The following is a 451,916-nucleotide window of genomic DNA, read 5'->3' as shown; positions in this document are numbered from 1 at the left end:
CCTGGCCGGTCGGCACGCACCCCGCTCGGGCATGCACCTGTACTACGTCGGTCTCGAAGCAGGCAAGGTACTCGCGCTGGCGGCACTCGGAACCTGCCTCCTCGTCGCGGTGTGCTAGACCATGACGTGTGCGGCCAAGGGAACCGACACGTCCGCGAGCTGGACCGGATCGACGCGGTGCCGGCCGCGGATCAGTTCTTCGACAGGCCCGATCCCGTCGTCCCACAAGTTGACCTGCATCCCTGCCACGACCCGGTCACCGGCCAGCCAGAACGCGTGAAATGCATGCCCGGCGATATCGCCGCGGGTGACGAGACGGTCGTACCCGGCCGGCCCGAGCCAGCCGGTGAACTCCATCCCGACGTCGTACTGGTCGGTGAAGAAGTACGGAAGCTTGTCGTACGCGACCCGCTGACCAAGCATTGCCCGGGCCGCGACGGGTGCACCGTGCAACGCATTGGCCCAGTGTTCGCTCCGAAGGTGCCCGCCATAGAAGGGACGATACGAGTTCGCGACATCGCCCACGGCATAGATGTCGGAGTCCTGACTGCGCAGCATCTCGTCGACGACGATCCCGTTGTCGCAGCTCAGCCCAGCCTGCTCCGCAAGCTCGATGTTCGGCACCGCGCCAATCCCCACGACGACCGCATCGGCCGCGAACTCACTGCCGTCCTGGGTCCGGACCCCACGTAAATGGCCCGTTCCCCACAGCTCGGTGACACCCTGACTCAGCCGCAGATCGACACCGTGGCGCCGGTGCAGCCCAGCGAAGAACGCGCCCATTTCACTTCCGAGGGCCGCGCGGAGGGGTTGCCGCTGGGGATCGATCACGGTCACATCACAGCCGGACTCACGGGCCGCGGCGGCCGTCTCCAGGCCGATCCAGCCGCCGCCCACGACGACGATGCGGCCACCGGTGCGGATCGTCTCACGCAACCGGTCGGAATCCTCGACCCGGCGCAGGTAGTGCACCCCCTCGAGATCGGCGCCCGGCACCTGAAGGCGGCGGGGAGACGAGCCTGTTGCCAACAACAACTTCGCGTAGCCGATCCGCTCGCCGGTATCGAGCTCCACCTGGCGGCCGGGGCGGTTCAGTGAAGTCACGCGCCGGCCGAGCAGCAGCTCCACCGAATGTTCGGCGTACCAGGACTCCTCGTGGACATAGATCTTCGCGCGCTCATCGGTGCCCAGCAGATAGCCCTTCGACAACGGCGGCCGCTCGTACGGCAAGTCGGTCTCGTCACCGATCAGGACGATCCGTCCGGTGAAGCCCTGCTCCCGCAGCGTCTGAGCCGCTGTCGCTCCGGCCAGGCTCGCGCCGACGATGACGTAGGTGGGTTCGTTGCTCATGATGACCTTTCCGCTCCCGTTAGGAGCCGTGCCGTGCCGGGGCGTACCTGACCGCGAGGCGGGCCAGCGCGATCGCGGCGACCAGGAGACCGAAGTCGCGCAGAGCGACGTCGTAGAAGCCCGAGAGCGTGAGCAGGTTCAGGATGATGCCCGCGAGCCAGGCCGCTACGAGCAGCGCTCCGTAGCGCGGGATCAATGCGACCGCGACACCCGCGACGATCTCGATCACCCCAACCGCGTACATCGCGTCCCGACCCGAGCCGGCAACGATGTACGCAGGATCGGACAGCGCCTCCCGGCTGGGCGTCCGGGGCCTGTGCACCTCAGTCGTCATGACCCTCCATCTTTCTAAAGATGAGATGTTTTGACTTTAGAAGTGAACGAGCCTTTCGTCAACGAGTGTTAGCTTTAGAATCGGCGTGTGGACGACACCAAAGCGGCCGGATCTCAGCTGTCGCAACGTTGGACGAGCCAACGCGGCGGCGCCTGTACGACCACGTCCTACGCCAGACTGCCGCGGTGACTCGGGACGAAGCGGCGACCGCGCTCGGTCTACCCCGCGCCACCGCCGCGTTCCACCTCGACCGGCTCGCCGCCGAGGGGTTGCTCGATGTGGTGTACGAGCGCCGGACCGGCCGATCGGGCCCGGGTGCGGGCCGGCCGTCGCAGCTCTACCGTCGATCGGAGCGGCAGGTCGAGGTGTCCCTGCCCGAGCATCGCTACCTCCTCGCGGGAGACCTGCTGGCGGCGGCTATCGAGGACACCGAGACCAGCGGAGAACCCCCGCGAACCGCTCTCGAGCGGCGTGCCCGGCTACTCGGCAACGAGCTCGCCGCCGCTGCCCCGAGTCCTGCCCGCGAGGAAGGTGACCCCGACGCCGTGATGCGCATCCTCGAGGAGCAAGGCTTCGAGCCCCGCGTCGTCGGCGACGCGATCGTGCTTGGCAACTGCCCCTTCCACACGCTCGCCCAGGACCACACCGACCTGGTCTGCCAGATGAACCTCTGCCTGCTCGACGGGCTCCTGGAAGGGCTCAACGCCAAGCAGCTGCGGGCCGAGCTCAAGCCCGGACCAGGCCACTGCTGCGTACGCATCGAGCCGGCTTCGGAGCGAAGGCTCACGTAGCGTCTTCTTCCTCAGCCTTGATGTCGGCGCCCTCCTCAAGATGTCCCGCGCGCCCCTCGTCATCGCCTGCATCCAGCAGGTTGTCGTTGCCGGCCCGGTTGTCCGGGTACTCCGCCAGCGCGACCTGCGGATGATGCTTGTCGAACGCTGGGCTGTCGGAGCGGATGCGCGGCAGCTTCTCGAAGTTGTGCCGCGGCGGCGGCGAGCTGGTCGCCCACTCCAGCGAACGGCCCCAGCCCCACGGGTCGTCGACGCCGACCGGCGGCGTCTTGCGCGATTTGTAGATGTTGTAAAGGAAGGGGAGCGTCGAGGCCCCCAGGATGAAGGCACCGACGCTGGACACCTGGTTGAGGGTGGTGAAGCCCTCGTTGGCGCCGTACGACGCGTAGCGCCGCGGCATCCCCTCGACGCCGAGCCAGTGCTGCACCAGGAACGTGGTGTGGAAGCCGACGAACAGCAGCCAAAAGTGCAGCTTGCCCAGCCGCTCGTCCAGCATCCGCCCGGTGAACTTCGGCCACCAGAAGTAGAACCCGGCGAACATCGCGAACACCACCGTGCCGAAGACGACGTAGTGGAAGTGCGCGACCACGAAATAGGTGTCGGTGACGTGGAAGTCCAGGGTCGGCGACGCGAGGATCACCCCGGTCAGACCGCCGAACAGGAACGTGGTCATGAACCCGATGGACCACAGCATCGGCGTCTCGAACGAGACCGAGCCGCCCCAGATCGTGCCGATCCAGTTGAAGAACTTCACCCCGGTCGGGACCGCGATCAGGAAGGACATGAACGAGAAGAACGGCAGACTGACCGCGCCGGTGGCGAACATGTGGTGCGCCCACACCGCCATCGACAACGCGGCGATCGCCAATGTGGCGCCGACCAGACCGAGGTAGCCGAACACGGATTTGCGGCTGAAGACCGGCAGGATCTCGGTGACGATGCCGAAGAACGGCAGCGCGATGATGTACACCTCGGGATGCCCGAAGAACCAGAACAGGTGCTGCCAAAGGATCGGTCCGCCGTTCGCGGCATCGAACACATGGGCGCCTAGGGCCCGATCCGCCTCCAGCATCAGCAGCGCGCCGGCCAGGATCGGGAACGCGACGAGCACCATCATCGACGTGATGAGTGTGTTCCAGGTGAAGACGGGCATTCGGAACATCGTCATACCGGGTGCGCGCATCGTGATGATCGTGGTGATGAAGTTGACCGCACCCAGGATCGTGCCGAGGCCGGCCATCCACAGACCCATGATCCACAGGTCACCGCCGATGCCCGGCGAGCGGACCGCGTTCGACAGCGGGGCGTAGCCGGTCCAGCCGAAGCTCGCCGCGCCGCCCGGGGTGAAGAAGCCGCTGAATGCGATCAGGCCGCCGAACAGGAACAGCCAGTAGCTGAACATGTTCAGCCGCGGGAACGCCACATCCGGGGCGCCGATCTGGATCGGCATGATGACGTTGGCGAAGCCGACGAACAGCGGGGTCGCGAACAGCAGCAGCATGATCGTGCCGTGCATCGTGAAGAGCTGGTTGTAGACCTCTTCGTTCACGATCTGCAGACCCGGCTCGGCCAGCTCCGCGCGGATCAGCAGCGCCATCACGCCGCCGATCAGGAAGAACGCGAACGACGTGACCAGGTACATGTGCCCGATCACCTTGTGATCGGTGGTCGTGAGGATCCGCACCAATGCACGGCCCAGCGGACGGCGAGGTAGTGCTGCGCCTTCGCCAGACGCCTCCCTGGCCGTCACTGACCAGGGACGGTCCTGGTAGGCACCGACATGTGTCAACTGCTCCTGGATCGGGTCGCCGTCACCGGTCTGCGTGGTTCCCACCGGCCGGCTCACCAGTTCGCCGGCGGGTCGCTGGCGGGGAACGAGTCCTCGCCCCACACCTCGACGATGTCGCGCGGCGGCCCCGACGACGACGTCGATGGGACCGTACCTGTACGCCGGGCCCGCAGGACGGGATACGCCGATCCCTTGGACAGTTGGCATCGTGGGCAAAGGCTGACCGTCGGGACGGCACGCAGCACGTCCTCCGGGATGGCACGACCGCAGTGTTGGCAATCCCCGAAGCGGCCGATCGCGAGCCGGAAGAGCGCGGCGTCGACATCTGCCAGGGCGGCTCTGGCCGCTCTCATCAGCGTCGCCGTCACCTCACTCAGGGCGTCGTCGGAGGCTGCCAGCGCGGCGTACGAAAGGTGAGTCAGCTGATCGAGACGAAATCGCCGCTGCTGCTCCAGTTCGTGGCGATACCACTGCAGGTCGACGGGGGCCGCGTCATGCGGTGCCCTTGTTGGTGTCAGCTGATCCAGGTCGGTCATCGAAACCTCCTTGTCGACACGGATCGCGGAGCCGCGATACCCGCGTCTCCATGTCCGGACGGTTCCAACGATGCCGACTCGCCCATGGGCGGACCATGTACCCGATCGGCGAACGCCGCGCTCGATCGTTGCCGTGTATCGGCAATCTCAAGGACCGGGCTACTGAGGCAGTCCTGCGCGACACGCATGACCTTGGTTTCTATCGCAGTACGACATAGTTTCTGAGTAGAGCCTTGGTCGTGACGGTGCCTCGGACGGAGTGCGGCTAGCGAGAGAGCTGGGTCTCCCTCGGCGCACCGTCCGGCAGGGTTCGATGATCCAGCCGTGCGCGCTAGCCAGGCGTTGACCAAGGCTCATGCTGCGGCCTGTCGGCGGTCGATCGCCTGACGGGGACTCGGGATCGTTCGGCCAATGCTTCCTGCTTGAGCCGGTACTCGCGTGCGGCAACTCGGATCGTCATGATGACAACGGTCACCCCGAGCAGCATCAACAGCACGATGTCGCTTCCACCCAATGCCGTCATGCTCACTACTCCTCCTTCGTCATCGCTACACTTGGTGTAGCGTAAATCGTTGGGAACCAATTCCCTTGGACAGCTGGACCCGCACGTGACCTCAGAGGTCTGGCCGCTTTTCGGGAGACTGGGACACCGGTCCGGAGCCACGATCTGCTGGGCCCTTTCGTCGTCACGTAGGGGGTTCATGGTGACCTCCGGCCGGCGCGCGGCGCAGTCCCGGCGACTCATTTGCCGGTGCCGTGGATGAGGCCGTCCCAATCGATCGGGCGCGGCATACCCCACTGTCATCGGGGACAAAAGGCGCGGCGCCCAGCTCATTCCTCCTCAGAGGATGTTCGTGCGCGGTCCGCGTTCTTCTTGGCCGAGGCACGCTCCTGCGCCCGGTACGCGAGCCCGATACCTCCGGCGCAGATCACGGGCACTGCCACCGCGACGACGATCAGCAGTGCCAGCTCGAGGGCACCGAACGACATCGTGTTCATGCTTCCTCCTTCTCATTTTCGATACACTTCATGTAGCGTAACTGCTGGCACTTCTATTCCCGGCAGACTGGACCCCATGCCCCACACCACGAGCAACCGCGGCCGGCCCCGGCTCGAGTCGACCGACCAGCGCATCTTCCAGGCGGCGCGCGAACTGCTCCGCCTGAAGGGACCGGCCGCGGTGAACATCGACTCCGTCGCAGCCCGCTCCGGTGTCGCCCGGACGACGATCTACCGCCGCTACCGCAGCCGGGACGAGTTGCTGCACGCGATCCTGGAGCACCTCATCGACCCGGGGCCCCTGGCGCCTGATCTTCCGGTCGACGAGAAGTTGCGATGGGTCATGGACCAGATCAGCGACATCCTGGAGAACCGGCTCGGACCGGGCGCCACCGCCGCGATCATCGCCGACAGCGACCCCGAGTTCACGACGGCCGTCCGGTCACGATTGGCCGGCCGATTGAACTCGCTCGCCGACCTGATGAACGTCGACATCAAGGCCGGGCTCCTGCAGCCGACGACCGATCCCGACACGGTCCTCGGCGTCCTGGTCGGCGCTTACCTCGCAGAGGTCCTCAGATTCGGCTCGCCGCGCGCGGGATGGATGGACCGCGCTGTAGCCCTTCTGGCTCCAGCGGTCGTCAACAGCTGAGCCACGGGACCTGCCACTCAAGAACACCTCCGGGTTGTCCCGGTACGCTCGCGCAGCGACGCGAACCATCAGGAACACCACGGTCGCGCCGAGGAGCAGCACGAGGATTGCTTCACCTGCGCTCGCGACCGTCATACCCACACCCCTTCTCTCAGGTGGCCCCCGGAAGGTTTTCGATACCGGCGGCATGTCCGTCGACCAGCAGGTCGAACGGCTCGTCGTCAGCCGACGCCCCGAAACTCGCCAGGCCTCGGTGTAGCGGTTCGCCTGCAGCGCGTTCATCGGGTTGCCATGGCCGAGGAAAGCAACGGGCATCCTGGTCTGGTCCACGGTCATCTCCCGACTCGAGTCCAGCTCGACCTGACGCCGGTCGCAGCCGACCGGGAATAAGTTCGCGAAGCTTTTCGCTACACCACATGTATCGAAAAGCTTCGGAGCGAGGCGCCCCGGGGCATGGATGCCTTCCCGAGTGGGATGGCCGGACCGCAACGGATCGTGGAGGACCTCATGGTTGACAGTTCGACTCAGCAGCGCGGCTCTATCGGCAGCGTGACCCAGCTCGGCATTCCCGACGAGGTGGACGTGGCAATCGTCGGCTCGGGCGGCGCCGGGCTGATGGCGGCACTCACCGCCGCAAAAGAAGGGGCTCGGGTCATGGTTGTGGAGTCCCGGGAACTCGTCGGCGGCGCCACCGGTATCTCGGCGGGCGCTGCGTGGATCCCGAACCATGGCTTCGCCGCCGCGGACCTCAAGGTGACCGACGACCTGGACCAGGCCCGGCGCTACATCTACGGCGAGGGCAGGGACAAGATTCTTGATCACGCCCTGGTGGAGCAGTTCCTGCAGACCGGCCCTGAGGTCGCCCGGTTCATCGAAGAGCACACTTCCTTCGGGTGGATCCCGACGATCTGGCCGGACTACCGTTCCGACATCGACGGCGCGTCCGTCGGGCGGGCACTATTTCCCGGCCCCTACTCCCCCGCCGGACTCGGCGACGCCGCGAAGTACGTACGACCGGCCCTGACGACGGGCATGGCGAAGAACCCGCTCCCCTTCTGGTTATTGGGTGGTATCGGCATCAAGGACGTCTGGCTCGCCGGCCCGGCATTGGTAGGAGCCTTGCTCGAGGCCGGCCTGCGTCATGGTGTCGACGTACGCGTCGAGGCGCCCGCGGTCCGGCTCATCACGGACGGACCGGCCGTGCAGGGCGTCGTGATCCGGTCCGACGGTGTCGAGCATCCGGTGCGCGCCACGAAGGGCGTCATACTGGCGAGCGGCGGGTTCGAGAGCTCGCCCGACGTCACCACGACCTACCTCGGCGCGCCCCTCGGCGTACAGGTTTCTCCCCAAGGCCACGATGGCATCGCGGTGCAGCTGGCTCAGGAAGTGGGCGCCGATCTGACCGGCGTGGAGGACGCGTGGTGGATGCCCGGCGTCCAGCTGCCCGGTGAGGAACTGGAGGGTCGCCCGCTCAGCCGAGTCTTCCTGGGTGAGCGTGCGCTGCCACACAGCATCATGGTGAACAGGAAGGGTGAGCGCTTCGCGAACGAAGCCCTTCCGTACGACCAACTCGGCAAGATCATGCGCGAGGTCGACAGCGAGACCGGCACCATGCCGAACGCCACCGCCTGGCTGATCTTCGACCACACTTACTGGACGAAGTTCGGGATCTTCGGCGTCCCACCTGGCGGAGACGTGCCCGGCTACCTCCACCGTGCCGATACCCTCTCGGAACTCGCGGCCGAGATCGGCGTCGACGAGGTGGGGCTGCTTCGCACGGTCGACCGCTTCAATCCCGAGGCCGCTCATGCTCGGGACCCGCAGTTCAACCGCGGCGATACGGTGTTCGACCGCTACTTCGGCGCCTTCTATCCCAGGCTGGGTAAGTATTCGCCCGACGTACGGTTCCCCGCCGCCACCGCGAAGGTACGCATGCGCATCGCCGCGGCGATCGGGCCGATCGTCAGCAAGCTCGCCGGCCGAGTGGCGAAGAAGGACGATCCCGACCGCGTGCGTTCGATCCTGGTGGGGCCGCTGGCGAGGATCATCCGGCCCGTGTTGAAGAGCCCGAAGTCGAGCGTGCTGGGCCCGGTGGACACCGCGCCGTACTACGCGCTCGAAGTCGAGGCCAGTGCGCTCGGCACCGTAGGCGGTCCCAAGACGGACGCACTCGGGCGCGCACTTGACACGGATGGAAGGGTCATTCCCGGCCTGTATGCCGCCGGCAACGCAGGCGGCGCACCCACGAAGGGCTTTTACGGAGGCGCCGGAGGCACCATCTCACTGGGCCTCGTCTTCGGCCACCTCGCCGGGCGAGATGCCGCTCGTCGACCGCACGTCGAGCTTGCCAAGGGGGCCTGACGAAATGATTGATCTACTACCACCGCAAGTATCCGCAGGCGATCTCGACGCCGGCACACCGACGCCGTCGCAGAAGACGGTGCTGGTGCCGCAGGAACGCGCGTCCGGAGACATCGTCGAAGTTTGGGGCGTCGACTCGTTTCCAGCCAGCGATCCGCCGGCGAACTGGTGATTGTCGGCCGGTCATCGGCGCAGCTCGTCGATGACCGGCCCACCAAGCGGACCGACGAGGATCTCGGCGTGGCGGCTGTTGCCTGAGTCCAGTTCCTTGAGGGTGTCGCGGAGCCAGGCGAGTCCGATGGTTGCGGTGTGCAGGACGTCAAGGTCCAGCCCGCGCGCGGCGACGAGGCGTCGAGGAAGTCCTCGTGGTTGTAGGCCAGGGATCCGACCGCCCGTAGACCGCGGATCGCAGCGTACCGGGAGCGACGACGTGGGCGAACCCGAGCACGGTTGCGATGTCGCGCCGCAGTCGAGGGTTCGGAGATGATGACGACACCGGCGCCGGCGTTGCGAGCGTGCTGCGCGGGACATCGTCATGGTGGCCGGCACCGACCCGTATGAGTACAAGGGATTGGCGGATCTGACCCGGCCAGGCGTCCGCGCGGATCGTCAGGGTGGCTGCGACCGGTGACCGGCCGGTCGCAGCCGCCCTGGGCAGGTCGCGTCAGTGGTCCAGGACGTTGACGACGATGGTCGGCTTGATCGTCGTGCCGGTGACCGTGCCGGTCACGACGAACCAGCCGGGCTTGCCGACCATGTCCGCGGTGATCGGGTTCCAGGTTACGTCGACCGGCGCGGTTGTTCCGTCGCTGTAGACCGCGCCGGTCTGCGCCGGCAGCGTCGGTACATCGCCGACCTTGGTGTCGACCGCGACCGAGGTGAAGTCGACGATCGCCTTCGCCTTCGGCACCTCGTACACACCGAACTCGGCCAGGCCACACTCCGCCCCGGCCGGATTGCTGTAGGCGTTGTCGGGGTCGATGGTGAACTTGACCCAGCTCGTCGTGACCGGCACATCCAGCTTCACGATATTGTCCGGCTGACCGTCCCACTGGACACCTGTCACCCGCTTGCTGCCGCCGTCCCATTCCAGGACGCCTTCCACGATCTGGTTGACGTCGTGGCCGCGGTCGACGAGGTTCACGTGGTCGATCGTGACGGGGGCCGGGAACTGCAGCTTGATCCACGGGCTGCGGTCGGTCTGCTTGGCCGCCCAGGACGTTGCCTTGTTGCCGTCCGTCGCCTTCGGTCCCAGGTACCGGTCGTCCTGGTTGTTGCCGTCGGGTACGCCGTTCCGGTCGCGGACGGACGAGACTGTGACGGTTGCCGAACTCGCGATGTTGTCAGCGAGCGCAGTGATCGGCACCGTGTTCGACTCGACCGGTACGCCGTTCAGCGTCACGACTGCCTTCGCGGTGGCCTCGAACGGCCCGCCGATCGGCTCCTTCAGGAAGATCGTGTTGCTGTCCGGCACCGCTTGCAGTCTGCTGTCGCTGAGGCCGTACTCGATCTTCGCCGGTGACAAGTTCGCCTTCTGGCCAGTGTTGAGCGTCCCTTCGATCGTGCCGACGGTCGGCTCGCCCACCTTCACGGAGCTGGTGCTCAACGCAAGTTTCGCCTGCCTCAGGAAGACCGGGAACGACATCCGTCCGTCGGCGTCCACGTCGACGTAGAAGTAGTCCTCGGCCCGGTAGCCGGCCAGCTCCGCCGAGACGGTGATCCGGGCCCTCCCCGCCGTACCGGACGACAGCCGCCGGTCAGCACCCACGGCCACCACGGACGGGTTGTCACTGGTGACCGTCAGGCTGGCATCTCTCAGGTCGAGAGGTGCTCCCAGGAACGACGCCCCCTCGACATCGATCGTCGCCGTACGGCGGTCCGCCGCGGCCGTCGGTTGCAACTGGATGCTTCCGAGTGCGGTCAGGTCCCGTAGCGAGTAGATCCTGACGTCGAGTACGTCGACCGGGCTGCCACTCTGTCCGCCGCCGGGAAAGGAGATCCGGACGTAGCGGGCGTGCACGCTGGGCTTGGTGGGATCGACAGGGTAGTTGTAGTACAGCCCGTCCTGCTCCCAGCCGTACAGCGTCGTGTCACTGCCCGGAACGGAGAGTGTGTTGCGCGAGGTCGGTAGCCCGGCGCCGGACACGGTGTTCGTCTCGTTGCCGGCGGTCCACTGCGTGCCGTCCTCGCTGTACTCGATCTTCACCTTCTTCGGCACGTTGTAGTAGGTGACATTGTCGGCGTTCGGCATGTGGTGGTTGAAGAAGACGTTCACCCGCGAGAGGTCCTGCATCTTGCCCAGGTCGTAGGTGATGGCCGCATTCTCGGTGCCGGCCGACGCCGACCACTTCGACAGATTGCCACCGGTCGGGTCGTTGATCATGCCGTCCGACAACAGCTTGGCGTGCGCGTTGTCGGTGGTCACCTTCGGCGTGATGCCCGCGGCCACGTCGGCGTCCGGGAGCAGGGTGATGTAGTTCCGTGTCGTGGTGTAGATCTTCCCGTTCACCGTGACGTCGGCCCAGTAGCTGTACATGGTCGGTGCGGGCACCTTGGCGGTGAACCGCATCCTGTTGCCGGTGACAACGAACGGCGACTGCTCGGCCGGGATCTCCGTGACAGTGATCTTGCCGGCCGGGTTGTCGCGTCGGCCATCCACGCTCGCGTAGTGGAACGTGACGTCGGTCGCGTCGAGGACGTCGACGGCACCGCCCTTGCGGGTGTAGCCCTTGAACGCCACCGGGACGTCCTTGTCGGTGCCGAACTGTCCCCAGAACTGCGCGCCGTTCGTCAGCAGGTTGACGCCGACCAGCGGAAGCGCGGCTGAGATCGCGTGCGCCTTGACCCTGACCGGATAGCTGTCCGTCATGACCTGCGGGCTGTTCACCCCGTCGTCGTAGGTCGCCGTCACGGTCATGGTCGCGCTTCCGTCCCCGACGGCGGTGACCAGACCCGTTGCCGCGCTCACGGTTGCCACCTGCGGGTCGCTGCTCGAGTACTTGAGCTTCGCGGGTGCGAACACGTTGGTGTAGTCGTTCAGGTAGCACTCGGCCCGCAACTGCAGGTGGTCGGCCGCAGTCTGGCTGCTGAACAGCTTGGTACCCGTCATCTTGTAGGTCCTGACCGGGTTGGCGGTCTGGATCTTGACGATCGTGTCGATCGGATCGGTAGTGACCTCGGAGGTGTCGAGCGAGACGTAGTACTTCCCGTTCACCTGCTCCGTGGTGAACGGCAGCGCGCTGCCCTTGTTCAGCCACTGCACCTGCTGGACCGGATAGTCGAAGGGCCCGAGGTGGCTCATCGCCGGCTGCCCGGTGAAGCCGGTCTTCGCCGTCCCCCGAATCTGGTTCTTGACCATGTGCAGGTAGACGTACTGGTCGCGGGACATCGCGTAGCCCCAGTCCGGCCCCTGCCCATGGGCGATCGCCTTCTGCGGGTCGGTGTACCAGCCGGGCTTGAGGGTGTAGTCCATGGTGTACGGCGTGGTGCCGTACAGCGACTCGCGCAAGTCGGGACCGTGCGCGTTCTCCAGCCACTTCACGATCGACGACCGCATGTCCGACAGCTGCTGCGACGACACCGGCACCATCGAGAAGATGTTCGTGTTGTCCAGGTTGCTGCTCAGATTGTCCATCCCGCGCGTCACGGTGATCGACGAGTCGTAGTTCATCACATAGCCATGGCCGTACTGGTTGATCAGCTCCTTGGCCGCCTCGGCCCAGTCGTCGCGTTCGTTGCCCTTCGCGTACTGCGTCCACACGTCCAGTGCGGTCGTGTACGGGTCGTTCCACTCCTCGTGCGCGACCTTCCGGCCCTGTGGCTTGATCCCGGTGATCCAGCCGCCGTCGGTGTACGGCTCGCTGTTCCAGAACGGGCGCTCGTGGAGGGTGATGTCCTGGTCGCCGGTCTGCGCGTTCGGGTTGGCGTCGATCAGGACCCGGTCGTTGTAGTTCCGCGCGGAGCTCCAGGCGACGTCCGGGTTGGAGTAGCTCTCGGGTCCCCCGTCGGCGAAGACGTACCAGGGGTCGTAGCGGGCCACCAGATTCTGGATGTCGCTCTCGAGGATCTGGGAGCCTTCGTACAGCGAGGACACGTAGACGCCGAACTTCAGGCCGTGGCGCTCGGCGGCCTGCTTGGCCTGGAGCACCCGGTCCTTGACGTGCCAGCTGCCGTCCGCGGACTGGTAGAGGGCGTTGTACTTGTACAGCTTGTTGGAGTTGTCCGGCGTGAGGTTCGCGTTCGGCGACGGCCAGTAATAGACGGTGTTCTGAAGGCTCTCCGTCGAGAGCATCGTCATGCCCATCTCTTTGGCGGTATGCGCCCACTCGTCGTAGTTGAAGTTCGGGTCGTACAGGTTCGGCATCGTGCCGGTGGTGTGCGACAACGCCGACATCTTGCCGTCGATGAACCAGTCGACCGGGTTCTTCTTCACCGTGATCGTGTACGACTTCGTGGCCGTGGCGCCGGCTGCGTCTGTGGCCTTCACGGTGAACGTGTAGTCCTTCTGCGCCGTGCCGTTGGCGCCGTCCGCGACCTTGCCGTCGATGTGTCCGTCCGCGGCCAGCGTCAGGCCCGGCGGCAGTTGACCACCGGAGATCGTCCACGAGTAGCTCGGACGTCCGCCGGCAGCCTGGAACGTGAAAGCAGCCGCCTGCGGGGCGATGCTCGACGTGTTCCGGTTGCCGTCGATCGTCGCGACCATGCCGACGTACGGGTTCTCGTCGTACGCATACGGCAGCGTGTTGGACGGATACTCGTTGGCGGGGACACCGGCGTTCCGCGCGGCGAAGGCCTGCCGGTCGATGCTCAGCCCCTTCGTGACGATGCTGAGCTGATCGCCGGTCGCGCCAGGTCCGGCGACCGAGTAGGTCAGCCCGGGTACGACGTTGCCGGAGCTGTCCCCGATCCGGGTGTAGAAGCCGAGGAAGTTCTTGTTCTTGCCCGGGTTCTTGTGCTGGATCTGGATGACCAGCTTGTTCCAGCCCTCGTTCAACTGCACCGGGTACTTCGTGCCGGTCTTGCTGACCCGGCTGGGGACCTGGCTCTGCTGCCGAACAGCAGCGTCGTTGGCGAACAGGCGGTACAGACCCGACCCACCGACCTGCCAGTGGACGGTCTGCGCGGTGGGGCTGTAGACGTAGGTCGCTGTCGCCACCCACTTGTCGACCGTCGACTCACCCTGCTTGACGTCGAAGTAGCCCATCAAGTCGTTGTAGTCGTCGTAGTTCCGGTTGAAGATCCGGTCGTCGAAGTACTGCCAGCTCGAGGTGTCCTTGCCGATCGCATCCGCATCGGCGTGCGGACCGGACACCACCCACTGGTTCAGGTACGGCGCCGTTCCTTCCGTCTGCGCCGCCTGCGCCGGCGGCTGGGCCAGCACGCTCATGCCTGCTGCCAACGCCAGCGCAGTCACGCCCGCAAGCACGCCGTACCGGACCTTTCGTAATCGCCTCACGCTATCTCCTTGTTCTGCCCAGATCGGCATGCATGAACTTCTCGACCCTTCCGGTTGAATCTATAGATCGGAAGCTTTGGCGGAGCCTGGATCCCCCCGGGGCGAGCCCAGTCGTCGAGCCGCGGACGCCGGAATCGCCAGATTCTCAGTGGGTCTGGCGACGCAGAGCTCCGATCAGAGCCCGAGTCAGACCGAAGTATTGACAGTGCCTCGACGCCGAGTCAAGGTCTGATGAATCAGATTCATTCTCGAAGTCATCAGCCGCGCCATGAGCATCCCAACCAGCACCTGTGGAGGTTTCGTGAATAGACGATGGAGAGGTGTCGCCCTGCCCGCAGTGGCGATCATGGCGGCTCTGAGCTTGGCGCCGCCGGAGCCGCGGCGCAGCCTGGGCCGGTGCAGATGGTCAACGCGATGCCTGATGTCGTCCCTGCACTGCAGCAGTGGACCGGAGGGGTCGGTGAGGTCCGGCTCGCGGCCGATCTGCGGATCAGTGTGAGTCCCGACGACGCGTCAGCGCTGCGCGTGGCCGCCGACCAACTCTGTGCCGATCTGAAAGATCTGACCGGCTGGACCGTGTCCACGGTCGTGGCCTCCGAGCCGCAACCCCGAGACATCGCGCTCGAGCTGGACGCGGCCGCCGACGTAGGGCCGACCGCGGTGGCCGCCGCCGAGGGCTATCGGTTGGACACGACCGACGGCGTTCACATCACCAGTCGCACACCGACCGGGGTCTTCTGGGGCACCCGGAGCCTGCTGCAGATGCTGGTCCGGCAGAACCCCGGGGAGGTGACGCTCCCGGTGGGCCTCAACGACAACGCGTTCGGCGGACCCGGCGGGGACTGGTCGAAGGCACAGTCGGCCTTCCGGCTCGCCGGCCTCGGCCTGAACGGCGCAACTCCGACCATCTCGACCTCAGCAAACCCGGGACCACACAGTTCATGAAGGAGGTCTTCGACGAGTTCGTGCCGTGGTTCCGCGGACCGGCTGTGCTCGCGGAACCAGCTGGGGTCTCGTCGGTACGGCTGTTCTGGGAGAAGGCCTGCGCCTCGTCGTACCGCATCCAGGGCATTCGGCCCGGCGAGCTGAGCGACGCCGCGTGGGCGGCAACGGTCATCCAGCCTCCTCAGCGCCCTGCCCACGGGCGAAGGGATTCGAGAACAGCATCTCCTCGAACTCGTTGAGGGCGAGACGCACTGCTCCCAGGGCGGCCGCGCTCTCGCCCAGAGGTGAGACGACGACGCGCGGTTCGAACATGCACACGCGGGCGAGTCTCGAGCGGATCGCGTCCGCCGCGATATCGCCGGCGACGACCACGCCACCGCCGACGACCACCACCTCGGGATCGACGGTGATCACGAGGCCTTCGATGGCCGCGGCGAACTCGTCCGCGAAGTCGACGACCGCCTGGCGGGCATCGGCCTCTCCTCGCCGTGCCGCCTCGAAGACTGTCAGCGGATCGATCCCGAGCATTTCGTCGCGCGAGAGATTATCGACTCGGACCCCTGTGAAGCTCACGAGCTTGCGGTAGGCATCGACCAGCCGGCGGCCGGACTCCGGCGGAATCTCCCCCGCAGCCCCGTGATGCCCCAGCGGTGAGACACCGTCGATGAGGTACGACGATCCGATGCGCCGCCCCACGTGGAGATACACCGCACTGCTGCAGCCCACAGCCGCGCCGGCCCAGTACTCGGCGAGGACGGCAGCGCGCATGTCGTTCGCGACCCGGACCGGGACGGGGACGAACGCTCCCAGCATCTCGGCGATGCTGTGCCCCTCCATCTGCGGGATGGTGGAGCGCACCACCTGACCGTCAGCGCGGGCAATGCCGACCGTCGCAGCGGACGCGGCGAGGATCTGCGCAGGACGCCGATCGGCGAGGCGCAGCGCTTCTGTGATCGCGGTGCGTGCCGCAGCGCTGCGCTCCGCCGCGCTCGCCCCGTCGGCCACGGGATAGTCCGCGCGTCCGATCACTCGTCCAGCCAGGTCCGAGACGAGCGCTCGCACCCAATGCCGGGCGAGATCGAACCCGACCACACAGCCGACCTGGGAGTCGAACGTTATCGTCCGAGCAGGACGGCCGGCCGAACGACGGCCGGGCGCCGCCGGCCTCGGCGCCACGGCGACCAGCCACCCGTGCTCGACCAGAGCATCCACCACGTCCTCGGCGGTCGGACGCGAGATGCCTACCGTCTGCGCGATCTCGGTCACCGTGTACCGGTCGCCCGCTGTGACCTCGCCAGAGCCCGCCACATCGCTCGCCTGCGCGGCGTAGAGCAGCCGTAGCACGGCGGCGACGTTCAGCTTCCGCAACGCGGAGGGGTCCCCCGCGTGCCCGGCACCGGCACGCTTGATCGACATACACAATCTCATTTCTGAATCACCGAGGCGTCATGACCCATCCAAGGATAGAGGAAACGCGAAGGGTTGACAGCACCTCAGGCCGTTGTCAGACTACTTCAACCGCCCATTATTAAACTTTTTTGGTTAATTGTCGCGCAACGTGTCGCGCCGGCGGGCACGCCGCAACCCCTACTCAAGAAATGAGACATCCGTGCGTACACAACGGCGTACAACGCGGTACCTGGCCCTGGGTACTCTTGCCGCGGCTGCCCTCGCGCTGACCGGCTGCACGGCCGGCGCACCCGCCGCTTCCGACTCCGGCGGCGACGTCACGCTGACGTTCCTCGTCTCGGAGTCCCCGAACCTGACCCCGCAGTACTGGGACGCCGCCATCGGCCGGGCGTCGAAGGCGGTCCCCGGCGTCACGATCAAGAAGGTCGTCGGCGAGAACACCCCGGCGTACGCACAGCAACTGTTCGCGTCCGGGCAAGCACCCGACATCTTTGCCGCCGGCATCGCGAACGGCCTTGCCCAGAAGGGCAAACTCGCCGAGTACAGCCGCGACGAACTGACGGCTGCCGGCATCACCGACTTCACCTCCGGCACCATCAACGGCAAGTTCTACGGCGTCCCCACCGGTGCTCAGGCGATTCCGCTCGTCTACTACAACAAGGACCTCTTCAGCAAGGCAGGCATCAGCGCACCGCCGAAGACCTACGCGGAACTGCTCGAGGACTGCGCGAAGCTGAAGGCCGCCGGCATCTCCCCGTTCGAGATCGGGGGTGGCGGCAAGGACACCTGGGCGACGTCGTTCGCGCTCAACGCCACTGTCGCGGCCGATGTACTCGTCGGCGATCCGGCATGGTTCCTCAAGCGCGAGAAGGACGAGGTGAAGTTCAGCGATCCGGAATTCGTCGGCGCCGCGGAGAAGGTCGCGAAGCTCGTGAAGAACGGTTTCGCGGATCCGGCCGGCATGACCCGCACCTACGCCGACCTCGAGCAGGCGTTCGTCGCCGGCAAGGCGGCGATGTATCCGATGGGCTCGTGGTTCACCGCCGCGGCTGACGGCAAGAAGCTGACCAACATCGGCGTGTTCGGCTGGCCCGGCGACAACGGCAAGCCGGCGTACCCGGTCGTCACGGGCGCGGGCATGAACGTGAACGCGAGTTCGAAGAACGTCGAGCTCGCCAAGAAGTGGGCACTGGCGTTCGCGACGGACAAGGAGAACCTGGACTCCGCCGTGATCACCGATGGCGCGATCGTGACGGTGAAGGACTACACGATCCCCAGCGGTGTGGGTCCGCTCTACAAGGAGATGGCGGCCGGCTACGACGCGGCGGTCTCCGAGAGCGCGACGGTTCCGGCGTGGGGCAACATCACCGGCGACGGTGCCCTCCCGCCGGGCTTCAGCGACAAACTGATCGCGGCCGGCGTCGACCTGCTGACGGGCAAGACAACGCCCGAGAGGTTCGCGAAGTACCTCGACGAGCAGTACACCGCCGCGAAGAAGTAGGCACATCCGTCTCGGGAGGGACGGACTCCGGCCGGAGCCGTCCCGTTCCCGAACGAGGTACTCGAGAAGCGAAGGCCACATGAACACGCACACGAAGCGCAGGAAGATCCTGCGCGATCCACTCCACTTCCTCCTGTTCGCACTGCCCGGCACCGCGCTCTACGCGGTGTTCGTGCTCTGGCCGCTGCTGGTCGCGTTCGGCTCGAGCCTGACGAACGAGGACACCTACCGGGTCACCACCTCGTTCGTGTGGTTCGAGAACTACGCGCGGCTGTTCTCCGATCCGGCGTACCTGCAGACCTTGGGCAACACCGTGATCCTCGCGATCATCTGCATCATCGTGCCGAACGCGATCGGGCTCGGGATCGCGCTCCTCCTCGACCGGAGCGGATGGGTCTTCAACGCGATGCGAGCGGTGTTCTTCGTGCCGGTCATCCTCTCGTCCGTCGTCGTGGCGGTGATCTGGCAGCTGCTGCTGAAGGACGACGGCCTGATCAACTCGGCCTTGCGCTCCTTCATGCCCCATCCACCCGGCTGGCTGTCCGATCCCTCCCTCGCGCTCTACAGCGTCGGTGCCATCGTCGCGTGGCAGTCCGTCGGTGTGTGCGTGGTCCTCTACCTCGCGGGCCTGCAGAGCGTTCCCAAGGATCTCCTGGAAGCCGCATCCATCGACGGCGCCGGCCCGGTGCGCCAGTTCAGGGCCGTGACGTGGCCGTTGCTGGCGCCCTCGGTCACCATCATGACCGTGCTGTCGATGATCGGCGGATTCAAGATCTACGACCAGGTGAAGGTGATGACCAACGGCGGGCCTGGTGTCGGCACGACCTCGACCCTCGCGTTCGACGTCGTACACACCGGCCTCGACGCAGGCGCCGTGGGATACGCCGCTGCCAAGGCCGCCGTGATGTTCCTCATCATCGCGGTGATCTCCCTGTTCTCGATCCGGCTGATGCGCAAGCGGGAGGTGGACCTGTGATCACCGCAGAGTCGCCGGAAGTCGTCGAAGGCACGGCCGAAGGCAGCGCGGGCCCAGCTCGCCCCGGCAGGCGTCGCCGGCGCGGCGAGGTGGCAGGCGGCGCCGGACCGGTGCACACGGGTATCGCGCTGGTCGTGACCGCGATCTTCATCTACCCGATCTACCTCGTTGTGCTGAACGCGTTCAAGACGCAGGACGACATCTACAAGTACCCCGGGCTTCCGGTACTGCCGCTCACGGCGCAGAACTTCGTCGACGTTTTCACGCGTCCCGACGCGCTGTTCTGGACCGGCCTGATCAACAGCGTCCAGATCACCGTGATCGGCACCCTGGTCTCCACAGTCGTCGCCGCGATGATGGCGCACTACATGGTGCGTTCGGCGAGCTGGTTTGCGAAGCTGCTGTGGATCACCATCCCACTCGGCCTGATGATCCCGCAGGCGACCACGCTGCTGCCGCTGCTGCGCATGCTGCGGGACTTCGGGCTGATCGGCTCGGTGTCCGGCCTGATCATCGTGTACGTCGCGGGAAACCTGCCCTTCGGAGTGCTGGTCTTCACGGGATTCATGCGCACCATTCCGAAAGGGATCGAGGAGGCTGCCGCCATCGACGGCGCGGGACCCGTACGCACGTTCTGGGCGATCGTGTTCCCCCTGCTCCGGCCGGCGGGGGCGAGCGTCGTGATCTTCGTCGCGGTCGGGCTGTGGAACGACTTCATCACTCCGCTGATCATCCTCGGGCCGGCCAGCGGAAGCACGGTCACGGTCGGCATGTACCGCCAGATCAGCGAACACGTGTCGAACTACGGAGCCGTGTTCGCCTACATGGTGCTCGCGACGATCCCGATCGTCATCCTGTTCGTCTTCTTGCAGAAGTACTTCGTGAAGGGACTGCTCAGTGGCGCAGCCAAGGGATGACGCCGTCGTCCGCAACACTCGGGCCATCCGCCTGGCCGTCGTCGGTGCCGGAATGCGCGGGCACGCGTACGCGGCGGAGGCTGCCGAGCTTCCGGGCGTCGAGGTGGTCGCGGTCGCCGACCGGAACCCGGCGACGCTCGCCCGCTTCGCCGACCGCTTCCCGGACGCGCGGGTGTTCGACGACTGGCGTGACCTCGCCGCGCTGCCACGGCTGGCTGACGCGGTCGTCGTGGCGCTGCCCGACGAGCAGCACCGCGACGCGAGCGTGGCCTTCGCCGCGGCGGGCTATCACATCCTCCTGGAGAAGCCGATCGCGACCAGTCCGGCGGACTGCGACGACATCGAGAACGCCGCGACGGCGAACGGCGTCAGCATCACGGTGTGCCATGTGCTTCGGTACACGCCGTACACGAAGAAGTTGCGCGAGCTCCTCGATGCCGGCGCGATCGGCGAGGTCATGCAGATCGAGCATCTCGAGCCGATCGGTCATCTGCACTTCGCGCACTCGTTCGTGCGCGGCAACTGGGCCCGTTCTGCCACCAGCCACAGCCTGCTGCTCGCCAAGTCCTGCCACGACATCGACTGGCTGCTGCACATCATGGGCCGCCCGGTGCAACGGGTGACGTCCTTCGGCTCGCTCGGGCACTTCCGCCCCGAATCGCAGCCGTCCGGCGGGTCCGATCGCTGCGTGACCTGTGCGGTGGAGTCCTCCTGTGCGTACTCCGCGGTGCGGTTCTATCGCAGCGGTCTGAACAACCCCGGCTCCGCCGAGGAGTACAACGCCCTGGTCATGGCGGGCGAGGTCACACCGGAGGCGATCGACCGTGCTCTACAGACCGGCCCGTGGGGACGCTGTGCGTACCTGTGCGACAACGACGTGGTCGACCACCAGACCGTGCAACTCGAGTTCGGCGACGGACGCCTGGCGAGCTTCACCCTCTCGGCCTTCACCGAGGGCAGCAACCGCAAGACCAGGCTGTTCGGCACTGCCGGGCAGATCACCGGAGACGGGCGGATGCTCAGCGTCTACGACTTCCGCACGCTCCGGACGACGGTGTACGACACCGACGAACTCGGCTTCGACGCCGCGGCGGGCCATGGCGGCGGGGACCGGCACCTGGTCGCGACGTTCGTCGCCGCGCTGCGGGACAACTCCCCCGGGCATCTCAGCACGAGTGTCGCCGAGAGCATGGCCGGCCACCGGGTGGTGTTCGCCGCCGAGGAGGCGCGCCGCACCGGCACCGTCGTGTCCCTGGCCCCTTCGCTCGCGTGATCGGTCCTCGTCCTCGGCTGCCGCGCGGCCGTCCCGATCAGGCCGATGTCGTCACTGATAGCCGATGCCGGGGGCGGAGGGGGCGCGCACGAGGCCGTCCGGGCCAACGGCAGGCTCGCGGACGACCGGGTTGGCGTAGACGAGGGACTCGTAGTACGTGGTGTTGGGGATCGCCATGCACAGGTGGGCGTTGACGATGTCGGAGCCGTGCACCTCGGCGCGGAGCTGGAAGCTGTCGGCGAGGTGCGCGATCCGCATCGCGCCGGTGATGCCGCCCTTGTACTGCGCGCTGGTCCGCACGTAGCCCGCCGTACCGGCGGTGATGAAGTCCGCGACGTTCAGGTGCGCGCCGTCGGAGGTCTCGGCCACCAGCAGCGGTACGTCGACACGCTCGGCGAGCCGGCGGTACGCCGTGACACCGAACTCGCGCATCGGCTCCTCGTACCAGGTGTAGCCGACCTCCGACAGAGCACGTCCGACGTACACGGCGTCGGTGAGGTCGAAGCCGGCGGAGCCGTCGTACATCAGTGGAACATCGTCGCCCACATGGGCGCGCAGCTTCTGGCACAGGTCGGCGTCGGCGCGCGCATCGCCCCAGGCGTGCAGCTTGATCGCCTGGTACCCGGCCTCCAGACATTGGTCGGCGACGTCGAGGTACTCCTCCACGGACGCGAAGGTCACCGTGCTCGCGTAGGCGGGGACGGAGTCGCGGAAGGTCCCCAGCAGTTGATGAACCGGAAGGCCCGCGGCCTTCCCGGCGAGGTCCCACAACGCGACGTCGACCAGGCCGAGGGCGTAGATCGGAAGCTCCTCGATCCGGTCGAGCTCCCACAGCCGATGCCACAGCAGCTCCCGCCACAGGGGATCCGCACCGATCAGGTCGGCACGGATGCGGCGCTCGACGAGATCGGCCACGATCCGGCCGCGGCGGGTACGCGCCTCGCCGGTCAGCCCCTCGTCGGTGTGGATCCGCAGGACTCCGCCGACCGCCGGCCCTTCCGAGCCGGGCAGCCCGGCCCGCCACCGAAACGCCGGCTGGGCCGGGAGGTCGACGAGTTCCAGGGTCACGTCTGTGATTCGCATGTCGTCCTTCAGGTCGGGAAGAGCGGTACCCGCCGCGTTGAAATGCTTCTGATCTATCTGATCAATGCTTGGTCATTAGAGCAGATCCATAGGGTTGACGCAATACATCACCCTGGACATACTCGACCCACCTCGAACGCCGCTGACAGTAGGGATTCGCGGCACGGAACCGACCCGAACCGATGGGCTCAGGCCCCAAAATTCACGGCCCAAAGACTCAGATGCATGCTGACCAGGAGACCACCCGTGAGACACAGAAGAACCGCATCGCTAGCAGCCCTGGCGGCGATCCTCGCCGCGTCCTTCCTCCTCGCTCCGCCCAAGCCCACGGCGTACGCGCAACAGGTGGCCGGCAGCGCCCCGTTCCTCAACTCGTGGCTGGTGTCGGGCCCGTTCGAGGCGCCGGTGGCCGACAAGGTGTACGAGTGCGAGGTCCCGGAGCAGGTGAACTACGCTCCGCAGGCATCCACGATCACCGCGTCGTCCTCGACCCTGGCGGTCAACCCCGTCAGCTATCTGGCCGACGGGAGCACCAGGAGCCAATGGGTGACGGAGAACGACTCGAGCCCCTGGGTGCAGTTCAGCTGGAGGAGCCCGATCTCCCTGAACGAGGTCCGGATCGCCCAGTGGGGCGACGGCCGGCACGTGAACAACTGGTATCACCTCACGTTCGTCCTCGCGGACGGGAGCACCGTCGCATCGGGCCAGGTGAACAGCACCTCCGCCAGCCCTTCCTCGCCGACGCTGTACTCCGCGGATCCCGGGCTCACGAACGTTGTCGCGATGAAGATCGAGATCGACAAGGGGCGGACGCCGTACCCGTCGATCACCGGGATCTCCGAGGTCGAGGTGTACAACCGGCCGGTGCCGGCCGACGGGAAGAACCCGATCACCCCCGGGCTGGGCGCCTCGTTCGGGTTCGGCGGTGAGCACCACGACTGGGAGTACTTCGACGACCGGCTCTACAACCGCAACTACGACGACTACCAGGATCTCTATGGGTACTACACGGTCAAGAAGGGCGTCGACACACGGAACAAGTACGTCTACGCGAGCACCTACGTCTACAGCCCGGAGGCCAAGGACGCGTACTTCGACGTCGGCGCGAGTGGGTCGTACCGGATCTACGTGAATGACCGCTGCCTGACGCCGCCGAGCACACCTGTCGAGGTACAGAAGGATCTGACGAAGCAGGCGGTCCAGCTGCGGCAGGGCTGGAACAAGCTGATGATCCAGATCAAGCACACCTACACCGAGGACGTGAACGCGAACGGCGTGCCGATCGCGAAGGATCAGAACGTCGCCTACCTGGGCTTCTACGGACGGGTGGCGGATCAGAACGGCAACACGGTGAGCGGCCTGACGAGCTCGGTTGCCGGTCCGGTACCGTCGCTCCGGATTGTGTCGGGCGGTCTGGCGACGGACGACCCGGTCAAGGTGCCGTTCCCGCGCGGCAACACGCCGACCGGCTACCAGGAATGGCCGTACGTCTGGAACAAGTCCACCTCGACCGCGAACCACGGAGTCGCCGCGTCTGCGTTCCAGTTCATGGCCGGCGGAGGTCAGCCCGGCTACACCTGGAAGATCGTCGACGGCCGCCTGCCGGACGGGCTGGAACTCAACCCCGACGGCACGATCGCGGACGGCCTCGTCAATGGCAACGCCGATCTCAACAGCACCAAGGGCATCGTCAGCGGCACGGCTGCGACGGGCGACTACAGCTTCACCGTGCAGGTCACCGACCGCGCCGGCAGTACTGCGACGAAGACCTTCACCACCACGGTGAAGGAGCGGCCGAACAAGTGGTTCGAGGAGGGTCGCGTCAGTGCCCTGACACACGCGACACCGACGTACGACTACTTCGTCGATCCGAACCACTCGGCGGACCTCTGGGCGGCGCGAGCCAAGCGCCAAGGACACTCACTGGTCTCGATCGAAGCCCTGCAGCAGAACTACTTCTGGCCGTCGAAGTTCGCCGACCCGAAGCACATCCGGCAGCTCTACCTGCCCAAGGACAAGACCGGGCAGGTCGTCGACGGGCTGAAGCAGTACGAGCAGGCCGTGAAGCGGTACGGCATGAAGTTCGGGCTGTACTACGCCACCGAGGGCGGCGGGCTGCAGCACTACTCCACGGACGTGTTCGTGCAGAACGTCGAGGATCTGATCGGGCGCTACGACCCGGCGTACCTGTACTTCGACGGCCCGCAGGCGATGCCCAACGCGAACTACGACGTCATGTACAGCGCCGTCCGCGACCACAGCAACGACATCGTCATCGACTCGAACGCCTGGGGTCAGGAGTACGGCGACCCGGACCTGCGCACCGGCGAGGCATCAGGCATCTACTCGAACGCAGTGCAGAATCACCTGGTCAAACGGACACCGATGGAACCGTGGAAGATGATCCGCACGAAGAACCAGGTGTCGCCCTATTACGGCCAGCGCGACGACTTCCGCCAGGTCACCAAAGAAATGATCATGAACGCGAGCCGCGGGTACGTCGACAACAACGACCAGACCGTGATCGACAGCCGGGGCCCGAACTGGGACTCCCCCACCACCATCGCCACTCGCTACCCGAAGGGCGTGCAGGAGTTCATCGACGTCCGCGAGCAACTGGCCGACTGGTTCGCGCCCGCCGGCCTGCCCGAGCGGCACGAGGCCACGACAGGTACCACGCCGTACTTCCTGGCCGGATACGGCTATCAGGACGACGGTCGCGGCAACTACGAGAAGTTCGCCTTCCCCAACAGCACCACCGGGCCGCAATGGGGCTACGCGACCGCGCGCGACAACGACATCTACCTCCATGTCGTCAAGGGGCCGGACGGCAAGAAGGGCTTCGACGCGATCCCCGGCCGAACACTCACCATCAGCCCGGTCAAGGACCGCGTGACCTCGGTGAGCTGGCTGAACCAGAACCTTCCGGTGACCTCGTTCAGCCAGACAGGCGACAGCTTGACGATCAACCTTGGCAACGTCGGGGAAGATCCGATCGACACGATCATCAAGATCGTCACCGACAACCCGGCGCGGAAGTACACACTCACCAATGTCGTCGCCACGGGCAAGCAACTGGCACCGGGAGTGCTGAAGGTCGAGGCCGAGGGATACATGACGTTCCCTGCCCTCAAGGCGAACCTCTCGCCGGTTCGCTACGCCAGCGCGGACCCAAGTGTCGCGAAGGTCGAACCTTCCGGGATCGTGACCCCGGTCTCCGACGGCACGACGACGATTACGGTGACCGGCACCCACGAGGGGGTCACCAAGTCGGACGCTCTGAAGGTGAGCGTCAAAGACGGTGTCGTCTTCGTCGGCGAAGACATGCTCGGCGCATCCTTAATGATCGGCGGGAAGGAGACGTACGGCGAGTTCGGCCTGAACGACGGGCTCCGGTACACGATCGAAGGCAGATCCGCCAAGGGTGGTGCGATCGGACTGGCCGCAGCCAAGGTCACCTGGCACGGCGGGATCGTCGACCTTGCCGGCGGCGACAACTACACGCCAGTTGCGATCAAGGAGGTCGACACCTTCAAGTTCGAGAAGAACAAGATCGTCACCCCGCAGGTCGACCGGCTCACCAGAGGAGTCGTCTGGGCCGACGTGAGGTTGAACGGCAAGACGGTCACGACCAATCGGGTCTTCCTCGACCTGCAGCCCTACCGCGACCTCGCGACGACGGCACGGATCACGGCGGGCAGCGACCAGGACGATGTCGGAGCGCTCACCGACGGACGGAGCATCGATGCGATGCACTTCGACAACCTGAAGTGGTCTTCTGCAGCCGGTACACCCTCGTGGATCCAGTTCGAGCTGCCGGCGACGTCCGAGCTGTCCAACCTCCAACTGACCTACAACACGCTGGACCAGCGGTACCTGAACACTCCCACGACGATCAAGATCCAGACGAGTGTCGACGCAGCGACCTGGACCGACGTCAGCACCGTCGCCGGACCGACCGGCAAGGCGTACTTCGGCGCCTACAACCAGTACCCGTTGAACGTGCAGGGCAAGTACGTCCGCCTGACTTTCGACGGCGCGGCGAACGGCGCGGCGATCGACCTGCTTGAGGCGGCGGTCAACGGTAAGTGAGCACGGTAATGCCTCGTCCGGGCTCGGTCCGGACGAGGCATTGCCCGTTCAGTTGGTGCCGTCGGCGGCGAACATCCGCGTGTGGATCTCCTGCTTGAACTGCGCCAAGGTCGTGTCGATGTGCTCGATCATCAGCGCCACCGCCTGCCGCTCGTCCCCCGCCCCGATGGCCGCCGCGATCGCCGCGTGCTGGTCCGCCGCCACCACGGTCGAGCCACCCGCCACGCCCGCGAGCCCGATCACACTGATCTGGCGCTGCAGCCGCTGCACGGAGTCGACACTCGCCGACAGGAACATGTTGGACGAGGCGTCCCCGATGGCACCGTGGAACTTCTCGTCGGCCCGGTTGAACGCCTCGAGATCCCCCTCCACCGCGGCATCCGCGGTCAGCTGCGCGGCCTCCCGCAACGCCTTCACCTGGGCCGGCGTGGCCCGCTGGGCGGCGAGTTCGGTTGTCTTGGTCTCCACGAACCGGCGGAACTCGAAGATCTCCTCGACCTGACCGAGATCGGTCGGCAGGAAGTGCGCCAGCGACTCCCGCCAGAGCGCACCCTCGGGCTGGGCGACGTAGATCCCGCGGCCCATCTGGACCGAGATCCGGCCCAGCGCCGACAGGATCTTGACTGCCTCCCGGACGATGGTCCGAGACATCCCCACCGCCTCCGCGAGATCCTTCTCGGTCGGCAGCCGATCCCCAGGCTCCAGGCGGGCGCTGACGATGTACTCCAGGATCCGCTCCGCCGCGATCTCGTACCCGGGACGGTATCCGCCCTGCGCACTCCCCTGCTGCGCCGCAGACGACAACCGCTCTGACCGGCCCGGCATCACGTCCCCAATCTCCCACCTACACACCGGATCCCAAGATACTTCACATCCGCGCCCCGGTCTGAGAGACCGGGACGCGTGGCATGTTCGCGGTTGCCTGCTACTGGACAGTGAACGTGCGAGTGGCGGTGGCGAAGTATCCGCCCACGATGCTGGGCTGGATCTGTAGCGTGTGTCGGCCGCTCGACAAACCGGTCGCGGTGAACGGCGACGTACAGGAACCGAGGAAGTCGCCGTCCAGGATGCACTGGGTGCCATCGCCGTTCACGGCGGACGTGTCGAACGGTATCGACACGTCCGGACCGCTCGCTGCCGGGACGTCCGCGATCACGACGTTGTGTCCCTGCCACGTGAGGTCGACAATGCGTTCGGTCGTCGTGTTGTACACGGGGGCACTGAAGCTGAGCCCACCACCACCGAGAAAATCACCGGCGTCGAAAGACTCGATGATGTCGCGGTCCCCGGACCTGGTCAGGACGGCGAGCTGCCGGCCGACGGTGTCCCACTCGAGATCTTCGATGGTCTTACCCTCGACAAAGCCGAAGTCCGCCACGGTGGCTGTTCCGCCGTCCGGCGACTGGAACGCGACGAGTCCGCTCTTGCCCGCAGCCACGTACGCAAGTACGTTCCCCGTCGGTGACAGCACAGCTCGCGTAGCACCCTCAGAACCTTCGAGAGTGGCGATCCGTGCCCCCTGCTCCGCTGCCTGGACCTGGGTCAGTGGCGCTCCGGCGATGCTGCTGTCCTGGACGATCAGGGAGTGGTTGTCAGGGTGCCAGATCGGATGATCGAGGTTGCAGCCGACCCTGACCACGGACGAGTCGGACAACGTCAGGATGTCAACACAGGCGGACGAATCGCTGCCCGCCACGTTGAACGCGATCCGGGTGCCGTCCGGCGACCACGCCGGATGCGCCATCCCGGCTGCGGACCGGACAAGCCTGTCGGCGCCCTGCTGACGAACCCACAGGTTGTCGCCGAGAACGTACGCGATGTCGATGCCGTTCGGCGCGCCCGTCACCTCGGTGGCGTCCGTCGGCGCGTTCTCGACCGGCACGATCTGAGTGGCCTTCGGCACCGCGAGACTCCCGAGCACGACCGGCTCGTTCGGCCGCCGGACGAGGGCTGTTACCTGCTCCCTCGCCCTGGCCGGCGACACGCGGTCGCTCGGTTGCCCTTCGAAGAACTCGTTGACAGCGGACACCCGGTACGTCGGGTACGAGTTTCCGTTCCATGGCTCGGTCCAGTGCGTCTGCTCCGCCGGCACGGTGAACCTGGTCTCGATCCCGTTGACCGAACGCTCGACGACGAATCCCACAGGTGCGGCGTTGCCCCAAAATCCCGGGCTCCAGGACAGGTCCACCCCGCTGTACGTCGCATCCACCGCGACCTTGTCGGGCGCACTGGGGACGGTGTACACGCTGGCGCTCAGACGGATGCGGTGCTGCCTTCGCGCGGTGTTGTCGTCGATCTGAAGCGAAGTCAACGGGTCGTTGGGATAATCCGGCGTGAACGTCACGACGACGGCGCAGGAGGCCCCGGGCGCAAGCTGCTGGCAGGCGAAGTCTTCCCGGCGCGTCCAGGTGGGATCGGCAGGCAGTGGCTTGATGCCCACGACGAGGTCTTTAGTGCCAACGTTCGTCAGCGTCACCCGGACGGTCCTCGGCGCGGTGTTGAGCTCGATCCGGCCGAGATCCACGCGCGGCGTGTCGATCGCCAACGCGGCGTACTGCTGCGTGCTCTTGATCCGGATCTCGCCGTACAAGGAGTTGCCCTCGGGGCAACTGCCGGAGTACGTCGCACTCATCGTCGCGACCTGGAGGTCGGCGCTGTAAGCGATCTCGGCGACGTTCAAGGTGCCGGTGAGGCTGCATTCGTGGTCGTTCTGGCGCACGACGAACGATTGGCCGCCGACTGAATGGCTTCCAGGCCCCGAGAGGATCGCCGGCAACGCGATCTGCAGATCCCCCGCGGAGAGCGCCCGGACTCCGCCGGCCGTGGACTGCGCTACCGAGCCGGCCACCCCGTCGGTGAACGCGGGAGCCGTCTGGTACGACGCGATGTCGGCGTCGACGGTCAGGACGTCGTTGCTACCGACAGCGGGGTCCGTCACCGGCCTGATGCCTGTCGCGGTCGCGCTCGGCTGGCTCTCGCCGTCGACGTTCACCGCGATCACCCGGTACGTCGCACTGGCGCCCGCCTTTACACGGGAGTCCACCCAACTCGTCGTACCGGCGGGCAACTGCTTCGAGGCATCAGCCCACGCGCCGTTGGTACGAAGCGACTGGACCACATAGCCCTCGGGAGCACCGCCATCGACGGGCGCAGTCCACGCGACGCCGAGGCCGCCGAGGACCGGAAAGGTCTGTACGGCGGTCGGCGCCACCGGGGCGACGTCCACCTGCGCGGACCACTGTGGTGCAGCAGCCGCAGGGACAACCCCAGTGAAGGGAAACGACAAGACAAGGGCAGACGTCAGCAGCAGACGGGCGCGACGCATCAACACTCCATAATCGGGCGGATCCGGCGCACCCCGAGCGACACCGGCGAAGGTCAAACAGATATGTATCGTTCAAAACCCGCCGAGGGCAACCCTCCTGCAGCTTGTTGCAGTCCTGTCAGTCACCGGCCCCGAAGCCGAGCCGATCGAACTTGCCAACAACACGCCCCGCAGCCCGCCACACGACCGCGCGTTCGTCGCAAGGCACTCTCTCGACTCAGACCCGGCGGAAGCCCCGAGTTGTCCGAGCCCACCGGCAGCACGAAGCTCGATCGCTTCAGCGCCGAGCAGTCCGACCGAGGTCGTTCCCATATCGACGCGTCACGATCCCGTTCGCCGAGGGGTTCAGCGTGATCGTCTTCGCGACGCCGTTCGGGAACGAGTAGTTGCCCAGGTTGATCCACGGGGTGGCCGCAGTGCAGGCCTTCTGGTCTTGTGAAGCCAGGTTCGTCGATTCATGAGTGTCGGCCTACCCAACGGATTCGAACGGCTACCCAGGGTTCCGGTCTGCGCCAGATTAATCACTGACTCGTAACGTTTTTGCCGAAACCGGGCCAGGATCCGTAACCTCGCTCCGACGCCTTCGACCGGTCCCTGGGGGGAACCTTGTTTCGCAAGCTGCTTGCTTCGCTTGCCGCGCTGACGCTTGCCAGTGCGGCGGTTCTGTTCATTGTCCGTGCCGCCAACGCCGACGCCGCAAACATCAGCATCACTGCAACGCAGGCGACCACCGGCACGACGACGCTGACGTACCGGGCAACTGTCCTCAAGGCGGGCACGATCCGCGAGATCACGATGGCGATCCCCGCTGGAACCACCGGACGCGTTACCTCGGCGAACGGCACCGTGAGCTCGGTAACGAGCACCGTTCTCCGCTGGCGCCCGACGCGAAACATCACCGTTGCGGTCGGCGCCAGGCTGGCGATTCCGCTGTACGGCCTCAAGCTGCCGGCCGGTGGACCGTGGACCCTGGGATTCAAGTCGATCGGTACGGCGGGCCAGGTCATCACCTCCGGCGCCGGCGTACTCCAACCCATCAAGACCTACACCGCACAGGTCGCCGTTGTCGCGTCCAACCCGATCCCGGCCCAGACAACGAATCTCACGTACCAGGCCACCGTTACCAAGGCCGGCACCCTCGATGCCGTCCGCATGCAGCTGCCGACCGGAGCCACCGGCACGTACACCACCATCAACGGCACGCTCACCGTCGACAGCGGCTACGCGACCTGGAAGCCCAAGTCACCGATCAACGTCGCCCCCGGTGCACGCCTCGGAATCCCGGTGAACGGAGTCCAGCTCTCCCGGTACGGCGGAACGATGACGCTGTCCGTGTCCGCGACCACAGCCACCGGCACCGTCCTGACCAGCGGCAGCGCCAGCGTGCCGTTCATCGCCCCGCCCGCCGAGATGCCCGTCGTCGAGGCAGCCGGCTTCGCCTCACCGCCCGCCGGGTGCCCCACCAACTGGCCGTCGACCACCACCGAGAACGCCAAGCCCGGCACCGGCGACTGGGTCATCCCGACCAGCATGAACGGATCGATGGCGGCCTACCTGACCCAGGTGTCCGCCGCGTGTGGTGACACCGTGGACCTGAAGGTCACCTCCGGGAACCTGGTCAGCGTCGTTGCCTACCGGATGGGGTACTACGCGGGCCTCGGCGCGCGCGAAGTCTGGCGGAAGGACGACGTACCGACCGTTGTCCAGGACAAGGCGGTCACCGGCGGTATCTCCGGCGACGGCAAGGAACTGCGGATGACGTCGGCCGAGCACTGGACCAAGACGCTCAGCATCCCTGTCGACAAGGACTGGACGCCGGGCACCTACCTGATAAAGATCAGCGACGGTTCGGCCGCAACCTACGCGCCGCTGACGGTCCGCGACGACACTGCTACGAAGCACGACCTGCTGATCCAGCAGGCCACCGCGACTTGGCAGGCCTACAACAGTTACGGCGGATCGGGCTTCTACACCGGCGGAGTCGACGGCGGATCCGGCCGGCTGACGTTCGACAGGCCGTACAGCGAGGGGCAGGGCTCCGGGCAGTACCTCAGCCTCGAGCAGGGGCTGGTGTTCTGGGCCGAGTCGAAGGGCCTGGACGTCACGTACTGGACCAACAACGACCTCGACCAGTACGGCGGCCAGCTCCCGGCTCGCGCCAAGACGCTTTTCTTGCCCGGGCACGACGAGTACTACTCGTTGCGGATGCGGGCCGCACTCAGCCAGGCGATCGCCCGCGGCGTCAACGTGGCCAACCTCGGCGCGAACACTGCCTACCGCCTCATCACGTTCACCGACGACACCCGACGGGCATGGGACATCGACCGGTACACCGACGGGTACAACTCGACGACGTGGCGCTACCAGGGTGACGCGTACGCGTCCCAGCCGCTGCTCGGCGCGGACTACATCTGCCCGGTTCTGGGCAACACGCTGACTACCGGCACGGGCTGGATCTTCGATGGCGTCGCTAGCGGTACGCAGCTCCCCGGCTTCATCGCGGGCGAGGTCGACTACGTGTGGCCTGATCTCTACAAGAATCCCGGCCAGACGACGGTAGCCAGCGGCACCGGTACCTGCCGCTCGAACGGCCGCGCCGCCCCGATGCACATCACCACGTACACGGCCCCCTCGGGCGCACGGGTCCTCAACGGATCCACCTTCGCCTACGGTTGCTTCCTCGTCGGTCGCTGCCCGTCCAACTGGACAGTCCCGTCCCCGGATGCCGCCTCACAGAAGGCCGTCGCAACCATCGTCGGCAACATCGCACAGTGGGTCTCCCAAGGCACCATCACCGTCCCTGCCGACACCACCGCCGCCAAGCTGCGCGTCGCTGTACCTAAGCACCCGCTGCAAACCAACACCCAGCCGTGAGGCGGCCTGAAGCGCGCCCCCATGACGGCTAGGTAGGCAGAGCAACTGTCAGTCCTCCGATTCGATTCAGTACCGGCAAGACATGTCGTCCGGCCAGACATCGTTCTGGCCGGACGCGTTTTGCCACGGTCAAATCCCTGGACGTGGTGAGGTGCCGCGTGATCCTGGGGTGGGTTGCTGGGGAAGCCGGGTCAGGTGCGGTCCGGTGTCGTGGCAGGTACTGGTTCTGGGCGGATCGGTCCGGACGGCGACGGCCGCTCCGGGCGTCCCTCCACGTGGACGCGGGGCGTCCAGCGGTCCAGCCGGCGCGGCAGCCACCACGCTCGCGCCCCGAGCAGCCGCATCACCGCCGGGACCACCAGGCACCGGATCACCACGGCGTCGAGCAGCACCGCGACAGCCATCGCGAACCCGGTCTGCTGGAGCATCCGGTCCGGGAACAGCGCGAAGGACCCGAAGACCACGAACATGATCGCCGCAGCGGCGGTGATCACTCCGCCGGTGTGCGCGAGACCCTCCCGGATCGCGAGCTGCGCGTCGCCGGTCCGCAGCCACTCCTCCCGCATTCGGGACAGCAGGAACACCTCGTAGTCCATCGACAGGCCGAAGACGATGGCGAAGATGAACACCGGCATGAACGCCTCGATCGGGCCGGGAACGCCCCACAGGACACCGTCCTGGTACACCAGCTTCATCGCGCCGAGCGCGGCGCCGATCGACAGTACGTTCAGCAGCGCGGCCTTGACCGCGATCAGGACCGAACGGAACACGCTCATGAGCAACAGTCCGGACAGTCCGACCACCACGAGCACGAAGAGCGGGAACCGGTCCGAGATCGCGTTGGAGTAGTCGACCTGGGCCGCCGTGATCCCGCCCACGAGAGAAGAGTCGCCGAGGTCCTCGCGCAGGCCGATGACCAGGTCCGCGGTGGCCTCGTCCTGCGGTCCGGTCGTCGGCTGAGCCCGGATCAGGAAGACGTCGTCGTCCAGCCGGATCGGCGGGCTGACCCGGTCGGCCACGATGCCCGGGTGGCTCACGAGGTGGCGGTAGGAGTCGTCCGCCTGCGCAGGGGAACCTTCAGTGACGATGACCAACGGACCGTTGGCGCCCGCGCCCAGCTTGTTGCTGATCAGGTCGTAAGCGGCCCGCGACGTCGTCCCTTCGGCGTCGTTCCCCGCGTCGTTGAACCCCAGATGCATGTCCAGGGCCGGCGCGGCCAGCGCACCGAGCGCGATCACCGAGACGATCAAGGCCGGCCACGGCCTGCGCTGCACGAACCGGGCCCACCGTCGCCAGCGCTCGCCGGGAGATCGCGGACTCTTCGCCGCCTGCTTCTGTACTCGCTTCTCGATCCTCTTGCCGAACAGGGAGAGCAGAGCCGGAAGCAGGGTCAGCGAGGCGACCATCGTGACGAGTACCGTGAGCGCGACCGCGGCGACCATGCCTTCGAAGGCTGGGATCCCGAGCGTGAACATCCCCAGCAGGGCAAGGATCACGCTGGCGCCGGCGAACAGCACCGAGCGCCCGGCGGTGTCGAGCGCACGACTCGTTGCCTGTACTCGCCCGGCACCGTGGAGCAGTTCGCTGCGATAGCGGCTGAAGACCAGCAGGGCGTAGTCGATGCCGACGCCGAGCCCCACCAGCACGAGTAGGGAGGTGGTGTAGTCCGGGATGTCGATCGCGTGCGACAGCAAGGCGACCAGCCCCATCGTGGTACCCACGGCGAAGAGCGCGGTGATCAGCGGCAGGCTCGCTGCCAGCAGGGAACCGAACATGAAGATCAGGACCACCAGCGCGGCAAGCAGTCCGGCGCCTTCAGCTCCTCCACCTCCGCCGCGCTCGACCTTCCGGATGCCCTTGCCGGCCACTTCGACCTGCAGATCGCCGGATGTATGCGCCCGGGCCGTCGCGATGAGTTGCTCGTACGTCGCTGCCGGCGCGGCGCCCTGCTCTCCGGCCAGCGAAACCTCGACGAGCGCGAGGGTGCCGTCTGCGGAGACCGTGCCCTGCCGGGGATCCGGCGGGGTGACCGCCTCGACCTGATCGATCGCCTTCAAGTCACGCGTCAAGGCCTCGAGATCCCCACTGGTGGCCCAGCCTCGCTCGTCGTGCATCACCACGGTCACGCTGTCGCCGGTCTGCTCGGGGGATCGCTGCTCGAGCAGGTCGGCCAGTTGCTGTGACTGGGTGCCCGACAGAGAGACGTCACTGCCGTTCCCATAGCCGTCGCCGACGGCCCGGGCCGTAATTGTGACGGCGACCAGAAGCATGACCCAGGCGACCAGGGCGGTCCAGCGGCGCCGCTGCGCGAAGCCGGCCAGACGCTCCATTCTGCTGCTGTCGGGCCTGCGGGTCTCGGGCGGGGACAGGTCGGGCACGGGAACCTCCATCGGTGGTTTGACTCCACCGATGGTGGCCGCCCGGACACCCGCAGGTCGTCGGGCAGCAGTTGTCAGCGGGTACGCGATTCGACCCGTGTTCCCGGAGCCGGCTACGCCTCTCGCAGTACCTCGCACGCGCTCCTGATCGTAGGCGCCGAGCTCGCACCGCGGCCTATGATCTCGGCATGTCAGTCAGCGCCCGGTCGTTCCGCCTGCCGTCGTGGGCAGGCGACATACTGCTGGCGCTGTTCGTCACCGTGATGCAGGTCCAAGGCACCATCGTGCGGAACGCGGCCGACCCCACGGCGGTGCTGCGTCCGCTCACCGATCTCGGTCACCTGGGCTACGTGCTACTGGTCGCCAGCGGCGCGGTCGTCGCCTTCCGGCAGCGCTGGCCGGTGCCGGTCTTCGTCGCCGCCGGCCTGTGCAGCGTGATCTACTACGCGCTCGACTTTCCCGACGGCCCGGCTTGGCTCGGGCTGTTCGTGGCTCTGTACACGCTCACGGCCCTCGGCGACGGCCGGCGATCGCTCCTGATCGCGGGTGCCGGGATCGCCGTACTGAGTGCCGTCTGGCTGGTGGCGGCGGCGGACATCGAGCCGCGGGCCGCGATCGGGTGGGTGTACTTCCGGATCGGCGCCGCGGTCATGAGCGCCGCCCTGGGCGAATCGGTGCGGTCACGACGCGTCATCGCGGCCGAGGCGGTCGCGCGGGCCGAACTGGCCGAACGGACCCGCGAGGAGGAGGCGCGTACCCGGGTCGACGCGGAACGGCTGCGGATCGCTCGCGAGGTGCACGACACCGTCGCGCACGCGATCGCCGTCATCAATGTGCAGGCCGGTGTCACCGCGTACGTCCTGGACAAGCGGCCGGAGCGGGCGCGCGAGACGCTGGAGGCGATCGAGCGGACGAGTTCCCAGGCGCTGCAGGAGATGCGGACCATCCTCGGCGTACTCCGCGACGACCAGGACGGCCGAGCGCCGCACCCGGGCATCGGCCAGCTCGACGATCTCATCTCACAGGCCCGGGACGCGGGGCTCGACGTCAAGATCGAGGCAGCCATGCCCACGCCGCCCACGCCGCCCGTGCCGAGCGCGGTCGACAGCGCGGTCTACCGAATCGTGCAGGAGTCACTCACCAACGTCATCCGCCACGTAGGCCCGACTCAGGTCGTCATCTCCGTGAGGTCGGACGGTGACGCGATCGACGTGCGTGTCACCGACGACGGACGCGCGGACGGCACGGCACCCACGCCACCAGATGGCACCGACGGACGCGGTCGTGGCCATCTCGGGATGCGGGAGCGGTGCCAGCTGCTCGGTGGTTCGTTCGACGCCCGGCCGACCGCTGCGGCAGGCTTCGAGGTAGCCGCGAGACTCCCGCTCTCGCCGACCGCGCCCGTGCACGCATGAACGCCTCGCCGGCCGTCGAGCCGATCCGGGTCCTGCTCGTCGACGACGAGGGTCTCGTCCGGTCCGGATTCAGGCTGCTGCTGGACGCCGAGGACGACATCACCGTGGTGGGCGAAGCCATCAATGGAGCCGACGCGGTCGAGCAGACCCGCGTCCAACGCCCGGACGTCGTGCTCATGGACATCCGGATGCCGACGATGGACGGCATCGAGGCGACCCGGGCGATCGCGTCCACCCCGGGGCTGCAGGACGTGCGGGTCCTCATCCTGACAACCTACGACACCGACTCCTACGTCTTCGAGGGCCTCCAAGCCGGCGCCAGCGGTTTCCTGCTCAAGGACGCCGGACCGGCCGAACTACTTCACGGCATCCGCGTCGTGGCCGCCGGCGCAGCGCTGCTCGCACCCCGGGTCACGCGGCGGCTCATCGCACAGTTCGCCACACGCCGGGCCGCCAACGGGACAGCCGAGGAGCGCCTGGCAGTGCTGACCGGCCGCGAACGGGAGATCCTCGCGCTCGTCGGACAAGGGCTGAACAACGACGAGATCGGCGCGAAGCTGTTCCTCAGCCCCGCCACCGCCCGCACCCACGTCAGCCACGCCATGGGCAAACTCGGAGCCCGGGATCGAGCACAGCTCGTGGTGATCGCCTTCCAAACCGGTCTCGTCACGCCCTAGGTACGGCGCGTTCGGGCTGGGCTGTGCGTCGAGCCTCGCCGGATCGGAAGTCTGGGCACGAGGGCCGGCACGCGGGCAGCGTAGTCGTCGTACGCCGCTCCGAACGTGGTGCGGAGGTCGCGCTCCTCGAACCTGATCCCGACGGCGATGTATCCGGTCGCGGCGAGGGCGAAGACAAGATGGGATGCGCCCATCCGTGGTGTTGCCCAGAACGCCAGGACCAAGCCCGTCATCAACGGATGCCGGACGACGGCGAAGAGACCGCCGACGTACAGGTCAGCCGTCTGACCCGGATCTCGAGCGGCCGCCCATCCGGCTTGTCGCAGCCCGACGAGTTCGAGGTGGTCGACCGCGAACGTCGAGCAGACCGCCAGCGCCCAGCCCACGGCGAAGAGCGACCAGGCGATGACCGATATCGAACCCTCGGCCTGCCAGATCCGCCCGCCCCAGGGTTGCCAGAGCACCAGCAGGAGAGCGAGACAGATGTCTGTCGCGAGCACGTAGGTGGTGCGTTCGAGCGCCGCCGGGATCCACCGTCTCAGCCAGGACTTCACCTGCCGACGCGCCATCACCGAGTGCTGGAGGGCGAAGAACAACACCAGCGCGAGGTCGACAGCGATCGCATGAACGATGGTCGTCCGGTGCGGGCCGTCGACGGTTCTGGGGACGACGACTCCGGCGAGGAAGGCCATCGTCCACACAGTGATGACGACGAACCCCAACCAGGCGGCGGCCGAGACGAGGAGTTGGGCACGGCGTCGGGACATGTCTCCATGCTCCGGGCCGGGTAGCCTCCTGCGCAGCCGTGGAACTACCTCACTTGTGCGGGTCTCGCGCGACGTACCAGGCTGCGATCTGGGAGCGGGACCTGAATCCGAGCCGCAGCCGGATGCGCTCGAGGTGCGACTCGGCGGATCGTTCGGTGATGCCCAAGCGGTCGGCCAACTGCCGGTTCGTGAGGCCGTCCGCCACGAGCGCCGCGACTTCTGTCTGGCGGGCGGTCAGGCCCGTGGGAACCGTCCTTCGCAGCCGGGGCAGTCCGAGGAACCGTCGTACCTGTCCGACCATCGACTCCACATCTCCGATGGCAGGAAGGTGCGAGCGACCCGCGAGCGCCACGAACCGGGCGCCTGGGATGGCGTCGGCGAGAGCCCTGCTCTGTTCGAGGGGAGCGGCGCGGTCTCCGCGTCGGTGCAGCACCAGCGTCGGCGCCCGGACCCGCGCGAGGCTCGGACGCACGTCCAGGGCGTATGCGAGACGCAACAACGCGACCGCTGTGTCGGGCGAGGAGGCGGCACGCTGGTAGCGGGCGAGCGCGAGCCGCGTGCCGGCATCAGCCTCGGGTGCGAAGAGGTCGGTGAGCAGGTCCGATCCCAAACCCCAGTGCGATGCGAGCAGTCCGAGCACGTGCCGCCTGCTGTCCTCGTCGCCGATGGCATCACCGGTCGCCCATCCGCCGTACAGCACCAGACGCGACACCCGCTCCGGCTGATCGGCGGCCCACTGCGCAGCCACCGCCGCCCCGAGCGACCACCCCAGGACGTCACAGCGGGTGATGCCGAGCGCTTCGGTGACCGCATCAATCGTGGCAAGCTCCAGCGCCATCGTGCGAGGACCGACGTACGCCGCCGAGAGGCCACAACCAGGGCGGTCGTAGCGCACCAAGGTTCGACCGGACGACAGCGACTCGTGGAACATGCGCTCGGCCGGGATGGCCCAGCCGAGCTCGAGATGACTGAGCCATCCCGGCACCACCAGCAGGTACGGTCCGCTGCCTGTCAGGGCATAGGCCACCCGCGCGCCGTCGGCCAAAGGCGCCGTCCCAAGGCGCTGATCCTGCGCACCCACGACACCAGTGAACAGCATCTGGACCATCCAGGGCTCTGGCGGTCACTTACGTCCGAATCGACCGGTGGCGGATCGTGCGGTGGTACGGCGATCGCGGTCGGAGGTGGCCGCTCCGCTGGAGTCACGGCGGTCGTTCTGCCCGATGCCGCGCGACGGGCGGACCTCGCTGTGCCAGGCGTCGCGCAGGTGAAGCGTCGCGCCGCTGTGAAGTATCGCGTTGGTGTACACGCGCCCGGCGATCGCGACGAGTCCGGCGATGGCAGCGAGCGTGAAGGTCACGGCGAGCAGCGGCTCCCACCAGGCGACCGAGCCGAGCGCGATCCGGCCGGGCATGGCGAACGGCGCGGTCGCCGGGAACTGCGAGAGTGTCCGTGCCCAGACCCCGTCGGGGTTCGCGCTGACCGTGAGGAATGCGCCCCAGTAGCACGCGATCAGCACGTAGCCGACAGGCCCGGCGACGCTCTGCGCGTCCTCCGTCCGAGATGCGAGTGAGCCGAGCGCGCCGTACGCCATGGCGTAGAGGGCATAGCCGAGCACGAACCAGACGACCGCCCAGGCGAGTACGCCGGCACGGACAGCAGGTATGTCGGCTGAGTCGATCACCAGAGCGGCGAGCAGCGCCGCCACCGCGGTCACGACGAACTGGGCGAACCCCAGTAGTCCGATGCCGGCGATCTTCCCGGCCAACAGCACCCGAGCGGGCATGCGCGCGAGCAGCACCTCGACAACTCGGCTGGACTTCTCCTCCACCACGCCGGTGAGGACGAGGTTCCCGTAGATGACGATTGCCATCAGCAACAGGGTCGTGATCACGATAGCGGCCAATTCGTCGTCCGGGCTGCGTCCGGCGGCCGAGCCGAGCTCGACGCTCTCGACCGGAACGGGCGCCATCAGGGCACGCAGGTCATCGGGCCCGATGCCGGCGGCCGCGGCCCGTTCCTGAACAGCGACCAGCCGAATGGCTCCGGTGACGACAGCCTGCAGTTGCTCGTCCACCCTGCCGGGCCACTCCACCCGGCCTGCGTCGACCACGAGCACGTCGACGTCGTGCGCGCGGACGGCTTCCTCCGCGGTGGACACATCGCCGTACCTGTGCAGGCGCACGGTCGCGCCGCCGGCGCCGCCCTGGGCGAGGATGGCCGATGACAACGCGCTGGGGACGGCACTCGTCACGCCGACGTCCTTGGGTCCGCCACCGATGTCCAACTTCGCCGGCACCACGATCAACGCGATGACGACGAACAGCATCACAATCAGGCCTGCCCGGAAGCTCCGTGACCTGCTGCGCTCGCGGATCTCCCGGCGAGCGACCAGCCATGCCTGCCGCAGGCCGGTCACGCCGCCACCGCCCGCCGGAACAGCTCCGACAACGTCGGGGGCTGATAGGCGAAGGACACGACCCCACTGGACGCGGCGGCGCCGACGACCGCCGACAGGTCGGTGTCGCGGTCGACTCGAAGCCGCGCATAGCCGTCCTTGGTCTCGACGACCTGGACCGCCGACAGCCTCGACCAGTCCGGAGGGAGCCCGCGATAGCGGATGTCCACAAAGCGTTGCGGGACTGCCTCCCGCAGGTCGGTCAGATCGCCGGCGAGCACGACGCACCCCTTGTCGATGATGACCACGTCCTCACACAGCTCCTCGACGAGGTCGAGCTGGTGGCTGGAGAACAGCACCGTCGCGCCGGCTGCGGCAAGTTCGGCCAGGAGATCCGCCATGGCGCCCATGGCTATGGGATCCAGCCCGGCGAACGGCTCGTCGAGCACGAGCAGTTCGGGCTCGTTGACCAGCGCGGCGATCAGCTGTACCCGCTGCTGGTTGCCGTGCGACAGCGTGTCCAGTCGGTCCGCGGCCCGGTCCGCGAGCCCGAGCCGCCCGAGCCAGTGCTCCGCGATTCTCCCGGCGTCCCTGGTCGTCCGGCCGCACAATTCGCCGAGGTACAGCAACTGGTCCCGGATCCGCATCCGCGGGTACAGCCCACGCTCCTCAGGCATGTAGCCGAACCGTGCCCGGTCCGCACCGGTGATCGGCGCACCCCGCCACAACACGCTGCCGGCGTCCAGCCGGACGAGCTCGAACACCGCGCGCATCGCTGTGGTCTTGCCTGCCCCGTTGGGCCCGAGAAATCCGGTGATCCGGCCCGGTCGGGCCTCGAACGTGCATCCGTCCAGCGCAGCGACGGAGCCGAACCGTTTCACCGCCGAATCGAAAGCAAGCACGATTCACCTCCCCCTCCAGCGTCCCCACCACGGCCCTCACGGTCAGGGCACAAAGGCACCTCCAGAGCGGGGCACATGACCGTCATCCGAACGGCTGGAGGTGAACCGGATCCAGGGCGGTGCCGGCAACGGAGCTCAGCGGCGGCCGGACTCCATGTAGTGCTTCAGCCCCTCCCAGTTCCGGCGCTCCCAGTTCGGGCCGACCAGGCTCAGGACCGGCGACAGGACCCACATCGGCCCGAGCAAACGCATGTTCCAGTCCCACCGCAGGCGCGTCCGGCCCTCGACCTGCTCGAAGGTCAGCGTGCCGTCGACCTGCAGGTACGACGAGCGCACGACGTTGTGGAGCCGACGCGGCCTGTCGTACTCCAGGATCTCGACCGTCATCCGGCCGCGGTTGCCCATCCCCTTGGGCTCGGCGACGAAGCGTGTACCTGTGCCGACCGGTCCGTCACTCACCTTGTCAGCTCGAATGATCCGCGGGTTGTAGCGCGGCTCGTTGCTCTCGTCGGCCACCAGGTCGAAGACCTCCTCGACCGGAGCGTCGATCATGACCTCTCCGCCCAGGCGCGCCATGGCGGTCCTCCCCTCCGGTCCTCCAGCCGAGGACCCGTACGACTCGAGCGCGGCACCGGACAACCACGGCCTGCATCCTCGTGCTGATCGCGGACAGTGGCAGCGGCATCGCGGGAAGGCGTCATGCGCCTGAGTCTTTGGGCTCGGGATCACGAACAGCATCGCCTGGACCGGACGACGCCGCCGCGGTGCGGCCCTCGGGCATCATCAGCAGGGAGGCGATGAGGAAGCAGACGGCGCCGAGGAAGGTGCCGCCGTTGGCGAGTTGGACGTTGGAGAACTCGCCGGCGGAGGTGACATGGGCGCCGATCGCGGACAGGCCGAAGAACACCGAGCCCCACAGGTTGAGGGCAGTGATGTGCCAGTCGCGTTGGCCGGGCCGCCACGACCACCAGCGGTGCCCCGCCTCCGCGAACGCGATCGCCGACGACACCAGGAAGCACACCGAGCCGATCGCGTCCGGCCGCCAGACGATCCGGTTCTCCAGATCGGACGGTACGTCCAACAGCCCGGCGAACGTGGTCACGTTGAAGTAGAGCGTGCCGACCAACTGGATCGCACACGCCCAGAACCCCGGGCTGCGCGGCGCCCACGCGAACCAGCGATGGCCGGCCTGCCGTACCACCTGCAGGTAGGACAGGTATGCGCCGGACGTGAAGAACAGCGAGCCGACGAAGTACGTGAGCGCGTCGCCGTGTCCACCCACGGCCTGCGCGTACTCCGGGATCGGCCCCACGACGAAACACGCCGACCCGATGGCGAACAACAGTCCCGCCCACCACGTCGTACCGAATCCACGCGCACCGGCTGCCTTCCGGCGTGCTCGTGCCTCCCACCGCACCACGCGGCCGTCGGCACGCCGGTACTGCACGCGGGTGACGAACGGGCGCGGGCCTTCGACCACCAGATCTGTCGCGTCCGGCGGCACGTCGACCGGCAGCCTGGTCACGGTCGCGACCTCGACACGATCTGCCTGGTCAGTGGCCGGAGCCGACCACCATCTTCTTGCGCTCCGACTCGTGCGCCCCGCCCTTCTTCTCGAGCGTCCGGCACGCCTCCTCGATGTCCCGCGCCAGGGTGTCGACCTGCTCGCGGCTCAGTGTCTGCTTGACCAGAGCCCGCATGATCGTCACGTCCTGCGCGTCCGGCGGCATCGTGTACGCCGGGACCATCCAGCCGCGCTCGGCGGACAACTGCCAGGCGACGTCGAACTCGTCGTACGCATGCCCCTCGGTCAGCTTGAACGCGACCAGCGGAAGCCGCTCGTACTCACGCCCGATCACGCGGAAGTCGCCCATCTTCTCGAGTTTGTCGGCGAGCACCTCGGCGTTCCGCTGCATGTTCTCCATGATGTAGGTGTAGCCGGGGCGGCCGTAGCGGACGAAGTTGTAGTACTGCGCGACCACCATCGCCGACCCGGTCGAGAAATTCAGCGTGAACGTCGAGTCGGTCTTGCCGAGGTAGTTCTCCTTGAACACCAGGTCGGGGTTGAGGTCGTCCCTGGTCCGGAAGATCAGCCAGCCGATGCCCGGGTACACCAGACCGAACTTGTGGCCGGACGTGTTGATCGACCGCACCTGCTCGAGCCGGAAGTCCCACTCGGAGTGCGGATACAGGAACGGCCAGACGAACGCACCGCTGGCGCCGTCCACGTGCAGTGGTACGTCGAGGTGCCGCTCCTTCTTGATCCGGACGAGCAGGTCGTTGATGCCGCCGATGTCGTCCTTGTGGCCGGTGAACGTCGTACCGAGGACGGCCGCGACTCCGATCGTGTTCTCGTCGATGTGCGGCTCGACGTCCTCGGGGCCGATCGTGTACTTGCCAGGCTGGAGCGGGACGATCCGCGGTTCGACGTCGAAGTACCGGCAGAACTTCTCCCAGACCACGTGGACGTCGCCGCCGAACACGAGATTCGGGTTGTCGGTCGGCAGTCCCGCGTCACGGCGCCGCTGGCGCCAGTTCCACTTCAGCGACAGCGCGCCGAGCATGATCGCCTCGGACGAGCCCTGCGTCCGAGCGCCCGTCGTCTCGCCGGGGGCGTGGAAGAGATCGGCCAGCATCCGGATGCAGCGCTGCTCGAGCTCGGCCGTCCGCGGGTACTCAGCGTGATCGATGAAGTTCCGGTGCAGGTTGAATGCGATCAGCTTCTGCGCCTCCGGCTCCATCCAGGTCGTCACGAAGGTGGCGAGGTTCCGCGACGGCAACCCCTCGAGCGCCAGGTCCTCGGCCACCAGCCGCATCGCGTCGACAGCAGTCAGGCCCGACGTAGGAAACTCACGCGTCGGCACCTCCCGGACGACAAAACTGCTGCCGAACAACTCGGCGCTCTTCTCGTACGACCGCTCCGTTTCACCCACGACGTCTCCTTTGCCGCGCCCCACCTGCTGACGCGCCATCATCAGCACCTCAGCTCCGACCGAACATCACCCCGTCGGGGTGACTACACGCCGAGGCGCTGCCGGAGACGGAAACCCGCTTTCCGGTTCACGACAGCGGAACGCCTTCCACCTGCTACCGGCGGTCTCGCAGACTCTTGGTGCGCGCAGGACGTGGATGGTCGCGGCCCGTACGCTCCAAGAGATGACTGAGGATCACGAGTTGCCGGAGGCGGCAGGACGGCCGACGGCGGGGTTTCGTGCGACTCGGTCGGCCAGGACGTGAAGGGCCGCGCGGGGTAGGCAGGCAGCTGGGCAGGGATCGCCGAGGACGACCGTCGCCGATCTCCCGAAGGTCCCCGGGCGTTTGGCCCTGGAGCGAGCCCGGCGAGTCATCTCGACCTGAACGCCGGGATCGCCGGTCCGCCGATCGGACAGTTCGCGCTGAATGGCCGAAGCCCAGCGTCAGCAGTTCCAGTGCGGCCGCTGCCGCCTGAGACACGGTCGCTCCCGGCGCTGTGAGGTGGTCCGCCGCTCGCTGCGAGACGAAATCGAGCAACAACGCCCGACTGCGCGCGGCATGAACCTCCAGCCACTCCGGCGCCCACCGCGCCGCTGTTTCGGGGGTCCATCCGACCTGTCGGTACGGTGAGTCGTCCTGCGAGCCGTAGGCCCTGCTGTGCATAAATTGTGCATAACTTTAGTGCGACGGAACCTCAGGAAAGGTCGTCCGATGCCAAGTCCTCACGACGGCTGACCCGGCACCTGGCCGCGGCAGCGGTCACGATCGGAATGCTCGCAACCAGCGTCCTCGCCACCGCGTCACCCGCCGGCGCCACTGCCCCGCTGGGCACCAAGAGCCTCGCCGGGATCCCCGGTGTGACGATCGACAGCAAGACCGCGCTTCGCTCCGACGGCGCCAGGCTGACCACAGCCCTGCCAGGCGGAACCATCAAGGTGGACGTGCTCAACCGGCGTTGCCGCCTGATCCGGCTGATCGACGCGGATCGCAACGACGCGAACCCGCTGATCAACCCGCGGGCGTTCGACATCAACAAGGGCAACCGTCAGATCGCGCACGGCATCTGGCTGGTCCTCCGCCCGATCGACATCTGAGTTCTCCGCCGTGGCTCCGGCCTCGGAGGCAGTCTCGGGGGCAGTACGGCGAGAAGCGCCCGGGTCAGCTTGCATGGTCGACGTTCACGGATTGTGATTGGGTGGGCCCATGGGAATCGCGGAGACGCTCGGCCGGGTCGACGGGAGCGGGCAGGTCGGGGTGTGGCTCGGGCGATTGGACGGCACCGTGGTCTTCGAGCACGAGGCGGAGGCGCCTCACTATGCCGCGAGCACGATGAAACTGCCGGTCGCCATGGCGATGTTGCGGAAGGTGGACGCCGGCGAGCTGGCCCTGGACCAGTCAGTCGCCGTACACAACGATTTCGCGTCCGTGGCCGGCGGCCGCTTCGGCGTGAGCCGCGATGACGACGACGCACCCTCGACCTGGGAAAGACTGGGACGCGAGGCGTCACTCGCCTGGCTGACGACCGAGATGATCACCCGCTCGAGCAACTTGGCGACGAACCTGGTTCTCGAGCTGGTCGGCATCGACGCGGCTCACTCGGCTCTGATCGGGTCCACGCTTCCCAGCTCACCCGATCCCGCCTCGAAGATCGAACGCGGTATCGAGGACGCGACCGCGCGGGAGGCGGGGATCACCAACCTGATCAGCGCAGCTGGACTCGCCGGCGCGCTCATTGCTGTCGGCAAGCAGAACGACGGCTACCTGCGCGACCTGCTGGCCGCGAACCAGTGGAACGGTGAGATCCCGGCGCTGCTGCCGACCGGAACCCGTGTCGAGCACAAGAACGGCTGGGCCGGTCGAAACCTGCACGACGGCGGGATCGTCCGGCCCGCTGACGCGGAGCCCTTCGTCCTGGTGGTCTGTACGACGTCCGACCTCTCCGAGTCGGCGGCGCAGCAGTTGATCGCCGCGATCGCGCTGGAGGCCTGGAACCACCGGCACGACCTGACCGCAGTACGGTAACTCCGGCCGCCCGCCTCGTCGGTTGAGGTCAGCGCCAACCGGCGCGGTTGGACTGCAGGCCGGGGGCCGGGTCGAAGCTCACGTCCTCGGTCGCCACCGGCGTACCACTCTCGGTGGTGAAGGTGACGTTGACCAGTTCGCCGGAGTCCTTCGCGTGCCGGAGGACGGTCGGGCCTTGTTCGCGCGGCACGTGGACGTCGCCCCATTGCTGGAGGGCGGCGAGGACGAGCTTGAGGTCTTCGCCCGCGGGTGTCAGGTGGTACGACGAACGGGTTCGCTCCCCCTGCTCGCGGTACTCGCGCTTCTCCAGCAGGCCCGAATCCACCAGGTCGTTCAGGTGGTTCGTGAGGATGTTCGGGGCGATACCCAGGTAGTCGCGGAAGTCTGCGAACCGCGTGGTGCCGAGGTGGGCCTCGCGGAGGATCAGGAAGGTCCAGCGGTCGCGCAGGTATTCCAGAGTCCGGGCGATCGAGCAGCTCGGCTGGGTTGTCATGCAACCTCCTTGCGGGTGAGTGCGAAGGTAGCCGCCAGGACCAGGAGGGCCAGCGTACCGATAACGGTCACTCCGAGGAGCAACGCAGTGCTCAGGCCGGCAGCGGTTGCGACCACCCCAAGAGCGAGGGCTGCCGCGCCCTGCAGGATGTAGGCGACGAGGTAGACGGCCGAGACCGTCGCGCCACGGTGGTGCGCCGGCGCGTGGGTGCCGATGAGGCCCAGACCGCCGGAGAACAGGAGCCCGTACGCCGTACCGCCGGCCGCGGTCGTGGCGACGAAGAACGGGAGCGAGTGCGCGGTCGCGGCCACCTCGAGGAGGCCGAGGTCGACGATCGTGAGTACGGCACCCAGTGGGACCAGACGACGCGCGGGGAAGCGGCGGCCGATGATCGCTGTCGTCCCGGTGGCGACCGAGAAGATCGCGAGCAGCAGGCCGATGACGAAGATGTTGCCGGTGCCGACCAGGTCACGGACGATCTGGGCGCCGAGGGCCAGGAAGACCGAGCCGAACGCGTAGGCCGCCGTGACGGCGAGAGCCGCGGCCAGGTACAGGAGTCGGATGCCCTTCGCGACAGTCACGCGGCGTGGCCGCCAACGGCCCTGAGCCTCGTCCTTGGTGTGGCGCGGCATCGCCCAGACCGCGGCGAACACGCCCGCGACGACGGCGAGCAGGACCCAGAAGTCCAGGTGCAACGGAGCGGGCGCGTACTCGATGAGTCCGCCGCCGACGATCGTCGCCAGCGCCAGCCCGGCCGCGGTCGCGGCCGTCGTGATCGGAGCGGCCCGGTCCGTCTTGCCGCGAGCGCTGAACTCCACGGCCGCTGCGGTCGCCGGGGTCAACGCGAGACCGACGCCGGCGCCCATGAACGCTCGGCCGGCGTACACCCAGGCCACGGACGGCGCGAGCGCGAAGAGCAGCACACCGACGAGCATGGCGCCGACGCCGTACAGCATCGTGGCTCGGCGGCCGATGAAGTCCGACAGCTGCCCGAAGAGCAACAGGAACGCGACCAGCACGACCGGGTAGACCGCGAAGATCGCCGTCGTCGCCGTCGGGGTGAGGTGCCAGGTCTTGGCGTAGAGCGGGTACGACGTGGTGGGAGCGGCGCTCGTCCAGAGGCTGATCCCTGCGACCGCTGCGGCGGTCCAGAAACTGCCGCGCCGGCCGAGCACGCGACGCGACCGTGAGCCGGCCGCAACAGGAAGATCGAGGGTGGTCATGCCGGGAGTCCTTCCAAGGCTGAGTTGCGCGATGAAACTCAGAACATCTGAATTGCTCTCAGCAATCCAGCATCGAATGTGACCTCGGTCACACGGCACTGACACCAGGGTGGTCGCCCGTGGAACTCACTGGTGTGACCGGCCAACCGTCGCGCGACTGTGAAAGGACAGTCTTCAGCTGACACGTCGAAGGAGCGCACCATGAGCAACGCCGAGTTCACCATCCCGTCGCCACCCGAGGGACAGGATCTTGCGAAGGTCCCGTTGCGGTTCGAGGCGACGCCGATCCCGGTCACCGACTTCGACCGCGCGAAGGCGTTCTACCAGCGCCTCGGCTGGCGTCTCGACATCGACGCGCAGTTCAGCGAACAGGTACGCGGTGTCCAGTTCACGCCGCCGGGCTCGCCGGCATCGATCCAGTTCGCTCCGGCCACCGCCGGACCGCTGCAGCGCCTCCTGCTGATCGTCGACGACATCGAGGCAGCCCACGCCGAGCTGATCGCCCGCGGCATCGACGTCGGCGACATCTGGCATGCCGCCCCCGGACAACCACCCCAGCCCGGCCGCGACCCGGAGCGCCGTTCCTACGTCAGCCAGGCCATCTTCGACGACCCCGACGGCAACCGCTGGGTCCTCCAGGAAGTCACCCAACGCATCCCGGGACGGGACTGAGACACCGAGGCAGGCTCACCAGAGGTGATCATCTCGGCGAACTCGATTCCCGCGGCCTGATCGCGGCCGCCTTCGACCACCGTGACGCCCGCGGTGGTGGTGGTGGCGTACTCGTGGAGGCTGTCAGCTGGGTGGATACTGCTGGTTCTTGAGCAGTCGGGCAAGGTGCGCGGTGTTGGTGGCGAGGGTCTTGGTCGCGGTGCCGGTGGTGTCCGGTTTGGGGCCGGCGTCGTTGTAGTCGACCTTGCCCATCGCTTCACCGACCCAGTAGGTCGCGGCGCCGGCAGCGATGCTGAAGCCGACATCGTTCAGGCCTTGCAGGAGTTCGGCGGTGACGTGGTGCGCGCCGTCCTCGTTGCCGACCACGGCGACGGCCGCGACCTTGCCGAAGGTCAGCATCCGTCCCTGGTCATCGGTCTCGGACAGCTCGGCGTCGAGCCGCTCCAGCACGACCTTGGCGACGCTGGACGGCTGTCCCAGCCAGATCGGTGTCGCGATCACGAGGATGTCGGCGCCAAGGATCTGCTCCCGGATCGCCGGCCATTCGTCACCGTCACCTTCGTCCACAGACACACCGAACTTGACGGTGTGGTCGACGACCCGGATCACATCACCGTCCGTGTCATGATCCGCGAGCGCGGTCAGGACCTCGCGACCGAGAGTTTCCGAGCTCGACGGTGCCGGGGATTTCTTGAGCGAGCACGCGAGCACTACTGCACGCAGTCCAGACATGTATGTGTTCCTCCTAGCTGGTTCAGGATGAACTGGGTACCCAGTGAGCCGCCGAACATCCAGAACGCCGGCCCGCGACCTCGCGGTACCGGAGGCGCTCGTACCGGAAGAACACGAACATCAAGACGATGAAGATCGCGGCACCCACCGGATAGGCAACCGACATAGGCCGCGTGATCGGCGTCGAGGTTGCGGTAGCACCGGCGGATCCGGGCGATCGCCTTCGCTCCAGCGTCCGGGGTGATCGGCGGCCGTCTGTGTCGACTGGCGCCGTGCGGGTACCGCAGGGCTGACGACCAGCGAGAGGGTGACGATGAGCAGCGATCCGAGGACGCGGTACGCGGAGCCTGAGCAGCAGACGCCTCAGCAGCAGGAGTACCCAGGGTGCGGCGGCGCCATGGAACCGGAACCGGACTACGGCGAGGCGTCGTACCGCGGCAGCGGAAAGCTGACGGGCAAACGGGCGCTGATCACCGGCGGCGACTCCGGCATCGGCCGCGCGGTGGCTCTCGCCTTCGCTCGGGAGGGGGCCGACGTGATGATCGCTCATCTCGAGGCCGAGGAGACCGATGCCCAGGAGACCTGTCGGCTGGTACGAGACTCAGGGCGCAAGGCGATTTCCCTGGCCGGCGACATCCGGAGCGAGCAGCACTGCCAATTGCTCGTGGACCGCTGCGTCGAGGAACTCGGCGGGTTGGACATCCTGGTCAACAACGCGGCGTACCAGATGTCGCAGAGCGGCATCGCGGACATCACCACCGAGCAGTTCGACCGTGTACTCAAGACCAACGTCTACGCCATGTTCTGGCTGTCCAAGGCGGCTCTTCCGCACCTCTCGGCCGGCTCCTCGATCATCAACACGACCTCCATCCAGGCGTACGAACCATCGCCCAATCTGCTCGACTACGCGACCAGCAAGGCCGCCATCCTCAACTTCACCAAGGGCCTCGCGCAGGAGCTCGGCCCCAAGGGCATCCGCGTGAATGCCGTCGCTCCCGGCCCGGTCTGGACGCCGCTGATCCCGGCCACCATGCCCGCGGACAAGGTCGACCAGTTCGGCGCCGACACGCCACTCGGCCGCGCCGGCCAGCCGGCCGAGCTCGCACCGCTCTATGTCTTCCTGGCCTCCGACGACTCGACCTACGTCACCGGCGAACGCATCGGCGCCACCGGCGGCAGACCGCTTCCCTAGCCCGCGATGCACAGCTCGTCCGGCGGAACGACGTAACCGCCCGGTCCCTGGAGGTGGACCTTCGGAGCGTCCCGCGCGTGCAACCGCGCGTGGTGGGTACTGAGCGCCCGGTCGTCTGACTACTTCCGGCCGACAGGAGGCACGATGCTTGCCATGGTCATCGATCCCGAGACCATCCCGCCGACACCGACGCCGCCGCCGGATCCGAACGAGCCGGTGCCGCCGATCCCGACGCGGCCGGAACCGCCCGACCCACCGCAGCCGACCGAGCCACCCGCGCCACCCACCGAGCCCGCCCCAGTCTGAACCGCCCGGGTTGACCTCGTAGTTCCCTGCAGCAGGCCGTCATCAGCTGATCGACGTACGTCACGTCGAGCGGCGTCTGGTCCCTCGGTCGCGAACGATCGCGAGGAAATTCTTTCCGTCAGCGTCGACGGAGAACGCGGTTTCCTTGGAGACTTTCGGCGTCGAGCAGAACTGGCCTGGGCCGAGGCGCTGCGATCGGCGCGGCTGCGGCGTTCTCAGGCATGGGTGACCGCCTCGCCTCGCCGCTGGGTGACGGCTCGTGCGTCCGCCGCCATGATCCGGCACCTTGCCGAGTGCCTCTCACATCCTGACCTCAGCCGCCGCGGCTCCACGCCGAGTCGCGGCCCGGGATACTCCGGTGTCGCCACCCGCCCACCGGTGGCCAGACCACCAGCCGCACGTCGCGCGCTGGTCAGCGCATGTCGCCGTACGGCGGTCGGTTCGCCGGCGCGAGGGAAATGCCCTCGGCATGGGCCTTGGACCGGACGGCGGCTTCAGAGCGTCCCAGCTTGATGCTCATCATGCCGACCGGAGTGTTGCCGCCAGCAAGTTGACGCAGCTGCTGAACCTGCTCGCTGGTCCACTCGCGGCTGTTGCTCTGGCTCGCTCGAGTCTCGGCCATGGCCTTCTCCTCTCAGCGCGGACAGATGCCCCCCACCCGGTGCCCCATCGTCCGGTCCGTATGCGGACGCCACTAACGATCGAGCGCGTCGAGCCGCTGATTTTCGGTGTCGCGGCGTTTCTTCACCGCGGCGGCGTTGCGGGCGGCCTGGTTGAAGGCGGATTGCAGACGGGAAGTCTGTTTGCGGACCGCCCGCAGCGTCTGCCGGGTCTGCTCGAGCTGCTCGTTCAACCGCACGAGATCGGCTTCGAGGTCGGCGAGACGGTGCTGGTGCGCGTCCAGCACCCGTTCGGCCTGTTCACGTTCAGCCTCCGCTGCTGCGTAGTCGTGCTCGGCCTGGTCGAGTCGTTTGCGTTGCGCCTTCCGGCGACTGGCCAGTGTCGTGTCTACGGTCGGTCGCCTCTTCGCAGCTGACGGTTGCCGCTGTACGGCGGCCGTGGCCGGCCGGGTCTTTCGGGGAGGCGGTGAGCTCCGTACGACTCGGGGCCGGACGAGCGCGAGCCGGGCTGGGTCGCCGTTTTCGTCGACCACGCCGAAGCCGACATGTCGCAGAGCGCTGGTCAGTTGCCCGGTACGGAGCAGTTGCGCCGCGCCGGGGTCGACCAGCGCGGCGTCGAGGGTTTCGGTCAGTCGTTCGGCGGTCTGTGCTGTGACGCGGCGTCCACCGGCGGCGCGTTCTCGCGCTGTGCGCACGAGATTACTCACGAGGTCATGGCGCAGCCGGGTCAGCTCACGCCGCCGGGGCGCATCAGCCGACAGGTAGGTCTGGCGCAGGTCCTCCCCCAGCTCGGTCAGTGCGTGAATCCCGTCCGGGTCGGTGCGCACCAACTGGTTGGCGAGCCAAGCGGCGAGGGTGGGCTTGCGCAGCGCCATGATCACCGCGGCGGACTGGTCATCGCCGGCGTCGCGGGCGGTCTCCGCGACTCGGTTCCGCGCGGCGGTGAACAGTTCGGGCTCCAACCCGTACAGCTCCACCGCCACCGCGTCCGTGTCCACCTCTCCACCATGCGCAGATCGATCCGGCCCGGGCAACGTCGTCCGCTCAGCGCTGACCGAATCACCCCTGCTGCACTCAGAGTCCGATGTCTGGTTGTAGCGGGCAACGAACGCTGTGTGCCTGGCCGCCGCCCCAGCGTCCGTCGCCGACGAAGAGACCCGTTACCGGGTGGTGGTCCGTACCGGTTGCTGCGGGCAACACTCACAAGGTGGCCAAGCCGGCGCCCGATCTCGGACCGCCTCTGCTGCCCGCTCGGCGCGGGAGCGCAGGTCGACCGAGCGCGCCGGCTCGTCGTCGCGAACCAGATGGAGGGTCGTCATGTGTTGGTCGGGGCCACGGGCTTGCCGGTGGCGGTCTCCACAACGTGCGCCAGAAAGTCTCGGACGTCCGCGAGTAGATCGGCCTGGTCGGCGTAGCCGGAAGTGCCGGTGGCGTCGCGCAGGCGTAGGCCCTCGGTCACAACCCGGTGCCAGCGCTCGTCGTAGTGGGTCAGTGCCCAGCGGCCGGCGCGGGACTTCGCGGTCATCTCGCCGGTGACCAAGAGGTGGTGCAGACGCACGGAGGCGAGGATGCAGTGCGTGAGCAGATAATCGCGTTCGCGGTGGTCTGTTGGGAGGTCGGCGGGGGCTGCTCGGGCCAGGCCTTCGGCGTTGCTGCGCCAGTAGGTGTCGAGGTTGTCCACGGTGTAGTCATGCAGAGCCTGCTTGTCGGTCCAGATCTGGAGAGTGGACAGCTCTGGACCGGTGACCGTGATCCCGGCCTGGGCCAGCTCGTGCCACGTGATCATCCGCGACGGCGAGACGAGAATCTCGAGTTTCCTGGTGGGGATCATCTCCGGCACCGGAGGCAGCGTGCGCGGATCGCGTGCCAGGTCGGCGGCGAGCACGTGCGGCCCGTCGAACCGGATCGAGGAGTATGCCACCATCTGCGCGTGGACGCCCCGCAGCGTCTCCACCTCCGCCGGCTCCGGCCGGCGGGCGAGCGTAGCGACGAAGTCGACGTCGGACTCCCGCGGCGCCCACTCGCCGAAGACCAACCCACCATGGAGATAGAGCCCGGTCAGCAGCCCTGTGGGCAGCTCCTGCTCGGCCAGCAACAGGAAGCGGTCGCACAGGTCCTGTACAGGGGCTGGCAGCGTCACGAGTTCTCCTATGTCAGGGTGCCGGAAAGGGTCACCGTAGCCAGGACCAGGACCATGCTGGCGAGGACGAACGGGCGTGGCCTGTGGCTGCACGGCGCGCGATGTGATCCTCGGTCGCGCCCGCCCGCACGGTGTACCGCGAGCAATCAACAACCAATCCGTGCCCGGCCCGAGCCCCCGGCACCCGGCGTCGACCACGATGAATCCAGGTTGCTGGCCCATCGCCCGAACGCAGCGTCGGCACACACCGGCCGGCCGCGTGGGACATCCGTGGCCGGTCGAGCTGGGGTCGCGCAGCAGGACCCCGCTCGTCAAGGTGCGGCCGGAAGTGGTTGTCGAAGTGGCCGCGGACGCGGCGCTTCAGGCGGGCCATGGCCGGCATCCGGTGCGGTTGGTCAGGCACCGCACGGACGTCGGGACTCTCCCGCCGAACCGAATCCACGCGGCGGCTGGAGCCGGCTGTACGGGGTACCGGCGGAACACGAGGACAGAAGACGAGGGGCTCGCCCTGGTCCGGATCGTCAGCACCTGACGATCCACCGGTTGAAGCGGTTCACACCAAGGAGTGGCAATGGCGCACACGAGGGTGGAGACGCCGGCCGAGGTCCGTGCGTCCGAAGTGGTCCTGGACCGGATCGCCATCTCGCTACGCCCGATCGGGGCACCGATGTCGCTCGGTCTCTACGCCCTCGCGGCGGCAACGTTCGTGCTGGCGGGCCTGCAGCTGAGCTGGGTGCCGGCGACGGAGGGCAAGAACGTCGCCCTGGTGCTGCTCGGGTTCGCGTTCACCGGGCAGCTGCTCGCGTCCGTCCTCGCCTTCCTCAGCCGCGACGGAACGGTCGGTACGGCGATGGGCGTGCTGTCTCTGACCTGGCTCGTCACCGGGCTGATCCTGTTCCGGTCGCCGCCCGGCGCCACCAGCGACACCCTGGGGTTGCTGCTGCTCCTTTCCGGCACAGCGATGACACTGCTCGCGGCGACGGCGGCGATGAGCAAGCTCATCCCCGGTCTGGTGTTCCTGGTGGCAGCCATCCGTTTCCTCGTTGCCGGAGGCTATGAGTTGACCGGCAGCCAGGGCTGGGAGCGGACCAGCGGCGTACTCGGTCTCCTGCTGCTCGCGCTCGCGCTGTACGCCGGGTTCGCGGCGGGACTCGAGGACGCAACCGGCAAGACGGTCCTGCCGCTCGGCCGCCGCGGCAAGGGCAAGGTGGCGATGCACGGAAACCTGGTCGAGCAGGTCAACGAGATCCCCAACCAGCCAGGCGTCCGCACCAAGCTCTGATCAGGCGGCCGGGAGTCAACCCGGGCACGCAGGTAGCGGCACCGTCCGGTGGGTACCGGGAGCGGATCATCGTCACGAGCAACGGAGAACCTGATGACTTCCACCGGCGACGCCACCGAACCCGACGTGATCGACGTCCTGATCGCGGATCACCGGGAGGCGCAGGACCTCGCGAATCAGATCAGCGCGACGGCCGGTGCCGACGAACGCAGGGACCTGGCCGACCAGCTCATCGCGGAGCTGGTACGGCACTCCGTCGCAGAGGAGATGTACGTCTACCCGGCGATGCGCGATCACCTCCCGGACGGCGACCAGGCCGTCGAGCACGACACCCAGGAACACCGGGAACTCGAGAAACTGATGAAACAGCTCGAGGGTGCCGACGCGGGGACCACAGAATTCGAGGACATCCTCCGAAACCTGCAACAAGTCCTCGTCGACCACGTCCAGGACGAAGAGACCGAGCAGTTCCCCCAGCTGCGGGCGCATATCCCCACCGCCGAGCTCGTCCAGCTGAAGGAGAAGGTCGAGCTGGCGAAGAAGGTCGCACCCACCAGACCACACCCCAGCGCTCCGAACGCCGAGCTGTTCCACAAGCTCGTCGGCCCCGGTGTCGGCCTCGTCGACCGCCTCCGCGACCGGCTGACCAACCGCTCCACCTAGCGGACTTGCCACGCACCGCCGGATCCAGGGCCGGCGAATTCGTGCGCACTCATCGCCGCTGCCGGCGCTCCGAGGCATCATGGTCGAAGTAACCCCTGAAAGGCGGTGCTCTGGGTGGTGGATGGCGGCGGCGGGTCCGGCCTGCTGCGATCGAGCTCTGAGAACACTGCAGCCGAGGTCATGGCTCGGCTGGCAGTGGAGCTGCACGACGCCGAAGGGGTGAAAGAGACCGCCGACGCAGCGGTCGATTTCGCGCGCACGGCGATCGACTGCGAGCAGGCCGGGATCGTGCTCGCGCACGGTGGCCGTGTCGAGATCGGCACCGTGACCGACGCGCTGGTCACGCGGCTCTATCAATTGCAGATCGAGGCCGGTACGGGCCCGATGCTCGCAGCGTTGACCGAGAACACGGTCGTCCACGTCCCCGACGTGGCGGAGGAGCGTCGCTGGCCGGCTTGGGGCTCTGCGGCCGAGGCCGCCGGCATCGGATCCGTGCTGCACGTGCCGATGCGGGACCGAGAGCGCACCATCGGTGTCTTGTCGCTGTTCAGCACGAGATCGCACGCATTCAGTGACGACGACGAGGCGATCGCGGTTCTTCTGGGCCGGCACGTCGCCCTGGCGGTGTCCGAGGCACAGCACGACGTGGATCTGCACATCGCGCTCGACGCACGGGCCACCGTCGGACAGGCGATGGGGATCCTGATGGAACGCTTCGACGTCGACGAGGCACACGCCTTCGCGATCCTGCGGCGCTACTCCCAGGACAACAACACCCGGCTCCGCGACGTCGCCGAGCAACTCATCCACACTCGCGGCTTCCGGCCCGGCCAGACACCGGGCACACACCGGCCCAGCCGCTGACCGGTCGGTTGAATCGTCGCCCGGCCGTCCAGAACTGCTTTGTCGGTCCCCCGGCCCTGTTGTGGCCGGGCGGGCAGAAGTTCGCGTAGTTACGCCGGTGGTAGGTTGCCAACGCGTCGAGGACCGGGCTCTCGTCGTGGTCCATGAGGCCAGGTACGCAAGCGGCCGAGCGTCATCCGAGCGCGGTCTGGGGATTGGTCCTGGGTACAGGTGCGGTACTGGATCGCTTCGCGTCGGGCCGCACCGGCCAGGCCGAGTGCAGCCAAGCTCGAGGGCCGGGTCTCGTCCTGGTAATCGATCTCGGTGCCCGGCGCGGAGCACTTTGACTCTGCTCACCGGCGCCCCGTCCGCGGCCTCGACGTTTCAGTGCCGGCGCGGTGGGGCACCGGACTGCGCCTCCACCCAGGGCGGCTGGTTCGAAGCGGTCCCGATGGTGGGGGTCCAAGCGAGTCACCGGAGGTGGACGATGAGCTTCGAACGGCCTGGTCTCGACGACAAGCACGGGACCGTCTCCGATACCGAGGTAAATGACGCCTTGGAGAGCGGCGAACTCGACAAGGGCGGACTGCACTTCGACCAGGTGGAGCACGACGAAGACCAACGCTCCCCCGGGCCGGAGTCGACTGGTCCTGATGACGACCGGCGCCTGCCGGACGACCAGGACGTCACCGACGCCGGCCAAGGTCAGCCTGTTGAGCCGCCGGACTGACGGCCCGCGGCGAAAGGCAGCGACGGGCACCTCGCTCGGTCCGGCTGCACGACGATCAGGGGCTGAACCATCGCGTGCATCCTGGCTCGCGGTGCGTCAGCGGGCGCGTCCGGCCCTGGTTGTTCCGGTCGGCCGGCCCGAGGCCGATGCGGTAACCGCAGCTACTACCGCGGTACGTCGCCCCGCCAGCTTCCGGTCTCGGTGCCGCGGCTCTCGATAAACTCCTTGAAGCGCTGGAGGTCACCCTTCACGCGGCCCTCGACGACGCCGGCCTTGTCGCCGACCTTCTCCAGGAAGCCCTCGGGGTCGAGGTCCATCTGGGCGGTCACCCGGCTGCTGGTGTCGGACAGCTTGTGGAACGTCACCACACCGGCGTGCCGCGGACCGGAGTCCGACTTCCACGCCACCCGCTCGTCGGCGTGCTGCTCGGTCACGGTCGCGTCGAACTCGCGGGTCGCGCCGCCGACCTTGACCACCCAGTGGTTGTGCGTGGCATCCAACTGCCGGATCTCTTCGACGCCTTCCATGAACTGCGGGAACGACTCGAACTGCGTCCACTGGTTGTACGCCGTCGTCACCGGAACGTCCACGTCGATCGACTGCGTGATGGTGCCCATTTGTCCTACCTCCAAAGGGTTCGTCCTACACGGTTCGTCCCGCTCGGTCACTTCGATCTCCCACGACGGAGCGCGGACGGTTTGTGCACCGCCGTACCGCCGGACTTCTCGCTGCGTACCAGGTACTGCGGTTCGTCGGGTGAGGCGTCGACCGTTCGGCCGCCGGCCTCGGTCCGTTCGGTGATCTCGCGTTCGACCTTGCCGTACGCCGTACCGCCGTGGCTGTCCCACTCGACGTCGTCGCCCCGGTGAAACTTCTGCTCGCTCATCAGGGGTTGCCCGGCAGGTCGACCGTCTCGTTCTCGCCCGGGAACTTGTCCGGGTCGCGGGTCACGGCTGCGCGCGCGGCGCCCAGTAGGCGCACGACCTTGCTGCTCGGACCGGACCAGTACTCAGCGGCATCGGCGTGGACCTTGAGCAGGACCAGTCCAGCCGTCTGCGGCCCGTCGGGGAACCACGCCTTCAACGGCGCGGACCACAACTCGTCCGCCTTCGCCCGGTCGACGATCACCTCGGCGCGGCCGGCGATCGAGGTCCACTCGCTCTGCTTGGAGTTCGAGAACGACACGTTGACCTGCGGGTTCGCGCCGATCTCACCGACCTTCGCCGATTCGGCGTACGCGAAGAACCACAGATCGCCGTCGAACTCGACCTCCTGCACTGCCATCGGCCGCGCAACGTGCTGCCCGTCCGGCGTCATGGTGGTGAACATGCAGATCGTCGCCCGTTCGACCAGCTTCGCCACGGTCGCGACCGAGCCGTTGTCATCAGCCATTTGTCCTGATCACCTGTCCCTTCGCGGCCTCGGTACCCCGGGTCCGGGTGCTGTACGCGGCAAACTTATGCGAATGTTATTCACGGTCGGCGTTGGGTACAGGCGTGTGATGAAGATCGATCCGAGGCAATGGGGGCGCTACGGGCTCGACATCGGATTGCTGGCGGCCATGTGTCTGTTGCTTGCGTGCGGGAGTCCAGTCGCCACGGCCGGGAGGGCAGGCGGCGACTCGCAGTCCGCTCAGCAGTACTCCACAAGCTCCACGGCGAGGCCTCTGGCCGGCCCGTCCACCGAGCCCTCACCGAGTGCCTCGCCGCGCGGTGCCGCCGACGGTGACATCAACGACTGGGATCGAACCCCGCTGGTGCTGCTGGCGCTCGTGGCCGCCGGGGTCCCGCTGGTGGCGATTGCGGCGCTACGCCTCAGATCGCGATCACGCACAACCAAGTCATGACCGCGTCGGACTGAAGCTGGGCCGCACCACCGACGCCGTCACGAACCGCTGGCTGACTGACCTGTTGTTGCCCGCAGCGCCAGTTGGTCGAACAGCCGGTCCGGGACCAGGCGCCGGACCTTCGGCAACACCGTCCCGACGACGCCGTTGGCGTACCGCGTCCGCGGCCGATCCGCGCTGACGGCCTTACCCGGACCGCAAACCTGCGGTGAACGAGGCGGGATTTCGTGCGCATGCGCCGCGGCGAGCCGGGTACCGATCGGTGCATCTTGAGTCTCTGGGAGGAGCTGCGATGAGCGCCGACGTTGTCGATCTGATCATGCAGGATCACCGCGAGGTCGAGCGGTTGTTCGACGAGTTGAAGGACAGTCCGGAGAAGCGTCCCACTCTGCTGCCCGTGCTGACCACGTTGCTGACGGCACACAGTCGCGCCGAAGAGGCCGAGGTGTACCCCGTGGCGGCGTCCGAGGCCGGCGAGAAGGAAGAGGTCTCGCACAGCCAGCAGGAACACATCGAGGCCGACCAGCTCCTCGCCACGCTCGCGGCCACCGACCCGACCTCGGCCGACTTCGACAAAGTTCTGCAGAATCTCGTCGACGCTGTCTCCCACCACGTCGAGGAGGAGGAGACCAAGGTCCTGCCGGGGATGCGCTCCAATCTGTCCGACGAGCGTAGGGCGCAGCTCGGTGAGGCGTTCGCTGCCAGCCGCAAGCAGCACCTGGGCGAGCAGCCCGGCGACATGACCAAGGAACAGCTGGCCAAGCAGGCCAGTAACGCCGACATCGCCGGCACCTCCGGTCTGTCCAAGGACGAGCTCGAGAAGACCGTCCAGAAGCACGCCGATCGCTGACGCGATGGAGATCTCGGTGTCACGTTCGACGCAGCGAGAGGTGACGGTATGAGCGCGGACCTCGCCGCCACGGTTCTCGGTACTCCGGATCCGGAGCGACTGGCCGACTTCTACAAAGAGCTGCTGGGTTGGGTAGAGGTCAGCAGGGAGCCTGAATGGGTCCGCTTGCGCCACCCCGACAGCGAGCGGCCCGGCTTGAGCTTCCAACTGGAATCGGACCATGTGCCACCGGTCTGGCCCCAGGGGCCCGGAACGCAGCAGATGCAGGCCCATCTGGACATCCAGGTCGACGACCTCGAGCGGGAGGTCGATCGCGCTCTCAGTCTGGGCGCCGGCCTCGAAACGCACCAACCACAGCCCGGCGGCGTGCGAGTCATGCGCGACCCGCACGGCCACCTGTTCTGCCTGTTCCTGGCCGGCTACTGACCTACCCACCCAGCACCCTGATCTCCTCCCGTACGGCGGGCGGTTGGCGGCGGCGCATCCGGGCACCGGCTGGTCATGACGATTCAGAACTCGGTCTGGCTGGGCACCGCCGACCTGCCGACGTACGAGCCGCTCGACGCCGACCAGGAGACCGACGTTGTCGTCGTGGGCGGCGGCATCATCGGACTTACGACCGCGCTGCATCTGCGGCAGGAGGGGCTCGCGGTCGTCCTGCTCGAAGGCGGGCGGATCGGGGCGCGAACGAGCGGAAACACCACTGGCAAGGTCACGTCCCAGCACGGCGCGATCTACGCCGCGTTGCTCGACCGGCACGGCCGCGACGCCGCACAGCAGTACGCCACGGCGAACCAGGAAGCCGTCGACGAGGTTGACGAACTCACCCGCCGACTCGGGATCGACTGCGAGCTCCGCCGCGGGCCGTCGTTCGTCTACTCCACCGGTGACACCGACCTGGACCGCGAGGCAGAGGTGGCGCGAGAGCTCGGTCTTCCCGCGCACTCCGCCGACCCGGCCGACATGGGACTCCCTGTCACCGCCACCGCTGCGGTCCGCTTCGACGATCAGGTCATGCTGCACCCGGCCCGCTACCTGGGCGGTCTGGCGGCCGCGTTCAGTGCCGCCGGCGGGCGGATCTTCGAGCGGACGCGCGTGACCGATGTCGATGCGAAGGGCGACGGCGTCGCAGCACAGACCCAGGCCGGGCATCACGTCGTAGCCCGCCATGCCGTCGTCGCGACGCTGTTGCCGTTCGGAACGCTGGGCGGGTACTTCGCGCGGACCCGGCCGAACCAGTCCCACGGCATCGCCGTCCGGCTGCCCGTCGACGCGCCCACAGCGATGACGATCTCCGCCGACGGGCCGACCCGGTCGACCAGGCCGTGGCCGGGTGGCGGCCCGAGCGGGCTGATCGTGGTCGGCGGCGACCATGAGACGGGTGCCGAGGAGGAGACGAACGCGTCGTACCAGGGTCTCGTCGACTGGATCGAGGAGTTGTGGGGCACTAGGGTGCAGCCGGAGTACCGGTGGTCGGCCGAGGACTACAGCACCCCGGACCAGCTCCCGTACGTCGGGAAGGCGCCGGGCTCACCGGTCCTGGTCGCGACCGGCATGCACAAGTGGGGGCTCAGCAACGGAACCGTTGCCGCAGGCATCCTTCGTGACGCGGTGCTGGATCGCGACAACCGGTGGAGCGCGCTGTTCGACGCCGGCCGGATCGGCGACGCACGGTCGGTGGCGAAGCTCGTGCAGGACAACCTGAAGGTGGGCAAGGAGTTCGCCGCCGGCCACCTCCGACGACTGCTCGGTTCTGGCCTCGATCACCTGGAGGTCGGTCAAGGCGGCCTGTACGACCTTGACGGCAAGACAGTCGGCGCATACCTGGACCATGACGGGCGGCTGCACACCGTCGTCCCGGTCTGCACCCACCTGGGCTGTCCGCTGCGCTGGAACGAGGGCGACACGACCTGGGACTGCAACTGTCACGGCTCCCGCTTCGCACCCGACGGCGCGGTTCTGGACGGTCCAGCCACCAAACCGCTCGCCGAGCCCGAGTCGTGAGCTGTCTCCGATGCACGCCGACGAGGCCGGTCCGCACTGCGTCCGCTCGGTGTTCGACCGTACCGTCGCCGGAACGATCGGCCTCGAGGAAGAGATCCTGCTGGTACGGCGGGACAGCTGGCTGCCCGCACCGGCCGCCGCCGTGGTGGCGGACATCGGCGACCCGAGGGTGAAGCAGGAGCTGCCCTCCTGCCAGGTGGAGATCGCGACGTCGGTGCACACGAGCGCCGTGGACGCAGTCGGCGAACTGCGCTGGGGTCGAGCGCGGATCGCTGCCGCCTGCTCCGCGGACGTGGTCCCGATCGCCGCAGCGGTGCATCCGCTGGCCGACCTTCCGGTCGCGCTCGCGCCGACCGACCGCGCCGACGGTCTGAAGGCTCGGTACGGCGAGAGGATCGGCCGGCAACTGGTGTCCTCGCTGCAGATCCATCTGGCCTTCGGCGACGCCGACTGCACGTTGGGCGTCTATCACGCGCTGCGGGACCTGCTGCCCGAGTTGGCCGCACTTGCGGGCGCGGCACCGTTCGCCGCCGGGCGGGACACGGGGCTGTGCTCGGTCCGGCCGATCATCGCCTGTGAGCTGCCCCGCCAAGGCGTGCCGCCGATCATCGCGTCGTGGACGGAGTTCGCCGAGGACTTGGAGTGGGCTGTTCAAGGCGTGAGTCGGAGTGGTGGTGGGAGCTGCGACCGCACATCGGGTACGGAACGCTGGAGTTGCGCGTGCTCGACGTACAGGCGACGTCGGAGCGGACCGAGGCGATCGTCCGGTTCGTGTCCGCGCTCGCCGCCCGGCTCACCGACCTGTACCGCCGCGGCGAACTGCCCCCTCCGGCGCCGACGTGGCGGATCGCGGAGAACCGATGGGCCGCGCTGCGGCACGGCGTCCGCGGCGAGCTGCTCGACCTCCGCACCGGCGCGGCACGCTCCACCAGCCGATGCCTCTACGACCTCATCGACGCCGCGGAGCCCTACGCACCAGGCGATCTGGACGCCGTACGGGCATTGGTTGCCGACCCGCCCGTAGAACAATTCCGCGCACTCGGCCCGCACAAACTCATGCCCTGGCTGGCGGACGTCTTCACATCATGAAGCCGCCGGGCCTCATTCGGAGGGCTGCGGCGGCTTCCTGATCGGCAGCGTGTGCGTGCCGTCACAGAGCGGGGGGATGCTGGTGCGGCCGCAGCGGCAGAGAGCGACGGTACGGCGGGTGGCCGGCAGCGGATCGCCGTTCTCGTCCAGGAGTTCGAACTCGCCGCGGACCAGCAACGGACCGTCCGGGTAGGCACGGATCTCGGTCATGACAGCGCGGTACCCACCGGAATCCACGGTTATCCCGCGGGTACCGGTCCCGTATGCAGCTACCACCGCCGCGCGGACCGCTCACCGCCTGGCTGAACAACAGACTCACGCACTGCGACACTGCGAGCGGCGGCGGTCCCGAGGTCGGCGTCCGCGATCTCCCGTACGCCGACGACGATCTGCAGCTCGCGCTCTGGGTCTCGTACGAGCTGCAGTACCGGGGCTTCGACGGCGTCGATCCCGAGCTGCAATGGGATCCGGCGATCGTCGCGTTCCGCAGCCGGGCGGAGCGGCCGTGGATCGGCTGGTTGCAGGCCACCTGCCGGGTCCCGGCGGACGAGCGGCCGGTCGCGGAGCAGTTGCGGGGCTTGATCGACGAGGCGGACGGGCCGCGGTTCGCGCCGTACCTGCGCCGGCATGCGACCCGCGAACAGTTCCGCGAGTTCGTGCTGAACAGGTCCGTGTACCAGCTCAAGGAGGCCGATCCGCACAGCTTCGGCATCGCCCGTCTCGACGGCCCGGCGAAGGCGGCGCTGGTCGAGATCGAGGCCGACGAGTACGGCGGTGGCCGGGCCGAGCGGATGCATTCGGAGCTGTTCCGTACGACGATGCGCTGGCTCGACCTCGACGACACGTACGGCCGCTACGTCCCCGACGTACCGGCGGTCACGCTCGCGCTGTCGAACGTGATGTCGCTGTTCGCGATCCACTGCCGGTGGACGGCGGCGCTGCTCGGCCACCTCGCCGCGCTCGAGATGACCTCGACGCTCCCGAACCGCCAGTACGCGACCGGCGCCATCCGGCTCGGCGCCTCGGAGGAAGCGGCCCGCTACTTCACCGAACACGTAGAAGCCGACGCCGTCCACGAACAGATAGCGGCCCACGACCTGTGCGGCAGCTACGTCCGCCAACACCCCGAGGCACTCACCGACGTACTCTTCGGCGCCCGCTGCGCCCTCACGCTCGACGACCTCTTCGCCGACAACCTCCTGACCAAGTGGACCGCCCCGAACCACACAACCGCCCGCTACGGCTGATTCTGGCCCCGGCTGTTTCCTGGCGGGCCGGGTGGGCACCGCGGGGCCGTGTCAGCGGACTCCTGAGGAGGATGATCGACATGACGACCGCACGAGATCTCATGACGCCGGGCGCCGAATGCGTGGGTGAGAAGGAGAGCCTGGTCGACGCCGCGCGGAAGATGCGCGAGCTGAATGTCGGGGCGCTGCCCATCTGCGGCGAGGACAACCGGCTGAAAGGCATGCTGACCGATCGCGACATCGTGGTGAAATGCATCGCCGACGGGGGCGACCCGGCGCAGACCACGGCCGGTGTCTTCGGCCAGGGCAAACCGGTGACGATCGGCGCGGACGACTCCCTCGAGGAGGCTCTGCGCACCATGGAGGAGCACCAGGTACGACGGCTCCCGGTCATCGACGGGCACGACCTGGTCGGCATGCTCGCCCAGGCCGACGTGATCCAGGCGTCGCCGGGCCGCGCCGGCCGCACGGTCAGCGAAATCTCCGAGCCGAGCTGACCGCGCGCTCAGGCCGAGGCCTTCCGGAGACGCCGAGCAGCGCGAGCCCGATCAGGCTGAGGACGAAGCCGAACACGCTGACTTCCTCGTAATCCTGACCGGCCCGTACGGCGAAGTTGAGCGCGAAGAGCCGTGACGTTACGACGGCCCGCTCAACCGTTCCCAGTGCCTGACGGGAACGGCTGTAAACAAGACATGGCATGGGTACCGCGAGAGCATCAAGCGCGACGTGCTGACCCGCGAAAGCCAGGCTCGAAACGGCGCGAAGTTCTCGCGGCTCACCGGTGCCGGGCAGGCCCCGTCCGGGACTGACCCACGCCTGCCAGGCGCGGGGCAGTCCCGTCGTTCGTGGTCAGGACGAACGCCGGACGGCTTTCGCGAGTTCGGCCTTCGTCATCTTCGAGCGTCCCTTGATGCCGAGGCGCTTCGCGTCCGCGTACAGCTCGTCCTTCGACGGTTCCCGGCCACGCACCCGCGCGCTGGTGATGGCTGCGGCCGTGCCTTCGGTGTGCGGGTCCGGGTCGGGCTCGGTGAACTTGTGTGCGACGTCCTTCAGACCGGTCTTGAGATTCTCGACCTGTCGTTCGAGTTTGTCGCCCAGTGAATTCTTGGACATGGTGACTCCTTCCGTCAGACGATGTCTGTCCCTGTCCGGTCAGGTCGTCTCGAGTCTGTCCGGGAGTACGACGTTCATCAGCCAGCTGACCACGGTGATGATCAGCGCGCCGATCAGCGCCGTACCGAAGCCGTCCACCTCGAACGGGATGTCGAGGCCGTCACTGATCCACGACGTCAGCAGCAGCATCAAAGCGTTGATGACGAAGATCAGCAGGCCGAGCGTCAGGATGATGAACGGCAGCGACAGGATGGTCGCCAGCGGCTTGATCAGCGCGTTCACCAGGCCGAAAATCGCAGCGACGACGATCAGTGTGACCACTTTGCTCGCCGTACTCGAACCGCTGAACGTGATGCCCTGGAGCAACCAGGCGGCGACAGCGAGCGCCACCGCGTTCACGACCAGTCTCATCACGAGTTTCATCGTCAGCCTCCGACCGCATCAGCCACCCGGCCGGTCTTCTTCCGCAGCTTCCGGCCGGCCTTCTTGCCGCGTTTGCGGACCCGCTTGCCGGCCCGTTGGGCATCACCCGACAGGTCGCCGTGCGCGCGCAGCCCGAGACGTTTGCGCATCCCGCGCTTCACCTCGGGCGCCGACGGGACGAGCAGCTGTACGCCGTACCCGTACAGGCGAAGCCCCAGGGCCATCAGGGGCAGACCGAGCGGCAGCAGCACGAGGGTGATGCACAGGACCGCCGCCAGGATCATCACGACCGTCGCGAGCAGCCAGATCAGTGCCGCACCGATTCCTCGAAGTACCTTCATCATCACCACGTCCAGACCTATTCCGGCAGGAGCGAGCCGAGCGGGCCGAGATCGATGTTGAGGTCGGTCGCGCTCAGACCGAACTGCTCGCGCAGTGCGGTCATAGCCTCCTCGAGTCGCATCAGGCCGAGCCCGAGCTCCTCGACCTGTGCCGTGCTGAGGTCACCTTGATCCATCCGGCGGATGGCCTGCCGTTCCATCAACTGGCGGACCAGCTCGACGATCGTCAGCACGAGCTTGAGCAGCTCGCGTTCGACGTTGTCGGCGTTGGCCTCGATCCGATCGGCCAGCGGCAGCACAGGTTCAGTCATGCATCCCCATCTCCTCACGGACCGAGCCGATCACCGCCGAGAGCTGGATGCGCACCAGGTCGACCTCTGCCAGGGACACCACGACGTCGCCGGTGATCACAACGCCCTTGCCGAGCAGCCGGTCGAGGAGGTCGACCAGGCTCGGCTCTGTCGCCGTCGTCGCGGAGGCCTGGACGGTCATGACTTGTCCAGTACCGCGAACGAGTACGGCGGCCACGGCCCGTTCACCTCGACGTCGAGCGATGGGTACCTGGCCCGCGTCGCGTCCACGAGCTCGAAGAAGTCCGTACTGCGGTCGTCGTCGACGAGGAACGCGACGTTCAGTGCCATCGTCTCGCGGCGCCCGCTGAGCCGCTGGTCCTGCGCCGAGAGCCGCCGGGTCGCCGCGGCCGCGGGAACCAGGTCCCAGAACAGCTGGTCGGCGAGCAGTTGCTGCTCGGTCGCGGCCTCGTGCCGGTCCCGGATCTCGGCCCGGCGCCGTTCCAGGTAGGCGACGCCGGAACCCGCCGGCGCCGAGGGCGCGGACGGTCCGGGCTGCACCCGGCAGAACGCCTTCACACTCCACTCGCTGCGCCGGTCGACCCGGTCGAGCGCGCGGACCAGGTCGCCGTACAGCTCCTCGAGCCGGACGCGCGCCGCGTCGTCGGACGTGTAGATCGTCACCAGCCGGAACGGTGCGAGCGCGGTCGTGATCGCCGCCGCCCGCCGGACGATCTCGTCGTGCCGGCGCGCGGTCTTCTCCACCCAGCTGAGGTTTTCGAGATTGCGCCGCAGGGCGGCCTCACCGAACTCGGCCAGGTCGACGCTGCTCACCACGGCGGTCAGCTCCCGGTGGCCGAGCAGCCGGACCGGCGCGTCACCGACCCCCTCCAGGCCGGTCAGCGGCTCCTCGTCGATGTTGCGCCCCACGGCGTAGACGTAGGTTCCGGTCTCACTCACGATCGCGCTCCAGCTCCTCCAGCCGCGCGCGGAGCTCGCGGTTCTCGTCGGCCAGCTCCTTGGCGTCGGCGGCCTCCGCCGACAGCATCGGATCGCGTTTCCACCAGTCGATGCCCATCTCCATCGCTTTGTCCACCGACACCACGAGCAGCCTGATCTTGACGGTCAGCAGCTCGACGTCGACGAGGTTCACCCTGATGTCACCGGCGATGATGATGCCTTTGTCGAGGACCCGCTCGAGGATGTCGGCCAGGCCCTCCGGACGCGGCGCCGGCGAGGTGAATCCGTAACGGTCCATCCCGGCCCGGCGCGTGGAGATCGTCTGTTCGCTCATCGGTCTACTCCTGGATCCGTCCACGGACGTAGCGGTCCGCGCGCCGGTAGCCGGTGACCGAACCGTCGTCGGCGACCTCGACCTCGTAGATCGCCAGGATGTCGGTGGTCGCCGGGATCCGGCGCGACTCGACGACCTGGACCTGGACCAGCCAGCCCTCGTCGCGCTTCTCGACCGCCACGATGCCCTCCGGGGTCTGCCCGATCAGCTCCGAGAGTTCGTGCGCGGCGGAGATCGCCACCGTGCGCAGCGACCGGCGCTTGGGCTGCGCACGGTCCTCGGGTTCCGGCCTGGGTTGTGGCTCGGACCGCGGCGGGGCGGCGCTCTTCTTGGCGGCGCTCTTCCTGGTGGTGCTCGTCTTGGCCGTGCTCGTCTTGGCCGTGCTCGTCTTGGCCGTGCTCGTCTTGGCGGCGCTCGTCTTGGCGGCGCTCGTCTTGGCGGCGCTCGTCTTGGCGGCGCTCGTCTTGGCGGCGCTCCGCTTGGCCGGCGTCCGGCTCTGTGTGGTCTTCCGCGTAGTTGCCATCGAAGCTCAGGTCTCCTCGCGTCGTGCGGAGAGCCGGCTCACCAGTTCGTCCTCCCAGATCGCGGCCTGCTCCGGGTCGAGCTGACCGCTCTCCCGGAGGGCGTCGATCTGCTCCAACTGCAGACGAATCCGGGCCGGATCGTAGTACTCGGCCTCGGCCTGCCGGCGAATCTGCTCGGCCAGCGCGACCGTGGCCCGCACCGGTGCCAGCGGCCACGTCAGCAGGTTCGTCATCAGGCCCATCACGCCTCCGCATCCACGAAGTCGTACGGCGCGGTCGGGCCGATCAGCTTCAGCCGGGCCCGGCCCGCAAACGTCTCGGCCAGGCCCTCGACGGCGCGCTCGAACTCCGCGCGGCGGGCCTCCTCGACCAGGACGGCGACGTCGAGCAGCCGGTCGATCCCGGCGCTCTCCCGGACGTTCAGCGCGGTCACGTGCCGGTCGAGCTCGGCCAGCAGTGTGCGCCCGTCCTCGGTGCTCTTGACTTCCAGGGCCCGCGAAACCAGCTCGCCCAGCCTGACGCGCGCGCCGTACGTCGACTCGTCCGGTTGCTCACGGGTCAGCTCGCGGAGCCGAGCGATCTCTGCGTTCTCCGCGACGACCTCGCTCAGCACCTGCTGCTCGTCGTACCGCGCCCGCAGGGTGAACTGCACGCGCCCTGTGAGCTCCTGGAGCATTACCTGGAAGCGTTCGTGGTCGGGTTCGAGCAGTTCGCTCGTGACGGCGTCCCGGTTCTGCAGCACGGATCCGAACCGCACGGGGATCACCGGGCCGAGTCCGGCGAGCGTGTCGAGCACCCGGCCGTGAGCGAGCAGGTCCGCCCGGCCGGCGCGTGCTTCCTCGCTGTCGACAAGGCTGATCACCGCGGCCACGTCGCCGTACGGCGCCACGCCGACGACCTGGTCGCCGATGCCCCTGAGGTCGGGCGGTACGACGACGTCCGCGCCCACGATGCCGTAGACGTAGCACCCCAGGCCGACGTCGCCCGGTGTCGTCACGCTCACTCCTCAGTCCTCCGGCGACGGGCCGCGGCCTTCTTGGCGGGACGACGGCGACGCGGACGCGCCTCCTCGTACTCCTCGCCTTCCTCGTCCTCGTCGCCCCGCTCGAGCTGCCGGTCGTCCTCGTCGGAATCCGAGCCGAACAGCGCTTCCTTGGCGCCGGTGAGCAGGCCCTTCGACTTGCCCTGCGCCGTGCTCTCGGTCATGTCCTGGATGACCTCGGGCAGGTCCTTGCCCTTCTCGTACAGGTCCAGCCGGTTCGTGGCCTCCGCGAAGTGCAGGTAGGTGTCGACGCTGGCGATGACGATGCGTGCGTCGATCGTCAGCAGTTCGATACCCACCAGCGAGACCCGCACGTAGGCGTCGATGACGAGCCCTTTGTCGAGGATGCTGTCGATGACGTCCGCGAGACTGCTCGGGGCGGGCCGATCCAGATACCCTCCGGACCGGCGTTGGCCGTTGGCCGCGATGGTCATGTCTCTTCCTTCCGATCGGCTCGCTCAGCTCGCCCGGCGGCGGGGCCGCTTCTCGGGTTCTTCCTCGTCCTCGTCGTACTCTTCGTCGTACTCGTCCTCGGGCGCTTCCTCGTCGCCCTCGTCCTCGTACTCGTCCTCGTCGTACTCGTCGGCCGGCTCTTCGTCTTCGTCGTACTCGTCCTCGGGCTCTTCGTCCTCGCCCTCGTCCTCGTACTCGTCCTCGTCGTACTCGTCGGCGGGCTCTTCGTCCTCGTCCTCGTCGGCCGGTTCCTCGTCTTCGTCGTACTCGTCCTCGGGCTCTTCGTCCTCGCCCTCGTCCTCGTACTCGTCCTCGTCGTACTCGTCGGCCGGCTCTTCGTCCTCGTCGTACTCGTCGGCGGGCTCTTCGTCCTCGTCCTCGTCGGCCGGTTCCTCGTCCTCGTCGTACTCGTCCTCGGGCTCTTCGTCCTCGCCCTCGTCCTCGTACTCGTCCTCGTCGTACTCGTCGGCCGGCTCTTCGTCCTCGTCGTAGTCCTCGGCGTCGTCCTCGCCCTCGGCGGGTTCCTGGGCACGGCCGTCGTGGATCTCGCCGCGCCAGCCGTCGACCTCGTCGGGGTGCAGGATCACGTCGGTCATCACGTGCCGCTGGAAGTGCTTCAGCTCGACCCGTGCCCGGCGGCCCTGCGCGCGCCAGATGTTGCCGACCCGCTCGAACAGGCCCTGCGGGTAGTACTCCAGGACGACGATCACCCGGGTCAGGTTCGGCGCGAGCTCGTGGAACGTGACGCTGCCGTCGACGTGGCCCTTCTCGCCCTTCGAGCGCCAGACGATCTTGTCCTCCGGAACCTGCTCGAGGATCGACGCCTCCCAGGTCCGGTGCGACCACAGGATCTTGGCCTTGAAGTCCAGCTTCTCGTCGGTCTTCTGCTCGACCCGCTCGACCTTCTTCATGAAGCCGGAGAAGTCCTGGAACTGGGTCCACTGGTTGTACGCGACCTCGATCGGTACGCCGACATCGATCGACTCGATGATCGTCGTCGCCTTCAACGGGTTCTTCTTGCCGCCGGAACCGCCCGATCCCCCACCGCCGAGCGCCTCGACCGCCTTGTCCTTGGCTCCCATGACTCCGCCCTTCAACGCACCCAGCAAGGGCGACCCGCCGCCGGCCGCCGCCTTCCCGCCCTCGGCCAGGGCCTTCCCCGCGACACCGCCACCGGCGGCCATGTCGGTCAGCCGCTCGGTGAGACTGGAGATCTTGTCCCCGGCCGCTTCTGCCGTGCGCTCCGCGGCGACCGAGAGTGCCTCCTGGAGCTCACCCTTCAGCCGGTCGACCGGGAGCTCGTCGAGGATCGACTTGAAGCCGTTCTGTTCCTCGTCGCGCGATCGTTCGGCCATCACCGGTCACCCACGCTTCCGGGCCGACGAACCGCTCGTCGACCTGCTCGTGCTCTTCTTGGCCGCGGTCTTCTTCGCAGCCGTCTTCTTCGCCGCGGTCTTCTTGGCGGCGGCCTTCTTCGCCGGCGGTGCGCTCTTCTTCGCGGTCGCCCGCTTCGCAGTCGCCTTCTTGGCGGGCGCCTTCTTCGCGACGGTCTTCTTGGCGGGAGCCTTCCGCGCCGCGGTCTTCTTCGCGGTGCCCGAACTGCCCGAGCCGCCGGAACCGCCCGAGCTGCCGGAACCGCCCGAACCGCCGGAACTGCCGGAACCCGAGCCCGAGCCGTTGCTGCTCGCCGCGCGCGGAGCCGTCCGCTTGGCGGTACGGCGCGAGCCCTCGCCGGACGAGCCGCGATCCCGCGACCCGCGCCGCGCCGAGCTGCGTCCGGAGCCGCGCTCGGAGCCGCGTCCGGAGCTGCGTGCGGAGCCGTCGTCGTCCGCACCGCCGCTGGATCCGTTGTCGTCCGCCCGGCGGCCGGATCCGCTGTCGTCGTCGCTCGATTCGGCGGAGTCCTTGCCGCTGTCGCGCAGCCGGGCACGCACGCCCTCACGACGGCGACCCGGCCGACGGCGACGCCGCGGCCGCTCCTCGTCCTCGCGCCCGCCCCGGTCCTCGCTCTCGTCCTGGCTCTCGTCCTGGTCGCTCTGGTCCTGGGCCTGCCCGTTGCCGAGCGACAGCATCCGGTCCGTGCGGTCCCGGATCGAGTCGCTCACCCGGTTCAGGCGGTTGCTCGCCGCCGCGACAGCGGCGTCGCGGCCGGCGGTGACGAGCTTGCCGCGCACCTGGTCGGACAGCTTCGACAACTCGGGATTGTGTTCCACGACCTCCGCGAGCTGCTTCACGATGGCGCGTGGATCGGTGGCGATCCGCTTACCGGCCAGCAGTCCGCCGACCGTGATCGCCAGCTTGAGCTTCTTGGTGCGTCCGAGCAGGTAGCCGCTCGCGACGGCGGCCGCCACCTTGGCGGTGGTGTTCATGGATTCTCCCTACAGTGGTACCGCCCGCGGCGGTCTCCTTGAAGTGGCCGGGGGCAACGAACAGCTGGGCTTCGCGGAGTGGCGTCACTCCGTCAGTGCGGCGATCCGGCGCAGGATGGGCAGACTCGGATACTTCTCGTCGCGCATCTTGCGGATCAGCATCCGGACGTAAAGGTCCACCTCGTCCGGCCGGAGCTGCGACTCGATCATGTCCAGCATCGACAGCGACGGAAAGCGGTCCTCCGCGACCTTGTCGAACAACAGGTCCAGCAGCACCTCCCGGGCGTCGGGCCGCTTGCGTCCTTCAGGCATCGTCACTCCCGTTCCGTCAGACGTCGTGGATGTCGCGACGTTCGTGGACGGAGGTGTGCGTCGTCCGGCTCCGCTGATTGGCGAACATCAGCACCACCGCGAGGCCGATCGCACCGGCTCCCATCAGCACGTACCCGACGACTGTCAGGTCGACGCCGCTGAGCCGGTCCGAGACCCCGAACGCCAGAATTCCGCCCACCGCGAGCAAGAACACGGACATTCCGATTCCCATGAATCTCTCCTTACGACCGCCCCGTTCCGAAATTCGATAAAGAAGCGGTACCCAGGCGAAATGCTGCAAAACGATCACAACCACGCATACTTTTCGTGGCAGTGCGACTGCATTACGCGTCGGTTCAAGTAAACGACCAATTCAAATACGCACTTCATTTTCCGGAATCCGCATGGCCGCCCCGCGGCTGGGTACCGGGCGGCATCTCGTTCGAGCGGTGGGGTGACACGATGCGTTTTCCCTGGTCCCGGCACGGCGAGTGTGTTGCCGACGTGGTGGCGTACTGCGTGCGACCGGGGTGTACGCGGCACGCCACACACGCCGACCCGTTCGCGGTGTCGGACGCAGGAGAGCTCATCGAGGAGCTCACCTGCTGCCGGCACCACGAGCACGCCGGAATTCGGGTGCGGTGAATTCCGTGCCCGTTTCCGCGCGGAATCGGTGCAGCAAAAAAGAAGCCCCCGGCGGACCGAGGGCTTCGTCGGGCCGCACGTCGGCGGCGGGCCTTGCTCAGGTTGCGAGATCGACGGCCAGGCAGTTCGCGACCGCGGACGGGGCGACGTCTGGGAGGCGGACGACGAGTACGCCGTACGCCTGCTCGAAGGGGACCGGGCCGTGGCCGAGGAGGCGGACGCCGGTGACGGTCTCGTGGTCGGCGAGGCTCCGGACGACCGCGCGCCCGTCGGCCGGCCAGGCCATCTGGAAGGCGTAGAGCGTGTTGTCGCGGCGGGTGAAGCGGAAGTCAGAGCTCGTCCAGGGCACGCGGTCCTCGGTGAAGCCCTTGATGACCACCGTCGAAGGCCCTTCGCCGAACACCCGGTACGGCCGGGTGCCGTAGATGCCTTCGCCGCAGAGCCGGGTCCAGGCGCCGAGGTCGTCGAGCAGCCGCGAGCACTCGGCGTCGATCGTGCCGTCGGGCAATTGCGGGACGTTGAGCAGCAGGTTGCCGTTCTTCGACACGATGTCGACCAGCATCTCGATCACGTGTCCGGCGGTCTTGTAGACGTCGCGGACGTTGTAGAACCAGTCCCCGACCGAGGTGTCGGTCTGCCAGGGCGCGGGATGGATCTCCGGTGTCTGGCTGCGCTCGATGTCCATGATCCCGACGGCGCTGACCTCGGGGCTCCGGTCCTTCTGCTGGTACACGGCCCGCGGGTTGGTGTTGTAGAGGTGAGCGACCGCACGGAGACCAGGTGTGTAGTCCAGCTCGCCGAACGGCAGCGGCCCGTCGGTGTACAGCAGGTCCGGCTGGTACTTGTCGATCATCTCGCTGACCGCGTCGAGCCAGTGCTGGTGCCACGCCGGTTCTCCTGCGTACCACGGCTCCTGCACCACGACCTCCGGCCCGGTCAGGTAGGCGCCGTTGTCGAGGTAGAAGTCCCGGTACGCCGGATCGCCGCCGTCGTACTGCACCCCGGCGTACGGCCCGTGCCTGTCGTGCCCCTTCGCCGCGGCGAACCAGCTGAACGCCGCGCCGAGGTGCTCGGTGAGCCCGAACGGCAGCCCGCGCCGGTCCGCGGCGTCCTTCCACAGCCCGACGATGTCCTTGCCCGGCCCGACCTTCACCGAGTTCCAGGGATTGACGGCCGACTCGTAGTTGAAGAAGTTGTCGTGGTGCACGGCCTGCGCCACGAAGTACCGGGCGCCGGCGGCCGCGAAGCGCTCCATCAGCTCGTCCGGGTCGAACCGCTCCGCCTTCCACAGCTTGACGACGTCCTTGTACCCGAACTGCGACGGGTGGCCGTACGTCCGTAGGTGGTAGCGGTACTGGTCGCTGCCCTCGCGGTACATGTTCCGCGCGTACCAGTCGCCGTACCGAGGCACCGACTGCGGCCCCCAGTGCGACCAGATGCCGAGTTTCGCGTCGCGGAACCAGTCGGGGCATTCGAAGGTGGTCAAGGACTCGAAGGTTGCGTCGAACGGCACTGATTGCTCCTCGCACGATGGTGTGGACCGGCCGGCGAGCGGCCGGTCCACAGGGGTCCTACTTGTTGGGCATCTTGTCGTAGGCGGTCTGCTGGATCTCGAGGTAGCGCTTGAGTCCGAGGCCGTCGAGGCCCTTGACGTAGCTGTCCCAATCGGTGTCGAGGTTCTTCGACCCGGTGACGAACTGGAGCGCGTTCTGCTGCACGTAGTTGTCGATGTTGGTCTGCAGCGTCGCCATCTCGTTGGCCAGCGTCGGCTCGATCCACACCTTCCAGTACGGGTAGATCTTGGACTTGTCCTCCTTACCGGCGTACAGCTTGGTCGCCTCGAACAGCCGGCGCTCGTACCCGGCCTGCGAGTAGATGTCGGTGCCGATCGCCTCGGAGTTCCGGTACTGCGCGGTGTTGTTGTACTGCGCGAGCGCCTGCCAGCCCGAGTTCGGCGGCTTCGACCCCGGCTTCTGCGGGATCTGCTTGTAGACCGGCTTCAGCGATTTGTCGAGCGCGACGTCCCCGGGCTCCGGCTTCATCCAGGTCTTGCCCTCGGTGCCCCAGAAGGCGTTGATCTCGCCCTGTTCGGTGAACATGTAGTCGAGCAGCTTGATCGCCTGGATCTGCTCCTCCGGCGTCGCCTTGTTGGTCAGCACGAAGGTCGCGCCGGGCGCACTCGGGAAGTTGTAGCCGGTGAAGTTCGCGCCCTGCGGACCGGTCAGCGGTGGTACGGCGTCGTACTGCTTGTCCCGCCCGTCCGCCGAGCCGGTGTTGACGAAGATCCCCGGGTGCAGCACGGTCGCGGCGCCGAGGACGACGGTGCCGGCCTTGTTGCCCTGCTGCGACAGCGCGTCCGGGTTCTGGGTGAAGGCGCCCTTGTCGATGAGGCCTTCCTTGTACAGCGAGTTGATGTACCGCAGGCCCTCGCGCCAGCCGTCCTTGTTCGCCTGGATGTCGACCTTGCCGTCGTTCAGCACGAGCGTCGAGTTGTTGTTGCCGCTGGTGCCCTGCGGGTCGTAGATGAAGGCGTTCATGAAGTACGGGATCAGGACGTCGCGCACGTCCGCGCTGACCGGGATCTCGTCGGCCTTGCCGTTGCCGTTCGGGTCCTGGGTCTTGAACGCCTGGAGGACCTTGCGCATGTCCTCGGTGGTCTTCGGCTGCTCGAGACCGAGCTTCTTCAGCCACGCCGAGTTCATCCACAGCTTGGCCTGGTAGGTGCAGTGGAAGCAGTCCACCCACTGCGGCATCCCGTAGATCTTGCCGTCCGGCGCGGTCGCCATCGCCTTCCACTCGGGAGTGGAGTCGAGGGCCTTCTTGATGTTCGGCGCGTACTGGTCGATCAGCTGGTTCAGCGGCACGATGACGCCCTGGTTGGACAGCTTGAGCAGGTCGGCCTGCGAGAACTGGTCGACCCACGGAATCAGCAGGTACAGGTCCGGGTAGTCGCCGCTGGCCAGCGAGATCTGGCGCTTCTCCTTGGCCGGTCCGCCGTCGAACGTCGTGGTCTGCCACTTGATGCTGAGGTTGAACTTGTCCTTCACGACCTTGGTGAAGTCGTTCGTGGCCAGGTTCCAGTCGGCCGCCTGGGGTGCGAACACGTCGATGGTGACGGCAGGGTTGCCGGTCACCGTGGGCAGCGGCTTGGCCTGCTCGTCGCCCGAGCCGCCGCCGGAGCAGGCCGCAAGGGCCAGTGCCAGGAGACTCGTGCCGACGACCGCGGCCCGCCTCCGCCTTCTGAACTGTACAGACATAGATCCCTCACAGGGGGTAGAGAGGATGCGGAGGATCAGCCCTTGACGGCGCCGATCAGGATTCCCTTGGTGAAGTAGCGCGCGACGAACGGATAGATGAGCAGCACCGGCACACTCGCCACCACGATCAGCGAGTACTTGAGCAGGTCGGCCAACTGCTGGCGTTGCAGGAGGACCGAGGCGTCGACGGCGCCGCCGCCGGTCGTGTTCAGGATCAGGATGTTGCGCAGCACCAGCTGCAGCGGGAACAGATCCGGGTTCTTGAGGTAGATCAGCGCGTCGAAGTACGAGTTCCACTGCATGATCGCGTACATCAGCGCGACCACCGCGATCATCGGCTTGGCCAGCGGTATCACCACCGACCACAGGAAGCGCAGGTCGCCGCAGCCGTCCAGCTGCGCCGCCTCGGCCAGCTCGTCCGGGATCGCCGTCCGGAAGTAGGTGCGGGCGATGATCACCTGCCACACGCCGATCGCCTGCGGGATGATCAGCGCCCAGCGGGTGTCCAGCAGGCCGGCCGACTGCACCACCAGGTACGTCGGGATCAGCCCGCCGGTGAACAGCATCGTGAACAGGATCACCGTCATCACGACGTTCCGGCCGACGAGCGTACGGCGGGACATCGGATAGGCGATCGCGACCGTCATCGTGACACTGACGATCGTGCCGACGACGGTGTAGAACAGCGAGTTCACGTACCCCTGCACGATCTGCGGGTTCTCGAAGACGGCGTGGTACCCACGCAGCGAGAACTCGACGGGCCAGAACAGCACCCGGCCCGACGACACCGCCTCCGGGCTGCTGAACGAGCTCGCCACGATGTACAGCAGCGGCAGCAGCACCACCGCCAGAAACACGAGCAGCAGCAGGTACACGCAGAACAGGAACATCCGGTCGGTCCGCGACTCCCGGATCCGGCGGGCCCGCGCCGCACGGCGTTCGGCCCGCTTGCCCGGCACGGTTCTCGCTTCGGCTTGGACGCTCATGACCACAATCCGTTCCCGGTGATCCGCTTGGCCACCGCGTTGACCCCGAGCAGGAGCACCAGGTTGATCACCGAGTTGAACAGCCCGATGGCGGTCGCCGAACTGAAGTCCGCGTTCAGCAGGCCGGTCTTGTAGACGTAGGTGGCGATGATCTCGGACTCGCTCAGGTTGAGCGGGTTCTGCAGCAGGAAGGCCTTCTCGAACCCGATCGCCATGATGTTGCCGACGGCAAGGACGAGGATGATCACCGCGGTCGGCATGATGCCGGGCAGGTCGACGTGCCGGATCCGCTGCAGCCGGCTGGCGCCGTCGATCCTGGCCGACTCGTGCAGCGCCGGGTCGATACCTGCCAGCGCGGCCAGGTAGATGACCGCGGAGTACCCGGTGGTCTGCCAGACGTCGGACCAGACATAGATGTGCCGGAAGTAGTCCGGGTTCCCGAGGAAATCGACCGACGGTACACCGAAGAACCCGAGTCCCTCGTTGACGATGCCGAGCCGCGGGGACAGCACCAGGATCGTCATCGAGACGACCACCACGGTGGAGATGAAGTACGGCGCGTACGTGACCAGCTGGACGGTCCGTTTGAACAGGCCGTTGCGGATCTCGTTCAGCGCCAGCGCCAGGATGATCGCGATCGGGAAGCTGGCCGCCACGGTGTAGACCGAGAGCAGGAAGGTGTTCTTCACCAGGTTCCAGAACACCGGGTTGTGGAAGAACAGCTCGAAGTTCTGCCAACCGACCCACGGGCTCCCCCAGATGCCCTTGACGACGTTGAAGCTCTTGAAGGCCAGCACCGCGTTCGACATCGGGATGTACTTGAAGACGGCGAACCAGATCAGCGGCACGACCATCAGCAGGTACAGCGTCCAGTGCCGCCGGAAGCTGCGCCGAAGGCCTTGGATGCCGGCGCGCTCCCGGTGCCGTCGTTTCCTCGGCCGGGAGGGTGTCTCGCCGGCCGGCGGCCGGATGCTTGTCAGCGTTGCCATACGTCCTCCTCGTCCGCGCCGGCAGTCGGGACGGCCTCGGATTCGGCAGGATGATCGATAAACCTGAGCCGCCGGGGGCCGGACCGGTTCGAGCTCACCAGGTCGCCCATGCACAGTCCTCCGTCGCGAAGACGAACATTGATCCTATGAATTGCCGGGATCGTAGCGCCGTGTACGGCAATGGTCCATACTGAACGCCAATTGAGATCGCGAAAGATCCCACCTATCTCTGACAGTGAGGGCCGCCATGCCGCGCATCACCTCGGTAGAGGTTGTCGATGTCCGCTTCCCGACGTCGCTGACCCAGGACGGGTCGGACGCGATGAACAAGGACGGCGACTACTCGGCGGCGTACGTCGTTCTGCACACCGACGACCCGGCGCTGTGCGGGTACGGGTTCACGTTCACGATCGGGCGCGGCAACGACCTCTGCGTGGCCGCGGCCGAACAACGCGCGGCAGTGCTGACCGGGAGGAGCGTCGACGGCCTCTGCGCCGACCTCGGCGGGATCTATCGCGAGTTGCAGTCGGACAGCCAGTTGCGCTGGCTCGGCCCGGACAAGGGCGTCATCCACCTCGCGCTCGCCGCGGTGATGAACGCGGTCTGGGATCTCGCCGCGCGCCGGGCCGGCGTGCCGCTGTGGCGGCTGCTGTCCGAGATGTCCCCCGAAGAACTCGTGGCGGCCGCCGACCTCCGGTACCTGTCCGACGTCCTGACACCGGCCCAGGCGGTCGATCTGCTGGCGGCCAAGGAAGAGGGCCGTAAGCAACGGATCGCCGAGCTCGAGGCCACCGGCTACCCGTGCTACACGACGTCGGCCGGCTGGCTCGGGTACTCCGACGCCAAGCTGCGCAGGCTCTGCGAGGAAGCCGTTGCCTCTGGCTACAAATATGTGAAGCTCAAGGTCGGCGCGAACCTGGCCGACGACATCCGGCGCTGCGGGATCGCCCGTGAGGTGCTCGGGCCGGACGGTCACCTGATGATCGACGCGAACCAGGTGTGGGACGTCCCGGAGGCGATCGAGTGGGTGCAGGCACTGGCCGGGTTCGACCCGCTGTGGATCGAGGAACCGACCAGCCCCGACGACATCCTCGGTCACGCCGCGATCCGCAAGGCCGTCGCGCCCATCGGCGTCGCGACCGGCGAGCACGGCATGAACCGGGTGCTGTTCAAGCAGCTGTTCCAGGCCGGCGCGATCGACTACTGCCAGCTCGACGCGGCCCGCCTCGGCAGCGTGAACGAGGTGCTGGCGGTCTACCTTCTCGCGGCCTGCTTCGACGTGCCGGTCTGCCCGCATGCCGGCGGCGTCGGTCTGTGCGAGCTCGTCCAGCACCTCGCGATCTTCGACTACGTCGCCGTGTCGGGCAGCCTCGAGGGTCGCGTCACCGAGTACGTGGACCATCTGCACGAGCATTTCGTCGAGCCGTGCGTGGTGCGAAACGGCTCGTACATGCTCCCGGTGGCGCCCGGTTACAGTGCCGAGATGCACAAGGAGTCAGTCGAGACGTACCGGTTCCCGGACGGCGCCTACTGGACGTCGCGCACGGATACGGATCCACTGCCGTGACGCCGGGCAAGCTGGCCGAGCAACCCCGTACGCCGGGCGTCTCGCAGACCGACGTCGTCGTCCAGGGCATCCGGCAGATGATCATCGACCGCCGGCTCCGGCCCGGCGACCGGCTCCCGATCGAGAAGGACCTGGCGGCCGCGCTCGGAGTGTCCAGGAACCCTCTCCGCGAAGGGGTCCGCGCGCTGTCCATGATGGGCGTTCTGGAGACCCGGCAGGGCGACGGAACCTACGTCACCAAGCTCGACCCGTCGATGCTGCTGGCGCCGATGGGCTTCGTGGTCGACCTGCAGGACGGCAGTGGAACGACCCACCTGCACTCGGTACGCCGCGTCCTCGAGACCGAAGCCGCCGCGCTGGCGGCGCAGCGGGTCACCGGTGCGGAGCTCGAAGCCGCGGCCGAACTGCTCAGCCACAACGAGGCGGAGCTGGCGCTCGACGAGCCCGACCACGAGACGGTCATCGAGAACGACATCGCGTTCCACCGCATCATCGCCGGCGCGTCCGGCAACCCGGTGCTGGCCGCGCTGATCGACGCGTTGGGCGGACGCACGATGCGGGACCGGCTGCGCCGATCGATCTCCCAGCCCGGCGCCGACGAGACCGCCCACCGCGAGCACCTCTCGATCCTCGCCGCACTCACCGCCCACGATGCCGACCGGGCCCGCACCCGGATGTCCGCCCATCTGTTCACGGTCGAGGACTACCTCCTCGAGAGAGACGTCGTGAGCCCAACCACGGAATGAGACCGCGTGAACCTGTTGCGCTGGAGTACTCCTGAGCTGAGCCTGACCTTCGCCCTCGACGACGGGCCGGTGCGGCTGGTCGCCGTCCGCGACGCGACCGGCCCCGACGAGCCGGTGGTGGAGACGAGTCAGACGTTGGTCGAAGTCGCGGCTGTCGGGTCCGGACGATCGCCGAGCAGTAACCGGCACGTCGAGACGGTGCTCGGTCAGCGGCTTCGGTACGTGCGCCACGAGGACGGCGGCGACACGTTGCGCATCGTCCAAGAGGACGGAGCCTTGCGCGTCACGAGCGTGTTCGAGGCAGGCGCCGGTGTGCGTGCCTGGTCGGAGGCGTCACTCAGCGGACCCGGCTCGCTCGAGCTGACGTTCCTGTCCTCGCTGGCGGTCGGTCTTGCGTCGGTCGACGCCGATTTGTACTCCGCGGCGAACAGCTGGATGGCCGAGAGCAGGTGGTCGGCCGAGACGCTGCGGCTCGGCGCGCTGGCCGACATCGTCAGCGACGGCCATCGTCACGTCGCCAGGACACGGCACGCGGTGACGAACCTCGGGTCGTGGTCCACCGGCGAGCGGCTGCCGATCGGCGTGCTCGTCGACCGCGGTGCGCCGTACGCGCTCGGCTGGCAGATCGAGCACAACGGGCCGTGGCACTACGAGATCGGCGAGAGCCGGAACGGCGGCTACCTGCTGCTGAGCGGCCCGACGGATCAGGAACACCAGTGGAGCGTGCAGCTCACCGAGGACACGCCGTTCACGTCCGTGCCGGTCTCACTCGTGGCCGGGACGGATCGCGACACCGCGTTCGGCGCGCTCACCCGGCAGCGGCGCGCCGTCCGCCGGCGGCGCCCGGCCGACGACCGGATGCCGGTGATCTTCAACGACTACATGAACACCCTGCTCGGCGATCCGACCACCGAGAAGCTACTGCCGCTGATCGACGCGGCCGCCGAGGCCGGCGCGGACTACTTCTGCATCGACGCCGGCTGGTACGCCGAGGGCGACTGGTGGAACACCGTCGGCGCCTGGCAGCCCTCGACGTCCCGGTTCCCGAACGGGCTCGCCGAAGTGATCGACCGGATCCACACACGCGGCATGGTGCCGGGTCTGTGGCTCGAGCCCGAGGTCATCGGTGTCAGGTCCCCGATCGCCGACGAGCTGCCCGATGACGCGTTCCTCAGCCGCCGCGGCGTCCGGGTCGCCGAGTCCGGGCGCTACCTGCTCGATCTGCGCAACCCGGCCGCCCGCAAGCACCTCGACGACACCGTCGACCGGCTGGTCGCGGAGTTCGGCGTCGGCTTCTTCAAGTTCGACAACAACACCATGACCGGCCCCGGAACCGACAAGGGCGGCACGTCGCTCGGCCACGGACTGCTCGAACACCAGCGGGCCCTGCTGGACTGGCTCGACGGACTCCACACGCGTCATCCGGACCTGCTGATCGAGAACTGCGCCTCGGGTGCGATGCGGATGGACTACGCGATGCTCTCCCGCCTGCACCTGCAGTCGACCTCGGACCAGGAAGATCCGTTGCTCTACGCACCGATCACCGCGGCCGCGCCGGCCGCCGTACTTCCCGAACAGGCCGGTCACTGGGCCTACCCGATCACCGGAACCACCCGCGAACAGTTCACGTTCGCACTCGTCAACGGCGTCCCGGGCCGTCTGTACCTGTCCGGCCACCTCAACCGGATGACGCCGACCGAGCTCGACCTGGTCCGATCCGCTCTCGCGGCCCACCGGGACATCCTCAAGGATCTCGACACCCTGGAGCCGTCCTGGCCGCTCGGCCTTCCGAACTGGACCGACGAGTGGATCGCCGTGTCCCTCACCGGTCCGACCACGACGTACCTGACGCTGTGGCACCGCGCCCCGGGCCCGGCCACGATCAACCTCCCTCTCCGCCGCGCCACGATCACCCCCCACTTCCCCACCGACGACACCGACTGGACCTACACCTGGGCGGCCGACGACGTTCTCACCGTCACCACCCAGACCCCCGAACCCTCCGCCCGCGTCCTGCGCCTGACCACCATCACCTGACGCCGGTCCACTACTCCGGGAGGTCCGCCGCGGCACGGTCGGGCCCGAAGAGGGGTGAGCGGGGGCCGAACCAGGCGTCCAAAGCAGCATCGTCGCCCACTGCGCCGAACGGCGCGGCGGTGCGTTCGATCATTCGGAGCAGGGCGCGCAGGCGCCTGCAGCATTCACACATCCGGTCTCCTCCCCGCCTGTTGTATCGGGCAACGAGACCCGAGCGTTTCAGAATCGGCTGGAGTAGCGGTACGCCGACGGAGAGTGTCCGGTGTGGTTGCTGAAGACGCGGCTGAGGTAGAAGGCGCTGCGGTAGCCGCAGCGCTCGGCGATGCTCTGGAGGGTGTCGTCGGTCTCCACGAGGAGTTCGCGCGCCTTCTGGAGCCGGCGGTCCCGCAGGAACGCGACCGGTGTGACACCGAGCACAGCCTTGAACCGGCGGGAGAGCTGCGCCGGGCTGATCTCCAGGATCGCCGCCAGGTCGGCGAGCGACAGGTCCGGCGAGGTGAAGTGGTCGAGGAGGTACGTCGTGGCGCGCCCGACGAGCTCGTCGTCGAGACCGTCGCGCCGGGCGCGTCGCGTCATCAGGACGAGGTCGGTGACGACGTGCGCGGCGACGAGCTCCGCGGGGGCGTCGGCCTGCTCCAGCATCGCGAGGTCCGCGCGGAGCCGGTCGAGATCCGGCACGCGGGTGCGGCCGACGGGCGGCTCCAGGTCGGTGTCGAAGCGGGCATGGAAGAACGACGTGGGCCGCAGCATCCGGCGTCGCAGCGTCGCTCCGGGCGGGCAGACGACGATGTCGCCGAATCTCGCCTCCCCCGCGGGACGGCCGGTGATCTCGAAGGCGAAGGCCCCGGTCCGCGGCAGCAGCAGGCACCAGGTGCGGTACGTGTCGAGGCTCAGGCTGAACTCGTCGCGCGGCGCCGCGAGCAGGTGACCATCCAGGACCAGCACGGCAAAAAAGTACATGGAGACGCTCGATCCCGCCATTTTCAGGCGTCTCAGCGACGCGCGACAGTACATGCCATGACGATCACAGCCGACATCTGTGTGTACGGAGGAACGCCCGCGGGCTGCGTCGCCGCGATGACGGCGTACGACGAGGGCGCCTCGGTGATCCTGATCGAGCCGGGCCGCCGGCTCGGCGGCATGCTCAGCGCCGGGATCAAGCCGCGCCAGGACTGCCCGATCCCGGCGGCCGTCGGCGGGCTGACGCGCGACGCGGTCTTCGGCTTCGGCGACAACCCGCGCGACGTACTGCGCGCCTTCCACGACTGGATCGATTCCGCGGACATCACCGTCGTCTTCGAGCACCGAATCCGCTCGGCCGAGCGTGATGGCAACCGGATCACCGCCATCCGGCTGGAGACGTCCCAGCCGGACCCGTGGGGCGTCCCGCTGCCGGCCGGCGAGTCGGTCCCGGACCTCGAGATCAGCGCGTCGGTCTTCGTCGACGCGTCGTACGAAGGCGACCTGATGGCGCGTGCCGGTGTCCCGTACCGAACCGGCCGCGAATCGCAGGACGACTTCCACGAGGACTTCGCGGGCGTCCGCCCGGTCACGAACCGGACCGCGATCGACCCGTACGTCGACGGTGAGCTGTTGCCGCTCCTCGACCAGGATCACGGCCTGCCGGTCGGCGCCCGCGACGACTACACCCAGGCGTACAACTTCCGCTTCTACGTCACCACCGACCCGGCCCACCGTGCCGAGATCACCCCGCCCGCCGACTACTCCGCCGCCGACTACGAGCTCGTACGGCGTTATGTCGAGCACCTCGGGGACGATCTGGAGGCCCTGCGCGGGATCTTCCCGGGCTGGCTCAACTCAGGCGAGTACAACTACCAGCGCGCGTCGCTCGTCACGAACGCCCCGCTCGGTGTCAGCCGCGAGTACCAGGACGGCGACTGGGACACACGGTCCCGGATCTGGCGCCGGCACATCGACTACCTGCGCGGGCTGCACCACTTCCTCTCGACCGATCCCTCCGTACCCGAGGCCTTCCGAAAGGAGACCGCCGCGTACGGGCTCGACAAGAGCATCTTCCCCGACACCGACGGCTGGCCGCCGCAGCTGTATGTACGAGTGGCCCGACGACTCGACGGGATCTACACCCTCACCCACGCCGACGTGGTCAACCAGACCGACCCCGAAGACAGCATCGGGCTCGCGCTGTTCGGCGTGGACGTCTATCCGGTACGGCGTATCGCGCAGCGCGACCCGGAGACCGGACAGTGGGGTGTCGCCACCGAGGGCGACATGTTCATCGGCGGCCACCTCGGCACCGGCCGCCCGTACCCGGTCCCGTACCGCGCAATCACCCCGCGACAGACCGACTGCGGGAACCTGCTGGTCCCGGTCTGCCTGTCCGCGACGCACATCGCGTACGCCGCGACGCGCATGGAGCCCGTCTTCTGCGTCCTCGCCGAGTCCGCCGCGGTGGCCGCCGTACAGGCGCTGCGCGACCGCACCGACGTACAGCGAATCGACGTACCCAAGCTGCTGACCCGAATTGCCGAACGCGGCCAGGTGACCAGCTGGGGGACGCATGCAGACGTCTGACGGGCCTGCGTTCGGGGTCAACTATGTGCCGCGCGAGCAGTGGTGGAACGCCTGGGTCGACTTCGACGAGGCGTCCATTGCCGACGACCTGAACGGGATCGCAGGGCTCGGTTGCGACCACGTGCGGATCCAGTGTCTGTGGCCGGTCTTCCAGGCGTTCCCCACCTCGGTCTCGGCGACGGCGCTCCGGCGGTTGTCGACGATGCTGGATCGCGCGTACGACGCGGGGCTGGACGTCTGGGTCACCGTCCTCAACGGATTCCTCAGCGGCTGGGTGTTCCGCCCGGCCTGGATGCACGACCGGAACGTCTTCACCGACCCGCTGGCGATCGCCGGCGCTTCGACCTTGCTCGAAGCCGTCGCCGACGTCGTCGCCCGGCACCCGGCCGGCGCCGGGATCGACATCGGCAACGAACCCAACATGCTGGTCGGCAGCGAACGCGAGCCGGTGACCGGTGCGGATCTCGACGAGTGGGCGCGCGCCATGATCGACGCCGTCCGCTCGGCCGCGCCCGGCCTGCCCGTCGCCCTCGGCGCCGACCACCAGCCGTGGACGACCGGCAAGGTCGGCTTCAGCCGGACGCTGCTCGCCGACGAAGTCGACGTGACGACCGTGCACGCCTGGCCCTACTTCAGCGGTTTCCTCGGCCATTTCGGCGAACACGACGACAAGGCCTGGACGATCGGCGCCTACCTCGCGCAGGTGGCGGCCGCGCACCAGACGACACCGCGCCCGATCTGGGTCCAGGAGATCGGAGTCGCCCCTGAATGGGTGACCGAGGTCGCTGTCGAGGACGCCGCCGAGCAGCTGATCAGGCATGCGATGGCGGTGCCCGGCGTCGCCGGTCTGTCCTGGTGGGCGTCGCACGACATCCGGCCCGAGTACGCCGGCTTCAACTCGGTCGAGTACGAGCTCGGCCTGCTCGACGTCGGCAACCGGGTGAAGCCGGTCGGCCGCCGCTTCGCCGAGGTCGTCGCGGAGCTTCGGCGTGCTCCCGCACCAGAGCCTGCGGCCGAGACGGCCGGCCTGTCCGCCGGCGCGCCGGCCGACCTCGAGTTCGCGGACCGGTGGGCGAAGAGCTGGGTGGAAGGTCCGCCTCGGGTGATCCTGAACCGTTGACACCCGCCCGGTGCCGCAGCAAGGTGTGCGAAAGCGGTTTCGCAACCTCAAGGAGCCGGCATGAAACGCACCCTCGCCATCGTCCTCGGAGTCCTCCTTCTCTGTTTCGGCGGCGTCACCCCCGCGCACGCCGCCGTACTCACCCTCACCCCCATCACCCTCGGCAACGTCTTCACCGACGGTCAGCCGGTGAAGATCGGTCTCGCCACCGACGCCGGGTCGGTCACCTGGTCGGCCGCCGACGTGAACGGCACCGTCGTCGCGACCGGCAGCCAGGCCGCGGCCGCCACGCTGCAGGTGTCCGTCACCACCCGCGGCTGGTACCAGCTGACCGTCCAGGCGGGGACGACGACCGCGAAGACCACGTTCGCGATCCTCAGTCCCCTCAGTGCGTCGGCGGTCGCCGGCCTCACGACCAACCGGATCGGCGACTTCGAGAACGCTGCCGAGGGCTGGACCTTCTACCCCGGCAGCGAATTCCCCGGCGCCACCGGCAGCTTCGCCCTCAGCACCGCGGACAACCACTCGGGCACGGTCTCCGGGAAGCTGTCCGCCGACTTCGGCGCCGGCGGCGCGTACGTCAGCGTCAGCCGTCCGCTTCCCTCGGTGAACGCCACCAGCGTCAGTTTCTGGGCCAAGTCGCCGAACCTGAGCTTCCTCACCTTCCGCCTGACCGACTCGACCGGTCAGGTCCACCAGCAGCGCCTGACATTGTCGGGCGCAACTGCCTGGCAGCCGGTCGCCGTCACCCGGTTCGACGGCGGCAGGCAGTACGTGCATTTCGGCGGCGCCGACGACGGCGTCTGGCACGGCCCGGCCAAGGCGGTCGAGGTGGTGCTCGACAAGGGCGCGATCCCGGGCGCGACGAGCGGCAGCGTCACCCTCGACGACGTCACTCTCAACGCGCCGGCGGCGAAGCCGACCACGCCGCTCGGCAACTACGAGAGCGCGGCCGAAGGCTGGTCGTTCTACCCCGGCAGTGAGTTCCCGGGTGCCACCGGCAGCCTCACGTACGACACCGCCGGTCCACAGTCGGGCGCTCAGTCCGCCAAGCTGTCCGCCGACTTCTCCGGCGGCGGGAACTACGTCGCTCTCCAGCGCACGTTCGTACCGATCGACCTGCAGTCGCTCAGCCTGTGGGTCAAGACCAGCCAGGTCTCGGCGATCGGGCTCCGCCTCACCGACGCGACCGGCCAGGTCCATCAGCAGCGCCTCGCCCTGTCCGCGTCGACCGGGTGGCAGCAGCTCACCGTGACCCGGTTCGACGGCGGCACGGCGTACCTGCATTTCGGCGGCGCCGACGACGGGGTCTGGCACGGGCCGGCGAAGGCGATCACCCTGACACTCGACAAGGCCCTGATCAGCGGCGGCGGTACGACGGCCGCACTCAACGTCGACGCCGTCGCGACGACCACATCGCCCACGCTCCAAGGTGCGGGCGCGCATTTCAACTTCAGCTGGAGCCCCGACCTCGTACCGCTGATGACCCAGGCCGGTGCCCGCGGCGGCCGTGACGAGGCCAGCTGGACCGACGCCGAGAGGACGCCTGGCAGCTACTCCTTCCCGGCGAAGGTCACCACGTACCTGCAGTCGTGGCAGTCCAACGGCGTCGATCCGCTGGTCATCGCCGACTACGGCAATCCCCTGTACGACGACGTGGCCGGGAACGCGTTCGATGCGCCGTACACCGACGCCGGACGAGCCGCGTTCGCCAACTACGCGGACGCGCTCGCCACCCAGTACCCCCAGGTGAAGAACATCGCGGTCTGGAACGAGTGGGACATGAACGCGGCCGGGCCGTCGAACTACACGCCGGACAGCTACCTCGCGTTGCTCAAGGCCACTTACACGAAGCTGAAGGCGAACCACCCAGGTCTCACCGTGGTCGGCGGCGGCGACAACGACGTGAACCAGCAGGCCTGGTTCCAGACGTTCTGCCAGCTCGGCGGGCTCAAGTACCTCGACGTGGTCTCCATCCACCCGTACAACTTCCTGGGCGCCCCGGAGAGCCTCGGCGCGAAACTCGACCAGATCCGGGCCACGATCCGGCAGTACAACGGCGGCGTGGACAAGCCGATCTGGATCACCGAGGCCGGCTGGTACACCTCCGGCGGCCTGGCACCGGTCAGCGAATCCACACAGGCCATGTACCTGGCCCGCGAGATGCTCGACGTCCCCGGCCACGACATCGACCGGTACTACGCGTACGACTTCAAGAACGACGGTATCGACCCGGCCAACGAGCAGAACAACTACGGGATGGTGCACCACGAGAGCGACGCGCTCGGCAAGTACACCCCCAAGCCGTCGTACGTCGCCTACGCCACCGCGGCACGCCAGCTCCGCGGCGCGACGTTCCTCGGCAAGGAGAATCCGGGCAACGGGTTGATCGACCAGGTGTACGCGGCCAACGACGGTACGCCGTTCCGCGCGATCTGGGCCGCGAGCGGTTCGAACACCACAGTGACCGTCAACGCGACGGGGCCGATCCAGGTCACCAGCCTGTACGGCTCGAGCACCACGGTGACGCCGAATGGCAACGGTCAGGTCACGGTGACGGTCGGTGTGTGGCCGACGTACGTGTCCGGATCGACAGTGACGTCGATTACTGCGCCGTAGCTGTAACGCCGACCTCTTCGGCAACGATGTGGTGGTTGCTGCCCAGCTCGCCGGCCCCCGGCCAGGCGAGCTGGGCCTTTTCAGCGCGAGCTCGAGTTGTTCGAGACATTCCCGAAGGGCAAGATTCCATGAAACTGCAGCGCCTTGCGCTCGCACTGGCCGGCGCCGGGCTGATCGCCTCGGCCGCCGCCTCCGCTCCGGCCGCCGCCACCGGTCAGGCTGACCCGAAGCCGCGCTTCTTCAGCAAGTCCGGTCTGACCAAGACCATGTCGTCCTCGGCCACCAGCGAGGCCTGCGGCACCTCGGTCGGCGTGCCCACCGCGGCGGGCACCATGCAGGAGATCGACGTGACGGCCGGCAAGCCGCCGACGTCCTTCTCCTGGGACTCGTTCAAGTACGTGAGCAGCCGCGCCGACGCGACGTGGTACGCGGCGTTCAACTCCACGGGCACGCAGTTCTACTTCTACGGCCTGCTGTTGCAGGGCGGGAACCTGTACCGGCACACGACGTACCTGCCGGCGGATGAGACCAAGCCGTGGGTGCCCACGTTCAAGAAGGTCGGACCGGGCTGGACGACGTTCAAGTCCATCGCCACGTCGAACTACAGCGTCGCCGCGCCGCGGCACGCGTACCTGTACGGCCTGAACACCAACGGTAGCCTGTACCGGTACCAGATGGTCGGCACCAGCTTCCGAGGCCTCGGCCCGATCCCGGGCTTCCGCGGCTTCAAGGCGATGACCGTGCTCAGCGAGACCGCGACGTACGACACGCTGCTGATGACGACCACGGCCGGCGCGCTGTGGACCGCCCACATCCCGGTCGCGGCCGGCGCCAAGCCCGTCATGAAGCTGATCCGCTCCAGCGGCTTCGCGGCGTACGAGTCGATCGTCGTCGAGGGCTGCGGCACCCGCGGCGGCTCGCTCGTCACCGGCGTGGACCACGACACCCAGTCCGGCTACCTGTACGCGATGAGCAAGGCCAACGGCTCCGCGACCGCGCTCACGTCGTACGGCAAGATCCCGGGCGTCTTCAACGGCGTCAGCCACGTCCTGCTCACCACGCACTACGACCAGCTGGTCGGCGAGTAATCTCCCGAAACACCCAAGAGGGGGCGCCGCGCAACCGCGCGGCGCCCCTTTGCCCGGTCAGGCGGACTTGTGCCGCGCGCCGCCTTCGAGGTGGATCGTCTCGCCGGAGACGAAGCCGGCGCGGAGCAGCCACATCACCGCGTCGACCACGTCGTCGATCTCGCCGTGCCGGCCGACGAGGGTCCCGGCCGCGCTCTTGCCGAGGAGGCCGGCTTTCGCGTCGGCGAGCCGGTCCCAGGCGCCGGAGTCGATCACGCCGGGCGAGACCGCGTTGACCCGCACCGGGGCGAGGTCCGCGGCGAGGTGGCGGGCGAGGTACTCCACCGCGCCGTTCGTCACGCCCTTGACCAGCGAGCCCGGCCCCGGCCGCCACGCGACGACGCCGGAGAACAGCACGATCGACCCGGCGGGCCGCAGCACCGGCGCGAAGTGCTTGGCAACCAGCATCGGCCCGATCACCTTCGCGGTGACCGCCTCGACCAGCTTGGCGTGATCCAGCTCGGCCTGCGCGGACGTCGTGCGGTGCCGAACCGGTGGTCACGATGTGGTCGACCCCGTTCGCGAGCCCGTCGGCCGCCGCCGCGATCGACGCCTCGTCCTGCAGGTCGATCCGTACGGCGGTCCCGCCGATCTCGTCCGCGACCGCCCCCTCCGCCGCTCCGTCGCGCGCCCCGACCACGACCTCGTACCCGTCCTTCGCCGCCCGCCGCGCGACCGCCGCCCCGAGCGCGCGGGCGCCGCCGATGACCAGGATCCGCTCCATGTTCGTCACTCCCTCTCGTAGGATCGGGTGCAACGGTATGGATTTGATACCGGTATCTTCAACGGAACTGGAGTCCCCCATGGGCAAGGCGTACAACGTGATGGCGGCGACCTGCCCGAGCCGCACCGTGCTGCACCGGATCGGCGCCCGGTGGACCGTGTTCGTCGTGAACGCCCTCGCCGACGGACCGCGCCGCTTCACCGAACTGAAGGCACACATCCAGGGCATCACCCCGAAGGTGCTGACCGAGACGCTGCGCTCGCTCGAGGCCGACGGGCTGATCAGCCGGCACGAGTACGACGAGAACCCGCCGCACGTCCAGTACGAGCTGACTCCGCTGGGGCGGTCCCTCCTCGTCCCGCTCCGCGCCGTACGGCTCTGGGCCGAGCAACACGTCCCCGACATCGAGGCCGCCCGCGCCCGGCACGGCGCATGACGGCCCACTGACACGAGTGCGGCACGAGTGGGTACCGGGTGGGCGAGGTGATTGCGATGTACGACGTGTTGGTGCTGGTCGAGGAAGAGATCAGCGTGGCCGACGCCAAGGAACTGGTGGAGCTGTACGCCGGTAGAGCGGACGCGGTGCAGTTCCACGTGCTGGTTCCGTGTGAGAACGCGCGAGCGCAGGTCGAGGCGTCACTGACCGGGCTCGCCGGGTCGGACCTGTTCGGGATGCCCAGTCAGCGGTACGCGTTCCGGCCGGACGAGGACGTACGGAGGGCGGCGGACGACGCGCAGCGAGCGGTCGACGCCGAGGCGGCCGCGGCACTCGAGCGCAGCGTCGGGCGGCTGCGCTCCTTCGACCGGGACGCGGACGGCCTGATCACGCATCGGCACCCGGTCGACGAGCTCGTCGACCTCATTCCGCGCGTGCACGGGCAGGAGGTCGTCGTCCTCACCCGCCCGCACGTCATCGCCGAACTCCTGCACGTCGACTGGTCGGCCCAGGCGCGCCGCCACCTCGGCGTACCGGTCCTGCACCTGCTCGAACAGCAGCCTACGGAGTGACCATGATCTGCGCGGCGTTCGCCTTCAGCGAGGCGTTCGCCCAGCGCAGCTGACGCAGGGTTTGCGGATGGCAGGACTTGGTCAGTTCCAGGAGCTCGTCGTCCTTGAGCGCCTGGGCGGTCTGGGCGAGGATCTCCCAATCGAGCGAGACGCCGGCGGCCCTGCGATGGATCTCGCGCAGATCCCTCAGCAGCAGGAGCGCCGGGTCATGCTGCCCGCCGAGGAGCTCCGCGCCCATGTGCCGTGCGGCCGTCAGCAGACCGGCCTCCTCGTGCGGCTCCGCGTCCAGCCCGACGCCGTAGTTCTCCCCGTGTTTCGCCAGCGCGCGGACGTGGTCCTGGGACCAGCGGGCGAGGTCCCGGCCGAGGTAGAAGATGTCGTGGTCCGCCTTGTGCCGGCTGGAGGCGCGCAACAGCTCCGCCGCCAGATCGTTCTCGGCACGATGCAGCTCGCGAAGCGCCAGGCCTACTTTGTTCGTCATCGGCTGCCTTCCTCCGCGGCCAGGTACTCCACAACCGCAGCGTCGTCACCGCCGCGGGTCGGCGGCACCCGGCCGCCGACCGGCTTGGACGCCGTCGTGGTCGGCGCCGGGGCCGGTGTGTCACCGACGGCGATCCGTTCGGCCCGGGCCGCCGCGCATTTGAACAACGGTTGCTTCGAGCACGGATCCCAGTCGGTGACCGTCAGCTCGTTCGCCGCCCGCCCGGACTGGCCCTGCGCCGCGTCCCAGTACCCGTAGTGGAACGGCAGGAACAACGTCCCCTGCCGGATACCGCTGATCCGCAGCTTCGCCTCCACCCGCCCCCGCGGCGTGGAGATCCGGAGCAGATCGCCCTCGCTCCAGCCGTGCAGATCGGCGTCGTACGCCGACAGCTCGACCCAGACGTCCGGCGCCGCGTCCCGCAACTGCCGGACCCGTCCCGTCTTGGTCCGGGTGTGGAAGTGGTACAGCGTCCGTCCGGTGATCAGCAGGTACGGGTACTCCGGCGTCGTCGGCTCGTGCGCGGGCAGGTACTCCGCGGCCTTCAGCACGGCCTTCCCGGAGGGATTCATCGCCTTGTACTCGACCGGATCCAGCGGCGCGCCCGTCAGCAGGTCCTTGCCGTAGCTCTCGCAGTACGACGGGGAGCTCCAGAACTCGCCGTCCACGTAGATGCGCTCGGTCCCGTCCGGATGCTCGTCGTTGCACGGCCACTGGATCCCGCTCCCGCCCCGCAGCTTCGCATAGCTCAGGCCGCTGTAGTCGCACGGACGTCCCGCGCTGCACGCCTTCCACGCCTCGAACGCGCCCTCGGCGTCCGACCACTTCACCAGCGGCTGCCCGTCCTTGTCCTTCAGCTCGAGCCGCCGTGCGTAGTCGACGAAGATGTCCAGGTCGGCACGCGCCATCCCCGGCGGGTCCACCGCCTGCTCCGACAGGTGCACCGTCCGGTCGGCGTTCGTGAACGTCCCCGTCTTCTCGCCCCAGGTCGCGGCCGGTAACACCACGTCGGCCAGCTGCGCGGTCTCGGACAGGAAGATGTCCTGGACGACGAGGAACAGGCGTTCCTGGGTGAGAATGTCGCGGATCCGGCGCAGCTCGGGCAGCGACACCGCCGGGTTCGTCCCGCTGACGTAGAGGAACCGGATCGAGCCGTCCTCGACGTACCGCAGCATCTGCATCAGGTGCGTCGGCTCGGAGTAGTGCGGGATCTGCTGCGGCTCGACGTTCCAGACTTTCGCCAGGTCGGCCACCTGTTCGTCGTTCGCCCAGTTCCGGAAGCCCGGCAGGTCGCCGTCCGCGCCGCACTCCCTGGTGTTCTCGGCCGTCGGCTGCCCGTTCATCTGCAGGATCCCGCAGCCCGGGCGGCCGAGCATCCCGCGGATCAGGTTCACGTTGTTGACCTGGACGGCGGCCGCGGTCGCCTGGTGGGACTGGTAGAACCCTTGCAGCACGGTCGACAGCAGCCGCTCCGCCGTCCCGAGCAGGCGTGCCGCGTCCCGGATGTCGCCGGGCGCGACGTCGCAGATCGCGGCGGCCCACTCCGGGTCGCAGCCCGCGACCTGTTTCTCGAGCTCGTCGTACCCGACGGTGTGCCGGTCGACGTACTCACGATCGATCCAGTCGTTGGCGATGATCTCGTGCAGGAGCGCGTTCATCAGCGCCACGTTCGTCCCGGGTCGCGGCGCCAGGTGGATCGTCGCGGCGGCGGCCACCGGCGTACGGCGCGGGTCCACGCAGAGCACCCGCGGCGGGTTCGGGCCGGCGAGCCGGTCGAGGATCCGGGTCCACAACACCGTCTGGGTCTCGGCCATGTTGTGCCCGTAGAGGGCGATGACGTCGGCGTGATCGACGTCGGTGTACGAGCCGGGCTGGCCGTCGCACGCGAACGACTCCTTCAGCGCGGCCGCCGCGGTCGCCGTACACAGCCTGGTGTTGCCGTCCAGGTGGTTCGTGCCGATGCCGCCGTGGCCGATCAGCGCGAGGGTGTAGTACTCCTCCAGGAACAGCTGGCCCGTGGTGTAGAAGCCGATCGAACTCGGGCCGCGCTCGGCGAGCAACTCCTGCGTGCGCCCGGCGACCGCTGTCATCGCGGTGTCCCAGTCGGTCTCCACGAGCTGTCCGTCGCGCCGGATCAGCGGCGTCGTGAGTCGATCGGCCGCATTGTTGGCCTGGTAGCCGAACAGGTCCTTCGGTCCCAGCCGGCCGTGGTTCACGCGGTCGACGGCGCGGCCGCGGACGCCGACGATCCGGCCGTCCTTCACCGCGATGTCCAGCCCGTCGCCGTTCGAGTGCAGGATCGTTGCCGACTGCACCCACTCGTCGACGTCCGCCGGGCCCAGCCCGTCGTCCAGGCGCAGATCGACCCGCTGCGGCCAGTCCTCCCCCGGCCCGTACGGCGTCCGGGTCCCCCAGGGTTCCGCGATCCGGTCGATCCTTCCCATCTCGGGCCGGTGCCCTGCCCGACCGGCGGCAAACCACGGACGACCTCACGATTCGGCCGGCTCCGTTCGGGTACCCGGAGGGAGTCCCGGGCCGCGGTACAACCATGCGCCGCACTTCGCCGGGACGGACACGGACAGGGCACCCGCAATGGCAACGAGTAGTCCAGTCACCGTTTCGTCGCGTCGCTCCGAATCCCGCCGGCTCGAGCAACTGCTGCGCGCCGCGCACGCCGCCCGCGGACGACGACGCGCAGAGCTCCTCGACGAGGCCATCGTCGCCGGCCTCCCGCTGGCCCGGACGCTGGCCCGCCGCTTCCGCGGCCGCGGCGTGGACAACGACGATCTCGAGCAGGTCGCCGTCGAGCACCTGATCAGGGCCGTCCGCAACTATCGGCCGACCGACGACTCCGACTTCCGGTCGTACGCCCTGCCGACGATCCGGGGCGGGATCCGGCACCACTTCCGGGACAACGCGTGGGCGATCAGACTCCCGCGCCGCCTGCAGGAGATCCAGGGCCGGGTGAACAGCGTCCAGACTGCGCTGGCGGTCGACCTCGGGCACTGGCCGACGTACGCCGAGCTCGCGGAGGCGACCGGCGTCGACGTTGCCGAGGTTCGGGCGGCCGAGCAGGCGCGGGGTTGTTTCCAGCCGACCTCACTGGACGCCGAGCGGGCTGCGGAGGGCAGCTGGAACCTCGGCGGGCAGCTCGCCGATCCGCGCAACACCTACGAACTGGTCGACCAGGTCCATTCGTTGTGGCCGGTGGTCAACGAACTGCCCGAGCGCGATCGGCTGATCCTGCGCAGGCGTTTCGTCGACCACCTGACCCAGGCAGAGATCGGCGCCGAGATCGGCATCAGCCAGATGCAGGTCTCCCGGCGCCTGCGGACCATCATGAACCGCCTCCAGTTGGCGCTGTCGGCCTAGGCCCTCTCTGGTGACCTAGCGGCCGACCGCCTTGGCGAGCTCGGCCTTGCTCATCGAGGAACGGCCCTTGATGTTCTTCTGCTTGGCCTCGTTGTAGAGCTGTTCCTTCGTGCGGCCCTTCGACCCGCTGTGCGACCGCAGACCGCCGCGGCGCCCGGAGGAGATGTCGTCGGTCGACGACCGGCTCTTCTCCTTCGCCTCACCGGCGCGGGCGCGTTCCTTGTTCACGGTGCGCGCCGCGATCTCCTCGGCGACGTCCTCGCTCCGGCCGCGCTCCTTCAGCCCCGCCTTGATGTGCTCGTACTGCCGTTCCCGCTTGCGATTCGATCCTGCCGGCATGTTCGTCACGCTCCTTCCGCCCGTCCGGTACCCGGAGCTCCGCCGGGCAAGCGGGCGCATGGAGTGCCGACGGGCGGGCACCGGTGCGTCATCACGTCGGCTCGCAAGGAGGCAGACATGAGTACCGTTCCCGCCCCGCAGGGCCCGGTTCCGCCGGTGGTGCCGCTCCCCGATCCGGACCGCCCCGCCGGCGACGATCCCGATCTGGACCCGCACCCCGAACCCGAGCCCGACCCGGACGAGAACCCGGACGAACAACTCCCCCGCGATTCCTGATCCGAGGCTCAGCCGAGCGGTACGTCGGTGACGACCGCGTAGTGATCGGACGGCGGGCGGCCGTGGTCCTCGTCGAAGCCGGCGAGGTGGGTTCTGCGGGAGGCCAGGCCGTCGTTGGCCAGGATGTAGTCGATGCGGTGGTCCTCGAGCCATTCGCCGTGACCGAGGTACGGGTTGCGGGAGCTGTACGTCGCACCGTCGTACCCGTTCGGCTTCCAGCAGTCGTCGAGCACGGCCAGCAACGGCTTCAGCTCGGGTCGGTCGGGCGGGGCGTTCAGGTCTCCGGCCACGATCACCTCGTCACCGCCCGCGCTGAGCTCGGACACCAACGCGGCCAGCGCCTCGGCCTGGGCCAGGCGCTCGCGTTCGTGGTTCTCTTCCCAGTCCAGGCAGCTCGTGACGAAGTGCAGGCTCTGCGCGCCCAGGCGGATCTCCGCCCGCAGCGCGACGGTGCCCTCCGACAAGTTGTGCTGCTCGACCTCCCGCAACGGGAAGCGACTCAGGATGCCCAGTCCGAGATGGACGTCAGGGTCCGGGTCCCGCGGCATCCGGGACGGCGCGAACGCCGGCGACATGCCCAGCTCGAAGCCCAGCTGGTGGGTCTGAGAGCGACCGTCGGCACGCCAGGTCTCCTGCAGTGCAACGAAATCCGGTCGTTGCGTCCGTACCGTCTCCGCGATCGCCCGCTGCCGGCGCAACCACCGGTCGCCGAACCGTCCCCAGACGTTCCACGTCATGAACCTCACGACTGTCTCACCCTTTCGTCTTCCCTCGCCGGTACCCCGCGGATCCGGCCGCCACGCAGCGGTTTGCGCAGCCATGCCGCCCGGGAACCGGGTGGGGGTGGAACCTTGGGAGGGGTTATGACTGTCGGTGGCATTGACACCTACTACGACTACGACGAGCAGCAGTGGAAGTTCCGTCGGCTCGGGGGCGGGCCGGTGCGCCGGCACCCGGTCTGCCCGGAGCCGCGCCGGGAGCCGGAGACCGACAAGCGGCAGGCGGCCGGCCCGCGGGTCTCGCCCGAGTCCGGCGACGGCTGACACCCCCAGGCGGCCGGCCTCGCGCAAATGCTGGGAGCGTGCGGGGGGTGTGTGCTCAACCGGCGTGCGAAGTCGACCGCCCTCGCAGTCAGTCTCCCACCCTGCGGACACCTCGAACGGAACCGTCCGAAACCGTCCGCATTCCGGTGCTTGCCCAGGTCTGCCATCGGTTCGGCGGAGCAGCGGACCCTGCAACGGCGAGTACTCGTAGTAGCCGCGCACGTCGGCGGCGGAGTCGGCGCTCGGTCAGGCTTCTGAGCGCTTCTCGGCCAGGAGTTTGAGGCGCTTCAAGGTCTCCGCGTTGCGCGGGTGCAGCGCCAGGTTCGCGACGGCCGGCGGCAGCAGCGAGATCGGTCCGCTGGTCGCCTGCTCGGTCATCACGACTCGACAACCCGTCGGGGTCTCGGTGGCGCGGAACTCGACCTCACCGCGACCCGCCGGCCACACCCGGACCTGCAGTTTCAGCCGCCGCAGCGGCTCGTACTCCAAGGCCGTCGTCGTGTCGTCGATCACCAGCGGCCAGGCACCCACCGAGTGGTGGATCCGCCCACCGGCTTCGGGCCATGGCGGATCGACGTCCCGGATCCGGGACGCGCCGACCACCCACGCGGCGTACGACCAACCGTCGGTCAGGATCGCGAACACGTCGTCGACGCTCGCGTCGATCAAGCACTCGTTCTCACTCACGCTGCACCCGGTACCCCGTCCGACACTTCGCCACGCTGTGCAACCAGGAGTGGGAGGCCCTGCCGGAGGGAACCTGAGCGCCATGAAAATCGGCGTACTGGACATCGGATCGACCACCGCGCAACTCCAGGTGACGGAGGCGGTACCGGGCGCGCCCCCGCTCCCCACCCATGCCTTCAAGCAGCGCATCCTGCTCGGCGAGGCGCTGCAGCCGGACGGCACCATCGCGGAGGACGGGATCGACCGGGTGATCGACGGTGTCCGGACGGCCGCGACCGTCGCCCGTGACCTTCAGGTCGACCGGCTCTACGCGTTCGCCACCTCCGCCATCCGCGACGCCACGAACGCGGGCGACATCGCGGCCCGGCTCAGCGCCGAGACCGGCATCCATCCGCGGTTCCTGAGCGGCGAGGACGAGGCACGGTTGACCTACCTGGCGGTGCGGCGGTGGTACGGCTGGTCGGCGGGACGGTTGCTGGTGCTGGACATCGGCGGCGGCTCGATGGAGATCGCGCTCGGCCGCGACGCCCAGCCCGACGTCGCGGTCTCGCTGCCGCTGGGCGCCGGCCGCCTCACCCGGACGTTCCTGCCGGACGACCCGCCGAGCGCCGATCAGCTCCACGCGCTGCGCCACCACGTACGCACCACCCTGCGCCAGGTCTCCGACCGCCTGCTGTGGGAGGGCGATCCGAAGCAGGTCATCGGCAGCTCGAAGACCTTCAAGCAGTTGGCCCGGCTGGCCGGTGCTCCGCCGCAGCGGCGCGGGCCGTTCGTGCGCCGGTCGCTGGCCCGCAAGGACGTACGCCGTTGGCTGCCGCGGCTGGCCGCCATGTCCAGCGCGGATCGCGCCGATCTGCGCGGCATCTCGCAGTACCGCGCGCGGCAAAGCCTTGCAGGAGCCGTGGTCGCGAACGCGACGATGAGCACCCTCGACATCGAGAACCTCGTGGTGTCGCCCTGGGCGCTGCGCGAAGGCATCCTGCTGCACCACCTCGAGACCGTCACGGACCAGGAGCATCCCTCGACGGTCGAGTCCCTGCAGCCCGCGACCGCCCTCGCCCCGGTCCCGGCCGTGGTGACCACCATCAACCGCTGACGCCGGCCACGGCCTAACCGCGGCGGTCCTGGTCGAGGACCTTGTTCACCGCGCGTTCCAGCTTGACCCGGATCTCCTCGTCGGAGAGGTCGTCGCCGACGCGGTCCACGGTGCCGGCGATCGTACGGCCGTGTTCGTACTGCTCGACGACGCGTGGATCGACGTACGACGCTCGCGCCACGGCCGGTGTGTTGCCGAGGTGCTCGGAGACCTCGTCGAGCATCTCCTTCACCGCCGCGTTCAGCGCCTTCTTCGTCGCGGGCGGGTCCGCCTCGGCCAGATCGACCGCGGCGTGCACGGTCGCGGTCCAGGTCCGCAGGTCCTTCACGGTGAAGTCCTCGCCGACCAGTTCACGGAACCGGTCGTTGATCATCCCGGCGTCGATCTCGTGGTACTCGCCGTCCTCGCGGTACACCAGCAGCTGCTTCGCACCGTGCCGGGCGCGTTTCAGCGATCGCACCGCCGCGACCAGGTTGTCGTCGTCGAGCTCGAGCGTCCGCCGCTGCCCGCCCTTCGCGCGGAAGTCGAACACCAGCTTCCCGTGGCTGACCCGGACGTCCTCGCGCAGCAACGTGGCCGCGCCCCGGCTGCCGTACTCCTCGGCGTACTCGGTGTTGCCCGTCCGGAAGACGCCGTAGTCGAGCATGCGCAACGCGACCGCCAGCACCCGCTGCCGCTGCAGGCCCTTCGCGCAGAGGTCCTTGTCCACAGCCTCGCGGAAGGCCGGCAGCTTGCGCGCCAGCTGCCGGACGCGGTCGTGCTTGTCCGCGTCCTGCGCCGTCCGCCAGTCGTCGTGGTAGAGGTATTGCCGCCGCCCGGCCTCGTCGGTCCCGACGGCCTGGATGTGCCCGTTCGGAAAGGGGCAGATCCACACGTCCTCCCAGGCAGGCGGGATCGCCAGCGTCCGGATCCGTTCCACCACGTCCGTGTCGTCGATGACGTTGCCGTCCTCGTCCAGATAACTGAACCCCCGCCCCCGCCGCCGGCGGCTGAATCCCGCTCCGTCCGGACGACTACGCCGCAGCCGCACGATCAGTCCTCGGCCGACTGCTGGAGCTTGGCGTAGATCAGCTGCAGGTAGTCGGCCCCGGCCACCGCGGTCAGCGCGGACGCCGCGATCCGCGTGAAGGGCATCCGCAGCGGGCTGGTGATCGAGTCCTTGCTGATCAGCCGGGCCAGCTTGTGCGTCCCTGCGGTCATCAGGATCAGGTCGTACGGCGAGATTCTCCGGCTGCTCGTACCGCGTAACGCCGCGACCGCGCCCGCGAGACCGGCCAGACCGGCCAGACCGGCGAATACGGTCATCGCGACCACGTACCCGCCGAGCGGTCGGTTGGCGCCTTGGCGGTATTCGTCGGCCGTCTCACGGACCGATTCGGCCAGCTTCCTCATGATGGGATCACCTCGTGTCGTCGTGGACGCGCAGCCAGCGGTAGCCGTGGCCCGTGAGTCGGACGGACCTGCCGGATGCGGGCTCGTACTCGCCGTCGGCGAGCAGATCGGAGCGTGCGGCGTACGGGATGTCGACCTGGAGATCGTCGGGCGACAGGTTCGCGAGCATCAGGACCGGGTCGCCGGGGCGGTGGTGCACGACCCCGAAGACCGAGCGTTGCCGCAGCGACAGTGCTTCGCAGCGGGCCGACGGGCAGTCGCCGAGGTCGCGCCGGGTCCGGGCCAGCTGGGCCACCTTGCTCAGCTGCGAGTCGGGGCGGAGTTCCTGGTCGGCGACGTTGACCCGGGAGTACCCGTACGGCCCACGGTCGACAGCCGCGGGACGGACCGTGTCGGGCGGCGCCTTGCTGAAGCCGCCGTCCGGGTCCGCCGACCACTGCATCGGCGTCCGCACCGCCGCCCGGTCCGGCAACGACAGATCCTCGCCCATCCCGATCTCCTCGCCGTACCGGATGACCGGTGCCCCCGGCAACGACTGGACGATCGCGTGCGCCAGCACGGTCCGGCGGACGTCGCCGAGCATCGGAGCGAGCCGGCGACGGATGCCGCGGCCGAACACGCGCATCTCCGCGGCCGGCGCAAAGGCGGCCATCACCTCGTCGCGCTCGGACGGCGACAGCCGGTCCAGGTCCAGCTCGTCGTGGTTGCGCAGCCAGTTGACGTACGTGCACCCGTTCGGCGGCTTCGGCTGCGCACGTAGCGCGCGGACCAGCGGCTCGGCGTCTCTGCGGGCGAGCGCGAGGAACAGCAGGTTGTTCGTCCAGAAGTCGAGTACTGCGTGCAGGCGGCTCGCGTCGCCGAAGTAGTCGTCGTACTCCTCCGGCGGGGCGTCCACCTCACCCATCAGCGGCGCACCGCCGGCCGCGTCGGCGAGCTCGGTCAGGAACCAGTAGCCGTCGTCACGCTCGTCGGTCAAAGCCGCCTGGCGGACCATGTAGGGCACCGCATCGACCCGGAACCCGTCGACACCGCGATCCAGCCAGAAACGGATGATCCGGGCGATCTCTTCGCGCACAGCCGGGCGGCCGACGTCCAGATCGGCCTGGTGCCGGTAGAACGCATGCCGGTAGTACATCCCGGCATGCTCGTCGTACGCCCAGATCGAATCCTCGACACCCGCAAAGACAGGCTCCGGGACGACGGGGTCGTCGCGCGGCTCCGCTGCCCACACGTAGTAGTCGCGGTACGGCGAATTGGGGTCGTCCCGCGCCGCCCGGAACCACGGGTGCCGCACCGAGGTGTGCTGCATGACCAGCTCGACAAGCACCCGCAGATCGAGCTCGTGACACCGCTCGACGAGTTCCTCGAAGTCCGCCATGGTGCCGAACCGCGACGAGACACCGCAGTGATCCACGATGTCGTACCCGGCATCGAGGTACGGCGACACGTAGAACGGCTGCACCCAGATCGTGTCCGCCCCGACGGCCCGGACATGGTCGAGTTTCCGGACGATCCCCTCGAGATCACCCACGCCGTCCCCGTCGGCGTCGAAGAACGTCGCCGGGTCCAGCTGATAGATCACGCGCCCGTCGAGTCGCATACCCCGCCGGTACCCGTCCACCACGCCCTGAACGCCCCGGTCACGGGTTCAGCAGGACCTTCACCATGTCGTCGGTCTTGTGCTGGAAGGACTCGTACGCCGCCGGGCCGTCCGAGAGGGGCAGGTGGTGGGACGCGAACGTGTCGACGTGCAGCGGATCGTCGTCGGTGAGCAGCGGGAGGATCTGGCTGCTCCAGCGACGCACGTTGGCCTGGCCCATCCGGAGCTGGATCTGCTTGTCGAAGATCGTCAGCATCGGCATCGGGTCGGCCATACCGCCGTACACGCCGACCAGCGAGATCGTGCCGCCGCGCCGGACGATGTCGATCGCCAGCAGCAGCGCGGCCATCTGGTCGACACCCGCCTTCTGCATGACCTTGCGCTGGAGCGCGTCCGGCAACAGGCCCGCCGCCTGCTGGACGGCTCGCGCGACCGGAGAGCCGTGCGCCTCCATCCCGACGGCGTCGATCACCGAGTCCGGGCCGCGGCCGTCGGTCAGGTCGCGGATCGTGTCCGCCACATCGCCCGAGCGGACAAGCGCCTCCACGCCGTACGCCGTCGCGCGTTCCAGCCGCTCGGGCACCAGGTCGACGCCGATCACCCGATGGCCGCGGTGCATCGCGACCCGGCAGGCCATGTCGCCGATCGGTCCCAACCCGAGCACGACGACCGTACCGCCCGGCGGTTCGCCGCACCCATCCCCTGATTACGGACCTGCGTGGTCTCACATTGCGTTTGCAGACCCTGCGCGCACATGAAGCACGAGCCGCAGGCGATCTGGAACGGGACCACGACCCGGTCGCCGGGCTGCAGATTGCCCACCTCGGCCCCGGTCTCCTCCACGATCCCGATCACCTCGTGGCCGAGCACGTCGCCGACGTCCAGGAACGGGCCCATCACCTCGTACAGGTGCAGGTCCGAGCCGCAGATGCCGCTCGAGGTCACCCTCACGATCGCGTCGGTCGGTTCCTCGATCCGGGGATCCGGAACCTCGCCGTACCCGATTGACCGTTTTCCCTGCCAGGTCAGTGCTTTCATGCCTGTTCGGTGCCACACCTGGCCGGCTCGAAAACGGACGCGTAGTGATCGCGAGAGCGGGCACTGGTTGTTCATGGCGCATATTTCGCAGGAACGAAGGGCGCCCCGTTCGGCTCGGGCGCCGCAGCTCAGATATGTACGCAGGGTGGAGTGTGACGCCGACCGCCTCTGGAGCCTCATCACCCGGCCGGAGCTGCTCAGCGGCTGGCTCGGGCAGACCGCGCTGAGCGACACCCAGCGCGGCGGCTTCACGATCGCGACGGGCGCGCATGTCCAGCACACCGGAATCGTGACGACGTGCGCGCCGCCGCACTACTTCCAGGCGGCCTTCAACGATCCGCCGCACCATCCGAGCACGGTGCTCGTGGACGTCGTGCCGGCCGGCGGGTACACCCACCTGATCCTGACCCACGGCGGCATCCACCGGGGCATGCTGCACAGCTACGACGTCCTCTGGACCGAGGCCCTCGACCGCCTGAAACAGGTGGCCGAGGGCTGACGGCTCACGACTTGCCGGGCAGGAACTCCTGCACCTTGGACTTGAACCCTTCCTTGATGACGGCGGCCCGGTCGCTGTCGCCGCGGACGATCGACTCCAGGGCCTTCTCCAGCTGGTCCCAGGTGGCGTGCGGCGGGATCGGCGGCACCGCGGGGTCGGTCCGGAACTCGACCACGCACGGCCGGTCCGACCGCAACGCCTCGTCCCAGGCGGGGCCGACCTCCTCGGGTTTCTCGGCCGTGATCCCGTGCAGGCCGAGCAGCTTCGCGTACCCGGCGTACGGGAACTCCGGCAACTCCTGGGACGGCAGGAACTGCGGCGATCCGCCCATTGCCCGCAGCTCCCAGGTCACCTGATTGAGGTCGTTGTTGTGCAGTACGGCGACCACGAGCCGCGGATCGGCCCAGTCCTGCCAGTACTTCGCGATCGTGATCAGCTCGTTCAGCCCGTTCATCTGCATCGCGCCGTCGCCGACCAGCGCGTAGCACGGCCGGTCCGGAAGCCCGAACTTCGCGCCGAGCACGTACGGCACGCCGGGTCCCATGGTCGCGAGCGTCCCGGACAGCGATCCGCGCATCGTCCCGCGGATCTTGACGTGCCGCGCGTACCAGTTCGCCGCCGACCCCGAGTCGGCCGCCAGGATCGCGTCGGAGGGCAGCCGTGCCGACAGCTCGTGGAACACCAGCTCCGGGTTGATCGGATCCGCCGACGTGTGCGCGCGCCGCTCCATCACCTCCCACCAGCGCGTGACGTTGCTCTCGATCCCCGACCGCCAGGACCGGTCCTCCTTGCGCCGTACCAGTGGGATCAGCGCCCGCAGCGTCCGGGCCGCGTCCCCGACCAGGTTCACCTCGAACGGGTACCGCATCCCGATCATCGTCGGATCGAGATCGATCTGGATCGCCCGCGCCTTCCCGAACTCCGGCAGGAACTGGCTGTACGGGAAGTTCGAACCGATCACCAGCAACGTGTCGCAGTCCGTCATCAGCTCGTACGACGGCCGCGTGCCGAGCAGCCCGATCGAACCGGTCACCCAGGGCAGCTCGTCGGACAGAACATCCTTGCCCAGCAGGGCTTTCGCGACACCGGCCCCGGTCAGCTCCGCGAGCTCCGTCACCTCCGCGGCCCCGCCGCGCGCGCCCTGGCCGACGACGATCGCGACCCGGTCGCCCGCGTTCAGGATCTCCGCCGCCCGGTCGAGCTGCTCCGGGTCCGGGACGGACGCGGACCAGCTCAGGTCCATGCTCGACGGGACCATCTTGAACGCGTGCGACGGCGCCGTGTACTCGAGCTCCTGCAGGTCCGACGGGATGATCAGCGCGGTCACGGTACGGCGCGCCGTGGCGATGCGGATCGCCCGGTCGAGGACGTTCGGCAACTGCTCGGCGACCATCACCGTCTCGCAGTACTCGGCCGCGACATCCTTGAACAGCGTGTGGAGATCGACCTCCTGCTGGTAGCTGCCGCCCATCGCGCTGCGTGCCGTCTGGCCCACGATCGCCACCACCGGGACGTGGTCGAGCTTCGCGTCGTACAACCCGTTCAGCAGGTGGATCGCGCCCGGGCCGCTGGTCGCCGTACACACGCCCACCCGGCCGGTGAACTTGGCGTACCCGACCGCCTCGAACGCGGCCATCTCCTCGTGCCGGGCCTGGATGAACCGCGGCTGGTTCTCCGCCTTCTGCCACGCCGAGAGCAGCCCGTTGATGCCGTCTCCGGCGTACCCGAAGACCTGCTCGACACCCCAGTCCCGCAGTCGCTGGAGTACGTAGTCACCCACTGTCGTGCTCATGTCACTCCTCCTGACGGCACGTCCGCATCCGCCCGCCGGTACCCGGGCCACTTGCGGGCAAACAGCTTTCAGCTCAGGAGGAGTGACCGTGCGTCATGCTCGGTGATCGTGAGTTCGTCGCGGCTGAGGACGGCCAAGGACGCCAGGTGGTCGGTGCGGGTAGCGAGGTCGTGCAGCTGGATGGTGGCGGTGATCTGGTCGCGGCCGGTCCAGTCGACGACGCGAGGCGGTTCGGTCGGGGCGGTCACGGTGATGAGGTTGAGGGGTTGCCGCAGGCCGTCCTCGGTCGCCTTGACGACGGCTTCCTTGCGCGTCCAGTACCTGATGAAATCCGCAGCCGACCGCACCTGACGCTCCTCGGACGGCGTGAGCACCAGCGGGGCCACCGCCGCCTCGACGGCGCGGACCTGCTCGACGTCCAGTCCGAGGGGCGCGACGGTGCCCACGGCAACCCCGATGAGATCGCCCGAGTGCGAGACCGACACCTGCCGGCCGGGCCACGGTCCCGCCACCCGAACCTTGCCGTGCGGCCGTCCACACTCAGGACACGTCCGGTCGAGCTGGATCTCGTCCGGGCGACAACCCATGTCGGCCGCCAGGACCGACCGCGTGACAGCCACACCGATCTGGAAGCGGAGCCGATCGTCCGACAGCCGGTACGCGGCGGCGCGCGTCCGCTCCGCACCGGCGAGCAGGCGAGCCGATGCCGCATCGAGCGCGTCGTCCACCTGCGACAGCCGCACCCACCACACGCGGACGGTCGCCGTACTCATGCGCCTCACTGTAGCGAGGCCAGGTGCCGGTGCCGGGCTCCTACAGATCCCTCGTCATCCGCCGCTCTTGCCGAACACCTCGAGCTCCCACAGCGAGTAGCCGTACGACGTGCCGCGGGCGGTCCCGTACACGCGGAGGTACCGGCCCTGACCGGTCAGGTTCGCCCACTCGTCCGTGCCGCCGTTCCCCGCGGTCTCGGTGGCCAGCCTCGTCCAGCTGGAGCCGTCGGCGGAGATCTCGACCCGGTACGCCTTCGCGTACGCCGCCTCCCAGCTGAGGCGGACCTTGGACACCGTCGCGCCCGCGCCGAGGTCGACCCGGATCCACTGCGGATCGGATCCTTCGGCGCTCGCCCAGCGGGTCGACGTGTTGCCGTCCACGGCCCGGGCGGCGGTCAAGGTCGAGTCCTCGACGGACGACGCCGTCGTCGGGCGGCTCTTCGAGATCAGCCCGTCGGCCGGCCCCGGATCGGTGCCCGGGTCGGGATCGGAGTCGATGCGGAACGGCTCGCCGTACACCGCCCAGCTCAACGGGGTATTCAGGTCGAGGTTGCCGTTGTCGAGGAAGACCCGCTGCGCCGTGTCGACCCGGCTGGTGTCCTCGTGCGCTGCCTCCTTCCTCATCTCCACGACGCGGGCGTCGAGGAAGGCGTTCAGGTACTCGACCTCGTCGCCGCCGTCGGCCGGGGTGTCGGCATGCGCCCTGGCGTCGGCGCGGATGCTCTGCAGGCCTTCCTCGCCGTGCATGACGATCGCGTCGTAGTAGGCGAACTGGCCGAGGGTCCGCAGCCCGTCGCCCTTCGCCTGCGCGACCGCCGGGTCGAAGTAGACCCGGTCGCGCTCGTGTTCCTGCGCGGCCTGGAACTGCGGCGTCGCGGCCGCCTCCTTCCAGGCGTCGGTGAAGCCGGGATCGAGGCCCTCGTGCGAGTCGCTGCCGTCGACCTCCCGGAGCGCGGGCAGGTACCCGGCGAGCGGGTTGTCCGGAACCTGATCGGTGTAGTACTCGACGAGCTCGAGCATGTCGTGCGTTCCCGAGCAGAACCCGATGATGCCGGCCGTGTAGCCGCGGCCGTCGTCGATGTCCTCGATGTAGCCGAACTGGTCCCGCCAGTTCAGCGACGAGTTCTCCGCCGAGGACACGATCTGCTGGGCGATCTCCTTCTTCACCGGGTCGTCCAGGTCCCCCGCCTCGGCCGCATGACCGGTCCCGAGGAACACGGTGGCCGGCACGGCGGCCAGTATCAGTGCCGCGGACCATCTCGAGAACCACTTCACCGCGCGTTGACGCATGCTCTTCTCCTTCTTCCGGGTGGGCTGAGCCCAGTCAGGGAGGTGCGCTCAAACTGTTAGGAAAGTTTCCTAATCGTGCATTGATAGCGCGCCGACCAGCCCTCCCGCAAGAGGAAGAACAGCACTTTACGACAAAATCGTCACCAAAAACTACAAATCCGCCGCATACGCCTCGAACTCGTACAGCGAGTAGCCGTACTGCGTGGCCCGGTCGACGCCCTGGAGACGCACATAGCGGGCGCTCGCGTCGAGCCAGACCGTGTCGGTTCCGCCGTCGCCGTCAGTCACCTCGGCCGCGGTCGTCCACGTGCTCGCGTCGTCCGAGACCTGGATCCGGTACGCCGTGCCGTACGCCGCCTCCCAGCGCAGCACGAGCTTGCCGATCCGCGTCGTCGTCTCGAGGTCGACCTGGAACCACGAGGCGTCGTCGTAGCCGGACGCCCAGCGCGTGGCGGCGTCGCCGTCGACGGCGAGGTCCGCCGTGAACGACGTACCGGGCTCGATGCTTGAGGCAACGACCGGGCGATGCAGCGCAACGTTGACACTGCCGGTGCGCGGCCGCACCGCGACGCGCAGGACGGCCTCGAAGGTCGTCGTACCGACGGTGAACCGCACCGGGATGTCGACGTCGGCGAGGGCTGCGTCCGCGGGCGGGGTCAGCTTCACTGTCACGGACCGGGTGAAGCCGCGCTTGACCGCGACCGCCGTACTGGCCGGGTCGACGGTCCAGCCGGCCGGCGCGGCGACGGTGAGGGTGCCGCTCACATCGACGCCGCGACCGGCCGAGATGTCCACCGCCAAGCCCGACACCTCACCGCGGATCACGTCGGCCCGGTGCTCGTCGACACGCACCGCGGCGAGCGGAGTGTCCGCCCACAGCGGCACGATTTCGGCCACGGCCGGCGGTCCGCTCTTCCAGACCAGGCGCACCGCCTCGGCTGTCAGGTCGTTCACCGGCACCTCGGCGTACGCCGAGGCGACGGAACCGACCTTCTGCCAGGCGCCGCCGACCTGGACCTCGACGTCCGCGGACCCGACGGCCGACGACCGCTGGAGAACGGTGAGACCCGCCAGTTCCCGGGGAGCCGACAGGCCGACAGTCAGCGCATCACCGGCCGCGGGCGCTGCGACCGGCACGTACGCAGTCTCCAGATTCCCGTCCACCGCGGACCGGTACGACGAGCCCGGCGCGGGGGCCGGCGTACCAGCGGCGGTCAGCGTCGTCTGCCGTCCACCGATCGTCTCGACCGAGAACTCGCGCACCACCAGCCAGAAGTCGCTCGCCGACAACGATCGGTAGCGGACGTAGCGTGCTGTTGTCCCGGCCGGGGCCGTGGTTCGTACTTCGGCCGTCGTCGCGCGGGTCAACTCCGTCCACCGCGTGCCGTCGAGCGAGTACTCCAACGCTCCCGAGTGGATGTAGTCGTTGGGACTCGACGATTTGCCCATCAGGAGCGCGATCGCGCCGATCGTCGCGGGCGCGCCCAGGTCGACGCGGATCTCGGAGCCCGGAGCCGGGGCGCCGCTGCTCCAGAAGAACGTGTTCAGGTCTCCGTCGACCATCCGGGCCGGCACGTTGTCCTGGTACGTGCCCAGGTTCGTGGTCGCCGTCCGGCCGGGCTGTACGCCGAGCCAGCGGTCGTGGACCCGGCCGGTCTCGGCGATCAACTCGTCGACCACCCGCTCGCCGATCCGCGGATAGGTGCCGCTGTGCGGGAGGCGGCTGTCGCGGATCGCCTTCGCCTCGGTGACGAGACCGCTCAGCTGCTGCCGCGCTGTCCACGCCGCCGCCCCGTCGCCGGCGTCGAGCGCCGCGAGCAGACCGAGTGCGCGCTGCATCGCCTGTCCCCACAGTTCCGTTGCCTTCAGCCACGATTCGGCCTCGGCGGCGAACGCCGGGTCGGCGACACCGGACCTGATCCTGGCCGGAGCCGCGACGACGGCGTCCACCTTCGGTCGGAGTGCGGCGATCGCCTGGGCCCGCTGCCCGGACCGCCACAGCTGCCAGAACTGCTCGACCGCGGCACCGAACACCGGCGCACTCTCCGGGTGCAGCGTGCCGTCGTAGGTGTTGAGGTCGGCGAACACCTGCAGCGCGGCGATCGTCGCCGGGTCGTTGTCCGCGCGCTCGGCCAGGGCGCGGCGGTGCGACGCCTGCTCGTCGTACGTCGCCGGGTTCCAGCCGAGCTCGGCGAACGAGTACAGCGCGATCTTGCTCACCGCGGCCTGGTTCATCGGATTCGAGATGACGCCCGCGACGTGATCGGCGATGGCCGGCTCCCGGCCGCTGTACGGCGCCAGCAGCAGCCGCCCGGCGGCGTAGTCGTTGACCGGGTAGTTGTCCCAGATCAGGATGTCGTGGCCGAACACCGCCTTCGCCTGGGCCGCCTGCGCCGCCGTGATCGTCCGCGGCACCACGCCGATGCCGGTCCAGTGCACGACGACGTCGGTGTCGAGCTGCTCCCGCAACGCCTTCTTGTACGGCGTTTCGCTGACGTTGTAGTACTCGGTCGGAACCATCTGCAACGGCGCGACGTCCGGCTTGGTCTCCACCCATTCGCGCTGCACCCGGTTCAGCAGCTCGCTCTGCGCCCGGCCCGCGGCGCCGCCCCCGGTGCCGTACTTCGCCTTGTCCGCGTCGCAGTGCCAGGTGCTGTAGTCGATGTCGTCGAGCGGCACGTTGAACGACCTCGCGCCCACGTCGTACAGCGCCTGGAACTTCGCGATCAGCGCCTGGAAGTCGGCGTCCGAGGTGTAGCAGATCGACAGGCCCGGCGAGAGCGCGAAGGTGAAGTCGACCTTGTTCTGCCGCGCGCGGGTGACGAGCTCGGCGAGCTGCGCGAGCTTGTCCGCCGGGTACGGGTCGCGCCACTGCTCCCGGTGGTACGGATCGTCCTTCGGTGCGTACTCGTAGGTGTTCATGCGATGCTCACCGAGGTAGCTGAGCTCGTCCAGGCGGTCCGCGTGCGACCAGGGCGTGCCGTAGAAGCCTTCGATCGCGCCGCGGTAGCGCATCGTCGGCCAGTCCCGGATCGCCACGCCGGGCATCCAGTCGGCGCCGGGACGGGCCTGGATCAGCTGGGCGAGGGACTGGGCGGCGTAGTACGTGCCGTCGCCGTCGACGCCGTCGAGCACGACATGCCCGCGGTCGTTCCCGTCGCGGCCGGCCGCGAGCACATACCCCTCGACGGGCAGTCCGGTGCTGTCCGGCACGCGCAGGGCGCTGAGCACCGACGCGTCCCGGCCCAGCCAGATCGTCACCGGCGTCCGCGGATCGGCGCCGTCCGTGGTCCGGACAGTCGTCACACCGGCCCGGCTCAGGGCCTGGCGGACGACGCGCTCGGCATCGGCGTCGGTCCGCGCGGTGCGGACCAGACCGACCACCGGAGTGATCGGAAACCCGTCGGCGCGCGGCACGACCTGTTGCGGCTGCGGAGAAACCACAGGAACCGCGGCCGTGGCCGCACCGGCGGGCTGCGGCACGAGCACGAGTGGGACAACCAGAGCGAACACACTGACGGCAGACCGGAGCAGGCGCATGAGTCTCCTCGGGCAGGCGGGCCTCTAGTTAGCCAGTGCGCAGAACTGCTCGTCAAGGGTTCAACCTAGTCACCTTCAGGCAGTACGCGATGGATCACCAGACAGGGCCTAAGCTGGCTCGATCATGGGGCCCTCGGACGGTGGCGACCAGTCTCGCCTGCGGCAGTTGAACGAGCGGGCGGTGCTGGCGTCGGTGCGGGGTGCCGGGGAGTTGCGGGTCGCTCAGATCGTGGAGCGCAGCGGGCTCGGCCGGACCGCGGTCGAAGAGGTGCTGGCAAGCCTCGTGGCGCGGCAGTGGCTGGTCGAGGAGAGTCCGGCGATCCGCGGTCGCGGCCGGCCGGCGCGCAGCTACCGGTTCCGCGCGGAGGCCGGGTACGTCGCCGGCCTCGACATCGGCGCGTTCTCGATCCGTGCGGTGCTGACCGATCTCGACGGACGGATGCTCGCGGACGTACGGCGTTCCGTCACGCCGCAGACACCACGGAAGAAACGCTTGGCCACTGCCGACCAGGTAATCGCCGACTGCGCGCGCGAAGCCGGAGTACCGGTCTCGCGGGTGTGGGCGGTCGGCGTCGGCACCACCGGCCTGGTGGACCCGGCCGGCACCGTCGTCCGGGCCAACGCGATCCCGGACTGGGCCGGCACCGACCTCGCCGGCCACTTCCCGGCGCAACTCGTTGTCGTCGACAACGACAGCCAGCTCGCGGCGCTGGCCGAGCTGCGTCGCGGCGGCGCGCAGCACGCGTCGGACATGGTGTTCCTGCACGCAGGACGCCGCACCGGCTTGGCGCTGGTGCTCGACGGGCAGCTGCGACGCGGTGCGTACGGCGCAGCAGCCGACATGTCCGCGCTGCGCGGCGTCGCCTGGGAGGCCGCGCTCGAGCACCTGCACACCGTCGTACCGGCGGAAATTCCCACGGTGGACAAGGCCGAGCGCGCGTTCGCCGCCGCCCGCGACGGGAACAGCGCCGCGCGGGCGGCCGTCCGGAAGTACGCCCGCGCGATGGCGGTGGCCGCCGCGACGGCGATCGCGATCGTCGACCCGCGGCTGCTCGTGCTCGGCGGGGCGTTCTCGCAGGCGGCCGACGTCCTCATGGAGCCGCTCACCGCCGAGCTCGAGCGGATCTGTCCACGGGTCCCCGAGCTGCACGCGTCGTCGCTCGGCGCGCTGTGCGTCGCGCTCGGCGCCGCCAGCCTCGCGCAGGACGCGATCGACGCCCGGCTGCTGGCTGCCGGCCGCGGCCCGCTCCCCCGGTTGTCCGCGCGCAGCATCTGACGAGCACGTTGGCCGATTGTTCATCGGGCCGTTGACGCATGTCCGGTCCGGCAGCTAATAATGTCGCAAACAGGCGATAATTGCGCACTAACGCGCACCCTCCCGCCAGGAAGCAGGTTTGCCGTGAACAGTCGGATCCGCCGCCGGACGTTCCTCACCGCCACCGGCGCGATCGCCACCGCCACCGCGGTCGGTGACGTCGCCTACGCCACGCCGCACGCGCTCGACGACACCTCGGAGTACGTCGACGTGCAACTGCTGAACATCACCGACTTCCACGGCTACCTGCAGCCGACGACGCCCAGCCAGGGCAGCGTGATCACCGGTGCCGGCGGCGTCCAGGTCACCGTCGGCGGCGCCGGGTACCTGGCGACGCACCTGAAGCGGCTCCGCGAGGGCCAACCGAACTCGATCTTCTTCTCCTCCGGCGACAACTTCAACGGCTGGCCGTTCGAGGTCGACGCGCACGCGAACGAGCCGACCATCGAGGCGCTGAACGCGATGGGCCTGCAGTTCAGCACCGTCGGCAACCACGAACTCGACCACTCGGTCGAGTTCCTCGTCGACCACATGGAGCGCGGCAAGCCGTACCCGGTCAGCGGGCGCGACGACAACTTCGTCGACTCGACCGGGCAGCGCTTCCAGGGCGCGAACTTCCGCTTCTACACCGCGAACATCGTGCATGCGGACACCGGCAAGACGATCGTGCCGCCGTACAACATCGAGTGGGTCGACGCGGGGCACGGCCGGAAGCTGCCGATCGCGTTCATCCACCTGACCCTGGTGGGCAGCGAGGTCGGCTCCACGTCGTACCAGCCCGGGCTGCGGTCACTGTCCGACCTCGAGCAGGCGAACAAGCTGGCCGCCCAGCTCAAGAAGCGCGGGGTCAACGCGATCGTCATCAACATCCACGACGGCGGCGTCGCCGGCAACGACTACAACGCGGGCACGAACCCGTCGGGGCCGGTGTTCCAGCTCGCCGCGAACGCGTCGCCGGACATCTGCGCGATCGTCACCGGCCACTGGCACTGCCGGTTCAACATGATGGTCCCGGACCCGAACGGCGTACCGCGGCCGGTGGTCGAGGCCGGCAACCACGGGTCGCTGATCAACGAGATCAACCTGAAGCTGGACCCGCGCACCGGCGAGGTGATCCGCGAGCTCACCCGCTCGACGAATCACGCGAACTCCCGCGACGTACCGCTCGACGAGGAACTGCAGTACATCGCCGACTACTGGACCGCCCAGGGCAAGAAGCGGTACGCGACGCCGCTGGCCCGGGTCACCGCCGACTTCACCCGGACGCCGAACACGTCGGGCGAGAGCACGATGGGCAACCTGGCCGCAGACTTCGCCTACTGGGACGCGAACCAGCACCGCGACGGCTGCGCCGACCTGGCCCTGATCTCGGTCAAGCCGGTCTCGGGGTCGAACGCGCTGACCGGCGACCTGCTCTTCGCCAAGGGCAGCAACGCGTCCGACGTGGACGGCACGGTGCTGTTCGGCGAGGCCTGGGGCGCCTTCGGGTACGGCAACCCGATCCTGACCGTGACACTGCCTGGCACCCAACTGCACGCCGCCTTCGAGGCCCAGTGGGTGCCGCAGGCCGACGGGACCGAGAAGTTCGCGCCGTTCGCGGTGTCGCACAACGTCAGCTACAGCTACGACAAGACCAAGCCGATCGGTCAGCGCGTCGACCCCGCGACCGTCCTGATCGACGGGACGCCGCTCGATCTGAACCGCGACTACCGGGTCGCCGCCTTGGCCTACACGCTGATCGGCGGCGACGGGACCACGGTCTTCAAGGGCTTCACCGACCCGGTCCGCAACGACCGCGACCACGAAGGCTTCATCTCCTTCCTTCGCGCCCACCCGGTGCTGACGCCCGCACCGCTCGGCCGCGCGGTTCCGGTGAGCTAGGCTGCTGTCCGAGATGATCTGAAACTCGGATGATACGAGAGCGGAAGTATGCCGAAGCGCAGTGCCGAGATCCGGACCGCGTTGCGGGACCTGCGGGTCCAGCTCGCGCTGCTGAACCATCACGTCGGCTACCAGCTCTCGCTGAAGGACGCCGAGCTGGACTGCCTGGACGTCCTCGCCCGGGACGGGGCGCTCACCCCGAGCGTCCTGGCCCGGCGCTCCGGGATCCACCCGGCCACGATGACCGGCATCCTGGACCGGCTCGAGCGCGGCGGCTGGATCGTCCGCGACCGTGACCAGGCCGACCGCCGGCGGGTGACGGTCAGCGTCGTCAAGGACCGCGCGGCCGAGGTCTACCAGCTGTACCGCGGAATGAACAGCGCGGTCGACCGGATCTGCGCCAGTTACTCCGAGGACGAGCTCGACCTGATCGCCGGCTTCCTGCGCCGCTGCGCGGAAGCCGGCGAGACGTCCACCGCGAAGCTCGCGGCTACCTGACACCGCCGAACACACCGCCGAACGCAGCTGCGTGATCGGCGACCCACTGCGCCAAGGTCCAGGCCGGACGACCGAGGACGCGCCGCACCTCGTCGGTGACCTCGGCCGGTTGCCCGGTGCCGCGCTCGTACCGGAACTTCCTGGAACACGAGCGACCGGCCGAGCGCCTCCGCGAGCACGGCGACCTGCTGCTCGTGCGTCAGTGACTGCGGCCAGAGGCCTGCCCACCCTTTTGGTTGGAAGCGCTCTCGGAGGCGGGAACTGAGGTTGCGTGCAGTTTCTGGTGACCAGTCACGGGCTGTTGACGACCGGCGGCTGGTCCGACACGATCGGGAACGGCACGAAAACTGGAAGCGCTCCCGGAGTATCCGCCCCCATCTCGAGACAGGAGCAGCACATGCGATGGATCGTCAGAGGCCTGGTCGCGGCCGGCCTCGCCCTCGCCGCGGTCGTTCCGGCCCACCAGGGCGCCGGCGCCGCCACCACCGGCAACCCCGTCCAGCTGACCAGCGGCTTCTACGTCGACCCGAACTCGAACCCGGCCGTCTGGGTCCGCAGCAACTCCGGCGACAGCCGCCGGACCGCGATTCAGAACTCGATCGCGTCCAAGCCGATGGCGCGCTGGTTCGGCAACTGGAGCAACCCGATCGGCACCGCGGTCGGGAGCTTCGTCGGGGCCGCGGACGCCGCCGACAAGCTGCCCGTGCTGGTCGCGTACAACATCCCCGGACGGGACGCGTGCGGCGGCCACTCGGGCGGCGGCGCCGGCACACCGGCGGCGTACCGCACCTGGATCCACGACTTCGCCGTTGCCATCGGCAACCGCCCGGCGGTGGTCGTGATCGAGCCCGACGCGCTCGGTGACTTCAACTGCATGAACCGGGACCAGATCGCCGAGCGCAACGGCATGCTCAGCTACGCCGTACAGCAGTTCAAGGATCTGGCCCCGAACGCGTGGGCGTACCTGGACGGCGGCAACGCCGGGTGGGTGGCCGCCGACGTGATGGCGCAGCGGCTGAACGGCGCGGGCCTGGCGAACGCGCACGGCTTCGCGCTCAACGTCTCGAACTACTACACCACCGCGCAGACGGTGGGCTACGGCAACGCGGTCAACAGCCACCTGTCGGCGGCGAAGCCGTTCGTCGTCGACACCAGCCGGAACGGCAACGGCGCGGGCAGCGACTGGTGCAACCCGCCCGGCCGCAAGCTCGGCGTCACCGCCCAGACCGGCGGCGGAGCCGAGATGCTGTTGTGGATCAAGGTCCCCGGCGATTCCGACGGTGACTGCGGCATCGGCACCGGCATCCCGGCCGGCACGTTCAGCCCCGACCTCGCCGTACACCTGATCAACGGAAACTAGCGGGAGGAGTCAACTACCGTCGGTCAGACCACAGACACGCTCTGAGGCTGTCACGTCTCGTAATCGCGGGTGTATGAATACGTGATGACGCCTCGGTCCGTGGAAGTGCGGCGGGACAGTGTCCGCAGCAGCGGGCTCGACGCGACGATGCAGTTGCTGAACCAGGTCTACCCGAACCGGACACGCTTGGTCGGGAGGAATCCGGACAGCGGCTCACTTGCGCTGAGCACGGCGGAGTGCGCGGGCGTCGGCGCTGACCGGTGCCGGATGCAGATGCGGTTCGACGCGGTCACCGACCCGTGGCGGGACCTCACCGCGATCTGCCTCGTCAAGGGCCGGCTGGGGATCGACGACCACACCCTCGTCGCGGGCGACTGCTTCCTCTACTCGGTCCAGGACGGGACGCAATTCCGGTCACAGCCGCTGGAGGGGGTCGTGATCCGCATCGGGCAGGAGGACGTCGCCCGCGCCGCAGCACGCCACTTCGACGTCGTACCGAAGGACCTCTGGCCGGTCGGCGGCCGGCCGGTGTCGCGGGCGATGAACACCCATTGGCAGGTCCTCACCGGCTTCGTCCGGCGGACCCTGGCCGCGGCACCGTCGGTCGCCGAGCACCCGCTGGTCGCGGGCCAGCTGGTCGAGCACGTCGCCTCGTCGATGCTCGCGGCCTTCCCGAACGCCACGATGCAGCTGACGCACGTGGCGTCCCCAGGAGCGGTCGGTACGGCGACCCTGCGCCGCGCGGTCGCGTTCGTGGACGCCAACGCCGACCGGCCGATCACGATCGAGGACATCGCGTCGGCCGCTGGAACCGGCGCTCGCGCGCTGCAGTACGCCTTCCGCCGGCACCTCGGGTGCACGCCCCGCGAGTACCTGCGCCGGGTGCGTCTGGAGCGCGTGCATCGCGAGCTCCAGGACGCTGGGCCCGGCGAGACGGTCGCCGGGATCGCGCTCCGCTGGGGATTCACGTCGACAGGGTGGTTCACCCGCCACTACCGGGAAACCTACGGGCGGTCCCCCGGGACGACACTGCGCGAGCGCACCTGACGGCGCGCGGTCAGCATGGTGGCGATCTCGTGCCGGTACACCGGCCGGGCCACGTCGCACGTGTGTGTGAGGCGACGAGCGCGCAGCATCTGCTGAATGTCGTCGACGCCCATCCCGAGCGCACTCGCCGCCGTCGACAAGGTCAACCAGCCCCGGCGCAGCACCGCCAGCACCTCGACGTCGTTGCGCCGCAGCGGCAGTTCCCTGCCGTGTGTGGCCAGCAGTCCGGCCGTGATCAGCCGCCGTACGCCGGTCTGCCCGAGCCCGAGCATGGCGCCGGCTTCCGCGACCGACATCCACTGGTCGAGACCACACCGGACCACGTCCGACAGCAGCAGCCGGCGGTGCGTCCGGGACCGGGCCGGCAGGTGCCCGGCCCGGACCAGCCCGGCGACTCTTTGCGGCGCCACCCCGAGCAGGACCGCGGCCTGCGCGGTCGTGATCAGCGGGTCGTCGACCATCACCGGCTCACCGAGCAACCCCTCCAGCCGGGCTCGATACTGCTGGGCCAGTCCGTCCATCGCTGCCCTCCCCCAGGTTGCCGGCGGGGCAGGGGCGTCGACCCGACCCGTCGGCGTGCTGAGCCCGATTGACCCACGCCCTGATCCGGAGCGCCAGCACGGCCTTCGCCTCTCGGCGCGCGGCTTCGCATTCCGGCGTCAGCTGCGCCCACGGCAGACTCGGACCATGAACGAACCTCGTCGTACGGCCGGTCTCCGCGGACCGAGGCCCTGGGCAACCAACTCTGAGGCTGCGGGCTGGATCGCGCCGGGTGTGCGGGAGTCCGCGCTCGAGTTCCACCGGAGCATGCCGGGTTACGCCGTGACGCCGCTCGTCGAGGTGCCTGCGCTCGCCGGGTCGCTCGGGGTCGGGAGCCTCTGGGTGAAGGACGAGTCGAACCGGTTCGGACTGCCGGCGTTCAAGGTGCTCGGCGCTTCGTGGGCGGTCAACCGGGCGCTCGGCCCGGCGCGGACCTTCGCGGAACTGGCCGCGCTGGTCGCGGACAGGCGGATCACGCTGGTGACCGCGACGGACGGCAACCACGGGCGGGCGCTCGCGTACCTCGCGCGGCTGCTCGGGCTGAGGTCGCGCATCTACATCCCGGCCGGTCTGCCCGCGGAGCCGGTACAGGCGATCCGCGACGAGGGCGCGGACGTCGTCAGCACCGACCTGTCGTACGACGACGCCGTCCGTGCTGCCGCGGCGAGTGTGCACGCCGACGACGTACTCATCCAGGACACCGCCTGGCCCGGGTACGAGGACGTGCCGCGATCAATCGTCGCCGGGTACTCGACGCTCTTCGCGGAGCTCGACGAACAGCATCCGGCCGGCATCGGGCTCGTCGTGGTCCCGGCCGGCGTCGGCTCGCTGCTCCAGTCCGCCATCGAGCACTACCGGACCCCGGGCCGCCGTACGTCGATCCTCGCCGCCGAACCGGTCACCGCCGCCTGCGTCACCGAGTCCCTCGCCGCCGGGCACCCGGTCACCGTCGACACGTCCGCCCCGACGATCATGGCCGGCCTCAACTGCGGAACCGTCTCCACCATCGCCTGGCCCGCCATCCGGAACGGTCTCGACGCCGCCGTCGCCGTCACCGACGCCGAGACCCGCGCCGCCCAGGTCCTCCTGCACTCCCACCACGTCCGTACCGGCCCCTGCGGCGCCGCCACCCTCGCCGCCCTCCAGGCAACCGACCTGCGCCCGTCCACCGCAGTCGTTCTCGTCAACACCGAACGATGAACCCCGGCTCCCGGGCCGGGACACATACCGGGTGAATGCGGACGATCCGGAGGTGGCGGTGGGCGACGAGGAGTTGTGGCGGCGGGGTGCGGGCGGGGAGCCGGAGGTGTTCGGCGTCCTGTTCGATCGGCATGCCACGGCCGTGTACAACTTCGTGTTCCGGCGGATCGGGTCGTGGAGTGATGCCGAGGACCTGACCTCGTTGGTGTTCCTGCACGCGTGGCGGCGGCGCAGCGAGGTCGTGCTGGTGCACGACTCGGCGTTGCCGTGGTTGTTGCGGACCGCGGACTTCGTAGTGCGCAACGAACGGCGCCGGCAACGGTTCCGGTGGCTCAACCTCAACCGGCAGGTACCGGCGACGGACGAGCCGGATCACGCCGACCGGGTGGCTGCCCGGATCGACGACGAGCGGGACGCACAGCGGTTGCGGGAGCTGCTGCGGACGCTGCCACGGCACGAGCAGGAGATCGTCGAGCTGTGCTTCTGGAGCGGTCTCGACGCACAGTCCGCGGCGGTCGCGCTCGACGTACCGCTCGGCACCGTGAAGTCCCGGCTGGCCCGGGCCCGCAAGCGCCTTCGCGATCTCAGTGTCGCCGTACCGTCGGAGTCCTTGGAGAACATGTCATGAACGAGTTGCTCACCCGCCGGCCCGACCGGTCGCTGCCGCCCGGGACGCACGAGCGGATGCGCGCCGACCTGCTGGCGGCGATCGAGTCCGAGCCCCCACGCCGGCGGATCCTGGCCCCGGCGCTCGCGGCCGCGGCGGTGCTCGCGGTGGTGGCCGGCCTCGCGCTCGGCGTCCGGGCGTTCCGCACCGAGGCCGCGCCGCCCGCGGGCGGGCCGCGCGCCGTCAGGGCGTTGACGGCCTCGGAGGCCGACTCCCTGCGTACCCAGTGCCTGGCCGAGGCGAACCGGATCACCAGCAAGTCCCTCCCGCACCCGTTCACGGACTACAAGGTGGTGAAGGCTTTCGAGTTCACCGACGTGAAGGATCCGGACGTCGTCAGCACCTGGCTGATCGGCTCCGGCCTCCAGACGTATCCGACGATCGGCCGGCATCCGATGCCCGAGCGGAGCCATCCGGCGTACTGGCTGTGCAGTCGCACGGCCGGCGGCGTGATCAGTGAGCCCAGCATCCGGTTCTCACCGGGCGCGATCCTGAGCGGCGCGCCCGGGATGCGGATCGCTCGCAACGCGGGCGTGTACACGCAGACGGTCGCCCGGGTCACCGTCCAGCCGAAGGGGCAGCAGCCGATCGATGCTCTCCTGCAGGACGGATTCTGGTTCGCGCCGACCGTCGGCCGCACGGACTGGGGCCCGTACGACGCCGACGACCCCGGCCGCGGGGACTTCGTGATTCGCGGGTACGACGCCGCGGGCGCCCTGCTCTTCACCGACAGCGGCCCGAACCCCGCAGCCGCTCCGGTCACCTGTCCGTACGTGAACGTCACCCTGCCGAACGGCCGGCACACGTTCACTCCGAGTCCGCCGGTCAAGCCGGAGTGTGTCGAGTACCGCTGGCCGTCCTGACCATCGGTGATCGTAGTCGGGCCGTTTTCTGCAGAATTGATCAAATTCCTCTTGCCGAGGGCGATCCGCTCGGGGTGAGATTGGCAGATGACGGAAACGCGACCCGCCGACGCGGCGGAGGGGCGGGACTTCTCCTACCGCCCGTTCATCTGGCTGGCGGTCGCGACGTTCTCGATGGGCATCGACGGCTATGTGCTGGCCGGACTGCTGCCGCAGATCGCGGGCGACCTCGAGGTCACACCGGCGGCCGCGGGCCAGCTGATGGCGGTGTTCGCGTTCACCGCCGCGCTGGCGGGCCCCGTCCTCGGCACGCTGACGTCGCGGTGGGAGCGCCGGACGACGATCGTGCTGTCGCTCGGGGTCTTCGTGCTCGGCAACCTGGTCGTCGGGCTCGCCGCGAACTACCCGATGGCGCTCGGCGGCCGGGTGCTGTCCGCGCTGGGCGGCAGTCTGCTGAACGCCGCGGTCACCGGGTACGTGATCGCGCTGACGCCGGTCCGGCACCACGGAAAGGCGTTGTCGTTCGTGCTCGGCGGCTGGATGACCGCGACCGCGCTCGGCGTACCGATCGGGCTGGTCCTCGGGCAGTCCAGCTGGCGGTTCCCGATGATCCTGGTCGCGGCCGTCGGCACGATCGCGCTGCTCGGCATCATGCTCCGGCTGCCTCAGCTCCATCTGCCGGGCGGGACCCTGGTCGAACGCCTCCGCCCGCTCGGGCAGCCGCGGCTGGTCGCCGGGCTGCTCGTCACCACCGGCATCCTGTGCAGCAGCTACGCCTGCTTCACGTACGCGACGCTGATCCTCGGCCCGCACTTCCACGCCGAGTGGGCGATCATCCTGATCATGTTCGGGTACGGCGTCTCGAGCATGGCCGGCAACGCGGTGACGGGCCGGCTGGTCGACAAGTTCACCGCGCTGCGGGTGCTGACCGTCGTACTCGTCGGGCTGCTGCTGAACGCCGTCCTGGGCATGATCGCGCTGATGTTCGCGCCGGCTGTGGTCGCGGCCGTCTGGGGGCTGATCTGGTTCTTCTCGGCCGGTGTCGGCAACGGCGGCGCGGCCGTGCCGCAGCAGGCCCGGCTGGCGCAGATGGCGCCCGACTCGGCCGCGATCGTGATGGCGCTCAACGGCAGCGCGATCTCGCTCGGATCGGCGCTCGGCAGCGGCCTGGGCGGTGTTGCGCTGACCGCGGGCGCGGCGCCGAACGGCCTGCTCGGCGTCTCCGCCGTCGTACTTGCGCTCACCGTCGGACTGCATACGCTCGTCACCCGTGCCTCAAAAGTTGCCGTCGGGTGACGGAGACGTGCGCCGCTGAGACGGATGCGGATCAGGAGTTCTCGTACCGGCCGTTGGCCTGGCTGGCGGTCGCGACCTTCTCGATGGGGATCGACGGCTACGTCCTGACCGGGTTGCTGCCCAGCATCGCCGAGGACCTGCACGTGAGTGTGGCGGCCGCGGGTCAATTGATGTCCGCCTTCGCGCTGACCGCGGCATTTGCAGGCCCGGTGCTCGGAGCGGTGACCTCGCGGTGGGAGCGGCGGACGACGATCGCCGCCGCGCTGGCCGTGTTCGTGCTCGGCAACCTCGTCGTCGGGCTCGCGACGACGTACCCGGTCGCGTTCGCCGGCCGGGTGCTGGCGGCGCTCGGCGCCTGCCTGCTGAACGCCGCCGTGAGCGGCTACGTGATCGCTGTGACGCCGGTCCGGCACCGCGGGAAGGCGTTGTCGTTCGTGCTCGGCGGGTTGCTGACCGCGACCGCCCTCGGCGTACCGTTCGGGCTGCTGATCGGTCAGTCCAGCTGGCGCTACCCGATGATCCTGGTCGCCGCGATGGGCGTCGTCGCGCTGGCTGGCATCCTGCGCGGCCTTCCCCGCCGGCAACTCCCGGCCGGGCGGCTCACCGACCAGCTTCGGCCGGTCGCCCGACCCCGGCTGGTCGGCGCGCTGCTCGTCACCACCGGCATCCTGACCGGCAGCTTCACCTGCTTCACGTACGCCGTCCTGATCCTCGGCCCGTCCTTCCCGGCCGGCTGGATGATCGTCGTGATCATGTTCGGGTACGGCGTCGCCAGTGCGCTGGGGAACGCCGTCACCGGCCGGCTGGCCGACCGCTTCGCCGCACCGCGCGTCCTCACCGTCGTCCTGGTCTTCCTGCTGCTGAACTCGATTCTCGGAATGGCCGGCCTGATGCTCACCTCGGCCGCCGCGCTCGCCGTGATCGCCGTGAGCTGGTTCTTCGCCCAGGGCATCGGCAACGGCGGCGCCGCCGTACCGCAGCAGGTCCGCCTCGCCGGCCTCGCGCCCGAGTCCCCGGCGATCCTGATGGCGCTGAACGGGAGCGCGATCTCGCTCGGGTCCGCGCTCGGCAGCGCCCTCGGCGGGCTCGCGCTCACGGCCGGATCCGCACCGCACGATCTGCTCGGCATCGCGGCCGTCGTCCTCGCCGGCACGCTGGTGCTGCACCTGACGGTGTCCCGCGTGCCTAGAATTCGGCCATGACCGGAAAACTGCGCATTGTCCTGGCGGCGACCCCGTCGTACCGGGAGATGGTGTTCGCGCCGGAGAGTATGGCGCGGCTGGAAGCGCTCGGGGAGGTCGTCGTCCTGGACGATCCGGGCGATGCGGACGCGTTGACGGCGGCGCTGCCCGGGGCCGACGTACTGATCACGTCGTGGGGTGCGACGCCGCTCACCGCGGCGGTACTCGATCACGCGGAGCGGTTGCGGCTGATCGCGCACAGTGCGTCCTCGGTGAAGCATTTCGTCACCGAGGAGGTGTTCCGGCGCGGGCTGCGGATCACACAGGCGGGTCAGGCGATGGCGGAGCCGGTCGCGGAGGTGTCACTGGCGTTCACGTTGAGCATGCTGCACCGCATCCAGCGGTTCGATCACCAGATGCACGCCGGTGCGTGGCGGAACGCCGTACCTCCGCAGCACGGCCTCACGGCGTCGCGGATCGGCGTCGTCGGGGCGTCCCGGACCGGTGTCGAGTACATCCGGATGCTCGTCGCGCTGCGGGCTCACGAGGTCGTCGTCCACGATCCCTATCTCACCGACGAGCGGGCGGCCGAACTCGGCGTACGTCGTACCGCGCTGGACGAACTGCTGCGCACCAGCCGGGTCGTCGCCCTGCACGCGCCGACCCTGCCCGAGACCCACCACCTGATCGGCGCCCGCGAACTCGCGCTGATGCCGGACGGCGCCGCGCTGATCAACACCGCCCGCTCCTGGCTGGTCGACACCGCCGCACTGGTCGAGGAACTCCGCACCGGCCGGATCGACGCCGCCCTGGACGTCTTCGACGAGGAACCCCTCCCACCCGACAACCCGTTCCGCGGCCTACCCAACGTCCTCCTCACCCCCCACCAGGCCGCCGCCACCGTCGAGTGCTACTTCGAAATGGGCGAAATCACCATCAACGAAATCGAACACTATGCATCCGGCCGCCCCCTCCAATACGAGCTGACCCAGGCCGCCCTGGCCCGAATGGGCTAACCAGCAGACCCCCGCCGAGACCGTCCGGAGAGCCTGGCGGCGGAGACCGTCGAGGTGGTGATGGGTTCTTGCGTTGGCGATCGCGAGAGAGATGTCGCAGCGGAGGCCCGCCTGGCGGAGGTCCTTAAGAGAAGAAGAACAAGAGAAGATAGAGCGGGAGTTGGGTGCGTGGCTGCGCTTGCCGGGCCAGCGACAGTCAGCGCAGGGAACAGGAATCGCCCCACCGCGTCAGGAGAATTGGAGTTACCACGCTTCAGCAACTTCCTGCAGGTGGGTCGAGGCGGTATCAGTCTCCACTCGGGCTCGATCGCGACGTCGGGCTTCGAGGTCCTCGAAGCCCGACGGCGGGTTCTGGGCCAGCCGGCAGGTCGTGCTGGTACAACCTCAGAAGGTCCTGACAGACCTGGACGGTGTCGCGGATCCACCGGGTGATCATGCCGCGGCTCGACCAAGTGCTCTGCAGCACGACCCGAGTTGACCAGCGTGTTCGCCAATCGCGACGGGCTAGTCGACGGCACCCTGGTACGACCGGGAACCGCGCAGACAGCCGACGGCAGCGCGCCTGACTGCCTGCAATTCTTCTCCCGTGGCGGGTCGACCAGCCCGCCGGGCCCTGAGTCCTGAGGGCTGGTGGTGTTTGCTGGTGTGGGCCCACAAACAGCCCACAAAATAAGGGGATTCCAGCTCGGAAACTGTCGGTGGCGCCGTCTAGAGTCAATGCCATGGAACTTCTTGGCGAGCGGCCGGCGTGGTCGATGAGTGGCGGCGAACTGCTGTCCACCCTCGACACGCTGGAAGCCGAGCTCGCCCGCCTGGAGTCCTACCGGTTGACCGTGGTCGCCGCCATCGAGTCCACCGGCTACGCCGAGGAGCTCGGCGCCCGCGACACCGCCGAACTCCTGCGCTTCCGGTACCGCCTGGACCCACCGGCCGCCCGCCGCACCCTCCGGCTCGCCCAGACCGCCCCGCACTACCCGGCCGTGGCAACCGCCCTCGAGGACACTGCCTCCTGCGAGGAACCCGGCGAGGAACCCGGCGTCGCGCCTGGCGGCGCTGGTGGTGGCTGGCTGTTGCGTCCGGCGCAGGCGGCCGCGATCGTGTTCGGACTCGACCGGGTCCGGTCGCGGGTCCCGGTGGAACACTTGGACGCCGCCGCGGAGCAACTGGTCGGCCTGGCCGGCCACCTGTCACCGGGCGAACTGCGCACGGCCGCCAAGGAGATCGCCGACCTGCTGGACTCCGACGGCCCCGAACCCGAAGAACACAAGGCCTACGCCCGCGAGTCCCTGACGCTCTCGGCCGCGGACAACGGCGTGAAGTTCAAGGGCTTCCTGGCCAACGAGAACGCCGAACTGCTGCGCGCGGTCGTGCACGCCGGGGCCCGCCCGCACAAGACCGTCGACGGCGAACACGACCCCCGCCCCCGCGACAAGCGCCAGGCCGACGCCCTGTCGGATGCCTTGAGCACCGCCGCCGCCGTCTGGGACACCACCGGCCCCACCACCGGCCCCACAGCCGGCCCCGCCAGCGGCACCGAAGGCGCCGCGAGCACCGCGGGTACAGGGGACATGGCAGGCACCGCGGGCGCCGCGGCTTCGGCGGCTGAAGGCGCCGCGGGTACGGGGGACATGGCAGGCACCGCGGGCACGGGTGGTCGGGTGGCCAGGTACGGCGCGAAGGCCAACATCACCGTCACGATCGACCTCGAAGACCTCAGGTCCGCCACCGCGGACGCGCTCGGGCGCACCGCCTACAGCGGCGGGCTGTCCGCGGCCACGATCCGGCGGCTGGCCTGCGACGCGAACATCATCCCACTGGTGCTCGGCTCGAACTCCGAACCCCTCGACGTCGGGCGCCGCGTGCGGCTCGTCACCGGGGCGATGCGCCGCGCCCTGGACGCCCGCGACCGCGGCTGCGTGGTCTGCGGAGCCCCGCCAATCATGTGCGACGCCCACCACCTGATCTCCTGGATCGACGGCGGCGACACCAAAGTCTCGAACCTCGCCCTGCTCTGCCGCCGCCACCACACCGACCTGCACAGGGGCCACTGGCACATCACCATCCTCGACGGCACCGTCCACGTCGCCCGCCCCAGCTGGGCCGAACCCGCACCCACCCCCGCCACCGCCCGACGCACCGCGCCTCCGCGCGCCCGACCACCAGACAGCGGGACAAGCTCACAGGAGCCCGAGCCCACCGAGCCCACCGGCCCCAGCGGGTTCACCGAGGCCGGCCTGCGGGTGTCCGCGGGCGTCGCGGTGGCGACCATCGCCGACCGCTCGCGATGGCGGGCCGACGCGGCAGCCCTCCAGCAAGCGGCCGACTTCGCAGCCACCGGCTGAGACCACAGAACACAACAACCTCCCACCCGCAGGCAAGCGGGCAGGAGGCCGTTGTGCTGCGGCGGGTCAGGAGCCGCGGAATCCTTCCAGCCGCCTCCGGCAGCGGGCGGCTCGTCTCGTCACCCACACCGAACCGGTGAGGGGGCCGCCCGCTCGAGGACGGACCCGCCTCCCACGTCGTGCCTCGCCGACCACACCCGCACCCTGTATGTCCAGCCCGGCGCCTGTCCTCCACCACTCGTGGCGAACCCGGAGCCGGCCGCCGCAAGGGCCGGAACAGGGCTGCCACGAAGACGGACTTGGGCTGTCGACGAGGGCGGAACCGGGCTGCCTGCGGGTCACGGTGGTGATGGAAGCGGTTCACGAGCAACGAGGCGCTCAGGTCGCGCAGACAAACCTACGACTGACCGCCGAAGCCAGTCACCACTCTAAATCTTCTGTCAATTTCTTGCCTGAAAGGCCAACACGAGCTTCTGAGCCGAGGCCGGCCACCACGAAGGCGGGCTGCGCGCGGGGTCAGGGTGATGATGGGAGCGGTGTACGAACAAGGTGGCGCTCAGGTCGCGCAGGCAAACCTACGACTGACGGCCCAAGCCGGCCACCACTCTCAGTCTCCTGTGAATCTCTTGTCTGAAAGGCCTACACGGGCCGGGCCGGAGCCGGCCGCCGCAAGGGCGGACCTGGGCTGTCGACAAGGGGTGGAACCGGGCTCAGGGTGGTGGGAGCTGCGTACGAACAAGGTGGCGCTCAGGTCGCGCAGGCAAACCTACGACTGGCCGCCGAAGCCGGCCACCACTCTCAACCTCCTGTCAGTCTCTTGCCTGAAAGGCCTACACGAGCCTCTGAGCCGGAGCCGGCCGCCCCGAAGACGACTTGGGCTGTCGACGAGGGGTGGAACCGGGCTGCCCGCGGGGTCACGGTGGAGATGAGAGCTGCGTACGAGCAAGGTGGCGCTCAGGTCGCGCAGGCAAACCTACGACTGACCGCCGAAGCCGACCACCACTCTCAACCTCTTGCCTGAAAGGCCTACATGGGCCTCTGAGGAAGCCTCTTCTCCCCATCCGGAGGGGCGTCTGCTTCGAAGGTCTGTGCATGCACAGGTTTCTCGGAGCGGTTGGTGGTGTGGTTGCGGCCGGTGTGGCGCTTGCGGTTGGGTATCTTGTTGCCGATCTGAGCGGTGGGCCGTGGCCGGTGGATGCGGTCGGTGTGCAGGTCATCGACTGGGCGCCGGGGTCGGTGAAGGATTGGGCGGTGCGGTCGCTCGGGACCGCCGATCGGCCGCTGCTCCGCGTCGGTATCTGCGCGGCCCTCGTGATCGTCGCCGCCGTCGCTGGTCTGATCGGCGCTCGGGGACGGCGGCGGACGGCGGTCGGGGTCGCCGGCGGGTTGGGCCTGGTCGGTCTCGTGTTTGCGGTCTTCAGCCGGTCGTCGGCCGGGAACCTGGTCGACCGGTTGCTGCCGGCAACTGTCACGCTGGCCGTCGCAGTCGCCGCCATGTGGCTGGTGGTCCGTGGTGGCCCTCACAAGGCCCGTCGAGCAGCAGCGGCGCAACCGGCCGGGTTCGACCGGCGGCGCTTCCTCCTGACCGTGTCGGCGCTCGCCGCGACGGGGGTGGCGAGCGCCGGCGCCACGAGGGTTGTCGGAGTGTCTGGAAACGAGCTCCGGGCGCGCGTCCGGGTTCCTCGACCGACGGAGGCCGCGGGTCCGCCGCGCGCGAGTGTCGACGTACCGGGGATCAGCCCGTTCACGACGCCGAACAGCAAGTTCTATCGCGTGGACACGCTGCTGCAGGTGCCCCGGATCGATCCGCGGGATTGGGAACTGCGCGTCCACGGACTTGTCGACAAAGAGCTCCGGATCTCGTTCGACCAGCTGCTCGAACGCCGCCTGGTCGAGCGCGACATCACCCTGACCTGCGTGTCCAACGAGGTGGGCGGGCCGTACGTCGGGAACGCCCGGTGGATCGGCGTGCCAATCGCGGACGTCCTGCGCGAGGCCGGTGTCGGGGACGGCGCCGACGCGGTGAAGTCGACCAGCGTGGACGGTCTCACCATCGGTACGCCGTTGTCCGCGCTCACCGACGGCCGGGACGCGATCTTCGCGGTCGCGATGAACGGTGAACCGCTGCCGTTCGAGCACGGCTTCCCGGTCCGGATGGTGGTGCCCGGGCTGTACGGGTACGTGTCCGCGACCAAGTGGATCGTCGACTTCGAGGTCACCAGGTTCCAGGATTTCAGCGCGTACTGGACCGACCGCGGCTGGTCGGTCGAGGCGCCGATCAAGACGTCCGCGCGGATCGACGTACCGAAGGCTTTCGCGACCGTCAAGGCCGGGCCTGCGATCGCGGCCGGGGTCGCGTGGGCGCAGCACCGCGGCATCCGCAAGGTCGAGGTTCGGGTCGACAACGGCCCGTGGCAACCGGCTCGGCTCGCACCGGTGGACGGCCCGGACACCTGGCGGCAGTGGACGTTCCGCTGGGACGCCACGCCCGGCACGCACAAACTGACCGTCCGCGCGACCGACGCGGCGGGCGAGATCCAGACCGATCGCCAGGCGCCGCCGCGCCCGAACGGCTCGAGCGGACTGCACAACACGGTCGTGATGGTCGAGTGACCCATCCGGCCCGCGACCCGCTCCGAAGTACTCCCAAACTGTTCAGTCAGCACTCTCCTCAGGAAAGAGATCACCTCATGTCCAAGCACCTCACCCGCGCCGGTCTCGCCCTCAGCGCACTGGCTCTCGCAATGACCGCATCCGCCTGTGGTGGTGACGACGACAACGGCGCCGCCGGCGGTACGAGCACCACCAGTACGAGCAGCAGCGCACCGGCGACGAGCACCACGCCGTCGATGAGTGAGGCCGCCGCCGGCCTGGTCGGACCGGGCTGCGCCGACTACGCGAAGGCGAACCCGTCGGGCGCCGGCTCGATCGACGGTATGGCGGCCGCGCCGGTGGCCACCGCCGCATCGGGCAACCCGCTGCTCACGACGCTGGTCGCGGCGGTCTCGGGCAAGCTGAACCCGAAGGTCGACCTGGTCTCCACGCTGAACGGCGGCGAGTTCACCGTCTTCGCGCCGGTCGACACCGCGTTCGCGAAGATCCCGGCCGCGACTGTGAGCACGCTGAAGACCAACGACGCGCTGCTGACCAAGATCCTCACGTACCACGTGGTCGCCGGCCAGCTCGACCCGATGGCGGTCGTCGGCAAGCACCCGACCGTCGAGAAGCAGGACGTCACGGTGAGCGGCTCGGGCGACGCCCTCAAGGTGAACGGCGCGAACGTGATCTGCGGCGGCGTGAAGACCGCGAACGCTACCGTGTACCTCATCGACTCCGTGCTGATGCCCCCGGCAAGCTGACCCGTGACCGGACCTACTTCGCTGCCCTGGCCCGCCGGATCGCACCCGCGGTCCGGCGGGGTCGGCGACGGCGACCTCCTGGCGCTGACCGCGACCGGCGACACGGCCGCGTTCAGCGCGCTCTACGACCGCGTCGCCCCCTCGGTGTTCGGGCTGGTACGGCGGATCCTCCGCAACCCGGCCCAGTCCGAGGAGGTGACCCAGGAGGTCATGATCGACGTCTGGCGCACCGCGAGCCGGTACGACGCCGGCCGGGGCTCCGCCCACTCCTGGATCCTGACCATCGCGCACCGCCGCGCGGTCGACCGGGTCCGCTCCGAGCAGGCTGCCGCCGACCGCACCGAGCAGGTCGGTGCGCGGACCGCCGAGGTCGAGTTCGACCAAGTCGCGGACACCGTCAGCACCCGGCTCGAGGCCGAGCAGGTACGGCGCTGCCTCGATTCGCTGACCGAGCTGCAACGGGAGTCCATCGAGCTCGCGTACTACAACGGCTACACCTACCCGGAGGTCGCCCAGCAACTCGGCGCCAAGCTTCCGACCATCAAGGCGAGAATGCGCGACGGCCTGATCCGGCTCCGCGACTGCCTCGGAGCCACAAGGGGGCAAGGATCATGACGGAACCCGATGTGCATACCCTCACCGGTCCGTACGTTCTCGACGCGCTACCCGACGACGAACGGGTCCGCTTCGAAGCCCACCTGGCCGAATGCGCGTTCTGCACCACCGAGGTCGCCGAGCTCCGCGCGGCCGCGGTGAAACTGGCCACCCAGGTGTCGGACTCGCCACCGCCCGCCCTGAAGGCGAACGTGATGGCGGCGATCGAGCACGTCCGGCAGCTCCCCCCGGTCGTCGAGGGCGGGTCGGCCAGCCCCGCCGTACCGCGCCGGTTCGGTCGCCGGTCGGTGCTCACGCTCGCTGCTGCGGCCGCCGCGGTCGCGCTCAGCGGCGGGGTCGCGGTCGACCAGTACCGGGACCGGCAGGCGGCGGAGCGTGCCAACCGGCAGGTGGCGGCCGTTCTGGCCCAACCCGACGCGCGGACCGTTCACGGGGCGGTCCAGGGCGGCGGTCAGGCCACGGTCGTCACATCGGCGCAGGCCGACAAATCGGTCGTCGTACTACGGGGCCTTCCGAAGCTGCCCGACGACCGGACGTGGCAACTGTGGATGATCGACCAGGGCAAGACCGCGCACTCGGTCGGCCTGGCCGCGGGCGACCTCACTCAGGTCGTCAACGGCTCGACCGCCGGGATGACGGCGTTCGGGCTCACCGTCGAGCCCGCCGGCGGATCCCCGACGCCGACGCTGCCCGCGGCCGCGCTGATCGCGTTGACCTAGTAGCGTCCCGGGTATGGAGCAGGCGGCGGCCGAGGTACGGGAGCGGGTTCAGGCGAGCTTCGACCGCCAGGGGCTGATGACCCATCTCGGGGCGCGGATCGCGCACATCGGGCCGGGCGAGGTGCGCATCGTGCTGCCGAGCCGGCCCGAGGTCACGCAGCAGCACGGCTACTTCCACGCCGGCGCGACGAGCTCGATCGCGGACAGCGCCGGCGGGTACGCCGCGTTCACGCTGTTCCCGGAGGGTACGTCGGTGCTCACGGTCGAGTTCAAGATCAACCTGCTGGCCCCGGCCGAGGGCGACCAACTGGAGGCCGTCGGCACGGTGATCAAGCCCGGCCGCACCCTCACCATCTGCCGCCTGGAGGTCTTCGGCATCACCTCCACCCACCGCACTCTGGTGGCCGCCGGTCAGCAAACCCTCATCCAGATCGAGTCCCGACCCGAACGCTGAGCGGACTTTCTCTCATCGCGGCGATGAGTTCGGGGCTCGGCGGCGGTCTGTAGGGGTGTGAAAGAGACTGCTGAGCAGAGATGGGTTCTGGGACTGGCCTCGATCGGGTCGGTCATGGTGGCGTTGGACGTTCTGGTGGTTGCCGCGGCGTTGACCACGATCCGGGCGGATCTTGGCGCGTCGGCCGAGCAGCTGGAGTGGACGGTCAACGCCTACGGGCTGAGTTTTGCGATGTTGCTGATGACGGCCGCCGCGATCGGTGACCGTCTGGGCCGACGACGGACGTACGCCGCCGGGCTGGCCGTGTTCACGGCCGCGTCCGTCGCCTGCGCCCTGGCGACGACCTTGCCGCTGCTGATCGCGGCCCGGGCCGTGCAGGGCGTCGGTGCGGCGATGGTGATGCCGCTGGCGATGGGGCTGCTCGGGGCCGCCTTCCCGCCTGAGCGGCGCGGCCGGGCGATTGGCGTGTTCAGCGGCGTCACGGGGATCGCCGTACTGGGCGGTCCGCTGATCGGCGGCGCGGTCACCGAAGGGCTGTCGTGGCAGTGGATCTTCTGGATCAACGTGCCGATCGGCGTGGCCGCGATCGCGTTGGTGCTGACGAAGATCGGTGAGAGCACCGGCCCGGCGCGACGGCTCGACCTCGTCGGCGCGGTCCTGATCAGCCTCGCCGTACTCGGGCTGGTCTGGGGCACGGTGCGCGGTGAATCGGCCGGCTGGACGAGCGCGGAGGTCCTCGGCGGGTTCGGGGCCGGGGTGGTCATGCTGGCTGCGTTCGGCTGGTGGGAGCGGCGGACGGATCACGCGATGGTTCCGCTCGCGTTCTTCCGGAACCGGACGTTCAGCGCGGCGAACTCGGCCGGCTTCTTCCTCAGCGCGGCGTTGTTCAGCGCGGTCTTCTTCCTGTCCCAGTACATGCAGGCCGTGCTCGGATCGGCGCCGTTGAAGGCCGGTCTGCAGCTCCTGCCGTGGACCGCGACCCTGTTCGTGGTCGGCCCGATCGCCGGCCGGCTGGTCGAGCGCGTCGGCGAGCGCCCGCTCGTGGTGATCGGTATGGCGCTGCAGACCGCCGGCATGTTCTGGGTCAGCCGCGGCGCGGACCACTACTGGGGGCTGGTCGTGCCGCTGGTGGTCACCGGCTGCGGGATCTCGCTCGCGATGCCCGCGGCGCAGAGCGCGGCGATGGCGGCGCTGCCCCGGGAGGCGGTCGGGATCGCGTCCGGGATCTACAGCATGAACCGGCAGCTCGGCGGCGCGGCCGGGGTGGCCGTGCTCGGGTCGGTGTTCACCGCCGCGGGCGGCTACACCGGTGACGGCTTCGCCCGGGCGCTCGCGGGGTGCGGCGTACTGTCGTTGCTCGGGGCCGTCTCGGGGCTGGCCGTCGCCGCCCGCCGCAGGGCCGAGGTCGTGCCGGAGAAGGTGGTGGAAGGAGTCCGATGAATCTCGAGGAGGAGTTCGCGCAGTACCGGGTTGAGCTGGTGGCGCACTGCTACCGGATGCTCGGGTCGCTGCACGACGCCGAGGACGCCGTCCAGGAGACGTACCTGCGCGCCTGGCGTGGTCACGCGGACTTCGAGCACCGTTCGTCGGTCCGGACCTGGCTGTACCGGATCGCCACCAACGTGTGCCTGAACCTCCTGCAGCACAGCAGCCGGCGGGTCGTCCCGTCAGCGCTGGGTGCCCCGGGCAACGATCCGGACGAGCTGCACGGCCAGGCGCTGGAGGTGCCGTGGCTGGAGCCGTTCCCGGACCGGTTGCTCGGCGCCGACCCGGCCGCGGTGGTCGGCGACCGCGCGAGCCTGCGGCTGGCGATGGTCGCCGCGATGCAGCACCTGCCGCCGCGGCAGCGCGCCGTACTGATCCTGCGCGAGGTCCTCACCTGGCCTGCCGCGGAGGTCGCGTCGTTGCTCGACACAACGACCGCCGCGGTGAACAGTTCGCTGCAGCGGGCACGGGCCGAGCTCGCCCGGCTGCGACCGCGGGAGGACGACCTGAGCGAGCCGCACGAGCCGGTACGACGGGCGCTGCTCGACCAGTTCCAGGCGGCGATGGAGAGCAAGGACCTCGTCGCTCTGGAAGGGCTGTTCAGCGCGGACGCGCGGTGGGAGATGCCGCCGATCCTGACCTGGTTCAGCGGGCGTGCCGACGTGCTGCGGCTGCTCGACGCGAAGCTGCGGCCGGGGCCGGACCGACGGGTCCTGGTCGAGACCTCGGCGAACGGACAGCCCGCGTTCGCGCTCTACATCCACGGCTCCGACGACCACTTCCATGCGCACTCGATCAAGGTCCTGACCTGTACCAAGGACGAGATCTCGGCCGTGCTCGCGTTTCATCAGCCTGCCTTGTTCCCAGCCTTCGGGCTGCCCCTGATCCACAGGAGATCCTGATGTCTTCAGCAACTACTTTGCGGGAGCTGCACGTTCCCGGCACGCCGCTCGTCGTACCGAACGCCTGGGACGCGGCCTCGGCCCGCCTGGTCGAGGAGGCCGGCTTCGCCGCGGTCGCGACCAGCAGCAACGCCACAGCGGCGGTCCTCGGGTACGACGACGGTGAGTATGCGCCGGTCGACGACGTCCTGGCGGCCGCGGCGCGGATCGCGCGGTCGGTGTCCGTGCCGGTCACGGTCGACTTCGAGCGTGGGTACCACCTGGCTCCGGCTGAGCTGGTCGAGCGCTTCGTCGCGACCGGCGCCGTCGGACTCAACCTGGAGGACTCCGATCCGGCGACCGGCCGGATGATCGACGCCGGCGTGCAGGAGGACTTCCTGGCCGCGGTGCGGGCCGCGGCCGGCGACGCACTCGTGATCAACGCCCGGATCGACACGTTCGTCCGCCGAGCCGGTACGGCGGACGAACAGCTGGCGACCGCGCTCGACCGCGGCAACCGCTACCTGGCCGCCGGCGCCGACTGCGTGTACCCGATCGGCGTCGGCGACCTCGACCTGATCTGCACGCTCACCACGCAGATCGACGGCCCGGTGAACGTCGGCTACGGGCAGGGTGTCAATTCCGTCGCGGACTACGCCGCGCGAGGTGTCGCCCGGGTGAGCTTCGGCCCGATGTTCCAGCGGCACCTCTACGCGACGTTCGCCGGGACCGTGCTCCCGGCCCTCACGGCGGATCGGAATCCGTTCACTGCCTGACCGGCCGGTGTGTGGGATCCGGGCGATCGGGTAATGGCGGTTCGGTAGTGGAAGGCAACCATCGAGAGAACGGGGAAACCGCGATGGGCATGTTCGACAACATGAAGGACAAGGCCGGCGACCTGGTCGACGAGCACGGCGACAAGGTCGACGAGGGCCTGGACAAGGCCGGCGAGTTCGCCGACGAGAAGACCGGCGGCAAGTACGGCGACAAGATCGACCAGGGCACCGACATGGCCCGGGACCAGCTGGACAACCTCGACGGCCAGAACGACGACCTCCGGGACAACGATTCCTGAGCTCGTTCCGGCGCGTCGGTACGCCCGAGCGGCCGCGGAACTTCGCCGCGGCCGTCCGGCGTACCTCCGGCAGGGTGCCGCCGAGGCTCTGGTCGATGCTCTTGGCAACAGGTTGCTGAGAGCCCGCTGAGCGTTCACCGGCAGACGCTGCGGGCGACCGAGCCGTCGCACGGGGTGAGAAACGCCGAGGGGGCTACGTCTCGCGGGCCTCAGGACGTACTCTGCCTCTAGCAAGGGGTGGATGGGGCTGCAGGGGGGAACTGCATGATGCTGGATTTTTGCCTGCGCTCGGGGACGGGAAGCCGGTGACGCCGCTACGGCGGATCCTGGTCTGGATCTCTGGCGCGTCGGCCGGACTGGGGGCCGCGCTGGCGGCGACGATTCCGTTCGAGAGCGCCGAGCTGATCGACATCTCACGCCGTGGCGGTACGCCGGGGGCGCACCATGTCGCGGTGGATCTCGCCGACCCGGACTCGTGGCCGGTGGTCGACAAGGACTTCCGGCAGCGGGTCGAGGCCGGCGATCCGGAACTGGTGGTGTTCATCCACAACGCCGGGACGCTGACGCCGCTCGGCTCGGCGGATCATGTCGACACCGAGCAGTACACCCGTAACGTGCTGTTGAACTCCGCGGCCGCGCAGGTGCTCGGGCAGTCGTTCCTGAGCGCGCTGTCCGGGCGCGACTGCGAACAGCACCTGATCATGGTGTCGTCCGGTGCGGCGAGCAGACCGCACGAGGGCGAGTCCAGCTACTGCGCGGGCAAGGCCGCGATCGACCAATGGGTGCGCACGGTCGGGCTCGAGCAGCGGCGCCGACATCCCGGCTGCCGGGTCGTCTCCGTGTCACCCGGCTCGGTCGACACGGCAATGCAGGCCGAGCTGCGCGCGGCCAGTCCGTTCGAGGTCCCGGTGTCGAGCCGCTTCCGCGAGATGGAGGCCCTCGGCAAGCTCTCCAAACCCGAGACGGTGGCGCGGTCCATCTGGTCGCTGCTCGACCGTGACGTCGCCAGCGGCACCGTCCTGCACGTCCGCGACCTGACCTAGAGCGCGCCCCGCGCCGGCCGGTGGACCTGCGCCCGCATCGCGGCGTACAACTCGGTGAAGGTTTGCAGCAGGCTCGCGTACGTCGGCGCCGTCGCCGGGTCGGGCACCACGATGTGATCCGGTCTGGTCCAGTCGATGTCCGGTGCGACCGCGCCGATCCCGATCGCGGCTCATCCGGCAATTGTCCAGATGTACGGGACCCCGGCGGTGAGAGACACCTCCTCGCGACGCTCGCCGTGGCGGAGGACGACGGTGCCGTCCCGGTCGGCCGTCAGGACGGCGTGTGCCGCGTCCGCGGACCAGGTGAGGTCGACGCCGACGCCGCCGCGGGCGCGCAGACCGGTGATCGAGCCCTCCGGCCAGGCGTCCGGCAGCGCGGGGAAGATCTCGAGCTCGCCGGTGTGGCTCTGCAGCAGCATCTCCGCGATCCCGGCGGTCGCACCGAAGTTGCCGTCGATCTGGAACGGCGGGTGCGCGCAGAAGAGGTTCGGGTACAGGCCCGAGCCGTCCCCCACGTAGTCGGTGCCCGAATCGGAGGCCGGAGTCAGCAGCTCGCGGACCAGACGGTGGGCGGCCGCGCCGTCGCGGAGCCTTGCCCACAACGAGATCCGCCACGCCAGCGACCAGCCCGTGCTCTTGTCCCCGCGCAGCTCCAGGGTGCGGGCCGCGGCCCGAGCGAGTTCCGGCGTACCGTCCGGGGTGATCTGGTCGCCGGGGTGCAGGCCGATCAGATGAGACGTGTGGCGGTGCTGCGGCTCGGCCTCGGCGAAGTCCGCCAGCCACTCCTGCAGCTGGCCCCGGCTGCCGACCCGCGGGTCGGGGATGCGCTTGCGGGCGGCGGTCAGGTCGTCGACGAGGGGGTCGGCGAGCTCGAGCTCGGCCGCGGCCTGCAGGCAGCGGTCGAACAGGTCCGCGATCAGCGACAGGTCCATCGTCGCGGAGGTCGTGACCGAGGCGGGTTCGCCGTCGGCGGCGACGTACTCGTTCTCCGGCGAGGTCGACGGCGCGGTACCGAGCGTGCCGTCCGGGAGCTCGAACAGCCAGTCGAGACAGAACTCGGCGGCACCGCGCAACACCGGCCACGCGTCGCGGAGATACTCGCGGTCGCCGGTGAACGCGTAGTGGTCCCAGAGGTGACGGCACAGCCAGACGCCGGCCATCGGCCAGTTCGACCACTTCGGGTTGCCGTCGACGGGCGCGGTCCAGCACCAGGCGTCGGCGTTGTGATGCGCGGTCCAGCCCTTCGTGCCGTACAGCTCCTCGGCCGTACGGCGTCCTGCCTGGGCGAGGTTCGCCACGTACGTGAGCAGGGGCTCGTGGCACTCGGACAGGGACGTCGTCTCGGCCGGCCAGTAATTCATCTCGGTGTTGATGTTGACCGTGTAGTTGCTGCTCCACGGCGGCTGCAGATGCTCGTTCCAGATGCCCTGCAGGTTGGTCGGCAGGCCGCCCGGGCGGGAGCTGGAGATCATCAGGTAACGCCCGAAGTTGTAGATGAGCGCCGCCAGTCCCGGATCGTCGCCCGCGGTGATGAGCCGCCGGTCGGTGGTCAGCTCGACATCGGAGGGCAGCGTGAGCACCGAACGCCGGAAGAGCTCCTGGTAGTCAGCCACATGCTCGTCACGCAGGTCCTCCGCCTTGGCAAGCGCAGTTCGGGCTGTCGTGTCGGCGGCATCGCGGCACTCTTCGCGGGTGCGTGTCGGTGCAGTTGACGGTCCTTCATAGCCCGTGGCTGTGGCGAGTACGACGTACAGCTCGGTCGCTTCGCTGACGGTCAGCGCCTCGTCGGTCGCCGTGACGGATCCGTCGGTCTGCGCCCGCAGTACGACGGCCGCGCTCATGCCACGGTCGTCGCCGTCGGAGTACTGGATCGGGTCGGCGGCGTTGCCGTGCGGCGGGGCGACGGACGACGGGCAGGTCGCCAGCAGCGCCAGCCCGTTGTCACCGACCGCCTCCGTGGTCGAGCGGAGCTGAGAGGTAAGGCTGAGCGTCACTGTGAGCGGCTGCGATGCGCCCAGACGTAGGATCAATGCCTGCGCCGGTGCGCTGACGAACACTTCCTGCCAGACCTCGACGCCGCCGACCTCGTACTCGGCCCGTGCCACCGCGGTGTCCAGGTCGAGCCGCCGCCGGTAGGTCGCGACGGCACCTGACGGCCGGTAGTCCAGCAGCAGGTCGCCGAGCGGCATGTACGCCTGCGAGTGCCCGCTGTGGAAGCCGTGCGCGAGCTCCTCGGCCGTGCGGACGTCGCCGTGCGCCAGCGCGGCCCGGACCCGGTCGACCGCCGCCGCGCCGACCTCGCCGATCGGCGTCGACAACCGGCGGGTGGTCTCCGGGCTTCCCGACCACAGCGTCTCGTCGTTCAGCGCGATCCGGTCACGCTCGGCGCCGCCGAACCACATCGCCCCGATCCGGCCGTTGCCGAGCGGCAGCGCCGCGAGCCAGTCCGCCGCGGGAGCGTCGTACGTGAGCACCGTGGCGGCCGCAGTCATCCGATCTCTCATACGGCAGATCCTGCCCCGCGCACGACGCGCCGCGCGACCGGGGGTCCGGCAGGTGGTCAGGCGGCCTCGGCGAATTGGGTCGCGTAGAGGTCGGCGTACAGCCCGCCGCGGGCGAGCAGCTCGTCGTGGGTGCCGCGCTCCTGGATGCGGCCGTCGTCGAGGACGAGGATGACGTCGGCGTTGCGGATCGTCGACAGGCGGTGCGCGATGACGAGCGACGTCCGGCCGACCAGTGCGTTCGCGAGCGCGGTCTGGACGGCGGCCTCGGACTCGGAGTCGAGGTGCGCGGTGGCCTCGTCGAGGATCACGATCGACGGCGACTTGAGCAGCAGCCGGGCGATCGCCAGCCGCTGACGTTCGCCGCCGGACAACCGGTACCCGCGGTCGCCGACCACGGTGTCCAGACCGTCCGGAAGGCTGTCGACGAGGGCAGCGATCTGCGCCGCCCGGAGGGCCGCGTGCAGCTCGTCGTCGGTCGCGTCCGGGCGGGCCAGCTGCAGATTGGCGCGGATCGTGTCGTGGTACAGGTGCGAGTCCTGGGTGACCACCCCGATCGCCGCGCGCAGCGAGGTCTGCGTGACCTCCCGTACGTCGTGACCGCCGACCAGGACGGCGCCGCCGGTGGCGTCGTACATCCGGGAGACGAGCGAGGACAGGGTGGACTTGCCGGCGCCGGACGGGCCGACCACGGCGACCATCTGCCCCGGCTCGACGGTGAACGTGACGTCCTTCAGCACCTCGTCCCCGGTCTCGGCCGACAGCGTCGCGACCGACTCCAGCGAGGCGAGCGACACCTCTTCCGCGGACGGATAGTGGAACGACACGTGGTCGAACTCGATCGACGGCTCCGCGGTCGCCGGCAGCGTCTTCGCGTCCTTGCGATCGGCAACCATCGGCGGCAGGTCGAGGACCTCGAGCACCCGCTCGAAGCTGACCAGCGTGGTCATCACGTCGACCTGGATGTTAGACAGCGCGGTCAGCGGGCCGTAGAGCCGGTTCAGGTACGCCGTCAGCGCGACGACAGTCCCGATCCCGAGCATCCCTTCGACGGCGAAGACCCCGCCGACGCCGTACACGAGCGCCACCGCGAGCGCGGCGACCAGCGTCAGCGAGACGCGGAAGACACCGGCGTACATCGACGTGGTGACGCCGATGTCGCGGACCCGGGCGGCCTTCCCGGCGAAGTCCCGGGAGGCGTCCTCGGTCCGGCCGAACACCTTGGCGAGCACAGCGCCGGCGACGTTGAAGCGCTCGGTCATGGTCTGCGCCATGGTGGCGTTCAGCTTGTACGTCTCCGCTGTCGCCGCGCGCAGCTTCCCGGCGAGCAACCGGGCGGGAATGACGAACAGCGGCAGCACGACGAGCGCGAGCAGCGTGATCTGCCACGACATCACGAACATCGCAGCGAGCACCAGCGCGACGCTGAGCAGGTTGCTGACGACGTTGGACAGTGTGGAGGTGAACGCCTGCTGGGCACCGAGGACGTCGCCGTTCAGGCGCTGGATGAGCGCGCCGGTCTGGGTCCGGCTGAAGAACGCGACGGGCAGCTGCTGGACGTGGTCGAACACGGCGGTGCGGAGGTCGTAGACGAGGCCCTCGCCGATCCGCGCGGAGAACCAGCGCTCGGCGAGGGTGATCGCGCTGTTCGCGATTGCGAGCAATGCGACGACGAGAGCGAGCCAGACGACGACCTCGGCATGGCCCGGCACGATGCCGCGGTCGATGATCGCGCGGAACAGCAGCGGGGTGACCGCGCCGGTGCCGGCGTCGAACGCGACGAGGACGAGGAACACGGCCAGGTAGCCGCGGTACGGACGGGCGAACCCGAGGATCCGGCGGAGGGTGCCCGCCGACAACTTGTGATGCCGAACGGAGGAGTCCTTCAACAGCGAACGCATCGCACGCCCGCCGCCGGCTCCCCCGCCCGGAAAGCCGGAGATCTGCGACATGCAGTTCCTTCCAGTCAGGGACCAAGATATACTGAGGTTAACTCACTATGAGTCAACCTCACAACCACCTCGGTTTGTTCCCCTCCGGGGAAGAAGGGCCACTAGGCTCTGCTCATGCATGCGCCTGATGACGCGGCCGAACAGATCGCCGGCCTGCTGGACGGCATCGTCCGCCGCCAGCGCCGGGCGTCCCGGGAGGGGTTCGGCGAGAACGTCACGCACGCGCAGTTCCGCGTACTGCGGACGCTCGATCGTGCGGACCGGCTACTGCGGCTGAGCGAACTCGCAGCACAGCTCGGCATCGTGCCGCGGTCCGCGACGTCGGTCGTCGACGATCTCGAGGCAGCTGGCCTCGTCGCGCGACAGCCAGACCCACACGACCGCCGCGCCACTCTCGTCTATCTCACGCCCGACGGCCTGAAGATCCTCTCCACCCTCCGCGAGAAGCGCCGCGCCGTGATGGCCGACCAACTGGCGCGCCTGACCCCCGAGGAACAGCAAACCCTGGCAAACCTGCTCCAGCGCCTGGCCGACAACTAACCCTCCCCGCCCCCGCACCGTCCCCGCCCCACCGCCATTTCAGCGGTTAACCACGCACGATGCCCCTTCACCCCTCGCATGCGGGAGGTGAAGGGGCATCTTCAGGGGTTAACCACTCAAACGGGTTCGGTGGGGCCGCGGTGCGTGTCAGTTGCCGGCGGCAAGGGCTCGGGCGGTGGCCAGGTCGTAGAGGAAGGTGTTGACCGGGGTCGGGACGCCGGCGGCGTTGCCGAGGCGGACGACGGCTCCGGTCCAGGCGTCCAGTTCGGACGGGCGGCCGGCGATCAGGTCGCGCTGGAGTGACGTGGTGCCGTCGGCGGGGAGCTGGTCGATCCAGGCCAGCGTGCGCGGTACGACGTCGGCTGCGAGCCGGATGCCGCGGGCGAGCGCGACGTCGCGGATCTCGGTGATGGCCTCGGTGAGCAGCCGACGGGTGGCGGGGTGGGTGCGGAGCACGCCGTACGCGGCGCCGGTCGCCGTACCGAGGCCGCCACCCGGAACGACCGACAGGAACTTCGTCCACAGCGCCGCCCAGATGTCGTCCGGGACGTTCGCCTGCAGGCCCGCGCCGGCGACCGCGTCCCGCAGCCGGTCGGTCCGCGGCGTGACCTGGTTGTCCCACTCCCCGACGTTGAGCTTCCCGTTGCCGAGGTGCCGGACGACACCAGGACTCTCGACGTACGCGATCACCTCCGCGGCACCGGGCAGTACAGCGTCCCGCCCGTAGACGTCCGCGACCTGGCCGGGCGCCTCGACCCCGTTCTGCACGGTGACGATCGCGGTGTCCGCGCCCACCAGCGGCCGGATCGCGGCGATCGCTTCGGGCAGTTGCCACGTCTTCACACAGACCAGCACGTAGTCGACCGGACCGATCTGCGCCGGATCGCTCGTCGCCCGCACCGGCAGCCGCAGGTCACCGGCCGGGCTCAGCACCGCGAGCCCGTCGGCGTTCATCGCTTCCAGGTGCTTGCCCCGCGCGACGAACGCCACGTCCTGCCCGGCGGCGGCCAGCCGCGCGCCGAAATAACCGCCCACCCCGCCCGCGCCGACGATCCCGATCCTCACAGCCCACTCCCTCTGTCCGATTCAACTGGTAACCGTAGCGCGGTGGATTGAGAGGTTCGCGCAATCGACCGCGCCAGCCCCGTCCGGGCTGGTTGATTGTCGGCATGCGTACACCGACGACAACACCCGCGCAGGCGGCCGAGCTCATCCGGCGCGACCAGGACCTGCTGCTGAGCCGGACCGAAGGCTTGAGCGAGACCGAGCTGCGCGCGCCGTACGACGTGACCGCCGGGCCGCTCGGCGACTTCTGCGACTCGCTGCACGATCTGGTCGCGCACGTGCTGATGTGGGACGAGATCACCCTCGCCGTGCTGCGGGACGCCCGGGCCGCCCGGCTGCACTGGAGTCTCGATCCGCGCTGGGAGACCGCCGACAGCGGGCGCGCACTGAACCTCGGCGGCGTGGAGGCGGGCCGGCGGATCCCGTCCGAGCTCGTGCTGCACCGGTTCCGCAGCGTCGGCGCCGCGCTCGTCGACGAGATCTCGCAGTACGACGACGGCACCTGGACGGATCCGTCGACGGGCGCCGGGTTCGACGGCGGCATCGGCGCGCTGGCGGAGTACGTCTCGACCACACCGGACGGGATCCTGTTCGCGCACGCGGCCCGCCACCTGGCTATGGTGCGCGCATGATCCACGAGATCGTCGACAGCCCGCAGTACGGGCCCGAGACGGACGCCCTGCGGAAGCTGCTCGCCGACCAGCCGGATCATCCAGGACTCGATCCGTACCAGGCGCTGCTGCTCGATCGGGAGGAACTGCCCGACCCGGCCGTGGCCGGCGAACGTGACCCGCGGGTCGCCGTCGAGAACCTCGCGATCGAGTTGCCCGGCCGCACGCTCCAGGCCCGGCTCTACCGGGCGTCACCGCGGCCCCGGCCGGTCCTGCTCTGGCTGCACGGCGGCGGATTCGTCGGCGGGGACCTGCGGGACATCGAGTTCGCGGCCTCCGGGATCGCCGCCGCCGGCAACGCCACGGTGGTCTCACTCAACTATCGCCTCGCGCCCGAGAACCCTTGCCCAGCGGGGCTTCACGACGTCAGCGACACACTCGCCTGGATCCGCGCGAACGTGGACGGTGACGGACGAATCGCCGTCGGGGGCCAGAGCGCGGGCGGAGCACTGGCGGCCGGCGCGTGCCAGCTCGCCCGCGACGCGGGTGCGCCACTCCCCGACCGGCAGATCCTGTGCTACCCGGTCCTGGACCTGCATCCGGCCGCCGACTGGCACGAGTGGTACTTCGGAGCACGCGACGTCCCCGCGGGCGCCGTACCGCTGCAGGCCGCGACGCTCGCCGGGCTGCCGCCGACGCTGATGCTCGCGGCCGGGCGGGACTGGTTGCGCGACGACGCGCTCGCGTACGCCGGTCGTCTGGAGCAGGACGGCGTCCCGACGCGGCTGGTCGAGTACGCGGACACGATGCACGCGTTCCTGAACTTCCCGGCGGCGCTCTCCGCCGGGCGGCACGCGGTCGAGCTGATCGCGGCGGATCTGCGGGCCGCGCTCGGCTAGGGCCTTTCTGGGGCCTGGGTCCTAGTGGTCGGCGCGGTGGGTGAAGAACCGGGCCGGGTTGCCGGCGGCGCGCGGGTTCGACGCCAGCCAGGTGGTGAACGAGTCGGGATGGCGGCGTTCGAGCTCGTCCAGGTAGGCCCGCCGTACGTCGACCATCGCCTGCCGGTGGTCGGCACTCATCGCGCGCTGGAGCTGATTGAAACTGCGGCGCCAGGCCAGGCACAGCTCCTCGTCGCTCAACTCGCCGACGCTGCGCACCACGGCGGTCAGGTACTTCGGCATCGGCCACTGGGCGGTCGGGTCGGGGTTCGCGCGGACCGCCTTGAGCTGCCGACTCGATGCCTTGGGCAACCGGATGCGCCGGCGTGGCAGCGTCCGCGCCGGCCGCTCAGGGCGACCGGCGCGCAGCCATCCCACGACCGGGGGCGAGATCCCGACGATCAGCAGCAGCAGGACCGCGGTGGGCGCCCCGATCGCGGCGGCGTACCCGCAGACCGCGAGCAGGCAGAGTCCGCCGAGCACCGCGCCCCGCGGCACCACGTGCAGCAGGTCCGAGGACGGCAGGTCGCGGCCGAGGCCGATACTGAGAAAGATCGCTCCGGTGGTGAACGCGGCGACCACGAAGGCCGCGAGATTGGTCGCCGGTGACACGAACACCAGCGCGGCCAGCACTCCGATCACGGCCAGCACCACCACGGCTGCCCGCCAGATCCGCAGATATCGCAGCTCGGCATCCACCATGCTCACCCAGTGCCCCATCGCCCGGCCCTGCAACCGGAGTCCTCAGGCCAGTGTGACGCGTTTCAGGGCTGCAATGAAGGCTGCTGTGGCCGGCGGGTCGGGCGGTTCGCCGTACGTCGCGAGGAAGATGCGCCGGACGACCGGCAGCTCCGTCGAGCACACCCCGTCGGCGAGGTGGGAGCGCAGCGCCAGGCCGGGTGAGGTGGTGACGCCGAGCCCGGCCCGGACGAGGGCCTGCTTGACGATCACGTCGTCGCTGGTGAACGCGATCCGCGGCGTGAACCCGGCGTCGGCGCAGTGCTGCAGCAGCTCGCGGCGGCAGTTCTCGCAGCCGGCGATCCAGTCCGAGTCGCGATGGTCGGCGAGGGTCTCACCGGGGCGGCTGCTCAGCAGGTGGATCGGGTCGTCGCGCAGGTAGCTGTAGCGGATGCCGTCGTCCGGCTGCTCGTCGTCGTACCGGAACACGATCGCGAGGTCGATGTCCCCCGCCCGCAGCTGCCGTCCGGCGACCCGCGGGTGGGCGTCGGTGAGTTCCAGCCGGAGGTCCGGGTAGTCGCGGCGCAGCTCGGCCGCGGCCGGTGGCACGAGTTCGCTGAGTGCCGAGCTGAAGGCGCCGACCCGGACCCGGCCGGAGCGCAGGCCCACGAGCGCGGCGAGCTCGGCGTCGGCGGCGTCGACGCGGCCGACGATCTCGGCGGCACGGCGGGCGAGCACCTCCCCTTCCGGGGTGAGCCGGATCCCGCGGCCGGCCTTCTGCACCAGCTTCGCTCCCGTCGCGGCCTCCAGCCGGGCGAGGTGATGACTGACGGTGGGCTGCGTGTAGTGCAGCGCCGCGGCCGCCGCCGTGACCGAACCGTGCGCGGCAACCGCGGCCAGCACCCGCAGCCGGACCAGATCGAGCATGTATCGATGCTATCTATGCCTCTGCCGTCGGATTGGCATTGGACGCATGAATGGCCGCCGGGCGACGCTGGTGACCATGACCGGCACAGTGATCTGGCACATGACGATGTCCCTCGACGGCTTCATCGGGGACCGCGACGACAACCTCGGCTGGACCTCGCTCGCGGACGGCGGGCCGTCCGGTCTCGGCTCGGAGGTGATTGCCGGCTGTGGCGCGTTCCTGTGCGGCGGCAAGCGGGTCGAGGCGGTCGGCGAGAACCGTCCGTACGGCGGGGCGTGGCAGGGCCCGATCCTCGTCTACACGCGCAAGGCCCCGGCCACGAACCCGATCCCGGAGTTCACCTACGTGAGCGGCGACATCCGCGACGTGGTGGCGGAGGGGCTGCGCGCGGCCGCCGGCCGGAATCTCGTCGTCACCGGCGGCGCCGTTCCCCGCCTGGCACTGAACGCCGGCCTGGTCGACGAGATCGTCCTGCACGTCGTCCCCGTGCTGCTGGGCGAAGGCGTCCGCTTCTACGACAGCCCCGGCGTGCACCCGACCCGGCTGAAGCTCCGCACGGCCGAGAACCTGAACTTCCGGTTCGGGATCGTGAAGTGACGGGATCGTGAAGTGATGCAACCGGTTGCACTATCGTGGCCGCATGGCAACACGTACCGGGGTCACGATTCGCGAGGTCGCGATCGCCGCCGAGGTGTCGCGGTCGACGGTGTCGCGGGCCTTCACCCGGCCGCAACTGCTCAGCCCGGAGACCGTCGAGCACGTCCGCGCGGTCGCGGCCCGGCTCGGGTACGTCGGGAACCAGGCCGCGCGGGCGCTGTCGACCGGCCGGTTCGGGAACATCGCGGTCGTCGTACCGGACATTGCGAACCCGTTCTTCCCGCCGCTGGTGCGGAGCCTGCAACTCGCCGCCGAGACCGCCGACCTCGCGGTGTTCCTCGGCGACTCCGACGAGTCGGCGGAGCGGGAGGCCAAGCTGATCGCCCGGCTGGCGCCGCAGGTCGAGGGCTTCGTGCTCGCCTCGCCGCGGCTGTCCGAGGAGGTGATCCGCGGACTGGCCGCGACCCGTCCGGTCGTCCTGGTGAACCGCGACCTGGACGGCATCTCACGGGTGCTGATCGATTCGTCGGGCGGGATGACCGAGGCCGTGCTGCTGCTGAAGAAACTCGGCCACGAGCGGCTCGCGTACCTGGCCGGACCGCGTGACTCCTGGTCGGACCAGCAGCGCCGGGAGACGCTCACGCAGACGTCCGCGAAGGCGGGACTGACGGTCGAGATCATCGAGGTCGGGCGCCCGACCTACACGGCCGGGCGGGACTCGGTGTCGGCGCTCGTCCGGTCCGGGGCGACCGCGGCGATCGCGTTCGACGACGTGGTCTCGCAGGGAGTGCTGGCCGGGCTCGAGGTGCGCGGCCTCTCGGTGCCGGCGGACTTCAGCCTGGTCGGCTGTGACGACACCCTCGCCCCGCTCACCACGCCCGCACTGACCAGCGTGTCGGCCGGGGCGGCGACCGCCGGCACGGCGGCCGCGAAGCTGCTCGTCGACCTGCTGGAGGCCACCGAGCCGAGCGCCGGGTGCGTGACGATCGCGACGCACCTGGTCACCCGCGCGACGACCGCGCCGGCACCGAAACCCGCGCCGTGATGCGTTGACGTGCAACCGGTTGCATGCTGGAATCACGGATATGACGCGAATCGCGATCGCCGGCGCCGCCCACCCGCACGTGGCCTATGCGACCGCCGAGGTCGACCAGGTCGCCGCGTTCGAGCTGGTCGCGGTGGCGGACCCGTCCCGCGAGGCCGCCGAGCGCTGGGCTGCGCCGTACGACGCCAAGGTCTTCACCGACCACCGGCAGATGCTGCGCGACACCGAGCCTGACGTCGTTATGGTCGCCGGAATCTACGGCGACCGCGGCCAGGCAGTGGTCGACGCGCTCAACGCCGGCTGCCATGTGATCGCCGACAAACCGCTGTGTACGACGCTCGAGGACCTGGACGCGATCGCCGAGGCCGCGCGCCGCACCGGTCGGCACGTGACCCTGCTGCTCGAGAAGCGGTACTACCCCGTCACGCTCGCGGCCCTGGAGATCGCCGGCCGGCTCGGCACCATCCACGGCGTGACGTCGTCCGGCCCGCACAAGCTGAACCGCCCGACCCGTCCGGAGTGGTTCTTCGAGCGCGAGCGGTACGGCGGACTCCTGAACGACCTCGCCGTGCACGACATCGACGCCGCCCTGCTCTTCACCGGCCTGACCGCCGGAACCGTCAGCGGCACCGTCGTGGACAGCTCGTACGGCGTGGCGACGCTGAGCGGGCCGGGCGCGGTCATCACCGCCGGCGTCGACTGGATGAACCCGGCCGGCTCGCCGGTGCACGGCGACTACCGGATGAAGCTGGTCGGCACCGAAGGCACCGCGGAGCTCCTCTGGGCCCGCAACCGCCTGATCCTCACCACGACCGACCTGGCGCCGCACGACGTACCGCTGCCGGCCGGCTTCCGGCCCGCCGAGAAGCCGCTGCAGGCACTTGCCGCAGGCAACGAACCGGACATCACGACGGACCGGAGCCTGCTCGTCACGCGGATTGCCCTGCTGGCCCAGCGCTCGGCAGAAACAGATGGAAGCCCACTGGCCTGGACAGCTGACTAGCCATCGATCGGAGAGTTTCATGCGTTTCGCCCTCATCGGCGCCGGCGTGATCGGCGCCGTGCACGCTCGCCTCCTCGAAGCCCTCGGGGACGAGGCCGTCCTGGTCGCGGTCGTGGACAAGGACCTCGACCGCGCCGGCAAAATCGTCTCGCAGTACGGCGGGCGCGCGTACCCGGCACCGGCCGACGCGTACGCCGCCGAGGAGATCGACGCCGTCGGAATCTGCCTGCCCAGCGCGCTGCACGCCGACGTCGCCGTCGAGGCGCTGCACGCGGGCAAGCACGTCGTCGTCGAGAAGCCGGTCGACATCAGCCTGGCCGCCGCGGACCGGCTGATCGACGCGCAGCGGGAGACCGGACTGACCGTCGCCGTGATCAGCCAGCGCCGGTTCCAGCCCCCGGTCGCGCAGATCCGGGCCGCGATCGACAGCGGCGCGCTCGGCCGGGTGACGTCCGGGATCGCCGAGTCGGCGTTCTTCCGGCCGCAGTCGTACTACGACGGCGACGACTGGCGCGGCACCCTCGCGGTCGACGGCGGCGGCGCCCTGATGAACCAGGGCATCCACGCGCTCGACCTGCTGGTCTGGATGCTCGGCCGCCCGATCCGGGTGAGCGCACAGACCGGACGGCTCGCGCACGAAGGCATCGAGGTCGAGGATCTCGCGGGCGCGACGATCGTGTTCGAGAGCGGGGCGATCGGTCTGATGCTCGCCAGTACAGCGGCGTACCCGGGCCGCCCGGTCCGGCTGACGATCCACGGCGACCAGGGCACGGCGGTCCTCGACGACGACCAGCTCGCCTACTTCGACGCCGCGGACGCCACGGCACCCGAGGCGCCGGCGCTGGAAGGACCGGACGGCTGGGGACCGACCGAGCTCGCGCACCTCGCGCAGTACCGCGACTTCATCGCCGCCGTCCGCGAAGGCCGTCCGCCGGCCGTGACGCTGGAAGCGGGTCGGCGGTCGCTCGCGACGGTGCTCGCGGTTTACGAGTCCGCCCGCTCCGGGCAGCCGGTCGAGCTGAAGGAGAACTGACCCCATGCCGCTGCGCATCGCTCTCGTCGGCACCGAGAACAGCCACGCCGACCACATCGTCGAGCACCTCAACGTCGACCCCGTCGCGGAAACCGGCACTGCCACCGCGCGCATCGTCGCACTGGTCGGCGCGGACGACGAACGCAACCGCAAGCTCGCCGCGACCGGCGGCATCACCCAGATCGTGCCGACATCGGCGGAGCTGCTCGGCAGCGTCGACGCGCTGATCGTCACCAACCGCGACGGGGCGCTGCACCGCGAACACGCCGTACCGTTCCTCCAGGCCGGTCTGCCCGTGTGGGTGGACAAGCCGTTGGCCGCGAGTACGGCGGATGCGCGGGCGATCCTGGACGCGGCGCGGCGCGGTGGTGCCGCGGTGACGTCGTACTCCGCGGTGCGCTGGGTCGCGGACGCGGACGCGCTCGCGGCCGCCGAGGTCGGTGAACTCCAGGCGGTCACGGTCACCGGGCCGGCCGATCCGGACAGCGAGTACAGCGGAATCTTCTTCTACGGAATTCACGCGGCCGATCTGGCGCAGCGGCTGGCTCCCGGCGAGCCGGGTCCGGTCACCGTCGAGCGGGTCGGTTCCACCGTGGTCGTCCGCTACCTGTGCGGCGGGGTGCTCGTCACACTGCAGCTGGTGAAGCCGACGGACGACGGGCGGGTGCCGTTCCACGCCGAGATCGTCGGGCGCACCGGGCTGGTGAGTCACGACATACGGCTGGACTCGGAGTACGTCGTCCCTGGTCTGAAGGTGTTCCTCGACATGCTCGAGACCGGCGAGCACCCGCTCGACGACGCGACGATGCTGGCGCCGATCACCGTGCTGGAGCAGACTCACACAATCCTGCGCCAGCCCGTTCAGGAGGTATGAACAGGTACGAGCGACGAGTGTCCGGAGCCGACTGGGATGCGGTGGCGGCGGAGGTGGACGACCTCGGTTGTGCGTTGCTGCCGCAACTGCTGACCCCGGCCGAGTGTGCACGGATCGCCGGCATGTACGACGACGTCCAGCGGTTCCGCGCGACGATCGACATGGCGCGGCACCGGTTCGGCGAGGGTCAGTACCGGTACTTCGACCGGCCGTTCCCCGAGGCGGTCGAGTCGTTGCGGCAGGCGCTGTATCCGCGCCTGCTGCCGATCGCGCGCGACTGGTACGCGAAGCTCGGCCGGGAAGCGGAGTGGCCGGACACCCTCGACGAATGGCTGGACAGGTGTCATCAGGCCGGGCAGGTCCGGCCGACGCCGATCCTGTTGCGGTACGGCGCGGGCGACTGGAACGCCCTGCACCGGGATCTGTACGGCGACAAGGTGTTCCCGCTCCAGGTCGTGATCAACCTGAACGACCCGGGCGCCGACCACACCGGCGGCGAGTTCCTGCTGGTCGAGCAGCGGCCGCGGGCGCAGTCGCGGGGTACGTCGACGCTGATCCCGCAGGGCCACGGGCTGGTCTTCACGACGCGCGATCGGCCGGTGAAGTCGGCGCGCGGCTGGTCGGCCGCACCGGTCCGGCACGGCGTGTCCGCGATCCGCTCAGGTCAGCGCCACACGCTCGGGCTCGTGTTCCACGACGCTAAATAGCGCTGCAGATGTCCCACGCCGACTGCTGGAGCAAGGCCGCGGTCTTGTTGTCGAGGCCCTTGACCGGGGTGTCGATGCCGACCGGGTCCTCGTCGAGCAGCGCGATGAGGAAGACGCACGCCGCGAGGTAGCTACCCGCGAGGGCCGGGTGGCTGTTGTCCGCGTCGTGGAGCGCGGGTTCGTCGTGCTCGGCGAGGAAGCGTTCCCAGATCATGCCGACCGGGACGAGCGTCGCGCCGAGCTCGACCGCGGCGGCGCCGTACGCGTCGGTCAATGCCCGCTGGGTCTCCGGCGCGTTGCGGCGCGCCCAGGTCAGGTACAACGCCGTCCGCGCGCCGGCCGCGGTGATCGCCGCACCGAAGTCGCGGGCACTCTCGCGGAAGCGGTCCGGGCTCTTGATCGGCAAGGTGCTCTGCTCCTGCAGGACGACGGTGCCGTAGCCGCCGTTCGCGATCTCGTCGAGCGCCTTGCCGGCGTTGAGATGCTGCCGCAGTGACGCGCCGCCCGCCGAGATCAGCTTGTGCCCGACCTCGATCCCCCGCGCCGCAGCCAGACCCTTGATCAACCCGGGCAGGTTGTTCCGCGACGTGAAGCTGTTACCCACAAACAGAATCCGCACGACACGGACGCTACTACTCGTTTGACCGCTGCCCCCGGCTGCCTGTTGGGTGGCGGGGTGAGTGAGTTGCGGATTGTGCCGGTGAGCGATGAGCAGACCGTGCTGGACTGGCAGCGCGTGCACAACGAGATCATCCCCACGGCGCCGTTGTCGGTCGACGACATCCAGGAGCGGGCGACGCGGAACGTGCTCGAGGTGGCGTACGACGGCGACGTCCTCGTCGGGTGTTCCACGGTCCGTCCACCGTCGGAAGAGACGCCGGCGGCGGTGGTGATCGCCCGGGTGCTCCCGGCGTACCGGTGCCGTGGTTTCGGTACGGCGCTCTACGAGCACTGCCTGCGGCGCGGGCGGGAGCTGGGCGACGGTATCGAGACGCACATCCTGAGCAGCAACGCCGACGGCCTCCGGTTCGCGAAGGCGCACGGCTTCGTCGAGGTGGAGACCTATCTGCTGCCGGGCGACACGATTCCGTTCGTCGAACTACGACTGGGTGAGTGACGATGCGCTTCTCGATCAACATCCCGAACTTCGGGGATTTCGCGGACGCCCGCACCGTGGCCCGCGTGGCGACGGCGGCCGAGGAGGCAGGCTGGGACGGCCTGTTCCTCTGGGACCATGTGGTGCACAGCAAGGAACGGCGGCGCGGGCAGCCGTTCGGCGACCCGTGGATGCTGATGACCGCGGCCGCGCTGGCGACCTCGCGGATCGCGCTCGGTCCACTGGTCACGCCGGTCGCGCGCCGGCGGCCCGAGCAACTCGCCCGGCAGGTCGCCACCCTCGACGGGCTGAGCGGCGGCCGGGTGATCTTCGGCGCCGGGCTCGGCGGGCCGATCGACGACGAGTTCGGCAGCTTCGGCGACGAGACCGACCCGAAGGTGCTGGCCTCGAAGCTCGACGAGGGCCTCGACCTGCTGACGGCGTACTGGTCGGGTGACCGGGTGAACCACCGCGGCGAGCACTACCTGGCCGACGACGTGGAGCTGCTGCCCGCTGCGGTCCAGCGACCGCGGCCGCCGGTCTGGATCGCGGGGTTCTGGCCACGCAAGGCGCCGATGCGCCGCGCCGCGCGCTGGGACGGCGCCGTACCGCTGTTCAAGACCGCCAACCACGGCGAAGCGCCGCCGGTCGGTGAGTTGCGCGACCTGGTCACCTTCGTGAACCAGCAGCGCACGGACACCAGCACGCCGTACGACGTGATCGTCGGCGGCATCAGTCCGACCGACCCTGCCCGCTCCCGCGCCCTGATCGAGCCGCTCGCCGAGGCGGGCGCGACCTGGTGGGACGAACGCCAGCTCATCACCGGCACCGACTTCTACCGTCTCGACCCGGTCCTGCGCCGGATCGAGGCCGGACCGCCAAGCCTCGGAGATAACTAAGCTGGCCGGCATGAGCGACGAGCACCCGTCTTGCTGTGCGCCTGCCCGGACCGGGGTCCCGCTGGACGTTCCGGCCGGTTCACCGGTGCCGGCCGCGGCCGGTGCGCACGGGATCGAGCAGATCGCGCTCGGCGGCGGCTCGTTCGCGATGGGGAACAGCAACGGCGACGAGAACGCCGGTGACGGCGAGACGCCGGTGCACCAGGTCGAGGTGGCGCCGTTCAGCATCGACGCGACCAGCGTGACGAACGCCGACTTCGCTCGGTTCGCCGACGCGACCGGCTACCGGACCGAGGCCGAGACCTTCGGCTACTCCGCGGTGTTCCATCTCGCGCTGGCCGCCGAGCCGGACGAGGTGATGGGCCCGGCGTCCGGTACGCCGTGGTGGGCCGGCGTCCGCGGCGCCGACTGGCGGCACCCGGGCGGCTCGCGGTCCGGCCTCGACGGGCTCGACGACCATCCCGTCGTCCACGTGAGCTGGAACGACGCGGTCGCGTACTGCAAGTGGGCCGGCCGCCGGCTGCCGACCGAGGCCCAGTGGGAGTACGCCGCCCGCGGCGGCCTCGAGGGCGCCCGCTACCCGTGGGGCGACGAGCTGATCGGCGACGACGGCGAGTGGCGCTGCAATATCTGGCAGGGTGAGTTCCCGCGGACGAACACCGAGGAGGACGGGTACCTGACGACCGCGCCCGTCCGCACCTTCCAGCCGAACGGCTACGGCCTGTGGCAGATGGTCGGGAACGTCTGGGAGTGGTGCGAGGACTGGTTCGGCCCGCGGTACTACAAGTTCTCCCCGGCCGGGAACCCGTCCGGCCCGTCGCTCGGCGCGGCGCGCGTGATGCGCGGCGGCTCGTACCTGTGCCACGACTCGTACTGCAACCGCTACCGCAACGCCGCCCGCTCGTCGAACACGCCGGAGTCGTCGATGGGCAACGCCGGCTTCCGCACCGTCAGTCCGTAACCGGGACTTCTTCGGCCGCCCGCAAGCCTGGCGTCGTGCCGGCGACCGCGGCGACGGCCGCGACACACAGCAGGGCTCCGGACGCGAGCGAGACGACCGGTGAGGTGAGCTGTGCGACGACGCCGCCGCGGAGGTTGCCGAGGTCGGGGCCGGCCTGGCCGACGATCTGCTCGGCGGCGCTGACCCGGCCGAGCAGCTCGGTCGGTGTGTGCAGCTGAACGATCGTGCTCCGCGACACGACCGCGACGGTGTCCGCGGCACCTGCCACCGCGAGGAACACCAACGCAGGCCACGCCGCCGGCGAGAACGCGAACAGCAGCAGCGCGATCCCCCAGCCGGCCGAACCGCACAACATCACCACGCCGTGCCGGGGCAGCCGGGTGAACGTCCCGGAGAACAACGACGCGGCGACCCCGCCGACAGCGATCGCGGTCAGGAACAGCCCGAGCGTCCGCGGGTTGTTGCCGAACCGCTCCGCATTGATCACCGGGAACAGACTGATCGGCATCGACAGCACGGTCGCGGCCAGGTCGGTGATCAGCGCGCCCCGGATGACCGGCGTCGCGGCGATGAACGTCAGCCCGTCCCGCACGCCGCGCAGTCCCGGCTTCGCGACGGCCTCGATCCGCAGGTGCGGCAGCCCGAGGACGCCGTACAGCGCGGCGAGGAAACTCAGCGCGTCGACCAGGTAGCAGACGCCAACGCCCCAGGTGCCGACGATCACGCCGCCGAGCGCCGGGCCGAGCAGCATCGCCCCCTGGAACCCGATCCGGTTGAGCGCGAGCCCGGCCGCCAACTGGTCACGTGACAGCAGATGCGGCAGGACTGTCCGCGCCACCGGTCCGGCGGTCGCGCCGAACGACGCCTGGACGGCGACCAGCGCCAGCAGCACCCCCACGGGGACCCGGCCGATCACCAACTGGCTCGCCATGACGGTTGCGGTGAGCAACTGCGCGATCGTGGTGACCAGGTAGATCCGGCGCCGGTCGAGCCGGTCGGCGAGGGTGCCCGCGAACAGGCCGAGCACGATCAGCGGCACCGCCTGCGCCAGCCCGACCGCGCCGGTCCAGGCCGGGCTCGCGGTCTGGTCCCACACCTGGAACATCACCGCGACGAAGGTCAGTTGACCGCCGAACGCCGACAGCACCTGCCCGATCCACAACCGCCGGTACGTCAGCACCCGCAACGGGCCCAGGTCGATGAGCGCCCGCCTCACCGCAGCTTCTCCGCGATGCGGTCGTGGAAGCTCTTCCGGGCCAGGGCCGACTCGACGTCGCGGACCACCTGACTCATCGGATACGGCAGCTCCGCCTCGAGCTCGGCGATCGCGGCCTCGGTGGCCCGCCATTCGGCGGCCAGCAGCTCGACGAGCTTCTTCGACTTCGCGGTCAGTGTGACGTGCTTGCTGCGCGCGTCCGCGCCCGGCACGGTCCGGACCAGGCCGGCGGCGCGCATCCCGGCCACCTTCTGGCTGAGCGCCGAGTGCGTCCGCCCGGTCGCATCGGCGAGCTCGGTGATCGTCATCGGGCCCCTGAGATGCAGCTGGAGCAGCTCCCGCACGTACGTCGGCTTCAGCCCCTTGATGTCGCGATCGGTGTAGATCCGCCCGATCTCGGCATCCATCCGCCCCAGCAGCTCGTGCAACGGCCGCCACAAACTCTGCTCCGTGGGATCCTCCATGGAGCCGATAGTAACAGCACTTATATAAGTACTGTTACATCTGGCTCCCGGACCACGCTCGACGGTGCGAGCAAACCCTGACAATTCATGGCAGCGATCTTCAGCTGAGTGGGCGAGCTAGCTCAAGGAGGGCGTGGTGGCCTGCGGGATGAGCAAGCGGGCGGGTGTGGTGAGGCCTACGGACCAGACGTCCAGCGTGCCGGCGGCGTTGCGGACCGGATAGAGCAGCGTGGTGTTGTTCTGCCAGACGGGCTGGTCGTCGACGGGACGGGACTCGACGGGGTGGGTGATCCGGCGCGTGGCGAGGTCGAGGACGGCCAGGCGCCAACTGCCGTCGGGGTTCTTCTGCTTGTAGGCGATGTGGCGGCCGTCCGGTGACAGCGACGGGCACTCGACCTTCTCGGCAATCGCCGTCCCCCGGTACGCGCGGTAGTCGGCCTCGATCAGGTACGTCTTGCCCTTGCTCGCCATCGTCACGTAGAAACGATTGCCGTCGGCACCGAACGTGACACCCCAGTAGTTCACGTCCGACGCGAAGTACCGCTTCCCGCCGACGAAGACGGCGAGCTCCTCGATCGTCTTCACCAGCCGTCCGGTGTCCACTTCGTAGAGCCCGGTGCGGGTCGAGAAGCCGCCGGCCGCGTACGAGTCGCCGGTCACGAACATCGTCCAGTTCACGATCCGTCCGTCGGGCGACACCCGCGCCCGGCTCGGCGTACCGGGCAGGGTCTCGCGGTGCCGTTCACGCAGGCCGGCGTCGAGCACGATCATCTCGGTCAGCGCGGGCAGCGAATTCGCCTTCAGCCGCAGGCAGATCGCCGTCCCGTGGGCTGCGGCGAACCGGTCGCAGTGCAGCTCCCCCACGCGCCGGGCGGCTCCCGGATCACCGGCAGGTACGGCGGCCAGCTTGCCGGAGTCCGGTCCGTCGGCAAGGTTCCGGAAGTAGAGCGTCCTGCCGTCGAGCCGCATCGGTTGCCCCGTGACGACCGGTACGGCGTTCTCGGCGGCGCCGCCGTCGCGCGCGCGGGCGACGTACGTGATCGCGCCGCCGACGAGCGCGAGGACACCGATCGCGGTCACGAGCAGCCGGCGGGTCATCGGCGTACCTCCAACGGTTTGAAGACGGCCGCCGCGAGCGTGACCGCCAGCAGGCCGGCCGTGAACGTGAGCATCGCCGGGCGGAGGTCCCAGAGGGTCCACAGCAGGCCGACGGTGACGGCGGCCGCCATCCGGGCCAGCGCCTGGCCGGTTTGCAGTACGGCGAGACCGCTCGCGCGAAGGTGCTCCGGGAGCAGCGGACCGACCGCGGCGGGGAGTACGCCGTCGGTCGCGGCGTAGAAGGCGCCGTGCAACGCGAGGACCAGCCACCAACTGCCGAACGGACCGGACACGACGAGCAGCGCGAGGACCAGCGCGAGATGCCCGCCGAGGAAGACCTTCCAGCGGCCGATCCGGTCCCCGAGCCGGCCGAGCGGGATCGCGAGCAGCAGGAAGGTGCCGGCGGTTCCCAACGGGAGCATGGGGAACAGGCCGGCGTCGATGTCCCAGCGGCGCTGTACGGCGAGGTAGACGAAGGAGTCGGTGATCGTGAGCAGCCCGAGAGCAGCAGCCCAGATGCAGCTCCGGCGGAAAGCCGCGTCCCGCAACAACGCGAGCGCTTGCATCCTGCCCACCGGCCGCGCGGGCGGGGTGTGCGGTGAGTGGTCGCGGACGAAGGTGGTCAGGAGGATGACGGCTGTCGCGGCCAGGGCGAAGCTGGTGACGAAGACCGAGTTGTAGTCGTTGAGGCTTGCCCACAGGACCAGGGTCGCGACGAGTGGGCCGAGGAACGCACCGACGGTGTCGAGGGCACGGTGGACGCCGAACGAGCGCCCCATGGTCGCCGGGTCGCTGCTCAACGAGATCAGCGCGTCGCGCGGCGCCGTGCGGATCCCCTTGCCGGCGCGGTCGATCGCGAGGACCGCGCCGATCCCGGGAACGCTGGACCCGGCGGCCAGGAAGCCGAGCTTCGCGACCGCCGAGAGCGCGTAGCCGACGCCGGCGACGGCCTTCAAGCGTCGCCAGCGGTCGGCCACATGTCCGCCGGCCAGCCGCAGTACGGCGGTAGCCCCGGCGTACAGGCCGTCGAGCAGGCCGAACTGCAGCGGGTTCAGCCCGAGCCCGAAGACCAGGTACAGCGGCAGGATCGCGGTCACCATCTCGGCGGACACGTCGGTCACCAGGCTGACGATGCCCAAGGCCAGAACATTTCCAGGGACGGTGCCGGGGAGGCGGCGCAGCGGTGTCCGCAGCGGGCCGACGGATGCGAGGTACATCAGTGGCAGCTGTACGTCGGGCTGCTGTCGAGGACGTCACCGTCCAGACCGATCAGCTGGGTGGCGAACGTGCTGTCGGTCATCGACAGCTTCAGCACCCCGAAGTCGGAGATGATCTTGGCGGTCGCCGGATGCGCGGCGTGCACCGGGTACAGCGGCGCGCCGCCCATACCGCCGATGATCTGCACCGGCCCGTTGGCGTCCTTGTCGCCGTCCGCGTTCTGCGGTACGAACCGCTCGTAGTGGTGGTCGTGGCCGTTCAGCACCAGGTCGGTCTTCGCCGCCACCAGCGTCTGCCAGAGCGGAGCGGCGTCCACGTTGTCGCCGTGGTCGCCGGAGCTGAAGCGCGGGTGGTGGTAGTACGCGGCGATGCAGCCCTTGGTGTTGTTCGCCAGGTCCTGCTTCAGCCAGGTCAGCTGGGCCGGCTCGCTCAGCCCGTCCTCCTTGACGAAGTCGTTCGAGTCGAGGGCGACGAAGTGCCAGTTGCCGAGGTTCCAGCTGTAGTAGTTCTTGCCCTGCGGTGTCGCGATCGACCCGAAGTAGTCGTGGTACCCCTGGAACGGCGTGTCGTCGTACGTCTCGTGGTTGCCCGGGATCGGGTGCGTGATGCTCTTGAACCTCCCCCACGTCTTCGCGTAGTAGTTCTGGAAATCCGAGAGATGCGCGTCGTCGTACTGGTTGTCGCCCATCGTGATCACCGCGGCCGGGTTCATCGCCTGGACCAGGTTCGCCGTCTTCGGGTGGATGCAGTCGGAGTCGGACGCCGTACAGCGATCCGCGATGTCCCCCGCGGCCGCGAGGACGAAACTCCCGCTGCCACCGGCGGAGGTGGTGACCGTGATCGGCGCGCTCGCCGCGGACACGTTCCCGGCCAGGTCGCGGGCGCGCACCGAGTACGTGTACGCCGTGTTCGCGGTCAGCCCGGTGTCGTTGTACTGCGTGCCCGGCGTCGTCGCGACCACCGTGCCGCCGCGCAGGACGTCGTACCCGCTGACGCCGATGTTGTCGGTCGAGGCGGTCCAACTGAGCGCGACGGAGGTGGCCGTCGCGCCGGTGCTCTTCAGACCGGCCGGAACCGTCGGCGCCTGGGTGTCGCCGCTCGAGTCGGCCGTGCCGTACACCTGGAGCTCCCACAGTGAGTAGCCGTACGACGTACCGCGCTTGGTGCCGACGAGCCGCACGTACCGGCCGTGTGCCTGCAGGCCGGTCAGGTCGTCGGTCGCACCGTTGCCGTCCGCAACCTCTTTGACCGTGGTGAAGTCGGTCCCGTTGTCGGAGACCTCGATCCGGTACGCCTTCGCGTACGCGGCCTCCCAGTTCAGCTTGACCCGGCCGACCGCGGCCGGCTGACCGAGGTCGACGCGGATCCACTGCGGATCAACGCCTTCGGCGCTGGCCCAGCGGGTCGACGTACTGCCGTCGACCGCCTTCGCGGCGGTCAGGGTGTCGTCCTCGATGCTCGAGGCGAGCACCGGCTTGCCCTGCGACAGCAAGGTGTCGGCATTCATCCGCGCACTGGCGGCAGAGCCGCCCAGTGCGGCGAGCAGTCCGACGGGTAGTACCAGCGCGAGCATGCGCAGTCTCATGAGATTCCTCCGGGGGCGCGGAGCCAGAATTGTTAGGAAGGTTACCTAACAGCTAATGGTAGGTAAAGAGGGCAATTTCGTTATATGCACGGCATGCATGAAGTCCGTACAGAAGATTCATTGGACGGATGAGCCCCGCGCTGGTTGGCTCGACGCCATGGAGATGCGCAGGTTGGGACGAGCAGGAATCGAGGTCAGCCCGGTCGGGTTCGGATGCTGGGCGATCGGAGGGCCGTTCAGCAATCCGGCCGGTGAACCGCTGGGCTGGGGTGTCGTGGACGACGACGAGTCGGTGCGGGCGATCCGCCGGGCGGTCGAGCTCGGCGTCACGTTCTTCGACACCGCGGACGTGTACGGCGCCGGCCACAGCGAACGCGTTCTGGGCAAGGCCCTCGAAGGCATCCGCGACCAGGTGGTGATCGCCACCAAGTGGGGCAACACGTTCGACGAGTCGACCCGGGTCATGCACCACCAGGACAGCAGTCCGGAGTACGTCCACAAGGCCGTCCGGGCGTCGCTCGAGCGGCTCGGGACCGACTATCTGGACCTCTACCAGCTGCACTTCGACACCACCGACGAGATCGCGTTGCCGCTGCGCGAGGCCTGCGAGGAACTGGTCCGCGAAGGGCTGATCCGCAGCTACGCCTGGAGCACCGACACGGTGCACAGCGCGGAGTTCTTCGCCCAGGGCGAGCACTGCGCCGCGGTCCAGCACGAAGCGAGCGTGCTGCACGATGCGCCGGACTTCTTCGCGCTGTGTGAGCGCGAGAACCTGGCGAGCATCAACCGGACCCCGCTGGGGATGGGGATCCTCGGCCGCCGGGACGCGACCAGGCCGGCCACCGGCGCGGACATCCGTACGCTGCCGCCGTCCTGGCTGCGGTACTTCGACGACGGCGGCGTGCCGGCGCCGGAGTGGTGGGAGAAGGTGTCCGCGATCCGCGACGTGCTGCAGAGCGACGGGCGGACCTTGGCCCAGGGCGCACTCGCCTGGCTGTGGGCCCGCAGTCCGCGGACCGTCCCGATCCCCGGCTTCCGGACCGTCGCGCAGGCCGAGGAGAACGCCCGTGCGATGGACTTCGGCCCGCTGTCCGAGGACCAGCTGACGGAAGTCGCGAAGCTGCTGCGCTGACCCCCGCAAGGCCCCGCCACACTGCGGGGCCTTGCCAGCGCGCTTGTTTATCGATATACCTTCTGCCGTGCGGCGACAGCGGACTTCAGCCCGACGGCTTGGTCGTGCCCCGCAGGACCAGCTGCGCGGGTACGACGAGTTCCTTCGGCTCGCCGCCCGGGCTGCGCAGCTGTGCCGTCATCAGCGTGGTGATCGCGTCGGCCATCTCGTCGTGACCGGGGTTGACCGTGGACAGCGACGGCACCAGGAACGCCGCCTCGTCGATGTCGTCGAAGCCGACCACCTGGATGTCGTCCGGCACCCGGAGCCCCGCGTCGGCCAGCGCCCGCAGCGCCCCCATCGCCACCACGTCGGTCAGCGCGAACACCGCGTCGAACGCGACCCCGCGCTCGCGCAGTCCGCGGACGGCGTCGTACCCGTCCCGCAGGCCGAACAAGCAGCGTACGTTCAGCTCCGGATCGACCTCGACGCCGGCCTCGGCGTGGGCGAGCGCGTACCCCTCGGCGCGGAGGGCCTGCATGGTCGCGGAGCCGCCGGGATCGCCGCCGATCATCGCGACCCGGCGCGCGCCGGTCGCGAGCAGCTGCGCGGTCGCCTGCCGGGCGCCGTCGACGTTGTCCATCATCACGTGGTCGAAACGGGACGGCAGCGCCCGCTCCCCGATCATCACCACCGGCGCGTCGGTGCGCAGCTGGCCCAGCTCGGCCGGGTCGATGTCGACCACGCTGAGGATCAGCCCGTCGTACATCCGCAGCCGGGAGAAGGCGACCGCGTCCAGCTCGCCCTCGCGGCTGGCGCCGGTGCGTTCGGTGACGATCCGCAGGCCGTGCGCCTCGAAGCGGTCCGCGAGGCGGCCGGCCAGTTGCGCGAAGTACGGGCGCTCCAGCTCGGGCACGGCCAGGCCGACCACGCCGGTGCGGCCGGCGCGCAGATGCCGGGCCGCCAGGTTCACCTGGTACCCGAGCTCGCCGATCGCCGCCAGCACCCGCTCCCGGGTCTCCGGCCCGACCCGCGGCCGCCCGTTGATCACGTTCGACACTGTCATCGTCGACACCCCGGCGTACCGGGCGACGTCGGCCATCGTCACCACGCCAGACGGCTTGCCCATGCGGCCAACTGTAAAGACTGAGGAGGGCTCCATGCCTGAAGCACGGGTCGTGATCGACCTCGACGTCCCCGGACCGACGATCAACCGGCATCTCTACGGCCACTTCGCCGAACACCTCGGCCGCTGCATCTACGGCGGTTTCTACGTCGGCGAGGACTCGGACATCCCGAACGAGGGCGGCATCCGGCTGGACGTCGTCGAGGCGCTCCGGGCGCTCGACATCCCGAACCTGCGCTGGCCGGGCGGCTGCTTCGCGGACGAGTACCACTGGAAGGACGGCATCGGCCCGAAGGCGGACCGGCCGTCGATGGTGAACACGCACTGGGGCAACGTCGAGGAGAACAACCACTTCGGCACCCACGAGTTCATGGCGCTGTGCGAGTTGCTCGGCGCGGCGCCGTACGTCAACGGGAACGTGGGCAGCGGGACCGTGCGCGAGATGAGCGAATGGGTCGAGTACCTGACCCGCGACGGCGACAGCCCGATGGTGCGGCTGCGGAAGGCCAACGGGCGTGACGAGCCGTGGCAGGTCCCGTTCTGGGGTATCGGCAACGAGGCGTGGGGCTGCGGCGGCAACCTGCGCGCCGAGGCGTACGCCGACCTGGCGCGGCAGTACGCGACGTTCCTGAAGGACCACGGCGACAACAAGCTGTACCGGATCGCCGCGGGCGCGTCGGACGACGACCTGGCCTGGACCGAGGCGCTGCTGAAGGCGGTCAGCTGCCTCGGCTGCGGGCGCGACCCGAAGAACATCTTCCAGGCGATCTCGATCCACTACTACACGGTCGCCGGCACCTGGGAGCACAAGGGCAGCGCGACCGAGTTCGGCCTGGAGGACTACTACCGGACGCTGGCCAAGGCCCAGGACATCGAGCGAGTCATCCGCGCACACTCGGCGCTGATGGACGCCTACGACCCGGAGCGCAAGATCGGCCTGGTGCTGGACGAGTGGGGCACCTGGTGGGACGTGGAGCCGGGCACGAACCCCGGATTCTTGTTCCAGCAGAACGCGATGCGGGACGCGCTCGTGGCGAGCCTGCACTTCGACGTGTTCCACCGGCACGCGGAGCGCCTGGTGATGGCGAACATCGCGCAGACGGTCAACGTGCTGCAGGCGATGCTGCTCACCGATGATGACGGAGGCCTGGTGCGGACGCCGACGTACCACGTGTTCGAGATGAACAAGGCACACCAGGACGCGCAGGCGCTGCCGGTGCACGTGGTCGAGGGTCGCACCTACGATCTCGACGGTACGGCGATGCAGCTGGTGTCGGCGTCCGCGTCGGTGAAGGACGGGCGGGCGCTGGTGTCGGTCAGCAACCTCGATCCGGAGCAGGCGCTGGACGTCGTGCTCGATCTCCGCGGCGCGTCGTCGTGGGAATCGTCGGGACGGTTGCTGACGGCATCGAAACCGCAGGCCTACAACACGGTGGACACCCCGGACACGGTGGCTCCGGTTCCGCTCGAGGTGGAACCGGAGCCGCGCGGCCTGCGGGTGACGTTGCCGCCGCACTCGTTCGCGACGGTCAGCTTGACCTTGTGACCGGGATCTGGAACTCGTGCACCCAGTTCGCCGGGTTGTCCATGTCGAACTGGAGTGTGACCTCCCGGGCGTACCCCTGGCTGCGGTAGCCGTTGTCCTCGATCCAGCGGGCCAGCGTCTGCATGCTGCGATCGGCCTCCATCATGTCGCCCTGGTGGACGATCGTGGCGGCCTGGGCGAGCTCCGGGAGCTCGAGGATGTCGACGTCCGCCGCCGTCCCCGTGCCGACGGGGACGGCGGCGTGGACGCGGATCGTCTCGTCCCCGGCGTCCTCGTAGTACGCGACCGGCGAACCGCACGGGTCGATGCCGGCCGCGCCGAGGCGTTCGAAGAGCTGGCCGAACAGGGGCTGGAGCACCGGGCCGATGTCCGCACCGTCGTAGCTCGGTGAGATCGCGGACAGTTCGGCGACCCGGGTCGCGGCGATGGTTTTCAGGACGACGTCGTCGGTGGGCATGTGACCTTCCCTCTCGATGAGCCGGAGCCTCGCCTCGACGCTCGTCAGCCGGGCCGCACTACGGGCCAGCTCGTCCTCGAGTTGCGCCTGCCGCAGCCGCAGCATGCCGCGCAGTTCCTCGGCGGACAGCTTGGCGTCGACGATCTCGCCGACCTGCTGCAGGCTGAACCCGAGGTCCTTGAGCGCGACGATCCGGTTCAGCCGGCTGAACTGGTCGGCCGAGTAGTACCGGTACCCGGTGGCCGGGTCGACCACGGCCGGCCGCAGCAACCCGAGCGCGTCGTAGTGCCGCAACATCCGCGCGGACACCTGCCCGAACGCCGCGAAGTCTCCGATGGTGAACATGCAGCCACCTTCCGGCTTGACACAGTGTGAAGGTCAAGCGTGCCGTCGCACGACCGACTTTGAGCCCCCACCAACCATTTTCCAGCCTGCGAAACGGTTGGTGAGGGCTCAAAGAGAGGGGTCAGGAGGTGACGCGGGTGCGGCGGTCGCGGATCGCGGCGAGCGAGATGGCGGTGACCGCCAGGGCGACGCCGCCGGCGCCGAAGCCGGCGACCAGGGTGCCGCGGCTGCTCAGCCGGGCGTCGCACTGCATCGGCGTGATGCCCTTGTCGGGCTGGAAGACCGATCCGCAGGCGTCCCCGCCGGCGTGCACCGGCCGGACGGCGAGCACCACCCCGACGATCAGCAGGACCGCACCTACCGCGCCGAGGACCTTGCTCAGCACCGGCCGCCCTCTCCGGACGAGAGGCGTACGGCAGCCGGGACCGACCGCGGACGGCGGGTCAGCTCCAACATACGCACGCGCACGCTCCCTGGCAGGTCGGTGAGATTTGATCAAATCTAACGCAGCTAGCAGGCACCCTTGAAGCCGGGCGGCGCCCGCTGGTGGAAATCTTCACCCAGTTCTAACGCTCTCCGGCCCGCAGCGGTTCAGCTAATCCAGGACGGTGACCAGGGACCCGCTCGCGCGGCCGTGGGCGACGTCGGCGAGCGCCCCGTCGACGGTGCCGAACGGGACAACGGTCGTGTGCGCCGTCACCGGCAGCCGGGCGATCAGGCGGAACAGTTCCTCGCCGTCACGACGCGTGTTGGAGGTGACGCTGCGCAGGTCGCGCTCGTGGAACAGGTACCGCTCGTAGTTCAGCACCGGTACGTCGGACAGGTAGATGCCGGCGACCGCCGCGGTCCCGCCCGGCTTCAGCGCCTCGAGCGCGTACGGGACGACATCGCCGGCCGGGGCGAACACGATCGCCGAGTCCAGCGGCACCGGCGGCCGATCGGCAGTCTCGCCGACGAAGGCGGCGCCGAGCTCCTTGGCCAGGGCGCGGTTCCGCTTGCCGCGGGTCATCACGAACAGCTCGGCGCCCTGGGCCAGCGCGAGCTGCGCGGTGAGGTGGGCGCTCGACCCGAAGCCGTAGATGCCGAGCCGGCCGCCGGGCGGGAGGTTCGCCCGGAGCAACGAGCGGTAGCCGATGATCCCGGCACACAGCCACGGCGCGAGTTCCGCCGCGGGCCGGTCGGCCGGCAGCGCGTACGCGTAGTCCTCGGGCACCACGGCGTACTCCGCGAAGCCCCCGTCCGCGTCCCAGCCCGTGTACGTCGACCGCGGGCAGAGGTTCTCGGCGCCTTGCCGGCAGAACTCGCACACGCCGCAGGTCCCGCGCAACCAGGCGATCCCGACACGGTCCCCCGCCGCGAAGCGACCGCCCTGCCCGACGACGGTGCCAACGACCTGATGGCCCGGAACGACGCCGGGGCGCTTCGGTTCGAGGTCGCCCTCGGTCAGATGCAGGTCCGTCCGGCAGATCCCGCACGCCTCCACCTTCACCAGGACCTCACCGGCGCCGGGCTCCGGGACGGTACGGCGGACCTGCTTCAGCGGACCGCCGTCGATCGGTCCGGGACGATCCACTGCCCACGCCTGCATCTGGTCCATACGTCCATCATGCGACGCGCTGGAGCGCGCGCTCGCGACGTTCGGCGACCTTGGAGCCGGACTCCCGGCGCGCCATCCGCCGCAGGACGACGGGAGCGAGCAGCAATCCGGCGACAGCCCAGAGGCCGAGCACAGCTGCCGTTTCCAGGTGCCGCCACGACTCACCGACCTCGACGACAACCGCTTCGTCCGGCAGGAGCGCGGAACGCATCCCCAGGCCCATCCAGTACACCGGGGTGAGCTGGCCGATCTCTGCGAGCCAGCCGGGCAGCGCGGTGAGCGGGTAGAAGATGCCCGACACGGCGATCAGCGCGAGCATCGGCAACTGGATCAGACCTTGGGACCGGGCGGTGGTGAAGACCGAGCCGAGGATCGCGCCGATCGGCAGCGTCGCGACCAGGCCGAGCACCAGAACCCAGCCGAGCGTGAACCAGTGCGCCGATCCGAGCGCCAGCCCATCGATGAGAAGCAGCCCCGGAATCAGCAGGATCGTCAGGTCCACGAGCAGCCCGCCCGCGACCGAGACGACCTTTCCGACGAGGTAGCAGACCATGCCGTTCGGGATGGCCTTCGCCCGCAGCAACGTGCCGTCCTCGCGGTCGGCGGTGAGCTGCTGACTCATGCTGACCATGCCCATCGCGGCGTTCATCCCGAGGATGCTCGGCAGGGCGAGGGCGCCGAGCAGGAACCCGGTGGATCCGAAGTCGCGATGCCGGAGGAAGAACAGTGCGGCCAGCATCAGGACCGGCCAGAGGAAATGGCTGAACAGCTCGGGCCCGTTGGTGAAGGACTGCCGCAGCTCGATCAGCCCCCGCTGCCAGCCGGTCTTCATGCTTGCTCCCGGACGAGGGTGAGATAGGTGTCTTCGAGGGAGGCGCGGCGTACTTCGAGGTCGCCGACCGCGTCGCCGTACCTGGTGAACAGGGCGCGGACGAAGGCGGTCGCGTCGGGCGTCGACTCGCGGAACGGCCGGCCGTCGACCGACCAGCGGACCTCGTCCTCCCCCGCGATCAGCTCGGTGAGCTGCGCGGTCGTGCCGGACGCGATGATGCGTCCGCCGGCCAGGACGACGATGCGCTGCGCGAGTTTGCTCGCCTCGTCGAGGTCGTGCGTGGTGAGCAGGACCGTCGTCCCCTGCCCGGCGGCGAGCCGGCGGACCAGGTCGTGGAACTCCGCGCGGGCCTGCGGATCGAAGCCGGTCGTGGGCTCGTCGAGGAACAGGACGTCGGGGCGGCCAACGATCCCGATCGCGACGTCGAGCCGCCGCCGCTGCCCGCCGGACAGCGTCCTGACCTTCTGCCCCGCGGCAGCGGTCAGGCCGACGGCGGCGAGCAGCTCATCGGCCGGCCACGGGCGCGGCGCGGCCGGTGTCGCGTACGGCGCGTAGTACGTGCCGAGGTGGTGCAGCAGCTCGCGCACCCGCCAGTTGCCGTGGTCGCGCCAGGACTGCAGCACGATACCGATCCGCGCCCGCCAGCGCTCGTCGGCCGCGGCCGGATCGACGCCGAGCACCTCGACCCGCCCCGCCGACCGGAGCCGGAAGCCCTCGAGGATCTCGATCGTCGTACTCTTCCCCGCGCCGTTCGGCCCCAGCAGCGCCAGCACCTCGCCGGGCCGGGCGTCGAACGTCACGTCCTGCAGGATCTCGCGATCGCCGTAGCGCATCCGCAGGCCGTCCACTGTCAGCACCATGCCGTGGAAGCTACGTTGCGTTCATCAGATCGGCAATCATGCTTTGACGCTCTGCGGTCGAGAAACCCTGTGAATCATGGCATTCTGTGCAATGAGATTGCGAGAGAACGCAATCCGTTGCAATGAGATGACAGTGAATGCGCGGAGGATGCCGATGCCCGGAGGCAGGCTGAGTCACCAGGACCGGCTGGAGATCGCGGCGGGCCTGGCCGACGGTCTCGGGTACGCCGAGATCGCGCGGCAGCTGCGCCGGCCGACGTCTACCGTCAGCCGGGAGGTCGCCCGCAACGGCGGCCCGCGTGGATACCGGGCCGACCACGCGCACCACGCCACCGCGTCCCGGGCCCGGCGGCGCAGGCCCACCGCGACGGTGGACGTCGTCCGGCCCGTCGAGCCACGGCAGGCGTACGTCGAGCGGTTCGCGGCGATGATGGTCGACGGCGGGCTGCCACGGATGGCGTCGCGCGTGCTCGCGCTGCTCTACACCTCCGACTCCCGCACGCTGACGGCGGCCGACCTGGTCCGCGCGCTGAAGGTCAGCCCGGCGTCGATCTCGAAGGCGATCGGCTATCTCGAGCGGGTCGGGATGGTGCATCGCGAGCCCGACCCGATGCGCCGGCTGCAGCATTACGTGATCGCCGACGACGTGTGGCTGAAGGCGTGGGAGGTGAGCGCCCGAACCAACCACAACTGGGCGGAGACCGCGGCCGAGGGCGTCGAGCTGCTCGGTCGCGACAGTCCCGCGGGTGTTCGGTTGCTGCAGATGGCGGAGTTCTTCGAGCGGCTCGGTGAGGACATGTCGGGCGGCGCCGGCTTCCAGGACTGTCTGGCGGTCCTCGCCGTCCTGTGGCAGGACGATCGCGCGCCGGACGTGGCGAGGCAGCTCGGCTGGCCGGTCGAGCGGGTCGTCGATGCTGCTACTTATGCGCTCAAGGCGTCAGGGCAGGATGGTTCGGAGCAGGCGGCGGGTCAGGCCGCCGTCCGCGAGGCCTAGCTCGACGAGATCGTCGAAGACGTGCTGGTCGGCCGCGGCGGCCCGGATCCCGGCGTCGAGGATCCGGTCCGAACGGCTGAGCTGGGCGACCACTGCGGTGTCGCGCAGGTGCCGGGACAGCAGGCGGGACGTGCGGCGGCGGTACGGCGTACCCGCGTCGGGGCTGCCTGCTCGGAGGGCGTCGGCGATCGCGCGGCCGGCGAGCAGACCGGTCGCGACCGCGTAGTAGATGCCCTCCCCTGTCATCGGGTTGATCAGCCCGGCCGCGTCCCCGGCGAGCAGCACCGGTCCGCGGTGCGGCCGCCACGTCCAGCCGGCGAGCGGCAGGTGGTGGCCCCACCACGACTCCCCGCCGTCGGTCGCTCCCGGCAGCAGCTTCTCCAGGTGGTTCAGCAGGTCGGTCCGGGTCGGCCGGGTGCCGGCCAGAAGTTCGCCGTACCCGACGTTCGACCACCCGTCGCCGCGGTCGAAGGACCACGCGTACGACGGTTGCCGGCCGGGGCCATACGCAATCACCTGGCTCGCGGCCCGCGCCGGCGGGGTCGGCGCGTAGCCGCGGATCGCGAGCGCCACCGGGCCCGACTTCAGGCCGAGCTCCCGCCGTACGACGGAATGCGCGCCGTCGGCCCCGACCACGAAGCGGGCCTCCAGGTCGTCGACGCCGACCGACCCGGGCCGGATCGCGAGGCCGCGGACCCGGCGGCGGACGAACTGCGCGCCGGCCTTTCGCGCGGCCTCGACGAGCCGCTGGTCGAAGACGGTGCGCGGGACCACCCAGGTCGGCCGGGACAGCTCGCGGTCCACCCCCACAGCACCCCGGTTCAGCACGAAGCGCCGTACCGGGGTCCAGTCGTCGAGGATGCCGGTGACGCCGACACCGGCCAGCAGGTCGAGGACGTGCGGCGCGATGCCGTCACCGCAGGCCTTGTCCCGTGGGAACTCGTGCCGGTCGAGCAGCAGCACCGACAAGCTCGGATCCGCCGCCAACGCCCCGAGCGCGGCCGCGGCCCCCGCCGGCCCGGCTCCGACAACCACCAGATCCCACACAGACACCCTCCCCTGGTCGGGCCCCAGTCTCGCAGCTCCGGGCACCGTCCGCGGCCCGGCCTGAGACACCAGATACGGCCTAGGTTCCCGGGCGGCGGCCTGGTTTGCTGACGCGCCGCACGGTCGTACGGCGGGCGCGCGGAGTGTGCGATCCGACGGGGCCGGAGCCTGAGACCGGGCGGGCCTCGTCGAGGTCGACGATCTTCGGCGGCGGCGGGACGAAGACCGGGATGGTCTCCTCCTCGTCGACGGCCGCGGGCGGCCCGACCGGCGGGGCCGGCTTGGCGCGGGCGGCCGACTCCTTGCTCACTCGCGGCCTGACGGCGGCGACCCCGGGCGCGGCGAGCGGGCTGCGGGGCGGACGGCGATGCGGGAGCCGGGTCCTCATCTCGATGCCGAGCACATCGATCAGCTTGCGGCAGGCAACGATCGAGAGCGCGACCGCGAACACCGTGCACCCGGCGAACAGCACCGCCTCGCCGCCGGCCGCCCAGTTCGACGGGTCGGTCCGGGCCATCGCCGCGATCATCGCGACGACGATCGCGTTGGTGATGCCGAAGGCAACGGCCACGCCGACGGTACGGAGCACGACACGTCGCTCCAGCCCGACGTCGTCGGCCGCCGCGACCAGTCCGGCGATCAATCCGGCCAGCACCGGCACTGTATAGACAAGTGCGAGCGTCAGCCCCGGACTCGCGACCAGGTAGAAGACGTCGAACACCAGCGCGGTGCCGGTCAGTGCGGCCGCGAAGCACACCACCATCGGCGGATACGCGCGCAGCACCGCGACCGCGTCCGCGGGCACGGTCCTGAACATCCGCAAGGCCAACCGCAACGACTCATCCCCTCGTCTTCCACCCATTGTGCAGGTACCCGGCACCGTCGGTGAGACTCAGCGCCCAGCGAGTCGCCGGCGAGGTGTGGACGAAAAAGAGGTGACGCCGGTCCGTCGCAGTTTTCGTCGACGACGGACCGGCGGAACCTTGAGTTGTACTGCGACCCGCGACCGACAGCTAGGCGGCGGCCTGGAGCGGAGTCAGCTTCTTGCGGAGGTCGTCGAGGATCCGGCGAAGGACCCGCGAGACCTGCATCTGGCTGACGCCGATGTCCTCGCCGATCTCGGACTGCGTCCAGCCCTCGACGAACCGCAGCTGCAGGATGCGGCGGTCCCGTTCGCCGAGATCGGCGAGCACCGGCTGCAGCATCTCGACCGTTTCCAGCTGGTCGATGCTCGCGTCCTCGTCGTCGGCGACCACGTCGGCGAGCGTGAGCTCGGCGTCGGCCTCGGCGGGCCGGTCCAGCGAGAGGACGTTGAAGCACCCGCGCGCCGCGAGTGCCTGCTCGACCTCGGTGACCTCGACCTCGAGGTGATCGGCCAGTTCGGCCGGGGTGGGTTCGCGGTTCAGCTGCTGCTCCAGCTCCGGCAGCTTGTTCGCGATCGTGCCTTGCATCTCCTGTAGCCGGCGTGGGATCCGCACCGTCCAGGCGCAGTCGCGGAAGTACCGCTTGACCTCACCGCGGATGGTGGGGATCGCGAACCCGATGAACGGGGTGTCGGCCTCCAGCCGGTAGTGGTGGGCGGCTTTCACCAGCCCGAGATACGCGACCTGCTCCAGGTCGTCGGCCTCGGCGCCCCGGCCGCGGAAGCGGCGCGCGATGCCCTTGGCCATTTCGAGGTTGAGCTCGACGACCTGTTCGAGAATCTCCTGACGCTCGACCTCGTCGGTGCTGGCAGCTCGCCGTTCCATCAGTTCCCGGGTAGCTGCTTCGCGGGCGGCCCGATCCGTGGGCGCTCCGCTGCGGGTGGATTCCCGCTCGATGGTGTTGATGACCATTGGTATGACCTCGCGACTGTCGTCACGGCGTGGCACTTCGCTGAACCACGGTCATGCCTGCAAACACAGTCGTACCCAGGTGCGGCGGGTCCAAACAGTCACCTTTGGCGACCGAATCGGCGATCGAACGCTCGTTTCACGCTCCCGCGATCACAGGAAGTAAGGAAGCGGACACGTGAGCCCAAACCGTGTACGATGCAAATGCAAGGCCAAATGCACGTGCATATGCCAAGGACGTACGGAAGGTGCAGCTGATGACTGCGATCTACAACGGCATGCCCGGCGACTCGAACAGTGAGCTGATCTGGCGCAAGAGCCAGCGCAGCGGCCCGAACGGCAACTGTGTCGAGGTAGCGAAGCTCCCGGACGGCGGTGTGGCGGTGCGCAACTCGCGCTTCACCGACGGCCCGGCGCTGGTGTTCACGAAGGCAGAGATCGAGGCGTTCCTCGGTGGCGTTCAGGATGGCGAGTTCGGCTACCTGATCTGAGCAGGACCCGGCACCACTGAGCAGCACAAGAGCAGCACAAGAGCAGTACAGAGAAGTACAGGGCACCACAGAAGCAAGGGCCCCTTCGCCAGGCGAGTGACGAAGGGGCCCTTTTCTGTGCCCGGAGATCTACGGGCCCGGACGGGCTCCGCGCAGTGGCGTGACGACGCACAAAAAACGCCAGGACCGACTCTCCGGCGAGAGTCGGTCCTGGCGTGCCCGAGGGGCGGGTACGGACTTACTGAACGGTGAGCGGCCAGAGCTGCTCGCTCGGCAGCTCGGAGGCCTTCCCGGTCGCCGCATTGTCAACGGTGATTCGCAATCCGGTGAACTTCGGCGTCATCACCCGCTGGTACCGCGACGCGCGGTCCGGCTCGGCGACGTACTCGGCGATCAGGTGATCACCCAGCCAGATCCGCACCATCTTCCGTCCTCCTGCTGCTCTGTCGGTGGTCATGGAGCCAGGCTCACGATCGGGTCGCCGTCGAGGTGGCGGACGCCGCGCAACCAGCCCTCGAAGGCCCAGCGCTGTTGCTCGGGGCAACGCGCGACCAGGTCCTGGATCTCCCGCTCCGTCAGCTCCTCGGGCGCACGGCTGCCGGCCATCGCGGCGGTCTGCTCCACAACCTCACTGTCGTCGTCGTTCATCGACTCGGGTTCCCCAACCAGTCATGCCAACGGGGGGCCGTCGGCGCTCTGTAGGACCGGCCTGCCGGTTCACGCGATGTCACTTTTCGCGAGATCCAGCTCACCTTCTGTGCATGAAGCAATCATGGCGTCGGCACGCGACGAATGCAAGCGCCCGATGCACGTGCATCCGCACGTTTTCCATTTCGAGACCAGATTGGGCCTGTTTGCGCCTCAACGAGGCCGGAGCAGCCGTCGCCGAACGGTGTTCGACGGCGCGTCGGACCGCTAGTATGTACTAACAAAAGAGGCGAACCATTCATCAGCTAGGCTTACACTCCGTGATCGCCGATCCGGAATCGCCGCTCTTTTGTAAGAACTTCGGCAGATCAGCGCTCCGGCGTGCGATGATGTGCGTCTGCGGGTGAGGTTGCCGATGGAGACCGCTGGGGCCGCTGGGAGGTGGGTGTGACCGAGTCGGGCGCGCAGAGCGGACCGACCGCGCTGCGCATCATTCTCGGCGGGCATCTACGCCGGATGCGGGTGGCAGCAGGGATCAGCAGATCCGACGCGGGGTGGGAGATCCGGTCGTCGGAGTCCAAGGTCAGCAGGATGGAGCTCGGCCGCGTCGGCCTCAAGGAGCGCGACGTCCGCGACCTTCTGACGCTGTACGGCGTCGACGACGAGGAAGAGCGCGAGCGCCTCCTCGCGCTCACCCGGGAGGCGAACAACCCCGGCTGGTGGCACCGGTACGGCGACGTGCTGCCGAGCTGGTTCCACTCCTACCTGGACCTCGAGGCCGCGGCCCAGCTGATCCGTGTCTACGAGCTGCAGTTCGTCCCGGGTCTGCTGCAGACCCCCGACTACATCCGCGCGGTCATCCAGCTCGGCCGCGGACTGATCCCGGCCGAGGAGGTCGAGCGCCGGGTCGCGCTGCGGACCGGCCGGCAGAGCGTCCTGACCCGTCCGGACCCGGTGCGGATCTGGGCAGTCGTCGACGAGGCGGTGCTGCGCCGGCCGATCGGCGGCGTGAAGGCGATGGTCCAGCAGCTCGACCACCTGATCGACGCGTCGCAGTACCCGAATGTCACGCTCCAGGTGATGCCGTTCAACGTCGGCGGCCACGCGGCCACCGGCGGCGCGTACAGCATCCTGCGGTTCCCGGAGCAGGACCTCCCGGACATGGTCTACATCGAGCACCTCAGCAGCGCCCTGTACCTGGACAAGCTCGAGGACCTCGATCAGTACACGGCCACCATGGAAGCCCTCTGCGTCGCGGCCCCGCCGCCGAACAGGACCCGTGACATCCTCACCAACATCAAGAAGGACTTCGAGTCCTGACCTCGCCGATCAGGTGTTGTCGGTCAGCCAGGTGATCAGGGGTTTGGTGGCTCGCCAGTCGGACCGGATCCGGTCGGCCAGGTCGGCGGTGTGGATGACGGGTTCGAAGCCGTAGCTCTTGCCGACCGTCAGGGACTTGTGGCGGAGCAGATCGATCCGGGGGTGCTCGGGGTCGTAGCCGCGAGGGCGGGTCTTGAGCTTGTCCCCGCCGACCGTCCAGCCGGCCTTCGTCAGTCTGGCGAGCAGCTTCTCCAGCTGCTTCCCGCGGCGGTCGTCGTCGATCGCGGTGCGGACCCGGGCCAGGCGCTCCGACGACGCCTCGTAGAAGCCGGCCGCGACCCGGACGCCGGGTGCGGAGACCTGTACGTACCACCCGGTGGACGGCGCGACGTCGATGAAGGCGCCCTGGTGGGTCTTGTACGGCGTCTTGTCCTTGGCGAAGCGGACGTCACGGTACGGGCGGAAGAGTTTCGCCGTACCGAACTCCTCCTCGAGCTCGGCCAGCAGCGCGGCCATCGGCGCCCGGACCGACTCCTCGTAGACGTGCTTGTGCTCCGTCCAGAAGGTCTTGGTGTTGTCCATCTCGAGATCGTCGTAGAAGTCCAGCGCCGCAGCCGGAAACCCGGTAAAACTCATGCTGTCACGATAGTTCTCCCACCCGATCGGACCGACGGCAGGCTCAAGCCCTGAAGAAGGCGCGGACGTCGGCGGCCAGCAGCTCGGGCACCTCGAGCGCCGCGAAGTGGCCGCCCCGCGGATGGCTGGTCCAGCGGACGACGTTGTCGGTGCCGGCGACCTTGTGCCGGAGCGGGATGAAGTTCTCGTGGGCGAGGTCGAGCAGCGCGGTCGGGGTCCGGGACGGCTCGGGCGGTCGACCCCAGTACGCCGCATGCGCGCGCTCGTAGTAGATCGCGCCGGCCGAGCCCGCCGTCCTGGTCAGCCAGTAGAGCATCACGTTGGTGAGCAGCAGATCCCGGTCGATCGGGACGTCCGACCAGGTCGCGAACTTCTCCGCGATCCAGGCCAGCTGCCCGACCGGCGAATCGGTCAGCGCGTACGCCAGCGTCTGCGGCCGGGTCGACTGCAGGTCGGCGTACCCCTGCTGCTCGGACGCGAACTCCTGCTGCCGCCGCCACGACGCCCACGTGCGCTCGCGCTCGGCGGCGTCCAGCGGCGCGAGCTCCGCCGGCGTCGGCTCGGACGTGGCGCCCGCGCCGGGGATCAGGTTGAGGTGTACGCCGAGCACCCGTTCCGGATCGATCCGCCCGACCTCGCGGGAGATCGCCGCGCCCCAGTCGCCGCCCTGGACGCCGTACCGCTGGTATCCGAGCCGCGTCATCAGCTCGGTCCACGCGCGCGCGACCCGCGTGAACTCCCACCCGGGCTCGCGGGTCGGGCCGGACAGCGTGAAGCCCGGGATGGTCGGGAGGATCAGGTGGAAGTCGCTCAGCAACGGTGCGACGGAGGTGAACTCGACGACGGAGCCCGGCCAGCCATGGGTCAGCACGAGCGGGATCGCGCCGGGCGACGACGAGCGGAGATGCGCGAAGTGCACGAGTGCCCCGTCGATGACGGTGGTGTACTGCGGCCACTCGTTCAGCCGCGCCTCAGCGGCCCGCCAGTCGTACCCGTCCCGCCAGTAGCCGGCCAGGTCCCGCAGATACTCCAGCGGTACGCCGCGCGACCAGCCGGCGCCCGGAAGCTCCGACGGCCAGCGCACCAGGTCGAGTCGGTGCCGCAGGTCGTCCAGGTCGCTCTCCGGCACGTCCAGCCGGAACGGTTCGATCGTCACCCCGGCACCCTGACGCACCAGGGGCGGGTTCGCACCTGGTTTCAGGCGCTGACCTTCTCCTGCGCGCGGTCGTGGACGACCTTGATCGCGACGGCGCCGATCAGGCAGAGCACGCCGGCGCTGATCACGACCGTGGTCAGCGTGCTGGCGCCGCTGAGCGCGTTGTCGCAGGCCATCGGCGTGATCCCGCCGGCCGGCCGGAAGGCCGAACCGCAGTCTGCCCCGCTCGCCGACACCGACCGGAATCCGAGCAGCGCGCCGCCGACCAGCAGCACCAGGCCGGCCACGCCGAGAATCTTGTTCAGCGAAATCACGGTGAGACCGGCTCCGCTGATCGCGGGCATGCCGACGGCGTGCCCCATGAGCCCCGTTGCACCTCGTTCACTCCTGCCTTCGTCGGACCACCCAGGTTCGACGGTACGGTCCGGCCCGCGATCGACCCACCCGAGCAGCCGGTCAGGACTGATTCTTCACACAGTCCTTACTCAGGACATGACCGGTTGTGACAGTGATCTCAGATCAAACGACGGTGACTCTCAACCGAGACGTTCCTCCAAATGAACGGTGATATCGTCTCCGGGCTGCTTGCCGAGCAGGGTTCGCAGCTCGCCCCTGACGGGCAGTTTGTGCGTACCGTCACCGAGCGCCATGAACGAACTCTCGAACGGATGGCCGTCCATCGTGCCGCGCACCTTGACCAGTCCGCGCGTCCCGAAGTACGCGGCCGAGTCCGGCATCTGCACGTAGGTCCAGCCGCCCTTGGCGTCGCTCTTCAGCAGCGGCGCGGTGAAGGTCTTGTCCAGCTTTCCGGTCTTCTTGCTCATCGTGAGCTCCTCTCTACACCCCTGGGTAGAGACTGCGGACGCGGTTTCGACATCCGCGGCCAACTTATTCTGGGCAGCGTGCAGATGACGATCCGCCGGGCCGGGCGGGACGACGTACCGGCCGTGCTGGCGCTCCTCGACGAAGCGACCGAATGGCTGGTCGCGCGCGGCCGGACCGACCAGTGGGGTACGGCGCCGCACTCGACGAGCCTGCGGCGCGTCGAGCAGATCACCGGCTTCGCCGACGACGGCGGCCTCTGGGTCGGTACGGCGGACCACCGGGTGGTCGGCGCGCTGGCCGTCGGCGCCGCGCTCGACTACGTGCCGCCGGCCACCGAGCCGGAACTGTACGTGCGGCTGCTCGTGACCGATCGCGCGTCCGCCGGGCAGAACCTCGGCGGGACCCTGCTCGACCACGCGCGCGGCCTCGCCCGCGAAGCAGGCGTGCGGCTGCTGCGGGTGGACTGCTTCGCCGGCGGGGACGGCGCACTGGTCCGGTACTACGAGCAGCAGGGCTTCACGCGCGACACCGCGTTCGCCGTACCGCGGGTCAATGATGTGGATTGGCCGGGTCAGGTGCTGGTCCAGCGCCTGTGACCGCGCGGTGCACCGCACCGTGCGCGTCGCTGCAGTGCTCCGGCGCCTCCGCGCCGGCGTGGTCGACCTGGAGCGTGGAGTGCGTCAGATGGTGGCGCTCAGCAAGCAACTGCTCGATCCGGACCCGGATCTGGTGGCAGTCGAGGCCCTCGGCAACCAAGATGTGCGCGGACGCGGCCGGCTCGCCGGAGGTGATCTCCCAGACGTGCAGGTCGTGCACCTCGACCACACCCGGCACCGCGCACAGCTCGGCGCCGAGCGCCTGCGGGTCGATCGCGGCCGGCGCGGCCTCGAGGAAGATCCGGCCCGAGTCCCGGACCAGCGAGACGCCGGCCTTCAGCATCAGCACGGCGACCACGAACGCCGCGATCGCGTCCGCCCGGGCGAACCCGGTGAGCAGGACGACGAGACCGGCGATCGCGGTCGCGACGAACGCGAAGAGGTCGTTGAGGATGTGCTGGAACGCGCCCTCGACGTTCAGGCTGGAGCGGTTCGCCTTGCTGATCAGCCAGGTGGCGAACAGGTTCACCACGATGCCGACGACGCCGGTGATCAGGACCAGCCCGCCCTTCACCTCGGGCGGGTGGATCAGCCGGCTGACGGCCTCGTACACGAAGTAGACCGCGAGCAGCAGCAGCGTGATGCCGTTCGCCTGGGCGGACAGGATCTCGACCCGCTTGAAGCCGTACGTGAAGCCGCCGGCCGGCGGTTTGGCGGCCAGCCGGACCGCCAGCAGTGCCAGGGCGATGGCGATCGCGTCGGTGAGCATGTGCGCGGCGTCGGTGACGAGGGCCAGCGAGCCGGCCGCGACGCCGACGATCACCTCGGCGATCATGAAGCCGACGATCAGCGCGAGCGCACCGCTGAGCAGCTTCTTGTCGGCCTGCGCGTCGACCCCGTGCCCATGTCCGTGTCCGTGACCGGCGCTCATCCTTCGGACCTCTCGGGGTGGATGGCGTCGGTGTGCTCGGTGTGCGCGACCGCGAGGTCCAGCAGCATCCGCACGTGGGCGTCGTCGAGCCGGTAGAAGGCGTTCCGCCCGTCGCGCCGGACGGCGACCACGCGATGCGCCCGGAGCAGCCGGAGCGCGTGCGACGTCGCCGACTCGCTCAGGCCGGTGATCGCGGCGAGATCGCAGACACACAGCTCCCCGTCGAGCAGCGCGACGAGCAGCTTCAGCCGCCGCGGATCGCCGAGCAGCCCGAACACGTCGGCCGTGTCGACGACGTCCTGTTCGCCCGGCATCCTGGCATTGACACTCGCCACCCGCTCCGGGTCGACGAGCCGCACGCTGCAGGCATCCGGCTGCACATCTGCAGAACTCTTCATATATTCACGGTAGAGCACCGACCCCCGGCCCGGCAACACCGGCCCGGGGCCGGGACCCGCGATCGCTCACTCGTAGCGAAGCGCGGCCGCGGGATAGGTGCGGGAGGCTTTCACACTGGGCAGCCAGGTGGTCAGGATCGTCGAGATCACCACGACGACGAGGATGATCCCGAGCGCGGTCCACGGCGGTTTCAGTGTCAGGTTCTCCATCCCCGGCTGGCCGGCCGCGTCGGCGATGACGTTGGCCGCGACCACCAGCCCGAGCACGGCCCCGACGGCCACTCCGGTCAGCGTGATGAACAGCGACTCGACCAGGAACGTCATCTGCACCATCCGGGCCTGGAATCCGATCGCCCGCAGTACGCCGATCTGCTGGCGCCGCTCGACCACCGAGCGGGCGCTGATCACGCCCAGCGCGGCGACGCCGATCACCAGCCCGAGGCCCAGGAATCCCAGGATCAGGTACTGGAATGTCAGGCTCGCGCCGACCGCGTCCCGCTGTGCCTCACGCTGCGCCGTGGCCTGCATCCCGTTGTCCAGGAACGCCGACTCCAACTGCTGCGCCACGACCTCGGGGTCGGTGCCCGCAGCGGTCCGGAAGTACCAGACGCTCGGTGCCGCCGCCGCGCCCAGCGGCGCCACGGTCCGCTGCGCCGTCGAGATGCCGACCATGGCGAGCGGCACGGTGTCGGCCAGGACGCCGATGACGGTGAGCCGCAGGGTCTTGCCGGACTGGATGTCGCGGACCTCGATCGGCACGGGCCGGAAGCTGTCGTCCTCGAGGTGGAATCCCGTCAGCCCGAAGTCCGACACCTTCGGCGTACCGAAGTTGTCCAGGCGCGGAACGGAGTACGCGTCCACGACGGCGAGACCGGGGTTGGCAGCCACCGCGTCCCAGACCGCACGATCGGAGCCGTATCCCGCGGCCCGGATCGCGAAACCGTACGTGGTGGACCGGGTGAACTCGTCGTCGAGTCCCCTGAGGACGTAGCCGGGGAACCCGCTCTGCCCGCTCTGACGGGCCTGCACGGGCAGGTACGACTGGCCGGCGACCGCGGTGATGGCGGACCGGTCGATCCCCGGCGCGGTGGCCAGCGCCTGGTTCATGTCCGTGATCGGGGTGAGCGGTGAGGTCTGCGCGGTGACGTCGTACCCGCCGCCGAACGTCTCCTCGTCGTTGTACGCCGCCACGAACGAGCCGGACGTGGCCGATCCGACGACCAGCGTGAACACGACCAGCATGAACAGCCCGATCGTCGCGCCGGTGCGGAACCGTGTTCGCAGCGGCTGGGCGATCGCCGTCCGGACCACCGGTGCGGCGTGCCGGGACCGGCCGAACGCCCACATCAGCGCGGACTGCACGGCGGTCGCGTTGTAGACGACGACCATGGTCGCGCCGGCCACCAGCAGCAGCCCGGCCAGGACGAACACCGAGAACCCCATCCGCAGTCCCGGCACGAGTTTCTCGTAGACCCAGAACGGCAGCAGGTTCCACACCAGGACGCCAAGACCCGCGACGGTGTACGTCAGCCGTTCGCTGCCGCCGAGCAGGCGGATCAGCGGGACCAGAGCGAAGATCACCAGGGTGCCGCCGGCGAGCAGCAGCTCCGCGCTCTTGCCGCGGTAGGCCAGCGCGATGAACGCGGCGCCTAGCAGGAGCGTCCAGGCGATGTGGACACCCCAGGACCTCCGCCGGCGACGCCGCGGCGGCTGCGGGAGGTTGCGGACCGCGGTGACGATGTTGAGGCGGCTGACCCGCCACGAAGCGATCAGCACCACCGCGAGCGTGAGCAGTACCCCGAGCGCGAACGAGACGACCAGACTGGTCGGCGTCAGGCGGTACCGGATCGTCACCATGCCAGGGCCTGACAGCGCGCCGGCGATCGCCCGGACCATGCCCACCGACAGGGCGAGACCCAGTACGGCACCGACGACGGCGGCCAGGACGTCGTACGCGACGCCCTCGAACACGAACATCTGCACCAGCTGGCGGCGCTGGGTGCCGATCGCCCGCGCCGTGCCCATCTCACCGCGGCGCTCCGCGGCGAGCATGACGAAGACCAGGAAGATCAGCAGTACGCCGGCCGAGACGGTGAACGTGCCCATCGTCGAGAACATCGACAGGAAACTCGCGCCCTGCTCGTCGGCCTGGTCGAGTCCGTCGCGCTTCACCGGGTCGACGAACAGACCGAGTGCGGACGTCGTGGGCCGCAGCGCGGTGACGACCTCGTCGGTGCGATCCGCGCCGCCGATCTCGTCGCCGTCGTTCGACACCACGACCTGCTGGACCGCGGAACCGACGCCGAGCAACTGCTGCGCCGATCGCAACGGCATCAGCAAGGCACCGCCGTCGGTGCCGGCGCCGTCGTGGTCGACCACCCGGGCGACGGTCAGCCGCTGCTGACGGCCGCCCGCGAACACCACGAGCTCGTCGCCGGCCGCCGCCGAGAGGTCGTCCGCCGCTTCGGCGTTCAGGTAGACCTGCCCGGCCGCGAGCTCGTCCAGCCGCACGCTCGCACCCGATGTCGTGCGGATCCGCGCGAACGCCGACGCCGGGTCGGTCGCGAACAGCGTCACGCTCGGCTCGCTCGTGCGGCTGCGGGAGTTCTGGACGGCGATCGACTCGCTGATCGCCGGCGCGACCGCGTCGACGGCCGGCACCTGCCGGGCGGCGGCGACCACGCGAGCCGCCTCGGTCGCGGACAGGAAGCGCGCGCCCGCTCCCCGGCCGAGCGTCGCGATGTCCGGTTCGTCGGTGGAGCGTGCCGAGATGATCTCGTCGGTCTGGCCGTACGTCGTGATCACCGACGTCCGGACCGTGTGCGAGATGATGTCGCCGAAGCCGAGGGCCGAGGCGATGATCATCGTCCCGAGCATCAGGCCGCCGACGATGATGGCGGTCCGGCCGCGGCGCCGGGCCATGTTGCGGACACCCAGTTTGAACAGCACCCGGTTCCGCACCGCCAGTGCGGCCACCACGGCCAGCGTGACGACCACCAGCAGGCCGAGTACGACGGCCAGTGCCCTGACCGGAATTCCGAACAGCTCGGTCATGGCCGGCACCCCCTCAGTTCGCGGCGGGGGCGGTGGCTTCCATGGACGGCAGCTCGGCCAGCGCGATCTGGTAGCGCTCACGTCCCGGCGGAGACCGGAAGATCGTCGTGTAGCGCTCCAGGGTCTCGGCGTAGAAGCCTTGCGAGCCGGCAGCGTCAGCCGCCTCCGGCGTCTCCCAGAAACTGATGATCGCGCCCAGGCCCTCCGGCGTGGCCATCACCAGCACACCCGCGTACCCGGGCTGCTCGTGCAGCTCCGGGAGCACCTCGGCCCGGAACCGCTCGACCGCCGACGCGGTGTCGATCCGGACGGTGTCGATCTCAAGCAACGTGAGACGCGTGAACATGGCTGGGCTCCCTCCGTTCGTTCACGACCTGCTCGTCGACCACCCGGCCGTCGAGCATCCTGATGATCCGGTCGGTCCGCCGGCCGACGGCGATGTCGTGGGTCACGATCAGGAAGGTCAGGCCCCGCTCCCGGTTCAGCCGCCGCATCAGCGACGTGATGTCCTCCGCCGACTCGCTGTCCAGGTCGCCGGTCGGTTCGTCGGCCCAGACGATCGCGGGCTCGTTGACGAGGGCCCGGGCGATGGTGACCCGCTGCCGCTCGCCACCCGACAGTTCGTCCGGGACGTGCGTGGCGCGGTCGGCCAGGCCGACCAGCTCGAGCGCTTCGATCGCGCGCTCGCGGGCGGCCTTCGGCGCCCGCCCGGCGAGCAGCAGCGACAGTTCGACGTTCTCCACCGCCGACAGCACCGGCATCAGGTTGTAGAACTGGAAGACGAACCCCATCCGCTCGGCCCGGTACCGGGTACGCGCCCGGTCCGGCAGCTCGGTGAGATCGACGCCTTCGATCAGGATCCGGCCGCCGTCGATCTCGTCCAGCCCGGACAGGCAATTCAGCAGGGTGGTCTTGCCGCAGCCGCTCGGGCCCATCACGGCGGCCATCTCGCCGCGCCGCAACTCCAGGTCGATGCCCTGGAGCGCGGCGACCCGGACCTGCCCGGTGTCGTACGTCTTCCGTACGGCGGTGGCAGACACGATGACGTCGCTCGTGGTTTGCTCGGTACCCGACGGCCGACCGGCCCGGCGTTTCAGCATGGTGGTCCTCCTCACGGGCGCGGGCGGGAACGAGGGTTCGTTCCTTCCAGCCTTGGAGCCTCACCACGCACCGGTCAGGGACGAACGTCCCGCGTCCGACCCGACGAAGGTCCGTTCAGGACCGTCCGGGCCCGCTCGCGGCGGGCCCGGACGGTGATCAGGCCAGCGACACCAGGTCGAGGTAGTCGTCGGACCAGAGGTCCTCGGTGGCGTCGGGGAGGATCAGGACGCGGTCGGGGCGGAGGGCCTCGATCGCGCCCTCGTCGTGGGTGACCATCACGATCGCGCCCGGGTAGCTGCCGACCGCGCCGAGGACCTCGTCCCGGGAGGCCGGGTCGAGGTTGTTCGTCGGCTCGTCCAGCAGCAGCACGTTCGCGCTCGAGTGGACCAGTCCGGCCAGGGCCAGCCGGGTCTTCTCGCCACCGGACAGGACGCCGGCCGGCTTGTCCACGTCGTCACCACTGAACAGGAACGAGCCGAGCACGTTACGCACCTCGCCGTCGGTCAGCCCGGGCGCGACCGTCGCCAGGTTCTGCCGGACGGTGCCGGCCAGGTCCAGCGTGTCGTGCTCCTGCGCGAAGTACCCGAGCCTCAGCCCGTGACCTGGTACGACGCGGCCGGCGTCCGGCTGCTCGCGGCCCGCGAGGAGCCGGAGCAGCGTGGTCTTGCCCGCCCCGTTCAGCCCGAGGATGACGACCCGACTCCCCCGGTCCACGGCCAGATCCACACCGTCCAGGACCTGCAGGGCGCCGTACGACTTCTTCAGGCCGACCGCGGACAACGGCGTCCGGCCCGAAGGCGCCGGGGCCGGGAGGCGGATCTTGGCGACCCGCGCGGCCCGGCGTACCGGCTCGAGGCCGCCGAGCAGCTTGTCCGCGCGGCGTGCCATGTTCCGCGCCGCGACCGCCGTGTTCGCACCGGCCTGCATCTTCGCTGCCTGGGCGTGCAGGACCGCGGCCTTGCGCTCGGCGACCGCACGCTCGCGCTGCCGCCGCCGCTCGTCCACGTCCAGTTGCTCGAGGTACTTCGTCCAGCCGGTGTTGTGGATGTCGACCGTCAGCCGCTGCGGGTCCAGATGGAAGACCCGATTGACCGTTGCCTTGAGCAACTCACGGTCGTGGCTGATGACGATCAGGCCGCCCGGGTAGGCCAGCAGGAACTGCCGCAGCCACAGCACCGAGTCGGCGTCGAGGTGGTTGGTCGGCTCGTCGAGCAGCAGCACGTCGTGCTGTGCGAACAGGATCCGCGCCAGCTCGACGCGCCGGCGCTGACCGCCCGACAGCTCACCGATCGGCTGCTCCAGGGCACGGTTGGGCAGACCGACGCCGGCCGCCAGCCGCGCCGCTTCGGTCTCGGCCGCGTATCCGCCGCCGGCCTGGAACGCCGCTTCGGCACGCGCGTACGCCGCCATCGCCCGCTCCTGGGCCGCGCCGGTCGCCGTACTCATCGCCGTCTCGGCCGCGCGCAGGTCCCGGACCGCTACGTCCAGGCCGCGCGCAGACAGGATGCGTGCCGTGACGGTGATGGCGGGATCGGCCGCGCGCGGGTCCTGCGGCAGGTAACCGATCGACCCGGTCACGGCGATCTGTCCCGTTGCCGGACGGGCCTCGCCGGCCAGCGTCTTCATCAGCGTGGTCTTGCCGGCGCCGTTGCGGCCGACGAGTCCGACGCGGTCGCCCGCGCCGACAGTGAACGACAGCTCGGCCAGCAGCACCTGTGCACCGACCCGAATATCTACACCGCGAACGGTGATCATGATGGTTACTCTCCGTGTTAGCTAGTGGACGCACCTCACCTGCAGAAGCGGGTGCGCCGGCTAGACACAGAGGCAAGTAGCCATGGGCCCACGGTAACCGGGGCGGGCAAGGACCGTCAGCTGATTTTCGCGGGCAGCTCGACGACGAAGCGGGCGCCGCCGCCCGGACGGTCGGTGACCTGGATGGTGCCGTGGTGCCACTCGACGTGCCGGGCGACGATCGCCAGGCCGAGTCCCACGCCGCGGCCGCGGCTCGACATCTCGCCGCGACCGAACCGCTCGAAGATCCGGGTCCGGTCCTCCACGGCGATCCCCGGCCCGGCGTCGTCGACGGTGATCACGACCCCCAGCCCGCCCGCCGCGACGCCGACGCCCTTGCAGCCGCCCGCGTGGTCCTCGGCGTTCTCGACCAGGTTCGCGATCACGCGCTCGAGCCGGCGCTTGTCGGCCTGCAGGGTGAGTCCCTCGGCCTCCGGCTCGACGTCCGTCACCTCGCGTCCGGCGGCCGCGTCGGCCGCGGCGCGGACGAGGTCCGCGATCCGTACGATCTCGCGACTCCCCCGGTCGCCCCCGTCGTCGCGGGAGATCTCCAGCAGGTCGATCACCAGCCGCCGGAACCGGTCCAGGTCGTCGCCGAGCAGTTCCACCGGCTCCCGGACGGCGGCCGGCAGCTCGGCGCGGTGGTTCTGGATCAGCTGCATCGAGTTGAGCATCGTCATCAACGGCGTCCGCAGCTCGTGGCTCACGTCGCCGGCGAACCGGGCGTCGGCCGCCACCCGGCGTTCCAGCGCCGCCGCGGTCTGGTTGAACGACCGCGCCAGGCCGCCCAGGTCCTTGTCGTTCTCGGCCTGCAACCGCGCGTCCAGCTTGCCGCGCGCGACATGGTCCGCGACCCGGGTCAGCTCGGCCAGCGGCCGCAGGGCGAGCGTGCTGGCCAGCCGCCCGACCGCGAGCCCGAGCAGGGCGGTCGCGATCGCCGCCGCGATCAGCGTGATCTTCATCCGCTGCAGCGTCGCGTCCAGGCTGTTCAGCGGATGCCACTCGAAGAACGCGTCGCCCTGCCGCCCGATCGGTACGCCGACCGCGAGCACCGGCTGGCCGCCCACGTCGATCCGGCGCTGCACGACGTTGCCGCCGATCGCGTCCTGGATCATGTCCGGCGGCAGGTCGGACGGCTTCCCGGTCAGCGAGTACCAATGATCCTCGAGGTACAGCATCGACGCCGCCGCGTCGGTGGCCGGCAAGCTGTTCATCAGCTCCGTCACCGAAACGCCCTTCTGCAGCGTCGGGCTGTCGCACTCGACCCGCTCGTGGCTGGGCCGGCACGGCTCGGGCGGGCCGAACAGCCCGTACCGCAGCGCTGCCGCGTTGTCGACGGTGATCGTCTCGGCCGCCGCCTCCCGCTGCTGGACGAGGTAGTCCGAGACCACGCTCCAGGTCACTACCGACAGCACAGTCGACAGACCGAGCGCCAGCAGCCCGTACGCCAGCATCACGCGCCCCCGCAGGCTGAACCGTCCCAGCAAGGTCAGCTCACCAGGCGGTAGCCCAGACCGCGGGCGGTGACGAGGTGCTTCGGGCTGGCCGGATCGCGTTCGATCTTCAGGCGCAGCCGCCGGATGTGGACGTCGACGATCCGGCTGTCCCCGAAGTACCCGTAGCCCCAGACCTTCGAGAGCAGTTGCTCGCGGCTGAGCACCTTGCCCTCGGCGCCGGCGAGCTCGGCGAGCAGCTTGAACTCGGTCCGGGTCAGCGGCAGCACCGCGCCGTCCCGCGTCACCTCGGCGCCCCGTACGTCGATCCGCAGGTCACCGATCTCGAGCAGGTCGGACTGCCGCGCGTTGGCCGGCTCGACCCGGCGCAGCAGCGCCCGGATCCGGGCCGACAGCTCCTTCGCGACGAGCGGTTTCGTCACGTAGTCGTCGGCGCCCGCCTCCAGCCCGGCGACCACGTCGTGACTGTCGGTCCGCGCGGTCACCATGATCACCGGTACGTCGCTGGCGCGCCGGATCTCCCGGCACACCGTGAACCCGTCGCGGTCCGGCAGCATCAGATCCAGCAGCACCACGTCCGGGGGTTCCCGGCGCAGGGCGGCCAGAGCGTCGTACCCGTTGGCCGCCTCAGCGACCTGGTACCCCTCGTCCTCCAGGGCGAGCCGCAGGACCCGCCGGATCCGCGGTTCGTCGTCGACCAGCAGCAAGCTGTGTGCCACGCGACCAGTGTCGCTCACCGCCGGGCCGGACGCCGATTACGGCTGTCATGAATCCGTCATGTTCGCGCGGGGCCCGGTTGACGTCCTCATGACGGTTGCGTGACCCCGGATCCGGGCGGGTCCGGGCGGCCTAGCTTCGGCGCTATCGAGTCCCGGAGGAGGACCAATGGCCAGAAGACGGCTGGCGGCAGCATCCCTTGCCGCCGCGGCGAGCCTGATCGCGCTCGCCGCCTGCAGCAACGGCGGCGGAACGGCGTCCGGATCCGGAGGCGGATCCGCCGGCACACCGGTCAACGGCGGCACCCTGAACATGCTCGGGGCGGGCGACGTCGACTACATGGACCCCAACGTCAGCTACTACTCCGTCGGGTACCTGAACCTGCGGATGTGGAGCCGTCAGCTGTTCACCTACCCGGCCGATCCGAACGGCAAGAACACCGCGCCGGTCGCCGATCTGGCCACCGACATCCCGACCCAGGCGAACGGCGGGATCAGCGCGGACGGCAAGACGTACACGATCAAGATCCGCCCCGGGGCGAAGTGGAACACCTCGCCGGCCCGCCCGGTGACCGCGGCGGACATGGTCCTGGGCGTGAAGCGCACCGCCAACCCGCAGCAGCCGTTCGGCGGCATCCCGGACTTCGCCACGCTGATCGTCGGGTACAAGGCGTTCGCCGACGGGTTCGCGAAGGCGCCGAAGACGGTCGCGGGGATCAAGGAGTACATCGACAAGACCCCGCTGCCGGGCGTCGAGGCCAAGGACGCGTCCACGGTCGTCTTCCACCTGACCCAGCGCGCGACGTACTTCGTCGACATGCTCACCCTGCCGGCCTTCTCGCCGGCGCCGGTGGAGTCGCTCAACTACCTTCCGGCCAGCACCGAGCTCGGCAACCACTTCCCGTCCGACGGCCCGTACAAGGTCGACGCGTGGGTGCCGACCAAGTCGATCACGTACTCCCGCAATCCCGCCTGGGACGCGGCGTCCGACCCGGTCCGCAAGGCGTACGTCGACAAGATCGTGGTGAACGAGACCGTCACCCAGGACTCGGTCCAGCAGCAGCTGCAGACCGGTACGCCGTCGGCCGACATGGAGTTCGACGTCGCGCCGCCGCCGTCCCAGCTGCCCGCGCTGCAGGCCAAGAAGGATCCGAACCTGACCATCGGCGACACCGCGGGCTCGAACCCGTACGTCATCTACAACACGGTCTCGCCGAACAACAACAAGGCGCTGCAGAACCCGAAGGTGCGGCAGGCGATCAGCTACGCGATCAACCGCGACCACATCCTGCAGGTGCTCGGCGGCAAGACGCTGAACCCGCCGCTGACCCACGTGCTGCCCGACGTCATCGTCGGCTCGAAGCAGATCGACCCGTACCAGTACAACCCTGACAAGGCCAAGCAACTGCTCGCCGAGGCCGGCTACCCGCACCTCACGCTGAAGTTCCTGTACCGCAACGCGACCGAGGGCAGCAGCAAGACCTTCCAGACGGTCCAGCAGGACCTGACCAAGGCCGGTATCACGGTGGTCGGCGTACCGTCGCCGAACGCGGACTTCTACGTGAAGTACCTGCAGGTGCCGGATGTCGCGCGGCGCGGTGTCTGGGACGTTTCGCTGGCCGGCTGGGGCGCCGACTGGTACGGGAACGCGGCGCTGTCGTTCTTCAACCCGCTGTTCTCCGGTCCGCCGTCGTACCCGCCGGTGGGCTCCAACTTCGGGCTCTACAACGACCCGGAGACCAACAGCCTGATCCAGCAGGCGGCGACCGCGGAGACCCAGGACCAGGCCGCCGACCTGTGGGCCAAGGCCGACGCCCGGGTGATGGACCAGGCGGCCTTCTACCCGCTCACCAACGGCAAGCAGGCGAACTACCACGCCGCGCAGGTCCACAACGCCGTCTACGTCCCGTCGATGCAGAACTACGACCCGACGAACGTGTGGCTGTCCAAGGACAAGCAGGGCGGCTGAACCCACATGGCCCTGCTTGAAGTAAGAGACCTCAAGGTCTCCTTCGACACCCCGGACGGTACCGTCCGTGCCGTCCGGGGGTTGTCGTTCGACGTGGAAGCCGGGCAGACGCTCGCCGTGGTCGGCGAGTCCGGGTCCGGCAAGAGCGTCGCCACCCAGACCATCACCGGCCTCACCCGCGGCGCGACCGTCTCCGGTACGGCGTACTTCGACGGCACCGACCTGATCACCGCGGACCAGGCCACGCTCCGGCGGCTCCGGGGCGCCCGGATCGGGATGATCTTCCAGGACCCGCTGTCCAGCCTGCACCCGCAGTACCGGATCGGCTGGCAGATCGTGGAGATGATCCGCGCGCACGACCTGGAGATCAGCAAGCAGGCGGCCCGGAAACGGGCCGCCGAACTACTCACCCTGGTCGGCATCCCGCGGGCGGCGGAGCGGATCGACGACTATCCGCACCAGTTCTCCGGCGGGATGCGGCAACGGGTGATGATCGCGATGGCGATGGCGCTCGACCCGGCGCTGCTGATCGCCGACGAGCCGACCACGGCGCTGGACGTGACCGTGCAGGCGCAGGTGCTGAACGTGATGCGCCGGCTGCAGGAGCAGTTCGGGACGGCGATCATCCTGATCACCCACGATCTCGGCGTGGTGGCGGAGATGGCCGACGACGTGGTGGTGATGTACGCCGGCGCGGTGATGGAACGCGCGCCGCGCCGGGACATCTTCTACCGCAACCACCACCCGTACACGCAGGGCCTGCTGGCGTCGCTGCCCGCCCGCAGCGGGGACCGGCTGACGCCGATCGCGGGCGCACCGCCCAGCCTGATCAGCCTGCCGAAGGGCTGCCCGTTCGCGGCCCGCTGCCCGCACGTGTTCGACAAGTGCGCGGAGCCACCGCCGCTGACCGACGTGGGCGGCGACCCGCGTCACCAGTCCGCCTGCTGGCTCCCCCACAACGTGAACGAGGCGGTGGCGTCATGAACGAAGTGCTGCTGAGGGTCGACGACGTCCGGAAGGAGTTCCCGACGTCCTCCAAGGAGGTGGTGCAGGCAGTCGCCGGTGTCTCGCTGGAGGTGCGCAAGGGCGAGACCCTCGGTCTGGTCGGTGAAACGGGCTGCGGGAAGTCCTCGCTGGCCCGCTGCATGGCTCGCCTGTACGACGTGACGTCGGGCTCGGTGTGGTTCGAGGGCAGGGACATCACCAGGCTCTCGCGCAAGGCGATGCGGCCGCTGCGCCGCGACGTCCAGGTGATCTTCCAGGACCCGTACGGCTCGCTGAACCCGCGCCGCCGGGTCGGCTCGATCATCGGCGACCCGTTCAGCATCCACAACATTGCTTCCGGCAACGAACGGAAGAAGAAGGTCCAGGAACTGATGGAGCTGGTCGGGCTGAACCCCGAGCACTACAACAGGTTCCCGGCCGAGTTCTCCGGCGGTCAGCGGCAGCGGATCGGCGTCGCGCGAGCGCTGGCGCTGCGGCCGAAGCTGGTGATCTGCGACGAGCCGGTGTCGGCACTCGACGTGTCGATCCAGGCGCAGATCATCAACCTGCTGTCGGACCTGCAGCAGGAGTTCGACCTCACCTACGTGTTCATCTCGCACGACCTGTCGGTGGTCCGGCACGTGAGCGACCGGATCGCGGTCATGTACCTGGGCAAGATCGTCGAGCTGGCGCCGACCGGCGAGCTGTTCGGGCAGACCCGGCATCCGTACACGAGGGCGTTGCTGTCGGCGCTGCCGGTCGCGGACCCGGACACCGCCGACAGCCGCGAGCAGATCATCCTCGGCGGCGACATCCCGTCGGCGACGAACCCGCCGTCCGGGTGCCGGTTCCACACCCGCTGCCCGAAGGCGCGGCTGGACTGCGCGGCCGAGGAGCCGGTGCTGGAGCCCGTCCTGGACGACCGGCCCGAGCACCGCACCGCCTGCTTCTACCCGTTGACGGTGGGCGAGGACCTGTCCACCGCCGTACCGGACCTGAGGGCATCATGAGCGAGCGAAGCGAGCTCATCAGAAAGCACAGCCCTCTTTGTGCCTCATCGGCGCCCGGAGCGAAGCGAGGACGTCGATGAGTACCGCCATCGAGATGGTCGACGTCATCGACGAACCCCAGGTGATCGAGGGGCGGAGCCCGTTCGCGCTCGCGTTGCGCCGGTTGCGCAAGGACAAGGTGGCGATGGTCTCGCTCGCCGTGATCGTGCTGATCGTGCTGATGGCGATCTTCGCACCGGTGTTCGCGGCCGTGACCGGGCATCCGCCGAACGAGCAGTACCGCGACATCGGGCTGACCCCGGACGGCCTGCCGCGCGGGCCGAACGGCACGTTCTGGCTGGGCACCGACGACCTCGGCCGGGACATCTTGGTGCGGATCGCGTACGGCGCCCGGATCTCGCTGCTCGTCGGCGTGATCGCGACCGTCATCACGGTCGTCATCGGCGTCGTGCTCGGACTGGCGGCGGGTTTCCTCGGCGGGATCACCGACACGCTCCTGGCCCGGCTGATCGACGTGGTGCTGTCCGTACCGTTCCTGCTGGTGGCGATCGCGCTAGTGTCGGTGACCGGGCCGAGCCTGACCGTCACGGTGCTGGTGATCGGCTGCTTCAGCTGGGCGTCGGTCGCCCGGATCGTTCGCGGTCAGGTGCTGTCGCTGCGCGAACGGGAGTTCGTCGAAGCGGCCCGCTCGCTCGGCGCCGGCGACGGCCGGATCATGTTCGTCGACATCCTGCCGAACGTGATCGCGCCGGTGATCGTCTACACGACGCTGCTGATCCCGGTGGTGATCGTGACCCAGGCGACGTTGTCGTTCCTCGGGCTCGGCCTGCCGCCGCCGACGGCCGACTGGGGCGGGATGATCAGCGAGTCGCAGAACTACTACACGACCGCCTGGTGGTTCATCCTGTTCCCCGGCCTGGCGCTGCTGATCACCACGCTCGCCTTCAACCTGTTCGGCGACGGGGTCCGGGACGCCTTCGACCCCCGCGCAGATCGGACCTGACATGGCCATGTTCCTGATTCGCCGCCTCGGTCACGGCATCCTGGTCCTGTGGCTGATCAGCATCGCGGTGTTCGCCCTGTTCTTCGTTGCTCCGAGCAACGTGGCGCAGACGCTCGCGGGCCGGCAGGCCACCCCGGAGACGATCGCGCTGATCAAGCACCGGCTCGGCCTCGACCTGCCGGTCTGGAAGCAGTACCTGGACTTCCTCGGCAACGCGGTGCGGGGCAATCTCGGGTACGACTACTACCACCAGGTGCCGGTCACGCACATCATCGGGCAGGCACTGCCGATCACGGTGTCGCTGGCGCTCGGCGCCGCCGTACTGTGGCTGGCTCTGGGCATCTTCAACGGCGTGATCTCGGCAACCCATCCGCGCTCGCTGGCGGATCGTGGGCTGACGTTGTTCTCGTTGTTCTTCTACTCGTTCCCGTCGTTCCTGCTCGGTCTGCTGCTGCTGTACTTCCTGTACTTCCGGCTCACGCTCAGCGGCTTCAGCTGGTTCCCGGCGGGCGGGTACTCGCCGATCACCGGCGGGATCGGGCCCTGGTTCCAGCACCTGCTGCTGCCCTGGGTCGCGCTCGCCCTGTTGCTGGCGGCGACGTATACCCGGCTGACCCGCGGCTCGATGCTGGACGTGCTCGGCGAGGACTACATCCGGACCGCGCGGTCGAAGGGGATCCGGGAGAGCCGGGTGGTCGTCCGGCACGGTCTGCGCAGCGCGCTGACGCCGGTGGTCACACAGTTCGGTATCGATCTCGGGCAACTGATCGGCGGCGTGGTCGTCATCGAGACCGTGTTCAGCCTGCCGGGACTGGGGCAGACCGCGGTCGTCGCCATCAACCAGCAGGACCTGCCGGTGATCATCGGCATCGTCCTGTTCGCCTCGGCCGCGGTGGTGGTCGCCAACCTCCTGGTGGACATCGCGTACGCCGTACTGGACCCTCGCGTCCGGCTGCACTGACGCCCGGGCGGCGGCCCCGGAGGGCAGGGGGGTGCGATCCGTCGTGACCCGCCGGAACGGGTCAGGACGAGCCTCCTGCCCTCCGGCCTGCCGTGACCTTCGGCCGGGCCGGAGGGTCTTCGGACTCTGACCGGCGACGAGCCGTGGACGGACGGTGGTGGTGACAGGACCCCCGCCCGTGTGCGGGCGCCGGTCGTCGGGTACCGGGCCTGTGGCCGGATTGGAGGCTCACCATGGGTGCAGCCATCGCATTGCCGCTGCTCACGATCGCGCTGATCTCGCTCGCTCTCGCCCTCTGGACGCTGTACGCCGTCGGGGTGGAAGCGATCAGCTTCGCCAAGTTCACGCGGCGCCACGGGTCGGGCGAGACCGCGGCGCACTACGAACCCGGAGACCACGAGCACGTCTCGACGAAACCGCCGGAGGGATACGGGAAGAGCTGACTCCTTCGGTACCTTGTCGGCGTGATCGCTGTTTACGGTGCGGGTGGCATCGGGTGCTACGTCGGCGGGCGGCTGGCCGCGACCGGTACGCCCGTGACCTTCGTCGGCCGGCCGCGGACAGCCGCTGAGCTGGCTGCGAACGGGCTGCGGCTGACCGACTACCTGGGGGCGGACCTCCGGGTGCGGGACGTGCGGTTCGAGACGACGCCGTCCGGTGCGGCCGGCGCGGATCTGGTGCTGGTGACGGTGAAGTCCGCCGCGACCGAAGGCGCCGCTGCCGAGCTCGCCGGCGTCCTGAAGCCGGGTGCGGTCGTGGTGAGCTTCCAGAACGGCATCCGGAACGGCGAGCTGCTGCGGTCCCGGCTGACGGAGCAGGTGGTGATCACCGGCATGGTCCCGTTCAACGTGCTGAACCGGGGCGCCGGGGTATTCCACCAGGGCACCGAGGGCGCGCTCGACGTCCAGCGGGACGCCGCGCTGACGCCGTACCTGAGCGCGTTCGAGCGCGCCGGGCTGCCCCTCACACAGCACGACGACATCCTCCCGGTGCAGTGGGCGAAGCTCCTGCTGAACCTGAACAACCCGATCAACGCGCTGTCGAACCTGCCGCTGCGCGACGAGCTCTCGCAGCGCTCGTACCGCCGTTGCCTGGCCGCGGCACAAGCCGAGACCCTCGGAATCCTCGACGCCGCCGGAATCCGGCCGGCCCAGCTGCTGGCGATCCCGATGCACCGGTTCCCCACAGTCCTCCGGCTGCCCGATTTCCTGTTCCGGCGGCTGGCGAGCAAGGTGCTCGCAGTCGATCCGCTCGCCCGGACGTCGATGTGGGAGGACCTCGAAGCCGGACGGCCGACCGAGATCGACTACCTGAACGGCGAGGTCGTCCGCCTCGCGCGGTCGCTCGGCCGGACCGCGCCGGTCAACGAGCGGCTGGTGGACCTGATCCACGCCGCCGAGACGGACCGGCGCTCGTGGTCAGGACCCGAGCTCGTCCGGGAACTGCAGCGGTAGCTCCGCACGCACGTTGACACTCACCGTCCGGTAGGTGAAGCCGAGGTGCTCGTTCAGCCGCCGCATGTTCGCGTTGCCCTGCTGGGTCCAGGTGTAGATCTCGGTGATGCCGTGCTCGGCCGCCCACGCCATACTCGACCGCTTCAGGGTCGACGCCACGGCCTTGCCGCGCCATTGCGGTACGACGGCGGTGTAGGCGACCTCGGCGCGCTCGGGCTTGTCGGTGTCGAGCATCAGACCGGCGACACCGATCACCTGGTCACCGGCCACCGCCAGGAACATCGCGTCCGGGTCGTTGATCCACTCCGTTGCCCACTCTTCGGCCGTCACGTCCATCGGGGCCGTGGTGTCGAGATCCGGGAGAGTCGGGACGGCGACCTGCTCGTACGCCGCGGCCCACAGCTCGGGGCGCTCCGAGACCTGCACGACGTCGTACTCCGTCGGCGTGGGCGGCCAGGGCTCGTCGGCGATCTGGCGGACCTGCTCGACCTGGCGGAGGTACTCGGTGTAGCCGAAGCGTTTCGCGAACTCGAGCGAGCCGTCGTCGTCGATGCTGCAGCCGGCGATCGTGAAGCCCTGCGCCGCCGCGTGCTCGGTCAGCGCCCGGAGCAACGCGGTTCCGATCCCCTGCCGGCGCGCCTCCGGACGGACGCGCGCGATCACGGAGGCGCGGTCCGCCTCGTTCGAGCGGTCGGAGGTGCCGTGCGCGGCGACCTCGCCGTCCAGCTCCGCGACCAGGAACAGCCGCTGCGACGTCTCGGCCTTCCGGAGCTCGGCGATGCTCGGCGCACGCTCGTCGGGCAGCACGGCGAGGCGCACCTGACGCCAGGCTTCGTAGTCGGCGTCGGTCTCGACAGGCCTGATCCGGATCACCCGGTCATTAGGCTCCACCGCGTTCTCACCCCGCTATCCAATTTCATATTATGAGATCAAGTCTCTCGTATGATGAACACATGGATGTTGCGGTGATCGGCGGGAGTGTGGCGGGACTGCAGGCCGCGCTGACCTTGGGGCGGGCCCGGCGGCAGGTCGTGGTCTTCGACGACGGGCGGGCGCGGAACCGCGCGGCGTCCCACGTGCACAACTTCCTCGGCGCGGAGCAGCCGGCGCCGGATGAGCTGCTGGCGGTGGGGAGACGGCAGCTCGCGACGTACGACGTCGCCGTCCGCGATGGGCGGGTCGACGACGTCGAGGTGGTGGACGACGGGTTCGTCGCCGGTGGTGAACACGTGCGGGCTGTGGTGCTGGCGACCGGGTTGCGGGACGAGCTGCCCGACGTACCGGGCGTCGCCGACCGGTGGGGGCAGTCGGTCGTTGCATGTCCACACTGTCACGGCTGGGAGGTCCGTGATCAGCCGCTGGTACAGCTCGGGATGCGCGGAGCTCCTGAGCGCTCGGTGGCGCGGGCTGTCCTGTTGAGCCGATGGAGCGACGACGTGACGTTGTGCACCGACGGGGACGAACTGACCGCCGCTCAACGGGATCAGCTCGACCGGGCCGGGGTCGCGGTTCGCACCGAGCGCGTCGAGGAGGTGCGGGCCGGCTCGGTCGCGCTGACCGGCGCCGACCTGCCGGCGCGGCGGGTCTTCGTCGTCGTCCGGCAGCATCAGCAGAGCGACCTGGCCGAGCGACTCGGGTGCCAGGTCACCGACGGTGCGGTCGTGACCGACGAGGGCGGGCGGACGACCATGCCGGGCATCTACGCGGTCGGTACGACGGCGAGTCCGGCGCTGCTCGCGATCGGCGCCGCCGGTCACGCGAGTACGGCGGCCGTCGCCGTCCACGCGGATCTGCTAGAGCTGGATCTGAGCAGCCGGCGGTAGCCGCGCCGGGTCGGCGATCGGCCACTCCAGCGGCGATCCCGGGAGCTCGTCGAGTTGCAGCAGGCACCAGGGCGAGAGATCCGGGAGGTCCCGGAGCTCGGACCATTCGGCCCATCGGCAGTCGGCGACCTCGGCCGGGTTCGGCGTGGGGTCACCGGTCCACCACACCCGGTACACCGGGCAGATCTCGTTCTCGACCACGCCCGTCGGCATCTCGGCGCGGTACCGGAACTCCGGCAGCACCAGCTCCGCGGCGTCCACGACGATGCCCAGCTCGTCGGCGAGCCGGCGCCGGACCGCCTGCGCGGGCGGTTCGCCGGGGAGTGGGTGCCCGCAGCAACTATTGGTCCAAACGCCCGGCCAGGTCGGCTTGCCGAACGCCCGCTGGGTCAGCAGCACCCGCCCGGCCGGGTCGACCACGTAGCTGGAGAACGCCAGGTGCAGCGGCGTCGCCGCGTGGTGGACCGTCGCCTTCGCCTCGGTCCCGACCGCATGCCCGCCCTCGTCCACCAGCACAACCCGCTCGTCGATCACAGGCCGAGCCTAATCCGATTCCGGAGGCTCGGCGGCGGCTGTTAGCCTGGGATTGTGACCAAGCACTGCGTGACCTATCGACCGGCTCTGGGAGGAGCCGGCCTTCGGTAGTCCCCGCAGTCGCTCCACCCAGAGCCTCCGAGGCAGGAACCGTCCGGTTCCTGCCTCTTTCCGTTTGCCGGAGGCACTGGTGCACGGGTGCCTCGTCCTGAGAGGAACCCTCGTGAACGCTGTCATCGACCGGTTACGCCGTACCACCGACACCGTCGTCGGACTCGAAGATCTGGAAGCCCGGCTGGAATCCGGCCGTCCGTTGCGGATCAAGTACGGCGTCGACTGCACCGCGCCCGACCTGCATCTCGGGCACGCGGTGAACCTGTGGATGATGCGCCGGCTGCAGGATCTCGGGCATCGGGTCGTGTTCCTGCTCGGCGACCTCACCACCCGCGTCGGCGACCCGACCGGGCGCTCGGAGACCCGGCCGGTGCTCACGCCCGCGCAGATCGAGGTGAACGCCGCGTCGTTCCTCGAGCAGGTGTCGCTGGTGCTGCGGACCGACCCGGAGGTGTTCGAGGTACGGCGGAACTCCGAGTGGTACGACGCGATGCCGATCGCCGAGCTTCTCGGTCTGTTCGCGCAGGTCACGCACGCGCAGTTGCTGGCCCGGGACATGTTCCGGTCCAGGGTCGCGGCCGGGCGGGAGATCGCCGTGCACGAGCTGGTGTACCCGGTGCTGCAGGGCTACGACAGCTTCGCGATGCGCAGCGACCTGACGATCGTGGGGTCGGACCAACTGTTCAACGAGCAGCTCGGGCGGCACTTCCAGCAGCGGCTGGGCGCGCCGCCGCAGGCCGTGATCACGACCACGATCACGCCCGGGATCGACGGCCGGGCCAAACAGTCCAAGTCGCTGAACAACTACATCGGGCTGACGGACAGCCCGCGGGACAAGTTCGGGAAGGTGATGAGCATCCCGGACTCGCTGATCGAGGCGTACGCGCGGGTCTACACCGAGCTGCCCCTGGAGACGGTCGACGCCCTCGCGGACGCCACCGGGCCGGCCGCCCGGGACGCCAAGCTCCGGCTGGCGGCCGCGATCGTCACCCGGTACCACGGGGCCGGCGCCGCCCGCTCCGAGCTGGCCGCCTTCCGTCACACGTTTTCCGAGCGTTCCGAACCGGCCGGGATGCCCGAGCTGGTCGTCGCCCACGACATCACCACGGCCTTCGATCTGCTCCGCGCGGCGCGTCCCGGCGACAGCAACTCCGACCTCCGCCGCCTGCTCCGCCAGGGCGCGGTGACGATCAACGGCGTCCGGACCGACGATCCGGGGGCACCCGTCGATCTCGGCACGGACGTCGTCCTGAAGTCCGGCGCTCGCACGTGGCACCGGATCAGGCGAGAGTAGGCGGGTGGAGATCAGGACCGTGGAAGCGTTGGTCAGCGTCGGCGACCGCTACGCCGGGCGGGCGCCGGCGTTCGAGGTCGAGCCGGCGTGGTGGGCCGAGGTCGAGGCGATCACCCGGCACCTCGACGCCCTGCTCGGCGTACGGACGCTGGTCCTCCGGCTGGTGCACGCGGACGAGGCCGTGATCGGGCGTGGCGGCCGGGTCGTCTACCACGTGCAGGCGCTGGAGGAGCCGCGGCCGGACGTACTCGACACCGCGCCGCTGCCCGCGTGGGAGTCGATCGTCGCGCCGCATCCGCTGCGGTCGACGTGGGCCGAGGTGGACGGGCCGAGCCGGATGATCGAGTGGGCCCGGGGCATCCTCGGACCGCGCGACGCCGTCCAGGTGAAGACGTGGAACCTGTCGTGCCTGATCCGCTTTCCAGGTGCGTGGGCGAAGGCGACCGGCCGGTTCTGCGGTGTCGACGCGGACATCATCCAGCACGTCAGCCGGTACGACGCGACGCTCGTACCGGCCGTGCTCGGTCAGTCGCCGGGCAACCGGTGGTCGCTCCTGGCTCATGCCCCGGGCATCGACTGCTGGGAACCGGACCGGGACACCATCGACCACGTCGTCCGTCGCTGGGTAGCCGTACAAGCCGCCCTGGCAGCCGAGACCGGCATGCTCGCGGCGCCGAGTGTGTTGCCGCACGACCTCGTCGCCGACCTCACTCGGCTCCTGCCTAGCGTCCGCCTCACCGCGGACGAGGTGGCCGGCCTGGATCGGCTGATCGCGAGGCTCCCGGACGTCGTCGACGAACTCGACTCGGCCGGGCTGCCGGTCACGCTCGTCCACGGCGACTTCCACCCGGGCAACTGGCGTTCGGACGGATCGACCCGCAGGATCGTCGACTGGGCCGACGCGTTCGTCGGCCACCCCGCCATCGACATCAAGCGGCTGCAGGACTTCCTGCCCGAGGAGCGGCGTGAGCACCCCGCGGAGGTCTGGTCACAGGCCTGGCGGCGTGAAGTCCCGGGGTCCGAGCCGCTGCGTGCGCTGCGGCCGATGAGCGTGCTGAGCCCGCTCACCTACGCGCTGACCTACCAGCGGTTCCTCGACAACATCGAGCCTGACGAGCGCGTGTACCACGCGGACGACCCCGGGATCTGCCTGCGCGCGGCCCTGCGCGCGTGGCAGGCTGTGCGGGTCGAGGCGAGAGGGTGGGGATCATGACCGTTCTGGTGACCGGCGCGACCGGGAACGCCGGTGGCGCGGTGGTCGAGGCGCTGGCCGAACAGGGGATTCCAGGGCGGGCACTCGTTCGGTCGGAGCGGAAGCTGCCCGCCGGGATCGAGTCGGTGATCGGCGATCTGAACCGTCCGGAGACGTTCGTGGACGCGTTGCCCGCAGTGTCCGGGATCTTCCTGATGAGCGGCTACGAACGGCTCGACGAGTTGCTCGCGAACGCCGTCCACGCGGGCGTCCGGAAAGTCGTCGTCCTGTCGAGCAGTTCACTCGACGGCGACGTGACGAACGCGGTCGCCGCGTACCACCACGCCACCGAGGAAGCCGTGCGGGCGTCGGGTCTGGCCTGGACGTTCCTGCGGCCGAACTCGTTCATGTCGAACACGCTGCGCTGGCGGGACCAGTTGCGGGCCGGTGACGAGGTGCGGGTCCAGTTCCCCGACGTACCGGTGTCGACGATCCATCCGCGCGACATCGGCGACGTCGCGGTGCGGGCCCTGCAGGGCGGGCACGACGGCCAGGTCCTGCGGCTGACCGGGCCGGTCGCGCTCACACCCGTCGAGCAGGTCGCGATCCTCGCCGACGCCCTCGGCCGCCCGCTGACGGCGTACCCGATGAGCCGCGCGGAAACCCACGACGCCCTGTTCGCGTCGATGCCGGAGCCCTACGCGCAGGCCATCGAAGGGTTCTTCGGCGACGGCACCATCGACGAGACCACTGTCAACGGCACCGTCGCCGAAGTCACCGGGCACCAACCCCGGACCCTCCAGGCATGGGCCCAGGAAAACGCTGCACTTTTCGGTTAGTTCAGGGCCTTCAGGTAGTCCTCACTCGTGCAGTTCGCGCCGATGCGCGGGAAGACGTACGAGACCGCGAAGTCGTGGGCGTGGTCGTCGAGGCCGGTCATCGCGTCGGTGACGAAGAACGTCTCGTAGCCGAGGTCGGACGCGGCCCGGCCGGTGGACTCGACGCCGAAGTTCGTGGCGATACCGGCCAGCACCACGTTCGCGATGCCGCGGGACCGGAGCTCGGCGTCGAGCGGCGACCGCCCGAAGGCGCCGATCGTTCGTTTGACGATCTCCAGGTCGCCCTCCTGCGGCACGACCTCGGGCGCGAACCCGCTGCCCTCGGGCTGCACGTCCACACCGGGCCGCTCGACCCGGACGTTCACCACCACCCCGCCCGCCGACCGCGTCGCCGCGGCCAGCGCCACGGATCGCTCGAGCACGACCGGTCCGCTGAGCGGCGCGGTCTGCAGCGCGACGATCCGTGGCATCAGGTCGATCAGGATCAGTGCGGTACGGCGAGACTCCAAGGGATTCACGGGGCGAGCTTAAGGTCGAGCAGATCCACACCGACCAGGTAGCCGGTCGCTGCCGCGTTCTTGCCGGTCAGTGTCACCGCGAGCTGGTGAGCGCCCGCCGTCAACGGCGCGGTCCCCAGAGCCACGGTCTGCGTGCCGACCCCCGACGCCTGGTACCCGTCGAAGCCGACCGCGGCGTTCCCGTCGATCTGGACGTCGACGATGCCGTAGTCGGCCGCCTTCGTCAGGACGGCCGACAACTCGTACGTGCCGGTCGTCGGCACGGTGAACCCGAACACCGTCTTGTCGCCGGCCCTGGTGCCGTGGATCCACGCCTGCGCACCACCGGACCAACTGACGCCGCAGCAGTTCCCCTGCGGATCGACCGCGACGGTCGACGAGACCGGCGGCAGCATCGCCTCGCCCTCGACCCGCAACGTCCGCCCGCTGGTCCCCTGCACCGCCGCGGACTTCGGGCCCGCGTTCCCGGCCAGATCCACCGCCGACACCCGGTACCTCCACGTCTCGCCCAGCCCCAGCCCGCTGTGCAGGAACCCGGGCAACGGACTCGTCCCGACCAGTTTCTCGGCCCCACCGGCGACGGCGCCGTACACGTTGTAGTACGCGATCCCGCTCTCGTCACCGACGTCGTTCCAGGTCACGTTGATCGCGTTGTCCGCCCGCCCGGTGGCTACGGCTCCGGTGACGGCGCCGGGCGCGCGGCGGTCGTCGTACGGCGCGGTCAGCGACTGGACGACGTACGCGGACGCGGTCCACGCCGGACCGGTGGGCCGGAGCTCGATGGCCAGGCTCGTGCGTCCAGCGGTGATTGCCACTGGCAACTGGTAGTTGTCGTCGAGCCAGCGTTGGTGCGTGTTGCCGAGCGGTTGCAGCCAGGTGCCCGCGTCTTTTCCGTTGACGATGACCTGCGCCGATTGCCCAGGACTGTTCTGATCGCTGGTCCGGCGCAGGGTGACGCCACGGTTGGCTGGATCGGTCGTGACGGTGAAGCGGATCGGTTGCGTGCTGGAACGGACCTGGTCGGTAAGGGTGATGTTGTCGTGGTCGCCTTCGTACACCGAGCTCAGGCCCGCCTGGGTGCCGTTGTCGACGTACCCGTGCTGCTGACGGCTGCTCGCCGAGCCGGTGTCGATCCGGTCCGTCTCCCGGGCGCCGAACGCCGACGCGGTGTAGAGGAACGCCGTCGAGCCGTAGATCGCCGGGTGGTCGTCCTGCTGGCCGTGCTCGATACCGAAGTCGAGCTGGTTCTCGAAGGCGACCGAGTCGATGATGTGCAGTCGCCACGCCCCGTCGCACTCGTTGGTGCAGAACCCGGCGCGGACCTCGTGCGCGGAGTTGCCGTGGAACGGGGTGGAATAGGTGCCGGCGTTGAAGTACCAGCCGGACTCGTAGTAGTCCTCGGTCCCGGTGCCGTGGATCGCCGGCGTCCGCTCGCCGTCGACGTACACCCGCTCGTCGCCCTCCAGGTAACCGCGGGTGTTGCCGTCGGCAAGCAGTCCCTCCATGGTCTGCGAGACGCCGACGAACTTGCCGCGGCCGGCCACGTCGGCGAACGTCCAGTCGCTGCCCTGCGTGGTCTCGCCGCGGGTCGAGATCGCGGTGAAGTAGCCGATCTTCCCGGTCGCCAGGTCGAGCGTCTTGCGGGCATCCTTCGCCGATGTCACCTCGGCCTGCCCCTCGAGCTGGTACGCCGTGGTGTTGACCAGCGTCACCGTGGCGCGGGCGGCGTACGGCATCGGCCACCAGGAGGAGTACCAGCCGTCGGGATCCATCGCGAAGAAGAGCGAACGGACCGGGTTCTCACCGAGACCTGAGCCGAAGAACTCGCCGAGCGGTGCGTCGACACGCTTCCGGCCGTCGATCGTCACCTGCACGCGGACACCCGCCAGCAGTGTGTCGGACGGCTTGACCCGGGCGGCGTCCTCGTCGGTGGCGGCGTATGCCATCGCGTGCTCACCGCTCCAGTTCTGCTGCGTGATCGAGTACCCGTGGGCCTGCTCGTCGGCGACATGCTTCGGTCCGACGTCGAGCGTGTCGGTGCGCTGTACCTGACCGCCGACGGTCGAGTCCGCCCAGTACAGGAACTCGTTGAAGTCCAAGTCGGACGAGACGAACTGGTTGGTGATCGTGATCTGCGACTTGCCCGCCGTGAGCGCGGCCGGGAGGTCGACGGACTGGTCGTGCCACTGCGCGCCCTGCGCCTCGAGCGGCGCCCACTCGCCGGCCGGGGCGCCGTCGACGAGAATCCTGGCGCGCTGGTTTCCGATCCGCAGGTCCATCCGCCGGGTCAGCTTCACACCGGTGTTGGCCGGGTCGATCTTCAGCGTGAACGCACTGCCGCCGACGAACGCCCGGCCGTCGTCGGCGAAGCTCTTCAGATCGAGGCCGACGAGATCGGGCAGCTTCAGCCGGAGGGCGCTCAGCTCGCCGGCGCCGCGGGCGTCCGCCAGCGTCACCTGCTTGCCGGGAGCAAGGTTCAACGGGGTGCTCGTCGTCCGCGCGTCGGGTCGTGCGGGCTTCGGGTCCTTCGTACCGGAGGCGTTGAGCAGCGCGAGGACGTCCTCTGCCTTGTCGCCCGGGTCGAAGGTCCGGACGCCGGTCGCGTCCGGGAACTGGCGGTAGTCGACGTGGTAGAAGTACGGGTTCGTCTGCGTGGTGATCCGCATCGACGAGCGGTACGGCATCGGGACCCGGAGGTAGACGCCGCCGCTGGTCTGGACGCCGTTCGCGACCAGCGGGTAGCTGAACGGTGCGCCGAGCTTGCCGTCGACGATGTCCTGCAACGACCCGTGCAGCACCTGCTTGCCGTCCAGCTCGACTGTGATCGCGCCGGTCCTGGTGACGTTGCCCTCGTCGCGCGTGAACCAGATCGACGCGACCTCGCCGGGACCGCTGTCCTCGGCGATCACGCAGCCGGCGGCCGTCGTCCGCAGACACGAGTAGGTGCCGTCGAAGCCGTCGTTGTTCGTGCCGTCGCGGCCGAAGCTGGAGAACTGCTTCGTCCGGACGCCGGTCTGCAGCTCGGGCAGGCGGTCGAGGTTCCGGTAGACGTCCCAGCCGACGGGACCGTTGTCGTTTCCTGGTGGCGCGGCCGACGCCGTGGTGACGGGGAGAGCGAGCAGCGCACAGGCGGCGAGAGCGACGACACGACGGAGCATGGGCGGGTCCTTCGTCATGGGAAATCGATTTCTGAGATGTCTACCATCGTTGTCACCGCTTTGAGAAGAGCTCATGACTGTCCAGTTGCCGAGCCCGCTGCAGACCGCCCTTGCCGGTCGCGCGAGACTTGGTCAGCACACAACTTGAGACTGCGGGAGATTTCGATGAGTACCAGCTCTGTTGACGGACCCACCCCACCGCCCCAGTCAGGCAAAGCCCAGATCGGCGTAACCGGCCTAGCGGTAATGGGCCGCAACCTGGCCCGGAACCTCGCGCGCAACGGGTTCCGCGTCGCTCTGCACAACCGCTCCCAGGCCCGCACCGACGCACTGGTCGCGGAGTTCGGCTCGGAGGGCGACTTCGTGCCGTCGACGGACCTCGCGGGCTTCGTCGAGTCGCTGGAGCAGCCGCGCAAGGTGATCATCATGGTCAAGGCCGGCGCGCCGACCGACGCGGTCATCGACGAGCTGGTGCCACTGCTCGACGAGGGCGACATCGTCGTCGACGCCGGTAACGCGCACTTCGTCGACACCCGGCGCCGGGAGGCGGCGCTGAAGGAGAAGGGCCTGCACTTCGTCGGCAGCGGCGTCTCCGGCGGCGAGGAGGGCGCACTGAACGGCCCGAGCATCATGCCGGGCGGCTCCCCGGAGTCGTACGCGGCGCTGGAGCCGATGCTCACCAAGATCTCCGCCCACGTGAACGGCGAGCCGTGCTGTGTGCACGTCGGTCCGGACGGCGCCGGTCACTTCGTGAAGATGCTGCACAACGGCATCGAGTACGCCGACATGCAGCTGATCGCGGAGGCGTACGACCTGCTCCGGCACGTCCTCGGCCTGGCCCCCGCGGAGCTCGCGGACGTGTTCCGGGACTGGAACACCGGCGACCTCGAGTCGTTCCTGATCGAGATCACCGCCGAGGTGCTCAGCCAGACCGACCCGACGAGCGGCGGCGCGTTCGTCGACATCGTCCTCGACCAGGCCGAGCAGAAGGGCACCGGCCGGTGGACGGTGCAGTCGGCGCTCGACCTGGGCATCCCGGTCAGCGGCATGGCCGAGGCCGTGTTCGCGCGGTCGCTGTCGGGTGACGTCGTACGGCGGGAGGCTGCCGCCGGCGTACTGCCCGGTCCGTCGGAGACGAAGGCGGACGTCGACCGGGACGCGTTCATCGACGACGTACGGCACGCGCTGTACTCGTCGAAGCTGGTCGCGTACGCGCAGGGCTTCGACGCGATCCGCGCCGCCAGCGACGAGTACGGCTGGAACATCGACCTCGGCGCGATGGCGACGATCTGGCGCGGCGGCTGCATCATCCGGGCGCGGTTCCTGGACCGCATCAAGGAGGCGTACGACCGCAACCCGGACCTGCCGTCGCTGCTCGTCGACGACTACTTCCGGGACGCGGTCGCGAGCGGGCAGGAGGCGTGGCGCCGCGTGGTGGCGACCGCGGCGACCGTCGGCGTTCCGGCTCCGGGATTCTCGGCCGCACTGTCGTACTACGACGGCCTCCGCGCCGAGCGCCTGCCGGCCGCCCTGATCCAGGGCCTGCGCGACCTCTTCGGCGCGCACACCTACAAGCGCGTCGACCGTGAAGGCAGCTTCCACCTCGAGTGGTCGGGCGATCGCTCCGAGAGCACCCAGTAGACAGCGACCGCAGCAACACAGAGGAAGCCTGCGGCTCCGACGCCGGCCACGTTGAACCCGTGGACGGCGTCGGAGTGAGCGGCCACCGTTCCGGCGACTGTGCTGAGCAACGCCGTACCGAGTGATGCGCCGACCTGCTGGGACGTCATCACCATGGCGCCGGCCACCGCGCTGTCGGCGCCGGCGCCGAGCGTGGCGGTGCTGTTGGCCGTGACCAGGACCCATCCGGTCCCCAGGCCGACCAGCAGGAAGACTGGCATGACCTGCAGCCAGTAGTTGCTGTCCGGGCGCAGAAGACCGAGCAGTGCGAGACCTGCCGCGATGGTGAGCAGTCCGGGGCAGATGAGTGCGCGCACGCTCGCCCTGGCGAGCAGCCGGCTCACCGCACGCACTCCGACCATGAGTCCGACTGTCAGCGGCAGGAAGCCCAGTCCGGCCCTGATCGGCGAGTAGTGGCGGACCGTCTGCAGGTAGAAGGTCAGAAAGAACAGCGCGGCGAACATGCCGATGGCCAGGCTGAACACCGCCAAGTACGAGCCGCCTCGCTTGCGGTCTCTGAGGACCCTTAACGGCAGGAGCGGATTGGCAACGCGCGCCTGCGCGGCCAAGAACCCGGCCAGTAGCGCCACGCCGACAGCCACCGACGCATACGTCGCCGGCGCACTCCACCCGTCCGACTCCGCCCGGCCGAACCCGAACACCACCGCCATCAGACCTGTTGTCGCCAGCACCGCACCTAGTACGTCGACCCGCATGCCACTGGCACGCTGCACGGGAGGTACGGCGTAAAGGACACCTGCTGTGGCCAGTGCCGCGATCGGCAGGTTCACGTACATGGCCCAGCGCCAGTCCAAGTACTCCGTCAGCACTGCGCCTGCCAAGATGCCCAGTCCGGACGCACTGCCCATGACTGCGCCGTAGATCCCGAACGCCTTGCCACGCTCAGCCGGCGACGGAAACGAGGCTGCGAGCGTCGCCAGCACGGCCGGAGTCAGAAGCGCGCCGAAGACGCCCTGTAGTGCACGTCCTGTGAGAAGCACGGCTCCACCGGTCGCTGCGCCGCCCAGCGCGGAGGCCAGCGCGAAGCCGGTCAGCCCCGCCAGGAGCGCCCGCCGCCGTCCGATCAGGTCGCTCATCCGGCCGCCGAGCAGCAGCAGACCGCCGTACCCGAGCGCGAAGAGCGTGATCACCCACTGCCGCGACGGATCCGACAACCCCAGGTCCTGCTGCATCGACGGCAGCGCGATGTTCACGATCGTCAGATCGATCCCCACCATCAACTGCGCCGTCGCCACCGCCGCCAACGCCCACCACCGCTTGGCATCAACCTGGGCCGGCACCGCCGTGGTCGCCACTAGAACATCCCGTTCGAGTTCGCGGCGGTGTCGGGGATCGGCTGCATGACATCCCAGTGCTCGACGATCCTGCCGTCCTCGTCGAGGCGGAAGATGTCCACGATCGCCGTCCCCGGCTGCCCCGGCACGCGCACGCCGTACACGTGGGCGATGACGTGGTCGCCGTCGGCGAAGAGTTGCTTGACCTCGGCCCGCAGGTCGGGGAAATCCCGTCGCAGGGTCGCGACGAAGGCCTCGAAACCGGCGATGCCGTCCGCGATCCGCGGGTTGTGCTGCACGTAGCGGTCGCCGATCAGCTGGGCCGCGGCGTGGAAGTCCTTCTGGTTCAGGCCGGCCTCGCAGAAGTCGCGGACCGTCTGCTTGTTGCGTTCGCTCATCGTCATCCTTAAGTGAACAGCTGTAGTGCTACGACTGTAAGGCAACGTGCGTTGCAATACAATCGGCCTATGGATGCTGGGACGACGCGGAGCCGCAACCGGCGCGGGCAAGGCGAACTGCTGCGCCGCGAGATCATCGACGCGGCGTTGCGGATGCTCAACGAACTCGGCGACGACGAGGCGCTGTCGCTGCGCGCGGTCGCCCGCGAGGTCGGGATCGCGGCAACCTCGGTGTACATCCACTTCGCCGACCGCGACGAACTTGTGTTCGCCGCCCTCGAGCAGTGCACCGCCGACCTGCTGCGCGACCTCGAGGAGGCCGAGACGAGCGCCGGCGACGATCCGGTACGGCGACTACGCGCGCGGCTGCTCTTCCTCGCCACCTGGACGCGCGACTACGCCGGGCTCTACAAGGTGCTGCACGAGAGCACGCTGAACCGGCGGATGCACCTGGTCTTCAAGGAGGAACTGGCGGTCCGCGCGAAGGCCGCCGTCCAGGCCTGTATGGACGCCGGACTCGCGCCGGCCGACGACGCGGCGGCCGTGGCGCTCGATCTCCGCGCGGCCGTGCACGGCGCGGTCTCGATCCGGATCAACGAGCCGGAGGCGGAGCTGCCACCGCTGGAAGCACAGATCGATCGCTTCCTGGTCAGGCTGGTTGGTGTGCGAATCGAACATGTGTTCTAATGGTCGCACAGTGCCAGTTCCGAAGGAGATCGCCGCAACGATGACTGTAGACACTCTGGCAGTAGAGACGCCGTCCGACGCCGCCGACACTCCCGACCTGATGAACTCGTCGGCCGCCGCGGCTGCCGAAACCCCCGACACGTCCGAAGCGTCCGACACGGACTCGGCCGAGGTCGCGAAGCCGAAGAAGGCGCCGGCGAAGAAGGCCGCGGGCAAGAAGACCAAGACCCTCGAGCTCACGCTGACCGTCACCGGCACCGCGGACGGCGAGTGGCGGGCCGAGCTGAAGCAGGGCACGACCTACCTGGCGCGCGACCTGGCCGTCGCCGCGGCCGCGGTGTCCCGCGCGGCCAAGGAGCTGCACGAGGACCTGTCGACCCCGATCGACGAGGTGATCGAGGAGGCCCGCGCGCAGCAGGCCGCGAAGGTCGCCGCCCTCGAGGCCGAGCTCGAAGCCGCCCGCAAGGCTCTCGCCGACCTCGACTGAAGACTCCCCGTGGTCGGTCACCTTCCCTGACCACCACGGGCAGAAAATGCAGGACCCGTCCGCAACCGTGTGAGGTGGTTGCGGACGGGTTCTGATTGTCTGCAGCCGCCTTGGTCGACTCTTTGCCTGCAGCAACCAGCTGGGGTCAGCGGTCGGCGGTGGCGGAGGCCGGCGTGCCGGGACGGTCCTCGGCGGCGGCCAGGGCGTTGGTGACGGTGATGGTCAGCAGGAGCACGGCGGCCAGCACGGCCACCAGCGTCCAGCGGGCTGCGGTGTTGCTCATGTCCTGATGGTCCCGCCGGCTCCCACCGTCCGGAACCTCTGTCGGCCGGTTTCAGGGCTCGCTCCGGGATCGCCTCCGGCGGAGTCCTGAGCAGCGAACCAGACATGAACCGGGACATGAACACGGTGTGACTGAAACGGCACGCCGTAGTGCTGGGCGGGGGTCGTTCATTGCCCTTACCGTGGGTGCCCTGCGGGATTTGGCCGCTCCGGGGTGAGAAGGGGTCAGATGAGCACTTTCCAGGACTTGGGTTCGCTGCTGCTGGTGCGCGGCGCCGACGAGATCGACCATGCGGGCGGAAGCCTGTATGTCCACCTGCACCGCGTCGCCAAGCGCCTCGGCTCCATGGGTGCGTCCGACACCCTGGTGCTGGCCGGCCTGGCGCACGCCGCGTACGGCACCGACGGCTTCCCGACCCAGCTCTTCGACTGGCAGACCGAGCGTCCGGTCCTGGAGTCGGTGATCGGTACCGATGCCGAGCTGATCGTCTACCGGTACGGCGCGTGCGACCGGGAGACCACGTGGCGTGACCTCGCCGAGCACCGGACGGTGACGGACCGCTTCACCGGCACCTCGGAGGAGCTCGGCACCGAGGAGCTCCGCGACTTCGTCGACCTGACGATCGTCAACGAGCTCGACGTCCTCGACCACGACGCCGAGCGGGCCGTGCAGCTGCGCCCGTTCCTCCAGGAGCAGATCCCGCGCTGGCAGTCCCTAGCCTCGCCGGCGGTGCTCAACGAGTCCCAGCGGATCCTGCAGCTCTAGGATCCGCTGACAGCGCCTCACTGTCAGACTGGGGGCCGTAAACGGTTCCTGTGGCGGGGGTTCCTGGGACTTCTCGGGCTCTGGCTGATCGTCACCGCGGCTTCTCTCGGCTACAACCTCGCCACCAACGGAACCGCCGCGCCGCCGCCCGGCCTCAAGTACGTTCAGGCGGCCGGCATCAACACCCGCTACGACACCTGGGGTACGTCGGGAGCGCCCGTCGTCCTCGTCCACGGTTCGGCGGAGTCCGTCGACACGTGGTCACGGGTCGTGCCGCTGCTCGCCACCAACCATCGCGTGTACGCGTACGACATCACCGGCTACGGGTATTCCGAGCGCAAGGGGCCGTACACGGTCGAGCATCTCGCCGCGCAGCTGCTCGGGTTCCTGGAGGCGATGCAGCTCGGCGGGCCGGGCGAACCGCGGCCGATCCTGGTCGGGCACTCGCTCGGCGCCGGGATCGCGGCCGAGGCGACGCTCGAGGCGCCGGACCGGATCGGCGGGATCATGTTCCTCGACGGCGACGGGCTGCCGTTGCCGGGCGGTCAGGCCGGGCCGCCGCGCTGGCTGGTCGTCCCGCCGTACCGGACCTCGCTGTTCCGGCTGGTGCTCGACCAGGGCTGGCTGCTGAAGCGGGTCTACAACAGCGTCTGCTCCCCCGCTTGCCCGGAAATGGATGTCGACCAGTGGACGCGCCCGTTCCGGCAGCCCGGCGCGGAGCAGGCGGTCTGGCAGATGACGGCGCACGGCATCCCGGCGGTCTCCCCCGACCGGCTGGCGATGCTCAGTGCCTTGAAGCTCCCGAAAGCGGTGGTTTTCGGCGCCGAGGACACCAACGGCGGGAACCCGGCCGAGACCGCGACCCGTATCGGCGCCCCCGCACCGACGCTGATCCCGGACGCCAACCACCTCACGCCGATCTCCCACCCGGCCGAGGTGGCGGCCGCGATCGACCGACTTCGCTGATCGCAGATTCCTGGAATTCCGGTGCGGGCCGACGGATGATCGGAGCATGGCCCGATACGAAGTGGTTGCGCGCGCGAAGCCTGATCGCCGACTGTCCAACGCCGCCTACATCGACCTCGCGCTGAACTCGTGCTCCCTGGACAAGGGCCTGCGCTTCCAGCGGATCGAGGACCTGCCGGACGGCACGATAGCGATCGTCCTGCAGCAGAAGCTGTCGCCGCGCAAGCACGACGCGGCCTGCGAGATGGCCAACCGGAGCCTCGCCCAGCTCGGCATCCCGGCCGCCCAGGTCCAGCAGATCGACCTGCACCGGCTGACCCGCAAGGGCGGCCGCGCACTGGTCCGCTCGTGGGTGGGTCCGAACAACCCGCCCGGCCCGGACACCGCAGGCGACCGCGAGCCGCGCCGCCCGAAGCCGACGCCGCCGCACCTGCGCGCCTACCTCACGGAGTGAAGACCTCGAACCGCGTGCCGTACTTCGTGCCCAGCCTGGTACCGGCCGGGCGGGACGCACCTTCGAGGAACTCCTCGGCGTCGAAGCCGCGGTTCAAGCCGTCGATGTAAGCCTTGTGCGCCTGCAGGGACCGGACACCGACCTCGAACGTGTCGGTCGTGTCCACGCCGTGCCGCGAGTTCGGTGAGCCGGCCGCCCACACCTGCCGTACGCCGTCCCATTTGTCGCCGGCGTCCGGGAAGATCCACCGGTTCGCGGCGTCCCGGACCGCGTCGAGCGTGGCGCGACCGGTGCTGATGTGATCGGACTGGTTCAGCGCCACGTCGCCGTCCCAGGTGTCGCGGAAGTTGTTCGTGATGACGATGTCCGGCTGGTGCCGGCGGATCGCGGCGGTGATCAGGCGGCGGAGCGCCACGCCGTACTCGATGGTGCCGTCCGGCTGGCCGAGGAACTCGACCACGGAGACACCGACGATCCGGGACGACTCGATCTGCTCGGCCTCGCGCAGCGGGCCGCACTCGGCCGGGTCGACGCCGTCGATACCCGCCTCGCCGGAGGTCAGCAGGCAGTACACGACCTGCTTGCCCTGTCCGGTCCACCGCGCGATCGCGGCCGCGGTGCCGAATTCCAGGTCGTCCGGGTGGGCGACGACAGCGAGCGCCTTCTGCCAGTCTTCGGTCACCGGTTCGAGCGGTTGAGGTTCACTCATGGTCGCAGGCTAGCCGCCGAAGACCTGGCGGGTGTAGGGGTTCTCGAACGTTCGCTGCGGATCCAGCCGGTCGCGAACGGCGAGGAAGTCGTCGAAGTGCGGGTACCGGCCGCGCAGCTCGGCGGCCGTCAGCGTGTGCAACTTGCCCCAGTGCGGCCGGCCGTCGTAGTCGGCGACGATGTCCTCGAAGGCCCGGAAGTAAGGGTCGTGCGGCAGCCGGTGGTACTGATGGATCGCGACATACGCCGTCGCGCGACCGGACGCCGTGGACAGCCAGATGTCGTCCGGCGCGGCCACCCGGACCTCGATCGGGAACGGGATCCGCGACCCGGACGCGTCGATCCACTCGCGCAGCCGGCGGATCACGTCGACCACGTGCTCCCGCGGCACGGCGTACTCCGACTCGCGGAAGATCACGTTGCGCTCGGAACAGAACACCTTGTACGACGCGTCGACGTACTCGCGGGCGGACAGCGCGCGGGAGGCGATCCGGTTGATCCGCGGCACCGTCCCGGGTCGCCGCACGGCGAGCCGGTTGGTCAGCTCGAAGACCTTGTTGGACAGCAGCTCGTCGTCGATCCAGCCGCGGATCCGCCCGACCGGCGAGGCTCCGACGCCGGGGCCGACCCGGTTGTTCCGCTTGGTGAGCGCGATGTCGGTGTGCGGGAACCAGTAGAACTCGAAATGGTCGTTGCCGTCGGCAAGCTCGTCGAAACCGTCCAGGACCTCGCCGAGCGGCAGCGGCATCTCCTGCGCGCGCAGCAGGAACGCCGGCACGCACTGCAGCGTCAGCGAGCTGATCACACCGAGCGCGCCGACCGACACCCGGGCCGCGGCGAACACGTCCGGGTTCTCGTCGGGCGAGCAGTGCAGCACCGAACCGTCGGCGGTGACCAGGTCGAGTGCGCCGATTTGCGTGGCCAGGCCGCCGAGCCGCGCGCCGGTCCCGTGCGTGCCGGTGGAGACCGCGCCGGAGACGGTCTGCTTGTCGATGTCGCCGAGGTTCGCCATCGCCAGGTCGAAGGCCGCGAGGCCCTCGTTGAGCTTCCGCAGGCCGGTGCCAGCACCGACGGTCACCCGGCCGGACTCCTGGTCCGCGTGAGTGATCGACGACAGCCCGTCGAGGCGGATCATCACCTCCTGCGGCACCGAGCAGCCCGTGAACGAATGCCCGGAGCCGACCGCCTTGAGCTTCTTGCCCTGCTCGGCCGCGGACTTGACCGCCGCCGCGAGCTCGTCGGCGGAGCGCGGACGCAGGGTCTCGATCCCGGTCGCCGATTCGGTGCCGGCCCAGTTCCGCCAGGTGCTCATCCGAAGTTCTTCCCTTCGCCGCGGTAGGTGACGAGTTCGGTCAGCTGGTCACTCGACTCGTCCGAGCCGATCGCCTGCACGACGTCGAACCGCTCCAGCATCTCGCCCGCCTTCGCGTAGCGCATCCACACTCTGTCTCCTAGACGCAGCCGATCGGCCGATTGACCCTGGACCGGCGTCTGTACCTCGCCTGCGCCTTCGGTGCCCAGCAGCTTCAGGCCGGACGGCGCGGCCGGCAGCGGCAGCCGCGACTTCTTGGCCGGCCCGGACGCGACGTACCCGCCGCCGAAGAGCGTGGCGATCCGCGGCGCGGGGCGACGTACGACGTCCAGCGCGTACGCCATCGCGTGCTCGGGCTGGAACACGTCGTACTTGTCGAACAGGGTCGGGCCGTAGAGACCGGAGCCCGCGGTGACCTCGGTGACGACCGGGTCGGCGCTGCTGATCTCGAGGCTGCCCGTGCCGCCGCTGTTGACGATCCGCAGTGGCGCGACCTGCTTGACCGCGTCGACGACGGCGCCGCGCCGGTCGGCGAGCTCGGCGGCCGACCGCCGCTTGACCCAGCGGACTGCCGGCGAGGTGTCCGGGAGACCGGCGATCTGCGCCTCGTAGAACATCACGCCGGTCAGCTCGAACGTGTCGTCCGCGGCGACCGTCCGGGCGAGCGCCGCGACCTCGGCCGGGGTCCGCAGCGGGGACCGCCGGACGCCGAGGTGCCGGCCGAGGACTCGCAGCGAGGCGTCGACGTCGAGGCAGACCTGGATCCGGGCGGGGCCGGTCGCGGCGGCCTTGATGTACCCGAGGTGCTCCGGCGAGTCGATCATCAGCGTGATCCGGGAGGCCGCCCCGGGGTCTTCCGACAGCTCGCGGAGCGCGGCCCGATGCGTCGTCGGGTAACCGAGCAGGATGTCGTCGACACCGTTGCGCGCCAGCCAGAGCGCCTCGGGGAGCGCGTAGCTCATCACGCCGCGGAAGCCGGGGCGCTCGAGCGCGGCCGCGATCAGCGCGCGGCAGCGGACCGACTTGGACGCGATCCGGATCGGCGTCCCGGCGGCGCGCCGGACCAGGTCGTCGGCGTTGCGCCGGAACGCGGCGAGGTCGATCACCGCGTACGGCGCGTCCAGCCGCGCGGTGAGCCGGGCATACCTGTCGAAGTCACCCATAACCGGAGTGTAGGTCACGAAATACTGAAAGGTAATACAACTTCTCGCGCGGTGTGCGGACGGACCAGTGGATCTCACGGGTTCGAGCGGTGCCCGGTCCGGGCGAATCTGAGGGCGAACCGGCCAACGCCCGATCAGAGAGGTCTTCCATGAACGTCAGCCGCCGCACCCTCCTCCGGACCACCGGCGCCGCCGCACTGGCGGCCGGTGTCGCCCCGCTCGTGACCGGCGGCGCGGCCGCCGCACCGAAGCTGCCCTTCGGCCCGGTCAAGCAGATCGACGCCGGTGTCCTCAACGTCGGATACGTCGAACTCGGCCCGGCGCACGGCACTCCGGTGCTTCTGCTGCACGGATTCCCGTACGACATCCACAGCTTCGAACAGGTCGCCCCGCTGCTCGCCCGCCGCGGCTACCGCGTCGTGGTGCCCTACCTGCGCGGCCACGGAAGTACGACGTTCCGCTCGGCCGGCACTCCCCGCAACGTCGACCAGGCCGCGTTCGCGCTCGACATCCTCGCGCTGATGGACGCGCTCGGCATCCAGCGCGCTGTGCTGGCCGGCTACGACTGGGGCTCGCGCACCGCGGACATCATCGCGGCGCTCTGGCCGGAGCGGGTGAAGGCTCTGGTCTCGGTCACCGGGTACCTGATCACGAACCTCGAGGCGAACTTGAACCCGCTGCCGCCCGCGGCCGAGAACGCCTGGTGGTACCAGTACTACTTCGCCACCGAGCGCGGCGTGAAGGGCCTGCACCAGTACAAGCGGGAGCTCGGCGAGTTCATCTGGAAGTTCAACTCACCGACCTGGAAGTACAGCGCGGCGACGTACGCCCGGACCGCGGCCGCCTTCGACAACCCGGACTGGGAGACCATCGTGATCGGCAACTACCGGTGGCGGCAGAGCCTGGCCCCGGCGGAGCCGGAGTACGCCGAGCTGGAGGTCCAGCTGCAGAAGGCGCCGAAGATCGGCGTCCCGACGATCACGATCGACGGCCGGTACGACCCGTTCACGCCGGCCGGCGACGGCTCGTCGTACCGGGACCACTTCATCGGCCGGTACGAGCACCGGACGTTCGACGTCGGGCACAACGTGCCGCAGGAGGCGCCGCGCGAGTTCGCGCAGGCAGTGGTCGACGCTAGTCGATGACGGCTTCCAGGGCTGGTACGACGGTGTGTGCCCAGTCGGCCTGTTTGTCCGGTTGTGCGGAGCTCGTCGCGAGCAGGGCGACTGTCGAACCCTTCACGACCGACACGTCGACGTAGGCCTCCGCTCCGACGTACGTACGAACAGCGGTAGCAGCTGTGGCGGTGTCCCAGAGCTGTTTGACGCTCAGATCACCGCCGGTGCCGCAGGCCTTCATGCGGGCCTCGTAGCCGCGGTAGTACGCAGTGGCCGCGTCGGAGGTGCTGAAGCGGAGCAGGAGCGCAGTGGCGGGTAAGGCGTCGGCGGTGCGGTAGCTGCCGGTCAGTGCGTACTGCGGGATCGGGAGGGATCCCTTGACCGGCTGGCCGGCGCACCCGGAGGGCAGGGCCTCGTACGACGCCTGGTGCGGGTCGCGCCGGCGGGTCCAGGTGTTGTTGCCGATGAAGCCCGCCTCTGCGCCACCGGGGTCCGTGTACGTCTTCCACCCTGCGCCCAGCTTGTCCGGGGCCGGGAGATTGTCGGCGGTGAGCGGGCCGGCGTTCGCGGGAGGCGGGGCGGTGGCTTGCTCCGGCACCTCCGGCGGGACGGCGGCGTCAGTCGGGTTGCTGGTGGGCAGTGTGGTCGGCGGCACCGGCACCGTCCCGCTGACTGTGCTGGGGATCACCGGCGTCGGACTGGGCGTTGAGCTCGGTGCTGGTTGCTCAGCTGTCGACTTGGAGCTGCAGCCGACCAGGACGGCAGCCAGGACACCGGCGACTACAACGGTCTTCACTTCGGCTCGAAGTGCTGGTAGTCGGGCTTGGCCCAGCCGGCGCCCCAGAAGTACCCCTGTCCGATCAGGGCCTTCGTGGCCACACTGCTGGAGAACAGCATGCCCGGGCGCACCACCGACCGGTTGCGGTACGCCAGCCCGTTCGACGGATACCAGACGCCGTCCGCGGCCAGGTACGGGTTCTCGACGGTGTTGATGTCGATCGCCCAGCCGTACGAGTGCGGCGACAACGAGTACGGGTCGCCAGTGACGCGGCGGCAGTTGAACGCCGACGTGTTGTCGGCCGCCATCGACTTGATGTCGCTGCCGCCGAACACGTCCACCCGGCGCATCTGCCGGATCGGGAACTTGGACGTGAACGTCGAGGTCCACACGGTGATCATCTTCGCCACCGCGGCGTCCCGCAGGATCAGCTCACCCCGGTGCACGCGGCCGTCGAAACCCCAGTAGTTCAGCTGCAGCAGCCGCAGCGACGAGGGCCGCACGGGGCATCCGCTGCGATAGGTGTAGGGCACCATCGCGGCGGACACGGCGTACACCTTGGGGTTCAGGGCCGCCTTGATGACGATCGTCGCCAGGCCGGAGTACTCCATCGCGGGCTGGGTGACGTACCGCGTGACGACGCGGACGGTGCGGGTCTTGGGCAGGTCGTCGGGGACCCTCAGCCGGAAGTTGCCGGCCGCATCCATCTTCGCGATGTTCAGCAGTGCCCAGCGGCCGCTGCCGAGATACTCCTGCAGCGCGAGCTCCTTGCCCGGCTCGGCCGGCACCATCCGGCCGGTGACCGAGACGCCGGTCAGCGTCGCGTACCAGGAGGCCGGGGTGGTGATCAGGATCTTCCGGTCCTGGATCGGCACCGTCCGGTAGTCCGAGATCGCGAGCGCCGTCTCCGCCTTGACCCCGATCATCGTGCGGAACGCCCAGGTGCCCGGGGCCGCCGAGACGTAGCTGAACCGGTACACGCCGCCGGTCGTGGTCCGGGTCGACGCGCGCAGCACCCAGGCGCCCGGGACCCGCTGCCACAGCGTGATGTACGACCCGGTGATCGGCTGGCTGATCTTGCCGGTGAAGACCGTCGGCTTGTCCTCCCACGAGGCCGCCGGCTGGTCCAGCGTGATCGACCAGGCCGCCGCCGGGGTCACCGCGGCCGACTGCGTCGGTGTCGGCGTCGGTGTCGGCGTGGGTGTGGGAGTCGGCGTAAGCGTCGGGTTCGGCGTTTCAGCCGGTGCCGCCGACGGAGTCACGCTCGGCGAAGGAGTCTCGTCCGCATGGGCCACGCCGACGGACCCGAGACTCAGCACAACCGCGACCGCCACCCCAACGAAGCGCCTCATCCGCCTCACCCTCCCCTCGACAACACCTACCCCTATAAGAGGCAGTCACACAGGGAGACGTCACACGAAGGCGGGAAGTTTTCTTTTACTCCTGCAGTCGCTTCACGGCGGCGTCGACGCGCTCGTCGGTCCCGGTGAGCGCGACGCGGACGTGCCGCTCGCCCGCGGTCCCGTAGAACGCGCCGGGCGCGACGAGGATGCCGCGGTCCGCCAGCGCACCGACGGAGCCGTACGCGTCGTACGAGGGGTGCGATGCCCACAAGTACAGCCCGCCGTTCGACAGGGTGATCTCCCAGCCCGCGTCGGTCAGCGCCTCCCGCAGTACGGCGCGGCGACGCAGGTAGCGCGCACGCTGCTCCTCCACGTGGGCGTCGTCGGCGAACGCCGCGGCCATCGCGGCCTGGATCGGCGACGGCACCATCAGCCCGGCGTGCTTGCGGACGGCGAGCAACTCGGCCACGACCGTCTCGTCGCCGGCCACGAAGCCGCCGCGGTACCCGGCCAGGTTGGAGCGCTTGGACAGCGAGTGCACCGCCAGCAGGTTGTCGAAGCTGCCGCCGGACACGTCCGGGTGCAGCACGGACACCGGCTTCTCGTCCCAGCCGAACTCGGTGTAGCACTCGTCGCTGACCAGCAGGACGTCGTTCGCCCGCGCCCACTCGACCGCACGCCGCAGGTCGTCCGGCGGGGTGATCTCCCCGGACGGGTTGCGCGGCGAGTTCAGGTACGCGACCCGGACGGGGCCGTCGTACGCCGTCGGGTCGGCGACCGGCACGCTGGCCGCCCGGGCGAGCGCCGCACCGGCCTCGTACGTCGGGTAGGCCAGGTCCGGGATCAGGACGGTGTCACCGGCCCCGATGCCGAGCAGCGTCGGGAGCATCATGATCAGCTCCTTGGTGCCGATCACGGGCAGGACGCCGCGCTGCGGGTCCACTCCGGTCACCTCGAGCCGCCGCGCCATCCAGTCCACGGCCGCCTGCCGTGCCGCCGACGTACCGATCGTCGTCGGGTACGCCGGGGCGTCCGCGGCGTCGGCCAGCGCCTGCTTGACCAGCGCCGGCACCGGGTCCACCGGGCTGCCGACCGACAGGTCGACGATGCCGTCGGGGTGCGCGGCCGCCTTCTGCTTGAAGGGGTCGAGCTTGTCCCACGGGAAATCGGGCAACCGGCTGGAGGTCTCGAAGATCACCCGGCCATTCTCCCCTACCCGCTCGGCAGGTGAGATCGACTGTCCACTTCACTACGATCTGTGCGGACAGGGGGTGACCGGATGACGTACGACGTGGCGGTGGTGGGGGCCGGTGCGATGGGGTCTGCCGCTGCGCGCGCACTGGCCGCGGCGGGACGAGAGGTCGTCGTCCTGGAGCAGTTCACGCTCGGGCACGAGCGGGGCGGGTCGCACGGGGCCACGCGGCTCTTCCGGCCGGCCGCGGACGACGCGGAGATCGCCAAGCTGACCGAGCAGGCCCGGCCGCTGTGGCGGGAGCTGGAGGCGGAGTCGGGCGAGACCCTGCTCGAAGAGACCGGCGGGGTCGACCACGGGATGAGCGACGCGGAGGTAGCCGTCTTCCGCTCGTTGCACGCGGCAACCGGCTCCGTGCTGACCGCGGCAGAGGCTGCGGAGCGCTGGCCGGGGTTCCGGTTCGAGACTCCGGTGCTGTACCGGCCAGGGTCGGGCCGGCTGTACGCCGATCGGACCGTGCACGCGCTGCAGGTCGTCGCTGCTCGGTTGGGCGCCGAGTTCCGCGTGCAGTCGCCGGTGCGGGCACTGCGGACGTACGACGGGCTGGTCGAGCTCGACGTACCGGGCGGGGCGGTGCGGGCGCGGCACGTCGTACTGACGGCTGGGCCTTGGACCCCGCGGCTGGCGGACGGTCTGGTGACGCTGCCGCCATTCAAGGTGACACAGGAGCAGCCCCGGTTCTTCACGCCCGTGTCGGACGAACTGGAGTGGCCCAGCTTCGTGCACCACGGCCCGACCAGCTACGGCCTCTACGAGCCCGGCTCCGGCGTCAAGGTCGGTCTGCACGCGACCGGGCCGGAGGTGGACCCCGACACGCGGGATTTCCAGCCGGAACCCGAGCGCGACGCGACCCTGCTGCGGTATGTCGAGGAGTGGTTCCCGGGGCTCGACGCCGGCCGGTCCACGGCGATCAGCTGCCTCTACGACAACACGCCGACGTCCGACTTCGTCATCGACCGCGCCGGGCCGGTCACGGTCGCGGCCGGGTTCTCCGGGCAGGGCTTCAAGTTCGTGCCGCTGGTCGGCGCCTTCGTCCGCGACCTGGTCACGGGTGCGGCGAAGACGCCGGCGCGGTTCGGGTTCCAGAGGTGACTTCAGAGCAGTTTCAGAGGTAGAGGCCGGTCTGGCCGTCCTCCAGGCGGCCGGCGGCCACCGCGTGCAGGTCCCGCTCGCGCAGCAGGATGTAGTCGTCGCCGCGGACCTCGACCTCGGCCCGGTCCTCCGGGTCGAACAGCACCCGGTCGTCGACCTCGACCGTGCGCACGTTGGCGCCGATCGCGACGACCTTCGCCCAGGCCAGCCGACGGCCCATCTGCGCGGTGGCGGGGATCAGGATGCCCGCCGACGACTTGCGCTCGCCCTCCTGCTCGAGGGAGACCAGGACGCGGTCGTGCAGCATCCGGATCGGCAGCTTGTCGTCGGAGAGCCGCTTGCGTGGAGTCACCGGCGACCCACCAGGCGGCGGATCACGAGAAGCACACCGACCACACCGGCCACGGCGCCGACGACCGCGAGGAGCTTCTGGGTCCGCAACTGACCCTGCTCGTCGAAGACCTGCGACTTGGCCTGCTCGACCTGGCGCAGGGCCAGGTTCTTCGGGCTGGCCCGGTCGACCAGCTCGTCCACGGTCGAGGCCAGGCGCGCACGGGTGGCGGCGATATCCGCCTCGATCTGCTCGGCGGTCCGAGCGTTCGTGTCCGACACGAGTCGGCGCTCCCTTCCATCGGCGGGGCAGCTCGGGGCCTGGCCCGGTCTGCCCTTCGTCATCCACCATCCTCGCAGGTCATCGCCGCAAGTCCACGACCACCTTGATGTCATCCGGTTCCCGCACCAATGCGGCCGGCCACTCGGACAGCGGGACACTCCGGGTGACCAGCCGCTCCAGCCAGGCCCGGTCCGCCGCGAGCAGCGCATCGACCGCGGCCGCATAGTGGCGCTTCCCTGCGTTCACCGTGCCGACCAGTGCGGCGTTGCGGACCACCAGCTGCCGGACCAGTGCGTCGAGCTGCACACTGACGGTCGCAGGGCCGGGGTGGATCCCGGCCAGGCACATGACTCCGGCCGGCGGCAGCAGCGACGCACAGTCGAACACCAGCTGACCGGCGCCTGTCGCCTCGATCACCACATCCGGTACGGCGTCAAGCTGCCCCAGGTCGGTGATGTACGTCCCGCCGAGCGCCCGGACCAGCTCCGGTTTCAGCCCGTCCACGACCCGGTCCAGCACGTGTACGTCGTACCCGCGCTGCCGGGCGATCAACGCAGCCAGCAGCCCGATCGGACCGGCGCCCGTCACCAGCACGTGCCGTGGCGCGAACCACGACCGGGCCCCGACCTGATCCACCTGCTCCCACGCCTTGGTGAGGATGCTGGCCGGCTCCACGAGGACCCCGAGCTCTCCCAGCTCAGCGGGCACCGGTACGGCGAAGTACGGGTCGACCCGCCAGCGCTCGGCGCCGTACCCGTCCATCTCTTTGATGCCGCGCTCGGTGTACTGCCCGTTGCGGCAGAAGTCCCACTCGCCGCGAGCACACGCGACACAGGGCACCGGGTCGGGGCGACGGACGACGCCGGCGACCAGGTCGCCACTCGCGAAGCCCGAGCCCGCCGGCGCCTCCAGCACCCGTCCGAGTGACTCGTGCCCGATGACGAGCCGGTCCGCACCGGGGCGACCGCTGCCGAACGCTCCGGACACCAACTCGAGATCGGTCCCGCAGATGCCCGTCAGCAGGCCCTCCACCAGCATCGATCCGTCGGCGACGGGAGGCTCCGGCACGTCACCGACTGTCGCCGAGTCGGCCTTGCCCGGCGTCACTGTCATGGCCCGCATCGGCTCAGGCCAACCGGGTCATGTCGACGGTCACCTCGATGGCCGTCGCCGCGCCACCGGAGTAGATGCCCTTCAGCGGCGACACGTCCGCGTAGTCCCGCCCGGTCGCCACCCAGACGTGCCGGTGCCCGATCGAGATGTCGTTGGTCGGGTCGAAGCCCCACCACTCGCCGGTCCAGGCCTCGATCCACGCATGGCTCTCGCCGACGACCTTCTCGCCCACGGCGGCGTCCGGCTTCGTGTGCAGGTAACCCGACACGTAGCGGGCCGGGACACCGACCGCACGCAGCATGGCCAGCGTCAGATGCGCGTAGTCCTGACACACACCCTCACCGGCCTGCCAGGCGTCGACAGCGGACGAGTGCACGCCGGTCGTGCCGCGCTGGTACTTCAGCTTGTCGTGGACCCACTTCGATACCGCAAGGACGGTCTCGTCCGGCGTACGGCCCTTGCGCAGCGAGCGCGCGACGGCGGACAGCTCCCGGTGCTTCGGGACGTAGCGGGTCCATTCCAGGAACTCGGCGTACGCATCCAGGACCTCAGGCGACTTCAGCTGCGCCCAGGTGACGTCAGCGGTCGGTGCTGCCTGGTCTGTCGTCTCGACGACAGAGGCCGCGACCACCTTCAGTTCGGTGTGCGGGGTCTGCAGGTCGAACGCGTTGACCTCCGTACCCCAGTAGTCCGTGTACTTGTACGCACGGGCCGCTGGAACGGTCTCCAGCCGCGCGACCATGAGGTTCTGCCGGTTGTCGTGCCGTGGGGTCAGCCTGGCCTCGTTGTACGACTGCGTGACCGCCGTCGCGTAGCGGTAGCCCGTCGTATGGACAACGCGCAGACGCCACTTCACAGGTTCACCTCCGCGTTGTTCCACTCGATCCACGGCACCACGTGGAAGTACTGCCGCGACACTGCCTCACCGACCTCGCGCACTGTCGTCTGCAAGGCCTGCAGTCTGCCGGTCAGGTCGTCCAGCAGGTCGGCCGGCCGCAGGAACTCCAGATCGCTGCGCGCCTTGCCCAGCAACCGCGACGCCTCCGCGCCGGCCCCGATCCGCGACGAGGGTCCGTGGTCGAGGTCGTCGAGACAGGACTCCGCCTGCTGCAGCGCGTGGAACACGGACCGCGGGAACAACCGGTCCAGCAACAGGAACTGCACCACCCGGGAGGCGTCGAGGGCACCGCGGTACGTCCTTAAATAGGTGTCGTGTGCGCCCGCGGAGCGCAGTACCGTCACCCAGCCGGGTGAGGTGGGCCGGTCGCCGACCCGGGACATCAGCAGCCGGACGATCATGTCGACGCGCTCCACCGACCGCCCGAGGACCAGGAACCGCCAGCCGTCGTCGCGGCTCATCGTGGAATCGGCCAGCCCGGCGAACATCGCGGCGCGGTCCTCCACGAACGTGAAGAACTCGTGCGGCCCCACCCGGCGCGCGGCGCGCTGCCGCTCGGGGACGGCGTTCCACATCGCGTTGATGCACTGCCACAGCTCGCTCGACACGACCTCTCGCGCGACCCGGGTGTTCTCCCGCGCGCTGGCGATCGAGGACACGATCGACCCGGTCTCCGGCGACATCGCGACCAGCTCGGTCAGGCCCCACACGTCCAGCTCGCTGCCGTCGGGCGGAGTGATCCCGAGGACCGTGAGCAGCCGGCGGCTGGCCGTGTCGGCGTCGACGGTGGCGTCCTCGAGCAGCTGGTGCACCGAGACGTCCAGGATCCGCGCGGTGTCGTCCGCGCGTTCGACGTACCGGCCGATCCAGTACAGCGACTCGGCGTTGCGTGCGAGCATCGTCAGCACCTCCCCATCACTGTTGTTGCTGCTGTTGGGCGACGTTCAGCTCGGGGCCCTGCTCCGGCGTACTGTCGGGCTTCACCGTGGGCGTTCCGAGCCCCGGACCGCGCAGCTCGGCGTCCTCGCCGGAGGCGCGGGGCGCCAGCACCCAGGTGTCCTTGGACCCGCCGCCCTGTGACGAGTTGACGACCAGGCTGCCTTCCGGAATGGCCACCCTGGTCAGCCCGCCCGGCAGCACGAACACGTCCTCGCCGTCGTTGACCGCGAACGGCCGCAGGTCGACATGGCGCGGCTGGAGCCGCTCACCGACCTTCGTCGGCACAGTTGACAGCTGTACGACGGGCTGCGCGATCCAGCCGCGCGGATTGGCCCGGATGCGGCGCCGCTGTGCCTGCAGCTCCTTCGGCGACGCGTCCGGCCCGAAGACGATGCCGTACCCGCCAGAGCCCTCCACCGGCTTCGTGACCAGTTCGTCGAGGCGGTCCAGTACTTCTGTCTGCTCCGCCGGCAGCCAGCACCGGTAGGTGTCGACGTTCGGCAGCAGCGGCGTCTCGCCGAGGTAGTACTTCAGGATCTCCGGCAGGTACGTATAGATCAGTTTGTCGTCGCCGACGCCGTTGCCGATCGCATTGGCGATCACCACGTTGCCCGCGCGCGCCGCGTTCACCAGACCGGCGACACCGAGCACGGAGTCCGGTACGAACTGCACGGGGTCCAGGAAGTCGTCGTCGATCCGCCGGTAGATCACGTCGACCCGCTGCTCACCCTCGGTGGTCCGCAGGTAGATGACGTTGTTGCGCGCGAACAGGTCCCGCCCCTCGACCAACTCCACACCCATCTGCCGGGCCAACAGTGAGTGCTCGAAGTACGCCGAGTTGTAGACGCCCGGTGTCAGCACGACGACGTTCGGATCGGTGGCGCTCGCCGGAGCGGCAGCCCGCAACGCCCGGAGCAGGTGGACGGCGTAGTCGCCGACCGCGCGGACCCGGTGCTTCGCGAAGAGGTCCGGGAACACCCGCGCCATCGTCCGGCGGTTCTCCATCACGTACGAGACCCCGGACGGGCTGCGCAGGTTGTCCTCGAGCACCCGGAAGTCGCCCTGCTCGTCACGCACCACGTCGATTCCGGCGACATGGATACGGACACCGTTCGGCGGTGCGATGCCGGCCGCCTGCCGGTGGAAGTGCTCGCACGAGGTGATCAGCCGGCGCGGCAGTACGCCGTCCGCGACGATCTGCTGGTCCCCGTAGATGTCGGCGAGGAACGCCTCCAGCGCGCGGACCCGCTGCATGACGCCACGCTCCAGCCGCGCCCACTCCGACGCCGTGATCACCCGCGGCACCAGGTCCAGCGGGAACGGCCGCTCCTCACCCGACAGGCTGAACGTGATCCCCTGGTCCACCAGCGCCCGGTCGAGTGCCTCCGACCGCGTGGTCAGGTCGGCGGGCTGCAACGGCTGCAACGAGTCGTGCAGCCGCTTGTACGCGGTCCGTACGCCGTCGACCGGATCGAACATCTCGTCGTACGCCCCCGCATGCGGGCGACGCGGATCCAGATAGCCGTCGAACAACTGGCGGGACGGTGAGGAACTCATCCACGTCCTCGCTTCGCTGCGGGCGCGGATGAGGCACGTAGGGCGCTGCGTTGAATGATGACCTCGCTCCGCTCGCTCATGTGCGCATCTTCACCCACCCGGGCGCTGCTCGCACCTCCAACGGACAGCAGTTTTCGCGCACGTAACATTGCGCGCAGGAGACCAACCCGTGGAGGACCTGATGTCCGATCGTCTGTCCGTCGGCGACACCGCACCCGACTTCACCCTGCCCGATGCCGACGGCAACGACGTGGCGCTGGCCGGGCTGCGCGGCAAGAACGTGATCGTCTACTTCTACCCGGCCGCGATGACGCCGGGCTGCACCAAGCAGGCCTGCGACTTCCGCGACTCGCTCGACTCGCTGCAGGCCGCCGGGTACGCCGTCCTCGGCATCTCCCCCGACAAGCCGGCCAAGCTGGCCAAGTTCCGCGACCGCGACGGCGTGACGTTCCCGCTGCTCAGCGACCCGGACAAGGAGGTGCTGACCGCGTACGGCGCGTTCGGCGAGAAGACCATGTACGGGAAGAAGGTGACCGGCGTGATCCGGTCCACGTTCGTCGTCGACCCGGACGGGAAGATCGCGGTCGCGCAGTACAACGTGAAGGCGACCGGCCACGTCGCCAAACTCCGCCGCGACCTGGGCCTGTGAGCCTGCCGCGGCAGGGTCGGACCGAAATGGCCTCGGGGATGCCTGGGGGCCATGCCGGGGTGCCGGGCGCCTGATTTGTGTCGGTGGGATCGGCGAGACTGGTGACATGTCTTGCGCTGCGGTTGTGACGCTGCGGGCATACAAGTACGCGCTGGATCCCACGCCCCGTCAGGTCCGATGCCTGGATGGGCACTGTGGAGCGGCGCGCAAGGCATACAACTGGGGTCTAGGCCGTGTGAAAGCAGGTCTGGACCAGAGGGCGGCAGAGCGCACTTACGGCGTGCCAGACGAGCTCTTGACACCCATGATCTCCTGGTCGATGTACTCACTGCGCAAAGCCTGGAACCAGGCCAAGCCGACGGTCGCACCATGGTGGGCTGACTACTCCAAGGAGGCCTACGCTTCCGGTCTGACCCAATTGGCCGCCGCATTGAAGAACTGGGCCGACTCGCGTAGCCGTCAGCGGCAAGGTCGGGCGATGGGGTTCCCGCGGTTCAAGACCAAGCACAAAGCGGTCAAGTCGTGCCGGTTCACCACAGGCGCCATCGGCTGCGATGAGCGGTACGCCGTACTTCCACGGATCGGCAGGCTTCGGCTGCACGAGACACCGGCGCTCGAACTGCTCGACGGCACCGCCCGGATCATCGCCGCGACCATCCGGTTCGAGCGCGGCCGATGGTTCGTGTCGTTCACCGTCGAACAGCACACTGCCGTCCAGACCCCGAAACGGCCTGACACCGTGGTCGGCGTGGATCTCGGCATCAAGTCGCTGGCGATCCTGACCGAGCCGGGCGGTGCGCCGCAGACGGTGCAGAACCCGAGGCACCTGGACGCCTCGCTGCGGAACCTCGCCAAGCTGTCGCGCCGCGTGTCCCGCCGCGTCGGTCCGGACCGTCGTACTGGCCGCGTGCCGTCGAAGAGATAGCAGCGCGCCAACGCCCAGCGCAACCAGGTCCACCACCGCGTCGCCTACCAGCGCGCCGACGCCCTGCACAAGCTGACCACGGCGGTGGCCCACGAGTACGGAACCGTTGTCGTGGAGGACCTCAACGTTGCCGGCATGCTGAAGAACCGCAGGCTGGCCAGTCGGATCTGGGACGCGGGTTTCGGCGAGACCCGGCGACAACTGGCGTACAAGACCCAGTGGAACGGCGGGCGGCTGATCGTGGCCGACCGTTGGTATCCCTCCAGTAAGACCTGTTCGGGGTGTGGAGTGGTGAAAGCCAAGCTGCTCCTGTCCGAACGCGTATACCGGTGTAACTCCTGCGGTCTGGTGATGGACCGTGACGAGAACGCGGCGAGGAATCTCGCCGTGCTGGCAGTCGCCGCGAGTGGTGCGGAGACGTTAAACGGACGCGGAGCCGACCAGAAGACCCGGGCTACCGGGCAGGTGGCTGTGAAACGTCTACCCGGCAGCCCAATACATGAGACCGGGACCGCCTCGCCAGCGGCTGTGAGTGGGTGCCCAACAAGTGCCCCACCCACAACGGAAACCTTCGACCGTTTCATGACGACGGTCCATGGAACGGTCGTTTGAGCAAAGTCCCGCTGTGATTTGGGTCACACGAAAGTCTCAGCGCACCGCAGCGGAGTCGATACGCAGGGTGAGTTTTTAAGCGTTCCTGTGAAAGAGCCGTACTCCGGGGACGGCTACGGTTCAGCGACGGGTGTGTCACGACCGTCGCCGGCCTTCGCGGTGACGTAAGGAAACCGGGTAATCTGCGCGCGCAGTCAGCCTCTGGGAGGGAGGAACCTGCCGCGATGGGAAAACATTCCTCTGCGGTGACGCGTAGTAACAACAACCGTCGCTCGGTGTACATCACCGCTGTCGGACTACTGGTGCTTTCACTCGGCGCCGTCTTCGTGGTCCGCTCCTTCGGGTCCGAATCGGGCGCCGACGGGTTCCTCGGTTCCGGTAAGGCCTGCGCCGACCCGACGCAGATCCAGCTGTCCACCACGCCCGAGATGCAGGCGCCGCTCGAGGCGGCCGCCAAGGCGGTCGCGGCCAAGGGCGGCAAGGACGGTGCCCCGTGCCTGCAGATCACCATCAGCGCGGCGCCGTCGGCCCAGGTCGCACGGGACGTCGCGCACGGCAGCGACAACCGGCCCGACCTGTGGGTGCCGGACTCCTCGCTGTGGGTCGCCCAGGCCGACGACGGCCAGAGCGTCCCGAACATCGCGGTCGCCTCGATCGCCACGTCGCCGATGGTCATCGTCGGCCGGCGGGACAACTTCGGCGACACGTCGTCCTGGCTGCGCGTCCTGGGCGCGAGCGAGCCGGCCCTGCTCGACCCGCTGAACTCCTCCCCCGGCGCGCTGACGCTGCTGGCGGTGCAGATGGAACGGCAGAAGACGTCCGCGTCCGACAGCCAGGTCTCGCAACTCGTCGTACCGCTCGCGCAGCACCTCGGGTCGATGGCCAAGCCGTACTCCGACGTGAACGCGCTGTTCGGCCGCGCCGACCAGGACGGCAGCAAGACCGTCGTCCCGGCGACCGAGCAGAGCTTCCTGAAGTACCAGGAGTCGCACCCGGACACCCAGCTGCGCGCGATCCAGCCGGGCACGGGCACGCTGTACCTGGACTACCCGATCGTGGTCACCGCGAAGTCCGACACGGACGCCGCGAACGGGGCCGCGCAGGCGCTGGCCGGCGAGCTGCTGACCGACAGCGCCGGACAGGCCCGTGACCAGGCCGGCTTCCGGGACACCACGTTCAGCCCGCTGAGCGGCGGCCGCGGCGTCGGGGACATGACCCAGCTGACCAAGCCGACCAGCCAGGCGATCAACACCACGCTGCAGAACTGGACCCGGCTGTCGCTGTCCACGCACTCGCTGGCCGTCATCGACGTCTCCGGCTCGATGGCCGAGAAGGTCGGCGGCAAGACCCGCATGCAGCTCACGATCGAGGCGGCGATCGGCGGTCTGAACCTGTTCCCGGACAGCGCCCAGCTCGGCCTGTGGACGTTCTCCACCAAGATCGGCAAGCTCGGCGCCGACTACAAGCCGCTGGTGCCGATCGCACCGCTGTCGAAGGTGCAGCGCGGCAAGATCACCGCCCAGCTGAAGATCCAGGGCCCGATCCCGAACGGCGGCACCGGGCTGTACGACACCGCGATCGCCGCGGTCACGCAGGTCCGGCAGGAGTACAAGTCGAACGCGGTCAACACCGTCCTGCTGTTCACCGACGGCAAGAACGACGACCCCGGCAGCCCGACCCTCGCCCAGGCCGTGCAGGCTCTGCGCAGCCTGCAGGACCCGGCCCGCCCGGTCCGCATCATCGCCCTGGGCATGGGCCCCGAGGCGAACGCCGACGAACTCAGCGCCCTCGCCGGAGCCACCGGCGGCGCGGCGTACGTCGCCCGCAACCCCGGCGACCTGAAGAGCGTCTTCATCGACGCCCTGCAAAGCCGCTGACAGACCGCGCCTCCCCTAGGATGTCCACCTAGGGGAGGCGACCCTCCCCCAGCCAGAGTGGTGGAACGGCAGACACACCGGCTTTAGGTGCCGGCGCCCCCGGGCGTGCGGGTTCAACTCCCGCCTCTGGCACAACCCGTCAGCTGTACGGCGCCCGTGGTGCCGTTGATGGTGACTGTGGCGCCGTTGGGGATTGTTGTGGTGGCTGCTTCTACGGCGAGGACTGCGGGGATGTGCTTCTCGCGGGCGACAATAGCGGCGTGGGAGAGGGTGCCGCCGGTTTCGGTGACTACGCCTGCGGCGATGGACAGGAGTGGGGTCCAGGCGGGGTCCGTGTGGGGGCAGATGAGGATGTCGCCGGGGCGGACGGTGGGGAAGTCGGCTGGGCCGCGGACGACTCTTGCGGGGCCGGTCGCGGTGCCGTGGCTGCCGGGGATGCCGGTCAGGGGTGAGGGGTGTGCGGTGGTGGGAGTCGGGGGTTCGGCTGTGATGGGCCGCGCTTGCAGGAGCCACGGGACGCCGTCGACGAGAGCCCACTCGATGTCTTGCGGAGCGCCCAGCACGGCGCCGACTGTGCGGGCCAGCTCGGCCAACTCGAAGGCGGTCGCGTCGGAGAGGGTCGCAGTACGGCGTTGGGCGGGCGGGACGCGGCGTACGACGAGGCCTGGGCCGTTGCGGTCGAGGGACGTGTGCTTGTCGGCGATCGTGCGGGTCACGGAGCCGTCGGCGACCAAATAGGAGTCGGGCGTCACGCGGCCCTCGACGACGCTCGGGCCCAGTCCCCACGAGGACTCGATGAGCGTGGAGCCGTCCGCCCGCGTGAACATCACGCCGGCCACGTCCGCGTCCAGATGACGCTGGACGATGACCGCCATCGCCGGAGCCTCGGCCCCGTCGCGGTACGCCGTCGCGCGCGCCGACCACACCGACGCACGGCACGCCCGTACGGCGTCCAGCACCGCAGCAACTCCTTGTACGCCGAGGAAGCTGTCGTGCTGCCCCGCCGCCGACGCGAGCGCGCCGTCCTCGTTAGCAGCCGACGACCGCACCGCGACCGGCGGATCCCCGGCGCTCTCGAGCCAGTCCGCCACCGGCGGCACCAGGTCGCCCGCCAGACCGAACGGGATGACGATGCCGTCCGGGACCGGGAGGTCCCGCCGCAGAAGCGTGCCGAGCGTGGCGGCTTTGGCACCGCAACGGTCGACGGTCGCGGCGGCCAGCGGCACCAGCATCCAAGGTCTCCTATCAACGAAACGTTGACAACGGAATGTTGACAACGTTCTGTTGATGATCCACTGTGGACGGATGCGACGCAAGCACGACGCCGACCAGGAACAGGCCGACCGTCAGCGCGAAGCCCGGGAGCAACTGCTCGAGAAGGGCGCCAAGGACCTGCCGTCACGCCCGTGGCGCCCGGCGCCGATCCCGTTGTCCGCGGTGGACCTCACCCAGTTCGCCGCCTGGCGCGCCTCCGAGCTGAGCGACGACGACCTGCTGGCCGCCCTTGCGTTGCTGCCGGCCGCCCGGGCCGAGGTCGACGAGGTCGAAGCCGGCCTGCTGTTCATGGCCCGGAGCTCGGGACTGACCTGGGCGGACATGGCCGACGCGATGGGATTCAGCTCGCCGCAGGCGTGTCAGCAGCGGTTCAACCGGCTGGCCGCGCGGCAGGAGTCATGATGCACCTGGTCCTGCACGCCGTCCGTCTGCTGGGCTTTGCGGACACGGCCGCCATCGCCGCGCGATTCGACCAAGGCGATGTCGAGGCGACGTTGCGGGACGCCGAGGCGCGCGGCTGGGCGACGTACAGCAGCTTCGCAGGCACCTCGGGCTGGTCGCTCACCGAAGCGGGGCGCGCCGAGAACGAGCGCCTGCTGAAGGCCGAGCTGACCGGCAACGAGGATGCCGTACGGGAGCTGTACGAGGAATTCCTGCCGCTCAACGCCCTCCTCCAACAGGCGTGCACCGACTGGCAACTGCGGCCGACGGCAACCGACCCGCTCGCCGCCAACGACCACACGGATGCGGCGTGGGACGCGGGTGTGTTGCACGAACTGAAGATGATCGACCGCACCCTGGCCTCGATCGCCGCGCGGCTGAGCGCCGTCCTCCCGAGGTTCCGGGGCTACGACGTGCGCTTCACCAACGCGCTGGAGCGTGGCTGGGTCGACCGCAGCGACGTCGACTCCTGCCACCGCGTCTGGTTCGAGCTGCACGAAGACCTGCTCGCGACCCTCAACCTGCGCCGCTAGTTGCCCTCAGCATCCAAGTATGCCGCACCACGCGGCGAGAGCCGGTACCCGACCTCGAGACTGTAGGTCAGCCCAAGGTTCTTCAGCTTGCGTACGTCGAGCTTGAACGGCGCCGTCTCGCGCCCGACGGCAGCCGCGAGGTCGGCGGCCCGGACGGCAGGCCGGGTCTGGATGAGCCGGAGCGTCTCGAGCGTCCAGGCCCCGTGGTGGCTGAGCTCGTCGAACTGGGCCAGTCGTGCTCGCAGGTCTGCCAGGTCCTCGGCCGACAGCGATGTCTGGGCCGCCAGCTCCTCCCGGGGATCCGGCCCTTCGACGAGATGGAACCGGATCAGGAACGTCGGCAGCGACTCGTCGCCACGCAACCGGCGCCGGACGTCGCGTGCGTTCTGCCGATCGGCCAGCTCCAGGTCGGCATCGCCGTCCGCGATCAGGTCCGGATTCACCTGGCGGATGCTGTCGATCTCGATCCGCCCGGCGTTCGTCCGGTAGATCCGCCCCTCGACCACCCGCGGCTCGGCCCACCGCCGGTACGCCACGGTGATCCGCCCGTCGGCGACGCCGTCCTTGTCCGATCCCGCGAACAACATCTCTAGCTCCCCAACGCCTTCGCCACGATCGGGGCCAGTTCGCGCAGGGCCTTGCCGCGGTGGCTGATCGTGTCCTTCTCCTCGATCGACAGCTCGGCCGTGGTGCGGTCGTACCCCTCGGCCTGGAACAGCACGTCGTACCCGAACCCGCCCGTTCCGCGCAACGACCGGATCACCGAGCCGCGCATCTCGCCGAGCACGAGCTCGTCCGGGCCGTCCGGCCGGACGAACGCGACCGCCGCCACGAACGACGCGCCGCGCCGCTCGTCCGGCACGTCCTCGAGCTGCCCGAGCAGCAGCAGGTTGTTCGCGTGGTTGTCCTTCGCCGGCCCGGACCACCGCGCGGACAGGACGCCGGGCATGCCGTTCAGCGCGTCGACGCAGATCCCGCTGTCGTCGGCGATCGACGGCAGACCGGTCGCGGCGAGCGCGGCGTGCGCCTTCAGCAACGCGTTGCCCTCGAAGGTCGGCTCGGTCTCGGCGGGCTCGTCGTACGGCGGGACGTCGCCGAGCCCGAGCACCTCGATGCCCGGCACGATCGGGGTCAGGATCCGGCGCAGTTCCTCGAGCTTCTTCTGGTTGTTCGACGCGAGCAGCACCCGGGTCACGCGAGGGCCTCCTGCTGGATCTTGGCGAGCTCCGCGCAGCCGGCGACGCCGAGCTCCAGCAGGCTGTCCAGCTCGGCGCGGTCGAACGGCGCGCCCTCCGCCGTGCCCTGCACCTCGATGAACTTGCCGTCGCCGGTGATCACCAGGTTCATGTCGGTCTCGGCCCGGACGTCCTCCTCGTAGCAGAGGTCCAGCATCGGCGTCCCGTCGATGATCCCGACCGAGACCGCGGACACCGTGCCGGTCAGCGGCTCGCTCTTCAGCAGCTTCCGCTCACGCAGCCAGGACACCGCGTCGGCGAGTGCGACGTACGCCCCGGTGATGGCCGCGGTCCGGGTGCCGCCGTCGGCCTGCAGGACGTCGCAGTCGAGCAGGATCGTGTTCTCGCCGAGCGCCTTGTAGTCGATCACGGCCCGCAGCGACCGGCCGATCAGCCGGGAAATCTCGTGGGTGCGGCCACCGATCCGGCCCTTCACCGACTCGCGGTCCGAGCGGGTGTTGGTGGATCGCGGGAGCATCGCGTACTCCGCGCTCACCCAGCCGAGGCCGGAGCCCTTGCGCCAGCGCGGCACGCCCTCGGTCACACTCGCCGCACACAGCACCCGGGTGCGCCCGAACTCGACCAGCACCGAGCCCTCGGCGTGGTCGAGCCAGTTCCGGGTCACCTGCACCGGTCGGAGCTGGTCAGCATTACGTCCATCGATACGGGCCATGCAGCAGACCCTATGCCTCCAGTCGCCGGACCTCCGCATCGAGCGGACCCGACCGGACCTGGCTGATCGCCATCCGCGCGGCCCAGGGCAGCAGGTCGTGAGCGCGGCGGCCGACCCAGGGCACGCCCTCCCGCGCGAGCCAGACCGCGTCCGCCCACCGGCTCGGCGGCCGGTAGGCGCAGTCCAGGTCCGGTGGCACGTCGATCGGCACGCCCCGCGCCGCCAGTTCGTCGGCGAACGCGCGGGCCAGCGTCCGGTGCCCGCGTTCGCCCGGATGCAGCCGGTCGATGCTCCAGAAGTCCCGCCGGTACACCTCGGGGTAGTCGGCCATGTCCAGCCGGATGCCGCCGTACCGCGCGTGCAGGTCGTCGAACGCGACGTTGACCTGCTCGATCCGCTGCCACAGCGGCCGTCGCAGCCAGCGCGGCAGGCCGAACACTTTGCCGTGGTCGTGGAACCGGACGGTCAGCAGCAACGCACCGCGGGCGGTCAGCTGCTCCGCGCACTCGTGCAAGTGGTGGCGGATCCGGCCCGCGTCGAACGTGGACCGCAGGGTGTCGTTGACGCCGACGATCAGCGAGGCGAGGTCGATCGGGCCGTCGCCGATCGAGGGCAGTTGCTCGGTCGCGACAACCGGCACCGTGGCGCCGCTGGTCGCGTAGTTGGAGAACGTCACACGGTGGGTGCCGGCCAGGGAGTCGGCGAGCAGCGCGGCCCAGCCGCGCCACCCCTCCCCCGGCCGCGCACCGGCACCGGACAGGTCCGTCGTACTGCTGCCGTTCAGCGGGTCCCCGACCCCTACTGTGGTCGAGTCCCCCAGTGCCACGTAGTGGAGGCTCACATTCCGCCATGGTGACGGCACGGAGCGAGACCTCGATGTGCGGCGGATGACGGGCAGCCCAATTCCAGCTGGAGGATCGGTGATTGCTAGCCAGAATTGCTCGGAGTTAGGCTGTTGCAAACAACTATGTGCAGGAGTTGCCTGGTATGACTGATCTTCGGTTTGGCGTCGTGGGTCTCGGCGCCCGCAGCCGCATCGCGCAGTACGCGCACCGTCCCGGCGAGGGGTCCGAGGTCGTGGCCGTGGCCGACCCGTCCGCTCCGCAGCGGGACGCGGCGCTCGAGCTGTACCCGGAGGCGAGCGGGCACGCCGACCACACCGAACTGCTCGACGCCAAGCTCGACGGCGTCTTCCTCACCACGCCCGACGACCTGCACGAGGGTCCGGCGATCGACTTCCTCGAGGCGGGTGTCTCGGTGTTCGTCGAGAAGCCGCTGGCGATCACCACCGACGGCTGCGACCGGGTCCTGCGCGCGGCGTACGAGTCCGGCGCCCGGCTGTACGTCGGCCACAACATGCGTCACATGCCCGTCGTCCTGACGATGCGCCAGCTGATCCAGGACGGCGCGATCGGCGACGTGAAGGCGATCTGGTGCCGGCACTTCGTCGGCCACGGCGGCGACTTCTACTTCAAGGACTGGCACGCGGACCGCCGCCGGACGACCGGACTGCTGCTGCAGAAGGGCGCCCACGACATCGACGTGATGCACTGGCTGGCCGGCGGCTACACGACCCGGGTGAACGCGATGGGCGCGCTCACGCTGTACGGCGGGATCACCGACCGGCTGGACCGGACCGGCCAGCGGTTCAAGGACTTCGTGTCCAGCGACAACTGGCCGCCGCTGGAGCAGAAGGGCCTGGCGCCGGTGATGGACGTCGAGGACATCTCGATGGCGAACCTGCTGCTCGACAACGGCGTCTTCCTGACCTACGAGCAGTGCCACTACACGCCGGACTACTGGCGCAACTACACCGTGATCGGCACTCATGGCCGGCTGGAGAACTTCGGCGATGGGCCGGGCGGCGTGGTGAAGGTGTGGAACAGCCGCCGCTCCGGGTACCGCGAGGACGCCGACCTGGTCGTCGAGATCGGCGGCGACAACGAGAACCACGGCGGCGCCGACCCGCACCTGGTGGCGGAGTTCGTGAACTTCGTCCGCAACGGCGGCGCGACCCTCACGTCCCCGATCGCCGCCCGCGCCGCGGTCGCGGCCGGCTACGCCGCCACCGAGTCGCTGCGCGCGAACGGCGTACCGCAGGACATCCCCACGCTCGACCCGGCCCTGGTCGCGTATTTCGACAACGGGCAGGCCAGGTGAGGGTGCTAGGCTCGTGGACGTGACCAGGTACGCCGCGATGCGAATGCTGAGCCCTCGATGCGGGAGGACTTCAGCGGCGTAGGCACGTGTGCTTGCAGCGAGAGGCCCCCGATGTCGGGGGCCTCTTTCGTTTCCACGACCCGCTGCACACCACAGGAGCCTTTCGTCATGTCCCCGATCACCTACATCACCGACTGTTTCGACGGCAACGCCCGCGCCAGACTCAGCACCCGGATCGGCGCCCTGTTCGGCCAGTCGCCGACGATCGTCGCCGCCGACGGACCCGATCCGGAGTCGTTCGCCGCGCTCACCCTGCTCGACTGCCTGATCGCCACGACGGCACTGGGCGAGGACGGGCATCCGACCATCACGCTGCTGAACATCGCGCCCCGCGACGGCGTCTGGCCGAACGGCGTACCGTTCTGCTTCTTCCACGTCGGCAAGCACCTGGTCGCGAGCACCTTCAACCCTCGCGTGCTCTCGCTGGTACGGCGTGAGCTCGGCATCGACCATGTCCACGTCACCGACATCCGCGAGGCCGTCACGGCAGCCGGCTTCGGCGCGGACGACGTCGACAAGATCGCCGGCACGCAGTTCCGCAGCCTGTGGTACCTGCCGCTGCTGGCGAAATGGGTTGCCGACGGCCGCCCGGTCCCGGCGACCGAGACCGCCGTACCCGAACTCGCCGACGACGAGCCGACCGTGACCGTGATCGACAACTTCGGCAACTGCAAGCTGGACCGCCGGCTCGACCTGGTCCCCGGCGACACCCTTTCCGTTGCCCGACGCAACGACGACGGCAGCACCGCGTACGTCGACGTGACCTGCTACCCGCACCTCACCGCCGTACCCCGCAACACCCCGGGCATCGTCCCCGGCAGTTCCGGCACCGGATTCACCGAACTCGTCATCCGCGGCGGATCGGCGGCCGAGCACTTCGGCCTGCGACCGGGCGACGCCTTGCTGGAAACAGTCCGTGCGCAGGTGGCGTGAGCATCAGGAGATCCGGAGCCGGACCAACTCGCGGCGCTCCGACGGGTGCTGAGCCGGGTGGACGACCAGCTCGGTCAGCGATGCGTCCGGTTCGGCACCCAGCTCACGCTGCAGCAGACTGCGGTACCTCATGTAGGCGCGAGCCGCTTCGGCGAGATTGTGCTCGGCCAGGTGGCACTCGATCAGGGCGCGCTGCGCAGTCTCACGGAGCGGGTCGGCGCAGACGATGAGCAGGGCGACGTCGAGGGCCTCGGCGTACCGGTCCCGGGCGAGCAGCCGGCGGCTCTGCGCCTCGAACGCGTGCAGCAGCCGCTGCCGGATCCGCTCGCGCTCGAACAGGACCCAGTCGTCGGACAGCCCCGGCAGCAGCTCGAGCGCGTTCACGTCCCGCGGCGCCGCAGCCAGGTCCTCGGGGACCTCGCGGTGGCCGATCAGGCGGGTTGCCCAGTCGTCCACGACGTCGAGGTCGACGACGACGTTCTGCGCGACGGCGAGGGCGTGCCGCCGGGTCTCGACGAACCGGACGCCGTAGCCGTTGAGCCGCCACAACGCCGATCGCAGGTTCGCCGCGGCCCGGTCGTCGTCGCAGTCCGGCCACAACGCCCCGGCCGCGTGCCTCCGGCTGACGGCGCCCTGATGGACCGCGACGAACGCGCACAGCCGCTTGCTCGTGTCCGGGATGCGGAGCGGGCGAGCTCCGAGGGAGGTCTCCGGGCCGCTGAAGAGACGCAGAACCGGCGGGCTTCCGCGCACCGCACGGTTCACGAGCCAACTCACGAAATCCGGCGACATGATCGCCCTCCCCGGCCATCGGCTCCCCCCGAAGCCCCTGATTCCTTTGATAGCACGGTCCGCACACCGCGTCATCGCCCCTGCCGGGTGCTCCGGAAATGAACAAGCGTTGGACCTTGTGCGAGTGACGCCGTGGTGACGCTGCGCTGGCAGCGTCCGCAGCGCCGGCTAACGCAAGGGAGGGCGTCATGGCCGAACGAAGGACTCGGACGACGAAGGAGAAAGCAGGCGGCGGGGGCAACCGCGGAAGTCGTACCGGCGGCAACAGCGGCGGCAACAGCGGCGGCGGCAACGGGTCTGGCACTCCGTCCGCGTCCCTGCGGCCGGAGCGGGAACTCATCGTGGTGGCGGAGCCGTCTGCCAGATTACGGGCCGCGCGGTACGCCGTCGCGTCACTGGCCGGTGCGGACACCTCACAGCTGTCGGCGGTGCTGACCGCCGAGGAGATCACCCTCGAGCCGGTGTTCGGGCCCGACGAGGAGACCATCCGGGCGCGCGGCGCCGCGGCACCCGCGGCAGGTACGCCGGGGCTCGCGGAGTTCTACCGGGTACGTGCCGGCGACGACCGGCTCGACGCGCTGGCCGAGCGGCTCGCGGCCGCGGAACACGTGTCCGCCGCGTACGTGAAGCCGGCGGCGGAACCGGCCTCGGTCGAGGCCCCGCCGCGTCCCGAGGTACTGCAACCACCCGCGGCGACGCCGGACTTCACCCCGCTGCAGGGGTACCTCGGCCCGGCGCCGGGCGGTGTCGACGCTCAGTGGGCGGCCACTCAGGCCGGCGGCCGCGGCGCCACCATCCGGATCATCGACGTCGAGGGCGAGTGGCTGTTCACCCACGAGGATCTCCTGCTCAATGCCGGCGGCGTGCTGACCGGGAACCCGCCCGGGGACCCCGACTGGCGTAACCACGGCACCGCGGTGATCGGCGAGATAGGTGCCGATGACAACGGTATCGGCGTGCTCGGGATCGCCCCCGACGCCGTCGTCCGCGGGGCGTCGATCTTCGGCAACACCGGATCGGCTACCTGCATCCAGCAGGCGGCCGACGCGCTCGGCCCCGGCGACATCATCCTGCTCGAGCTGCACCGGCCAGGCCCGCGATTCAACTTCGCACCGCGCGGGGACCAGCGCGGGTACATCGCGATCGAGTGGTGGCCCGACGACCTCGCCGCCGTACGCTACGCGGTCGGCAAGGGCGTCATCGTCGTCGGCGCCGCCGGGAACGGTGCGGAGAACCTCGACGACCCCCTGTACGACATCCCGGCGGCCGGATTCCCGGCGACCTGGCAGAACCCGTTCAACCCCGCCGACCCGTCCTCCGGCGCGGTGATCGTCGGAGCCGGCGCGCCGCCCTCGGGCACCTTCGGCCCCGACCGGTCACGGCTCGACTTTTCCAACTACGGCGCCCGGGTGGACGCCCAGGGCTGGGGCCGCGAAGTGGTGACCACCGGGTACGGCGACCTGCAGGACGGGGTGGACGAGAACCGCTGGTACACCAAGCGGTTCAGCGGTACGTCGTCCGCGTCGCCGATCGTGGTCGGCTCACTGGCCGCGATCCAGGGCATGCAGGCAGCCGCCGGCCGGGCGAAGCTGACACCGGCGCAGGCACAGAACCTGCTGCGCACCACGGGGTCACCGCAGCAGGACGGGCTCAACGGACCGGCCACTGAGCGGATCGGCAACCGTCCGGATCTGCGCCAGGCGATGGCGGCGCTCGTACCGGTGGTGACGGAGACCGGTATCGCCAGCCAGTACTGGGACGAGCTGACGCCGTACCCGGCCGGTAGCGCACGCAGCTTGTGGTTCTTCGTCAACTCGGCCTGGCGGCATCTGGACGACCCGAACGTGGTCATCCAGGACATGGTCCAGCGGGCGTTCCTCGGCTCCGGCTCGACCGTCCAGGTCTGGCACCAGGGCGACGTCGTCGTCGGCCTGGTCGTCTCCGGCTCTTGATCTGCTGAATTCGGTCCATACTTTGCTCAAGGAGTTCTCATGACCACCACCAATCCAGTCATCCAGTCGAGCAACGGCGGTCCAGCCGCCGGTGGGGGCCGTGCGGCCACCACCACACCGACTGCCGGACAGCCGGCGCGGGCCGCGACGCCCGATGCGGTGGCAGCAGTCACCTCCGCGATCGCCACGCAGTACTGGATGGAGCTCGTCCCGATCCCGTCCGGCCCGATGCGGCTGTGGTTGTTCGCCGACAACGGCTGGCGGGCTTTGACCAACCCGACGGCGATCCAGTGCGACATGGTGCAGCGGGCCTTCCTCGGCAGCGGCAGCACGGTCCAGGTCTGGTACGACGACGGCACCGTGGTCGGCCTGGTGGTGTCAGGTTGACCGTTGTCGCGAGGCTGTCCGGCGACGACCCCGACGCGGTCGTCGCCGCGGCAGCTGCGCTCGGTATCGAGCTGCGCCCGCTGCACCCCGGCGTCCAGGACGCGGAGCTGTCCACCTGGTTCACGGCCGGCGAGGGCGACGCCGAGGACACGATCATGGTCCGCGCCCTCCGTACGCTTCCCGGTGTCGTCTCCGCGTACGCCAAGCCGCCCGACGAACCCGCGGCCGGCCCCTAGGTCAGCGGAAGACCTTCGGCCAGGAACTCGAAGGCGCGGTCGACCGTGGCGAGGTAGTCCGCCATGGGCGCATCCAGAGCCGCCTCGTAGGTCGCCATGACGACGCCGACGACCGCGCCGGCCCAGGCTCTGACGGCGAAGTCGTCCGTGGGCCGACCGGTGCGTTCGGCGGCCAGGCCGGCCAGGAGGTCGACGCCTTCGTACAGCTGGTCGAGCATCCGGACCCGGAGTTCGGGGGCGTTCATCACCAGCCGCTGGCGCTCGGACTCCAGTTCCCACTCGTCCTCGGACAGTTCGCCGAAGGCCTCGCGGATCGCCGCGCGCAGGGCCTCGGTCGGGGGCAGGTCGGGCGGCTGGTTGCGGAACCGGTCGATCATGACCGGGTCGAGGCGGTCGAGGACGACGGTGTCCTCCTTGGTCGCGAAGTACCGGAAGAACGTCGCCGGCGACACCTCGGCCGCGGCGGCGATCTCCTGGACGGTGGTCTCGGCGTACCCCTGATCCCGGAACAGCCGCAGCGCGTGTTCCTGGATCGCCGCCCTGGTCTTCGCCTTCTTCCGCTCCCGCAACCCGCTCATGCACCGATTGTGGCAAGGACCCGGGTACGCCGGGGCAGGAAGGCGACCGCGAGCGCGACGGACACCACCGCGAGACCCGCACAGACCCACAACGTCACGTCCATCCCGGCGACGAACGCCGCGCGCGCCGAGCGGGTCAGCTCGGGCGAGCCGATCGCGATCGCGGCCGACGCGCTGTCGCGGGCGGCCTGCGCGGCGGCCGGCGGGAGGCCGGTGACGTCGAGCCGATCGCGATACGCCGCGTTCAGCACCGTGCCCAGGATCGCGACGCCGAGCGTTCCGCCGACCTGGCGCGACGCCTGGATCAGCGCGGATCCGGAGCCGCTCCGGTCGAGCGGCAGCGCCGCGAGTGCCAGGCCGTTCATCGGCGGCAAGGTGAACCCGATGCTGACGCCGACCAGGCTGACCCAGATCGCGGTGAACCCGTAGCCGTCGCCGACGTCGGTGAAGGCCCCGAGCACCAGGCCGGCCAGCATCAGCGAGAACCCGATCACCACCGAGATCCGCGCGCCGGCCGCCTCGACCAGCCGCTCGGCGGCCTTCGCGCCGATCAGCATCCCGCCGATGATCGGGAGCAACCGCAGCCCGGCCTGGAACGCGTCCGCGCCCTGCACCGCCTGGAACAGCTGCGGCAGCACGAACAGCAAGCCCACGAGGGCGAACGACGCCAGCGTCGCGAGCACCGTGCCCCAGGTGAAGCCGGGCGACCGGAAGAGGGACAGCTCGATCAACGGGTCCGCCGTACGCCGGGCCCACGCCCAGAACGCGCCCAGGCAGACCACCCCGCCCGTGATCCCGCCGAGCGCCCAACCCGAGCCCCAGCCGTGCTCGCCCGCGGCGATGAATCCGTACGTCAGGCAGACCAGGCCCGCCGCGGTCAGGAGGATTCCGGGTCCGTCGATCCGCCGCGACCGGTGGCCGGCGGTGGACGGGATCAGCAGGGCGACCGCCACCAGTCCGACGGCGACCAGCGGCAGGTTGATGAGGAAGACCGAACCCCAGCGGTAGTGGTCCAGCAGCCAGCCACCGAGCACCGGACCGAGGGGGATGCCGAGCGAGTTCGCCATCAGCCAGATCGTCATCGCACGCTGCCGCTCCTCGGGCGCGAACAGCAGGTTGAGCAACGACATCGACAGTGGGATCAGGAACGCCGACCCGACCCCGAGCGCCGCGCGACCCGCGATCAGCTGCCCCGGTGTCTGCGCGAACGCGCACCCCGCCGACGCCAGCCCGAACACAACCAGCGCCCCGAGCATCAGCCGCTTCGGCCCGAACCGGTCGCCGAGCAGCCCGGCCGGGAGCAGCAGCGAGGCGAGCACGAGCGTGTACGCGTTGGCGAACCACTGCAGCTGGCTCGTCGACGCCTCGAGATCGGTGGCCAGCGTCGGCAGCGCGACGTTCAGCACGGTCAGGTCCAGCCCGATCACGATCAGGCTGACCGACATCGCCCCGAGGGCCCACCACCGCCGCGGATCCGGCATGACTGTCCACCTTTCTGAGATCAGCTCTAATTTGAGAGTAGATCTCAGAATTGCGCGATGTCCAGTGTCAGATGTCGAAGACGGCGTGCGGTATGGCGAGCTCGACGGGACCGGGGAAGGTACGGCGGGCGTTCTCGGCCTGCGTGACGCGGTCGTACCACGGCGGGACGTGGGTGATGACGAGCCGCTTCACGCCGGCCTTCTTCGCGTGCTCACCGGCGTCGGACGGCGTCAGGTGCAGGTCGACCGGGTTGTTCGGCTCGTTGTCCGGCAGCGCGGCCTCGGACAGCAGCACGTCGGCGCCGCGCGCGAGCTCGATCAGCGCGTCGTTCGGCCCGGTGTCGCCGGTGTAGACCAGCGACTTCGTCCCGTGCTCGACCCGGATCGCGTAGGCCGGCACCGGGTGCACCATCCGCGCGGTGCGGATCGTGAACGGCCCGACCTGCTGGACGTCCTGCCAGGGATGGAATTCCAGCTCCTCCTCCATCCCGGGCTCGAGCGGCAGGTCGTACGCCAGCGCCATGCGTTCCGATGTACCGGGCGGCCCGAACACGGGGATCCGCGGGATCGGCGCCCCGGGCGCGTAGCGCGCCGCGACGTACAGCCCGCACAGGTCCATGCAGTGGTCAGGATGCAGGTGGGACAGGCCGATCGCCCCGATCTCCGGGACGGCGATGTGCCGCTGGAGCGAACCGAGCGCGCCACTGCCGAGGTCGAGGATCAGGTTGAACCCGTCGGCGGTGACCAGATAGCTCGAGGCGGCCGAGTCCGGCCCGGGCACAGACCCGGAGCAACCGATCACGGTGAGCTTCATACCTGGAACCCTACCGGCGAGTCTCGGCCTTCGCAGGACGACCGGAGGCGTCGATTCGGCTACTGCACAGGCATCCCGGCCGCGTCCGGTGCCTTGGACAACGGCCGGGTGCGACCCAGGTCACAGGTCAGCGGACCCAGGCGAACTGGTCCACGTTCGCCAGCGCGGGGCCGAGGAAGCGCGAGCCGATCGCCGCGAACTCCGCGGGATTGCCGGTCGTGACGAACCGGTGCTCGGGAGCGGGCAGGTTGTCGGGGCGGAGCAGGCCGGTCTTCGTCAGCACGCCGTAGACGTCCTTGGCGCATTCCTCAGCGCTGCTGACCAGTGTGACGTTGTCGCCCATCACGTACGAGATGACGCCGGTGAGCAACGGGTAGTGCGTGCAGCCCAGGATCAACGTGTCGACGCCGGCCCCGACCAGCGGGTCCAGATACTCATGGGCCGCCTCGAGCAACTCCGGCCCGGACGTCACACCGGACTCGACGAAGTCCACGAACTTGGGGCACGCATGGGTGAACAACTCCACCTGCGGCGCGGCCGCGAACCCGTCCTCGTAGGCGAGCGACTGCGCTGTCGCCTTCGTGCAGATCACGCCGACGCGCTGGTTCCGCGTCGCGGCGACGGCCCGGCGCGCGGCCGGCAGGATCACCTCGACGACGGGTACGTCGTACCGCTCGCGGGCGTCGCGCAGCATCGCCGCACTCGCGGAATTGCACGCGATCACCAGCATCTTCACGCCGGCCTCGACGAGATGATCGAGACACTCCAGCGCGTACTCACGCACTTCGGCGATCGGCTTCGGACCGTACGGCTGGCGGGCGGTGTCGCCCAGATACAGGATCGGCTCGTGCGGCAACTGGTCGAGAACCGCGCGGGCGACGGTGAGTCCCCCGAAGCCTGAATCGAAGATCCCCACCGGTGCGTCAGCCACGGGAAAAGCTTATACAGGTCCGAGTACGGGCAGACGCGAAGTGCAGCCTTACCTAACGGTCGTGAACGACACGCCGAGGTTATCCACATCTTTACGTTATGGAATTGCCTTTTCGCGTGATGCACGCCACTCTGGACCGATGTTTGTTCGACCGCCCTTCGTGATGCCATGAACCTGACGCATCACCTCGCGGTGGTGTTGGGAACCACCGCAGCACCAACTCCACAGCCCGACCACGTGCAGGCCGCAGGGCAGGCCGCGAGTCAGGCCACGGAGTCGACCCCGGGCACGGCAGCCGATATCGCGACGGCCCTCGGGCCGACGGGATTGATGGTGCTCGTCCTCATGGCGGCGTTCGCTGCGTACGTCGTCTCGCTGTCGCTGCACCCGAATGCCAAGTGCAACCGGTGCAAGGGTGCCGGCCGGCACCGCGGCAGCATCTTCAGTTACGCCCAGCGCCCGTGCAACAGTTGCAAGGGCCGCGGCGTCCACCCCCGACTGGGCCGCAAGGTCCTCTTCAAGCAACCGTAGGCGGACATGACGTAGAACCCTTGCGGAAGGTGCCTAAGGCAACAACAGGCACCCCGACGACGGCACGGACCGGCCCTCCGCCCGCCGGCCCGGTCACTCCCCTGATTCCTGCACGAACCCCTGCACCCCCGGACCCGGTGGTTTCAGCGCCCGGTCCGGCCGTCCAGCTGTTCCCGCAGGATGTCGGCATGCCCCGCGTGCCGGGCGGTCTCCTCGATCAGATGCACGAGCGTCCACCGCCGCGACGGCGCGCTCGACCTTCCCGGCCTGGGGCCCGGCGCTTCGAGGTCCTCCCACGTCGCGACGGCCGTGTTCGCCTCGGCGCTTGTCTCGCAGTACGCCGCGAGCACCTCCGCCGCCGTCTCGTCCGCACGCGCGCGGAACGTCGCCGGCCAGCTCCGCACCGGCTGTCCGAGCAACCAGTGCCGCTCAACCGCGGTCAGGTGCTTGATCAGCCCGAGCACGTTGGTGCCCGACGGAACACCCGGCTGCCGCACAAGCTCTTCCGGCAGGCCTTCCGCCTTGGTCGCGATCGACGTCCGGAGATAGTCGAGGAAGCCCACGAGCACCTCGCGCTCCCCCGGCCCGGTCGCCGGCGGGCCGGCATCACGTCTGCGTCCGGTCATGGGCCGACCCTGCCATCGGTTCGCCGAAACAGCACGCAAGATTGCCGGACCGGCAACACGACAGGGCCTAGGCCCAGAGCTGGCCCTCGAGCCGGTCCTCCGCCTCGTCGATCGTGCCCTCGTAGGCACCGGTCGACAGGTACTTCCAGCCGCCGTCGGGCACCACGAACGCGATGTCCGCGGTCTCCCCCGCACGCACGCACTTGGCCGCCTGCCCGAGCGCCGCGTGCAGGATCGCGCCGGTCGAGACGCCGGCGAAGATGCCCTCGTTGTCGAGCAGCTCCCGCACCCGGCGGACGGCGTCGCGCGGACCGACCGAGAAGCGGGCGTCGATCAGCGTCTCGTCGTACAGCTCGGGGACGAAACCCTCGTCGAGGTTGCGCAGGCCGTAGACCAGCTCGCCGTACCGCGGCTCGGCGGCCACGATCTTCACCGCGGGCTTGTGCTCGCGGAAGAACCGGCCGGCGCCCATCAGCGTGCCGGTCGTGCCGAGGCCGGCCACGAAGTGCGTGACCGAAGGGAGATCGTCGAGGATCTCCCGCGCGGTGCCGTCGTAGTGCGCGAGCGCGTTCGACGGGTTGCCGTACTGGTACAGCATCACCCAGTCGGGGTGCTCCTCCGCGACCTGCTTCGCGACCCGGACCGCCTCGTTGGAGCCGCCCGCGGCTGGGGAGGAGATGATCTCGACACCCCACATCCGCAGGATCTGGCGGCGCTCCTCGGAGGTGTTCTCCGGCAGCACGCAGACCATCCGGTAGCCGCGCAGCTTGGCCGCCATCGCCAGCGAGATGCCGGTGTTGCCGGACGTCGGCTCGAGGATCGTGTTGCCCGGGCGCAGCCGGCCGTCCTTCTCGGCGTCCAGCAGCATCCGCAACGCGGCCCGGTCCTTGATCGACCCGGTGGGGTTGCGGTCCTCGAGCTTCGCCCAGAGCCGCACGTCGGCCGACGGCGACAACCGCGGCAGCCCGACCAGCGGGGTGCCGCCGACCGAGTCGAGCAGGCTGTCGAAACGCATCAGGCTCAGCCGCCGGCGACGGCCGGCAGCACGACGACGACGTCGCCGTCCTTGACCTCGGTCTTCAGGCCGCCGGTGAACCGGACGTCCTCGTCGTTCACGTACACGTTCACGAACCGGCGCAGTTCCTCCGGCTCGCCCTCCACGATGCGCTCCTTGAGACCCGCGTGGGTCCCGTTCACGTTGTCGATGAACTCGGCCAGGGTCGCGCCGTCGCCGGTGACCGCCTTCGCCCCACCCGTGTAGGTGCGCAGGATCGTCGGCACGCGCAGCTCGATCGCCATATCAGTCTTCTCCTTCAGGGCTTTCTCCATAGGAACCAACCACGCGTACTTCTTCTTCCGTGACCTCGCCGTCGACGATCCGGTACGACCGGAACTCGACCGGCCCGTCGTAGGCCGGGGAGTCGGCGCCGTCCCGCGTCGAGACCAGCACGTAGTGGGCGCCCGGCTCCTGGGCCAGGGTGATGTCGGTCCGCGACGGGTACGCCTCGGTCGCGGTGTGCGAGTGGTAGATCACCACCGGCTCCTCGTCCCGCTCGTCGAGCTCCTTGTAGAGCCGGAGCAGGTCGCCGGAGTCGAACTCGTAGAACGTCGGCGACATCGCGGCGTTCAGCATCGGGACGAACCGCGTCGCCCGATCACCACCTGCGGGCCCCGCGACCACACCGCACGCCTCGTCAGGATGATCCCGCCGCGCGTGCGCCACGATCGCGTCGTACGTCGCCTTCTCGATGACCAGCACGTCTCCACGGTACGGCGAGCGCCGCGCCGACCCCGCCAACCGCGGAGTCGGTCCAGAATGCGGACAGCGGCCTACCAGCGGTCGTGGATCTGGGGGCGGATGAGGGTGTCGTAGGTCTCCTGGACGGCGGTGAGTTGGTCCTCGGTGAGCGGCGGGAGGGTGGCGGCGGAGATGTTGCCGGCGACCTGGGCGGGGTTGCGGGCGCCGGGGATGACGACCGAGACGCCGGGCTGGTCGAGGATCCAGCGGAGGGCGAACTGGGCCATGGTGGCGCCGGCGGGGAGCCAGGGCATCAGGCGGCGGACGGCTTCCAGGCCGGTGCCGAAGTCGACGCCGGAGAACGTCTCGCCGACGTCGAACGCCTCGCCGCGGCGGTTGTAGGTGCGGTGGTCGTCGGCTCCGAAGACCGTGCTCTCGTCGTACTTGCCCGAGAGCAGGCCGCTGGCGAGCGGGACGCGGGCGATGATGCCGACACCGGCCTCCCGCGCCGCGGGCAGCACCTCGTCGAGCGGCTTGAGGCGGAACGCGTTCAGGATGATCTGCACCGACGCCACGTTCGGCCGCGCGATCGCGGTCAGCGCCTCCGCGCAGGTCTCGACGCTGACGCCGTACGCCGCGATGCGGCCCTCGTCGACGAGGGTGTCGAGCGCGTCGAAGACCGCGTCGTCGGAGTACACCGGCGTCGGCGGGCAGTGCAGCTGGACCAGGTCGATGGAGTCGACGCCGAGGTTCTGCCGGGAGCGGTCGTTCCAGGCGCGGAAGTTCTCCAGCGTGTAGTTCTCCGGCACCTGCTCGACGCGCCGGCCCATCTTGGTCGCCACGGTCAGGCCGTCGCGCGACTTCAGCACCTGCCCGACAAGCCGCTCGCTACGCCCGTCGCCGTACACGTCCGCGGTGTCGATGAACGTCACGCCACCGTCGACCGCGGCCTGCAGCACCGCGAGCGCGTCGCCCTCGTCCACCGCGCCCCAGTCCGCCCCGAGCTGCCAAGCCCCGAGTCCGACCACGCCAACATCCCGCCCGGTCCGCCCGAGCCGCCGCGTCTCCATGACGCCAACCCTACGGGCGCATGTTGTGGAGGAGGGCGGACTGGAGGTAGCCGAGCCAGTCGTAGAGGTCGTAGGTGAGGCGGCGCGGGTCGTCGTCGGCGAGCTTCTCCCAGGTGGAGTAGTCGTCCTCGTCCTTGATGTCGAGGCGGGTGCCGATCGCGAGGCGGAGATCGTTCAGCGCGCGCAGCCAGGAGAGCTGTTCGTCCGGCTCGAGCGCGATCTCGTCGGCGCCGGACTGCTCGAGCGCGGACAGCACCCGCTTGGCGTCGGTGACCTTGCCCTCGCGCAACCCGCGCTCGGTGAACCGCCGGAACTCGGCGGCGGCCATGTCGTCCTGCTTGTACGCGTCCGGGAGCAGCCGCTGCAGGACGACGTCCTCGGGCGGCGACGTCGGGCCGTCGGAGTCCAGCAGCGCCGCGAGCGGGTCGCTGGACTCGGTGGCGCGCGGCGGCAGCCCGTCGTACAGCAGCTCGACCAGGTTGCGGAGCAGGTTCGCCAGGATGTCGGCCTCGTGCTCGGCGAAACTGACGACGACGGTCTTGCGGCGCTTGCGGAACCGTGTCACGACTTCTCGCAAGTGGCCCACAGGCCGTAGGTGTGCATCGCTTCCACGTCGCGTTCCATCGCTTCCCGGTTACCGTTCGAGACCGCCGACTTGCCTTCCTGGTGCACCTGCAGCATCAGCTTCTCCGCCTTGGACTTGGAGTAGCCGAAATAGCTCTGGAAGACGAACGTGACGTAGTCCATCAGGTTGACCGGGTCGTTCCAGACGACGGTCACCCAAGGTGGGCTCAGCTCGATCGCCTCATCGACCTCGGGGCTCTCGAGTTCGCTCGGTGCGGTGGTCACCTGTCCATTCTCTCCATCATCGGTTCCGCTCTCGCAATAGGCTGCACCTGTGACCCACTCGACGGCACTCCTGACCGACCACTACGAGCTGACCATGCTGCAGGCCGCGCTGGCCGACGGTACGGCACAGCGCCGCTCGGTGTTCGAGCTGTTCGCGCGCCGGCTGCCGGACGGCCGCCGGTACGGCGTGGTCGCGGGCGTCAACCGCCTGCTGGACGCGCTCGAGCGGTTCCGGTTCGACGAGCAGACGATCGCCTTCCTGGCCGATCGCGGCGTCGTCGACCAGGCTACCCGGGACTGGCTGGCGGAGTACCGGTTCACCGGCGACATCTCCGGCTATGCCGACGGGGAGATCTTCTTCCCGGGGTCGCCGGTCCTCGTGGTGGAGTCGTCGTTCGCCGAGGCGGTGCTGCTGGAAACCGTTTTCTTGTCGATCCTGAACCACGACTCCGCGGTCGCCTCGGCGGCGTCCCGGATGACCTGGTGGGCCGGTGGGCGGCCCTGTATCGAGATGGGCTCGCGGCGCACCCACGAAGGCGCCGCGGTCGGCGCGGCGCTGGCGGCGTACATCGCGGGGTTCGGCGCGACCTCGAACCTGGAGGCGGCCCGCCGGTACGGCATCCCGAGCACCGGGACCGCGGCCCACGCGTTCACGCTGCTGCACGACCGCGAGGAGGACGCGTTCCGGTCGCAGGTGAACGCGCTCGGCAAGGGGACGACGCTGCTCGTCGACACCTTCGACGTCGCCGCGGCGGTGCGTACCGCGATCGAGCTGACCGGTCCCGAGCTGGGCGCGGTCCGGCTCGACTCGGGCGACCTGCCGTCGCTGGCCGGTCAGGTCCGTGAGCAGCTGGACTCCCTGGGCGCGACGAAGACCCGGATCATCGTGACCAGCGACCTGGACGAGTACCAGATCGCCGCGCTCGCGCCGGCGCCGGTCGATGGCTACGGCGTGGGTACGTCGCTGGTCACCGGCTCCGGCTACCCGACCTGCGGGTTCGTGTACAAGCTGGTCGCGCGCGAGGACGCGAGCGGTGACCTGGTGCCGGTGGCGAAGAAGAGCCCGGACAAGATCTCGATCGGCGGCCGGAAGTGGGCCCTGCGGCGGCGTTCGGCCGCCGGGGTCGCGGAGGTCGAGCTGATCGGCGTCGGTGCGCAGCCGACCGACGACGGCGACGACCGCGAGCTGCTGAAGCCGCTCGTGGAGTCGGGCAAGATCGTCGGCCGGACCACCCCGCAGGAGTCGCAGGCCCACCACCAGAAGGTCCGCGACGAGCTCCCCCGCTCCGCCAGCCAGCTCAGCCGCGGCGAGCCGGCGATCCCGACCGACTACATCGGCGACTTCAACTCCCGCAACCCGTTCCTCCCGCGGAGTCACACGTGACCGCCACCGACGGCGGATGGTCGCCGGAAGCGCCGGCCGACGAGGCGGACGTGCTGGTCGCGTTGCGGTTCGCGGAGCGGGCGGCGCGCAAGGCGGTGGCCGACGAGCTGGCCGGGACCGTGCTGCACACGGGCCAGGAGCTCGTGCTCGCCAAGCTGCTGCACCACGGGTCGCTGCCGGTGGCGCGGCTCGCGAAGGTGCTCGATGTCGAGGTGCCGACGGCCACCAAGACCACGCAGCGGATGGAGGCCGCCGGGCTCGTACGGCGGGTGAAGAGCACGACCGACGCGCGACAGGTCGGCATCGAGCTGACCGAGCACGGCGTCGAGCTCGCCCACACGGTCCAGGAGATCTACGACCGGGCCGGCCGCCGCGCCCTCGCCCAGCTCAGCCCCGAGGACCGCCGCGTCCTCCGCAATCTCCTGTGGACCATCACCGGCACCCTAGAGGATCTCACCCAGCTCTGAAACCTGAGACGAGATGTTGTATCCGGAGACCTGATATTCCAGGTCTCCGGATACAACAAGAGGTCTCCACCCCGCCTCAGCTAGGCAGGAAGGTGTCCAGGTAGGGGTTGCGGAACTTGCCGGCCGGGTCGTACTTGCCTGCCAGGGCGATGAAGTCCGGGACCCGGGGGTAGCGCTCGGCGAGGGTGGCGGCGTCGGCGGCGAAGACCTTGCCCCAGTGCGGGCGGGCGTCCAGCGGCGCGAGCCGTTCCTCCAGCTCCGCGACCACCGGGCGTACGGCGGTTTCGTCCTGGATCCAGGTGAAGTGCAGGGCGACGGTGTCGCGGCCCTGGCTCGGGCTCAGCCACAAGTCGTCGGCGGCGATCGTGCGGACCTCCGAAACCTGGATCACCGGCGCGAACCGGTTGCCCAGGGCCCGCAGTACGTCGAACGCCTCGGCGGCCCGTGCACGCGGGACGAAGTACTCCGACTGGAGCTCGTCGCCGTTGCTCGGCGTGAACTCGAGCCGGAAGTGCGGCAGCCGCTCGTTCCACGGGCCCGGTACGCCGCCCTGCTGGGTCGCGTAGTCGGCCGGCATCACCTTGATCGGGTGCCGCGGCCCGTCGGCGAGCGTGGCGCCCAGCCACTGCGGCTCGGGCGCGGTCAGTTCGCGGCGCTTGCGCCAGACCATGACGTCGGGGTCCACCCAGTCGGTGAACGCGCTCACGCTGTACGCGCTGCCCATCACCGCGTCCAGGTCCGATCCGAGCCGCGCCACCGGCAGCCCGTCGTACACCACCTGGCTGATCTCGTACGACGGTTGCACGTCGAGGGTCAGGCTCACGGTCACCCCGAGCGCGCCGAGCGAGACGACCGAGCCGGCGAAGTCCGGGTCGTCGCGGGTCAGCGTCATGAGTTCGCCGCGCGCGTCGACGAACGTGATCGCGCTGACCGCGTCCGCGAGCGGGCCGTTGGTGTCGCCGGAGCCGTGCGTACCGGTCGAGCACGCGCCCGCGACCGAGATGTGCGGCAGCGACCCGAGATTGTGCAGCGCGAGCCCCTGCGCCTGCAGCGCGGCCGTGATCTCGCCGTACCGGAGGCCGGCCGAAACCGTCACGCCGCGCTCGCCGATCTCGACCACCTGCGGCAGGTCCTGCACGCTCACCAGCACATCGGTGCTGTCGGCGATCCGGTTGAACGAGTGCCCGGTGCCGAGCACCCGGACCTTCTCGGCCGCCGCGACCAGCTCCTGCAGCTCCTCGACGGTCCGAGGCCGCTGCAGCTCACTCGCAAAGCTGACGTTGCCTGCCCAGTTCGTCACCTGGCTCACGTCCGACCGCCTCTCTCGACCACCCGACCCGTCCGCCCGAGCCTCGCACACCCGGCCCCGCCGCGCCTCGCTCCGTCCACCCCGCGAACCACGCCCCGCCCAGCCTCCCCCCGCTCGGCGACGGAGCGTGCTTTGATGACGCCCGATGGTCATCTGCTTCGGGATCGCCGCCTTCTGGTTCCTCGTCTTCGGCGTCAGCTTCCTGCGCGACCGGCGCCTGTTCAAGAACGGCATCTTCCTGGTTCTCGCGCTGATGTTCGCCGGCCTCGGGCTGATCTTCGCGGTCGAGAGCGTGAACGAGACCGCCGGGCGCTGGCTGGCGGTCGCGGTGCTGGCCGCGATCCCGCTCTCGATCGCGGTGCTCGCCGTCTTCCTGGTGATCAACGGCGTCACGATGCTGCGCCGGGAGCGCCGCCGGCTGTCCAACCTGCTGTCGCTGCTCGTCGGGCTCGGGATCATCGGTTTCGTGGTGTTCAGCGTGCTGGTGGAGAAGATCGGCTGGGAGCCGCTGGCCGCCGTACGGTCGGTGCTGCTCGGCGTGCTGACCTACATCTCGTTCCTGTTCCTGTGCTTCCTGGTGTATGCGTTCGTCTACAGCCGGGTCCGCTCGTCCCGGAAGGTCGACTTCGTCGTCGTGCTCGGCTCGGGCCTGATCGGCTCCCGGGTGCCGCCGTTGCTGGCCAGCCGCCTCGACCGGGCGAAGCAGGTGTACGAGCGCGCCGTCCGCAGAGGCCGTTCGCCGCTGCTCGTCACGTCCGGCGGCCAGGGGCCGAACGAGGACCTGCCCGAGTCGCACGCGATGGCGGCGTACCTGGTCGAGCGCGGCGTCCCGGACGAGCAGATCCTGCGCGAGGACAAGTCGACGACCACCTGGGAGAACCTGACGTTCAGCCGTGACCTGATGGCCGAGCTACGACCGCAGTACCGCTGCTTGATCGTCACGAACAACTTCCACGCGTTCCGCGCCGCACTGACCGCCCGCAGGGCGAAGCTGAACGGCCAGGTGATCGGCTCCCCGACGGCGGCCTACTACTGGCCGACGGCAACGATCCGCGAGTTCGTCGCGATCCTGGTCAGCCATCCGTACCTCAACGGCGGCATCTGCCTGCTGATCGCGCTCAGCGCGATCCTCCCGCACCTCTAGGCCGCACCAGCCCGGACTCGTACGCGGCGATCACCAGCTGGGCCCGGTCGCGGGCGTGGAGTTTGGCGAGCAGGTGCCCGATGTGGGTCTTCACGGTGCCGCGGCCGACGTGGAGGTGGTCGCAGATCTCGTCGTTCGACAGCCCGCGGGCGATCAGCGACAGCACCTCGCGCTCGCGATCGGTCACGCCGTCGAGACCGGTCAGCGGCGCCTGCCCGGGCTCGGCCAGCCGAGCGAACTCCGCGATCAGCCGCCGCGTGATCGACGGCGCCAGCAGCCCGTCGCCGGCCGCGACGACAGTGATTGCCTGCAGCAACTCCACGGGCGGGACGTCCTTGAGCAGGAAGCCGCTCGCTCCGGCCCGCAGTCCGGCGTACACGGCGTCGTCGAGGTCGAACATCGTCAGGATCAGCACCCTGGTCCCGGCCGTCTCCGGTGCGGAACAGATCTGCCGCGTCGCCTCGATCCCGTCCAGCTTCGGCATCCGGACATCCATCAGGACCACGTCCGGCCGCTCGCGGTGCGCGAGCTCGACGGCCTCGGCTCCGTCGGCCGCTTCGCCGATCGTGGTCAGGCCGGGTGTGGTGTCGATCAGCACCCGGAAGCTGCCGCGCAGCAGCGCCTGGTCGTCCGCGACCAGCACCCGGATCTCACTCATGCGGCAGCCGTACGACGACCTCGAACCCGCCGGCGGTGCGCGGCCCGGCCCGGTACGAACCGCCGTACACGCCGGCCCGTTCGCGGATCCCGATCAGACCGTGTCCTTCCACCACTGCCCCACCGACGCCGTCGTCGATCACCTCGAGTTGTACGGCGTTGGCGCTGCCGGTGATCGTGATGCTGCAGCGGCGCGCGTCGGCGTGCTTCGTGACGTTCGTCAGGCACTCCTGGACGATCCGGTGGACGGTGAGCGCGACGGCGTCCGGGAGCGCCTCGGGTACGTCGACCTTCAGCTCGACCTCCACACCGGTCGACTCGACCCGCGCGACCAGCTCCGGCAGCGCGGCGAGACCCGCCGGCGGTGCGAGGTCCGCTGGTTCGCCGGGGGTCCGCAGCAGGCCGAGCATGTGCCGGAGCTCGACGAGAGCGTCGCGGCTCGTGGACTCGATCACCGACAACGCGTCGGACACCTCCTCGGGACGGACCTGCAGGACATGGTTCGCGACACCGGCCTTGACCGCGATCAATCCCATGCTGTGGGCAACGATGTCGTGCAGCTCGCGGGCGATCCGCAGTCGCTCCGCGGCGACCGCCTGCTCGGCCAGCACCTGCGCGGCGCGGGCGGCGGCAGCCCGTCGGTCGCGGACAACCTGCCCCAGGATCCAGGCGCCGTACAAGGCGGCGGTTCCGGTGAGCACGAGCGCCGCGCGGGACTGACCGGCCGGCGCGCCGGCCACCACGGCGAGGACGAGCACGACGAAGCCGACTCCGCCGGCCAGACCGATCAGGCGCCGGCTGGACAGCGGGCGGTTCGACGGGCGGGTCAGCGCGACGACGTACAGCACGTAGGCGGCGGCGAGCAGCGGATCGCGCAACGCGTCCACGAAGTACGCGATCACCGACATGACGGCGACCACGGCGAGCGCCGGCAGCGGCCAGATCCTGCGGACCGCGATCGGCAGCGCAAGCCCGATCGCCACGAGCCCCGGGCCGGTGGCGGACGTGAGCAGGACGAGGGCGGCGTACCCGACCGCGACCAGGCAGTCCGCGGCGATCAGTTGCCGCCGGCTCAGTCCGTACTCCACACGCCGAACCTAGCCGAGCCGCTGGACCACCACCTCGGACCGTGGGCCGTCGGCCTCCGGTCCGATGCGCGGGCGGCGCATCCGCGAAACCGTGGGCGGCATGCTGAAACTACTCTCCCTCGCGGCGAGCGGCGCGCTGACGGCCAACGTCCTCACCCCGCCCGCCCCGACTCTCGACTGGGGCGAATGCCCCGGTGGACCAGGAACCGTCGGCATCGAGTGCGCCAGTCTGCAGGTGCCGGTCGACTGGAACCGCCCGGCCGGCCGGAAGATCACCCTGATGGTCGGCCGCCTACCAGCCACCGGGCCGAAACAGGGATCCGTGCAGGTCAACCTGGGCGGGCCGATGGGGATGAACATCGACCTGCTGCGCTCGTACGGCGGCGCGGACGCCTTCGCCGGTCTGCGCCGGACGATGGACATCGTCACCTGGGATCTCCGGGGCGGCCCCAACCTTGCCGGGATGAGCACCAATCTGCCGTGCGAGTGGACCGGCGTACGGCAGCCGCGGGTGCCGCGCGACCAGGCCGCGTTCGACGCGCTCGCTGCCGCCAACCGGGCGGTCGCGGAGAAGTGCCAGGCCAAGGATCCCGAGCTGTTCGCGGCGATGGACTCGGGGAGCCACGCCCGCGACCTCGACGCGATCCGGCGGTCGCTCGGCGAGTCGACGGTCAACTTCTACGGCGCGTCGTACGGCGGTTTCATCGGCCAGTCGTACGCCCGGCTCTTCCCGCAGCACGTCCGATCGATGGTGCTGGACGGCACCTGGAACCACAGCACCGACAACTGGGACCGCGAACTCACCCAGCTCGCCCGCGACGTGCAGACGTTCATGACCCGCTTCTTCGACTGGTGCGGCTGCGCGGCGTCGTGGCGACAGGTGGTGGCCCAGGCGCAACGCCACCCGCTGCCGGCCGGGAGCACGACGTACGACGGCAACGAGATCCGATGGACCGGGCTGCGGCTCGCGCGTCTCGGTGAGGCGTCGTACCCGAAACTCCTGGCCGCGCTGAAGAAAGCCGCGGCGACCGGTGACGCGTCCGGCTTCGTGCCTGAGCCGCCGAACGCGCCGTTCCCGTCCGCGCCGTCTCCGGGCGTCGTCGAGTGCACGGACTGGCCGCATCCGACCAGCCAACGACAACTGCAGCAGCAGATCCGGCGGATGGAAGCCGCCGCGCCGTACACCGGGGCCGCGGGAACCATCCAGCTCGCGATGCTGTCCTGCATCGGGTGGCCGGTGCCGGTCCGCAACCCACCCGCCGCGCTGCCCGACGGCCTGCCGCCGCTACTGATGGCGGGCAACTGGAGCGAGTACGACACCGCGTCCCGGGTCGTCGACCAGGTGCCGGGCAGCGGCTCGATCTACCACGACGGTCCAGGGCACACGCTCTACCAGTCCAACGAATGCGCCCGCGCCAAGATCGACGACTACCTCGCGAACCTCGTCGTACCGCGTCGAGGAACCAGGTGCTGATCAGCGAACCTTCACGCTGACCGTCGAGCTCTTCTGGACGTTGCGGCCGTCGCTGACCTCGACGCGGTACGACAACGTCTGACGGCTCGTCAGACCGGAGTCGGTGACCGAGGTGACGGTCGGCCTCGTCCATGAGTTCGACGTCCGCGACCAGCTGCCGATCCGCGTGCTGCCGCGGTAGACCGAGTAGGTGAGCGTGAGGTTGTCGCGGTCCAGCACCGTCTTGAAGGCAATTGTCACCTTGTTCGCCCGCGCGCTGGCGACCTCGGGCGCCGCCGGCCGGGCCGGAGCCGCGCCGCCCGGGGCGTTGGTGAACCGGGTCAGCCCTTCCTGCGGTACGCCGTTGACCTCGACGAAGTCACCGCCCGCCCACAGGTCGTTGCCGCCGGACGCGAACGACAACGGGCCGACGAGCGTCTCGCCGCCGGCCGTGGCGTTCGGGAACCAGGGGCCGAGCTTGCCGGTGATGGCGCTGTAGACCAGCAGGTGGTGCATCCCGGTCTTGTCCGGGAACCCGCCGTCCGCGCTGCAGTCGTGCGCGTGCGACCCCTTGTAGAGCCAGTTGCCGATCGCCTTGATCGCCTCGGTCGCGCCCAGGCAGTGGCTCTGCCAGATCAGCTTGCCGGTCTTGGCGTCCGCGGCGAGCACGCCGTCGTAGCAGCCGATACCTGATCCCGCGTTGGCCGCGAACACCTTGTTGCCCTGGACCTCGATGTCCTTCACGCGACTGTCGCAGTCCGGCGTCAGCTCCGGAATCGCCTCGGCGGCGGGCATGTCGTACGCCGTGCCGGTGGCGGCACTGAGCATCGCGAGCGAGTGCGAGGACCGCCCGCCGATCTCGACGAAGCCGCCGCCGACGAAGACCCGCGTCCCGTCGGTGGACAGCTCGATCGCGTGTACGTCGTCGTCGGCGTCCGGGTCCCACGGCAGCAAGGCCCCGGTGCTCAGGCTGACCGCCGCGATGCGGTGCCGGGTCACCTTGTCCACACTGCCGAACGAACCGCCCAGGTAGACAGTGCTGCCGGTGACCTTCAGCGCCGCGACCCGGTAGTTGACCGCCGGGTCCCAGCCGGCGACCAGCTTGCCGGTGCCGACATCGAACATCGCCACCCGGGACCGTGCGACCCCATCGACGACGGTGAAATCACCGCCGATCACGACCCGCTTGCCGTCCGGAGAGGTCGCGACGCTCCACACCGGCCCGTTGACCTTCGGCGCGAACCGCGTCGGCGCGCCGTTGGTCCGGTCGAAGACCGCGAAGTACTTCCGCGCCGCGTCACCCACACCGCGCGCCTTCCCCGGCGGCCGGACGCGGGTGAACAGCCCACCCGCGAACACCAGGTTCCCGGCGACGGCGACCGCGTTCACGCTCGCGTTCGTCTGCCAGGACGACTGCTGCACCGACGACAACGCCGACCCGAACCCCGGCGGCGCACTGGCGGCGCTGCGGGTTGCGGCCTGCACCGACGGGCCTGACGGAACGAGCGCCGCGGCAACGACCGCAGCCGCCGTGACGGCACCCAGGACAGCCTTCTTCATGAGCGAACCCCCAAGGGCCCGCTCCGGCGGAAGATGCCGACCCCATCTCTCGATGACAATGCGCGATCACACGATAACTCCCGGCACATGTCGCCACACAACCGGTTCCGCCGGCCAGACCTACTCCTGAGACCAACGGCGACTCCACAATCTAATGATTTGACTTGCTCTGTATCGTTAGAAATCTAGTGAGAGCTCGGGAGATACCTCGTTCCCCTAACGATCACGACAGAGGATTACCATTAGGAGGCTGGCGATGGGTGCCAGGTTTGCCCAGTTGGCGTTCACCGACGCGGTGCAGGCGCAGCAGCGGCTGCACGGCAGCGATCGCGCCTACCGCCGGATGCTGGAGGGCTCGGCGAGCGGTGACGTTCTCGGTCCCGACGAAGCGGCGTTCGTCGGGGAACGGGACAGCTTCTACATCGCCAGCGTCGGCGAGACGGGCTGGCCCTACATCCAGCATCGCGGCGGGCCGCGCGGCTTCCTGCGCGTCCTGGACGAACGCACGCTGGGTTTCGCGGATCTTCGCGGGAACCGGCAGTACATCACCCGGGGAAACCTGGACCACTCCGATCGGGTCGCGCTGTTCCTGATGGACTATGCCCTGCAGGCACGCCTGAAGCTCCTGGGTCATGCCCGGGTCACCGAGGATCCGGATATCCTGCGCGAGCTGGTCGTCCCGGACTACCCGGGGAAGGTGGAGGGGGCCGTTCTCATCGAGATCGAGGGATGGGACTGGAACTGCCGGCAGCACATCCCGCAGCTGTTCGGCCGCGACGTCGTGGAGCAGGCCATCGGCTCACTGCGGGACCGGATCACCGCGCTCGAGCAGGAGAACGCCCGGTTGCGGTCCGACCTGCGTCACGACGAGAGCCGGTGAACGCCATGTCCGTGCCCCTGCTCGGCGAACCGCTGCCGATCGAGCTGGCCAACACCGCGTACGCCGTCCGGGGCGAACCGCGCGACGGCCTGGAGAACGCCGAACTGTTGACCGAATGGCTGGCGGCCGTCGAGGACCGGCTGCCGTGGCGGCTCTCGGCCGAGGAACTCACCGCGATCGGCGACTTCGAGCTGACGGCGGCCCGTGAACTTCGCGAGGCCGTCCGCGACATCGCCCGGGTGATCACCGGACGCGACGCCGCTCAGGTGGCCGCCGGAAGCATGGCCGGCGCTGCTCCGTCAGTCGGGGCGGTCGAGACGCTCAACCGCCACGCGCGCTGGGCGCCGTACTGGCAGGAGCTGCGGTGGCAGGGCGAGCCTGCCGCGCAGGTGCGTAGCGCGGCGCCGCCAGTCACGGCGGTCCTGTCCTTCATCGCCCAGGAAGCGATCGACCTGTTCGTACGCCGGCACGCGGACCTGCGTGCCTGTCAGGGGCCGGGCTGCGTGCTGTTGTACCTCCAGGATCGTCCGCAACGACGGTGGTGCTCGGCCGCCTGCGGCAACCGCGCCCGCGCCGCCCGCCACTACGCCCGCCACCGCTGAGTCCGATCCGCTAACCCCAGTCGCGCCATCAGCCGAGACGTCGTCGACGTCTCGGCGATCGAGCCTGCCCTGATCCCGTCCGTCCCGGCCACAGCCGTGCCCTCGGAAAGTGTGAAGACACAGATGACCCAGCTGAAGCGATCATGAGAACGGCCTTCGCCGCCCTCGCGGCCATGACAGTCTCCTTCGGATTGAACTTCTCCGCGGGTGTGTTCTTCGCCCCCGCCGCCGCTGACTACGGACTCAACACCTCGGCCCTGACGACGGCTGCCGCGCTGAGCACGCTGCTCACCGGCGTCGCGCAGCCGTTCGTAGGCCGCCTGCTGGATCGCGTAGGCGCCAAGCGAATCCTCGTGCTCGGGCTGATCGTCATCTCGGCCGGCTACTTGGTGCTCGCCGTGGTCACGCAGACGTGGCAGTTCATCGCGACGTACACGTTCCTCGGCGGCCTCGGCTTCGCGAGTTCCTCCAGCCTGACCGTCAGCACCTTGATCGGCCGGGCGTACGGCGCCGACGCCGGGCCGGCGCTCGCTCGCGCCGCCATCGGGATCAACCTGGGCCAGCTCCTCATGCCCTGGGCAGCGACGTCGCTGTTCGTCCCGATCGGCGTCCGCGGAACCTATGCCGTACTCGGATGTGTCGGCCTGGCCGTGACGGCAGTCCTCGTCTGTGTCCTGCCCAATGATCCGGCAACGACCCTGTCCGGCGACCAAACGCGGGAGAGCCTGCGCGGCCGTGGTCGTGTACTGGCTTCGTTCGGTCTGCATGCCGCGACGATGTACGTCGTCGTACTCATGCTGCCCAAGCACGCCGCCGAGCTCGGCTGGTCAGTCGCCGGCGCGGGCCGCCTGGTCGCCGTCGCCGCGCTGTCGGCCGGCATCACGTCGGCCGTCGTCGCGAGCCTGTTGCGCCGGGGCCGGCGCCCCGAGGATCTCTTGCGCCTACTCCACCTGCTGCGAGCATTGTCGCTCGGTCTGCTCACCGTTGCGCAGGCCCCGGCCGGACTCGTCGCAGCCGCGGTGATCTTCGGAATGTCGTCGTTCCCGATCATTCCGCTCACCATGGCCGTGCTGTCCCGAGGGCTCGACCCGCACCGGATGGGCCGGACATTGGCCCCCGCCTGGGTCACCCATCAGGCCGCGGCCGCGAGCGGGCTCGCCATGGCGGTCGTCATCGACCGTTTCACCGGCAGCTATCGCGCCTTCTTCGCCCTCGGCCTCGGCCTCGCCGCGGCCTGTCTCGTCTTGCTCCGTCCCCAGCACGGAGTACCCGTCAAGAATCAGGAGAGCACCTATGAACGCAGTGCGGTACGGCACCGTTGACATCGACGGCCAGCCGATCTTCTACCGGGAGGCCGGCGACCCGGCCAACCCCACCGTCGTGCTGCTGCACGGCTTCCCCACGAGCTCTGCCATGTTCCGCAACCTGCTCCGCGACCTCGCCGACTCGTACCACCTCATCGCACCCGACCACCTGGGCTTCGGCCAGTCCGGCATGCCGTCGGTGGACGAGTTCGCCTACTCCTTCGACGCCCTCACCGAGCTCACCCTGGGCTTGCTCGACAAGCTGGACGTGCAGCAGTTCGCGCTCTACATCCAGGACTACGGCGCACCGATCGGACTCCGCATCGCCAGTCGCCACCCCGAGCGCGTCACCGCCCTGATCACGCAGAGCGGCAACGCCTACCTCGAAGGGTTCACGCCCTTCTGGGAACCGCTGTTCAACCACGCGAAGGACCGGGCCACCTACGAACCCGACGTACGTTCACTGCTGACAGCGGAAGCGACGCGCTGGCAGTACACCCACGGCGTACCGGCACAGTTCGTGGAGCGGATCAGCCCCGACACCTGGACCCTGGACCAGTCCTACCTCGACCGGCCCGGCAACCAGGAGATCCAGCTGCAACTGTTCTACGACTACCAGCACAACCTCGACGCCTATCCCGCATTCCAGCAGTACTTCCGCCGCCACCAGCCGCCGACACTGGTTGCCTGGGGCAAACATGACGAGATCTTCGCCGCCGACGGAGCCACCGCCTTCGCCCGCGACCTGCCCGACGCCGAGATCCACCTCCTGGACGCCGGGCACTTCGCCCTGGAAACCCACGGCGACGAGATCGCCGCGCTGATCCGCGACTTCCTCCAGCGGGTGCTGCCATGAGCGCGACCTGACGACCACAGCTACTTGCCTCTGGTTTGTTAGTCGGCTAAGTTTTCTTCTTAGCCGACTAACAATAACAGGAGGACGGGTCATGGACCTGGGTTTGAAGGACGCGGCCGCACTGGTGACGGGTGGATCGTCGGGGATCGGGCGGGCCACCGCGATCGCGTACGGGCGGGAAGGCGCGCGGGTCGCGATCACCTACAACTCCCGCAAGGACGCGGCCGAGACGGTCGCCGAGGAGATCGAGGCGGCGGGCGGTGCGGCGTACGTCGTACCGATGGATCTGAGCGCGCCGGAGACGATTGCCGCAGCGGTCGCGTCGGTGGTGGAGCACTGGGGCGGCCTGGACGCCGTGGTCGCGAACGCGGTCGACTGGGGGCCGCACGACGGGCGCACCGAAAAGATCGAGGACGCCTCGCCGGAGTGGTGGACCGCGATCGTGCGGGCGAACCTCGAAGGGAACATGCACCTCGCACAGCAGGTGGCGCCCGCGCTGCGGCGCTCCGCCCACGGGCGGCTGGTGCTGGTCTCGACCGACCTGGCGGAGCGCGGCATGGGCGGCGGAGCCTGGGCGTACGGCGCGGCGAAGGCGGGACTGCACGGCCTGGCGGCGAGTCTCCAGCACGATCTCGGCGCGGACGGCGTACTGGTCAACGTCGTACTGCCCGGCATCACGCTGGAGAACGGAGCACACCGGATCATCCCGCGAGACGCGCTGGACAGGATCACCGCCGGATTCACCGCCCGGCACCTCCCGGACGTCTCCGAGATCGCCGACGCGATCCTGTTCCTCACCTCACCACGGACGAGAGCCGTCCAGGGCGAGCTCCTGCACGTCACCGGCGGCCAGCTGATCCCCGCCTAATGCGGCGCCGACGGCGTCGACGCTTGTACGGTGGGTTCAGGGAGTACCCGTCAAAGGAGCGTCGCGATGGCCCGGGCACTGATCGTGGTTGATGTGCAGAACGACTTCTGCGAGGGCGGGAGCCTGGCCGTCGCCGGGGGCGCCGACGTCGCGTTCCGAATCGGCGAACTGCTCCACAAGTGGCACGAGGCCGAGCCACAGGACCGCCGGTACGACTACGTGGTCGCCACCCGCGACCACCACATCGACCCCGGCGACCACTTCTCCCGCGAACCCGACTTCGTGGACTCCTGGCCCCCGCACTGCGTCGCCGGAACCGACGGCGTCGGCTTCCACCCGAACCTGGACCCGCAACCCTTCGACGCGATCTTCGACAAGGGCGAGTACGCCGCCGCCTACTCCGGCTTCGAAGGCAAGTCCCACGAAGGCGGCCACACCCTCGCCGACTGGCTACGCGCGAAGTCCGTCACCAACGTAGACGTCTGCGGCATAGCCACCGACTACTGCGTCCGCGCCACCGCCCTCGACGCCCGCAACGAAGGCTTCACCACGAGAGTCCTGACCACCCTCACCGCCGGCGTAGCCGAACCCACCACCCAACAGGCCCTAACCGACCTCCGCAACGCCGGCGTCACGCTGACCTAGAGGGTTCTCGGCAGCTCGACAGGACGTATACGCCCACTGCGGGCCGGCGGGCGGAGGGCTGAGCGTGCGGCCTGGTGGTCTTGGGCGACACCTCCTGTCGAGCTGGTTATCTCACCGGGGCTCCCGGGCCGAGGGGGATGCCTAGCGCCCACCAGGCCAGGAACAGGAGGGTCCAGGCGATGGTCATTGCGACGGCGAGGGGGACGGTGTACGACGCGAGGGTGCCGACGCCGGCGTTCTTGCGGTAGCGCTGGAGGAAGCCCAGCGCCATCACGAAGTACGGGCTCATGGGGGTGATCGCGGTCGAGCCCGAGTCGGCGATGCGGAAGAGGGCCTGGGTGGTTTCGGCGGGGACGTTCAACAGCAGCATCATCGGGACCAGGATCGGCGCGGTCAGGGACCACATGGCCGAGCCGCTGGTGACCAGCACGTTGATGATGGTGAGCACAGCGAGGATGCCGAGGAAGATCACCACCTTCGGCGCCCCGAGGTCGCCGAGGATCCGGGCCGACTCCGCCGACAGCAGGTCGCCGATGTTGCTCCAGTCGAAGTACGCGAGGAACTGCGCGATCGCGAAGAACAGCACCAGCACCGGCGCCATCTGCTTGATTCCTTCGGCCATCAGGCGAGGTACGTCGGCCGCGCGCTCGATCGCGCGCACGGTCACGCCGTACGCGATCCCCACGAGGCCGAACAGGACCGCGACCATCATCGCGATGCCGTCCAGGAACGGCGAGTCGACGATGCTGCCGTCCTTGCCGCGCAGGGGTGAGTCGTGCGGCAGCAGTACGGCGACGATCGCGACGGCGGCGGCCAGGAAGACCAGACCGGCCCGGCGCAGACCTTTGCGTTCGGCAACCGACACGGAGAGCTGATCCAGGTCGCCGGGCGCGTCCGGGTCGGCGTCGAGGTCAGGCCGCTTGCTCAGCACCAGCCGGGTGACCAGCGTGATCACCAGCGCGAGCAGCACCGACGAGGCGATGTTGAAGAACCAGTTCGACAGCACCGAAACGTGCGCGCCCGGGTCGATCGTGCGGGCGGCGGCGGTGGTGATGCCGGCGAAGATCGCGTCGTTGGGGGTCGGGATCGGGCTGGCGTCGTACCCGGACGCGATCGCGGTGTACGCGACCACGATGCCGAGGATCGGCGACCGCCCGACCGCGCGGAACGCGAGCCCGCCGAGCGGTACCAGGATGATGTACGCCGCGGCCGACGCGACGTGGGCCATCGTGCCGGCGAACGCGACCGCGAACACCACCATCGACTGCGGCACCCGGGAGACGCTGACCCGCATCAGCGCCTGCAGGAACCCGGTCCGTTCGGCCAGCGCGACGCCCATGATCACGACCACGATCGTCGCCATCGGCGGGAACTCGGCGAAGTTCGAGATCGCCGTCGACACGGCCATCTGCAAGCCGTCCCCGGACAGCAGGTTCTGGACCGCGACTTGCTTGCCATCCTTGGGCGAGACGACGGAAACGTCGAACGCGGACAGGATCGCGCTGATCACGGCCAACAGCGCGGACAGGATCCAGAACAGCCAGAACGGGTGCGGCAGCGCGTTCCCGATCCGCTCGATGACCGCCATCGCCCGGATGAGCCGCGGCAACTCCCTCGTGTCGGTGGTCGTCGTGCTCATAACTGGTGTGCCTTGAAGAACGCGCCGATCAACTCGTGCGCCTCGAATGTCTGGGTGACGTAGCCCGGTCCGGACGACGAGTCCGACCCCGGCCAGCTGTGCCCACCGTCGGTCACCGCAACGTGGACGACATCGGCGTCGCAGCCCCGGTAGGTGAACTTCAGTACGTCGGAACCGATGCGGCTCGCCTTCGGATCGGGGTCGCACTGGTCGCGGACGGACCAGTCGCGGACCCACGTCTGTACGTCGGGCAGGTCGCGCTGGCCGTCGCCGCCGTACGGGATCGTCGTGTCGCCGGTGCCGTGGATGTCGAGCACCGGGACGGGGCGACTGGGTGCGCAGCGCGTGTCCTCGATGTAGAACGCACCCGAGACCGACGCGATCGCCGCGATTCGGTCGGCGAGCCGACAGGCGAGGATCCCGGTGAAGCCGGCGCCGTTGGACTTGCCGGTCGCGTAGACGGCTTTCGTGTCGACGCAGTACGACGACTCCAGCTGGTCGAGCAGGTCCTCGGTGAACTTGACGTCGTCGACGCCCGCGGCGGAGTACGGCGCGCCCTGCCAGGCCTGCTTGTTCTCGTCGCCGATCACACCGTTGGGGTAGGCAACAATTGCGTCGAGTTTCGACAGGTCGGAGAACGCCTCGGTCTGGGCGCCGGTCTTGCCGCGGCCGTGGTACACGAGGATCAGCGGCTGCGCCTTCGACGCCTTGTAGCTGTCCGGCACATGCAGGCGATACGTCCGAGTCAGGCCGCCGCTGGCGACCGTGTAGTCGCCGCTCGGCATGGCCGGCTTGCCGCAGCCGGAGCTGGGCGCACCGACAGCGGTTGCCGTTGGCAACGTGACGGCGGCGGTCACCAGAGCCGCCGACGCCAGCCATGCGCCGACCCGGCGGGCCGTACGGCGACCAGTGTGGCCGGGAGTTTCAGGGCGTGCGAGGTTCATCAGGGGTGCATCCTCGGGGCAGGCGGCCTGCGGGCGGGCAGGCTCGCGCCTGGACCTCCCTGAGCGAAGGTCCAGCAACTGGGGAACTGCGACGTCAGGCCGCCAGCAACTCGGCGGCGAAGGCGGCTATCCGGTCGGCGGCGGACTCCACCAGGAGCCGGCCGTCCGCGGCGGTGGCGCGGCGGGGATCACCCAGCACGCCACGCTTGTGGTACGCGTCGAACCCGACGGACAGCCGCGGTCCGCGCGACTGCCGGGAGAGCCGGGCAGTGGTAGTCAGGTCGTCCAGTGCGGTGGCGCCGGGCTCCAGGCGATCGGCCTGGACCAGCTCCGGCGCCAGGTACAGCATCTGCGCGGTCTCCGCCTCGCCGGCGTGACCGTGGACCTCGCTGACCTCGCCGATCAGGTCGGACACCACGGAGGTGAGCGGGGTCCACGCGAACGTCAGGTCGGTCCGGACGTACTCCTGCGCGAGCACGGACAGGGCAGCGTTGTTGCCTCCGTGCCCGGTGATCACCAAGAACTGCCGCCAGCCGTGCTCGTGCAGGCTGGCCACCAGATCCCGGAGGACCTGCATGAACGTTGCCGGCGACAACGTCATCGTCCCGGCGAAGGCCATGTGGTGCGGCGAGACGCCGTACGGCACCGGCGGGGTGATCACCGCGCGCCCGGCCAGCCGCTCGGCCACGCGCTCGGCGACCCCGACGGCGCGGACGGTGTCGGTGGACATCGCCATCCCGCCGCCGTGCTGCTCCTGCGCGCCGACCGGGACGATCACCAGCGGGGAGTCCCGGACGGCGGCGGCCGCCTCGTCGGTCGTCATCTCGGCGAGCTTCATGAGAACTCCGGAGCGGACTCGACGGCCTGGCGGATGTTGTCGAGGTGTTCACGGGTGAGGCGCTCGGCCTGTACGGCGTCCTGCGCGCGGACCGCCTCGACGATCGCCTGGTGCTCTTCGTGATCGCGTTCGCGATTGTCGTACAACGCGCGGATCTGCTGCTGCTCGCGGACCCGGACCTTCAGCAGCGAGGCCAGAACCTCTTGCAGCAAGGGGTTCCCGGACGCGGCGGCGAGCTCGACGTGGAAGTTCAGCGCGAACGCCGGACCGCCCGGCGGGACCAGCGCGTTGGTGACCGCGGCCTCCAGACGCTCCAGGTTCTCCGGCCGGCGGGCGACGGCCGACTGCGCCGCCACCGCGGGCTCGATCACCAGGCGCGCGCCGATCAGCTGCAGCACCGAGTCCCTGGTGATCGGCGGCCGGTGCGGATTCGCCAGGACGACGTTGTTGATCGTCGGCCCGACGTACGTCCCGGACCCGTGCCGGAACTCGACCGCCCCGGTCGCCTCGAGCTTCCGCAACGCCTCCCGCACCGTCGGCGTGGTGATCGCGAACCGCTTCGCCAGCTCCCGCGCGGATGGGATCGCGTCACCGGGCCGCAGCCCGCCGTCGCGGATGATCCCGAGAATCGACTCGGTCAACCGGTCGGAGAGACTGGGCGACACCTCGGCAGCTGAGTAACTCACAAAGTGACTAAATCACTTAGCCAATCGCTCGGTCAAGGCTTCGGCGAGGACTTCCGTCCGGTCGCAGTGACCGTTACACGCCGTACCTTTCTCGGATGAACACGCGGACCTGGGCGGAATCGATCGCCGGCATCGTCTTCCGCGCCCTGGGCATCGGTCTCGGCGTCGCGGTGGTGGTCGGCGTGATCGTGATGATCGTCCAGTCCCGGAGCTGCGTGCCGGAGGAGGACTGCCTGGCCACCGTGGGCGGCATCGCGTACGGCGCCCTCAGCGGCGGGATCACGGTCGCGCTCGCCGTACTGCTGCTGTCGATCCGCCGCGGCGTCGGCGCGATCTTCGGCGCCGGCGCCGCGGTCGGTTCGCTGGCCCTGCTCGCCTCCCCCTGGGGTGCGATCTTCGGGTGGGCCGAGCCACTCGTGCTCCTCGCGGCGATCGCGGTCTCCGTCGCCGGGGTCCTGCAACGCTGCCACCAGCCGGCCGGCGACGGCGGCCGGCGGTGGTCACGCCCTTCGCGGACATCGGTCCTGGTCGCGACAGGCGTCGTACTCCTCGCTCTGCTCCCCCTCTGTCTCGACAGGGCCTAGCGCTTGGCCGAGGCGAAGAGGATGACCTGCTTGTCCTTCACCAGGAAGCCGTCCTTGACGAAGTACGTCGGTGGCACCGTCTTCGGTGACGAGGTCGTTGCGTTGGCGGAGACGCGGTACTCCGGGACGGTGTACCCGCGCTGCTGCAGGATCGCCAGCACCTGTGAGACCCGGAGGTTGCGGAACTTCACACCCTGCAAGGCCTCGCCGCGGCCGTCGATCGCTCCGGTGAAGGCGATCTGCTCGCCGGGTCGCGCGGCCCGGGCGATGACGAGGGCCGCCTCACCGGTGTAACTCTTCGGAATCAGGAACTCCGGGACGCACGGGAAGGTGCCCGCCTGCGCACAGCCCGGCGGGTCGTCGGTCTGCTTGATGTTCGGCGAGTCGGGCCCGAACACGGCCGCCGGGCTCAACCCGACCGTCGACGGCGAGCCGGGCATGAGTTCGAGGGTGATGTTCAGGTGGTGCTTCTTGAACTCCTTGTTGTACCGAGCGCTGTCGGCGTACGGGTCGACGACACGAACCCTCAGGTAATCCCCCTCGGCGTTGAACGACAACGCCGCACCCAGCGCCTCCTGCCGGGAGTCGCCCGGCAGCTCGACAACGGTGACCGCCGCGGCCGCGACCACCGTGGCCGCAACGAGCGCCGGCACGAGACGACGCCGGACGGCGCTTTTGCGTGTCCTGACCGGGGCCGGGGAGTTGCCGATCCGGGTCAGCATCTCGGCGCGGCTCTCCTCGCCGACCGAGGCGGCCGGATCGTCGCCGGCGATCGGATCCAGGGTGCGGAGCAGATCGATCGTGTTCATGCGCGTTCTCCTCGGGTGCGAGCGGGCTCACGGCCCGGTGTGGTCTGGCTCATCAGGCGCTCGAGCCGTCGGCGAGCGCGGTGCAGCCGGACGGTCGCCGTACTGCGTGAACAACCGAGAACTGCCGCGAGTTGCGTGGTGTCGAGCCCCTCCCACGCGACCAGGGACAGCAGTTCGCGATCGCGGTCGGACAGCTGCCGGAAGACGTCCGCGGCGTGCCGGACCTCGAGACCGGTCTCGGGATCGGCCGGCACCGAGCGGAGGTCGTCGCGGAGCTTGTCGGCCAGGCCGTGCCGTCGCGTCTCACCCCGGCGGTGATTGGCGAGCACGCGGCGCGCCACGCCGTACAACCACGGCAGCGGGTGACCGCCGGGTATGTCGTCCAGGCGCCGCCAGGCGATCAGGAAGGTCTCGGCCAGCAGATCCGCCGCGTCGGCCCGCACATCAAGCCGCCGCACGAAATATCGAAGCACGTCATCGTGATGCTGGACGAACAACCGCTCGAAGCCCGCCAGCCGGGTCCCCGAGGGAGGATCGTCCATCAGATCCCCCTCCCGGGGCCGTGTCTGTATTCGCGTCATACCCCGTCTCTGTCCGGGATTGCGCGATTCTTACCTCAGCTGGTGACCGTGATCGGGGCGCCGTTGGAGGTCAGGGACCAGTCGGTGGTGTGGAAGGTCTGCGGGTCCACTGTGCCGGTGGTGGTGACGTAGTCGATCATCAGTTGGCGGATCTCGACCTGGCGGTTGTAGACGACCGGGGCGGTCTTGACGTGCGGGAAGTTGCCGCCGCCGGACTGGCGGTAGTTGTTCACGGCGACCACGAACTGCTGGTCGGCGGCCACCGCCGTGCCGTCGTAGGCGAGGTCTGCGATGCGTGCGCCGACCGGCTTGGCGATGTCGATCGTGTAGGTGAGCGGCTTGGTCAGCCCGCCGAGGATGTCGTAGTTGTAGTCCGGCGTGCCGTTCGGCGCGGTCGAGGTCGGGGCGTTGGTGACCTGGTCGGACGGGAACGGACCGGTCCCGGTGACCTGCTTGAAGTACTGCGCGGAGAACTCCAGGTAGTCCTTGATCTGCGCGCCCGTCATCGTCACCCCGAGCAGCGTGTTGTCGAAGACGTACAGCCCGGCCACGTCCCGCACCGAGACGTCCCCGGCCGGGATCGCCGCGGCCCGGTTGAACGGCGCCGCGATCGCCAGCACCGGCAGCGAGGCCTGCGGCGTACCGGCGAGTGTCTTCGACACCGCGTCGGCCTGGACGAAGTTCACGAAGTCGAGCGCCGCGGTGTCCTCCCACGGCGCGGTGGCCGCGGACATCGCCTCCGTGCAGGTGCCGATCTTCGAGTTCACGTACTCGACGACCTTGTCGTGGTCCTTCTGCAGCAGCGCGACGACGCCCGGGTCGGCGGCGACGGAGTTCGCGTTCAGCACCTGGCTGTGCCGGCCGACGACCTTCCACTGGCCGCGGACCTTCTCCAGGTCGAGGTCGAACAGCGACAGCCGCATCCCCCACTTCAGCGGCTCACTCAGCACCACCTGCTCGCCGGTGGTCTTGTTCGTGACGAGCCGCTCGGGGATCTCCAGGTGCGCGTGCCCGACCAGGACCGCGTCGATCCCCGGGACGGTCTCGGCCATCAGCACCGACGCGTTCTCCGGGTACGGCAGCGCGTCGCCGTACGACGAGGACAGGTCCATCCCGGAGTGCACCGCGGCGACCACGACGTCGGCACCGGCCTGCCGGACCCGCGGCGCCCAGATCTTGGCCAGCTCGACGATGCCGCCGAACTTCAGCTTGTTCTCGACGTTCGCCTTGTCCCAGATCGCGATGCCGGGGTTGGTCAGCCCGAGGACGCCGACGGTGATCGGCTTCTCCCCCGGCACGTGCACCCGCTTGAGCGTGTACGGCGGGAACACCGGCAGGCCCGTGGTCCAGTCCTGGGCGTTCGCACCGAGCAGCGGGAAGCGCAGCTGCCGCTGGAACTTGCGGAGGATGTCGAGCCCGTAGTTGAACTCGTGGTTGCCGAGCGCCGCGGCGTCGTACCCGATCCGGTTCATCGCCGCGGCCATCGGGTGGGTGTGGCCGCCGGTGATGGGCTCGATCTTCGCGAAGTAGTACGCCAGCGGGGTGCCCTGGATCGTGTCCCCGGCGTCGAGCAGCAGCGGGCGCGGCGTGTGCCGGTCCGCGGCGATCCGGTCCCGGACCGCGCTGACCAGCGTGGAGATCTTGGCCAGGCCGATGTCGTTGTGCGCGCTGTCGTCGTACTCGGTGTTCTTGAAGTAGTCCCAGTTGAAGACGTTGCCGTGCAGGTCGGTGGTGCCCATCACGGTCAGCCGGACGGTCTTCCCGGACCCGTGCCCCGAGGTGCCGCCGGCGTACGCCGGGACCGCCTGGAAACCGGCCGCGGCCAGCGCTGCCGCGCCGCCGATCACCGTGCGTCGTGTCATCGTGGTCCGCTCACCGCTGTCAGTCATCCGCCCCGCCTCACAGGTCCGCTCGCCGGGATCTCCGGCCCGACAGCACACGATACGGGCGACACACCCCCACCCGGTGTGAGGATGGCCCGGTGCGCGCGAGAACATACCGCCCATGACCAAGCCGCCCGGCAAGTTCCTGCCGTTGGTCGCCACCCTCCTCTGCGGTGCCGTCCTCGCCCAAGCCGCCACACCCTCCGACCACTCCGTCACGTCCGCTGCCGCGCCCGTCACCCAGACGCCGAGCCACGGACTCCAGCCCGGCACCTCCAAGCGAGGCGAGCCGTCGTCGACCAAGCAGGCCACGCAGGCCACGCAGACCACGCAGACCACGCAGACCACGCAACCAGCTGCCAAACCGGCGGTCGCCAAGCCGCCGGCCGACGACTGGAACCTCGCGGCGCACGGGAAGGTGCTCTACCTGACCTTCGACGACGGCCCGCAGCGCGAGTGGACGCCGAAGGTCCTGCAGGTGCTGCGCAAGCACAAGGCGCAGGCGACCTTCTTCGTGCTCGGCATCCAGGTCGCGCAGTACCCGGAGCTGCTCGCGGCCGAGCGCGCCGCGGGGCATAACGTGGGCAACCACACGTGGGACCACAAGACGCTGACCCTGCTGCCGGACGCGAGGGTGCGGCAGGAGATCGCCACCGGCGTGAAGTCCAAGTGCCTGCGCCCGCCGACCGGCGCGACGAACGCGAAGATCGCGGCCATCGCGGCGGCGTACCGGCAGCGGCAGGTGCTCTGGGACGTCGACACGAAGGACTGGGAGAAGCCCGGCGCCGCGCACATCGAGCACGCGATCCTGGCCGGCGCCCGTCCCGGCGCGATCATCTTGATGCACGACGGCGGCGGCAACCGCTCCCAGACCGTCGCCGCCCTCGACCGGGCGCTGACCAAACTCACCAAGCTCGGCTACACGTACCGCGCCCTGCCCTGCTAGCTCACGACGGCGGCGTTGCCGTTGGAGAAGTAGCGGAGGGCCTGGTCGATCGCCTCGACGGGCTGGTCGAGTGACGGTACGCCGTAGAGGCCGCCGTTCTTGACGAACTTGCTGGGCTGCAGCGTGGCCCGTGCGGCCGGTTGGTCGAGGCCGCTGACTCCGGGGCTCGTGGCTGTCACGCCGCGCTGCAGGACGACCCGCAGGACAGGCTGACCGGCCCGGCGCTCGCGTCGGAAGCCGATCACCGCAGGCCACGGCAGTACGACGGGAGCGGGCGCGCCCTCGACGCCGAGCTCCAGCGCGGCCGGCGTCATACGCATCGCGTACGGCGGGAGGTCTGCCCCGGCGTACCAGCGCTGCTGCCGGAACGACTGGATGACGCTGACGAGCGGCAGCAGCAGGGACGCGATCATCAGCAGGCCGATGTACCAGGCGTCGCCGAGCAGGATCATCAGCCACACCGAGAGCACCAGGCCGATCGCGGTCATGATCGCGACGATCGCGCCGCCGATCAGCCGGACCCGGCGGACGACGGCACGGCGGCGCAGCACCTCGTCGCGCCGCAGGCGACCACGAAGCTCTCGTCCATGCCCCGAGCTTCGCAGGCCGGCAGGTCAGCGCAGGTCAGCGCTGGATGCCCGCGGCGCCGTTGGAGAAGTGTTTGAGCGCCTCGTCGATGACGTGCACCGGCTGGTCGAGTGCCTTGACCAGGAACATGCCGGTCGGGCGGAGCAGCGGGTTCGGCTTGACGACGCTCCGGACCGACGGCTGGTCCAGGCCGCGGACGCCGGCGGTCGTCGCGCTCACGCCGCGGGCCAGGGCCAGGTCCAGCGTGTACTGGCCGAGCAGCTTGTGCTGCGTGAAGCCGCGGACGGTCGCCCACGGCAGCACCACAGGGTACGCCGCGCCGTCGCAGGCCAGCTCGAGTCCCTTGGCGGAGATCCGCATCGCCACCGGCGGCAACTCGTTCGTGGCGTACCACTTGGTCCGCTCGGCCTGCACGCGGTACACCAGCACGGTGCTGAGCACCAGCGGGATCATTGCCAGGATCAACAACAGCGCGAACGGCCACATCCCGGACCCGCGGAACGCGACCAGCGCGTAGAGCGCGGCGACGATGCCGACCACGCCCAGCGCGAGCGTCACCCACCCGCCCCGCCGCTCGACGGTCCGCACCACCTCACGCCGGCGCAGCACGGCCTCGCGGTCGACACCGACCACGAACGGCCGTCCGGGATCGTGCGGTGGCTCCTGCACCAGCACCTCCGGACTGTCCTCTGTGACCTGCGAAACCGCGTCCCCGTCCTCACTCACAGGGGACAGAATCCCACATCCCGCTCAGTCCTTGCGGCGACCTGCCCAGGTCCAGGCGTAGACGCCGTCGTCGACGGCCTGGCCGCCCTCGCCCAGTTCGAGCGGCCGGAAGGTGTCGACCATGACCGCGAGTTCCTCGAAACGCTCGGCGCCGAGCGAGGCCTCGATCGCCGACGGCTGCGGGCCGTGCGCGTACCCGCCGGGGTGCAGCGAGATCGACCCGAGCCCGATCCCGGAGCCCTTCCGCGCCTCGTAGTCGCCGCCGCAGTAGAACATCACCTCGTCGGAGTCGACGTTCGAGTGGTAGTACGGCACCGGCACCGACAGCGGGTGGTAGTCGACCTTCCGCGGCACGAAGTTGCAGACCACGAAGTTGTAGCCCTCGAACACCTGGTGCACCGGCGGCGGCTGGTGCACGCGCCCGGTGATCGGCTCGAAGTCGCTGACGTTGAACGTGTACGGGTACAGGCAGCCGTCCCAGCCGACCACGTCGAACGGGTGCGTCGCGTACGTCATCCGCGACCCGACGATCCCGCCGGGCCCGTTCCCGCGGTGCTTGACCAGCACCTCGACGTCGGTGCCCTCCACCACGAGCGGCTCGGAGGCCGGGTGCAGGTCACGCTCGCAGTACGGCGCGTGCTCGAGGAACTGGCCGTACCGGGACAGGTAGCGCTTCGGCGGCGCGATGTGCGAGTTCGCCTCGATGCAGTACGCGTGCACGCCCTCCGGCCCGGGCAGCCAGCGGTGAGTGGTCGCGCGCGGGATGATCACGTAGTCGCCCTGGACCGCGTTCAGGACGCCGAACACGGTCTCAACGGTCGCCGAGCCCTTCTCGACGTACACGCACTCGTCGCCGATCGCGTTGCGGTAGTACGGCGACGGCTGCTCCGCGACGACGTACGAGATCCGGACGTCACCGTTGCCGAGCACGAGCCGCCGGTCCTCCACGGCGTTCGACTTCGACGTGTCCGTGAACAGGTCGTGCAGCTTCAGGTGCCGCGGCGTGAGCGGATGGTTCGCGACGGTGGCGAGGTCGGGCAGGTCCCACACCTGTGAGTCGACGATCGCCGACGGCACGCCGGCGTGGTACAGCAGCGACGAGTCCGACGAGAACCCCTCCTCCCCCATCAGCTCCTCGTAGTACAGCCCGCCGTCCGGCTTCCGGAACTGCGTGTGTCGCTTGGGTGGAACCTCGCCGACCTGCCGGTAGTACGCCATCTCATCCTGCCTATCCGATAATCGAACGCTTGCGTCCGCTTACCGAAAGCATCCGTTAGGCTCTGGAGCATGTCAACCGTCCCTGCCCTGTTCCGGCACCTGGTCGACGACGCGTCGATGTTCCCGCCGGGCAACCTGCCGCTGGCCGAGGCCGTCGCCACGCACCAGGCGCACCGCGCAGCGCCGTACGCCGACCTGGTCGGCCCGTTCGTCTGCACTGACCAGGACCTGATGAAGGTCGCCGAGGCCGCTGCGCGCGCGAAGCCCGGCGCGGTCTCCGGCCCGTTACGGGTGTCGGTGGTGATCTCCGGCGGTGCGGGCGGGATCGAGCCGGCCGTGCGGTGGGGCGATCGCTCCAAGGACGTCGAGGTGACCGCGGTCGAGGTGCGGTTGCGGGACGAGGACGACCTGTCCCGCAACGCGCTCCGCGTGGTCCGGGCGTGCGACGACTGTCTCGACGAGGAGACGGCGTACGTCGAGATCGGCCTGGAGGGCGCCTGGGAACGCGCCCTGGACGTCGTCGCCGACGCCGGCTACGCCGCCAAGCTCCGTACCGGCGGCCTCGACGCGTCACTGTTCCCGTCGGAGGACCAGGTCGCCGCGTTCATCACCGCCTGTCTCGACCGCGAAGTGGCCTTCAAGTGCACCGCCGGGCTCCACAATGCGGTCCGCCATACCGCGGCGGACTCGGGTTTCGAGCACCACGGCTTCCTGAACGTGCTGCTGGCGACCCGCGCCTCGCTGGACGGGGCGTCCGCCGACGAGGTGGCCGCCGTACTGGCTGAGCGACAGGGCGCCGGGCTGGCGGTGCGCGCACGCGAACTCTCCGACGAGCAGGCGGCGAGCACCCGCCGGTGGTTCACGTCGTTCGGCTCGTGCAGCATCGAGGAGCCGCGCACCGACCTGACGACCTTGCGCCTGATGGAGGACTGAATGAGCTGGATCGAGATCCCGGACGGTTCGCCGTTCGGGCCGGACAACCTGCCGCTCGGCGTGTTCCGGCACGGGGACGAGGAGCCGCGGATCGGCGCCGCGATCGGCGACCAGATCATCGACCTCGCGCCGGTCGCGTCCGCGCAGATGCTGGACGGCGCGCAACTGTTCGCCGAGCCGACGCTGAACCCGTTCCTCGCACTCGGCCGCCCGGCCTGGCGGGCCACCCGGAACTGGCTGCTCGACCTGGTCCGGAACCCGAACGACCGGGACGTCGTCGAGCCGCACCTGATCCCGCAGGCCGCAGTCACCATGCAGCTGCCGTTCGAGGTCGGCGACTACGTCGACTTCTACGCCTCCGAGCAGCACGCGTCGAACCTCGGCCGGCTGTTCCGCCCGGACTCCGAGCCGCTGTTGCCGAACTGGAAGCACCTCCCGGTCGGGTACCACGGCCGTGCCGGCACGATCGTTGTCAGCGGCACCGACATCGTCCGGCCGTCCGGTCAGCGCAAGGCGCCGGACGCCGCGGCGCCGACCTTCGGGCCGTCCCAGCGGCTCGACATCGAGGTCGAGCTCGGGTACGTCGTCGGCACGCCGTCGACGCTCGGAAAGCCTGTGTCCGTTGACGATTTCGAGGAGCATGTGTACGGCGTGGTCGTCGTCAACGACTGGTCCGCGCGCGATCTCCAGGCCTGGGAGTACGTCCCGCTCGGCCCGTTCCTCGGCAAGTCCTTCGCCACGTCGATCTCACCCTGGGTCGTCTCCCTCGACGCCCTGGCCGGCTCCGCCGTCCCCCTCCCGCCGCAGGATCCGCCCGTCCTTCCGTATCTGGCCGGCCAGAGTCTGACGAACTTCGACATCACCTTCGAGGTGAGGCTGAACGGCCACCTCGTGAGCACCCCGCCGTACCGCGACATCTACTGGTCCGCCGCGCAGATGCTCGCCCACATGACCGTCAACGGCGCCACCGTCCGCACCGGTGACCTCTACGCCTCCGGCACCGTCAGCGGCGCCGAGAAGAACCAGCGCGGCTCCTTCATCGAGCTGAGCTGGGGCGGTCGCGAGCCGCTGATCGTCGACGGCAAGGAACACACCTTCCTGGAAGACGGCGACGAGGTGACCATCTCCGCCTGGGCGACAACAGCAAGCGGATCCCGCCTCGGCCTCGGCGAGGTCACCGGCCGCATCACCCCCGCCCACACCCCACCAGCCTGACCCCCCGCGCCCCTCCTCACACCACTCCCGCCGACGTCTTTGGGCCCTCACCGACCATCCGCGAGCGGCCGAAACGGTTGGCGCGAGCCCAAAGTGGAGCCTTCGAGCGCAAAAGTGAGGTGAAGATGTTCATTAGTGTTCGTTTCTCTTGACGAAGTTGCGGTTGCGTGCGAACTTTCTCGGCATGAAACGTTCAGTGGGGTGTGGAGTACTGGCTGTAGCGCTGGCCGCCGGTGTGCTGAGCGTGCCCTCCGGGGCGCACGCCGCCGGTGAGTTGACGCTGCGGTCCGCGGAATTGACGGTCACCGTCGGGTCGGACTTCCCGCGGGTGATCAAGTACGTCGACAACGCCTCCGGGCAGTCCCTCGGCGGACAGCCGGACGCGCTCTCGACGGTCACGATCGACGGCACGGCCCGCACCGCGCATCTCGCGGCGGCGCCGACGGTCGACGGCGGGCGCGCGTCGTACACGCTGGCCTTCGACGCCCTGCCCGGTGTCGAACTGGACGCCAGCCTGAGCCTGGCCGGCCGGGTGACGACGTTCGCGATCGACGCGGTGCGCGACACCGACGCGAGCCGCGTGCACACGATCGACATCCCCGACCACGACCTGGTCTCGGTGGCGAGCACGGACACCGACGCGACCACCGCGTTCACCACGCTGGACCCGGACTCGACGCGTACGGCCGACAAGATCACGCCGGTCACCGCGGCCACTCCGGGCGAGGCGGCCGCGACCGGCGCGACGTACGCGTTCGTCAACACCAGCGGCCTGGCGGCGGGCATCGAGTCGAACTCGACGTACGACAAGCCGTCCGGGCGGTCGGTCGACGACGGCGCCCGGTTCTGGCACCGCGCCCGCAAGGCCTCCGACGGCAGCACCCGCGTCGGCGTCTGGAGCGGCCAGTGGACGTACCGCGCCGACACGTCGCCGTACACCGAACCGCTGCCCTGGGCGAAGGTCGTCGTCACCCCCGACGCGAACCAGGACCAGACCGTGGACTGGGAGGACGGCGCGGTCGCGTTCCGCTCGATCATGACCGAGCCGAACGGCGGCGACGAGGTGAAGAACCGGGTGGTCACGCATATCCCGTTCAACTTCGCCAGCCAGGCCACGCACCCGTTCCTGCGCACGCTCGACGACGTCAAGCGGATCTCGCTGGCCACCGACGGCCTCGGCCAGATGGCGATCCTGAAGGGGTACGGCGCCGAGGGCCACGACTCCGCCCATCCGGACTACGGCGGCAACTACAACACCCGAGCCGGCGGCCTCACAGACCTGAACACGCTGCTCACGCAGGGCAAGTCCTGGAACGCGGCGTTCGGCGTCCACGTGAACGCCACCGAGTCCTACCCCGAGGCGAACGCGTTCAGCGAGGAGCTGGTCGACAAGAACGCCAAGGGCTGGAACTGGCTGAACCAGAGCTACTACATCAAGCAGCGCCCGGACCTTGCCTCCGGCAACATCGTGAAGCGGTTCCAGCAGCTCCGCGACGAGACCGACAAGAACCTGCAGGAGCTGTACATCGACGTGTACTACCAGTCCGGCTGGCTCGCCGACGGACTGACCCGGCAGCTCGCCGGTCAGGGCTGGCAGGTCGCGACCGAGTGGGCCGACCGGCACGAGCGGTCGTCGCTGTGGTCGCACTGGGCCAACGACCTGGACTACGGCGGCCCGACCAACAAGGGTCTGAACTCGAAGATCATCCGGTTCGTCCGCAACCACGAGAAGGACGTCTGGAACAGCGACCCGATCCTCGGCCAGTCCGCGATCGTAGAGTTCGAGGGCTGGACCGGTGAGACCGACTGGAACGCGTTCTACACCAACATCTGGCAGCGCAACCTGCCCGCGAAGTTCCTGCAGCAGCAGAAGATCCTGGACTGGAACAGCACCGACATCGCCTTCAGCGGCGGCATCCGCGGTGCGGTGGAGAACGGCAAGCGGACCGTGTACGCCGGGAACGCGAAGGTGCTCGACGGCGACAAGTACCTGCTGCCGTGGGACAACAACAAGAAGCTGTACCACTACAACCCGGCCGGCGGCCGCACCACCTGGCAGCTGCCCGCCGCATTCGCCGGCGTCAGCACCTTCACCGCCTACCAACTGTCGGACACCGGCCGCACCAAGCCGACCACCATCCGCGCCCAGCACGGGACCGTCACGCTCGACGCGATCCCAGGCAAGCCGTACGTGATCTACCCGGTGGCCGCGCCGAGCCCGAAGAACCCTGCCTGGGGTGAGAGCAGCCACGTCCAGGACCCCGGTTTCAACGCCGGCAATCTGGACGCCTGGAACCCCACTGGCGGTACGAAGATCGCCACCCTCGAGAACGGCCAGCACGTGGCCCAGCTCGGTACGAAGGCGTCGTCGATCCGCCAGCGCCTGACCGGCCTGACCCGTGGTCGCACCTACAGCGCGTCCGCCTGGGTGGAGGTCGAGCCGGGGAAGTCACGGACGACGACACTCACCGTGGACGGCGTGCGCAACGAGGTCAGCCGGTCGACCGCGCAGAACATGGTGGCCTCCGACGACAAGCACGACGCGTACTACCAGCGGGCGCGAGTCGTCTTCGAAGCAAAGGGAAGCACCGCTGACCTGACCATCTCCGCAGCTGCCGGCTCGGCGCAGGTGCGCGTGGATGACGTGCGGGTCGTGGAGACCCAGCGTGCCGCGGCAGGGCTGGTCGACGACTTCGAGAGCGTCGATCAGGGCTGGGGCCCGTTCGTGAAGGGTGATGCCGGCGGCGTCACGGATCCGCGGACGGTGCTCGCGCCGAAGCACGCGCCGTACACCCAGGCGGGCTGGAACGGGAAGCTCGTCGACGACGTGCTCGACGGCAACTGGTCGCTCAAGTCGCACGAGGAGAACCAGGGCCTCGTCTACCGGACCGCGCCGTGGACGGTGAACTTCCAGCCGGGCCACAAGTACAAGGTCAGCTTCGACTACGAGAGCGGCCGCGCCGGCCAGTACGCGTGGGTCCAGGGGGTCGACCGGCCCGCGTCCGTCGAGGTGAAGTCCACCCCGATCGGCGAGCAGCGGACCAAGGCGACGTACGGCCAGGAGTTCGTAGCCGGGTGCGGCGGGGACTACTGGGTCGGTCTGCGCAAGCTCACCGACGGCGGCGACCAGGCCGACTTCGTCATCGACAACTTCGCGGTCACCGATCTCGGGTCCACGTCGGAGCCGGCGGACTGCACCTCGGTCGCGGTGTCCGGGCTGACCGGTCTCGTGTCCGGCGAGGCGAACACGGTGACCACCACGTTCACGAACAACGATGTGGTTGCCGCGAACAACATCACGCTCGGCCTCACCGCGCCCGACGGCTGGGCCGTCACCGCGACCACGCCGGCGACGTACGCGACCGTTGCCGCGGGCACCAGCGTCACGACAACCTGGGACGTGACTCCCCCGGCTGGTACGCCGGAGGGCAAGTACCCGCTGACCGCGACCGGTGGTCAGGCGACGATCAGCGCCGAGGCCGTCGTGCTGCCGCCGGGAATCGTTCCGCAGTCGCGGATCACGGTGGTCGACGTGAGCAGCGAGGACGTCGCCACGGGCGGCGCCGCCACGATGGCGCTGGACGGAAACCCCAGCACCATCTGGCATTCCGCCTGGTCGCAGGTCAGTACGCCGGCGGGTTACCCGCACCACATGACGCTCGACCTCGGATCGACGTACCAGGTGAACGGATTCAGCTACCTGCCCCGGCAGAGCGGCACGAACGGGATGTTCAAGGGGTACGAGATCTACGTCAGCGCCGACGGCCAGGACTGGGGTACTCCGGTCGCGACCGGCCAGTTCCCGAACTCCACCGCCGTCCAGAAGCTGGACTTCACGGCCAAGTCAGGCCGATACGTGAAGTTCGTCGGCACGAGCTCGCTCAACGGCGCCGTCTTCGGCTCCGCCGCAGAGTTCAACGTGTACGGCGTTCACTGACGCGGGTCAGGGAACAGCCGCCGGGGTCTGGAGACAGGCAATAGCTTGTCTCCAGACCCCGTGCGTTGTCCTCACCCCGTGGCGCGGGCTACTTGGTGATGGTCACCGAGACCGGCGCGGAGGCGGTGTTCGCCGCGACGACGCGGAACTTGTTCACGCCGACCCGGCCGCTCTGCACCCAGACCGAGTAGGTCGCCCGGCTGGTGACCTTGGTGATGGCCGGGAAGTTGACCCACTTGCCGTTCTCCAGTCGCTGCACCTGGACCACGGTGTTCTTCGCGATGCCGGAGGTCTTGCCGGTGAAGGAGACCTTCGTCCAGGCCTTCGCGGTGGCCTTGTCGGACTTGATCGTGATCGACTTCGCTGCGATCGAGGCGCTGGTGCCGGTGGTGGCGGCGTCGGCCTGCAGGGCGCCGGCGATCCCGAGGCCTCCGGCGGCCAGTGCGAGACCCGCGACGACAGCCGCGGTACGACGGATGAAGTGAGTGCGCATGGTTTCCCCTCGTTTTGTTGGTGTTACGGAGGAGAAGACGCGGCGCCGCGGGCAATGGTTGTTACGGCTCCGTCTCAGGTCCGGCCGGAAGAACGAGCCGGGCGAGCGCGCCGCCGCCGGGCGCCTCGCCGAAGGTCAGCTCGGCGCCGAGCACCTTGGCGTGGCCGGCGGCAATGGTCAGGCCGAGGCCGTGCCCCACACCGCGCTCCGCCACCCCGGACCGGAACCGCCGCGGGCCCTCGGCAATCAACTCCTCGGGATATCCGTTGCCGTGGTCAACGACCTCGACGGTCCGGCCGCTGACCGTGACCTCGACCGGCGGCTTGCCGTGCCGCAGCCCGTTGACGATCAGGTTGGCCAGGATCCGCTCGATCCGCCGGGAGTCGGTCGACACCGTCTCGTCGGGCCCGACCTGGCACACGACCACGCTGTCCGGGGCGAGCGCCTGCTGCATCCGCAACCGGCCGACCGCCGAGCCGACGAACGCACCGAGGCCGACCAGCTCCAGGTCGGCCTGTTCCACGCCGGAGTCGAACCGCGCGATCTCGAGCAGATCCTCGACCAGCCGCCGCAGTACCTTGGCCCGGTCGCGCACCAGCTCACTCGGACGGCCGGGCGGCAGCAGCTCGGCCGCGGTGGTCAGGCCGGTCACCGGCGTCCGCAGGTCGTGGGCGACGTCCGCGGTGAAGCGGCGCTCCGCCTCGAGCTGACCGCGCAGCGAGCTGGCCATCGTGTCGAGGGCGGTCGCCAGCGACTGCACCTCGTCCTTGCCCTTGCCGACGGCTTCCGCCGCGGACGCGTCCAGGTCGCCGGCCGCGATCCGCCGTGCCGTCCCCGCGACCGCGACGATCCGCTTCGACAGGCTGCCGGCCAGGATCACGCTGACCAGCGCGACCAGTGTCACGGTGCCGATCCCGCCGAGGATCAAGGCCTGCTGCAACGCCTTCATCGAGTCGTCGGTGCTCTCGTAGTCCTGCTCGATCGACAGCACCTTGCCGTCCTTGACCGCGACCGCCGCCCACATCTTCGCGTGCGGCGACCCGGTCTTGAACGTGGCGCGCTTGCCTTCGAGCACGGCCTCGCGCAGCTGCGGCGGCAGGTCCGGATCGTCGACCTTCGCCCCGAACACCGGTACGTCGTTGGTGTCGTAGCTCTGCGCCGCGAGCTGGATCCGCTCGTCGGCGAAGCTGCGCGTGCGGTCCAGCCGGGCCGACTGGGCCTGGGTGTAGACCGCGACGCACAGCACCAGGATCGCGAGCGACGAGACCAGCAGGAAGATGAGACCGAGCTTGCCCCGGAGGCCCATCAGGCTCTGAGTTTGTACCCGAAGCCGCGGACGGTTTCGATGCGGTCGGCACCGATCTTGGTCCGCAGCCGCTGCAGGTGGACGTCGACCAGCCGGCCGTCGCCACCCCACTCGTAATCCCAGACCCGCTGCAGCAGCGTCGACCGGCTCAGCACCACACCCGGGTTGTTCGCGAACTCGATCAGCAGCTTGAGCTCGGTCGGCGTCAGCTGGACGGTCTGACCGCCACGCCGCACCTCCAGCGCCTCGCGGTCCAGCTCCAGGTCGCCGAACGACTCCACACCGGAGCCGGCCGCCGGCGCCGGGCGCTCCGGGTCGGAGACCGCGCGCCGCATCACCGCCCGCAGCCGTGCCACCAGGACCTGCGTGTCGAACGGTTTGGTCACGTAGTCGTCCGCGCCCGCTTCCAGGCCGAGTACGACGTCGAGCGCGTCACCGCGGGCCGAGACCATCACGATCGGGACCGTGCTGGTCTCGCGGATCCGTCGGCACACCGAGATCCCGTCCAGCCCGGGCAGCATGATGTCCAGCATCACGACATCCGGGTGGATCTTCTCGAATCGCTCGATCGCCTCCAGGCCGTCCTCGGCCGTGGTCACGTCGTAGCCGTGACGCTCGAGGGTCAGTTGGGTCGCCTCACGAATCACCGCGTCGTCCTCGACCATGAGGATCTGCGCTGCCGGTTCTTCCGGTACCACGAACTTCAGTCTCCCTACTGATCCGTCGAGCTCACCTTGATCATCTGCCGGCCGTTCCAACGGTAGACCTCGACCCGCCGGCCCGACGGGCAGCAGACCGGGTCGTCGATCGTCCAGATCTTCGACTCGACCACCAGGTCACCTTGCGGGCTGGCGTTCACGGTCGGTTGCTCGACGTCCAGGATCCAGACCGGTCGCGGGCCCGAGGGCTCGACGGCGATCAGGAAGATACCGAAGACGAACTTCTCCAGGGTATGGATGAGGATTATCTGTTGGGGTGTACCGCTGTGCAATACATCAACGGTCTTACCCCTGCTGAGGCAACGCGAAATCACGGTGCAATTCGAGAGCACCGACCGCGGGTACCTGCCGAGACGCGGGTCGGCGAGCAGCGCGGCCCGGACTTTGTACAGGTCAACGGCCACTTCCGGGGTCCGCCCGGGGTGCGGGGAGGTGCTGCCGGTACCGAACGCGACCGTCGGCGTCGGGGTGTCCGGCGGGGGCGACTCAGGCCCTTCGACCCGCAGGCCGCCGCCGTTCGCACACGCGGACAGCGCTGCCGTCGCGACCACGGCGGCGACAGCGGGCAGCACGGTACGGCGCCACAGATCCATCGGGCGCCTCCTACCCTGCATCCGGTCCCCCCGCGAATTCGTACACGTCCTCACTTCCATGGTCCTGGCCCGACGTCACAGTCGACGGGCATGGACGTCGAGTGGCCCCGGCAGTTCTATTGCGGTTACGTCACAGTGTCATCCGGCGACGACTTTCCCCGGATTGAGCAGGTTCTTCGGGTCCAGCGCGTTCTTGATCGCGCGGTGGACGTCGAGTGCCACCGGACCGATCTCTTCGGCCAGCCAGGTCCGCTTCAGGACGCCGACGCCGTGCTCACCGGTGATCGTGCCGCCGAGCTCCAGCCCGATCTCCATCACCCGGTCGAACGCGACCTGGGCGCGCTCGGCCTGGGCCGGATCGGTCTGGTCGAAGACGACCGTCGGATGCATGTTGCCGTCGCCGGCGTGCCCGAGGACGCCGATCGTGATGTCCAGCTCCGCGGACAACTGCTCGATCCGGCCGATGAACTCGGCCAGCCGCGAGCGCGGGACGGCGACGTCGTCGATCATCGTCGTACCGAGTTCCTCCAGGGCGGTCAGCGCCGCCCGGCGGCCCTCGAGCAGCAGCTCGCCCTCGGCGTCGTCCTCGGCCTCGATGCACTCCAGCGCGCCGTGGTCGCGGCACAGCTTCGCCACCGCGGCGACATCCGCCGCGCCGGCCTCGCCGCCCGCGTCGGACTGCGCGATCAGCATCGCGGCCGCCTCGTCGGGCAGGTCCATCCGCTTGTACTTGTTGACGGCGCGGATCGTCGTCCGGTCCATGATCTCCAGCAGGCTGAGCGAGACGCCGCTGCGGATGATCTCCAGGATCGCGTTGCCGGCCTCGACGCCGGAGCCGAACAACGCGGCCATCGTCTTCGGCTTGGCCGCGGCCGGGCGGAGCATCAGGGTCGCCTCGGTGATGATGCCGAGGGTGCCCTCGCTGCCGACGATCAGCTTCACCAGGTCGTACCCGGCCACGCCCTTCACGGTCTTCCGGCCGGTCCGCAGCACGCGGCCGTCGGCGAGCACGACCTCTAGGCCGAGCACGTAGTCCGTGGTCACGCCGTACTTGACGCAGCACAGGCCGCCCGAGTTCGTGGACAGGTTGCCGCCGATCGAGCAGAACTCCCAGCTGGACGGGTCCGGCGGGTAGAACAGCCCGTGCTCGCCGACCGCGCGGGAGAGGACCGCGTTGTAGACGCCCGGCTGCGTGACGACGTACCGGTCGACCGGTTCGATCGCCAGGATCCGGTCCATCTTCTCCAGCGAGATCACGATGCAGCCGTCGAGCGCGTTGGCGGCGCCGGACAGGCCGGACCGCGCGCCCTGCGGCACGATCGGCACGTCGTTCTCGTTCGCGATCCGCACCGCCGCCTGGACGTGCGCGGTCTCACGGGCCAGCACGACGGCGAGCGGCATCCCGGCCGGGCAGAACATCGCTCGGTCGTACCGGTAGCTCTCGATCCGGTCCGGATCCGTCACCAGTGCCTCGGGCGGCAGTACCTCACGCAGCTGCTCGACAACCTCGCTCATACTGCGAGCCTAGTTACTACTGCGCGGTACCGTGCACCCCAGTCTCAGCGCGTGCGTTTGGTGACGTTCTCCGAGATCTCCTCGTAGCCGCCGCCGTAGTTGTGGTACTCCCGGCCGATCGCGGCGAACGTGATGCTGCCGCTGGTCGCCTTCACCTTGGGCGTGCGACAGGTGCGCTGCCCCTGGATGACCGAGCCGTTGCCGCCGCTGCTGTCACAGCTGAGCACCCGCCCGTTGTTGCCGCCGCCGTACTGCACCAGGAAGGCGTTGGCCTTCGCGTTGGCGACCAGCGGCGACGCCATGGTGATCTCGGCCCAGTACTGGTAGCAACTGTCGCGGACGAGCCGGACAGTGCCCCAACTGGGCGGCTGATGGTTACGCAGCATCGGCGCCGATGCGATGGACCTCGCGCCCGAGCAGCTGGCGGCCGTGGCCGCCTCGGCCGGGAGGGCGGACAACGCGAGAGCGCCCACGCCGGCCAGGCCGGCGGTGCTGAGCAGAATGCTCAGTGTCTTCATGACGAAACCCTTCCTGAATGCACGCCCCGACGCGCACTCAGGAAGGCACACTACGCGAACGGAGCCTGCCCGGACAGTCATTCCGGTAATCGGACGGCGACACGCCGTGTCCAGTTGCTTTTGGCAAGCTTTTGATCGTCAAACCTGCCTCAGAGGTTGCCGCGGCGCTCCTGTTCGCGCTCGATCGCCTCGAACAGCGCCTTGAAGTTGCCCTTGCCGAAGCCCAGCGAGCCGTGCCGCTCGATCAGCTCGTAGAAGACCGTCGGGCGGTCGCCGATCGGCGCCGTGAAGATCTGCAGCAGGTAGCCGTCCTCGTCGCGGTCGACCAGGATGCCGCGCGACTGCAGCTCCTCGATCGGCACCCGCACCTCGCCGATCCGGGCCCGCAGCTCCGGGTCCTCGTAGTAGGAGTCCGGCGTGTTCAGGAACTCCACGCCGTTGGCCCGCATGATGTCCACGGTGCGCAGGATGTCGTTGGTCGCGAGCGCGATGTGCTGCGCGCCGGCGCCGTCGTAGAACTCCAGGAACTCGTCGATCTGCGACTTCTTCTTCGCCACCGCCGGCTCGTTCAGCGGGAACTTCACCCGGTGGTTGCCGTTGGCGACCACCTTGCTCATCAGCGCCGAGTAGTCGGTGGCGATGTCGTCGCCGATGAACTCCGCCATGTTCACGAAGCCCATCACCTTGTTGTAGAAGGCAACCCACTCGTCCATCTTGCCGAGCTCGACGTTGCCGACCACGTGGTCGACGGCCTGGAACAGCCGCTTCGGGTGCCCCTCGGGCCGGGTCACCCGGGTGCTCGCGGCGACGAAGCCCGGCAGGTACGGGCCGTGGTACCGGCTGCGGTCGATCAGCGTGTGGCGGGTGTCGCCGTACGCCGCGATCGCCGCGCGGCGAATCGTGCCGTGCTCGTCGGAGACGTCGTTCGGCTCCTCGAGCACGACGGCCCCGACCTTGCGGGCGTGCGCGATGCACTTGTCGACGTCCGGCACCTCCAGCGCGAGGTCCGCGACGCCGTCACCGTGCTTGCGGTGGTGGTCGAGCAGCGGGCTCTTCGGGCTCACGCCCCCGGAGATCACGAAGCGGGCCGAGCCGGACTTGAGCACGAACGCCTTGCTGTCCTTGGAGCCGGTCTCGGGGCCGGAGTAGGCGACCAGGTCCATGCCGAACGCGAGCTGGTACCACTTCGCGGTCTGCGTGGCGTTGCCGACCACGAACACCACGGCGTCCATCGCGGTGACCGGGAACGGGTCGGTGCTCTCGTCGTACGGCACCAGGCCGACGAGCTGCTTCAGCTGGTCGAGGTCGAGATCGGCGTCGAGCTCTGCGGGGGTGAGGTCGGTGCTGGTCATCGGCTGCTCCTCCGGATTCGGATCGGTACGCCGAGCCTTGTTCCTGGGAGGCAGGTTGCGCAACAGTTCCTTGTTTCACCGGGCAGTCTGCACACTGATCTGCCGGGATTGCTAGGCTATTTGGTCAGTCTGACTATCTGCGGAGGGTTGCTATGGCGGTGGATGCGCTGGACGCCCGGATCCTCAGGTTGTTCGCCGCCGAGCCGCGCGTCGGCGTACTGGAGGCGTCGCGCCGGCTGGGAGTCGCGCGCGGCACCGTCCAGGCGCGTCTCGACCGGCTGCAGCGTGACGGCGTGGTCCGCGGCTGGGGGCCCGACATCGACACCAGCGCGATCGGTTACCCGGTGACGGCGTTCGCGACCCTGCAGATCGAGCAGGGCTCAGGTCACACCACGGTCGCCGAGGCGCTGGCCCGCATCCCGGAGGTCCTCGAGGTCCACACCATCACCGGCGCCGAGGATCTCTGGTGCCGCATCGTCGCCCGCTCCAACGCCGACCTCCAACGCGTCATCGACCAGGTGGTCATCGTCCGCGGCATCCAACGAGCCTCCACCGTCATCGCCCTGGCGGAACAAATCCCCCACCGAGTCCTCCCCCTGGTGGAAGCAGCCACCACCCCCTGACGTCCGCTCCCCTCACCCCGAACAGCGAACAGCGAACAGCGGACAGCGGACAGCGGACAGCGGACAGCGGACAGCGGACGTTTGAGGGGTTAACCCCGCCAGGTGCCCCTTCGCCCCATCGCATGCGCGCAGGAAACGGGCAATCCAAGTGGTTCACCCCTCAAACGGGCCGCGGCGTGGGGCCGAGCCGGGGCGGCGTGGGCCGAGCCGGGGCGGCGTGGGCCGAGCCGGGGGCGGCGTGGGGCCGGGCCGAGGCGGGCGGCGTGGGGCAGGGCCGGGGCGGGGCGGGGGCCGAGCCGGGGGCGGCGTGGGGCCGAGGCGGGGCCGGGGCCGGGGCGGGTAGGCGGGGCGGGGCCGGGGCCGAGGCGGGGCGGCGTGGGGCCGAGGCGGGGCCGCGTGGGGCAGGGCCGGGGCCGAGCCGGGGGCGGCGTGGGGCCGAGGCGGGGCCGGGGCGGGTAGGCGGGGCGGGGCCGGGGCCGGGGCCGAGGCGGGGCGGCGTGGGGCCGGGCCGAGGCGGCGTGGGGCCGAGGCGGGGCGGCGTGGGGCCGAGGCGGGGCGGCGTGGGGCCGGGCCGGGGCGGGGCCGGGGCCGAGCCGGGGGCGGCGTGGGGCCAGGGCCGGGGCCGGGGCCGGGGCCGGGGCCGGGGCCGGGGCCGGGGCCGGGGCCGGGGCCGGGGCCGGGGCCGGGGCGGGGCCGGGGCCGGGGCGGGGCCGAGGCGGGGCGGCGTGGGCCGGGGCGGGGCCGGGGCCGGTAGGCGGGGCGGTAGGCGGGCCGGTAGGCCAATTACGCGAGGCGCTTGGCTACTTCTACTGCGGCTCGGGCTACTCGGGGGCCGACGAAGTCGCGGTCGAGTTTGCCCAGGACGACTACGCCGATGGAGGCCTCGACGCCGGGGACGCCGAGGACGGGTGACGACACGCCTTGGGCGCCGGCCTGGAGTTCGCCGGAGGTGACGACGAAGGGGCGGCCGGCGGGGTCGGGTTTGCGGCGGCCGGCCAGGATCGCCTTGCCGGCGGCGCCCTGGTCGAGCGCGTGCCGGGAGCCCATCCGGTAGGACACGTGATAGTCGGTCCAGCTCGGCTCGACGACCGCGATCGCGAGCGCCTCCTCACCGTCGGCGACCGTGAGGTGCGCGGTGGCGCCGGTGTCCTCGGCCAGCGAGCGCAGAACCGGCAGCGCGGCGTCCCGCAGCGTCGGCTGCACCCGCCGGCTGTAGTGCAGTACGGCGAGCCCGAGCCGGGCCCGGCCCTCGCTGTCGCGGCGCACCAGCCGGTGCAGCTCGAGCGTGTTCACCAGCCGGTACACGACCGTCCGGCTGACCCGCAGCGCCGCGGCGAGCTCGGTGATCGAGAGCCCGTCGGGGGCGTCCGCGAGCAACTCGAGGACGGTGAGTCCCCGGTCGAGCGTCTGCGAGGTCTCGGCTGGCACCTTGTTAGCGTATCCGTTATTCGGTCGCGGCCCGATGGGCCCGTATCTTGCTGCCGTGCGAAATTACTGGTCGCTGCTCCCCGCCGTCGTCGTGATCGTGGGCCTGATCCTGGTCTATGCCGTTCCGACGATCATCAATCCGCAGTGGACGAGCTCGATCACGGCGCTGTTCCGCACCGCCCCGGTGCCGGACGACGCGACCCCGGAGGAGGCCCGCCGGGCGGCCGGCATTCTCGGCCCGCAGCAGCTGAAATCGCGCCGGATGCTGGCGATCGCGATGGTCGTCGGCGCCGTGGCACTGATCGGTTTCAACATCTCACTGAACCGCGAGGCGGTCGGCTGCTACAAGGCCGCGCGGGCGTTCGGGGCGATCGACGGCCCGGACGACAAGGATCCGTGCATCGACAAGATCTACGGCACCTTCATCGGTGACGGCAGCGGCACCCCGGACGAGGAGAACCCGCAGCCGGCGCAGTACTACCAGCTGATCAAGGGGAAGAAGCCGAAGTACCTGAAGTGGATCCAGAACGCGCCGAAGTACGACGAGGCGGACCTGGTGATCGGCACCGTCGGCAAGTGCGCGTCGGACCTCAAGGTCGAGCAACTCGAGGACAAGATCCGGGTGACGATCGACGTCGACGTGCCCTGCCCGGAGGACAGCAACATGTCGATGACGCCGATCAAGCTGAAGGAGCCGCTCGGCGACCGCAAGCTCGTCACCGTCGACGACAAGCCGATGACCGAGATCAACCCGGACATGGACTCCTGGTTCACGGTGCTGAAGAAGCTCGCGACCGGCGGCTGATCCTCAACTCAGCGCCCGGGTCTGCGAGTCGTAGACCCGGAACGGCCGGTTCCGCGCCAGCAGGATCAGGAGTCCGGTGATACACACCGCGGCACCGCCGAGCAACGCGACGGTCGGACTGGTCAGCGACGCCGTCGTCCCCGCGACGAAGTCCCCCAGCCGCGGCCCGCCGGCCACGACCACGATGAACACCCCCTGCAGCCGCCCGCGCATCGCGTCCGGCGCCGCGGACTGCAGCACCGTGTTCCGGTACGCCGAGCTGACCATGTCGGCCGCCCCGGACATTGCGAGCAGCGCGACGCCCAGCCAGATCGTCCGCGACAGTCCGAAGAGGCCGACGGCGGCGGCGTACACCGTGATCGCCAGCACGATCGCCACGCCCTGACGGCGCACCCGAGTGACCCACCCGGAGAAGATCACGCCGATCAGCGCCCCGATCGCCGGCGCGGCCTGCAGCAGCCCGACGGTCCGGACGCCGCCGCCGAAGAACGCACCGGCCACGGCCGGGAACAGCGCCCGCGGCTGGGCGAACACCATCGCGAGGATGTCGGCGAGGAAGGTGGCCAGCAACGCCGGCGCCGCGCGCAGGAACGTGAACCCTTCGAGCACCGAGCGCAGCCCGGCCCGCCGTACGGCGCCGGTCGGCGGCACCGGCGGGAGCCGGAACAGCGCGTACAGCGCCGCGGTGAACGTGATCACGTCGACCAGGTACGCCGCCGCGAACCCCTGCCAGGCGATCACCGCCGCGCCGAGCAGCGGCCCGGCAGTGAAGCCCAGGTTGAACGCGGCCTGGCTGAGCGTGTTCGCGGCCGGCAGCAGCTCAGGGCGGATCAGCCGCGGGATGATCGCGGACCGCGCCGGGTTGTTGACCGCGAAGCAGGCCGACTGGCAGGCCACGACGGCGTACAGCACCCCGACCTGCTCCCAGTCCAGATGCGACTGCAGCACCAGGACCATCGAGAGCAGCCACAATCCGGTGGACGAGACCAGCGCGAGCGTACGGCGGTCGATCGCATCGGCCATCGCGCCGCCGTACAGCCCGAAGACGATCAGCGGGACCAGTGAGAACAGCCCGACCAGCCCGACCGCGAACGTCGAGTGCGTCAGCGCGTACACCTGGATCGAGACGGTCACCGCCGTCATCTGCTGACCGAGCTGCGACACCGTCGACCCGATCCACAGCCTGCGGAAGTCGGCGGACTCACGCAGCGGACGGATGTCGGTGAGCAGACGCACGGTGACAACTTATGTCACACCGTGAAAAATCAGACAGCCGGGAAGAGCTCGTGGTCGAGCGGTTCGCCGACGGTCAGGCCGACGCCGTCGGTCACCACGTGGCCGGCGCCGGTGTACGTCGCCGCCGCGTCGATGTAGATCGCCACGTGCGCGATCCGCGGGTCGTCGGTGAAGTTCGGTGTCGCGGAGTGCGCCAGGTAGGCGTTGTGGAAGGTGCAGTCGCCGGCCTGCAGCGGGATCGTCAGCCGCTCCTCCCAGCGCAGGTCCGGTGCGGCGCGGAACATGTCCTCGTGATCGGACAGGTCCTGGCTGCGCAGATCCTGGTGATGCTGCGAGCCCGGGATGAACGTCATGCAGCCGCGCTCCACCGGTACGTCGACGAGCGCGACCCAGGCCGACAGCGAGGCCCGCGAACCGGCGTGCGGCCAGTACGGCGCGTCCTGGTGGAACTCGGTCGCCGCGCCGTTGTGCGGCGGCTTGATCAGCAGCTGGTCGTGCCAGATCCGCAGCGGTACGCCGGCCAGCGCGGTCGCCGCCGCGGCGAGTCGCGGATCCAGCGTGAGCTCCCGCAGGACGTCGTTCTGCCGCCAGACATTGACGTACTGGTTGAAGATCTTCGAGTCCTCGAACAGGTCGTCGGCGCCGGCGGTCCACTCGGCCGCGGCGGCGGCGAACCGGGCCGCCTCGTCGCGGCCGATGATGTTCCGGATCCGGACGACGCCGTCGCGGCGGTAGGCGGAAATGATCTCTTCGTCGAGCACCGCGGGTGCCGTAGGGTCGGTCGTGGTCATCGAGGGCTCCTCGGATTCCGTCGTACTGGAAGGTGTTTCCAGGGTCGGGGACCCGCGGCCGTGCCGACAGGACGAGGTTGACCACCAGTTGACCGGAATTCACCTCCTGGGAGGTTGGTCGTGCACAACGTGCTGAGCAGTGAGGTCTTCCCGGACCTGAGGCTGCCGGTCGCCGGCGAGCGGATCGAGCTGGTCGCGGACGTCGCGGTGCACAGCCACGCGTTCTTCGAGATCGCAGTGGTCGTCGCCGGTCGGGGCACGCATGTGTCGGCCGGCGGCGAGGTCCAGCTCGCGCCGGACTCGGTGGTGGTGATCCGCCCGGGCGAGTGGCACGGGTACGTCGACTGCCAGGGCATGGTCGTCCGCAACGCCTATCTGGGGCCGGACGTGTTCGGCCTCCTCTCGGGCGCCCTGATCCCCGCGGCCACGGGCATGCGACCGGCACCGCACCCCGCGGTGCAGCACGCGATGCGTCTGCTGGAGTCCGACCTCGCCGCGCCCTGGACCCTCGAACAGCTCGGGGCAGCCGTCAACCTCGCGCCCGGCTACCTGATCCGCCTCTTCGGCACCTCGGTCGGCATGTCCCCGATGGCGTACCTGAACCGCGTCCGCGCCGAACGCGCCGCCGGCCTCCTGATCGAGACCGAGCTCCCGATCAGCACCATCGGCGCGCTGGTCGGCTGGCACGATCCGAGCCACGCGACCCGCAGATTCCGCTCGACATTCGGACTGAGCCCCTCCCGGTACCGGTCCGCTTTCAGACCGTAAGCGAAGATGTCCTCCATGAGTTCGTCGCTGCGTACGCCTGACCCGAATCCCGGCTGGCTCTCCGAGTTCGCGCTCGCGGAGACCCGCACGCGGGTACCGATCCTGTACGTCGAGGCCGTTCCCGCGCGCGTCGACCCGTCCGGCCGGATCGAGCACATCGGGGTGCTGCTCCGGACGTCCGCCGCGACCGGCGAGATCACCCGCACGCTGGTCTCGGGGCGCGTCCTGCACAACGAGTCGATCCGCGACGCGCTGCAGCGCAACATCGAGAAAGACCTCGGGCCGGCTGCCTTCCCGCGGCTCCCCGCCACGCTGGTCCCGGTCACGGTCGCGGAGTACTTCCCGTTCCCCGGCATGACCCCGCTGCACGACCCGCGCCAGCACGCGGTCGCCCTGGTGTACGTCGTACCGGTCACCGGTGAGTGCAACCCGCGCCAGGACGCGCTCGAGCTCACCTGGCTGACCCCGGAGGAGGCGCTGGCCCCGAGCCTCCTCAACGACATGGAGGGCGGCCGGGGACAGCTGCTCAAGCAGGCCCTCGCCTGGTCCGGCGCCATCGTCTGACGACCGCCCCGCACCACGGCCATCTCAGGGGCCGGCCCCTGAGATGGCCGCTTCGCCTCACCGCATGCGCGGCGTCAACCGGCAAACTCAGGGGTCAGCCCCGGAGGTGTGCAGTTGGCGGGAAGGCGGCCGCTCACCAGGGGAGGCGGCCTTCCTGGGCGTAGACGTGGCCAGTCGGGCCGTCCGGGCCGAGCGTCGCGAGCTCGACCGCGACGGCCGCACCTTGCGCCGGGGTGCGCGCCGCGGTCCAGCCGCCCATGTCGGTCGCGCAGTTGCCCGGGTCGGCGGCGTTCACCAGGATGCCGCTGCCGCGCAGCTCGTTGGCGAGCATGACCGTGACCATGTTCACGGCCGCCTTCGAAGCGTTGTAGCCGAGCGTCAGCACCGTCGACATCCGCGACTCCGGATCGCCGACCTGCTCGAACGACGCCAGCGACGTCGACAGGTTCACGATCCGGGCCGCCTCGGCCTGGTGGAGCAGCGGCAGGAACGCCTGCGTGACCCCCACGAGCCCGACCACATTGGTCTCGAACGCCGATCGCAGGACCGTGGCGCCGATCCGCGAGACCGCGTCGTCGCCCTCGGGAATGATCGCCGCGTTGTTGACCAGGACGTCGAGCCGCCCGTACTCCGCCGCGACCCGCTCGGCCGCAGCCCGCACCGACTCCTCGTCCGTGACCTCAAGCTGGAGGCCGACCACCTCCAGGCCCTCGGCAACCAGTTCCTTCACCGCGAGCTCGCCGCGCTCCAGGTCCCGCGACCCGGCGAGCACGGTGAACTCGGCCTGCCCGAGCTGTCGTGCGATCTCCTTGCCGATGCCTTTGTTGGCGCCCGTGACGAGCGCGATCTTCGTCGTGTTCATGCCGTCAACCCTGAGTTGATCCGGCCGCGCGAGGCAGAGTCGGCCGAGGCTGGGATCGGCGGTCCCTGTTTGGCCGTGCGCGTGCCTGGGATCCTGGGACCATGGATCGCGACGGGCTGGCGGAGTTCCTCCGGGTACGACGGGAGGCGTTGCGCCCCGCCGACGTCGGACTGCCCGCCGGCCTGCGCCGCCGTACGCCCGGGCTCCGCCGGGAAGAGGTGGCAAGCCTCGCGACGATGTCCACGGACTACTACACCCGTCTGGAGCAGGGCCGCGGCCCGCGCCCGTCCCGCGCGGTGCTGACCGGTCTCGCCCGCGCGCTGCGGTTGTCCGCCGACGAGCGCGATCACCTGTTCCGGCTCGCCGGCGAGCAGCCCGGTCCGCCACCCGGCCCGCCGACGGAGGTGCGGACCGGCGTACTGCGGATGCTCGCGCGCCTCGACGTACCGGGGCTGGTGCTGGACGCGAAGTACGACGTCCTCGCGTGGAACCCGCTGGCCGCGGCGCTGATCACGGACTTCTCCGCACTCCCGCCGCGGGACCGGAATCTGCTCCGGCTGCGCTTCCTCACCGACCGGCAGACGGACCTGTTCGGCGAGGAGGCCACCCGGGAGTTCGCCCGTGACGCCGCCGCCGATTTGCGGGCGGCGACCAGCACCTACCCGAACGATTCGGCCATCGCCCGGCTCGTCGACGACCTGCTGGCGGGGAGTCCCGAGTTCGCGGAGATCTGGGCGCGGCACGAGGTCGGGCGGCAGCAGTCGCTGTGCCAGACGATCTTCCATCCCCAGGTCGGGCGGGTCGACGTGATCTGCGAAGTCCTGGTGGTGCCGGAGCGCGACCAGCGCGTGGTGCTGTACACGGCGGAGCCCGGGTCGGCGTCCGAGCAGGCGATCCGGCTGCTCGACGTGATCGGCCTGCAGGAGTTGACAACCAAGCCCTGATCAAGCGACTGTTTGATCCGTTGGTTTCCGACGGAGAGGCTTGCCTGATGCGTAAGTTACTTACGGCTCTGGTCGTGCTGGGGTTGTTCGTCGTCCCGCTGCGGGCCGCCGACGCCGCACCCGGCGCACTGGTGTTCGCGGACGAGTTCGACGGTACGGCGATCGACCGGACGAAGTGGGCCATCCACTCGAACGCCGAAGCCGACCAGTGCCTGGGCAACAAGGGCAACCAGCAGCTCGAGTGGCACACCTGGGACGCACTCGCGGTGAGCGACGGCAAGCTGACGATGACGGCGCGGAAGAACAACCCCGCGACCGGGTACGAGTGGTCCGGCGCCCTGATCACGACCGGGCAGGCCTGCGGGCACGAGCCGTCGCAGTCGTTCGCCGTGAAGACCGGCGACTACGTCGAGACCCGGCTGAAACTCCCGGCGGACAAGGGATTCTGGCCGTCCACGTGGACCTGGAACGGCAATGGCTCGAACGAGCAGGACACGTACGAGTTCTACAGCGACAACCATCGGGCGCTGTATCTCACCAACCACCAGTCCCCCGGCGGCGGCTGCACTTACCAGTCACCGACCGACCTGACCACCGACTGGCACACGATCGCCCAGCAACTCGGCCCCGACGAGACCGTCTGGTATCTCGACGGCAAGGAGATCTGCCGACAGGGCGCGTACACCGCCGGCACCAGTGACGCGCTGATCCTCGACCTGTTCGTGTACGGCAAGATCCCGCCGACGGCCAGCTCGGGGTCGATGCAGATCGACTACGTCCACGTCTACCGCCCGTAAAGGCTGAGGCCCAGCACCTCTTGAGGAGGTGCTGGGCCTCGGGGGAATACCTGTCGTGCCCGGGTGTGGTTACTGCCCGGTGATGGTGAAGGTCGAGCCGGGCTCCTTCAGGATGTCGCCGTCGCGGGAGTTGGTGATCGTGACGTTCGACAGGTTGGCGCTGCCGCGGGCGCCGCCCATCGCGAGGATGCCGGAGCCGTTGTTCGACTTGTCGATCTTCACGTTGCTGATCGCAACGTTCGGCATCTCCCCGCCGCCGGTCTTGAACTGGATGCCGTCGTACGTCGAGTCATGGATCTCGGTGTCCCGGATGGTGACGCCGGGGATCGGGAGGTTCGACGGGAACAGCGTGATCGCGCCGAACTCCTGGTCCTCGTTCCAGAACACCCCGCCGCACCGGTAGAGCGCGTTGTTCGCGATCGTCGTCGTCCCGGAGAACGGCAGCGGATCGTGGTCGGTGGCCAGCATGATGCCCGGGTAGTTCATCGTGTCGTAGACCAGGTTGTTCTCGATCCGGTTGCCGTACCCGCCGTAGATCGCGAGCCCGTTCGCCCGCCACGGCAGCTGGACGGTGTTGTTGGTGAACGCGTTGTCGTGGCCGACGTCCACCGACTGGTCATTGACGTACTTGTTCGCCCACACCGCGAGCGCGTCGTCGCCGGTGGTGCGGAACGACGAGTTGAACACCTTCGAGTTCCGGGTGCCGTTGGAGAAGTTGATGCCGTCGGCGTACGTGTCCCGGATCCGCATCCCGCTGAACTCGAGCCCGTCGGCCGGACCCCACAGCTCCGGGATGTTGTCGTAGTCGCGGCCGACCCAGACCCCGACGTTCGAATGCTCGATCCAGACGTTGCTGATCTTCGTCCCGGTCCCGAAGCGCCCGTTCAGCCCCACTCCGCCCTCGGCGTTCCCGTCACCGCCGCGGATCCGGCCGGATCCGAAGATCGCGATGTCCGACAGCTGCACATTCTTGTCGATGTCGAAACCGAAGTTGCCTTCGTGCGGGTGGTTGATCCCACCCGCGTTCTGCGGCTCGATCAGCGAGTACAGCTGCGAGTACCACATTCCGGCGCCGCGGATCGTCGCGTTGCTGATCCCGACCTGGTTGAACTGACCCCTGTTCTGCGGGTCGTCGGTGAGGATCTTCTTCTCCTGCCGCCACTGGCCTGCAGGAATCCAGACGCAGCTGATCACGCCGTTCTGGTCGTCCGTCACGGCGCGCTGGATGGCGTCCGCGTCGTCGATCCCGTCGTTCGGCACCGCGCCGTACTGCGTGATCGACGTACATCCGGCCGGCTGGGACAGCGCCGGCGCGACCTGCTCGAGGTCGACCAGGTCGATGATGTAGTACGACGCCGTGTCGCCGGTGTCCCGCTGCAGGCGGAACGTGGTGCCGGCCGGGTAGGACTGGTTGAGCAGGGCGTGCGACTCGTCGAACAGGCGGCGGGCGTCGCCGCCGGGGGTGTTGGTGAGACCCTCGGGCGAGTCGGTGTTGCCGTAGAGCCAGCTGTTGTGGCTGCTCAGGTTGAGCTTCTGCTTGAACGTGCCGTTCACGTACAGGCTGATCGTTGCCTGGAGCCCCTGTCCGTCGGCGGAGTCCGGAATCGAGTTGCGGACCACGATCGAGTTGGTCGGCACGGTGGAGGTGAACTCGACGTACTGACCGCTGGAGTTCAGCCGGACCGACTGCCGGCCGGACGACTCGGTGGCGAAGTTGGTGTGCCCGAAGGTCCGCTGCGCGTCGGCGGTCAGCAGGGTGCCGGTGTAGTTGCCCGCCTCGGCCTCGTACGACGTGAACGGTACGGCGGCGCCGCGGCCGACCACCATCGACTTGGTGAAGGTGTTGTTGGTTTCGTTGGTCTCGGCAACGGCGTTGCCCGCATCGGCCGTGGCCGTCAGCGTGGCGCCGCCGTTCGTCGCGGTCCACGTTCCGCTGATCGCGACGTTGGCAGTGGCGCCGGCCGCGATCGACGGCGCGTTGCCGTTGAGGGTGGTCGTGCCGACGACCAAGCGCGCCACACTGGCCGCGGCAGCCGACGTACCGCGGTTGTTCACGGCGACCGTGAACGTGACCTGGGCACCGGGTGCCGGATTGGCCGGGTTGGGCGTGATGCCGGTGACCTGGAGGTCAGGCCCAGCGGCCTGGGCGACTGTCAGCTGGGTCGCTGCTTGGAGCGTGTTGTTGGTGTCGCTCTGCTCGACGACCACGTTGGCCGGGTCGGCGACGGCGGCGACGGTGTAGTTCCCTTGCGCGCGCGTCCCAGCGCTGGCGGTGACCGTGGTGGACGCACCGGCGGCGAGTGCCTGGACGTTCGCCGTTCCGGCGACCGAGCCGCCGAGCAGGAAGTTGAGGCTGCTGGCCGGCGCGGCTGCCGAGCCATTGTTCTTGACGGCCGCGGTCAAGGTGATCGGGGTCGACTCGGTCGGCGCGGCAGGTGACCAGTCGACGTTCGTCACGACGAGGTCCGGGTTGGGCGCCGCCGCACCGAAGATCTGCAGCTCGGCGACCTGGCCGCCGGGAGCGCCGGTGTTGCTGAACAGCTGCAGGCGAAGGTCGGCGTACCGGCCGGTGACCGGGATTGTCACCGTGTTCTGGTTGGCCGACGGGTCGAACTGGTAGTTGGTCCGCGCGACGGCCGACGTGAACGCGGTCGCGGACTGTTCACGGCCGAGGACCTCGATGCTCTGGGTGCGGGGACCCCAGACCGGATCCGGGTTGAGCTTGACGACGACCGAGCTGACGTCGGCGTTCGCGCCGAGCTTGACGGTCAAGGTCGACGGGAAGCCGTTCGACTCCCAGTAGGTGCCGGTGTTGCCGTCGTTGGCGTTGGTCGCGACGAAGCCGAACACCGAGCTCGACGCCTCGATCGCCTTGCCGGCGGCGAGGTCCGTGCCGGTCGGGGGTTCGACCGGCCCGCCACCAGGCCCGGCCAGTGCGAACTCCGACAGTTGCGCGGCCGGCCAGCCGGTGTTCGCGGTGAATGTCAGCCGGACGTAGCGCACCGAGGTGTTGGTGAAATCGATCGTGACGACGTTGGTGCCGCTGAAGGTGTACGCCGTGCTGCTGACGAGTGTGCTGAACGAGGAGCCGTTCGCGCTGCCCGAGACCGTGACGGTCTGGGTGCGCGGCCCCCAGGAGGACGGGAGTTTGAGCGTCACCTGGTTGACGTCCTTCGTGGCGCCCAGATCCGCCTGCAGCCACTGCGGGAAGGCGTTGTTGCTGCTCTCCCAGTAGCTGTTCTGATTTCCGTCGCCGGCGTTGCCGCTCGGGTATTCACCGAGCGAACTGCTGGCGGTCAGGGTCTTGGTCAGGTCGGCGGCCATGGCGGTCGGGACCGACAGCAGACCGGCGGCGACGAGCAGGGCGGCCAGCGGGAGCCGCAGAAGATTCTTCCGATGCATCGGGTGGTCCTCCATCGGGGGCGGTGGGAGGTTCCTGCACTACGGAAATTGCGTGACTCTGACAATTTCTTGCAGTGCGGGTATCCGAAGCTTGCAGCACCGGTCGCAGCACGTCAACACTTCGTCACGACACAACACCCCGCCGCCGGCGAACCGGGGCGGGGTGTCAGGTGCTGGTGATCAGATGCGCCGAGTCAGGCGCGGCGCTGGGTCGCCCAGTCGCGGATCAGCTCGATGCGATCCTTCAGCTGGATCGACGAGGCATGCGCGGCGGCCGGACCGCCGAGCTTGCGGCGCAGGTCGTTGTGGATCACGCCGTGCGGCTGGCCGGTGCGGTGGTGCCAGGCGGCGACCAGACCGTTCAGCTCGCGGCGGAGCAGCGCGATCTGCTCGTGGGTGGCCAGCTCGGTCGGCGTCGGGTCCTCGCGGTCACTCGTGGACCGCGAGGACTTCTTCTGCGCGGCCAGCGACTTCTGCTGGCGCTTGTGCAGCAGCTCCCGCACCTGGTCGGGCTCCAGCAGGCCCGGCAGACCGAGGAAGTCCAGCTCCTCGTCGGACGCGTTCTCGCCGCCGGTCCCGTAGTCACCGCCGTCGAACACCACCCGGTCGAAGCTCGCGTCCGACCCGAGCGCCTCGAAGTTGCCCTCGAGCTCGTCGCTGGCGCCCTCGGCCTGGTTCGCCTGCTTCAGCAGGTCGTCCTCGAGGGCGAAGATGTCGCCGTCCTCGTTCGTGTTCTTCCGGCCGAGGACGTGGTCGCGCTCGACCTCCATCTCGGCCGCGAACCCGAGCAGCCGGGTCACCGAGGGCACGAACACCGACGCCGTCTCGCCGCGCTTGCGGGCCCGCACGAACCGCCCGACGGCCTGCGCGAAGAACAGCGGCGTCGACGTCGGTGTCGCGTACACGCCGACGGCGAGCCGCGGTACGTCGACGCCCTCGGACACCATCCGCACGGCGACCATCCACCGGGAGTTGTCCTCGGAGAACTTCGCGATCTTCTTGCTCGCCGCCTTCTCGTCCGACAGCACGACGGTCGGCGCCTCGCCGGTGAGCTCGCGCAGCGTCTTCGCGTACGCGCGGGCGGTGTTCTGGTCGCCCGAGATCACCAACGCTCCGGCGTCCGGCATGTGCCGGCGTACCTCGGTCAGCCGCTTGTCCGCGGCCGCCAGCACCGCGCCCATCCACTCTCCGGCCGGGTCCAGCGCGGTGCGCAACGCCTGGGCAGTCAGGTCCTTGGTGAGCGGCTCGCCCAGCCGCGCGGCGATCTCGTCACCGGCCTTGGTCCGCCACCGCATCTCACCGGAGTACGACATGAAGATCACCGGGCGAACGACGTGGTCGCGCAGCGCGTGCCCGTACCCGTACGTGTAGTCGGCCTTGCTCCGGGCGACGCCGTCGTGGCCCTCCTCGTACGTCACGAAGGGGATCGGGTTGTCGTCGCTGCGGAACGGCGTCCCGGTCAGGCAGAGCCGGCGGGTCGCGGGCTCGAAGGCCTCGCGGACACCGTCGCCCCAGCTCAGGGCGTCACCGCCGTGGTGCACCTCGTCGAGGATCACCAGGGTCTTGAACCGCTCGGTCCGGACCCGGAACGCCAGCGGGTTCACCGCGACGCCCGCATACGTCACCGCGACGCCCTGGAAGTCCTTGTTGGTCTTGCCGCGGCGCCCGGCGAACGCGGGGTCGATCGAGATCCCCGCCCGGTCCGCGGCATCGGCCCACTGCACCTTGAGGTGCTCGGTCGGCGTCACCACGGTCACCCGCTCGATCTGCCGCCGGTGCAGCAGCTCGGCGGCCACCGTCAGCGCGAATGTCGTCTTGCCCGCGCCCGGTGTCGCCACCGCGAGGAAGTCCCGCGGGTTGTTGTCCAGGTACAGCTGGAGCGCCTCGGCCTGCCAGGCTCGCAGCTTGCTCGCGGTCCCCCACGCTGCGCGATCCGGATAGGCCGGTGGCAGGACAGCAGGGTTGGCCGGCACGTGCGAATCCACAGACAGCTACTCCCCCGAAGGTCGACAGTGTGCCGGGCAGGAAGGTTACCCGAGATCCGTTACGAGATCAGATCGGCAGGCACCACCGTCACGTCGTACGGACTCGTCAGGTGCGCCGCTTCATCGCCGGTCACCTTCGCGACCTGCACAAATGCGCCGTCCTGCAGTTCCCAGGCGATCAGGCTCGGCGTGTCGGGATCCACCACCCAGTACGCCTGGCAACCAGCCGCCTCCAGCCGCGAGAACTTCACCATCAGGTCGAAGCGCCGCGTGCTCGGCGACAACACCTCGACCGCCAGCAAGGGTGCGACCGGCAGATCGTGCTCGCCGAAGTCCTCGCGCGCAGCGACTACCAGATCCGGTTGCAGCACGGTGTCCGTGGCCAGGACCACGTCGACCGGCGCGAACAGCACCAGCAGCTCGGCCGGACAGGCCCGCTTGAGGATGTCGTTGAGGTTGCTGGCGATGATCTGGTGCCGGATGGCCGGGGCCGGGGTCACGAGCAACACCCCGTCGATGAGCTCGTACCGGTGCCCGTCATCGGGCATTCGAGCGAGATCGGCCCTTGTCAGCGGTCCGAAGGGCTGCCAGGGCACCGCTGGTTGGGTCGGGATGGGTTCCACGAGACTCATACTGCCTCCTCTGGTCGGTCACGGCAGAGAAGGTGCCGTGATCTGCCCCTGGATTCCCCGGGATTCCCCGAGCTGTGGAAAAGTTCCTGGTCTGCTGGTGATGCGTCCTACACTCGGGGGTATGAGCACACAGCTGACCCCCGGCGCGGAGACGGTTGTCGACGAGCGGACGCAGACGTCGCCGGCCGAGCCTGGCGATCACGAGCGGTTCTCGCACTACGTGCCGAAGGACAAGCTGACCGAGGCGATGGTGATGGGCACCCCCGTCGTCGCCCTCTGCGGCAAGGTCTGGGTCCCGAGCCGCGACCCGCAGCGCTTCCCGGTCTGCCCGGAGTGCAAGGAGATCTGGGACTCCCTCAACCCCGGCGACGACGACCAGGACGGCGACGAGTAGTCCCCCGGAAGGGGTTAGTTGAGCGTTGGGTCGTCGGGGTAGGTGGCCAGGTAGGCCATCTGGTCGTTCTGACGGCGGAGGACTCGGCGCCAGAGAGTGTCGGGGTCGTGGCCGAAGACGTCCTCGGGGTGGGATTCGACGACGTACCAGGCGCCTTCGGCGATCTCGCCCTCGAGCTGGCCGCTGGACCAGCCGGCGTAGCCGGCGAAGATGCGCATCCGGGTGATCGCGCCCTCCAGCAGCGCCGGTGGTACGTCGAGGTCGATCAACCCGATCCGGCCGAAGCACTCCCGCCAGCCGGGCGGGTCGGTGGTGTCGATGACCTCTGCGACCGCGAGTGCACTGTCGGTGCCGACAGGCCCGCCCATGAACAGCACGCCGGGCTCGTCGACCGCGGACGACCAGTTCGGCAGCACCTGGTCCACGGACAGGTCGGCGGCGCGGTTCACCACCACCCCGAGTGCGCCGTCGTCGTCGTGATCCAGCAGCAGGATCACCGACCGGCGGAAGGGCGGCTCGTCGAGCAACGGGGTCGCCACCAGCAGCGAACCGGTCAGGGTCGAGACCGTCATACCTCCATCATGGCGTACGACGGGTCGCCCGTGACCCCAGCCAAGCGCCCAGCGCGACCCCGGCCAGGTCGGCCAAGGCGTCGAACGGGTCGCCGTCGCGCTGCGGCAGCAGCCAGTGCTGCACCAGCTCGCTGACCACCGCGTTCGCGACGAGAGCTCCGAGCAGCCAGCGCGCCGGCACACCGACCTTGAGACCGGTGAACGCCACCGCCGCGAACAGGAAGCAGTGCGCGATCTTGTCCACCTGCGGCAGCCCGACGTGCGGACCCGCCTCGCGCGGCGCGTAGACGCCGTACAGCTGCAGTGCCACCGCCGCCACGAAGGCGATCCGCCAGGCCCAGACCCGTACCCGCGACCCGGTGGCCGGCCCCGTCAGCGTAGAAGTCACCTGTCCACCGTACTCACAGCGCGGGAGCGTCGTCCGGGTAGCTCTCGTGGGCCGGAGCCTTGCCGCCGGCCGCCTCACGAACGGCGTGGGCCACCATCGTGTGCACCTCCGGGTGGAAGACGCTCGGCACTATGTAGCTGGCGTTCAGCTCGTCGTCGGTCACCACGCCGGCCAGGGCGCGCGCGGCGGCCAGCTCCATCTCCACCGACACCTTGGACGACTGCGCGTCGAGCAGACCGCGGAAGACCCCCGGGAAGACCAGCACGTTGTTGATCTGGTTCGGGTAGTCGCTGCGGCCGGTCGCGACCACGGCGGCGTGCTCGCCGGCCTCGGCCGGGTCGACCTCGGGCACCGGGTTCGCCAGCGCGAACACGATCGCGTCCTCGTTCATGGTGGCGATGTCGGCGCCGGTCAGGATGTTCGGCGCGGAGACGCCGATGAACACGTCCGCGCCGGCCAGCGCACCCTTCAGGTCGCCGCTGTACTTGGCGGCGTTGGTGTTCTCCGCGATCCAGCGCAGCTCCGGCGACAGCCCGTCGCGCTCGGGGTGGATGACGCCGCCGATGTCGGCGACACAGGTGTCCTTCACGCCTGCCGCGAGCAGCAGCTTCAGGATCGCCGTACCGGCGGCGCCCGCGCCGGACAGCACGACCCGCACGTTGCTGATGTCCTTGCCCACCACGCGAAGCGCGTTGTACAGCGCGCCGACGACGACCACCGCCGTACCGTGCTGGTCGTCGTGGAAGACCGGGATGTCGAGCTCCTCACGCAGCCGGGCCTCGATCTCGAAGCAGCGCGGCGCGGAGATGTCCTCGAGGTTGATCCCGGCGAAGCCCGGCGCGATCGCCTTGACGATCGAGACGATCTCGTCCGGGTCCTGGGTGTCCAGGCACAGCGGCCAGGCGTCGATCCCGGCGAACCGCTTGAACAGCGCGGCCTTGCCCTCCATCACCGGCAGCGCGGCCTTCGGGCCGATGTTGCCCAGGCCGAGGACGGCCGAGCCGTCGGTGACGACCGCGACGCTGTTGCGCTTGATGGTCAACCGGCGCGCGTCGTCGGGGTTGTTCGCGATCGCCAGGCAGACCCGCGCGACACCCGGCGTGTAGATCATCGACAGGTCGTCACGGTTGCGGATCGGGTGCTTGGCCTCCATCGAGATCTTGCCGCCGAGGTGCATCAGGAAGGTCCGATCCGAGACCCGGGCGATCTCGACGCCCGGTACGGCGCGCATCGCCTCGACCAGGCGGCCCGCGTGCTCGGTGTCGGCCGCCGCGCAGGTGACGTCGATCCGCAGCCGCTCGTGGCCGGACGCGGTCACGTCGAGCGCGGTGACCAGACCGCCGGCCTGCTCGACCGCGGTCGTCAGCTTGCTCACCGTCGAGCCGCCGGCGGGCACCTCGAGGCGAACGGTGATGGAGTACGAAACACTCGGCAAGGCAGTCACGCGGGTGATCCTCTCACGTCACTGGTCATGCTCCGAGGTTACGTACGTTAAGTGCACGGCGGACCCCTGGGTAATCCATTACTCGCCCGGCATACTGGTCGGTCAGGAAGGGAGCCAGAGTGCCGACTGTCAGCGACGTGGCCGCACGGGCCGGGGTGTCGACGGCGACCGTCTCCCGGGCCCTGAACGGCAAGCCGACGGTCGACCCGGACCTCGCGGCACGGGTACGCCGGGCCGCCGACGAGCTCGGATACCAGCCGAACGGCCCCGCGCGGAACCTGCGCCGCCAGGAGGCCGCGGTGGTCGCGCTGATCATCTCCGACGTGGAGAACCCGTTCTTCACCGCGATCGCCCGCGGGGTGGAGGACGTGGCGCACGAGGTCGGGTACTCGGTCGTGCTGTGCAACTCCGACGAGAGCGCGGAGAAGGAGAGCCGCTACGTCGACATCGCCATCCAGGAACGGGTCGCGGGCGTCATCCTGTCCCCGAGCGGCCCGGCGTCCTCGGTCGCGAAGCTCGCCGCGCGAGGTACGGCGTACGTCGCGGTGGACCGGCCGCTGCCCGGACACGACAGCGACGTCGTGCTGGTCGACACCCGGCTCGCGGCCCGCGAGGCGACCGCACATTTGGTTGCCCAGGGCTACGAACGGATCGGGTGCATCACCGGCCCGGCCGGCGTCCGTACGGCGGACGACCGGCTGGCCGGATACCGCGAGGCGCTGAAGGCCGCCCGGCGGCGCCGGACGACGAAACTCGTCAGGCGCTGCGAGTACAAGGCCGCGGGCGCGCACCGCGCCGCGCTCGACCTGCTCGCACAGCCGGAGCCGCCGGACGCCCTGCTCGTTGCGAACAGCGCGATGGCGGTCGGCGTACTGCAGGCCCTGCAGGAGCGCGGTGTGCGGGCGGGACACGACGTCGGGCTGGTCACGTTCGACGACGCGCCGTGGACGGCACTCGTCGACCCGCCGCTGACGGTCGTCGCGCAACCGGCGTACGAGATCGGCACCGTCGCCGCCCGCCTCCTCCTCGCCCGCATCGCCGACAACACCCGCCCCGCCACCGCCACCACCCTGTCCGCCCGCCTGATCCCCCGCGCCAGCTCCCGCCGCCCCTGACCCCGCCCGGCTCCACTCCGTTTGAGGGGTTCACCTCGCCCGTTGCCCCTTCACCCGCTGCATGCGCGTGGTGAAGGGGTCAGTTGAGAGGTGAACCCCTCAAACGATCGGTGGTCGGGGGGCCGTCAGCCTGTGGGGTTTTCTTCGGCGTAGATCTGGGCCGCGTTGGTGGCGTCGATCAGGCGGGTCGGAAGGATCTGGGACTTCTCGATGGTGCCGCAGTCGACGAGGAGCTTCTTGGCGGCGGCGACGGCTTCCTTGCCGTTGGTCGGGTAGGTGAAGGTGGCGGACAGCCGGCCCTGCTCGACAGCCTTGATGCCGCCGGACGGGATCGGCAGCGCGTCGATGCCGGTGAACTTCATCTCCTTCTCCCGGCCGACCGCCTTCGCGGCCAGGTACGCGCCCTCGGCCATCGGGTCGTTGTGCGAGTAGACGACGTCGATCTTCGGGTTCGCCTTCAGCAGCGCGTCCATCTGGGCCTGGCCCTTCTCCCGCAGCCAGTCACCGCTCGCGGCGGCGATCACCTTGACCTTCGGGTTGCCCTTGATGCCTTCGACGAATCCCTCGTGCCGTTCGGCCTGCGGTGTCGCGCCGGCCAGGCCCTTCAGCTCCACGACGTTGCCGCCCTGCGGCAGCAGCTTCTCGGCGATGTACTTCCCGGCCTCGCGCCCGATCTGCACGTTGTCGCCGCCGATGAACCCGGTGTACGCGTCGCCCTCGACCTTGCGGTCCAGTACGATCACCGGGATGCCCTTGTCGTAGGCCTTCTTCACGACGGCGGTGAGCGGCTTCGCCTCGTTCGGGCTGATGATCAGCAGGTCGATCTGCTGGGTGATGTAGTTCTCCACGTCCGCGACCTGCTTGGCGTTGTCCTGCGCCGCGTCCGCGAACTTCACGTCGAACTGCGGCACCTCCTTGGCCGCGGCCCTGATGTCGTCGTCCATCCGCTGCCGGTACGGCTCGGCGACGTTGGCCTGGCTCATCCCGATCGTGTACTTGCCGTCGGCTCCCTTGCAGGACGTTGACGAGCCCGGCGACGCGGCGCCCGAGGTCCGTTCACTGGTGGTCCCACAGCCGGCCAGCACGAGTGCAGCGACTGCCGCTGCTGCCAACGGAATCTTCACAGAACGCATGACGGAACCTTCCTCACGAGGCGGGGCGGAGTCGCTGCAGCGCGGCGGCGGCAACGATCACCAGTCCCTTGATCAGGAGCTGGATGTTGGAGTCGATGTTGTTCAGGGCAAGGATGTTGTTCAGGACGCCGAGCAGCAGCGCGCCCGCCACCGTCCCGGCCACCGAACCACGGCCGCCCGCCAGGCTGGTGCCGCCGATCACCACCGCGGCGATCGCGTCCAGCTCGTAGCCGATGCCGTCGTTCGGGCTGCCCTGGTTGAGCTGGACGGCGTGCACGATGCCGGCCAGCGAGGCGAGCAGTCCGCAGATCGCGAACACCGCGATCTTCACCCGGACGACCGGTACGCCGGACAGCCGCGCGGCCTTCTCGTTGCCGCCGACGGCGTACAGGTGCCGGGAGAACGCGCTGACCCGGAGGAACACCACCGCGGCGATCGCGACCACCGCGAAGATGATCACCGGGATCGGCACCAGCCCGCCGAAGGTCCGTTCGCCGAGCAGCGCGAACGACGCCGGCGCTTCCTTGGGACCGTCGCCGTACGCGATCGCGACGCCTTGCCCACCGGACCAGATCCGGGCCAGCCCGCGGGCTATCTGCAGGCCGGCGAGGGTGACGATGAAGGACTGGATCCCGATCATCGCGGTCGCGGCGCCTTGCAGGGCGCCGAACACCAGGCCGATCGCGAGCACGAGCACGACGGACGGCAGGAAGCCCCAGTCGTTCTCGACCATCAGGACGGCGGACCCGACCGCGGCGAGCCCGAGGACCGCGCCGACCGACAGGTCGATCCCGCCGATCAGGATCACGAACGTCATGCCGACCGCGATGATCCCGATCTCGGACACGGCGCGGACCACGTTCGCCAGGTTGTCGGCGCTGACGAACAGGATCTCGCCGTTCTTGCGCGGCGAGAAGATGATCGCCGCCACGAAGACCGCGATCAGCCCGAAGACACTCTGGAACCGGAAGAGCGTGGCGGCCAGGCTGCGCTGCTCCACCGGCCCGTCCTGCCCAGGCGCGACGGTTCGGTCCTGTACGTCGGTCATTGCATTCCTCCGACCTCGATTTGTCCCATCGCGGCGGCCAGCAGATCGCCTTCGCCCGAGTCCGCCGTACTGAACGAGGCGACGTCGCGGCCGTCCCGCAGCACGACGACGCGGTCGCAGACGCCGACCAGTTCGGGCAACTCGGACGAGGCGAGCAGTACGCCGAGCCCCTGCGCCGCGAGTTCGCCCAGCAGCCGGTAGATCTCGGCCTTCGCGCCGACGTCGACGCCGCGCGTGGGCTCGTCGAGGAGCAGCAGCTTGGGATCGGTGAGCAGCATCCGCCCGAACACGACCTTCTGCTGGTTGCCGCCGGACAACGTGCCGACCTCGTCCTGCAGGCGCCCGAACTTCAGCCGCAGCCGGTCGGCCGTCCGCACCGACGCGGCCCGCTCCCTGCGGCGCGCGATCACCCCGAGCCGGCCGTACGCCGGGAGGCTCGAGACGACCGTGTTGGCCAGGATCGAGTGGAACAGCACGAGCCCCGACGTCCGCCGGTCCTCCGGGACGAACCCGATGCCGTGGGCCAGCGCCTGCCGCGGCCCGCGCGGGCGGATCGGCTTGCCCTGCAGGAGGATCCGGCCCGTGTGGGTGCCGCCGGGCCCGACGCCGTACAGGTTCTCGAGCAGTTCGGTGCGGCCCGCGCCGAGCAGGCCGGCCAGGCCGACGATCTCGCCGGCGCGGACGGTCAGCGAGATACCGTCGGGGTCGCGGCGGCCGGGCCGCGGGCGGCGGGCCTTCAGCTTCAGGTTCTCGACGCGGAGCAGTTCGTCGCCGGTGGCGCTGTCGGGGGTCGTGAACATGGTCTGCACCGGACGGCCGACCATCGCCTCGACGACCTCCGCGGTACTGAGCTCGCGCGGGTCGAAACTGGTGACGATGCTGCCGTTGCGGAGCACGGTCGCGCGGTCGGCGACCCGGGAGATCTCCTCCATCCGGTGCGAGATGTAGACGATGCCGACGCCGCTCTGCCGGAGCTCGCGGATGACGTCGAACAGCCGCTCGACCTCGGAGCTGGTGAGCGCCGAGGTCGGCTCGTCCATGATCAGCACCCGGGCGTCGAGCGAGATCGCCTTCGCGATCGTGACGAGCTGCTGCTCGCCGACCCGCAAGTCGCCGACCGGCCGCCGCGGATCGAGGCTGACACCGCTGCGGTCGAGCAGTTCGCGGGCCTCGCGTTCCATCCGGCGCCGGTCCACCGTGCGCACCGCGGTCCGCAGCTCGCGGCCGAGGAAGATGTTGTCCGCGACCGACAGGCCCGGGACCAGGTCGAGCTCCTGGTGGATCATCGCGATCCCCGCGGCCTGCGCGTCGGTCGGTCCGCCGAACCGCACCGGCGCGCCGTTGATCGCGATGCTGCCGTCGTACTCGGTCACGTCGCCGGACAGGATCTTCATCAACGTGCTCTTGCCGGCGCCGTTCTCGCCGAGCAGCGCGTGCACCTCCCCGGCGCCGAGCACGAAGTCCACCTCGTGACACGCCCGCACACCGCCGTACCGCTTCCCGATCGCAGTCATCCGCACGAGGTCCGGCACACAACACCTCCGCGATCCGGGCGAGTAATCGATTTCCCGGACGCTAGACCGCGGCCTGCTGACCCGTCAACCCCTCACCACGCCAACGGCCGGAACCGTGACCAAGCTTCCGTGATGCGCCGGTGATCGGGCAGCTGTTCGATCTGGGTGGAAGGTCGGGGCGGACCTCCATCACTCACCAACTCGTCCGGCCGACGCGCGACTCCGCCCGCGGGAGCGTGAGCTCGCACGGGCGGAGACAGTTGGTGAGTGATGGCGGTCCGGGGATCAGCTGCCGGCGACGCTCACCTTTGCGAACAGCGGGCGGCCGCTCGGCGGCATCACGAAGCCCTGGACCCGGGAGCGGACGGCGGCGTTGGACGCGAGCTCGGCGGGGAAGATGCCGACGGCGTCGTCCCAGATCGTCTGGCCGGCCCGCTGGTAGAGCTTCGGGCGGGCCGCCTGGTCGACCGACGAGCGGGCGTCGAGGAGCAGCTTGTCGAGGGCCGGATTGCAGTAGCCGTTGCGCTTCGCGGTGCACACGTACAGGCGGGCCAGGGTGTAGTCGGCATCACCAGTGCCGGTCACGTTGGTCTGCAGGTTCATGTCCCAGTTGAGCTTGCCGAAGTCCTCCAGCCACTGCGCGCGTTCCTTCTCCAGCGGCTTGACCGTGACGCCGATCTTCGCCCAGTCCGAGATCATCGCCTGCGCCAGCGCGCGGATGTTCGGCCCGCCCTCGAGCGGCCACTGCATGGACGTGGTGAAGCCGTTCGGGTACCCGGCATCGGTCAGCAGTTGCTTCGCCTTCGCCGGGTCGTAGGTGTACGGCGACAGCTTCGGCGCGCCGATCACGCCCTGGGCCAGCGGCGCCTGCGCGACCGACGCGAGATCGCCGAACAGGTCCTTCACGGTGCCCTCGAGGTTGAGCGCGTGCCACATCGCCTGCCGCACTCGCTTGTCGGTGAACGGCTTGCGGTTGGAGTTGAACCAGTCGAAGTAGTACGTCCAGCTCGGCGTGGTCGAGTACGTGATCTGCTCGCTGCCCTGCACCGAACCGACCTGGTCCGGCGGGATCTGCGTCAGCACGTCGACCTCGCCGTTCTCCAGCCCGGTGATCCGCCCGGCGACCTCCGGGATGTTCACGAACTCCAGCTTGTTCAGCTTCGGGGCGCCGTCCCAGTACGTCGGGTTCGCGGCGAGCTCGAGCTTCTCGTCGGGCTGGAACGCGGTGACCGTGAACGGCCCGGTCCCGATCGGCTTGTTGAAGAACCCGTCGGTGTCGACCTTGGCGGCCGGCCCGATGAACAGCAGCGTCAGCGAGCTCAGCAACGTGCCGAGCGGTTTGCTGGTCTTCACCGTCACGGTCTGGTCGTCGGTCGCCGCGAACGACGTCACCGTCGAGTACAGCGGTACCAGCGGGCCGTCGAGCTTCTTGTGGCGTTCGTACGACGCGACCACGTCCTTCGCGGTGAACGGCGTACCGTCGGAGAACTTCACGCCGGAGCGGAGCTTGAACACCCACGTCGTCGGGTCCGGGTTCTCCCACGACGTGGCCAGCACCGGCACGATCTTGCCGTCGTCGACGCGGACCAGCGGCTCCATGATCTGCTGGATCGCGGTCTGCACGGCCTCCTCACCGGCGTACTTGTGGGTGTCCAGCGACACCGGGAACATCGCCGGCGCGTACCGCAGGACCTGTTCGCCGCTGCTCGGCTCACTGGCCGGCGAGCAGGCGGCCACCGCGGCCAGTGCGACGGCGCCGAGCGCCGCCGCGAATCGCTTCCTCAGCACAGGGGTTCTCCTCAAAGCGTGTAGGTGGCGACGACCGGATGGTGGTCGGAGGGGGCGCGGCCGTCGTGGAAGAAGTCGACGACCTCACTGGACCGGGCGGCGAGCGGGCCGCGGGCGAAGATCCAGTCGATCGCCTTGGGGGGTGAGGCGAGCGGTGACAACCGGGTCCCGATCGGACCGGTCGCGACCGTCGGCACCACCGGATGGGTCACCGGTGAGTGCCGGCCGAGGGCGGTGAAGCTGTCCAGGAACCCGGCGTTGCCGAGCTCCCACTGCGGTGGGCCGATGTCGTTGATGTCGACGGTGAACAGGCAGGCGTTCTGGCCGGCCAGCCGTTCGAGGGCCTCCCCGATCGCGCGGGCCTGGGCGATCCGGCGGTTGACGTGGTCGGTCCGCTCGTCCGGGTGGCCGGGCCAGGTGAGGTGCGCCGTACTGAAGACCAGCTCGGCTTCGTCCGGCGTGCGGAGCCGGACCCAGAACAAGTGCGCGTCGCGCGACAGGATGCCGACGTCCTCGGCGCCGTGCTCGACGTACGTGAACAGGTCACGCCGCCACCACAGGTTGCTCTGCGTCTCCCAGCCCGCGGTCCCGTCCACGCGGTCGTGATCGGGCAGGACGTCGTCGAGCAGCTTGCGGGTGACCGGCCGGAGCTCCTGTACGGCGAGCAGGTCCGGCGGACGGGTCGTGAACAGGCTCGCGATCGCGTCGCGGCGCTGCTCGAGGTGGAAGTCGGCCCACAGGTTGTAGGTCATCGCCACGAAGGTGAAGGTCATCGGTCCGTCCCGGTCGGCAGGTTGTACGCCGCGAGTCCGTCGAGGCGCAGGATGGTGAGAGAGCAGTTCACGGGCGGGTCCAGCAACAGCTCGGCCCCCGGCTGCAGCTGCAGCGCCGACGCGGCCGCGACCCGGATCGGCCCGCCGTGCGTCACCACCAGCACCCGTCGCACACGCCCGCCGACCCGCGCCCCTGCGTCCGCATCCACCTCGCCGCCCGCACCGTCGTCCGTGGTTGCGTGATCGGCGAGCTCCGTTGCCGCCTCCCACACCCGTGCCCGCAGCTGCGCGAAGGTCTCCCCGCCGCCGCGGGCCACGTCTTCGCCCCGGGCGAAGGCGTCCACGACGTCCGGCTCGTCGGCGTACACGTCGGTGAAGGTCCGTCCGCCCCAGGTGCCGACGTCGATCTCCCGCCATCTCTGGTCGACCCGCACCGGCAGGTGGTCGCAGGTGTCCAGGTACGGCTGCAACGTCTCTTGCACCCGCTGGAGATCGCTCGCGACGATCGCGTCGAACTCGAACGACCGCAGGTACTCCGCGGCCTGCTTCGCCTGTTGCCGGCCGAGCGCGCTCAATCCGGTGCCTTGCTGGCCCTGGTACCGGTGCTCGGCGTTCCAGACCGATTCGCCGTGCCGGAGGAGGACTAGTTCGGTCACGAGGCGGCTCCGGCGAGTTCGGTGGCGAAGTGGCAGGCGGCGGGGTGCGACTCGAGCCGCGTGCTGAGCTCAGGTACGTCGTGCGCGCAGCGGTCCTCGGCCTTCCAGCAGCGGGTCCGGAAGCCGCACCCGGACGGCGGGTCCGCGGGGGACGGGACGTCGCCGCCGATGATGATCTGCTCGCGGGCGGGTTTGTCCCACGGCTTCGGGTCCGGTACGGCGGACAGCAGCGCCTGTGTGTACGGGTGCAGCGGGCGCGTGAACAGCTCGTCCTGGGACGCGGTCTCGACGATCCGCCCGAGGTACATCACCGCGACCCGGTCGGAGATGTGCCGGACGACGGACAGGTCGTGGGCGATGAACAGGTACGCGAGGCCGAGGTCGCGGCGCAGGTCCTCGAGCAGGTTCAGGACCTGGGCCTGGACGGAGACGTCGAGCGCGGAGACCGCCTCGTCGCAGATCACCAGCTTCGGGCGGAGGGCGAGCGCGCGGGCGATGCCGATCCGCTGCCGCTGGCCGCCGGAGAACTGGTGCGGGTACCGCTCGGCGTGGTCGGGGTTGAGCCCGACGCGTTCGAGCAGGTCGCGGACCTCGGCGCGGTGCCGGTTCCGGGGGACGACGTCGGGGTGGATCTGCCAGGCCTCGGCGATGATCTGCTCGACGGTCGCGCGCGGGTTGAGCGACGCGTACGGGTCCTGGAAGATCATCTGCAGCTGGCGGCGGACCCGGCGCATGGATGCCTTGGGCAACGAGGTCAGTTCCTCGCCGTCGAAGACGACGCTTCCCGACCGCGCCTTCTCCAACCCGATGACGGTCCGCGCCACGGTCGACTTCCCCGACCCCGACTCCCCCACCAGCCCCAGCGTCCCGCCGGCCGGGATGTCGAAGGACACCCCGGCGACGGCCTGGATCTGCCCCACGGTCCGCCGCAACACCGAGGACCGCATCGGGAAGGAGGTCTGCAGGTCCCGTACGGACAGCAACGGAGACTCAGTGGGCATGGGTGAGAGCTCCTTCCGGGTGGTGGCACGCGGCGCGGTGGGTGGGACGGCCGGGGAGTTGGCGAAGGTCAGGTTCGATGTCGGCGCACATGGCGTCGGCGTACTGGCAGCGGGGGCGGAAGGAGCAGCCGGAGGGGAGGGACAGGAGGTCTGGTGGGGATCCCTGGATGGGGATCAGGCGGTCGCGGGGCCCGTCGAGGGCGGGGACCGACGCCATCAGGCCCGACGTGTACGGGTGGGCGCTGTGCTCGTAGACCTCGCGGAGCGGGCCCGTCTCGACCACGCGGCCGGCGTACATCAGGACCACCCGGTCGGCGACGTCGGCGACCACGCCGAGGTCGTGGGTGATGAGGACGAGGGACATGCCTTCCTCGGACTGCAACCGGGTGAGGAGCTGCATGATCTGCGCCTGCACGGTGACGTCGAGCGCGGTCGTCGGCTCGTCCGCGATCAGCAGCCGCGGCGACAGCGCGAGCGCCATCGCGATCATCACCCGCTGCCGCATCCCGCCGGAGAACTGGTGCGGGTAGTCGTCCAGCCGCTTCGACGCGGCCGGGATCCCGACCCGCTGCATCAGGTCCAGCGCCGCCGCCCGCGCCTCGCGCCGGGACGCCCCGCGATGCCGCCGGAACATCTCGCCGATCTGCGCGCCCACCCGGAAGACCGGGTTCAGCGAGCTCAGCGGGTCTTGGAAGACCATCGCGATCTCCCGCCCGCGCAGTCCCTTCGCCGCTCCGGGCGCCAGCAGGTCGCGGCCGTCGTACGAGATCGACCCGCCGCACACCCGCCCGGCCGGTTTCGGCACGATCCCCAGCAGGGCCTGGGCGGTCACGCTCTTCCCGCTGCCCGACTCCCCCAGCAGCGCAACGGTCTCGCCGGCATCGACGTCGAACGACGCACCGTCGACCGCGGTCACCACCCCGCCGGCCGTGGCGAACTCGACCCGCAGGTCGCGGACACTCAGCAACGTCATCACAGACTCCTCAGCCGCGGGTCGTACCGGTCCCGGAGCGCGTCGCCGAGCACGCCGAGCGAGATCACCAGGAAGGCCAGCGCGATGCCCGGGATCGTCGAGATCCACCAGGCGTCGGCCAGGTAGTTGCGGCCGTTCGCGATCGTCACGCCCCAGCTGGGCGTCGAGGCCGGGGTCCCGAGACCGAGGAAGCTCAGCGACGCCTCGGCCAGGATCACGTGCCCGATCTCGACCGTCGCGACGACCAGCACCGGCGCGACACAGGCCGGCAGGACGCACCGCGTGACCAGCCGCCAGGTGCCGGCGCCGAGCGTCCGGGACGCGTCGACGAACTCCCGCCGCCGGGTCGCCAGGGCCTGACCGCGGGCGACCCGCGCGAACGTCACCCAGTTCGCCACCGCGAGCACGATCACCACGTTCACCACCGACGGGCCGAGCAGCGCGGCGATGAAGATCGCCAGCAGGATCGACGGAAACGCCAGCTGGATGTCCGCCAGCCGCATCAGGACGCCGTCGAGCCAGCCGCCGAAGTACCCGGCGGCGAGACCGATCGTGACCCCGATCGTCCCGGCCAGCACCAGCGTGGCCAGCCCGACGGCGATCGAGATCCTTGCCCCCTGCAACATCTGCGCGAACAGGTCCTGCCCGACCTGGTCGGTGCCGAAGATCGCGAACGACCCGTCGGACAGCCGCGTGAACGGCGGTTTCAGCCGGTCCGCGGTGCGGGTGCCGACCGGGTCGTACCGGAACAGCCACGGCCCGATCGCCGCGGCCACGACGTACACCGCGATCACCGCGAACCCGAACCGGATCCGGGCCGATCCGGCCCTGGTACGACGGCGCACCGCCACCGGGGCCGGCACGGAAAGCTCGACAGTCAAGGTCAGTCACCCGCCAGACGGACCCGCGGGTCCAAGAAGCCGTACAGGAGGTCGACGAGCAGATTGATCACCACGAAGATCGTTGCCACCAGCAAGATCGAGGCCTGCACGACGCCGTAGTCGCGGCGCCCGATCGAGTCGATCAGCAACCGGCCGACGCCCGGCCACGCGAACACCGTCTCGACGATCACCGTGCCGCCGAGCAGCGCGCCGAACTGCAGCCCGACGACGGTCACGATCGGGATCAGCGCGTTCCGCAACGCGTGCACGAGGACCACGATCCCCTCGCCGAGCCCTTTCGCCCGCGCGGTCTGCACGTAGCCCTCGTGCACGACCTCGAGCAGCCCGCTGCGCGTCAGCCGGACCAGGATCGCCAGGAACGGCAGCGCGAGCGTGATCGTCGGTAGCACCAGGTGCGCCCATGTCCCGGATCCCGCACTCGGCAACATCTTCAGCCCGCGGGCGAACACCAGGATCAACACGATCCCCAGCCAGAACGACGGCGTCGACTGCCCCATCAGCGAGAACACCGAGATCGACCGGTCCACCCAACTGTGCGCGCGGAGTGCGGCAATCACGCCGAGCGGAAGGCCGATCAGCAACGACAGCAGCAACGCGGTGGTCGCGAGCTGGATGGTGGCCGGGACCCGTTGCAGGACAAGGCTCATCGAGTCCGCGTTCAGCCGGAAAGACTCGCCGAAGTCCAGGTGTACGACGTTCGCCAGGTACGTCGCGTACTGCTGGATCAGGGACTGGTCGAGCCCGAGCTGCGCGCGCAGCGCGGCCACCTGCGCCTGGTCGGCGTCCGGCCCGAGCATGATGTACGCCGGGTCGCCGGGGACGAGCCGCAGGACGACGAAGATGATCGTGACGGCGCCCCAGAGGACGAAAAGCGAGAAGAACAACCGCCGGACGACGTACGCCGCCATCAGACGCCGCTCCGCAGCACGGAGACCACGCGCCGCACCTCGTCGACGGACCCCGGCTGGATCAGCTCGGCGCCCAGCGCGCCGGCGCACGAACCGTCCGGCCCTCGCACCGGCACGGCAACCATCCGCGGCAGCGAAGCCACCGGGCGGGCGTTGTGCGCGAACCCGGACACCCGGATCCGCCGCAGGGCGTCGAGCAGATCAGGCGTGCCGGTCACCTGCTCGATCGGAAGCGCGGAGAGGTAGGCCCGCCCGAGCGCGCTCCGCCGCAGCGAGACCGCGTGTCCCGGTCGAACCGGCGAGCGACCGCCGTCCCAGCTCGCAGCCTGGCCGACATCGCCGCTGACGGCCGGGCCGGCGTCGCCGCCCGCCCGCATCCTGCCCACCGCCGCACCGCCGCGCGGCTGCAGCACGCCGTGCGCGCTGCGTGCGTTGGGCGCGCACGCGACGGCACCACGAGTGCCGCCGCCTGCAACGTCGGCGACCTGGAGCACCAGTCCGGCGGTCTTCGGCAGCGGCTTCGCGAGGACGACCAGGCGACCGAGGCGGGCGCCCAGCTCGGCCAGCGAGTGCTCCGGCGACGCCGGGCGTTCCGTCTGCCGAAGGGCGGCGAGGCCGTCCTGGGCGGTGTAGCGATGGTCGTCCACGCGCGTGGCCAGGCCGTGCGCGCAGAAGGTCGCGAGGATGCGGTGAACGGTGCTCTTGTGCAGGCCGACGGTGACGGCCAGCTCTGTGACGCCGTACGGGCGGTCCTCCCGATTGAGCTCGGCCAGGACGGTGAGGGCACGGCTCAGCGACTGCATGGTGCCTCCCAGGGAAGAGGATGCCACCGTGAACGTTAACGGTAGCGTTAATGCACCGTAGAAGCGTGTGATTTGGGTGTCAATAGACCACTGTTGCTGTAGGTGGAACGGCCCGTTGACGGCAATTTCCCGTGAACGTTAACTTCACCGAACATCCAACTTCCTGGGAGGCACTGCGTGACGACATCCGACGTACGCGCCGCGCTACTGTCCGCCGATCCGAAGCTGTCCAAGTTCTCGCCGCTGCCGCGGATCCTGGCCTTCGACGAGTTCGACAGCGGCACGCACGGCTGGACCGAGCTGCTCGGCAACTACAACGGCCGCGGCGACCTCAGCACGGTCGACGACCACATGCGCGACTTCCGGCCGCCGCAACTGTCGGCCTGCAACTTCTTCGACATCGGCACGCACGGCGCGCTCAGCGGCACGTACGCGCTCAAGCTCGCCACCCGCCCGTACAAGGGCCACACGGCGGTCGCGATCCGCCGGCTCACGATGAGCGGCCGCGGCCTCGTCCAGCTCGAGACGTACTTCGCCTTCAAGTCCGAGGCCACCCTCGGCGGCGGCGCCGAGCTGGACAACTTCGGCGACGTCCAGTGGGACGGCAACACGCACCCGTCCGAGGCGCAGTTCGGCGCGTTCACGGTCGCCACCGACCTGTGCGGCGACGGCGGCCTGCGGTACCACACGGTCGCGCGCTACCAGAACACCGATATGGACAACCACTTCACCCGGCGGTGGATGGCGCCGACCGTCCCCGAACCGACGCCGCGCGAGCACTTCGAGGGCAAGGTGAAGTTGGAGTACGCCGCGGACTTCACCGCGCCGAACCCGGAGGACTGGCAGCCGTTCGGCGAGCCGCAGGAGCTCTGCTACAACGAGGTCCCGACCAAGGTGAACTGGCACTACCTGCGCTGGCTGATCGACACCGACAAGCGGCGCAACGTGGAGCTGCAGGTCAACGACCGGGTGATGGACATGCGCGACGTCCCCGTTCCGCCGTACGAGGAACGCTACGAGACGCTCGAGAACCTGCTGAACTTCTACTTCTCGGTGCGCACCCACAGCTCGGTGCGCAACTTCCTCTTCCTCGACTCCGTCCTCATCTCGGTTGATTGGTAGGCCCATGCGACAGTCCATGACGGCGGTGCTGGAACGCGACACCACCTTCGACACCCGGTTCGCCACCGAGCCCTACGAGGTCGCCTGGGCGAGTGAGGCGCGCTGGTTCGTGCAGCACGTCGGCGGCGACGGTACGGCGACGTACGTCACGCAGGTGTCCCCGGACGGGATCACCTGGTGCGACCTCGACGGCGCGGAGCACGTCGTCGAGCCGGGCAAGCTGGTCAGCTGGCCGGCCGCCGGGTTCGGCCACTGGCTGCGGTTGCGCGCTAAGGTCGAGGGCTCGGTGCAGGTACGGATCCACCTGGCCGTGAAGGCGTAAGAGGGGGACGGATGACGGAGGGCCCACGGCCGCGGCCGACGTTGCGGGACATCGCGACGGCGCTCGGCCTGTCGGTGAACACGGTGTCGCGCGCGCTCGGCGACAAGGACAGTGTCAGCGCCAGCACGCGGGCCGCCGTCCAGGCCGAGGCGGCGCGGATCGGGTACGTCCCGAACACGCTCGCGCGGTCGCTTGTGCTCGGCTCGGCGATGACCCTGGGCCTCGTCATCACCAACCCCTCGAACCCGTTCTACGCGCAGCTGATCAGCAGCATCGAACTCCGGGTCCGCGCCCAGGGGTACTCGTTGCTGCTGCTCGTCACCGACGAGAGCGTGGAGAACGAGCAGCGCGCCACCGAGGCGTTGCTGCGCTCCGCGGTCGACGGCGCCGTGGTCGTACCGGTGCAGGCCGAGTGGGACCACTGGCGTCGCGTCCGGGACAGCGGGATCCCGCTGGTGTTCGTCAACCGTGACGTGCCCGAACTCGACTGCGACATGGTCGGCGTCGACTACGAACGCGGGTCGTACGAAGCGACCAGCCACCTGATCGCCGGTGGCGCGCGCAGCCTGCTGCTGCTCGAGGAGGACCTGCCGATCACCACGACGGCGGACCGGATCTCCGGGTTCCGCCGGGCGATGACCGACGCCGGGCTCCCGGTCGCGGACGACCTGGTCCGTACGGTTCCCACCCGCCGGTACGACTCGCTCGCCCTGCCCTGGCAGCCGGAGGAGGCGTACCGGTTCGCGCAGTCGCTGGACCTGCCGGACGGCATCGTCACCGGTAACGACTACTTCGCGCTCGGTCTGCTCCGCGTCCTCGCCGAGCGCGGCCTCGCCGTACCGGGCGACGTCGCGATCACCGGATACGGCGACCACCCGTACGCGGCGTACCTGCAGCCGCCGCTCACCACGGTCCGGCTGCCCGCGGCCGAGGTCGGCACCACCGCGGTCGACCTGCTGCTGCAACGTCTGAAGTCCGGTGTCGAGCGTCCGCGAAAGACGTTGATCCGCCCGGAGCTGGTGGTCCGGGCGTCGACGGGCGGACGCCCAGCACTCACCAACCTCCAGGACCAGCCGAGTCCGGCGCCCAGCTGAGCGGTGGCTCGGCAGGTGGGGCGGGGTTGGTGAGTGGCTCAGGTCCGCCTACTCTTCCAGCCAGGCGCGCACCGAGTCGTTGTGTTCGCCCAACCGGGGTGGCGGGAGGTTGGTCTCGCGCGCGCCGGCGTACGGGTTGTCGTCGAAACGCAGCGGCGGGCCGGGCAGCTGGACGGTGCCGAGCGTCGGGTGCTCGACGTCGATGAGCAGGCCCTGGGAGCGGGTCTGCTCCCACTCGTACACCTGCTGGAAGTCGCGGACCTTGCCGGCCGGAATCCCCTTGTCCGCAAGGCGTTGCAGCCACACATCGGCCGGTGCGCCGGCGAACGCGCCCTCGATCGCCGCCGTCAGCTCGTCGCGGTGCGCCACCCTGGCCGAGTTGGCCGCGAACCGCTCGTCCGCCGGATCGAGTCCGACGATCGGGGCGAACAGCCGCCACAATCCCTCGCTGCCGACCGCGACCTGCACGATGTCGTCCTGGGTGCGGTAGAGCCCGTACGGCGCGATCTGCGCGTGGTGGTTGCCGACCCGCACGGGCAGCTCGTGCGCGACCGTCCACTTCGTGCCGTGGAACGCGTGCACGCCGACGACCGACGCGAGCAGGCTGGTCCGCACCACCCGGCCCTTACCGGTGATCGAGCGCTCGTGGAGCGCGGCCAGGGCGCCGTACGCGCCGTACATCCCGGCCAGCAGGTCGGCGATCGGCGCACCGACCTTGGTCGGCTCGGTCTCGCCGGTGATGCTCATCAGGCCGCCCTCGCCCTGGGCGATCTGGTCGTACCCCGCCCGGCCGCCTTCGGGGCCGTCGTGGCCGAACCCGGTGATCGAGAGGATCACCAGACCGGGGTTCAGCTCGTGCAGCCGCTCGGTGGAGAAGCCGAGCCGGTCCAGGACGCCGGGCCGGAAGTTCTCCAGCAGGATGTCGGCCTTCCGGACCAGCTTGGTCAGGAACTCCTTGCCCGCGTCCGACTTCAGGTCGGCGGTCACCGACTCCTTGTTCCGGTTCGCCGACAGGTAGTACGTCGACTCGCCGTCCACGAACGGCGGACCCCAGCCGCGGCTGTCGTCCCCGCCGTCCGGCGTCTCGACCTTGATCACCCGCGCGCCGAGATCGCCCAGCATCATCGCCGCGTGCGGACCGGCCAGCGCGCGGGTCAGATCGACGACCACAACATCGGAGAGAAGGTTCTGCACGAGGTCGAGAGTAGGCGAGGACGCCGCGGCGGGCCGTGACGCGACTCTCAGGCGATCACCTTGCGCGCCAGGGACGCGAGGCGGTGTGTGACGTCTCTAGGACGCTCCTGCATGAGCATGTGGCCGGCGCCCGGGTAGATCCACAGGCGGGCGCTCGGGAGTTGCGCGGCGATCCGGTTCGCGTGCCGCGGCGGGAGCAGCCGGTCGCGGGTGCCGTGCATGATCTCCACGGGCAGCTCTTCGAGCACCTTCAGCGCGTCCCCGCGGTCGTGCTCGAGCATGGTCTCGAAGAACCCGCCGTACGACGCACCGGGCACCACCGCCAGATCCGCCATGAACAGGTCGACCTCGGCCGGATCCGGCTTCTTCCCGAACACCACCCGCCGCAACGCCGGCCGCTGCAGCCCGGCAGCAAGCACCGCAGCCCGTCGCGCGGCGGCCTGCGCCGCAGCCGCTGCACCACCAGCTCGGGCCCGGGCGCCGGCGACCCGCCCGCGCGTCTCGGCCGCCTCGGCCGCTTGAGCCGCGGCCCCGGCCTCTCGGGCCTCGGCCTCGACCTCTTGGGCTACGGCTCGACGGGCGTCGCGGCGGTCGATGCTCCGGCCCACCGCGTTCAGCACCCGCGGCGCGATCCGGGTGGCCGCGGGGTCGAACCGCGTGGGCAGCCCGAGAGCGCCTTCGGTGAGGTGGCCGCAGGTGGTGCTGACCAAGGCCGCGGCGCGGATCCGGGAACCGAACAGCTCCGGGCGCCGGTCGGCGGCCGCCATCAGCGTCATCCCGCCCATCGAGTGCCCGGCGTACACGACCGGGCCGGCACCGACGACCTCGTCGAGAACGGTGGCCAGGTCGTCGGCGAGCTGATCGAGACGCGTCGTCCCGGCCGGCGCCGCGTCCGACCGTCCGTGGCCGCGGTGGTCGTAGGTGACGACGCGGACGGCGTCCGGTCCGAGGATCTGAGGCAGGCTCTCGACCTGGTTGTGCCACGAACGCGTCGAGCACGTCCATCCGTGCACCAGCAGCACCGTCACCGGTGCGTCGGCCGGCCCGGCGACCTCGACGTTCAGCCGTACTCCGTCCGGAGTCGTGACCCCGGAGCGCTCCAACTGGATCGTCACGCAGTCTCCCGTTCCCGTTCGCCTTCGGCCAGGTGGGCCGCTCGCATCCGCCCGCCGCGGGCGCCGCGCCCGACCAGCCAGGCGATCCCGATCACCTCGAGCAGTCCGACCACCGCGAGCAGCGCGTACCCGGCGTTCCACATCCATCGTGGCACGTCGGTCCGCTCCTCGCGCCGCAGCACCTGCTGCTCGTCGACGAACTCGACCGGCTGCCCGTTCGACACCTGGATCGCGGGCTTCTCGATCGCCGGATCCTCCGGCGCGTACACCCAGCTCGCCACCATGTCCCGCCGGCCCTGGTGCAGCCGGACCATCGACTTCCACTTCCCGTACATCGGCAGCGGGTCCGCCGACCGGTACGTGCCGTCGGCAACCTTCTCCATCGGGTGGAACACCAGCCCGCCGCCCTGCCAGGCCAGCGCCTCGAACCAGCGCGCGCCGTCGGCCGCATCGGCGGGCGTGAGAGTGATCGTGACGTACGCCGTCGGCTCGGCCCCCGTGGCCACCCGCTCCAACGACACGACCCCGGACACACCCGCATCCGCCGTCCGCGGCACGCAGAAGAACACCGTCGCCACGACCGCGACCAGTCCGACCGCGCCCAGTTGATGGGTCCGCCGGACCGCGACCGGGCGGATGTGCTTGATCCCGATCGCCCGCTCCTCGCCGGCCACCTCGGCGTACCGGGTCGCGAGCCAGGCCCCAATTAGGCCGGCGCCGGCGCCGACGACCACGCCGTACCCGATCGCGGACGGCAGCAGCGACGACGGCCAGGCGATCGGCATCCAGACGTGGCTCCAGGCGTACTCCGCGACCACGCCGACGGTCCCGATCAGCAGGCCGGCGACGGCGCCGAGCCGAAAGCGACTCTTGTTGCCGAGGGCAAACGCCACGGCCTCGACGAGCAGCGCCTCGACGACCAGCAGCGGGAAGTGCCCGACGATCTCGCCGAGCGGCTCGGCCACCGCCCAGGCGATCCCGCCGCGGATCAGCAGGTACACAGCCAGCGCGGCGAACGTCGTCCCCGGACCGCGCCGCGCGCGCAGGATCGTGAACGCCATCGCGGCGCCGAACACGATCAGCAGCGGCTGCAGGATCAGCGGGAACTGCGGTACGCCGTAGTTGAACTCGGTGCTGAACAGGTCCCAGGCGATCAGCAGCGCGCCGACCGACACGATTTCCTGGAACATCCGCCGCTTGTTCGGCCCGGCCAGCTGCTCGACCTCGGCGATCGCGAGCAGCCGCGCGAAGATCGAGAACACCACGCCGCCGATCATCAGCAGGTGGGTCGGTCCCCAGAGCGTGACGTCCTCGCCGAACAGCCGGTGCCAGACGTCGTCGAGCGGGAAGCCGACCAGCGCGAACGTGCCGCAGACCGTGACGAGCGCCGCGCTGCACGGGATCCGCCAGCCGCGGGTGAGCTTGATCGTCCGGGCCGGCAGCGGCTTGCCGGCGAGCGCGATCGGCAGCACGCCGGACACGATCACGCCGAGGATGCCGAAGAAGATCGGGTAGTGCGCCGGCGTACCGAACGGGCCGGTGTCACGCCCGCGGTCGATGTGCACCGCGATGTCCCACCAGACCCCGAACGCGCAGGCGAGCAGCGAGACGGCGTGCAGGTACGGCGTCAGCGCGGCCCATCGGGGGACTCCGTCCAGTCTCCCGATGGTGTCCGCGAACCGTCCTACCAGCGTGACGTGGCCGGTGCGTTCGCGCCACAGCAGCACGGCGAGTGCGAGATAGAGCACCGACACGACGCCGGTGACGATCGCGATCTGGTCGAACGTCGCCGTACCGGTGGTCGCCAGCGGGATCGCCATGGAACTCCTTCACGACATGAGGCATGCGCCATGGCGCATGTTACATCTACTATGTAACGTGGAGTCTGGAAGACTGTCAAGGGTGGATGAGGAGCTCACTGTCGACCAGCTCGCCGCCAAGGTGGGCATGACGGTCCGGAACGTGCGTGCCTACGCCGGGCGGGGGCTGATCCCGCCGCCGCGGCTGGTCGGCCGGACGGGGTATTACGGGCACGACCACATCGCCCGGCTGACGCTGGTCCGCGAGCTGCTCGACAAGGGCTACACGCTGGCCGCGGTCGAGCGGATGATGGGCGAACTGCCCGACGGCGCGATGGCGCTCGGCGTGTTCGAGACCCTGGTGAACCCGTGGACGCCGTCGGAGCCGGAGGAGCTGGACGAGTTCCAGCTCGCCGAGCGGGCCGGCGTACCGCACGATCCGGCGGTGATCGAGCAGATCGTCGAGCTCGGGATCGCCGAGCGGCTGGACGACGGCCGGCTGCGGATCCCGAACCCGGACCTGCTGCGCACCGGCCTCGAGGTGATCAAACTCGGCGTCCCGATGCAGGCGATCTTCGAGATGCTGCCCAAGCTCTTCGCACAGGCCGACGCGGTCGCCAAGACGTACGTCGAACTGTTCCGCTCGACCGTCTGGCGCGACTTCACCAACGCCGGCATGCCCGCCGACGGCTGGCCCGAGATCCAGCGCACCCTCGAAGGCATCATCCCCCTGGCCGGCCAGGCCCTGGTCGCCGCCTTCCGCGAAGCCATGGCCCATGAAATCGAAACAGTCGCCTACGAAGAACTCGGCCTCGACCCCAAAGCCCTCCCCTCCACAGGCTGACCGGCACTCACCCGGAGCAGGCGTTCGCCCCGCTCCGCCATGCCGGCGGCGGTGGTCTGGCCTTCGAGGTAGCGTCCGTACCAGTGCACCAGACTGGTCGCCTCGCGCGGCAGTTCGAGCTCCGGTACGGCGCTCAGCTCTGCATCGGTCAGCGGGAAGGCGTCGAGGTACCCGCGCTGGAAGTGGACCACGGTGAGGTTGCGCTCGCCGGGGATGCGGCGACTGAGGCTCGCCAGGATTGGGCGGCCGTCGAGTTCGCCGCGGATCGCGGTTTCGCCGTTCGTGGGCGCCGGCACCGGGACGGCGAAGGACAGCCGGCCCAGTGAGCGCAGTACCGCGTGCTCGTAGACCGGGTCGATCGCGTTGCGGTGAATGCGCAGTACGTACTCGTCGCCGACGTAGAAACCGGTGTTGTTGGTGCCTTCGGTGAGCGGCCGTACATCGTACCCCTGGAGCCCCCAGTGCCTCAGCAGACTGTCCACGCAGGCATCTTTCCCTACCCCGAAAAACTGTCCATGGTCCCCGGTAGCGTCCCTTAGAGAACCCGGACGTGACGGCCGGGGGCGGTTGGGTAGTCGGATAGGTAATCCTCCGCATGTCTGAACCGCGCCTCATCCGGGAGCGTATAGCTACCAGAACAACCCGGCAGGAGGAAGAGGATGCGACAGCAGCAGATCCGTCGGCGGCCCCGCACCATCACCACGCGCCGTCAGACGCAGACCCTCGACCTGCGGACGCCGTCCGGCCGCCGCCTGCCCTTCTGAGAGCCACTGCCATGAAACTCCGACTGCATGTCCACCACGTCCGCACCGGCGGCTGGTGTGCCGACATCGACGACGACAACGACCGGCAGCCCGACGACCCGTACTGGTGCGTCGCCGACTGGCCGACCCTGGAGTCCGCCCTCACCGCCGGCTGCGCGCGCCTGGCCGAGCTGACACTGGCCGGCACGCCGTCCCGCGTCAGCGGCTACTACGAACCGGCCCTGGCCGCCTGAACCAACGGGGACTGAGCCAACGGGGAACGGGGAGGCCCGGCGAACCGCAGGGGGTTTGCCGGGCCTCACTTTTCGTGGATCCGCTCCCGCCGGTCCGCCGACAGGTCGCCGAGGTCGGCGTCCCAGTCGTCCTCCTCGTCGGGAAGGGTCGACTCGTTGCGGCGGGCGATGCGGAGGAAGGCGACGATCAGGAGGATCGGGCCGAGGACCATCGCGGTCTCGGGGATGCCGCCCATGTGCAGGGCGATCATGAGGCCGTCACCAGCGCGATCCCGCCGGCCGTGAGGGCGACCATCGCGGCCAGCATCGGGTACTGCGCCCGGCGCAACTGCCGGCGGCGGAACAACCCGGTCGCGCGATCGTGCGCGGACACCACCCCGAGGACGTGTCCGAGCACGATCGCGCCGATCTGGACCCCCGCGATCAGGCCGGTCCCGAGGAACGCGTAGTCGATCGGCGTCCCGCTCGTGCCGAGCAGGTCCCAGCCGCGCCCGAACGGGTCGCTCGCGAGCAGCCAGCCCGCCTGCCCCTGGAACAGCGCGAACGAAAAGTAGTGCGCGACGGCGTACCCGATCGCGATCGGCAACAGCGAGTGCGCGAACGCTCCTGGCAGTCCGGCCGCCCCGACCGCACCCGGGCGGATCCGCGCCGCGCCGGTCGTGCGCGCGGCCAGCAGGAACAACCCGGTGACGATCGCGACCGTGACGACCAATCCCAGCGTGTACGCCGGAATGTGGGCGATCCCACCCGTCAGCCGCGACCAGACGGACCAGCGAGAGATGCCGTCGAAGGCCGTCGATCCGAGCAGCAGGCACAGCAACCCGACGATCCCCGGCTCCTGCGGCATCGTCGCCAGTGCGGCCAGCGGGTTGCGCAGCTCGAGCCGGCCGTGGCCGTCGCGCCCGAGCGGGCTCAGCCGCGCGAGCACCTCGGCGTACACCTCGAAGCTGTCCCCGGTCCCGAACCAGGCCGGCCCGTAAACGATGCCTGCGGCAACATTCAGCACGGCGTACGTCGTGGCGAAGATCGCGACCACCCGCGGGTCGGATCCCTCCGGGTAGACGAGTTCCAGCCACAGGAACCCGGCCAGTCCGGCAACGGCCGGCCAGTACGCGATCCCGCGGGGCAGCGGCTGGTACGACGTGCGCCGTACGACGCCGGCGATCGTCCGCAACGGGTTCGCGAGCCGCCAGATCGGGCCGCAGAGCAGTGAGAGCGGGATGATCCCGACCCAGATCCACACGTACAGCCAGGTCGGCGCCGGGTTCAGCGATGGGTCGCCGAGCCAGGCGGCGCCGAGCAGCAGCGCCAGCAGCACCAGCCCCACCAACTTGAGGACGACACGCGTCGCCGGGGCGTCGACGATCCGTGTCAGCACGCCGAGCGGCCGCCCCACGGTCCCCTCGAACCGCGGGCGCGACCAGAAGGCAGCGAGCGCGAAGAACGACACCGCGACAGCGGCGCCGGCGGAGTAGATCGCCAGCCACAGCGGCACCGGCAGGTCCCCTCGACCGCCGATCCCGTGCAGCGGCAGCAACTGCACCAGCACGCGCGCCGCCTCCGATCAGTATCAGACCGAGCGAATGTAACACGCACGATGTCACATAGAAAGCGTCTGATACTCGCCGGGATCGAAGTGCCGGGTCAGCTGCCGGAACCGGAAGGTGAACGACGGCCACAGGGTCGTGTTGCGGCCCTCCGAGTCCAGATACCAACTGGTGCAGCCGCCGCGGGTCCAGACCGTGTTCCGCATCGACGAGCGGACCCCGTCGACGAACGCGCGCTGCACGTCCCGCCGTACCTCGACCTCCCGGAGGCCCTGCACGTCCATGGTCTTCAGCGCGTCGAGGATGTACGCGATCTGGGACTCGATCATGAACACCATCGAGCTGTGGCCGAGGCCGGTGTTCGGCCCGATCAGCATGAAGAAGTTCGGGAAGCCGGCGATCGCCGTCCCGAGATGGGCTTCCATGCCGTCGGCCCAGGCCTCGCGCAGCGAGACGCCGTCGCGGCCGTGCACCATGTCCATCACCGGCAGGTCGGTGACCTTGAAACCGGTGCCGTAGATGATTGTGTCGACCTCGCGCTTCACGCCGTCGGTCGTGACGATGCCGGTCGGGGTCACCTCGGCGATCCCGTCGGTGACCACTTCGACGTTCGGCCGGGCGAGCGCCGGGTAGTAGTCGTCGGAGATCAGCACACGCTTGCAGCCGAGGGTGAAGTCCGGCGTCAGCTTGGCCCGCAGCAGCGGGTCGCGGACCTGGTGCGCGAGATGCTTCTCGGCCACCTTCTGCGCCTGCTTCATGATCGCCGGCAGCTTCGTGAACCCGAGCACCATCGACTCGCGACCCCAGTAGATCCCGGCCCGGACAGCCTTCTGCACCAGCGGGAAGCGGCGGTACACAGCCTTCTCGGCCGCGGTGATCTTGCGGTCGGGCCGCGGCATCACCCACGGCGGCGTCCGCTGGAACAGGTGCAGTTCCTCGACCTCGGGCTGGATCGCCGGCACGAACTGGATCGCCGACGCGCCGGTGCCGATCACGGCGACCTTGCGGCCACTGAGGTCCAGGTCGTGGTTCCAGCGCGCGGAGTGGAAGACCTCCCCCTCGAAGTCCTCGATGCCGGGCAGCTTCGGGTACGACGGCTCGGCCAGTGGGCCCATACCGGACAGCAGGATGTCCGCGGTGAACGTCTGCTGGTTCGTGGTGATCTGCCAGCTGCCGTCCTGCCGGCGCGCCGACTCGACGGTGTTGCCGAAGCGGATGTGCGGGCGCACGCCGTACGAGTCGGTGACGGTGCGCAGGTAGTCCTCGATCTCGGGCTGCGGCGAGAATGTCGACGACCAGTCCGGGTTGGGGGCGAACGAGAACGAGTACAGGTGCGACGGCACGTCGCAGCGGCAGCCCGGGTAGGTGTTGTCGCGCCAGGTGCCGCCGACGTCCTCGGCGCGCTCCAGCACGACGAAGTCGTCGTAGCCGGCCTGCTTCAGGCGGACCGCCATCCCGATGCCCGCGAACCCGGTCCCGATCACCACGATCCGATGCCGCTCGCCCATGCCTGGCCTCCGCTCGGCGATAGAACTTACTCGCAGTAAGTTACTCGGAGTCAGTTAGACTGCGCAAGTGACCTCGACCACGGAACGTGCACCGAAACGCCGCCGTGATCGCGCGGCCCGGGAGCGGGAGATCCTCGAGGCCGCCGAGCGGATCTTCGGCGAGCGCGGGTACCAGGGCACATCGATGGACGACGTCGCCGCGCAGGTCGGCGTGTCGAAACCGCTGATCTACCAGTACTACGGCTCGAAGGACGGCCTGTTCCTCGCCTGCCTCGCCCGGCTCCGCGGCCACCTGCTGGACACCGTGGCCGACGCGGTGATGGCCGCCCCCGACGCCGAGGACGCGCTGTACGCCGGGTTCCTGGCCTGGTTCCGCTTCCTCGACGAGCACCCGCAGGCGTGGTCCGTCCTGGTCGACGAAGGAATGCTGAGCGCCGGCCCGGCCGCGGCGGCGACCGACGAGGTCCGCGCGGCGTTCATCGAACTGATCGCCACCATGGTCCGGATGAACCTGCCCGCCGGCCGCGCGGTCGACGACGACGAGGTCCAGATCGTCGCCCAGTCCATCTCCGGCGCCACCGAGCGCCTGGCCATCTGGCGCACCCGCACCCCCACCCCGCCGACCCCCGAGAAGGTCGCCCGCACCCTGCAGGACCTCCTCTGGCAGGGCCTGCACACCCTGAAGTCGAGCTGATGCAGGTCGAGTCCTACCCGGAGGCCGCCGTACCCGCGGGCCTTCGCGCCCAGGTCCACGAGCTACAGAACCAGGCCTGGCCGTCCGATCCCCCGCCACCCGCCCATGCTCCGGTCCACGACCCGGCGCTGCATCCGCTCTCGATGCTTCTCGTCGACGAAGGGCTGGTGGTCGCCGCGCTGGACGTCCTTCGCAAACCGCTCGAGCACAGCGGCACCACTTTTCGCGCCGGCGGCCTCAGCACTGTCGTCACCCGCGAGACACTCCGCGGCCGCGGGTACGGTCACCAACTGGTCGCCGCGGCCCGCGACGTGATGGCCGACCTGCGCCTCGACCTCGGCCTCTTCACCTGCGACCGTGCTCTGCAGCCGTTCTACGAGTCAGCAGGCTGGCAGCATCTTGCCGGCACGGTCTTGATCGGTGGCACGCCCGACGACCCGTTCCCCAGCGACCAGCCCGGCTTCGACAAGGTCACGCTCGCCGCGTTCTTCACCCCCACCGCCCGGCAACTCGCCCCGACATTTCACAACGCCCGCATCGGGCTCTACCCGGGCTCGATCGACAAGCTCTGGTGACTTCAGGCGCTCGACGTGAAGTCGCTCAGGATGTCGGCGACGGATTCCTGGCCGTCCGCGAGGGTGCCGGGGCGGCGGTCGAGGTAGTACGGGATCGCGATGACCACCAGGGAGAGCGCCCAGCCGCGGGCGCGGAGCCAGGTGGCGTCGTCGATCTCGAGGGCATCGCGGTACGCCGCCCGCGACGCGCCCTCGAACAGCCACCACGCGGGCAGTACGTCGCCGGCCGGGTCGGCTGCGCTCGCCGTACCGAAGTCGATCACCGCCGACAGCTTGCCGTTGGCAACCAGTAGGTTGCCGGACATCAGGTCGCCGTGGATCCACCGCGGTACGCCGTCCCAGGTGTCCGCGCCCAGCGACTCCTCCCATGCGGCCGTCAGTAGGCCGGTGTCGAAGTGTTCCTTCAGCTGGTCCAGCGCCTCGCGGAACATCACGTCACGTGGCGCCAACGGCGTACCCCGGGTGAACGGGTCGCCGTCCGGCACCGGCGCGCCGGTCGTGTCCACCTCGCGCAGCGTCCGGACGAAAGCAGCCAGGTCCTGTGCAGCTCGTACGGCGTCGACCGACTCCGGCGCGAACGGTGCCCCAGGCAACCATCGATAGACGCCCCAGGTGAACGGATAGTCCTCGGAGGGCCGCCCGAGCTCCAGCGGCTCCGGGATCGGCAGCGAGACGTACGGCGCCAGCCGCGGCATCCACGCCAGGTCCTTCTCGACCTGCCCCTGGTTCCGCACGGTGCGCGGCAGCCGGACGGCCAGCTCGTCGCCGACGCGGAACGTCACGTTGTCGGTGCCCGATCGCTCGACCACCCGCGCCGGCAACCCGGCCCACCGCGGGAACTGCTCGGCCAGCAACCGCTCCGCCAGCGCGGAGTCGATCGCCACCTCGTCGTCATGCAGCTTCGGCACACCCGTCACGGCGCGACCCTCACACCGGCCACGCCGGACGGTCAACCGATTTCCGGCGGCAGGTCCTAGAGTCTTTACCTCGTGGAGCTTCCTGAGGCGTGGCAGCGCGCCGTCGTACCACCGCTGCCGGCAACCGGGTCGGACATCGTCGACGAGTTCGCACGCACGATCTACGGCCGTACGCCGACGGGTGGTGAGGTGACCGAGCTGGTCCTGCGTTCGCGCGACGACGGTGTGCTCGACGGCGCGGCCGATCGGTTGCGGCACCGCGCGGTGATCGCGTGCCCGCTCGGCAACCTCGAGCTCGACACACTCACCCACCTGCCATCCGGCGCCAGTGACGCGCCCGCCGTCGTGGTGCTCAACTTCAAGGGCAACGACGAAACGATCGAGACCTGGCCGTACGCGAAGGTGACCGCGGCCGGGTACGCCGTACTCACCGTCGACTACCAGCAGATCGAGCCGGACGACCCGGCACCGGCTGCGCCTGGTGTGCGCGGGCTGTTCCCGGCGGAGACCTGGGGCGCGGTCGGGGCCTGGGCGTGGGGCCTGTCCCGCCTGCTCGACATCGCCGGACGCATCCCCGGCCTCGACACCACGGGCGCGGTCGCGCTCGGCCACTCGCGGCTCGGGAAGGCAGCGCTCTGGGCGGGAGCGCAGGACGACCGCTTCGTCGTCACCGCCGCGAACGGCTCCGGCTGCTGCGGCGCGGCCCTGTTCCGGCATCCAGCCGGCGAGGACATCGAGGCGATCACCACGAAGTTCCCGCACTGGTTCGTGCCGTCGTTCGCGGCGTACGCCGGGCACGAGAACGACCTCCCCGTCGACCAGCACCAACTCCTGACAAGCATCGCCCCACGCCGCGTCGCCGTCACCAGCGCCGAGGACGACGCCTGGGCCGACCCGATCGGCGAATACCTGTCCGTCAAGGTCGCCCGCCCATCCTTCGCCCCGACCGACCTCGGCTACCACCTACGCCCCGGCACCCACGACCTCCTCGAGGAGGACTGGCGCTACGTGCTGGACTTCGCGCAGCGCCGGTGAGGCCCCGTCAGTCCCCGAACATCTCGTGGATGGCGGCTTCCTGGTCGTCGGTCAGGTCGGTGTGGATCAGCTTGGCGCGCAGGCCGGTGCGCTGGAAGGTCGCACGGACCTGATCGGTCACCTCGTCGCTGGACAGCAGGAACAACGCCGATGTCCCCGGCGTCACCTGGCGACGGACCTCCTTGATGAAGTCGTCGTCGATCCCGACGTCGATCAGCGATCCGGCGACCGCGCCGGCCGCCGCTCCGATCGCGGCGCCCGCCCACGGCATCAGGAAGATCGTCCCGAACAGCATTCCCCAGAACAGCCCGCCGACCGCGCCTGGTCCCGTCATGTTCCGCACCTGCCGGGTCCGCGGCCGCCGCTTCTCCGGCTGCCAGGACACCGATGCCGCGTCATGGATCCGGATCAGCTTCTGCTTCGCCAGACTCTCCAACGTCCCGATCGCCTGGTTGGCCCCGTCCCAGCTCTCGAACTTCCACACCGTCAACGTCGCCACCACACCGCTCCCCTCACACACACCCAGCGTCTCCCGCCCCTGCCCGTGCACACGGACCCGAACCCCCGCGGGCAGCCCGCCCCGAGTCCGCCGCACACCCAGCCCCCCATGTACGACCACCGCACCACGCACGCCAGCACCCACAGCACCCACCCCGATCGCGTTCCCTTCCTCAACACTCCACTGGACGCTCCCTAACCCCGATCAGTTGCCGCCTGTCCACCCCGATCAAGCAGTCCACCACCACGAACCTCTCGGTGCCAGAGGCTGTCCTTTCCGCGACGCGCTGTCCTTCGGACTCTCACAGGTGTTCGGCTGACGGATGTCATGGGTGGGTCGTGACGAGCGATCCAGGGGTGCGGCGGGGTGTTCCAGCAGGCTTCTGGGTATGACGACAACGACTGCGGTCAGCCTGCGGGGTGTGACCAAGAGGTATGCGGACGTGCAGGCCGTCGCCGGGGTGGATCTGACCATCCGGGCCGGTGAGGTGGTGGCGCTGCTCGGGCCGAACGGGGCGGGCAAGTCGACCACGATCGAGATGCTGCTGGGTCTGGTCAAGCCGGACCAGGGCGCCGTCCAGGTGTACGGCGGTACGCCGACGGACGCGATCGCCAAGGGCCAGGTCGGCGTGATGCTGCAGAGCGGCGGGATCATCGAGGACGCCAAGGTCGGCGAGCTGCTGGAGCTGGTGGCCGGCCTGCACAACGACCCGATGCCGGTACGGGAGGCCCTGGAGCGGGCCGGGATCGCGGACCTCACCAAGCGGACGATGAAGGCCCTGTCCGGCGGCCAGAAGCAGCGGGTGCGGTTCGCGATGGCGATCATCCCGCAGCCGGACCTGATCGTGCTGGACGAGCCGACGACCGGGATGGACGTCGAGTCCCGCCGCGACTTCTGGGCGTCGATGCACGCCGAGACCGCCCGCGGCCGGACGGTCCTGTTCGCGACCCACTACTTGGAGGAGGCGGACTCGTACGCCGATCGCGTGGTGCTGATGCGCAACGGCAAGGTCGTTGCCGACGGCACCGCCGCGCAGATCAAGGCGAGCGTGTCCGGCCGCACCATCCGCGCCACGATCCCGGGCGCCGACCTGGCGGCGCTCGCGTCGCTGCCCGGCGTCCGCAACGTCGAGACCCGCGGTGATGTCGTGCTGCTGCAGTGCGGCGACTCCGACGGCACCCTGCGGCACCTGCTCGAGAACACGAGCGCCCACGACATCGAAGTGACGTCCGCCGACCTCGAGGACGCCGTCCTCGCGATCAGCGCGGCCCAAGAGGAGAGCCTGGCATGAACCGCGACTACCTGATCTTCGACATCCGCCGCACACTGCGGAACCGGCGGGTGCTGATCTTCTCGATCCTGATGCCGCTGGTGCTGTTCCTGATCTTCGGCCTGACGATCCCGCAGGACGCCAACGAAGCCGGGATCTCCGCGATCGCGTACGTGATGGTCAGTATGGCGATGTTCGGCTCGATGTCCGCGGCGATGAGCAGCGGCGGTGTGATCGCCGCCGAGCGCGACGGGGGCTGGAACCGCACGCTGCGGCTCACCCCGCTGAAGCCGCAGGCGTACGTCGTCAACAAAGTGATCCTGAGCCTGCTGCTCGCGATCCCGCCGCTGGTCGTGGTGTTCCTGTGCGGTATGACGTTCGGGCACGTGCACCTGAGCGCCGGCCAGTGGCTGACGGTCGCGCTGGTGTCGTGGCTCGGCGCGCTGCCGTTCGCCGCGATCGGCCTGGTCATCGGGTACATCGCGAAGCCGGACAGCGTCCAGCCGATCACCGGTCTGAGCACGATGCTGATCGCGGCGTTCGGCGGCCTGTGGCTCCCGGTCGACCAGATGCCGTCGGTGATGAAGCACATCGCCCAGCTCACCCCGGCGTACTGGACCGGTCAGACCTCGCGGAGCGCGCTGGCACAAGGCGGGCTGGACACCCACGCGCTGCTGGTGGTGCTCGGCTGGACCGTCGTGCTCGGGCTCATCGGCCTGCGCCGGTTCCGCGCCGACACCGCCCGCGCCTGAGCACCGGGCGATAGCGTGACCACCGTGAAGACACCGCCGACGCTTGTGGAAGCGCTCGCCGAGCGCGGAGGCCGCCCAGGACCTGGGCGGTGGGGCTGGCTCGCGGCCGGGGTCTGGTTGTTCTACCTGTCCCAGCCGTTCGAGGAGATCATCCACCGGCAGGGAACGACCCGGGTCCTCGGTCTGGTCACGCTGTCGCTGTTCGCGCTGTCGTACCTCGGTTTCTTCGGCTGGGTCCGCTGGGTGGGCCTCGGCGCCGGCGGGATGCCGACCTGGCAGCGCCTGCTGTACCTCGGCGGCATGCTGGCCCTCTGCCTGCTGATGCTGCCTGCGGCCGGTCAGCAGGCGCTGACCTGCCTGGTCTACATCTCCGCGGTCGCGATGATGGCCGTCGATCTCCGGATCGCGATCGGCATCGTCGCGCTGCTGCTCGGCGGAGCCGAGTTGTCGATGCGGATCGTGCCGGGCTGGACCGACGACGGCAGCTACGGGTTCGCGATCTTCCTCGGCGCGCTGGCCGTGTTCGGGATGCGGCGGGCGATCCAGCGCAGCCTCGAGCTGAACGCGGCCCGCAAGGACATGGCCGAGCTGGCCGTCCAGGAGGAGCGGAACCGGTTCGCCCGGGACCTGCACGACATCCTCGGCCACTCGCTCACGGTCATCACGGTCAAGGCGGAGCTGGCCGGCAAGCTGATCGCGGCGAACCCGGCACGGGCGGCCGCAGAGGTCGCGGACGTCGAGAGCCTGGCTCGGGCCGCGCTGGCCGACGTGCGGGCGGCGGTGGCCGGGTATCGCGAGCTGAGCCTGGCCGGTGAGCTGGTCTCGGCCCGCGCCGCGCTGCAGGCCGCCGAGATCAGGGCGGACCTGCCGACCACGGTCGACGAGGTTCCCGAGGAGAACCGCGAGCTGTTCGCCTGGGTGGTGCGGGAAGGCGTCACGAACGTCGTACGGCATTCCGGCGCGAAGCGCTGCACGATCCGGATCTCGGCGACGCAGATCGAAGTACTCGACGACGGCAAGGGCCCGACGCCGGGCGGCGGCGCGTCCGGCCACGGGCTGGTCGGGCTGCGCGAACGGGCGGACCAGGCCGGCGCGAGTGTGCAGGTCGGTCAGGCGCCGGGCGGCGGGTTCCGGCTGGCAATGAACGTCGGGCTGTGAGGATGGTGCGGTGAGCATCCGACTGCTGATCGCCGACGACCAGGCTCTGGTACGTGGCGCCCTGGCCGCCCTGCTCGACCTGGAGCCCGACCTGGAGGTGGTGTCCGAGGTCGGTCGCGGCGACGAGGTGATCGACGCGGCGAAGAACGCCCGGCCGGACGTCGCGCTCCTCGACGTGGAGATGCCGGGGCTGGACGGCATCGAGGCGGCCGCCGCGCTGCGCGCCGCCGTACCGGGGGTGCGGGTGCTGATGGTGACCACGTTCGGCCGGCCCGGGTACCTGCGCCGCGCGATGGAGGCCGGGGCTGCCGGGTTCGTCGTCAAGGACACCCCGGCGACGCAGCTCGCGGACGCCGTACGACGCGTTCACCAGGGGCTGCGCGTGGTCGACCCGTCGCTCGCCGCCGAGACCCTGGTGGCGGGGACGAGCCCGTTGACGGGCCGCGAGTCCGACGTACTGCGGGCTGCCCGCGAGGGAGGCACCGTGGCGGACATCGCCAAGGAACTGCATCTGTCCGAGGGAACGGTGCGCAACCATCTCTCGGCCGCTATCGGCAAGACCGGCGCACGGACCCGCGCCGAAGCAGCTCGGATCGCTCTGGACAACGGCTGGTTGTAGCTGGTCTCTACCTCTAGGGTTACCTCAGGGGAGGGATCTGCGATGTCGATCGAGAGTTTCAGCGTTCGGGGGCGGTTGGCGGACACGGGTGAGGGGATCACCGCCGACGAGTTGCAGTTGGCGGCGCGGAATCACGGCATGCCGCTCGAGGGGCTGCGGTACGACCTGACGCCGCCGGGCCTGCATTACGTGCTGGTGCACTACGACATCCCGGCGACGAACGCGGGCGACTGGGTGCTGAGCGTGGACGGATGCGTCGAGCAGCCGTTGTCGTTCGGGCTGACCGAGTTGCGCGCGATGGGCCGCCGGACCGTCCGGGTCACGTTGGAGTGCGCCGGCAACGGCCGGGCGACGCTGCAGCCCCGGCCCATCAGTCAGCCGTGGCTGTCGGAGGCGGTCGGTACGGCGGAGTGGACCGGTGTGCTGCTCGCCGACCTGCTGCGGCTGGCCGGGCTGCGCGCGGACGCCGTGGACGTGGTGTTCACCGGCGCGGACCACGGGGTGGAGCGCGGGGTCGAGCAGGACTACCAGCGCGGCCTGTCGGTGGCGGAGGCGATCGACTCGGGCGCGATCGTCGCGTGGGAGATGAACGGCGGCCCGCTGCCGCCGCAGCACGGGTACCCGCTGCGCCTCGTCGTACCGGGCTGGTACGGGATGGCCAGCGTGAAGTGGCTGCGGTCCATCGAGGTGATCGACCACGCGTTCGACGGCTTCCAGAACTCCGTCGCGTACCGGATCCGGGCCGACGCCGACGACCCGGGCAGCGCGATCACCCGGATCCAGCCGCGCGCACTGCTGATCCCGCCGGGGTTCCCGGACTTCATGAGCCGGCACCGGTTCGTTGCCGCTGGCACCGTTCCGCTGTTCGGCCGGGCCTGGTCCGGATGGGCGCCGATCGAGCGTGTCGAGGTCAGCACCGACGCCGGCGTGAACTGGCACGAGGCGACATTGGATGCCCTCGGCAATGACGAGCTCGCCTGGCGGGCCTTCGCCTACGACTGGGAGGCGACGCCGGGCGAGCACGTGCTCACGGTCCGCGCGTACGACGCCGCCGGGAACGAGCAGCCGATCGAGGCCGAGTGGAACCGCGGCGGCTTCAGCAACAACACCGCCCAGCGGATCACGGTCCTGGTCACCTGAGCCACCGCGTGTCGCTGGCGCGTTCCTGCGGACCGCGGTCACATCCTGGAGACGTACACGGTTCTCACTTCCAGGAGTGGTGCGGTGAACGACAACCAGCTGCACGCGCGGGTCTTCCGGACCGCGGACGAGTGGTACGCCGACGTGGACGACGAGCTCGACCCACAGCCGGACAACCCCCTCTGGTGGGGTGCGTACGAAACCCAGCCCGCGGCACTGGAGGCAGCCTGCGCTCGCCTCGCGGCGTTCCGCCAGGCCTCCTGACCTCAGCCGAACGCGATCGCGACGCCCATCCAGAGGCACAGCAGGCTGATGATGATGCCGAGCGGCCAGGCCCACCAGGGCGTCGACCAGTCGACCGCCGCGGCGATCATGTACGACGGGTCCTCCGGGTCGGCGACCACGTCGATCCGGTCGCCGACCGCGGGCCTCGGGTCGAGATCATTGCCGCCGTCAACCTCGACCGGCACACCGTCGCCCGGCCGGGCCACTTTCACGATCACGTCGTCGTACTTGGACCACTTGTCCTCCTCGACCGAGACGACCACGGCCTGGCGGACGGGACCGTTCGCGACCAGTTGCTGGTTGTCGTTCCCGGCAGCGATCCCCAACGGCACGATCGCCAACGACCCGAGCGCAATCGGCACGCCGACCAGGATCCGCCCCGCCCTGATCAGTCCCTCGGCCCATCCGATCCGGCGCCGGCTCCCGGTCCGGGCCCGGTCCCGGGCATCCGCCAGCGCGCGCTTCAGCAGCCGGTCCCGGCGGGCCTGGCGGCGTTGCTCGAGCCGGTTCCACCACGCGAAGCGCTCGGCGATCCAGCGGGCGGGCAAACAGGCCCCGCCCGCGATCGCCGCGCAGACGAGCGGATTGTCGTACAAGAAGCTCGGCCGGGTCAGCCAGCCGACGAGATACAGGCCGCCGCCGGCCGCGCCGAAGAAGACGAGCAGAAACACCGCCTGCCAGCCGTGCAGGTCGTCGTCAGGCGTGCTCATCGCAACATCATGAGTGATGGACGCCCCACGACGGCCGGCGGTTTCACTCCGGTTCGTTGTGGGAGTCTCCGCCGACGCGGTACGGCGTGGTCACGCCCTCGTACATCAGGTGGGTCATCAGCCCCTCGGAGGCGTGCGGGAGGTTGTGGCAGTGGTCCATCCAGAGGCCGGGATTGTCGGCGACGAAGGCGATCTCGTACGTCTCCTTGTTGCCGACCTCGAGGGTGTCGACCCACCACGGCGAGCCGGTCGCCGCGACACCGTTGCGGGACAGGACGACGGCGTGGTGACCGTGCAGGTGCATCGGGTGCGCCTGGCCGCTGGTGTTGGAGATCTTCATCCGGACCACGTCCCCCTCGGCGACCATGAACATCGGTACGTCGGGGAACTTGTGGCCGTTGATCGTCCACCACAACCCCGGCACGCCGTCGAGGAACCCGGGCCGGCGCCCGATCCGGTACTCGAAGTTGCGGTCCGCCGCGGCCGGATCGAAACCGATCGGTGCCGCCGTCCCGTAGGTCAGCAGATCAACCGTCTCCGCGGGCAGCTCGCCCTTCGCCGGGTCACCCGGACCGATGCCGAGCGACAACGCCGACGTACCGGCCACGAGCCGCATCCCGCCCGCCGGCACCACCGCCTCCAGATCGACGCGGGCACCGGCCGCCAACGGGAACGCCGCGGTGACCGCTGCCGGCCCGTGGACGTCCCGTCCGTCGACCGCGACCACCTTGTACGGCGTCCCGGTCAGGCCGACCCGCAGGATCGCGTTGTCGGTGTTGATCACCCGCACGCGCGCCGTCGTACCCGGCTTCAGGTCGATGTTCGCGGTCCCGGTGCGGCCGTTGATCGTCCGCTTCCCGTCGTACGTGTGGATCGCGGCCACCACCTCACCGGGCGACGGCGGCGCGATCACGATCGAACCGAACAGCCCGCCCTTCACCTCGTCGCTCGACACCTGGTGCGAGTGGTACCAGTACGTCCCGGCCTGCTCCGCCTTGAACCGGTACACGTGCTTCCCGCCCACCGGTACGGCGTCCTGCGTCACCCCGGCGACCCCGTCCTCGGCGTTCGGCACGTCGATCCCGTGCCAGTGCAGCGTCGCGCCGTCCTCGACCGACTCGTTCACCAGCGTGACCTGGACGAGGTCGCCGACGCGTGCCCGGATCAGCGGACCCGGAGAGGCGCCGTTCAGGGTGTACCCGTCGACCGTTTCGCCGGACGCCAGCTGGAACCTCTGCTTCCGCGCGACGAGCGTGACGTCCACGTCCGGCGTCCCCGTCTTCGGTCCGGTCAGGTCCGCCACGCTCGTCCCGCCGTGGTGATGCTCGTGGCCTGACGACGGACCGCCGCCGTAGTCGGCGTACCCCATCTCCGCCGGGTCGTACTCCCCCGGGACCAGGCTGGTCGCCCAGAGGTAGCCGAGCGGTACGAGGACCGCCAGGGTAATCCCCAGAGCGACAAGCCGGCCCCACCGGCGCTTCTTGACGTCAGGCACTGGTCACAGGCTGCTTCGGTACTGCGGCCCGGCGCGCGGCCGCGCTCGCCACACCGGCGATCGCCAGCCCGTTGATGCCGTGCAGCAGGCCGAGCGCCGGCACCCCGAAGGACACCACCGCGAGCAGGAACTGCAGGACCACCAGGCCGACCACGATCCCGGCCAGCACCCGGCCGCGCGGGACGTCGGTCAGGAACGACACGATCAGGAAGGCCAGCGCGAGCAGCGCGATCACCGAACCGGCGATGCTGTGGTAGCTCTGCCCGAAGTTGCTGTAGTCGGCGCCGATCGAGGTGCCGTCGTCGGCGTCCTTCGCGATCGTGAAGCCGGCGAGCGCGATCGAGGCGACCTGCAGGACGACCGCGACCGCGATCAGCAGCCCCAGGACGCGGTACACGTTCCTCATGCGCGCCGCTCCGTCCGCCGCTTCCGCACGAACAGCACGGCCCCCACGATCAGCAGCAACGGCAGCACCGGCGGATGCCCACCGCCGACCACGCAGCCGACGGACGCCAGCACGGCGAACACGCCGAGCAGGGCCAGCAACGGGAACGGGATACGCCCTAGAGGCCCACGCGCAGCCCACGGCGGCCTGCTGCCGGGTCCAGGACCGCTGGTGTGAGCGGCGTCCTCCGGAGCCGTCCACGGCGGCTTGCTCCATCCCCACGGGCCGGCCCAGCCCTCAGTCCCCTCGCCACCGGCAGCCTGGTGGGACCCGGGCAGGTCGGCGAACAACGCCTCCAGATCCGCGCCGGTTCTGGCGCGGAGGGCCTGGTCGACGCGTTCCGAGTGTTCCTCGGCGCTCAGCCGGCCGGCTTCGTAATGCTCGCCCAGACGCTTGACCGCGTCCTCACGCTCACTGTCGCCGATGCGGATCGATCCGCCCGGCCTCTCGTCGCTCATGACACTCCTCGGTGCTCGTGGTCCTTCCAACGGCACCAAGACTGGCTTTCAGACCCCTTTCACCGCGTCGCCCCAGCGGCGACACCTCCGCTACCCCCGGAGGAGCACACTGCACCGCACGACGCAGTACGACGTACTCCCCCGGGCGTAGGACACCCCAGGGTGAACCCTCAGCTGTTCGCGGACAGGATCTGGTTCACGTCGTCGTTCGCCTTCGCGAGCGACGCCGGTTCGGCCTCGAACGACATCACCGCGTCCATCGCCGGTGTCATCACCGCGGTCACGTCGGCCGCGTTCGGGTTGGCCGGGTACGCGAAGACGTCACCCGCCTCGACCGGTTCCAGGAACGGCGTCACGTCCCACCCGCTCTTCGCGAACGCCGCCTTCGCGGCCGGCATGCTCGCCGCCACCGCCGGGAACACCACCCCCGCCTTCGCGACGATGTCCTGCGCGGTCTGCGAGCCGAGGAACTTCACCCAGGCCCAGGACGCGTCCCGCCGGGTGGTCCCGGCCCAGATCGTGTCCGCGAGCCCGTTCATCATCGACATCCGCTTCCCGACCGGACCGAGCGGCAACCGGGCGAGCTTCGTCTTCACCTGCTTCAGCCCGCCGTACGTGCCGAGCATCCAGGACCCGTTCGGCGTGATCGCGTACTTGCCGGCGCCGAACGAGGTGGTCACGTCCACACCGGACTTCGCCTGCGCGTACGTCGGCATGTACCCCTTGGTGATCAGCGAGCGCCACCACCCGATCGTCTCGGTGAACTTCGGGTCGCCGTAGAAGAACTTCGTCCCCCACGGCTCACCCTCGGAGTACTTCCAGCCGTTGCTCGCGGCGTACCAGCTCCAACTGGTCTGACCGTCACCGCCGCCGGCGTCGCCGTACCCGAGTCCGTAGACCTTGACGTTGTCCTTGTCGAAGCCCGGCTGGTCGCCGCGGCGGCCCTTGGAGTCCACCGTCAGCCGGCGGACGACCTGCTCGAAGGTGCCGCCGTCCTGTGGGTTCCACGTCATCGAGTTGAGCTGCTCGGTGCTGATCCCGGCTGCCTCGGTGAACGCGCTGTTGTAGAAGTAGACCTCGGTGTCCCAGTCCTTCGGCAGGCCGTACCGCTTGCCGTCGTTGCCGATCCAGCGGTCCGCCAAGCCCTTCTGGTAGATGCTCAGATCGACGTTGTCGCGGGACACGTAGTCGTCGATCGGCAGCACCTGCCCCTTGTCCGCGAACAGCGGGTACTTCGACGAGTGCCCGGTGAACACGTCCGGTGCGGTGTCCGAGATGAACCCGGTGACCAGCTTCGACCAGTAGTCGTTCCAGCCGTACTGCTCGATCTTCACCGAGTACTGCGGGTTCTGCTCGTGGAACACCTTCGCGCACTCGGTGTACATCGGCAGCTGGGCGGAGTCCCACAGCCAGTAGATGATCTCGCCGTCGCCGCGGGCCGCCGCCCCGTTGTTGCACGCGGCAACCGACGGTACGGCGAGCGCGGCCAGTCCGGCCTTCAGCAGGGTCCTGCGTGAGATGTTCGTCATTTGATCCCCGAGAAGCCGATGGAGTTCGTGATCCGCTTGGCGAACGCCAGGAACAAGATGATCATCGGCAGCGCCGCGATCAGCGTCGCCGCCATCAGGCCCGCCCAGTCCGGGCCGCCCTGCGGCGTCTGCGACCGGAACACGCCCAGCGCGACCGTCAGCACCCGGACGTTCTCCTGCTGGCCGACCAGCAGCGGCCAGAAGTAGTCGTTCCACGAGTTGATGTAGGTCAGGATCGCCAGCGTCGCGATCGGTGCGCCGCTCATCGGGATGATCAGCCCGAAGAAGATCCGCCGGTGCCCGGCGCCGTCGATCATCGCCGCCTCCTCCAGCTCACGGTTGATCCCGAGGAAGAACTGCCGGAGGAAGAAGATCGCGAACGGCGTCATGAACGCGCCCGGCAGGATGATGCCGGCGAAGCTGTTCAGCAGCCCGAGGTTCTTGATCAGCACGAAGTTGGGCAGCGTGGTGAAGATCGGCGGCACCATCAGCGCGGCCAGGAACAGCGCGAACACCTTGTCCCGCCCGGGCCAGCGCAGCCGCGCGAACGCGTACGCCGCCATCGCACTGAAGAACACCTGGCACACCGTGGTGATGGTTGCCACCACCAACGAGTTGCGCAGGTACAGCCAGAAGTTGACCGCGGCGCCGGAGCCGCCCTGGGCCTGCGCCTCCTCGATCGTGGACAGCCCGAGCACGCGCTTGAACGCGCCGAGCGTGGTCTCCACCGGCAGCAGCGAACCCGGGTGGCCTGGCAGCTGGGTGTTGTCGGAGAAGGCCGTGCGCAACATCCAGTAGAACGGGAACAGCGTGACGATCAGCAGGATGAACAGCAGCACCCAGGCGACCGTACGGCCGACGCTCACCTGCCGCCTCATGCGAGATCACTCTCCTTGGCCCGCAGCAGCCGCAGCTGCACCAGGGACACGACGGCGAGGATCGCGAACAGCACCAGCGCCATCGCGGACGCGTACCCGAAGTCGAACCGGGTGAACGCGCGCTCGTAGATGTAGTAGTAGATGACCCGGGTCGCGTTGATCGGACCGCCCTGCGTGGTCACGGCGACCGTGTCGAAGATCTGGAACGAGCCGATCATGGTGACCACCAGGACCATCACCAGGACCGGCCGCAGCAGCGGCAGCGTGATCCGCCAGAACGTCTTCCACTCGGTCGACCCGTCCACCTCGGCGGCTTCGTAGACGTACGCCGGGATCGTCTGCAGCCCCGCGAAGACGAGCAGCGCGGTGTACCCCATGTGCCGCCAGACGTTGATCCCGGCGACCGTCGGGATCGCCCAGTGCGAGTCGCCGAAGAACGCCACCGGGTCGATCCCGAGCCAGCTGAGTCCCTGGTTCACGATGCCGACCTGGAAGTCCAGCATCCAGTACCAGACGAGCGCGACGACGACGTTCGCGACCAGGTACGGCGCCAGGATGACCGCGCGGACCGTGATCGACTTGGTCAGCCGGTACATGACCATCGCGATGCCGACCGCGAGCACGGTCTGCACGCCGATGTTGATCACGACGTACTCGACGGTGACCACGAGCGCGTTCCAGAAGAAGCTGTCGTGGAGCATCCGCTCGTAGTTGGCCAGGCCGTTGAACTTCGGCGCCGACAGCAGGCTGTACTCGGTGAAGCTCAGGTACGCGCCGCGCAGCGTCGGCCAGATGTAGAACACGACGAAGCCGAGCGTGGCCGGAGCGAGGAAGATCATCGCGACCTTGAGGTCGCCCAGGCTGCGCCGCCTCCCCGGCGGCGCCGCCTGTTCCCCGTGACTTCGTTTCCTGGTAGGTGGTGCGTTGGTGGTCGCGGTCACGGGGGATCTCCTACTCTGTCTTCTCTGTCCGGCGATCGGGCGGGCTTACCCGATCCCCCTTTGTTCAGAGCACTGTCACGTCCAGCAAGATCGCGCTCTCGGGCCACTGCGCCGGCATCAGCACACCGACCGAGGCGAGGGCGGCGCCGTTCAGCTCCACGCGTCCACCGTCGGCCGACCAGGCCGCGGAGCGCGACTCGGGCCCGGGTGTCGCGACCTTGCTGATCCGGTACGTCCGCTGCGGATCGAGCCCGGGCAGGCGAACCCGCCCGACGGCCGAGGTCACCGACTGCTTCGTCTGGACGACGCTGAACACGGCACGTGCACCGTCCTGCGCGACGACGCCGTGGACCAGCACGTCCTCGGGGCCACGGTCGGCGCGGACCACACGGCCGGAGTGCAGCAACGGCCGCAGTTCCTTGTGCAGCGCGACCCAGCCCTTGAGCTCCGCACGCTCCTCGGCGGAGGCCGACGCGATGTCCCATTCGATGCCGAAGTGGCCGAACAACGCGGTGATCGCGCGGAACGACAGCGTCTGGGTCCGGCCGGTGGTGTGCGCCCGCGGCGGGCCGACGTGGCAGCCGATCAGCTCCGGCGGCAGCAGGAGCTGGGTGTAGCGCTGGATGGTCTGCCGCTCGAGCGCGTCGTTGCTGTCACTGCCCCAAATCCGGTCGGTGCGCTCCAGGATGCCGAGGTCGACGCGAGCGCCACCGGACGAGCAGGACTCGATCTCGAGCCCCGGGTGCCGGCGCTTCAGCTCGTCGATCAGCCGGTACACGGCCAGGGTCTGCGCGTGGATGCCCGCCGTGCCGGTGTGCTGGTTGCCGCCGTCCACGAAGTCGCGGTTGTGGTCCCACTTCAGGTACGCGATGTCGTACTCGGACAGGATGCTGTCCAGCCGCTCGAGGATGTACTCGTACGCCGCCGGGACGCCGAGGTTCAGGCCCTGCTGGTGGCGTGCGGTCGGCGGCATCCGGTCGCCGGCGGCGAGGATCCACTCCGGGTGCTCGCGAGCCAGGTCGGAGTCCGGGTTCACCATCTCCGGCTCGACCCAGAGCCCGAACTGCAGGCCGAGGCCGGTCACGTGGTCGACCAGCGGGTGCAGGCCCTTCGGCCAGATCCCCTCGTCGACGTACCAGTCACCGAGCCCGGCGTGGTCGTCGCGCCGGCCGCGGAACCAGCCGTCGTCCAGCACGAACCGCTCGGCCCCGACCTCGGCGGCCGCGTCCGCGAGCGCCTTCAGCTTGTCCAGGTCGAGGTCGAAGTAGACCGCTTCCCAGGTGTTCAGGACGACAGGGCGCTCGGTCGCCGGGTGGTTCGGGCGGGCCCGCAGGTAGTCGTGGAAGCGCTGCGAGACCTGGTCGAGGCCGACGCCGTACGAGCCGTAGATCCATGGGGTGCTGTAGGTGCCGTCCGGCGCGATGCGGCCCTCGCCCGGCAGCAGCAGCTCGCCGCCGCCGATCACTCCGTACCCGCTCATGCCGCGCTCGGCGTACGAACGGTGGTTGCCGCTCCACGCGGTGTGCACGCCCCAGATCTCGCCGCTGCGGAAGCCGAAGCTCTCGGTGCCGGCCAGCAGCAGGAGGGTCGCGTCGGCGCCGGTGCGGCCGCGGCGGTTGTCGCGGATGTGCGCGCCCTGCGTGAACGCGTGCCGCTGCGGGTGCCGCTCGCCGATGTGCCGGCCGGTCATGTCGAGCAGCTCTGTCGCCTCGGTCGGCACCGGCAGCGCCAGGTACAGGCCGTCGACCGTGTACGGCGTCGTGCCGGTGTTGGTCAGGTCAGCCTGTGACCTGACCAGGCCGGAGCCGGTCAGCTCGACGGTCAGCAGCAGTCGCAGACCGGCCTTGGCGTCGGCGGCGCCGACCCGCACGGTGTTGCCGGTCTGCGCGACGCTGGTCAGTTCGAAGCTCGCCGAGAAGTCCTGGCCTTCGCGGTGCCCGTTCAGGCCGGGGAGGCCGAACCAGCCGGACGAGTACTCCGGGACGATCGCGATCGGACGGTTCTCGTCCAGGCCGTTGCCGTCCTGGACCGCACCCGCGCCGCGGCGCAGCTCCAGCAGAGCGTTCTCGGTCAGCTCGCCCAGGTCCGCACCCCAGTGCAGGACGGACGGGAGGCCGGGACCGGAGCAGTCCAGCACCAGGCTGACGCCGCCGGCACGGAGCTGCAGAATCTCGATGTTCGACACTGTTGATTCACTCTGCTTTCTGATTGATTTCAGGACGGAACTATTTACCCCGCCGAGCCGGTTGTCAATGCTTCACGAAGTTAAGTAAATAGCTTAGAGCTGACATCGCTGTCAGGACAGCGGCTTTGGCAACCGCTTCCCCAGCCGCGGTCAGGCGGCGCCGAGACTCCGTCTCCGGACGGACCGCAACCAGCCGTCGACCCGGGCGACGTCGGGCGTCGCCGGGAGGACCGTGTGCTGCAGCGCTTCGTCGAGCTCCTCGTGCAGGGTGAGGCGCCAGCGTTCGACCTCGTCCCAGGGCAGCTCGCCGCGCTTGACCGCGAGCAGCCGCTCGCGGTGCGGGCCGACGTCGACGACGAGGGTTGCCTCGAGCAACAACTCGCGAGCGGACAGCAGCAGCCGGATCAGGTGCATGACGTGCTTCCACTTCGGCCTGCCGTCGCGGCGGAAGTCGGTCTCCAGCTTCTTGAACTGGCTGAGCACGTAGCCCGAGTACGTCTGGTAGGCCAGCTGGGACAGGAAGGACCGGCGAAGACTCACGAGTTCCTCGCCCAACGCCGTCTGCTGGACAACGAGCGGAGAATGCAGAACCTCGAGCAGGTTCGGGTTCGACTTCAGCGCGAGCTCACAGAACCGCTCGACCTCCCAGGAGAACCACTCCGGCTCGGGCCCGTCCACATGGGCCGGCGGTTTCGCGAGCGACCAGAACGCCTCGGTCGGAGCGACGTACACACCACGGGTGTCGGTGTCCGAGTCGTCGGTGTCGAGCCCGAAGGCACGCGACCCGACGACCGCGGCATAGATCGTGTGCTCGCGCACCAACCGATCGCCGTCCGGCTGGTCCAGCTCGATCGCCTCGTCCTGGTACGCCGTCCGCAGACTGAGCTGATCGCGCCGCGCCACGGTCTCCCGCCCGTCGACGAGCCGGACTGTGTATCGGCCGTCGGCAGTGATCCCGGCGACCCGCCGGTCGCCCCACGCTGCGCCGAACGGCCCTGGTCGTCGGGTGCCGCGACGCGCAGCACCACCTGCGTACCCACCGGCAGTTGCGGACCCATACCGGCATCGTTCCATCCGCGTGGTTGATCCATTGACAAATTTTTCTGTCAAGTGGAGATTGAAGGCATGCTGCGGTACGTCGAGGAGCCCGACAAGGTGCGGCTGGCGCTGTCGCCGATTCGGCGGCGGCTGCTCGACCTGCTGCGCGAGCCGGCGTCGGCGACCCAGCTCGCGGCCGCGCTCGACCTGCCGCGGCAGCGGGTCAACTACCACCTGCGCGAGCTGGAGAAGGCCGGGCTGGTCGAGCTCGTCGAGGAGCGGCGGCGGCGCGGGTTCACCGAGCGGATCCTGCGCGCGTCGGCCTTGGTGATCGATCCGGCGGTGATGGGGCAGGCGTTCACGCAGGGCCAGGACCAGTACGCCGCCGAGCACCTGGTCGAGGTCGCCGCCGGCACCGTGCGGGACGTGGCGCGGATGCAGAGCGCCGCCGACGCGGACGGGAAGCGGCTGCTGACGTTCACGCTCGAAGCGGAGGTGCGGTTCGCGGAGCCGGGCGACGTCCACCGGTTCACCGACGCGCTGACCGCGGCGATGCAGCGTGTGGTCGAGGAGTTCGACAGCGAGGGCGGGCGGCCGTACCGGTTGATCGCGGGCGGTCATCCCGCGCCCCGCCGTACCGAGGGAGGGACATGAAGATCGTGGTGACGGTGGCCGCGCCGGTGGCGACGGTGTGGGACGCCCTGCGGAACAAGGACAAGATCCGGCACTGGCACGGCTGGGAGTACGAAGGCGGCCTCGACGAGGAGATCGACCTGATCTACTTCACCCGCGCGGTCGAGGACGGGACCACGCTGCGGCTCGGCAACGGCGACGAGTTCGCCGTCGAGGCCGTCGACGGCGGCTCCCGGGTCACGCTCACCCGCGCGCCGCTGGGCGCGGACCCGGACTGGGATGCGTACTACGACGACGTCACCGAAGGCTGGATCACCTTCCTGCACCAGCTCCGCTTCGCCGTCGAGCGCCATCCCGACGATCCCCGGCGCACCCTGTTCTATTCCGGCAACGGCGCCGTGTCCCCGATCGACGAGCTGCACATCCCGGCCGGTGACGCCTTCGAGCTCGACCTGATCGGGGAACGGGTGACGTGCGAGGTCTGGTACCGGTCCGACCACCAGCTCGGCCTCACGGTCGATGCCTGGGGCAACGGCTTGCTGGTGCTCAGCCACATCCCGCCCGGCGACCAGAAGCCGGACGGCGCCACGATGGCGATCCTGTCGCTGTACGGCGACGTGGACCGCGACGCTGTCGACGCCCGCTGGCGTGCCTGGTGGAGCGAGCGCCGGCCGGAGGAGCTGGAGCTCCCGACCGAGCCCTGAACGAGCCCTGACACTGCCGTGACAGCGCGCAAACGTGTCAGCACACTCGGTCTACCGGACAGTGTTACCGGGAAGTATCTTGCCGACAGTGATCGAACGATCACTGAACTCCGGCGAGAGAGGCCTTCCGGTGAAACCATCCAGAAGTCGTCGAGTGTCAGCCGCAATCCTCCTACTGTCCCTGACCGGGCTCGGCCTGGTCGCTCCCCCGGCGCACGCCGACGGCCCCGGCTCCGGGACGCCGTACGTCGTGACCGTCGGGGACTCCTACATCTCGGGTGAGGCCGGCCGCTGGGCCGGGAGCTCGAACGACTCCGAGACGCCGGCCGACGCGCTCGGTTCGCACGCCTACCACGACAACGCGAGCCACACGGCCGAGGTGATCCCGCGGTGCCACCGCAGCCTGTCGGCGGAGGCATACATCGGCGGCGGGGTCGGCGGCCTGAACCTGGCCTGCTCGGGTGCGCGCACCACGACCTCGACCGGCGACTACTTCAAGCCGGGCATCGACTTCTACGACGACGGCGCCGGCCACCAGGGCCAGGCGAAGATGCTGCAGGTCTTCGCGGCGACCCACAACGTGCGGCAGGTCGTCGTCTCGATCGGCGGCAACGACTTCAACTTCGCGTCGATCGTCACCCAGTGCGTGCAGGACTTCCTGCTCTCCCCGTCCTGGAACCCCGACTACTGCCGCGACGACTCGTCGGTGGTCGCGAACTTCACCTCCGCCAACATCACGACGGTCCGCGGCAAGATCGCGACGGCGTTCCAGAACGTCCGGACGGCGATGCGCAACGCGGGGTACGGCGACAGCGCGTGGAGCCTCGTCGTCCAGACGTACCCGTCGCCGATCCCGGCGTCCAGCGGCTTCCGCTACGGGCAGTCGGGCTACACCCGGCAGAGCGTCGGCGGCTGCGGCTTCTGGAACGCGGACGCCGACTGGGCCAACGCCACCGCCCTCGTCACGATCAACAACACTGTCCGCGCCGCGATCGGCCAGTCCGGCCTCGGCAACGCCCGCCTGCTCGAGCTGCAGTCCGCGTTCAACGGCCGCCGGCTCTGCGAGAAGACCGTCGGCCTGTACGAGGAGGTCGGCCTCAGCTCGTGGACCCAGCCGACCGCCGTCGACAGGACCGAATGGATCAACCAGATCCGCACCGTGACGACCGTCGGCTCGAACTACTACATCCAGGAGTCCCTGCACCCGAACTACTGGGCCCAGCTGGCGCTGCGCTCCTGTGTCCGCCAGACCTACAACCAGAACCGCGGCGGCACCTGCACCATCTCCGGCACCGGCCTCGCCAACGGCGAACCCCGGATGACGCTCAACTGACCGGCAGCGACGCAGACACGAAGCGGCCGCCGCACCCCTCGCCCGGGTACGGCGGCCGTTTCAGCTGTTAGGTCAGCTCAGGTTGAGACCCGTGTCGTCGATGACGAACGAGGTCTGCAGCGAGCTGTCCTCGGTGCCCGTGAAGCTGATGGTCACCGTCTGACCGGCGAACGACGAGACGTTGAACGACTTGAGCGAGTAACCGCTCGCCTTGTTCAGGTTCGAGTACGTCGCCAGCGTGGTCGAGCCCACCTTCACCGTGAGCTTGTCGTACTGCGTGGTCGTGGTGGTCTCGGCGGAGTCGATGTGCAGGTAGAACGACAGCGTCGCGCTGCACCCGGCCGGGATCGCCACCGACTGGCTCAGGGTGTCGGTGTGGGTCGTGCCGTAGCCGTCCAGCCACGCCTTCCAGGTGCCGCTGCGGGCCGGCTGGGAGGCCGTGTTGTCGATCACGCCCGCCGACGCCGACCACGGGGCCGCCGTACCGGTCTCGAAGCCCGGGTTGCCGAGCTGCTGGCCGGAGCAGCCACCGGTGCCGCCGATCGTGAAGGTGAACGAGGTGTTGCCGGATCCGCCTGCGCTCGCGGTCGCCGTCACGGTGACGTTGAACGTTCCGCTCGCGGTCGGCGTCCCCGACACGGTGCCGGTGGACGAACCGATCGTGATACCGGCCGGGAGACCGGTCGCGGACCAGGTGTACGGCGCGGTGCCGCCGGACGCGGTCATCGTGAACGACGCGATCGCCGTACCGACCGTGCCGGACTTGTTGCCCGGGTTCGTGACCGTGACGCCGCCGGAGGTGGAGCAGGTCGGGTCACCCGTCTGCGCCGGCACGCTGACCGCGTCCCAGGCCGCCTTCACGGTGTTGAACTCGGCGCAGCTGCCCGGGTACAGGTTCTTGGCCGCGGTCAGCGTCCAGGTCCGGTACTTGAGGTACGAGCTGCTGCTGGTCTTCATCAGCATCGCGTTGTACATGATCCGGATGGCCTTCTGGATGCCGATGCCGGTCACGGTCGAGCTGTTGCAGGTCGGGCTCGTCGGGGAGCCGTTGCTGCCCTGCGAGAGCAGGTAGAACCAGTGGTTGCCCGGACCGGCCGCCGCGTGCACCTCGGTGCCCGGGATCGAGCTCGAGTAGCAGTTCGGGTCGCCGAGCGCGGACGGGTTGTACATGTTGCGGATCGGGCCCTGGCCGACCAGGTTGACCTCTTCACCGACCAGGAAGTCCGGCGGGTCGTACGACGCGCCCTGGTTGCTGTAGTACTCGGTCGCCGCGCCGAACGTGTCCGCGACGAACTCCTGCGTCCCGCTGCCGGAGATCCCGCCCGGCGTGTGGTCGTCGATGCCGTGACCCATCTCGTGCGCCACGACGTCGAGCGAACCGATCCAGCCGCCGGCGGTGTTCTTGCCGATCTGGACCTGCGTGCCGTCGTAGTACGCGTTCTGGTCGTTCAGCCCGACCCGGATCGGCCAGGCGCCGCCGCTACCGTCCATACCGTTGCGGCCGAGCCAGTCGGTCAGCATCTTCTTCTCGGTCTGGGCGGCGAACAGCGCGTCGACGCAGCCGGTCTCCTTGTTGGTCGCCGTACCGTTGCCCCAGTTGTCGTCCGGGCCCGAGAACGTGGTGTTGTTCGCGGCGTCCTGGCAGGACAGGTTGGTGGTGTTGGGGTCCTTCATCGAGTACGTGCTGCCGGACAGGGTGGTGTCCAGGTGCAACGGGTTCGGGCCGCTGTAGACCGCCGTACCGTTGCCGGCCATCACGTGTTCCTTGGTACCGAGCACCTTGCCGCTCTGCGCGTCGACGTACACCGACAGGCTCGACGGCTCGTGGCCGTTACTGCCGGTGACCCGGGACTGCCAGGCGAGCTTCGGCGTACCGTTCAGGGCGTAGACCGCGAGCGTCGGCGTGGTCGACTCCTTGACCTGCTTCAGCTGCTTGTTCGCGGTCTGCTTCGCGGCCGCGGAGGTCACCTTGGCGGTCGTGGACAGCTCCGGTACGGCGGTGGTCTGCGCGACCGAGGTGTACTTCACGGCGCCCTTCGCGTCGGTGACCACGACGAAGTCACCACCGACGACCGGAAGGCCCTTGTACGAACGCTCGTACGGGACGTACTGCAGACCGCTCTGCTCCGAGATCACCGGCTTCGCGACGAACTTGTCGTCCTTCGAGGCGTGCAGGGCGCTCGGCCGCCCGGCCACCAGCGAGGACGCGGAGTCGACCGCGAACGCCTTCGACTCCGCCTGGGTCGGCCGTGGCGGGGGTGCCGCACTCGGGGCCGCGCCGGCGGCCGACGTGCCGAGCCCGGCGAGTGCCGCCGCCGCGAGGCCGGTCAGCCCCAGGACGACAGCAGGTTTGCGGGAACGCTGGAACAAGACCATGGATGTGGTCCCTTCACGATGCGGTGCTGGGCGGGTTGCGCCTCGCCGGACTGCAGTCGGTGCACCACTCCGGCTGGAACCTCCGGCCTACCCATCGACCGGGCCGGCGGAGGACCCCTGTCCATTCAGCCCCGATGGATCGCGCGGAGGGACACTATGTCCGCCACCGCGGCCGGGCAAGGCGCTGTCGTGCCGTTGGCACCCCGATGACAACTGACCGCGTTGTCATGGCTACCAAGCGCTGACAAACCCGCCCGAATCTGAGAATCATCACGGCCGGCCCGGACCGGTGAGCGGCTTGTCGCGGAGGGTGGTCGGGTGGGACTGCCGGTGGTCTGGGGCGGGTGTGAATGGCAGAATCGCGCCGACGGGATGGCTGCCACGGGTGCGACGCGCCGGCGGCGGGACCGATCGCGATCAGACGACGCCGGCTGGGGTGTGAGTGGAAACCGAATTCGTGCTGTCGCTCGGAGAGCAGCAGTGGACGCTGCCGGCCGGGACCGACACGATCACCATCGGCCGCGCCTCGAACGCCGACATCCGGCTGCAGGCCGACGACCAGATCTCCCGCATCCACGCCCGCCTCGACCGCGACGGCAGCACCTGGACCCTGTACGACGAGTCCCGCAACGGCACCGGCCTGAACGGCCGCCGCCTCACCAGCCCGACGCCGCTCACCACCGGTGACAAGATCCACATCGGCCGCTCGGTCCTGACCTTCACGAAGTCCAGCACCCCCTCCCCGCGCACCGACCCCACCCCACCGCCGTCCTCGGCAGCTACGCCGCCTGCCGCGTCCGCCGCAGAACCCTCGGGACCACCGCCTTCGAGGCCGCTGGATCCTGCGCCGCCGTCCTCGGCCTGGATGCCAGCTGCGGCGTCCGCCGAAGAAGCCGCTCCCGCGGAGCCGCCGTCTTCCGCATCGCCGGCCGCTGCACCGCCGTCCTCGGCACCGGTGCCACCTGCCGCGTCCACCGCACCGCCGTCAGCCGCCGACAGCTGGCTCGAGGCAGAGCCGCCCTCGCCCAACAAGTACGGCGCCCCCACGCCGCCGCCCCCTCCCCCCGCGGCCAGCTCGTCCGACCGGGCCAACCACGCCCCGGCCGACCGGTCGGGCGGAGAGGGCAGCGCCTTCGTCCCGACGCAGCAGGCACCCGACGCCGACCGATACCCGCCGGTCGGCGACTCCCATCCTGACCACAGCCCGTTCGCACCGGCGGCCGACCAAGCCCGCACCGACAGCAACCCGTTCGCACGGGAGCGGGCGGGCGACGCCGAAGAGTACGGAGCCGACAGCAACCCGTTCGCACGCGAGCGCGTGGACGACGCGGAGGAGTATGGCGCCGCGGGTGTGGTTCCTGGGTTCGAGCGGTCGGGTGACGGCGGGACGTGGGCGGCGTACCCGTCGGCGGACAGCGCGGAACCGGTCCGGTCCCCCTGGGAGGTTTCCGGCCAGATCGACCACGCCGAGCCGAACTGGAACGAGTCGGCCAGCTGGCCCGACCCCACGCCGCCCGCAGCCGACCGCCGGACCACGCCCGACGCACGAACCGGCACAGACCCAAGAACCGGCACGGACCAGCGAACCGGCACGGACCAGCAGACAGGCACAGACCGCCGGACGGGCGCCGACCGCCGAGGCGCGTCGCGGGACCGCCGCGCAGCTGGAACTGACCGCCGCTCGACCACCCCGCGGCCCGGAACCGAAGGCTACGACGGCTACGGCACCGAACAGCCAAGCAGGCGCCCATCCGAGCAAACAGCTCGCGCGCAGCGGCTGCCCGCCACGGATCGCAGTACGGACGACGACGAGGTCGGGACCGTACGCCTGGCACGGGTGCTCATCGCAGCCGGCGGCGTGATCCTGCTCGGCATCATCGTGAACCTCATCGTCACGTTCCTCGCCGACGGCCCCGACGGAGCACTTCGCTGGCTCGTGCCGCCCGGCATCGCGCTCGTCGTCGCAATGGTCCTCGCACTGCTCGACGCAGCCACACCAACGACCCGCCGCCGAGGCCGCCTGGACGTGTCGGTGCTCGTCGCGATCGCGGTGGTGCTCGCCGGCGTCGGTGTCGGCGGGTTCGCGCTGACGGCCGGTGCGGAGTACGTCGGCGGCTACCTGACCGGCAACGAGTCCGGCGAGGACCGGCTGATCAAACCGGTCGCGAAGGCCGGCTCCGGCATCACGATGACGGTCGAGAACGTCACGTACACGAGCCATTTCACCCGCGTCGAGGTCAAGCTGACCAGCACCGCCAAGGAGGCGGTCAAGATCCCGATCGACGGGACGACGTTCACCGCCGCCGACGGCACCGCCCTGCGCGCCGACCCCGGCAAGAGCTCGTGGCCGAGCCGGATCGCGGCCGGCGGTACGGAGCACGGCACGATCACGTTCAAGGGCCACCTCCCGGACAGCGCCGACGCGGCCGTCCTCACCTTCAAGTCCGGGAGCACCACGTTCGCCGTCCCGGTGGCCCTCAGCCACTGAAGTACATCGATTTTTGATATAGTCGCGTCCGTGCCCGACCTGGACGTCGACCGGCTGACCACGGTCATCGAGGATTTCAACACGATCTTCATCCGCCTGCCGTCGGTGCGACGGCTGAACTTCTCGGCCCTGTCCGTGCTGCACACCCTCGGCCGCCGCGGACCGCTGCGACTCACCGACCTGCTGGCGACGGAGCAGCTGAAGCAGCCCGCGCTGACCAGCCTGGTCGCGAAACTCGAGCAGGACGGGCTCCTGCAGCGCCGGCCCGACCCCGCCGACGGCCGCGCCAGCCTGCTGTCCCTGACCCGCACCGGCCGGGAGCTCGTCCGGTCCCGGCATGCGAACCGGGTCGAGAAGCTGGCCGCCCTGGTCGCGCGGCTCGCCCCCGACGAGCGCGCGGTCCTCGCGGGCTCGATCGACGTACTGCACCGCCTGACCGACCTCGCGGAGGACACCGCATGATTCCCACTCCGATCGCCGTACCCGACGACGTCCTCGACGACCTCCGCCGGCGCCTGCGGGCGACCAAGTGGCCGCGCGACGCGGGGAACGACGACGGTTTCTACGGCGTCCGCCGGACCCGCCTGCAACCGCTCGTCGAGTACTGGGCGGACGGTTTCGACTGGCGTGCGGCCGAGCGGAAGATCAACGCGTACGAGCATTACCGCGTCGATGTCGGCGACGTACCGGTGCACTTCCTGCGCCGGCCGGGCGTCGGCCCGCGGCCGGTCCCGCTGATCCTGAGCCACGGCTGGCCGTGGACGTTCTGGCACTGGTCGAAGGTGATCGACCCGCTCGCCGACCCCGCGTCGTACGGCGGTGACCCGGCCGACGCGTTCGACGTGATCGTCCCGTCGCTGCCCGGGTTCGGCTTCTCGACGCCGACCCGCCCGGACATGAACTTCTGGAAGATCGCCGACGTCTGGCACGAACTCATGACGGGCGTCCTCGGCTTCGGAAAGTACGCCGCGGCGGGCTGCGACGTCGGCGCGCTGGTGACCGGGCAGCTCGGGCACAAGTACGCCGACGAGCTGTACGGGATCCACATCGGATCGGCACTGAAACTCGACTTCTTCAACGGCGACCGCGGATGGGACCTGAGCGGCGGCCGGCCGATCCCGGAGGGGCTGCCGCCGGAGATCCACGCCGGGATCGTCCGGTTCGAGCGCCGCTTCGCCGCGCATCTCGCCGCGCACGTGCTGCACCCGGCCACGCTCGGCTTCGGCCTGGCGGACTCTCCCGCCGGGATGCTGGCGTGGATCATGGAGCGCTGGCTGAGCTGGTCCGAGAGCGACGCCGCGTTCACCGACGACGACCTGCTCACGCACGCGACGATCTTCTGGGCCGGCGACGCGATCGACACCTCGATCCGCACGTACGCGAACAACAACCGCTACCCGTGGACGCCGTCCCACGACCGCACGCCCGCCGTCGAGGCCCCGACCGGCATCACCTTCGTCGGCTACGAGAACCCGCCCGGCGTCAGCACACCCGAGCAGCGCGTGCAGAACTTCCTCGCCAGCGACCGGGCCGCCTGGTACAACCACACGAACATCACCGCCCACCCGAACGGCGGCCACTTCATCCCGTGGGAGGCCCCCACGGAATGGACCGCCGATCTACGCCGTACCTTCGCTCAGGTACGCCGGAAGTAGTACAGGAACGTCAGGAGCCCAGGCAAACATTTGCTTAACGGAAGGTGAACACGAAAGCGCCACAAGGGGGTTCCATAGGCGGCACGAAAAACCGAGAATGGGCCCCCAGAAGGGCTACAGGTCATCATCCTGAGGGGGCACGGATGACCAAGATTCTGGTGATCGATGACGAGCCGGACCTGATCCGGTTCGTCCGGCGGGCGCTTGAGGCCGAGGGGTACCAGGTGCTGGGGTCGGCGGACGGGCTGGGGGGCCTGCGGCTGGCGCTCGAGCACCAGCCGGCGTTGATCGTGCTCGATCTGATGATGCCGCGGATGCACGGCGAGGCGGTGCTGTCGGCCTTGCTCGCGCAGGATCCCGCGTTCCGGATCCTGGTGCTGTCCGCCACGGCGGACATCCAGCTGCGGATCAGCTGCCTGGAGCAGGGCGCGGTCGACTTCCTGGCGAAACCGTTCGCGATCCGCGAGCTGGTCGCGCGGGTCCGTGGCCGGCTCGGCGAGGACGCGAGCAACCGGCGCAAGAACCGGCTCCGCGTCGGTGACATGGTGCTCGACCTGGAGGCCCGGCAGTTGCTGATCGACGGCCGGCCGACGGTCCTGCCGAAACGCGAGTTCCTGCTGCTGCGGCACCTGATGCGCAATCCCGATGTCGTCTGCTCCCGGCAGGAACTGCTGTCGGAGGTCTGGGGCTACGACTTCGACCCGTCCACCAACGTGGTGGACGTCTGCGTCGGCCGGCTGCGCTCGAAGATCCGGCCAGACCTCATCGTGACGGTGCGCAATGTGGGCTATCAGCTCCAGAGCGCCTGACCTGGCGGTGCCGCGGGCCGTCCGGCGCCCGTCGCGGCGGATCGGCCTGCTGATCGACATCGCGGTGGCCGTCGTCGTCGTCGGCATGCTCGGGCTGATGATCATCGAGCCCGGCCTCGAGGCGGGCCCGTTCCACGTCATGTTCCTCGCGGTGGCGATCGCCTACGGCTACCGGATCTGGCCGCCGGTCCCGACCGTGGCCGCGACCACCGCGTTCACTCTGCTGGCCGGCTGGCTGATGGTCATGCAGGCTGCCGAGGGCCACTTGCCGAAAGCCGAGCTCGCCGAGATCCCGTTGATGCCGATGGTGCTGCTGGTGATGATCTGGCACGTCCGGCGCCGGGTCGCGGCGATCGAGGAGATGCAATTGATGGCGGGCCGGCAACTCGAGGCGGTCCAGCGGGAACGCGAGTTCGTCCGGGACACGTCCCATGCGATCCGGACCCCGGTGACGATCGCGCGCGGCCATCTGGAGCTGGTGGCCGCACAGGACCTGGACGAGGAGGTGCGGTCGGACCTGTCGGTCGCGATGCTGCAGCTCGAACGCATGACCGCGCTGTCGAACCGGCTGCTGGCCGTCGCCCGGCTCGACTCCGGTGGCGCACTGTCCGAACAGCCGACCAACCTGAGCAGCCTGGTCCGGGAGCTGGCCTCGAACTGGTCGGCCCAGGAGGACCGCGACTGGCAGGTCGATTGCGAACCGACCGGCTGGATTCCGGCCGACCCGGAGTGGATCGAACTGGCCCTGGACGCCCTGATCGAGAACGCGCTGAACTTCACGCCGGTGGGCGGCGAGATCAGCCTGGGCTGCCGGCGATCCGCCGACCGCTGCGTCGTCGAAGTGGCCGACTCCGGCCCCGGGATCGAGCCGGAAGACCTGCCGCACGTGTTCGAACGGTTCTGGCATCGACCGCCGCCGAACGGCCGGACGGGCACCGGTCTCGGGCTCGCAATGGCACGGTCCGCCGCGCTCGCGCACGGTGGCCGGCTGTCGGCGCGGAACGGCCCGAACGGCGGCGCGCTCTTCGAGCTGGAACTGCCGGCCAACTGACCAGTCGATGACGGCCACGTCATCTTTGTTGCCCCGCCCAGGCGTCCGGTCCCACCCTGCTGGGGGGAACCCGCTGCGTACGCCCGCCGAACCCCGGACGCACCCCACATGCTCCGGGCGCCGCGCCGGGTCCGGTCCACGACATCCCCCTCGTCGTGACCGGAAGACCTGACCGGCCCGGTCACGAGGCGTACGCAGCCGTTCTCCTGCCGTCGGCACGATCAACTACGCCGAACGGGCGATGCGGACCGGCACCAACCGGCCGCAGTCTGTGGTTATGAGGCTTCGTGTCCGGTCGGCCGGCGTGCTCCTGGTGTCGGGAGCCGCACTCGCGTGTCCACTCGTCGCGCGCGCCGTGACGACGACTCTGTACGTCGACCGGACCGTGGCCGGTTGCTCCGACGCCGGCCCGGGTACGTCGACCACGCCGTACTGCACCGTCACCAAGGGGGTGGCGAAACTCGCCGCCGGGTTCACGCTGTACATCGGTGACGGGACCTACAGCGAGACGATCAAACCCGTCGTCTCGGGGACGGCGGACGCGCCGATCACGATCACCGCCTGGCCGGGGCGGCACCCGGTCCTCACGCCGACGAGCTTCGGCGCGAACATCTCCTCGCGCGCCTACCTCACCCTGTCGGGTCTCACCTTCACCGGGACCAAGTACGACGGCGTGTACGTGACCGGCAGTCACGACATCACGGTCAGCGGCAACACCGTCACCGGCGCCGGGCATCCGGTCTCCGGCCAGACGGCGTACGGGATCAGCATCCGCTCGTCCAGCTCGTCGGTTGTCAGCGGCAACGACGTGAACCACAACAACGGCACCGGAATCCTGCTCACGTCAGGGTCGACCGGGATCCTGGTCAGCGGCAACTCGGCCAGCTTCAACGCCGAGGGGTACCGCCGCAACGCCAACGGGATCAACGTGATCAGCGCCGGCAACACCGTGCTGCGCAACGTCACGCACGACAACGAGGACTCCGGTATCCAGTTCTACACCGGCGGCAACGACAACCTGGCGGCGCTGAACGTCACGTACAACAACGGCGACCACGGCATCGACGACCTGAACGTCACCGGTGGCCGGCTGATCGGCAACACCGTGTACCGCAACTGCACGACCGGCATCAACGTCGAGGGCACCTCCGGCAACTACGTGGTCTCGAACAACGTCGCGGTCGACAACGCGGTGTACCCGGCGTACAACGGCATCGCCTGTACGCGGCGGGCCGGGAACATCGGCATCTGGGACTCGGCGCCCGCATCCACGACCGTGGACCACAACCTGGTCTGGCTGACGACGAGCGGGAAGATGTACGCCTTCGGTACGACGTACACCTCGCTGGCGGCCATGCAGGCGGCCACCCACCAGGAGTCACACGGGGTACAGGCCGATCCCCGCTTCGTGTCGGCCGGCTCGTGGAACCTGCACATCGGGCCCGGGTCCGCGGCGATCGACCGCGGCGACTCGGGCGCGTCCGGTGCCCAGTCCACCGACATCGAGGGGCTGGCCAGGGTCGACGATCCGGCGACCGCCAACACCTTCGCGGAGGGGCCGCGGCGCTACGACGACCTCGGCGCCTACGAGTACCAGCCCTGACGTCGGGCCGAAACATGACGTGAAGATGACCGAATCATGACGTCTGCCGCCTGCCCCTGCCTCTTCACCTGGTGACGGCCTGTACTGGTCCCTTAAGACCGGGACGCGTGCTGTGGGGGGCCCGAGCGGGGAGGCCAGGACGGAATGACCGTCCGTTGTCGTCGAGGGCTCGGTGCGTGTGGCCGCGGTGGGCGGTCGGCTCGGTCGGGGGACCTGAGGGGGTCATCGATGAGCGCTGCCGACCCGTCGCCGGCCCGGGGTGGATTTGCCGGCGACCCGGAGCACCTGCTGCGCCTGTGCCACGATCTGCGACAGTACGTCGCCGCAGGTCTGTGTCTGTCCGAACCGACGGCCGAGCTCGACGCGGTACCGGCGCGGCTGGCACTGATCCGTCAGCAGTTCGACGCGATCGCCGAACTCCTGGACGTCGAGCAGGTGCCCGCGCGGCGGATCGGCGGGGTCAACCTGACCCAGCTGGCCGGTGAGTGCGCCGACGTGGTTCGGCTGACGTACCGCGCGCCGGTGATCTTCGACCGGGTCGCGCGGGTCGTGGTCGCCGGGGACCAGGCACTGCTGCGGCGTGCCATCGGCAACCTGCTCGACAACGCCTGCCGCGCGGCCGGCGGCACCGGGCACGTCCACGTCCGCGTCGGTGCCGACGAGTCGGCCGATGGGGAGGCGTACGTCGAGGTGTCCGACGACGGCCCGGGCTTCGGTGACGTCGCCGCCGGAACAGGCCACGGCCTGCGGGTGGTGGCGGCAGCAGCGCGCGCTTTCGACGGCCGGCTGGAGATCAGCAGCGTGCCCGGTCGCGGAACCACCGTCCGGCTCTGTCTGCCCCGTGGGGGGCACCCCACGATGAGGTCGGCATGAGGCTCGCGATCTGTGAGGAGAACTGGCTGTTCGCCTCGGTCGTCGCCTCCGCATTCGAACTGCGGGGCCACGAGGTCGTCACGACCACCGACGATCCGCGCCAGTTGTTCGACGGCACCGGCCGCCGTCCGGACCTGTACGTCCTGGACAGCTCTGCCGTGACCGAACTGCCACACCGCGGCGACCGGACGCCGTACGTGGTACTGCTCACCGATCCGCAGGACGAACAGGCGTGGGACGCCTTCGACACCGGGACGGCGGACGGCGTGGTCAGCAAGACCTGCAGTCTGCGAACGTTGCTCGACGCCACCGAGTCGGTTGCCGACGGCCACCACATTGCGGCCGGGCGGCCGGCCGCGGACCGGCGTAAGCACCAGCCGGTGGTCGACGCCCTGACCGCCCGGGAGCTCGAGGTGCTGCACCTGGTCGTCCAGGGCTACAACACCGAACAGATGGCCCGCGTCCTCGGCGTCAGCAGGCACACCATCCGCACCCACGTCCAACAGGTACTGCGCAAGCTCGGCGTGCACGGCCGCGGCAAGCTCGCCCGCGCGGCCGCCGACGCCGGGCTGGTCGACGTGCAGGAACTGATCGAGGGCGGTCGCCGGTGAGGGAATCGTCCGGGGTGGCGATCCTGCTGGTCGACGACCATCGCGTCTTCGCCGAAGCACTGGCGGGCCTGCTCGCGACCGAACCCGGCATCGGCCACGTCGGCACCGCCTCGAACCTCACCGCCGCACGAAAGCTGCTCGGCTCCGGCCGGCCCGATGTGATCCTGCTCGACCTGTCGCTGGCCGAGGAGTCCGGCTTCGACCTGCTGGCCGAAGTGCTGGCCGAACCCGACCCGCCGGCCGTGATCATGCTGTCCGGCAGCACCGACCCGCGGTTGATCGTGCAGGCCATCGACGCAGGTGCTCGAGGCTGGCTGGCGAAGACCACCCGGCTGCCCACCCTGGTTGCGGCGATCTGGCAGGTCCTCGACGGCCATCTGTACCTCGCGCCCGCGACGCTCGGACCGGTGCTCAGCCATCTCCTGGGCGATCTGCGCCGGCAGCGCGCTGCCGCCGGCTTCGTGGATCGGCTGACACCTCGCGAGCTCGATGTCCTGCGCTGCCTGGTCTCCGGGATGACCAGGGCCGAGGCGGCCGACTACCTGTTCCTGTCCACGAACACGGTCCGGACCCACATCCAGAGCCTGCTCCGCCGGTCGGAGCAGCACTCGGCGCTCGCACTGGTCGCCTTTGCCCGTTCACACGGTGTGACGGGGATCGACGAGAACGACGGGTCCGTAATGACCAACGGGCGCGGATCATCCTCTTGACGTAGAGGTTCTCGTCTCGCAGGCGGGCGCGGGCGCCGGTCACATTTCGTAGCGTCGAGGGACATCAGGGCCCGAGGGGGCCTCGAGGGGGGCATCGGGATGACTACCCGAATCACTGCTGCGGCGCGTCCGCTACCGGCGGCGGAGATCGCCGTACCGTTCGCGGATTGTGACATCACCGCCGAGGCGCAGGCCGCCGTTCTGCGGGTCCTGCAGTCCGGGTGGGTGACCACCGGCCGGGAGGTGGCGGCGTTCGAGACCGAGTTCGCGGCAGTGGTCGGCGCAGAGTTCGCGGTGGCCGTATCGTCGTGCACACAGGGGATCGAGCTGGCGCTGCGGTCACTCGGGCTGCCACGCGGGTCGCTGGTGCTGAGCTCGACGATGACGTTCTGCGGCGCGGTCCAGGCGATCGTGCACGCCGGGCACCAGCCGGTTCTGGTCGACGTCGACCCGGTCACCGGCATGCCGACACCGGCGACGGTGCTAGCCGCCGTACAGGCCTTCGGCCGGCCCGCCGCCCTGACCGTCGTGCACTGGGCCGGCGACGTGGCCGACGTACCGGCGCTCGCCGAGGCGGCCGGTGTGCCGCTCGACCACGTCGTGGTGGACGCCGCGCACGCGCTCGGCACGTACGCCGGCGACGCGCCGATCGGCTCCGGCCCCGGCGCGACCTGCTTCAGTTTCTACGCCACCAAGAACCTCCCGCTCGGCGAGGGCGGGATGATCACCACCGACGACGCGGCGCGCGCCGACTGGCTGCGCGGGGCACGCCTGCACGGGATGACGGCCGACGCCTGGCGGCGCTACCTGCCCGGTGGCAGCTGGCGCTACAACGTCGCCGACGCCGGCCTGAAGGCGAACATGACCGACATCCAGGCGTCGATGGGCCGCGCGCAGCTCAACCACTTCCCGTCCTGGCAGCGGCGGCGCGCCGAGATCGCGGCACAGTACGACGATCGGCTCGCGGGACTGCCCGGTGTCGGGCTTCCGCACCGGCCGGCTCCCGGGGAGGGCACGCACGCCTGGCATCTGTACCCGGTTCGGCTCCGCCTGCACGGCGGGATCGATCGCGACGAGGTGATCGCCGCGCTCTCCGCTCGCGCCATCGGCACCTCGGTGCACTTCATCCCGGTCCATCGACTCGCGTACTTCAGCCAGACGGCCCTGATTCCGTCGGCCGGACTGACCGGGGCGGACGCACTGTTCGACCAGCTGCTGTCGCTGCCGATGTACCCGCGGCTGACCGGGCAACAGGTCGACGCGGTCTGTACGGCGGTCACCGACATCGCGCATCAGGGCATCTCGGGAAAGGGAACGGAATGAGTGAGCCTCTGCTGCTACACGACAGCGACAACGGCCTGTTGCGGACCGTTGTGGTCGGGGCCGGTGAGGCCGGGGTCGCACTGGCTCGCGACCTGCACCGGGTCAGCTCGTTCGGGCTGGAGCCTGTCGGCTTCCTCGACGACGATCCCGGCAAGGCGGGCAGGCGGTACGGCGGGCGGAAGGTGCTCGGCACCCTGGCTGATCTCGAGGAGGTCCTCGAGCGGACCGGGGCCGACGTCGTCGTGGTCGCCATTCCGTCGATGCCGTCGCACGAGGTGAAGCAGCTCGGGCTGCGCGCCGCCGCGCTGGGCGCGACCGTGCTGCACCTGCCGCCGTTCCTCTCCGTGCTGCAGCGTCAGATCGCCGGGACCGACATGCGGGCGCTGCAGATCGGCCCGCTGATCGGGCGGCCGGAGATGCACGTCGTCAGCAGGCACGCCCGGGACGCGATCGCCGGCAAGCGGGTCCTGGTCACCGGCGCCGGCGGTTCGATCGGCAGCGAGCTGTGTCGTCAGGTGTACGGCTTCGGCCCCGAGCAACTGATCATGCTCGACCACGACGAGTCCAACCTGCACCGCACGCAGCTCGAGCTGTGGGGCGAGGCGCTGCTGGACACCGAGAACACCGTGGTCGCGGACATCCGGGACAGCGAGCGGCTGTTCCAGCTGTTCCGTGATCACCGGCCGCAGATCGTGTTCCACGCGGCGGCCCTGAAGCACCTTCCGGTCTTGGAGCAACACCCGTGCGAGGGCGTGAAGTCGAACGTCCGCGGTACCCAGAACCTGGTCGAGGCCGCCGTCGTCCACGACGTCGAACGGTTCGTGCTGATCTCCACCGACAAGGCCGCGAACCCGGCCTCGGTGCTCGGGGCAACCAAGAGGCTGGCCGAGCTGGTGCTGGAGTCGCAGCAGCCGGCCCCGACGGTGCTGACCGCGGTCCGGTTCGGGAACGTGCTGGGCAGCCGAGGCTCGCTGCTGCACGTGGTCCGGGACCAGCTCGCCAGTGGCACACCGGTGACGATCACGCATCCCGACGTCAGCCGGTTCTTCATGACGATCGAGGAAGCGGTCGGGCTGGTCCTGGAGGCGGCGCGGATGTCGCACGGCTCGGCGACGTACGTCCTGGACATGGGCGAGCCGGTGCGGATCGTCGACCTGGTCCACAACTTCGCCGGCCTGCTGAACGTCCGCGACGTCCACGTGAAGTACACCGGTCTGCGGCCGGGCGAGAAACTCACCGAGGAACTGTTCGGCGCCGGCGAGGAAGCCACGCCCACCGATCATCCGCGGATCTCGATGACCGTGGCGCCACCGCCGCCGGCCGGCTTCCGGGCCGGGCTGCAGGAGCTGTACGACGCCGCCGCGCACAACCGGCCCGACGAGGTCTTCCGGCATCTGCGCCGGCTCGTTCCGGAGTACAGCCCGACGCCCGGTCTGGTGTCGGCCTGCGCGCCCTATCCCGACGACTTCTGACCTGCCCACCCGACAACAGACTGTGAGTACAGCATGACCACAGAGGCCAGGCCGCCACTGGACGTCCGCGTCCTCGACGGTACCGTCAATGTCCCCCCGACGGTCTTCGATGACCCCACCCTGCTCCCCGCGGGCCGGGCGACGATCACGGCGCTCGGACATCGGGTCGAGGGCGCGGACCTGGCCGCCCCGCCGGTGGTGCTGCCGGACTTCCACCACAAGTCGAAGATGGAGCTGCCGTCGAGCGTCGCGGTCGCGACCAGCGGCACTGTCCGTCCCGAGCTGACCAGCTCGTCGGTGAACTGCGGGATGGCGCTGATCGCGGTCGACTCCGAGGTCCCCGACGACAAGGCGGTCGACGTCTTCATGCGAGCGGTCCGCGAGCGCTATCCGTACCCGACCCGGGGCACCGCCGAACTCAGCCGCCAGGAGGTCGCCAAGGCGGTCGGCGCCGGGTCCGAGTTCAGTGTGGAGCGCTGGGGCGCACCGGCCGAGGACCTGGAGCGGATCGAGGAGGGCGGCCGGATCGACCTGGAGCGCTACGGCGGCCTCGACCGGCTGCGCGCGGAGCTTCCGGGGATCGCCTTCCAGCTGGCCCGGTACCGCTTCGGAACCATTGGCCCGTCCAACCATTTCGTCGAGCTCCAGCGGGTCGAGGAGATCCTCGACCCGGAGCGGGCCGCCAAGCTCGGAGTGACCGAGGGCCAGCTGACCATCCAATACCACGGCGGCGGCGGGGTCTTCACCGGGGAGATCGGGCGCCTGTTCTTCCGTCGCAAGGACTATCCCGCTCAGATCAAGGCCGTGAACGCGGCACTGAAGCCGTGGTTCCACCTCCGCTCCGCGCGCTCCTTCGCGCAACTGCGCGCACGGCTCGGTCTGTACTTCACCGCCGGCTGCACGCCGCTTCCGCTGGCCAGTGACGAAGGCCGGCGGCTGATGCTCGCGACCGCGGCCGCGATGAACTACGGCTTCGCCTTCCGCACCGCGACGTACGCCGCACTCCGCCGGATCGCGGCCGACTCCTTCGGCGGCGCCACCGGGCGGCTGGTGGTCGACTCGCCGCACAACAGCATCTACGAAGAGCCGGTCGGGGACCGTACCGGCGTCGTCCACCGGCACAACTCCTGCCGTGCCTTCCCGGCCTCGATGATGTCGCCGGGGACGACGTTCGCCGAGACCGGACAGGCCGTGCTGCTGCCCGGTACGCACCGCACCTCCAGCTACCTGGCCGTGGCGGGCGACCGTGCGGCGAGCAGTCTGTACTCCGCCTGTCACGGCGCCGGCACCGTGGTCTCCGACCTGGTGGCGCGCGGCATCTCCGGCGACCACCCGCTGAAGCACAAGACCCGCCGCTACCGATACGACGACGGCGCGCCCACCGATGCCCACCACTTCGACGACCTCGGCGTGAACGCGGCCCTCGACGTCCTCGTCCGCCACGGGCTGGTCAAGCCGGTCGCGCGGATGCGACCTGTCGCAGTTCTGCACTGACGGTTCGGGAGAGAACATGAACAAGCGGCTACGGAGTCTCGCGGCGGCCACGGTCATCAGCATGACCGCGGCGCTGGTGCTGGTCGTGACGAGCAGCCCGGCGAACGCCGTCGGCACCGGCTACTGGGTGAACAACACGGTCACCTGCAGCGACACCGGTACCGGCACCCAGGCGGCGCCGTTCTGCACGATCTCCCAGGGCACCAAGAAGGCCGTGCTCCCGGGCGACACCGTGCATGTTGCTCCGGGCACCTATCGGGAGCAGGTCACGATCAACGCGTCGGGCACCGCCACGGACCCGATCACCGTCGTCGGCGACGCCCCGGGCGTCATCGTGCTCGGCACCCGGTCCCTGGCCGGCGCAGCGCTCTGGACCGCGACCGGTACCACGGCCTGGTCCACGCCGTACGCGCCTCCGTCCGCGCCCAAGCAGGTCTTCGTCGACAACCAACGCCTCGCGACCGCTAGCTCCGCCACCACGACGACGCCGAACAGCTGGTTCTACGACGGGACCGCCAAGGTTCTGTACGTCGACATCGGCGGCGCCAACCCGGGCGACGGGCACCAGGTCGAGGCCGGCGCCCAGTCGTTCGGCGTCACCACCAGCAGCAAGCAGAACGTGGTCGTCAGCAACCTCGAGCTCGACCGCGCGAACCTGGCCGGTGTGCGGTTGCTGTCCTCGTCCGGGATCACCGTCGACCACGTCACCACGTCCCAGTCGGCCGGTAACGGCGTCCTCGTCGACACCTGCCCGAGCAGCTCGATCACGATCCGTTCCGCGGCCGTCGACAACGCGCTGTCCACCGGCATCAAGCTGAACGCGTCCAGCGGCGTGACCGTCACCGCGTCCGGCAGCCACAACAACGGCCTGCACGGGATCGGCCTTGCCACCTCGCCGAACAACCTGCTCACCGGTAACACGACGTACGCGAACGTCTCACTGAATCCGAACGCGACCGCCAACGGCATCGACGTCGACACGAGCTCGCCCGACAACCGTGTGATCGGCAATGTCGCCTACCAGAACCAGGACAGCGGGTTCCAGGTCTACAGCAGCAGCCACCGGGCTCTGGTGGCGCGCAACATCTCCTACGGCAACGGCGACCACGGCTTCGACACGCTGACCTCGACCGGTGTGCAGTACCTGAACAACACGGCGTACGGGAACCGCCGGGACGGCCTCTCGATCGAGGGCACCTCGACCGGCGCCACCGTTGTCAACAACCTCCTGGTCGACAACGGCACCACCGCGACCGAGTACGACCTGTACGTCGACGCCGGTTCGTACTCCGGTCTCACCGCCGACCGCGACATGGCGTACAACCACGTGGTCGCACCGAGTACGAAGGTCAACGGCGTGATCTACAAGACGCTGGCCGCGTTCGCCACCGCGACCGGTCAGGAGGCCCACGGCCTGTCCGTCGACCCGGACTTCGTCAACCCGGCCGGCGCGGACTTCCGGCTGACCGCCGGTTCCGCCGCGGTCGACTCGGCCGACTCGTCGCCGGCGAACTTCGTCGCCGCCGACCAGAGCGGCAACGCACTCGCCGACGACCCGATCGTGCCGGACACCGGCACCGGTACGCCGGCGTACGCCGACCGCGGCCCGCTGGAGTACCAGCCGATCGCGGGTCCGGCCGACTATCCGCCGCACGCGGCCGTGGTGCTCGACCCGAGCGCGGTGAACATGCCGCCGGCGACGCCGGTGACCGCGGATGCGAGCGGTTCGAGCGACGCCGACACCAACGGCATCGCGTCGTACACCTTCGACTTCGGTGACGGCACCGTCGTCGGTCCGCAGGCGACGGCGACCGCGACCCACAAGTACGCGGCGACCGGCACGTTCACCGTCACCACCACGGTCACCGACACCGCGGGGCTGACCGACACCGCGACCGCCCAGGAGGTCGTCAGCCTCCGCCAGGTGCAGACGTACTCCGTCGAGCAGACGAACCCGTCCTGCAGCGACAGCGGACCGGGCACCACCGCCACCCCGTTCTGCACGATCGGCGCGGCCACGAAGAAGATGCTGGCCGGCGACACCGCGCTGGTAGGCGCGGGCCAGTACCGCGAACAGGTCCAGGTCACCGCGAGCGGTGAGGCCGGCGCGCCGATCACGCTGCGGGCGACCTCGCCGTCGGCGGTCATCCTCGGCACGAACGACGTGCCCGACGCGGCCGGCTGGTCCGCGACGTCGACGACGGCGTGGAAGCACGCCTTCACCTCGGTGCCGGCGCAGGTCTTCCTGGACGGGCAACCGTTGGCCAAGGCAACGAGTAGTACGACGACCACCAGCGGCACGTGGTTCTACGACACCCCGACGGCGACGCTGTACGTCGACACCGGCGGGACGAACCCGGCCACCGGGCACACCGTCAGCGCGGGCGCGCGCAGCTTCGGCATCCTGCTCCGCCAGGTCACCGACGTGAACGTCAGCGGCTTCGCGGTCCGGCAGACCAACCTGAGCGGCGTGTACTTCGACACCGTGCAGCGGGTCTCCCTCGACACCGTCGACACCGCCCAGTCCGGCGCCCAGGGCGTGACCGCGGACAACTCCAGCCAGGTCATGCTGAGCGGCATCCAGGCGTCGGCGAACCAGTCCATCGGCATCCGGCTGTTCAGCAGCACCGACAGCACGGTGAAGACCTCGGTCACGCACGACAACAGCTTCCACGGCGTCAGCGTGCAGGGCGGCGCGCGGGACACGGTGACCGGCGTGACGACGTACCGGAACAAGCGGCTCTCGACCCGGATCGCGGCCGGTATCGACGTGTCGTCGGCCGCCCAGAACACCGTTGTCGACGGCAACTTGTCCTACAGCAACGACGACTCGGGCATCGAGTCCTACACCGGCGCGACCGGGACCCTGGTGCGCCGGAACGTGGTCTACGACAACGGCGACCACGGCATCGACGACTTCCAGGCGCCCGGCTCGCAGGTGATCGGCAACACCGTGGTCGGCAACACCACCGCCGGGATCAACTTCGAGGGCGGCTCGACCGGTGCTCTCACCCGGGACAACGTGACGATGGACAACGCCGTCGGCAGCACCCGGACGATCGGCGAGATCCGGGTCGACGAGACATCCAGCCAGGGCACCAGCCTGGACCGGGACCTGGTGTTCCAGAACAACGGCGGACCCCTGTTCGAGTGGACGTCGCAGCCGTACACGACGCTCAGCTCCTACCAGGCCGTCAGCGGGCAGGAACCGACGGGAAAGGCGGCGAACCCGCAGTTCGTCAACCTGGCCGGCCGTGACCTGCATCTGACCGGGACCTCCCCGGCCATCGACGCCGCCGACACGTCGCCGGCCGGCTGGAGCGCGACCGACAAGGACGGCGGCACCCCGGTCGACGACCCGGCCGTCACGAACACCGGTACCGGCCCGGTCACCTTCGCCGATCTCGGTGCCTTCGAGTTCGACGGCCTCGTGATCGTCGTGACCGTCTCCCCGACCGGTGGTTTCGCGCCGCTCGACGTGACGATCGACGCCTCGCACAGCGCCGGCCCCGCGCCGATCACGTCGTACCAGATCGTCTGTGGCAACGGCACGGTGCTGACACAGTCCAGCGGTGTCTGCCACTACGGTGCGGCAGGGACGTTCACGCCGACCGCGACAGTCACCGACTCCACCGGCGCCACCGCCACCTGGACCGGTGCGCCGATCGTGGTGAAGCCGAACGGCGTACCGACAGCACGGATCACGGCCACACCCAATCAGGCGTACGCACCGCAGCAGGTTGTACTGGACGCCTCCGCGTCCTCGGACGCCGACGGCCGGCCGCTGGTCTCCTACTCCTTCGACTGCGGCAACGGGCACACCACAGGTCCGATCACCACACCGACGACGACCTGTGACCACCCGGCCGCCGGCACCTACACCGTCGCAGTGACGGTGACCGACACCGACGGGCTCACCAGCCGGGCGACCACCAAGGTCAGGATCCTGGCCGAGGTGGCACCGACCGCGGCGCTGAACCTGTCGAAGAACAGCATCAAGCGCGGCCAGTCGATCACCGCCGACGCATCCGGCTCGACCGACCCGGACAAGACGCCGATCGCGACCTACCAGTTCAGCTGTGGGACCGGCACCACCCTGCCGGCGCAGACGGCCCCGACCACGACCTGTACCTACCCGGCCGCGGGGACCTTCACCGTGAATGTCGTCGTCACCGATACGGGCGGGCTGACCGGCACCACCACCAAGAGCGTGAAGGTCCAGTGAGGGACGGCACGAGGAAGGCTCAGCTATGACGCTCGAAGAGATGTTCCGCCGGATCGTCCGGGCGCACCTGGCACTGATCCTGGTGTGCATCCTGGTACCGGTTGCCGGTGCCGCGATCCTGGTGGCGAACCGGCCGGACCCGAGCATTGCCTCGATCCGCCTCCAGGTCATCTCCGGCTCACCGAAGTCGGCGACCGAGGCCGAGGGGATGAACAGCCGGGTCCTCGCGGTGGCGACGACGCCGAGTGTGCTCGGTGCGGCGCTGGAGGCTGCGCAGGCGCAGCGGGACGTCGACACGTACGCGGCGACCAACGTGGCCGCGCAGCGGATCGGCGGGTCCTCGATCGTCGAGCTCAGCGTCAGCGACAACGACCCGCTGGTGGCCGGAAGGGTCGTCTCCGAACTCGCTGCCCGGGTCGCGGCGTTCATGAACCAGGGTGACCAGGCAACCTTCCGCAGCACACTGGACGACCTGACCAGCCAGATCGACGCCGCGACCGCACGCCGGGACAAGCTGGTCGCCCAACTGCGGGGCATTGCCGACGTGACCGCCCGCGCCGACCTCGGGGTGCAGATCCAGTCGGCCAACCAGTTGCTGAGCCAACTCAGCAGCCAACGGGCGACCTTGGTCGCGGACAACGCGACCAAGGACCAGGTCGTCATGGTCGGCACCCAGCCCGACATCCGGCGCGAACCGCACTCGATCCTTCCGCAACTCGCGCTGGCACTGCTGCTCGGTCTCGTACTCGGCCTGACCGCGGCGACGGTCCTGGAGACGTTCCGCCCACGGGTCACCGGCATCCGCGCGCTGGCCCGGTTGCTGCAGGCGCCGGTGCTCGGCAAGTCGACCGAGGACATCGAGTCGCTCCGCAACACGATGGCGCTGGCAGCCCGGCGGCAAGGCGTCGACGCGGTCGTGCTGATGGGCGCCGACGACGAAGACGCGGACACCGTGAGCAAGCTGCTGTTCTCGCTGTCCGGACGCACGCACGCCTCGAAGCAGTCGAAGCAACCCGTCGTTCCGGGTGACGGCGGGCCGGTCTTCGACATCGACGGCTTCACCGATGTCCGCTTCACCGGACTGTCGGCCGTCACGCCCGAGGACGAGATGACGGCCGGGGTCGTTGTCGTGTCCAGGGGCACGGTGCTCCTGCGCCGGCTCGACGACCTCGACGACATCCTGAAGGCCGTTCGCTGGCCGGTACTGGGCATCGTGCACGGTCCGGCACCACGCCGCTTCGGCAGGCTGCGGTGACCAGCCGGATGACAACCGCCATGCTCCACACGGCAGGCCAGCGCGTGGCGCTGCACGGACCGGACAGCGCCGTACGCAAGCTGCTCGCGGCCGCGGGCGGGCCCGAGCGACCCGGGCTCGCGGCGGCGGATCCGCCGAACGTCGTCCTCGCGGTCGAGGAGACCCGCCGGCCGTTCCGCACGGACGGGGCGGAGTTGATCACGCGGGGCGTCTGGGCGACACCGGGCGGCGAAGTGGTGCTGACGAACGTCGGCGGATCCGGTTTCGACCAGCGGTGGGCGGTCGACGTCGACGGCCTCCGGGTCGCCAGCCGGTGGCGGCCGTCGTACCAGGAGTCCGTCGCAGCCAGGCTGCTCCCGGCTCGGCAGCGTGCGCTGAACAGCCAGGTCCTGCTGCACTACCCGACGTTGTGGTTCGCGATGCAACAGCGGTTCGCGCCGCTGCACGTCTCGGTCGTCGAGGTCGGTGGTGTCGTCGTCCTGCTGGCCGGACCGGGCGGCGTCGGCAAGTCGACATTGGTCGCGCGCGCCCTGGCCGACGGCTCGCGGGCAACGTGCGACAACCTCGCGGCCTGCGACGGAATGACGGCGTACGGCGTGGCCGAACCGTTGCGGCTGCTGGACGGTACCGGGCGGCGAGCGTTGCACGGGCGGCGCGAACAGCCGTGGACGCACCGGGTCAGGTCGTTGCCGCCGGAGCTCGTCGTCGTCCTGCGGCGCGGGACCCAGGAGTCGCCCACGTTGCGCGAACTCAGCCCCGCGGAGGCGGCTCGCCGGCTCGTCGCGGGCACCTACGCGGCCGGTGAACTGCGCCGGTTCTGGTCGATCGCAGCGCTCGTCGCGACCGCGACGGGATGCGGGCCGGTGCACCCGCCGATCGAGGAGATCGCCGCACGGCTGACGACCCGGCTGCCCGCGGTCGAGCTGCTGCTCGGCCGGGAGCCCGGCGCCGGACTGACCGAACTGCTCCGCCGCCCACTGGCCGCGGTCCGGACCGGGCGGGCCGGTTGATGGGCACCCGGATCGAGGTCGCCCAGATCGTCACCCGCTTCATCGCCGGTGCCGGTGGGGTCGCGCTGCGCGGCGTCCTCCCGCTCGACCCGGACCGCTACCGGGTCACGATCATCACCGGACAAGGCGGCCCACTCACCGACCGGGCCGCGGCCGCCGGAATGCGCGTCCTGATCGAGCCGTCACTGGTCGCACCGCTGTCACCGACCGACGACCGCCGGGCCCTGCGGGAACTGACCGCGTTGTGTGCCGCCGGCAGGTACGACGTCGTCCACACCCACAGCGCGAAGGCCGGGGCGCTCGGCCGGCTCGCCGCGCACCGGGCAGGTGTGCCGCGGATCGTGCACACCTATCACGGCTTTCCGTTCCACCAGTTCCAGAATCCGTTGCGGCGCACGGCGTACATCGCCGTCGAGCGCCGGCTGGCGCGCATCACCGATACGGTGCTCGCGATCGGAACCGGGGTGGCGACCGAGGCGCTGCGGCTCGGGCTCGCCACACCGAGCTCGCTCCGCACGATCACACCCGTCGTGGAGTCGGTCACCGTTCCGCGCACTGACAGCTCGCGTACGGCGGCGCGGGCCGAGCTCGGGGTCGGCGCGACCATCCCGCTGATCGGCACCGTCGGCCGGATCGACTACCAGAAGGCACCGGAACACCTCATCGCCGCGGTCGCCGGGCTGCGGCACACCGACGCGGTCGCGGTCTGGATCGGCTCGGGTCCGGGCGACCGCGAGGCGAAGGACCTGGTCCGCCGCTCGGGTCTGACCGCCCGGTTCGTCTTCGCCGGCGAGCGGTCCGACGTACCGCAACTGCTGCCGGCGTTCGACGTGTTCGCGATGGCCAGCCGGTACGAGGGTCTGCCCTGCGCGGTGGTGGAGGCGATGCGCTGCGGTCTTCCGGTCGTGGCGACCGCAGTCAATTCGGTGCCTGACCTCGTCATCCCCGGCGAGAGCGGGATCTTGGTTCCACCGGGACGTCCGCGCCTGCTGGCCGAAGCAGTCGACGACCTGCTCGGCGACCGCCCGAAGGCCGAGCGGATGGCTCGGCGCGGGCAGGCGTCGGCCGGCAGTACGTACGACGCCGAGAGCCTGGCCGAGGTGCTCGACCAGGTGTACTCCGCCGGACGGCCGGCGGAGCTGGTGGGGTCATGACGAGTCCGGAAACGGCCGAGCGGATCCGGCGGCCGATGTCGCCCTGGCTGCAGCTGTGCCCGCCGGGGACGGTCGAGCACGACCTCCGCCGCGGACCGGTCCGGGCGGATCAGGTGTCCACCGACGGGCCGGTCGTCCTGATCGACCAGCGGCCGCACAGTCGTCGCCGGCTGCGGCGGACAGCGCGTGAGCTCGGGGTCGTGGTGGAGCGCGAGTTCGTCGTACTGCCGACGCTCGACCGGCCGATGGTGGTCGTCGACGACGTCGAGGAGGCGATCAGGCACTTCTGGACCGCGGTGGCCACGGTGCCTCCGGGACTCGCGTTCGCCGTACCGGCGTCCGCACTGCTCGGGCTGGCACGACGCGCACCCTGGCGCTGGACCGGCGCGCTCGCACCGGCCCGCGTCGTCGTCGGGAGGCGGCGATGACCGAAGCTCCGAAGGCGTTCCAGCCGCGCCCCCGGTCGGTGCACGACCTGTTGTTCGCGCCCGGGAGCCGGGGCGTGCTGATCGCGACGTCGAAGGATCCCGACGCCAAGCGGACCTTCGTCGTCACGCCGCCCGCCGGTACTTACGTGGACGGCCCGGCCGGGCCGGTGGCGATCAAGATCCCGGTCACGGTCGCAGCCGCGGGCGCGGTCTCCCGGGAGACCCGGATGCTGATCGCGCTCGGCGAGACGGACCTGGGCGAACTCGCCAGGACCGTTCCGCGCTACCTGGAGACGCTGGACAGCGACGGCCTGCCGGCCGTGGTGACGACGGTACTGCGTGGCGTCCCGATGAGTGTCGCGTACCACCGCTGGCTGCACACTTCGCGGCAGCGTCCGGTGGCCGAGGACTTCGCGCTGGCGGGCGGATGGCTCCGGCACCTGCAGCTGGCGACAGCCGGCGAGCGGTCCCGGATCACCTGGGCGGGCGAGGTCGCCGGCCAGTTGCGTGCCCGCTGGCCGGGGCATCCGAAACTCGAGGCCGCACAGGTCCGGGTCGCGGCCGCGGACCGGCAGCTGCGCGCCCATCGGGTCGCGACCACGGTGGTGCACGGCGACTACTGGTTCGGGAACCTGCTGGTCGACGACGGCCGGATCTCCGGAGTCGTCGACTGGGAGAGCGGCGCGCGCACCGGCTCGCCGCTGCGCGACCTGGTCCGGTTCGCGCTCAGCTACTGCCTCTACCTCGACCGCCATACCCGGCCCGGTCGTGAGGTACGCGGACACCGCGGCCTGCGGCGTACCGGGTTCGGGGCCGGGATCAGGTACGGCCTGCTCGAGGCCGGCTGGCTGCCGGACCTGGTCCGGCTGTACCTGCGCACCGGACTCGAAACTCTCGGCCTGCCGACGATCCTCTGGTACGGCGCCGCGCTGGCCGGGCTGGGTGAGATCGCCGCGAACGCCAACGACGACGAGTTCGCCGCACAGCATCTGGACCTGCTGGCGAGTCTGCCGTACTGGCCGCTCACCGACGGAGCTGAACCGCGATGAGCGCCTCGACCCAGCCACTACGACCGGCCGGCATCGTCGGCTCGCCCGGCACGCCGCGCGGTGACGCGCTCGTGGCGATGATGGGGCTGACGACCTGCCTGCTGCCGTTCCTGGTGCCCGCCGGTCCGGGCAACACGGCCCTGGCGGACGCGGGCATCCTGCTGTGCGTCGTGCTGAGCATGCTGTGGGCGGGCCGGGAACAACTGCCGATCAAGCTGCCGTACGCCACCGGTGTGGCCGGGCTGATCCTCGGCGGCGCGTTCGCGGCGTACGTCTCGGTCGCGCCGGTCGGCACCGGGCTGGTGCTGATCCAGGATCTGCTGCTGTTCGCGTGGTCTGCGGCGCTCGCCCTCGGTCGCCACAATCCGGCGATCGTCCGCGCCGTCACGGTGTCCTGGTGCCACACGGCGACGCTCTACTCGGGCGTCATGGTGCCCGCGTACCTGGTCGGCTTGAACGCGATCACCGGGGTGTCGGCCAAGGACGGTGTGCGTGCGCCGTACACGTTCGGTGATCCCAACCTGGCCGGTAACTACCTGGTCGTCTCGTTGTTCCTGATGGCCGCGTGCAAGCATCCACGGTCCCCCGGCGTCCGCCGGATCGCCTACCTGCTGGTGCTCCTGGCGATCGGGTTCACCGGCTCGAACGGCGCGATGCTCACCCTGCTGGTCGGCCTGGTCCTGGCCGTCGCGGTGACCGCCTACCGCCGCCGGGGCGCGGTCGGCGGCCTTGCCGTCCTCGCGAGCGCAGCTCTCGCCGGCGGGCTGATGGCAGGGTTCGTCATGCCCCGCGTCGACCTCGGTCAGCTCCGTGAACAGGCCGCCGGCAGTGTGCCACTGCTGCGCGACTCGTTCGGGCGCAGCGCGAACTCCAGCGGCGAGCGGGCCACGATCGTCAGCGAGGGCGCGAACCTCTTCCTGCGCGGCGACGCCGCCGGCTACGGGCCGGCCCGGACGAAGGCGACCCTGGAGGCCACGCAGGCGCCGTACGTCAAGGAAGCCCACAACGACTACCTCGCGACGCTGCTGGAACGCGGGGTGATCGGGGCGATCGGTCTGCTGCTGTTCGGCGTCGGCGTGCTCGCGCGCTGCCTGCGGCTGGTCTTCGGGAACCTGCCGAAGGCGTACGCCGAACTCGTGCCGAGACCCTGGCTGCTCGCCGTCATCGGACCGGTGATGGCGACCGCCGCAGGGTTCTACGAGGTTCTGCACTTCCGGCACCTGTGGACCTGGCTCGGTCTCGTCGCGGCGCTCGTCCTCGCGATGCAGGACCAGCACGAGGAGGCCTGATGATCCGTTCCGTCCTGTCCAACACCTCGGCGCGGTTGCTCGCCATCCTCGGGCTCACGCTCGCCACCGTGCTGGTCGCGCGCACCGGCGGACCGTCGGCGGTCGGCGAGTACGCGCTGCTCCGGATGCTGCCCGGCCTGGTCGGGGTGCTGTGCGTCCTCGGCCTGCCCGGGGCCCTCGCCTACTTCCTCGCCGTACCGCGCCGCGACCTGCCGCGGCTCTGGCCGACGTTGATGGCGATCGGAGCCGCCGGAGCGGTTGTCGGTACGGCGCTGTGGGTGGTCGCGTCGCCGCTGCTCGCCAAGGTCTTCTTCCCGCACGAGGCGCCGTGGCTGATCGCGGCCGCGGGGGCGACTGTGGCCACGCAGCTCGCGCTGACGCTCGGCAAGACCGCCCTGCAAGGACTCGAGGACCGGCGCGGCGGTGACGTGGTGATCGCCGCCGAGGAACTCGCGTTCCTGCCCTGTTTCGTGCTCCCGCTGCTCGTCGGCATTGACGGCATCGGTGCGATCATCCTCGGACTCGGGCTCGCCGACCTGGTCGTCGCGGTCGACGCGTGGCGCCGGGTCGGCCGGCGGCTCGGGTGGCGGCGCCTGGGCGTCGCGTGCTGGTGGGGGCGCCCGGACAAGGACCTCGCGCGGCAGGTCGCGTCGTACGGACTGCGGGGTCAGGTAGGCGGCCTGATCACGTTGCTGAACCTCCGCCTCGACGTCGCGATCCTCGGCGCGATCGCCGGACCCGCCGTCCTCGGCGGCTACGCGGTCGCCTCGAAGTACGCCGAACTGCTCCGGCTGCCCGGCACCGCACTGACCTGGGTCTTCTATCCGCGCCTGGCGAAACTCGACGAGCAGCGGGCCGCCGAGCTGGCCCGGCGGCTGATCCGGCCGACTCTGGCCGGCGTCGCGGCCGCCGCGATCCCGGTCGCGATCCTGGCCGGACCGGTGATGCGGCTGCTGTACGGCGCCTCGTTCGCACCCGCGGTCACTCCGGCCCGGATCCTCGTCGCGGGCATGATCCTGGCCGGCGCCTCAGGGGTCGCGAGCGCTTATCTCTACGGTCGCGGTACGCCGGGGCTCAACTCGATCGTGCTCGGCGCCGGGCTCGTCGTCACCGTGGTTCTCGACGTGACGCTGATCCCGCGGCACGGAGCGCTCGGCGCGGCGGTCGCGTCGACCGCGGCGTACCTGTCGACCGATGCTCTGCTGATCGTTCTGCTACTGCGGCTCAGCGCACCGCGGGCCCGCCGCCGCGCGACCCTCGTGATCGGGGAGGGAACACCATGAGAGCTACCGCGATCGCCGCCGGCCTGCTGGTCCTGCTCGTTGGCTGTTCCAACGGTTCGCCGAGCGCTCAGCCGATCACGTCCCCGGACAGCGGACCGCCGATGAGTACGCCGGCGGACCCGACCCAGCCGCCACCCAGCAGCCCGGCGACCGGCGGTGCAGCGGCCGTGCTGCCCGGTGACCGGTACGTCGCGCTCGCCACCGCGCTGCACCAGCGCGGCGTCGCGATCTGGTGGGAGACCGACCTGGTCAAGCGTTGGCTCGACGGGCCGGCCGCCTTCGACGGAGCGGTCGCCCGGCTCGGGCAGCTGGCCGCGGTCCCGGGAACAGCCGGGTTCAAGATCTCCGACGAGATCGGGTACGGCGACGGACTGACCTCTCCGGCGCAGGCCACCAACTTCCTCCGGCAGGCCCGGAGCAGCCTCGCGAAAGTTGCGCCCGGCAAGCAGATCCTGGTCGACGCGGTCGTACCGGAGCTCGGGTGCCTGCCGTGGCGCGGCGGCAACCAGGAAGGATGCGCGCAACGGGTCCGGCTGAAGTACCCAGCGGCCAGTGCGGCGGCGGTCGAGACCTACCTGCGCGGCCATCTGATCGACCGGCTCGACCTGAGCACCGGGCTGCTGAGCCCTGGCACCTACGCAGGCTGGGGCCTGACCCAGCAGGCCGCGCAGGCCGAGATCTGGAGCCGGATCCACGCCCAGGGCTGGGAATCGCTGACCACGCTGCAGTCCCGCAAGGCACTCGCGGCCGCCGACGGCTACCAGGGATCAGCCGCCCAGGCCGCCACCGACACGACCACGTACATCGCCGCGCCCGTCTCGGCCGGCGCGAAGGCCGTGGACATCTGGACCTGGCGTCAGCACTACCAGGGCAAGGTGTTCAGTCTGCTCGCGCCCGACCTCGCCGCCAACCCGCTCTGGACCTCCCTGATCCAGGAACGACGGCACGGCGTGCAGCTGATCACCCACATGACGCCGTCGACGATGCCCACCGATCCCGCCTCGTTCGACCACGAGTGCGATCTGGCGGCCCAGGCGTTCACCGCGGTCTTCGTGGCCGCCGGTACCGGTTAGGAGACAGAATGTCAGCACAGGTTGGTCCGGGCCGCCGATTTCTCGACGTGCTCATCGGGGGGCTGCTGCTGGTGGCAGTGTCGCCAGTCCTGCTGATCGTCGCGGTACTGGTGCTCGTCACCAGCGGCCGGCCGGTGCTGTTCCGTCAGGCCCGCGTGGGCGAGAACGGCCGGTCGTTCACGCTGTACAAGTTCCGGACCATGCATACAGTTGCCTCCGGCCCCGAAGTGACCGCCGCCACCGATGCCCGGATCACACCGCTCGGCGCGTTCCTGCGGCGGACCGCGCTCGACGAGCTGCCCCAGTTGTGGCACGTGGTTCGCGGGCAGATGACGCTGGTCGGTCCGCGGCCGGAAAGCGCGACTCTGGCGGCGCGCTATCCGGACGCGTGCCGGCCGGTACTGCTGGCGCGGCCCGGGCTGACCGGTCCGGCGCAGCTGCGGTACCGCGAGCGTTCCGCCGTACCGCCGGACACCTGGGCGGACGTGGAGCGCTGGTACCTCGACGTACTCGTGCCGCTGCGGGTGGCCGCGGACCGCGAGTACCTGGACCGCCCGACGATTCGCCGGACGCTGTACTACGTCCTGCTCACCGGGCTGTTCGTGGCCGGGCTGGCTGATCTCCAGGTGCCGGTCAGACCGCCTCTTCCACATCCGGCTCCGGCCTCACCAGAACCGGGTCGCAGCGGGCGTTGAGACAGGTCCCGTCGGTCAGGTCGAACTCGAAGTTGTGGCCGAGACAGCGCAGTACGCCGTTCACCACCACGCCCGTCTCGGCCAGGTCCTCACCGGCGTGCGGGCAGTACCTGCTCACCCGCAGCTGCTTGCCACCGACAACGATCGTGGTGGTCTCCTCCGGGTCACGGGCTGCCTCGAACCGCTCGACGGCCCGTAACGCGGCCCGGTCGGCGTGCTTGAGCAGGCCGACCAGGTAGTCGTTGTACCGGTCGGGCTGCCGGCGTGCGGTGAAGCGCATCGACAGCAGCAGCTCCTCCCAGCGGGTCCGGCCGGACACCACGCCGTCGAGCCACCGGCCGTCCATGGTCAGTCGGTAGTCGGCGTGCCCGGCGCCGCCGTCGAGATCGACGACCACCCGGTCCGGTCCGATGTGCGCGTCCCAGACTCCGCCGTGCGGCCCGGACACGTCGAAGCGCAGCGTCATACCGATCCGGGCGAGGAAGTACTCCGACAGCGTGCCGAGTGACTCCAGGTGGGTCTTGAAGCGATCGGCCAACCCGGGCCGCGACACGGGGTTCGCGGCCCGGGCGGCGTCGATGGCCGGCCGGCGCCGGGCGGCGTACTCGGTCAGGTATCGCCGCCGCTCCTCCGGCCCGGCGTCCAGGGCGAAGTCCTTCCAGTGCGCGTCGCGGACCACCGTGAGGTCGTCCAGCCGGATCTGGTCACCCGGCAGCAGACAGACCCCGCGCTGGTCGGGGATCCGGTCCGCGAGCCAGGCCAGTGCCTCGCCCTGGTCCGGGAAGATCCCGCCCGGACGCAGGCCGCTGTTCAGCTCGAACAGTTCGTCGTCGAGGAAGCAGGGCGGACCGGCGTACGGCATCACCAGCCGCGGCTGGACCTGCCGGACCAGCCGGGTGACGGCCTTGAACTTGCCGACCCGCTTGATCGTCGAGATCCGCTCCCGCTCGACCTCGTCGTACTCGTACCGGACCGGGTGCCAGCTCGCGCCCGACATCTGCACGCCCATCACGTCCAGCGGCCCGTCGGCCTCGGCCATCGCACGCCGCGCCTGGGACAGCGAGATCCGGGCGTCGTTGGTGTGCAGCACGCTGCGCTCCCCGAGCTTCAGCAGGACGGCGGCGTCGTGGCTCATCGGGCACTGCTCGGGGATCACCGTCAGCCAGTCGCGCTCGTTCAGCGGGTAGCGCTGCCACGCGTCCAGCACGACCACCCGGGTCCGCCCGATCGCGCGCAACCGGCGCTGCATGATCGTCGACGGATACCGCGGGACCAGCACCGGCACGCTCTCCGGCAGCCCGGCGATCAGATCCAGGTCCAGGTGGTCCAGATGCTCGTGCGACACCACCACCAGATCGACGTCGAGCAACTCCGGCGTGACCAGATGCGAGTTGTCCGGGAACGGGAACCAGGAGCCCAGAAACGCCCCGCCCTCCGACAGCCATGGATCCGCCAGGATCCGCACCCCGCCCCCGTCCACCCGCAACCCGGCATGCCCCAGCGCAGTGACAGTCCCCTCACTCATAACCCCAGCCTCCCGACCCCCCGCACCCCCGGCATCCCCCACCCGCACGAGAACCCCTACGCCATTCAGCGCGCCCGCAACCAGTTCCAGCGCGCGACCTCGTTCACACGGAAGGTGGCGGCACACGTGGTCTACGTGGTCTACGTGGTCTACGTGGCCGCAGACAGCAGAACGCCCAGGTCGGATGTGCTCTGACCTGGGCGTTCTCAAGGGGTGGAGGTGGCGGGAATCGAACCCGCGTCCTTCGGCGTCGTTTCAAGGCTTCTCCGGGCGCAGTCTGGATGTCGCTTTTCTCAGCCCCAGCGTTTGTACAGACATCTCGCTGACAGGCTCAGTCACTGTAAATGTCCCGTGCTAGCCCCGTGACCGGGCTAACAAAGCAAGCTCCCTAGATGAGGCCAGGAGCCGGGGCGGGAGCATCCCCGGGCTGACCGCTTCTTTAAGTGCTCAGGCCGTCAGGCGGCGAGAGCGAAGCTACTGCGCTTAGCGTTGGCAGTTATTGGTTTCCAGAGATCGTTAACGAGATAACCCTGGATCCTCGGCCCGCTTCCCTTGGAACGTACGTCCAAAGTCGAAACCGTTCACCCCCTGTTGAGTTGTCAAACTCCCACCCGAACCGCGGTGGAAGATCCACACTACCAAGTCCAACAGGCTGCCCGCACCCGACATTCCCCTCCGGGGGACCTACTTGATCAGGCGCAGCGTGAACGGGTAGCGGAACTTGCCGCCGGCCGCGGTGGCCAGGCCGCCGATACCGGTGAGCAGGAACCACAGGATGCCCAGGACCGGGAACAGGAACGACAGGAACCCGTGGGTGATGCCGGTGGCGATCCCCAGCAGCGCGAACGCGCCGAACGCGGTCAGCTGGAAGTTCAGCGCCTCGACGGCGTGCCGGCGTACGGCGGGGTTCTTCTGGCCCGCGCTCGCGACGACCAGCGCCGGACCGACGAAGAACGTCGGGTACCCGAGCCAGTGCGCGATCGTGCCCATCCCCCGCCCGTCACCGCGGTACGTCTGCAGCGGCGCCGGCCGGGTGAACGCGGCCGGGGCGTACGTCGGCACCGGGCGGGACACCAGCCCGTCGAACGTGCTGTTCAGCTCGGCCCGGGTCCGCGCCTTGAGTGCCTTGTCCAGCCGGAGGTCGAACTCCATGTGGTCGAGGCGGCCGTCGGCGTACATCTCTTTCAGGATCTCGACGGCCCGGTCGCGCTGCGCCGTCGTCACCAGCAGCTCTGAAGTGGACATGGTTCCACTGTGCGCGCGGGACACCGCGCACCCCATCGGGTTCAGCCCGGAAGCACCCCTGACCCGACCCCGGAAGCCCCGGAACAGCGTCTGACCAGCGCCCGCTCAGCGCACGGACGCGACCTGGCCGACGCAGAGGTCCGCGAGGCGCCTGACACTACCCCCGGCGACGCTCGGACAGGGCGCGCTGCGCCTCGCGGTTGGCCTGGCGCTCGGCGAGGGCGTGACGCTTGTCGTAGTCCTTCTTACCGCGACCGGTGGCGAGCTCGACCTTCGCGTAGCCGTCCTTGAAGTACAGCGACAGCGGGATCAGGGACACGCCCTGCTGCTCGACCTCGCGGATCAGCTTCTGCACCTCGTCCTTGTGCAGCAGCAACTTGCGGGTCCGGCGGGGCTCGTGGTTGGTCCACGTGCCGTGCTTGTACTCCGGGATGTGCATGCCCTGCAGCCAGAGCTCGTTCCCGCGGACGGCGGCGAACGCGTCGACGAGGGAGGCCCGGCCCTGCCGCAAGGACTTGACCTCCGTCCCGGTCAGCACCAGCCCGGCCTCCACCACGTCGTCGATGTGGTAGTCGTGTCGCGCCTTACGGTTCTGCGCGATCGGCTTCTCCCGGCCGGACTGTTTCACCATCCGACCAGTATCCCAGATCGTCTACAGCCACTTCATGGGATTAACCACGCGGCCGTCCTGGTAGACCATGAAGTGCAGGTGGCAGCCGGTGGAGTAGCCCGTCGTCCCGGCGTAGCCGATGATCTCGCCCTTCTTCACGCGTTCACCGACGTGCGCCTTGTACCGCGAGAGGTGGTTGTAGACGGTGGTGATGGACGACCCGTCGATCACACCGTGTGAAACGAACAGCCGGTTCCCGTAGCCGCCGTTGTAGTACTTGTCCGTCACCTTGCCGTCGGCCGCGGCGCGGATCGGCGTACCGCACGGAGCGCGGAAGTCGGTGCCGTCGTGCAGCTTCCAGTAGTGCAGGACCGGGTGGAACCGCATCCCGTACGGCGACGTGATGTAGCTGCTGACGGGATAGCTGAGCCCGCCGTCGCTGTCGCCGCCGCCCGGATTGTCCGGAATCTTCCGCGGCGGGCGGTTCTCCTTGCGCGCCTTCGCCCGCTCCGCCTTCTCGGCCGCGGCCTTGCGCCGGGCCGCGGCGGCCTTCTCGGCCTTCGCCCGTGCGATCAGGAGCTGCTCGACCCGGTTCCGCTCGCGCAGCAGCGAGTTGTACTGCGCCAGCTCGGTGTTCTTCTCCTTCTCGGCGGCCTTGAACGCGGTCAGCTTGACCTTGGCGATCGCGGCGGCCTCGGCCCGGTCGGCCGCGACCTGCTCGGTCAGCTCGGTGACGCGCTTGACCGTCGCCGCCGCCTCGGCCCGGGCGCCCTCGGCGTCCTTCTCCGCGGCCGCGACCTTGACCCGCTTGCTGGCGAGCTGCGCCTGCGCGTTGTTCAGGTTCGTGATCGCGTTGCTCTGGATGCCGAACACGTTCCGCTGGACCTGCATCCCGGTCGCGATGTCGGCCGGCGCGGCGCCGCGCAGCGCGATCGTCAGCCCGACCAGGCCGTTCTGCTGCTGGTACGCCGACCGGACCGCGCGACCCGCCACGGACCGCTTCTCCGCGATCAGCTTCTCGCCGGCCTCCACGTCGGAGACCGCGACCCGCAGCGCCGCCTCGGCCGCGGCGAGCTTGCCCGCGGCCACCGCGTCGGCGGCCTTCGCGGCGGCCAACTGGCCCTGCGCGGCGGCGTACCGGACCTGGACGGCCTGATACTTCACGACGGCTTGGTTGTACGCGGCAACGGACTTGCCGAGCTGGTCGGAGGCGTCGTCGAGATCGGCCTTCTGCTGACCGAGCTGCGCGTCGAGCTGCTTCTTCTTGGCGGCTGGGTCCGGCGGTTTCGCCTCCGCGGACGGAGCGGACGGAACCGCGGCCAGGACACCGGCGGACAGGGACAGGACAAGGCAGCATGCGGCAACCACCGTCTGCCGGCCCGGCGGTCGCGTGCGTGATCGCGGGTACGGCGCTGCGGAGGTGCCGGTGCTGTCGTCTCGCTTGATGCTCCCCCGCTCAGGCGGGTTCGCACCGGGGAAGTGCGGGACCACAGGTCGACCCCTTGCTCTGGATGAAGTTGTGCGGTACGGGAGTGACTGCTGTTACTCCTGTTACTGCACGATAGGTCACCCGGGTCAGACTTTGAGGTATTTCCGCGTTGTCAGGAATGTCGGGATGACGGCCAGGATCACGCCGACCAGCACCATGTAGAGCATGGCGCGGAAGGTCTCGGTCGCGCCGACCCACTGCCAGACGCGGAACGTCTCCTGGGCCCGCTGCATGACGATCAGGTACACCCCGAGCCAGAGCGTGCCGCACGCCAGCACGGCTCCGACCAGCGCGGCCAGCACCGCTTCCAGCAGGAACGGTAGCTGGATATAGAAGTTCGACGCGCCCACCAGGCGCATGATGCCGATCTCCCGTCTCCGGGCGTACGCCGCCAGCCGGATCGTGTTGAAGATCTGCATCAGGGCCGCGGCGAGCAACAGGCCGGCCGCGAAGATCGCGCCGATCTGCAGGCCGTTGAGGGCCTTGAACAACGGGTCGAGGTACTGGCGGAGGTCCTGGACGGTGTCGACGCCGGGAAGGCCGGCGACCGCGCTGACAAGGTTCTGGTAGCGCTGTGGATCCTTCAGCTTGACCCGGAAGGACTCCTGCATCTGGTCCTCGGTGACCGTGCTGACGATCGGCGAGTCCTTGTACAGCTTCTTGAAGGACTCGAAAGCTTCCTTCTTCGACTCCGAGAACACGCCGTCGGGCGCGGTGTCCGGGTTCGTCTGGATGACCTGCTGGATCCGGTTCTTCTGCTCCTGGGTCACCTCGGCGCCCGAGCAGCCGCGGCCGCCGGAGTCCTTGGTGCACAGGAACACCGAGATCTGGATCTTGTCGTACCAGTTGCCCTTCATCAGGCTGACCTGCGAGTTGGCCAGCAGCGCGCTGCCGAACAGCGCCAGCGAGACCCAGATCGTGACGACGACCGCGATCGTCATCGAGAGGTTCCGCTTCAGGCCGATGCCGAGGTCGGAGAGGATGTAGTTCAGGCGCATCTTCAGTCAGTCCCTGTGCTCGGCGATCAGTGCTGGTAGCCGTAGACGCCGCGCGACTCGTCGCGGACGACGTGGCCGTTCTGCAACTCGATCACGCGCTTGCGCATCTGGTCGACGATCGACACGTCGTGGGTGGCCATCACGACCGTCGTCCCGGTCCGGTTGATCCGGTCCAGCAACTTCATGATGCCGACCGACGTGCCCGGGTCGAGGTTTCCGGTGGGCTCGTCGGCGATCAGGATCATCGGCCGGTTCACGAACGCGCGGGCGATCGCGACGCGCTGCTGCTCACCGCCGGACAGCTCGTCCGGGAGCCGGTCCTCCTTGCCGTCCAGACCGACCAGCTCCAGCACCTCGGGCACCGTCTTGCGGATGTGCGAGCGCGGCTTGCCGATCACCTGCAGCGCGAACGCCACGTTCTCGGCGACGGTCTTGTTCGGCAGCAGCCGGAAGTCCTGGAACACGGTGCCGATCTGGCGGCGCATCTGCGGGATCCGCCAGCTCGCGAGCCGGTTCAGGTCCTTGCCGGCCACCATGATGTGACCCTTGGACGTCCGCTGCTCACGCAGCACCAGGCGGAGGAACGTCGACTTGCCGGACCCGGAGGTACCGACCAGGAAGACGAACTCGCCTTTCTCGATATCGACGTTGACGTTCAGCAGAGCGGCCCTGGACTGGCCCTCGTACGTCTTGGACACATTCTCGAAGCGGATCACGGGTTCATCCGGCCGTGGTCGGGAACAGGGAGCGACGCGACGGTAACCACGAAGTGCACCGTACGCCACCGGAGCGGCCGGCGATCAGTCTAGGCGCTCCACGGCGTGCCGCCGACCAGACCTGCCGGTCCGTACACCCCCGTCCGATACCCGGTCCGTTTGAAACGCCCGTACGACGCCTCGCGCTCAGGCGGGTGCTACGGCGGGGGCTCCGTTGCCGTTGTCGGGGCGGGCGTCGGCGATGCGGGCGACGCCGGCGTCGGGTTTGCGGCCCGCGCGGCGGGCGGCCTCGACGTGCAAACGGGCCAGTTCGACGGCCTGGCGGGAGACCTTCACGGTCTTCTTCTCAGCCATGGTCACTGTCTCCCTCGACGACCTCGATGTCCGCGTCCGCGATATCAGCGTACGCGGCCGGGCCGACGCGGTCGATCGCAACGGCGGCGGTCAGCGCGGCGACCAGGTCGTAGTCCTCCGGCTGTAACAGCTCCGACCTCATCAGCGAACGCAGCGTCACCACACCGGCGTCCGTCCCGGCGTCCTCCCCCTCGAGGATCTGCTCCACCGCCCACCGGACCATCCGCATCGTTTCCTCACGATGCCGCCAGGTGTCGAGCTCGCGATCGGACTTCCGCGTCAGGTACGACCCCAGCAGCACGCCTCCGAGAGCGAGCAGCGGACTCAGCACCGTCACCACGACCCCGACAACCGAGATCCAGGTAGGGATCACGGACACCCCTCCCAATTCCGTGGTCTTGATCGGCCGATGATGCTACGAAAGAACCATTCCACCCACCACCGACAACACAGGATGACAAGGAGCAGTGTCACCGTGACGGACGAGCAGGACCGCTACGACGTGTTCGTGCAGGGGACCGTGTTCCTCGACATCGTGATGACCGGGCTCGAGACCGCCCCGACCACCGGGACGGAGATCTTCGCCGAGGGGATGGGGTCGTGCCCGGGCGGGGTGGCGAACTTCGCGATCGCGGCCGCCCGGCTCGGTCTGCGGACCGGGCTCGCGTCGGTGTTCGGCGACGACGCGTACGCCGACTTCTGCTGGCGGACGCTCGCCGACCAGGAGGGTGTGGACCTGTCGCACTCGCGGCGGATCGGGCACTGGCACTCGCCGGTGACGGTGTCGATGTCGATCGACCGGGACCGGGCGATGGTCACGCACGCGCACGAGGCGCCGGGCGACCCGAGCAAACTGGTCGGTCCCGGGCTGAAGACGCGGTCGGCGATCGTCCCGGTGGCCGACGAGTTGCCCGGCTGGACGGTCGAGGCGCGGGAGTCCGGCGCGCTGCTGTTCGGCGACGTCGGGTGGGACCCGACCGACGAATGGTCGCCGGCGGTTCTCGACGTACTCGAAGGTTTCTACTCCTTCACGCCGAACGCGAGCGAGGCGATGGCCTACACCCGCACCGAAACCCCGAAGGCCGCGCTGCACAAGCTGGCCGACCGGGTGCCGCTCGCGGTGGTGACGAACGGCGCGGACGGCGTCCTCGCGATCGACTCCGAGACGGGCGAGGAGGAGCAGGTGCCGGCGCTGCCGGTCCGTTCGTACGACCCGACCGGCGCCGGCGACGTGTTCCTCGCCTCCCTGGTGCTGGGCACCCTCCGCGGCTGGCCGCTCGCCCACCGGCTTGCCTTCGGCAACCTGTGTGCGGGCCTGTCGGTCCAGCACTTCGGCGGCTCGCTGGCGGCGCCCGGCTGGGGCGACATCATCGACTGGGTCCGCGACCACAGCCGTCACCGCCCCGGCGACGTCGACCCCGACGTCCTCCGGCACTACGCCTTCATCGGCGACGTCCTCCCCGCCGGCCCGGTCCCGATCGTCCGCCGCGCCTCAGCCACCATCGCCCGCCTGTCGGACGCCTGAGCCGGCCAGCGTGGCCGCGACCAGGGCCAGCAGGATCGCGCCGCCGACGAAGCCCCAGGACGGCGCGGCCCGCTCGGTCACCAGACCGGCCAGGGCCGCCCCCGCGGCTGAGCCGAGGTTGTTCGCTGTGTTGATCCAGGTGCTCGCCTCGGTCCGCTGGTACGGCGGTGTGACGTCGTCGGCTGCGAGGTAGGCGACCACGAACATCGGCGCAACCGCGACACCGGCGAGCCCCAGCACCACCCCGAGCACGATCAGCCCGGGTGCGAACGAGGCCGCGAGCAGCCCGGCGGCCAGTACGGCGATCAGCCCGCCGAGCTGTGTCGTCCAGGGCCGCGTGTGCGTACGGCGTGCCCACAGCAGCCCACCCGCCACACTGCCCAGTGCGATCGCCGCCTCGACATACCCGGCCGAACCGGGGCGACCGGCCTGCTGGGCGACCCCGGCAACGCAGACATAGGCGACGCTGAGCCCAGAGGCTGCGCCTGTGACGACCACCAGCACCCGCCGCAGGCCCGGGATCGTCAACGGGCCGAGCATCTGCCGGCCCGCCGCGCCGGCAACCGCAACCACAGCCGCAGTCCTTGTAGTGACCGGGCTTGTCACCATCGCCAGCGTGCCGACGAGCATTAGGGCGGCCGAGCAGGCAAGAGCCGCCGGTGCGGACACGACGCTGATCAGGGTGCCGGCGATCAGCGGCCCGGCGAGGAACAGACACTCCTCCGAGACCGCGTCGACGGCGTACGCGCGTTCCTTGAGCGCGGTGCCGTCGGTGAGCAGGCGCCAGTTCGACCGCATCGACGGTCCCAAGGGCGGCGCGAGCAGTCCGGTCGCGCCGATGAGCAGCAGTACGGCGGCGGGCGTCGTACCGGCCGTGGCGACGACGACCAACCCGGCCGAGGAGCCGGCCGCGAGCAGCGGCAGGACACGGCGCTGGCTGTAACGGTCGACGAGACGTGCCTTGAACGGCATCGACAAGGACGCCGCTCCGAAGACGGCGACCGCAGCGCCGGCCGTGGTGAAGGAACCGGTCGACGACCGGACGGTGAAGAGCAGGGACAACGGGAGCAGACCGTACGACAAGCGGCCGAGCAGCGCAGGCACGAACGTGCGCAACGCCGACGGCAACAGCAGGACAGCACGATAGCTCCCGGCACGAGTTGTGCCGGACACGGGAACGCTCCTAGAGACTCACCAGGGAAATGGGCTCGGACCACGCCGGCGCGTGGGAGCGGTCTCTAGTCACGGGGGCAGGACATGGCCGACAGCATATCGTTCTCGGCGGCTGGAAATCACGGCGTTCTGGGCCCGTCCGGTCGTAGGGTCGGTGGGTGGCGCGCGGGCTGTGGGACCGCGCCGGACGGAGGTTCACAAGATGACGATCAGTCGGCGGCAGGTCCTCGGGTTCGGGGCCGGCCTGGCCGCGATGGCGGTGGCGGGATGCGGATCGAACTCCGGGCGGCCGTCGTCCGGTGGGTCGGACGGGTCGAAACCGACGCTCCAGCAGTGGTACCACCAGTACGGCGAGGCGGGCACGCAGCAGGCCGTCGAGCGGTACGCGAAGGCCTACCCGGACGCGACGGTGAGCATCCAGTGGTCGCCGGGCGACTATGACAAGAAGGCGTCGACGGCACTGCTGACCGACCAGGGCCCGGACGTGTTCGAGTACGGGAACGGGCCGACGATCGACATGATCAAGGCCAACCAGGTGGTCGAGCTCACCGACGTCCTGGGTGACGCCAAGGCCGACTTCAACCCGGCGCTGATCGAGCGGATGACGTACCAGGGCAAGCTGTACGGCGTTCCGCAGGTCGTCGACATGCAGCTGCTCGTGTACCGCAAGAGCCTGCTGAGCGCGGCCGGCGTGCAACCGCCGCAGACCGTCGACGAGCTGCTCGAGGCGGCCAAGAAGCTCACCAACGACAAGGTCAAGGGCCTGTTCGTCGGCAACGACGGCGGGGTCGGCATCCTCGGCGGGCCGGCGCTGTGGTCGGCCGGGCTCGACTACCTGACCGCGGACAACCAGTTCGGGTTCGACGCCCCGGCGGCCGTCGAGTCGCTGCGCAAGCTGCGCGAGCTCTGGACCGCGAAGGTGCTGTTGCTCGGAGCCCCGACCGACTGGTCCGACCCGTCCGCGTTCACACAGGGCCTGACCGCGATGCAGTTCACCGGCCTGTGGACGCTGCCCGCGATCGAGAAGGCGCTGCCCGGCGACTACGGCGTACTCCCCTGGCCGAAGCTCAACGCCACCACCGGCAAGCCGAGCGTCCCGGTCGGCGCGTACGGGTCGTGCGTGAACGCGAAGTCGAAGAACGTCGACGCCGCGAGGAAGTACGTGAAGTGGCTCTGGGTCGACCAGACCGACGACCAGCTCGACTTCGCGCAGTCCTACGGCTTCCACATCCCGGCCCGGAAGAGCCTGGTCGAGAAGGCCGAGAAGCTGAAGTCCGGCCCGGCCGCCGACGCGGCCAAGCTGGCGACCGAGAACGGGCACGCGCAGACCCCGATCCTGTGGTCGCCGAAGTCCGGTACGGCCTACACCGACGCGCTGAACCGGATCATCCGCAGCGGCGCCGACCCGGCGGCCGAGATCACGAAGGTGAAGACGGTCGTCGACGCCGAGCTGAAGCGGATCGCCGGCTGATGGAGCTGCGCCCGCTGACCGACGACGACCGCGAGCTGATCGAGCTGGCCCGCCGGACGGTCGACGCGAACACCGACGGACCCGACGGCGTCCACACGATGGGCGCCGCGGTCCGCGGCGTGGACGGCCGGATGTACGCCGGTATCAACCTGTACCACTTCACCGGCGGCCCGTGCGCCGAGCTGGTCGCGCTCGGCCGGGCCCGCGCGGAAGGCGCCCGCGAGCTCACCACGATCGTGGCCGTCGGCAACGAAGGCCGCGGCGTGGTCGGCCCGTGCGGCCGCGACCGCCAGATCCTCGTCGACTACCACCCGACGATCCGCGTCATCCTGCCGACACCCGACGGCCCGGCGTCGGTCCTGGTCACCGACCTGCTGCCCGGCGCCTACCGCTGGACCCCGAACCCGTAGGAGTTGCGATGACGTTCTCGATCGTGGCCTTCGACCCGGACACGCGGTCCTGGGGAATCGCGGTCGCGTCCAAGTTCCTGGCGGTGGGTGCGGTCGTGCCCTGGGGACGGGCCGGCGCCGGCGCGGTCGCCACCCAGGCCACGGCCAACCTCTCCTACGGACCGGACGGCCTGGACCTGCTCGCGAGCGGCGCGACCGCCGACGACGTCGTGGCTCAGCTGACCGGGGCCGACGACGAGCGTGATCATCGCCAGGTCGGCCTCGTCGATGCCGAGGGCCGCGGCGCCACGTTCACGGGACCGTCCTGCCTGGACTGGGCAGGCGGTCAAGCAGGCGACGGGTTCGCGATCCAGGGCAACATCCTGGCCGGTCCGCAGGTGGTCGAGGCGATGGCTGAGGCGTGGCAGGCACACGCCGACCAGGCATTCGAGCGACGACTGGTCACGGCACTGGCGGCCGGCGACCGGGCCGGTGGAGATCGCCGCGGGCGCCAGAGCGCGGCGCTGCGGGTGTGGCGTGCCGGAGCGGCGTACGGCGGAGTCCTGGACACCGCCATCGACCTGCGCGCCGATGACCACCGGACGCCCGTCGAGGAACTGGGGCGGCTCCTCGACCTGCACACGTTGTACTTCGGCAAGCCGGACCCAGGCACCCTGCTGCCACTGGCAGGCGAACTGGCGACCGAGGTAGCTGACTCCCTCGAAACGCTGGGGTATCCGGCCGCCGACCTCGCCGAAGCCCTCGACACCTGGGCGGGCACCGAGAACTTCGAGGAGCGGCTGGTGGACGGCAAGCTCGACCCGGTGGTCCTGGAGCAGCTCCGCCGTCAGGTCGCCGCCGTCAGAACGTCGGAATGACGTCCTTCCCGTACGACGCCAGGGTCTCCTCCTTGGCGTCGTGCTGGAGGTACAGCGCGAATTGGTCGACGCCGAGCTCCTTCAGCTCCTCCAGCCGGGCCAGGTGGTTCTCGACCGGGCCGAGGATGCAGAACCGGTCCACGACCTCGTCCGGCACGAAGTCCGTGTGGGTGTTCCCGGCCCGCCCGTGCTCGGCGTAGTCGTACCCCTTCCGGCCCTCGATGTAGTCGGTGAGCGCCCGCGGGACCGCGCCGGACGCCCCGTAGCGCGCGACGATGTCCGCGACGTGGTTCCCGACCATCCCGCCGAACCAGCGGGTCTGGTCGCGCTGGTGCGCCAGGTCGTCCCCGACGTACGCCGGTGCCGCGACGCAGAACTTGATCGCCATCGGGTCGCGGCCCGCCTGCTCCGCGGAACGCCGTACGGCCGCGATCATCCAGGCCGCGATGTCCGGGTCGGCCAGCTGCAGGATGTACCCGTCGCCGACCTCACCGGTCGCCTTCAAGGCGCGCGGCCCGTACGCCGCGACCCATACCTCGAGGGCGCCGTCGTCGACCCAGGCGAACTTCAGCTCCTGGCCGCGATAGCTGACGGTCTCGCCGCGGGCGAGGGACCGCACCACCTCGACGCACTGCTTCAGCTCGTCGATCGTGCCCGGCTGCGCGCCGAGCGTCCGCAACGCCGAGTCGCCGCGCCCGATCCCGCAGATCGTCCGGTTGCCGAACATCTCGTTCAGCGTGGCGAACTGGGACGCGATCACCGTCCAGTCCCGCGTCCCCGGATTCGTCACCATCGGCCCGACGACCACCCGCTGCGTGGTCGCGAGGATCTGGCTGTAGATCACGAACGGCTCCTGCCAGAGCAGGTGCGAGTCGAACGTCCACACGTACGAGAACCCGGCGTCCTCCGCCTTGCGGGCCAGCTCCACGACCGTGGACGCGGGCGGATCGCACTGGAACACCACACCGAAGTCCACGACATCCCCCTTACATCAGATACGAGGAGAGGCCGCGCTTCAGGAACTTCCCCCGGCCCTTGCGGCCGTGGTAGTTGCCGTCAGCCACGATCACCTCGCCGCGCGAGATCACGGTGCCCACTCGGCCCTTGATCTCGACCCCTTCGTACGCCGAGTGGTCCATGTTCATGTGGTGCGTCGCGACCCCGATCCGCGTCGTACCGTTCGGGTCGTAGATCACCAGGTCGGCGTCCGATCCGGGCTGCACGATCCCCTTGCGCGGGTACAGCCCGAACATCCGGGCCGGTGTGGTCGAGATCGTCTCCACCCAGCGTTCCAGCGACAGCTTCCCGTCCACGACGCCCTGGAAGACCAGGTCGACGCGGTGCTCGACGCCGCCGATCCCGTTCGGGATCTTGGAGAAGTCGCCGAGTCCGAGCTCCTTCTGGTCCTTCATGCAGAACGGGCAGTGGTCGGTCGACACGATCGCCAGGTCGTTGTTCCGCAGGCCCTTCCACAGGTCGCGCTGGTGCGGCTCGTGCTTGCTGCGCAGCGGTGTCGAGCAGACCCACTTCGCGCCCTCGAAGCCGGGCGCGCCGAGCTGGTCCTCGAGCGTCAGGTACAGGTACTGCGGGCAGGTCTCGGCGAACACGTTGCGGCCCTTGTCCCGCGCCGCCGCCACGTGCTCCAGCGCCTGACTGGCCGACAGGTGGACGATGTACAGCGGGCAGTCCTGCGCCACCTCGGCGAGCGCGATCGCCCGGTTGGTGGCCTCGGCCTCGAGCGCGGCCGGGCGGGTGATGCCGTGGTAGATCGGGTCGGTCTCGCCGCGCTGGAGCGCCTGCTGGACCAGAACGTCGATCGCGATGCCGTTCTCCGCGTGCATCATGATCATCGCGCCGTTCTCCCGCGCGGTCTGCATCGCGCGGAGGATCTGCCCGTCGTCGGAGTAGAAGACGCCCGGATAGGCCATGAACAGCTTGAAACTCGTGATGCCCTCGTCGGTGACGAGCTGGTCCATCGCCTTCAGCGCGTCGGCGTCGACGCCGCCGAGGATCATGTGGAACGCGTAGTCGATGTGGCACTCGCCGTCGGCCTTCGCATGCCAGGCGGCGAGGCCGTCCTGCACCACCTCGCCGGTGCGCTGCACGGCGAAGTCGATGATCGTCGTCGTCCCACCGTACGCCGCCGCGCGGGTGCCGGTGTCGAACGTGTCGCTGGCCGCCGTCCCGCCGAACGGCAGCTCCATGTGCGTGTGCGCGTCGATCCCGCCCGGGATCACGTACTTGCCGGAGGCATCGAGCACTTCATCGACCGTGATCGTCGGGCTGAACGACGGATCCAGCACCGCGACGATCTTCTCGCCCTCGACCAGCACGTCCGCGACCCGGGTCCCGGTCGGTCCGACGACGGTTCCACCCTTGACCAGCAACGACATGCCCCTGTCCCCTTCTGTCCCCGCTACGGTTTCGTCAGGTCTCCGTACGCGTCGGGGCGGCGGTCGCGGTAGAACTGCCAGCGGTCGCGGACGGTGTCCAGCAGGCTCAGGTCCAGGTCGCGGACGATCAGTTCCGGATCGTGGTCGTGCCCGACGTCGCCGACGAACTTCCCCTCCGGGTCGACGAAGTACGACGTCCCGTAGAAGTCGTTGTCGCCGAACTCGGACTCGATCCCGACCCGGTTGATCGCACCGATGTAGTACTCGTTGGCGACCGCGGAGGCCGGCTGCTCGAGCTTCCACAGGTACGCCGACAGGCCGCGGCTGGTCGCCGACGGGTTGAACACGATCTTCGCGCCGGCCAGGCCGAGCGCCCGCCAGCCCTCCGGGAAGTGCCGGTCGTAGCAGATGTAAACGCCGATCCGCCCGACCGCGGTGTCGAAGATCGGGTACCCGAGGTTGCCCGGCCGGAAGTAGAACTTCTCCCAGAAGCCCTTCACCTGCGGGATGTGGTTCTTCCGGTACTTGCCCAGATAGGTGCCGTCGGCATCGATGACCGCGGCGGTGTTGTACAGCACGCCCGGCTGCTCCTGCTCGTACACCGGCAGCACCATCACCATGCCGAACTCTTTGGCGAGGGCTGCGAACCGCTCGGTGGTCGGGCCCGGGACGGACTCGGCGTACTCGTAGTACTCGGCGTCCTGCTTCTGGCAGAAGTACGGCCCGTAGAACAACTCCTGGAAACAGATCACCTTCGCACCCGCCGCGGCCGCCTGCCGCGCGTAGTCCTCGTGCGCCTTGATCATGGACTCCTTGTCACCCGTCCACGACGTCTGAACAAGCGCAGCCCTGACAACCTCCGCCACAAGAACCTCCCCAAGTAGCCGAGTCCCCATGCTCCATCCGTCCCGGGTCACCCGTCAACGGATGTCCCCGATCCCGACCCTCATCCCCGCCCGAGCCGGACTCCCCGGGGTAGCCGGCCAGTCACCGCGTCGTACTCCGCCGCCGTCAACTCGAGCCAGGCATCGTCCTCCTGCGCGACGGTCCCGAGCACCGTCGATCCGTCAGCCCGCAGCAGATGCAGATCCTCGGGCAGCCGCGGCCAGACCCAGTCGAAGAGGCTCGACGCGGCCGTCGTGAGCACCTCGAGCGACTCGTCATCCAGCCGGAACAGGTACCGATCCTGGGTCGACCTCCCTACGATCACGGATCCCGGCCACGCCTGCACCTCGTCAGCCCCGAGCAAATGCTCCCCGAGCCTCCGCAGAACCTCGTTCCCCGACTCGTCCATCCGTGTTCGCGGGCCCTTGTCCAGCACCCCGAACACCTCCGCCAACGGCGCCACCGCCCGCAACAACGCGCGATAGTCCTCCCCTACCGCAGGACCGACCAGGTTGTAGGTATGCATCAGCCCCTCGCTCACGAGAACCCGCTCGATCTCCATCATCCTCGAAACCAGGCACGAAACTGCCCCGAACGCCCACCCCGCACCACCCGGGGCCTGACGAAGCTCCGGAAGTTGCGACGGACTTCCTCCGACTCCGGCGTGCAAGCACCGAGTGACGGAGACTAGCTGGTGAGTTTGCGGACGGCGCGGAGAGCGGCGTCGTAGATCTTGCTGTACTCGTCGTGGGTTCGGGACTCGCCGGCTCGGGTTGCGACCTTGGCCACGATGCCGAGGCTCGGTGCTTCCGGGCCCAGGCGGTTCCGGGCGCCGATCTGAAGGCTGATGGCTCCGTTCAGGGACAGCATGGCCGAGTCGACGTCGGGCAGCTTTGCCACGACGCCGGGCGAGAGGCGTTCGCTGACGATGAAGTAGTTCCAGTGGCCCTCGGCGACCAGTTCGGCGAGCCGGGCCGGGTCGACCGGGCACGTGCGGGAGACGTACCGCTCAGGTCCGGGAACGAGCTCATGCAGCACCAGACGGTAAGGACCGAGATCGGCCGGAAGCGCCGCAAGCACCGCTCCGATCTGCTCGGCTCTCAGGTCAGGAAACTCGCTTCTCCTGCCCCGGCCGACCCGGCGCCAGCTCTCCGGACCCAGAACATCCGTCATGGAACGCACATTAGGACACGATCGAAGGCACCTGAGGTCCGCAGACCCGCGATCGCGCGTCTTCCCGCGCCACGGGTCTTGGCCGGCTGTCGCGCCACCGCCGGCAGGACTACTAGCGCTCGGAGATGACTTTCTGGATCTCTTCGACTCTCGGCCGATACTGTCGCCGGCTCTGCATGCGCAGCTCCCGGAGCTGCGGAAGGTCGGCGATCGGGCTCAGATCGCCGTCGAGGATCCTCGTGGAGCCGGACACAAGAAGCTCCTGCAGTTTCGTCAGCGCGCGCAGTGGTTCAGCACTCGAGAAGCTTGCGCCGTCACTCAAATTGAGGACTTCGAGATCACCACACGTTGCGATGTCGTCGAGAACGGTCACCTTCTTGCAGGCCTCGAGATGCAGTTCGCGCAGCATTGACCCACGGACTGCTCCGGTATCCGAGAGCCGTGCCGCGAGATAGACGCCGAGATGCCGAAGACCCGGGAGGCCGCCGAGTCCGTCGAGCGACTTCAAGCGCGGCCGATCCTTGAGCACCAGCGTCTCGAGGTGGCCGGCGGGCGCCAGAACCGATAGGTCGTCCTCCGTGAATCGCGTCGCGAACAGTCGCACAAGGTGAACCGCGAAGCGGAACGTCTGCCTGATCTGGCGCCAGTCCGCCCGGAGCTCGATCAGCTCGGGCAGTCGTTCGAGATCAACGGTCAACGCAGGATCCACAATGAGGCTCAGGCTTCTCAGCGTCGAAGCAAGGCCGTAGACCGGATCCAGCGACTGCAGGCGCCGATCGATGACTACCAGGTTCCGCACCGGCAGGTCGTCGAGGAATCGCAGGTCAGGCACGTCGAATCCGAGGGCATAGTTCAGCACCAGCGTGCCGGCGCCTTGATCGACGAACGCCGCGCCGGCCTCGTCGGACCACGGCCCGGTGACCACCATCTCGATAGTCCCGTCGGGTCGCGGCCCGACCGAGAACCCCTCGTCCATCACCATCGGCAATCCTGGGAATCCCGTCTCACTCCGCGATCCCCTCAGCCGATGAGCCAATGACCTTCAACCGCAGTTGGCCCATCAGGTCCCAGTACACCTCCAGGTCGGACACCTCGAGATTGTCGAGTTCGTCCGCACCGCCGAGGAACAGCGGCACCCGGTAGCCGACGCATTGATCGAAGCGCAACGACGGCCCACATGCAGCGACCCATTCCGAGTGGAAGCCGCGCGCGAGCGCCGCTTCCGGATAGTCCACCAGTTCCTCGTCATGAAAGCGTGACACCGGAACCGGGATCTCGAGTGCCTCGCCGGTCCCGGGCTCGATCATCATCACCTCCGGATCCGCGCTGCGACCACGCTGCCGGTCGACGGCGAACTGACGTCCCAGCCAGTCGAAGCCGAAGCTCTCGAACCGGCCCGTGAACTCCGGGAAGGCGGCGTCCACGAGTTCACCGGCGGCGGCCGCTGACACGTCGGTGTGGATCCGGTACAGACCGTGCTCGAAAGTGCACCCACCGAGTTGAGCGCGAATCCCGTGCGCACCTGTCCCCGCGGCGACAGCAGCTAGGGACTTCGGCGGGCCGGCGGTCACTTCGAAGGCCGCGCTGAACCGCTCCAGCATGTTCTCACTCACCCGTCACATATTGACGTACTAGGTGATGTGCTCTGTAGGTCGAGCGCATCACCGCGCGGACTTACAGAGTCGAGATGCGCGGGGCTTCGGGTAGTACGCGGCCGCCGACGGTTGCGTGGGTTGGTGGGTGCCAGGTGGTGTGGAGGTGGGAGCCGGCGCCTTGGATGACGAGGAGGTCGCGGCGGAGTTGCGCGGTGAGTTGGGTTACGACTGAGCCGGTGGCTTCGTCTTCCTCGACGTTCATGGCGGGGGCGAAGGCTCTGGCTCGGATGATGCCGGCGGGCTCGTCCTGCCAGGACCAGAGGAAGGTGTGGCCGGCGGTGTACGTCGCGGGGTCGGCTGCCAGGACGTCGGCGGGGGTGGCTAGTCGGTGCCACTCCCAGGAACTGCCCCAGGTGGTGTCGGCTCGGACGGCGTAGAGGTCGCCGGAGCGGGTGACGGGGATGGGGCCGGCGGGGACGTGGAGGGTGTCGACGGGGTGGCCGTGGGTGTGGAGCCAGGCGGCGCCGCCGACGGTGGGGTGGCCGGCGAAGGACATCTCGCCGGTGGCGGAGTAGATACGGAGCGTGCCGGTGGCGGCGTCGTCGACGTACACGGTCTCGCTGTAGCCCAGCTCGGCGGCCACGCGCTGCCGGTCGCTCTCACCGACGAGGCGGCCGTCGACGATGCCCAGGGGGTTGCCGAACCGGCCGTCGGGGTCGGTGAAGACCCTGACGACCTCGACCTGGAGGTTCAGGTTCAGAGAACCGCGATCGCGGCGATGATCGCGATCAGCAGCACCGCACCGCCCACGATCGCCAGCATCCGGCCGTTCACCTTGGGTTCGGCGGCGGCCTCGGTCTGGCCCTCGTTGACGAAGGCGCGGAACATCTGCGTGTTCGCGCCCGGGTCCTGCTCGTTCTCCACGTTCTGCGGGACGTTCTGGTCAGCCATGGCCCCAGACCCTACCGGCACCCCGGACCCCAGCCACTCACCAAGGGGCCGGTTTTACCTACCGCTCACGCTGCGTCCCGCTCCGGTCGACGCCCTGCGAACCCGTTGGTGAGTGTCTCAGGTCCGTGTACCATTTGGTACATGCGCTTCGATCACTCGAGTACGATCCAGGCCGCGCCCGAGCGGGTCTGGGAGGTTTTCAGCAACGTCGAGCGGTGGCCCGACTGGACCCCGACCGTCGATTCCGTCGAGCGGCTGGACGCGGGCCGGATCCACGTCGGCGCCCGCACCCGAATCCGTCAGCCCAAACTCCCGGTCGCGGTCTGGGAGGTGACGGAACTGAAGGAGGGTGAGTACTTCGAGTGGGTCTCGAAGGCTCCCGGGATCAAGACCACGGGCGGCCACCGCGTCGTCAGTACGCCGGACGGCACCGTCGCGACCGCGACGATCATCCAGGAAGGCCCACTCGGCTGGCTCTTCGGCCGGCTGTACGCGAAGCTGACCCGCGACTACATCGCCACCGAGACCGCCAAGCTGAAGGAAGTCAGTGAGTCGAGCAACCCTGCTGGCTGACGCTATCGAGCATTTCGCGAAGAACGGGATCGGGGACGCGAGCCTGCGGAGCATCGCGACCTCGATCGGCACCAGTCATCGGATGCTGATCTACCACTTCGGCTCCCGCGAGGGCCTGCTCGCCGAAGTGGTGCGGACCGTCGAGCAGCAGCAGCGCGACCTGCTGGCCGCGCTGTCGGACCTCCCGATCGAGGAGCAGGCCGAGGAGTTCTGGCGCCGTGTCACCGAGGCCGCGCTCGTGTACGGCCCGCTGTTCTTCGAGCTCAGCGCCCACGCGATGCAGGACCTGCCGCACACCAAGCCCCTCAAGGCCGACCTGATCAACGTCTGGCTGCCGCCGTTGATCGAGCTCTGCGTCCGCGCCGGCATCCCGCCGGAGCAGGCCCCGGCGTACGCGCGGCTCGGTCTGGCCGCCTCGCGCGGCCTGCTGTTCGACCTGCTGCTGACCGGTGATCGCGCGGGCGTCGACGAGGCGTCAGCGCTACTCAACCGGCTGTTCACTCTCCCGGTTCGGTAGGCCGCTCGATCCGGCCGGCCACGATCGGCAGCCGCGAGTCCCGCAGTACGGCGACGAACGCGAACGGCCGGTCCAACGTGACCTCCAGCCGGCGCTCCTGCGACGTGATCATCGCGGCCCGCGTCATCGCCATCGCGGTCACCGCCGCGGCCTCGAAACCGGTCGCGAAGAACCGCGCGAGCACCTTCTGTTTCGCCTGCCCGAGCTGCAGCGGCGTCGGGCTGAGCGCACTGAAATGCCCGCGCGCGCCCGGATCCGACGCGATCGCCGTCAAACCGAACAACTCCTGGGACGCCAGCAGATCATGCTCGACCTCGATGCTGAACGACGGCAACGACACCTTCACGTCGGGCCGCGCCGCCGTCGTCTTCCCGATCGTCAGCCCGGGACCGGGCCGGTCCTGGCCGATCAGCTGACTGCCCGGTACGCCGTCGCCCGGCCGGGCCGCCGCCTCGAGCAGCGCGGGCAGCGCGTCCTCCCCGATCCCCAGCAGTACGTCGACATCCGCCTCGCCGCGCACCGTGACCACGGTCAGCTCGCCGTACCGCCGTACCGAATCGAGGTCGGTGTCCGTGCGCTCCAGCCAATGCCACGAACCGGCCCACGGACCGCCGGCGATGCGCCGGACCTGCTCGGTGAACGGGCGCACCCAGGTGGTCCGCAACAGCAGCGCCGACGCCAGCACCAGCATCAGGTCGCCGTCGATGTCGAGCGGCATCTCCCGGATCAGGTCGTCGGTGTGGTCGGCGGCCCAGGCGTCGAGTTTCGCCTTGTCGACCGTCGGATTGCCGGTCAGCAGGCCGACGAGCGGCGCCGGCAGCACGCTGTCGAACGTCTCCGCCAGCTTCAGGTCCTCACTGACCCACACGCCGAGTGCGGCGTTCAGATCGGCGGAGTCCTCGATGGTCTCGACCAGCCGGATCGCGTCGGTCGCCGCGGTCGCCGGATCCACCCCGGCCGCGGCGGCGAGCTCGGAGCGCCCGGGCTCGTCCGCTCCGGTCGCGAGCAGGGCCAGCAACGGCCACAGGCCGAGCCCGGCCACCACCGTGTTCTCGGCCGGCAAGGTCCGGGCCCAGCGGGTGGTGAGGTCGTTGACTGCGCGCACCACATCGGCATCCATACCTCAACACTGCCACACACCTGATACATGACGGTGATTTTCATTTCCAATGGATTTCTGCCAGCATTCCGCCCATGACAACGACCGAGCAGGAGACGCCGGAGGCCCAGGAGGCTCAAGAGGCGAAGGAGCCGTCCGGGTCGTCGATCGTGTTCACCGGCACGCTGGTGCTGCTGGTCGGGCTCGCGCTGTTCGGGCGGCGGCTGTTCAACGCGTGGTTCGCCGACGACGGGATCCGCACGTGGGCGACGATGTTCGTCGGCGTGACGGTGCAGGCGCTGCCGTTCCTGGTGCTCGGTGTGCTGCTGTCGGCGGCCCTCACGGCGTTCGTGCCCACGTCGTTCTTCGCGCGAGTGCTCCCGAAACGGCCCGCCCTCGCCGTACCGGTGGCCGGCGCGTCCGGCGTTGTGCTCCCCGGCTGCGAGTGCGCGTCGGTGCCGGTATCGGCGGCGTTGATGACCCGCGGTGTCACCCCGGCCGCGGCGATCGCGTTCCTGTTGTCGGCGCCGGCCATCAACCCGGTCGTGCTGGCGTCGACGGCGGTGGCGTTCCCCGGCCAGCCGAAGGTCGTGGTCGCCCGCGCGGTCACGTCGCTCGCGGTCTCGATGATCCTCGGCTGGCTGTGGTTGCTGACCGGCAAGGGCGGGTCGTGGCTGAAGATGCCGAAGAACCGGCACGCGCACGACGACGGCAAGTTCGAGGTGTTCCGGTCCGCGATGCTGCACGACTTCCTGCACGCCGGCGGGTTCCTGGTGATCGGCGCGGCCGCCGCGGCCACGCTGAACGTCGTCGTACCGCGCGCCTGGCTCGACCACGTCGCGGGGAACCTGCTGCTCTCGGTGCTGATCCTCGGGCTGCTCGCGGTTCTGCTGGCGATCTGTTCCGAGGCGGACGCGTTCGTCGCGGCGAGCCTGACCCAGTTCTCGCTGACCGCGCGACTCGCGTTCATGGTCGTCGGCCCGATCGTCGACGTGAAACTGATCGCCCTCCAGACCGGAACCTTCGGCCCGAAGTTCGCCGTCCGGTTCGCCCCGGCCACCTTCGTGGTCGCAATCCTTGCCAGCCTGCTCGCCGGATGGTGGTTGTTGTGAAGCGCAACGTTGCCGGGTTGGTGATCGTGTTCGTGGGGGCCGCGATGGTGCAGCTCGCGACCTCCGGGACGTATCTGCGGTATGTGAAGCCCGGGATGCGGTGGATGCTGTTCGCGGCCGGGCTGATCCTGATCGCGCTGGCGGTGACCGACGTCCTCGTGCGGACCCGCGCGGCGCACGACCACGCGCTGCCGCGGGCCGCGTGGTTGTTGCTGGTCCCGGTGTTCGCGTTGCTCGTCGTCGATCCGCCCGCGCTCGGCGCGGACGCGGCGCGACGGCAGTCACCGGTCGCCGCGAAACCGGTCGCCCCGCAGGGAAACGCGTACTGGGACGGGTCGGCAGGCCCCAAGCCGATCGCGGTGCGCGACTACGCCGTCTGGGCGGTGTGGGAGAAGGAGACGATGAAGGGCAAGTCGTTCCAGCTGACCGGCTTCGTCACCCCGGCGAAGAACGGCGTCTGGTACGTGACGCGCATCGGCCTGACCTGCTGCGTCGCGGACGGTACGGCGTTCATGGTCGAGGCCCGCGGCCAGGCCGCGCCCGCGAAGAACCAGTGGGTGACCGTCACCGGCGAGTGGGCGGAGCCGACGCGACGAGTCGACGGCGACGTCGCCGCGCTCACCATCACGACGGTCAAGCCGGTGACCGCTCCAGCCAACCCCTACGAGTAGTTCACCCAGCCCGCGACCGCCGGCACGCCGGTCGGCCGGTGTACGGCGAGGAAGCCGAACGGCCGCTCAAGGTTCACGTACAGCGCCTTCGCGCCGAACGCCGCGGAGCCCGCGGCCATCGGCATCGCGGTGACCGCGGCCGCCTCGAACCCGGTGGCCGAGAACCGTGCGAGCACGGCCTGTTTCGCCTGGCCGATCGCCAGCGGCTGCGGACTCAACCCCGGGAAATGTCCTGTCCGTGTGTCGGATGCCGCGCTCAACCCGAACACCGAGGCATGCTCCAGCAGGTCATGCTCCGCCGCGATCTCGAAGTACGGCATCGACAGCGCGACGACCGGCTGCATCGACTCGATCACCTCGACACCGGGCGCCGACCGCTCCGCCGCCAGCACCTCGGTCCCGCTCAGCCCGTCGCCGTCGAGCTCCAGGGCCGCGCCGAGCACCGCAGCCCGCCCGCCGTCACCGATGACCAGCCGTACGTCGAACTCCCCGGTCCCGCGCACCGTCACCACGGTCAGCGGACCCGTCGCGGTGTCGTACACCTGAAGGCTGTCGAGGTCCGGATCCGCCCGGCTCAGCCAGCGCCGATCGTTGCGCGGGTACTCCTCGAACGGCAGCGCCCATTCCGTCTTCAGCACCAGCGCCGACGCGAGCACCAGCAACACGTCAGGGGTGAGCTGGACCGGCATCCGGCGCAGCAACCCGTCCGTCCGCTCGACCACCCACGCGTCCAGGGCAGCGCGATCGGTCAGGGTCCCGCGGACCTCCGGCGGCAGGAACCGGTCCACGCCCGGCTGCAGTTCGATCTCCGGACGCGTCCACAGCCCCAAGGCCATCCGCAGATCGGGCGCCTCCAGCAGACCGCCGTACCGACCGCCGGCGGCGTCGGCCAGCTCGGTGTGGGCCGGTTCGTCCGCGACCTCGGCCAGCATCGCGAGCAGCGGCTGGACGCCGAGCCCGGAGATCACGGTGCTGTCCTCGCCGGGCAGTTCGGCGATCCATCGTGCGGTCAGGCGACCGACTTGAGACGCGTCCACTCACACATCCTGGCGCACCAGCGTTTCATCTCCATGAAGCGCACAGTCGAGCCCAAGGTCCTGTACTTCGGTACCCCGGTCGTCCTGATCAGCTCCGCCAACCCCGACGGCACCACGAATCTCGCCCCGATGTCGTCGGCCTGGTGGCTCGGCTACACCGCGATGCTCGGGATGGGGACGAGCGCACAGACGGTGAAGAACCTGACCGAGCGGCCGGAGCTGGTGCTGAACCTGGTCGACCCCGCGATGGTCGCGGCGCTCGATCGCATCGCGCTGCTGACCGGGTCCGCGGAGATGTCCGACGCGAAGCGGGCCCGCGGGTACCGGCACGAGCCCGACAAGTTCGCGGCCGGCGGGCTGACCCGCGAGCCGAGCGAGCTGTCCGGCCTCGACTCGGTCCTGGAGAGCCCGATCAACCTGGAGGGCCGCATCGAGAACATCACCGGCATCGGCGGACCGGACTCGCGGCTGTGTGCGCTGGAGATGACCGTCGAGCGGGTCCGGGTGCGCGAGGACCTGCTGATGAGCAATGAGCGCTACATCGACCCGCTGCGCTGGGATCCGCTGATCATGAAGTTCACCGAGTACTTCGCGGGCGGCGCACCGGCGTACCCGTCGTCACTTGCTCGGGGCTGGCAGATGCCGCCGATGGCCGTCGGTACGAACAGCTGACCGCGGCGCGGGCCGTCGGACGATCGTGCACGCCATGCCCCCGATGACGAGCACCGCGGCGATCGCCTGCTGCGGACCGACGGCCTCACCCCGCAGGACCCACGCCGCGGACATGCCGACGACGGGCACCAACAGCGAGAACGGCGCGACCGTGCTGGCGGCGTACTGCCGGAGCAGGTAACCCCAGACACCGAAACCGAACAGGGTGGCTCCGAAGGCGAGGTAGGCGATCGCGCCGATGCCGCTCAGGTCGATGGTGCGGAGTGCCTCGACGTCGGCGCGCGGGCCTTCGGTGAGCAGCGAGAGGATCAGCAGCGGGACGACGGCGACCGCGCTGATCCACACCATGAAGCGCAGCATGTCCGGCGGCTTGGCGTACCGGGTGATCGTGTTCGAGATGCTCCAGGACGCGCCGGCGACGATCACCAGGACGAGTGCGCCGAGCGGGGCGGACAGCTTGCGGTCGAGGACGATCAGGACGATCCCGGCGCAGGCGATCGCGATGCCGACGAGGTGTGCGGGCCGCGGGCGTTCCCGCAGGACGGTGATCGCGATCAGGACCGTGAAGATCACCTGACTCTGCAGCACCAGCGACGCCAGGCCCGCCGGTACGCCGTGGTCCATCGCGATGAACAGCAGCCCGAACTTCGCCACGCCCAGCGCGAGTCCGACGCCCACGACGTACCGCCAGGGGACGCGCGGTCCGCCGAGCACGAAGATCGCCGGGACGGCGACGAAGAAGAACCGCAACGCGGACAGCAGCAGCGGCGGAACGCCTTCCAGACCGACCTCGATCACCACGAAATTGATGCCCCAGACAACGACGGCGGCCAGGGCTAGGAGCAGGTCACGAGGCTTCATGCCGTCCAGTCTCGGCCGGAGTACACTTAAGGACCAGCACCGATTACTACCGCTATCGATGTAGGAGAGCTACATGATTGATCTCGGGCGGCTCCGCGCACTGCACGCCGTGGCGCAGTACGGATCGGTCAACCGGGCGGCCGAGGTGCTCGGCTACACGCCGTCGGCGGTGTCGCAGCAGCTGGCGAAACTGGAGCGGGAGACCAGGACGACACTGATCGAGCGTCAGGGCCGCGGGATCGTGCTGACCGACGCGGCCCGGCAGTTGGCGTCGACCGCCGCGCGGATCCTCGAGCTGGTCGAGGACGCCGAGCTGACCCTGGAGGAGCAACGCGGTCAGGCGATCGGGACGCTCGGCATCGCCGCGTTCCCGACCGCGGCCCGCGGATTGCTGCCGCCGGCTCTGGCCCGGCTGGTCGACGATCACCCGCAACTGGACGTGCGGGTGCTCGAGACCGATCCGTTCGAGGCCGTGGCGGCGGTGAACCGCGGCGAGATCGACATCGCGATCGTCCACGACTGGCACAACACCCCACTCGCGCTGCCGGAAGGGCTGTCACGGGTGAAGCTCGGCACGGACCCGGCCGACGTCCTGGTGCCGGCGACGCATCGCCTGGCAGGCAAGGAGTTCGTCCGCGCGGAGGACCTCGTCGGCGAGCGCTGGATCTGCCAGCCCGTCGGGTCGATCTGCTACGAGTGGCTGATCCGGACGATGCGCCGCGCGGGCGTGGAGCCGGAGGTTGCGTACTCGGTCGCGGAGTACCAGACCCAGTTGGCGATGCTCGACCGCGGCCTCGGTATCGGCCTGCTCCCCCGCCTCGGCCGCGGACCGGTCCCCGACGGCGTGGTCGTCGTACCACTGCAGCCTGCCCCGAGCCGCCGTCTGTACGCCGTATGGCGCACCACGACCTCGCGCCGACCGGCGATCACCGTCACGCTCGCGACGCTGAAGGCCGCCTGGCCCGACCGGGACACCGCCTGATCGGTTGTGATCACTTTGCGCAACCGGTTGACAGCGTTCCGCGTCGACCGCTACGTTCTCGTGAACTATTAGGAAACCTTCCTAATCATCCTCCCCGACGCCCCCTCGGAGGACGTTCATGATCCACTCACTTCTGGCCGGTGCCCTGCTGGCTGCTTCGGCCCTGCTACCTGTCTCCACACCGGCCGCCGACACCCCGGTCGGCCGCAACGGCCAGCTGCACGTCTGCGGCACCAAGCTCTGCAACGAGCGCAACGAGCCCGTCCAGCTGCGCGGAATGAGCACGCACGGCCTGCAGTGGTACGCCAACTGCCTGAAGACCGCCTCGCTGGACGCCCTGGCGAACGACTGGAACGCCGACATCCTGCGGATTTCGATGTACGTGCAGGAAGGCGGCTACGAGACCGACCCGGCGAAGTACACCAATCTTGTGAACACGCTCATCGAGGAGGCGACCGAGCGCGGCCTGTACGCGCTGGTCGACTGGCACCAGCTCGACCCCGGCGACCCGAACGAGAACCTCGACCTGGCGAAGCGGTTCTTCACCCAGATCGCCGAGCGGCACAAGGACAAGTTCAACATCATCTACGACATCGCCAACGAGCCGAACGGCGTCAGCTGGGCCGGCATCAAGTCGTACGCCGAGCAGATGGTGCCGGTGATCCGGGCCAAGGACCCCGACGGCGTGATCTTCGTCGGCACCCACGGCTGGGCCTCGCTCGGGGTCTCCGACGGCGGCAGCGAGGCCGACGTCATCAACAACCCGGTCAACGCGTCCAACCTGATGTACACGTTCCACTTCTACGCCGCCTCGCACAAGCAGGAGTACTTCGACGCTCTGTCACGCGCCGCGGACCGGATCCCGTTGTTCGTCACGGAGTTCGGCACCCAGACCTACACCGGTGACGGCGGCAACGACTTCACCTGGTCGCAGAAGTACCTGGACTTCCTGGAGAGCAAGCAGATCGGCTGGACGAACTGGAACTTCTCCGACGACTTCCGCTCCGGCGCGGTCTTCAAGGAAGGCACCTGCGACGGCGACGACTTCGCCGGGACGGCGATGCTCAAACCGGCCGGCGTCTGGATCCGCGACCACATCCGCAACCGCCCGTCGGCCACGGCGACGATCGATGTCAGCACCTCCGCGCAGCTCACCGCCGCGCTGACCAGCGCCAAGCCCGGCGACACCATCAAGCTCGCCGACGGCACCTACACCGGCAACTTCAAGACCACGGTCGACGGCACGTCCGCAGCGCCGATCACGCTGACCGGCTCCGCGAACGCCGTACTGAAGGCCGGCGGCGGCTACGGCCTGCACCTGAACGGCGCGTCGTACTGGACCGTGCGCGGCCTCACCGTGACCGGCGGCCAGAAAGGCATCATGATCGACAGCGCCACCCGCGTGACGATCGACGGTGTCACCGTGCACGGGCTGGACATGGAGGGCGTGCACTTCCGCAACAGCAGCACGTACGGCGTGATCAAGAACTCGCGCATCTACGACACCGGCAACGACGGTCGCGGGATGGGCGAGGGCGTGTACGTCGGCAGCGCGGGCGGCACCTCCGACAAGTCCGACCACGTGCAGATCCTCGGCAACACGATCGGCCCGGACGTCGGCGGCGAGGCGGTCGACCTGAAGGAAGGGACGACCGGCGGACTCGTGTCCGGCAACAGCTTCGACGGCCGCGGCCTCACCGGCGCGAACTACGACGACAGCTGGATCGATGTCAAAGGCAACAACTATGTCATCGAGAACAACACCGGCAAGAACACCACGAACAACGGCTACGAGACGCACACCCAGCAGTCCGGGTGGGGCTGCGGGACGGTGTTCCGCGGCAACACCTCCGACCTGACCGGCGCGACCGGCAGCGGCCGGTACGCGTTCAACATCACCAACTACAACGCGAGCAGCTGCAAGGTCACCGTCGACCGCAGCAACACGATGACCGGCGGAAAGGCCCTGACCAACCCAGGCATCCCGGTCACCTGACAAAGCTCCCCGGCCGCCCTGCCCGGCGGCCGGGGCCCCGGCCCGGCTGGCCCGCCCCGTCAGCCGGGCCGCACGCCGACGATCCGGCGGAGTTTGGTCTCGGTCTCGTCGTCGAGGGCGGTGTAGACGGTGGCCCGGAGAGGGCCGAGCTGGGACAGCCAGAGGTTGATCGGCTCGATGCGCAGGATGCCGTGGCCGTCGACCTCGAGCATCTTCGTGCGGGTGCTGGGCGCGGCCACGTCGTACCGCTCCCAGAGCTCCGCGAAGTACGGCGAGCTGTTCAGCAGGCCGTGGATCAGCTCCTGCCAGAGCGCGTCGCCGAGGTGGTCGGCGGACGCGGCGCGGAAGGCCGCGACCATGTGGTGCTTGGTCGTTGCCCCGTCGACGAAACTGCACTTCCACTCGTCGGACACGAAGTTCAGCCAGAGCATGTTCCGCTCGTCGACCGGCACCTGGTCGAGGTCGAGGACCACCCGGCAGTACGCCGTGTTGAAGGCGAGGATGTCGTACCGCTCGTTCAGCACGACCGCCGGGTACGGCGACACCGCGTCGAGGGTCTTCTGCACCGACGGAGGCAGTGCCGAGCACACGCCCTGCGTCGGCCCGAACCGCAACCCGGCCAGCCGGAACAGGTGACTGCGCTCCTGCCGGTCGAACCGCAGAGCCGTCGCGATCGCGTCCAGGACCTGCGCGGACACGTTGATGTCCCGGCCCTGCTCGAGCCACGTGTACCAGGTGACGCCGACCCCGGCGAGCAGCGCGACCTCCTCGCGCCGCAGCCCCGGCGTCCGGCGCCGGCCGCCGGGTGCGAACCCGACCTCGTCCGGCCGGATCCGTTCCCGCCGGCTGCGCAGGAACACGCCGAGTTCGCGGCGCTGGGCCGTTGCCGTTGTGTCGGAGGCGACTGTCATGCTTCCATCATGGACACCGGCCCAACCGGGTGCCAGGTGCTGTGAGTAATAGGATAAGCAGACTCTCACTACCAGGCTCGGAGGTCCGTCAGGCTGGACGCATGACAGACCAGCTCCAAGCCACCACTGTCCCGGTCGCCGCCCGATCACGGGCCGCGACAGGGCTCGGACCGGTGGCCCTCACCAGCCTGCTCTTCGGCTCGCTCCTGCCGATGCTCTCGTTCTTCATGGTCAACGTCTCGCTGCCGGCGATCGCGACGGACCTGCACGCGAACGCCGGCCAGCTCCAGCTCGTGGTCGGCTGCTACGGCATCGCGGTGGCCACGCTGCTCGTCGTCGGCGGGCGGCTCGGCGACAGCTTCGGGCGCCGGCGGCTGTTCCTGATCGGTCTCACCGGCTTCACCGTGTCCGCGCTGATCTGTGCGGTCGCGCCGACCATCGGCGTACTGCTGGCGGCTCGCATCGTGCAGGGCGTGTCCGGAGCCGCGATCACGCCGCAGGTGCTCGCGTCGATCACCAGCCTGCTCACCGGCGAGCGCCGGTCCCGCGGAATGGCCATGTTCGGGGTGGCCAACGGGATCGGTGCGGCGCTCGGCCAGATCCTGGGCGGCGTCCTGATCGAGGCCGACCTGTTCGGCCTCGGTTGGCGCGCGGTGTTCCTCGTCTTCGTCCCGGTGGGCGTCGTTGCGATCGCCACCGCGCTCCGCGTGCTCCCGGAAAGCAAGGCGGAGCAGGCGCATCGCGTCGATCTCGTCGGTGCCGCACTGCTCGCGCTCACCCTGGTACTGCTGCTCCTGCCGCTCACCGAAGGCAGGCCGCTCGGCTGGCCGCTGTGGACCTGGCTGAGCCTGGCTGCGGTGATTCCGGCGACCGCGCTCCTCGGCGTACACCAGCACCGCGCCGAGCGGTCCGGTCACGCCCCGCTGATCCCGCCGACGGTACTGCGCCTGCGCGCGATGCGGATCGGCCTGCTGCTGGCCGTCGGCTTCTTCAGCACGTTCGGCGGTTTCATGTTCTGTTTCGCGCTCGCGACGCAGGGCGAAGCACACATGACTCCGCTGGAGGGCGGGCTCAGTCTGCTGCCGCTGGCGATCGGCTTCCTGATCACCTCGATCTACGCACCACGCCTGCAGCAGCGGTACGGCGCTGGGCTCATCCTGCGCGGCTGGATCATTCAGGCGGTCGGGTATGCCCTGCTCGGCGTCGTTGCGCTGACGCTGTGGCCGCACGTCACCCCGATCACCATCGGCGCTCCGCTGCTGGTCGGCGGCATCGGCGCAGGACTCGTCATGGTGCCCCTGATCGGCGTCGTCGTCGGGCAGGTTCCTCCGGCCCAAGCAGGCCTCGGCTCCGGCATCCTCCTGACCAGCCAGCAGACCTGCCTCGCACTAGGCGCAGCCACCGTCGGCACGGCGTACTTGTCCCTTGCCGGCACCTCCTGGGGCCAGGGCGGCGCACTGGCGGCGGTAGCCATCGGAATCGCAGCAATCTCCCTGCTGATGACCCCGATCACGCACCAGCTGCGGACCAGTGGGAAGGGCGCGTAAGAGCTCCCGGGAGCTTCGTGAACTGGTCGCCGCGGGCGGCGTTGACCTGGGACTGGGTGAGAAAGAGGGCACCTGTCAGGTCGGCGCCGCTCAGGTCGGTGTCCCGGAGGTCGGCGCCTATCAGGTCAGCCTGGCGTAAGTCGGCATCGCGGAGGTCGGCGCCGATCAAGTAGGCGCCGCGCAGGTTGGCCTTCGCAAGGTCGGCGCGACGAAGGCGGGCTCCGATCAGGTCCGCGCCGCGGCGGTCCTTCCGCTTCGGTTGCTTGCCGCGGACGTGCTGACTTGTCGTCAGGAGCAGCTCGTTGACCACGGCTCGCTCGGCCGCCACGTCGACGGCCGTGAGGTCCGCCGTACGGCACACGGCCTCGACCCTGTCGATCGCCGGCTGGGCGTCCGCGGTGTATTCGAGCGCTTCGGTGAGATACCAGAGCAGCTCGTGCAGCTGGCGAAGGATCGGGAGCGCGGCGAACATCTCCGGCCCCGGCTTCCCCATCCGCCGCGAGATCACCTGCCCCGCACCGAAGCAGTCGTAGACCGTGCAGCCCGCGAATCCCTCGGCCCGCAACCTGCTGTGGATCGTGCAGCGGTGGTCGTCGCTCAGGTTCGGGCAGGCCTCACCGGCGGACTTGTCGATCGCGAAGTCCGCCGACTTGGTGAAGGTCAGCGCGATGCAGCACAGGCCGAAGCAGCTACCGCAGTCCGCCTGGAGCTCAGTTCTGCTCAGCAACCGTCTGGCCGGTGCGGCGCCAGCGGATGCCGGCCTCGATGAACTCGTCGATCTCACCGTCGAACACCCCGGAGGTGTTGCCCGACTCGTACTGCGTCCGCAGGTCCTTCACCATCTGGTACGGGTGCAGGACGTACGAGCGCATCTGGTCGCCCCACGAGCCGGCCACGTCGCCGCGCAGCGCGTCCAGCTGAGCCCGCTCCTCGGCCTTCTTCAGCGCGAGCAGCTTGGCCTTCAGGATGACCATCGCGCTGGCCTTGTTCTGCAGCTGGGACTTCTCGTTCTGGCAGGAGACCACGGTGCCGGTCGGGATGTGCGTGATCCGGACCGCGGAGTCGGTGGTGTTGACGCTCTGACCACCCGGACCGGACGACCGGTACACGTCGATCCGCAGCTCTTCTTCCGGTACGTCGATCTCGTCGGTCTGCTCCAGCACCGGGACCACCTCGACGGCCGCGAACGACGTCTGCCGGCGGCCCTGGTTGTCGAACGGCGAGATCCGCACCAGGCGGTGCGTCCCGGACTCGACACTCAGCGTGCCGTACGCGTACGGCGCCTTGACCGCGAACGTGGTCGACTTGATACCGGCCTCTTCGGCGTACGACGTGTCGTAGACGTCGGTCGGGTAGCCGTGCCGCTCCGCCCAGCGCAGGTACATCCGCTGCAGCATCTCGGCGAAGTCCGCCGCGTCGACACCGCCCGCGCCGGAACGGATCGTGACGAGGGCCTCGCGCTCGTCGTACTCACCGGACAGCAGGGTGCGGACCTCGAGGGACTGGATCGACTTGGCGACCGACCCCAGCTCCTTCTCGGCCTCGGCCAGGCTGTCCGCGTCGTTCTCCTCGCGGCCCAGCTCGATCAGCACACCGAGGTCGTCGAGCCGGCCGCGCAGGGCGGTCACCCGCTCGACGTCGGCCTGCAGGCTGGACAGTCGCGACGTCACCTTCTGCGCGTTCGCCTGGTCGTCCCAGAGGTCGGGCGCAGCGACCTGCTCGCCGAGCTCGTCGATCTCCTTGCGCAGCGCAGGGAGATCCATCACTTTCTCGATCGAGGTCATCGTCGCGTCGAGCTGCTTCAGCTCCGCGTCAAAATCCAGTCCAGCCACAACTAAGCAGCTTAGCTTAGAGGGTGGCTGGGGGTCCTGCGCCGTCGCGAGCAGGTGCTCGGCGGAGTGCCTCGGCGAGCGGGAGCGGAGGGGTCGATGTGGTTTCATCGTTCCCTTCGCTCCCGCTCGGCGAGGTGCCCGCCGAGTGCCGCGCAGTAGGCGCAGGACCCCCAGCCGCCCTCCTAGGCGAGCCCACGACGAAGAACGGCGAAGACTTGGGCGATCGCCTGCTCCAGCGCGGCCTGGGCCTGGTCGAGCTCCACCGAGGACGCGTCGTCGGGCAGCACCGCCATCAATCGCTCCTCGAGAACCTTCTGCGCGGCGGCGTACAGGGCCGCGACCAGACGGTTGCGCAGGTGGTCCGGCGACCGCTCGTCCAGCGCCTCGGTCAGGGTCACTTCCAGCTGGTCGGCGTTGAGTCTGCGCCGGGCCTTCAGCGCCGCACTGTCGTCGATCGTGCGCACGAACTGCTTCCAGGTGGCCAGGTGCCCGACCGCGAGCCGGTCCCGCGTCTCCTTCAAGTACTGCGCCTCGAGCACGTCGACCGGATCCGCTGCCGGCGGCGCCTCGCGGATCGCGCGCGCCGGCCCCGCCCACCAACCCGGCTCGTCGAAGAACAGGTCCTCCTTCGCCGGGAAGTGGTTGAACACCGTCTGTACGGCGACATCCGCGGCCCGCGCCACCTCGACCACCGTGACCGCGTCGAAGCCGCGCTCAAGGAACAGCGTGGTGGCCACATCCGAGATGGCCTGCCGCGTCTGCTGCTTCTTGCGTTCCCGCCGCCCGAGCTCCATTGCCGGAACTGTAGCCGGTCTGCTTTACTGATTCCATTGTTGTAGTCACTACATTTTTGGAGCACATCCAATGACTGTTCTCGTCACCGGCGGCCGCGGCGCGATCGCCCGTGCCGTCACCGCCGGCCTGATCGCGGCCGGGCAGGACGTCCGCGTCGCCAGCCGCGAGCCCTCCGCCCTCCCGTCCGCCGTCGCGTACGACCCTTCGGACCCCGCCCCGGCGCTGCGCGACATCAGCCAGGTCTTCCTGTACTCCGACCCGTCGACGGCGCCCGCCTTCGTGGCCGCAGCCGAGGCCGCCGGCGTGAAGCAGGTCGTCCTGCTGTCGTCGTTGTCGTCTCTGGGTGGACCCGACGACCCGCACGCGAAGACCGAGCAGGTCGTGGCGAACGCGTCGTACGCGACCACCCGGCTGCAGCCCGGCGCTTTCATGAGCAACGCGAAGTACTGGGCGTACCAGGTGCGGGCGACCGGTCAGATCCGGCTGCCCTACCTGGACGCCGAGGAGGCGCCGATCCACGAGCAGGACATCGCCGACGCCGCGCTCCGCGTGCTGCTCGACGGCCCGGGCAACGGCCACGACGGCCACGGGTATCCGATGACCGGACCGGAGTCGATGACGCGCCGGCACCAGATCGGGCTCGTCTCCGAGGTCACCGGCGTCCCGATCGAGGCAGTCGATCTGACTCCCGACGAGGCCCGCGCCGAGATGCAGATGCGGGACGAAGGACAGCGCGAAACCCTGCTGGCCTACTGGGCCTCCCGCGTCGGCTCGCCCGCCACGATCGAGCCCGGCGTCGAACTCCTCACCGGCCACACTGCAAGGACCTTCACCACCTGGCTCAACGACAACCCAGGCCTCTTCACCTGACCCGCGGCCGGGTGGGGCTCAGCGGATCGGGACGATGGCGGCGGCTTCGGAGGCGACATCCGCCGAGCCCGGGAAGCCGGGCGGGCGGAACGGGAGTTCGGCGGTGGAGGTGAGCCGCACCGTCACCGTCGTCCCCTCGACGTCCACGGACCAGTCGAGATCGTCGAACCTGTTGCTCGCAGCAACATCATCGAGGTAGTCCGCGGTCAGCTGTCGTGCCTGGTCCGGATCGATCGCGGCATTGCCGCCCGCGCCCGGCTGGGCGTACACCGCGGCGAGACCGTTCGCGGCCGCGAGCACCGCACCGTCGGCCGTGGCGTCGAGGTCGCGACGGACCAGGAACGCCTTCGAGATGTCCGTCACCACGACGATCATCATCAGCACGACCACGGTGAACCCGACGATCAGGACGGTCATCTGCCCGTCCTCGCCCCGCCGGCCGCGCCTCATCCGTCCCCCTTGGCCTGGCGGTAGTTTCCGAACGACTCGGTGTGCGAGGCGCTGATCCGGATCGCCGGCGGTTCGCCGCCGAGCGCGTCCGGGATCAGCGGCAGCCGAACCTTGGTCTCCAGAGTCACCGTCACGGTCGACCCCGGCTGCAGGCAGACCGGGTCGCAGGAGATCGTGAGCTCGTCCGAGCCGAGCTCCATACCCTGGTCCTTCATCGCCAGCTGCGCGGCGTCGAACGCGCGAGCCCGGGCCTCCTCCTCGGACACACCGTCCGGCACGATCACGAAGGCCCGCCCGGCGGCGCGGGTCGCCGCGGTCGCGCCGTACGACGCCCGCTGGACGTCGAACACGCCGAGCATCATGTACACCAGCGGAACCATCAGCAGGATCGCCAGCCAGGAGAACTCCACGACGGCGCTCCCGCGCTCGTCCCGGCGGCGGCTCACTCGCCCGTCTCCTTCACGGCATGTCCCTCGACGGTGAACGAGATCCCCGGTCCCCACAGCCCGAGCGGCGGCATGTGCGCGTGGACGGTCACCTCGACCCCGGGCTGTCCGTCGATCTCGGTCTCCTCCGCGGACACCGAGTCGACGAGTCCGTCGGTCACCACGCCGTCGATCAGTTCCCGGGTGCGTGCCTCTCCGTCCGCGGGCGCCCGGTTGAGTACGGCCGCATAGTGCGCACCTTCGGACGCGGCGGCGGTCACGGTGTTGCGCACATACAGGAACAGGCCGACCTGCAGGATGCCGAGGAACAGCGGGACCAGGATCGTCGAGACCAGAACGAAGTCGACGACCGCCGATCCCCGCTCACCACGAGCCCTCGGCATCTACTTGTTGGAGACCGACGACAACGCATCCTTGAGCATCGCGACGAGCTGGTCCTTGGCGAGCGTCCAGATCGCGACGACCAGGCCGGCCGTCATCACGGTGATCAGCACCCAGCCAGGCACATCGCCGCGCTCCTTGTCGGCCGGACGCGGCTTCAGCAGCAACGTCAGGTACAGCCTCGTCAGGTACAGGGACATGACCTCTCCTCAGTTCATCCGGCGATCAGCCGGATTCCGACAGCGCCCGGGTAGAAGGCGAAAGCGATGGTCACCGGCAGGACCAGGAAGATCACCGGGATCATCATGGCGACCTCACGGCGGGCGCCGGACTCGATCAGTTCGCGGCGCCCGGCCTCCCGGATGTCACCGGCCTGCGCGCGCAGGACGTCGGCCAGCGGGGTGCCGCGCTCGAGCGCCACCGCCAGCCCGTCCGCGAAGCGCGAGAGCGCCAGCAACCCCGTCCGGTCCGCGAGCGCGTCGAGCGCGCGGACCAGTGTCTCTCCGGCCCTGGTCTCCGCCAGGACGCGTTTCAGCTCCTCGGCCAGCTCGCCACGGCATGCCCGGGACACCCGGTCGAGCGCGGCCGCGGGGCCTTCGCCGGCAGCAACCGACAACGCCAGCAGCTCGGCCACGGTCGGCAGCTCGGCGAGCAGCCGGCGCTCGCGACGGCGGACCTGCGAGGTCAGATAGGTGTCGCGGGCAAGCACTCCGACCACCCCGAGGATCAGGCACATCACCAGCAGACCGACCGGATTGCCGAGGCCGAACGCGACCGAGACGATCGAGATCACCAGACCGCCGCCGAAGGCCAGCGTCCCCCAGAGCAGCTGCTCGATCCGGAACTCCTCGACCGTCCGCTCCAGCCCGGCCCGCTGCAGCCGCCGGCGGATCGTGCCCGCACCGCCGAGGATCCGCTCGAGCCGTTGCGCGGCCGACCGCAGCGACGGCCCGAACAGCCGCAGGATCGCGTAGAACGGCGACCGTGAGTCCACCACGCCGACGAACACGTCCGGCGCGCCGAGATCCCGCAGGTACGGCGAGATCCGCTCGTCCACCGACGGCTTGCGCAGGAACGGCAACCGCAGCACGACGACCAGCAGGCCGACGCCGAGCAGCGCGCCGAGGAAACCACCGACCAGCACCGGGTTCATCGCAGCACCCGCTCCGGCTCGGGCAGCCGGCCGATCCGCAGCATCAACCGGTACGCGATCACGCAGACGATCGCACCGGCGCCGATGACCACCGCACCCAAGGGCGTGTTGTACCGCTGGATCACGTCGCCCTGGAACGACAGCAACGCCAGCACCAGCCAGGGCGCCGCGACCGCGACCCGCGCGCCGTTGACGGACCACGACTGCCGGGACTCCAGCTCGGACCGGGTCCGCGCGTCGTCGCGCAGGAACGTCGACAACGACCGCAGCAGCCGGCCGAGGTCGCCGCCACCGACCTCGCGCGCGATCCGCAGCGCCTCGACGACACGGTCACCGACCGGATCGGCCAGCCGCGCCTTCAACCGGTCCAGCGATTCCGCGAACCGCCCGGTCGACGCGTAGTCCGCCCCGAACCGGCGGAACGGCTCCCGCAGCGGCAGCGGTCCCCGCTCGCCGACCTGAGCCAAGGCCTCGGACAACGACAGGCCCGCGCGGACCGCGGAGGCGATGTTGTCCACCACGTCCGGCCACAGCTCGCGGAACTCGGCGATCCGCCGCCGGGCACGAGAACGCACCAGCGCGATCGGCAACCAGCCCGCCATCACCCCGAACACCACCCCGACGGGCAGTGCCTTGGACACCAGGAACATCAGCAGGAAGGCCGCCAGTCCGGTGATCGCACACGCGCCGATGAACGCGCCCGGCGTCAGGCCCTCGATCCCGGCACTCGCGAGCAGCTCCCGGCTCCTGCCGCGCAGCCGGCCGTCCGCGCCGGGCACCGCCTCGGCCGGCGCCACGAACGCCGCGATGATCAGCAGCAGACCGACGCCGAAGAACATCCCGATCAGCAGCCCCATCAGCCGGCCGCCCCGCGTGGCAGCTCGGTGAGCAGCCCGGCCACGTTGTACCCCGCCTGCTGGAAACGCTCCGGATGCGGCAGATGCCCCTCGGCGCGGCGCAGGTAACCGTCGTACATGCCGAAGAGGGTCTCGGTCTCGATCGCCTGCTCCTCGACCCGTCCGGTGACGGCCACGATCTCCCGCACCCGCCGGTGTCCGTCGGCCGCGATGCCGAGGTGCACGACCAGATCGACGCAGCCGGCCACTGTCGGCAGCACGAACCGGGAGCCGATGTTCTCACCGGCCAGCAGCGGCAGCGTGCACATCTTGGTCAGCGCCTCGCGCGCCGAGTTCGCATGGATGGTGCACATGCCGGGGAGGCCGCTGTTCAGCGCGAGCAGCAGGTCGAGGCACTCCTCGCCGCGCACCTCGCCGACGATCACCCGGGACGGCCGCATCCGCAGCGACTCCTTCACCAGGTCACGCAGCCGCACCTCGCCGGTGCCTTCCAGACCGGCCTGCCGGGTCTGCATCGACACCCAGTCGGGGATCGGCAGCTTGATCTCGAAGACCTCCTCGCAGCTGATCACCCGCTCGCTGCCGGGGATCGAACCGGCCAGGGCGTTCAGCATCGTGGTCTTGCCGGCCTGCGTGCCGCCGGAGACCAGCACATTGAGGCCGACGGCAACGGATGCCTCGAGCACCGCGGCAGCGTGCGGCGTCAGCGAGCCGAGCTGGACCAGGTCGCTGATCCGGGTCGCGCGGACGGTGAACTTGCGGATGTTGATCGCCGCATACCGCTGGGTGATGCCGCCGAGGACGATGTGGACGCGGCTTCCGTCCGGCAGCCGGGCGTCGGTGAACGGCTGCGAGACGTCGATCCGGCGGCCGGTGGTCTTCAGCATCCGCTCGACCAGGTCGCCGACCTCCTCCTCGGTCAGCACGGTCGTGGTCAGCTCGTGCCGGCCCTCGCGGGCGATGAAGACCCGGCTGGGCTCGTTGATCCAGATCTCCTCGACCGACGGGTCGTCCAGATAACGCTGCAGCGGCCCGAAACCGGCGACGCGGTCGTGCACCTCTCGGCTGACCGCCTCCACGTCGCCGATCGGCGGCACCACGCCGGTCAGGCTGCGCTCGTCGTACTCCCGGACGACGGTGGCGACGATCGCGTTCACCGCGGCCGGGTCGCGGAGCGGGTCGATGCCTTCGCGGCGCACCACGTCGCGCACCTGGGCGTCGATCAGCTCGACGGCACCGCTCCAGCTCGCGCGATGCGTGTCGAGCCTGTCCGCTGTCATCGATCTCCCCGTGTGTGTCCCGTCTGGCGACCATGCTCGGTCACCCTGCGCGACCATCCTTGCAACGGTGGGGCACCGGGCGCCACTCGCGCCCGGCTGTCCTGTGGATAACCGTGACACGCCGATGGCTCACCGACCGTATCGATCGGGTCACGGGCAGGTCCAGGAAATTGCACCTTGTTGCAGTTCCGCCGGTAACAGAACCGCGACTCACGGCGTCGAACCGGGTGAGAGGACCTCGGGAGGGTGGGCTCTGACACGGTCGACGGAGGATTTCGAGGAGTTCGCCAGAAGTTCCCCGGGACTCAGCGGTGAACCAGCGTGTGCTCGAACGAGTAGCGGCTCGCCCGGTACAGATGCGAGCCGTACTCGACCGGCTGGCCGTGGTCGTCATACGTGATCCGCGTCGTCGCCAGCAGCGGTGAGCCGGGCTCCTCGGACAGCAGCCGCGCCTGCTCGGACGTTGCCGGTATCGCGGAGATGGTCTGGTGCGCCACCTTGAGCCGGACGCCCTCGGCACGCAGCAACTGGTAGAGCCCGCGCTCGGCGAGCGTGGCCGGATCGGTGTCCAGCATGTCCGGCGGCAGCCAGTTGCGCATCAGTGCGAGCGGTTCGCCATCCGCGCGCCGCAGTCGCTCCAGCCGCAGTACCCGGTCGCCCTGCTCGCACTGGAGCGCGGTGGCGACCTCTGCGGTCGCGGGCGAGATACCGAAGCGCAGGACCTCCGTTTCAGGCTTGCGGTGCGCTGCGGTGAGGTCGTCGTACAGGCTGGTCAGTTCGAGCGAACGACGGACCTGCCCGGAGTTGCCGACCACCTGGGTGCCGACGCCGCGCTTACGGACCAGGAGGCCCTGGTCGACCAGACGGGCGATCGCCTGGCGGACGGTGGGCCGGCTCAGCCCGTACGCCTCGGCCAGGTCCACCTCGTTGCTCAGCCGGGACCCGACGGGCAGGTCACCACCCTGGATGGCCGCCTCCAGCTGCTGCGCCAGCTGCACGTGCAACGGCGTACGGCTGTTCCGATCGACCTGGACCTGGACGGTGCTCATGGGGTCATCCTGAAGGCTGGACCGGAATCCGTCGACCCACCACCGGGATTTGATCAGACCTGCCGGATCGATGAACGTTGGGTGAACCGAGTCCGGATCACGGGCACGCGGTGTCCGGCGGCTGCGATCGTCAGGCAATATGGCACGTTCGCCGTCGGGACCTGGGACTACCCTTACCGGCGGAACACGCCCCTCGGACGCTCCCGCCGTACCGGATCCGGAACGGCTGATCATCGAAGGAGAAGGCATGGAACCGCTGCGGATCGGCATCCTCGGTGCCGCCCGGATCTCGGGCCGGGCCATCGTCGAGCCGGCCAAGCTGACCGGCGCCCGGCTGGTCGCGGTCGCCGCTCGCGACGCCGGCCGGGCCGAGGCCTTTGCCGCCGAGCACGGCGTCGAACGGGTCCATGCGTCGTACCAGCAACTGCTGGACGATCCGGAGATCGAAGCGATCTACAACCCGCTGGCCAATGGACTGCATGGCCCGTGGAACCTGCGGGCCCTTGCTGCAGGCAAGCATGTGCTGACCGAGAAGCCCTCGGCCGCCAACGCCACCGAAGCCCTGCAGGTCCGCGACGCGGTGCACTCGTCCGGGCTGGTGTTCATGGAGGCGTTCCACTACGCGTACCACCCGGTGATGCGGCGGCTGCAGGAGCTGATCGCCAAGGGCGAGCTGGGCGACCTGCAGCACGTCGAGGCGACGATGGTGATGCCTCCGCCGCCGGAGAACGACCCGCGCTGGTCGCTGCCGCTGGCCGGCGGCGCCGTGATGGACGTCGGCTGCTACGCGCTGCACGCGCAGCGGATGTTCGCGCAGTACGCCGGGGGCGCGCCGCGGCTGATCGGCGCCCGGGCCGGCGAGCGCAAGCGGATGCCCGGTGTCGACGAATGGCTGAACGCCGACCTGGAGTTCCCGAGCGGCGCGACCGGCGCGGTGCGGACCAGCATGGCGGCCGAGGACGTCGAGTTCAGCCTCAAGGTCGTCGGCAGCCGGGGCGAGGCGTTCGCCCCGTTCTTCGTGCTCCCGCAGAACGACGACCGCGTGATCGTGACGACCAAGGAGGACACCTGGGTCGAGCACCTCGGCACGCGGACGTCGTACACGTATCAGCTGGAGGCGTTCGCGAGCGCCGTCCGCAACGGCGCTCCGCTGCTCACCGACGCCGACGACGCGCTGGCCACGATGGAGCTCATCGACGCCTGTTATGTCGCAGCCGGCATGGAGCCGCGACCGGTCTCCACGATCTGATCGCCGCGGCCGGCGACCGCATGCGCGAACGCCTGGATGAACGGGTGCGGACGCCTGCCGTCGCCGGCCAGCTCCGGCTGGAACAGCGTCGCCAGGTAGAACGGGTGGCCGGGCAGCTCGGCGATGCGCGGTGCGCCCTCGTCGTCGTACCCGCTGAAGACCATGCCGTGCTCACGGAGCAGGTCGAGCTTGCTGCTGTCCAGGCCGTAGGAGCAGTGGTACCGCTCCATCGAGCGCTCCACCCCCAGTAGCCCGGCCGCACGGGTTTCTGCCTGTACCCGGACCGCGCCCTCGTGCCCGTCGAGTGAGCACTGCAGCGGCACGATGAGGAGGTCGTCGGCATCCGGCGTGCTCTCCCCGTGCTGTACGCCGGTGGCGCCGCAGACGTCGCGCGCGAACTCGAGCATCGCGTGCTGGAACCCGCCACAGGTGCCGAGGAACGGGATGCCGCGCTCGCGGGCGATCCGGACCGCGGTGAGCGCGCCGGCTTCGCTCCGGTACGGGCTGCCGGGCAGCAGCCACACGCCGTCGAAGCCTTCCAGCGCGTCGTCCACCTCGTCGGTCGGGACCCAATACACGTCGAGGTCCAAGTGGTCGCGCTGCTCGAGCGCTGCGAGCAGACCGGGAATGCGGGCGTGCGAGCGGACGTGCGGCGAGCGGTCACCGACCAGGGCGAGACGACCGGAGTATGCGTTCATGCCTCCATCCTCAGGTCGGCGCGTGCATCAGCGCCAACGATGATCTCTGCATGCTCGATCAGCGATACTGATGGGCGTGGATCCTCATCTGCTGCGGACGTTCGTCACCGTCGCCGAGTGCGGATCGTTCTCGGCTGCCGCCACGCGACTCGGCTACACGCAGAGCGCTGTATCGCAGCACATCGCCGCGCTGGAAAGCGATCTCGGTACGCCGCTGCTCCGCCGGCGGCCCGTGGAGCCGACACCGGCGGGTGAGCGCCTGCTCGAACACACCGGCCCGATCCTGCTCCGGCTCGACGCCGCCCGCGTGGACGTCCGCCGTACGGTCGCGGATCCACCCAGCACCCTCACACTCGCCGCCTCACCCCTGGCTGCTGGGTCCCTCGGAGCCGTGTTGGCCGAGGTACGACGCGCATACCCCGGCACCGAGACCTCGCTGACCGTCTGCGGCCGCGAGGAAGTCGCCACCGGCGTCGCTGCCGGCACCTTCACCCTCGGCCTGACCGACGGCATAGCCACCCCCACCGACCCCCTCCACCTGACCAACGCGATCCAACTCCGCACCACCCCCATAGCCCACGAGCCCTTGGCGGTAGCCCTCCCTCACAACCACCCCCTAGCCACCCGCACCACACAACCTGCCCCGCACCCCAACCGGGCCTCAGCCAGCCGGCCCGACGTCGTCTCGTCCCGAGTGCGGCGCGGAGTGTCGCTTGGGGATTTGGCGGATGCCCGGTGGATCGACGCGCCTGACCTGGCCGCGCCGCTTCCGGCCTTGCGCGCCGCCGCCGGGTCCGACGCGCTCCACCCGGCCTTCACCTACAACGGCACCGACCTCCACACACTGCTGAAGCTCATCGCCGCCGGGCACGGCCTCGCGGTCCTCCCCCAGTCAGCGGTGACACCAGACCTCGCAGCCGTCCCACTCACGACTCCGCGCCTGGTCCACCGCATCGAACTCCTCCACGGCCACCTCACCGAACCAGCAGGCGAAGCCCTGGCCCGCGCTCTCTCAGCGTCCGACCAGCTCAGTCGTGGGTCGGGAAGCCGAGGTTGATGCCGCCATGGGACGGGTCCAGCCAGCGTGACGTGACGACCTTGCCGCGGGTGAAGAAGTGCACGCCCTCGATGCCATGCGCGTGCGTGTCACCGAACAGCGAGTTCTTCCAGCCGCCGAACGAGTAATACGCCATCGGCACCGGGATCGGGACGTTGATCCCGACCATCCCGACCTCGACCTCGTTCTGGAACCGTCGCGCCGCGCCACCGTCGTTGGTGAAGATCGCGGTCCCGTTCCCGTACGGGTTCGAGTTCACCAGGTCGAGCGCATCGTCGTACGACGACGTCCGCAGCACCGACAGCACCGGCCCGAAGATCTCGTCGGTATAGATCGGCATGTCCGGCGTGACCTTGTCGAACAGCGTCGGCCCCAGCCAGAACCCATCGGCCGCACCGTCGAAGTCGCCCGCGCGTCCGTCGACGACCAGCTCCGCACCGGCCTCGACCCCGGCCGCGACGTACCCCGCGACCTTGTCGCGGTGCTCGCCCGTCACCAGCGGACCCATGTCGCAGCCGCGCGTCCCGTCGCCGGTCTTCAGCTTGCCCATCCGCTCCTTGATCTTGCCGATCAGCTCGTCCGCGATCGGCTCGACCGCGACCAGCGCGGAGATCGCCATGCAGCGCTCACCGGCCGACCCGAAGCCGGCGTTCACGGCGGCGTCCGCGGCGAGGTCGAGATCCGCGTCCGGCAGCACGATCATGTGGTTCTTCGCGCCGCCGAGCGCCTGCACCCGCTTGCCGTTGCGGGTGGCGTTCTCGTAGACGTACTTCGCGATCGGCGTCGACCCGACGAACGACACCGACTTGATGTCGGGGTGCTCGAGCAGCCGGTCGACCGCTTCCTTGTCGCCGTGCACGACGTTCACCACGCCGTCCGGCAGGCCGGCCTCCTTCCACAGCTCGGCCATCGCGTTCGCCGCCGACGGGTCCTTCTCGGACGGCTTGATCACCACGCTGTTGCCACAGGCGACCGCGATCGGGACGAACCACATCGGCACCATCGCCGGGAAGTTGAACGGGGAGATCACCGCGCAGACACCGAGCGGCTGCCGGATCGAGTACACGTCGACCTTCGTCGAGACGCCCTCGCTGTACCCGCCCTTGAGCAGATGCGGGATCCCGCAGGCGAACTCGATCACCTCGAGCCCGCGGGTCACCTCGCCGAGCGCGTCGGACAGCACCTTGCCGTGCTCGGCGGTGATCAGCTGCGCGATCCGGTCCTTGTCCCGGTTGACCAGCTCGCGGTATGCGAACAAGGTCTGTGCGCGCTTCGTCAACGACGTCTGGGCCCAGGCCCTCGACGCCTCGTGAGCGACCTTGACGACCTCGTCGACCGTGCCTGCCGAGGCCAGGTCCAGCTCGCCGGTGACCTGGCCGGTCGCCGGGTTGTAGACCTTGCTGGTCCGCTCGGCCACGCCGGTCCACGAGCTGCCGCCGACGAGGTGGGTGATGCGCTTGCTGTCAGTACTCACGATGTTTCCTCACTGCCGGGGGTGTTTCAGAATGCTGTCTCTGCTGCGGGCGACTCAGCCCAGAATCTTGGCGCGGTCGGCGAGCACGACGTCGACGGGTTTACCGGTGCTCAACGACTCCAGACCGGCCTCGCACACGGCGGCCGCCGCGTAGCCGTCCCAAGCACTCGGCCCGCCGGTCTCGCCGCGCGCGGTGGCGTCGATCCAGCGCTGCACCTCGATGTCGTAGGCCTGCTCGAACCGGATCCGGAAGTCGGCCGGCATCGCGCCGCCCCACCGCGCGCCGGCCCGGGTGAAGACGCCGGACCCGAGGCCGATCGTCGCGCTTCCACGCTCGGCGACCGCCTCGCACCGGACCTCGTACCCGACCTGGAAGTTCACGAACACCTCCACGTCGGCCATCGCCCCGTTCGCCATCTCGAACACGGCCAGCTGCGGATCGAGCACGCCCTCGGCGACCAGACTCGTCGGCGCCGGGGTGTGCACGGTGATCCGGGTGATCTCCTCGCCGAACAGCCACCGGGCGATGTCCACCTCGTGCACCATCGAGTCCCGGACAATCATCTCGCTGCGGAACGTCGGCGCGGCCGACTTGTTCCGGTGCACGTTGTGCAGCAGCAGGGTCCGGCCCAGGTCACCCGAGTCGAGCAGCTCCTTCAGAGCGGAGTACTCAGGGTCGAAGCGGCGCATGAACCCGACCTGGATCAGCTGCCGGCCGAGCTTGTGCTCGGCCTCGACGACGCGCAACGCGGACGCCGCGTCCATCGTCAGCGGCTTCTCGCACAACACCGGTTTCGCGTGCTCCAGGCAGGCGAACAGCTGCTCCGCGTGCGCGAACCCCGGCGATGCCAGGATCACCGCGTCGATGTCGTCGGCCGCGATCAGGTCCATCGGATCCTCGACGACGCGCACGGTCTCCGCGTACGCCGTACCGCCCGCGTGCCTGGCACTGCTCTCGCGGGACTTCCCGCCGGCTGAGCCGTCCGACAACCGGGCGGCCAGCGCCTCCGCACGCGCCTGATCCGCGTCGGACACCGCGACCAGGCGTGCTCCGGCCGTCTTCCGCGCGATCCGCTCGGCATGGTCGGCGCCCATCACCCCCACGCCGACGATGCCGATCCGCAGCTCGTTCATGTCCCCGCCTGCCCCTTCTCCTCGTCGTCGGCCGCCGCCGCGTCCGTCGGCCGCCCCGCCTCCCCGTCAGCCGGTGCGACGACTACTCCAGGATCGATCTCCCGGAGCTCGTGACTCAATGCCTCGAGCTCGGAACCACCGGCCATCTCGGTCGTCAGCTGCTCCAGCGTGATGTCGGCCCGATGCGTGTCGAGCGCGACCCGGCCGAGCTTCAGTACGACGAAGTGGTTGCCGACCAGGTACGCGTGGTGCGGGTTGTGGGTGATGAAGATGACCCCGATCCCCGCGTCGCGCGCCCGCACGATGTACTTCAGCACCACGCCCGACTGGTTCACGCCGAGCGCCGCGGTGGGCTCGTCGAGGATCAGCACCTTGGCTCCGAAATGGATCGCGCGGGCGATCGCCACGCACTGCCGCTGGCCGCCGGACAGCTTGCCGACCGGCTGCTCGAGATCGGGGATCGAGATCCCCATCTTGGTCAGCTCCTCCTGCGCGATCCGCTTCATCCTCGCCGCGTCCAGCTGCCGGAACGGTCCCTTGGTGATCTCGTTACCGAGGAAGAAGTTCCGCCAGACCGACATCAGCGGCGCCAGCGCGAGGTCCTGGTAGACGGTCGCGATACCGCTGTCCAGCGACTCCCGCGGCGAACCGAAGTGCCGCTCCTCGCCGTTCACCGACATCCGGCCGGAGGTGTAGTCGTGCAGCCCGGCGACGATCTTGATCAGCGTCGACTTGCCCGCGCCGTTGTCACCCAGCACGCAGGTGATCTCACCTTGCCGGACCGAGAGCGACACCCCGCGCAACGCCTGGATGTTGCCGTAACTCTTGCCGACGTCCTCGAGCAGCACGATCGGCGTGTTCGGGCTGGTCGCGGCATCGTCGGCGAAGGACTCCGTGGTGGTCATCGTGCCTCCGCCCGGTTCTTGACGACGAGATTGACGATGGTTGCCAGCAGCAACATGGCGCCCAGGAACGCCTTGAACCAGTCCGGGTTCCAGCCGGCGTACACCACACCGAGCTGCACCATGCCGAAGATCAGCGCGCCGACGGCCGCGCCCACGACGGACCCGTACCCACCGGTGAGCAGACAGCCGCCGACGACCGCCGCGATGATGTACAGGAACTCCTTGCCGACGCCCTCACCGGACTGCACCACGCCGTTCTGCACGAACAGCAGTTGCATCCCGGCGAACCAGGCGAAGAACCCGACCGTCATGAACAGGCCGATCTTGACCTTCTTCACCGGTACGCCGACGGCCCGGGCGGCCGCCGCGTCACCGCCGGCAGCGAAGATCCAGTTGCCGATCTGGGTCTTCTGCAGCATCCAGGCCGCGATCGCGACGAAGACGATCCACCAGACGACGATGATCTTGATCGTCACGCCGCCGATCTTGAACTCCGACGCGAACACCGCCTTCGCCGCGTCGAACCCGTCCATGTCACTGATCGAGTTCGACGCGACGGCGCCGGAGGTCGCCCGGGTGACCGCGATGTTCAGGCCCTGCAGGATGAAGAACGTGCCCAGCGTCACCAGGAAGCTGGGCAGGCCCGTCCGCATCAGCAGCCAGCCGTTGAACAGCCCGATCGCCAGCGAGAACGCCAGGGCGACGACGATGCCGACCCACACGTTCACACTGAACTGGTAGGCGAACAGGCCCGCGGTCAGGCCCGATGTCGTCACCGCGACACCGGCCGAGAGGTCGAACTCGCCGCCGATCATCAGCAGCGAGACCGGCACCGCCATCACACCGATCAGCGCGGCCTGGTACAGGATCGTGCCTGTGTTGTTGATGTCGCGGAACGGCGGCGCTGTGATCAGGAAGAACACCAGGATCACGGCCGCGCCGACGAGCGATCCGATCTCCGGCCGGCTGAGCAGCCGGGCGGCGAGGGACCGGGCGGAGACGCGGTCGTCCGCCGAGACGGGTGAGGTGATGGTCGATGCCATGGCGCTACCTCAGCGCGTCCCGGCTTCGGCGAACTTCTGCACGGCCGCGATGTTCGACTTGTCGATGAACGCCGGTCCGGTCAGGGTCGCCTCGCCGCCGCCGATGGTGTTGCCGTTGGTCCGGTAGAGCCAGATCGCGTCGATCGCCAGGTAGCCCTGCAGGTACGGCTGCTGGTCGACGGCGAACTGCACGGTCCCGTCGGCGACGGCCTTGGCCATCTCCTTGCTCATGTCGAAGCTGCCGACCTTCGCCGACGAGCCTGCGTCCTTGGCCGCCTGAACCGCGGTCAGTGCGATGCCCGCGTTCAGCGCGACGACGTAGTCGGCCGTCTTGTCCGCCTGCAGTTTCGACGTCAGGGTGGCCTGCGTACCGGGCTGGTCGGTGCCGTTGACGTTGACGTTCTCGACGTTGCCGAACTTGTCCTTGATGCCCTGGCAGCGGGCCTCCAGGCTGACATTGCCCTGCTCGTGGATGACGCAGATGACCTTCTTCGCCCCGAGCTGCTTGAGCTTCTCACCCGTCGCCTGGCCGGCGATCCGCTCGTCCTGGCCGAAGTACCCGAGCGCGCCGGTGGTCTTCCACTGGTCCAGCCCGCCGTTCAGGATCGTCACCGGGATGCCGGCCGCGATCGCCTTCTTCACGTTCGGGATCACGGCGTCGGGCTTGTTCAGCGTCACGGCGATGCCGTCGACCTTGGAGTCGATCGCGGTCTGCACCAGGTTCGCCTGGGCAGCACCGTCCGGGTCGGCGGAGTACTGCAGCTCGATGTTGTCCTTCTTCGCGGCCGCCTCGGCCCCGCGCCGGACGATGTCCCAGAAGGTGTCGCCAGGACCCGAGTGGGTGATCAGGGCAACCTTCATCCGCGGCGTGTCCGCGACGTTGCCGCCGCTGCCGCCGGAGCTCTCCTCTTTCTGCTTACCCCCGGAGGAGCTGCACGCGGCCAGAGCCGCGGCGAGCGCGACGGCCGCGACCCCCGCCATCGCCTTCTTCTGCCACCGAACCATGACTTGGTACCAGCCTTTCAGGTGTTCCGCGGCCACTCCGCGGACTTGCGTGGGACCCGAGAGTGTCACACTCCCGCGGCCGTCATCTCGATCCGCCACCCCCACATCCAGTGAGATACGCCAACGTCCGCGTCGCGATCGGCAGCGGTACGTCGGGCGGGCACGGGTACATGTCCTGCTCGACGATCGCGAACACGTCGGCGTCGAGCCCGGCCAGCGCGTCCAGCACCGGCGGCAGCTCGGGGACGCCTTTCGGCGGCTCGCACATCACGCCCCGCCGTACCGCTTCGTCGAAGCTCAGCCCGTCGACCTCGGCCAGGACCTTCGGATCCACCTGCTTGAGGTGGACGTAACCGATCCGGTCCGGGTACTTCCGGATCAACTCGAGGTTGTCGCCGCCGCAGTAGCTGATGTGGCCGGTGTCGAGGCACAGATTCACGTAGGCGCTGTCGGTCTGCTCGAGGAGGCGCTCGACGGTGTCCTGCGTGTCGACATGCCCGTCCGCGTGCGGGTGGTATTGCGTCCGCAGCCCGAACTCCTCCGCCAGCCGGCGGCCCAGCTCCGTCACGGCCTGCCCGTGTCGCGCCTGCCCGTCGCGGTCCAGCCGCTCCTCGACGATCTCGCCGTCGTCGCCGCGCCACATCGACGGCATCACGACGAGATGCTGCGCACCCATCGCGGCCGTCAGCTCGGCGGTCTTCACGACGTCGCGCCAGGTCGCGTCCCAGCCGTCGGCGCGGTGCAACTGCTCGAACGTCGTACCCGCCGTCATCGTGAGGCCGCGCTTGTCGAGCTCGTCCTTCAGCCGGACCGGATCGGTCGGCAGGTAACCGTACGGACCGAGCTCGATGCGCGTGTAGCCGGCCGCGGCGACCTCGTCGAGGAATCGGCTCCACGGGGTCTGCTGCGGGTCGTCGGCGAACCACACTCCCCACGAGTCCGGCGCCGTACCGATGTCGATTCTGCCCATCAGCGGTCTCCCTCGACCGGAGCCAGGTACACCCTCTGGGCCTTCTTGCTCTCCTCGTAGGACGCGCTCGCGGCCTGCGTCGACTGCAGCTCCGACACCTCGCTGACCGGGACGTCCCACCAGGAGTCGCTGTCCGGACCGCCGATCAGCGGGTCCGTGGTGACGTGGATCGCGATCGGTCCCGTGGCCGCCTTCGCGGTCTGGATGGCCTTCTCCAGGTCGGGCCGGCTGTGGACCTCGATCACCTCGACACCGAAGCTGCGCACGTTGGCCGCGAGGTCGATCGGCAGGTAGTCGCCGTCGAGCCTGCCGTCACCGGTGCGCTTGCGGTACGCCGTCCCGAACCGCTGCGAGCCGAGGGACTCCGACAGCGCGCCGATCGACGCGAAGCCATGGTTCTGCACGAGAACCACGATGATCTTCAGGTTCTCCTGGACGGCCGTGGCCAGTTCGCTCGACATCATCAGGTACGACCCGTCGCCGACCAGGACGAACACGTCGCGATCCGGCGCGCCGAGCCGCACACCGAGCCCGCCGGCGATCTCGTATCCCATGCAGGAGAAGCCATATTCGACGTGGTATCCCTTCGGGTCGCGCGGCCGCCACAGCTTGTGGAGGTCACCCGGCATCGAGCCGGCCGCGCAGACAACCACATCAGACGCCGCCGACAATTCGTTGACGGCGCCGATCACCTCGCCCTGGGTCAGCAGTCCTTCGGCCAGTTTCCCGGTCACCTCGGCGGAGGGCCGGAAGACTGCGTCCACAGTTCCGTTCCAGTTCCTTGTGAGTTCCTGGGACTCGGCGGTGTACTTGGCATCCACGGACCACTCGCCGAGCGCGGATCCCAACGAAACAAGGGCTTCCCGCGCATCGGCCACCACCGGGAGGCCGGCATGTTTGTCACCGTCGAAGCGCGCCACATTGATGTTCAGGAAGCGGACCCGCGGATTCTGGAAGGCGGTCCGCGACGCCGTCGTGAAGTCGCTGTAGCGGGTGCCGATCCCGATCACGACGTCGGCGTCCCGGGCGAGCGCGTTGGCCGCCGTGGTCCCGGTCGACCCCACCGCCCCCACCGCCTGCGGGTGGTCGTATCGCAGAGATCCCTTCCCTGCTTGGGTTTCCGACACCGGGATACCGGTCCGCTCGGCGAACTCACGCAGCGCCTCCTCGGCGCCGGAGTAGTGCACACCGCCACCGGCGACGATCAGCGGTCGTTGCGCGGACCGTAGGAGATCTGCCGCCTTGTCGACAATTGATGCCTCGGGCAAGGGGCGCGCGACGTACCAGGTGCGCTCGGCGAAGAGCTCCTCCGGCCAGTCGTACGCCTCGGCCTGGACGTCCTGCGGCAGCGCCAGCGTCACCGCGCCGGTCTCGACCGGGTCGGTCAGCACGCGCATCGCGTTCATCAGCGCCGACGGCAACTGTTCGGGGCGCCAGATCCGGTCGAAGTACTTCGACACCGGACGGAAGGCGTCGTTCACCGACACGTCACCGGCACCGAAGTTCTCCAGCTCCTGCAGCACGGGTGTTGCCACCCGGGTCGCGAACACATCGGAAGGGAGGATCAGCACCGGCAACCGGTTGATCGTCGCCAGAGCCGCGCCGGTCACCATGTTGGTCGAGCCCGGACCCACGCTTGCCGTGCAGGCGTAGGTCTGGAGCCGGTCACGGGTGCGGGCGAAGGCAGCTGCGGTGTGCACCATGGCCTGCTCGTTGCGGGCCAGGATGTACGGCAACGCCTTCGGGTCCTCGAGTTCGGACTGCAGCAACGCCTGGCCGAGCCCCGCAACGTTGCCGTGGCCGAAGATGCCCAGCGAGCCGGCGATCAGCCGCTGCCGGCCACCGTCCCGCTCCGAGTACTGGACGCTCAGGAATCGCACCAGCGCCTGCGCGACCGTGAGACGCACCGTCATGAGTTTTCTCCTGTTTGTCCGAAAGGCAGGCGCGGATCGATATGTTGGGAGTTCCACAACTCGCGGACCCATGCGTGCTGCGGGTCGTCGGTGATCAGCCACTGGCGTTCGGCGCCGGGGCCGGCCATCACGTTCAGGTAGTACATGTCGTAGCCCGGCGGCGCCATGGCCGGACCGTGCCAGCCGTGCGGGACGAGGACGACGTCGCCGCTGCGGACCTCGGCCAGCACGTCGATCGGTCGCTCCTCGGTGCCGTAGACCCGCTGGTAGCCGATCGGATCGTTGCCCTTGACACCTTCCGGCACGTCGTCGGACAGCTGCAGCTCGAAGTAGTAGATCTCCTCGAGCTCGCTCTCCTTCCCCGGCCTGTGCTCGTCGTGCTTGTGCGGCGGGTAGGACGACCAGTTCCCGGCCGGCGTGATCACCTCGCAGGCGATGATCGAGTCCGCGTCGAGCACCCCCGGCGTACCGAAGTTGCGGACCTGCCGGGACGCGACCCCGGCGCCCCGCAGTTCGGTCTCGACCTCTTCGACACCGATCCGCCGGAACGGCCGGTCCGTCGCCGCCTTCGCATGCGGCAACGCGATCCGCGCACCGCCGGCACTGACCACGGCGAAGGTCGAATTGCGTGGCACGTAGGCCAGATCCGTCGCGCTTGCGAACACGTCGGCCCGACCACCCAGCGGGACAGCCTCGCCGTCGACGATCACCTCCGCCGAGCCACTCAACGGAAGGACGATGTATTCACAGTCCCCGGTCTCGATCTCGACCGACTGCCCCGGCAGCAGATTCCGCACCAGCAGCCCGCTGTGATGCCATTCCGCCTCGCCCGGCCGCACCGCGAGCTCGAAGCCGTCGCTCGCCGCGGTCCCGGCCGGCCGAACCCATTCAGTCATCCCAACTGTCCTTCCTCGGAACCTCAGCTGTCCGGGTCATGCGGTGTCGCCGTGCACCAGCGCGGCGGCCTGGTCGACGGCCGTGGCCACGTCACCGTCCGGCGGGAACAGCAGCGCACGTCCGACCACGAGTCCACGGACCGACGGCAGTTCGAGCGCCTTGCCCCACGAGGCGTAGGTCGCCTCCGGCGCGGCGGTCGGATCACCACCGAGCAGGAGCGTCGGCATCGTCGTCGCCTCCATCACGCGATCGAGTTCGTCCACGACCGGCAACTTCAGCCAGGTGTAGGCACTCGTCGCGCCGAGACCGGACGCGATCTGGATCGACTTGATGACCGAGTCGGGATCGAGCAGGTTCGTGACCCGCCCGTCCTCGCCGCGCGTCGACCAGAACGGCTCGACCATCGCCATCAACTTGTGCTCGGCCAGCCCGGTCACCGCTGCCGCGCTGCTCTCCAGCGTCGCCACAGTCCCTGGGTCGTCGAGATCGATCCGTGTCAGCATCTTCCCGCCGTCGAGCCGCCGCGCGGCGATCTCGTCAGCAGTCCGGTAGGCCGTGAACCGGTCGTCCAACTCGAATGCCGCACCCTGCAACCCGCCCCGGTTCATCGACCCGATGACGACCTTGCCTTCCAGCGCACCGAGCAGGAGCAGGTCCTCCAACACATCCGGGGTAGCCAGCACACCATCCACCCCCGGCCGCTGCAACGCGATCATCAACCGAGCAATCAGATCCGCCCGGCTCCCCATCGCCATCCGATCCCCACGCACTCCCAGCGCCCCCCGCGCCGGATGATCCGCAGCCACGATCAACAGCCGCCCGTCATCCCCCACCAACGCCCGGGTCCGCCGCTGCAACCACCCCTCAGCCACCCGCTCCGGATGCCGAACCCGAATCTCAGTCAACTCCCCCAACCGCTCCCCAAACTCTTTCCACTCATCCCCCCACCGACCAGAACCACCGGCCGAACCATCCACACCACCAGCGGCGCTCGCGGCACCGGCAGCAGCGACGACACCGGACGACCGACTCATGGCGCCGCCCAACTCTCCGGCACCATCGCCCCCCGCACGTGCGCCATCGCCCTTCCCGCCAACCCGCCCCGCAAACTCGCCACCGGTCTGCCCCGCGACACGCCCACCCGCGCCGCGACCTGGCAGCTCACCGACCGCGTCCCCCACGTCCTCCGCAGGCTGCTCGCCGACACCACGGACATCCCCAGCCGCCGAGGCACCCTCAACCCCAGTCTCCGCAGCTCCGCCCGACACCTCAGCGCTCGCTTCACCCGCGCCAACGACGCGGCCCGCACCAACCGCACCGGCTCCTGCTCCGACGCCCGCAGCACCAACCGCCCCGGCCACCCCGCCGCCCGCATTCGCGGAATCAGGCAGACCGGCCGCACCGGCACCACGCGAGGTACCCACGGCACCAGCGGCACCGCCCACACCGGTTGTGCTTGCGGATCCCGGTTCCCCGGCATCCGATCCGCCGACCGTCCCGACCAACACATCGGGGACACCGCCCGTACCCGCGGTGCCTGCTGTTCCCGCTTCGCCGGCGTCCGTTGCGCCGACCGACCCGACCAACACATCGGGGACACCGCCCATACCGGCAGTGCCTGCGACTCCCGGTTCGCGGGCATTCGTTGCGTCACCCGAGCTGACTGGAGCGTCGGGACCATCCGCCGAGTAGTCTGCGCCTGGGTCGACACCTCTCTTGGTCGCCGGAGCTCCTGCTCCAGCTCCAGGCTCCGGCGTGCCAGCGTGCGCGGAGACGGCCGGCTGGTCGGCAGTCTCGTCGTCGGTTGCAGGGGCGTCAGACGACGACGCTTGCTGCTGGCCGTCTGACGCGACCGATTGCTCAACCAGCGGGTGACTTGCCGTGTCGGCTTCCTCGACGGACACGCTTTCCACACGCCCGTTTGCCGGTTCCGGATCAAGTCGGGCTCCCGTACGCCCGTTGGCCAGTTCCGGATCGCGCGTCGGAGCGCTCGATGGCACCTGGGCGTCGGCGTTCGCACCATGCGCGGCTCGCGGCGCGCCGGACGGCTGGCCTGCCTGTGGAGAAGGCACGGTTGCCCGTTGCTCACCGCGTACTGTCACGCCGCTCAACTGGTGACCAAGCGACGTTCCCGCCGAGCCCCGCGCCAGGCCATCTCGGACAGCAACACCTGCAGCCTGTGCACGCACACTCTCGTCGCGAATGTCCTGCGCATGCTCAACCTGCTCGCGCGCAGCCTGCTCGTGCGTGCTTGGGTCGTGCGGGCTTGGGTTGTTGAGGTCCGGCTGGGCCTGTTCGCCTGGGGTTCGGTTGTCCGCGGCCTGTTCGCTTGTGGCCTGTCCAGGGTGGGTCTGTTCGTTTGTGGGCCCGTCGTGGGCGGGTGGGGTGGTGGCGGGGAGGTTCAGGTTTCCGATGGCGGTGGTTTGGCCGTCGGGGGTTGCCTGTCCTCGGGAGGTGTCGAGCATTATCGTCAGGTCGTTGGGACCGGGTGTGTCTGGGCGGCGTACAGCGACCGTTGGGTCGTTCAGGCCTGCGGTTGGCGTGTCGGCGTACTGCCGCGCTGACGGCTCTGGAGACGCACTTCCGGTCACGCGAGCGCTGTGCGTCGCGGGAGCGTTCGGGGCTCCGGGAGAGTTCGAGGTCGCGCCCTGGGTGGTACGGCTGCCGTGGCCGGCGGGTCCGCCGGGGGTCGCATGGGAGCCGTGAGGCGACGAGCCTGAGATGACCGTCGGGTCGTCAGGGCCGGCCGACTCTGGGCTGCGTGCGGTCACCGTCGGGTCACCGGGGTTGGCAGCCTCAGGACGGCGCGCAATCACCGTTGCGTCGTCGGGCCCGGAGGTCTCGGGGCGACGTGGGATCACCGTCGGGTCGCCGGGGTTGGTTGCCTCAGGACGACGCGCGATGACCGTCGGGTCGTCCGCGCCGACGGCGTCAGGGCGGCGTGCGATCAGCGTTGGGTCGTTTGAACCTACGCGTGGGCGAACCGTCGGATCGTTCGACGTGACATGCTCACGGGCTCTCGGAGCGTTCGAGCCTGTGTAACCAAGGACGGTCGGATCGTCCGTCCCGCCGTACTCAGCAGGCGGCCTGCTGTTCCCAGCAGCCCTCGGGTCCTCCGACCCAGGGCGCCCAGCAGTCCTCCGGTCATCCGACTCGGCGTACCCAGGAGCGTTCGGATCGTCCGATCCCACGTGGCCAGGAACCGTCGGGTCGTCCGAGCCGCTGTACCCAGCACTCCTCCGGTCGTCCGGCCCGGCGTGCCCGGCAGCCCTCCGGTTGTCCGGGCCGGGGTGGCCCGCACCTCGGCGGTCTTCTGACGCGCTGTGGCCGGTTGGGGTGATGGTGGTGGGGTCGTTGGGGGCGGGGGTGAGGGTGGTGGCGTCCGGGTCTGCTTGGGGGCGGTGGATGGGGAGGGGGCGGGCGTGTTCGGTGTAGGGGTCTTCGTCGTGGGGGGTCATGATTCGGCTCCCAGGTGGGAGAGGACTTCTTCGGTGGTGGGCATGGCGGTGGAGCATTCGAGGCGGGAGGCGACGATCGCGCCGGCGGTGTTCGCGAAGCGGATGATCTTTTCGAGGGGCCAGCCGGAGAGGAGGCCGTGGCAGAGTGCGCCGCCGAAGCCGTCGCCGGCGCCGAGGCCGTTGACGACCTCGACCGGGTACGGCGGGACCTCGACGCGCTCGTCGCGGGTACGGGCGAGGGTGCCGCGGGGGCCCTGCTTGACCACGGCCAGCTCGAGGCCGCGGTCGAGGAGGGCCTGGGCGGCCTTGTCGGGGTCGGTCTCGCCGACGGCGACCTCGCACTCCTCACGGTTGCCGACGGCAACGGTGCAGTACTCCAATGCACGCGACACCTGCTCGTGGGCTTCGGTCGGGTCCGCCCAGAACATCGGGCGGTAGTCGAGGTCCAGCACCGTGATCGGACGCCGGCCGCGGGCCTCCCAGGCGGCGAAGTGCGCGGAGCGGGACGGTTCGGCGGACAGGCCGGTGACCGTGGACCAGTAGATGCGTGCGTCGCGGATCGCGTCCAGGTCGAGTTCCGACGGGTTGATGACCAGGTCGGGCGCCTTCGGGAACCGGTAGAAGTACAGCGGGAAGTTGTCCGGCGGGAAGATCTCGCAGAACGTGATCGGCGTCGGCAGCCCGTCGACCGGGGTGACGAAGCGGTCGTCGACCCCGAGTTCGCCGAGCGTGCGGTGGATGAACGTGCCGAACGGGTCGTTCCCCGTCCGGCTGATCACCGCCGTCTTGTGCCCGTGCCGTGCCGCCGCCACCGCCACGTTCGTCGCGCTCCCGCCGAGGAACTTGCCGAACGAGGTGACGTCTTCCAGATGCGTCTCGATCTGCAGCGGGTACAGGTCGACCCCGATGCGCCCGATCGTCAGTACGTCGTCCACCATCAGACCTTCCCATCCCCACGGGTCCCGCAGACAGTCGTGCGGACAGTCGTGCGGACAGTCGTGCGGACAGTCATGCGAGCCCCGCCGCGATCGACCGCAGGTGCGCGATACTCGCTCGTACGTCGACCACGGGCCCCTCGTCCGCTGGGCGGTCCTCGAGGATCGTGTCCTGCTCCAGCACGTACCAGCCGTCGTACCCGGACTTCTCCAGTGTGCCGACGATCGTGGCGATGTCGATGTCGCCGGCGCCCAGCGGCCGGTACATCCCGCCGCGTACGGCGTCGGTGTACGTGACCTCGCCGGACTGCACCCGCTTGGCCCAGGCGGCGTCGACGTCCTTCAGGTGCGTGTGCCGGATCCGGGCGGTGTGGTCGACGGCCAGCGCCACCGGATCGACCCCGCCGATCAGCAGGTGCCCGGTGTCCAGCGTCAGGCCGATCGACGACCCCTGCAGCACCTGGGCGACGTCGGCGGTGTTCTCGACCATCGTCCCGACGTGCGGATGGACGGTCGCGAGCACACCACGGGAGGCTGCCAGCGCGGACAGCTTGTCCAGGTTGGCGAGCAGCGTGTTCCACCCGGCGGTGTCCAGCACCGGGCGGTCGTCGTACCCGTCCTGGCCGGTCGCCGCGGCGAGAACCAGCGTCCCGGCACCAGCCGCGACGAAGCCCTCGAGCGCGGCGGCCACCTCCGGAGCCGGGTCGTGGGACGGGTCGTGCAAGACGACCGGCACGAAGCCGCCGACGGCCCGAAGACCGGCGTCCGCCAGCGTCTTCGCCTTGTCGGACGGGTCGTCGGGCAGGAAACCGTCCGGGCCGAACTCGGTCGCGGCCAGCCCGACCGCGCGCATCTCGGCGAGCACCGTCTCGGCGTCGTACTGCCAACCCCAGCCCGGCACCTCGCACACGCCCCACGAGATCGGGGCCCCGGCGATCCGCGCAGCAAGCTCAGTCATGTCGAAGAAACCCTTCACAGCGTGACGATGCGGTTCTCGTGGCGGGACAGTTCACAGGCGTCGGCGATCCGGAAGGCCGCGAGCGCGTCCCGGACCGTACACGGCACCTCGCGGGTGCCGGCGACGACCTCGGTGAAGGCGGTCAGCTCGGCGACGTACGCGGGCTGGAACCGGTCCATGAAGGTCATGTGCGGCGGCCCCTCCGGGAACCCGACACCCGGCTCGGCCGAGCGGAGCGCGGTGTGCGAGTCCAGGCCGACCGCGATCGAGCCGAGGCTGCCGTGCAGTTCCATCCGTACGTCGTGCCCGGCGCCGTTGTACCGCGTGCCGCTGACCGCGACGAACGTGCTGTCGTCGAGGGTCAGCAGCGCCGCCGCCGAGTCCACGTCGCCGTACTCACCGAAGAACGTCTCGCCGCGGTTCGCGCCCGTGGCGTAGACGCTGACGACCTCGCGGCCGGTGACGTACCGGATGATGTCGAAGTCGTGCACGGTGCAGTCGCGGAAGAAGCCGCCGCTCTGCGGGATGTACTCGCGGTGCGGCGGGAAGGCGTCGTTCGTGTTCGCGCGGATGTGGTGCACGAACCCGAGCTCACCCGACGCCACGGCCGCCCGCGCCGCCTGGTACCCGGCGTCGAAGCGGCGCTGGAAACCGATGTGTACCGGCACCGTGGACGCCTCGACCAGCCCGAGCACCCGCTCGGTCTCGGCCAGGTCCAGCGCGACCGGCTTCTCGCAGAACGTCGGTACGCCGGCCGCGAGCCCCGCCTCGATCAGCGACGCGTGCGCGGACGTCGCCGCCGCGATCACGAACCCGTCGACACCGGAGGCGAGCAGCGCCGGTACGTCGGCGGCGGATTCGACGCCGAGCTCCTTCGCGACCACCTGGGCCCGGCCGGGATCCACGTCGGCGACGACCACCTGATCCACCGCCGGCAAACCCTTCAGCGTCGCGGTGTGGAACGCCCCGATCCGCCCGACCCCGACCAACCCGATCCGCATCCGCGCTGCCCCTCTCGAGAACGGCGCGCCACAGTCCCCGCGGCGCGCTGGTTGCTCGTCAGCTTTCCGGCAGCGTGGCCCGGGTGTCAATACTTTGTTAACACATTCTCACGTCGGCACATTTGCAGGTAACATCCGCTCATGACCGCCGTGCTCCCGATCCAGCTCGATCGGAGCAGCCCTGTGCCGCTGTACCACCAGCTGGCCGAGCAACTGACGGCCGCGATCACGGAGGGGCGGCTGCGGCCGGGCGATCCGTTCGAGAACGAAATCGGCATGTCCGACCGGCTGAGCCTGTCCCGCCCGACGGTACGGCGGGCGATCTCGGAGCTGGTCAACCAGGGGCTGCTGGTCCGGCGCCGCGGAATCGGCACCACGGTCGCGAACCAGATGGTGCACCGCAAGGCCGAGCTGACCAGCCTGTACGACGACCTCGCCCGAGAGGGCCGGACACCGCGGACCGAGGTGTTGGCACTGGATTGCGCGGCGCAGGACGACCGCGCTGCCGCCGTCCTCGAGGTCCCGCTCGGTACGCCGCTGGTCGCGATCGTCCGGCTCCGGTACGCCGACGACCTGCCGCTCGCGATCATGCGCAACTGGTTGCCTCCGGCCCTCAACGACCTGAGCCTCGACGAGCTGACCAGCGACGGGCTGTACGCCGTACTGCGCGCCCGCGGCATCCGCCCCACCGTCGCGCGGCAGCGCATCGGCGCCCGCAACGCGACCGCCGAGGAACGCCGTACCCTGCACATGTCCAAGGCGGAGCCGCTCATCACGATGACCCGCTCCGCCTACGCCGCCGACGGAACCCCGGTCGAATACGGCAGCCACTGCTACCGCGCGGACCAGTATTCCGTCGACGTCGTGGTGTCCGAACGCTAAGCCTGGCTGGCGATCAAGGTTCGGACCAGGCGGAGGCCGACCGAGAGGTGGGCCAGTTCGGGGCCTTCGGTCTCGACGATTTCCTCGAGCATCGTGGCGGCGCGGGCGAGGGCGGTGGCGTTCTGGTCCTGCCAGGTGACGACACGTTCCTCGGGGCCGGCCGACGGGTCGGTGTTGGCCAGGACCTGGCGGGTGAGGCGGGCATGGACCGCGTGCAGGTCGTCGCGGAGAGCCGCGCGGGCCATGGTCTGCCAGCGGTCGGTCCGGGGCAGGCCGATGATCCGCTCCAGGAAACGGCCCAGCTGGAGCCGCTCGCCGAGCGCGAAGTGCACCTTGGCGACCTCGAAGATGTCGATGTCGTCCCGCGACGCCGTCTCCACGATCCCGAGACCGGCGTACGCCGGCGGCAGCACGGCGATCCGGGTCGCGAACTCGTCCGAGACGCCCTTCTGCACCAGGGCCTCGCGCCGCTGCTCGAACAGCGCCAGCTCACGCCCGCGCAGCACGTCTGGCAGCGCTGACGTCAGCTTCGCGATCCCCGGACCGAAGAACTCGATGAGCTCCTCGATGTCGACCGGAGGCCGGCGGTTGCTGACCAGCCAGCGGGTCGCGCGCTCGACCAGCGTCCGGGTTTCCAGCCGCATGTGCGTCTGCGTCCCGGCGTCGACCACGTTGTCCAGCTCGGAGTTCCGCGACAGCAGCTCGGGCTGGGCGAAGATCCGCGAGGCGGCCAGGTTCGCCCGGACGACGTCCTCGACGGTTCCGCCGGTCTCCAGCGAAAGCCGGTGGTACGCCGTGATGCCGGAGGTGTTCACGAACTCGTTGACAACCTGCGTCGTGATGATCTCGCGACGCAGCTGGTGGGCCTGGATCTGGTCGGTGAACCGCTCCTGGATCGCCTTCGGGAAGTAGCTGGCGAGCTTGTGCTTCAGGTACGCGTCGTCGGGCAGCGAGGTCTTGAGCAGCTCGGCCTCCAGCACGATCTTGGTGTACGCGATCAGCACCGACAGCTCCGGCGACGTCAACCCGCGGCCCTCGGCCTTGCGCCGCTTGAACTCCGTCACGCTCGGCAGGAACTCCAGCTCGCGGTCGAGCAGGCCCTGCTTCTCCAGCCGCCGCACCCAGTCCTGGTGGACGTGCATGAGCGCGGCCGCCTGCGCACTGGCGTTGGCCAGCGCGATGTTCTGCCGGTAGTTGCTCTTCAGCACCAGCGCGCCGACCTCGTCGGTCATCGACGCGATGATGTCGTTGCGCTGCTTCTCGGTCAGGTCCCCGTCGGCGACCACGGTGTCGAGCAGGATCTTGATGTTCACCTCGTGGTCGGAGGTGTCCACGCCGGCCACGTTGTCGATGAAGTCGGTGTTGATCCGGCCGCCGGCCGCGGCGTACTCGATCCGGCCGAGCTGGGTGCAGCCGAGGTTGCCGCCCTCACCGACCGCGCGGGCGCGCAGCTCGGACCCGTTGACCCGGATCGCGTCGTTCGCCTTGTCGCCGACGTCGGCGTTCGACTCGGCGGTGGACTTCACGTACGTGCCGATGCCGCCGTTCCAGAACAGGTCGACCGGCGCCTTCAGGATCGCGTTCATCAGCTCGGCCGGCGTCGCCGTCGGTGCGCTGCCCTCGATCCCGAGGACCGCACGGACCTCGGCCGAGATCGGGATCGCCTTGTCGGTGCGCGGGAACACGCCGCCGCCGGCGGAGATCAGCGACGCGTCGTAGTCCGCCCACGACGACCGCGGCAGGCCGAACAGCCGCCGCCGTTCCGCGAACGAGGCCGCCGCGTCCGGCGCCGGGTCGAGGAAGATGTGCCGGTGGTCGAACGCCGCGACCAGCCGGATGTGCTCGGACAGCAGCATCCCGTTGCCGAACACGTCGCCGGACATGTCGCCGACGCCGACGACCGTGAAGTCCTCGCGCTGGCAGTCGTGGCCCATCTCGCGGAAGTGCCGCTTGACCGACTCCCACGCGCCGCGGGCGGTGATGCCCATCGCCTTGTGGTCGTACCCGACCGAGCCGCCGGACGCGAACGCGTCGCCGAGCCAGAACCCGTACTCCTTCGCGACGCCGTTCGCGATGTCCGAGAACGTCGCCGTCCCCTTGTCCGCGGCGACGACCAGGTACGCGTCGTCACCGTCGTACCGGACCACGTCACGCGGCGGAACGATGTCCCCGGCAACGATGTTGTCGGTGATGTCGAGCAGCCCGGAGATGAAGGTCTTGTACGACGCGATGCCCTCGGCCAGCCACGCGTCCCGGTCCGCGGCCGGGTCGGGCAGCTGCTTGGCGTAGAACCCGCCCTTGGCGCCGACCGGCACGATCACCGAGTTCTTCACCATCTGCGCCTTCACCAGGCCGAGCACCTCGGTGCGGAAGTCCTCGCGCCGGTCCGACCAGCGCAGACCGCCGCGCGCGACCGCGCCGAACCGCAGGTGCACGCCTTCGACCCGCGGCGAGTACACGAAGATCTCGTACGCCGGCCGCGGCTGCGGCAGCTCCGGAATCGCCTTCGGCTCCAGCTTCAGCGAGATGTACGACCGCGGCTGCCCGTCGGCGCCCGGCTGGAAGTAGTTGGTCCGCAGAGTCGCCTTCATCACGGTCAGGTACGACCGCAGGATGCGGTCCTCGTCCAGGCTCTGCACCGTGTCCAGCGCGGCCAGGATCTCCTTCTCCAGCTGGTCCGTGAGCATGCTCCGGTCCGGGTCGTCGGCCGGGCCGCGTGCCGGGTCGAAGCTGGTCTCGAACAGCTGCACCAGCAGGCGCGCCACGTCCACGTGGTTCAGGAACGTGTTCTCGATGTAGTCCTGGCTGAACGGTGTACCGCCCTGGCGGATGTAGCGCTGGTACGCGCGCAGGATCGACACCTGCCGCCAACTGAGGTTGCCGCGCAGCACCAGCGCGTTCAGCTTGTCGGACTCTGCCCGGCCGTCCCACACCGCCCGGAACGTGTCGGAGAACAGCGTCCGCAGCTCTTCACGCTCGTCGGTGTCCTCCGGCGCGCGCAGGCCGAAGTCGTAGATGTAGGCCATCGTGCCGTCGGCGCGACGGATCTCGTACGGGCGCTCGTCGACTACCTCGACGCCCATCGCGCTCAGGTGCGGCAGGACCTGCGACAGCGACAGCGGCGACCCGCTGCGGTACACCTTGAAGCGCCGCTCGTCCTCCCACTCCTCGTCGAGCGGGGTGTAGAGCGACATGGCCAGACCATTCGCGGCCGGCAGCCCTTCCAGGACGTGTACGTCGTTGACCGCGACGCGCGCGTCGAAGTCCTCCTTGTACGCCTCCGGGAACGCGCCGGCGTACCGGCGGGACAGCTTGGTGACCGCGCCGTCGCCGCCCTGCGCGTGCAGCGCCGCGGTGAAGTCGTCCTCCCACGCCCGGGTCGCCTCGACGACCTGCTGCTCCAGCAGCTCCGCGTCGTACTCGCCGACGGTCTCGCCCTGCTTCATCCGCACCACGAAGTGCACGCGGGCCAGCACCGACTCGGTGACGTACGCGGCGTACGTCACGGTCTCGGCGCCGATCGCGTCCTGCAGGATCTGCTGCATCTTCAGCCGGACGGCGGTGGTGTACCGGTCGCGCGGTAGGTACACCAGGCAGGACAGATACCGGTTGTAGACGTCACGCCGGACGAACAGCTTGACCGCGCGCCGCTCCTGCAGGTGCAGCACCGACTGGACGATCGGCAGCAGGTCCTCCACCGGCGCCTGCAGCAGCTCGTCACGCGGGTAGGTCTCCAGCACGTCGAGCAGACCCTTGCCGCTGTGGCTGTTCGGGTCGAAGCCGGTCTGGCGGAACAGCTCCAGCGCCTTGCGCCGCAGCACCGGGACCTGCATGACGCTCTCGGTGTACGCCGTCGACGACAGCAGGCCGATGAACCGGCACTCGCGGACCGGGTCGCCGTTCGCGTCGAACTGCTTGATGCCGACGTAGTCCAGGTAAGTCGACCGGTGCACCGTGGAGCGGGAGTTCGCCTTGGTCAGGATCAGCAGCTTCCGCTCCTGCGCCTTGGCGCTGACCTCGGGCGGCAGCTTGCCGGAGCCCGGCTTCGGGTCCGGCCGGAGGATGCCCAGCCCGGTCCCGGGGCTGCCGCGCAGGATCCCCTGCTGCCCCTCCATGGTGAAGTCGTACTCGCGGTAGCCGAGGAAGGTGAAGTGCTCGTCGGCCAGCCACTCGAGCAGCTCCCGCGCCTCCTCCACCTCGCTCTCGGAGACCGGCAGCTCGGCGGCGTCCAGGCCGGCGGCGATGCTGACCGCCTTCTCGTGCATCTTCGGCCAGTCCTCGACCGCCTCGCGGACGTCGTTCAGGACCCGCTGCAGCGCCTGCTCGAGGACGCGGTGCTCGGCGACGTCCGCGATCCGCTCGATCTCCAGGTGCATCCAGCTCTCGCGGACCAGGTCGTGCCCGTCCGCGGTCGCGGTGTCGTCCAGGACCTCCTGCAGGGTGCCGGCGACGTCGCGCCGGACCACGAACTGCGGGTGGATCAGCAGCTGGAGCTCGAGATTGCGCTCGGTGATCGCGATCGAGGCGCTGTCCACCAGGAACGGCATGTCGTCGATGACGATCTCGACCACGGTCCGGCCGTTCGCGGACCAGCCGTGCTCCTCCAGCGTCGGCGTGAAGACGTGCACCTTCGCCGTGCCCTGCGGGCGCGACATCGCGGACTTGTAGTGGTGCCGCGCGGCGCCCAGGCAGTCGTTCGGCTGGCGCTCGGCGACGTCCTCGGCGGCGACGTGCCGGTAGTACTGCTCGAGGAACGTCTTCAGCTTGCCCGGGTCGGCCGACTTGTCGTGCCCATGGGTGCCCGCGGCCACCGCCTTGGCGAGCACATCGGCCTTCTGGACGTCCAGCTTGCTCTGCATTCCCCACCGTCTCCACACGTGACGTCGGCGTCGCTCTCGCCGGACCGCACGACGTTGTGCGGTCACTCAGAGATTAGTCCACTCCTGTCACTGGTGTGGTGTCGGGACGGGCCTGTCATCGATTCGCGAGGCGCAGTGCGAGAGCCGGGCAGGCGAGGACTGCGCGGCGCGCGTCCGGGAGCTCACCGGCGGTGATTTCGCGGCCGCGGAGGACCGGGAATCCCCACTCGTCGAGGACGATGTCGTCCGGCAGCAGGCCGGCGCACAGGCCGTGCCCGTCGCACCTGGTCCAGTCGATCTCCACCTTGTTCACCGGCTTGTTCACGGGGTTGTTCATCGCGTACCTCCGAGGACTCCCAGCACCGGCCGGCCACATCCCTGACCCGACAGATGACGCCGTACGTCGTCGGCGAAAACCTCCAGCGCCGATGTGAGAAACCTCGCAGTGCCGTCCGGGTGCGCACAGGCTCCCCGGCCCGGGACCAGACCCAGATGCCGCTGGGCGTCGTGCCAGCCTCGCGGGTCGCCCACCGTCAGCCTGGCGAAGTCGTCGACCAGCGAAGCCAGACCGAAGACACATGGACCGCACTGGCCGGCTGACTGACCTCTCAACCATTCAGCGACCCGCGTGACCTCACCGAGCGGGCAGGTGCTGGAGCCGAGCGCCAAGATGATGCCGGCCGACACCTCCGGCCGTTGCAGCATCACGCCCTCGGTCTGCGCGAGCCAGCGGCCGTGGTATCCACCCAGCAGGACAGGTCCGGGCTCTGCTCCGGCGTACTGCAGGACTGTGTCGAGTGGGACGCCAGTGGGTGTCTCGATCACGCCAGGCCGCTGGACCGCTCCGTCGATCGTCAGCAACTGGGTACCGGGCTCGCTCGTCAGACCGGTGCTGCTGAACCCGCGGGAGCCGAGCCGCGCGAGTACGGCGAGCTGTGCGAACGTCTCGACGTTCGACAGGAACGTCGGGCGCCGGTGGTATCCCTTCCGCGTCGGCAGCACCCGGCGACCCGGCGGTACTGCCTTGCCGCCCTCCAGTGCGCTCAGCACCGCGCGGGCCTCGCCTGCGACGAAGCGCCCCGGAGTCTCTCGCACCTCGATCGCCAGGCGATCGTCGCGCTCCATCAGCGCCTCACGCAGGGACATGGCCGCGGCGCTGTCATGTACGGCGATCAGCACGTGGGGAGCCCGCAGCGCGTGCGCCAGGCCGACGGCGCCATCCAGAACGAGATGTGGCGACCGTGTGAGGAGCAGCCGATCCTTCCGGCTCACCGGTTCGCTCTCGGAGCCGTTGACCACGACGGCCTCCACACCGCGAGCAGGAAGGTCCTGCAGCTTCAGCGCGACCGGAAACGCCGCTCCGCCGCGGCCCCTGAGTCCTACCGCTTCGCAGAGCCGCACATAGTCGTCGCGGGTGAGCTCGGGCTGCGGGCCATGCGTCATAACGTGACGCTGAAGGTCCAAGCGACCCTGCTCGAGTCCGGCGAGGACCCTTGCCTCACCGATCACCCTCGTGTCTTCTACCGTGATCATTGGATCCTCCAAGCTCGTGTGGGTGTCGCGTTGAGGCGGTACGCGCCTGCGGTGGCAACGGCGACCAGGCAGCCGAGCGTGATGCCGAGCATCCACGGCGTACTGCGGTCGGTACCTGCCAGCAGGGCGTGGCCGATGGAGAGCAGCCACCCGACCGACGCGGCGATGTGGAGCTTGCGCCAGTGCTTCGCGAACGGCGCGGAGACAGCCAACCGGCCACGGGCTGCTCCGACAAGTGACGCCAGTACCAGGCTGTAAAGAGCAAGCGCACCGACGACCATGGCGAACGGCCGGTATCCGGCGCCGAACGGCCAGACCAGAACGGTCGGACTGATGTTCACGTAGCTGTCGGCGATCACCGCGACGACATGGGTCGCCAGCAGGACCAGTCCGGTCACAGCCGCCGACCTGTGCACGTACTGCAGCCAGAAGCGGGGCTCGGCTCGCCGTACGACCGGCATCATCATTCCGAGCACGGCGGACAGCGTGAACATCACCATCGTGACCACGCCGGCCGCGCGGGCCAGGTACCACAGCGTCATCAGGCGGCCCTGCTCGCGGTCGGCCACCCAGACAGCTCGGTGACCTGGCCGTCGTCAGCGATCAACCGTGCCGGGTGCCCGGCCAGCTTGAGCCGCCCGACAGCTGCCTCGCCAGTGGCGATGAGAGCAGTGCTGAATGTGTTCGCGCGTACGGCGGTCGGCGCCCAGACGGACGCGGTCCGGTACAGACCGTCCGCGGGTCGACCGGTGCGCGGGTCGATCACGTGGTGGCCGTAGCCGGTCGGGGTCTGCCAACGCCGTACCGTCCTGGTCGACGTGGTCAGCCCGCCGTGGGCGAGCGTGACGAGTACCCCCTGGTCGCCGGCACGTTCCGCCACGGTGACGACCCACGGCTTCGCCGGTTCGCCCGCCGCACGGAGGTCGCCGCCGATCTCGACGAGGACGGCGCAGCCGTAGCGCTTGCTGATCACGTTCGCCGCCCGGTCCGCGGTCCAGGCCTTGGCGGTGGCACCGAGGTCGAGGGCGCAGTCCTTCGGTACGCCGAGCAGCGCGAGCTTCCGGTTCAGGCGGACCTCCTGCCAGCCGACGACCGGCTTCGGGTCCCCGGCCGGCTGCGGGAAGCGCCGTCGTACCGCCTCGATGTCGGCGTCGTACCCGGCCGCGATCACCGCCGGGCCGACGGTCGGATCGACCGCGCCGCCGCTCATCTGGGCCGCGACCAGGCCGACGTCGACCAGGTCGACGAGCAGCCGCGACACCGGTACGAGCGCGCCGGCGCGGGTGTTGACGACCGACAGCTCGGAGTCCGGGCGGAACCGGCTCGCAGCCTTGTCGACGCGGTCCATCAGCGCCTTGAGCTCACCGCAGGCCGCACCGAGTACGGCGGGGTCGTCGACGGTCAGCCGGACCGTGCAACTCCACGCGGTCCAGGTACGGGAGGCGGTCATGACCCGTTGCTCCCGCCCTGCGAGGTCGCGCCGGAGCCGGCCGAGCCGAGCCCGCTCGAGCTGCTGCTGTCGTCCGAGCCCGAACTGGAGCTGGAGCTCGAGGAGTCCGAGTTGCTCGACGACGCCGTCGTCCCGGTGCTGCCGCTGCCGGAGTGCTTCGACGACACGACCGCGACCGAGATCCCGGTCGCGCCGACGCCGAGGACGGCGGTGGCTATCGCGGCCGCGGACGCACGGTGCAGCCAGCGCCGGCGGTTGGGTTGAGATCCGTGTGTGGTGACCATGCAGCAAGCCTCGGTCGAGGCTGTTCAGCCGCACTCCAAGAGAAGATCAAGCCACCGTCAAGTTCTCCTGAAAGCTCTCTGAGAGCACCTCTCAGGAGCGTGCCTCCAGCGGGCAGTCGTCCTCGCAGTGCTTGCCGATCGTGCCGACGACCTCGTCCGACACCTCGCCGAGGATCGCGAACCGCTCCGGCCCGAACACGTCGACGAAGAACTCCCGGACCCGCGCGGCGTGCGCCGGCGCACACTCCTTGATCGCCGCCAGCCCTTCCTCGGTGATGACGATCTCCGGGTACCGCGAGTCGCAGGCCTCCTTGCGGATCAGGCCGCGCTTCTCCATCCGGGTCAGGTGATGGGACAGCCGGCTCTTCTCCCACTGGGTCGAACGGCTGAGCTCGAACGCGCGCATCCGGCCGGCCTCCGACTCGGACAGGTTCACCAGGATCTCGAAATCCGATCCGGACAGGCCGAACTCGCGCTGGAGGTGCCGCTCCAGATGCGTCTCCAGCGTCCGCTTCATCAGCAGGTAGCTGCGCCACGACTTCTGCTCGGCGTCGTCCAGCCAGGGTCCTTTGCTGCTCACATCGACCATCCTACCCGGCTGGGTTGACACATCAACCCAAGGCGCTACATTGGTCGGATTGACGCATCAACCTAACTCTCTGAGGAGTGGATATGAGCAAGCTGATCGCGGTCGTCGGAGCCACCGGGGCCCAGGGCGGCGCGCTGGCGCGCGCGATCCTGGCCGATCCGTCCGGCGAGTTCGCCGTCCGCGCGCTGACCCGCAACCCGGACTCCGGCGCCGCGCAGGACCTCGCCGCCGCGGGCGCCGAGGTGGTCGCCGCCGACCTCGACGACGAGGCGAGCATCCGGGCCGCGTTCGACGGTGCGTACGGCGCTTTCGTGGTGACGAACTACTGGGCTCCGCTGACCCCCGAGGAGGAGGCGGTCCGGACCCGCGCCGAGATGGAGCTCGCCCAGGCCGAAACCGCCGCGCGGGCCGCCCGCGACGCCGGCGTACAGCACCTGGTCTGGTCGACGCTCGAGGACACCCGGCTGTTCTTCGCCGGGCGCGACGACGTCCCGAGCCTCGACGACGGGCGCTACAAGGTCCCGCACTTCGACGCGAAGGGCGAGGCCGACGAGCTGTTCACCAAGTACGGCGTACCCACGACGTTCCTGCGGACCACGTTCTACTTCGACGCGTTCACCACGACAATGCCGCCGACCCGGAACGCCGACGGCGTACTGACCATCACCTTCCCGATGGGCGACCAGCGACTGTCCGGCGTCGCCTCCGACGACATCGGCCGCAGCGCCCTCGCCGTCTTCAAGCACCCCGACCTGGTCGGCGAGACCGTCAGCGTCGCCGGCGACCACCTGACCGGCGACGAGTACGCCGCGGCCCTCACCGACGCCATCGGCGAGCAGGTCGTCTACCACGCACCCACCGTGGAGGAGTACCGCACGTATCCGTTCCCGATGGCCGTGGAGATGGCCAACATGTTCCAGTTCTACGCCGAGAACCACGACGAGTTCACCGGCGACCGCAACCTCGCCAAGGTCCGCGAACTGAACCCCGAGCTGCAGTCCTTCGCAACGTGGGTCACCAAGCACCGGGACGAGCTCAAAGCCTCGCAAAACTGAGGAAGTCGAGCACAAGAGATAACGGCCCGAGCGACACGTCTCGGGCTGCCATCATCGTTCGGTCACTCTCATCGGTTCACATGGTTGACCACCATTTGCACCACTTCACGGAACAGAGACGGAACAGATCGCCGCCCGGACCAGGCTGGTTGCACGATGCGGAGGTTCTACCGCAACCCGACTGCCATGCCGATCAGCGGCGGGGCAACTTCGCCATTGCCTGCCCCGAACAGCTGGCCCTGGCCTACTCCCGCCACCTCTACAACGCCGCGATGCCGTTCCCGCTGGTCACAGAGAAGGCGACGCCAGCGTCGCGGCAGGCATTCCTGATCGACACATTCAACGGCTCGCGTGCCACACTCACTCTGAGCCTTCAGCGCGCCAACCTCGCGGCCTGCACCACGAGCACGGTGCTCGTGACCGACACTCCTGCTCTCACACGGCGACGGAACGAAAGGCGAGGACAGGCATGCGACATCAGCTGCGACGAAACCCCGGTGAACTCCGGCCGGGTCCTCCCAGGCACCGACCTCACTCGCGACGGCGCGACGGAATGATCCCGGCAGAGACCTGGACGCCTTACACGAACTCAACCCACAATGTCCTTCGAGCGCATGACTAGCCGCGCCCACGGCCAGCAGTGCGTCGGAGCCCCCGAGCAGATCAACGGCGCGTTCGCCCGGCTCGTCGAGCAACCCTCGTCGTCCCATTTTGGCCTGCTCACCAGGTGTTGCAGCCCATCCGGCGGCTCGCAGCCGTGCGCTCGGCCGGATCCAGCAGCTCTTCAACGCCAGACCTGACATCACCTACCTCATCAGATCACGCGCTAGGCGGGGGCAACTGTGCGAACCCGCCGTGCTGTGCGCCCTCCAGCCAGCCAGCAGACCTAACGTCACACGACTCCAACTGCCGTCGCTAGGCGACCTTCCTGCGGGTTGCCGGCGGCAGGTCTGGCTGCACATCACGTGCACTCGTAGAGGCGCCCGAGGCGCTCAGGGCGACCGCGGTTGTAACCAGGGATGCATGGCTGAACGCCTGGGGTGTGTTGCCGAGGTGATTTCCGGTGACCGGATCGTATTCCTCACTCAGCAGGCCGACATCGTTGCGAAGTCCGAGGAGACGCTCGAACAGCGCAGCAGCGTCGTCGGTGCGGCCGATGCCGTGCAGTGCATCGGCGAGCCAGAAGGAGGTAGCCAGGAAGGTACCCTCACCTCCGGGTACGCCGTCGATGTTGTCCACGCCGTCATCGACCAGGTAGCGCCGCACGAGACCGTGACAAGTGAGGTCGCGCTCGATCGCGTCGACGGTTGCGATCACCCGGTCGTCGTGCCATGGAAGGAAGCCGTACCGTGGCATCAGCAGGATGGACGCGTCGAGCTTGGCGGATCCGTAGGACTGGGTGAACGCCTTCAGTCCGACGTGGTAGCCCCGCTCGACGATCTCCCGTGCGACGGTACGACGCAAACACGACAGTCTCGCGAGTTGGTGCGGCTTCTCGATCCCGAGGTGCTTGTGACCTCGGATTGCCCGGTCGATACCGACCCAGGTGAGCAGCTTGGAGTGCAAGAAGTGCCGCCGCGGACCTCGGACCTCCCAGAGTCCGTGGTCAGGCTCTCGCCAGTGGGCCTGGATCTGGTCCAACAGCGCCTGTTCCAAGGTGGCCTGATCCGGGTGATTAGGCACACCCGAGTCCCGGACCTCTGCAAGGATGTCAAGCACTTCGCCCCAGACGTCGTTCTGCTGCTGCTTTGCTGCCTCGTTGCCTATCCGGACCGGCGCAGAACCGGCATGTCCCGGAAGCCAGCCGAGGATCTCTTCCGGTAGGTGGCTAGCGCCGTCAATGGCATACATGATCTGCGGTTCCGAGGGGTTGTCGAGCACAGTGCGGACGAGCCAGTCGCGCCAGGCGACGACTTCGTCGACGTGGCCCGTGGCGAGGAATGCCCGCAAGGTGAAGGTAGCGTCGCGCAACCATGAGTACCGGTAGTCCCAGTTGCGGGAGCCACCGATCGTCTCCGGCAGCGAGGTAGTGGCAGCAGCCAGAATGCTGCCTGTCGGAGCGAAGGTGAGTGCCTTGAGGATCATCAGGGACTGCTTGACCTCGCTCGTCCAGGGGCCGCTGTAGGTGGATCGATTGACCCACTTGGTCCAAAACCCCGCGGTAGCGGCTACAGCGGTGTCCGCGCTCTGAATCGGTCGCTGAACATCGCTTGCAGGCATGTAGCTGAAGGTGAAACAGATCCGCTGACCTGGGCTGACGACGAAGTGCCCCATCCAGGACGCGTCGACAAGACAGAGGTCGACGTCGGACGTCAGGCTCAGCGCGTGACCGCCGCTCACCGCAACCAGTTGCTTTTTCGAGCGGCGAAAGGTCGGCGGACGCTGCCCGTACCCCATTCGTGGTGCGATCCGCGTGCGCATCGCGACAGTGCCGGAGATACCCTCGACAACCCGCACTATGGTTGGGGTTTCAGCGCCCGGAACCATGAGGTCGGTGACCCTGACCAGTCCCTCGGCCGTGGTCCAGTCCGTCTCGAGGATCAGGGTGTCGGTACGGTACCGGCGCTGGCTGGACCGGTGACTTGCAGCAGGCGCGAGGGTCCATTGACCGTGCCGTGAATCTCCGAGAAGAGCGGCATAGATAGCGGGCGAGTCGAAGCGAGGCACGCTCAGCCAGTCAATCGCTCCATCGGAGCCAACCAGAGCAGCCGTGCGCAGATCGCCGATCAGAGCGTAGTCCTGAATTTGCTGACTCATTGTCGTCCCCTCTTCTTTCAAGTCGGGTCCTGGTCGCAAGAGTCGATGACCGGCGACATCTTTCGCGCCCGTACCGAGCACCGGGGCTGCCCCGGGGTCGACATCGCTGCAACTGACCAGGGTTTCGTCCGCAAGGTGAACGACGACCTTTTGGCTCACCTCGAACCTGCAAACCCTGGGGCGAGGCGCGGGATCGGCCCAGTGCAAGCCCTCGTGCTCGGCACGGGCGCAACGGATCCTTCAGGCGCACAGACTTCATGTCAGAACCAAACCGGTGCTACCCCAGGACCGAGGAGTTCCGACATGGCTCTCGCGCCCGAGCAACTGCCGAGCAACGCGGCTATGCGACCGTTCAGGATCGACGTTCCTGACTTGGTCTGCGGATTACGGACGGCCCATCCCCGATGCGGCCGAGCCTGCGCATCGTGAAACAAGACCGGTGGGCGGGCGTTCCGACACAGTCAGCGCCCGTCCGCCGTACCAGCCCTGGAGGCTGCCTCCGAAAGTCGCGGCACCGACGACCAGCCCGGGCTTGGGACGATGTCGAGACGCTCTACGCCAAAGCAGGATCTATCGTCACGTCTACCGGGCTGACTCACCATCGGCCCAATGCGGAGGACTTGCCCCAGGAGGTCTTCGTACTTGTGTCGCCGACCCCCAACACCTCGCCCATGCCGGCTGCCGACCACGATCTGGAATATCGGACCTTGGACGCCGGCGTGCGCTCGGCAAGCGACTCACTTGCCTCCCGCCACCTAGCAGGCATTCCCGTCCACGATCTCGACGATCGGACGTATGCCGAGGCGCTGCACCCCACGGAGTCCGGGTGCACGATGGTAGCCGGCCGTCTGCACCGCGCCCGCGCACCACTACGCATAGCGCTCGCCCACCGACCGGTGATCCAGCCCTCGATGAACGGATACAGCGCGACCAGGGTGACGAACGCCGGCGGGACGATCAGGGCCGGGATCAGCAGGTTCCAGCTGATCGTGATGCCCCAGAACGTCGACTCGAAGCCCGGGAAGATCCGGACCGAGCCTTCCAGCCAGCCCATGTACCAGTCCGGCTGCGAGCCCGCGGTCACCTCGGCCGGGTTGTACGGCCCGTACAGCCAGACCGGGTTGATCTGCATCAGTGCGCCCATCAGCGCGGTAATGCCGAACACCACGAAGAAGAAGCCGCCGGCCTTGGCCGTGTACACCGGGAACAGCGGGTAGCCGACCACGTTCTTCTGCGTCCGGCCGGGACCGGCGTACTGCGTGTGCTTGTGGTACACGACCAAGAACAGGTGCACCGTGACGAGCGCCAGGATGATGCCCGGTATCAGCAGCACATGGACGATGAAGAACCGGGAGACGAAGTCGTCGCCGGGGAACTCACCGCCGAAGAT

442 protein-coding genes, 1 tRNA gene, 1 other RNA gene and 3 pseudogenes (1 of these 447 running past the window's edge) are annotated in these 451,916 nt (G+C 69.4%); 196 read left to right on the top strand and 251 right to left on the bottom strand.

The features are described from left to right. A protein-coding gene (locus AB0L64_RS19815; RefSeq protein ID WP_363711940.1) for a hypothetical protein crosses the window boundary here: on the top strand, positions 1–118 show its 3' end. 143 nt of this gene lie to the left of the window's left edge; 118 of the gene's 261 nt are visible here — the last part of the coding sequence; its start codon lies beyond the left edge, outside the window; it ends in the stop codon at positions 116–118. Here AB0L64_RS19815 and AB0L64_RS19810 read toward each other — a convergent pair. Next, positions 115–1,350 carry an FAD-dependent oxidoreductase gene (locus tag AB0L64_RS19810; protein ID WP_363711938.1) on the bottom strand — a complete coding sequence of 412 codons (1,236 nt, stop codon included), beginning with the start codon at positions 1,348–1,350 and terminating at the stop codon, positions 115–117. The two genes, AB0L64_RS19815 and AB0L64_RS19810, sit on opposite strands and share 4 nt — an antisense overlap. Before the next feature lie 19 nt (positions 1,351–1,369). Next, the gene (locus AB0L64_RS19805) at positions 1,370–1,684 is read right to left on the bottom strand and encodes a hypothetical protein (protein ID WP_363711936.1); all 315 of its coding nucleotides are present in this window, start codon (positions 1,682–1,684) and stop codon (positions 1,370–1,372) included. 65 nt (positions 1,685–1,749) lie between these two features. Here AB0L64_RS19805 and AB0L64_RS19800 point away from each other — a divergent pair, with 65 nt between their 5' ends. Next, entirely contained in the window at positions 1,750–2,475 is a 726-nt protein-coding gene (locus AB0L64_RS19800) for a helix-turn-helix domain-containing protein (protein WP_363711935.1), read from the top strand. Here AB0L64_RS19800 and ctaD read toward each other — a convergent pair. The 4 genes from ctaD to AB0L64_RS19780 form a co-directional block, all read right to left on the bottom strand. Further along, positions 2,468–4,159: a cytochrome c oxidase subunit I gene (gene ctaD, locus AB0L64_RS19795; protein WP_363711933.1), complete on the bottom strand. Its 1,692-nt coding sequence runs from the start codon at positions 4,157–4,159 to the stop codon at positions 2,468–2,470. The two genes, AB0L64_RS19800 and ctaD, sit on opposite strands and share 8 nt — an antisense overlap. 158 nt (positions 4,160–4,317) lie before the next feature. After that, on the bottom strand, positions 4,318–4,800 hold the full coding sequence (locus tag AB0L64_RS19790) for a TraR/DksA C4-type zinc finger protein (protein WP_363711931.1): 483 nt from the start codon (positions 4,798–4,800) through the stop codon (positions 4,318–4,320). A gap of 331 nt (positions 4,801–5,131) precedes the next feature. Next, positions 5,132–5,329, bottom strand: a complete 198-nt coding sequence (locus AB0L64_RS19785; RefSeq protein WP_363711929.1) for a hypothetical protein — start codon at positions 5,327–5,329, stop codon at positions 5,132–5,134. A 302-nt stretch (positions 5,330–5,631) separates the two neighbouring features. Next, positions 5,632–5,799: a hypothetical protein gene (locus AB0L64_RS19780; protein ID WP_363711927.1), complete on the bottom strand. Its 168-nt coding sequence runs from the start codon at positions 5,797–5,799 to the stop codon at positions 5,632–5,634. Between the two features lie 76 nt (positions 5,800–5,875). On the opposite strand from AB0L64_RS19780, the gene AB0L64_RS19775 reads away from it, so the two are divergent. Both AB0L64_RS19775 and AB0L64_RS19770 read left to right on the top strand, forming a co-directional pair. Then, positions 5,876–6,451 (top strand): helix-turn-helix domain-containing protein, encoded by a 576-nt coding sequence (locus tag AB0L64_RS19775; protein WP_363711925.1) that lies wholly within the window; start codon positions 5,876–5,878, stop codon positions 6,449–6,451. A gap of 453 nt (positions 6,452–6,904) precedes the next feature. After that, positions 6,905–8,812, top strand: coding sequence for an FAD-dependent oxidoreductase (locus AB0L64_RS19770; RefSeq protein ID WP_363711923.1), 1,908 nt, complete (start codon positions 6,905–6,907; stop codon positions 8,810–8,812). 664 nt (positions 8,813–9,476) lie between these two features. Here AB0L64_RS19770 and AB0L64_RS19765 read toward each other — a convergent pair. After that, a complete protein-coding gene (locus AB0L64_RS19765; protein ID WP_363711921.1) occupies positions 9,477–14,267 on the bottom strand; it encodes a putative Ig domain-containing protein in 4,791 nt (1,596 codons plus the stop codon). Between the two features lie 414 nt (positions 14,268–14,681). Here AB0L64_RS19765 and AB0L64_RS19760 point away from each other — a divergent pair, with 414 nt between their 5' ends. Continuing rightward, positions 14,682–15,212: a glycoside hydrolase family 20 zincin-like fold domain-containing protein gene (locus tag AB0L64_RS19760; protein WP_363711919.1), complete on the top strand. Its 531-nt coding sequence runs from the start codon at positions 14,682–14,684 to the stop codon at positions 15,210–15,212. Positions 15,213–15,380: 168 nt separating this feature from the next. Here the strand turns inward: AB0L64_RS19760 and AB0L64_RS19755 are convergent, their stop codons facing one another. Then, positions 15,381–16,628 (bottom strand): ROK family protein, encoded by a 1,248-nt coding sequence (locus AB0L64_RS19755; protein WP_363711917.1) that lies wholly within the window; start codon positions 16,626–16,628, stop codon positions 15,381–15,383. A 193-nt stretch (positions 16,629–16,821) separates the two neighbouring features. Here AB0L64_RS19755 and AB0L64_RS19750 point away from each other — a divergent pair, with 193 nt between their 5' ends. From AB0L64_RS19750 to AB0L64_RS19735, 4 genes are all read left to right on the top strand, one after another. Further along, positions 16,822–18,123, top strand: coding sequence for an extracellular solute-binding protein (locus AB0L64_RS19750; RefSeq protein WP_363711915.1), 1,302 nt, complete (start codon positions 16,822–16,824; stop codon positions 18,121–18,123). Between the two features lie 79 nt (positions 18,124–18,202). Continuing rightward, complete coding sequence (locus tag AB0L64_RS19745; protein ID WP_363711913.1) at positions 18,203–19,099, top strand: sugar ABC transporter permease; 897 nt, start codon at positions 18,203–18,205, stop codon at positions 19,097–19,099. Beyond that, positions 19,096–20,016 (top strand): carbohydrate ABC transporter permease, encoded by a 921-nt coding sequence (locus AB0L64_RS19740; protein ID WP_363711911.1) that lies wholly within the window; start codon positions 19,096–19,098, stop codon positions 20,014–20,016. Before AB0L64_RS19745 ends, AB0L64_RS19740 begins: the two co-directional genes overlap by 4 nt. Beyond that, positions 19,997–21,289, top strand: a complete 1,293-nt coding sequence (locus AB0L64_RS19735; protein WP_363711909.1) for a Gfo/Idh/MocA family oxidoreductase — start codon at positions 19,997–19,999, stop codon at positions 21,287–21,289. The genes AB0L64_RS19740 and AB0L64_RS19735 overlap by 20 nt, the downstream gene beginning before the upstream one ends. Before the next feature lie 51 nt (positions 21,290–21,340). Here AB0L64_RS19735 and AB0L64_RS19730 read toward each other — a convergent pair whose 3' ends face one another. Next, positions 21,341–22,372: an enolase C-terminal domain-like protein gene (locus tag AB0L64_RS19730; protein ID WP_363711907.1), complete on the bottom strand. Its 1,032-nt coding sequence runs from the start codon at positions 22,370–22,372 to the stop codon at positions 21,341–21,343. Between the two features lie 246 nt (positions 22,373–22,618). Between AB0L64_RS19730 and AB0L64_RS19725 the strand changes: the two genes are divergently transcribed. Next, positions 22,619–26,464, top strand: coding sequence for a discoidin domain-containing protein (locus tag AB0L64_RS19725; protein WP_363711904.1), 3,846 nt, complete (start codon positions 22,619–22,621; stop codon positions 26,462–26,464). 48 nt (positions 26,465–26,512) lie between these two features. On the opposite strand, the gene AB0L64_RS19720 is transcribed toward AB0L64_RS19725, so the two are convergent. Both AB0L64_RS19720 and AB0L64_RS19715 read right to left on the bottom strand, forming a co-directional pair. Then, entirely contained in the window at positions 26,513–27,289 is a 777-nt protein-coding gene (locus AB0L64_RS19720; protein ID WP_363711902.1) for an FCD domain-containing protein, read from the bottom strand. 100 nt (positions 27,290–27,389) lie between these two features. Beyond that, positions 27,390–29,690 carry a hypothetical protein gene (locus AB0L64_RS19715; RefSeq protein ID WP_363711900.1) on the bottom strand — a complete coding sequence of 767 codons (2,301 nt, stop codon included), beginning with the start codon at positions 29,688–29,690 and terminating at the stop codon, positions 27,390–27,392. Between the two features lie 705 nt (positions 29,691–30,395). Between AB0L64_RS19715 and AB0L64_RS19710 the strand changes: the two genes are divergently transcribed. Further along, positions 30,396–32,663: a N,N-dimethylformamidase beta subunit family domain-containing protein gene (locus tag AB0L64_RS19710; protein WP_363711898.1), complete on the top strand. Its 2,268-nt coding sequence runs from the start codon at positions 30,396–30,398 to the stop codon at positions 32,661–32,663. Positions 32,664–32,854: 191 nt separating this feature from the next. Here AB0L64_RS19710 and AB0L64_RS19705 read toward each other — a convergent pair whose 3' ends face one another. Continuing rightward, the gene (locus AB0L64_RS19705) at positions 32,855–35,041 is read right to left on the bottom strand and encodes an MMPL family transporter (protein ID WP_363711896.1); all 2,187 of its coding nucleotides are present in this window, start codon (positions 35,039–35,041) and stop codon (positions 32,855–32,857) included. Positions 35,042–35,229: 188 nt separating this feature from the next. Between AB0L64_RS19705 and AB0L64_RS19700 the strand changes: the two genes are divergently transcribed. Both AB0L64_RS19700 and AB0L64_RS19695 read left to right on the top strand, forming a co-directional pair. Then, on the top strand, positions 35,230–36,456 hold the full coding sequence (locus AB0L64_RS19700; RefSeq protein ID WP_363711894.1) for a sensor histidine kinase: 1,227 nt from the start codon (positions 35,230–35,232) through the stop codon (positions 36,454–36,456). After that, positions 36,453–37,133 (top strand): response regulator transcription factor, encoded by a 681-nt coding sequence (locus AB0L64_RS19695; protein ID WP_363711892.1) that lies wholly within the window; start codon positions 36,453–36,455, stop codon positions 37,131–37,133. The genes AB0L64_RS19700 and AB0L64_RS19695 overlap by 4 nt, the downstream gene beginning before the upstream one ends. On the opposite strand, the gene AB0L64_RS19690 is transcribed toward AB0L64_RS19695, so the two are convergent. The 7 genes from AB0L64_RS19690 to AB0L64_RS19660 form a co-directional block, all read right to left on the bottom strand. Beyond that, positions 37,130–37,900, bottom strand: a complete 771-nt coding sequence (locus AB0L64_RS19690; RefSeq protein WP_363711890.1) for an isoprenylcysteine carboxylmethyltransferase family protein — start codon at positions 37,898–37,900, stop codon at positions 37,130–37,132. The two genes, AB0L64_RS19695 and AB0L64_RS19690, sit on opposite strands and share 4 nt — an antisense overlap. Before the next feature lie 49 nt (positions 37,901–37,949). Continuing rightward, a complete protein-coding gene (locus tag AB0L64_RS19685) occupies positions 37,950–38,981 on the bottom strand; it encodes an alpha/beta fold hydrolase (protein ID WP_363711888.1) in 1,032 nt (343 codons plus the stop codon). A 42-nt stretch (positions 38,982–39,023) separates the two neighbouring features. After that, positions 39,024–40,319, bottom strand: coding sequence for an ABC transporter permease (locus tag AB0L64_RS19680; RefSeq protein ID WP_363711886.1), 1,296 nt, complete (start codon positions 40,317–40,319; stop codon positions 39,024–39,026). Beyond that, the gene (locus tag AB0L64_RS19675; protein WP_363711884.1) at positions 40,316–41,200 is read right to left on the bottom strand and encodes an ATP-binding cassette domain-containing protein; all 885 of its coding nucleotides are present in this window, start codon (positions 41,198–41,200) and stop codon (positions 40,316–40,318) included. The genes AB0L64_RS19680 and AB0L64_RS19675 overlap by 4 nt, the downstream gene beginning before the upstream one ends. A 135-nt stretch (positions 41,201–41,335) precedes the next feature. Further along, the gene (locus AB0L64_RS19670) at positions 41,336–41,776 is read right to left on the bottom strand and encodes an SRPBCC family protein (protein WP_363711882.1); all 441 of its coding nucleotides are present in this window, start codon (positions 41,774–41,776) and stop codon (positions 41,336–41,338) included. A gap of 121 nt (positions 41,777–41,897) precedes the next feature. Further along, the gene (locus tag AB0L64_RS19665) at positions 41,898–42,725 is read right to left on the bottom strand and encodes a hypothetical protein (protein WP_363711880.1); all 828 of its coding nucleotides are present in this window, start codon (positions 42,723–42,725) and stop codon (positions 41,898–41,900) included. A 28-nt stretch (positions 42,726–42,753) separates the two neighbouring features. Beyond that, entirely contained in the window at positions 42,754–44,133 is a 1,380-nt protein-coding gene (locus AB0L64_RS19660) for a glutamate decarboxylase (RefSeq protein ID WP_363711878.1), read from the bottom strand. 810 nt (positions 44,134–44,943) lie between these two features. Here AB0L64_RS19660 and AB0L64_RS19655 point away from each other — a divergent pair. Together AB0L64_RS19655 and AB0L64_RS19650 are read left to right on the top strand one after the other, a co-directional pair. Further along, positions 44,944–45,267, top strand: coding sequence for a hypothetical protein (locus tag AB0L64_RS19655; RefSeq protein ID WP_363711875.1), 324 nt, complete (start codon positions 44,944–44,946; stop codon positions 45,265–45,267). A gap of 109 nt (positions 45,268–45,376) precedes the next feature. Beyond that, positions 45,377–46,195: a serine hydrolase gene (locus AB0L64_RS19650; RefSeq protein ID WP_363711873.1), complete on the top strand. Its 819-nt coding sequence runs from the start codon at positions 45,377–45,379 to the stop codon at positions 46,193–46,195. A 28-nt stretch (positions 46,196–46,223) separates the two neighbouring features. On the opposite strand, the gene AB0L64_RS19645 is transcribed toward AB0L64_RS19650, so the two are convergent. Next, positions 46,224–46,688, bottom strand: a complete 465-nt coding sequence (locus tag AB0L64_RS19645) for a helix-turn-helix domain-containing protein (RefSeq protein ID WP_363711871.1) — start codon at positions 46,686–46,688, stop codon at positions 46,224–46,226. Next, positions 46,685–47,911, bottom strand: a complete 1,227-nt coding sequence (locus AB0L64_RS19640; RefSeq protein ID WP_363711869.1) for an MFS transporter — start codon at positions 47,909–47,911, stop codon at positions 46,685–46,687. Before AB0L64_RS19640 ends, AB0L64_RS19645 begins: the two co-directional genes overlap by 4 nt. Positions 47,912–48,112: 201 nt before the next feature. Here AB0L64_RS19640 and AB0L64_RS19635 point away from each other — a divergent pair, with 201 nt between their 5' ends. Beyond that, complete coding sequence (locus tag AB0L64_RS19635; protein WP_363711867.1) at positions 48,113–48,583, top strand: VOC family protein; 471 nt, start codon at positions 48,113–48,115, stop codon at positions 48,581–48,583. Between the two features lie 123 nt (positions 48,584–48,706). Here the strand turns inward: AB0L64_RS19635 and AB0L64_RS19630 are convergent, their stop codons facing one another. Then, entirely contained in the window at positions 48,707–49,315 is a 609-nt protein-coding gene (locus tag AB0L64_RS19630; protein ID WP_363711865.1) for an NAD(P)H-dependent oxidoreductase, read from the bottom strand. Between the two features lie 397 nt (positions 49,316–49,712). Here AB0L64_RS19630 and AB0L64_RS19625 point away from each other — a divergent pair, with 397 nt between their 5' ends. Next, on the top strand, positions 49,713–50,507 hold the full coding sequence (locus tag AB0L64_RS19625; RefSeq protein ID WP_363711863.1) for an SDR family oxidoreductase: 795 nt from the start codon (positions 49,713–49,715) through the stop codon (positions 50,505–50,507). Positions 50,508–50,651: 144 nt separating this feature from the next. Further along, entirely contained in the window at positions 50,652–50,813 is a 162-nt protein-coding gene (locus tag AB0L64_RS19620; protein ID WP_363711861.1) for a hypothetical protein, read from the top strand. A gap of 412 nt (positions 50,814–51,225) precedes the next feature. Here the strand turns inward: AB0L64_RS19620 and AB0L64_RS19615 are convergent, their stop codons facing one another. The 3 genes from AB0L64_RS19615 to AB0L64_RS19605 form a co-directional block, all read right to left on the bottom strand. Then, a complete protein-coding gene (locus AB0L64_RS19615; RefSeq protein WP_363711859.1) occupies positions 51,226–51,435 on the bottom strand; it encodes a hypothetical protein in 210 nt (69 codons plus the stop codon). Positions 51,436–51,507: 72 nt separating this feature from the next. Beyond that, complete coding sequence (locus tag AB0L64_RS19610; protein WP_363711857.1) at positions 51,508–52,431, bottom strand: hypothetical protein; 924 nt, start codon at positions 52,429–52,431, stop codon at positions 51,508–51,510. A 317-nt stretch (positions 52,432–52,748) separates the two neighbouring features. Continuing rightward, a complete protein-coding gene (locus AB0L64_RS19605) occupies positions 52,749–53,573 on the bottom strand; it encodes an aminoglycoside adenylyltransferase domain-containing protein (protein ID WP_363711855.1) in 825 nt (274 codons plus the stop codon). A gap of 571 nt (positions 53,574–54,144) precedes the next feature. On the opposite strand from AB0L64_RS19605, the gene AB0L64_RS19600 reads away from it, so the two are divergent. The 4 genes from AB0L64_RS19600 to AB0L64_RS19585 all read left to right on the top strand — a co-directional run bounded on the left by AB0L64_RS19600 (position 54,145) and on the right by AB0L64_RS19585 (position 57,091). Continuing rightward, positions 54,145–54,855 (top strand): GPR1/FUN34/YaaH family transporter, encoded by a 711-nt coding sequence (locus AB0L64_RS19600; RefSeq protein ID WP_363711853.1) that lies wholly within the window; start codon positions 54,145–54,147, stop codon positions 54,853–54,855. Positions 54,856–54,948: 93 nt separating this feature from the next. After that, positions 54,949–55,518: a hemerythrin domain-containing protein gene (locus AB0L64_RS19595; protein ID WP_363711851.1), complete on the top strand. Its 570-nt coding sequence runs from the start codon at positions 54,949–54,951 to the stop codon at positions 55,516–55,518. A 180-nt stretch (positions 55,519–55,698) separates the two neighbouring features. Beyond that, the gene (locus AB0L64_RS19590) at positions 55,699–56,382 is read left to right on the top strand and encodes a GAF and ANTAR domain-containing protein (RefSeq protein ID WP_363711849.1); all 684 of its coding nucleotides are present in this window, start codon (positions 55,699–55,701) and stop codon (positions 56,380–56,382) included. Positions 56,383–56,848: 466 nt separating this feature from the next. Next, complete coding sequence (locus AB0L64_RS19585; protein WP_363711847.1) at positions 56,849–57,091, top strand: hypothetical protein; 243 nt, start codon at positions 56,849–56,851, stop codon at positions 57,089–57,091. A gap of 164 nt (positions 57,092–57,255) precedes the next feature. On the opposite strand, the gene AB0L64_RS19580 is transcribed toward AB0L64_RS19585, so the two are convergent. The 3 genes from AB0L64_RS19580 to AB0L64_RS19570 are packed head-to-tail and all read right to left on the bottom strand — an operon-like array spanning position 57,256 to position 58,483. Further along, positions 57,256–57,708, bottom strand: a complete 453-nt coding sequence (locus AB0L64_RS19580; RefSeq protein ID WP_363711845.1) for an SRPBCC family protein — start codon at positions 57,706–57,708, stop codon at positions 57,256–57,258. Between the two features lie 47 nt (positions 57,709–57,755). After that, positions 57,756–57,977, bottom strand: a complete 222-nt coding sequence (locus tag AB0L64_RS19575; RefSeq protein WP_363711843.1) for a DUF2945 domain-containing protein — start codon at positions 57,975–57,977, stop codon at positions 57,756–57,758. Beyond that, positions 57,977–58,483 carry a pyridoxamine 5'-phosphate oxidase family protein gene (locus tag AB0L64_RS19570; protein WP_363711841.1) on the bottom strand — a complete coding sequence of 169 codons (507 nt, stop codon included), beginning with the start codon at positions 58,481–58,483 and terminating at the stop codon, positions 57,977–57,979. The genes AB0L64_RS19575 and AB0L64_RS19570 overlap by 1 nt, the downstream gene beginning before the upstream one ends. 746 nt (positions 58,484–59,229) lie before the next feature. On the opposite strand from AB0L64_RS19570, the gene AB0L64_RS19565 reads away from it, so the two are divergent. From AB0L64_RS19565 to AB0L64_RS19550, 4 genes are all read left to right on the top strand, one after another. Beyond that, on the top strand, positions 59,230–59,787 hold the full coding sequence (locus AB0L64_RS19565) for a hemerythrin domain-containing protein (protein WP_363711839.1): 558 nt from the start codon (positions 59,230–59,232) through the stop codon (positions 59,785–59,787). Between the two features lie 48 nt (positions 59,788–59,835). After that, positions 59,836–60,213 carry a VOC family protein gene (locus tag AB0L64_RS19560; protein WP_363711837.1) on the top strand — a complete coding sequence of 126 codons (378 nt, stop codon included), beginning with the start codon at positions 59,836–59,838 and terminating at the stop codon, positions 60,211–60,213. A gap of 75 nt (positions 60,214–60,288) precedes the next feature. Next, positions 60,289–61,791, top strand: coding sequence for an FAD-dependent oxidoreductase (locus tag AB0L64_RS19555; protein WP_363711835.1), 1,503 nt, complete (start codon positions 60,289–60,291; stop codon positions 61,789–61,791). A 10-nt stretch (positions 61,792–61,801) separates the two neighbouring features. Continuing rightward, on the top strand, positions 61,802–62,815 hold the full coding sequence (locus tag AB0L64_RS19550; protein WP_363711833.1) for a glutamate-cysteine ligase family protein: 1,014 nt from the start codon (positions 61,802–61,804) through the stop codon (positions 62,813–62,815). Between the two features lie 77 nt (positions 62,816–62,892). On the opposite strand, the gene AB0L64_RS19545 is transcribed toward AB0L64_RS19550, so the two are convergent. Next, a complete protein-coding gene (locus AB0L64_RS19545; protein ID WP_363711831.1) occupies positions 62,893–63,090 on the bottom strand; it encodes a CDGSH iron-sulfur domain-containing protein in 198 nt (65 codons plus the stop codon). Between the two features lie 53 nt (positions 63,091–63,143). Between AB0L64_RS19545 and AB0L64_RS19540 the strand changes: the two genes are divergently transcribed. Both AB0L64_RS19540 and AB0L64_RS19535 read left to right on the top strand, forming a co-directional pair. Then, positions 63,144–64,127: an iron-containing redox enzyme family protein gene (locus AB0L64_RS19540; RefSeq protein WP_363711829.1), complete on the top strand. Its 984-nt coding sequence runs from the start codon at positions 63,144–63,146 to the stop codon at positions 64,125–64,127. 80 nt (positions 64,128–64,207) lie between these two features. Further along, a complete protein-coding gene (locus tag AB0L64_RS19535; protein ID WP_363711827.1) occupies positions 64,208–64,624 on the top strand; it encodes a CBS domain-containing protein in 417 nt (138 codons plus the stop codon). Positions 64,625–64,976: 352 nt separating this feature from the next. Here AB0L64_RS19535 and AB0L64_RS19530 read toward each other — a convergent pair whose 3' ends face one another. From AB0L64_RS19530 to AB0L64_RS19495, 8 genes and pseudogenes are all read right to left on the bottom strand, one after another. Then, positions 64,977–65,240 (bottom strand): hypothetical protein, encoded by a 264-nt coding sequence (locus AB0L64_RS19530; protein WP_363711825.1) that lies wholly within the window; start codon positions 65,238–65,240, stop codon positions 64,977–64,979. Between the two features lie 39 nt (positions 65,241–65,279). Then, positions 65,280–65,663 (bottom strand): phage holin family protein, encoded by a 384-nt coding sequence (locus AB0L64_RS19525; protein ID WP_363711823.1) that lies wholly within the window; start codon positions 65,661–65,663, stop codon positions 65,280–65,282. A gap of 2 nt (positions 65,664–65,665) precedes the next feature. Beyond that, a complete protein-coding gene (locus AB0L64_RS19520) occupies positions 65,666–66,007 on the bottom strand; it encodes a hypothetical protein (protein WP_363711821.1) in 342 nt (113 codons plus the stop codon). A 14-nt stretch (positions 66,008–66,021) separates the two neighbouring features. Further along, a complete protein-coding gene (locus AB0L64_RS19515; RefSeq protein ID WP_355697486.1) occupies positions 66,022–66,315 on the bottom strand; it encodes a gas vesicle protein K in 294 nt (97 codons plus the stop codon). Further along, positions 66,308–66,496, bottom strand: coding sequence for a gas vesicle protein (locus AB0L64_RS19510; RefSeq protein WP_363711819.1), 189 nt, complete (start codon positions 66,494–66,496; stop codon positions 66,308–66,310). The genes AB0L64_RS19515 and AB0L64_RS19510 overlap by 8 nt, the downstream gene beginning before the upstream one ends. After that, positions 66,493–67,254 (bottom strand): GvpL/GvpF family gas vesicle protein, encoded by a 762-nt coding sequence (locus AB0L64_RS19505; RefSeq protein ID WP_363711817.1) that lies wholly within the window; start codon positions 67,252–67,254, stop codon positions 66,493–66,495. The genes AB0L64_RS19510 and AB0L64_RS19505 overlap by 4 nt, the downstream gene beginning before the upstream one ends. Then, complete coding sequence (locus AB0L64_RS19500) at positions 67,247–67,588, bottom strand: gas vesicle protein (protein ID WP_363711815.1); 342 nt, start codon at positions 67,586–67,588, stop codon at positions 67,247–67,249. The genes AB0L64_RS19505 and AB0L64_RS19500 overlap by 8 nt, the downstream gene beginning before the upstream one ends. A gap of 4 nt (positions 67,589–67,592) precedes the next feature. Further along, positions 67,593–67,856, bottom strand: a pseudogene (locus tag AB0L64_RS19495) (gas vesicle protein); the annotation flags it as partial. Here AB0L64_RS19495 and AB0L64_RS19490 point away from each other — a divergent pair. Next, positions 67,809–68,003, top strand: a pseudogene (locus AB0L64_RS19490) (hypothetical protein); the annotation flags it as partial. The pseudogenes AB0L64_RS19495 and AB0L64_RS19490 overlap by 48 nt on opposite strands. 114 nt (positions 68,004–68,117) lie before the next feature. Here AB0L64_RS19490 and AB0L64_RS19485 read toward each other — a convergent pair. The 7 genes from AB0L64_RS19485 to AB0L64_RS19455 all read right to left on the bottom strand — a co-directional run bounded on the left by AB0L64_RS19485 (position 68,118) and on the right by AB0L64_RS19455 (position 72,520). Further along, the gene (locus tag AB0L64_RS19485; RefSeq protein ID WP_363711813.1) at positions 68,118–68,345 is read right to left on the bottom strand and encodes a gas vesicle protein GvpG; all 228 of its coding nucleotides are present in this window, start codon (positions 68,343–68,345) and stop codon (positions 68,118–68,120) included. Positions 68,346–68,353: 8 nt separating this feature from the next. Then, complete coding sequence (locus tag AB0L64_RS19480) at positions 68,354–69,109, bottom strand: GvpL/GvpF family gas vesicle protein (protein ID WP_363711811.1); 756 nt, start codon at positions 69,107–69,109, stop codon at positions 68,354–68,356. 2 nt (positions 69,110–69,111) lie between these two features. Then, positions 69,112–69,588, bottom strand: coding sequence for a gas vesicle protein GvpJ (gene gvpJ, locus AB0L64_RS19475; RefSeq protein ID WP_363711809.1), 477 nt, complete (start codon positions 69,586–69,588; stop codon positions 69,112–69,114). A gap of 24 nt (positions 69,589–69,612) precedes the next feature. Next, positions 69,613–70,962 (bottom strand): SRPBCC family protein, encoded by a 1,350-nt coding sequence (locus AB0L64_RS19470; RefSeq protein ID WP_363711807.1) that lies wholly within the window; start codon positions 70,960–70,962, stop codon positions 69,613–69,615. A 6-nt stretch (positions 70,963–70,968) separates the two neighbouring features. Beyond that, a complete protein-coding gene (locus tag AB0L64_RS19465; protein ID WP_363711805.1) occupies positions 70,969–71,976 on the bottom strand; it encodes a hypothetical protein in 1,008 nt (335 codons plus the stop codon). Positions 71,977–72,060: 84 nt separating this feature from the next. Continuing rightward, positions 72,061–72,288, bottom strand: a complete 228-nt coding sequence (locus AB0L64_RS19460) for a hypothetical protein (RefSeq protein WP_363711803.1) — start codon at positions 72,286–72,288, stop codon at positions 72,061–72,063. A 16-nt stretch (positions 72,289–72,304) separates the two neighbouring features. Beyond that, entirely contained in the window at positions 72,305–72,520 is a 216-nt protein-coding gene (locus tag AB0L64_RS19455) for a DUF6458 family protein (RefSeq protein ID WP_355697509.1), read from the bottom strand. A 230-nt stretch (positions 72,521–72,750) separates the two neighbouring features. Here AB0L64_RS19455 and AB0L64_RS19450 point away from each other — a divergent pair, with 230 nt between their 5' ends. Next, the gene (locus tag AB0L64_RS19450) at positions 72,751–72,933 is read left to right on the top strand and encodes a hypothetical protein (RefSeq protein WP_363711800.1); all 183 of its coding nucleotides are present in this window, start codon (positions 72,751–72,753) and stop codon (positions 72,931–72,933) included. Between the two features lie 97 nt (positions 72,934–73,030). Here AB0L64_RS19450 and AB0L64_RS19445 read toward each other — a convergent pair whose 3' ends face one another. From AB0L64_RS19445 to AB0L64_RS19430, 4 genes are read right to left on the bottom strand one after another with little or no spacing between them, the layout of a single operon-like run. Beyond that, positions 73,031–74,446, bottom strand: a complete 1,416-nt coding sequence (locus AB0L64_RS19445) for an alpha-L-fucosidase (RefSeq protein ID WP_363711798.1) — start codon at positions 74,444–74,446, stop codon at positions 73,031–73,033. 58 nt (positions 74,447–74,504) lie between these two features. Further along, on the bottom strand, positions 74,505–76,190 hold the full coding sequence (locus AB0L64_RS19440; protein ID WP_363711796.1) for an ABC transporter substrate-binding protein: 1,686 nt from the start codon (positions 76,188–76,190) through the stop codon (positions 74,505–74,507). 35 nt (positions 76,191–76,225) lie between these two features. Then, positions 76,226–77,176: a carbohydrate ABC transporter permease gene (locus AB0L64_RS19435; protein WP_363711794.1), complete on the bottom strand. Its 951-nt coding sequence runs from the start codon at positions 77,174–77,176 to the stop codon at positions 76,226–76,228. Continuing rightward, entirely contained in the window at positions 77,173–78,165 is a 993-nt protein-coding gene (locus AB0L64_RS19430; RefSeq protein ID WP_363711792.1) for an ABC transporter permease subunit, read from the bottom strand. The genes AB0L64_RS19435 and AB0L64_RS19430 overlap by 4 nt, the downstream gene beginning before the upstream one ends. Positions 78,166–78,412: 247 nt before the next feature. On the opposite strand from AB0L64_RS19430, the gene AB0L64_RS19425 reads away from it, so the two are divergent. Genes AB0L64_RS19425 through AB0L64_RS19415 form a run of 3 tightly spaced genes read left to right on the top strand, consistent with a single transcriptional unit; the run spans position 78,413 to position 82,515 of the window. Further along, a complete protein-coding gene (locus AB0L64_RS19425; protein ID WP_363711790.1) occupies positions 78,413–79,732 on the top strand; it encodes an L-fuconate dehydratase in 1,320 nt (439 codons plus the stop codon). Beyond that, entirely contained in the window at positions 79,729–80,478 is a 750-nt protein-coding gene (locus AB0L64_RS19420) for an FCD domain-containing protein (RefSeq protein ID WP_363711789.1), read from the top strand. Before AB0L64_RS19425 ends, AB0L64_RS19420 begins: the two co-directional genes overlap by 4 nt. A gap of 6 nt (positions 80,479–80,484) precedes the next feature. Then, on the top strand, positions 80,485–82,515 hold the full coding sequence (locus tag AB0L64_RS19415) for a glycoside hydrolase family 36 protein (protein ID WP_363711787.1): 2,031 nt from the start codon (positions 80,485–80,487) through the stop codon (positions 82,513–82,515). A gap of 219 nt (positions 82,516–82,734) precedes the next feature. Here AB0L64_RS19415 and AB0L64_RS19410 read toward each other — a convergent pair whose 3' ends face one another. Then, on the bottom strand, positions 82,735–83,460 hold the full coding sequence (locus AB0L64_RS19410) for a helix-turn-helix transcriptional regulator (protein ID WP_363711785.1): 726 nt from the start codon (positions 83,458–83,460) through the stop codon (positions 82,735–82,737). Between the two features lie 72 nt (positions 83,461–83,532). On the opposite strand from AB0L64_RS19410, the gene AB0L64_RS19405 reads away from it, so the two are divergent. The 4 genes from AB0L64_RS19405 (at position 83,533) to AB0L64_RS19390 (ending at position 89,895) form a co-directional block, all read left to right on the top strand. Further along, entirely contained in the window at positions 83,533–85,068 is a 1,536-nt protein-coding gene (locus AB0L64_RS19405; protein ID WP_363711783.1) for an FAD-dependent oxidoreductase, read from the top strand. Further along, positions 85,055–86,188, top strand: a complete 1,134-nt coding sequence (locus tag AB0L64_RS19400) for a cellulase family glycosylhydrolase (protein WP_363711781.1) — start codon at positions 85,055–85,057, stop codon at positions 86,186–86,188. Before AB0L64_RS19405 ends, AB0L64_RS19400 begins: the two co-directional genes overlap by 14 nt. Positions 86,189–86,248: 60 nt before the next feature. Next, the gene (locus AB0L64_RS19395; protein ID WP_363711779.1) at positions 86,249–88,807 is read left to right on the top strand and encodes a glycosyl hydrolase; all 2,559 of its coding nucleotides are present in this window, start codon (positions 86,249–86,251) and stop codon (positions 88,805–88,807) included. 128 nt (positions 88,808–88,935) lie between these two features. Then, complete coding sequence (locus tag AB0L64_RS19390; protein ID WP_363711777.1) at positions 88,936–89,895, top strand: hypothetical protein; 960 nt, start codon at positions 88,936–88,938, stop codon at positions 89,893–89,895. Between the two features lie 57 nt (positions 89,896–89,952). Here AB0L64_RS19390 and AB0L64_RS19385 read toward each other — a convergent pair whose 3' ends face one another. Next, positions 89,953–90,354 carry an SDR family oxidoreductase gene (locus tag AB0L64_RS19385; protein ID WP_363711775.1) on the bottom strand — a complete coding sequence of 134 codons (402 nt, stop codon included), beginning with the start codon at positions 90,352–90,354 and terminating at the stop codon, positions 89,953–89,955. A gap of 83 nt (positions 90,355–90,437) precedes the next feature. Between AB0L64_RS19385 and AB0L64_RS19380 the strand changes: the two genes are divergently transcribed. Together AB0L64_RS19380 and AB0L64_RS19375 are read left to right on the top strand one after the other, a co-directional pair. After that, positions 90,438–91,094, top strand: a complete 657-nt coding sequence (locus AB0L64_RS19380; RefSeq protein ID WP_363711773.1) for a helix-turn-helix domain-containing protein — start codon at positions 90,438–90,440, stop codon at positions 91,092–91,094. Between the two features lie 56 nt (positions 91,095–91,150). Then, on the top strand, positions 91,151–91,666 hold the full coding sequence (locus tag AB0L64_RS19375; RefSeq protein ID WP_363711771.1) for a hypothetical protein: 516 nt from the start codon (positions 91,151–91,153) through the stop codon (positions 91,664–91,666). Here the strand turns inward: AB0L64_RS19375 and AB0L64_RS19370 are convergent. Together AB0L64_RS19370 and AB0L64_RS19365 are read right to left on the bottom strand one after the other, a co-directional pair. Continuing rightward, positions 91,656–92,147, bottom strand: a complete 492-nt coding sequence (locus tag AB0L64_RS19370) for a hypothetical protein (protein ID WP_363711769.1) — start codon at positions 92,145–92,147, stop codon at positions 91,656–91,658. The genes AB0L64_RS19375 and AB0L64_RS19370 overlap by 11 nt on opposite strands. After that, a complete protein-coding gene (locus AB0L64_RS19365; RefSeq protein ID WP_363711767.1) occupies positions 92,144–94,591 on the bottom strand; it encodes a nitrate reductase in 2,448 nt (815 codons plus the stop codon). Before AB0L64_RS19365 ends, AB0L64_RS19370 begins: the two co-directional genes overlap by 4 nt. 148 nt (positions 94,592–94,739) lie before the next feature. Here AB0L64_RS19365 and AB0L64_RS19360 point away from each other — a divergent pair, with 148 nt between their 5' ends. Then, positions 94,740–95,519: a sigma-70 family RNA polymerase sigma factor gene (locus AB0L64_RS19360; RefSeq protein ID WP_363711765.1), complete on the top strand. Its 780-nt coding sequence runs from the start codon at positions 94,740–94,742 to the stop codon at positions 95,517–95,519. A 15-nt stretch (positions 95,520–95,534) separates the two neighbouring features. Here AB0L64_RS19360 and AB0L64_RS19355 read toward each other — a convergent pair whose 3' ends face one another. After that, on the bottom strand, positions 95,535–95,858 hold the full coding sequence (locus AB0L64_RS19355) for a plasmid stabilization protein (RefSeq protein WP_355697569.1): 324 nt from the start codon (positions 95,856–95,858) through the stop codon (positions 95,535–95,537). Between the two features lie 117 nt (positions 95,859–95,975). Here AB0L64_RS19355 and AB0L64_RS19350 point away from each other — a divergent pair, with 117 nt between their 5' ends. Continuing rightward, positions 95,976–96,134 carry a hypothetical protein gene (locus tag AB0L64_RS19350; protein ID WP_363711763.1) on the top strand — a complete coding sequence of 53 codons (159 nt, stop codon included), beginning with the start codon at positions 95,976–95,978 and terminating at the stop codon, positions 96,132–96,134. A gap of 8 nt (positions 96,135–96,142) precedes the next feature. Here AB0L64_RS19350 and AB0L64_RS19345 read toward each other — a convergent pair whose 3' ends face one another. Then, complete coding sequence (locus tag AB0L64_RS19345) at positions 96,143–96,871, bottom strand: endonuclease/exonuclease/phosphatase family protein (protein WP_363712370.1); 729 nt, start codon at positions 96,869–96,871, stop codon at positions 96,143–96,145. Between the two features lie 126 nt (positions 96,872–96,997). Between AB0L64_RS19345 and AB0L64_RS19340 the strand changes: the two genes are divergently transcribed. Continuing rightward, positions 96,998–97,177 (top strand): hypothetical protein, encoded by a 180-nt coding sequence (locus AB0L64_RS19340; RefSeq protein ID WP_363711761.1) that lies wholly within the window; start codon positions 96,998–97,000, stop codon positions 97,175–97,177. A gap of 246 nt (positions 97,178–97,423) precedes the next feature. On the opposite strand, the gene AB0L64_RS19335 is transcribed toward AB0L64_RS19340, so the two are convergent. Then, positions 97,424–97,864 (bottom strand): SRPBCC family protein, encoded by a 441-nt coding sequence (locus AB0L64_RS19335; protein WP_363711759.1) that lies wholly within the window; start codon positions 97,862–97,864, stop codon positions 97,424–97,426. Positions 97,865–97,946: 82 nt separating this feature from the next. On the opposite strand from AB0L64_RS19335, the gene AB0L64_RS19330 reads away from it, so the two are divergent. After that, on the top strand, positions 97,947–98,960 hold the full coding sequence (locus AB0L64_RS19330; RefSeq protein ID WP_363711758.1) for a Ppx/GppA phosphatase family protein: 1,014 nt from the start codon (positions 97,947–97,949) through the stop codon (positions 98,958–98,960). A 13-nt stretch (positions 98,961–98,973) separates the two neighbouring features. Here AB0L64_RS19330 and AB0L64_RS19325 read toward each other — a convergent pair whose 3' ends face one another. From AB0L64_RS19325 to AB0L64_RS19305, 5 genes are read right to left on the bottom strand one after another with little or no spacing between them, the layout of a single operon-like run. Then, complete coding sequence (locus AB0L64_RS19325) at positions 98,974–99,990, bottom strand: DNA topoisomerase IB (RefSeq protein ID WP_363711757.1); 1,017 nt, start codon at positions 99,988–99,990, stop codon at positions 98,974–98,976. A gap of 2 nt (positions 99,991–99,992) precedes the next feature. Further along, entirely contained in the window at positions 99,993–100,352 is a 360-nt protein-coding gene (locus AB0L64_RS19320) for a DUF1360 domain-containing protein (RefSeq protein WP_363711755.1), read from the bottom strand. A gap of 7 nt (positions 100,353–100,359) precedes the next feature. Further along, a complete protein-coding gene (locus AB0L64_RS19315) occupies positions 100,360–101,952 on the bottom strand; it encodes an alpha-amylase family protein (RefSeq protein ID WP_363711753.1) in 1,593 nt (530 codons plus the stop codon). Between the two features lie 40 nt (positions 101,953–101,992). After that, positions 101,993–102,616 carry a zinc-binding dehydrogenase gene (locus AB0L64_RS19310; RefSeq protein ID WP_363711751.1) on the bottom strand — a complete coding sequence of 208 codons (624 nt, stop codon included), beginning with the start codon at positions 102,614–102,616 and terminating at the stop codon, positions 101,993–101,995. Then, positions 102,550–102,990 carry an alcohol dehydrogenase catalytic domain-containing protein gene (locus tag AB0L64_RS19305; protein WP_363711749.1) on the bottom strand — a complete coding sequence of 147 codons (441 nt, stop codon included), beginning with the start codon at positions 102,988–102,990 and terminating at the stop codon, positions 102,550–102,552. The genes AB0L64_RS19310 and AB0L64_RS19305 overlap by 67 nt, the downstream gene beginning before the upstream one ends. Positions 102,991–103,135: 145 nt before the next feature. Between AB0L64_RS19305 and AB0L64_RS19300 the strand changes: the two genes are divergently transcribed. Beyond that, positions 103,136–103,489: an SRPBCC domain-containing protein gene (locus tag AB0L64_RS19300; protein ID WP_363711747.1), complete on the top strand. Its 354-nt coding sequence runs from the start codon at positions 103,136–103,138 to the stop codon at positions 103,487–103,489. A gap of 4 nt (positions 103,490–103,493) precedes the next feature. Here the strand turns inward: AB0L64_RS19300 and AB0L64_RS19295 are convergent, their stop codons facing one another. The 4 genes from AB0L64_RS19295 to AB0L64_RS19280 form a co-directional block, all read right to left on the bottom strand. Next, positions 103,494–105,281, bottom strand: a complete 1,788-nt coding sequence (locus tag AB0L64_RS19295; RefSeq protein WP_363711745.1) for a thiamine pyrophosphate-requiring protein — start codon at positions 105,279–105,281, stop codon at positions 103,494–103,496. Between the two features lie 68 nt (positions 105,282–105,349). After that, the gene (locus tag AB0L64_RS19290; protein WP_363711743.1) at positions 105,350–106,054 is read right to left on the bottom strand and encodes a 4'-phosphopantetheinyl transferase superfamily protein; all 705 of its coding nucleotides are present in this window, start codon (positions 106,052–106,054) and stop codon (positions 105,350–105,352) included. Positions 106,055–106,108: 54 nt separating this feature from the next. Continuing rightward, positions 106,109–107,344 carry a chitosanase gene (locus AB0L64_RS19285; RefSeq protein WP_363711741.1) on the bottom strand — a complete coding sequence of 412 codons (1,236 nt, stop codon included), beginning with the start codon at positions 107,342–107,344 and terminating at the stop codon, positions 106,109–106,111. 150 nt (positions 107,345–107,494) lie between these two features. Then, the gene (locus tag AB0L64_RS19280; protein WP_363711739.1) at positions 107,495–110,884 is read right to left on the bottom strand and encodes a beta-N-acetylglucosaminidase domain-containing protein; all 3,390 of its coding nucleotides are present in this window, start codon (positions 110,882–110,884) and stop codon (positions 107,495–107,497) included. A gap of 124 nt (positions 110,885–111,008) precedes the next feature. Between AB0L64_RS19280 and AB0L64_RS19275 the strand changes: the two genes are divergently transcribed. The 5 genes from AB0L64_RS19275 to AB0L64_RS19255 all read left to right on the top strand — a co-directional run bounded on the left by AB0L64_RS19275 (position 111,009) and on the right by AB0L64_RS19255 (position 116,985). Then, complete coding sequence (locus tag AB0L64_RS19275) at positions 111,009–112,160, top strand: ROK family protein (protein WP_363711737.1); 1,152 nt, start codon at positions 111,009–111,011, stop codon at positions 112,158–112,160. Between the two features lie 123 nt (positions 112,161–112,283). Further along, on the top strand, positions 112,284–114,080 hold the full coding sequence (locus AB0L64_RS19270; RefSeq protein WP_363711735.1) for a bifunctional metallophosphatase/5'-nucleotidase: 1,797 nt from the start codon (positions 112,284–112,286) through the stop codon (positions 114,078–114,080). Between the two features lie 48 nt (positions 114,081–114,128). Next, positions 114,129–114,578: a MarR family transcriptional regulator gene (locus tag AB0L64_RS19265; protein WP_363711733.1), complete on the top strand. Its 450-nt coding sequence runs from the start codon at positions 114,129–114,131 to the stop codon at positions 114,576–114,578. 397 nt (positions 114,579–114,975) lie between these two features. Beyond that, complete coding sequence (locus AB0L64_RS19260; RefSeq protein WP_363711731.1) at positions 114,976–115,938, top strand: glycoside hydrolase family 6 protein; 963 nt, start codon at positions 114,976–114,978, stop codon at positions 115,936–115,938. Positions 115,939–116,022: 84 nt separating this feature from the next. Beyond that, positions 116,023–116,985 (top strand): helix-turn-helix transcriptional regulator, encoded by a 963-nt coding sequence (locus tag AB0L64_RS19255; protein ID WP_363711729.1) that lies wholly within the window; start codon positions 116,023–116,025, stop codon positions 116,983–116,985. Here the strand turns inward: AB0L64_RS19255 and AB0L64_RS19250 are convergent. Further along, complete coding sequence (locus AB0L64_RS19250; protein ID WP_363711727.1) at positions 116,943–117,506, bottom strand: hypothetical protein; 564 nt, start codon at positions 117,504–117,506, stop codon at positions 116,943–116,945. The two genes, AB0L64_RS19255 and AB0L64_RS19250, sit on opposite strands and share 43 nt — an antisense overlap. Before the next feature lie 166 nt (positions 117,507–117,672). Between AB0L64_RS19250 and AB0L64_RS19245 the strand changes: the two genes are divergently transcribed. The 17 genes from AB0L64_RS19245 (at position 117,673) to AB0L64_RS19165 (ending at position 135,721) form a co-directional block, all read left to right on the top strand. Continuing rightward, positions 117,673–118,725: a pyridoxal-phosphate dependent enzyme gene (locus tag AB0L64_RS19245; protein WP_363711725.1), complete on the top strand. Its 1,053-nt coding sequence runs from the start codon at positions 117,673–117,675 to the stop codon at positions 118,723–118,725. Between the two features lie 31 nt (positions 118,726–118,756). Then, complete coding sequence (locus AB0L64_RS19240) at positions 118,757–119,353, top strand: sigma-70 family RNA polymerase sigma factor (RefSeq protein ID WP_363711723.1); 597 nt, start codon at positions 118,757–118,759, stop codon at positions 119,351–119,353. Continuing rightward, positions 119,350–120,255, top strand: a complete 906-nt coding sequence (locus tag AB0L64_RS19235) for a hypothetical protein (protein ID WP_363711722.1) — start codon at positions 119,350–119,352, stop codon at positions 120,253–120,255. Before AB0L64_RS19240 ends, AB0L64_RS19235 begins: the two co-directional genes overlap by 4 nt. Before the next feature lie 87 nt (positions 120,256–120,342). Further along, positions 120,343–121,551 carry an MFS transporter gene (locus AB0L64_RS19230; RefSeq protein ID WP_363711720.1) on the top strand — a complete coding sequence of 403 codons (1,209 nt, stop codon included), beginning with the start codon at positions 120,343–120,345 and terminating at the stop codon, positions 121,549–121,551. Further along, positions 121,548–122,753, top strand: coding sequence for an MFS transporter (locus AB0L64_RS19225; protein WP_363711718.1), 1,206 nt, complete (start codon positions 121,548–121,550; stop codon positions 122,751–122,753). Before AB0L64_RS19230 ends, AB0L64_RS19225 begins: the two co-directional genes overlap by 4 nt. Continuing rightward, entirely contained in the window at positions 122,750–123,748 is a 999-nt protein-coding gene (locus AB0L64_RS19220) for a hydroxyacid dehydrogenase (protein ID WP_363711716.1), read from the top strand. The genes AB0L64_RS19225 and AB0L64_RS19220 overlap by 4 nt, the downstream gene beginning before the upstream one ends. A gap of 722 nt (positions 123,749–124,470) precedes the next feature. Continuing rightward, positions 124,471–126,090 (top strand): DUF222 domain-containing protein, encoded by a 1,620-nt coding sequence (locus AB0L64_RS19215; protein ID WP_363711714.1) that lies wholly within the window; start codon positions 124,471–124,473, stop codon positions 126,088–126,090. Positions 126,091–127,182: 1,092 nt separating this feature from the next. Further along, the gene (locus AB0L64_RS19210) at positions 127,183–128,703 is read left to right on the top strand and encodes a molybdopterin-dependent oxidoreductase (RefSeq protein ID WP_363711712.1); all 1,521 of its coding nucleotides are present in this window, start codon (positions 127,183–127,185) and stop codon (positions 128,701–128,703) included. 77 nt (positions 128,704–128,780) lie between these two features. Continuing rightward, positions 128,781–129,449 carry a fasciclin domain-containing protein gene (locus AB0L64_RS19205; protein ID WP_363711710.1) on the top strand — a complete coding sequence of 223 codons (669 nt, stop codon included), beginning with the start codon at positions 128,781–128,783 and terminating at the stop codon, positions 129,447–129,449. A gap of 3 nt (positions 129,450–129,452) precedes the next feature. Beyond that, positions 129,453–130,064 carry an ECF RNA polymerase sigma factor SigK gene (gene sigK, locus AB0L64_RS19200; protein WP_363711708.1) on the top strand — a complete coding sequence of 204 codons (612 nt, stop codon included), beginning with the start codon at positions 129,453–129,455 and terminating at the stop codon, positions 130,062–130,064. Beyond that, positions 130,061–130,783 (top strand): anti-sigma factor, encoded by a 723-nt coding sequence (locus AB0L64_RS19195; RefSeq protein ID WP_363711706.1) that lies wholly within the window; start codon positions 130,061–130,063, stop codon positions 130,781–130,783. Before sigK ends, AB0L64_RS19195 begins: the two co-directional genes overlap by 4 nt. 13 nt (positions 130,784–130,796) lie before the next feature. Then, the gene (locus AB0L64_RS19190; protein ID WP_363711704.1) at positions 130,797–131,237 is read left to right on the top strand and encodes a PaaI family thioesterase; all 441 of its coding nucleotides are present in this window, start codon (positions 130,797–130,799) and stop codon (positions 131,235–131,237) included. A gap of 57 nt (positions 131,238–131,294) precedes the next feature. After that, entirely contained in the window at positions 131,295–132,677 is a 1,383-nt protein-coding gene (locus tag AB0L64_RS19185; RefSeq protein ID WP_363711702.1) for a DHA2 family efflux MFS transporter permease subunit, read from the top strand. Beyond that, complete coding sequence (locus AB0L64_RS19180; RefSeq protein WP_363711700.1) at positions 132,674–133,624, top strand: sigma-70 family RNA polymerase sigma factor; 951 nt, start codon at positions 132,674–132,676, stop codon at positions 133,622–133,624. The genes AB0L64_RS19185 and AB0L64_RS19180 overlap by 4 nt, the downstream gene beginning before the upstream one ends. Continuing rightward, a complete protein-coding gene (locus AB0L64_RS19175; protein WP_363711698.1) occupies positions 133,624–134,379 on the top strand; it encodes an isocitrate lyase/phosphoenolpyruvate mutase family protein in 756 nt (251 codons plus the stop codon). The genes AB0L64_RS19180 and AB0L64_RS19175 overlap by 1 nt, the downstream gene beginning before the upstream one ends. 83 nt (positions 134,380–134,462) lie before the next feature. Next, positions 134,463–134,678 (top strand): antitoxin, encoded by a 216-nt coding sequence (locus AB0L64_RS19170; protein ID WP_363711696.1) that lies wholly within the window; start codon positions 134,463–134,465, stop codon positions 134,676–134,678. A 278-nt stretch (positions 134,679–134,956) separates the two neighbouring features. Continuing rightward, positions 134,957–135,721 (top strand): SDR family NAD(P)-dependent oxidoreductase, encoded by a 765-nt coding sequence (locus tag AB0L64_RS19165; protein WP_363711694.1) that lies wholly within the window; start codon positions 134,957–134,959, stop codon positions 135,719–135,721. 170 nt (positions 135,722–135,891) lie between these two features. Here the strand turns inward: AB0L64_RS19165 and AB0L64_RS19160 are convergent, their stop codons facing one another. Both AB0L64_RS19160 and AB0L64_RS19155 read right to left on the bottom strand, forming a co-directional pair. Next, complete coding sequence (locus tag AB0L64_RS19160) at positions 135,892–138,225, bottom strand: glycoside hydrolase family 95 protein (RefSeq protein WP_363711692.1); 2,334 nt, start codon at positions 138,223–138,225, stop codon at positions 135,892–135,894. Between the two features lie 56 nt (positions 138,226–138,281). Beyond that, a complete protein-coding gene (locus AB0L64_RS19155) occupies positions 138,282–140,174 on the bottom strand; it encodes an ABC transporter ATP-binding protein (RefSeq protein WP_363711690.1) in 1,893 nt (630 codons plus the stop codon). A gap of 114 nt (positions 140,175–140,288) precedes the next feature. Between AB0L64_RS19155 and AB0L64_RS19150 the strand changes: the two genes are divergently transcribed. Continuing rightward, positions 140,289–140,714, top strand: a complete 426-nt coding sequence (locus AB0L64_RS19150) for a MarR family transcriptional regulator (protein WP_363711688.1) — start codon at positions 140,289–140,291, stop codon at positions 140,712–140,714. Between the two features lie 147 nt (positions 140,715–140,861). Here AB0L64_RS19150 and AB0L64_RS19145 read toward each other — a convergent pair whose 3' ends face one another. Beyond that, positions 140,862–141,779 carry a 2-dehydropantoate 2-reductase gene (locus AB0L64_RS19145; protein WP_363711686.1) on the bottom strand — a complete coding sequence of 306 codons (918 nt, stop codon included), beginning with the start codon at positions 141,777–141,779 and terminating at the stop codon, positions 140,862–140,864. A 104-nt stretch (positions 141,780–141,883) separates the two neighbouring features. On the opposite strand from AB0L64_RS19145, the gene AB0L64_RS19140 reads away from it, so the two are divergent. Both AB0L64_RS19140 and AB0L64_RS19135 read left to right on the top strand, forming a co-directional pair. Continuing rightward, positions 141,884–142,411: a DinB family protein gene (locus AB0L64_RS19140; RefSeq protein WP_363711684.1), complete on the top strand. Its 528-nt coding sequence runs from the start codon at positions 141,884–141,886 to the stop codon at positions 142,409–142,411. Continuing rightward, the gene (locus AB0L64_RS19135; protein ID WP_363711682.1) at positions 142,408–143,289 is read left to right on the top strand and encodes an alpha/beta hydrolase fold domain-containing protein; all 882 of its coding nucleotides are present in this window, start codon (positions 142,408–142,410) and stop codon (positions 143,287–143,289) included. The genes AB0L64_RS19140 and AB0L64_RS19135 overlap by 4 nt, the downstream gene beginning before the upstream one ends. A 21-nt stretch (positions 143,290–143,310) precedes the next feature. Here AB0L64_RS19135 and AB0L64_RS19130 read toward each other — a convergent pair whose 3' ends face one another. Together AB0L64_RS19130 and AB0L64_RS19125 are read right to left on the bottom strand one after the other, a co-directional pair. Continuing rightward, positions 143,311–144,036, bottom strand: a complete 726-nt coding sequence (locus AB0L64_RS19130) for a hypothetical protein (RefSeq protein WP_363711680.1) — start codon at positions 144,034–144,036, stop codon at positions 143,311–143,313. Between the two features lie 36 nt (positions 144,037–144,072). Further along, positions 144,073–144,933, bottom strand: a complete 861-nt coding sequence (locus AB0L64_RS19125) for a LysR family transcriptional regulator (protein WP_363711678.1) — start codon at positions 144,931–144,933, stop codon at positions 144,073–144,075. A 76-nt stretch (positions 144,934–145,009) separates the two neighbouring features. On the opposite strand from AB0L64_RS19125, the gene AB0L64_RS19120 reads away from it, so the two are divergent. From AB0L64_RS19120 to AB0L64_RS19095, 6 genes are read left to right on the top strand one after another with little or no spacing between them, the layout of a single operon-like run. Next, positions 145,010–145,531 carry a dihydrofolate reductase family protein gene (locus tag AB0L64_RS19120; RefSeq protein WP_363711676.1) on the top strand — a complete coding sequence of 174 codons (522 nt, stop codon included), beginning with the start codon at positions 145,010–145,012 and terminating at the stop codon, positions 145,529–145,531. 43 nt (positions 145,532–145,574) lie between these two features. Further along, positions 145,575–146,576, top strand: a complete 1,002-nt coding sequence (locus AB0L64_RS19115) for a LacI family DNA-binding transcriptional regulator (RefSeq protein WP_363711674.1) — start codon at positions 145,575–145,577, stop codon at positions 146,574–146,576. A gap of 40 nt (positions 146,577–146,616) precedes the next feature. Then, positions 146,617–147,579, top strand: coding sequence for a Gfo/Idh/MocA family oxidoreductase (locus AB0L64_RS19110; protein WP_363711673.1), 963 nt, complete (start codon positions 146,617–146,619; stop codon positions 147,577–147,579). Between the two features lie 19 nt (positions 147,580–147,598). Then, complete coding sequence (locus AB0L64_RS19105; RefSeq protein ID WP_363711671.1) at positions 147,599–148,612, top strand: Gfo/Idh/MocA family oxidoreductase; 1,014 nt, start codon at positions 147,599–147,601, stop codon at positions 148,610–148,612. A gap of 4 nt (positions 148,613–148,616) precedes the next feature. Beyond that, positions 148,617–149,486: a Gfo/Idh/MocA family oxidoreductase gene (locus AB0L64_RS19100; RefSeq protein ID WP_363711669.1), complete on the top strand. Its 870-nt coding sequence runs from the start codon at positions 148,617–148,619 to the stop codon at positions 149,484–149,486. After that, positions 149,483–150,193, top strand: a complete 711-nt coding sequence (locus AB0L64_RS19095) for a 2OG-Fe(II) oxygenase (RefSeq protein WP_363711667.1) — start codon at positions 149,483–149,485, stop codon at positions 150,191–150,193. Before AB0L64_RS19100 ends, AB0L64_RS19095 begins: the two co-directional genes overlap by 4 nt. Here the strand turns inward: AB0L64_RS19095 and AB0L64_RS19090 are convergent. After that, entirely contained in the window at positions 150,186–150,812 is a 627-nt protein-coding gene (locus AB0L64_RS19090; protein ID WP_363711663.1) for a hypothetical protein, read from the bottom strand. The genes AB0L64_RS19095 and AB0L64_RS19090 overlap by 8 nt on opposite strands. Positions 150,813–150,893: 81 nt before the next feature. Between AB0L64_RS19090 and AB0L64_RS19085 the strand changes: the two genes are divergently transcribed. The 3 genes from AB0L64_RS19085 to AB0L64_RS19075 are packed head-to-tail and all read left to right on the top strand — an operon-like array spanning position 150,894 to position 153,149. Next, positions 150,894–151,310 carry a GNAT family N-acetyltransferase gene (locus AB0L64_RS19085; protein ID WP_363711661.1) on the top strand — a complete coding sequence of 139 codons (417 nt, stop codon included), beginning with the start codon at positions 150,894–150,896 and terminating at the stop codon, positions 151,308–151,310. A gap of 2 nt (positions 151,311–151,312) precedes the next feature. Then, on the top strand, positions 151,313–152,188 hold the full coding sequence (locus AB0L64_RS19080; RefSeq protein WP_363711659.1) for an LLM class flavin-dependent oxidoreductase: 876 nt from the start codon (positions 151,313–151,315) through the stop codon (positions 152,186–152,188). Positions 152,189–152,198: 10 nt separating this feature from the next. After that, positions 152,199–153,149: a formylglycine-generating enzyme family protein gene (locus tag AB0L64_RS19075; RefSeq protein WP_363711657.1), complete on the top strand. Its 951-nt coding sequence runs from the start codon at positions 152,199–152,201 to the stop codon at positions 153,147–153,149. Here AB0L64_RS19075 and AB0L64_RS19070 read toward each other — a convergent pair. From AB0L64_RS19070 to AB0L64_RS19050, 5 genes are all read right to left on the bottom strand, one after another. Further along, positions 153,139–154,365 carry an MFS transporter gene (locus AB0L64_RS19070; RefSeq protein WP_363711655.1) on the bottom strand — a complete coding sequence of 409 codons (1,227 nt, stop codon included), beginning with the start codon at positions 154,363–154,365 and terminating at the stop codon, positions 153,139–153,141. The two genes, AB0L64_RS19075 and AB0L64_RS19070, sit on opposite strands and share 11 nt — an antisense overlap. Further along, the gene (locus AB0L64_RS19065) at positions 154,362–154,829 is read right to left on the bottom strand and encodes a MarR family transcriptional regulator (protein WP_363711653.1); all 468 of its coding nucleotides are present in this window, start codon (positions 154,827–154,829) and stop codon (positions 154,362–154,364) included. Before AB0L64_RS19065 ends, AB0L64_RS19070 begins: the two co-directional genes overlap by 4 nt. A gap of 117 nt (positions 154,830–154,946) precedes the next feature. Further along, the gene (locus tag AB0L64_RS19060) at positions 154,947–155,927 is read right to left on the bottom strand and encodes a hypothetical protein (RefSeq protein ID WP_363711651.1); all 981 of its coding nucleotides are present in this window, start codon (positions 155,925–155,927) and stop codon (positions 154,947–154,949) included. After that, complete coding sequence (locus tag AB0L64_RS19055) at positions 155,924–157,144, bottom strand: MFS transporter (RefSeq protein WP_363711649.1); 1,221 nt, start codon at positions 157,142–157,144, stop codon at positions 155,924–155,926. The genes AB0L64_RS19060 and AB0L64_RS19055 overlap by 4 nt, the downstream gene beginning before the upstream one ends. Beyond that, complete coding sequence (locus tag AB0L64_RS19050) at positions 157,144–158,730, bottom strand: discoidin domain-containing protein (RefSeq protein ID WP_363711647.1); 1,587 nt, start codon at positions 158,728–158,730, stop codon at positions 157,144–157,146. The genes AB0L64_RS19055 and AB0L64_RS19050 overlap by 1 nt, the downstream gene beginning before the upstream one ends. Positions 158,731–158,887: 157 nt before the next feature. Here AB0L64_RS19050 and AB0L64_RS19045 point away from each other — a divergent pair, with 157 nt between their 5' ends. Further along, positions 158,888–159,862: an aldo/keto reductase gene (locus AB0L64_RS19045; protein ID WP_363711645.1), complete on the top strand. Its 975-nt coding sequence runs from the start codon at positions 158,888–158,890 to the stop codon at positions 159,860–159,862. 85 nt (positions 159,863–159,947) lie between these two features. Here the strand turns inward: AB0L64_RS19045 and AB0L64_RS19040 are convergent, their stop codons facing one another. Further along, a complete protein-coding gene (locus AB0L64_RS19040; protein WP_363711643.1) occupies positions 159,948–160,970 on the bottom strand; it encodes a LacI family DNA-binding transcriptional regulator in 1,023 nt (340 codons plus the stop codon). 31 nt (positions 160,971–161,001) lie between these two features. Between AB0L64_RS19040 and AB0L64_RS19035 the strand changes: the two genes are divergently transcribed. Beyond that, positions 161,002–162,513: an alpha-L-arabinofuranosidase C-terminal domain-containing protein gene (locus AB0L64_RS19035; RefSeq protein ID WP_363711641.1), complete on the top strand. Its 1,512-nt coding sequence runs from the start codon at positions 161,002–161,004 to the stop codon at positions 162,511–162,513. Here AB0L64_RS19035 and AB0L64_RS19030 read toward each other — a convergent pair. The 5 genes from AB0L64_RS19030 to AB0L64_RS19010 all read right to left on the bottom strand — a co-directional run bounded on the left by AB0L64_RS19030 (position 162,497) and on the right by AB0L64_RS19010 (position 166,604). Beyond that, positions 162,497–163,315, bottom strand: coding sequence for a MerR family transcriptional regulator (locus AB0L64_RS19030; RefSeq protein WP_363711639.1), 819 nt, complete (start codon positions 163,313–163,315; stop codon positions 162,497–162,499). The genes AB0L64_RS19035 and AB0L64_RS19030 overlap by 17 nt on opposite strands. 121 nt (positions 163,316–163,436) lie before the next feature. Continuing rightward, positions 163,437–163,700: a hypothetical protein gene (locus AB0L64_RS19025; protein WP_363711637.1), complete on the bottom strand. Its 264-nt coding sequence runs from the start codon at positions 163,698–163,700 to the stop codon at positions 163,437–163,439. A gap of 210 nt (positions 163,701–163,910) precedes the next feature. After that, positions 163,911–164,912 (bottom strand): zinc-dependent alcohol dehydrogenase family protein, encoded by a 1,002-nt coding sequence (locus tag AB0L64_RS19020; RefSeq protein ID WP_363711636.1) that lies wholly within the window; start codon positions 164,910–164,912, stop codon positions 163,911–163,913. 7 nt (positions 164,913–164,919) lie between these two features. Beyond that, positions 164,920–165,744 (bottom strand): ABC transporter permease, encoded by an 825-nt coding sequence (locus tag AB0L64_RS19015; RefSeq protein WP_363711634.1) that lies wholly within the window; start codon positions 165,742–165,744, stop codon positions 164,920–164,922. Next, positions 165,741–166,604 carry an ABC transporter ATP-binding protein gene (locus AB0L64_RS19010; protein ID WP_363711632.1) on the bottom strand — a complete coding sequence of 288 codons (864 nt, stop codon included), beginning with the start codon at positions 166,602–166,604 and terminating at the stop codon, positions 165,741–165,743. The genes AB0L64_RS19015 and AB0L64_RS19010 overlap by 4 nt, the downstream gene beginning before the upstream one ends. A gap of 154 nt (positions 166,605–166,758) precedes the next feature. On the opposite strand from AB0L64_RS19010, the gene AB0L64_RS19005 reads away from it, so the two are divergent. Then, positions 166,759–167,598: a helix-turn-helix domain-containing protein gene (locus tag AB0L64_RS19005; protein WP_363711630.1), complete on the top strand. Its 840-nt coding sequence runs from the start codon at positions 166,759–166,761 to the stop codon at positions 167,596–167,598. On the opposite strand, the gene AB0L64_RS19000 is transcribed toward AB0L64_RS19005, so the two are convergent. From AB0L64_RS19000 to AB0L64_RS18990, 3 genes are all read right to left on the bottom strand, one after another. After that, positions 167,542–168,645: a geranylgeranyl reductase family protein gene (locus tag AB0L64_RS19000; RefSeq protein ID WP_363711628.1), complete on the bottom strand. Its 1,104-nt coding sequence runs from the start codon at positions 168,643–168,645 to the stop codon at positions 167,542–167,544. The two genes, AB0L64_RS19005 and AB0L64_RS19000, sit on opposite strands and share 57 nt — an antisense overlap. A 79-nt stretch (positions 168,646–168,724) precedes the next feature. Next, entirely contained in the window at positions 168,725–169,462 is a 738-nt protein-coding gene (locus AB0L64_RS18995) for a hypothetical protein (protein WP_363711627.1), read from the bottom strand. A gap of 196 nt (positions 169,463–169,658) precedes the next feature. Beyond that, complete coding sequence (locus AB0L64_RS18990) at positions 169,659–170,480, bottom strand: SigB/SigF/SigG family RNA polymerase sigma factor (RefSeq protein WP_355697701.1); 822 nt, start codon at positions 170,478–170,480, stop codon at positions 169,659–169,661. 254 nt (positions 170,481–170,734) lie between these two features. On the opposite strand from AB0L64_RS18990, the gene AB0L64_RS18985 reads away from it, so the two are divergent. Then, a complete protein-coding gene (locus AB0L64_RS18985) occupies positions 170,735–170,968 on the top strand; it encodes a DUF397 domain-containing protein (RefSeq protein WP_363711625.1) in 234 nt (77 codons plus the stop codon). 238 nt (positions 170,969–171,206) lie between these two features. Here the strand turns inward: AB0L64_RS18985 and AB0L64_RS18980 are convergent, their stop codons facing one another. Beyond that, positions 171,207–171,425: a hypothetical protein gene (locus tag AB0L64_RS18980; RefSeq protein ID WP_355697703.1), complete on the bottom strand. Its 219-nt coding sequence runs from the start codon at positions 171,423–171,425 to the stop codon at positions 171,207–171,209. Then, complete coding sequence (locus AB0L64_RS18975; RefSeq protein ID WP_363711623.1) at positions 171,422–171,616, bottom strand: hypothetical protein; 195 nt, start codon at positions 171,614–171,616, stop codon at positions 171,422–171,424. The genes AB0L64_RS18980 and AB0L64_RS18975 overlap by 4 nt, the downstream gene beginning before the upstream one ends. A gap of 447 nt (positions 171,617–172,063) precedes the next feature. Between AB0L64_RS18975 and AB0L64_RS18970 the strand changes: the two genes are divergently transcribed. After that, positions 172,064–172,936 (top strand): helix-turn-helix transcriptional regulator, encoded by an 873-nt coding sequence (locus AB0L64_RS18970; RefSeq protein ID WP_363711621.1) that lies wholly within the window; start codon positions 172,064–172,066, stop codon positions 172,934–172,936. 9 nt (positions 172,937–172,945) lie between these two features. On the opposite strand, the gene AB0L64_RS18965 is transcribed toward AB0L64_RS18970, so the two are convergent. From AB0L64_RS18965 to AB0L64_RS18950, 4 genes are all read right to left on the bottom strand, one after another. Beyond that, on the bottom strand, positions 172,946–173,572 hold the full coding sequence (locus AB0L64_RS18965) for a DUF2461 domain-containing protein (protein ID WP_363711619.1): 627 nt from the start codon (positions 173,570–173,572) through the stop codon (positions 172,946–172,948). A 43-nt stretch (positions 173,573–173,615) separates the two neighbouring features. Continuing rightward, a complete protein-coding gene (locus AB0L64_RS18960; RefSeq protein WP_363711617.1) occupies positions 173,616–174,728 on the bottom strand; it encodes an epoxide hydrolase family protein in 1,113 nt (370 codons plus the stop codon). 41 nt (positions 174,729–174,769) lie between these two features. After that, entirely contained in the window at positions 174,770–175,090 is a 321-nt protein-coding gene (locus AB0L64_RS18955; protein WP_355697712.1) for a hypothetical protein, read from the bottom strand. A gap of 174 nt (positions 175,091–175,264) precedes the next feature. Then, on the bottom strand, positions 175,265–175,552 hold the full coding sequence (locus AB0L64_RS18950; RefSeq protein WP_363711615.1) for a DUF1905 domain-containing protein: 288 nt from the start codon (positions 175,550–175,552) through the stop codon (positions 175,265–175,267). 84 nt (positions 175,553–175,636) lie between these two features. Here AB0L64_RS18950 and AB0L64_RS18945 point away from each other — a divergent pair, with 84 nt between their 5' ends. After that, positions 175,637–176,149 (top strand): GNAT family N-acetyltransferase, encoded by a 513-nt coding sequence (locus AB0L64_RS18945; protein ID WP_363712368.1) that lies wholly within the window; start codon positions 175,637–175,639, stop codon positions 176,147–176,149. On the opposite strand, the gene AB0L64_RS18940 is transcribed toward AB0L64_RS18945, so the two are convergent. The 8 genes from AB0L64_RS18940 to AB0L64_RS18905 form a co-directional block, all read right to left on the bottom strand. Next, positions 176,103–177,080: a cation diffusion facilitator family transporter gene (locus tag AB0L64_RS18940; RefSeq protein WP_363711613.1), complete on the bottom strand. Its 978-nt coding sequence runs from the start codon at positions 177,078–177,080 to the stop codon at positions 176,103–176,105. The genes AB0L64_RS18945 and AB0L64_RS18940 overlap by 47 nt on opposite strands. After that, positions 177,077–177,478: a metalloregulator ArsR/SmtB family transcription factor gene (locus tag AB0L64_RS18935; RefSeq protein ID WP_363711611.1), complete on the bottom strand. Its 402-nt coding sequence runs from the start codon at positions 177,476–177,478 to the stop codon at positions 177,077–177,079. The genes AB0L64_RS18940 and AB0L64_RS18935 overlap by 4 nt, the downstream gene beginning before the upstream one ends. Before the next feature lie 66 nt (positions 177,479–177,544). Next, a complete protein-coding gene (locus AB0L64_RS18930) occupies positions 177,545–180,532 on the bottom strand; it encodes an FtsX-like permease family protein (protein WP_363711609.1) in 2,988 nt (995 codons plus the stop codon). A gap of 13 nt (positions 180,533–180,545) precedes the next feature. Next, entirely contained in the window at positions 180,546–180,878 is a 333-nt protein-coding gene (locus tag AB0L64_RS18925; RefSeq protein ID WP_363711606.1) for a hypothetical protein, read from the bottom strand. Further along, a complete protein-coding gene (locus AB0L64_RS18920; RefSeq protein ID WP_363711605.1) occupies positions 180,853–181,632 on the bottom strand; it encodes an ABC transporter ATP-binding protein in 780 nt (259 codons plus the stop codon). Before AB0L64_RS18920 ends, AB0L64_RS18925 begins: the two co-directional genes overlap by 26 nt. A 157-nt stretch (positions 181,633–181,789) precedes the next feature. Beyond that, positions 181,790–183,388: an ABC-F family ATP-binding cassette domain-containing protein gene (locus tag AB0L64_RS18915; protein WP_363711603.1), complete on the bottom strand. Its 1,599-nt coding sequence runs from the start codon at positions 183,386–183,388 to the stop codon at positions 181,790–181,792. Between the two features lie 116 nt (positions 183,389–183,504). After that, positions 183,505–184,914 (bottom strand): HAMP domain-containing sensor histidine kinase, encoded by a 1,410-nt coding sequence (locus AB0L64_RS18910; protein WP_359936314.1) that lies wholly within the window; start codon positions 184,912–184,914, stop codon positions 183,505–183,507. Positions 184,915–184,916: 2 nt separating this feature from the next. Beyond that, positions 184,917–185,600 (bottom strand): response regulator transcription factor, encoded by a 684-nt coding sequence (locus AB0L64_RS18905; RefSeq protein ID WP_363711601.1) that lies wholly within the window; start codon positions 185,598–185,600, stop codon positions 184,917–184,919. A gap of 166 nt (positions 185,601–185,766) precedes the next feature. Between AB0L64_RS18905 and AB0L64_RS18900 the strand changes: the two genes are divergently transcribed. From AB0L64_RS18900 to AB0L64_RS18870, 7 genes are all read left to right on the top strand, one after another. Beyond that, positions 185,767–187,566 (top strand): ABC transporter substrate-binding protein, encoded by a 1,800-nt coding sequence (locus tag AB0L64_RS18900; RefSeq protein ID WP_359936317.1) that lies wholly within the window; start codon positions 185,767–185,769, stop codon positions 187,564–187,566. 6 nt (positions 187,567–187,572) lie between these two features. Then, a complete protein-coding gene (locus AB0L64_RS18895; protein WP_363711599.1) occupies positions 187,573–188,550 on the top strand; it encodes an ABC transporter ATP-binding protein in 978 nt (325 codons plus the stop codon). After that, positions 188,547–189,560: an oligopeptide/dipeptide ABC transporter ATP-binding protein gene (locus tag AB0L64_RS18890; protein ID WP_363711597.1), complete on the top strand. Its 1,014-nt coding sequence runs from the start codon at positions 188,547–188,549 to the stop codon at positions 189,558–189,560. The genes AB0L64_RS18895 and AB0L64_RS18890 overlap by 4 nt, the downstream gene beginning before the upstream one ends. 76 nt (positions 189,561–189,636) lie before the next feature. After that, positions 189,637–190,563 carry an ABC transporter permease gene (locus AB0L64_RS18885; RefSeq protein WP_363711595.1) on the top strand — a complete coding sequence of 309 codons (927 nt, stop codon included), beginning with the start codon at positions 189,637–189,639 and terminating at the stop codon, positions 190,561–190,563. A 1-nt stretch (position 190,564) separates the two neighbouring features. Continuing rightward, positions 190,565–191,524, top strand: a complete 960-nt coding sequence (locus tag AB0L64_RS18880) for an ABC transporter permease (protein ID WP_359936325.1) — start codon at positions 190,565–190,567, stop codon at positions 191,522–191,524. A gap of 233 nt (positions 191,525–191,757) precedes the next feature. Further along, positions 191,758–191,967, top strand: a complete 210-nt coding sequence (locus AB0L64_RS18875; RefSeq protein ID WP_363711593.1) for a hypothetical protein — start codon at positions 191,758–191,760, stop codon at positions 191,965–191,967. 21 nt (positions 191,968–191,988) lie between these two features. After that, complete coding sequence (locus tag AB0L64_RS18870) at positions 191,989–192,978, top strand: 2-dehydropantoate 2-reductase (protein WP_363711591.1); 990 nt, start codon at positions 191,989–191,991, stop codon at positions 192,976–192,978. On the opposite strand, the gene AB0L64_RS18865 is transcribed toward AB0L64_RS18870, so the two are convergent. After that, positions 192,943–193,869 (bottom strand): GNAT family N-acetyltransferase, encoded by a 927-nt coding sequence (locus tag AB0L64_RS18865; RefSeq protein ID WP_363711589.1) that lies wholly within the window; start codon positions 193,867–193,869, stop codon positions 192,943–192,945. The two genes, AB0L64_RS18870 and AB0L64_RS18865, sit on opposite strands and share 36 nt — an antisense overlap. A 62-nt stretch (positions 193,870–193,931) precedes the next feature. Here AB0L64_RS18865 and AB0L64_RS18860 point away from each other — a divergent pair, with 62 nt between their 5' ends. Continuing rightward, entirely contained in the window at positions 193,932–194,801 is an 870-nt protein-coding gene (locus tag AB0L64_RS18860) for an NAD(P)/FAD-dependent oxidoreductase (RefSeq protein ID WP_363711587.1), read from the top strand. Here AB0L64_RS18860 and idi read toward each other — a convergent pair. Further along, positions 194,772–195,335 (bottom strand): isopentenyl-diphosphate Delta-isomerase, encoded by a 564-nt coding sequence (idi, locus tag AB0L64_RS18855; protein WP_363711584.1) that lies wholly within the window; start codon positions 195,333–195,335, stop codon positions 194,772–194,774. The genes AB0L64_RS18860 and idi overlap by 30 nt on opposite strands. Before the next feature lie 223 nt (positions 195,336–195,558). On the opposite strand from idi, the gene tyrS reads away from it, so the two are divergent. From tyrS to AB0L64_RS18840, 3 genes are read left to right on the top strand one after another with little or no spacing between them, the layout of a single operon-like run. Then, positions 195,559–196,743 carry a tyrosine--tRNA ligase gene (gene tyrS / locus AB0L64_RS18850; protein WP_363711582.1) on the top strand — a complete coding sequence of 395 codons (1,185 nt, stop codon included), beginning with the start codon at positions 195,559–195,561 and terminating at the stop codon, positions 196,741–196,743. 4 nt (positions 196,744–196,747) lie between these two features. Further along, entirely contained in the window at positions 196,748–197,956 is a 1,209-nt protein-coding gene (locus AB0L64_RS18845) for an aminoglycoside phosphotransferase family protein (RefSeq protein WP_363711580.1), read from the top strand. Further along, the gene (locus tag AB0L64_RS18840; RefSeq protein ID WP_363711578.1) at positions 197,953–198,774 is read left to right on the top strand and encodes an NAD(P)H-binding protein; all 822 of its coding nucleotides are present in this window, start codon (positions 197,953–197,955) and stop codon (positions 198,772–198,774) included. Before AB0L64_RS18845 ends, AB0L64_RS18840 begins: the two co-directional genes overlap by 4 nt. Here the strand turns inward: AB0L64_RS18840 and AB0L64_RS18835 are convergent. Then, positions 198,771–199,292, bottom strand: coding sequence for an isochorismatase family protein (locus AB0L64_RS18835; RefSeq protein ID WP_363711576.1), 522 nt, complete (start codon positions 199,290–199,292; stop codon positions 198,771–198,773). The genes AB0L64_RS18840 and AB0L64_RS18835 overlap by 4 nt on opposite strands. Next, positions 199,289–202,450, bottom strand: a complete 3,162-nt coding sequence (locus AB0L64_RS18830; RefSeq protein ID WP_363711574.1) for a DUF2961 domain-containing protein — start codon at positions 202,448–202,450, stop codon at positions 199,289–199,291. Before AB0L64_RS18830 ends, AB0L64_RS18835 begins: the two co-directional genes overlap by 4 nt. A 165-nt stretch (positions 202,451–202,615) precedes the next feature. Between AB0L64_RS18830 and gndA the strand changes: the two genes are divergently transcribed. After that, a complete protein-coding gene (gene gndA, locus AB0L64_RS18825; RefSeq protein ID WP_363711572.1) occupies positions 202,616–204,091 on the top strand; it encodes an NADP-dependent phosphogluconate dehydrogenase in 1,476 nt (491 codons plus the stop codon). Here the strand turns inward: gndA and AB0L64_RS18820 are convergent. Further along, complete coding sequence (locus AB0L64_RS18820; RefSeq protein ID WP_363711570.1) at positions 204,019–205,446, bottom strand: MFS transporter; 1,428 nt, start codon at positions 205,444–205,446, stop codon at positions 204,019–204,021. The two genes, gndA and AB0L64_RS18820, sit on opposite strands and share 73 nt — an antisense overlap. After that, positions 205,446–205,823 (bottom strand): nuclear transport factor 2 family protein, encoded by a 378-nt coding sequence (locus AB0L64_RS18815; RefSeq protein ID WP_363711568.1) that lies wholly within the window; start codon positions 205,821–205,823, stop codon positions 205,446–205,448. Before AB0L64_RS18815 ends, AB0L64_RS18820 begins: the two co-directional genes overlap by 1 nt. A 69-nt stretch (positions 205,824–205,892) precedes the next feature. Here AB0L64_RS18815 and AB0L64_RS18810 point away from each other — a divergent pair, with 69 nt between their 5' ends. Both AB0L64_RS18810 and AB0L64_RS18805 read left to right on the top strand, forming a co-directional pair. Further along, on the top strand, positions 205,893–206,510 hold the full coding sequence (locus AB0L64_RS18810; RefSeq protein ID WP_363711566.1) for a TetR/AcrR family transcriptional regulator: 618 nt from the start codon (positions 205,893–205,895) through the stop codon (positions 206,508–206,510). Positions 206,511–206,550: 40 nt separating this feature from the next. Then, on the top strand, positions 206,551–206,997 hold the full coding sequence (locus AB0L64_RS18805) for a DUF6319 family protein (protein WP_363711564.1): 447 nt from the start codon (positions 206,551–206,553) through the stop codon (positions 206,995–206,997). A gap of 145 nt (positions 206,998–207,142) precedes the next feature. Here the strand turns inward: AB0L64_RS18805 and AB0L64_RS18800 are convergent, their stop codons facing one another. Further along, positions 207,143–207,280 (bottom strand): hypothetical protein, encoded by a 138-nt coding sequence (locus AB0L64_RS18800; RefSeq protein ID WP_359936355.1) that lies wholly within the window; start codon positions 207,278–207,280, stop codon positions 207,143–207,145. A gap of 228 nt (positions 207,281–207,508) precedes the next feature. Here AB0L64_RS18800 and AB0L64_RS18795 point away from each other — a divergent pair, with 228 nt between their 5' ends. From AB0L64_RS18795 to AB0L64_RS18785, 3 genes are read left to right on the top strand one after another with little or no spacing between them, the layout of a single operon-like run. Next, positions 207,509–208,045: a DUF6817 domain-containing protein gene (locus tag AB0L64_RS18795; protein WP_363711562.1), complete on the top strand. Its 537-nt coding sequence runs from the start codon at positions 207,509–207,511 to the stop codon at positions 208,043–208,045. 6 nt (positions 208,046–208,051) lie between these two features. Then, complete coding sequence (locus AB0L64_RS18790) at positions 208,052–209,011, top strand: alpha/beta hydrolase (RefSeq protein WP_363712367.1); 960 nt, start codon at positions 208,052–208,054, stop codon at positions 209,009–209,011. Between the two features lie 46 nt (positions 209,012–209,057). Further along, complete coding sequence (locus tag AB0L64_RS18785) at positions 209,058–209,465, top strand: hypothetical protein (protein WP_359936361.1); 408 nt, start codon at positions 209,058–209,060, stop codon at positions 209,463–209,465. Here the strand turns inward: AB0L64_RS18785 and AB0L64_RS18780 are convergent. Genes AB0L64_RS18780 through AB0L64_RS18770 form a run of 3 tightly spaced genes read right to left on the bottom strand, consistent with a single transcriptional unit; the run spans position 209,455 to position 212,648 of the window. Next, entirely contained in the window at positions 209,455–210,174 is a 720-nt protein-coding gene (locus AB0L64_RS18780) for a PIG-L deacetylase family protein (RefSeq protein WP_359936363.1), read from the bottom strand. The two genes, AB0L64_RS18785 and AB0L64_RS18780, sit on opposite strands and share 11 nt — an antisense overlap. 9 nt (positions 210,175–210,183) lie before the next feature. Next, on the bottom strand, positions 210,184–211,485 hold the full coding sequence (locus AB0L64_RS18775; protein ID WP_363711560.1) for a D-arabinono-1,4-lactone oxidase: 1,302 nt from the start codon (positions 211,483–211,485) through the stop codon (positions 210,184–210,186). Next, on the bottom strand, positions 211,482–212,648 hold the full coding sequence (locus AB0L64_RS18770; protein WP_363711558.1) for an amino acid deaminase/aldolase: 1,167 nt from the start codon (positions 212,646–212,648) through the stop codon (positions 211,482–211,484). The genes AB0L64_RS18775 and AB0L64_RS18770 overlap by 4 nt, the downstream gene beginning before the upstream one ends. Before the next feature lie 149 nt (positions 212,649–212,797). Between AB0L64_RS18770 and AB0L64_RS18765 the strand changes: the two genes are divergently transcribed. Further along, positions 212,798–213,793, top strand: coding sequence for an alpha/beta hydrolase (locus AB0L64_RS18765; RefSeq protein ID WP_363711556.1), 996 nt, complete (start codon positions 212,798–212,800; stop codon positions 213,791–213,793). On the opposite strand, the gene AB0L64_RS18760 is transcribed toward AB0L64_RS18765, so the two are convergent. The 3 genes from AB0L64_RS18760 to dapC form a co-directional block, all read right to left on the bottom strand. Next, entirely contained in the window at positions 213,783–214,562 is a 780-nt protein-coding gene (locus AB0L64_RS18760) for a hypothetical protein (RefSeq protein WP_363711554.1), read from the bottom strand. The two genes, AB0L64_RS18765 and AB0L64_RS18760, sit on opposite strands and share 11 nt — an antisense overlap. Then, positions 214,559–215,896 (bottom strand): M15 family metallopeptidase, encoded by a 1,338-nt coding sequence (locus tag AB0L64_RS18755; RefSeq protein WP_363711552.1) that lies wholly within the window; start codon positions 215,894–215,896, stop codon positions 214,559–214,561. Before AB0L64_RS18755 ends, AB0L64_RS18760 begins: the two co-directional genes overlap by 4 nt. Positions 215,897–215,981: 85 nt before the next feature. Further along, entirely contained in the window at positions 215,982–217,082 is a 1,101-nt protein-coding gene (gene dapC / locus AB0L64_RS18750) for a succinyldiaminopimelate transaminase (protein ID WP_363712365.1), read from the bottom strand. Positions 217,083–217,166: 84 nt separating this feature from the next. Between dapC and AB0L64_RS18745 the strand changes: the two genes are divergently transcribed. Further along, positions 217,167–218,231 (top strand): FAD-dependent oxidoreductase, encoded by a 1,065-nt coding sequence (locus tag AB0L64_RS18745; protein WP_363711550.1) that lies wholly within the window; start codon positions 217,167–217,169, stop codon positions 218,229–218,231. Positions 218,232–218,244: 13 nt separating this feature from the next. Here the strand turns inward: AB0L64_RS18745 and AB0L64_RS18740 are convergent, their stop codons facing one another. The 6 genes from AB0L64_RS18740 to AB0L64_RS18715 all read right to left on the bottom strand — a co-directional run bounded on the left by AB0L64_RS18740 (position 218,245) and on the right by AB0L64_RS18715 (position 223,351). Then, positions 218,245–218,538: a co-chaperone GroES gene (locus AB0L64_RS18740; RefSeq protein WP_131362142.1), complete on the bottom strand. Its 294-nt coding sequence runs from the start codon at positions 218,536–218,538 to the stop codon at positions 218,245–218,247. A 41-nt stretch (positions 218,539–218,579) separates the two neighbouring features. Next, complete coding sequence (locus AB0L64_RS18735; protein WP_359936376.1) at positions 218,580–218,843, bottom strand: DUF3618 domain-containing protein; 264 nt, start codon at positions 218,841–218,843, stop codon at positions 218,580–218,582. Positions 218,844–218,922: 79 nt separating this feature from the next. Then, on the bottom strand, positions 218,923–219,966 hold the full coding sequence (locus tag AB0L64_RS18730; RefSeq protein ID WP_363711548.1) for a glucose 1-dehydrogenase: 1,044 nt from the start codon (positions 219,964–219,966) through the stop codon (positions 218,923–218,925). Between the two features lie 4 nt (positions 219,967–219,970). Continuing rightward, positions 219,971–220,813: a transglutaminase family protein gene (locus tag AB0L64_RS18725; protein ID WP_363711546.1), complete on the bottom strand. Its 843-nt coding sequence runs from the start codon at positions 220,811–220,813 to the stop codon at positions 219,971–219,973. Beyond that, complete coding sequence (locus tag AB0L64_RS18720) at positions 220,810–221,754, bottom strand: alpha-E domain-containing protein (RefSeq protein ID WP_363711544.1); 945 nt, start codon at positions 221,752–221,754, stop codon at positions 220,810–220,812. The genes AB0L64_RS18725 and AB0L64_RS18720 overlap by 4 nt, the downstream gene beginning before the upstream one ends. Positions 221,755–221,770: 16 nt before the next feature. Beyond that, positions 221,771–223,351 (bottom strand): circularly permuted type 2 ATP-grasp protein, encoded by a 1,581-nt coding sequence (locus tag AB0L64_RS18715; RefSeq protein ID WP_363711542.1) that lies wholly within the window; start codon positions 223,349–223,351, stop codon positions 221,771–221,773. A gap of 181 nt (positions 223,352–223,532) precedes the next feature. Between AB0L64_RS18715 and bcp the strand changes: the two genes are divergently transcribed. The 4 genes and pseudogenes from bcp (at position 223,533) to AB0L64_RS18695 (ending at position 227,546) form a co-directional block, all read left to right on the top strand. Then, positions 223,533–224,000 carry a thioredoxin-dependent thiol peroxidase gene (gene bcp, locus AB0L64_RS18710; protein WP_355472747.1) on the top strand — a complete coding sequence of 156 codons (468 nt, stop codon included), beginning with the start codon at positions 223,533–223,535 and terminating at the stop codon, positions 223,998–224,000. 106 nt (positions 224,001–224,106) lie between these two features. Further along, a pseudogene (tnpB, locus tag AB0L64_RS18705) lies at positions 224,107–225,537 on the top strand (IS607 family element RNA-guided endonuclease TnpB). 275 nt (positions 225,538–225,812) lie between these two features. After that, positions 225,813–227,414 carry a substrate-binding domain-containing protein gene (locus tag AB0L64_RS18700; RefSeq protein ID WP_363711539.1) on the top strand — a complete coding sequence of 534 codons (1,602 nt, stop codon included), beginning with the start codon at positions 225,813–225,815 and terminating at the stop codon, positions 227,412–227,414. Between the two features lie 51 nt (positions 227,415–227,465). Beyond that, positions 227,466–227,546: transfer RNA gene (locus AB0L64_RS18695), tRNA-Leu, on the top strand. On the opposite strand, the gene AB0L64_RS18690 is transcribed toward AB0L64_RS18695, so the two are convergent. Next, complete coding sequence (locus AB0L64_RS18690; protein WP_363711537.1) at positions 227,528–228,646, bottom strand: PEP/pyruvate-binding domain-containing protein; 1,119 nt, start codon at positions 228,644–228,646, stop codon at positions 227,528–227,530. The genes AB0L64_RS18695 and AB0L64_RS18690 overlap by 19 nt on opposite strands. 73 nt (positions 228,647–228,719) lie before the next feature. On the opposite strand from AB0L64_RS18690, the gene AB0L64_RS18685 reads away from it, so the two are divergent. Further along, positions 228,720–229,091, top strand: coding sequence for a hypothetical protein (locus AB0L64_RS18685; protein WP_363711535.1), 372 nt, complete (start codon positions 228,720–228,722; stop codon positions 229,089–229,091). After that, positions 229,088–229,663 carry a transcriptional regulator gene (locus tag AB0L64_RS18680; RefSeq protein ID WP_363711533.1) on the top strand — a complete coding sequence of 192 codons (576 nt, stop codon included), beginning with the start codon at positions 229,088–229,090 and terminating at the stop codon, positions 229,661–229,663. Before AB0L64_RS18685 ends, AB0L64_RS18680 begins: the two co-directional genes overlap by 4 nt. Here the strand turns inward: AB0L64_RS18680 and AB0L64_RS18675 are convergent. The 4 genes from AB0L64_RS18675 to AB0L64_RS18660 are packed head-to-tail and all read right to left on the bottom strand — an operon-like array spanning position 229,660 to position 232,412. Further along, complete coding sequence (locus AB0L64_RS18675) at positions 229,660–230,250, bottom strand: hypothetical protein (protein WP_363711531.1); 591 nt, start codon at positions 230,248–230,250, stop codon at positions 229,660–229,662. The genes AB0L64_RS18680 and AB0L64_RS18675 overlap by 4 nt on opposite strands. A gap of 2 nt (positions 230,251–230,252) precedes the next feature. After that, positions 230,253–230,858: an RdgB/HAM1 family non-canonical purine NTP pyrophosphatase gene (rdgB, locus tag AB0L64_RS18670; protein ID WP_363711529.1), complete on the bottom strand. Its 606-nt coding sequence runs from the start codon at positions 230,856–230,858 to the stop codon at positions 230,253–230,255. Next, positions 230,855–231,571: a ribonuclease PH gene (gene rph, locus AB0L64_RS18665; RefSeq protein ID WP_355697798.1), complete on the bottom strand. Its 717-nt coding sequence runs from the start codon at positions 231,569–231,571 to the stop codon at positions 230,855–230,857. Before rph ends, rdgB begins: the two co-directional genes overlap by 4 nt. Before the next feature lie 10 nt (positions 231,572–231,581). Beyond that, positions 231,582–232,412: an SGNH/GDSL hydrolase family protein gene (locus tag AB0L64_RS18660; protein ID WP_363711526.1), complete on the bottom strand. Its 831-nt coding sequence runs from the start codon at positions 232,410–232,412 to the stop codon at positions 231,582–231,584. 146 nt (positions 232,413–232,558) lie between these two features. Between AB0L64_RS18660 and AB0L64_RS18655 the strand changes: the two genes are divergently transcribed. Together AB0L64_RS18655 and AB0L64_RS18650 are read left to right on the top strand one after the other, a co-directional pair. After that, positions 232,559–233,731, top strand: a complete 1,173-nt coding sequence (locus tag AB0L64_RS18655) for a Gfo/Idh/MocA family oxidoreductase (RefSeq protein WP_363711524.1) — start codon at positions 232,559–232,561, stop codon at positions 233,729–233,731. Between the two features lie 168 nt (positions 233,732–233,899). Then, positions 233,900–234,724: an SAM hydroxide adenosyltransferase gene (locus AB0L64_RS18650; protein WP_363711522.1), complete on the top strand. Its 825-nt coding sequence runs from the start codon at positions 233,900–233,902 to the stop codon at positions 234,722–234,724. Between the two features lie 3 nt (positions 234,725–234,727). On the opposite strand, the gene AB0L64_RS18645 is transcribed toward AB0L64_RS18650, so the two are convergent. Then, the gene (locus AB0L64_RS18645) at positions 234,728–235,516 is read right to left on the bottom strand and encodes a BTAD domain-containing putative transcriptional regulator (protein ID WP_363711520.1); all 789 of its coding nucleotides are present in this window, start codon (positions 235,514–235,516) and stop codon (positions 234,728–234,730) included. Positions 235,517–235,704: 188 nt separating this feature from the next. Between AB0L64_RS18645 and AB0L64_RS18640 the strand changes: the two genes are divergently transcribed. Genes AB0L64_RS18640 through AB0L64_RS18630 form a run of 3 tightly spaced genes read left to right on the top strand, consistent with a single transcriptional unit; the run spans position 235,705 to position 238,091 of the window. Beyond that, complete coding sequence (locus tag AB0L64_RS18640) at positions 235,705–237,468, top strand: S8 family peptidase (protein WP_363711518.1); 1,764 nt, start codon at positions 235,705–235,707, stop codon at positions 237,466–237,468. Between the two features lie 39 nt (positions 237,469–237,507). Further along, complete coding sequence (locus AB0L64_RS18635) at positions 237,508–237,855, top strand: hypothetical protein (RefSeq protein WP_359936411.1); 348 nt, start codon at positions 237,508–237,510, stop codon at positions 237,853–237,855. Then, positions 237,852–238,091: a hypothetical protein gene (locus AB0L64_RS18630; protein ID WP_363711516.1), complete on the top strand. Its 240-nt coding sequence runs from the start codon at positions 237,852–237,854 to the stop codon at positions 238,089–238,091. The genes AB0L64_RS18635 and AB0L64_RS18630 overlap by 4 nt, the downstream gene beginning before the upstream one ends. On the opposite strand, the gene AB0L64_RS18625 is transcribed toward AB0L64_RS18630, so the two are convergent. The 4 genes from AB0L64_RS18625 to murI form a co-directional block, all read right to left on the bottom strand. Further along, entirely contained in the window at positions 238,088–238,669 is a 582-nt protein-coding gene (locus AB0L64_RS18625) for a TetR family transcriptional regulator (RefSeq protein WP_363711514.1), read from the bottom strand. The genes AB0L64_RS18630 and AB0L64_RS18625 overlap by 4 nt on opposite strands. After that, entirely contained in the window at positions 238,666–240,150 is a 1,485-nt protein-coding gene (locus AB0L64_RS18620; RefSeq protein ID WP_363711512.1) for a DHA2 family efflux MFS transporter permease subunit, read from the bottom strand. The genes AB0L64_RS18625 and AB0L64_RS18620 overlap by 4 nt, the downstream gene beginning before the upstream one ends. Positions 240,151–240,217: 67 nt before the next feature. Further along, positions 240,218–240,964, bottom strand: coding sequence for an MBL fold metallo-hydrolase (locus tag AB0L64_RS18615; protein WP_363711510.1), 747 nt, complete (start codon positions 240,962–240,964; stop codon positions 240,218–240,220). A gap of 127 nt (positions 240,965–241,091) precedes the next feature. Beyond that, complete coding sequence (gene murI / locus AB0L64_RS18610) at positions 241,092–241,895, bottom strand: glutamate racemase (RefSeq protein WP_363711508.1); 804 nt, start codon at positions 241,893–241,895, stop codon at positions 241,092–241,094. Positions 241,896–242,063: 168 nt separating this feature from the next. Between murI and AB0L64_RS18605 the strand changes: the two genes are divergently transcribed. Then, positions 242,064–242,426, top strand: coding sequence for a hypothetical protein (locus tag AB0L64_RS18605; protein ID WP_359936422.1), 363 nt, complete (start codon positions 242,064–242,066; stop codon positions 242,424–242,426). Between the two features lie 143 nt (positions 242,427–242,569). On the opposite strand, the gene AB0L64_RS18600 is transcribed toward AB0L64_RS18605, so the two are convergent. The 7 genes from AB0L64_RS18600 to clpS form a co-directional block, all read right to left on the bottom strand. Next, positions 242,570–243,052, bottom strand: a complete 483-nt coding sequence (locus tag AB0L64_RS18600) for a DinB family protein (protein ID WP_363711506.1) — start codon at positions 243,050–243,052, stop codon at positions 242,570–242,572. A gap of 67 nt (positions 243,053–243,119) precedes the next feature. Further along, entirely contained in the window at positions 243,120–244,070 is a 951-nt protein-coding gene (locus tag AB0L64_RS18595) for a pyridoxal-phosphate dependent enzyme (RefSeq protein ID WP_355697862.1), read from the bottom strand. Between the two features lie 2 nt (positions 244,071–244,072). Then, complete coding sequence (locus tag AB0L64_RS18590; RefSeq protein WP_359936426.1) at positions 244,073–244,351, bottom strand: MoaD/ThiS family protein; 279 nt, start codon at positions 244,349–244,351, stop codon at positions 244,073–244,075. A gap of 1 nt (position 244,352) precedes the next feature. Next, a complete protein-coding gene (locus AB0L64_RS18585; RefSeq protein ID WP_363711503.1) occupies positions 244,353–244,811 on the bottom strand; it encodes a M67 family metallopeptidase in 459 nt (152 codons plus the stop codon). 71 nt (positions 244,812–244,882) lie between these two features. Then, a complete protein-coding gene (locus AB0L64_RS18580) occupies positions 244,883–245,860 on the bottom strand; it encodes an aldo/keto reductase (RefSeq protein WP_363711501.1) in 978 nt (325 codons plus the stop codon). 10 nt (positions 245,861–245,870) lie between these two features. Further along, on the bottom strand, positions 245,871–246,425 hold the full coding sequence (locus AB0L64_RS18575) for a DUF2017 domain-containing protein (RefSeq protein WP_363711499.1): 555 nt from the start codon (positions 246,423–246,425) through the stop codon (positions 245,871–245,873). Next, on the bottom strand, positions 246,422–246,709 hold the full coding sequence (gene clpS, locus AB0L64_RS18570) for an ATP-dependent Clp protease adapter ClpS (protein WP_359936438.1): 288 nt from the start codon (positions 246,707–246,709) through the stop codon (positions 246,422–246,424). The genes AB0L64_RS18575 and clpS overlap by 4 nt, the downstream gene beginning before the upstream one ends. A 49-nt stretch (positions 246,710–246,758) precedes the next feature. Between clpS and AB0L64_RS18565 the strand changes: the two genes are divergently transcribed. Next, positions 246,759–248,093 (top strand): nicotinate phosphoribosyltransferase, encoded by a 1,335-nt coding sequence (locus AB0L64_RS18565; RefSeq protein ID WP_363711497.1) that lies wholly within the window; start codon positions 246,759–246,761, stop codon positions 248,091–248,093. Next, positions 248,090–248,560 carry a MarR family transcriptional regulator gene (locus AB0L64_RS18560; RefSeq protein WP_363711495.1) on the top strand — a complete coding sequence of 157 codons (471 nt, stop codon included), beginning with the start codon at positions 248,090–248,092 and terminating at the stop codon, positions 248,558–248,560. Before AB0L64_RS18565 ends, AB0L64_RS18560 begins: the two co-directional genes overlap by 4 nt. A gap of 76 nt (positions 248,561–248,636) precedes the next feature. On the opposite strand, the gene AB0L64_RS18555 is transcribed toward AB0L64_RS18560, so the two are convergent. Further along, the gene (locus tag AB0L64_RS18555; protein WP_363711493.1) at positions 248,637–249,860 is read right to left on the bottom strand and encodes a D-arabinono-1,4-lactone oxidase; all 1,224 of its coding nucleotides are present in this window, start codon (positions 249,858–249,860) and stop codon (positions 248,637–248,639) included. Positions 249,861–250,014: 154 nt separating this feature from the next. Between AB0L64_RS18555 and AB0L64_RS18550 the strand changes: the two genes are divergently transcribed. Continuing rightward, positions 250,015–251,013 carry a YdcF family protein gene (locus AB0L64_RS18550; protein WP_363711491.1) on the top strand — a complete coding sequence of 333 codons (999 nt, stop codon included), beginning with the start codon at positions 250,015–250,017 and terminating at the stop codon, positions 251,011–251,013. Here the strand turns inward: AB0L64_RS18550 and AB0L64_RS18545 are convergent. Both AB0L64_RS18545 and AB0L64_RS18540 read right to left on the bottom strand, forming a co-directional pair. Further along, positions 250,988–251,671 carry a response regulator transcription factor gene (locus AB0L64_RS18545; protein ID WP_363711489.1) on the bottom strand — a complete coding sequence of 228 codons (684 nt, stop codon included), beginning with the start codon at positions 251,669–251,671 and terminating at the stop codon, positions 250,988–250,990. The two genes, AB0L64_RS18550 and AB0L64_RS18545, sit on opposite strands and share 26 nt — an antisense overlap. Then, a complete protein-coding gene (locus AB0L64_RS18540; protein ID WP_363711487.1) occupies positions 251,664–252,758 on the bottom strand; it encodes a histidine kinase in 1,095 nt (364 codons plus the stop codon). The genes AB0L64_RS18545 and AB0L64_RS18540 overlap by 8 nt, the downstream gene beginning before the upstream one ends. 100 nt (positions 252,759–252,858) lie before the next feature. Between AB0L64_RS18540 and AB0L64_RS18535 the strand changes: the two genes are divergently transcribed. Then, the gene (locus AB0L64_RS18535; protein WP_363711485.1) at positions 252,859–254,232 is read left to right on the top strand and encodes an alpha/beta fold hydrolase; all 1,374 of its coding nucleotides are present in this window, start codon (positions 252,859–252,861) and stop codon (positions 254,230–254,232) included. Here the strand turns inward: AB0L64_RS18535 and AB0L64_RS18530 are convergent, their stop codons facing one another. After that, positions 254,233–255,771, bottom strand: coding sequence for a fibronectin type III domain-containing protein (locus tag AB0L64_RS18530; RefSeq protein WP_363711483.1), 1,539 nt, complete (start codon positions 255,769–255,771; stop codon positions 254,233–254,235). Between the two features lie 256 nt (positions 255,772–256,027). Between AB0L64_RS18530 and AB0L64_RS18525 the strand changes: the two genes are divergently transcribed. The 6 genes from AB0L64_RS18525 to AB0L64_RS18500 all read left to right on the top strand — a co-directional run bounded on the left by AB0L64_RS18525 (position 256,028) and on the right by AB0L64_RS18500 (position 260,926). Then, entirely contained in the window at positions 256,028–256,651 is a 624-nt protein-coding gene (locus tag AB0L64_RS18525) for a pyridoxamine 5'-phosphate oxidase family protein (protein ID WP_363711479.1), read from the top strand. A 5-nt stretch (positions 256,652–256,656) separates the two neighbouring features. Continuing rightward, positions 256,657–257,253, top strand: coding sequence for a CGNR zinc finger domain-containing protein (locus tag AB0L64_RS18520; RefSeq protein WP_363711477.1), 597 nt, complete (start codon positions 256,657–256,659; stop codon positions 257,251–257,253). Between the two features lie 143 nt (positions 257,254–257,396). Continuing rightward, positions 257,397–258,575: an MFS transporter gene (locus AB0L64_RS18515; protein ID WP_363711475.1), complete on the top strand. Its 1,179-nt coding sequence runs from the start codon at positions 257,397–257,399 to the stop codon at positions 258,573–258,575. Beyond that, entirely contained in the window at positions 258,547–259,413 is an 867-nt protein-coding gene (locus AB0L64_RS18510) for an alpha/beta hydrolase (RefSeq protein ID WP_363711473.1), read from the top strand. Before AB0L64_RS18515 ends, AB0L64_RS18510 begins: the two co-directional genes overlap by 29 nt. 91 nt (positions 259,414–259,504) lie before the next feature. Next, entirely contained in the window at positions 259,505–260,281 is a 777-nt protein-coding gene (locus AB0L64_RS18505) for an SDR family oxidoreductase (protein ID WP_363711471.1), read from the top strand. Between the two features lie 66 nt (positions 260,282–260,347). Beyond that, the gene (locus tag AB0L64_RS18500; RefSeq protein ID WP_363711469.1) at positions 260,348–260,926 is read left to right on the top strand and encodes a nicotinamidase; all 579 of its coding nucleotides are present in this window, start codon (positions 260,348–260,350) and stop codon (positions 260,924–260,926) included. A 106-nt stretch (positions 260,927–261,032) separates the two neighbouring features. On the opposite strand, the gene AB0L64_RS18495 is transcribed toward AB0L64_RS18500, so the two are convergent. From AB0L64_RS18495 to AB0L64_RS18480, 4 genes are all read right to left on the bottom strand, one after another. Continuing rightward, positions 261,033–262,565, bottom strand: coding sequence for an AbgT family transporter (locus tag AB0L64_RS18495; RefSeq protein WP_363711467.1), 1,533 nt, complete (start codon positions 262,563–262,565; stop codon positions 261,033–261,035). Then, positions 262,562–263,509 carry a PHB depolymerase family esterase gene (locus AB0L64_RS18490; RefSeq protein ID WP_363711465.1) on the bottom strand — a complete coding sequence of 316 codons (948 nt, stop codon included), beginning with the start codon at positions 263,507–263,509 and terminating at the stop codon, positions 262,562–262,564. Before AB0L64_RS18490 ends, AB0L64_RS18495 begins: the two co-directional genes overlap by 4 nt. A gap of 94 nt (positions 263,510–263,603) precedes the next feature. Continuing rightward, a complete protein-coding gene (locus AB0L64_RS18485; RefSeq protein ID WP_363711463.1) occupies positions 263,604–264,347 on the bottom strand; it encodes a creatininase family protein in 744 nt (247 codons plus the stop codon). Then, complete coding sequence (locus tag AB0L64_RS18480) at positions 264,344–265,033, bottom strand: GntR family transcriptional regulator (protein ID WP_363711461.1); 690 nt, start codon at positions 265,031–265,033, stop codon at positions 264,344–264,346. Before AB0L64_RS18480 ends, AB0L64_RS18485 begins: the two co-directional genes overlap by 4 nt. A gap of 95 nt (positions 265,034–265,128) precedes the next feature. Between AB0L64_RS18480 and AB0L64_RS18475 the strand changes: the two genes are divergently transcribed. Further along, entirely contained in the window at positions 265,129–265,617 is a 489-nt protein-coding gene (locus tag AB0L64_RS18475) for a hypothetical protein (protein ID WP_363711459.1), read from the top strand. Here the strand turns inward: AB0L64_RS18475 and AB0L64_RS18470 are convergent. The 3 genes from AB0L64_RS18470 to AB0L64_RS18460 all read right to left on the bottom strand — a co-directional run bounded on the left by AB0L64_RS18470 (position 265,614) and on the right by AB0L64_RS18460 (position 268,896). Beyond that, complete coding sequence (locus AB0L64_RS18470) at positions 265,614–266,426, bottom strand: hypothetical protein (RefSeq protein ID WP_363711457.1); 813 nt, start codon at positions 266,424–266,426, stop codon at positions 265,614–265,616. The genes AB0L64_RS18475 and AB0L64_RS18470 overlap by 4 nt on opposite strands. Next, on the bottom strand, positions 266,423–266,968 hold the full coding sequence (locus AB0L64_RS18465) for a sigma-70 family RNA polymerase sigma factor (RefSeq protein ID WP_363711455.1): 546 nt from the start codon (positions 266,966–266,968) through the stop codon (positions 266,423–266,425). Before AB0L64_RS18465 ends, AB0L64_RS18470 begins: the two co-directional genes overlap by 4 nt. A 74-nt stretch (positions 266,969–267,042) precedes the next feature. Beyond that, entirely contained in the window at positions 267,043–268,896 is a 1,854-nt protein-coding gene (locus tag AB0L64_RS18460; protein WP_363711453.1) for a 5'-nucleotidase C-terminal domain-containing protein, read from the bottom strand. Between the two features lie 115 nt (positions 268,897–269,011). Between AB0L64_RS18460 and AB0L64_RS18455 the strand changes: the two genes are divergently transcribed. Next, a complete protein-coding gene (locus AB0L64_RS18455) occupies positions 269,012–269,836 on the top strand; it encodes a polysaccharide deacetylase family protein (RefSeq protein WP_363711451.1) in 825 nt (274 codons plus the stop codon). Here AB0L64_RS18455 and AB0L64_RS18450 read toward each other — a convergent pair. From AB0L64_RS18450 to AB0L64_RS18440, 3 genes are all read right to left on the bottom strand, one after another. After that, positions 269,833–270,387 carry a hypothetical protein gene (locus AB0L64_RS18450; RefSeq protein ID WP_363711449.1) on the bottom strand — a complete coding sequence of 185 codons (555 nt, stop codon included), beginning with the start codon at positions 270,385–270,387 and terminating at the stop codon, positions 269,833–269,835. The two genes, AB0L64_RS18455 and AB0L64_RS18450, sit on opposite strands and share 4 nt — an antisense overlap. 73 nt (positions 270,388–270,460) lie before the next feature. Beyond that, a complete protein-coding gene (locus AB0L64_RS18445) occupies positions 270,461–271,150 on the bottom strand; it encodes a hypothetical protein (protein ID WP_363711447.1) in 690 nt (229 codons plus the stop codon). A gap of 24 nt (positions 271,151–271,174) precedes the next feature. Beyond that, positions 271,175–272,368 (bottom strand): homogentisate 1,2-dioxygenase domain-containing protein, encoded by a 1,194-nt coding sequence (locus tag AB0L64_RS18440; RefSeq protein WP_363711445.1) that lies wholly within the window; start codon positions 272,366–272,368, stop codon positions 271,175–271,177. Positions 272,369–272,437: 69 nt separating this feature from the next. Between AB0L64_RS18440 and AB0L64_RS18435 the strand changes: the two genes are divergently transcribed. From AB0L64_RS18435 to AB0L64_RS18425, 3 genes are all read left to right on the top strand, one after another. After that, positions 272,438–273,301: a hypothetical protein gene (locus tag AB0L64_RS18435; RefSeq protein WP_363711443.1), complete on the top strand. Its 864-nt coding sequence runs from the start codon at positions 272,438–272,440 to the stop codon at positions 273,299–273,301. Further along, the gene (gene fahA, locus AB0L64_RS18430) at positions 273,302–274,516 is read left to right on the top strand and encodes a fumarylacetoacetase (RefSeq protein WP_363711441.1); all 1,215 of its coding nucleotides are present in this window, start codon (positions 273,302–273,304) and stop codon (positions 274,514–274,516) included. It begins immediately after the preceding gene. 184 nt (positions 274,517–274,700) lie between these two features. Next, a complete protein-coding gene (locus AB0L64_RS18425; RefSeq protein ID WP_363711439.1) occupies positions 274,701–278,453 on the top strand; it encodes an endo-alpha-N-acetylgalactosaminidase family protein in 3,753 nt (1,250 codons plus the stop codon). 88 nt (positions 278,454–278,541) lie between these two features. On the opposite strand, the gene AB0L64_RS18420 is transcribed toward AB0L64_RS18425, so the two are convergent. The 7 genes from AB0L64_RS18420 to hppD form a co-directional block, all read right to left on the bottom strand. Continuing rightward, positions 278,542–278,946 (bottom strand): hypothetical protein, encoded by a 405-nt coding sequence (locus AB0L64_RS18420; protein ID WP_363711437.1) that lies wholly within the window; start codon positions 278,944–278,946, stop codon positions 278,542–278,544. Positions 278,947–279,007: 61 nt separating this feature from the next. Further along, entirely contained in the window at positions 279,008–280,252 is a 1,245-nt protein-coding gene (locus tag AB0L64_RS18415) for a HAMP domain-containing sensor histidine kinase (RefSeq protein ID WP_363711435.1), read from the bottom strand. Continuing rightward, entirely contained in the window at positions 280,252–280,950 is a 699-nt protein-coding gene (gene cseB, locus AB0L64_RS18410; protein WP_355697154.1) for a two-component system response regulator CseB, read from the bottom strand. Before cseB ends, AB0L64_RS18415 begins: the two co-directional genes overlap by 1 nt. Before the next feature lie 14 nt (positions 280,951–280,964). Continuing rightward, on the bottom strand, positions 280,965–281,564 hold the full coding sequence (locus AB0L64_RS18405; protein ID WP_363711432.1) for a hypothetical protein: 600 nt from the start codon (positions 281,562–281,564) through the stop codon (positions 280,965–280,967). Positions 281,565–281,702: 138 nt separating this feature from the next. Then, positions 281,703–283,079 carry an FAD-linked oxidase C-terminal domain-containing protein gene (locus AB0L64_RS18400; protein ID WP_363711430.1) on the bottom strand — a complete coding sequence of 459 codons (1,377 nt, stop codon included), beginning with the start codon at positions 283,077–283,079 and terminating at the stop codon, positions 281,703–281,705. Positions 283,080–283,123: 44 nt separating this feature from the next. Continuing rightward, the gene (locus tag AB0L64_RS18395) at positions 283,124–283,597 is read right to left on the bottom strand and encodes a hypothetical protein (RefSeq protein ID WP_355472853.1); all 474 of its coding nucleotides are present in this window, start codon (positions 283,595–283,597) and stop codon (positions 283,124–283,126) included. Positions 283,598–283,746: 149 nt separating this feature from the next. Further along, the gene (gene hppD / locus AB0L64_RS18390; protein ID WP_363711427.1) at positions 283,747–284,949 is read right to left on the bottom strand and encodes a 4-hydroxyphenylpyruvate dioxygenase; all 1,203 of its coding nucleotides are present in this window, start codon (positions 284,947–284,949) and stop codon (positions 283,747–283,749) included. Positions 284,950–285,101: 152 nt separating this feature from the next. Here hppD and AB0L64_RS18385 point away from each other — a divergent pair, with 152 nt between their 5' ends. Continuing rightward, complete coding sequence (locus AB0L64_RS18385; protein WP_363711425.1) at positions 285,102–285,572, top strand: Lrp/AsnC family transcriptional regulator; 471 nt, start codon at positions 285,102–285,104, stop codon at positions 285,570–285,572. Positions 285,573–286,355: 783 nt separating this feature from the next. On the opposite strand, the gene AB0L64_RS18380 is transcribed toward AB0L64_RS18385, so the two are convergent. Further along, positions 286,356–287,000, bottom strand: coding sequence for a helix-turn-helix domain-containing protein (locus AB0L64_RS18380; RefSeq protein ID WP_355472859.1), 645 nt, complete (start codon positions 286,998–287,000; stop codon positions 286,356–286,358). 55 nt (positions 287,001–287,055) lie between these two features. Here AB0L64_RS18380 and AB0L64_RS18375 point away from each other — a divergent pair, with 55 nt between their 5' ends. Further along, complete coding sequence (locus tag AB0L64_RS18375; protein WP_363711423.1) at positions 287,056–287,805, top strand: hypothetical protein; 750 nt, start codon at positions 287,056–287,058, stop codon at positions 287,803–287,805. Positions 287,806–287,808: 3 nt separating this feature from the next. Here the strand turns inward: AB0L64_RS18375 and AB0L64_RS18370 are convergent, their stop codons facing one another. Beyond that, positions 287,809–289,041 (bottom strand): MFS transporter, encoded by a 1,233-nt coding sequence (locus tag AB0L64_RS18370; RefSeq protein ID WP_363711421.1) that lies wholly within the window; start codon positions 289,039–289,041, stop codon positions 287,809–287,811. 29 nt (positions 289,042–289,070) lie between these two features. After that, positions 289,071–289,832: a phytanoyl-CoA dioxygenase family protein gene (locus AB0L64_RS18365; protein ID WP_363711418.1), complete on the bottom strand. Its 762-nt coding sequence runs from the start codon at positions 289,830–289,832 to the stop codon at positions 289,071–289,073. Between the two features lie 120 nt (positions 289,833–289,952). Between AB0L64_RS18365 and AB0L64_RS18360 the strand changes: the two genes are divergently transcribed. Together AB0L64_RS18360 and AB0L64_RS18355 are read left to right on the top strand one after the other, a co-directional pair. Beyond that, positions 289,953–290,600, top strand: a complete 648-nt coding sequence (locus tag AB0L64_RS18360; protein ID WP_363711416.1) for an AraC family transcriptional regulator — start codon at positions 289,953–289,955, stop codon at positions 290,598–290,600. A 15-nt stretch (positions 290,601–290,615) separates the two neighbouring features. Continuing rightward, complete coding sequence (locus AB0L64_RS18355) at positions 290,616–291,164, top strand: NUDIX hydrolase family protein (RefSeq protein ID WP_359936555.1); 549 nt, start codon at positions 290,616–290,618, stop codon at positions 291,162–291,164. 133 nt (positions 291,165–291,297) lie between these two features. On the opposite strand, the gene AB0L64_RS18350 is transcribed toward AB0L64_RS18355, so the two are convergent. After that, positions 291,298–292,026: an SDR family oxidoreductase gene (locus AB0L64_RS18350; protein ID WP_363711413.1), complete on the bottom strand. Its 729-nt coding sequence runs from the start codon at positions 292,024–292,026 to the stop codon at positions 291,298–291,300. A 101-nt stretch (positions 292,027–292,127) separates the two neighbouring features. On the opposite strand from AB0L64_RS18350, the gene AB0L64_RS18345 reads away from it, so the two are divergent. Continuing rightward, on the top strand, positions 292,128–292,970 hold the full coding sequence (locus tag AB0L64_RS18345; RefSeq protein WP_363711411.1) for a helix-turn-helix transcriptional regulator: 843 nt from the start codon (positions 292,128–292,130) through the stop codon (positions 292,968–292,970). A gap of 47 nt (positions 292,971–293,017) precedes the next feature. Continuing rightward, positions 293,018–293,767, top strand: a complete 750-nt coding sequence (locus tag AB0L64_RS18340; protein WP_363711409.1) for a glycoside hydrolase family 16 protein — start codon at positions 293,018–293,020, stop codon at positions 293,765–293,767. A 69-nt stretch (positions 293,768–293,836) separates the two neighbouring features. Here AB0L64_RS18340 and AB0L64_RS18335 read toward each other — a convergent pair whose 3' ends face one another. From AB0L64_RS18335 to AB0L64_RS18325, 3 genes are all read right to left on the bottom strand, one after another. Further along, a complete protein-coding gene (locus AB0L64_RS18335) occupies positions 293,837–297,169 on the bottom strand; it encodes a CARDB domain-containing protein (RefSeq protein WP_363711407.1) in 3,333 nt (1,110 codons plus the stop codon). A gap of 194 nt (positions 297,170–297,363) precedes the next feature. Next, on the bottom strand, positions 297,364–299,154 hold the full coding sequence (locus AB0L64_RS18330; protein WP_363711405.1) for a DEAD/DEAH box helicase: 1,791 nt from the start codon (positions 299,152–299,154) through the stop codon (positions 297,364–297,366). A gap of 59 nt (positions 299,155–299,213) precedes the next feature. Next, positions 299,214–299,786 (bottom strand): Uma2 family endonuclease, encoded by a 573-nt coding sequence (locus AB0L64_RS18325; protein WP_363711403.1) that lies wholly within the window; start codon positions 299,784–299,786, stop codon positions 299,214–299,216. Positions 299,787–299,907: 121 nt separating this feature from the next. Between AB0L64_RS18325 and AB0L64_RS18320 the strand changes: the two genes are divergently transcribed. Further along, positions 299,908–300,180, top strand: a complete 273-nt coding sequence (locus AB0L64_RS18320) for a DUF3039 domain-containing protein (RefSeq protein WP_363711401.1) — start codon at positions 299,908–299,910, stop codon at positions 300,178–300,180. Between the two features lie 14 nt (positions 300,181–300,194). On the opposite strand, the gene AB0L64_RS18315 is transcribed toward AB0L64_RS18320, so the two are convergent. Genes AB0L64_RS18315 through AB0L64_RS18305 form a run of 3 tightly spaced genes read right to left on the bottom strand, consistent with a single transcriptional unit; the run spans position 300,195 to position 302,584 of the window. Continuing rightward, positions 300,195–300,752 (bottom strand): YqgE/AlgH family protein, encoded by a 558-nt coding sequence (locus AB0L64_RS18315; protein ID WP_363711399.1) that lies wholly within the window; start codon positions 300,750–300,752, stop codon positions 300,195–300,197. Positions 300,753–300,759: 7 nt separating this feature from the next. After that, positions 300,760–301,140 (bottom strand): VanZ family protein, encoded by a 381-nt coding sequence (locus AB0L64_RS18310; protein ID WP_363711397.1) that lies wholly within the window; start codon positions 301,138–301,140, stop codon positions 300,760–300,762. Positions 301,141–301,153: 13 nt separating this feature from the next. Then, positions 301,154–302,584: an NAD-dependent malic enzyme gene (locus tag AB0L64_RS18305; protein WP_363711395.1), complete on the bottom strand. Its 1,431-nt coding sequence runs from the start codon at positions 302,582–302,584 to the stop codon at positions 301,154–301,156. A 119-nt stretch (positions 302,585–302,703) separates the two neighbouring features. Between AB0L64_RS18305 and AB0L64_RS18300 the strand changes: the two genes are divergently transcribed. After that, entirely contained in the window at positions 302,704–303,699 is a 996-nt protein-coding gene (locus AB0L64_RS18300) for a LacI family DNA-binding transcriptional regulator (RefSeq protein ID WP_363711393.1), read from the top strand. A 125-nt stretch (positions 303,700–303,824) separates the two neighbouring features. Here the strand turns inward: AB0L64_RS18300 and AB0L64_RS18295 are convergent, their stop codons facing one another. From AB0L64_RS18295 to AB0L64_RS18245, 11 genes are all read right to left on the bottom strand, one after another. Beyond that, entirely contained in the window at positions 303,825–304,832 is a 1,008-nt protein-coding gene (locus tag AB0L64_RS18295) for a substrate-binding domain-containing protein (protein WP_363711391.1), read from the bottom strand. A 13-nt stretch (positions 304,833–304,845) separates the two neighbouring features. Beyond that, positions 304,846–305,880 (bottom strand): ABC transporter permease, encoded by a 1,035-nt coding sequence (locus AB0L64_RS18290; RefSeq protein ID WP_363711389.1) that lies wholly within the window; start codon positions 305,878–305,880, stop codon positions 304,846–304,848. Beyond that, the gene (locus AB0L64_RS18285; protein WP_363711387.1) at positions 305,877–307,412 is read right to left on the bottom strand and encodes a sugar ABC transporter ATP-binding protein; all 1,536 of its coding nucleotides are present in this window, start codon (positions 307,410–307,412) and stop codon (positions 305,877–305,879) included. Before AB0L64_RS18285 ends, AB0L64_RS18290 begins: the two co-directional genes overlap by 4 nt. Before the next feature lie 267 nt (positions 307,413–307,679). After that, on the bottom strand, positions 307,680–309,182 hold the full coding sequence (locus tag AB0L64_RS18280; RefSeq protein ID WP_363711385.1) for an ABC transporter substrate-binding protein: 1,503 nt from the start codon (positions 309,180–309,182) through the stop codon (positions 307,680–307,682). Positions 309,183–309,193: 11 nt separating this feature from the next. Further along, entirely contained in the window at positions 309,194–309,955 is a 762-nt protein-coding gene (locus tag AB0L64_RS18275; RefSeq protein WP_363711383.1) for an endonuclease/exonuclease/phosphatase family protein, read from the bottom strand. Beyond that, positions 309,952–310,611: a histidine phosphatase family protein gene (locus AB0L64_RS18270; protein WP_363711381.1), complete on the bottom strand. Its 660-nt coding sequence runs from the start codon at positions 310,609–310,611 to the stop codon at positions 309,952–309,954. Before AB0L64_RS18270 ends, AB0L64_RS18275 begins: the two co-directional genes overlap by 4 nt. Beyond that, positions 310,608–311,612 carry an oligopeptide/dipeptide ABC transporter ATP-binding protein gene (locus AB0L64_RS18265; protein WP_363711379.1) on the bottom strand — a complete coding sequence of 335 codons (1,005 nt, stop codon included), beginning with the start codon at positions 311,610–311,612 and terminating at the stop codon, positions 310,608–310,610. The genes AB0L64_RS18270 and AB0L64_RS18265 overlap by 4 nt, the downstream gene beginning before the upstream one ends. Beyond that, positions 311,602–312,585, bottom strand: a complete 984-nt coding sequence (locus AB0L64_RS18260) for an ABC transporter ATP-binding protein (protein ID WP_363711377.1) — start codon at positions 312,583–312,585, stop codon at positions 311,602–311,604. Before AB0L64_RS18260 ends, AB0L64_RS18265 begins: the two co-directional genes overlap by 11 nt. Next, the gene (locus AB0L64_RS18255; RefSeq protein ID WP_363711375.1) at positions 312,585–313,466 is read right to left on the bottom strand and encodes an ABC transporter permease; all 882 of its coding nucleotides are present in this window, start codon (positions 313,464–313,466) and stop codon (positions 312,585–312,587) included. Before AB0L64_RS18255 ends, AB0L64_RS18260 begins: the two co-directional genes overlap by 1 nt. Positions 313,467–313,468: 2 nt before the next feature. Next, positions 313,469–314,395, bottom strand: coding sequence for a nickel ABC transporter permease (gene nikB / locus AB0L64_RS18250; protein WP_359936613.1), 927 nt, complete (start codon positions 314,393–314,395; stop codon positions 313,469–313,471). Continuing rightward, positions 314,395–315,198, bottom strand: coding sequence for a helix-turn-helix domain-containing protein (locus AB0L64_RS18245; RefSeq protein ID WP_363711373.1), 804 nt, complete (start codon positions 315,196–315,198; stop codon positions 314,395–314,397). Before AB0L64_RS18245 ends, nikB begins: the two co-directional genes overlap by 1 nt. Before the next feature lie 177 nt (positions 315,199–315,375). Here AB0L64_RS18245 and AB0L64_RS18240 point away from each other — a divergent pair, with 177 nt between their 5' ends. The 3 genes from AB0L64_RS18240 to AB0L64_RS18230 are packed head-to-tail and all read left to right on the top strand — an operon-like array spanning position 315,376 to position 317,736. Then, positions 315,376–316,320: a DUF6772 family protein gene (locus AB0L64_RS18240; RefSeq protein WP_363711371.1), complete on the top strand. Its 945-nt coding sequence runs from the start codon at positions 315,376–315,378 to the stop codon at positions 316,318–316,320. A gap of 4 nt (positions 316,321–316,324) precedes the next feature. After that, positions 316,325–316,642, top strand: coding sequence for a hypothetical protein (locus AB0L64_RS18235; RefSeq protein WP_355697102.1), 318 nt, complete (start codon positions 316,325–316,327; stop codon positions 316,640–316,642). An 11-nt stretch (positions 316,643–316,653) separates the two neighbouring features. Continuing rightward, complete coding sequence (locus AB0L64_RS18230) at positions 316,654–317,736, top strand: LacI family DNA-binding transcriptional regulator (protein ID WP_359936625.1); 1,083 nt, start codon at positions 316,654–316,656, stop codon at positions 317,734–317,736. Between the two features lie 48 nt (positions 317,737–317,784). On the opposite strand, the gene AB0L64_RS18225 is transcribed toward AB0L64_RS18230, so the two are convergent. From AB0L64_RS18225 to AB0L64_RS18215, 3 genes are read right to left on the bottom strand one after another with little or no spacing between them, the layout of a single operon-like run. Then, complete coding sequence (locus tag AB0L64_RS18225; protein ID WP_363711366.1) at positions 317,785–318,930, bottom strand: CoA transferase; 1,146 nt, start codon at positions 318,928–318,930, stop codon at positions 317,785–317,787. Between the two features lie 47 nt (positions 318,931–318,977). Then, positions 318,978–320,045, bottom strand: a complete 1,068-nt coding sequence (locus AB0L64_RS18220) for an alpha/beta hydrolase (protein WP_363711363.1) — start codon at positions 320,043–320,045, stop codon at positions 318,978–318,980. Next, the gene (locus tag AB0L64_RS18215) at positions 320,042–321,865 is read right to left on the bottom strand and encodes a hypothetical protein (RefSeq protein ID WP_363711361.1); all 1,824 of its coding nucleotides are present in this window, start codon (positions 321,863–321,865) and stop codon (positions 320,042–320,044) included. Before AB0L64_RS18215 ends, AB0L64_RS18220 begins: the two co-directional genes overlap by 4 nt. An 82-nt stretch (positions 321,866–321,947) precedes the next feature. Here AB0L64_RS18215 and AB0L64_RS18210 point away from each other — a divergent pair, with 82 nt between their 5' ends. Next, complete coding sequence (locus AB0L64_RS18210; protein ID WP_359936637.1) at positions 321,948–322,688, top strand: MerR family transcriptional regulator; 741 nt, start codon at positions 321,948–321,950, stop codon at positions 322,686–322,688. Here AB0L64_RS18210 and AB0L64_RS18205 read toward each other — a convergent pair. Then, entirely contained in the window at positions 322,640–323,170 is a 531-nt protein-coding gene (locus tag AB0L64_RS18205; protein WP_363711359.1) for a phosphotransferase, read from the bottom strand. The two genes, AB0L64_RS18210 and AB0L64_RS18205, sit on opposite strands and share 49 nt — an antisense overlap. A 293-nt stretch (positions 323,171–323,463) precedes the next feature. Here AB0L64_RS18205 and AB0L64_RS18200 point away from each other — a divergent pair, with 293 nt between their 5' ends. After that, entirely contained in the window at positions 323,464–323,685 is a 222-nt protein-coding gene (locus AB0L64_RS18200; protein ID WP_363711358.1) for a hypothetical protein, read from the top strand. 65 nt (positions 323,686–323,750) lie between these two features. Here the strand turns inward: AB0L64_RS18200 and AB0L64_RS18195 are convergent, their stop codons facing one another. From AB0L64_RS18195 to AB0L64_RS18185, 3 genes are read right to left on the bottom strand one after another with little or no spacing between them, the layout of a single operon-like run. Next, on the bottom strand, positions 323,751–323,936 hold the full coding sequence (locus tag AB0L64_RS18195; protein WP_363711356.1) for a hypothetical protein: 186 nt from the start codon (positions 323,934–323,936) through the stop codon (positions 323,751–323,753). Beyond that, a complete protein-coding gene (locus AB0L64_RS18190; protein WP_363711354.1) occupies positions 323,933–325,234 on the bottom strand; it encodes a hypothetical protein in 1,302 nt (433 codons plus the stop codon). Before AB0L64_RS18190 ends, AB0L64_RS18195 begins: the two co-directional genes overlap by 4 nt. A gap of 51 nt (positions 325,235–325,285) precedes the next feature. Further along, positions 325,286–326,740, bottom strand: coding sequence for an NAD(P)/FAD-dependent oxidoreductase (locus AB0L64_RS18185; RefSeq protein ID WP_363711352.1), 1,455 nt, complete (start codon positions 326,738–326,740; stop codon positions 325,286–325,288). A 67-nt stretch (positions 326,741–326,807) separates the two neighbouring features. On the opposite strand from AB0L64_RS18185, the gene AB0L64_RS18180 reads away from it, so the two are divergent. Both AB0L64_RS18180 and AB0L64_RS18175 read left to right on the top strand, forming a co-directional pair. Then, positions 326,808–327,434: a TetR/AcrR family transcriptional regulator gene (locus tag AB0L64_RS18180; protein WP_363711350.1), complete on the top strand. Its 627-nt coding sequence runs from the start codon at positions 326,808–326,810 to the stop codon at positions 327,432–327,434. After that, positions 327,434–328,009, top strand: coding sequence for a GNAT family N-acetyltransferase (locus tag AB0L64_RS18175; RefSeq protein ID WP_363711348.1), 576 nt, complete (start codon positions 327,434–327,436; stop codon positions 328,007–328,009). The genes AB0L64_RS18180 and AB0L64_RS18175 overlap by 1 nt, the downstream gene beginning before the upstream one ends. A gap of 2 nt (positions 328,010–328,011) precedes the next feature. Here AB0L64_RS18175 and AB0L64_RS18170 read toward each other — a convergent pair whose 3' ends face one another. Next, positions 328,012–328,926: an aminoglycoside phosphotransferase family protein gene (locus AB0L64_RS18170; RefSeq protein ID WP_363711346.1), complete on the bottom strand. Its 915-nt coding sequence runs from the start codon at positions 328,924–328,926 to the stop codon at positions 328,012–328,014. Between the two features lie 72 nt (positions 328,927–328,998). Between AB0L64_RS18170 and AB0L64_RS18165 the strand changes: the two genes are divergently transcribed. Further along, positions 328,999–329,961 (top strand): hypothetical protein, encoded by a 963-nt coding sequence (locus tag AB0L64_RS18165; RefSeq protein ID WP_363711344.1) that lies wholly within the window; start codon positions 328,999–329,001, stop codon positions 329,959–329,961. Positions 329,962–329,968: 7 nt separating this feature from the next. Here AB0L64_RS18165 and AB0L64_RS18160 read toward each other — a convergent pair whose 3' ends face one another. After that, positions 329,969–330,460, bottom strand: coding sequence for a DUF1269 domain-containing protein (locus tag AB0L64_RS18160; protein WP_359936670.1), 492 nt, complete (start codon positions 330,458–330,460; stop codon positions 329,969–329,971). Between the two features lie 388 nt (positions 330,461–330,848). On the opposite strand from AB0L64_RS18160, the gene AB0L64_RS18155 reads away from it, so the two are divergent. The 6 genes from AB0L64_RS18155 (at position 330,849) to AB0L64_RS18130 (ending at position 335,663) form a co-directional block, all read left to right on the top strand. Further along, complete coding sequence (locus tag AB0L64_RS18155; protein ID WP_363711341.1) at positions 330,849–331,751, top strand: ABC transporter ATP-binding protein; 903 nt, start codon at positions 330,849–330,851, stop codon at positions 331,749–331,751. Further along, on the top strand, positions 331,748–332,482 hold the full coding sequence (locus AB0L64_RS18150; RefSeq protein WP_363711339.1) for an ABC transporter permease: 735 nt from the start codon (positions 331,748–331,750) through the stop codon (positions 332,480–332,482). Before AB0L64_RS18155 ends, AB0L64_RS18150 begins: the two co-directional genes overlap by 4 nt. A gap of 24 nt (positions 332,483–332,506) precedes the next feature. Beyond that, positions 332,507–333,640, top strand: a complete 1,134-nt coding sequence (locus AB0L64_RS18145; RefSeq protein WP_363711338.1) for a sensor histidine kinase — start codon at positions 332,507–332,509, stop codon at positions 333,638–333,640. A gap of 10 nt (positions 333,641–333,650) precedes the next feature. Then, positions 333,651–334,259 carry a response regulator transcription factor gene (locus tag AB0L64_RS18140; RefSeq protein ID WP_359936679.1) on the top strand — a complete coding sequence of 203 codons (609 nt, stop codon included), beginning with the start codon at positions 333,651–333,653 and terminating at the stop codon, positions 334,257–334,259. Positions 334,260–334,301: 42 nt separating this feature from the next. After that, complete coding sequence (locus tag AB0L64_RS18135) at positions 334,302–335,399, top strand: sulfite oxidase (RefSeq protein WP_363711335.1); 1,098 nt, start codon at positions 334,302–334,304, stop codon at positions 335,397–335,399. Between the two features lie 84 nt (positions 335,400–335,483). Beyond that, entirely contained in the window at positions 335,484–335,663 is a 180-nt protein-coding gene (locus AB0L64_RS18130; protein WP_363711333.1) for a hypothetical protein, read from the top strand. A 2-nt stretch (positions 335,664–335,665) separates the two neighbouring features. On the opposite strand, the gene AB0L64_RS18125 is transcribed toward AB0L64_RS18130, so the two are convergent. The 9 genes from AB0L64_RS18125 to AB0L64_RS18085 form a co-directional block, all read right to left on the bottom strand. Continuing rightward, a complete protein-coding gene (locus AB0L64_RS18125; protein WP_363711331.1) occupies positions 335,666–336,394 on the bottom strand; it encodes a hypothetical protein in 729 nt (242 codons plus the stop codon). Between the two features lie 43 nt (positions 336,395–336,437). After that, complete coding sequence (locus AB0L64_RS18120; RefSeq protein WP_363711329.1) at positions 336,438–337,889, bottom strand: multicopper oxidase family protein; 1,452 nt, start codon at positions 337,887–337,889, stop codon at positions 336,438–336,440. Beyond that, positions 337,882–338,295, bottom strand: a complete 414-nt coding sequence (locus tag AB0L64_RS18115; protein WP_363711327.1) for a hypothetical protein — start codon at positions 338,293–338,295, stop codon at positions 337,882–337,884. The genes AB0L64_RS18120 and AB0L64_RS18115 overlap by 8 nt, the downstream gene beginning before the upstream one ends. Continuing rightward, positions 338,292–338,792, bottom strand: a complete 501-nt coding sequence (locus AB0L64_RS18110; RefSeq protein ID WP_363711326.1) for a DUF1707 domain-containing protein — start codon at positions 338,790–338,792, stop codon at positions 338,292–338,294. Before AB0L64_RS18110 ends, AB0L64_RS18115 begins: the two co-directional genes overlap by 4 nt. Positions 338,793–338,962: 170 nt before the next feature. Then, the gene (locus AB0L64_RS18105) at positions 338,963–340,321 is read right to left on the bottom strand and encodes an extracellular solute-binding protein (protein ID WP_363711324.1); all 1,359 of its coding nucleotides are present in this window, start codon (positions 340,319–340,321) and stop codon (positions 338,963–338,965) included. Further along, positions 340,318–341,199 carry a carbohydrate ABC transporter permease gene (locus tag AB0L64_RS18100; RefSeq protein ID WP_363711322.1) on the bottom strand — a complete coding sequence of 294 codons (882 nt, stop codon included), beginning with the start codon at positions 341,197–341,199 and terminating at the stop codon, positions 340,318–340,320. Before AB0L64_RS18100 ends, AB0L64_RS18105 begins: the two co-directional genes overlap by 4 nt. Then, complete coding sequence (locus AB0L64_RS18095) at positions 341,196–342,140, bottom strand: sugar ABC transporter permease (protein WP_359936704.1); 945 nt, start codon at positions 342,138–342,140, stop codon at positions 341,196–341,198. Before AB0L64_RS18095 ends, AB0L64_RS18100 begins: the two co-directional genes overlap by 4 nt. Before the next feature lie 64 nt (positions 342,141–342,204). Then, positions 342,205–344,325, bottom strand: a complete 2,121-nt coding sequence (locus AB0L64_RS18090; protein ID WP_363711320.1) for an alpha-galactosidase — start codon at positions 344,323–344,325, stop codon at positions 342,205–342,207. Positions 344,326–344,475: 150 nt separating this feature from the next. Beyond that, complete coding sequence (locus tag AB0L64_RS18085; protein WP_363711318.1) at positions 344,476–345,228, bottom strand: nucleotidyltransferase domain-containing protein; 753 nt, start codon at positions 345,226–345,228, stop codon at positions 344,476–344,478. 222 nt (positions 345,229–345,450) lie between these two features. On the opposite strand from AB0L64_RS18085, the gene AB0L64_RS18080 reads away from it, so the two are divergent. From AB0L64_RS18080 to AB0L64_RS18070, 3 genes are all read left to right on the top strand, one after another. Further along, on the top strand, positions 345,451–346,017 hold the full coding sequence (locus AB0L64_RS18080) for a helix-turn-helix domain-containing protein (protein WP_363711316.1): 567 nt from the start codon (positions 345,451–345,453) through the stop codon (positions 346,015–346,017). Beyond that, positions 346,014–346,700 (top strand): hypothetical protein, encoded by a 687-nt coding sequence (locus tag AB0L64_RS18075; protein ID WP_363711314.1) that lies wholly within the window; start codon positions 346,014–346,016, stop codon positions 346,698–346,700. The genes AB0L64_RS18080 and AB0L64_RS18075 overlap by 4 nt, the downstream gene beginning before the upstream one ends. Before the next feature lie 154 nt (positions 346,701–346,854). Next, positions 346,855–348,033: a hypothetical protein gene (locus tag AB0L64_RS18070; RefSeq protein WP_363711312.1), complete on the top strand. Its 1,179-nt coding sequence runs from the start codon at positions 346,855–346,857 to the stop codon at positions 348,031–348,033. Between the two features lie 72 nt (positions 348,034–348,105). Here AB0L64_RS18070 and AB0L64_RS18065 read toward each other — a convergent pair whose 3' ends face one another. Further along, positions 348,106–350,409, bottom strand: coding sequence for a M4 family metallopeptidase (locus AB0L64_RS18065; RefSeq protein ID WP_363711310.1), 2,304 nt, complete (start codon positions 350,407–350,409; stop codon positions 348,106–348,108). 442 nt (positions 350,410–350,851) lie between these two features. On the opposite strand from AB0L64_RS18065, the gene AB0L64_RS18060 reads away from it, so the two are divergent. The 22 genes from AB0L64_RS18060 to AB0L64_RS17955 all read left to right on the top strand — a co-directional run bounded on the left by AB0L64_RS18060 (position 350,852) and on the right by AB0L64_RS17955 (position 377,959). Next, positions 350,852–352,897: an FHA domain-containing protein gene (locus AB0L64_RS18060; protein WP_363711308.1), complete on the top strand. Its 2,046-nt coding sequence runs from the start codon at positions 350,852–350,854 to the stop codon at positions 352,895–352,897. 30 nt (positions 352,898–352,927) lie between these two features. Next, positions 352,928–353,359 carry a MarR family transcriptional regulator gene (locus AB0L64_RS18055; protein WP_363711306.1) on the top strand — a complete coding sequence of 144 codons (432 nt, stop codon included), beginning with the start codon at positions 352,928–352,930 and terminating at the stop codon, positions 353,357–353,359. Beyond that, on the top strand, positions 353,356–354,552 hold the full coding sequence (locus tag AB0L64_RS18050; protein WP_363711304.1) for an epoxide hydrolase family protein: 1,197 nt from the start codon (positions 353,356–353,358) through the stop codon (positions 354,550–354,552). The genes AB0L64_RS18055 and AB0L64_RS18050 overlap by 4 nt, the downstream gene beginning before the upstream one ends. A 143-nt stretch (positions 354,553–354,695) precedes the next feature. Continuing rightward, entirely contained in the window at positions 354,696–355,361 is a 666-nt protein-coding gene (locus tag AB0L64_RS18045) for a response regulator transcription factor (RefSeq protein ID WP_363711302.1), read from the top strand. Beyond that, positions 355,333–356,412 (top strand): HAMP domain-containing sensor histidine kinase, encoded by a 1,080-nt coding sequence (locus AB0L64_RS18040; RefSeq protein WP_363711299.1) that lies wholly within the window; start codon positions 355,333–355,335, stop codon positions 356,410–356,412. The genes AB0L64_RS18045 and AB0L64_RS18040 overlap by 29 nt, the downstream gene beginning before the upstream one ends. Before the next feature lie 277 nt (positions 356,413–356,689). Continuing rightward, on the top strand, positions 356,690–358,015 hold the full coding sequence (locus AB0L64_RS18035) for a right-handed parallel beta-helix repeat-containing protein (protein ID WP_363711297.1): 1,326 nt from the start codon (positions 356,690–356,692) through the stop codon (positions 358,013–358,015). A gap of 228 nt (positions 358,016–358,243) precedes the next feature. Further along, positions 358,244–358,888: a HAMP domain-containing sensor histidine kinase gene (locus AB0L64_RS18030; RefSeq protein WP_363711295.1), complete on the top strand. Its 645-nt coding sequence runs from the start codon at positions 358,244–358,246 to the stop codon at positions 358,886–358,888. Next, positions 358,885–359,499, top strand: a complete 615-nt coding sequence (locus AB0L64_RS18025; RefSeq protein WP_363711293.1) for a response regulator transcription factor — start codon at positions 358,885–358,887, stop codon at positions 359,497–359,499. The genes AB0L64_RS18030 and AB0L64_RS18025 overlap by 4 nt, the downstream gene beginning before the upstream one ends. Next, the gene (locus AB0L64_RS18020) at positions 359,496–360,209 is read left to right on the top strand and encodes a response regulator transcription factor (RefSeq protein WP_363711291.1); all 714 of its coding nucleotides are present in this window, start codon (positions 359,496–359,498) and stop codon (positions 360,207–360,209) included. The genes AB0L64_RS18025 and AB0L64_RS18020 overlap by 4 nt, the downstream gene beginning before the upstream one ends. Positions 360,210–360,308: 99 nt before the next feature. Next, positions 360,309–361,532, top strand: coding sequence for a DegT/DnrJ/EryC1/StrS family aminotransferase (locus AB0L64_RS18015; RefSeq protein ID WP_363711289.1), 1,224 nt, complete (start codon positions 360,309–360,311; stop codon positions 361,530–361,532). Further along, positions 361,529–363,004: a nucleoside-diphosphate sugar epimerase/dehydratase gene (locus AB0L64_RS18010; protein WP_363711287.1), complete on the top strand. Its 1,476-nt coding sequence runs from the start codon at positions 361,529–361,531 to the stop codon at positions 363,002–363,004. The genes AB0L64_RS18015 and AB0L64_RS18010 overlap by 4 nt, the downstream gene beginning before the upstream one ends. 33 nt (positions 363,005–363,037) lie before the next feature. Next, positions 363,038–364,498, top strand: coding sequence for an RtcB family protein (locus AB0L64_RS18005; RefSeq protein ID WP_363711285.1), 1,461 nt, complete (start codon positions 363,038–363,040; stop codon positions 364,496–364,498). A gap of 16 nt (positions 364,499–364,514) precedes the next feature. Then, positions 364,515–368,723: a PKD domain-containing protein gene (locus AB0L64_RS18000; RefSeq protein ID WP_363711283.1), complete on the top strand. Its 4,209-nt coding sequence runs from the start codon at positions 364,515–364,517 to the stop codon at positions 368,721–368,723. A gap of 25 nt (positions 368,724–368,748) precedes the next feature. Further along, on the top strand, positions 368,749–369,978 hold the full coding sequence (locus tag AB0L64_RS17995; protein ID WP_363711281.1) for a hypothetical protein: 1,230 nt from the start codon (positions 368,749–368,751) through the stop codon (positions 369,976–369,978). 20 nt (positions 369,979–369,998) lie between these two features. Beyond that, positions 369,999–370,988 (top strand): hypothetical protein, encoded by a 990-nt coding sequence (locus AB0L64_RS17990; RefSeq protein WP_363711279.1) that lies wholly within the window; start codon positions 369,999–370,001, stop codon positions 370,986–370,988. Then, positions 370,988–372,142 (top strand): glycosyltransferase, encoded by a 1,155-nt coding sequence (locus AB0L64_RS17985; protein WP_363711277.1) that lies wholly within the window; start codon positions 370,988–370,990, stop codon positions 372,140–372,142. Before AB0L64_RS17990 ends, AB0L64_RS17985 begins: the two co-directional genes overlap by 1 nt. Then, positions 372,139–372,570: a hypothetical protein gene (locus tag AB0L64_RS17980; protein WP_363711275.1), complete on the top strand. Its 432-nt coding sequence runs from the start codon at positions 372,139–372,141 to the stop codon at positions 372,568–372,570. Before AB0L64_RS17985 ends, AB0L64_RS17980 begins: the two co-directional genes overlap by 4 nt. Further along, positions 372,567–373,619 (top strand): aminoglycoside phosphotransferase family protein, encoded by a 1,053-nt coding sequence (locus AB0L64_RS17975; protein ID WP_359936773.1) that lies wholly within the window; start codon positions 372,567–372,569, stop codon positions 373,617–373,619. The genes AB0L64_RS17980 and AB0L64_RS17975 overlap by 4 nt, the downstream gene beginning before the upstream one ends. Then, entirely contained in the window at positions 373,616–374,908 is a 1,293-nt protein-coding gene (locus AB0L64_RS17970; protein ID WP_363711272.1) for an O-antigen ligase family protein, read from the top strand. Before AB0L64_RS17975 ends, AB0L64_RS17970 begins: the two co-directional genes overlap by 4 nt. Beyond that, a complete protein-coding gene (locus tag AB0L64_RS17965) occupies positions 374,908–376,191 on the top strand; it encodes a polysaccharide biosynthesis C-terminal domain-containing protein (RefSeq protein WP_363711269.1) in 1,284 nt (427 codons plus the stop codon). The genes AB0L64_RS17970 and AB0L64_RS17965 overlap by 1 nt, the downstream gene beginning before the upstream one ends. Then, the gene (locus AB0L64_RS17960) at positions 376,188–377,264 is read left to right on the top strand and encodes a hypothetical protein (protein ID WP_363711267.1); all 1,077 of its coding nucleotides are present in this window, start codon (positions 376,188–376,190) and stop codon (positions 377,262–377,264) included. Before AB0L64_RS17965 ends, AB0L64_RS17960 begins: the two co-directional genes overlap by 4 nt. 8 nt (positions 377,265–377,272) lie before the next feature. Then, positions 377,273–377,959 (top strand): sugar transferase, encoded by a 687-nt coding sequence (locus AB0L64_RS17955; RefSeq protein WP_363711265.1) that lies wholly within the window; start codon positions 377,273–377,275, stop codon positions 377,957–377,959. On the opposite strand, the gene AB0L64_RS17950 is transcribed toward AB0L64_RS17955, so the two are convergent. From AB0L64_RS17950 to AB0L64_RS17910, 9 genes are all read right to left on the bottom strand, one after another. After that, positions 377,898–379,484, bottom strand: a complete 1,587-nt coding sequence (locus AB0L64_RS17950; protein WP_363711263.1) for an MBL fold metallo-hydrolase — start codon at positions 379,482–379,484, stop codon at positions 377,898–377,900. The two genes, AB0L64_RS17955 and AB0L64_RS17950, sit on opposite strands and share 62 nt — an antisense overlap. Positions 379,485–379,695: 211 nt before the next feature. Further along, positions 379,696–380,073, bottom strand: a transfer-messenger RNA (tmRNA) gene (ssrA, locus tag AB0L64_RS17945). A 95-nt stretch (positions 380,074–380,168) separates the two neighbouring features. Further along, the gene (locus AB0L64_RS17940; protein WP_363711261.1) at positions 380,169–380,729 is read right to left on the bottom strand and encodes a DUF1707 and DUF4870 domain-containing protein; all 561 of its coding nucleotides are present in this window, start codon (positions 380,727–380,729) and stop codon (positions 380,169–380,171) included. A 157-nt stretch (positions 380,730–380,886) separates the two neighbouring features. Then, complete coding sequence (gene smpB / locus AB0L64_RS17935) at positions 380,887–381,360, bottom strand: SsrA-binding protein SmpB (RefSeq protein ID WP_355473012.1); 474 nt, start codon at positions 381,358–381,360, stop codon at positions 380,887–380,889. A 21-nt stretch (positions 381,361–381,381) separates the two neighbouring features. Continuing rightward, a complete protein-coding gene (locus AB0L64_RS17930) occupies positions 381,382–382,830 on the bottom strand; it encodes a M23 family metallopeptidase (protein ID WP_363711259.1) in 1,449 nt (482 codons plus the stop codon). A gap of 84 nt (positions 382,831–382,914) precedes the next feature. Further along, a complete protein-coding gene (gene ftsX, locus AB0L64_RS17925) occupies positions 382,915–383,826 on the bottom strand; it encodes a permease-like cell division protein FtsX (protein ID WP_363711257.1) in 912 nt (303 codons plus the stop codon). A gap of 26 nt (positions 383,827–383,852) precedes the next feature. Further along, entirely contained in the window at positions 383,853–384,542 is a 690-nt protein-coding gene (gene ftsE, locus AB0L64_RS17920) for a cell division ATP-binding protein FtsE (protein WP_355697026.1), read from the bottom strand. Positions 384,543–384,728: 186 nt separating this feature from the next. After that, the gene (locus AB0L64_RS17915) at positions 384,729–384,896 is read right to left on the bottom strand and encodes a hypothetical protein (protein WP_355697024.1); all 168 of its coding nucleotides are present in this window, start codon (positions 384,894–384,896) and stop codon (positions 384,729–384,731) included. Then, on the bottom strand, positions 384,889–385,269 hold the full coding sequence (locus AB0L64_RS17910) for a hypothetical protein (RefSeq protein WP_363711254.1): 381 nt from the start codon (positions 385,267–385,269) through the stop codon (positions 384,889–384,891). The genes AB0L64_RS17915 and AB0L64_RS17910 overlap by 8 nt, the downstream gene beginning before the upstream one ends. A 102-nt stretch (positions 385,270–385,371) precedes the next feature. Here AB0L64_RS17910 and AB0L64_RS17905 point away from each other — a divergent pair, with 102 nt between their 5' ends. Continuing rightward, entirely contained in the window at positions 385,372–386,421 is a 1,050-nt protein-coding gene (locus AB0L64_RS17905; protein ID WP_363711252.1) for a PfkB family carbohydrate kinase, read from the top strand. Here the strand turns inward: AB0L64_RS17905 and AB0L64_RS17900 are convergent. Beyond that, positions 386,389–387,594 carry an MFS transporter gene (locus AB0L64_RS17900; protein WP_363711250.1) on the bottom strand — a complete coding sequence of 402 codons (1,206 nt, stop codon included), beginning with the start codon at positions 387,592–387,594 and terminating at the stop codon, positions 386,389–386,391. The genes AB0L64_RS17905 and AB0L64_RS17900 overlap by 33 nt on opposite strands. Positions 387,595–387,796: 202 nt before the next feature. On the opposite strand from AB0L64_RS17900, the gene AB0L64_RS17895 reads away from it, so the two are divergent. From AB0L64_RS17895 to AB0L64_RS17885, 3 genes are read left to right on the top strand one after another with little or no spacing between them, the layout of a single operon-like run. Further along, on the top strand, positions 387,797–389,065 hold the full coding sequence (locus AB0L64_RS17895) for a sugar ABC transporter substrate-binding protein (protein WP_363711248.1): 1,269 nt from the start codon (positions 387,797–387,799) through the stop codon (positions 389,063–389,065). Then, positions 389,065–389,475, top strand: coding sequence for a cytidine deaminase (locus AB0L64_RS17890; RefSeq protein WP_363711246.1), 411 nt, complete (start codon positions 389,065–389,067; stop codon positions 389,473–389,475). Before AB0L64_RS17895 ends, AB0L64_RS17890 begins: the two co-directional genes overlap by 1 nt. An 8-nt stretch (positions 389,476–389,483) precedes the next feature. Next, positions 389,484–390,332, top strand: a complete 849-nt coding sequence (locus AB0L64_RS17885; protein ID WP_363711244.1) for a DUF1028 domain-containing protein — start codon at positions 389,484–389,486, stop codon at positions 390,330–390,332. Here AB0L64_RS17885 and AB0L64_RS17880 read toward each other — a convergent pair. From AB0L64_RS17880 to AB0L64_RS17840, 9 genes are all read right to left on the bottom strand, one after another. Beyond that, positions 390,316–391,308 carry a TIGR03842 family LLM class F420-dependent oxidoreductase gene (locus AB0L64_RS17880; RefSeq protein ID WP_363711242.1) on the bottom strand — a complete coding sequence of 331 codons (993 nt, stop codon included), beginning with the start codon at positions 391,306–391,308 and terminating at the stop codon, positions 390,316–390,318. The two genes, AB0L64_RS17885 and AB0L64_RS17880, sit on opposite strands and share 17 nt — an antisense overlap. 10 nt (positions 391,309–391,318) lie before the next feature. After that, positions 391,319–392,725, bottom strand: coding sequence for a dihydropyrimidinase (gene hydA / locus AB0L64_RS17875; protein ID WP_359936830.1), 1,407 nt, complete (start codon positions 392,723–392,725; stop codon positions 391,319–391,321). Between the two features lie 23 nt (positions 392,726–392,748). After that, a complete protein-coding gene (locus AB0L64_RS17870; RefSeq protein ID WP_363711240.1) occupies positions 392,749–393,591 on the bottom strand; it encodes a nitrilase-related carbon-nitrogen hydrolase in 843 nt (280 codons plus the stop codon). An 80-nt stretch (positions 393,592–393,671) separates the two neighbouring features. Continuing rightward, complete coding sequence (locus AB0L64_RS17865; protein ID WP_363711238.1) at positions 393,672–394,175, bottom strand: hypothetical protein; 504 nt, start codon at positions 394,173–394,175, stop codon at positions 393,672–393,674. Positions 394,176–394,297: 122 nt separating this feature from the next. After that, a complete protein-coding gene (locus tag AB0L64_RS17860; protein WP_363711236.1) occupies positions 394,298–394,783 on the bottom strand; it encodes a hypothetical protein in 486 nt (161 codons plus the stop codon). 112 nt (positions 394,784–394,895) lie between these two features. Further along, a complete protein-coding gene (locus AB0L64_RS17855) occupies positions 394,896–395,765 on the bottom strand; it encodes a hypothetical protein (RefSeq protein ID WP_363711234.1) in 870 nt (289 codons plus the stop codon). Positions 395,766–395,787: 22 nt separating this feature from the next. Beyond that, positions 395,788–396,396 (bottom strand): T6SS immunity protein Tdi1 domain-containing protein, encoded by a 609-nt coding sequence (locus AB0L64_RS17850; RefSeq protein ID WP_363711232.1) that lies wholly within the window; start codon positions 396,394–396,396, stop codon positions 395,788–395,790. 61 nt (positions 396,397–396,457) lie between these two features. Then, positions 396,458–397,132: a PhzF family phenazine biosynthesis protein gene (locus AB0L64_RS17845; protein WP_363712362.1), complete on the bottom strand. Its 675-nt coding sequence runs from the start codon at positions 397,130–397,132 to the stop codon at positions 396,458–396,460. A 2-nt stretch (positions 397,133–397,134) separates the two neighbouring features. Further along, a complete protein-coding gene (locus AB0L64_RS17840) occupies positions 397,135–397,329 on the bottom strand; it encodes a hypothetical protein (protein ID WP_355473040.1) in 195 nt (64 codons plus the stop codon). 141 nt (positions 397,330–397,470) lie between these two features. Here AB0L64_RS17840 and AB0L64_RS17835 point away from each other — a divergent pair, with 141 nt between their 5' ends. Both AB0L64_RS17835 and AB0L64_RS17830 read left to right on the top strand, forming a co-directional pair. Further along, positions 397,471–397,902 (top strand): SRPBCC family protein, encoded by a 432-nt coding sequence (locus AB0L64_RS17835; protein ID WP_363711230.1) that lies wholly within the window; start codon positions 397,471–397,473, stop codon positions 397,900–397,902. Next, a complete protein-coding gene (locus tag AB0L64_RS17830) occupies positions 397,877–398,419 on the top strand; it encodes a TetR family transcriptional regulator (RefSeq protein WP_363711228.1) in 543 nt (180 codons plus the stop codon). Before AB0L64_RS17835 ends, AB0L64_RS17830 begins: the two co-directional genes overlap by 26 nt. Here the strand turns inward: AB0L64_RS17830 and AB0L64_RS17825 are convergent. Continuing rightward, entirely contained in the window at positions 398,400–399,539 is a 1,140-nt protein-coding gene (locus tag AB0L64_RS17825) for a serpin family protein (RefSeq protein WP_363711226.1), read from the bottom strand. The two genes, AB0L64_RS17830 and AB0L64_RS17825, sit on opposite strands and share 20 nt — an antisense overlap. Before the next feature lie 74 nt (positions 399,540–399,613). On the opposite strand from AB0L64_RS17825, the gene AB0L64_RS17820 reads away from it, so the two are divergent. Then, a complete protein-coding gene (locus AB0L64_RS17820; RefSeq protein WP_363711224.1) occupies positions 399,614–400,630 on the top strand; it encodes a permease in 1,017 nt (338 codons plus the stop codon). Continuing rightward, a complete protein-coding gene (locus AB0L64_RS17815) occupies positions 400,627–401,301 on the top strand; it encodes a TIGR03943 family protein (protein ID WP_363711222.1) in 675 nt (224 codons plus the stop codon). The genes AB0L64_RS17820 and AB0L64_RS17815 overlap by 4 nt, the downstream gene beginning before the upstream one ends. On the opposite strand, the gene AB0L64_RS17810 is transcribed toward AB0L64_RS17815, so the two are convergent. Beyond that, complete coding sequence (locus AB0L64_RS17810) at positions 401,292–402,338, bottom strand: serpin family protein (RefSeq protein ID WP_363711220.1); 1,047 nt, start codon at positions 402,336–402,338, stop codon at positions 401,292–401,294. The two genes, AB0L64_RS17815 and AB0L64_RS17810, sit on opposite strands and share 10 nt — an antisense overlap. Before the next feature lie 33 nt (positions 402,339–402,371). Between AB0L64_RS17810 and AB0L64_RS17805 the strand changes: the two genes are divergently transcribed. Further along, complete coding sequence (locus AB0L64_RS17805) at positions 402,372–403,010, top strand: flavin reductase family protein (protein ID WP_363711218.1); 639 nt, start codon at positions 402,372–402,374, stop codon at positions 403,008–403,010. On the opposite strand, the gene AB0L64_RS17800 is transcribed toward AB0L64_RS17805, so the two are convergent. Then, positions 402,957–403,871, bottom strand: a complete 915-nt coding sequence (locus tag AB0L64_RS17800) for an EamA family transporter (RefSeq protein WP_363711216.1) — start codon at positions 403,869–403,871, stop codon at positions 402,957–402,959. The genes AB0L64_RS17805 and AB0L64_RS17800 overlap by 54 nt on opposite strands. Positions 403,872–403,944: 73 nt before the next feature. Between AB0L64_RS17800 and AB0L64_RS17795 the strand changes: the two genes are divergently transcribed. Then, entirely contained in the window at positions 403,945–404,853 is a 909-nt protein-coding gene (locus AB0L64_RS17795; protein ID WP_363711214.1) for a LysR family transcriptional regulator, read from the top strand. 118 nt (positions 404,854–404,971) lie between these two features. Next, positions 404,972–406,849, top strand: a complete 1,878-nt coding sequence (locus AB0L64_RS17790) for a cellulase family glycosylhydrolase (RefSeq protein WP_363711212.1) — start codon at positions 404,972–404,974, stop codon at positions 406,847–406,849. Between the two features lie 59 nt (positions 406,850–406,908). Here AB0L64_RS17790 and AB0L64_RS17785 read toward each other — a convergent pair whose 3' ends face one another. Continuing rightward, on the bottom strand, positions 406,909–407,760 hold the full coding sequence (locus AB0L64_RS17785; protein WP_363711210.1) for a helix-turn-helix transcriptional regulator: 852 nt from the start codon (positions 407,758–407,760) through the stop codon (positions 406,909–406,911). Between the two features lie 101 nt (positions 407,761–407,861). On the opposite strand from AB0L64_RS17785, the gene AB0L64_RS17780 reads away from it, so the two are divergent. Beyond that, positions 407,862–409,307: an MFS transporter gene (locus AB0L64_RS17780; protein WP_363711208.1), complete on the top strand. Its 1,446-nt coding sequence runs from the start codon at positions 407,862–407,864 to the stop codon at positions 409,305–409,307. Here AB0L64_RS17780 and AB0L64_RS17775 read toward each other — a convergent pair. The 3 genes from AB0L64_RS17775 to AB0L64_RS17765 form a co-directional block, all read right to left on the bottom strand. Continuing rightward, positions 409,270–410,034, bottom strand: coding sequence for a pentapeptide repeat-containing protein (locus AB0L64_RS17775; protein ID WP_363711206.1), 765 nt, complete (start codon positions 410,032–410,034; stop codon positions 409,270–409,272). The two genes, AB0L64_RS17780 and AB0L64_RS17775, sit on opposite strands and share 38 nt — an antisense overlap. After that, the gene (gene prfB / locus AB0L64_RS17770; RefSeq protein ID WP_363711204.1) at positions 410,018–411,139 is read right to left on the bottom strand and encodes a peptide chain release factor 2; all 1,122 of its coding nucleotides are present in this window, start codon (positions 411,137–411,139) and stop codon (positions 410,018–410,020) included. Before prfB ends, AB0L64_RS17775 begins: the two co-directional genes overlap by 17 nt. 182 nt (positions 411,140–411,321) lie before the next feature. Next, entirely contained in the window at positions 411,322–411,933 is a 612-nt protein-coding gene (locus AB0L64_RS17765; RefSeq protein WP_363711202.1) for a helix-turn-helix domain-containing protein, read from the bottom strand. Between the two features lie 70 nt (positions 411,934–412,003). Between AB0L64_RS17765 and AB0L64_RS17760 the strand changes: the two genes are divergently transcribed. Continuing rightward, positions 412,004–412,804, top strand: a complete 801-nt coding sequence (locus AB0L64_RS17760) for a hypothetical protein (protein WP_363711200.1) — start codon at positions 412,004–412,006, stop codon at positions 412,802–412,804. A gap of 18 nt (positions 412,805–412,822) precedes the next feature. Here the strand turns inward: AB0L64_RS17760 and AB0L64_RS17755 are convergent, their stop codons facing one another. The 8 genes from AB0L64_RS17755 to AB0L64_RS17720 all read right to left on the bottom strand — a co-directional run bounded on the left by AB0L64_RS17755 (position 412,823) and on the right by AB0L64_RS17720 (position 418,420). Beyond that, entirely contained in the window at positions 412,823–413,254 is a 432-nt protein-coding gene (locus AB0L64_RS17755; protein ID WP_363711198.1) for a pilus assembly protein TadG-related protein, read from the bottom strand. Next, positions 413,251–413,700 carry a hypothetical protein gene (locus AB0L64_RS17750; protein WP_363711196.1) on the bottom strand — a complete coding sequence of 150 codons (450 nt, stop codon included), beginning with the start codon at positions 413,698–413,700 and terminating at the stop codon, positions 413,251–413,253. The genes AB0L64_RS17755 and AB0L64_RS17750 overlap by 4 nt, the downstream gene beginning before the upstream one ends. Continuing rightward, on the bottom strand, positions 413,697–414,083 hold the full coding sequence (locus tag AB0L64_RS17745; protein ID WP_363711194.1) for a TadE/TadG family type IV pilus assembly protein: 387 nt from the start codon (positions 414,081–414,083) through the stop codon (positions 413,697–413,699). The genes AB0L64_RS17750 and AB0L64_RS17745 overlap by 4 nt, the downstream gene beginning before the upstream one ends. Beyond that, positions 414,084–414,281 carry a hypothetical protein gene (locus AB0L64_RS17740; RefSeq protein ID WP_355696944.1) on the bottom strand — a complete coding sequence of 66 codons (198 nt, stop codon included), beginning with the start codon at positions 414,279–414,281 and terminating at the stop codon, positions 414,084–414,086. Positions 414,282–414,295: 14 nt separating this feature from the next. Further along, on the bottom strand, positions 414,296–415,234 hold the full coding sequence (locus AB0L64_RS17735; protein ID WP_363711192.1) for a type II secretion system F family protein: 939 nt from the start codon (positions 415,232–415,234) through the stop codon (positions 414,296–414,298). Continuing rightward, complete coding sequence (locus tag AB0L64_RS17730) at positions 415,231–416,091, bottom strand: type II secretion system F family protein (protein WP_363711190.1); 861 nt, start codon at positions 416,089–416,091, stop codon at positions 415,231–415,233. Before AB0L64_RS17730 ends, AB0L64_RS17735 begins: the two co-directional genes overlap by 4 nt. After that, positions 416,091–417,371 (bottom strand): ATPase, T2SS/T4P/T4SS family, encoded by a 1,281-nt coding sequence (locus tag AB0L64_RS17725; protein ID WP_363711188.1) that lies wholly within the window; start codon positions 417,369–417,371, stop codon positions 416,091–416,093. The genes AB0L64_RS17730 and AB0L64_RS17725 overlap by 1 nt, the downstream gene beginning before the upstream one ends. 305 nt (positions 417,372–417,676) lie before the next feature. After that, positions 417,677–418,420 (bottom strand): GntR family transcriptional regulator, encoded by a 744-nt coding sequence (locus AB0L64_RS17720; protein WP_363711186.1) that lies wholly within the window; start codon positions 418,418–418,420, stop codon positions 417,677–417,679. 247 nt (positions 418,421–418,667) lie between these two features. On the opposite strand from AB0L64_RS17720, the gene AB0L64_RS17715 reads away from it, so the two are divergent. Continuing rightward, a complete protein-coding gene (locus AB0L64_RS17715) occupies positions 418,668–419,669 on the top strand; it encodes a Gfo/Idh/MocA family oxidoreductase (RefSeq protein ID WP_363711184.1) in 1,002 nt (333 codons plus the stop codon). Here the strand turns inward: AB0L64_RS17715 and AB0L64_RS17710 are convergent. Then, entirely contained in the window at positions 419,624–420,367 is a 744-nt protein-coding gene (locus AB0L64_RS17710; protein ID WP_363711182.1) for a hypothetical protein, read from the bottom strand. The genes AB0L64_RS17715 and AB0L64_RS17710 overlap by 46 nt on opposite strands. 76 nt (positions 420,368–420,443) lie before the next feature. On the opposite strand from AB0L64_RS17710, the gene AB0L64_RS17705 reads away from it, so the two are divergent. Continuing rightward, a complete protein-coding gene (locus AB0L64_RS17705; protein WP_363711180.1) occupies positions 420,444–421,424 on the top strand; it encodes a LysR family transcriptional regulator in 981 nt (326 codons plus the stop codon). On the opposite strand, the gene AB0L64_RS17700 is transcribed toward AB0L64_RS17705, so the two are convergent. The 12 genes from AB0L64_RS17700 to AB0L64_RS17645 form a co-directional block, all read right to left on the bottom strand. Next, a complete protein-coding gene (locus AB0L64_RS17700; protein WP_363711178.1) occupies positions 421,396–422,898 on the bottom strand; it encodes a CoA-acylating methylmalonate-semialdehyde dehydrogenase in 1,503 nt (500 codons plus the stop codon). The two genes, AB0L64_RS17705 and AB0L64_RS17700, sit on opposite strands and share 29 nt — an antisense overlap. A gap of 54 nt (positions 422,899–422,952) precedes the next feature. Further along, positions 422,953–424,032 (bottom strand): Gfo/Idh/MocA family oxidoreductase, encoded by a 1,080-nt coding sequence (locus AB0L64_RS17695; RefSeq protein ID WP_363711176.1) that lies wholly within the window; start codon positions 424,030–424,032, stop codon positions 422,953–422,955. Further along, positions 424,029–424,937 (bottom strand): ATP-binding cassette domain-containing protein, encoded by a 909-nt coding sequence (locus tag AB0L64_RS17690; RefSeq protein ID WP_363711174.1) that lies wholly within the window; start codon positions 424,935–424,937, stop codon positions 424,029–424,031. Before AB0L64_RS17690 ends, AB0L64_RS17695 begins: the two co-directional genes overlap by 4 nt. Next, positions 424,934–425,980, bottom strand: a complete 1,047-nt coding sequence (locus AB0L64_RS17685; RefSeq protein WP_363711172.1) for an ABC transporter permease — start codon at positions 425,978–425,980, stop codon at positions 424,934–424,936. Before AB0L64_RS17685 ends, AB0L64_RS17690 begins: the two co-directional genes overlap by 4 nt. A gap of 9 nt (positions 425,981–425,989) precedes the next feature. After that, positions 425,990–426,985, bottom strand: a complete 996-nt coding sequence (locus AB0L64_RS17680) for a sugar ABC transporter substrate-binding protein (protein WP_363711170.1) — start codon at positions 426,983–426,985, stop codon at positions 425,990–425,992. 82 nt (positions 426,986–427,067) lie between these two features. Further along, positions 427,068–427,955, bottom strand: coding sequence for a TIM barrel protein (locus AB0L64_RS17675; protein ID WP_363711168.1), 888 nt, complete (start codon positions 427,953–427,955; stop codon positions 427,068–427,070). Then, a complete protein-coding gene (gene iolD, locus AB0L64_RS17670) occupies positions 427,955–429,868 on the bottom strand; it encodes a 3D-(3,5/4)-trihydroxycyclohexane-1,2-dione acylhydrolase (decyclizing) (protein ID WP_363711166.1) in 1,914 nt (637 codons plus the stop codon). Before iolD ends, AB0L64_RS17675 begins: the two co-directional genes overlap by 1 nt. After that, entirely contained in the window at positions 429,865–430,764 is a 900-nt protein-coding gene (gene iolB, locus AB0L64_RS17665) for a 5-deoxy-glucuronate isomerase (protein ID WP_363711164.1), read from the bottom strand. The genes iolD and iolB overlap by 4 nt, the downstream gene beginning before the upstream one ends. Before the next feature lie 36 nt (positions 430,765–430,800). Beyond that, entirely contained in the window at positions 430,801–431,679 is an 879-nt protein-coding gene (locus AB0L64_RS17660) for a deoxyribose-phosphate aldolase (RefSeq protein WP_363712360.1), read from the bottom strand. A 2,540-nt stretch (positions 431,680–434,219) separates the two neighbouring features. After that, entirely contained in the window at positions 434,220–435,161 is a 942-nt protein-coding gene (gene iolC, locus AB0L64_RS17655) for a 5-dehydro-2-deoxygluconokinase (protein ID WP_363711162.1), read from the bottom strand. 70 nt (positions 435,162–435,231) lie between these two features. After that, positions 435,232–436,116: a sugar phosphate isomerase/epimerase gene (locus AB0L64_RS17650; RefSeq protein WP_363711160.1), complete on the bottom strand. Its 885-nt coding sequence runs from the start codon at positions 436,114–436,116 to the stop codon at positions 435,232–435,234. Between the two features lie 14 nt (positions 436,117–436,130). Then, positions 436,131–437,117, bottom strand: a complete 987-nt coding sequence (locus AB0L64_RS17645) for a Gfo/Idh/MocA family oxidoreductase (protein ID WP_363711159.1) — start codon at positions 437,115–437,117, stop codon at positions 436,131–436,133. Between the two features lie 141 nt (positions 437,118–437,258). On the opposite strand from AB0L64_RS17645, the gene AB0L64_RS17640 reads away from it, so the two are divergent. Beyond that, entirely contained in the window at positions 437,259–437,999 is a 741-nt protein-coding gene (locus AB0L64_RS17640; protein WP_355696905.1) for a GntR family transcriptional regulator, read from the top strand. Here the strand turns inward: AB0L64_RS17640 and AB0L64_RS17635 are convergent. From AB0L64_RS17635 to AB0L64_RS17615, 5 genes are all read right to left on the bottom strand, one after another. Beyond that, entirely contained in the window at positions 437,996–442,858 is a 4,863-nt protein-coding gene (locus tag AB0L64_RS17635; RefSeq protein ID WP_363711158.1) for an NAD-glutamate dehydrogenase, read from the bottom strand. The two genes, AB0L64_RS17640 and AB0L64_RS17635, sit on opposite strands and share 4 nt — an antisense overlap. Before the next feature lie 115 nt (positions 442,859–442,973). Further along, entirely contained in the window at positions 442,974–443,195 is a 222-nt protein-coding gene (locus AB0L64_RS17630; protein WP_363711157.1) for a ferredoxin, read from the bottom strand. Continuing rightward, positions 443,192–444,301 (bottom strand): NADH-ubiquinone oxidoreductase-F iron-sulfur binding region domain-containing protein, encoded by a 1,110-nt coding sequence (locus AB0L64_RS17625; RefSeq protein WP_363711156.1) that lies wholly within the window; start codon positions 444,299–444,301, stop codon positions 443,192–443,194. The genes AB0L64_RS17630 and AB0L64_RS17625 overlap by 4 nt, the downstream gene beginning before the upstream one ends. Before the next feature lie 86 nt (positions 444,302–444,387). Further along, complete coding sequence (locus AB0L64_RS17620; RefSeq protein ID WP_363711155.1) at positions 444,388–444,960, bottom strand: hypothetical protein; 573 nt, start codon at positions 444,958–444,960, stop codon at positions 444,388–444,390. Then, entirely contained in the window at positions 444,933–445,841 is a 909-nt protein-coding gene (locus AB0L64_RS17615) for an FAD:protein FMN transferase (RefSeq protein ID WP_363711154.1), read from the bottom strand. The genes AB0L64_RS17620 and AB0L64_RS17615 overlap by 28 nt, the downstream gene beginning before the upstream one ends. Before the next feature lie 6 nt (positions 445,842–445,847). Here AB0L64_RS17615 and AB0L64_RS17610 point away from each other — a divergent pair, with 6 nt between their 5' ends. Continuing rightward, positions 445,848–446,105: a hypothetical protein gene (locus AB0L64_RS17610; RefSeq protein WP_363711153.1), complete on the top strand. Its 258-nt coding sequence runs from the start codon at positions 445,848–445,850 to the stop codon at positions 446,103–446,105. Positions 446,106–446,216: 111 nt separating this feature from the next. Here the strand turns inward: AB0L64_RS17610 and AB0L64_RS17605 are convergent, their stop codons facing one another. Further along, the gene (locus AB0L64_RS17605) at positions 446,217–446,714 is read right to left on the bottom strand and encodes a MarR family winged helix-turn-helix transcriptional regulator (RefSeq protein WP_363711152.1); all 498 of its coding nucleotides are present in this window, start codon (positions 446,712–446,714) and stop codon (positions 446,217–446,219) included. Between the two features lie 83 nt (positions 446,715–446,797). Here AB0L64_RS17605 and AB0L64_RS17600 point away from each other — a divergent pair, with 83 nt between their 5' ends. Together AB0L64_RS17600 and AB0L64_RS17595 are read left to right on the top strand one after the other, a co-directional pair. Beyond that, positions 446,798–447,769 carry an NmrA/HSCARG family protein gene (locus AB0L64_RS17600; RefSeq protein WP_363711151.1) on the top strand — a complete coding sequence of 324 codons (972 nt, stop codon included), beginning with the start codon at positions 446,798–446,800 and terminating at the stop codon, positions 447,767–447,769. Positions 447,770–447,918: 149 nt separating this feature from the next. Beyond that, entirely contained in the window at positions 447,919–448,326 is a 408-nt protein-coding gene (locus AB0L64_RS17595) for a hypothetical protein (RefSeq protein WP_363711150.1), read from the top strand. A 358-nt stretch (positions 448,327–448,684) separates the two neighbouring features. On the opposite strand, the gene AB0L64_RS17590 is transcribed toward AB0L64_RS17595, so the two are convergent. Beyond that, positions 448,685–450,685 (bottom strand): glycoside hydrolase family 15 protein, encoded by a 2,001-nt coding sequence (locus AB0L64_RS17590; protein WP_363711149.1) that lies wholly within the window; start codon positions 450,683–450,685, stop codon positions 448,685–448,687. Between the two features lie 436 nt (positions 450,686–451,121). Continuing rightward, positions 451,122–451,916 (bottom strand): cytochrome b N-terminal domain-containing protein (locus tag AB0L64_RS17585; protein WP_363711148.1); only part of this gene is annotated, 795 nt, incomplete at its 5' end.

The sequence above is a fragment of the Kribbella sp. NPDC051936 genome, assembly GCF_040680955.1.
Lineage (GTDB): Bacteria > Actinomycetota > Actinomycetes > Propionibacteriales > Kribbellaceae > Kribbella.
This window is presented reverse-complemented; position numbering and strand designations above follow the sequence as displayed.

Bases quoted from the DNA above. Each gene is read 5' to 3' on its own strand.
- AB0L64_RS19810 (WP_363711938.1), bottom strand. From the start codon at position 1,350: ATGAGCAACGAACCCACCTACGTCATCGTCGGCGCGAGCCTGGCCGGA.
- AB0L64_RS19805 (WP_363711936.1), bottom strand. From the start codon at position 1,684: ATGACGACTGAGGTGCACAGGCCCCGGACGCCCAGCCGGGAGGCGCTG.
- AB0L64_RS19790 (WP_363711931.1), bottom strand. From the start codon at position 4,800: ATGACCGACCTGGATCAGCTGACACCAACAAGGGCACCGCATGACGCG.
- AB0L64_RS19780 (WP_363711927.1), bottom strand. From the start codon at position 5,799: ATGAACACGATGTCGTTCGGTGCCCTCGAGCTGGCACTGCTGATCGTC.
- AB0L64_RS19775 (WP_363711925.1), top strand. From the start codon at position 5,876: ATGCCCCACACCACGAGCAACCGCGGCCGGCCCCGGCTCGAGTCGACC.
- AB0L64_RS19770 (WP_363711923.1), top strand. From the start codon at position 6,905: ATGGATGCCTTCCCGAGTGGGATGGCCGGACCGCAACGGATCGTGGAG.
- AB0L64_RS19760 (WP_363711919.1), top strand. From the start codon at position 14,682: ATGCCTGATGTCGTCCCTGCACTGCAGCAGTGGACCGGAGGGGTCGGT.
- AB0L64_RS19755 (WP_363711917.1), bottom strand. From the start codon at position 16,628: ATGTCGATCAAGCGTGCCGGTGCCGGGCACGCGGGGGACCCCTCCGCG.
- AB0L64_RS19745 (WP_363711913.1), top strand. From the start codon at position 18,203: ATGAACACGCACACGAAGCGCAGGAAGATCCTGCGCGATCCACTCCAC.
- AB0L64_RS19730 (WP_363711907.1), bottom strand. From the start codon at position 22,372: ATGCGAATCACAGACGTGACCCTGGAACTCGTCGACCTCCCGGCCCAG.
- AB0L64_RS19720 (WP_363711902.1), bottom strand. From the start codon at position 27,289: ATGCCGGGCCGGTCAGAGCGGTTGTCGTCTGCGGCGCAGCAGGGGAGT.
- AB0L64_RS19700 (WP_363711894.1), top strand. From the start codon at position 35,230: ATGTCAGTCAGCGCCCGGTCGTTCCGCCTGCCGTCGTGGGCAGGCGAC.
- AB0L64_RS19695 (WP_363711892.1), top strand. From the start codon at position 36,453: ATGAACGCCTCGCCGGCCGTCGAGCCGATCCGGGTCCTGCTCGTCGAC.
- AB0L64_RS19690 (WP_363711890.1), bottom strand. From the start codon at position 37,900: ATGTCCCGACGCCGTGCCCAACTCCTCGTCTCGGCCGCCGCCTGGTTG.
- AB0L64_RS19670 (WP_363711882.1), bottom strand. From the start codon at position 41,776: ATGGCGCGCCTGGGCGGAGAGGTCATGATCGACGCTCCGGTCGAGGAG.
- AB0L64_RS19655 (WP_363711875.1), top strand. From the start codon at position 44,944: ATGCTCGCAACCAGCGTCCTCGCCACCGCGTCACCCGCCGGCGCCACT.
- AB0L64_RS19650 (WP_363711873.1), top strand. From the start codon at position 45,377: ATGGGAATCGCGGAGACGCTCGGCCGGGTCGACGGGAGCGGGCAGGTC.
- AB0L64_RS19645 (WP_363711871.1), bottom strand. From the start codon at position 46,688: ATGACAACCCAGCCGAGCTGCTCGATCGCCCGGACTCTGGAATACCTG.
- AB0L64_RS19640 (WP_363711869.1), bottom strand. From the start codon at position 47,911: ATGACCACCCTCGATCTTCCTGTTGCGGCCGGCTCACGGTCGCGTCGC.
- AB0L64_RS19635 (WP_363711867.1), top strand. From the start codon at position 48,113: ATGAGCAACGCCGAGTTCACCATCCCGTCGCCACCCGAGGGACAGGAT.
- AB0L64_RS19630 (WP_363711865.1), bottom strand. From the start codon at position 49,315: ATGTCTGGACTGCGTGCAGTAGTGCTCGCGTGCTCGCTCAAGAAATCC.
- AB0L64_RS19625 (WP_363711863.1), top strand. From the start codon at position 49,713: ATGGAACCGGAACCGGACTACGGCGAGGCGTCGTACCGCGGCAGCGGA.
- AB0L64_RS19620 (WP_363711861.1), top strand. From the start codon at position 50,652: ATGCTTGCCATGGTCATCGATCCCGAGACCATCCCGCCGACACCGACG.
- AB0L64_RS19615 (WP_363711859.1), bottom strand. From the start codon at position 51,435: ATGGCCGAGACTCGAGCGAGCCAGAGCAACAGCCGCGAGTGGACCAGC.
- AB0L64_RS19600 (WP_363711853.1), top strand. From the start codon at position 54,145: ATGGCGCACACGAGGGTGGAGACGCCGGCCGAGGTCCGTGCGTCCGAA.
- AB0L64_RS19595 (WP_363711851.1), top strand. From the start codon at position 54,949: ATGACTTCCACCGGCGACGCCACCGAACCCGACGTGATCGACGTCCTG.
- AB0L64_RS19590 (WP_363711849.1), top strand. From the start codon at position 55,699: ATGGCTCGGCTGGCAGTGGAGCTGCACGACGCCGAAGGGGTGAAAGAG.
- AB0L64_RS19585 (WP_363711847.1), top strand. From the start codon at position 56,849: ATGAGCTTCGAACGGCCTGGTCTCGACGACAAGCACGGGACCGTCTCC.
- AB0L64_RS19580 (WP_363711845.1), bottom strand. From the start codon at position 57,708: ATGGGCACCATCACGCAGTCGATCGACGTGGACGTTCCGGTGACGACG.
- AB0L64_RS19575 (WP_363711843.1), bottom strand. From the start codon at position 57,977: ATGAGCGAGCAGAAGTTTCACCGGGGCGACGACGTCGAGTGGGACAGC.
- AB0L64_RS19570 (WP_363711841.1), bottom strand. From the start codon at position 58,483: ATGGCTGATGACAACGGCTCGGTCGCGACCGTGGCGAAGCTGGTCGAA.
- AB0L64_RS19565 (WP_363711839.1), top strand. From the start codon at position 59,230: ATGAGCGCCGACGTTGTCGATCTGATCATGCAGGATCACCGCGAGGTC.
- AB0L64_RS19560 (WP_363711837.1), top strand. From the start codon at position 59,836: ATGAGCGCGGACCTCGCCGCCACGGTTCTCGGTACTCCGGATCCGGAG.
- AB0L64_RS19555 (WP_363711835.1), top strand. From the start codon at position 60,289: ATGACGATTCAGAACTCGGTCTGGCTGGGCACCGCCGACCTGCCGACG.
- AB0L64_RS19550 (WP_363711833.1), top strand. From the start codon at position 61,802: ATGCACGCCGACGAGGCCGGTCCGCACTGCGTCCGCTCGGTGTTCGAC.
- AB0L64_RS19545 (WP_363711831.1), bottom strand. From the start codon at position 63,090: ATGACCGAGATCCGTGCCTACCCGGACGGTCCGTTGCTGGTCCGCGGC.
- AB0L64_RS19540 (WP_363711829.1), top strand. From the start codon at position 63,144: ATGCAGCTACCACCGCCGCGCGGACCGCTCACCGCCTGGCTGAACAAC.
- AB0L64_RS19535 (WP_363711827.1), top strand. From the start codon at position 64,208: ATGACGACCGCACGAGATCTCATGACGCCGGGCGCCGAATGCGTGGGT.
- AB0L64_RS19530 (WP_363711825.1), bottom strand. From the start codon at position 65,240: ATGTCCAAGAATTCACTGGGCGACAAACTCGAACGACAGGTCGAGAAT.
- AB0L64_RS19525 (WP_363711823.1), bottom strand. From the start codon at position 65,663: ATGAAACTCGTGATGAGACTGGTCGTGAACGCGGTGGCGCTCGCTGTC.
- AB0L64_RS19520 (WP_363711821.1), bottom strand. From the start codon at position 66,007: ATGATGAAGGTACTTCGAGGAATCGGTGCGGCACTGATCTGGCTGCTC.
- AB0L64_RS19515 (WP_355697486.1), bottom strand. From the start codon at position 66,315: ATGACTGAACCTGTGCTGCCGCTGGCCGATCGGATCGAGGCCAACGCC.
- AB0L64_RS19510 (WP_363711819.1), bottom strand. From the start codon at position 66,496: ATGACCGTCCAGGCCTCCGCGACGACGGCGACAGAGCCGAGCCTGGTC.
- AB0L64_RS19500 (WP_363711815.1), bottom strand. From the start codon at position 67,588: ATGAGCGAACAGACGATCTCCACGCGCCGGGCCGGGATGGACCGTTAC.
- AB0L64_RS19485 (WP_363711813.1), bottom strand. From the start codon at position 68,345: ATGACGAACCTGCTGACGTGGCCGCTGGCACCGGTGCGGGCCACGGTC.
- gvpJ (WP_363711809.1), bottom strand. From the start codon at position 69,588: ATGACCATCGCGGCCAACGGCCAACGCCGGTCCGGAGGGTATCTGGAT.
- AB0L64_RS19470 (WP_363711807.1), bottom strand. From the start codon at position 70,962: ATGGCCGAACGATCGCGCGACGAGGAACAGAACGGCTTCAAGTCGATC.
- AB0L64_RS19465 (WP_363711805.1), bottom strand. From the start codon at position 71,976: ATGAACACCACCGCCAAGGTGGCGGCCGCCGTCGCGAGCGGCTACCTG.
- AB0L64_RS19460 (WP_363711803.1), bottom strand. From the start codon at position 72,288: ATGCCTGAAGGACGCAAGCGGCCCGACGCCCGGGAGGTGCTGCTGGAC.
- AB0L64_RS19455 (WP_355697509.1), bottom strand. From the start codon at position 72,520: ATGGGAATCGGAATGTCCGTGTTCTTGCTCGCGGTGGGCGGAATTCTG.
- AB0L64_RS19450 (WP_363711800.1), top strand. From the start codon at position 72,751: ATGCGTTTTCCCTGGTCCCGGCACGGCGAGTGTGTTGCCGACGTGGTG.
- AB0L64_RS19440 (WP_363711796.1), bottom strand. From the start codon at position 76,190: ATGTCTGTACAGTTCAGAAGGCGGAGGCGGGCCGCGGTCGTCGGCACG.
- AB0L64_RS19435 (WP_363711794.1), bottom strand. From the start codon at position 77,176: ATGAGCGTCCAAGCCGAAGCGAGAACCGTGCCGGGCAAGCGGGCCGAA.
- AB0L64_RS19430 (WP_363711792.1), bottom strand. From the start codon at position 78,165: ATGGCAACGCTGACAAGCATCCGGCCGCCGGCCGGCGAGACACCCTCC.
- AB0L64_RS19425 (WP_363711790.1), top strand. From the start codon at position 78,413: ATGCCGCGCATCACCTCGGTAGAGGTTGTCGATGTCCGCTTCCCGACG.
- AB0L64_RS19405 (WP_363711783.1), top strand. From the start codon at position 83,533: ATGACGATCACAGCCGACATCTGTGTGTACGGAGGAACGCCCGCGGGC.
- AB0L64_RS19400 (WP_363711781.1), top strand. From the start codon at position 85,055: ATGCAGACGTCTGACGGGCCTGCGTTCGGGGTCAACTATGTGCCGCGC.
- AB0L64_RS19395 (WP_363711779.1), top strand. From the start codon at position 86,249: ATGAAACGCACCCTCGCCATCGTCCTCGGAGTCCTCCTTCTCTGTTTC.
- AB0L64_RS19390 (WP_363711777.1), top strand. From the start codon at position 88,936: ATGAAACTGCAGCGCCTTGCGCTCGCACTGGCCGGCGCCGGGCTGATC.
- AB0L64_RS19380 (WP_363711773.1), top strand. From the start codon at position 90,438: ATGTGGTCGACCCCGTTCGCGAGCCCGTCGGCCGCCGCCGCGATCGAC.
- AB0L64_RS19375 (WP_363711771.1), top strand. From the start codon at position 91,151: ATGTACGACGTGTTGGTGCTGGTCGAGGAAGAGATCAGCGTGGCCGAC.
- AB0L64_RS19370 (WP_363711769.1), bottom strand. From the start codon at position 92,147: ATGACGAACAAAGTAGGCCTGGCGCTTCGCGAGCTGCATCGTGCCGAG.
- AB0L64_RS19365 (WP_363711767.1), bottom strand. From the start codon at position 94,591: ATGGGAAGGATCGACCGGATCGCGGAACCCTGGGGGACCCGGACGCCG.
- AB0L64_RS19360 (WP_363711765.1), top strand. From the start codon at position 94,740: ATGGCAACGAGTAGTCCAGTCACCGTTTCGTCGCGTCGCTCCGAATCC.
- AB0L64_RS19355 (WP_355697569.1), bottom strand. From the start codon at position 95,858: ATGCCGGCAGGATCGAATCGCAAGCGGGAACGGCAGTACGAGCACATC.
- AB0L64_RS19350 (WP_363711763.1), top strand. From the start codon at position 95,976: ATGAGTACCGTTCCCGCCCCGCAGGGCCCGGTTCCGCCGGTGGTGCCG.
- AB0L64_RS19345 (WP_363712370.1), bottom strand. From the start codon at position 96,871: ATGACGTGGAACGTCTGGGGACGGTTCGGCGACCGGTGGTTGCGCCGG.
- AB0L64_RS19340 (WP_363711761.1), top strand. From the start codon at position 96,998: ATGACTGTCGGTGGCATTGACACCTACTACGACTACGACGAGCAGCAG.
- AB0L64_RS19330 (WP_363711758.1), top strand. From the start codon at position 97,947: ATGAAAATCGGCGTACTGGACATCGGATCGACCACCGCGCAACTCCAG.
- AB0L64_RS19320 (WP_363711755.1), bottom strand. From the start codon at position 100,352: ATGAGGAAGCTGGCCGAATCGGTCCGTGAGACGGCCGACGAATACCGC.
- AB0L64_RS19315 (WP_363711753.1), bottom strand. From the start codon at position 101,952: ATGCGACTCGACGGGCGCGTGATCTATCAGCTGGACCCGGCGACGTTC.
- AB0L64_RS19305 (WP_363711749.1), bottom strand. From the start codon at position 102,990: ATGAAAGCACTGACCTGGCAGGGAAAACGGTCAATCGGGTACGGCGAG.
- AB0L64_RS19295 (WP_363711745.1), bottom strand. From the start codon at position 105,281: ATGAGCACGACAGTGGGTGACTACGTACTCCAGCGACTGCGGGACTGG.
- AB0L64_RS19290 (WP_363711743.1), bottom strand. From the start codon at position 106,054: ATGAGTACGGCGACCGTCCGCGTGTGGTGGGTGCGGCTGTCGCAGGTG.
- AB0L64_RS19285 (WP_363711741.1), bottom strand. From the start codon at position 107,344: ATGCGTCAACGCGCGGTGAAGTGGTTCTCGAGATGGTCCGCGGCACTG.
- AB0L64_RS19280 (WP_363711739.1), bottom strand. From the start codon at position 110,884: ATGCGCCTGCTCCGGTCTGCCGTCAGTGTGTTCGCTCTGGTTGTCCCA.
- AB0L64_RS19275 (WP_363711737.1), top strand. From the start codon at position 111,009: ATGGGGCCCTCGGACGGTGGCGACCAGTCTCGCCTGCGGCAGTTGAAC.
- AB0L64_RS19265 (WP_363711733.1), top strand. From the start codon at position 114,129: ATGCCGAAGCGCAGTGCCGAGATCCGGACCGCGTTGCGGGACCTGCGG.
- AB0L64_RS19260 (WP_363711731.1), top strand. From the start codon at position 114,976: ATGCGATGGATCGTCAGAGGCCTGGTCGCGGCCGGCCTCGCCCTCGCC.
- AB0L64_RS19255 (WP_363711729.1), top strand. From the start codon at position 116,023: ATGACGCCTCGGTCCGTGGAAGTGCGGCGGGACAGTGTCCGCAGCAGC.
- AB0L64_RS19250 (WP_363711727.1), bottom strand. From the start codon at position 117,506: ATGGACGGACTGGCCCAGCAGTATCGAGCCCGGCTGGAGGGGTTGCTC.
- AB0L64_RS19245 (WP_363711725.1), top strand. From the start codon at position 117,673: ATGAACGAACCTCGTCGTACGGCCGGTCTCCGCGGACCGAGGCCCTGG.
- AB0L64_RS19235 (WP_363711722.1), top strand. From the start codon at position 119,350: ATGAACGAGTTGCTCACCCGCCGGCCCGACCGGTCGCTGCCGCCCGGG.
- AB0L64_RS19230 (WP_363711720.1), top strand. From the start codon at position 120,343: ATGACGGAAACGCGACCCGCCGACGCGGCGGAGGGGCGGGACTTCTCC.
- AB0L64_RS19220 (WP_363711716.1), top strand. From the start codon at position 122,750: ATGACCGGAAAACTGCGCATTGTCCTGGCGGCGACCCCGTCGTACCGG.
- AB0L64_RS19215 (WP_363711714.1), top strand. From the start codon at position 124,471: ATGGAACTTCTTGGCGAGCGGCCGGCGTGGTCGATGAGTGGCGGCGAA.
- AB0L64_RS19210 (WP_363711712.1), top strand. From the start codon at position 127,183: ATGCACAGGTTTCTCGGAGCGGTTGGTGGTGTGGTTGCGGCCGGTGTG.
- AB0L64_RS19205 (WP_363711710.1), top strand. From the start codon at position 128,781: ATGTCCAAGCACCTCACCCGCGCCGGTCTCGCCCTCAGCGCACTGGCT.
- AB0L64_RS19195 (WP_363711706.1), top strand. From the start codon at position 130,061: ATGACGGAACCCGATGTGCATACCCTCACCGGTCCGTACGTTCTCGAC.
- AB0L64_RS19190 (WP_363711704.1), top strand. From the start codon at position 130,797: ATGGAGCAGGCGGCGGCCGAGGTACGGGAGCGGGTTCAGGCGAGCTTC.
- AB0L64_RS19180 (WP_363711700.1), top strand. From the start codon at position 132,674: ATGAATCTCGAGGAGGAGTTCGCGCAGTACCGGGTTGAGCTGGTGGCG.
- AB0L64_RS19175 (WP_363711698.1), top strand. From the start codon at position 133,624: ATGTCTTCAGCAACTACTTTGCGGGAGCTGCACGTTCCCGGCACGCCG.
- AB0L64_RS19170 (WP_363711696.1), top strand. From the start codon at position 134,463: ATGGGCATGTTCGACAACATGAAGGACAAGGCCGGCGACCTGGTCGAC.
- AB0L64_RS19160 (WP_363711692.1), bottom strand. From the start codon at position 138,225: ATGAGAGATCGGATGACTGCGGCCGCCACGGTGCTCACGTACGACGCT.
- AB0L64_RS19155 (WP_363711690.1), bottom strand. From the start codon at position 140,174: ATGTCGCAGATCTCCGGCTTTCCGGGCGGGGGAGCCGGCGGCGGGCGT.
- AB0L64_RS19150 (WP_363711688.1), top strand. From the start codon at position 140,289: ATGCATGCGCCTGATGACGCGGCCGAACAGATCGCCGGCCTGCTGGAC.
- AB0L64_RS19140 (WP_363711684.1), top strand. From the start codon at position 141,884: ATGCGTACACCGACGACAACACCCGCGCAGGCGGCCGAGCTCATCCGG.
- AB0L64_RS19135 (WP_363711682.1), top strand. From the start codon at position 142,408: ATGATCCACGAGATCGTCGACAGCCCGCAGTACGGGCCCGAGACGGAC.
- AB0L64_RS19125 (WP_363711678.1), bottom strand. From the start codon at position 144,933: ATGCTCGATCTGGTCCGGCTGCGGGTGCTGGCCGCGGTTGCCGCGCAC.
- AB0L64_RS19120 (WP_363711676.1), top strand. From the start codon at position 145,010: ATGACCGGCACAGTGATCTGGCACATGACGATGTCCCTCGACGGCTTC.
- AB0L64_RS19115 (WP_363711674.1), top strand. From the start codon at position 145,575: ATGGCAACACGTACCGGGGTCACGATTCGCGAGGTCGCGATCGCCGCC.
- AB0L64_RS19110 (WP_363711673.1), top strand. From the start codon at position 146,617: ATGACGCGAATCGCGATCGCCGGCGCCGCCCACCCGCACGTGGCCTAT.
- AB0L64_RS19105 (WP_363711671.1), top strand. From the start codon at position 147,599: ATGCGTTTCGCCCTCATCGGCGCCGGCGTGATCGGCGCCGTGCACGCT.
- AB0L64_RS19100 (WP_363711669.1), top strand. From the start codon at position 148,617: ATGCCGCTGCGCATCGCTCTCGTCGGCACCGAGAACAGCCACGCCGAC.
- AB0L64_RS19095 (WP_363711667.1), top strand. From the start codon at position 149,483: ATGAACAGGTACGAGCGACGAGTGTCCGGAGCCGACTGGGATGCGGTG.
- AB0L64_RS19080 (WP_363711659.1), top strand. From the start codon at position 151,313: ATGCGCTTCTCGATCAACATCCCGAACTTCGGGGATTTCGCGGACGCC.
- AB0L64_RS19075 (WP_363711657.1), top strand. From the start codon at position 152,199: ATGAGCGACGAGCACCCGTCTTGCTGTGCGCCTGCCCGGACCGGGGTC.
- AB0L64_RS19065 (WP_363711653.1), bottom strand. From the start codon at position 154,829: ATGGAGGATCCCACGGAGCAGAGTTTGTGGCGGCCGTTGCACGAGCTG.
- AB0L64_RS19060 (WP_363711651.1), bottom strand. From the start codon at position 155,927: ATGACCCGCCGGCTGCTCGTGACCGCGATCGGTGTCCTCGCGCTCGTC.
- AB0L64_RS19055 (WP_363711649.1), bottom strand. From the start codon at position 157,144: ATGTACCTCGCATCCGTCGGCCCGCTGCGGACACCGCTGCGCCGCCTC.
- AB0L64_RS19050 (WP_363711647.1), bottom strand. From the start codon at position 158,730: ATGAGACTGCGCATGCTCGCGCTGGTACTACCCGTCGGACTGCTCGCC.
- AB0L64_RS19045 (WP_363711645.1), top strand. From the start codon at position 158,888: ATGGAGATGCGCAGGTTGGGACGAGCAGGAATCGAGGTCAGCCCGGTC.
- AB0L64_RS19040 (WP_363711643.1), bottom strand. From the start codon at position 160,970: ATGGGCAAGCCGTCTGGCGTGGTGACGATGGCCGACGTCGCCCGGTAC.
- AB0L64_RS19035 (WP_363711641.1), top strand. From the start codon at position 161,002: ATGCCTGAAGCACGGGTCGTGATCGACCTCGACGTCCCCGGACCGACG.
- AB0L64_RS19030 (WP_363711639.1), bottom strand. From the start codon at position 163,315: ATGTTCACCATCGGAGACTTCGCGGCGTTCGGGCAGGTGTCCGCGCGG.
- AB0L64_RS19020 (WP_363711636.1), bottom strand. From the start codon at position 164,912: ATGGACCAGATGCAGGCGTGGGCAGTGGATCGTCCCGGACCGATCGAC.
- AB0L64_RS19015 (WP_363711634.1), bottom strand. From the start codon at position 165,744: ATGAAGACCGGCTGGCAGCGGGGGCTGATCGAGCTGCGGCAGTCCTTC.
- AB0L64_RS19010 (WP_363711632.1), bottom strand. From the start codon at position 166,604: ATGGTGCTGACAGTGGACGGCCTGCGGATGCGCTACGGCGATCGCGAG.
- AB0L64_RS19005 (WP_363711630.1), top strand. From the start codon at position 166,759: ATGCCCGGAGGCAGGCTGAGTCACCAGGACCGGCTGGAGATCGCGGCG.
- AB0L64_RS18995 (WP_363711627.1), bottom strand. From the start codon at position 169,462: ATGTTCAGGACCGTGCCCGCGGACGCGGTCGCGGTGCTGCGCGCGTAT.
- AB0L64_RS18990 (WP_355697701.1), bottom strand. From the start codon at position 170,480: ATGGTCATCAACACCATCGAGCGGGAATCCACCCGCAGCGGAGCGCCC.
- AB0L64_RS18985 (WP_363711625.1), top strand. From the start codon at position 170,735: ATGACTGCGATCTACAACGGCATGCCCGGCGACTCGAACAGTGAGCTG.
- AB0L64_RS18980 (WP_355697703.1), bottom strand. From the start codon at position 171,425: ATGACCACCGACAGAGCAGCAGGAGGACGGAAGATGGTGCGGATCTGG.
- AB0L64_RS18975 (WP_363711623.1), bottom strand. From the start codon at position 171,616: ATGAACGACGACGACAGTGAGGTTGTGGAGCAGACCGCCGCGATGGCC.
- AB0L64_RS18965 (WP_363711619.1), bottom strand. From the start codon at position 173,572: ATGAGTTTTACCGGGTTTCCGGCTGCGGCGCTGGACTTCTACGACGAT.
- AB0L64_RS18955 (WP_355697712.1), bottom strand. From the start codon at position 175,090: ATGGGGCACGCCGTCGGCATGCCCGCGATCAGCGGAGCCGGTCTCACC.
- AB0L64_RS18950 (WP_363711615.1), bottom strand. From the start codon at position 175,552: ATGAGCAAGAAGACCGGAAAGCTGGACAAGACCTTCACCGCGCCGCTG.
- AB0L64_RS18945 (WP_363712368.1), top strand. From the start codon at position 175,637: ATGACGATCCGCCGGGCCGGGCGGGACGACGTACCGGCCGTGCTGGCG.
- AB0L64_RS18940 (WP_363711613.1), bottom strand. From the start codon at position 177,080: ATGAGCGCCGGTCACGGACACGGACATGGGCACGGGGTCGACGCGCAG.
- AB0L64_RS18935 (WP_363711611.1), bottom strand. From the start codon at position 177,478: ATGAAGAGTTCTGCAGATGTGCAGCCGGATGCCTGCAGCGTGCGGCTC.
- AB0L64_RS18930 (WP_363711609.1), bottom strand. From the start codon at position 180,532: ATGACCGAGCTGTTCGGAATTCCGGTCAGGGCACTGGCCGTCGTACTC.
- AB0L64_RS18925 (WP_363711606.1), bottom strand. From the start codon at position 180,878: ATGTTCACGCGTCTCACGTTGCTTGAGATCGACACCGTCCGGATCGAC.
- AB0L64_RS18920 (WP_363711605.1), bottom strand. From the start codon at position 181,632: ATGCTGAAACGCCGGGCCGGTCGGCCGTCGGGTACCGAGCAAACCACG.
- AB0L64_RS18915 (WP_363711603.1), bottom strand. From the start codon at position 183,388: ATGATCACCGTTCGCGGTGTAGATATTCGGGTCGGTGCACAGGTGCTG.
- AB0L64_RS18900 (WP_359936317.1), top strand. From the start codon at position 185,767: ATGGCCAGAAGACGGCTGGCGGCAGCATCCCTTGCCGCCGCGGCGAGC.
- AB0L64_RS18895 (WP_363711599.1), top strand. From the start codon at position 187,573: ATGGCCCTGCTTGAAGTAAGAGACCTCAAGGTCTCCTTCGACACCCCG.
- AB0L64_RS18890 (WP_363711597.1), top strand. From the start codon at position 188,547: ATGAACGAAGTGCTGCTGAGGGTCGACGACGTCCGGAAGGAGTTCCCG.
- AB0L64_RS18885 (WP_363711595.1), top strand. From the start codon at position 189,637: ATGAGTACCGCCATCGAGATGGTCGACGTCATCGACGAACCCCAGGTG.
- AB0L64_RS18880 (WP_359936325.1), top strand. From the start codon at position 190,565: ATGGCCATGTTCCTGATTCGCCGCCTCGGTCACGGCATCCTGGTCCTG.
- AB0L64_RS18875 (WP_363711593.1), top strand. From the start codon at position 191,758: ATGGGTGCAGCCATCGCATTGCCGCTGCTCACGATCGCGCTGATCTCG.
- AB0L64_RS18860 (WP_363711587.1), top strand. From the start codon at position 193,932: ATGGATGTTGCGGTGATCGGCGGGAGTGTGGCGGGACTGCAGGCCGCG.
- AB0L64_RS18840 (WP_363711578.1), top strand. From the start codon at position 197,953: ATGACCGTTCTGGTGACCGGCGCGACCGGGAACGCCGGTGGCGCGGTG.
- AB0L64_RS18830 (WP_363711574.1), bottom strand. From the start codon at position 202,450: ATGCTCCGTCGTGTCGTCGCTCTCGCCGCCTGTGCGCTGCTCGCTCTC.
- gndA (WP_363711572.1), top strand. From the start codon at position 202,616: ATGAGTACCAGCTCTGTTGACGGACCCACCCCACCGCCCCAGTCAGGC.
- AB0L64_RS18815 (WP_363711568.1), bottom strand. From the start codon at position 205,823: ATGAGCGAACGCAACAAGCAGACGGTCCGCGACTTCTGCGAGGCCGGC.
- AB0L64_RS18810 (WP_363711566.1), top strand. From the start codon at position 205,893: ATGGATGCTGGGACGACGCGGAGCCGCAACCGGCGCGGGCAAGGCGAA.
- AB0L64_RS18805 (WP_363711564.1), top strand. From the start codon at position 206,551: ATGACTGTAGACACTCTGGCAGTAGAGACGCCGTCCGACGCCGCCGAC.
- AB0L64_RS18800 (WP_359936355.1), bottom strand. From the start codon at position 207,280: ATGAGCAACACCGCAGCCCGCTGGACGCTGGTGGCCGTGCTGGCCGCC.
- AB0L64_RS18795 (WP_363711562.1), top strand. From the start codon at position 207,509: ATGAGCACTTTCCAGGACTTGGGTTCGCTGCTGCTGGTGCGCGGCGCC.
- AB0L64_RS18785 (WP_359936361.1), top strand. From the start codon at position 209,058: ATGGCCCGATACGAAGTGGTTGCGCGCGCGAAGCCTGATCGCCGACTG.
- AB0L64_RS18780 (WP_359936363.1), bottom strand. From the start codon at position 210,174: ATGAGTGAACCTCAACCGCTCGAACCGGTGACCGAAGACTGGCAGAAG.
- AB0L64_RS18775 (WP_363711560.1), bottom strand. From the start codon at position 211,485: ATGAGCACCTGGCGGAACTGGGCCGGCACCGAATCGGCGACCGGGATC.
- AB0L64_RS18770 (WP_363711558.1), bottom strand. From the start codon at position 212,648: ATGGGTGACTTCGACAGGTATGCCCGGCTCACCGCGCGGCTGGACGCG.
- AB0L64_RS18765 (WP_363711556.1), top strand. From the start codon at position 212,798: ATGAACGTCAGCCGCCGCACCCTCCTCCGGACCACCGGCGCCGCCGCA.
- AB0L64_RS18755 (WP_363711552.1), bottom strand. From the start codon at position 215,896: ATGAGGCGCTTCGTTGGGGTGGCGGTCGCGGTTGTGCTGAGTCTCGGG.
- AB0L64_RS18745 (WP_363711550.1), top strand. From the start codon at position 217,167: ATGACGTACGACGTGGCGGTGGTGGGGGCCGGTGCGATGGGGTCTGCC.
- AB0L64_RS18740 (WP_131362142.1), bottom strand. From the start codon at position 218,538: ATGCTGCACGACCGCGTCCTGGTCTCCCTCGAGCAGGAGGGCGAGCGC.
- AB0L64_RS18730 (WP_363711548.1), bottom strand. From the start codon at position 219,966: ATGCGGGCCATGACAGTGACGCCGGGCAAGGCCGACTCGGCGACAGTC.
- AB0L64_RS18720 (WP_363711544.1), bottom strand. From the start codon at position 221,754: ATGCTCGCACGCAACGCCGAGTCGCTGTACTGGATCGGCCGGTACGTC.
- AB0L64_RS18715 (WP_363711542.1), bottom strand. From the start codon at position 223,351: ATGAGTTCCTCACCGTCCCGCCAGTTGTTCGACGGCTATCTGGATCCG.
- bcp (WP_355472747.1), top strand. From the start codon at position 223,533: ATGTCCGATCGTCTGTCCGTCGGCGACACCGCACCCGACTTCACCCTG.
- AB0L64_RS18690 (WP_363711537.1), bottom strand. From the start codon at position 228,646: ATGCTGGTGCCGCTGGCCGCCGCGACCGTCGACCGTTGCGGTGCCAAA.
- AB0L64_RS18685 (WP_363711535.1), top strand. From the start codon at position 228,720: ATGCGACGCAAGCACGACGCCGACCAGGAACAGGCCGACCGTCAGCGC.
- AB0L64_RS18680 (WP_363711533.1), top strand. From the start codon at position 229,088: ATGATGCACCTGGTCCTGCACGCCGTCCGTCTGCTGGGCTTTGCGGAC.
- AB0L64_RS18675 (WP_363711531.1), bottom strand. From the start codon at position 230,250: ATGTTGTTCGCGGGATCGGACAAGGACGGCGTCGCCGACGGGCGGATC.
- rph (WP_355697798.1), bottom strand. From the start codon at position 231,571: ATGGCCCGTATCGATGGACGTAATGCTGACCAGCTCCGACCGGTGCAG.
- AB0L64_RS18655 (WP_363711524.1), top strand. From the start codon at position 232,559: ATGACTGATCTTCGGTTTGGCGTCGTGGGTCTCGGCGCCCGCAGCCGC.
- AB0L64_RS18650 (WP_363711522.1), top strand. From the start codon at position 233,900: ATGTCCCCGATCACCTACATCACCGACTGTTTCGACGGCAACGCCCGC.
- AB0L64_RS18645 (WP_363711520.1), bottom strand. From the start codon at position 235,516: ATGTCGCCGGATTTCGTGAGTTGGCTCGTGAACCGTGCGGTGCGCGGA.
- AB0L64_RS18640 (WP_363711518.1), top strand. From the start codon at position 235,705: ATGGCCGAACGAAGGACTCGGACGACGAAGGAGAAAGCAGGCGGCGGG.
- AB0L64_RS18635 (WP_359936411.1), top strand. From the start codon at position 237,508: ATGACCACCACCAATCCAGTCATCCAGTCGAGCAACGGCGGTCCAGCC.
- AB0L64_RS18625 (WP_363711514.1), bottom strand. From the start codon at position 238,669: ATGAGCGGGTTGCGGGAGCGGAAGAAGGCGAAGACCAGGGCGGCGATC.
- AB0L64_RS18620 (WP_363711512.1), bottom strand. From the start codon at position 240,150: ATGCCGGATCCGCGGCGGTGGTGGGCCCTCGGGGCGATGTCGGTCAGC.
- AB0L64_RS18615 (WP_363711510.1), bottom strand. From the start codon at position 240,964: ATGAAGCTCACCGTGATCGGTTGCTCCGGGTCTGTGCCCGGGCCGGAC.
- AB0L64_RS18605 (WP_359936422.1), top strand. From the start codon at position 242,064: ATGAACCTGACGCATCACCTCGCGGTGGTGTTGGGAACCACCGCAGCA.
- AB0L64_RS18600 (WP_363711506.1), bottom strand. From the start codon at position 243,052: ATGACCGGACGCAGACGTGATGCCGGCCCGCCGGCGACCGGGCCGGGG.
- AB0L64_RS18590 (WP_359936426.1), bottom strand. From the start codon at position 244,351: ATGGCGATCGAGCTGCGCGTGCCGACGATCCTGCGCACCTACACGGGT.
- AB0L64_RS18580 (WP_363711501.1), bottom strand. From the start codon at position 245,860: ATGGAGACGCGGCGGCTCGGGCGGACCGGGCGGGATGTTGGCGTGGTC.
- AB0L64_RS18550 (WP_363711491.1), top strand. From the start codon at position 250,015: ATGGTCATCTGCTTCGGGATCGCCGCCTTCTGGTTCCTCGTCTTCGGC.
- AB0L64_RS18545 (WP_363711489.1), bottom strand. From the start codon at position 251,671: ATGAGTGAGATCCGGGTGCTGGTCGCGGACGACCAGGCGCTGCTGCGC.
- AB0L64_RS18535 (WP_363711485.1), top strand. From the start codon at position 252,859: ATGCTGAAACTACTCTCCCTCGCGGCGAGCGGCGCGCTGACGGCCAAC.
- AB0L64_RS18530 (WP_363711483.1), bottom strand. From the start codon at position 255,771: ATGAAGAAGGCTGTCCTGGGTGCCGTCACGGCGGCTGCGGTCGTTGCC.
- AB0L64_RS18525 (WP_363711479.1), top strand. From the start codon at position 256,028: ATGGGTGCCAGGTTTGCCCAGTTGGCGTTCACCGACGCGGTGCAGGCG.
- AB0L64_RS18520 (WP_363711477.1), top strand. From the start codon at position 256,657: ATGTCCGTGCCCCTGCTCGGCGAACCGCTGCCGATCGAGCTGGCCAAC.
- AB0L64_RS18515 (WP_363711475.1), top strand. From the start codon at position 257,397: ATGAGAACGGCCTTCGCCGCCCTCGCGGCCATGACAGTCTCCTTCGGA.
- AB0L64_RS18510 (WP_363711473.1), top strand. From the start codon at position 258,547: ATGAACGCAGTGCGGTACGGCACCGTTGACATCGACGGCCAGCCGATC.
- AB0L64_RS18505 (WP_363711471.1), top strand. From the start codon at position 259,505: ATGGACCTGGGTTTGAAGGACGCGGCCGCACTGGTGACGGGTGGATCG.
- AB0L64_RS18500 (WP_363711469.1), top strand. From the start codon at position 260,348: ATGGCCCGGGCACTGATCGTGGTTGATGTGCAGAACGACTTCTGCGAG.
- AB0L64_RS18495 (WP_363711467.1), bottom strand. From the start codon at position 262,565: ATGAGCACGACGACCACCGACACGAGGGAGTTGCCGCGGCTCATCCGG.
- AB0L64_RS18490 (WP_363711465.1), bottom strand. From the start codon at position 263,509: ATGAACCTCGCACGCCCTGAAACTCCCGGCCACACTGGTCGCCGTACG.
- AB0L64_RS18485 (WP_363711463.1), bottom strand. From the start codon at position 264,347: ATGAAGCTCGCCGAGATGACGACCGACGAGGCGGCCGCCGCCGTCCGG.
- AB0L64_RS18475 (WP_363711459.1), top strand. From the start codon at position 265,129: ATGAACACGCGGACCTGGGCGGAATCGATCGCCGGCATCGTCTTCCGC.
- AB0L64_RS18470 (WP_363711457.1), bottom strand. From the start codon at position 266,426: ATGAACACGATCGATCTGCTCCGCACCCTGGATCCGATCGCCGGCGAC.
- AB0L64_RS18465 (WP_363711455.1), bottom strand. From the start codon at position 266,968: ATGGACGATCCTCCCTCGGGGACCCGGCTGGCGGGCTTCGAGCGGTTG.
- AB0L64_RS18460 (WP_363711453.1), bottom strand. From the start codon at position 268,896: ATGACTGACAGCGGTGAGCGGACCACGATGACACGACGCACGGTGATC.
- AB0L64_RS18455 (WP_363711451.1), top strand. From the start codon at position 269,012: ATGACCAAGCCGCCCGGCAAGTTCCTGCCGTTGGTCGCCACCCTCCTC.
- AB0L64_RS18440 (WP_363711445.1), bottom strand. From the start codon at position 272,368: ATGGCGTACTACCGGCAGGTCGGCGAGGTTCCACCCAAGCGACACACG.
- AB0L64_RS18435 (WP_363711443.1), top strand. From the start codon at position 272,438: ATGTCAACCGTCCCTGCCCTGTTCCGGCACCTGGTCGACGACGCGTCG.
- fahA (WP_363711441.1), top strand. From the start codon at position 273,302: ATGAGCTGGATCGAGATCCCGGACGGTTCGCCGTTCGGGCCGGACAAC.
- AB0L64_RS18425 (WP_363711439.1), top strand. From the start codon at position 274,701: ATGAAACGTTCAGTGGGGTGTGGAGTACTGGCTGTAGCGCTGGCCGCC.
- AB0L64_RS18420 (WP_363711437.1), bottom strand. From the start codon at position 278,946: ATGCGCACTCACTTCATCCGTCGTACCGCGGCTGTCGTCGCGGGTCTC.
- AB0L64_RS18415 (WP_363711435.1), bottom strand. From the start codon at position 280,252: ATGGGCCTCCGGGGCAAGCTCGGTCTCATCTTCCTGCTGGTCTCGTCG.
- AB0L64_RS18405 (WP_363711432.1), bottom strand. From the start codon at position 281,564: ATGGATCTGTGGCGCCGTACCGTGCTGCCCGCTGTCGCCGCCGTGGTC.
- AB0L64_RS18400 (WP_363711430.1), bottom strand. From the start codon at position 283,079: ATGAGCGAGGTTGTCGAGCAGCTGCGTGAGGTACTGCCGCCCGAGGCA.
- AB0L64_RS18395 (WP_355472853.1), bottom strand. From the start codon at position 283,597: ATGAAGACACTGAGCATTCTGCTCAGCACCGCCGGCCTGGCCGGCGTG.
- hppD (WP_363711427.1), bottom strand. From the start codon at position 284,949: ATGACCAGCACCGACCTCACCCCCGCAGAGCTCGACGCCGATCTCGAC.
- AB0L64_RS18385 (WP_363711425.1), top strand. From the start codon at position 285,102: ATGGCGGTGGATGCGCTGGACGCCCGGATCCTCAGGTTGTTCGCCGCC.
- AB0L64_RS18365 (WP_363711418.1), bottom strand. From the start codon at position 289,832: ATGACCACGACCGACCCTACGGCACCCGCGGTGCTCGACGAAGAGATC.
- AB0L64_RS18355 (WP_359936555.1), top strand. From the start codon at position 290,616: ATGAGTTCGTCGCTGCGTACGCCTGACCCGAATCCCGGCTGGCTCTCC.
- AB0L64_RS18350 (WP_363711413.1), bottom strand. From the start codon at position 292,026: ATGAACACGACGAAGATCGCGCTCGTCACGGGCGCCAACAAAGGCATC.
- AB0L64_RS18345 (WP_363711411.1), top strand. From the start codon at position 292,128: ATGGATCGCGACGGGCTGGCGGAGTTCCTCCGGGTACGACGGGAGGCG.
- AB0L64_RS18340 (WP_363711409.1), top strand. From the start codon at position 293,018: ATGCGTAAGTTACTTACGGCTCTGGTCGTGCTGGGGTTGTTCGTCGTC.
- AB0L64_RS18335 (WP_363711407.1), bottom strand. From the start codon at position 297,169: ATGCATCGGAAGAATCTTCTGCGGCTCCCGCTGGCCGCCCTGCTCGTC.
- AB0L64_RS18325 (WP_363711403.1), bottom strand. From the start codon at position 299,786: ATGAGTCTCGTGGAACCCATCCCGACCCAACCAGCGGTGCCCTGGCAG.
- AB0L64_RS18320 (WP_363711401.1), top strand. From the start codon at position 299,908: ATGAGCACACAGCTGACCCCCGGCGCGGAGACGGTTGTCGACGAGCGG.
- AB0L64_RS18315 (WP_363711399.1), bottom strand. From the start codon at position 300,752: ATGACGGTCTCGACCCTGACCGGTTCGCTGCTGGTGGCGACCCCGTTG.
- AB0L64_RS18295 (WP_363711391.1), bottom strand. From the start codon at position 304,832: ATGCGTTCTGTGAAGATTCCGTTGGCAGCAGCGGCAGTCGCTGCACTC.
- AB0L64_RS18290 (WP_363711389.1), bottom strand. From the start codon at position 305,880: ATGACCGACGTACAGGACCGAACCGTCGCGCCTGGGCAGGACGGGCCG.
- AB0L64_RS18275 (WP_363711383.1), bottom strand. From the start codon at position 309,955: ATGACCTTCACCTTCGTGGCGATGACCTACAACCTGTGGGCCGACTTC.
- AB0L64_RS18265 (WP_363711379.1), bottom strand. From the start codon at position 311,612: ATGCCCACTGAGTCTCCGTTGCTGTCCGTACGGGACCTGCAGACCTCC.
- AB0L64_RS18260 (WP_363711377.1), bottom strand. From the start codon at position 312,585: ATGACGTTGCTGAGTGTCCGCGACCTGCGGGTCGAGTTCGCCACGGCC.
- nikB (WP_359936613.1), bottom strand. From the start codon at position 314,395: ATGGCGGCGTACGTCGTCCGGCGGTTGTTCTTCTCGCTTTTCGTCCTC.
- AB0L64_RS18245 (WP_363711373.1), bottom strand. From the start codon at position 315,198: ATGCAGTCGCTGAGCCGTGCCCTCACCGTCCTGGCCGAGCTCAATCGG.
- AB0L64_RS18235 (WP_355697102.1), top strand. From the start codon at position 316,325: ATGCGACAGTCCATGACGGCGGTGCTGGAACGCGACACCACCTTCGAC.
- AB0L64_RS18230 (WP_359936625.1), top strand. From the start codon at position 316,654: ATGACGGAGGGCCCACGGCCGCGGCCGACGTTGCGGGACATCGCGACG.
- AB0L64_RS18215 (WP_363711361.1), bottom strand. From the start codon at position 321,865: ATGGCGATCCCGCTGGCGACCACCGGTACGGCGACGTTCGACCAGATC.
- AB0L64_RS18200 (WP_363711358.1), top strand. From the start codon at position 323,464: ATGAAACTCCGACTGCATGTCCACCACGTCCGCACCGGCGGCTGGTGT.
- AB0L64_RS18195 (WP_363711356.1), bottom strand. From the start codon at position 323,936: ATGATCGCCCTGCACATGGGCGGCATCCCCGAGACCGCGATGGTCCTC.
- AB0L64_RS18185 (WP_363711352.1), bottom strand. From the start codon at position 326,740: ATGGGCGAGCGGCATCGGATCGTGGTGATCGGGACCGGGTTCGCGGGC.
- AB0L64_RS18175 (WP_363711348.1), top strand. From the start codon at position 327,434: ATGCAGGTCGAGTCCTACCCGGAGGCCGCCGTACCCGCGGGCCTTCGC.
- AB0L64_RS18155 (WP_363711341.1), top strand. From the start codon at position 330,849: ATGACGACAACGACTGCGGTCAGCCTGCGGGGTGTGACCAAGAGGTAT.
- AB0L64_RS18150 (WP_363711339.1), top strand. From the start codon at position 331,748: ATGAACCGCGACTACCTGATCTTCGACATCCGCCGCACACTGCGGAAC.
- AB0L64_RS18135 (WP_363711335.1), top strand. From the start codon at position 334,302: ATGTCGATCGAGAGTTTCAGCGTTCGGGGGCGGTTGGCGGACACGGGT.
- AB0L64_RS18125 (WP_363711331.1), bottom strand. From the start codon at position 336,394: ATGAGCACGCCTGACGACGACCTGCACGGCTGGCAGGCGGTGTTTCTG.
- AB0L64_RS18115 (WP_363711327.1), bottom strand. From the start codon at position 338,295: ATGAGGAACGTGTACCGCGTCCTGGGGCTGCTGATCGCGGTCGCGGTC.
- AB0L64_RS18110 (WP_363711326.1), bottom strand. From the start codon at position 338,792: ATGAGCGACGAGAGGCCGGGCGGATCGATCCGCATCGGCGACAGTGAG.
- AB0L64_RS18105 (WP_363711324.1), bottom strand. From the start codon at position 340,321: ATGACGAACATCTCACGCAGGACCCTGCTGAAGGCCGGACTGGCCGCG.
- AB0L64_RS18100 (WP_363711322.1), bottom strand. From the start codon at position 341,199: ATGAGGCGGCAGGTGAGCGTCGGCCGTACGGTCGCCTGGGTGCTGCTG.
- AB0L64_RS18080 (WP_363711316.1), top strand. From the start codon at position 345,451: ATGCTGCGGTACGTCGAGGAGCCCGACAAGGTGCGGCTGGCGCTGTCG.
- AB0L64_RS18075 (WP_363711314.1), top strand. From the start codon at position 346,014: ATGAAGATCGTGGTGACGGTGGCCGCGCCGGTGGCGACGGTGTGGGAC.
- AB0L64_RS18065 (WP_363711310.1), bottom strand. From the start codon at position 350,409: ATGGTCTTGTTCCAGCGTTCCCGCAAACCTGCTGTCGTCCTGGGGCTG.
- AB0L64_RS18050 (WP_363711304.1), top strand. From the start codon at position 353,356: ATGATTCCCACTCCGATCGCCGTACCCGACGACGTCCTCGACGACCTC.
- AB0L64_RS18045 (WP_363711302.1), top strand. From the start codon at position 354,696: ATGACCAAGATTCTGGTGATCGATGACGAGCCGGACCTGATCCGGTTC.
- AB0L64_RS18040 (WP_363711299.1), top strand. From the start codon at position 355,333: ATGTGGGCTATCAGCTCCAGAGCGCCTGACCTGGCGGTGCCGCGGGCC.
- AB0L64_RS18035 (WP_363711297.1), top strand. From the start codon at position 356,690: ATGAGGCTTCGTGTCCGGTCGGCCGGCGTGCTCCTGGTGTCGGGAGCC.
- AB0L64_RS18030 (WP_363711295.1), top strand. From the start codon at position 358,244: ATGAGCGCTGCCGACCCGTCGCCGGCCCGGGGTGGATTTGCCGGCGAC.
- AB0L64_RS18025 (WP_363711293.1), top strand. From the start codon at position 358,885: ATGAGGCTCGCGATCTGTGAGGAGAACTGGCTGTTCGCCTCGGTCGTC.
- AB0L64_RS18015 (WP_363711289.1), top strand. From the start codon at position 360,309: ATGACTACCCGAATCACTGCTGCGGCGCGTCCGCTACCGGCGGCGGAG.
- AB0L64_RS18010 (WP_363711287.1), top strand. From the start codon at position 361,529: ATGAGTGAGCCTCTGCTGCTACACGACAGCGACAACGGCCTGTTGCGG.
- AB0L64_RS18005 (WP_363711285.1), top strand. From the start codon at position 363,038: ATGACCACAGAGGCCAGGCCGCCACTGGACGTCCGCGTCCTCGACGGT.
- AB0L64_RS18000 (WP_363711283.1), top strand. From the start codon at position 364,515: ATGAACAAGCGGCTACGGAGTCTCGCGGCGGCCACGGTCATCAGCATG.
- AB0L64_RS17995 (WP_363711281.1), top strand. From the start codon at position 368,749: ATGACGCTCGAAGAGATGTTCCGCCGGATCGTCCGGGCGCACCTGGCA.
- AB0L64_RS17990 (WP_363711279.1), top strand. From the start codon at position 369,999: ATGCTCCACACGGCAGGCCAGCGCGTGGCGCTGCACGGACCGGACAGC.
- AB0L64_RS17985 (WP_363711277.1), top strand. From the start codon at position 370,988: ATGGGCACCCGGATCGAGGTCGCCCAGATCGTCACCCGCTTCATCGCC.
- AB0L64_RS17980 (WP_363711275.1), top strand. From the start codon at position 372,139: ATGACGAGTCCGGAAACGGCCGAGCGGATCCGGCGGCCGATGTCGCCC.
- AB0L64_RS17975 (WP_359936773.1), top strand. From the start codon at position 372,567: ATGACCGAAGCTCCGAAGGCGTTCCAGCCGCGCCCCCGGTCGGTGCAC.
- AB0L64_RS17970 (WP_363711272.1), top strand. From the start codon at position 373,616: ATGAGCGCCTCGACCCAGCCACTACGACCGGCCGGCATCGTCGGCTCG.
- AB0L64_RS17965 (WP_363711269.1), top strand. From the start codon at position 374,908: ATGATCCGTTCCGTCCTGTCCAACACCTCGGCGCGGTTGCTCGCCATC.
- AB0L64_RS17960 (WP_363711267.1), top strand. From the start codon at position 376,188: ATGAGAGCTACCGCGATCGCCGCCGGCCTGCTGGTCCTGCTCGTTGGC.
- AB0L64_RS17955 (WP_363711265.1), top strand. From the start codon at position 377,273: ATGTCAGCACAGGTTGGTCCGGGCCGCCGATTTCTCGACGTGCTCATC.
- AB0L64_RS17950 (WP_363711263.1), bottom strand. From the start codon at position 379,484: ATGAGTGAGGGGACTGTCACTGCGCTGGGGCATGCCGGGTTGCGGGTG.
- AB0L64_RS17940 (WP_363711261.1), bottom strand. From the start codon at position 380,729: ATGTCCACTTCAGAGCTGCTGGTGACGACGGCGCAGCGCGACCGGGCC.
- smpB (WP_355473012.1), bottom strand. From the start codon at position 381,360: ATGGTGAAACAGTCCGGCCGGGAGAAGCCGATCGCGCAGAACCGTAAG.
- ftsX (WP_363711257.1), bottom strand. From the start codon at position 383,826: ATGCGCCTGAACTACATCCTCTCCGACCTCGGCATCGGCCTGAAGCGG.
- AB0L64_RS17915 (WP_355697024.1), bottom strand. From the start codon at position 384,896: ATGGCTGAGAAGAAGACCGTGAAGGTCTCCCGCCAGGCCGTCGAACTG.
- AB0L64_RS17895 (WP_363711248.1), top strand. From the start codon at position 387,797: ATGACGATCAGTCGGCGGCAGGTCCTCGGGTTCGGGGCCGGCCTGGCC.
- AB0L64_RS17890 (WP_363711246.1), top strand. From the start codon at position 389,065: ATGGAGCTGCGCCCGCTGACCGACGACGACCGCGAGCTGATCGAGCTG.
- AB0L64_RS17885 (WP_363711244.1), top strand. From the start codon at position 389,484: ATGACGTTCTCGATCGTGGCCTTCGACCCGGACACGCGGTCCTGGGGA.
- hydA (WP_359936830.1), bottom strand. From the start codon at position 392,725: ATGTCGTTGCTGGTCAAGGGTGGAACCGTCGTCGGACCGACCGGGACC.
- AB0L64_RS17865 (WP_363711238.1), bottom strand. From the start codon at position 394,175: ATGATGGAGATCGAGCGGGTTCTCGTGAGCGAGGGGCTGATGCATACC.
- AB0L64_RS17860 (WP_363711236.1), bottom strand. From the start codon at position 394,783: ATGACGGATGTTCTGGGTCCGGAGAGCTGGCGCCGGGTCGGCCGGGGC.
- AB0L64_RS17855 (WP_363711234.1), bottom strand. From the start codon at position 395,765: ATGGTGATGGACGAGGGGTTCTCGGTCGGGCCGCGACCCGACGGGACT.
- AB0L64_RS17840 (WP_355473040.1), bottom strand. From the start codon at position 397,329: ATGGCTGACCAGAACGTCCCGCAGAACGTGGAGAACGAGCAGGACCCG.
- AB0L64_RS17835 (WP_363711230.1), top strand. From the start codon at position 397,471: ATGCGCTTCGATCACTCGAGTACGATCCAGGCCGCGCCCGAGCGGGTC.
- AB0L64_RS17825 (WP_363711226.1), bottom strand. From the start codon at position 399,539: ATGGATGCCGATGTGGTGCGCGCAGTCAACGACCTCACCACCCGCTGG.
- AB0L64_RS17820 (WP_363711224.1), top strand. From the start codon at position 399,614: ATGACAACGACCGAGCAGGAGACGCCGGAGGCCCAGGAGGCTCAAGAG.
- AB0L64_RS17805 (WP_363711218.1), top strand. From the start codon at position 402,372: ATGAAGCGCACAGTCGAGCCCAAGGTCCTGTACTTCGGTACCCCGGTC.
- AB0L64_RS17800 (WP_363711216.1), bottom strand. From the start codon at position 403,871: ATGAAGCCTCGTGACCTGCTCCTAGCCCTGGCCGCCGTCGTTGTCTGG.
- AB0L64_RS17795 (WP_363711214.1), top strand. From the start codon at position 403,945: ATGATTGATCTCGGGCGGCTCCGCGCACTGCACGCCGTGGCGCAGTAC.
- AB0L64_RS17790 (WP_363711212.1), top strand. From the start codon at position 404,972: ATGATCCACTCACTTCTGGCCGGTGCCCTGCTGGCTGCTTCGGCCCTG.
- AB0L64_RS17785 (WP_363711210.1), bottom strand. From the start codon at position 407,760: ATGACAGTCGCCTCCGACACAACGGCAACGGCCCAGCGCCGCGAACTC.
- AB0L64_RS17780 (WP_363711208.1), top strand. From the start codon at position 407,862: ATGACAGACCAGCTCCAAGCCACCACTGTCCCGGTCGCCGCCCGATCA.
- AB0L64_RS17765 (WP_363711202.1), bottom strand. From the start codon at position 411,933: ATGGAGCTCGGGCGGCGGGAACGCAAGAAGCAGCAGACGCGGCAGGCC.
- AB0L64_RS17760 (WP_363711200.1), top strand. From the start codon at position 412,004: ATGACTGTTCTCGTCACCGGCGGCCGCGGCGCGATCGCCCGTGCCGTC.
- AB0L64_RS17755 (WP_363711198.1), bottom strand. From the start codon at position 413,254: ATGAGGCGCGGCCGGCGGGGCGAGGACGGGCAGATGACCGTCCTGATC.
- AB0L64_RS17745 (WP_363711194.1), bottom strand. From the start codon at position 414,083: ATGCCGAGGGCTCGTGGTGAGCGGGGATCGGCGGTCGTCGACTTCGTT.
- AB0L64_RS17740 (WP_355696944.1), bottom strand. From the start codon at position 414,281: ATGTCCCTGTACCTGACGAGGCTGTACCTGACGTTGCTGCTGAAGCCG.
- AB0L64_RS17735 (WP_363711192.1), bottom strand. From the start codon at position 415,234: ATGAACCCGGTGCTGGTCGGTGGTTTCCTCGGCGCGCTGCTCGGCGTC.
- AB0L64_RS17730 (WP_363711190.1), bottom strand. From the start codon at position 416,091: ATGGGGCTGCTGATCGGGATGTTCTTCGGCGTCGGTCTGCTGCTGATC.
- AB0L64_RS17725 (WP_363711188.1), bottom strand. From the start codon at position 417,371: ATGACAGCGGACAGGCTCGACACGCATCGCGCGAGCTGGAGCGGTGCC.
- AB0L64_RS17720 (WP_363711186.1), bottom strand. From the start codon at position 418,420: ATGAGCACCGTCCAGGTCCAGGTCGATCGGAACAGCCGTACGCCGTTG.
- AB0L64_RS17715 (WP_363711184.1), top strand. From the start codon at position 418,668: ATGGAACCGCTGCGGATCGGCATCCTCGGTGCCGCCCGGATCTCGGGC.
- AB0L64_RS17710 (WP_363711182.1), bottom strand. From the start codon at position 420,367: ATGAACGCATACTCCGGTCGTCTCGCCCTGGTCGGTGACCGCTCGCCG.
- AB0L64_RS17695 (WP_363711176.1), bottom strand. From the start codon at position 424,032: ATGAACGAGCTGCGGATCGGCATCGTCGGCGTGGGGGTGATGGGCGCC.
- AB0L64_RS17690 (WP_363711174.1), bottom strand. From the start codon at position 424,937: ATGACCACCACGGAGTCCTTCGCCGACGATGCCGCGACCAGCCCGAAC.
- AB0L64_RS17685 (WP_363711172.1), bottom strand. From the start codon at position 425,980: ATGGCATCGACCATCACCTCACCCGTCTCGGCGGACGACCGCGTCTCC.
- AB0L64_RS17680 (WP_363711170.1), bottom strand. From the start codon at position 426,985: ATGGTTCGGTGGCAGAAGAAGGCGATGGCGGGGGTCGCGGCCGTCGCG.
- AB0L64_RS17675 (WP_363711168.1), bottom strand. From the start codon at position 427,955: ATGGGCAGAATCGACATCGGTACGGCGCCGGACTCGTGGGGAGTGTGG.
- iolD (WP_363711166.1), bottom strand. From the start codon at position 429,868: ATGACGGTGCGTCTCACGGTCGCGCAGGCGCTGGTGCGATTCCTGAGC.
- iolB (WP_363711164.1), bottom strand. From the start codon at position 430,764: ATGACTGAATGGGTTCGGCCGGCCGGGACCGCGGCGAGCGACGGCTTC.
- iolC (WP_363711162.1), bottom strand. From the start codon at position 435,161: ATGGTGGACGACGTACTGACGATCGGGCGCATCGGGGTCGACCTGTAC.
- AB0L64_RS17650 (WP_363711160.1), bottom strand. From the start codon at position 436,116: ATGACTGAGCTTGCTGCGCGGATCGCCGGGGCCCCGATCTCGTGGGGC.
- AB0L64_RS17645 (WP_363711159.1), bottom strand. From the start codon at position 437,117: ATGCGGATCGGGTTGGTCGGGGTCGGGCGGATCGGGGCGTTCCACACC.
- AB0L64_RS17640 (WP_355696905.1), top strand. From the start codon at position 437,259: ATGACCGCCGTGCTCCCGATCCAGCTCGATCGGAGCAGCCCTGTGCCG.
- AB0L64_RS17635 (WP_363711158.1), bottom strand. From the start codon at position 442,858: ATGCAGAGCAAGCTGGACGTCCAGAAGGCCGATGTGCTCGCCAAGGCG.
- AB0L64_RS17630 (WP_363711157.1), bottom strand. From the start codon at position 443,195: ATGAACAACCCCGTGAACAAGCCGGTGAACAAGGTGGAGATCGACTGG.
- AB0L64_RS17625 (WP_363711156.1), bottom strand. From the start codon at position 444,301: ATGACGCATGGCCCGCAGCCCGAGCTCACCCGCGACGACTATGTGCGG.
- AB0L64_RS17615 (WP_363711154.1), bottom strand. From the start codon at position 445,841: ATGACCGCCTCCCGTACCTGGACCGCGTGGAGTTGCACGGTCCGGCTG.
- AB0L64_RS17605 (WP_363711152.1), bottom strand. From the start codon at position 446,714: ATGGTCGATGTGAGCAGCAAAGGACCCTGGCTGGACGACGCCGAGCAG.
- AB0L64_RS17600 (WP_363711151.1), top strand. From the start codon at position 446,798: ATGAGCAAGCTGATCGCGGTCGTCGGAGCCACCGGGGCCCAGGGCGGC.